Annotated in this window: 442 protein-coding genes, 2 tRNA genes, 1 other RNA gene, 8 pseudogenes and 5 riboswitches (1 of these 458 running past the window's edge); of the genes and pseudogenes, 333 read left to right on the forward strand and 120 right to left on the reverse strand. The window is 40.1% G+C overall.

The window, feature by feature from the left end; all coding sequences use genetic code 11:
* The first annotated feature begins 114 nt into the window (after positions 1 to 114).
* The 4 genes from PQ578_RS02650 to PQ578_RS02665 all read left to right on the forward strand — a co-directional run bounded on the left by PQ578_RS02650 (position 115) and on the right by PQ578_RS02665 (position 5,073).
* Positions 115 to 1,113, forward strand: a complete 999-nt coding sequence (locus PQ578_RS02650; protein WP_273832082.1) for a sugar-binding protein — start codon at positions 115 to 117, stop codon at positions 1,111 to 1,113.
* Positions 1,110 to 2,558 carry a sensor histidine kinase gene (locus tag PQ578_RS02655; protein ID WP_273832083.1) on the forward strand — a complete coding sequence of 483 codons (1,449 nt, stop codon included), beginning with the start codon at positions 1,110 to 1,112 and terminating at the stop codon, positions 2,556 to 2,558. Before PQ578_RS02650 ends, PQ578_RS02655 begins: the two co-directional genes overlap by 4 nt.
* Positions 2,551 to 4,104, forward strand: coding sequence for a response regulator (locus tag PQ578_RS02660; RefSeq protein WP_273832084.1), 1,554 nt, complete (start codon positions 2,551 to 2,553; stop codon positions 4,102 to 4,104). The genes PQ578_RS02655 and PQ578_RS02660 overlap by 8 nt, the downstream gene beginning before the upstream one ends.
* A 162-nt stretch (positions 4,105 to 4,266) precedes the next feature.
* Entirely contained in the window at positions 4,267 to 5,073 is an 807-nt protein-coding gene (locus PQ578_RS02665; protein ID WP_273832085.1) for an alpha/beta fold hydrolase, read from the forward strand.
* 107 nt (positions 5,074 to 5,180) lie between these two features.
* Here PQ578_RS02665 and PQ578_RS02670 read toward each other — a convergent pair whose 3' ends face one another.
* On the reverse strand, positions 5,181 to 5,783 hold the full coding sequence (locus PQ578_RS02670; protein ID WP_273832086.1) for a YdcF family protein: 603 nt from the start codon (positions 5,781 to 5,783) through the stop codon (positions 5,181 to 5,183).
* A gap of 212 nt (positions 5,784 to 5,995) precedes the next feature.
* Between PQ578_RS02670 and PQ578_RS02675 the strand changes: the two genes are divergently transcribed.
* The 13 genes from PQ578_RS02675 (at position 5,996) to PQ578_RS02735 (ending at position 22,787) form a co-directional block, all read left to right on the forward strand.
* Positions 5,996 to 7,288: an ABC transporter substrate-binding protein gene (locus PQ578_RS02675; RefSeq protein WP_273832087.1), complete on the forward strand. Its 1,293-nt coding sequence runs from the start codon at positions 5,996 to 5,998 to the stop codon at positions 7,286 to 7,288.
* 74 nt (positions 7,289 to 7,362) lie between these two features.
* Positions 7,363 to 8,304 (forward strand): carbohydrate ABC transporter permease, encoded by a 942-nt coding sequence (locus PQ578_RS02680; RefSeq protein ID WP_420541527.1) that lies wholly within the window; start codon positions 7,363 to 7,365, stop codon positions 8,302 to 8,304.
* Positions 8,305 to 8,372: 68 nt separating this feature from the next.
* Positions 8,373 to 9,125: a carbohydrate ABC transporter permease gene (locus PQ578_RS02685; protein WP_373560787.1), complete on the forward strand. Its 753-nt coding sequence runs from the start codon at positions 8,373 to 8,375 to the stop codon at positions 9,123 to 9,125.
* Between the two features lie 160 nt (positions 9,126 to 9,285).
* A complete protein-coding gene (locus tag PQ578_RS02690; RefSeq protein WP_273832090.1) occupies positions 9,286 to 10,731 on the forward strand; it encodes a circularly permuted type 2 ATP-grasp protein in 1,446 nt (481 codons plus the stop codon).
* 20 nt (positions 10,732 to 10,751) lie between these two features.
* The gene (locus tag PQ578_RS02695) at positions 10,752 to 11,717 is read left to right on the forward strand and encodes an alpha-E domain-containing protein (RefSeq protein ID WP_273832091.1); all 966 of its coding nucleotides are present in this window, start codon (positions 10,752 to 10,754) and stop codon (positions 11,715 to 11,717) included.
* Positions 11,714 to 12,580: a transglutaminase family protein gene (locus PQ578_RS02700; RefSeq protein ID WP_273832092.1), complete on the forward strand. Its 867-nt coding sequence runs from the start codon at positions 11,714 to 11,716 to the stop codon at positions 12,578 to 12,580. The genes PQ578_RS02695 and PQ578_RS02700 overlap by 4 nt, the downstream gene beginning before the upstream one ends.
* Positions 12,581 to 12,724: 144 nt before the next feature.
* On the forward strand, positions 12,725 to 13,918 hold the full coding sequence (locus PQ578_RS02705) for a CdaR family transcriptional regulator (protein WP_273832093.1): 1,194 nt from the start codon (positions 12,725 to 12,727) through the stop codon (positions 13,916 to 13,918).
* Between the two features lie 142 nt (positions 13,919 to 14,060).
* Complete coding sequence (locus PQ578_RS02710; protein WP_273832094.1) at positions 14,061 to 15,785, forward strand: sugar phosphorylase; 1,725 nt, start codon at positions 14,061 to 14,063, stop codon at positions 15,783 to 15,785.
* Complete coding sequence (locus PQ578_RS02715) at positions 15,782 to 16,921, forward strand: glycerate kinase (RefSeq protein WP_273832095.1); 1,140 nt, start codon at positions 15,782 to 15,784, stop codon at positions 16,919 to 16,921. The genes PQ578_RS02710 and PQ578_RS02715 overlap by 4 nt, the downstream gene beginning before the upstream one ends.
* A 3-nt stretch (positions 16,922 to 16,924) precedes the next feature.
* Positions 16,925 to 18,556, forward strand: coding sequence for a sodium:solute symporter family protein (locus tag PQ578_RS02720; RefSeq protein ID WP_273832096.1), 1,632 nt, complete (start codon positions 16,925 to 16,927; stop codon positions 18,554 to 18,556).
* 18 nt (positions 18,557 to 18,574) lie between these two features.
* Positions 18,575 to 19,114 carry a hypothetical protein gene (locus PQ578_RS02725; RefSeq protein WP_273832097.1) on the forward strand — a complete coding sequence of 180 codons (540 nt, stop codon included), beginning with the start codon at positions 18,575 to 18,577 and terminating at the stop codon, positions 19,112 to 19,114.
* A 192-nt stretch (positions 19,115 to 19,306) separates the two neighbouring features.
* On the forward strand, positions 19,307 to 22,273 hold the full coding sequence (fdhF, locus tag PQ578_RS02730) for a formate dehydrogenase subunit alpha (protein ID WP_273832098.1): 2,967 nt from the start codon (positions 19,307 to 19,309) through the stop codon (positions 22,271 to 22,273).
* On the forward strand, positions 22,257 to 22,787 hold the full coding sequence (locus PQ578_RS02735; RefSeq protein WP_098445098.1) for a helical membrane plugin domain-containing protein: 531 nt from the start codon (positions 22,257 to 22,259) through the stop codon (positions 22,785 to 22,787). Before fdhF ends, PQ578_RS02735 begins: the two co-directional genes overlap by 17 nt.
* 24 nt (positions 22,788 to 22,811) lie before the next feature.
* Here PQ578_RS02735 and PQ578_RS02740 read toward each other — a convergent pair whose 3' ends face one another.
* Entirely contained in the window at positions 22,812 to 23,270 is a 459-nt protein-coding gene (locus PQ578_RS02740; RefSeq protein ID WP_273832100.1) for a VanZ family protein, read from the reverse strand.
* A gap of 210 nt (positions 23,271 to 23,480) precedes the next feature.
* Between PQ578_RS02740 and PQ578_RS02745 the strand changes: the two genes are divergently transcribed.
* The 3 genes from PQ578_RS02745 (at position 23,481) to PQ578_RS02755 (ending at position 25,652) form a co-directional block, all read left to right on the forward strand.
* Positions 23,481 to 24,812 carry a UDP-glucose dehydrogenase family protein gene (locus PQ578_RS02745; RefSeq protein ID WP_273832101.1) on the forward strand — a complete coding sequence of 444 codons (1,332 nt, stop codon included), beginning with the start codon at positions 23,481 to 23,483 and terminating at the stop codon, positions 24,810 to 24,812.
* A gap of 178 nt (positions 24,813 to 24,990) precedes the next feature.
* Positions 24,991 to 25,143, forward strand: a complete 153-nt coding sequence (locus PQ578_RS02750) for a hypothetical protein (protein WP_273832102.1) — start codon at positions 24,991 to 24,993, stop codon at positions 25,141 to 25,143.
* A 92-nt stretch (positions 25,144 to 25,235) separates the two neighbouring features.
* Positions 25,236 to 25,652 (forward strand): hypothetical protein, encoded by a 417-nt coding sequence (locus tag PQ578_RS02755; protein ID WP_273832103.1) that lies wholly within the window; start codon positions 25,236 to 25,238, stop codon positions 25,650 to 25,652.
* A gap of 64 nt (positions 25,653 to 25,716) precedes the next feature.
* Here PQ578_RS02755 and PQ578_RS02760 read toward each other — a convergent pair whose 3' ends face one another.
* Positions 25,717 to 25,854, reverse strand: a complete 138-nt coding sequence (locus tag PQ578_RS02760; protein WP_159785156.1) for a hypothetical protein — start codon at positions 25,852 to 25,854, stop codon at positions 25,717 to 25,719.
* A gap of 47 nt (positions 25,855 to 25,901) precedes the next feature.
* Positions 25,902 to 25,991: riboswitch (cyclic di-GMP riboswitch) on the reverse strand.
* A 296-nt stretch (positions 25,992 to 26,287) separates the two neighbouring features.
* On the opposite strand from PQ578_RS02760, the gene PQ578_RS22545 reads away from it, so the two are divergent.
* The 6 genes from PQ578_RS22545 (at position 26,288) to PQ578_RS02785 (ending at position 31,821) form a co-directional block, all read left to right on the forward strand.
* Complete coding sequence (locus PQ578_RS22545; protein ID WP_489753143.1) at positions 26,288 to 26,398, forward strand: hypothetical protein; 111 nt, start codon at positions 26,288 to 26,290, stop codon at positions 26,396 to 26,398.
* 340 nt (positions 26,399 to 26,738) lie between these two features.
* Complete coding sequence (locus tag PQ578_RS02765) at positions 26,739 to 27,194, forward strand: SRPBCC family protein (RefSeq protein ID WP_273832104.1); 456 nt, start codon at positions 26,739 to 26,741, stop codon at positions 27,192 to 27,194.
* A gap of 52 nt (positions 27,195 to 27,246) precedes the next feature.
* Entirely contained in the window at positions 27,247 to 27,732 is a 486-nt protein-coding gene (locus tag PQ578_RS02770) for a VanZ family protein (RefSeq protein ID WP_273832105.1), read from the forward strand.
* A 208-nt stretch (positions 27,733 to 27,940) separates the two neighbouring features.
* Complete coding sequence (locus PQ578_RS02775; protein WP_273832106.1) at positions 27,941 to 30,178, forward strand: cell wall-binding repeat-containing protein; 2,238 nt, start codon at positions 27,941 to 27,943, stop codon at positions 30,176 to 30,178.
* A 160-nt stretch (positions 30,179 to 30,338) separates the two neighbouring features.
* Positions 30,339 to 30,626 carry a hypothetical protein gene (locus PQ578_RS02780; RefSeq protein ID WP_165998035.1) on the forward strand — a complete coding sequence of 96 codons (288 nt, stop codon included), beginning with the start codon at positions 30,339 to 30,341 and terminating at the stop codon, positions 30,624 to 30,626.
* Between the two features lie 202 nt (positions 30,627 to 30,828).
* Positions 30,829 to 31,821: a Gfo/Idh/MocA family protein gene (locus tag PQ578_RS02785; RefSeq protein WP_273832107.1), complete on the forward strand. Its 993-nt coding sequence runs from the start codon at positions 30,829 to 30,831 to the stop codon at positions 31,819 to 31,821.
* A 22-nt stretch (positions 31,822 to 31,843) separates the two neighbouring features.
* Here the strand turns inward: PQ578_RS02785 and PQ578_RS02790 are convergent, their stop codons facing one another.
* A complete protein-coding gene (locus PQ578_RS02790; RefSeq protein ID WP_273832108.1) occupies positions 31,844 to 32,620 on the reverse strand; it encodes an HAD-IIB family hydrolase in 777 nt (258 codons plus the stop codon).
* A gap of 252 nt (positions 32,621 to 32,872) precedes the next feature.
* A complete protein-coding gene (locus PQ578_RS02795; protein ID WP_273832109.1) occupies positions 32,873 to 34,135 on the reverse strand; it encodes a helix-turn-helix domain-containing protein in 1,263 nt (420 codons plus the stop codon).
* Positions 34,136 to 34,339: 204 nt separating this feature from the next.
* On the opposite strand from PQ578_RS02795, the gene PQ578_RS02800 reads away from it, so the two are divergent.
* The 18 genes from PQ578_RS02800 (at position 34,340) to PQ578_RS02885 (ending at position 59,961) form a co-directional block, all read left to right on the forward strand.
* Positions 34,340 to 34,513, forward strand: a complete 174-nt coding sequence (locus tag PQ578_RS02800) for a hypothetical protein (RefSeq protein WP_273832110.1) — start codon at positions 34,340 to 34,342, stop codon at positions 34,511 to 34,513.
* Positions 34,514 to 34,623: 110 nt separating this feature from the next.
* Positions 34,624 to 36,672 carry a cell wall-binding repeat-containing protein gene (locus PQ578_RS02805; RefSeq protein ID WP_273832111.1) on the forward strand — a complete coding sequence of 683 codons (2,049 nt, stop codon included), beginning with the start codon at positions 34,624 to 34,626 and terminating at the stop codon, positions 36,670 to 36,672.
* 222 nt (positions 36,673 to 36,894) lie between these two features.
* Complete coding sequence (locus PQ578_RS02810) at positions 36,895 to 41,061, forward strand: cell wall-binding repeat-containing protein (RefSeq protein ID WP_273832112.1); 4,167 nt, start codon at positions 36,895 to 36,897, stop codon at positions 41,059 to 41,061.
* A 193-nt stretch (positions 41,062 to 41,254) separates the two neighbouring features.
* Positions 41,255 to 42,031, forward strand: a complete 777-nt coding sequence (locus PQ578_RS02815) for an SGNH/GDSL hydrolase family protein (protein WP_273832113.1) — start codon at positions 41,255 to 41,257, stop codon at positions 42,029 to 42,031.
* 288 nt (positions 42,032 to 42,319) lie between these two features.
* Complete coding sequence (locus PQ578_RS02820) at positions 42,320 to 43,336, forward strand: Gfo/Idh/MocA family protein (protein WP_273832114.1); 1,017 nt, start codon at positions 42,320 to 42,322, stop codon at positions 43,334 to 43,336.
* A gap of 17 nt (positions 43,337 to 43,353) precedes the next feature.
* Positions 43,354 to 44,691 (forward strand): nucleotide sugar dehydrogenase, encoded by a 1,338-nt coding sequence (locus PQ578_RS02825; RefSeq protein WP_273832115.1) that lies wholly within the window; start codon positions 43,354 to 43,356, stop codon positions 44,689 to 44,691.
* Between the two features lie 82 nt (positions 44,692 to 44,773).
* Positions 44,774 to 45,826, forward strand: coding sequence for a non-hydrolyzing UDP-N-acetylglucosamine 2-epimerase (gene wecB, locus PQ578_RS02830; protein WP_273832117.1), 1,053 nt, complete (start codon positions 44,774 to 44,776; stop codon positions 45,824 to 45,826).
* 28 nt (positions 45,827 to 45,854) lie between these two features.
* Complete coding sequence (locus PQ578_RS02835; RefSeq protein ID WP_273832118.1) at positions 45,855 to 47,072, forward strand: glycosyltransferase family 4 protein; 1,218 nt, start codon at positions 45,855 to 45,857, stop codon at positions 47,070 to 47,072.
* Between the two features lie 17 nt (positions 47,073 to 47,089).
* A complete protein-coding gene (locus tag PQ578_RS02840) occupies positions 47,090 to 48,247 on the forward strand; it encodes a glycosyltransferase (protein ID WP_273832119.1) in 1,158 nt (385 codons plus the stop codon).
* A gap of 7 nt (positions 48,248 to 48,254) precedes the next feature.
* Positions 48,255 to 49,355, forward strand: coding sequence for a glycosyltransferase family 4 protein (locus tag PQ578_RS02845; protein WP_273832120.1), 1,101 nt, complete (start codon positions 48,255 to 48,257; stop codon positions 49,353 to 49,355).
* 18 nt (positions 49,356 to 49,373) lie between these two features.
* Positions 49,374 to 50,483 (forward strand): DegT/DnrJ/EryC1/StrS family aminotransferase, encoded by a 1,110-nt coding sequence (locus tag PQ578_RS02850; RefSeq protein ID WP_273832121.1) that lies wholly within the window; start codon positions 49,374 to 49,376, stop codon positions 50,481 to 50,483.
* A gap of 23 nt (positions 50,484 to 50,506) precedes the next feature.
* A complete protein-coding gene (locus PQ578_RS02855; protein WP_273832122.1) occupies positions 50,507 to 51,217 on the forward strand; it encodes an N-acetyltransferase in 711 nt (236 codons plus the stop codon).
* Positions 51,218 to 51,345: 128 nt separating this feature from the next.
* On the forward strand, positions 51,346 to 52,326 hold the full coding sequence (locus PQ578_RS02860) for an LCP family protein (protein WP_273832123.1): 981 nt from the start codon (positions 51,346 to 51,348) through the stop codon (positions 52,324 to 52,326).
* Between the two features lie 90 nt (positions 52,327 to 52,416).
* Entirely contained in the window at positions 52,417 to 53,895 is a 1,479-nt protein-coding gene (locus PQ578_RS02865) for a lipopolysaccharide biosynthesis protein (protein WP_273832124.1), read from the forward strand.
* Entirely contained in the window at positions 53,892 to 54,914 is a 1,023-nt protein-coding gene (locus tag PQ578_RS02870) for a GNAT family N-acetyltransferase (RefSeq protein WP_273832125.1), read from the forward strand. The genes PQ578_RS02865 and PQ578_RS02870 overlap by 4 nt, the downstream gene beginning before the upstream one ends.
* An 18-nt stretch (positions 54,915 to 54,932) precedes the next feature.
* Entirely contained in the window at positions 54,933 to 55,856 is a 924-nt protein-coding gene (locus PQ578_RS02875; protein ID WP_273832126.1) for a PIG-L deacetylase family protein, read from the forward strand.
* Positions 55,857 to 55,890: 34 nt separating this feature from the next.
* Positions 55,891 to 57,513: an asparagine synthase-related protein gene (locus tag PQ578_RS02880; RefSeq protein ID WP_273832127.1), complete on the forward strand. Its 1,623-nt coding sequence runs from the start codon at positions 55,891 to 55,893 to the stop codon at positions 57,511 to 57,513.
* Between the two features lie 285 nt (positions 57,514 to 57,798).
* The gene (locus PQ578_RS02885) at positions 57,799 to 59,961 is read left to right on the forward strand and encodes an O-antigen ligase family protein (protein ID WP_273832128.1); all 2,163 of its coding nucleotides are present in this window, start codon (positions 57,799 to 57,801) and stop codon (positions 59,959 to 59,961) included.
* A gap of 41 nt (positions 59,962 to 60,002) precedes the next feature.
* Here PQ578_RS02885 and PQ578_RS02890 read toward each other — a convergent pair whose 3' ends face one another.
* Positions 60,003 to 61,070 carry a glycosyltransferase family 4 protein gene (locus PQ578_RS02890; RefSeq protein ID WP_165997994.1) on the reverse strand — a complete coding sequence of 356 codons (1,068 nt, stop codon included), beginning with the start codon at positions 61,068 to 61,070 and terminating at the stop codon, positions 60,003 to 60,005.
* A 193-nt stretch (positions 61,071 to 61,263) separates the two neighbouring features.
* On the reverse strand, positions 61,264 to 61,905 hold the full coding sequence (locus tag PQ578_RS02895; RefSeq protein ID WP_273832129.1) for a YigZ family protein: 642 nt from the start codon (positions 61,903 to 61,905) through the stop codon (positions 61,264 to 61,266).
* A 269-nt stretch (positions 61,906 to 62,174) separates the two neighbouring features.
* Here PQ578_RS02895 and PQ578_RS02900 point away from each other — a divergent pair, with 269 nt between their 5' ends.
* Both PQ578_RS02900 and PQ578_RS02905 read left to right on the forward strand, forming a co-directional pair.
* Complete coding sequence (locus PQ578_RS02900; protein ID WP_159785073.1) at positions 62,175 to 63,326, forward strand: sensor histidine kinase; 1,152 nt, start codon at positions 62,175 to 62,177, stop codon at positions 63,324 to 63,326.
* A 3-nt stretch (positions 63,327 to 63,329) separates the two neighbouring features.
* Positions 63,330 to 64,034 carry a response regulator gene (locus tag PQ578_RS02905; protein WP_159785070.1) on the forward strand — a complete coding sequence of 235 codons (705 nt, stop codon included), beginning with the start codon at positions 63,330 to 63,332 and terminating at the stop codon, positions 64,032 to 64,034.
* A gap of 75 nt (positions 64,035 to 64,109) precedes the next feature.
* On the opposite strand, the gene PQ578_RS02910 is transcribed toward PQ578_RS02905, so the two are convergent.
* Entirely contained in the window at positions 64,110 to 65,039 is a 930-nt protein-coding gene (locus tag PQ578_RS02910; protein WP_273832130.1) for a C40 family peptidase, read from the reverse strand.
* Positions 65,040 to 65,348: 309 nt separating this feature from the next.
* On the opposite strand from PQ578_RS02910, the gene PQ578_RS02915 reads away from it, so the two are divergent.
* From PQ578_RS02915 to PQ578_RS02995, 17 genes are all read left to right on the forward strand, one after another.
* A complete protein-coding gene (locus PQ578_RS02915; RefSeq protein ID WP_273832131.1) occupies positions 65,349 to 66,197 on the forward strand; it encodes a DegV family protein in 849 nt (282 codons plus the stop codon).
* Positions 66,172 to 67,713 (forward strand): ATP-dependent helicase ComFA, encoded by a 1,542-nt coding sequence (locus tag PQ578_RS02920; protein ID WP_273832132.1) that lies wholly within the window; start codon positions 66,172 to 66,174, stop codon positions 67,711 to 67,713. Before PQ578_RS02915 ends, PQ578_RS02920 begins: the two co-directional genes overlap by 26 nt.
* Positions 67,701 to 68,423, forward strand: coding sequence for a ComFC family protein (locus tag PQ578_RS02925; protein ID WP_273832133.1), 723 nt, complete (start codon positions 67,701 to 67,703; stop codon positions 68,421 to 68,423). Before PQ578_RS02920 ends, PQ578_RS02925 begins: the two co-directional genes overlap by 13 nt.
* Positions 68,424 to 68,563: 140 nt before the next feature.
* Positions 68,564 to 68,764, forward strand: coding sequence for a cold-shock protein CspD (cspD, locus tag PQ578_RS02930; RefSeq protein WP_098445063.1), 201 nt, complete (start codon positions 68,564 to 68,566; stop codon positions 68,762 to 68,764).
* A gap of 238 nt (positions 68,765 to 69,002) precedes the next feature.
* Positions 69,003 to 69,566, forward strand: a complete 564-nt coding sequence (hpf, locus tag PQ578_RS02935; protein WP_159785058.1) for a ribosome hibernation-promoting factor, HPF/YfiA family — start codon at positions 69,003 to 69,005, stop codon at positions 69,564 to 69,566.
* Positions 69,567 to 69,783: 217 nt separating this feature from the next.
* Positions 69,784 to 72,297 carry a preprotein translocase subunit SecA gene (secA, locus tag PQ578_RS02940; RefSeq protein WP_273832134.1) on the forward strand — a complete coding sequence of 838 codons (2,514 nt, stop codon included), beginning with the start codon at positions 69,784 to 69,786 and terminating at the stop codon, positions 72,295 to 72,297.
* A gap of 72 nt (positions 72,298 to 72,369) precedes the next feature.
* Positions 72,370 to 73,474 (forward strand): peptide chain release factor 2 gene (prfB, locus tag PQ578_RS02945; protein ID WP_273832136.1). Its coding sequence is split into 2 segments (ribosomal slippage): positions 72,370 to 72,441 and positions 72,443 to 73,474, totalling 1,104 coding nucleotides; the frame shifts between segments, so codons are not numbered across the junction.
* Between the two features lie 313 nt (positions 73,475 to 73,787).
* On the forward strand, positions 73,788 to 74,585 hold the full coding sequence (locus PQ578_RS02950; RefSeq protein ID WP_420541528.1) for a YitT family protein: 798 nt from the start codon (positions 73,788 to 73,790) through the stop codon (positions 74,583 to 74,585).
* A 41-nt stretch (positions 74,586 to 74,626) separates the two neighbouring features.
* Entirely contained in the window at positions 74,627 to 75,007 is a 381-nt protein-coding gene (locus tag PQ578_RS02955; RefSeq protein ID WP_273832137.1) for a c-type cytochrome, read from the forward strand.
* Positions 75,008 to 75,328: 321 nt separating this feature from the next.
* Positions 75,329 to 76,015 (forward strand): cell division ATP-binding protein FtsE, encoded by a 687-nt coding sequence (gene ftsE / locus PQ578_RS02960; protein WP_159785046.1) that lies wholly within the window; start codon positions 75,329 to 75,331, stop codon positions 76,013 to 76,015.
* Complete coding sequence (gene ftsX / locus PQ578_RS02965) at positions 76,005 to 76,898, forward strand: permease-like cell division protein FtsX (RefSeq protein WP_273832138.1); 894 nt, start codon at positions 76,005 to 76,007, stop codon at positions 76,896 to 76,898. Before ftsE ends, ftsX begins: the two co-directional genes overlap by 11 nt.
* Before the next feature lie 53 nt (positions 76,899 to 76,951).
* Positions 76,952 to 78,313 (forward strand): murein hydrolase activator EnvC family protein, encoded by a 1,362-nt coding sequence (locus tag PQ578_RS02970; protein WP_273832139.1) that lies wholly within the window; start codon positions 76,952 to 76,954, stop codon positions 78,311 to 78,313.
* Between the two features lie 160 nt (positions 78,314 to 78,473).
* The gene (locus tag PQ578_RS02975) at positions 78,474 to 79,913 is read left to right on the forward strand and encodes a S41 family peptidase (protein ID WP_420541529.1); all 1,440 of its coding nucleotides are present in this window, start codon (positions 78,474 to 78,476) and stop codon (positions 79,911 to 79,913) included.
* Positions 79,914 to 80,065: 152 nt separating this feature from the next.
* Complete coding sequence (locus tag PQ578_RS02980) at positions 80,066 to 81,256, forward strand: PDZ domain-containing protein (RefSeq protein ID WP_273832141.1); 1,191 nt, start codon at positions 80,066 to 80,068, stop codon at positions 81,254 to 81,256.
* Between the two features lie 262 nt (positions 81,257 to 81,518).
* Entirely contained in the window at positions 81,519 to 81,863 is a 345-nt protein-coding gene (locus PQ578_RS02985) for a hypothetical protein (protein ID WP_273832142.1), read from the forward strand.
* Positions 81,864 to 81,933: 70 nt separating this feature from the next.
* The gene (locus tag PQ578_RS02990; RefSeq protein WP_224882113.1) at positions 81,934 to 82,488 is read left to right on the forward strand and encodes an acyl-CoA thioesterase; all 555 of its coding nucleotides are present in this window, start codon (positions 81,934 to 81,936) and stop codon (positions 82,486 to 82,488) included.
* A gap of 124 nt (positions 82,489 to 82,612) precedes the next feature.
* A complete protein-coding gene (locus PQ578_RS02995; RefSeq protein ID WP_273832143.1) occupies positions 82,613 to 82,843 on the forward strand; it encodes a DUF2198 family protein in 231 nt (76 codons plus the stop codon).
* Between the two features lie 3 nt (positions 82,844 to 82,846).
* Here the strand turns inward: PQ578_RS02995 and PQ578_RS03000 are convergent, their stop codons facing one another.
* The gene (locus PQ578_RS03000; RefSeq protein WP_273832144.1) at positions 82,847 to 83,719 is read right to left on the reverse strand and encodes a sulfite exporter TauE/SafE family protein; all 873 of its coding nucleotides are present in this window, start codon (positions 83,717 to 83,719) and stop codon (positions 82,847 to 82,849) included.
* A gap of 201 nt (positions 83,720 to 83,920) precedes the next feature.
* On the opposite strand from PQ578_RS03000, the gene uvrB reads away from it, so the two are divergent.
* The 14 genes from uvrB (at position 83,921) to PQ578_RS03070 (ending at position 100,002) form a co-directional block, all read left to right on the forward strand.
* Positions 83,921 to 85,897: an excinuclease ABC subunit UvrB gene (gene uvrB, locus PQ578_RS03005; RefSeq protein ID WP_273832145.1), complete on the forward strand. Its 1,977-nt coding sequence runs from the start codon at positions 83,921 to 83,923 to the stop codon at positions 85,895 to 85,897.
* 7 nt (positions 85,898 to 85,904) lie between these two features.
* Positions 85,905 to 88,772: an excinuclease ABC subunit UvrA gene (gene uvrA, locus PQ578_RS03010; RefSeq protein ID WP_273832146.1), complete on the forward strand. Its 2,868-nt coding sequence runs from the start codon at positions 85,905 to 85,907 to the stop codon at positions 88,770 to 88,772.
* Positions 88,773 to 88,882: 110 nt separating this feature from the next.
* Positions 88,883 to 89,176, forward strand: a complete 294-nt coding sequence (locus PQ578_RS03015; RefSeq protein ID WP_098445051.1) for a magnetosome magnetite crystal formation protein family — start codon at positions 88,883 to 88,885, stop codon at positions 89,174 to 89,176.
* Between the two features lie 45 nt (positions 89,177 to 89,221).
* The gene (locus tag PQ578_RS03020; RefSeq protein ID WP_160917858.1) at positions 89,222 to 90,274 is read left to right on the forward strand and encodes a DUF4097 family beta strand repeat-containing protein; all 1,053 of its coding nucleotides are present in this window, start codon (positions 89,222 to 89,224) and stop codon (positions 90,272 to 90,274) included.
* A gap of 63 nt (positions 90,275 to 90,337) precedes the next feature.
* Positions 90,338 to 90,700 (forward strand): phage holin family protein, encoded by a 363-nt coding sequence (locus PQ578_RS03025; protein ID WP_273832147.1) that lies wholly within the window; start codon positions 90,338 to 90,340, stop codon positions 90,698 to 90,700.
* 177 nt (positions 90,701 to 90,877) lie between these two features.
* A complete protein-coding gene (locus PQ578_RS03030; RefSeq protein WP_159785018.1) occupies positions 90,878 to 91,438 on the forward strand; it encodes a glycerol-3-phosphate responsive antiterminator in 561 nt (186 codons plus the stop codon).
* A gap of 238 nt (positions 91,439 to 91,676) precedes the next feature.
* The gene (locus tag PQ578_RS03035; RefSeq protein ID WP_420541530.1) at positions 91,677 to 92,471 is read left to right on the forward strand and encodes an MIP/aquaporin family protein; all 795 of its coding nucleotides are present in this window, start codon (positions 91,677 to 91,679) and stop codon (positions 92,469 to 92,471) included.
* A gap of 30 nt (positions 92,472 to 92,501) precedes the next feature.
* Positions 92,502 to 93,998, forward strand: a complete 1,497-nt coding sequence (gene glpK, locus PQ578_RS03040; RefSeq protein ID WP_273832149.1) for a glycerol kinase GlpK — start codon at positions 92,502 to 92,504, stop codon at positions 93,996 to 93,998.
* Positions 93,999 to 94,272: 274 nt separating this feature from the next.
* A complete protein-coding gene (locus PQ578_RS03045) occupies positions 94,273 to 95,946 on the forward strand; it encodes a glycerol-3-phosphate dehydrogenase/oxidase (RefSeq protein WP_273832150.1) in 1,674 nt (557 codons plus the stop codon).
* A 170-nt stretch (positions 95,947 to 96,116) separates the two neighbouring features.
* Entirely contained in the window at positions 96,117 to 97,055 is a 939-nt protein-coding gene (gene hprK, locus PQ578_RS03050; RefSeq protein ID WP_273832151.1) for an HPr(Ser) kinase/phosphatase, read from the forward strand.
* Positions 97,056 to 97,091: 36 nt separating this feature from the next.
* The gene (gene lgt, locus PQ578_RS03055) at positions 97,092 to 97,904 is read left to right on the forward strand and encodes a prolipoprotein diacylglyceryl transferase (RefSeq protein WP_273832152.1); all 813 of its coding nucleotides are present in this window, start codon (positions 97,092 to 97,094) and stop codon (positions 97,902 to 97,904) included.
* 49 nt (positions 97,905 to 97,953) lie between these two features.
* Positions 97,954 to 98,865, forward strand: a complete 912-nt coding sequence (locus PQ578_RS03060) for a nucleoside recognition domain-containing protein (RefSeq protein ID WP_273833244.1) — start codon at positions 97,954 to 97,956, stop codon at positions 98,863 to 98,865.
* Positions 98,855 to 99,499, forward strand: a complete 645-nt coding sequence (gene ppaX / locus PQ578_RS03065; protein WP_273832153.1) for a pyrophosphatase PpaX — start codon at positions 98,855 to 98,857, stop codon at positions 99,497 to 99,499. The genes PQ578_RS03060 and ppaX overlap by 11 nt, the downstream gene beginning before the upstream one ends.
* The gene (locus PQ578_RS03070) at positions 99,496 to 100,002 is read left to right on the forward strand and encodes an acyltransferase (RefSeq protein ID WP_273832154.1); all 507 of its coding nucleotides are present in this window, start codon (positions 99,496 to 99,498) and stop codon (positions 100,000 to 100,002) included. Before ppaX ends, PQ578_RS03070 begins: the two co-directional genes overlap by 4 nt.
* 34 nt (positions 100,003 to 100,036) lie before the next feature.
* Here PQ578_RS03070 and map read toward each other — a convergent pair whose 3' ends face one another.
* Both map and cax read right to left on the reverse strand, forming a co-directional pair.
* Positions 100,037 to 100,792, reverse strand: a complete 756-nt coding sequence (gene map / locus PQ578_RS03075) for a type I methionyl aminopeptidase (RefSeq protein WP_273832155.1) — start codon at positions 100,790 to 100,792, stop codon at positions 100,037 to 100,039.
* A gap of 138 nt (positions 100,793 to 100,930) precedes the next feature.
* Positions 100,931 to 102,007, reverse strand: a complete 1,077-nt coding sequence (gene cax, locus PQ578_RS03080) for a calcium/proton exchanger (protein WP_273832156.1) — start codon at positions 102,005 to 102,007, stop codon at positions 100,931 to 100,933.
* A 314-nt stretch (positions 102,008 to 102,321) separates the two neighbouring features.
* Here cax and PQ578_RS03085 point away from each other — a divergent pair, with 314 nt between their 5' ends.
* The 16 genes from PQ578_RS03085 (at position 102,322) to PQ578_RS03160 (ending at position 116,027) form a co-directional block, all read left to right on the forward strand.
* On the forward strand, positions 102,322 to 103,500 hold the full coding sequence (locus PQ578_RS03085) for an ATP phosphoribosyltransferase regulatory subunit (RefSeq protein WP_273832157.1): 1,179 nt from the start codon (positions 102,322 to 102,324) through the stop codon (positions 103,498 to 103,500).
* 2 nt (positions 103,501 to 103,502) lie between these two features.
* Positions 103,503 to 104,144, forward strand: coding sequence for an ATP phosphoribosyltransferase (gene hisG, locus PQ578_RS03090; protein WP_273832158.1), 642 nt, complete (start codon positions 103,503 to 103,505; stop codon positions 104,142 to 104,144).
* Positions 104,131 to 105,405: a histidinol dehydrogenase gene (gene hisD, locus PQ578_RS03095; RefSeq protein ID WP_273832159.1), complete on the forward strand. Its 1,275-nt coding sequence runs from the start codon at positions 104,131 to 104,133 to the stop codon at positions 105,403 to 105,405. Before hisG ends, hisD begins: the two co-directional genes overlap by 14 nt.
* On the forward strand, positions 105,402 to 105,995 hold the full coding sequence (gene hisB, locus PQ578_RS03100) for an imidazoleglycerol-phosphate dehydratase HisB (protein ID WP_273832160.1): 594 nt from the start codon (positions 105,402 to 105,404) through the stop codon (positions 105,993 to 105,995). The genes hisD and hisB overlap by 4 nt, the downstream gene beginning before the upstream one ends.
* Positions 105,996 to 106,631 carry an imidazole glycerol phosphate synthase subunit HisH gene (gene hisH, locus PQ578_RS03105; RefSeq protein WP_273832161.1) on the forward strand — a complete coding sequence of 212 codons (636 nt, stop codon included), beginning with the start codon at positions 105,996 to 105,998 and terminating at the stop codon, positions 106,629 to 106,631. It abuts the gene before it with no gap.
* Between the two features lies 1 nt (position 106,632).
* Entirely contained in the window at positions 106,633 to 107,352 is a 720-nt protein-coding gene (gene hisA, locus PQ578_RS03110) for a 1-(5-phosphoribosyl)-5-[(5-phosphoribosylamino)methylideneamino]imidazole-4-carboxamide isomerase (RefSeq protein ID WP_273832163.1), read from the forward strand.
* A 2-nt stretch (positions 107,353 to 107,354) separates the two neighbouring features.
* Positions 107,355 to 108,113 carry an imidazole glycerol phosphate synthase subunit HisF gene (gene hisF, locus PQ578_RS03115; protein ID WP_273832164.1) on the forward strand — a complete coding sequence of 253 codons (759 nt, stop codon included), beginning with the start codon at positions 107,355 to 107,357 and terminating at the stop codon, positions 108,111 to 108,113.
* A complete protein-coding gene (hisIE, locus tag PQ578_RS03120) occupies positions 108,110 to 108,739 on the forward strand; it encodes a bifunctional phosphoribosyl-AMP cyclohydrolase/phosphoribosyl-ATP diphosphatase HisIE (protein ID WP_273832165.1) in 630 nt (209 codons plus the stop codon). Before hisF ends, hisIE begins: the two co-directional genes overlap by 4 nt.
* A 67-nt stretch (positions 108,740 to 108,806) precedes the next feature.
* Positions 108,807 to 108,944 carry a hypothetical protein gene (locus PQ578_RS03125; protein WP_165994973.1) on the forward strand — a complete coding sequence of 46 codons (138 nt, stop codon included), beginning with the start codon at positions 108,807 to 108,809 and terminating at the stop codon, positions 108,942 to 108,944.
* Between the two features lie 183 nt (positions 108,945 to 109,127).
* Complete coding sequence (locus PQ578_RS03130) at positions 109,128 to 110,726, forward strand: tetratricopeptide repeat protein (protein WP_273832166.1); 1,599 nt, start codon at positions 109,128 to 109,130, stop codon at positions 110,724 to 110,726.
* Positions 110,727 to 110,831: 105 nt separating this feature from the next.
* On the forward strand, positions 110,832 to 111,782 hold the full coding sequence (trxB, locus tag PQ578_RS03135) for a thioredoxin-disulfide reductase (RefSeq protein ID WP_224882156.1): 951 nt from the start codon (positions 110,832 to 110,834) through the stop codon (positions 111,780 to 111,782).
* Between the two features lie 372 nt (positions 111,783 to 112,154).
* Positions 112,155 to 112,628 (forward strand): 8-oxo-dGTP diphosphatase, encoded by a 474-nt coding sequence (locus PQ578_RS03140; RefSeq protein WP_224882158.1) that lies wholly within the window; start codon positions 112,155 to 112,157, stop codon positions 112,626 to 112,628.
* A 45-nt stretch (positions 112,629 to 112,673) separates the two neighbouring features.
* Positions 112,674 to 113,564, forward strand: a complete 891-nt coding sequence (gene rapZ / locus PQ578_RS03145; protein WP_273832167.1) for an RNase adapter RapZ — start codon at positions 112,674 to 112,676, stop codon at positions 113,562 to 113,564.
* Position 113,565: 1 nt separating this feature from the next.
* Complete coding sequence (locus tag PQ578_RS03150; RefSeq protein ID WP_098445026.1) at positions 113,566 to 114,534, forward strand: gluconeogenesis factor YvcK family protein; 969 nt, start codon at positions 113,566 to 113,568, stop codon at positions 114,532 to 114,534.
* Positions 114,535 to 114,574: 40 nt separating this feature from the next.
* Positions 114,575 to 115,516 carry a DNA-binding protein WhiA gene (gene whiA / locus PQ578_RS03155; protein WP_159784952.1) on the forward strand — a complete coding sequence of 314 codons (942 nt, stop codon included), beginning with the start codon at positions 114,575 to 114,577 and terminating at the stop codon, positions 115,514 to 115,516.
* Positions 115,517 to 115,772: 256 nt separating this feature from the next.
* Entirely contained in the window at positions 115,773 to 116,027 is a 255-nt protein-coding gene (locus PQ578_RS03160; protein ID WP_098445024.1) for an HPr family phosphocarrier protein, read from the forward strand.
* Positions 116,028 to 116,146: 119 nt separating this feature from the next.
* Here PQ578_RS03160 and clpP read toward each other — a convergent pair whose 3' ends face one another.
* Both clpP and PQ578_RS03170 read right to left on the reverse strand, forming a co-directional pair.
* Positions 116,147 to 116,731, reverse strand: coding sequence for an ATP-dependent Clp endopeptidase proteolytic subunit ClpP (clpP, locus tag PQ578_RS03165; RefSeq protein WP_098445023.1), 585 nt, complete (start codon positions 116,729 to 116,731; stop codon positions 116,147 to 116,149).
* A gap of 165 nt (positions 116,732 to 116,896) precedes the next feature.
* A complete protein-coding gene (locus tag PQ578_RS03170; RefSeq protein WP_273832168.1) occupies positions 116,897 to 117,283 on the reverse strand; it encodes a YhjD family protein in 387 nt (128 codons plus the stop codon).
* 174 nt (positions 117,284 to 117,457) lie between these two features.
* Here PQ578_RS03170 and PQ578_RS03175 point away from each other — a divergent pair.
* Positions 117,458 to 117,536, forward strand: a tRNA-Arg gene (locus PQ578_RS03175).
* Between the two features lie 172 nt (positions 117,537 to 117,708).
* Here the strand turns inward: PQ578_RS03175 and PQ578_RS03180 are convergent.
* On the reverse strand, positions 117,709 to 117,984 hold the full coding sequence (locus PQ578_RS03180) for a hypothetical protein (RefSeq protein ID WP_273832169.1): 276 nt from the start codon (positions 117,982 to 117,984) through the stop codon (positions 117,709 to 117,711).
* A gap of 190 nt (positions 117,985 to 118,174) precedes the next feature.
* Between PQ578_RS03180 and rpoN the strand changes: the two genes are divergently transcribed.
* The 13 genes from rpoN (at position 118,175) to ssrA (ending at position 132,194) form a co-directional block, all read left to right on the forward strand.
* The gene (rpoN, locus tag PQ578_RS03185) at positions 118,175 to 119,470 is read left to right on the forward strand and encodes an RNA polymerase factor sigma-54 (protein WP_273832170.1); all 1,296 of its coding nucleotides are present in this window, start codon (positions 118,175 to 118,177) and stop codon (positions 119,468 to 119,470) included.
* 84 nt (positions 119,471 to 119,554) lie between these two features.
* Complete coding sequence (locus tag PQ578_RS03190; protein ID WP_273832171.1) at positions 119,555 to 119,791, forward strand: glutaredoxin family protein; 237 nt, start codon at positions 119,555 to 119,557, stop codon at positions 119,789 to 119,791.
* A gap of 150 nt (positions 119,792 to 119,941) precedes the next feature.
* The gene (locus tag PQ578_RS03195) at positions 119,942 to 120,973 is read left to right on the forward strand and encodes a sugar-binding transcriptional regulator (protein ID WP_098445838.1); all 1,032 of its coding nucleotides are present in this window, start codon (positions 119,942 to 119,944) and stop codon (positions 120,971 to 120,973) included.
* Positions 120,974 to 121,020: 47 nt separating this feature from the next.
* The gene (gene gap, locus PQ578_RS03200) at positions 121,021 to 122,028 is read left to right on the forward strand and encodes a type I glyceraldehyde-3-phosphate dehydrogenase (protein ID WP_098445018.1); all 1,008 of its coding nucleotides are present in this window, start codon (positions 121,021 to 121,023) and stop codon (positions 122,026 to 122,028) included.
* 125 nt (positions 122,029 to 122,153) lie between these two features.
* The gene (locus PQ578_RS03205) at positions 122,154 to 123,338 is read left to right on the forward strand and encodes a phosphoglycerate kinase (protein WP_273832172.1); all 1,185 of its coding nucleotides are present in this window, start codon (positions 122,154 to 122,156) and stop codon (positions 123,336 to 123,338) included.
* A 41-nt stretch (positions 123,339 to 123,379) separates the two neighbouring features.
* Complete coding sequence (gene tpiA / locus PQ578_RS03210; protein WP_098445016.1) at positions 123,380 to 124,141, forward strand: triose-phosphate isomerase; 762 nt, start codon at positions 123,380 to 123,382, stop codon at positions 124,139 to 124,141.
* Positions 124,134 to 125,666 (forward strand): 2,3-bisphosphoglycerate-independent phosphoglycerate mutase, encoded by a 1,533-nt coding sequence (gene gpmI, locus PQ578_RS03215; RefSeq protein ID WP_273832173.1) that lies wholly within the window; start codon positions 124,134 to 124,136, stop codon positions 125,664 to 125,666. The genes tpiA and gpmI overlap by 8 nt, the downstream gene beginning before the upstream one ends.
* Before the next feature lie 26 nt (positions 125,667 to 125,692).
* Positions 125,693 to 126,982 carry a phosphopyruvate hydratase gene (gene eno / locus PQ578_RS03220; protein WP_098445014.1) on the forward strand — a complete coding sequence of 430 codons (1,290 nt, stop codon included), beginning with the start codon at positions 125,693 to 125,695 and terminating at the stop codon, positions 126,980 to 126,982.
* Positions 126,983 to 127,506: 524 nt separating this feature from the next.
* Complete coding sequence (secG, locus tag PQ578_RS03225; RefSeq protein ID WP_224596343.1) at positions 127,507 to 127,737, forward strand: preprotein translocase subunit SecG; 231 nt, start codon at positions 127,507 to 127,509, stop codon at positions 127,735 to 127,737.
* 318 nt (positions 127,738 to 128,055) lie between these two features.
* Positions 128,056 to 128,802, forward strand: a complete 747-nt coding sequence (locus PQ578_RS03230) for an alpha/beta hydrolase (protein ID WP_273832174.1) — start codon at positions 128,056 to 128,058, stop codon at positions 128,800 to 128,802.
* Positions 128,803 to 128,840: 38 nt separating this feature from the next.
* Entirely contained in the window at positions 128,841 to 131,168 is a 2,328-nt protein-coding gene (rnr, locus tag PQ578_RS03235) for a ribonuclease R (protein WP_273832175.1), read from the forward strand.
* A gap of 98 nt (positions 131,169 to 131,266) precedes the next feature.
* Positions 131,267 to 131,734 carry an SsrA-binding protein SmpB gene (smpB, locus tag PQ578_RS03240; protein WP_048311765.1) on the forward strand — a complete coding sequence of 156 codons (468 nt, stop codon included), beginning with the start codon at positions 131,267 to 131,269 and terminating at the stop codon, positions 131,732 to 131,734.
* A gap of 101 nt (positions 131,735 to 131,835) precedes the next feature.
* Positions 131,836 to 132,194, forward strand: a transfer-messenger RNA (tmRNA) gene (gene ssrA / locus PQ578_RS03245).
* 76 nt (positions 132,195 to 132,270) lie between these two features.
* Here ssrA and PQ578_RS03250 read toward each other — a convergent pair.
* From PQ578_RS03250 to PQ578_RS03260, 3 genes are all read right to left on the reverse strand, one after another.
* Positions 132,271 to 132,762 carry a DUF4188 domain-containing protein gene (locus PQ578_RS03250; RefSeq protein ID WP_273832176.1) on the reverse strand — a complete coding sequence of 164 codons (492 nt, stop codon included), beginning with the start codon at positions 132,760 to 132,762 and terminating at the stop codon, positions 132,271 to 132,273.
* Positions 132,763 to 132,768: 6 nt separating this feature from the next.
* Entirely contained in the window at positions 132,769 to 133,320 is a 552-nt protein-coding gene (locus tag PQ578_RS03255; protein ID WP_273832177.1) for a PadR family transcriptional regulator, read from the reverse strand.
* 182 nt (positions 133,321 to 133,502) lie between these two features.
* Entirely contained in the window at positions 133,503 to 134,381 is an 879-nt protein-coding gene (locus PQ578_RS03260) for a LysR substrate-binding domain-containing protein (protein WP_273832178.1), read from the reverse strand.
* A 183-nt stretch (positions 134,382 to 134,564) separates the two neighbouring features.
* Between PQ578_RS03260 and PQ578_RS03265 the strand changes: the two genes are divergently transcribed.
* Positions 134,565 to 135,125, forward strand: a complete 561-nt coding sequence (locus tag PQ578_RS03265; protein WP_273832179.1) for a DJ-1/PfpI family protein — start codon at positions 134,565 to 134,567, stop codon at positions 135,123 to 135,125.
* Between the two features lie 60 nt (positions 135,126 to 135,185).
* Here PQ578_RS03265 and PQ578_RS03270 read toward each other — a convergent pair whose 3' ends face one another.
* The gene (locus PQ578_RS03270) at positions 135,186 to 135,743 is read right to left on the reverse strand and encodes a DUF6944 family repetitive protein (RefSeq protein ID WP_273832180.1); all 558 of its coding nucleotides are present in this window, start codon (positions 135,741 to 135,743) and stop codon (positions 135,186 to 135,188) included.
* A 124-nt stretch (positions 135,744 to 135,867) separates the two neighbouring features.
* Between PQ578_RS03270 and PQ578_RS03275 the strand changes: the two genes are divergently transcribed.
* The 3 genes from PQ578_RS03275 to PQ578_RS03285 all read left to right on the forward strand — a co-directional run bounded on the left by PQ578_RS03275 (position 135,868) and on the right by PQ578_RS03285 (position 139,067).
* Entirely contained in the window at positions 135,868 to 136,026 is a 159-nt protein-coding gene (locus PQ578_RS03275) for a DUF1540 domain-containing protein (RefSeq protein WP_098445005.1), read from the forward strand.
* A gap of 227 nt (positions 136,027 to 136,253) precedes the next feature.
* Positions 136,254 to 137,948, forward strand: coding sequence for a dihydroxy-acid dehydratase (ilvD, locus tag PQ578_RS03280; protein WP_273832181.1), 1,695 nt, complete (start codon positions 136,254 to 136,256; stop codon positions 137,946 to 137,948).
* Positions 137,949 to 138,083: 135 nt separating this feature from the next.
* Positions 138,084 to 139,067 carry a nuclease-related domain-containing protein gene (locus PQ578_RS03285; RefSeq protein ID WP_273832182.1) on the forward strand — a complete coding sequence of 328 codons (984 nt, stop codon included), beginning with the start codon at positions 138,084 to 138,086 and terminating at the stop codon, positions 139,065 to 139,067.
* A gap of 206 nt (positions 139,068 to 139,273) precedes the next feature.
* Here the strand turns inward: PQ578_RS03285 and PQ578_RS03290 are convergent, their stop codons facing one another.
* A complete protein-coding gene (locus tag PQ578_RS03290) occupies positions 139,274 to 139,696 on the reverse strand; it encodes a VOC family protein (RefSeq protein ID WP_273832183.1) in 423 nt (140 codons plus the stop codon).
* A 191-nt stretch (positions 139,697 to 139,887) separates the two neighbouring features.
* On the opposite strand from PQ578_RS03290, the gene PQ578_RS03295 reads away from it, so the two are divergent.
* Complete coding sequence (locus tag PQ578_RS03295) at positions 139,888 to 140,301, forward strand: acyl-CoA thioesterase (RefSeq protein ID WP_273832184.1); 414 nt, start codon at positions 139,888 to 139,890, stop codon at positions 140,299 to 140,301.
* Between the two features lie 28 nt (positions 140,302 to 140,329).
* Here the strand turns inward: PQ578_RS03295 and PQ578_RS03300 are convergent, their stop codons facing one another.
* Positions 140,330 to 141,058, reverse strand: coding sequence for a SurA N-terminal domain-containing protein (locus PQ578_RS03300; protein ID WP_160917820.1), 729 nt, complete (start codon positions 141,056 to 141,058; stop codon positions 140,330 to 140,332).
* A gap of 189 nt (positions 141,059 to 141,247) precedes the next feature.
* On the opposite strand from PQ578_RS03300, the gene hpaB reads away from it, so the two are divergent.
* On the forward strand, positions 141,248 to 142,690 hold the full coding sequence (gene hpaB, locus PQ578_RS03305) for a 4-hydroxyphenylacetate 3-monooxygenase, oxygenase component (protein WP_273832185.1): 1,443 nt from the start codon (positions 141,248 to 141,250) through the stop codon (positions 142,688 to 142,690).
* 147 nt (positions 142,691 to 142,837) lie between these two features.
* The gene (locus PQ578_RS03310; protein WP_273832186.1) at positions 142,838 to 144,163 is read left to right on the forward strand and encodes a short-chain fatty acid transporter; all 1,326 of its coding nucleotides are present in this window, start codon (positions 142,838 to 142,840) and stop codon (positions 144,161 to 144,163) included.
* A gap of 67 nt (positions 144,164 to 144,230) precedes the next feature.
* Here the strand turns inward: PQ578_RS03310 and PQ578_RS03315 are convergent, their stop codons facing one another.
* Positions 144,231 to 144,434, reverse strand: coding sequence for a hypothetical protein (locus PQ578_RS03315; protein WP_273832187.1), 204 nt, complete (start codon positions 144,432 to 144,434; stop codon positions 144,231 to 144,233).
* A 124-nt stretch (positions 144,435 to 144,558) separates the two neighbouring features.
* Here PQ578_RS03315 and PQ578_RS03320 point away from each other — a divergent pair, with 124 nt between their 5' ends.
* The 3 genes from PQ578_RS03320 (at position 144,559) to PQ578_RS03330 (ending at position 146,924) form a co-directional block, all read left to right on the forward strand.
* The gene (locus PQ578_RS03320; protein WP_159784888.1) at positions 144,559 to 145,227 is read left to right on the forward strand and encodes a GTP pyrophosphokinase; all 669 of its coding nucleotides are present in this window, start codon (positions 144,559 to 144,561) and stop codon (positions 145,225 to 145,227) included.
* Positions 145,224 to 146,219, forward strand: a complete 996-nt coding sequence (locus PQ578_RS03325) for a Gfo/Idh/MocA family protein (RefSeq protein ID WP_273832188.1) — start codon at positions 145,224 to 145,226, stop codon at positions 146,217 to 146,219. The genes PQ578_RS03320 and PQ578_RS03325 overlap by 4 nt, the downstream gene beginning before the upstream one ends.
* Before the next feature lie 108 nt (positions 146,220 to 146,327).
* A complete protein-coding gene (locus tag PQ578_RS03330) occupies positions 146,328 to 146,924 on the forward strand; it encodes a nitroreductase family protein (RefSeq protein ID WP_273832189.1) in 597 nt (198 codons plus the stop codon).
* Between the two features lie 23 nt (positions 146,925 to 146,947).
* Here the strand turns inward: PQ578_RS03330 and PQ578_RS03335 are convergent, their stop codons facing one another.
* Positions 146,948 to 148,390 (reverse strand): carbon starvation CstA family protein, encoded by a 1,443-nt coding sequence (locus tag PQ578_RS03335; RefSeq protein ID WP_273832190.1) that lies wholly within the window; start codon positions 148,388 to 148,390, stop codon positions 146,948 to 146,950.
* A gap of 332 nt (positions 148,391 to 148,722) precedes the next feature.
* Between PQ578_RS03335 and PQ578_RS03340 the strand changes: the two genes are divergently transcribed.
* A complete protein-coding gene (locus tag PQ578_RS03340) occupies positions 148,723 to 149,700 on the forward strand; it encodes an acyltransferase family protein (protein ID WP_273832191.1) in 978 nt (325 codons plus the stop codon).
* A 42-nt stretch (positions 149,701 to 149,742) separates the two neighbouring features.
* Here the strand turns inward: PQ578_RS03340 and PQ578_RS03345 are convergent, their stop codons facing one another.
* Complete coding sequence (locus PQ578_RS03345; RefSeq protein ID WP_098444991.1) at positions 149,743 to 150,111, reverse strand: winged helix-turn-helix transcriptional regulator; 369 nt, start codon at positions 150,109 to 150,111, stop codon at positions 149,743 to 149,745.
* 243 nt (positions 150,112 to 150,354) lie between these two features.
* Here PQ578_RS03345 and PQ578_RS03350 point away from each other — a divergent pair, with 243 nt between their 5' ends.
* The 13 genes from PQ578_RS03350 (at position 150,355) to PQ578_RS03410 (ending at position 158,689) form a co-directional block, all read left to right on the forward strand.
* Complete coding sequence (locus PQ578_RS03350; protein ID WP_273832193.1) at positions 150,355 to 150,861, forward strand: DM13 domain-containing protein; 507 nt, start codon at positions 150,355 to 150,357, stop codon at positions 150,859 to 150,861.
* A gap of 12 nt (positions 150,862 to 150,873) precedes the next feature.
* Complete coding sequence (locus PQ578_RS03355; RefSeq protein WP_273832194.1) at positions 150,874 to 151,560, forward strand: response regulator transcription factor; 687 nt, start codon at positions 150,874 to 150,876, stop codon at positions 151,558 to 151,560.
* Positions 151,557 to 152,600, forward strand: a complete 1,044-nt coding sequence (locus tag PQ578_RS03360; RefSeq protein ID WP_273832195.1) for a sensor histidine kinase — start codon at positions 151,557 to 151,559, stop codon at positions 152,598 to 152,600. The genes PQ578_RS03355 and PQ578_RS03360 overlap by 4 nt, the downstream gene beginning before the upstream one ends.
* Positions 152,601 to 152,603: 3 nt before the next feature.
* Positions 152,604 to 153,731, forward strand: a complete 1,128-nt coding sequence (msrB, locus tag PQ578_RS03365) for a peptide-methionine (R)-S-oxide reductase MsrB (protein ID WP_273832196.1) — start codon at positions 152,604 to 152,606, stop codon at positions 153,729 to 153,731.
* 104 nt (positions 153,732 to 153,835) lie between these two features.
* On the forward strand, positions 153,836 to 154,204 hold the full coding sequence (locus PQ578_RS03370) for a YidH family protein (RefSeq protein WP_098444989.1): 369 nt from the start codon (positions 153,836 to 153,838) through the stop codon (positions 154,202 to 154,204).
* A 136-nt stretch (positions 154,205 to 154,340) separates the two neighbouring features.
* The gene (locus tag PQ578_RS03375) at positions 154,341 to 154,601 is read left to right on the forward strand and encodes a metal-sensitive transcriptional regulator (RefSeq protein ID WP_160917811.1); all 261 of its coding nucleotides are present in this window, start codon (positions 154,341 to 154,343) and stop codon (positions 154,599 to 154,601) included.
* A gap of 50 nt (positions 154,602 to 154,651) precedes the next feature.
* Complete coding sequence (locus PQ578_RS03380) at positions 154,652 to 155,131, forward strand: DsrE/DsrF/DrsH-like family protein (RefSeq protein ID WP_098444987.1); 480 nt, start codon at positions 154,652 to 154,654, stop codon at positions 155,129 to 155,131.
* 12 nt (positions 155,132 to 155,143) lie between these two features.
* Positions 155,144 to 155,503 carry a rhodanese-like domain-containing protein gene (locus PQ578_RS03385; RefSeq protein WP_273832197.1) on the forward strand — a complete coding sequence of 120 codons (360 nt, stop codon included), beginning with the start codon at positions 155,144 to 155,146 and terminating at the stop codon, positions 155,501 to 155,503.
* A gap of 14 nt (positions 155,504 to 155,517) precedes the next feature.
* A complete protein-coding gene (locus PQ578_RS03390; protein WP_160917809.1) occupies positions 155,518 to 155,826 on the forward strand; it encodes a rhodanese-like domain-containing protein in 309 nt (102 codons plus the stop codon).
* Positions 155,827 to 155,846: 20 nt separating this feature from the next.
* Positions 155,847 to 156,410, forward strand: a complete 564-nt coding sequence (locus PQ578_RS03395) for a sulfurtransferase TusA family protein (protein WP_273832198.1) — start codon at positions 155,847 to 155,849, stop codon at positions 156,408 to 156,410.
* A gap of 77 nt (positions 156,411 to 156,487) precedes the next feature.
* Positions 156,488 to 157,609 carry an MBL fold metallo-hydrolase gene (locus PQ578_RS03400; protein WP_273832199.1) on the forward strand — a complete coding sequence of 374 codons (1,122 nt, stop codon included), beginning with the start codon at positions 156,488 to 156,490 and terminating at the stop codon, positions 157,607 to 157,609.
* Between the two features lie 16 nt (positions 157,610 to 157,625).
* Positions 157,626 to 157,853 (forward strand): sulfurtransferase TusA family protein, encoded by a 228-nt coding sequence (locus PQ578_RS03405; RefSeq protein WP_273832200.1) that lies wholly within the window; start codon positions 157,626 to 157,628, stop codon positions 157,851 to 157,853.
* A 56-nt stretch (positions 157,854 to 157,909) separates the two neighbouring features.
* Complete coding sequence (locus PQ578_RS03410) at positions 157,910 to 158,689, forward strand: sulfite exporter TauE/SafE family protein (RefSeq protein WP_273832201.1); 780 nt, start codon at positions 157,910 to 157,912, stop codon at positions 158,687 to 158,689.
* A 49-nt stretch (positions 158,690 to 158,738) separates the two neighbouring features.
* On the opposite strand, the gene PQ578_RS03415 is transcribed toward PQ578_RS03410, so the two are convergent.
* A complete protein-coding gene (locus tag PQ578_RS03415) occupies positions 158,739 to 160,025 on the reverse strand; it encodes a hemolysin family protein (RefSeq protein ID WP_273832202.1) in 1,287 nt (428 codons plus the stop codon).
* Between the two features lie 205 nt (positions 160,026 to 160,230).
* Between PQ578_RS03415 and PQ578_RS03420 the strand changes: the two genes are divergently transcribed.
* The 5 genes and pseudogenes from PQ578_RS03420 (at position 160,231) to PQ578_RS03440 (ending at position 162,653) form a co-directional block, all read left to right on the forward strand.
* Positions 160,231 to 160,911 (forward strand): TVP38/TMEM64 family protein, encoded by a 681-nt coding sequence (locus tag PQ578_RS03420; RefSeq protein WP_273832203.1) that lies wholly within the window; start codon positions 160,231 to 160,233, stop codon positions 160,909 to 160,911.
* A gap of 82 nt (positions 160,912 to 160,993) precedes the next feature.
* On the forward strand, positions 160,994 to 161,296 hold the full coding sequence (locus tag PQ578_RS03425; RefSeq protein WP_273832204.1) for an EthD family reductase: 303 nt from the start codon (positions 160,994 to 160,996) through the stop codon (positions 161,294 to 161,296).
* A gap of 121 nt (positions 161,297 to 161,417) precedes the next feature.
* Positions 161,418 to 162,035 (forward strand): flavodoxin family protein, encoded by a 618-nt coding sequence (locus PQ578_RS03430; RefSeq protein WP_273832205.1) that lies wholly within the window; start codon positions 161,418 to 161,420, stop codon positions 162,033 to 162,035.
* A 310-nt stretch (positions 162,036 to 162,345) separates the two neighbouring features.
* Positions 162,346 to 162,450: pseudogene (locus tag PQ578_RS03435) on the forward strand (YjcZ family sporulation protein); the annotation flags it as partial.
* 116 nt (positions 162,451 to 162,566) lie between these two features.
* Positions 162,567 to 162,653, forward strand: coding sequence for a YjcZ family sporulation protein (locus PQ578_RS03440; RefSeq protein WP_136948892.1), 87 nt, complete (start codon positions 162,567 to 162,569; stop codon positions 162,651 to 162,653).
* Between the two features lie 43 nt (positions 162,654 to 162,696).
* On the opposite strand, the gene purU is transcribed toward PQ578_RS03440, so the two are convergent.
* On the reverse strand, positions 162,697 to 163,563 hold the full coding sequence (gene purU, locus PQ578_RS03445; RefSeq protein ID WP_273832206.1) for a formyltetrahydrofolate deformylase: 867 nt from the start codon (positions 163,561 to 163,563) through the stop codon (positions 162,697 to 162,699).
* 215 nt (positions 163,564 to 163,778) lie between these two features.
* Between purU and PQ578_RS03450 the strand changes: the two genes are divergently transcribed.
* From PQ578_RS03450 to PQ578_RS03480, 7 genes are all read left to right on the forward strand, one after another.
* Positions 163,779 to 164,540, forward strand: a complete 762-nt coding sequence (locus tag PQ578_RS03450) for a DeoR/GlpR family DNA-binding transcription regulator (RefSeq protein WP_273832207.1) — start codon at positions 163,779 to 163,781, stop codon at positions 164,538 to 164,540.
* A gap of 196 nt (positions 164,541 to 164,736) precedes the next feature.
* Entirely contained in the window at positions 164,737 to 165,744 is a 1,008-nt protein-coding gene (locus tag PQ578_RS03455) for an LLM class flavin-dependent oxidoreductase (protein WP_273832209.1), read from the forward strand.
* An 85-nt stretch (positions 165,745 to 165,829) separates the two neighbouring features.
* Entirely contained in the window at positions 165,830 to 166,180 is a 351-nt protein-coding gene (locus PQ578_RS03460) for an IDEAL domain-containing protein (RefSeq protein ID WP_273832210.1), read from the forward strand.
* Between the two features lie 70 nt (positions 166,181 to 166,250).
* Positions 166,251 to 166,667, forward strand: coding sequence for an RrF2 family transcriptional regulator (locus tag PQ578_RS03465; protein WP_098444970.1), 417 nt, complete (start codon positions 166,251 to 166,253; stop codon positions 166,665 to 166,667).
* Positions 166,668 to 166,737: 70 nt separating this feature from the next.
* Positions 166,738 to 167,235: a Crp/Fnr family transcriptional regulator gene (locus PQ578_RS03470; RefSeq protein ID WP_098444969.1), complete on the forward strand. Its 498-nt coding sequence runs from the start codon at positions 166,738 to 166,740 to the stop codon at positions 167,233 to 167,235.
* A gap of 102 nt (positions 167,236 to 167,337) precedes the next feature.
* A complete protein-coding gene (locus PQ578_RS03475; RefSeq protein ID WP_273832211.1) occupies positions 167,338 to 167,973 on the forward strand; it encodes a nitroreductase family protein in 636 nt (211 codons plus the stop codon).
* 150 nt (positions 167,974 to 168,123) lie between these two features.
* Positions 168,124 to 169,881, forward strand: a complete 1,758-nt coding sequence (locus tag PQ578_RS03480) for an ABC transporter ATP-binding protein (protein ID WP_273832212.1) — start codon at positions 168,124 to 168,126, stop codon at positions 169,879 to 169,881.
* Positions 169,882 to 169,915: 34 nt separating this feature from the next.
* Here the strand turns inward: PQ578_RS03480 and PQ578_RS03485 are convergent, their stop codons facing one another.
* Positions 169,916 to 171,268 (reverse strand): alanine/glycine:cation symporter family protein, encoded by a 1,353-nt coding sequence (locus tag PQ578_RS03485; RefSeq protein ID WP_273832213.1) that lies wholly within the window; start codon positions 171,266 to 171,268, stop codon positions 169,916 to 169,918.
* A gap of 197 nt (positions 171,269 to 171,465) precedes the next feature.
* On the opposite strand from PQ578_RS03485, the gene PQ578_RS03490 reads away from it, so the two are divergent.
* The 8 genes from PQ578_RS03490 (at position 171,466) to PQ578_RS03525 (ending at position 180,491) form a co-directional block, all read left to right on the forward strand.
* Positions 171,466 to 172,233 carry an SDR family NAD(P)-dependent oxidoreductase gene (locus PQ578_RS03490; RefSeq protein WP_273832214.1) on the forward strand — a complete coding sequence of 256 codons (768 nt, stop codon included), beginning with the start codon at positions 171,466 to 171,468 and terminating at the stop codon, positions 172,231 to 172,233.
* 404 nt (positions 172,234 to 172,637) lie between these two features.
* Positions 172,638 to 174,557 carry an endonuclease MutS2 gene (locus tag PQ578_RS03495; RefSeq protein WP_273832215.1) on the forward strand — a complete coding sequence of 640 codons (1,920 nt, stop codon included), beginning with the start codon at positions 172,638 to 172,640 and terminating at the stop codon, positions 174,555 to 174,557.
* A 104-nt stretch (positions 174,558 to 174,661) separates the two neighbouring features.
* Positions 174,662 to 175,033, forward strand: a complete 372-nt coding sequence (locus PQ578_RS03500) for a VOC family protein (RefSeq protein ID WP_273833250.1) — start codon at positions 174,662 to 174,664, stop codon at positions 175,031 to 175,033.
* Between the two features lie 118 nt (positions 175,034 to 175,151).
* A complete protein-coding gene (locus PQ578_RS03505; RefSeq protein ID WP_273832216.1) occupies positions 175,152 to 175,619 on the forward strand; it encodes a divergent PAP2 family protein in 468 nt (155 codons plus the stop codon).
* A gap of 201 nt (positions 175,620 to 175,820) precedes the next feature.
* A complete protein-coding gene (locus PQ578_RS03510) occupies positions 175,821 to 176,924 on the forward strand; it encodes an NADH:flavin oxidoreductase (RefSeq protein WP_273832217.1) in 1,104 nt (367 codons plus the stop codon).
* Between the two features lie 185 nt (positions 176,925 to 177,109).
* Positions 177,110 to 178,156 (forward strand): GGDEF domain-containing protein, encoded by a 1,047-nt coding sequence (locus PQ578_RS03515; RefSeq protein ID WP_273832219.1) that lies wholly within the window; start codon positions 177,110 to 177,112, stop codon positions 178,154 to 178,156.
* A gap of 82 nt (positions 178,157 to 178,238) precedes the next feature.
* Positions 178,239 to 178,877 carry an SDR family oxidoreductase gene (locus tag PQ578_RS03520; RefSeq protein ID WP_273832220.1) on the forward strand — a complete coding sequence of 213 codons (639 nt, stop codon included), beginning with the start codon at positions 178,239 to 178,241 and terminating at the stop codon, positions 178,875 to 178,877.
* Between the two features lie 204 nt (positions 178,878 to 179,081).
* The gene (locus PQ578_RS03525; protein WP_179886285.1) at positions 179,082 to 180,491 is read left to right on the forward strand and encodes an alanine/glycine:cation symporter family protein; all 1,410 of its coding nucleotides are present in this window, start codon (positions 179,082 to 179,084) and stop codon (positions 180,489 to 180,491) included.
* A gap of 51 nt (positions 180,492 to 180,542) precedes the next feature.
* Here PQ578_RS03525 and PQ578_RS03530 read toward each other — a convergent pair whose 3' ends face one another.
* Positions 180,543 to 181,517 carry a class F sortase gene (locus PQ578_RS03530; RefSeq protein WP_273832221.1) on the reverse strand — a complete coding sequence of 325 codons (975 nt, stop codon included), beginning with the start codon at positions 181,515 to 181,517 and terminating at the stop codon, positions 180,543 to 180,545.
* 188 nt (positions 181,518 to 181,705) lie between these two features.
* Between PQ578_RS03530 and PQ578_RS03535 the strand changes: the two genes are divergently transcribed.
* Genes PQ578_RS03535 through PQ578_RS03555 form a run of 5 tightly spaced genes read left to right on the forward strand, consistent with a single transcriptional unit; the run spans position 181,706 to position 185,426 of the window.
* Entirely contained in the window at positions 181,706 to 182,476 is a 771-nt protein-coding gene (locus PQ578_RS03535) for a hypothetical protein (protein WP_273832222.1), read from the forward strand.
* A gap of 3 nt (positions 182,477 to 182,479) precedes the next feature.
* Entirely contained in the window at positions 182,480 to 182,860 is a 381-nt protein-coding gene (locus PQ578_RS03540; protein ID WP_273832223.1) for a GntR family transcriptional regulator, read from the forward strand.
* On the forward strand, positions 182,857 to 183,555 hold the full coding sequence (locus PQ578_RS03545; RefSeq protein ID WP_224882265.1) for an ABC transporter ATP-binding protein: 699 nt from the start codon (positions 182,857 to 182,859) through the stop codon (positions 183,553 to 183,555). Before PQ578_RS03540 ends, PQ578_RS03545 begins: the two co-directional genes overlap by 4 nt.
* 1 nt (position 183,556) lies before the next feature.
* Entirely contained in the window at positions 183,557 to 184,483 is a 927-nt protein-coding gene (locus PQ578_RS03550; protein WP_273832224.1) for an ABC transporter ATP-binding protein, read from the forward strand.
* A gap of 1 nt (position 184,484) precedes the next feature.
* Entirely contained in the window at positions 184,485 to 185,426 is a 942-nt protein-coding gene (locus PQ578_RS03555; protein WP_337958007.1) for an ABC transporter permease, read from the forward strand.
* Positions 185,427 to 185,438: 12 nt separating this feature from the next.
* Here the strand turns inward: PQ578_RS03555 and PQ578_RS03560 are convergent, their stop codons facing one another.
* Positions 185,439 to 186,329, reverse strand: coding sequence for a DUF4349 domain-containing protein (locus PQ578_RS03560; protein WP_273832226.1), 891 nt, complete (start codon positions 186,327 to 186,329; stop codon positions 185,439 to 185,441).
* Positions 186,330 to 186,439: 110 nt separating this feature from the next.
* Here PQ578_RS03560 and PQ578_RS03565 point away from each other — a divergent pair, with 110 nt between their 5' ends.
* The 4 genes from PQ578_RS03565 to PQ578_RS03580 all read left to right on the forward strand — a co-directional run bounded on the left by PQ578_RS03565 (position 186,440) and on the right by PQ578_RS03580 (position 190,276).
* Positions 186,440 to 187,525, forward strand: a complete 1,086-nt coding sequence (locus PQ578_RS03565) for a mechanosensitive ion channel family protein (protein WP_273832227.1) — start codon at positions 186,440 to 186,442, stop codon at positions 187,523 to 187,525.
* A gap of 103 nt (positions 187,526 to 187,628) precedes the next feature.
* On the forward strand, positions 187,629 to 188,153 hold the full coding sequence (locus PQ578_RS03570; protein ID WP_273832228.1) for a hypothetical protein: 525 nt from the start codon (positions 187,629 to 187,631) through the stop codon (positions 188,151 to 188,153).
* 130 nt (positions 188,154 to 188,283) lie between these two features.
* Complete coding sequence (locus PQ578_RS03575; protein WP_273832229.1) at positions 188,284 to 188,964, forward strand: response regulator transcription factor; 681 nt, start codon at positions 188,284 to 188,286, stop codon at positions 188,962 to 188,964.
* Positions 188,951 to 190,276, forward strand: coding sequence for a sensor histidine kinase (locus PQ578_RS03580; RefSeq protein ID WP_273832230.1), 1,326 nt, complete (start codon positions 188,951 to 188,953; stop codon positions 190,274 to 190,276). Before PQ578_RS03575 ends, PQ578_RS03580 begins: the two co-directional genes overlap by 14 nt.
* A gap of 5 nt (positions 190,277 to 190,281) precedes the next feature.
* Here the strand turns inward: PQ578_RS03580 and PQ578_RS03585 are convergent, their stop codons facing one another.
* Positions 190,282 to 190,404 carry a hypothetical protein gene (locus PQ578_RS03585; protein ID WP_255639996.1) on the reverse strand — a complete coding sequence of 41 codons (123 nt, stop codon included), beginning with the start codon at positions 190,402 to 190,404 and terminating at the stop codon, positions 190,282 to 190,284.
* Between the two features lie 220 nt (positions 190,405 to 190,624).
* Positions 190,625 to 190,800, forward strand: a riboswitch (cobalamin riboswitch).
* Positions 190,801 to 190,933: 133 nt separating this feature from the next.
* Here PQ578_RS03585 and PQ578_RS03590 point away from each other — a divergent pair.
* The 5 genes from PQ578_RS03590 (at position 190,934) to PQ578_RS03610 (ending at position 197,217) form a co-directional block, all read left to right on the forward strand.
* On the forward strand, positions 190,934 to 193,165 hold the full coding sequence (locus PQ578_RS03590; protein WP_273832231.1) for a ribonucleoside-diphosphate reductase subunit alpha: 2,232 nt from the start codon (positions 190,934 to 190,936) through the stop codon (positions 193,163 to 193,165).
* Between the two features lie 14 nt (positions 193,166 to 193,179).
* A complete protein-coding gene (locus tag PQ578_RS03595; protein ID WP_273832232.1) occupies positions 193,180 to 194,217 on the forward strand; it encodes a ribonucleotide-diphosphate reductase subunit beta in 1,038 nt (345 codons plus the stop codon).
* A 121-nt stretch (positions 194,218 to 194,338) separates the two neighbouring features.
* Positions 194,339 to 194,650: a hypothetical protein gene (locus PQ578_RS03600; RefSeq protein ID WP_273832233.1), complete on the forward strand. Its 312-nt coding sequence runs from the start codon at positions 194,339 to 194,341 to the stop codon at positions 194,648 to 194,650.
* A 340-nt stretch (positions 194,651 to 194,990) separates the two neighbouring features.
* Complete coding sequence (gene proB, locus PQ578_RS03605; RefSeq protein ID WP_273832234.1) at positions 194,991 to 196,100, forward strand: glutamate 5-kinase; 1,110 nt, start codon at positions 194,991 to 194,993, stop codon at positions 196,098 to 196,100.
* A 13-nt stretch (positions 196,101 to 196,113) separates the two neighbouring features.
* Positions 196,114 to 197,217, forward strand: a complete 1,104-nt coding sequence (locus tag PQ578_RS03610; protein WP_273832235.1) for a glycerate kinase family protein — start codon at positions 196,114 to 196,116, stop codon at positions 197,215 to 197,217.
* 45 nt (positions 197,218 to 197,262) lie between these two features.
* Here the strand turns inward: PQ578_RS03610 and PQ578_RS03615 are convergent, their stop codons facing one another.
* Positions 197,263 to 197,628, reverse strand: a complete 366-nt coding sequence (locus PQ578_RS03615; protein ID WP_273832236.1) for a MerR family transcriptional regulator — start codon at positions 197,626 to 197,628, stop codon at positions 197,263 to 197,265.
* A gap of 95 nt (positions 197,629 to 197,723) precedes the next feature.
* Between PQ578_RS03615 and PQ578_RS03620 the strand changes: the two genes are divergently transcribed.
* Positions 197,724 to 198,482: an SDR family NAD(P)-dependent oxidoreductase gene (locus PQ578_RS03620; protein WP_273832237.1), complete on the forward strand. Its 759-nt coding sequence runs from the start codon at positions 197,724 to 197,726 to the stop codon at positions 198,480 to 198,482.
* Between the two features lie 40 nt (positions 198,483 to 198,522).
* Here the strand turns inward: PQ578_RS03620 and PQ578_RS03625 are convergent, their stop codons facing one another.
* Positions 198,523 to 199,539: a DmpA family aminopeptidase gene (locus tag PQ578_RS03625; protein WP_273833253.1), complete on the reverse strand. Its 1,017-nt coding sequence runs from the start codon at positions 199,537 to 199,539 to the stop codon at positions 198,523 to 198,525.
* Between the two features lie 204 nt (positions 199,540 to 199,743).
* Between PQ578_RS03625 and PQ578_RS03630 the strand changes: the two genes are divergently transcribed.
* A complete protein-coding gene (locus tag PQ578_RS03630) occupies positions 199,744 to 200,466 on the forward strand; it encodes a YebC/PmpR family DNA-binding transcriptional regulator (RefSeq protein ID WP_098444939.1) in 723 nt (240 codons plus the stop codon).
* A gap of 63 nt (positions 200,467 to 200,529) precedes the next feature.
* On the opposite strand, the gene PQ578_RS03635 is transcribed toward PQ578_RS03630, so the two are convergent.
* Positions 200,530 to 200,826, reverse strand: coding sequence for a hypothetical protein (locus PQ578_RS03635; RefSeq protein ID WP_273832238.1), 297 nt, complete (start codon positions 200,824 to 200,826; stop codon positions 200,530 to 200,532).
* A 306-nt stretch (positions 200,827 to 201,132) separates the two neighbouring features.
* Here PQ578_RS03635 and PQ578_RS03640 point away from each other — a divergent pair, with 306 nt between their 5' ends.
* The 3 genes and pseudogenes from PQ578_RS03640 to PQ578_RS03650 all read left to right on the forward strand — a co-directional run.
* A complete protein-coding gene (locus PQ578_RS03640; RefSeq protein ID WP_255648066.1) occupies positions 201,133 to 201,267 on the forward strand; it encodes a hypothetical protein in 135 nt (44 codons plus the stop codon).
* 383 nt (positions 201,268 to 201,650) lie between these two features.
* Positions 201,651 to 201,899, forward strand: coding sequence for a YuzF family protein (locus PQ578_RS03645; protein WP_273832239.1), 249 nt, complete (start codon positions 201,651 to 201,653; stop codon positions 201,897 to 201,899).
* 77 nt (positions 201,900 to 201,976) lie between these two features.
* A pseudogene (locus PQ578_RS03650) lies at positions 201,977 to 202,366 on the forward strand (tyrosine-type recombinase/integrase); the annotation flags it as partial.
* A gap of 49 nt (positions 202,367 to 202,415) precedes the next feature.
* Here the strand turns inward: PQ578_RS03650 and PQ578_RS03655 are convergent.
* Together PQ578_RS03655 and PQ578_RS03660 are read right to left on the reverse strand one after the other, a co-directional pair.
* Positions 202,416 to 202,829, reverse strand: coding sequence for a DUF3021 domain-containing protein (locus tag PQ578_RS03655; RefSeq protein WP_273832240.1), 414 nt, complete (start codon positions 202,827 to 202,829; stop codon positions 202,416 to 202,418).
* Positions 202,830 to 203,285, reverse strand: a complete 456-nt coding sequence (locus tag PQ578_RS03660; protein ID WP_273832241.1) for a LytTR family DNA-binding domain-containing protein — start codon at positions 203,283 to 203,285, stop codon at positions 202,830 to 202,832. It lies immediately after the preceding gene.
* A gap of 217 nt (positions 203,286 to 203,502) precedes the next feature.
* Here PQ578_RS03660 and PQ578_RS03665 point away from each other — a divergent pair, with 217 nt between their 5' ends.
* From PQ578_RS03665 to PQ578_RS03675, 3 genes are read left to right on the forward strand one after another with little or no spacing between them, the layout of a single operon-like run.
* Positions 203,503 to 203,892, forward strand: coding sequence for a hypothetical protein (locus tag PQ578_RS03665; protein WP_273832242.1), 390 nt, complete (start codon positions 203,503 to 203,505; stop codon positions 203,890 to 203,892).
* A 48-nt stretch (positions 203,893 to 203,940) separates the two neighbouring features.
* Entirely contained in the window at positions 203,941 to 204,108 is a 168-nt protein-coding gene (locus PQ578_RS03670; protein ID WP_273832243.1) for a hypothetical protein, read from the forward strand.
* Positions 204,109 to 204,144: 36 nt separating this feature from the next.
* The gene (locus tag PQ578_RS03675; RefSeq protein ID WP_273832244.1) at positions 204,145 to 204,453 is read left to right on the forward strand and encodes a hypothetical protein; all 309 of its coding nucleotides are present in this window, start codon (positions 204,145 to 204,147) and stop codon (positions 204,451 to 204,453) included.
* 64 nt (positions 204,454 to 204,517) lie between these two features.
* Here the strand turns inward: PQ578_RS03675 and PQ578_RS03680 are convergent, their stop codons facing one another.
* The 8 genes from PQ578_RS03680 to PQ578_RS03715 form a co-directional block, all read right to left on the reverse strand.
* Positions 204,518 to 204,973, reverse strand: a complete 456-nt coding sequence (locus PQ578_RS03680; RefSeq protein ID WP_273832245.1) for a heme-binding protein — start codon at positions 204,971 to 204,973, stop codon at positions 204,518 to 204,520.
* 16 nt (positions 204,974 to 204,989) lie between these two features.
* Positions 204,990 to 206,177: an MFS transporter gene (locus tag PQ578_RS03685; RefSeq protein ID WP_273832246.1), complete on the reverse strand. Its 1,188-nt coding sequence runs from the start codon at positions 206,175 to 206,177 to the stop codon at positions 204,990 to 204,992.
* Between the two features lie 12 nt (positions 206,178 to 206,189).
* Entirely contained in the window at positions 206,190 to 206,930 is a 741-nt protein-coding gene (locus PQ578_RS03690; RefSeq protein ID WP_273832247.1) for an IclR family transcriptional regulator, read from the reverse strand.
* Positions 206,931 to 207,155: 225 nt separating this feature from the next.
* Positions 207,156 to 207,317, reverse strand: coding sequence for a DUF4021 domain-containing protein (locus PQ578_RS03695; protein ID WP_273832248.1), 162 nt, complete (start codon positions 207,315 to 207,317; stop codon positions 207,156 to 207,158).
* Positions 207,318 to 207,446: 129 nt separating this feature from the next.
* A complete protein-coding gene (locus PQ578_RS03700) occupies positions 207,447 to 208,550 on the reverse strand; it encodes a hypothetical protein (RefSeq protein ID WP_273832249.1) in 1,104 nt (367 codons plus the stop codon).
* A gap of 226 nt (positions 208,551 to 208,776) precedes the next feature.
* Complete coding sequence (locus PQ578_RS03705; protein WP_273832250.1) at positions 208,777 to 209,238, reverse strand: NUDIX hydrolase; 462 nt, start codon at positions 209,236 to 209,238, stop codon at positions 208,777 to 208,779.
* A gap of 27 nt (positions 209,239 to 209,265) precedes the next feature.
* A complete protein-coding gene (locus tag PQ578_RS03710) occupies positions 209,266 to 210,072 on the reverse strand; it encodes an ABC transporter permease subunit (RefSeq protein ID WP_273832251.1) in 807 nt (268 codons plus the stop codon).
* Positions 210,069 to 210,956, reverse strand: coding sequence for an ABC transporter ATP-binding protein (locus PQ578_RS03715; RefSeq protein ID WP_273832252.1), 888 nt, complete (start codon positions 210,954 to 210,956; stop codon positions 210,069 to 210,071). Before PQ578_RS03715 ends, PQ578_RS03710 begins: the two co-directional genes overlap by 4 nt.
* Positions 210,957 to 211,103: 147 nt before the next feature.
* On the opposite strand from PQ578_RS03715, the gene PQ578_RS03720 reads away from it, so the two are divergent.
* The 3 genes from PQ578_RS03720 (at position 211,104) to PQ578_RS03730 (ending at position 212,685) form a co-directional block, all read left to right on the forward strand.
* Positions 211,104 to 211,715 carry a TetR/AcrR family transcriptional regulator gene (locus PQ578_RS03720; protein ID WP_273832253.1) on the forward strand — a complete coding sequence of 204 codons (612 nt, stop codon included), beginning with the start codon at positions 211,104 to 211,106 and terminating at the stop codon, positions 211,713 to 211,715.
* 116 nt (positions 211,716 to 211,831) lie between these two features.
* Entirely contained in the window at positions 211,832 to 211,951 is a 120-nt protein-coding gene (locus PQ578_RS03725; RefSeq protein ID WP_370314259.1) for an FbpB family small basic protein, read from the forward strand.
* A gap of 89 nt (positions 211,952 to 212,040) precedes the next feature.
* Positions 212,041 to 212,685: an MOSC domain-containing protein gene (locus PQ578_RS03730; RefSeq protein ID WP_273832254.1), complete on the forward strand. Its 645-nt coding sequence runs from the start codon at positions 212,041 to 212,043 to the stop codon at positions 212,683 to 212,685.
* 151 nt (positions 212,686 to 212,836) lie between these two features.
* On the opposite strand, the gene PQ578_RS03735 is transcribed toward PQ578_RS03730, so the two are convergent.
* Entirely contained in the window at positions 212,837 to 213,109 is a 273-nt protein-coding gene (locus tag PQ578_RS03735) for an HU family DNA-binding protein (protein WP_098444903.1), read from the reverse strand.
* A 125-nt stretch (positions 213,110 to 213,234) separates the two neighbouring features.
* Positions 213,235 to 213,393, reverse strand: a complete 159-nt coding sequence (locus tag PQ578_RS03740) for a Fur-regulated basic protein FbpA (RefSeq protein ID WP_098444902.1) — start codon at positions 213,391 to 213,393, stop codon at positions 213,235 to 213,237.
* Positions 213,394 to 213,533: 140 nt separating this feature from the next.
* Here PQ578_RS03740 and PQ578_RS03745 point away from each other — a divergent pair, with 140 nt between their 5' ends.
* The 4 genes and pseudogenes from PQ578_RS03745 to PQ578_RS03760 all read left to right on the forward strand — a co-directional run.
* Entirely contained in the window at positions 213,534 to 214,304 is a 771-nt protein-coding gene (locus PQ578_RS03745) for a GNAT family N-acetyltransferase (protein WP_273832255.1), read from the forward strand.
* A 138-nt stretch (positions 214,305 to 214,442) separates the two neighbouring features.
* The gene (locus PQ578_RS03750; protein WP_273833255.1) at positions 214,443 to 215,804 is read left to right on the forward strand and encodes a PhoH family protein; all 1,362 of its coding nucleotides are present in this window, start codon (positions 214,443 to 214,445) and stop codon (positions 215,802 to 215,804) included.
* A gap of 111 nt (positions 215,805 to 215,915) precedes the next feature.
* Positions 215,916 to 216,923 (forward strand): S8 family peptidase, encoded by a 1,008-nt coding sequence (locus PQ578_RS03755; protein WP_273832256.1) that lies wholly within the window; start codon positions 215,916 to 215,918, stop codon positions 216,921 to 216,923.
* 207 nt (positions 216,924 to 217,130) lie between these two features.
* A pseudogene (locus tag PQ578_RS03760) lies at positions 217,131 to 217,532 on the forward strand (cupin domain-containing protein); the annotation flags it as partial.
* 353 nt (positions 217,533 to 217,885) lie between these two features.
* On the opposite strand, the gene PQ578_RS03765 reads toward PQ578_RS03760, so the two are convergent.
* The 9 genes from PQ578_RS03765 to PQ578_RS03805 all read right to left on the reverse strand — a co-directional run bounded on the left by PQ578_RS03765 (position 217,886) and on the right by PQ578_RS03805 (position 226,647).
* Complete coding sequence (locus PQ578_RS03765) at positions 217,886 to 218,641, reverse strand: potassium channel family protein (protein ID WP_273832257.1); 756 nt, start codon at positions 218,639 to 218,641, stop codon at positions 217,886 to 217,888.
* A gap of 97 nt (positions 218,642 to 218,738) precedes the next feature.
* Positions 218,739 to 219,620: an ATP-binding cassette domain-containing protein gene (locus PQ578_RS03770; protein WP_273832258.1), complete on the reverse strand. Its 882-nt coding sequence runs from the start codon at positions 219,618 to 219,620 to the stop codon at positions 218,739 to 218,741.
* A gap of 10 nt (positions 219,621 to 219,630) precedes the next feature.
* Positions 219,631 to 220,431, reverse strand: coding sequence for a hypothetical protein (locus PQ578_RS03775; protein ID WP_273832259.1), 801 nt, complete (start codon positions 220,429 to 220,431; stop codon positions 219,631 to 219,633).
* Positions 220,418 to 220,978, reverse strand: coding sequence for an RNA polymerase sigma factor (locus PQ578_RS03780; RefSeq protein WP_273832260.1), 561 nt, complete (start codon positions 220,976 to 220,978; stop codon positions 220,418 to 220,420). The genes PQ578_RS03775 and PQ578_RS03780 overlap by 14 nt, the downstream gene beginning before the upstream one ends.
* Positions 220,975 to 223,230, reverse strand: coding sequence for an ABC transporter permease (locus PQ578_RS03785; protein WP_273832261.1), 2,256 nt, complete (start codon positions 223,228 to 223,230; stop codon positions 220,975 to 220,977). Before PQ578_RS03785 ends, PQ578_RS03780 begins: the two co-directional genes overlap by 4 nt.
* Positions 223,227 to 224,090 (reverse strand): ATP-binding cassette domain-containing protein, encoded by an 864-nt coding sequence (locus PQ578_RS03790; RefSeq protein ID WP_273832262.1) that lies wholly within the window; start codon positions 224,088 to 224,090, stop codon positions 223,227 to 223,229. The genes PQ578_RS03785 and PQ578_RS03790 overlap by 4 nt, the downstream gene beginning before the upstream one ends.
* A gap of 114 nt (positions 224,091 to 224,204) precedes the next feature.
* Complete coding sequence (gene trhA / locus PQ578_RS03795; RefSeq protein WP_098444891.1) at positions 224,205 to 224,855, reverse strand: PAQR family membrane homeostasis protein TrhA; 651 nt, start codon at positions 224,853 to 224,855, stop codon at positions 224,205 to 224,207.
* A 63-nt stretch (positions 224,856 to 224,918) separates the two neighbouring features.
* Positions 224,919 to 225,098, reverse strand: coding sequence for a hypothetical protein (locus PQ578_RS03800; RefSeq protein WP_273832263.1), 180 nt, complete (start codon positions 225,096 to 225,098; stop codon positions 224,919 to 224,921).
* 61 nt (positions 225,099 to 225,159) lie between these two features.
* Positions 225,160 to 226,647, reverse strand: a complete 1,488-nt coding sequence (locus tag PQ578_RS03805) for a phytoene desaturase family protein (RefSeq protein ID WP_273832264.1) — start codon at positions 226,645 to 226,647, stop codon at positions 225,160 to 225,162.
* A gap of 339 nt (positions 226,648 to 226,986) precedes the next feature.
* On the opposite strand from PQ578_RS03805, the gene PQ578_RS03810 reads away from it, so the two are divergent.
* The 9 genes from PQ578_RS03810 to PQ578_RS03850 all read left to right on the forward strand — a co-directional run bounded on the left by PQ578_RS03810 (position 226,987) and on the right by PQ578_RS03850 (position 235,964).
* Positions 226,987 to 227,319: a hypothetical protein gene (locus PQ578_RS03810; protein ID WP_098444888.1), complete on the forward strand. Its 333-nt coding sequence runs from the start codon at positions 226,987 to 226,989 to the stop codon at positions 227,317 to 227,319.
* Between the two features lie 45 nt (positions 227,320 to 227,364).
* Positions 227,365 to 227,637: a YusU family protein gene (locus tag PQ578_RS03815; RefSeq protein WP_160917736.1), complete on the forward strand. Its 273-nt coding sequence runs from the start codon at positions 227,365 to 227,367 to the stop codon at positions 227,635 to 227,637.
* Between the two features lie 333 nt (positions 227,638 to 227,970).
* The gene (locus tag PQ578_RS03820; protein WP_098444886.1) at positions 227,971 to 228,885 is read left to right on the forward strand and encodes a proline dehydrogenase family protein; all 915 of its coding nucleotides are present in this window, start codon (positions 227,971 to 227,973) and stop codon (positions 228,883 to 228,885) included.
* A gap of 185 nt (positions 228,886 to 229,070) precedes the next feature.
* A complete protein-coding gene (locus PQ578_RS03825) occupies positions 229,071 to 231,467 on the forward strand; it encodes a 3-hydroxyacyl-CoA dehydrogenase/enoyl-CoA hydratase family protein (protein WP_273832265.1) in 2,397 nt (798 codons plus the stop codon).
* Between the two features lie 19 nt (positions 231,468 to 231,486).
* Complete coding sequence (locus tag PQ578_RS03830; RefSeq protein ID WP_273832266.1) at positions 231,487 to 232,662, forward strand: acetyl-CoA C-acetyltransferase; 1,176 nt, start codon at positions 231,487 to 231,489, stop codon at positions 232,660 to 232,662.
* A 26-nt stretch (positions 232,663 to 232,688) separates the two neighbouring features.
* On the forward strand, positions 232,689 to 234,473 hold the full coding sequence (locus tag PQ578_RS03835; protein ID WP_273832267.1) for an acyl-CoA dehydrogenase FadE: 1,785 nt from the start codon (positions 232,689 to 232,691) through the stop codon (positions 234,471 to 234,473).
* Between the two features lie 240 nt (positions 234,474 to 234,713).
* The gene (locus PQ578_RS03840) at positions 234,714 to 235,073 is read left to right on the forward strand and encodes an arsenate reductase family protein (RefSeq protein ID WP_273832268.1); all 360 of its coding nucleotides are present in this window, start codon (positions 234,714 to 234,716) and stop codon (positions 235,071 to 235,073) included.
* Positions 235,074 to 235,170: 97 nt separating this feature from the next.
* Positions 235,171 to 235,560 carry a glycine cleavage system protein GcvH gene (gcvH, locus tag PQ578_RS03845; protein ID WP_098444881.1) on the forward strand — a complete coding sequence of 130 codons (390 nt, stop codon included), beginning with the start codon at positions 235,171 to 235,173 and terminating at the stop codon, positions 235,558 to 235,560.
* Positions 235,561 to 235,715: 155 nt separating this feature from the next.
* Positions 235,716 to 235,964, forward strand: coding sequence for a YusG family protein (locus PQ578_RS03850; protein ID WP_160917730.1), 249 nt, complete (start codon positions 235,716 to 235,718; stop codon positions 235,962 to 235,964).
* A gap of 78 nt (positions 235,965 to 236,042) precedes the next feature.
* Here the strand turns inward: PQ578_RS03850 and PQ578_RS03855 are convergent, their stop codons facing one another.
* Positions 236,043 to 236,546: a peroxiredoxin family protein gene (locus PQ578_RS03855; protein ID WP_273832269.1), complete on the reverse strand. Its 504-nt coding sequence runs from the start codon at positions 236,544 to 236,546 to the stop codon at positions 236,043 to 236,045.
* A 139-nt stretch (positions 236,547 to 236,685) separates the two neighbouring features.
* On the opposite strand from PQ578_RS03855, the gene PQ578_RS03860 reads away from it, so the two are divergent.
* The 5 genes from PQ578_RS03860 (at position 236,686) to PQ578_RS03880 (ending at position 240,532) form a co-directional block, all read left to right on the forward strand.
* Positions 236,686 to 237,213, forward strand: coding sequence for a TraR/DksA C4-type zinc finger protein (locus PQ578_RS03860; RefSeq protein WP_273832270.1), 528 nt, complete (start codon positions 236,686 to 236,688; stop codon positions 237,211 to 237,213).
* A gap of 140 nt (positions 237,214 to 237,353) precedes the next feature.
* Entirely contained in the window at positions 237,354 to 237,683 is a 330-nt protein-coding gene (locus PQ578_RS03865; RefSeq protein ID WP_098444876.1) for a toprim domain-containing protein, read from the forward strand.
* Positions 237,684 to 237,755: 72 nt separating this feature from the next.
* Positions 237,756 to 238,058, forward strand: coding sequence for a thioredoxin domain-containing protein (locus PQ578_RS03870; RefSeq protein WP_224882385.1), 303 nt, complete (start codon positions 237,756 to 237,758; stop codon positions 238,056 to 238,058).
* Positions 238,059 to 238,410: 352 nt separating this feature from the next.
* Positions 238,411 to 239,175 (forward strand): RNA polymerase sigma-I factor, encoded by a 765-nt coding sequence (gene sigI / locus PQ578_RS03875; RefSeq protein ID WP_224882387.1) that lies wholly within the window; start codon positions 238,411 to 238,413, stop codon positions 239,173 to 239,175.
* Positions 239,176 to 239,197: 22 nt separating this feature from the next.
* Entirely contained in the window at positions 239,198 to 240,532 is a 1,335-nt protein-coding gene (locus PQ578_RS03880) for an anti-sigma factor domain-containing protein (protein ID WP_273832271.1), read from the forward strand.
* Between the two features lie 64 nt (positions 240,533 to 240,596).
* Here PQ578_RS03880 and PQ578_RS03885 read toward each other — a convergent pair whose 3' ends face one another.
* Positions 240,597 to 241,016, reverse strand: a complete 420-nt coding sequence (locus PQ578_RS03885; protein WP_273832272.1) for a TlpA disulfide reductase family protein — start codon at positions 241,014 to 241,016, stop codon at positions 240,597 to 240,599.
* Positions 241,017 to 241,197: 181 nt separating this feature from the next.
* Positions 241,198 to 241,308, forward strand: a riboswitch (SAM riboswitch).
* Between the two features lie 95 nt (positions 241,309 to 241,403).
* Between PQ578_RS03885 and metX the strand changes: the two genes are divergently transcribed.
* The 14 genes from metX (at position 241,404) to PQ578_RS03955 (ending at position 257,780) form a co-directional block, all read left to right on the forward strand.
* Positions 241,404 to 242,489, forward strand: coding sequence for a homoserine O-acetyltransferase MetX (gene metX, locus PQ578_RS03890; protein ID WP_273832273.1), 1,086 nt, complete (start codon positions 241,404 to 241,406; stop codon positions 242,487 to 242,489).
* A 1-nt stretch (position 242,490) separates the two neighbouring features.
* Complete coding sequence (locus PQ578_RS03895) at positions 242,491 to 243,789, forward strand: O-acetylhomoserine aminocarboxypropyltransferase/cysteine synthase family protein (RefSeq protein WP_273832274.1); 1,299 nt, start codon at positions 242,491 to 242,493, stop codon at positions 243,787 to 243,789.
* A gap of 782 nt (positions 243,790 to 244,571) precedes the next feature.
* A complete protein-coding gene (gene ilvE, locus PQ578_RS03900; protein WP_273832275.1) occupies positions 244,572 to 245,477 on the forward strand; it encodes a branched-chain-amino-acid transaminase in 906 nt (301 codons plus the stop codon).
* 358 nt (positions 245,478 to 245,835) lie between these two features.
* The gene (ilvB, locus tag PQ578_RS03905; RefSeq protein ID WP_098444869.1) at positions 245,836 to 247,551 is read left to right on the forward strand and encodes an acetolactate synthase large subunit; all 1,716 of its coding nucleotides are present in this window, start codon (positions 245,836 to 245,838) and stop codon (positions 247,549 to 247,551) included.
* Positions 247,548 to 248,069, forward strand: coding sequence for an acetolactate synthase small subunit (ilvN, locus tag PQ578_RS03910; RefSeq protein WP_273832276.1), 522 nt, complete (start codon positions 247,548 to 247,550; stop codon positions 248,067 to 248,069). The genes ilvB and ilvN overlap by 4 nt, the downstream gene beginning before the upstream one ends.
* Before the next feature lie 35 nt (positions 248,070 to 248,104).
* Positions 248,105 to 249,130, forward strand: a complete 1,026-nt coding sequence (gene ilvC / locus PQ578_RS03915) for a ketol-acid reductoisomerase (protein WP_273832277.1) — start codon at positions 248,105 to 248,107, stop codon at positions 249,128 to 249,130.
* Positions 249,117 to 250,658, forward strand: a complete 1,542-nt coding sequence (locus tag PQ578_RS03920; RefSeq protein ID WP_273832278.1) for a 2-isopropylmalate synthase — start codon at positions 249,117 to 249,119, stop codon at positions 250,656 to 250,658. Before ilvC ends, PQ578_RS03920 begins: the two co-directional genes overlap by 14 nt.
* 16 nt (positions 250,659 to 250,674) lie before the next feature.
* A complete protein-coding gene (leuB, locus tag PQ578_RS03925; protein ID WP_273832279.1) occupies positions 250,675 to 251,781 on the forward strand; it encodes a 3-isopropylmalate dehydrogenase in 1,107 nt (368 codons plus the stop codon).
* A gap of 27 nt (positions 251,782 to 251,808) precedes the next feature.
* Positions 251,809 to 253,221, forward strand: a complete 1,413-nt coding sequence (leuC, locus tag PQ578_RS03930; RefSeq protein WP_273832281.1) for a 3-isopropylmalate dehydratase large subunit — start codon at positions 251,809 to 251,811, stop codon at positions 253,219 to 253,221.
* A gap of 16 nt (positions 253,222 to 253,237) precedes the next feature.
* Positions 253,238 to 253,828 (forward strand): 3-isopropylmalate dehydratase small subunit, encoded by a 591-nt coding sequence (gene leuD / locus PQ578_RS03935; RefSeq protein ID WP_273833257.1) that lies wholly within the window; start codon positions 253,238 to 253,240, stop codon positions 253,826 to 253,828.
* Positions 253,825 to 254,835 carry a threonine ammonia-lyase gene (gene ilvA / locus PQ578_RS03940; RefSeq protein WP_273832282.1) on the forward strand — a complete coding sequence of 337 codons (1,011 nt, stop codon included), beginning with the start codon at positions 253,825 to 253,827 and terminating at the stop codon, positions 254,833 to 254,835. Before leuD ends, ilvA begins: the two co-directional genes overlap by 4 nt.
* Before the next feature lie 135 nt (positions 254,836 to 254,970).
* Positions 254,971 to 255,080: riboswitch (SAM riboswitch) on the forward strand.
* A gap of 159 nt (positions 255,081 to 255,239) precedes the next feature.
* Positions 255,240 to 256,262 (forward strand): methionine ABC transporter ATP-binding protein, encoded by a 1,023-nt coding sequence (locus PQ578_RS03945; protein ID WP_273832283.1) that lies wholly within the window; start codon positions 255,240 to 255,242, stop codon positions 256,260 to 256,262.
* Positions 256,255 to 256,923: a methionine ABC transporter permease gene (locus PQ578_RS03950; RefSeq protein WP_098444861.1), complete on the forward strand. Its 669-nt coding sequence runs from the start codon at positions 256,255 to 256,257 to the stop codon at positions 256,921 to 256,923. Before PQ578_RS03945 ends, PQ578_RS03950 begins: the two co-directional genes overlap by 8 nt.
* Before the next feature lie 17 nt (positions 256,924 to 256,940).
* Positions 256,941 to 257,780: a MetQ/NlpA family ABC transporter substrate-binding protein gene (locus PQ578_RS03955; protein WP_273832284.1), complete on the forward strand. Its 840-nt coding sequence runs from the start codon at positions 256,941 to 256,943 to the stop codon at positions 257,778 to 257,780.
* A 39-nt stretch (positions 257,781 to 257,819) separates the two neighbouring features.
* Here the strand turns inward: PQ578_RS03955 and PQ578_RS03960 are convergent, their stop codons facing one another.
* Complete coding sequence (locus PQ578_RS03960) at positions 257,820 to 258,770, reverse strand: L-lactate dehydrogenase (RefSeq protein WP_226655707.1); 951 nt, start codon at positions 258,768 to 258,770, stop codon at positions 257,820 to 257,822.
* 180 nt (positions 258,771 to 258,950) lie between these two features.
* Between PQ578_RS03960 and PQ578_RS03965 the strand changes: the two genes are divergently transcribed.
* From PQ578_RS03965 to PQ578_RS04030, 15 genes are all read left to right on the forward strand, one after another.
* Positions 258,951 to 259,322 (forward strand): carboxymuconolactone decarboxylase family protein, encoded by a 372-nt coding sequence (locus tag PQ578_RS03965; protein WP_237438472.1) that lies wholly within the window; start codon positions 258,951 to 258,953, stop codon positions 259,320 to 259,322.
* Positions 259,323 to 259,584: 262 nt separating this feature from the next.
* Positions 259,585 to 259,725, forward strand: coding sequence for a YuzK family famiily protein (locus tag PQ578_RS22550; RefSeq protein WP_489753144.1), 141 nt, complete (start codon positions 259,585 to 259,587; stop codon positions 259,723 to 259,725).
* A 333-nt stretch (positions 259,726 to 260,058) separates the two neighbouring features.
* Positions 260,059 to 260,844, forward strand: a complete 786-nt coding sequence (gene sufC, locus PQ578_RS03970) for a Fe-S cluster assembly ATPase SufC (RefSeq protein WP_273832286.1) — start codon at positions 260,059 to 260,061, stop codon at positions 260,842 to 260,844.
* A gap of 18 nt (positions 260,845 to 260,862) precedes the next feature.
* Positions 260,863 to 262,170 (forward strand): Fe-S cluster assembly protein SufD, encoded by a 1,308-nt coding sequence (sufD, locus tag PQ578_RS03975; RefSeq protein ID WP_273832287.1) that lies wholly within the window; start codon positions 260,863 to 260,865, stop codon positions 262,168 to 262,170.
* 3 nt (positions 262,171 to 262,173) lie between these two features.
* Positions 262,174 to 263,394: a cysteine desulfurase gene (locus tag PQ578_RS03980; protein ID WP_273833259.1), complete on the forward strand. Its 1,221-nt coding sequence runs from the start codon at positions 262,174 to 262,176 to the stop codon at positions 263,392 to 263,394.
* On the forward strand, positions 263,384 to 263,827 hold the full coding sequence (gene sufU / locus PQ578_RS03985) for a Fe-S cluster assembly sulfur transfer protein SufU (protein ID WP_224882418.1): 444 nt from the start codon (positions 263,384 to 263,386) through the stop codon (positions 263,825 to 263,827). Before PQ578_RS03980 ends, sufU begins: the two co-directional genes overlap by 11 nt.
* Positions 263,828 to 263,928: 101 nt before the next feature.
* The gene (gene sufB / locus PQ578_RS03990; protein ID WP_098444855.1) at positions 263,929 to 265,326 is read left to right on the forward strand and encodes a Fe-S cluster assembly protein SufB; all 1,398 of its coding nucleotides are present in this window, start codon (positions 263,929 to 263,931) and stop codon (positions 265,324 to 265,326) included.
* A gap of 171 nt (positions 265,327 to 265,497) precedes the next feature.
* Entirely contained in the window at positions 265,498 to 266,352 is an 855-nt protein-coding gene (locus tag PQ578_RS03995) for a DUF72 domain-containing protein (protein WP_273832288.1), read from the forward strand.
* An 11-nt stretch (positions 266,353 to 266,363) separates the two neighbouring features.
* The gene (locus tag PQ578_RS04000) at positions 266,364 to 267,185 is read left to right on the forward strand and encodes a sulfite exporter TauE/SafE family protein (RefSeq protein WP_420541505.1); all 822 of its coding nucleotides are present in this window, start codon (positions 266,364 to 266,366) and stop codon (positions 267,183 to 267,185) included.
* Between the two features lie 15 nt (positions 267,186 to 267,200).
* Positions 267,201 to 268,589: a bifunctional metallophosphatase/5'-nucleotidase gene (locus PQ578_RS04005; protein WP_273832289.1), complete on the forward strand. Its 1,389-nt coding sequence runs from the start codon at positions 267,201 to 267,203 to the stop codon at positions 268,587 to 268,589.
* An 84-nt stretch (positions 268,590 to 268,673) separates the two neighbouring features.
* The gene (locus tag PQ578_RS04010; RefSeq protein WP_224882424.1) at positions 268,674 to 268,976 is read left to right on the forward strand and encodes a YunC family protein; all 303 of its coding nucleotides are present in this window, start codon (positions 268,674 to 268,676) and stop codon (positions 268,974 to 268,976) included.
* A 141-nt stretch (positions 268,977 to 269,117) separates the two neighbouring features.
* Entirely contained in the window at positions 269,118 to 269,897 is a 780-nt protein-coding gene (gene yunB / locus PQ578_RS04015; protein WP_159784581.1) for a sporulation protein YunB, read from the forward strand.
* A gap of 71 nt (positions 269,898 to 269,968) precedes the next feature.
* Positions 269,969 to 270,149, forward strand: a riboswitch (Lysine riboswitch).
* Between the two features lie 149 nt (positions 270,150 to 270,298).
* Positions 270,299 to 271,873 (forward strand): Na+/H+ antiporter NhaC family protein, encoded by a 1,575-nt coding sequence (locus PQ578_RS04020; RefSeq protein WP_273832290.1) that lies wholly within the window; start codon positions 270,299 to 270,301, stop codon positions 271,871 to 271,873.
* A 235-nt stretch (positions 271,874 to 272,108) separates the two neighbouring features.
* Positions 272,109 to 273,635: a sodium-dependent transporter gene (locus PQ578_RS04025; protein ID WP_159784572.1), complete on the forward strand. Its 1,527-nt coding sequence runs from the start codon at positions 272,109 to 272,111 to the stop codon at positions 273,633 to 273,635.
* Between the two features lies 1 nt (position 273,636).
* The gene (locus tag PQ578_RS04030) at positions 273,637 to 273,741 is read left to right on the forward strand and encodes a methionine/alanine import family NSS transporter small subunit (protein WP_194218990.1); all 105 of its coding nucleotides are present in this window, start codon (positions 273,637 to 273,639) and stop codon (positions 273,739 to 273,741) included.
* A gap of 38 nt (positions 273,742 to 273,779) precedes the next feature.
* Here PQ578_RS04030 and PQ578_RS04035 read toward each other — a convergent pair whose 3' ends face one another.
* Positions 273,780 to 274,766 carry a M23 family metallopeptidase gene (locus PQ578_RS04035; RefSeq protein ID WP_273832292.1) on the reverse strand — a complete coding sequence of 329 codons (987 nt, stop codon included), beginning with the start codon at positions 274,764 to 274,766 and terminating at the stop codon, positions 273,780 to 273,782.
* Positions 274,767 to 274,949: 183 nt separating this feature from the next.
* On the opposite strand from PQ578_RS04035, the gene lipA reads away from it, so the two are divergent.
* Positions 274,950 to 275,837 (forward strand): lipoyl synthase, encoded by an 888-nt coding sequence (lipA, locus tag PQ578_RS04040; RefSeq protein WP_098444848.1) that lies wholly within the window; start codon positions 274,950 to 274,952, stop codon positions 275,835 to 275,837.
* A 48-nt stretch (positions 275,838 to 275,885) separates the two neighbouring features.
* Here lipA and PQ578_RS04045 read toward each other — a convergent pair whose 3' ends face one another.
* Entirely contained in the window at positions 275,886 to 276,545 is a 660-nt protein-coding gene (locus PQ578_RS04045) for a YhcN/YlaJ family sporulation lipoprotein (RefSeq protein ID WP_273832293.1), read from the reverse strand.
* 125 nt (positions 276,546 to 276,670) lie between these two features.
* Between PQ578_RS04045 and PQ578_RS04050 the strand changes: the two genes are divergently transcribed.
* Positions 276,671 to 276,976, forward strand: a complete 306-nt coding sequence (locus tag PQ578_RS04050) for a YutD family protein (protein WP_159787681.1) — start codon at positions 276,671 to 276,673, stop codon at positions 276,974 to 276,976.
* 11 nt (positions 276,977 to 276,987) lie between these two features.
* Here PQ578_RS04050 and PQ578_RS04055 read toward each other — a convergent pair whose 3' ends face one another.
* A complete protein-coding gene (locus PQ578_RS04055) occupies positions 276,988 to 277,257 on the reverse strand; it encodes a hypothetical protein (protein WP_098444845.1) in 270 nt (89 codons plus the stop codon).
* A 48-nt stretch (positions 277,258 to 277,305) separates the two neighbouring features.
* Complete coding sequence (locus tag PQ578_RS04060; RefSeq protein WP_098444844.1) at positions 277,306 to 277,578, reverse strand: DUF3055 domain-containing protein; 273 nt, start codon at positions 277,576 to 277,578, stop codon at positions 277,306 to 277,308.
* A gap of 155 nt (positions 277,579 to 277,733) precedes the next feature.
* Here PQ578_RS04060 and PQ578_RS04065 point away from each other — a divergent pair, with 155 nt between their 5' ends.
* Both PQ578_RS04065 and PQ578_RS04070 read left to right on the forward strand, forming a co-directional pair.
* A complete protein-coding gene (locus tag PQ578_RS04065; protein ID WP_273832294.1) occupies positions 277,734 to 278,180 on the forward strand; it encodes a DUF86 domain-containing protein in 447 nt (148 codons plus the stop codon).
* Positions 278,181 to 278,350: 170 nt separating this feature from the next.
* Positions 278,351 to 279,115 (forward strand): TIGR01457 family HAD-type hydrolase, encoded by a 765-nt coding sequence (locus PQ578_RS04070; RefSeq protein WP_273832295.1) that lies wholly within the window; start codon positions 278,351 to 278,353, stop codon positions 279,113 to 279,115.
* 31 nt (positions 279,116 to 279,146) lie between these two features.
* On the opposite strand, the gene PQ578_RS04075 is transcribed toward PQ578_RS04070, so the two are convergent.
* Positions 279,147 to 279,644 (reverse strand): phosphatidylglycerophosphatase A family protein, encoded by a 498-nt coding sequence (locus PQ578_RS04075; protein ID WP_160920723.1) that lies wholly within the window; start codon positions 279,642 to 279,644, stop codon positions 279,147 to 279,149.
* Between the two features lie 169 nt (positions 279,645 to 279,813).
* Here PQ578_RS04075 and PQ578_RS04080 point away from each other — a divergent pair, with 169 nt between their 5' ends.
* Positions 279,814 to 280,809, forward strand: coding sequence for a protein kinase family protein (locus tag PQ578_RS04080; RefSeq protein ID WP_273832297.1), 996 nt, complete (start codon positions 279,814 to 279,816; stop codon positions 280,807 to 280,809).
* Between the two features lie 47 nt (positions 280,810 to 280,856).
* Here PQ578_RS04080 and PQ578_RS04085 read toward each other — a convergent pair whose 3' ends face one another.
* A complete protein-coding gene (locus tag PQ578_RS04085; RefSeq protein WP_142329613.1) occupies positions 280,857 to 281,078 on the reverse strand; it encodes a NifU family protein in 222 nt (73 codons plus the stop codon).
* Positions 281,079 to 281,314: 236 nt separating this feature from the next.
* On the opposite strand from PQ578_RS04085, the gene PQ578_RS04090 reads away from it, so the two are divergent.
* Positions 281,315 to 281,623, forward strand: coding sequence for a DUF1462 family protein (locus tag PQ578_RS04090; protein WP_273832299.1), 309 nt, complete (start codon positions 281,315 to 281,317; stop codon positions 281,621 to 281,623).
* Positions 281,624 to 281,667: 44 nt separating this feature from the next.
* Here PQ578_RS04090 and PQ578_RS04095 read toward each other — a convergent pair whose 3' ends face one another.
* Entirely contained in the window at positions 281,668 to 282,732 is a 1,065-nt protein-coding gene (locus PQ578_RS04095) for an NAD(P)/FAD-dependent oxidoreductase (protein WP_273832300.1), read from the reverse strand.
* A gap of 217 nt (positions 282,733 to 282,949) precedes the next feature.
* Between PQ578_RS04095 and PQ578_RS04100 the strand changes: the two genes are divergently transcribed.
* From PQ578_RS04100 to PQ578_RS04170, 15 genes are all read left to right on the forward strand, one after another.
* A complete protein-coding gene (locus PQ578_RS04100) occupies positions 282,950 to 283,174 on the forward strand; it encodes a DUF1450 domain-containing protein (RefSeq protein ID WP_273832301.1) in 225 nt (74 codons plus the stop codon).
* Positions 283,175 to 283,412: 238 nt separating this feature from the next.
* On the forward strand, positions 283,413 to 284,636 hold the full coding sequence (locus tag PQ578_RS04105; RefSeq protein WP_165997682.1) for a NupC/NupG family nucleoside CNT transporter: 1,224 nt from the start codon (positions 283,413 to 283,415) through the stop codon (positions 284,634 to 284,636).
* 135 nt (positions 284,637 to 284,771) lie between these two features.
* Positions 284,772 to 285,011 (forward strand): hypothetical protein, encoded by a 240-nt coding sequence (locus PQ578_RS04110; RefSeq protein WP_160920729.1) that lies wholly within the window; start codon positions 284,772 to 284,774, stop codon positions 285,009 to 285,011.
* Between the two features lie 22 nt (positions 285,012 to 285,033).
* Positions 285,034 to 285,891, forward strand: coding sequence for a diaminopimelate epimerase (gene dapF / locus PQ578_RS04115; RefSeq protein ID WP_273832302.1), 858 nt, complete (start codon positions 285,034 to 285,036; stop codon positions 285,889 to 285,891).
* Between the two features lie 145 nt (positions 285,892 to 286,036).
* Positions 286,037 to 286,393 (forward strand): HesB/IscA family protein, encoded by a 357-nt coding sequence (locus PQ578_RS04120; protein ID WP_159784541.1) that lies wholly within the window; start codon positions 286,037 to 286,039, stop codon positions 286,391 to 286,393.
* A 220-nt stretch (positions 286,394 to 286,613) separates the two neighbouring features.
* Positions 286,614 to 286,757: a hypothetical protein gene (locus PQ578_RS04125; protein WP_273832304.1), complete on the forward strand. Its 144-nt coding sequence runs from the start codon at positions 286,614 to 286,616 to the stop codon at positions 286,755 to 286,757.
* Between the two features lie 32 nt (positions 286,758 to 286,789).
* Positions 286,790 to 287,542, forward strand: a complete 753-nt coding sequence (locus PQ578_RS04130; protein WP_273832306.1) for a sugar phosphate isomerase/epimerase family protein — start codon at positions 286,790 to 286,792, stop codon at positions 287,540 to 287,542.
* Between the two features lie 129 nt (positions 287,543 to 287,671).
* Positions 287,672 to 288,661, forward strand: coding sequence for a LacI family DNA-binding transcriptional regulator (locus PQ578_RS04135; protein ID WP_273832307.1), 990 nt, complete (start codon positions 287,672 to 287,674; stop codon positions 288,659 to 288,661).
* A gap of 85 nt (positions 288,662 to 288,746) precedes the next feature.
* Positions 288,747 to 290,063, forward strand: a complete 1,317-nt coding sequence (locus PQ578_RS04140; protein ID WP_273832308.1) for an ABC transporter substrate-binding protein — start codon at positions 288,747 to 288,749, stop codon at positions 290,061 to 290,063.
* Between the two features lie 157 nt (positions 290,064 to 290,220).
* Entirely contained in the window at positions 290,221 to 291,567 is a 1,347-nt protein-coding gene (locus PQ578_RS04145; RefSeq protein WP_273832309.1) for a carbohydrate ABC transporter permease, read from the forward strand.
* 36 nt (positions 291,568 to 291,603) lie between these two features.
* Positions 291,604 to 292,431 (forward strand): carbohydrate ABC transporter permease, encoded by an 828-nt coding sequence (locus PQ578_RS04150; protein WP_273832310.1) that lies wholly within the window; start codon positions 291,604 to 291,606, stop codon positions 292,429 to 292,431.
* Between the two features lie 21 nt (positions 292,432 to 292,452).
* Positions 292,453 to 293,172 carry a ThuA domain-containing protein gene (locus PQ578_RS04155; protein WP_273832311.1) on the forward strand — a complete coding sequence of 240 codons (720 nt, stop codon included), beginning with the start codon at positions 292,453 to 292,455 and terminating at the stop codon, positions 293,170 to 293,172.
* A 24-nt stretch (positions 293,173 to 293,196) separates the two neighbouring features.
* Positions 293,197 to 294,225 carry a Gfo/Idh/MocA family protein gene (locus PQ578_RS04160; protein WP_273832312.1) on the forward strand — a complete coding sequence of 343 codons (1,029 nt, stop codon included), beginning with the start codon at positions 293,197 to 293,199 and terminating at the stop codon, positions 294,223 to 294,225.
* Between the two features lie 4 nt (positions 294,226 to 294,229).
* Positions 294,230 to 295,270 carry a Gfo/Idh/MocA family protein gene (locus PQ578_RS04165; protein WP_273832313.1) on the forward strand — a complete coding sequence of 347 codons (1,041 nt, stop codon included), beginning with the start codon at positions 294,230 to 294,232 and terminating at the stop codon, positions 295,268 to 295,270.
* Between the two features lie 20 nt (positions 295,271 to 295,290).
* A complete protein-coding gene (locus PQ578_RS04170; protein WP_273832314.1) occupies positions 295,291 to 296,259 on the forward strand; it encodes a sugar phosphate isomerase/epimerase family protein in 969 nt (322 codons plus the stop codon).
* A 55-nt stretch (positions 296,260 to 296,314) separates the two neighbouring features.
* Here PQ578_RS04170 and PQ578_RS04175 read toward each other — a convergent pair whose 3' ends face one another.
* The gene (locus PQ578_RS04175; protein ID WP_273832315.1) at positions 296,315 to 297,136 is read right to left on the reverse strand and encodes an SDR family oxidoreductase; all 822 of its coding nucleotides are present in this window, start codon (positions 297,134 to 297,136) and stop codon (positions 296,315 to 296,317) included.
* Positions 297,137 to 297,326: 190 nt separating this feature from the next.
* On the opposite strand from PQ578_RS04175, the gene PQ578_RS04180 reads away from it, so the two are divergent.
* The gene (locus PQ578_RS04180; RefSeq protein WP_273832317.1) at positions 297,327 to 297,521 is read left to right on the forward strand and encodes a hypothetical protein; all 195 of its coding nucleotides are present in this window, start codon (positions 297,327 to 297,329) and stop codon (positions 297,519 to 297,521) included.
* 52 nt (positions 297,522 to 297,573) lie between these two features.
* On the opposite strand, the gene PQ578_RS04185 is transcribed toward PQ578_RS04180, so the two are convergent.
* Positions 297,574 to 297,702 carry a hypothetical protein gene (locus PQ578_RS04185; RefSeq protein WP_255462036.1) on the reverse strand — a complete coding sequence of 43 codons (129 nt, stop codon included), beginning with the start codon at positions 297,700 to 297,702 and terminating at the stop codon, positions 297,574 to 297,576.
* A gap of 23 nt (positions 297,703 to 297,725) precedes the next feature.
* Positions 297,726 to 298,733, reverse strand: coding sequence for an NAD(P)/FAD-dependent oxidoreductase (locus tag PQ578_RS04190; protein WP_160920742.1), 1,008 nt, complete (start codon positions 298,731 to 298,733; stop codon positions 297,726 to 297,728).
* Positions 298,734 to 299,102: 369 nt separating this feature from the next.
* Here PQ578_RS04190 and PQ578_RS04195 point away from each other — a divergent pair, with 369 nt between their 5' ends.
* The 5 genes from PQ578_RS04195 (at position 299,103) to PQ578_RS04215 (ending at position 302,948) form a co-directional block, all read left to right on the forward strand.
* Complete coding sequence (locus PQ578_RS04195) at positions 299,103 to 300,305, forward strand: NAD(P)/FAD-dependent oxidoreductase (RefSeq protein WP_098444821.1); 1,203 nt, start codon at positions 299,103 to 299,105, stop codon at positions 300,303 to 300,305.
* A 224-nt stretch (positions 300,306 to 300,529) separates the two neighbouring features.
* Entirely contained in the window at positions 300,530 to 301,006 is a 477-nt protein-coding gene (locus PQ578_RS04200; RefSeq protein ID WP_273832318.1) for an NUDIX domain-containing protein, read from the forward strand.
* 188 nt (positions 301,007 to 301,194) lie between these two features.
* Positions 301,195 to 301,335: a YuiA family protein gene (locus PQ578_RS04205; RefSeq protein ID WP_160920744.1), complete on the forward strand. Its 141-nt coding sequence runs from the start codon at positions 301,195 to 301,197 to the stop codon at positions 301,333 to 301,335.
* 583 nt (positions 301,336 to 301,918) lie between these two features.
* Positions 301,919 to 302,236, forward strand: coding sequence for a YuiB family protein (locus PQ578_RS04210; protein ID WP_098444820.1), 318 nt, complete (start codon positions 301,919 to 301,921; stop codon positions 302,234 to 302,236).
* 121 nt (positions 302,237 to 302,357) lie between these two features.
* Entirely contained in the window at positions 302,358 to 302,948 is a 591-nt protein-coding gene (locus PQ578_RS04215; RefSeq protein ID WP_273833263.1) for a 3D domain-containing protein, read from the forward strand.
* A 48-nt stretch (positions 302,949 to 302,996) separates the two neighbouring features.
* Here the strand turns inward: PQ578_RS04215 and PQ578_RS04220 are convergent, their stop codons facing one another.
* Together PQ578_RS04220 and PQ578_RS04225 are read right to left on the reverse strand one after the other, a co-directional pair.
* Complete coding sequence (locus PQ578_RS04220) at positions 302,997 to 303,800, reverse strand: cobalamin-binding protein (RefSeq protein ID WP_273832320.1); 804 nt, start codon at positions 303,798 to 303,800, stop codon at positions 302,997 to 302,999.
* Between the two features lie 15 nt (positions 303,801 to 303,815).
* The gene (locus PQ578_RS04225) at positions 303,816 to 304,298 is read right to left on the reverse strand and encodes a divergent PAP2 family protein (RefSeq protein ID WP_224882468.1); all 483 of its coding nucleotides are present in this window, start codon (positions 304,296 to 304,298) and stop codon (positions 303,816 to 303,818) included.
* Positions 304,299 to 304,594: 296 nt separating this feature from the next.
* Here PQ578_RS04225 and PQ578_RS04230 point away from each other — a divergent pair, with 296 nt between their 5' ends.
* The 3 genes from PQ578_RS04230 to PQ578_RS04240 all read left to right on the forward strand — a co-directional run bounded on the left by PQ578_RS04230 (position 304,595) and on the right by PQ578_RS04240 (position 307,613).
* Entirely contained in the window at positions 304,595 to 305,917 is a 1,323-nt protein-coding gene (locus PQ578_RS04230) for a Na+/H+ antiporter family protein (protein ID WP_273832321.1), read from the forward strand.
* 128 nt (positions 305,918 to 306,045) lie between these two features.
* Positions 306,046 to 306,642, forward strand: a complete 597-nt coding sequence (locus tag PQ578_RS04235) for a sulfite oxidase-like oxidoreductase (RefSeq protein ID WP_273832322.1) — start codon at positions 306,046 to 306,048, stop codon at positions 306,640 to 306,642.
* Positions 306,643 to 306,878: 236 nt separating this feature from the next.
* The gene (locus PQ578_RS04240) at positions 306,879 to 307,613 is read left to right on the forward strand and encodes a PAS domain-containing protein (RefSeq protein WP_273832323.1); all 735 of its coding nucleotides are present in this window, start codon (positions 306,879 to 306,881) and stop codon (positions 307,611 to 307,613) included.
* Between the two features lie 36 nt (positions 307,614 to 307,649).
* On the opposite strand, the gene PQ578_RS04245 is transcribed toward PQ578_RS04240, so the two are convergent.
* Positions 307,650 to 309,038 (reverse strand): N-acetylmuramoyl-L-alanine amidase, encoded by a 1,389-nt coding sequence (locus PQ578_RS04245; protein ID WP_273832324.1) that lies wholly within the window; start codon positions 309,036 to 309,038, stop codon positions 307,650 to 307,652.
* Positions 309,039 to 309,139: 101 nt separating this feature from the next.
* Positions 309,140 to 309,724: a YiiX/YebB-like N1pC/P60 family cysteine hydrolase gene (locus PQ578_RS04250; protein ID WP_273832325.1), complete on the reverse strand. Its 585-nt coding sequence runs from the start codon at positions 309,722 to 309,724 to the stop codon at positions 309,140 to 309,142.
* A 170-nt stretch (positions 309,725 to 309,894) separates the two neighbouring features.
* Between PQ578_RS04250 and PQ578_RS04255 the strand changes: the two genes are divergently transcribed.
* On the forward strand, positions 309,895 to 310,605 hold the full coding sequence (locus PQ578_RS04255) for a hypothetical protein (protein WP_273832326.1): 711 nt from the start codon (positions 309,895 to 309,897) through the stop codon (positions 310,603 to 310,605).
* A 70-nt stretch (positions 310,606 to 310,675) separates the two neighbouring features.
* Here PQ578_RS04255 and modB read toward each other — a convergent pair whose 3' ends face one another.
* The 6 genes from modB to PQ578_RS04285 all read right to left on the reverse strand — a co-directional run bounded on the left by modB (position 310,676) and on the right by PQ578_RS04285 (position 315,594).
* Positions 310,676 to 311,335, reverse strand: a complete 660-nt coding sequence (modB, locus tag PQ578_RS04260) for a molybdate ABC transporter permease subunit (RefSeq protein ID WP_273832327.1) — start codon at positions 311,333 to 311,335, stop codon at positions 310,676 to 310,678.
* Positions 311,328 to 312,086: a molybdate ABC transporter substrate-binding protein gene (modA, locus tag PQ578_RS04265; RefSeq protein WP_273832328.1), complete on the reverse strand. Its 759-nt coding sequence runs from the start codon at positions 312,084 to 312,086 to the stop codon at positions 311,328 to 311,330. The genes modB and modA overlap by 8 nt, the downstream gene beginning before the upstream one ends.
* A gap of 136 nt (positions 312,087 to 312,222) precedes the next feature.
* Positions 312,223 to 313,104, reverse strand: coding sequence for a phosphatase PAP2 family protein (locus PQ578_RS04270; protein WP_273832329.1), 882 nt, complete (start codon positions 313,102 to 313,104; stop codon positions 312,223 to 312,225).
* An 80-nt stretch (positions 313,105 to 313,184) separates the two neighbouring features.
* Positions 313,185 to 313,826, reverse strand: coding sequence for a response regulator (locus PQ578_RS04275; protein WP_273832330.1), 642 nt, complete (start codon positions 313,824 to 313,826; stop codon positions 313,185 to 313,187).
* 2 nt (positions 313,827 to 313,828) lie between these two features.
* Positions 313,829 to 314,857, reverse strand: coding sequence for a sensor histidine kinase (locus PQ578_RS04280; protein ID WP_273832331.1), 1,029 nt, complete (start codon positions 314,855 to 314,857; stop codon positions 313,829 to 313,831).
* A 17-nt stretch (positions 314,858 to 314,874) separates the two neighbouring features.
* The gene (locus PQ578_RS04285) at positions 314,875 to 315,594 is read right to left on the reverse strand and encodes a cell wall-active antibiotics response protein (protein WP_273832332.1); all 720 of its coding nucleotides are present in this window, start codon (positions 315,592 to 315,594) and stop codon (positions 314,875 to 314,877) included.
* A 394-nt stretch (positions 315,595 to 315,988) separates the two neighbouring features.
* Here PQ578_RS04285 and PQ578_RS04290 point away from each other — a divergent pair, with 394 nt between their 5' ends.
* Positions 315,989 to 316,318, forward strand: a complete 330-nt coding sequence (locus PQ578_RS04290; RefSeq protein WP_098444804.1) for a hypothetical protein — start codon at positions 315,989 to 315,991, stop codon at positions 316,316 to 316,318.
* A gap of 18 nt (positions 316,319 to 316,336) precedes the next feature.
* Here the strand turns inward: PQ578_RS04290 and PQ578_RS04295 are convergent, their stop codons facing one another.
* Complete coding sequence (locus PQ578_RS04295) at positions 316,337 to 317,167, reverse strand: alpha/beta fold hydrolase (RefSeq protein WP_273832333.1); 831 nt, start codon at positions 317,165 to 317,167, stop codon at positions 316,337 to 316,339.
* A 200-nt stretch (positions 317,168 to 317,367) separates the two neighbouring features.
* Positions 317,368 to 318,708 (reverse strand): sodium-dependent transporter, encoded by a 1,341-nt coding sequence (locus PQ578_RS04300; RefSeq protein ID WP_273832334.1) that lies wholly within the window; start codon positions 318,706 to 318,708, stop codon positions 317,368 to 317,370.
* A 313-nt stretch (positions 318,709 to 319,021) separates the two neighbouring features.
* Between PQ578_RS04300 and yugI the strand changes: the two genes are divergently transcribed.
* Entirely contained in the window at positions 319,022 to 319,438 is a 417-nt protein-coding gene (gene yugI / locus PQ578_RS04305; RefSeq protein WP_098444801.1) for a S1 domain-containing post-transcriptional regulator GSP13, read from the forward strand.
* Between the two features lie 46 nt (positions 319,439 to 319,484).
* On the opposite strand, the gene PQ578_RS04310 is transcribed toward yugI, so the two are convergent.
* Complete coding sequence (locus tag PQ578_RS04310; protein WP_098444800.1) at positions 319,485 to 319,715, reverse strand: DUF378 domain-containing protein; 231 nt, start codon at positions 319,713 to 319,715, stop codon at positions 319,485 to 319,487.
* Between the two features lie 295 nt (positions 319,716 to 320,010).
* Between PQ578_RS04310 and PQ578_RS04315 the strand changes: the two genes are divergently transcribed.
* From PQ578_RS04315 to PQ578_RS04325, 3 genes are all read left to right on the forward strand, one after another.
* Positions 320,011 to 321,174, forward strand: a complete 1,164-nt coding sequence (locus PQ578_RS04315; protein ID WP_224882508.1) for an iron-containing alcohol dehydrogenase — start codon at positions 320,011 to 320,013, stop codon at positions 321,172 to 321,174.
* 373 nt (positions 321,175 to 321,547) lie between these two features.
* On the forward strand, positions 321,548 to 322,909 hold the full coding sequence (locus PQ578_RS04320; RefSeq protein ID WP_273832336.1) for a glucose-6-phosphate isomerase: 1,362 nt from the start codon (positions 321,548 to 321,550) through the stop codon (positions 322,907 to 322,909).
* Positions 322,910 to 323,131: 222 nt separating this feature from the next.
* The gene (locus PQ578_RS04325; RefSeq protein ID WP_098444797.1) at positions 323,132 to 323,542 is read left to right on the forward strand and encodes a YugN-like family protein; all 411 of its coding nucleotides are present in this window, start codon (positions 323,132 to 323,134) and stop codon (positions 323,540 to 323,542) included.
* On the opposite strand, the gene PQ578_RS04330 is transcribed toward PQ578_RS04325, so the two are convergent.
* On the reverse strand, positions 323,533 to 324,525 hold the full coding sequence (locus PQ578_RS04330) for a potassium channel family protein (protein ID WP_273832337.1): 993 nt from the start codon (positions 324,523 to 324,525) through the stop codon (positions 323,533 to 323,535). The genes PQ578_RS04325 and PQ578_RS04330 overlap by 10 nt on opposite strands.
* Before the next feature lie 122 nt (positions 324,526 to 324,647).
* On the opposite strand from PQ578_RS04330, the gene PQ578_RS04335 reads away from it, so the two are divergent.
* Complete coding sequence (locus tag PQ578_RS04335) at positions 324,648 to 324,956, forward strand: YggT family protein (RefSeq protein WP_273832338.1); 309 nt, start codon at positions 324,648 to 324,650, stop codon at positions 324,954 to 324,956.
* 111 nt (positions 324,957 to 325,067) lie between these two features.
* Here the strand turns inward: PQ578_RS04335 and PQ578_RS04340 are convergent, their stop codons facing one another.
* A complete protein-coding gene (locus PQ578_RS04340; RefSeq protein WP_273832339.1) occupies positions 325,068 to 325,850 on the reverse strand; it encodes a carbonic anhydrase in 783 nt (260 codons plus the stop codon).
* 346 nt (positions 325,851 to 326,196) lie between these two features.
* On the opposite strand from PQ578_RS04340, the gene PQ578_RS04345 reads away from it, so the two are divergent.
* Entirely contained in the window at positions 326,197 to 326,907 is a 711-nt protein-coding gene (locus tag PQ578_RS04345) for a DUF4386 domain-containing protein (protein WP_273832340.1), read from the forward strand.
* Here the strand turns inward: PQ578_RS04345 and PQ578_RS04350 are convergent.
* Positions 326,904 to 327,497 carry a Crp/Fnr family transcriptional regulator gene (locus PQ578_RS04350; RefSeq protein ID WP_273832341.1) on the reverse strand — a complete coding sequence of 198 codons (594 nt, stop codon included), beginning with the start codon at positions 327,495 to 327,497 and terminating at the stop codon, positions 326,904 to 326,906. The genes PQ578_RS04345 and PQ578_RS04350 overlap by 4 nt on opposite strands.
* 165 nt (positions 327,498 to 327,662) lie before the next feature.
* Between PQ578_RS04350 and PQ578_RS04355 the strand changes: the two genes are divergently transcribed.
* Both PQ578_RS04355 and PQ578_RS04360 read left to right on the forward strand, forming a co-directional pair.
* A complete protein-coding gene (locus PQ578_RS04355) occupies positions 327,663 to 327,842 on the forward strand; it encodes a hypothetical protein (protein WP_273832342.1) in 180 nt (59 codons plus the stop codon).
* Between the two features lie 197 nt (positions 327,843 to 328,039).
* Positions 328,040 to 328,112 (forward strand) — tRNA-Ala (locus PQ578_RS04360).
* A gap of 66 nt (positions 328,113 to 328,178) precedes the next feature.
* On the opposite strand, the pseudogene PQ578_RS22475 reads toward PQ578_RS04360, so the two are convergent.
* Both PQ578_RS22475 and PQ578_RS04365 read right to left on the reverse strand, forming a co-directional pair.
* A pseudogene (locus tag PQ578_RS22475) lies at positions 328,179 to 328,478 on the reverse strand (tyrosine-type recombinase/integrase); the annotation flags it as partial.
* A gap of 12 nt (positions 328,479 to 328,490) precedes the next feature.
* A complete protein-coding gene (locus PQ578_RS04365; RefSeq protein WP_273832343.1) occupies positions 328,491 to 329,405 on the reverse strand; it encodes a tyrosine-type recombinase/integrase in 915 nt (304 codons plus the stop codon).
* Between the two features lie 667 nt (positions 329,406 to 330,072).
* On the opposite strand from PQ578_RS04365, the gene PQ578_RS04370 reads away from it, so the two are divergent.
* Together PQ578_RS04370 and PQ578_RS04375 are read left to right on the forward strand one after the other, a co-directional pair.
* Positions 330,073 to 332,148 (forward strand): hypothetical protein, encoded by a 2,076-nt coding sequence (locus PQ578_RS04370; RefSeq protein WP_273832344.1) that lies wholly within the window; start codon positions 330,073 to 330,075, stop codon positions 332,146 to 332,148.
* Between the two features lie 176 nt (positions 332,149 to 332,324).
* The gene (locus tag PQ578_RS04375) at positions 332,325 to 332,462 is read left to right on the forward strand and encodes a hypothetical protein (protein ID WP_273832345.1); all 138 of its coding nucleotides are present in this window, start codon (positions 332,325 to 332,327) and stop codon (positions 332,460 to 332,462) included.
* Positions 332,463 to 333,198: 736 nt separating this feature from the next.
* Here PQ578_RS04375 and PQ578_RS04380 read toward each other — a convergent pair.
* Positions 333,199 to 335,103, reverse strand: a complete 1,905-nt coding sequence (locus tag PQ578_RS04380) for an AAA family ATPase (protein WP_273832346.1) — start codon at positions 335,101 to 335,103, stop codon at positions 333,199 to 333,201.
* A 334-nt stretch (positions 335,104 to 335,437) separates the two neighbouring features.
* Between PQ578_RS04380 and PQ578_RS04385 the strand changes: the two genes are divergently transcribed.
* From PQ578_RS04385 to PQ578_RS04400, 4 genes are all read left to right on the forward strand, one after another.
* A complete protein-coding gene (locus PQ578_RS04385) occupies positions 335,438 to 336,085 on the forward strand; it encodes a uridine kinase family protein (protein WP_273832347.1) in 648 nt (215 codons plus the stop codon).
* A 108-nt stretch (positions 336,086 to 336,193) separates the two neighbouring features.
* Complete coding sequence (locus PQ578_RS04390; RefSeq protein ID WP_273832348.1) at positions 336,194 to 336,751, forward strand: YdcF family protein; 558 nt, start codon at positions 336,194 to 336,196, stop codon at positions 336,749 to 336,751.
* Between the two features lie 716 nt (positions 336,752 to 337,467).
* A complete protein-coding gene (locus PQ578_RS04395; protein WP_273832349.1) occupies positions 337,468 to 341,025 on the forward strand; it encodes an SIR2 family protein in 3,558 nt (1,185 codons plus the stop codon).
* 663 nt (positions 341,026 to 341,688) lie between these two features.
* The gene (locus tag PQ578_RS04400) at positions 341,689 to 342,624 is read left to right on the forward strand and encodes an aldo/keto reductase (protein WP_273832350.1); all 936 of its coding nucleotides are present in this window, start codon (positions 341,689 to 341,691) and stop codon (positions 342,622 to 342,624) included.
* A gap of 178 nt (positions 342,625 to 342,802) precedes the next feature.
* On the opposite strand, the gene PQ578_RS04405 is transcribed toward PQ578_RS04400, so the two are convergent.
* Positions 342,803 to 343,777, reverse strand: coding sequence for a hypothetical protein (locus PQ578_RS04405; protein WP_273832351.1), 975 nt, complete (start codon positions 343,775 to 343,777; stop codon positions 342,803 to 342,805).
* Positions 343,778 to 344,054: 277 nt separating this feature from the next.
* On the opposite strand from PQ578_RS04405, the gene PQ578_RS04410 reads away from it, so the two are divergent.
* Together PQ578_RS04410 and PQ578_RS04415 are read left to right on the forward strand one after the other, a co-directional pair.
* Positions 344,055 to 344,741: a DUF421 domain-containing protein gene (locus tag PQ578_RS04410; protein ID WP_273832352.1), complete on the forward strand. Its 687-nt coding sequence runs from the start codon at positions 344,055 to 344,057 to the stop codon at positions 344,739 to 344,741.
* 364 nt (positions 344,742 to 345,105) lie between these two features.
* On the forward strand, positions 345,106 to 345,957 hold the full coding sequence (locus PQ578_RS04415; RefSeq protein ID WP_273832353.1) for a DegV family protein: 852 nt from the start codon (positions 345,106 to 345,108) through the stop codon (positions 345,955 to 345,957).
* A gap of 96 nt (positions 345,958 to 346,053) precedes the next feature.
* On the opposite strand, the gene PQ578_RS04420 is transcribed toward PQ578_RS04415, so the two are convergent.
* Positions 346,054 to 348,585, reverse strand: a complete 2,532-nt coding sequence (locus PQ578_RS04420; RefSeq protein ID WP_273832354.1) for a PIG-L family deacetylase — start codon at positions 348,583 to 348,585, stop codon at positions 346,054 to 346,056.
* A gap of 349 nt (positions 348,586 to 348,934) precedes the next feature.
* Between PQ578_RS04420 and PQ578_RS04425 the strand changes: the two genes are divergently transcribed.
* From PQ578_RS04425 to PQ578_RS04475, 11 genes are all read left to right on the forward strand, one after another.
* Positions 348,935 to 350,098: an ROK family transcriptional regulator gene (locus tag PQ578_RS04425; RefSeq protein WP_273832355.1), complete on the forward strand. Its 1,164-nt coding sequence runs from the start codon at positions 348,935 to 348,937 to the stop codon at positions 350,096 to 350,098.
* Between the two features lie 18 nt (positions 350,099 to 350,116).
* Complete coding sequence (locus tag PQ578_RS04430; protein ID WP_273832356.1) at positions 350,117 to 351,208, forward strand: extracellular solute-binding protein; 1,092 nt, start codon at positions 350,117 to 350,119, stop codon at positions 351,206 to 351,208.
* 26 nt (positions 351,209 to 351,234) lie between these two features.
* A complete protein-coding gene (locus PQ578_RS04435) occupies positions 351,235 to 352,314 on the forward strand; it encodes an ABC transporter ATP-binding protein (RefSeq protein WP_273832358.1) in 1,080 nt (359 codons plus the stop codon).
* A gap of 6 nt (positions 352,315 to 352,320) precedes the next feature.
* On the forward strand, positions 352,321 to 354,006 hold the full coding sequence (locus PQ578_RS04440) for an ABC transporter permease (RefSeq protein WP_273832361.1): 1,686 nt from the start codon (positions 352,321 to 352,323) through the stop codon (positions 354,004 to 354,006).
* Between the two features lie 17 nt (positions 354,007 to 354,023).
* Positions 354,024 to 355,502: an argininosuccinate lyase gene (gene argH / locus PQ578_RS04445; protein ID WP_273832362.1), complete on the forward strand. Its 1,479-nt coding sequence runs from the start codon at positions 354,024 to 354,026 to the stop codon at positions 355,500 to 355,502.
* A gap of 329 nt (positions 355,503 to 355,831) precedes the next feature.
* Complete coding sequence (locus PQ578_RS04450) at positions 355,832 to 357,331, forward strand: spore germination protein (protein ID WP_273832364.1); 1,500 nt, start codon at positions 355,832 to 355,834, stop codon at positions 357,329 to 357,331.
* Positions 357,328 to 358,527, forward strand: a complete 1,200-nt coding sequence (locus PQ578_RS04455) for a Ger(x)C family spore germination protein (protein WP_273832365.1) — start codon at positions 357,328 to 357,330, stop codon at positions 358,525 to 358,527. Before PQ578_RS04450 ends, PQ578_RS04455 begins: the two co-directional genes overlap by 4 nt.
* The gene (locus tag PQ578_RS04460; RefSeq protein ID WP_273832366.1) at positions 358,517 to 358,687 is read left to right on the forward strand and encodes a hypothetical protein; all 171 of its coding nucleotides are present in this window, start codon (positions 358,517 to 358,519) and stop codon (positions 358,685 to 358,687) included. Before PQ578_RS04455 ends, PQ578_RS04460 begins: the two co-directional genes overlap by 11 nt.
* Positions 358,687 to 359,781: a GerAB/ArcD/ProY family transporter gene (locus tag PQ578_RS04465; RefSeq protein WP_273832368.1), complete on the forward strand. Its 1,095-nt coding sequence runs from the start codon at positions 358,687 to 358,689 to the stop codon at positions 359,779 to 359,781. Before PQ578_RS04460 ends, PQ578_RS04465 begins: the two co-directional genes overlap by 1 nt.
* Before the next feature lie 190 nt (positions 359,782 to 359,971).
* Positions 359,972 to 360,478: a pyridoxamine 5'-phosphate oxidase family protein gene (locus PQ578_RS04470; protein WP_273832369.1), complete on the forward strand. Its 507-nt coding sequence runs from the start codon at positions 359,972 to 359,974 to the stop codon at positions 360,476 to 360,478.
* Between the two features lie 289 nt (positions 360,479 to 360,767).
* Entirely contained in the window at positions 360,768 to 362,930 is a 2,163-nt protein-coding gene (locus tag PQ578_RS04475) for a GDYXXLXY domain-containing protein (RefSeq protein ID WP_273832370.1), read from the forward strand.
* Positions 362,931 to 362,982: 52 nt separating this feature from the next.
* On the opposite strand, the gene PQ578_RS04480 is transcribed toward PQ578_RS04475, so the two are convergent.
* Both PQ578_RS04480 and cudC read right to left on the reverse strand, forming a co-directional pair.
* Entirely contained in the window at positions 362,983 to 363,864 is an 882-nt protein-coding gene (locus PQ578_RS04480) for a glycine betaine ABC transporter substrate-binding protein (RefSeq protein WP_273832372.1), read from the reverse strand.
* A 166-nt stretch (positions 363,865 to 364,030) separates the two neighbouring features.
* Positions 364,031 to 364,582, reverse strand: coding sequence for a choline uptake/conversion transcriptional regulator CudC (gene cudC, locus PQ578_RS04485; RefSeq protein ID WP_273832373.1), 552 nt, complete (start codon positions 364,580 to 364,582; stop codon positions 364,031 to 364,033).
* Positions 364,583 to 364,868: 286 nt separating this feature from the next.
* Here cudC and betB point away from each other — a divergent pair, with 286 nt between their 5' ends.
* Both betB and betA read left to right on the forward strand, forming a co-directional pair.
* Complete coding sequence (gene betB / locus PQ578_RS04490) at positions 364,869 to 366,341, forward strand: betaine-aldehyde dehydrogenase (RefSeq protein ID WP_273832375.1); 1,473 nt, start codon at positions 364,869 to 364,871, stop codon at positions 366,339 to 366,341.
* A 172-nt stretch (positions 366,342 to 366,513) separates the two neighbouring features.
* Positions 366,514 to 368,193, forward strand: coding sequence for a choline dehydrogenase (gene betA, locus PQ578_RS04495; protein ID WP_165997537.1), 1,680 nt, complete (start codon positions 366,514 to 366,516; stop codon positions 368,191 to 368,193).
* Between the two features lie 583 nt (positions 368,194 to 368,776).
* Here betA and PQ578_RS04500 read toward each other — a convergent pair.
* Positions 368,777 to 370,345, reverse strand: coding sequence for a high affinity choline transporter 1 (locus tag PQ578_RS04500; RefSeq protein WP_273833266.1), 1,569 nt, complete (start codon positions 370,343 to 370,345; stop codon positions 368,777 to 368,779).
* Positions 370,346 to 371,088: 743 nt separating this feature from the next.
* Here PQ578_RS04500 and PQ578_RS04505 point away from each other — a divergent pair.
* Positions 371,089 to 371,676, forward strand: a complete 588-nt coding sequence (locus tag PQ578_RS04505; RefSeq protein ID WP_273832377.1) for a TetR/AcrR family transcriptional regulator — start codon at positions 371,089 to 371,091, stop codon at positions 371,674 to 371,676.
* Between the two features lie 89 nt (positions 371,677 to 371,765).
* Here PQ578_RS04505 and PQ578_RS04510 read toward each other — a convergent pair whose 3' ends face one another.
* A complete protein-coding gene (locus PQ578_RS04510) occupies positions 371,766 to 373,175 on the reverse strand; it encodes a trypsin-like peptidase domain-containing protein (RefSeq protein WP_337958001.1) in 1,410 nt (469 codons plus the stop codon).
* 277 nt (positions 373,176 to 373,452) lie between these two features.
* On the opposite strand from PQ578_RS04510, the gene PQ578_RS04515 reads away from it, so the two are divergent.
* Positions 373,453 to 374,322, forward strand: coding sequence for an alpha/beta fold hydrolase (locus PQ578_RS04515; RefSeq protein ID WP_273832379.1), 870 nt, complete (start codon positions 373,453 to 373,455; stop codon positions 374,320 to 374,322).
* A 202-nt stretch (positions 374,323 to 374,524) separates the two neighbouring features.
* Here PQ578_RS04515 and PQ578_RS04520 read toward each other — a convergent pair.
* Positions 374,525 to 375,139: pseudogene (locus PQ578_RS04520) on the reverse strand (zinc-binding dehydrogenase); the annotation flags it as partial.
* Between the two features lie 316 nt (positions 375,140 to 375,455).
* Between PQ578_RS04520 and PQ578_RS04525 the strand changes: the two are divergent.
* The 8 genes from PQ578_RS04525 to PQ578_RS04560 all read left to right on the forward strand — a co-directional run bounded on the left by PQ578_RS04525 (position 375,456) and on the right by PQ578_RS04560 (position 390,828).
* Positions 375,456 to 376,412 (forward strand): ABC transporter permease, encoded by a 957-nt coding sequence (locus PQ578_RS04525; protein WP_273832380.1) that lies wholly within the window; start codon positions 375,456 to 375,458, stop codon positions 376,410 to 376,412.
* Positions 376,413 to 376,428: 16 nt separating this feature from the next.
* Positions 376,429 to 377,346, forward strand: coding sequence for a carbohydrate ABC transporter permease (locus tag PQ578_RS04530; RefSeq protein ID WP_273832381.1), 918 nt, complete (start codon positions 376,429 to 376,431; stop codon positions 377,344 to 377,346).
* A 98-nt stretch (positions 377,347 to 377,444) separates the two neighbouring features.
* Positions 377,445 to 379,043 carry an ABC transporter substrate-binding protein gene (locus tag PQ578_RS04535; protein WP_273832382.1) on the forward strand — a complete coding sequence of 533 codons (1,599 nt, stop codon included), beginning with the start codon at positions 377,445 to 377,447 and terminating at the stop codon, positions 379,041 to 379,043.
* A 70-nt stretch (positions 379,044 to 379,113) separates the two neighbouring features.
* On the forward strand, positions 379,114 to 381,333 hold the full coding sequence (locus PQ578_RS04540) for a LamG-like jellyroll fold domain-containing protein (RefSeq protein ID WP_273832383.1): 2,220 nt from the start codon (positions 379,114 to 379,116) through the stop codon (positions 381,331 to 381,333).
* Between the two features lie 166 nt (positions 381,334 to 381,499).
* Positions 381,500 to 387,412: a GH32 C-terminal domain-containing protein gene (locus PQ578_RS04545; protein ID WP_273832384.1), complete on the forward strand. Its 5,913-nt coding sequence runs from the start codon at positions 381,500 to 381,502 to the stop codon at positions 387,410 to 387,412.
* Between the two features lie 215 nt (positions 387,413 to 387,627).
* Positions 387,628 to 388,653 carry a LacI family DNA-binding transcriptional regulator gene (locus PQ578_RS04550; RefSeq protein ID WP_273832385.1) on the forward strand — a complete coding sequence of 342 codons (1,026 nt, stop codon included), beginning with the start codon at positions 387,628 to 387,630 and terminating at the stop codon, positions 388,651 to 388,653.
* 36 nt (positions 388,654 to 388,689) lie between these two features.
* The gene (locus tag PQ578_RS04555; RefSeq protein ID WP_273832386.1) at positions 388,690 to 389,286 is read left to right on the forward strand and encodes a YesL family protein; all 597 of its coding nucleotides are present in this window, start codon (positions 388,690 to 388,692) and stop codon (positions 389,284 to 389,286) included.
* Positions 389,287 to 389,328: 42 nt separating this feature from the next.
* Complete coding sequence (locus PQ578_RS04560; RefSeq protein ID WP_273832387.1) at positions 389,329 to 390,828, forward strand: glycoside hydrolase family 32 protein; 1,500 nt, start codon at positions 389,329 to 389,331, stop codon at positions 390,826 to 390,828.
* Between the two features lie 116 nt (positions 390,829 to 390,944).
* On the opposite strand, the gene PQ578_RS04565 is transcribed toward PQ578_RS04560, so the two are convergent.
* On the reverse strand, positions 390,945 to 391,361 hold the full coding sequence (locus PQ578_RS04565; RefSeq protein WP_273832388.1) for a cbb3-type cytochrome c oxidase subunit I: 417 nt from the start codon (positions 391,359 to 391,361) through the stop codon (positions 390,945 to 390,947).
* Positions 391,362 to 391,571: 210 nt separating this feature from the next.
* On the opposite strand from PQ578_RS04565, the gene rpiA reads away from it, so the two are divergent.
* Complete coding sequence (gene rpiA / locus PQ578_RS04570) at positions 391,572 to 392,243, forward strand: ribose 5-phosphate isomerase A (protein ID WP_273832390.1); 672 nt, start codon at positions 391,572 to 391,574, stop codon at positions 392,241 to 392,243.
* 59 nt (positions 392,244 to 392,302) lie between these two features.
* Here the strand turns inward: rpiA and PQ578_RS04575 are convergent, their stop codons facing one another.
* Positions 392,303 to 392,632, reverse strand: a complete 330-nt coding sequence (locus tag PQ578_RS04575) for a winged helix-turn-helix transcriptional regulator (protein WP_273832391.1) — start codon at positions 392,630 to 392,632, stop codon at positions 392,303 to 392,305.
* Positions 392,633 to 392,771: 139 nt separating this feature from the next.
* On the opposite strand from PQ578_RS04575, the gene PQ578_RS04580 reads away from it, so the two are divergent.
* On the forward strand, positions 392,772 to 393,266 hold the full coding sequence (locus tag PQ578_RS04580; protein WP_273832392.1) for a lactoylglutathione lyase family protein: 495 nt from the start codon (positions 392,772 to 392,774) through the stop codon (positions 393,264 to 393,266).
* Between the two features lie 124 nt (positions 393,267 to 393,390).
* A complete protein-coding gene (locus PQ578_RS04585; protein WP_273832394.1) occupies positions 393,391 to 394,641 on the forward strand; it encodes a VWA domain-containing protein in 1,251 nt (416 codons plus the stop codon).
* 68 nt (positions 394,642 to 394,709) lie between these two features.
* On the opposite strand, the gene PQ578_RS04590 is transcribed toward PQ578_RS04585, so the two are convergent.
* Entirely contained in the window at positions 394,710 to 395,711 is a 1,002-nt protein-coding gene (locus PQ578_RS04590; protein WP_273832395.1) for a metal ABC transporter solute-binding protein, Zn/Mn family, read from the reverse strand.
* Positions 395,712 to 395,945: 234 nt separating this feature from the next.
* Here PQ578_RS04590 and PQ578_RS04595 point away from each other — a divergent pair, with 234 nt between their 5' ends.
* The 3 genes from PQ578_RS04595 to rpsN are packed head-to-tail and all read left to right on the forward strand — an operon-like array spanning position 395,946 to position 398,584.
* Positions 395,946 to 397,097 carry an FAD/NAD(P)-binding protein gene (locus tag PQ578_RS04595; RefSeq protein ID WP_273832396.1) on the forward strand — a complete coding sequence of 384 codons (1,152 nt, stop codon included), beginning with the start codon at positions 395,946 to 395,948 and terminating at the stop codon, positions 397,095 to 397,097.
* 26 nt (positions 397,098 to 397,123) lie between these two features.
* A complete protein-coding gene (locus PQ578_RS04600; protein WP_273832397.1) occupies positions 397,124 to 398,299 on the forward strand; it encodes a GTP-binding protein in 1,176 nt (391 codons plus the stop codon).
* A 15-nt stretch (positions 398,300 to 398,314) separates the two neighbouring features.
* On the forward strand, positions 398,315 to 398,584 hold the full coding sequence (gene rpsN / locus PQ578_RS04605; RefSeq protein ID WP_165997464.1) for a 30S ribosomal protein S14: 270 nt from the start codon (positions 398,315 to 398,317) through the stop codon (positions 398,582 to 398,584).
* A gap of 113 nt (positions 398,585 to 398,697) precedes the next feature.
* Here the strand turns inward: rpsN and PQ578_RS04610 are convergent, their stop codons facing one another.
* The 4 genes from PQ578_RS04610 to PQ578_RS04625 all read right to left on the reverse strand — a co-directional run bounded on the left by PQ578_RS04610 (position 398,698) and on the right by PQ578_RS04625 (position 404,302).
* Positions 398,698 to 399,903, reverse strand: a complete 1,206-nt coding sequence (locus PQ578_RS04610) for an aminotransferase-like domain-containing protein (RefSeq protein WP_273832398.1) — start codon at positions 399,901 to 399,903, stop codon at positions 398,698 to 398,700.
* Between the two features lie 186 nt (positions 399,904 to 400,089).
* The gene (locus PQ578_RS04615) at positions 400,090 to 401,481 is read right to left on the reverse strand and encodes a vWA domain-containing protein (protein ID WP_273832399.1); all 1,392 of its coding nucleotides are present in this window, start codon (positions 401,479 to 401,481) and stop codon (positions 400,090 to 400,092) included.
* Between the two features lie 193 nt (positions 401,482 to 401,674).
* Positions 401,675 to 402,184, reverse strand: coding sequence for a membrane lipoprotein lipid attachment site-containing protein (locus PQ578_RS04620; RefSeq protein ID WP_273832400.1), 510 nt, complete (start codon positions 402,182 to 402,184; stop codon positions 401,675 to 401,677).
* Positions 402,185 to 402,217: 33 nt separating this feature from the next.
* Positions 402,218 to 404,302, reverse strand: coding sequence for an LXG domain-containing protein (locus PQ578_RS04625; protein WP_273832401.1), 2,085 nt, complete (start codon positions 404,300 to 404,302; stop codon positions 402,218 to 402,220).
* A gap of 448 nt (positions 404,303 to 404,750) precedes the next feature.
* Here PQ578_RS04625 and PQ578_RS04630 point away from each other — a divergent pair, with 448 nt between their 5' ends.
* From PQ578_RS04630 to PQ578_RS04640, 3 genes are all read left to right on the forward strand, one after another.
* Positions 404,751 to 405,200 (forward strand): Lrp/AsnC family transcriptional regulator, encoded by a 450-nt coding sequence (locus PQ578_RS04630; RefSeq protein WP_420541531.1) that lies wholly within the window; start codon positions 404,751 to 404,753, stop codon positions 405,198 to 405,200.
* Positions 405,201 to 405,232: 32 nt separating this feature from the next.
* Complete coding sequence (locus PQ578_RS04635; RefSeq protein WP_273832404.1) at positions 405,233 to 406,852, forward strand: ABC transporter substrate-binding protein; 1,620 nt, start codon at positions 405,233 to 405,235, stop codon at positions 406,850 to 406,852.
* A gap of 73 nt (positions 406,853 to 406,925) precedes the next feature.
* The gene (locus PQ578_RS04640; RefSeq protein ID WP_273832406.1) at positions 406,926 to 407,999 is read left to right on the forward strand and encodes a M42 family metallopeptidase; all 1,074 of its coding nucleotides are present in this window, start codon (positions 406,926 to 406,928) and stop codon (positions 407,997 to 407,999) included.
* Between the two features lie 77 nt (positions 408,000 to 408,076).
* Here PQ578_RS04640 and PQ578_RS04645 read toward each other — a convergent pair whose 3' ends face one another.
* Entirely contained in the window at positions 408,077 to 409,729 is a 1,653-nt protein-coding gene (locus PQ578_RS04645; RefSeq protein ID WP_273832407.1) for a M4 family metallopeptidase, read from the reverse strand.
* Positions 409,730 to 410,029: 300 nt separating this feature from the next.
* Between PQ578_RS04645 and PQ578_RS04650 the strand changes: the two genes are divergently transcribed.
* On the forward strand, positions 410,030 to 411,250 hold the full coding sequence (locus PQ578_RS04650; RefSeq protein ID WP_273832409.1) for a DUF5068 domain-containing protein: 1,221 nt from the start codon (positions 410,030 to 410,032) through the stop codon (positions 411,248 to 411,250).
* Between the two features lie 53 nt (positions 411,251 to 411,303).
* Positions 411,304 to 412,329 (forward strand): serine hydrolase domain-containing protein, encoded by a 1,026-nt coding sequence (locus tag PQ578_RS04655; RefSeq protein WP_273832411.1) that lies wholly within the window; start codon positions 411,304 to 411,306, stop codon positions 412,327 to 412,329.
* 52 nt (positions 412,330 to 412,381) lie between these two features.
* On the opposite strand, the gene essA is transcribed toward PQ578_RS04655, so the two are convergent.
* The 6 genes from essA to PQ578_RS04685 are packed head-to-tail and all read right to left on the reverse strand — an operon-like array spanning position 412,382 to position 422,213.
* Positions 412,382 to 412,858 carry a type VII secretion protein EssA gene (gene essA / locus PQ578_RS04660; protein ID WP_273832412.1) on the reverse strand — a complete coding sequence of 159 codons (477 nt, stop codon included), beginning with the start codon at positions 412,856 to 412,858 and terminating at the stop codon, positions 412,382 to 412,384.
* Positions 412,848 to 415,880: a type VII secretion protein EsaA gene (gene esaA, locus PQ578_RS04665; RefSeq protein WP_273832413.1), complete on the reverse strand. Its 3,033-nt coding sequence runs from the start codon at positions 415,878 to 415,880 to the stop codon at positions 412,848 to 412,850. Before esaA ends, essA begins: the two co-directional genes overlap by 11 nt.
* Positions 415,877 to 420,328 carry a type VII secretion protein EssC gene (gene essC, locus PQ578_RS04670; protein WP_273832414.1) on the reverse strand — a complete coding sequence of 1,484 codons (4,452 nt, stop codon included), beginning with the start codon at positions 420,326 to 420,328 and terminating at the stop codon, positions 415,877 to 415,879. Before essC ends, esaA begins: the two co-directional genes overlap by 4 nt.
* Before the next feature lie 15 nt (positions 420,329 to 420,343).
* The gene (essB, locus tag PQ578_RS04675; RefSeq protein WP_273832415.1) at positions 420,344 to 421,606 is read right to left on the reverse strand and encodes a type VII secretion protein EssB; all 1,263 of its coding nucleotides are present in this window, start codon (positions 421,604 to 421,606) and stop codon (positions 420,344 to 420,346) included.
* A 14-nt stretch (positions 421,607 to 421,620) separates the two neighbouring features.
* Entirely contained in the window at positions 421,621 to 421,863 is a 243-nt protein-coding gene (yukD, locus tag PQ578_RS04680; RefSeq protein WP_098444685.1) for an ESX secretion system protein YukD, read from the reverse strand.
* A 56-nt stretch (positions 421,864 to 421,919) separates the two neighbouring features.
* Complete coding sequence (locus tag PQ578_RS04685) at positions 421,920 to 422,213, reverse strand: WXG100 family type VII secretion target (RefSeq protein WP_098444684.1); 294 nt, start codon at positions 422,211 to 422,213, stop codon at positions 421,920 to 421,922.
* A 510-nt stretch (positions 422,214 to 422,723) separates the two neighbouring features.
* On the opposite strand from PQ578_RS04685, the gene PQ578_RS04690 reads away from it, so the two are divergent.
* Genes PQ578_RS04690 through PQ578_RS04700 form a run of 3 tightly spaced genes read left to right on the forward strand, consistent with a single transcriptional unit; the run spans position 422,724 to position 424,764 of the window.
* Positions 422,724 to 424,274 (forward strand): sodium:solute symporter family protein, encoded by a 1,551-nt coding sequence (locus PQ578_RS04690; protein WP_273832416.1) that lies wholly within the window; start codon positions 422,724 to 422,726, stop codon positions 424,272 to 424,274.
* Positions 424,255 to 424,485, forward strand: coding sequence for a hypothetical protein (locus PQ578_RS04695; protein WP_224882615.1), 231 nt, complete (start codon positions 424,255 to 424,257; stop codon positions 424,483 to 424,485). The genes PQ578_RS04690 and PQ578_RS04695 overlap by 20 nt, the downstream gene beginning before the upstream one ends.
* A gap of 21 nt (positions 424,486 to 424,506) precedes the next feature.
* A complete protein-coding gene (locus tag PQ578_RS04700; RefSeq protein WP_273832417.1) occupies positions 424,507 to 424,764 on the forward strand; it encodes a hypothetical protein in 258 nt (85 codons plus the stop codon).
* A gap of 17 nt (positions 424,765 to 424,781) precedes the next feature.
* Here the strand turns inward: PQ578_RS04700 and PQ578_RS04705 are convergent, their stop codons facing one another.
* On the reverse strand, positions 424,782 to 425,684 hold the full coding sequence (locus PQ578_RS04705) for an EamA family transporter (RefSeq protein WP_273833267.1): 903 nt from the start codon (positions 425,682 to 425,684) through the stop codon (positions 424,782 to 424,784).
* 186 nt (positions 425,685 to 425,870) lie between these two features.
* On the opposite strand from PQ578_RS04705, the pseudogene PQ578_RS04710 reads away from it, so the two are divergent.
* The 4 genes and pseudogenes from PQ578_RS04710 to PQ578_RS04725 all read left to right on the forward strand — a co-directional run.
* Positions 425,871 to 426,203, forward strand: a pseudogene (locus PQ578_RS04710) (cytochrome ubiquinol oxidase subunit I); the annotation flags it as partial.
* Between the two features lie 19 nt (positions 426,204 to 426,222).
* A pseudogene (locus PQ578_RS04715) lies at positions 426,223 to 426,615 on the forward strand (ATP-binding cassette domain-containing protein); the annotation flags it as partial.
* A gap of 312 nt (positions 426,616 to 426,927) precedes the next feature.
* Entirely contained in the window at positions 426,928 to 427,866 is a 939-nt protein-coding gene (locus tag PQ578_RS04720; protein WP_098444676.1) for a peptidoglycan-binding protein, read from the forward strand.
* A 190-nt stretch (positions 427,867 to 428,056) separates the two neighbouring features.
* Complete coding sequence (locus tag PQ578_RS04725) at positions 428,057 to 428,695, forward strand: YczE/YyaS/YitT family protein (protein WP_273832420.1); 639 nt, start codon at positions 428,057 to 428,059, stop codon at positions 428,693 to 428,695.
* A 32-nt stretch (positions 428,696 to 428,727) separates the two neighbouring features.
* Here the strand turns inward: PQ578_RS04725 and PQ578_RS04730 are convergent, their stop codons facing one another.
* The 4 genes from PQ578_RS04730 to proB (PQ578_RS04745) form a co-directional block, all read right to left on the reverse strand.
* The gene (locus tag PQ578_RS04730; protein ID WP_273832421.1) at positions 428,728 to 430,068 is read right to left on the reverse strand and encodes a DUF2252 domain-containing protein; all 1,341 of its coding nucleotides are present in this window, start codon (positions 430,066 to 430,068) and stop codon (positions 428,728 to 428,730) included.
* Between the two features lie 184 nt (positions 430,069 to 430,252).
* Positions 430,253 to 431,362, reverse strand: coding sequence for an NADH:flavin oxidoreductase (locus PQ578_RS04735; RefSeq protein ID WP_273832422.1), 1,110 nt, complete (start codon positions 431,360 to 431,362; stop codon positions 430,253 to 430,255).
* Between the two features lie 182 nt (positions 431,363 to 431,544).
* A complete protein-coding gene (locus tag PQ578_RS04740; RefSeq protein WP_273832424.1) occupies positions 431,545 to 432,810 on the reverse strand; it encodes a glutamate-5-semialdehyde dehydrogenase in 1,266 nt (421 codons plus the stop codon).
* 34 nt (positions 432,811 to 432,844) lie between these two features.
* On the reverse strand, positions 432,845 to 433,987 hold the full coding sequence (gene proB / locus PQ578_RS04745) for a glutamate 5-kinase (RefSeq protein WP_165997402.1): 1,143 nt from the start codon (positions 433,985 to 433,987) through the stop codon (positions 432,845 to 432,847).
* A gap of 420 nt (positions 433,988 to 434,407) precedes the next feature.
* Here proB (PQ578_RS04745) and PQ578_RS04750 point away from each other — a divergent pair, with 420 nt between their 5' ends.
* Together PQ578_RS04750 and PQ578_RS04755 are read left to right on the forward strand one after the other, a co-directional pair.
* Positions 434,408 to 434,968, forward strand: a complete 561-nt coding sequence (locus PQ578_RS04750) for a methyltransferase family protein (protein WP_273832426.1) — start codon at positions 434,408 to 434,410, stop codon at positions 434,966 to 434,968.
* Between the two features lie 116 nt (positions 434,969 to 435,084).
* Positions 435,085 to 436,377 carry a DUF2254 domain-containing protein gene (locus PQ578_RS04755; protein ID WP_273832428.1) on the forward strand — a complete coding sequence of 431 codons (1,293 nt, stop codon included), beginning with the start codon at positions 435,085 to 435,087 and terminating at the stop codon, positions 436,375 to 436,377.
* A 41-nt stretch (positions 436,378 to 436,418) separates the two neighbouring features.
* Here the strand turns inward: PQ578_RS04755 and PQ578_RS04760 are convergent, their stop codons facing one another.
* Together PQ578_RS04760 and PQ578_RS04765 are read right to left on the reverse strand one after the other, a co-directional pair.
* A complete protein-coding gene (locus PQ578_RS04760; RefSeq protein WP_273832430.1) occupies positions 436,419 to 437,024 on the reverse strand; it encodes a hypothetical protein in 606 nt (201 codons plus the stop codon).
* An 11-nt stretch (positions 437,025 to 437,035) separates the two neighbouring features.
* Positions 437,036 to 437,566, reverse strand: a complete 531-nt coding sequence (locus PQ578_RS04765; protein WP_273832432.1) for a sigma-70 family RNA polymerase sigma factor — start codon at positions 437,564 to 437,566, stop codon at positions 437,036 to 437,038.
* Between the two features lie 273 nt (positions 437,567 to 437,839).
* Here PQ578_RS04765 and PQ578_RS04770 point away from each other — a divergent pair, with 273 nt between their 5' ends.
* The 4 genes from PQ578_RS04770 (at position 437,840) to PQ578_RS04785 (ending at position 440,743) form a co-directional block, all read left to right on the forward strand.
* On the forward strand, positions 437,840 to 439,030 hold the full coding sequence (locus PQ578_RS04770) for a DUF418 domain-containing protein (RefSeq protein ID WP_273832434.1): 1,191 nt from the start codon (positions 437,840 to 437,842) through the stop codon (positions 439,028 to 439,030).
* On the forward strand, positions 439,017 to 439,571 hold the full coding sequence (locus tag PQ578_RS04775; RefSeq protein WP_273832436.1) for an HD domain-containing protein: 555 nt from the start codon (positions 439,017 to 439,019) through the stop codon (positions 439,569 to 439,571). Before PQ578_RS04770 ends, PQ578_RS04775 begins: the two co-directional genes overlap by 14 nt.
* 88 nt (positions 439,572 to 439,659) lie before the next feature.
* The gene (locus PQ578_RS04780) at positions 439,660 to 440,115 is read left to right on the forward strand and encodes a DUF948 domain-containing protein (protein ID WP_273832438.1); all 456 of its coding nucleotides are present in this window, start codon (positions 439,660 to 439,662) and stop codon (positions 440,113 to 440,115) included.
* A complete protein-coding gene (locus PQ578_RS04785) occupies positions 440,102 to 440,743 on the forward strand; it encodes a YtxH domain-containing protein (protein WP_273832440.1) in 642 nt (213 codons plus the stop codon). Before PQ578_RS04780 ends, PQ578_RS04785 begins: the two co-directional genes overlap by 14 nt.
* 76 nt (positions 440,744 to 440,819) lie before the next feature.
* Here the strand turns inward: PQ578_RS04785 and PQ578_RS04790 are convergent, their stop codons facing one another.
* On the reverse strand, positions 440,820 to 440,948 hold the full coding sequence (locus PQ578_RS04790; protein ID WP_255461919.1) for a hypothetical protein: 129 nt from the start codon (positions 440,946 to 440,948) through the stop codon (positions 440,820 to 440,822).
* Between the two features lie 282 nt (positions 440,949 to 441,230).
* Between PQ578_RS04790 and PQ578_RS04795 the strand changes: the two genes are divergently transcribed.
* Together PQ578_RS04795 and PQ578_RS04800 are read left to right on the forward strand one after the other, a co-directional pair.
* Positions 441,231 to 441,617: a response regulator gene (locus PQ578_RS04795; protein ID WP_160918473.1), complete on the forward strand. Its 387-nt coding sequence runs from the start codon at positions 441,231 to 441,233 to the stop codon at positions 441,615 to 441,617.
* A gap of 105 nt (positions 441,618 to 441,722) precedes the next feature.
* On the forward strand, positions 441,723 to 442,514 hold the full coding sequence (locus tag PQ578_RS04800) for a TIGR00266 family protein (protein WP_273832443.1): 792 nt from the start codon (positions 441,723 to 441,725) through the stop codon (positions 442,512 to 442,514).
* A gap of 75 nt (positions 442,515 to 442,589) precedes the next feature.
* Here PQ578_RS04800 and PQ578_RS04805 read toward each other — a convergent pair whose 3' ends face one another.
* A complete protein-coding gene (locus PQ578_RS04805) occupies positions 442,590 to 443,711 on the reverse strand; it encodes a DEAD/DEAH box helicase (RefSeq protein WP_273832444.1) in 1,122 nt (373 codons plus the stop codon).
* 211 nt (positions 443,712 to 443,922) lie between these two features.
* On the opposite strand from PQ578_RS04805, the gene PQ578_RS04810 reads away from it, so the two are divergent.
* Positions 443,923 to 444,171: a hypothetical protein gene (locus tag PQ578_RS04810; RefSeq protein ID WP_098444658.1), complete on the forward strand. Its 249-nt coding sequence runs from the start codon at positions 443,923 to 443,925 to the stop codon at positions 444,169 to 444,171.
* Between the two features lie 372 nt (positions 444,172 to 444,543).
* Here PQ578_RS04810 and PQ578_RS04815 read toward each other — a convergent pair whose 3' ends face one another.
* Positions 444,544 to 445,008 carry a divergent PAP2 family protein gene (locus PQ578_RS04815; RefSeq protein WP_224882674.1) on the reverse strand — a complete coding sequence of 155 codons (465 nt, stop codon included), beginning with the start codon at positions 445,006 to 445,008 and terminating at the stop codon, positions 444,544 to 444,546.
* Between the two features lie 82 nt (positions 445,009 to 445,090).
* On the opposite strand from PQ578_RS04815, the gene PQ578_RS04820 reads away from it, so the two are divergent.
* Positions 445,091 to 445,276 carry a hypothetical protein gene (locus tag PQ578_RS04820; RefSeq protein ID WP_273832445.1) on the forward strand — a complete coding sequence of 62 codons (186 nt, stop codon included), beginning with the start codon at positions 445,091 to 445,093 and terminating at the stop codon, positions 445,274 to 445,276.
* 119 nt (positions 445,277 to 445,395) lie between these two features.
* A pseudogene (locus PQ578_RS04825) lies at positions 445,396 to 446,139 on the forward strand (SDR family NAD(P)-dependent oxidoreductase).
* Between the two features lie 59 nt (positions 446,140 to 446,198).
* Here PQ578_RS04825 and PQ578_RS04830 read toward each other — a convergent pair.
* Together PQ578_RS04830 and mobA are read right to left on the reverse strand one after the other, a co-directional pair.
* On the reverse strand, positions 446,199 to 447,326 hold the full coding sequence (locus PQ578_RS04830; protein ID WP_273832446.1) for a CapA family protein: 1,128 nt from the start codon (positions 447,324 to 447,326) through the stop codon (positions 446,199 to 446,201).
* A gap of 168 nt (positions 447,327 to 447,494) precedes the next feature.
* The gene (gene mobA / locus PQ578_RS04835; RefSeq protein ID WP_273832447.1) at positions 447,495 to 448,028 is read right to left on the reverse strand and encodes a molybdenum cofactor guanylyltransferase; all 534 of its coding nucleotides are present in this window, start codon (positions 448,026 to 448,028) and stop codon (positions 447,495 to 447,497) included.
* A 175-nt stretch (positions 448,029 to 448,203) separates the two neighbouring features.
* Between mobA and PQ578_RS04840 the strand changes: the two genes are divergently transcribed.
* From PQ578_RS04840 to proC, 5 genes are all read left to right on the forward strand, one after another.
* Entirely contained in the window at positions 448,204 to 448,929 is a 726-nt protein-coding gene (locus PQ578_RS04840) for a Crp/Fnr family transcriptional regulator (RefSeq protein WP_257147682.1), read from the forward strand.
* Between the two features lie 187 nt (positions 448,930 to 449,116).
* The gene (locus PQ578_RS04845; protein ID WP_098444652.1) at positions 449,117 to 449,275 is read left to right on the forward strand and encodes a cytochrome c oxidase subunit 2A; all 159 of its coding nucleotides are present in this window, start codon (positions 449,117 to 449,119) and stop codon (positions 449,273 to 449,275) included.
* Between the two features lie 15 nt (positions 449,276 to 449,290).
* On the forward strand, positions 449,291 to 449,764 hold the full coding sequence (locus PQ578_RS04850) for a cytochrome c oxidase subunit II (RefSeq protein WP_273832449.1): 474 nt from the start codon (positions 449,291 to 449,293) through the stop codon (positions 449,762 to 449,764).
* Positions 449,761 to 451,407, forward strand: coding sequence for a b(o/a)3-type cytochrome-c oxidase subunit 1 (locus PQ578_RS04855; protein WP_273832451.1), 1,647 nt, complete (start codon positions 449,761 to 449,763; stop codon positions 451,405 to 451,407). The genes PQ578_RS04850 and PQ578_RS04855 overlap by 4 nt, the downstream gene beginning before the upstream one ends.
* Positions 451,408 to 451,481: 74 nt before the next feature.
* The gene (proC, locus tag PQ578_RS04860) at positions 451,482 to 452,279 is read left to right on the forward strand and encodes a pyrroline-5-carboxylate reductase (protein WP_273832453.1); all 798 of its coding nucleotides are present in this window, start codon (positions 451,482 to 451,484) and stop codon (positions 452,277 to 452,279) included.
* Positions 452,280 to 452,320: 41 nt separating this feature from the next.
* On the opposite strand, the gene PQ578_RS04865 is transcribed toward proC, so the two are convergent.
* Positions 452,321 to 453,823, reverse strand: a complete 1,503-nt coding sequence (locus PQ578_RS04865) for a hypothetical protein (protein WP_273832454.1) — start codon at positions 453,821 to 453,823, stop codon at positions 452,321 to 452,323.
* Between the two features lie 131 nt (positions 453,824 to 453,954).
* Here PQ578_RS04865 and PQ578_RS04870 point away from each other — a divergent pair, with 131 nt between their 5' ends.
* Positions 453,955 to 455,775, forward strand: a complete 1,821-nt coding sequence (locus tag PQ578_RS04870; protein WP_273832455.1) for a terpene cyclase/mutase family protein — start codon at positions 453,955 to 453,957, stop codon at positions 455,773 to 455,775.
* Between the two features lie 45 nt (positions 455,776 to 455,820).
* On the opposite strand, the gene speD is transcribed toward PQ578_RS04870, so the two are convergent.
* Positions 455,821 to 456,213: an adenosylmethionine decarboxylase gene (speD, locus tag PQ578_RS04875; protein WP_098444647.1), complete on the reverse strand. Its 393-nt coding sequence runs from the start codon at positions 456,211 to 456,213 to the stop codon at positions 455,821 to 455,823.
* Positions 456,214 to 456,390: 177 nt separating this feature from the next.
* On the opposite strand from speD, the gene PQ578_RS04880 reads away from it, so the two are divergent.
* The 4 genes from PQ578_RS04880 to PQ578_RS04895 all read left to right on the forward strand — a co-directional run.
* A complete protein-coding gene (locus PQ578_RS04880; protein WP_273832456.1) occupies positions 456,391 to 457,761 on the forward strand; it encodes an aldehyde dehydrogenase in 1,371 nt (456 codons plus the stop codon).
* 102 nt (positions 457,762 to 457,863) lie between these two features.
* Positions 457,864 to 458,820, forward strand: a complete 957-nt coding sequence (locus tag PQ578_RS04885) for a carbohydrate kinase family protein (RefSeq protein ID WP_273832457.1) — start codon at positions 457,864 to 457,866, stop codon at positions 458,818 to 458,820.
* Positions 458,821 to 458,949: 129 nt separating this feature from the next.
* Positions 458,950 to 459,996: a M20/M25/M40 family metallo-hydrolase gene (locus PQ578_RS04890; protein ID WP_420541506.1), complete on the forward strand. Its 1,047-nt coding sequence runs from the start codon at positions 458,950 to 458,952 to the stop codon at positions 459,994 to 459,996.
* Between the two features lie 351 nt (positions 459,997 to 460,347).
* A protein-coding gene (locus PQ578_RS04895) for an ABC transporter ATP-binding protein (RefSeq protein WP_273832459.1) crosses the window boundary here: on the forward strand, positions 460,348 to 461,373 show its 5' portion. It continues 726 nt past the right edge of the window; only the first 1,026 of its 1,752 coding nucleotides appear in the window; its start codon is at positions 460,348 to 460,350; the stop codon falls past the right edge of the window.

Genomic DNA, 461,373 nt, shown 5'->3' on the forward strand with positions numbered 1-461,373 from the left:
TCGATATATTTGGACAAACGGCTAGTCCGCCGAGGCTGCAAACGTGTCTGGGGAGGGGGTCATCGCTACCGGTGACGTCACCGGTAGCGATGACCCCAAAAAGGAGGTAAATCAATGGCGCGCTGGATATACGTGATTGGTGGTTTGCTAGTAACGGTAACCTTTTCTTTTTTTCTATTCTATTCTGTAAGGGCTTTCAATTTAACCCCAGACCGTCCTTCTGCTTCTTATAAAGCTCCGGATTATCGCTTCGTTCTTGTTACGGAAGAGGTTGATAATGATTATTGGCGACTTGTCGAAAAAGGAGCACGCGCTGCAGCTGAGAAGCATCATGTGTCATTACAGTATACGGGCCCCAAACAAGCTAACCTTGATGAACATATGAAAATGATTGAAATGGCGGCTGCATCAAAAGTGGATGGCATCATCGCGCAAGGATTGAATCAAGAGGTGTCACCTACGATTATTAATCGCGTATCAGAAAAAGGGATTCCTTTTCTAACTATAGATACGGATGCTCCTGAAAGTAAGCGCGTGGCGTACGTTGGAACGGATAATTATTATGCTGGGTTTCTAGCAGGACAAGCGTTACTAAAAGATACAGAAGATGAGGTAAAGGTTGGCATCATTACGGGCCGTTATGATTCAGCAAATCAAAAGCTTCGGGTCGAGGGATTTAAAGATGCGATTAAAGGGAGCGATCGCGTGAACGTCGTTGCTATTGCTGAATCTCAAATTACACGAATCCAAGCAGCTGAAAAAACGTATGAGATGATAAAAGATTACCCTGACGTTAATGCCTTTTACGGAACGAGTGCCCTTGATGCGATCGGCATTGTTCAAGTTCTTGAAAGCATTGGCATGACGGATCGCGTTTATGTGATTGGGTTTGATATTCTCCCGGAAACCCTTCAACTTCTTAAAGAGGGAAAGCTTGAAGCGACTGTTGAACAAAAACCATATGAGATGGGATATGACGCCGTAGAATTGATGATTCAAGTGCTTGAAGGTGATAAGGTTTCTACCTATCACCACACGATGACAGATGTAGTGCGGCAGAAAGACTTGATAGAAACAGAAACAATGACGCCGGGAGGGATGAAACAACAATGAAAATTCAAGCGAGATTTATTCTCTTTTTTACATTGCTTGTTATTTTGATGAACGGTGTCGCGTTTTACTTGTTTCATAGCAGTCAGCGTACGATTGATGATTATCACACGAGTTTTGAGCGGTTTATCGTCTTAAATGAAATCTCGCAACAAACCAACACCGTCTATGAAGCGATGAATACGTATTTAACGGCACGAACGCAAACAGAATTAACCGCTTATGCGACTGAACGAAAAATTCTTTCACAAGAAAAGGAAGAGCTCCTCGATACAGTGAAAAATGAAGGAAACGATCAAATCGTTACAAATTATGAAAACATGATCGAAAGCTTTTTACTTGAATGCGACATTACCGTACAGGCTTTTCAGAGGCAGGAAATTAATCAATATTCAGGTCACTTAAACGAAGCGGCGCAAATCTCTGCCTTTATTCAGGAAACCACCTTAACGCTTATTAATTCTGAATTAACGGATTACCGCACTTTTTACAATGAAATGGATCAAAAAAGTTCCTACCTTCAGTGGATGGGGATTTCGTTATTCGTTTCCATGATTATCTTTAGCTTCTTAATGGCCTTCTGGTTTTCAAGTGCCATTACAAAACCGATTCATGAACTTGCGGCTGCAGCTAAAAAACTAGCAAAGGGAGATTTTACGGCAAATAAAGTTGTCGTAAAATCGAGAAGTGAACTGCAGTTATTGGCAGAAACCTTTTACCGCATGCAGGAAAATATACAAGGATTAATTATTGAAATGAAGCAAAAATCAGAGCTCGATCAGCTTTTAAAGGAAATGGAGTTAAAAAGTCTTCAAAGTCAGATGAATCCTCACTTTCTTTTTAATACCCTTAATACGATTTCAAGACGTGCTTATATTGAAGGGGCTGAACAAACGAGTGAGCTTATTGAATCGGTAGCCGCTCTTCTACGTTACAATCTTGGAAATCTAGCAAAAGACGTGACATTAAAAGACGAATTAACGATTGTGAGAGAATATTTTTTTATTCAGAAGTCGCGGTTTGGTGAACGAGTGAAATTTGATGTGATCGCAGACGAGAACGTTCTAGACTGCAAGATCCCTGTGCTAACGCTTCAGCCAATTGTTGAAAATGCTTTTATACACGGTGTGGAAACGTATGAAGAGGGTGGCGAAATTATGATTCGCATTTATGCGGAACAAAACGATGTCATTATCGAGGTGGCGGATAACGGAGTAGGAATGGAAACGACAAGGCTGTCACAATTATTTTCCAATGATGAACATTCGCTTATTGAAAATAGACAGGGTCATTCTACGGGTCTTGGCATGCAAAATGTGAAGAAACGAATTGAATTGTTCTCACAGCAGGCCGGTTCAATGACCGTTCATTCTTCTAAAGAAGTTGGAACAACGGTTCGACTGAATTTACCTTATAGAAAACAAAAAGGAGATGAACAATTTGCTTAAAATCATGATTGTCGATGACGAGCAGCTGGAGCGGGATGCAATCGAAATGATGATAACAAGAGAATATGGCGATAAGGTAAAACTAGTAAAAGCGAAAAATGGGAGAGAAGCAATTTCGTTTGTAGGCGAATTTCAACCGAATATTGTTTTTATGGACATTAAAATGCCTGGGATTGATGGGATAGAGGCAGTTAGAACGATTAAGCGCAACCATCCTAACATTCGATTTATTATGCTTTCTGCTTTTGACACATTTAACTATGCAAGAGACGTGATGCAGCAAGGGGTGAAAGAATATTTGTTAAAGCCAGGACGTAAGAGTGAAATTCTAGCTGCCCTTTCACGTGTCTCTACAGAACTTGAAATAGAGCGTGAAGAAGCTGCCAAAAAAGACCATGTTCAAGCACAGCTTGCAAAAGCCGTTCACTTACTTGAAGGTGAGTGGATGAATGCGATCTTAATGAATCAAGTAACAGAGTTCAGTCCTGCTGAATGGAGCGAACTGCTTGGCTTTCAAACGACAGCAGGTTATGCCCTTGTTTTTAAGTTTCCAAACAAACAGGATCGCTTCAATGAAATGGTTCAGTGGATTAAAAAGAAAGTGAAAAGCGCCTTTCCTGGTGAAGCTTTAATCGGAGTAAGAGATGAATTCTATTTACCCTGCTTCCTTTTTAGTGACAGCCTTCAGGAGAAAGACAAGCGGCTAAAAGCGAAATTACAGCCTATGTTACGAAACCTTCTTCATGGATTCTATCAGCATTTTGGCGTAGCGGTTTGTATTGGGGTAGGGAGGCCATATAAGGAAGCCGAGCAATTTGTCGCATCTTATCGAGAAGCCCTTCATACTGTTCGTGATCTAGATGTTGAACAAGATGTCACTTATGCCTTTTATCATGAAGGGAAAAGTGCTAACGTACCTAGACAAGATCGCACACAGGAGCAGGAGTCGATTGTTATCAATGCGATCAACAATGGTGACTTCACAAGAGCGATGAAAGAACTTGATGTGTATGTTGAAATGATTTCAGTTGAACCAGCTTCCACTTATGTTCAAAAACTGAATGAACTCTTTCTTGTCGCTGAACGTATTCTTCAAAACAATGGAATCTTCTTATCTTCTTATGCATACATCCGTGCGGAAAATGAGTATGAAGCTACCAATCTAGCGCGAGAAAAGCTCAGGAAGTTAAGTGTGCATGTCCAGGAATGGCGTGCGCTCCATGGTGGGGATCGTCTTGAACAGGTCAAGCAATACATTCGAGCTCATTTTCATAAACAGCTCACCCTTGAAGAAGCAGCGGAGCACGTTGAGCTTAGCCCTTATTACGTCAGTAAATTATTTAAAGATAAGAGCGGCATGACATTCATTGATTACGTTACAGAAGTTCGGATTGGCGAAGCAAAACGAGAGATGCTGGATGCCTCCAAAAGTTTAAAAGAGATTTGTTTCAACGTCGGATATAAAGATCCGAATTATTTCAGTCGAGTATTTAAACGAAAAGCCGGTTTGTCGCCTTCACAATATCGTGACAAGTTATTGGTATGAAAATAGGATAGAGAGGAAATTGGCTGCGTGATTGCTAGTAAGCATTGACGGTTTCTTGTCATTACCCATTTACCTATTTCCTTCTCCACCATTCTAAAGTTATACTGTCTTGAGACGCAATTATGGGACGCAACATCCCTTAAACAGAGAGGAATTATCATCATGCTTGATTATAAGCTTTACAAAAACAAGGTCAGTGGCAGTGAAACGATCGTCTTGCTACATGGTCTCGGAGGAAACTACGGGATCTTCTGTCACCAAATAGGCACATACAAAAAGAAGTATCATGTGTTAGCGATAAACTTACCAGGTCATGGCCAATCACCAAGTACGTCTAGCTATGGGAAACCTTTTACTAGTGAACTAATTGCTAATGAAATTCTCGCTCTTCTCGATCAACTGAAGATTACGAAAGCCCATTTAGTGGGCATTTCACTAGGTTCAGTTGCGGTACATCACTTGCTACAACAGGCACCTGAACGTGTTCAAAGTGCTGTGCTTGGTGGAGCGATTACGCGATTCAATCCCTTAGCTTCCTTTTTGCTGATGGCTGGAAATGCAGTGAAATCTTTTATTCCATATATGTGGTTATATAAATTGTTTGCTTATGTCATGATGCCAAAATCGAATCACGCGCGTTCACGAAAGCTCTTTATTAGAGAAGCCCTGAAAATGAATCGAAGCGATTTTCTTGCATGGTATAAACTGGCTCCTCACGTAAAAGAAACTTACATGGATGTCCAAGAAAATAGTGGAAACATCCCGAAACTATACATTTCAGGTGAACAGGATCACCTTTTCCTGAAGCCTTTGCTAGAGGATACAAAAAGTGATGAACAGGCAAACCATTTCATTCTAGAGCAATGCGGTCATGTTTGTAATGTTGAAAAACCTCGAGAATTTAATGTTGCTTCCATGGCGTTTTTCAAGAGAAATCGTGCACGGACAAGCATTTCTCCTGCTTTATAAATATAAAAAATGATTTAATGCGAAGATGATTCTTCAATAAAAAACGCCCAGCCAATATGTGGCTGGGCGTTTAGCTATTCATTGAAATAATGGAATCCTATTCTTGTTTATCTACGCACATCCCCATCTTTCAATATACCGTCCTTAACATACCGCTGAATCGAATGGAGTTCTTTCATCACTCGCGCCTTCTCTCGCTCATCTTTCCACCAGTTGTTTCGCTGTCCTGATTCGCGATCGTCACTACAAAAGCTATAAGAGATCCAATCTGGCATATACGTTGTAAGGGTGAGGTGGCATCTTTTCATATGATAGGGAGAGCTGACGATCAGGAGTCGATGAATCTGATTAAGACCGATGGAGCGTTGTAGCACCATAAGCGAGGCGAGTACATTCTCTGTTGTATTTGCAGCTTCGAGCTCCAGAAGGATATCTTCAGATGGTACACCAAGTTCGACTAACCGATCTCTCATCCATATGGCTTCAGGTTCTTCATTTTCTCCCCATCTTGCTGCGGAACCAGATACGAGAATTTTAGGGGCTCGCTTATCGTGATAGAGGTCTGCTGCTTTAATGACGCGGTGAATTGTTTTGGCACCAAACACGAGAATACATTCCCCGGTTTGCTGATCATCTATGGTGTCATGAAACATTAACGTTGTAATTTCTTCTCTTGAGAGAGTGTCCGGATTTAATTCGGATAACTTCACTTCATTTTCACCTCAATCGAACAGAAATATCTGCTTACCTTATCATTCTCTCTTTGCATGAGAAGACCCTTCTTTCATTTGTCTTGTACTAGCTTATGAAACAACCACAAAAAAGTGAAGGTAACCACAAAATTATGAAGGCGCTTACATAATTTTGTGAGAATTTATTTTGATAGAGTAAGAGTAACAAAAGATATGGGGGGATCGATCGTATGAAGGGAAGGCTTAAATCATTTACCGGTTGGTTTTTAATTCTAGTGTTAGCTCTGGTACCACTCTCTGCTTGTTCGAGTTCTGGGGAAACAAACGGCAATAGCGAGTCAAATAATGAAGAAACACTTGATATTTTCAGCTGGTGGACAGGTGCTGGGGAAGAAGATGGATTGAATGCGCTTATTGATTTATTTAAAGAAGAATATCCTGATATTGAAGTCGAAAACGCTGCCGTTGCTGGCGGAGCAGGAACGAATGCAAAGGCAGTACTTGCAAGTCGCATGCAGGGTGATGATCCTCCTGCAACGTTTCAAGTTCATGGTGGTTCTGAGCTAAATGACGGTTGGGTTGCAGCGGGAAAAATGGAAACGCTTAACGATCTTTACGAGTCGGAAGGTTGGGAAGATAAATTTCCAGAAGATTTAATTGATCTTGTTAGTAAAGACGGCGATATTTACTCCGTTCCAGTGAATATTCATCGTGGAAACGTTCTCTGGTATAACACGAGCGTTTTTGAAGAGAATGGCGTTGAGCCGCCGACTACATTCGATGAGTTTTTTACTGCAGCGGACCAGCTACAGGAAGCAGGCGTTACGCCACTTGCACTTGGTGACAAAGAGCCCTGGACAGCGACACACCTATTTGAAACAGCGTTATTAGGGACGCTTGGGGCTGATGATTACAAAAAGCTTTTCACAGGCGAACTGGCGTTTAGCGACCCGAAAGTAAAGGAAGCGGCTGAGAATTATAAAAAGATGCTAAGCTACGTAAACGAAGACCATAGCTCTCGTAACTGGCAAGATGCTTCTCAGCTCGTCGCAGATGGAGAAGCCGCGATGAACGTCATGGGAGATTGGGCGAAGGGTTACTTTGTGAATGATCTTAATTTGAAGGTGAAAGAGGACTTTGGTTGGGTGGCAACGCCAGGTACTGAAGGGATGTTTATGGTAATTACGGATACGTTTGGTTTGCCAAAGGGTGTAGCAAATCCTGAAGACGTTAAGAAATTCTTATCTGTTCTTGGCTCTGTTGAAGGGCAGGATGCATTTAATCCTTTAAAAGGTTCCATTCCAGCTCGTGTAGATGCTGATCTATCAAACTATGATGAATATGGAAAAGAAACGATTGAAGATTTCAAGAGTGCAAGTCTCGCACCGAGTCTTGCGCACGGATCAGCTGCACCTGAAGGTTTTGTTACGAAAGTAAACCAGGCGATTAATATTTTTGTAACGCAGCAAGATGTTGATCAATTAATTGGTTCCCTTGAAAATGCTTCGGGTGATCTTAAGTAAATTGAGCAGGGAGAAGAATGGCTCTTCTCCCTTTTTGAATGGTAAGGGGGATGATGATGAAGACAGAAACTGCGATGAGATCGGTCACTGTATCAACGCGAAAAAAACGGTCGCTTACAAAAGATCACATGCTTGCGATTGGCTTTCTTATTCCATCGATTCTTTTAGTTGGTGTTTTCGTTTATGGCTTTATCGGATGGACCGGCTACGTATCATTAAGCAATTGGAATTCGCTTGTCCCAGATTTTTCTTTTGTCGGATTGAAAAATTATCTTTATCTGTTTAGTGATTTTCGCTTTCAAGCTGACTTGCGAAATACCCTCTTTTTTACAATTATATTTATTTTAGCGGTGATCGTGGTGGGTCAGTTTCTGGCTGTTCTTTTAGACCAAAAGATCCAGCAAGAGTCGCTGTTTCGAAACATTTTTTTCTTTCCAATGGCGCTTTCTTTTGTCGTCACAGGGGTGGTATGGCAATGGCTATTGAATCCTTCCACAGGGGTGAATTTGTTCCTTGCAAAGCTCGGTCTTGATTCAAAGTGGTATACGGATACAACGATTTTCCCTGCGATTGGATGGGGGAAAATCGAATTTGGTATCCCGATTGCAATGATTGCGGTTGTCATCGCGGCCGTCTGGCAAATGACCGGTTTTTCAGTAGCTATGTATCTTGCCGGTTTAAGAGGTGTTCCGGAAGAAGTAAGGGAAGCGGCTCGGATGGATGGTGCAAATGAATTTCAGGTGTATTGGAAAATTATTATGCCAATCCTTCGTCCAATTACTGTTAGCGTGATTATTATTATGGCGCACATTTCTCTTAAAATTTTCGATTTAATTTATGCGATGACGGGGCCGGGTGCAAACTTTGTCACAGACGTACCTGGTGTGTATATGTATGAAACGACGTTCAGAGGAAATTATTACGCGAACGGCGCAGCGATTGCTGTCGTCATGCTTTTAGCGGTTGCGATCTTTATCGTTCCTTACCTCTGGTCGAGTCGGAAGGGGGAAGCCTAGTGGCTATACGATCGTTCACACGTCCCATTCTCTACTTTCTACTTATTGTCCTTTCTTGCTTTTACCTTATGCCAGTTTACGTGATGATTATTACGAGTTTGAAGCCACTTGAAGAAGTGACATTAAGTCAAATGTGGCAGCTGCCAACATCTTTAGATTTTAGTAGCTATTCCGAAGCATTTACGAAGCTCGCACCGAATTTATTAAATAGTTTTTATCTTGTCATACCGGCTACGCTTCTTTCAGCTCTTTTAGGTTCACTGAACGGATATGTTCTTTCTAAATGGAAATTCAAAGGCGCCAATACGCTGTTTACTGTCATTTTATTTGGGATGTTCATCCCTTATCAAAGTATCCTTATCCCTTTAATTCAGTTTCTGAGAGAAATTGGATTGTATAATTCGATCGCAGGACTTGTGTTTGTTCACGTTGTTTATGGCATTCCGATTACAACACTCATGTTTCGAAACTTCTATGCAAGCATTCCTGATTCAATGATTGAATCCGCGAAAATCGATGGTGCGGGATTTCTAGGAGTCTACCGTTTTATTATGATTCCCCTATCGATTACAGGCTTTGTGGTTGTAGCGATCTGGCAGTTTACGAACATATGGAATGAATTCTTATTTGCCGTAACGATCACGACATCGGATCAGCAGCCTGTTATGGTGGCGCTACAGAATCTATCGGGAAGTCAAATTGTGCAATGGAACGTCCAAATGGCCGGAGCGCTTTTAGCCGCACTTCCTACTCTTCTCGTTTATATTTTTCTCGGAAAGTTTTTTGTGAAAGGATTACTTGCAGGGTCAGTAAAAGGATAGCGACTGAAAGAGCAGCTTATGCTGTTCTTTTTTGTTTGCTAAAAAAGAAGTTTTTTCTACAAATAGAGGAATTTCGCCTTTTTATCTAAAAATTTGTTAGAATAGTTAGAAAAATGGTAAAATTGATATGTGAACGTACTTAAATGGAGGGGGAGTGCCGATGTTTCATTCTTATCATGTAGATGGTTACTTTGACGAAATGCTTCAGAAAGGCAAGGAGCCGAGAGGACATTGCAAACCGTTCCATGAAAAATTAAACGAAGTAGCGCCTGAAGAATTGCAATCGCGCTATGAGTTAGCGCAGAGTGATTTTCTCAGGCAGGGCATAACATTTACAGTTTATAGTGATAACGAAGGAACGGAACGAACGATGCCGTTTGATTTTGTTCCAAAAATTATTCCTCCAGATGAATGGCAGGAGCTTGAGCGTGGACTCATGCAGCGCTTCGATGCTTTGAATGCATTTTTAGATGATGTCTATCACGAACAACACATCCTAAAAGACGGCATTATTCCACGTGATCTCGTCGTGAATTGTCAGCATTTCTTTCAGCAGGTAGCAGGGATCGATCTTCCAAGAAGGCAGCACATTTTTATGGCGGGCATTGATTTAATTCGAGACGATAACGGTGAGTATCGCGTTTTAGAAGATAACCTACGGAACCCCTCGGGCCTCTCCTATGTTTTTCAAAATCGTTATGTCATGAGAAAAGTGTATCCTGAATTTTTTAATCAATATTCTGTTCAGTCTCTTGAACAGCAGTTTTCCTATCTTCATTCCGCTATGGCTTCACTTGCTCCAGAAGGCAGTTCTTCACCAACAATTGTCCTCTTAACACCGGGCGTTCATAATTCAGCTTACTATGATCATTCATTTATCGCTCAGCGAACGGGCATTGAACTTGTTGAGGGAAGAGATCTTGTTGTAAGGGAACGACAAGTCTATATGAAAACCGCTCGAGGGTTGAAAAAAGTAGATGTTATTTATCGACGGATCGATGATGAGTTTCTGGATCCACTTGAATTTCGTGAAGATTCCTTACTTGGCGTGCCAGGCTTGATCGACGTCTACCGTGCAGGAAATGTATCGATTTTAAATGGAATTGGCAACGGGGTTGCTGATGATAAAGCGATCTATCATTTTGTCCCTGACATGATTCGTTATTACTTAAAGGAAGAACCACTAGTCAAAAATGTTGATACATATCTTTTACGATATGACGATCAGCTAGAATATGTCCTTGATCATTTGTCAGAGCTAGTCGTAAAACATACGAACGCTTCAGGTGGCTACAATATGCTAATTGGCCCTCATGCTTCTAAGGAAGAGATTGAAGCCTATCGACAACAAATTCTTAAAAACCCATCTGAATTTATCGCTCAGCCAACAATCAAGCTATCTCGCTTGCCGGCTTTTAAAGAAGACCGCTTTGCCGCTTGTCACGTTGATCTTCGCGTTTTTATTTTTGGAGGAGAAAAGACGCACGTTTTCCCTGGAGGGTTAACACGTGTCGCGCTAAAAGAAGGTTCCCTTGTCGTCAATTCGTCACAAGGTGGGGGCGCAAAAGATACATGGGTGCTTGAAGAAAATCCAATACATATTTAGAAGAGGAGGGAGCACTTTCAATGCTAAGCAGAGTAGCTGATTCAGTGTATTGGTTAGCCAGGAATGTGGAGAGAGCAGAAAATAATTCACGATTAATAGCGGTAAAGTTAACGAGCCGTCTTGAAAATGCTAATCCGATTGATGAAACGAATCAAAACTGGTACGAGCTCATTGAAATTAGCGGTTTTCAAGAGGTGTTTGATGAAGAATATCAACATCCAATTGATCGTAATGTGATGGAGTTTTTATTGTTCTCATTAAAAAATCCAAATTCTATTCTAAATACCATTACGATCGCAAGAGAAAATGCTAGAGCCGTTCGAGAAATTATTCCGAATGAATTATGGGAGAGCATCAATTCGTTTTATTTAAAATTAAAGAAGCAGAGTCATACCCCCTGGACAATGGAAGAAATTAGTGACATTTGTGAGTTTGTAAAAAAGGATTCTCTTCTCTTTCAAGGAATTGTTGAAGCAACAATGCCACGAGGGGATGCTTACCTTTTCATGGAAATGGGTAAACACCTGGAAAGGGCTGAAAAAGCCGCTCGCATCCTAGATGTGTATTATCATAAAAATTTAGAGTGCTATCAGAATAAAGAAATTGTGGAGTATCATCATTGGTGGTCTGTTCTTCAGTCAGTCAGTGGCCACGAAGCTTATATTAAAACGTATCGTCCGTTAATTAAAAGTCGGAATGTGGCTGAGTTCTTCATTCTAAATGCTGAGTTTCCTAGGTCAATGATGTACTGTATCCAAAAAGTACGAAACGCCTTCGTAGCGCTCGAAGATGGACATGTTGAACATTATTCAGAGTCACTTGCACAGGAGCTCGAACATCTTTCCAATGACCTTTACGATTTTTCGATTGAAGAAATTCTCAATCAAGGTGCCCATGCGTTTCTTCAAAGTTTTCAACACCGCTGTATGACGATTGGCATGCACATTACGAAAACCTATTATCTGGGGGAAGTTGTGATACCATGAAATACGAAGTTACCCAAACGAACACTTATGAATATGAGTTGCCAGTAAGGCAGAGCATCAATCAGTTCAGATTGCGTCCGCTCCATGATGTGCAACAAACGCTTCATGATTATCGCGTTCGCATTCAACCTGATAGCAAAACTTACGGCCATACGGATTATTGGGGCAACTATGTCGAGACGTTCTATCTTTGGGGTGAGCATCAGGATCTTGAGATTGAAACCGTTTCAACGGTTGAAGTTCATCCGCTAGGCTTAGATGTTACGTTACCATTGACGGATCAGCAGCGAACGGAACTTCATTCAGAATCGTTTAAACAGGCTTATACGGAATATATGATTGAGACGGATTATACGACGATTTCAAAGCATGTAATGGAAGAAGAAACGCGAGAACTCTGGGCAAATGCGCAAGATGAGCTTGATTTTGCAGTGAAGTTAAATGAACATATTTACAACACAATGGAGTATGTTTCTGGAGCAACGAACGTAGAGACAACAGCTGAGAAAATCTTAACTCATCGTACGGGCGTTTGTCAGGATTACACTCATTTAATGCTTGCTCTTTGTCGGCATCGAGGGATTCCGGCACGGTACGTGAGCGGGTACATTTACATCGGAGAAAACTCCGCTTATCGCGGCGATGCAGCAACGCATGCGTGGATTGAGGTGAAAGTTCCGGGATTAGCATGGATTGGATTCGATCCAACGAATAATGCGATTGCTAGAGAGCAGCATATTCGCATAGCAGTAGGACGAGACTATCGTGATATTTCTCCGTTAAAAGGGGTTTATATCGGCGGTGCTCAAACGCTTAACGTAAGTGTCGGAGTGAAAAATTTAGAAGAGCGGGTCAGCGGGTAAGGAGCTGACCGTTTTTTTATGATAACTTTGGGTAATGACTCTCATTTGCTAGCGATGAAAGAGTCGATCAAGTAAGGATTTAATAGAAGCTATTCTGTTAAGTAATTACCTTACGCTAAACATAAAGAAATGAGGCGTGAATGGATGATTATTTCACCTCCACTTGCTCAATCAATTGTAGAGGAAACAGAAGGAATCATTAGTCGTAACATTAATTTTATGGACGGAGAAGGAAAGATTATTGCCAGTACGGACCCAAATCGTATCGGGCACTTTCATGAAGGAGCCTACAATGTTTTGCAACAGCAAAGAAGTTTAGTGATCGAAGAGGATAATGAGTTAGAAGGGACGAGAAAAGGAATAAATTTACCCGTTTTCTTGCATGATCAGATTATTGGTGTGATCGGCATTACTGGAGAACCTGAAGAAATCAAGCAGATGGGTGAGGTTATTCAAAAAATGACTGAGATTCTTGTTAAGGAAGCCTATCTGGATGAGCAGCTTGAGCTAGAAGATCGAGCAAAAGAAGCGTTTATTGATGAATGGATTGATGGTAAGTGGGACAACGATAAATTATTTGCCTCAAGAGGCTGGATTCTTGGCATTAATGTTCACATCCCAAGAGTGGCAGTTATTCTAGATATGATTGGTATGAATGATTTAATTTATGAAAAGCTATCAAGCTATCAAGCTGATGTTAAAGGAGAACTTGAGATTCAACGTTTTCGTCGTGCTATTCTTCAAGAAATTCAATCGAGGTTCCCACCTAATAGTCAGCATGTGATTATCCCAACAGGAAGTACTCGATATACACTGTTACTTTCTGTTAATGATCAGGTTCCTGAATCGAATCGTAAACGTAAGATTCAATTTCGTTTGGAAAAAATCCAACAGGCGATTGAATCAACTTATCCTTTTACAATGGCAGCCGGTATTGGAAGGATGTATAACACGCCGAGAGAAATTTCAAAATCTGTACAAGAATCAGAGAAAGCCTTGCTTCATTCCCGAAAGCAAAGTAATTTATTTTTCTATGATCAGCTAGGTATTGAATCTTTCTTGTATGATCTTTCGCCAGAAGTGAGATTAGATTTTGTTGAGCGTATTCTTCCCTTAGAAAGAGTCGAGAAAAAAGATCAATTGATTCAAACACTTGAAACATTTTACAAAGCAAACGGCTCCATCCAAAAAGCATCTAGTGAATTATTTATTCATAAGAACACTCTCCAATACCGCTTAAAGAAAATAAGTGAATGGACTGGATATGACCCACGAAACTATGAGGATTCTGTTCTTCTACAAGTGGCTCTTGCTTTTTATAAATCAAACCCAACGTAAAAGGCACCTTCTCGAAGGTGTCTTTTGTTATGCATACTAAAACACAAGATAAATTAGCTTTTATTTTGGTTTTTCGTAACATAGAATGCTTTCGAAACCTTTAATACACTAATAGTAGAATAACAATCGGGAGGCAGGACATATGGAAACGACAGTGAAGAAAAGCATAGTGAATAAATTAGGACAGCTCTACGGGGAGCAACGAGCGCTTTCTGTGACCTCAGAAGTAATGGATTTAATTGAAACATATAAGCAGAAGCAAATCGAGCCTGAGAAAAAATGGGTTGATGAAAAAGATATTATGATGATCACATATGGTGATTCTATTAAAGAAGAAGGAGAGGCCCCTCTTAAAACGCTTCGAAAATTTTTATCGGATCATCTTACAAATGAAATTAATGCGGTGCATATTCTTCCTTTTTATCCTTACTCGAGTGATGATGGCTTTTCGGTAATGGATTATAGAACGATAAATGAAGAGCTTGGTAGCTGGGATGACATTCGAGCACTTTCTCATCAATCAGACTTAATGTTTGACGCGGTTATTAACCATATTTCAAGTAAAAGCAAATGGTTTAAAGAGTATTTGAAAGGTAACGAGGCGTATCAGGATTACTTCGTTGAAGCCGATCCTGAGGCTGACTATAGCAAAGTGACGCGCCCGCGAGCGCTTCCTCTATTAACAACAGTTGAAACGAGTAATGGAGAAAAGCACATTTGGACGACGTTTAGTGAAGATCAAATTGACTTAAATTATGAGAGTGATCGTGTGCTTCTTGAAATACTTGATATTCTTCTCACCTATGTTGAGAAAGGAGCCCGTTTTTTAAGATTAGATGCGATAGGTTTTATGTGGAAGAAGCTCGGCACGACATCGATCCACCTGGAAGAAACGCATTTGCTAGTCCAGGTTATGAGAGAAGTGCTTGAGGAAGCGGCACCAGGCACCATCGTTATAACAGAAACCAACGTTCCTCATAAAGATAACATCAGTTATTTTGGAAACGGTTCAAATGAAGCACATCTTGTTTATCAATTCCCTTTACCTCCATTAACGCTTCATTCGTTTCAAACAGGAGAGGCATCGGAGTTGACGCAATGGGCAAAATCACTTGAACCGACTACAGACTCAACGACGTATTTTAACTTTCTTGCTTCTCATGATGGAATAGGAGTTCGACCAGTTGAAGGTATTCTAACAACGTCTGAAGTACAGAGAATGGCGGATAAAGTACAAGCAAATGGCGGATACGTATCTTATAAAGATAATGGGGACGGTACTAAGAGCCCATATGAATTAAACATCAATTATTTGGATGCGATTTCAACTAACGGTGAATCGAATGAGAAGAAATCAAATCGTTTTATTGCAGCTCAATCTGTACTGCTTTCATTGATGGGTGTTCCTGGTATTTACGTTCATAGTTTACTAGGATCTCAAAACGATCAGGATGGCGTCAAAGAAACAGGACGTTATCGTTCGATTAATCGCGAGAAGTTAACAAGATCAAGTCTGGAAAAAGAGCTTCAAACAGAAGGAAGTATGCGGTATCTAGTGTTCAATGACCTTAAGACACTAATCCGTATTCGCAAATCAAATAAAGCTTTTCACCCAAATGCTTCTCAACAAGTTTTAGAATTGGATCGTCGCGTATTCTCTGTTGTTCGAACGAATGAACAAACAGGAGACAGAGTGGTAGCGATTACAAATGTTTCAGATGACACCGTTACGCTTAAACGAGAAATACTGGATTCTTATTTTGATGGTACTGCTTTCGATCTCATTTCCGAATGTGAAATTTCTTCAGATATAACGTTATCTCCTTATGAAGTGCTTTGGTTGCGCTCATCGGAGGTGAGTTCATGAGAATCGTGATAGCTCCTGATTCTTTTAAAGGGTCCATGAGCAGTCTTACCGCGGCTCAAGCTATTAATTGTGGGATAAAGGAAGTCTTTCCTGATGCAGAAACAATTCTTGTTCCGATGGCTGATGGAGGAGAAGGCACAGTTGAAGCATTAGCGAACATTCTTAATGGACAAGAGGTCACGGTTGATGGCATTAGCGATCCGCTCGGTCGCCCAATCATGGCGACATATAGTTGGGTAGAATCGACATCTACTGCGATTATTGAAACAGCCTCTGCATCTGGTCTTCCGCTGCTTGAAGAAAGTGAACTAGATCCAGATCAAGCATCTACTTATGGAACAGGAGAGTTAATCAAACACGCTCTCGATAAGAAAGCTCGAAAAATCATACTCGGTTTGGGAGGTAGTGCAACTGTAGACGCAGGAACGGGTTGTTTTGAAGCATTAGGCGTGCAATTTCGCGATCAGAAAGGTCAGAGAATAAAGGCGAATGGAGCTACACTGGCTCATATTTCTACTATTGATCTGACATCATTAGATTTTCGTCTGAAAGATGTGGAAATTGTGGTAGCGTCTGACGTAACAAATCCTTTACTTGGAGAGGAAGGCGCTATTTCTGTGTTCGGACCACAAAAAGGTGTTAGTGATATAACTAGATTTGAAGCTGGAATGAATAATTATGCAAATAGAGTGAATGAAAAAATCGGCATGAATTTGGAGAACAGCGAGGGGAGCGGAGCAGCTGGCGGGTTTGGTTTTAGCTTACTAGCTTTCTTAGATCCCATTTTTATGAGCGGATTCTCTTTAATAGCTGAACATAGCTGTCTTAAAGAACAAATGAAGTCGAGTCACTTGGTGATTACAGGGGAAGGAAAGTTAGATTCCCAAACGTTATATGGGAAAGTACCTTCAGGTATTTCTGAGCTAGCTAAATCTGTTAATGTTCCTGCAATCGCTTTCGCTGGGACTTCAACGATTATAGAAGATAAAGAGAAAGGCATCATGACCGTTCTACCTATTATTGATGAACCAATGGAATTGAAGGAAGCAATAAGACGAGGACCTGATTTATTATATCGTGCTAGCAAGCGCTTTATGACGCTATACCAATGGATTAGTGAAGAAAAGGGGGAATAGAAGATGAGTCAATTTACAATGCTTGATTACATTGTGCTTGTAGTTTATATTCTGGGGATTGCATGGTTTGGAGCGCGTTTCGGTAAAAAGCAAAACACGACAAAAGACTACTTTCTTGGAGGAAGAAGCATCCCATGGTGGGCAATTGGACTTTCAGTTATGGCGACACAAGCGAGTGCGATTACTTTTATAGGCGCTCCTGGTTGGGGGTATGAAGGCGGACTAGAGCGCATCAATACGTTTATTAACGTACCTCTTGCAATGGCTTTTCTTATCGCAACAATTGTCCCATTTTTCTATAGAGCAGAAGTTTATACAGCTTATGAGTATTTGGAGAGACGTTTTGGAGCGGGCACACGAACATTGTCTGCAGCCCTTTTTCTAGTAGCTCGAGGACTTGCGACTGGGGTTGTTCTATATGCACCTGCATTAGTATTATCTGTCGTAACAGGATGGGACATTAAGCTAACGATTATTTTAATGGCTGTAATCGCGGTATCCTATACGGTGCTTGGTGGAATCAGTGCGGTTATCTGGACTGACGTCATTCAAATGTTTGTCTTATGGTTAGGAGCTGCAATTAGTATCGTTGTTATTTTAGTGAAAGTTCCGGGAGGAATGAGTAGTATTCTTGGCAGCGCTTCAGATGCAGGTATGCTTGAATCACTCAATTTCTCGTTTGATCTTTCTGTTGAATATAGTGTTTGGGCAGGTGTGATTGGTGGTTTCTTCCTTCATGCTGCTTACTTTGGAACAGATCAAAGTCAAATTCAGCGTGTTTTAACAAGTAAGTCAATACGTGAAAGTAAGCTTTCACTCGTTCTAAGCGGGGTTCTTTTAATTCCGCAAATGCTACTTTTCCTATTTATCGGTATACTTTTGTTTGCATTCTATCAAACGTTTGGTGATCCGAATATTGATAACTTGAATGAGCTATTTCCACTATTCGTTGTAAATCAGTTACCGGCAGGAATTTCGGGTCTGATCATTGCGGGGGTTTTCGCAGCTGCTATGTCGAGCTTAGACTCAGCTCTTAATTCATTGTCAGCTGTGTCGATTCGTGATTTCTATGGTCAATTTGTGAAAAAGAATGCATCGGATGAACACTATCTAAAGGCTTCTCGTTGGGCGACAATTTTTTGGGGAATTTACGCAACAATTTTCGCTTTCTTTGCCGCTAATCTTGGTCCGGTTATTGAAGCTGTAAATAAGATCGGCTCTTATTTCTATGGTGCACTTTTGGGAGTGTTTATCCTTGCTATATTTACAAAACGTACAAATGGAGTAGGTGCCGTGACTGGTATTATAGCCGGAATGTTGTCCGTTTGGGGCGTTACACAGTTTGCTGAAGTATCGTGGTTATACAATAATTTCGTCGGAGCGATTGTTTCGGTAGGAGTGGGATATGTTGTTAGTTTTATTGGTGCAAAACCTAAAGCCGAGAAGCTAGCGGGGCTAACGCTGTTCAACCTAGATGATGACATACAAGAAGTATTAAAAGCTCGTTCCGAAGCTGCAACGTCTCTAAGTGATGAAGAAATTGAAGAAGAACGCCGCACATCAAGATGGCCGCTATATTTAATTGGGTATTTCGTTGTCGTTATGATTGTCCTTTATCTAATAGGGTTGATCTAGAGAGGGGGTATCGAAAAGATGGCTTATTATATTGAACCTACAATTGACCGGCAGAAAGCTTTGAAAGCGATGAAGCAATATACTTCGAGTTTTCTGCTGCGCATCGTTGAAAACAAAAAAGAGGTTGAATCGAGTGAACTAGTTTATCTCCCTTTCTGGATGTATGCGTATTACCTGGAAACAACCTCATTAAAAGAGGGAATTAACGGAAAAATAGCGATTGAATCGATCTCTGAGCAAGCTGCTATTCTACCAGTGGATTATCCTCTTAAAGAAGGAAAAGTTCCTGGGGAAATCTTTGCTCATTGTTCTCCAAATCCAGAAAAGGCAAAACATGCGCTATACTGGGAAGCTTTTGGAAAAGAGAAAAAGAGAAAACAGATCCATATTTCTTTAGACGAACCTTCTAAACTCTATTTGCCCTATTGGGTAGGCTATATTAAAGGAAACAGAAGAGAGGTTTATATGGTTGATGCGGTAACTGGGAAAGTTGATTTACCAATGAAGGACTCTTTTCTGCATCACTTGAAAAATCAATTGAAGCACAGCTCGTTTTGAGCTGTGTTTTTTTATTTCGGCATCCGTCAATGGATTGATTCATCAAATATCCAACTGGCCGACAAATTCTCAACGAGCAATGAGTAAATGATTAATAGATTCATAATTTTTTAGGAAATATTGTCTAAATCATATGAAAGTAGGGAAAGAAATAATAAGTGATTTAGAAAATAATAAAAAGGGTGATGTCATTTGTCGGATTCCATCTACGTAACGATTAACGGAGAGAGTGTAGCCGTATCAAGTGAAAAAAGCGTGCTTGAAGCACTTAATGAAAATAGCCTGGATTTGCCTAGCGTATGCTACCATCCGAGTCTAGGGGCAATTGAAACATGTGATACTTGTATGGTGGAAGTGAACGGTGAAATTGTTAGAGGCTGTTCAACGGCTATTTCAAATGGCGATAGTATCAATACAACAGCTACACACGTTAAAGAAGCGCAGAATATTGCTATGGATCGTATTCTTCATAATCATGAACTCTATTGCACCGTTTGTGATTACAATAACGGGACATGTGAAGTACATAATACAGTGAAACAAATGAAAATGAATCACCAGGCGATCCCGTTTGAACAAAAACCGGACCCAGTTGATAACTCGAATTCTTTCTATCGTTATGATCCCGATCAATGTATTCTTTGCGGACGCTGCGTTGAAGCCTGTCAGGATGTTCAGGTGACAGAAACGTTAACGATTGACTGGGAAAGAGAACGCCCGCGTGTCATTTGGGACAATGATGTTCCCATTAACGAATCTTCTTGCGTTTCTTGTGGCCATTGTTCAACCGTATGCCCGTGTAATGCGATGATGGAAAAAGGAATGGAAGGAGAAGCGGGATTATTAACGAGCATTCAACAGGATACGCTTCGTCCGATGATTGAGCTAACAAAAAATGTTGAAACTGGCTATAATTCGATTCTTGCTATCTCTGATATGGAATCCGCGATGCGGGAAAATGAGATCAAGAAAACAAAAACCGTTTGTACCTATTGTGGTGTCGGCTGTAGCTTTGATGTTTGGACGAAAGGGCGAGATATTTTAAAAGTTGAGCCACAAGTAGAAGCCCCTGCTAATGGAATCTCCACGTGTATCAAAGGGAAATTTGGCTGGGACTATGTGAACAGTGAAGAACGTTTAACAAAGCCATTGATTCGTGAAGGGGATTCATTTAGAGAAGCGGAATGGGAAGAAGCACTGAAATTGATTAGTCAAAAGTTTTCTGATGTGAAGGAAAATCATGGGGCTAATGCTCTTTCATTTATAAGTTCATCTAAGTGTACGAATGAAGAATCCTACTTAATGCAGAAGTTTGGAAGAAGTGTGATCGGTACGAACAACATCGATAACTGCTCGCGCTATTGCCAAACTCCGGCAACAGTTGGGTTATTCCGTACTGTTGGACACGGTGGTGATGCTGGTTCGATTAAAGATATCGAAATGTCTGAGCTTGTTATTGTTATCGGATCTAATACATCGGAATCTCATCCAGTCCTTTCAACGCGCGTGAAGCGTGCGAACAAATTGTACGGTCAGAAGCTCATTGTTTCCGACCTTAGAAAACATGAAATGGCCGAGCGATCTGATCTTTTCATTCGCCCTTCTTCAGGCTCTGATCTTGTCTGGCTTTCTGCAGTAACAAAGTACATTATTGATCAAGGCTGGGCAGATGAAGCTTTCTTAAAAGATCGCGTTAACGGTCTTGATGACTACATTGCTAGTCTCGAGAAATACACAATGAGCTATGCATCTGAAGTAACCGGAATCGATGAGGCGGAATTAATTCAAATCGCGGAAATGATTCACGAAGCCAAGACAGCGGTTGCGCTTTGGGCCATGGGTGTAACACAGCATGGCGGTGGCTCTGATACGAGTACGGCGATCTCAAACCTCCTTCTTGTCACTGGTAACTATGGAAAACCTGGTACAGGTGCTTATCCACTACGCGGACATAATAACGTGCAGGGTGCAAGTGATTTTGGAAGCATGCCGGATAAAATGCCTGGTTATGAAAATGTGACAGATGAAAAAGTTCGTGATAAATATGAAAAAGCATGGGGGACGCCACTTCCGGAAGAAATCGGCTTAAATAATCATGAAATGGTTGAACACATTCATGAAGGGAAACTTAAAGCAATGTACTTAAAAGGAGAAGACATGGGAATCGTGGATTCAAACATCAATCATGTTCACGCTGCTTTTGAGAAGCTTGATTTCTTCGTTGTCCAGGACCTGTTCCTTACAAAAACGGCTCAATTTGCAGATGTTGTGTTACCGGCAAGTCCTAGTCTTGAGAAGGAAGGAACCTTCACGAACACGGAACGTCGCTTCCAACGTCTTTATCAGGCGCTAGAGCCACTTGGAGATTCGAAGCCGGATTGGCAAATTATTATGGAGATTGCTAATGAAATGGGAGCAGGCTGGGATTATGACAGCCCGAGTGACATTATGGCTGAAGCTGTTCAACTTGCAGATATGTTTGCAGGCGTTTCTTATGAGCGACTCGAAGGTTATAAGAGTCAGCAGTGGCCAGTTGCAGCAGATGGCACAGATTCGCCCCTTCTCTTTACAGAAGATTTTCCGTTTCCAGACGGAAAAGCGAGACTATTCCCGGTTGAGTGGACGAAGCCAATTGAATACGATGAGCAGTACGATCTTCATGTGAATAACGGTCGTCTGTTGGAACATTTCCATGAAGGAAATATGACGTACCAAAACGAAGGCATTAAAGCGAAAACACCGAGTACGTTCGTTGAAGTTTCTCCTGAATTGGCAGAAGAAAGAGGGCTAACTGACGGAACGTTGGTGAGATTGTCTTCGCCGTATGGCGCCGTGAAAATTAAGTGTCTTGTGACGGATCGCGTGCAGGGGAAAGAAGTTTATATTCCATTGAATGATCAGGATGATGCGGCAATTAATTTATTAACGAGTAGTTATGCCGATAAAGATACGGATACTCCTGTATATAAAGAAGTAAAAGCAAAAATGGAAATTTTAAAAGACAAAGGCACTTCGCCCCTTCCTAAGGTGAATCATCGCTTTGGAAATCCACAGCCTCAAAAAGGTGTCATGGTTGAGCGAAAATGGGCAAGGAAAGATTATCTCTTCCCTGGAGAAATGGTGAAAAAGGAGGGCATTAATTATGGCAAAAGCCATTAAGCAAATCAAGCGTATCCAAGTTTCAGAAGAAGAGAAGCGAGCGAATGATCTTAAGGAAATTGAAGATGCGTTGATTGAAAATAAAGATGCCCTTCTTGAAACATTAAATGTGGTAGGTGGAATGAAGGAACGTGGTATACTCACTCTCTTAAATGGTATGTTTGGTGAAGGAGATCGCGTTTTAAAAGTTATCGTTGATTTATTAAATGTTCCTGAGAATACAACTGCATTAAAAAACCTTATGCTTCTCTTTGGGGCAGCTGGTAAAATTAACGTGCAGGATCTGGAACCCTTATTATTAAAAGTGAATGCGGGGATTGAGAATGTTGCAGAGCATTCAGAGGGAATGGAGAAAACAGGGTACTTTGATCTACTTCGTGCCCTAAAGGACCCTGAAATTAACCGATCTCTTACCATTCTGATGACCTTTTTAAAAGGGATGGGGAAAGATACGGAGAACGAAGAGAAGGTCAATGATAAGTCACGCACATCAGAAATGAGACAAGATATTTAGCCTATTGCTTCAAAAGCCCCGCTATCATTGGCGGGGCTTTTGACCGTGTTTTTTCTTTTGTGTGAAAATCAGAAAAAGCATGAGGGTAAGCAGGATACCGAGCAAGTCTGGCACAAAAACATCAATTAAATGACCCGTTCTTCCTTCAACGAGACTTTGATGATATTCATCAAACAGCGCATAAAGAAAGGCTATGATTGAGCCAAGGAAAATCGGTGCTTTTTTATTCTGTTCTTTTAATGCCATGATACATAAAAATGCGAGCAGACCGAACGAGGCAACATGAGCACCTTTTCTAAGAAAAAACTCGACGTATTCATAAGGCGCTGACGGTGTAACAAGCGCCCCATCATAAGTGAATGCAATTGGAGGCAAGTCCTCCTCTTGAATCGAGACCATTCCCTTGAAAAAGGGTTTCATATCTTGCTTTTGATAAGGGGTATGGGACGATATGAAAAGAATAACCATCATGGCAATAGCCAAAAAAGAAAACTTCCTCTTTGTTATGAATTTCATCTATTTTCCACTTTCTTTCTTAAGCAATTTAATCCCTATCATACCGAAAATCATGCATAATAGGGAGTGGTTTATAGAAAAAATGTTAACTTTTTGTGTTGATCAAGTGAATGTGGCCTGAAATGATCCATGCGCACTTATACTAAAAAGGAAATCATAATGAAAAGGAGATTTGTGATGAAAATCGCTGTAATTGGTGCTGGCTATGTCGGTTTAGTCACAGGCGTTAGTCTTGCTGAAATAGGACATTGTGTAACGTGCATTGATAAGGACCATAAGAAAGTATCGATGATGGAAGATGGTCATTCACCAATCTACGAACCTTACTTAGAAGATATGATGAGAAGAAATTTGCGAAAGGGTCGGCTCCAATTCACTACTTCTCATCAGGAGGGTTTTGACGGAGTGGAAGTGATCTACATTGCTGTAGGAACTCCCCAGCTTCCTGATGGAACAGCGGATTTACAATACATTGAGCAGGCTGCTTGCGATATTGCAACTTCATTCCAAAATGATATTATTGTCGTCACAAAAAGTACGGTTCCTGTTGGAACAAATGCCCGAATAAAAGGATTAATTGAGACAATGTCAATAAATGAAATAAAAGTCGACATTGTCTCAAATCCCGAATTTCTTAGAGAAGGATCAGCTGTTTCCGATACGTTTCATGGGGATCGCATTGTCATAGGAGCAGATAATCAGGAAGCAGCTAGTGTGTTAGAACGAATCAACGAACCATTTGAACTTCCGATTTATCACACCGATCTCAATAGTGCGGAAATGATTAAGTATGCGTCCAATGCGTTTCTTGCTACAAAGATTAGCTTTATTAATGAAATCTCTGCAATATGTGAAAAGGTGGGGGCAAACGTTGAAGATGTGGCGCTTGGCATGGGAAAAGATCGTCGAATTGGTGAGCAGTTTCTTAAAGCGGGAATTGGCTATGGTGGCTCCTGTTTTCCAAAAGATACGAACGCGCTCGTGCAATTAGCTGGCAACAATCAGCATAACTTTAAATTGCTTAAGTCAGTGATTGAAGTGAACCATACTCAGCAAAAGAAATTAATTGAAAAAACCCTTGAGGCAGTGGGAGAACTACAAGGGAAAAGAGTAGCCCTACTAGGGCTCGCTTTTAAACCTAACACTGACGACATGCGGGAAGCAGCGTCTATTCCGATTGCGCATGCTTTAAAGAAGCACGGCGCTGAAATCATTGCTTATGATCCAATTGCCATGGCGAATGCAAAAAAACATTTACCAGAAGATGTCCTCTATAAAGCTTCGTTAATCGAAGCGTTAGAAGAAGCAGACGTGGCGCTGATTTTAACGGAATGGAATGAAATCAAGACACTTGACTTAAGTAACTATGTGAAGTGGATGACTTCTCCTATTATTGTTGATGGTCGAAATTGTTATTCGTTAGGTGAAGTAGAGAAATATCCCATCCACTATGTGTCAATCGGCCGTCCTACAAAGAATCAACGAAACATGTCTTTTTCTATTAATTAATGAGGTTAACAGCTTATGCTGCTTATCTCATTATTTTTTTGTATGTTAACTGTTAAATGTCTCGAGTTCAGAATATTAATACTTGAAAAAATCATTTACTTTGGTAAAATATGTTTGTTGGTATGCTTAGAAGGATAACAACTAGCATTTTTAAAATGCGATTGAATGGAGTGATAAGATGGTAGAGAAAACGTGTGACAAATGTCAAAAGCCTTCGTATAGTAGTAATTATCAAGGAGAATGGATTTGTCCTTATTGCGGAAAAGATCTTACGAAAATCCTTGCAAATAATGAGGATTATCTTTATAGTGCAGAAACACTAAAGAAATAATTTTTGTTTTAAAATGGTAGTTAACTAAACAGAGGCGAATCACTGGTCCTTAATATGACTAGATTAAAGTTGCTCAAAAAGGATTGTGTGATATGGGAGAATTTATTAAGTTGATTGTGGCGATTGTTAATGAGCTTCATGACATTGTCATTGGTATCATGAACGGGATGGGTTTTTCGGTTACTGATAAGGATCTCCATTTCTGGGTCATTGGTTTAATGGGAATGGGAGGATTTGTCGTTGTCCAATTTTTATTTCGATTGCTTTCAAAATGGAGCATCACAGCCATTTCCTTCATTTATACAATAACGGTATTGCTCGTGATCGTCTTTGCCATTGAGATTCAGCAGAAAATCACTGGCAGAGGAAATATGGAATTTGCCGATGCAGTAGTAGGATTGCAGGGATTTGTCGTTTTGTTCCTCGTCTATTTAGCCATTCGCCTTCTGTTCATGGGTGTAAAAAGGTTACATAAACCAAACACGAATAAGAACACACGAAGTAGATAACCTAAAGGGGGTTATCTTTTTTTGATAATAAAAAGAAGAGAACGATCGCTCTCTTCTTTCGGGATTAGTAAGTCATTTGCGTGAGAAAGGCAATAGCCGCTCCAATGACGATAGCAGACACAGGTAGCAAAAGATAAATCATCTTCTCCTTACGCTGTCTACGATATTGGATTTCTTCAGGCGTTAGCCATGATTCTTTCATAATTAAATCTCCCCCTGGTTCTTGCTGAAATCGCAGCGGAGGCCGTATTCGGCAGCTGGCTGACTGTCGGATAAACAGTCCGTGAAGTCCCTATAGCTTTGCGTCATCACTTTTCAATGATTTTGCCATTCTCGTACGATTCGAACATTTATAAGTAGTTACAAGGTAAACGATGTCATGAAAAAGTAAAAATTGTCGAAAAATGACTTCAATTCTAAGTATAACCTATTCTGTTTACCGTGTATATTGGGAAAATACTGATAAACTGCACTCCTCTATTAAGATTTTGTAAAGCAGGTTTCCCAATGTCGGATGGAATCGTCTAGATTAAAATAATAATCGTTTTACAGTAAATATGATCGTCTTTTTCACCCATTTACGCATGAAAAAATCAAGATAGACAAGACTAGAGATGGAAGGGAGGTTGGTCTTAATGAAAAAGCGAAAAGCACAATCGAACGCTGCGTTAACGAATAATCAAACTCCTAAAGAGAGTATTCCAAACCCTGAAGCTCCTAAACGATCACGAAAAAAGGAAAGCTGAATAATATGATCTCTTTGTTAGAACAGCAATGCTTACCCCTAATAAAATCGTTAACAGAGGAAGGGCAAGGAAAAGCATCTTTTCCTTGCGCTTTTTTTGATAGTGAATTTCTTCAGGTGCTTTCCATTTCCGATTCATATGAGCCCGATCTATTATCTCTACAAAATATTAAGTAAATAAAGTAGACTATGTCATAGAACTGTTTAATTAAGTTATCGGCTCAAAGGTATAAAGATTTTAGGATAATTTGTCGATTTATAATAAATAATCGTTTTGACCTACTTTTTTTTCAATAATTTAGGTTGTTACTTAGGTTAAAAGTTGGAGGGAGAAACTCGCGATGCCTGTAATCTATTTAGAAACACTCATTGATGCACCTGTTCAAACGTGTTTTGATTATGCCCGGAATGTCGATGCGCATGTGAAAAGTACAGAACAAACAAAGGAAAAAGTGATTGACGGAGTAACAGAAGGATTGATGCAGGCAGGGGATACCGTTACATGGGAAGCCACACATTTTGGAGTGAAGCAACGGTTAACAGCTAAAATTACAGGGATGAATGAACCCGACTGGTTTATTGATGAAATGACAAAAGGTCCATTTAAATCGTTTGTTCATACCCATCGATTTGAAGATCTGAATGGTGTAACGTTAATGATCGATCAATTTGCATATAAAGCGCCTCTGGGTATTTTGGGTAACATCGTTAACGTACTCTTTCTTAAAAATTATATGAAAAATTTACTAGAGAAAAGAGCCATGGAGTTAAAGAAAATGGCAGAAGCAACTGTATAAGCGCCTCCTATTCAGGTAAGACTGTAACGTGCTTGATTAGGAGGCGGAGGATATGATTTTATCTCGTACAATTGTGATTGTGAGTATCCAGTGCTGGCTCGGTATCGGATTTGTTCTTTCGTGTATAGCCTCGCTTACTTTACTCGGACATGAGCCTGCGCCAATTATTGTTAAGGGACTTGCGCAACTTATCCAAACAAGAGAACTTCAGTATGGTCCATTAACAGTAAGTTTATTAAACAATGGCGAAAGTGGTTTTGCTCATTTTATAATTCGAAAAATCGGTCATTTTTTTGTTTACAGCTTTTTAGCAACTTGCTTGTTTCACTTATTTAAAGCGAGAGACTCCATATATAGAATATTCCTTGTCCTTTTAATTGTTACATTTATTGCGGTGACAGATGAATTTATACAAGCATTTATGCCAAATCGTACAGCGCTCTTAACAGACGTATTGGTTGATATAGCGGGGTGCCTACATAGTATCTTCCTCATAAAATTGTGGTATTTATGCCGGTTACGGAAAGCTCTTGCATAGCAAGAGCTTTTTGTTATGAGCAAATGTAAAGTTTTTAGGTGTTTTTATAGGTTAAAATACCTATTTTTTCGACAGTAATGATAGGTATTCTATGTTATTTTTGTAAGATTCGTCATTTAGTGACTATTTTAATGTAAAAATTATGCTAAAGTGTTAAAAAGGGAGAATAGAACTAATATTTTCTTAAAAAATCTTAGGGGGAAAAGATTTGAAACTTTTGACGTCACTTTTGGTTGGCATTTTAGCATTTTCTTTGTCGATGCATGGTGTGCAGGCAGCGGGAGAAACAGTTACCGTTAAACTAGTAAACTATGTGAAAGATACGACAGTTTTAAAGTTCAATGTAACAGGAAGTTATCAAATTCAAGGTAGTGAGATTGAAATTGAAAGTTCAAACGCGGAGGAGTACAGTGTCAAAGCTGAATCAGGCGATGTGGTGCTTTACCGAGGACACACAAAGTTAACCAACTTTGGGAATGCAATGACGCTTGTACCAACCATCACAAATGCGATGGATAGCTTTGTCGCAATCGGTGATAAAAGGTATCTAGGTGAAATGAAATTTACGGTTGATGGGAAATACATTCGTCCCGTTAATACACTTCCGATGGAAGAGTATTTAAAGGGAGTAGTGCCTAGTGAAATGCCAGCTTATTGGGGCACGAACGGAGGAATGGAAGCTTTAAAAGCACAAGCAGTTGCAGCGAGGACATTTGCATTTCCTCGAAAAGATAACTTGACGGATAGCCAGTCTAGTCAAGTTTATAAAGGCTATGATTGGTATTCAACTACAAATATTGCCATTAATGAAACTGCAGGAAAAACACTAAAGAGTGGTGACACGTACATAGGTGCTTTTTATTCCTCTACCAATGGTGGTATGGTGATGTCGAATACAAATTCGTGGGGGAGCAAGTTAATTCCTTATCTTCAAACAAAAGCCGATCCGTATGACGCTAAACTATCGCCATACGATAGTTGGAATTATACAATAGGGAAAAAACAAATCGACACTGGTCAATTGGATTTGAAAAATCCTGAATCCTGGTGGACTAAGACGAATGAACTGAGCTCTGATGCGGCAGAAATTACGAATATGAAATCTTGGCTTAAAAAAGAAGGTAAAATCAACTCAACGGATGAAATTAAAATTACAGAAATAACGAACCTTACTTTTACTCTTCCACCATTTACTTCCAATGATATTTTAAAAGGAAGCATGACATTCAAGTATTTCCTCAAAAAAGATAGTGGTTTTAATAAAGATGAAAAAGGTTTGTTAAAAGAGCATACGATGAAGATTGAAGATACATCCTATAATCTTCGCTTTATGATTGGCACTTCAATTATGAAAAGTCCTTATATCCAACAAATTGATGCAAAATCCGACTCTTATGTAGTGAATGGAAGTGGCTTTGGACATGGGATTGGCATGAGTCAATATGGTGCTTATCAGCAGTCAAAAGAAGGTCGCACATTTGATGAAATCTTATCTTTCTATTATCCGAATACGAATTTAGTGCAAGAAGAAACGACGATTACATCGGAAAGATTGTATGGAAAAAGTCGTTATGATACGAGTGTGGCCATTTCGAAATACGGGTGGAAGAACCATTCTGAAGTTGTTGTAATTGGTCGCGGAGATGTTGCCATTGATGCTTTAACGGGGAGTGTACTTGCCAAAAAGTACAATGCGCCATTGCTATTAACACCTTCTAACGCTTTACAAGAAAGTGTAGAACAGGAAATAGATCGCCTTCAGCCGAAGAAGATTTATATTCTAGGCGGTACAGGTGCTGTTTCTGAAAATATCAAATCGACTTTAGAAAAAAAGCTTTATGTACAAGAAGTGGAGCGTGTAAGTGGAAAGGACCGCTACGCGACTGCCGTAGAAATTGCCGAAGAAGTGGGCGGGTTTAACCAGGCGATCCTTGCTTCAGGAAATGACTCTTCACCAGATGCTCTATCAATTGCTTCTTATGCAGCTGCAAAACAAATTCCAATCTTGCTAACCGGTCAAAAGTCGTTGAGTGATTATACAAAGAACTATGTAGAAACGACCAACATTACACAGGCAACCTTAATAGGTGGGACTGGTGTCATTTCTGATTCTATTAAAAGTGGTCTTGAGAATTCAGGAGTCAATACACTTCGAATTTCAGGAAAAGATCGCTATTTAACTAGTGTCGAAGTTGCAAAAACATTAGAATTTGAAAACTCGAACTTATTCTTTGCTAATGGTGATGTATTTATTGATGCACTGCCGGGCTCTTCTCTGGCAGCAGCCATGGGTGCTCCAGTGATTTTAACTCAAAAAGAGAAATTACCAGCAAGTGTAAGTAGTTATCTTGATGAAAACAAAGCTGCCCAAAGTATGTATTTGCTTGGGGGAACGGGAGCAATATCTGAAGGAGTTATGAACGACATATTTCAGAAGATAAACTAAGTTACTGGTCACCTTCTCATATTGAGAAGGTGACCTTTTCCTACCGAGAAAATATTTTTAGTGAAGATATGGTATGATTTAAATAATTGATCAAGAGTAGTGTATTCTCGGAATAAATCAATTTTGGTGGTAAAATAGTCAATTAAGAGGAGGGGATTTTTTGCACGAAAAGAAAGAAATTGAAATCCTTTGCGATGCCTTGAGAACCTATTGGAATGAACATCCAGAAAAAAGTCTTGGGCATTTATTGAAAGACCTTCATGATAAGTATGAACATAATGAAGCATTCATCGAAACGGCTGACAGTAAATGGTTGCATTGGATGCTTGAAAATAGTAAACAGCGCGATATTATTGAGAAAAAATATCGCAACCAATCACAAATTAAGGATTTAGAAAAACACATTCGTCCGGAACTCATTGAAGTGATTCGACGTTTTGTTGATTAATGAAAAGAGCCGGCCTCGTTATACGAGGCCGGCTCTTGTTTTCCTTATAATCAAAAGGGGGGATTAAAGGGATTACTTAATGTTTCGGTTTATAACATGTTACGTTGGGGGTAGATGAAAGGTAAATAGAAACATCATCAGGGAAGTTTACTCAATATAATGGTAAAATTAGTAATAAGTACATAGAAGGGAAGTGCATGAAATGGGATTGAGAATTGGAATAATGGGGACGGCGAATATTGCAAGGAAAGCGGTTATACCTGCGATCCAAAACGCTAGTGGTGCTGAAGTTGTGAGCGTAGCTAGTGGCAGTGGCAAAGCCAAAGAATTTGCAGAGGAAATGAGCATTCCACATTATCATGACAGTTATGAAGCGATGTTGGAGGATGATTCAATTGACGCAGTCTATATTCCGCTTCCAAACACGCTTCACAAAAAATGGACCATTGCAGCTGCTAAGAAAGGGAAACACGTTCTTTGTGAAAAACCAGCGGCAATTACGGCTCGTGACGCAATGGAGATGGTGGAAGCTTGTGAAGAAAATGGCGTTATATTTATGGAAGCCTTTATGTATCAATTCCACCCTCAGCACGAAGTTGTAAGGAATGTAATTGCGTCCGGTGAAATTGGTGATGTAAAGCATATGCGTGCAAATTTTTCATTTTATCTGGGTGATAAACCAAATAACATTCGCCTCAGCAGTGAACTAGGTGGGGGAAGCATTTGGGACGTGGGATGTTATTGCATTCATTCGTCTCGGTTCATCATTGGCAACGAACCACTTAAAGTCTACGCAGAAGCAGCTATTCCGGAAGGTGGAGGCGTTGACCTTTCCGCTTCAGGCATCTTAACATTTGCAAACGGCGTCACGGCTTCGTTTGATTGTAGTTTCGAACGCCAGATGAGCAATTCGTATGAGATTCTTGGTACAAAAGGAAGCATTCGTCTACCGTACGCTTACCGCCCTGATGCTCAGGGAGCAAATGGAACGATTCAGATTAAGAATAGTGAAGGCAATGTGAGAGAAGAATTAGTTGAAGGTGAGCAATATACGCTTATGGTCGAACACTTCGCACACTGTGTTCAAAACAATCAAACGCCGTCTTATTCCGGTGAGGCGACAGTGAATAACTTAAAAGCCATTGAAGCTTGCTATGAATCGATTAAACAAAATCGTCCAGTAGAACTGGTTTAATACAGAAAGAAAGCACATTGGATTAGCCAATGTGCTTTTCTAATATTTCCTTGGTCCCCTCTGCATAGGAAGCTTCACTTGAAATAGAAGTGATTTTATCTTCTTCAGGCGTCTCGCCCTCACCAACCCAGTAAAACGTAATGTTCTCTAATTCATGTTCTCTTGCGGTCACAGCCATCACCATATCACCACTACTATCTCCAAAAACAAATACTTCCTCAGCTGATTGAATTTCATCAAGTATCCACGTAGCTCCAATTTTCTTGGATAAATCGGGATGAATCACATCAACCCCATAAGTCGAGACAGCGGTTTTATTACCCGATTCAGAAGAAATCGATTGTACGTCATCTGCGTATTCCTGAAGCGATTCGCGAGTTTTCTTTAAATGTTCCTTATCTCCAGGATCACCGTGCACAGCCTCAACCGTACCCATGGATTCTTTCGTTTGGTCCCATTGAATCAGACCTTCATACTTCTCTTTTTGACTCACTTTGTATAACTTGTCTTTCACTTCATCAGAGATCACATATTCTTCATCTAGATCCCATGAAGAAATATCTGTTCCACGTCCTTTTATAGCACCGTGTTCCGATACGCAATAGAGGGAAGACCAGTCAATGTTATCATCAAAGAGTGGAAAGAGATGATCAGAAAGCCAGCCTCTTGATCGGCCGGTCACAAAAGATAGGATGTGCTCATCTTTTGCTAATTGTTCAATCGATTTTACAACATCTCTATCAGGTCTAGCGTTTTCATCTGTTAAAACGCCGTCAACATCAAACATATAAAAAGCCATCTTAGCACACTCCTATTCTAGTTAAACTATGATTAGTATAGCGTTGTGGAGGGAGGTGGGGCAAATAAAAACCCGGCAAAATTGAGCCGGGTTTAGAGTATTAAATATGAATTTCAGTTTTAGATGGGCTTGAGTCAGGTACTCTGTCGTGAGAATCAGGTACTCTGTCGTGGTTACCTAGAGTAACAACTCCTACTAAGCTAGTAATAAGTAGTGCATTTACAATTAACTTTTTCATGTTTTTCTCCCTTTCTAATTCATGATTTTTTTCCTGGCATCGTTCGCTAACCTAAAATAAAAACTTGAATTTTTATATTGGCCATTATTAAAATAATGGTCTGCCAGCATTTCACCGTACTCTGAAACATAGTACCAACGTGTTTTTTCCTCAAAGTATTTAACTGCATCTTTAAGGATTAACTCTTGATTTTCACTCTGCTTGTTACTAAGTTTTAATATCAAGATTTTAAAATGGTGGATATATTCTAGGTACTCTGTTTTTGTAACTAGCTCCATACCATCATTAATTGATTTGCGAGCGAGATCAATGTTACCACTTTTAATATACTCTGAAGCAATTAAATATAGTGTCTTAGCACGGTCTTCAATTTCGTGAACTTCACTATTTTGTAAAGCTAATTGATAGTATTTTAAAGCCAAATCCGATTCGTTTTGGCAAGAGTATACATAACCAAGGTCATGATAAATAATACTCTTAAGTCGTTTATCATTAAAAGATTCCGCATATTTTTGCGCGTTTTGGAAGTGATGTTCGGCTTCTCCATAATTTAAGATAACTCTATTGTTTACTCCTAAAAGAATTTCAGTGTCTGAAGCTCTTTTGAAATTGTATTCTTTATTAAACATTTCAAGGCATTTTATTGCAAGGTTATTAGATAAAGTAATTTGACTAAGACGATTGTGTACAAGCGCTTGTTGATAGTAAAATTCTGCCCATTCTGCAGAATTTGATTTCATCGAAGTAAGAAGAAAATGAGCTTTTTTGTACTGTTCACCAGCTTCTTTAAATTTACTATTTTGGTAGTAGTATAATCCTAAAAAGTAAAAATAATAGAATTCAAGTTGCTCAGATAGTCTTTCTTGTACATGATACAATCTCTCAAGAATATCATTTGCTTTATCAGTTTCTCTAAATAAAATATGATACCTAAACGATAAAAGAAGATACTTCGTGAGCATATCAGGATCTTCCACGCCGTCAATTTCTTCGTCTATCAGCTTTTTATAACTAACAACTTCCTCAAAGTTTCGTAGGCGCATTTCTTTATACCAAGAATCAAGATCATGATGCAACTTGTTCATTTTATCCTCATCATCAACCTGATCTAGGGAAACGCCTAACTCTTTACAAAGATGTCCAACAAGTTCTTCACTTGGCTGGGCAAGACCGTGTTCGATTTTACTTAAATACGGAATAGAACAGATTCCGGAAGCGAGTTGTTCTTGCGTGATGCCTTTCATCTGCCTGAAGTATCGGATTTTTGCTCCAATCATTCTTTGCTTCCTTTCTCCTAGAACTATTTGATTACAGTTTACTAAAAATTCTCAGAAAAGAGAATAGTTTTGAGGTTGGGAAATATAAAAAGAATTTGCATGATTATCACGCTAAATCCGAACGATGTTTCCCAATATTTCATAATGCAATGATCGATACTTTATGGTATATATTAACTATAACATACAGGATGGAGGAGAAAAATGGAAGATCGTTTTAAAAACTTAGAAATCTTAATTGCGAATTTGATTCAAATTGTTGGCACGTTAAGAAAAGATCAGTCGTTATTAGAAGAACGCTACGCTTCACTTCAATCATCGTATGAACAATTGGTAAACGACCACGTAAGGAAAGAAACACAATCCTCTCTAAGTTAAGACCTCTTTAACCTCTCAGCCCAACTTCCAAAAATTTCTCATAAACACCTTTCAATTCTTCTGCCTTTTCATTATCCTAAAACTAACATGGAACTTTAGGGGGAAAAGAATTGAAGAAGAGTAACATTTTTCTTGTTATTTTCACATTGAGCTTTATTTCGCTTTTAACACCACAAGTTGAAGCAGAAGAAACTGTCACTGTGATTGTGAAATACTCAGAATCTAGTGATCGAGTGAAGACTCAGTCGATTTCCAGTCAGTTTGATACGATTGAAGCACCGAAATCAGAAAGTAAAAAGCTTATAAAAGAATTGGAAAGTCTACCGAATGTGCAATACGCTGAAGAAGATGTCCCTGTTTATCTAATGGGTTCAACGCCTGTAAATGATCCTGAATATACAAAGCAAATGTCCGCTTTTCAGGAAATTTCCGTTGAGCAGGCATGGATGAAATATGTACGATCTGATGAAATCACTGTTGCCGTTTTAGATACTGGTGTCGATCTCGATCACCCTGATTTAGCTAGTAATCTTGTTAATGGAATTAATCTCGTAACTCCTTCTAAAACACCAGACGATGAAAATGGCCACGGTACTCACGTTGCGGGTTTGATCGGTGCAGAAACGAATAATGGAGTGGGGATATCTTCTATATCGCGCGGGGTCAAGATCATGCCGATTAAAGTGATGGATGGTACGACAGGACAAATGTCCACGGTCATTCAAGGCATTGAATATGCCGTTTCTCATGGAGCAGATGTGATTAACTTAAGTCTTGGTACATACAGCAATATGAAAGCAATGAGTGATGTGATTCAAATGGCGGCTGAGAATGGGGTAGCCGTTGTGGCAGCAGGTGGAAATGATAATCAAAATCGGGTTATTTATCCTGCCGCATATAAGTCGACGATCGCAGTAGCATCAACCCAAACGGGAATGAATGAAAAAGCCTCATTCTCAAATTGGGGAGCAGAGATCGATCTTCACACTCCTGGTACGGATATTTATAGCACCTGGCTTAACTCATACGAAACGGATAGTGGGACGAGTATGTCTACAGCGCTAGTAAGCTCAGCAGCTAGCATGATTTTACAAAACAGTCCATTTTTAACGAGTCCTCAGGTAAAAGATGTGCTTACTTCGAGTACCGATCCAATCAGCAAGTTAGAAGGAATGGGAAGTGGACGCTTGAATGTTTCTTCCGCTTTAGAATACGTTGAAACGAAAAATAGAATTTATGGAAAAACGGCCGTTCACACAGCTGTTGCGGTTTCTAAACACGGTTGGGAAAAATTAAATCAAAAACAGGTTGCCTTAAATGGAGAAAACATGGATGGAAAATTCGTAATTTTAGCAAGTGGCTTAACCTTTCCAGATAGTTTAGCAGCGGCTCCTTTATCGTCCTATCTAGATGCTCCGATATTGCTCCAGCAAACGAACGCTTTAGCAGAAGCTAATTTAGATGAGCTAAAAAGACTGGAGGCTACTCACGTTGTTATTGTTGGAGGCTCTGGTGCTGTATCCAAAGTAGCTGAAAATGATTTAAACAAATTAGGTATTAACACCCTTCGATTATCAGGAAAAGATCGATATGCTACTGCAGTTGCCATTAATCAAGCGATTCCTTTTGAAACAGAAGAAGCAATGATCGTTTCGGGAGAAGATTTTCCTGATGCTCTTTCCATTGCCCCATACGCTGGAAGATATGATTACCCCGTATTGTTTGTTCAAAAAAACAAGGCGCCAGACGTTGTGAAGTCTTATCTCAATTCTAAAGAAATTCGTCATGCTTATGCCATAGGTGGTACAGGGGCGATGTCTAACGAAACGATGGATTCTCTCCAGATTCCTTACAATAGAATTAGTGGGGAAGATCGCTATGCAACGAATTACAAGGTTATTAAACAGTTTGGTTTAGAGGAAGAATCGCTGTATATTGCCACTGGAACGAATTTCCCTGATGCATTAGTGGGAGGAGCTCTGGCTACAAAAGTAGAAAGCTCAGTTATGTTAACACATCCACAAAAAATGCTAGCTAGTGTGAATGAAGAATTAATCTATTTAAGAAATAAAGGATTCCAAGATTATTACTTTCTTGGAGGTTATGGTGCTGTTTCTCCCCAAATTGCCTGGAAAATTGATAAAAAACTACTGTACTAGCTTCGATAAACTTCGAAGCTTTTTCTTTTATTAACATGTTTTTCCACAAAACGATAAGAAATAGTGTCATAGAATTATATATTTTGTAAAAAATTACACATTTATTTGTTGACGGCCATAAAAAACAAGATTAAACTGAAAATGCAGAAAATTTTCTAAAATAAATCAGGGGAGGGATATTTTAGCAGCGTTTTTATAACAATACTGGGGGGAAATACACGAATGACATTTAAGAAAAAGTTTATTACGGTTTTTGCTGGTGCGACCTTGTTGGCATCATCATTCTCTAACGTTGGATACAATCCTGATGTAGCGGAAGCTGCCTTACAAGAAACAAAGAAGTTTAAACCAGCGATTTCACAAGAGATTTCAGCTCTTGCTTTTAGTGATGCTGCTGTACAAGAGTTGATTGTTGTCACAAAAGGAAAGAAAGACCTTTCTTCGCAACTTGAAAAAATGGGTGTTAAAGTACTTGATAACCATAAGAACTATGTCTACTTAACAGAAATTCCAACAAATAAAGTAATGGATGTTTATGGGCTTGATGACGTAGCGTCACTTGGTAAAAACGGAACGGTTGAATTGGAAAAGACATTCGATGACCCTGAAATAGCACCTATTAATGAAGCTGCAGAAGAAGTAGTTGGCCCCCAAACAGAAGAAACACATGATGCAACAGGTGTGGATGAATTTCATAATAAATATGATGGCTCAGGAACGAGAGTCGCCATTATTGACTCGGGTCCAGACCCAGGTCATGAAGCCTTCACTGAAAAGCTTGCTGAGGGATACTTTGGTAAATCTAAAATTGTCGGTGTGCATGATTACACGATTGGAGACCAAACGAATGAAAGAGATTCAGATTTTCCACTTGCTGAAGGCGATGTGATTTTCGACGATACAGTCGATGAGGGGGATTCCTTTACTGTTGGAGAAGATACATATAAGACAAACGGGATTGATGCCTCGGATGACGAGTATCATTTCGGCTTTCTGGCGCCTGACCTGAATTCAGGTGATCTAAATGCCGATGGTGAAATGACGGAAGACCACGATGAGGATGTAGAAGGTAACGATGCAGATAAATTTGGTGTCCTAATGGTTGATGATAAAGTTTACATTGATAAAGATAATGACATGGACTTTACTGATGAAATTCCTTATGCGAACAATCAAGCTGGTACATTTGATGTCAATGTAGAGGATGAGTTGGTTGGAGCCAACTTCCGCGTCAATTCGCTGGATTCAGAAGATCCATTTGTGAATATTTTCTTCGATGTCAATGGGCACGGTACTCACGTGTCAGGTATTACGGCTGCTAATGGACCGGCACGGTCGAATGAGACAGGGGCAGTTGCCAAAGATGGAGTTGCACCAGGTGCTGAGTTGGTAGGCCTAAAAGTATTTAAAGCTGAAGGCGGTGCGGCAAGTTATAGCATTATGTCAGCGATGGTAGATGCTGCCCTTCCAGAATCTCTAGGCGGGTATGACGCAGATGTTGTTAATATGAGTCTAGGTTCTTTACCTGACTTAAATGACGGCACAGATGCAGATGACGAGTTAGCAGATCTATTATCTGAAGAATTCGGCACGATGTTTGCTATGTCAGCAGGAAACGAAGGACCTGGGGCTGATTCAGTAGGTTCACCAGGAACGAGTACAGCTTCGATCTCTGTAGGTGCACACATGGATGAAGAAATGTGGGCAACCGAATATGATGCTTATCCATTTGGAAAGAATGCTGATGGCACGCCGAAAGAAGGAGATGGCCTTTGGTACTTCTCTTCTAATGGTCCAAGAGAAGATGGCATGCAAAAACCTGATATTGTTGCACCAGGAGCATCGTATGCTTCTTATCCAGCTCAATTGGGTAATTACGCAGTGCTTCAAGGTACGAGTATGTCAGCTCCTTATGTAGCAGGCGCACTTGCTCTTTTGAAACAAGCTACTGAAAAAGACAGGGTTCCTTTTGATTACGAATCAGCACGTGAGGCGTTAATTCAAACTGCGCAGCCACTTGAAGGGTATGAACGTTCTCAACAGGGTGCTGGTTTAATTGATATTCCTGCTGCCTATGAGTATTTAAAAAATAACTTTATTAATGATGTAAAAGAAGTTAATGTCCAAGTTTACCACGGTGAAAAAGTTTCAGGTGGTCCAGGGCTATACGTAAGAAATCAAGAAATACCTGAAAAAGTAGAAGTTCTTATTGAAAACCCTACTGATGAAACAAAAGAATTAACAATTAAGCCGACTGAAAGTTGGTTTACTCCATCTAAGAAGGCGATCACGCTTAAAGCGGGTCAAAGTGAGAAAATCACTGTTACTTATGATAAGGATCAGCTTCAGGTTGGTAGAAACGAAGGAACGCTAGTTATTGATGATAAGGCGACGGCTTATGTTGAAGCGCGCTCTTATCAAACGATTATTGTTGGAGAAGAATTTACTTCAGAAAACAAGTATCGTTTTAGTGAACAGGGAGAAGTACAATCTTCTAAAACCGAACACTATTACTTTGACGTAAAGCCAGGAATGGAAGAAATCCGTTTCGCCCTTTCTGCACTTCAGGAAAATGGCGAATATCAAGGTCGAGTTAGAATGTTAGTACATGACCCGGATGGTAAGCAAGTGAGTGCTTATCAAGGATACGCCGGTTATGGACCAGAAGCTTCTTCTCTTAAAGTAGAAGAAAATGTTTTTGAAAGTCCTAAAGCGGGTGTGTGGGAAGTAGCGGTGTACGGTACGATTGCTCCTGAAGAAGGTAAAGAAGTAAACAAATTTAACTTCGAAGCTTTTGTACAAGGTGTTGTAGCTACTCCAGGCGAAGTTGACCTTGGTTCTGTCGCTCCAGGTACAAAAACAACAAAAGAAGTGAAATTCGAAAATTATCTTTCAGGTGCTAAAAAAGTAAAAATCGAAACTGGCGATTTTAGTAAAGCAGAATCAAATAAAAGTCGCATTGAAGTTCCAAATAAAGATTATTATTTGGAAGAGTTGAAGCTCGAAAATAATATTTCTTTAGAGGTAGCAACTTCGAATCCGAAAGATCCAGGTGATGACGTTGATTTAGAATTTTATAAGAAAACAAAAGATGGGTATGTACCGGTAGCGTCTTCAGGTGATGCTTCTTCTGATGAAAAAGTAAATATGAAAGCGCTAGAAGATGGCACTTACCTGGTAGCTGTTTTTGGTTATTCGTCTAGTGACGGAAAAGCAACAGAAGTTGATCTTACAATAACGGAAGAACGAGTTCTAAATCCTGGTGAAGAAGGCCTGGGTGAACTATCCGCTACTAATAAAACTTTCGATCTAGGTATTGGGAAATCACTTAAAACCGATGTGAAGATTACAACACCAGATGCATCTGGTGATTATACAGCGGGTGTATTCTTAAAGGATGCTGTTACTGACGAAGTCCTTTCAATTCTACCTGTATCTGTTGATGGCGGAGTAGTGGATGTCATTAAAGGTTCAGACCGAGAAGCGACTGCTATTGAAGTATCAAAAGAGATGTATCCTGATGGTTTCACTGAGGAAGATAGTAAAACTGTGGTCATCACAACTGGATACGACTTCCCAGATGCTTTATCAGCTGGTCCACTGGCAAGTGCGTATGAAGCACCAGTTCTTCTTGCAGGCCCTAAGGGGAAACTGTCAGAAAAGGTTAGATTAGAAATCTCACGTCTAGGTGCTGAAAATGCTGTAATCGTTGGTGGTACAGGTGTTGTATCCGATGATGTCCTTCTTCAACTTGCTGAGCTTGGAATCAGCACAAAAAATGTTGAACGTTTATCTGGTAAAAGTCGTTTCGATACGAACTTAGCCATTGTAAACCACTTACAAGAAAAGAATGGTTATGTAGGAAAAGGCGTGTTTCTTGCGACTGGTATGAACTATGCAGACGCACTTAGCGCTGCTGGTATTGCTGGCGAGATGCAAATGCCAATTGTACTTACAGATGGAAAGAAACTATCTAAAGAAGCAAAAGAAATTCTTAAAGGTGAAGATGTGTATGTTCTTGGAGGTACAGGAGCAATTTCTGACACTGTCTATAATGAAGTGGAAAGCATTGCTTTTGATACGATGAGATTGAAAGGGAAAAATCGTTATGGTACTTTAGCAGCGATTCAAGAGGAGTTTGCTGACGCTACGGATACGTTATATGTAGCAAGTGGTCAAACTTTCCCTGACGCACTTTCTTCAGCACCACTCGTATCTATGAACAAAGGAACGCTAGTTCTGGTTCAAAAAGATGATGTTCCAACAGAAGTTGAGTCTTTCCTAACAAAATATCTGTATACGAATGATATTAAAGCTGTGAAAGTATTAGGTGGAAATGGAGCGGTAAGTGAAGTAGCGAAAGACGAGTTGCAAAAGTTAGTCAAGTAATTGGAAGAACGAGTAGCTTTGATCCTCGGATCAAAGCTACTTTTTTTATGCTAAATAGAGATTGAGAAAGAAATATCATGAATTTGTCTTAATCATGTCGAATACTGTTTATTTTAATGAATGGTTTCTATATAATTTATATTTAGGAAAGTATTAGAAAAGATGGCTAATCAAGGGGTTTTAGGGGGAAGGTATGAAAAAGTTTTTATTACTCTTTTTATTTATTATTTGTGTAAGTGGTATTTTATTAGGGAAAATGCACTGGGAGAACAAGATAGAAACGATGAGTATTAAAGCTGATGCGAAGGAAACTCAAAAGTCAACAGTAGCAGATGAGAAGGCAGGAAATAGCTTAGATGATGCTATGTCCAATTTCTCAAAGGAATTAAAAGAATTGGTACAAAAAAAGGTGTCGGAAAATAAGTCTATCACTATCGCAGCAGTCGGTTCAGATGCTACTTCTGATGGTGATGATTCTTGGCCATCTATTTTGCAAAGCGAATTGGATGAAAGCTATGGGAAAGAGGTTTTCTCCATTAATGTAAGATCACTCGGAGATAAAAACTCATTAGAGGCTATGAGAAAAATAAGAGAAGAAGGAGTAGAAACGACTCCTGATGTCCTTCTACTGGAACCATTTCTCCTTAAGGATAATGGAGAAATTCGTATTGAAGATTCACTAGATGCTATTACAAGTATCATTTCCACTTATAAAAATGTGAATGAGGATATGATTATAATCCTACAACCTTCAAACCCATTATATGACTCCAAATATTATCCTATCCAGGTAGATCAATTAAAGAATTATGCTAAAGACAATGATTATCTTTATCTAAATCATTGGAAGGAATGGCCGGAACAGGATAGTGAAAAGATGGAGGAGTATTTGACGGAAGAGAGTGGACCTAATAAAAAGGGGCACCAGGTTTGGGCGGATTATCTAGTTGATTATTTTACAGGTCAATAAGAGAAACTCATCTTTCATATTCATTGCTCCATTTTCTAACGAGTTCAAAATCGACAAAATATCTGCACATTTGCAGGTATTTTTTGTTTCGTTTTGTAATCATTTATTAGCAATCTTTACTTTCTTTTAACAATGTGTTCCAGTAAAACGATTGATATTGTGAAAATTTAATATACAATAACAATAGAAGAATTTTATATATGTTAAGGGTTTCAGACTCTAAACATAATTTGTCATAATGTGTAGAAAACTATCATTAGCATGTTATTTAAAGGAGACATTTATTTTATGAATTTTGCAATTGTAGGATGCGGTCACATTGCCAAGAAGCATGCAGAAGCCATTATGCACGCTGAAGGAGCAAGTTTATTCGCCGTATGTGATACGGTTACAGAGAAGATGGAGCCATTCATTAAGGAATATAATATAGAAGGTTATCACCACTTTGAAGAACTCATCGCAAATGATTCAGTAGATGTCATTAATATTTGTACACCAAGTGGCTTTCATGCTGACCTGGCTGTTAAAGCAGCAAACGCGGGGAAACATTTAGTGGTAGAAAAGCCCATTGCTCTTACTCTTGAAGATTCTCAGAAAATCATTGATGTTTGTAAAGAAAATAACGTGAAGCTTTCTGTCGTTCACCCGAATCGATTTCGTCCTGTGATGATAGAGATAAAGGAATTAATGAATCAAGGGAAGTTAGGTAAATTAAGCCACGCTAACGCAACGGTTAGGTGGAATCGGAATCAAGAATATTACAATCAAGCTCCCTGGAGAGGTACTAAATCATTAGATGGTGGCGTCTTGATGAATCAGGCGATACATAATTTAGATTTAATCCTTTGGCTAATGGGTGATGTTGACGAAGTTTATAGTATGAGTGCGACACGACTTCGCGACATTGAAGCAGAAGACGTTTCTACAGGCGTAGTTAGATTTAAAAATGGCTCTTTAGGTGTGATTGAAGCGGCAACCACTATTTATCCGCAGAACTTAGAAGAAACCATTAGTCTTTTTGGTGAAACAGGGACAGTGAAAATAGGTGGACGTAATGCGACATTTATTGAGCATATCAATATTGAAGATTTAGATGATCAAGAAAGTAATACCTTAATTGAAAAAATAAAAGCAGATCCGTTCGGTAAACCGGGCCACCAATGGATTATAGAAGATATGGTGAAAGCCATTGTAGAAGATAGGTCTCCAGTTGTGACTGGTGAAGACGGTAAAAAGGCGCTATCACTTGTTCTAGCACTATATGAATCATCAGATCAAAATACTCCTATAAAAGTACAGGACTAATTAGAGAGAAATGAGGTATGACCGTGGTTAATGCTCAATTAAATGCTCAGGCGCAGGATCTGTTATCTAAAATTGAAAACAAGACAGCAACGATCGGAGTTGTTGGGTTAGGGTATGTTGGATTGCCCCTTGCCGTTGAAAAAGCGAAAGCTGGCTATAACGTTATAGGGTTTGATGTTCAGGAGAAGCGAGTTGGCCAGGTGAATGAAGGCATCAATTATATTGGTGATGTTGTAGACGAGGAGCTTGCAGAGTACGTTGAGAAAAAACAATTAATTGCAACGACGGATTATTCAAGAATTGCTGATGTAGACGCTGTGGCCATTTGTGTTCCAACGCCACTCGATATCTATCGTCAACCAGACACTTCTTACGTTGAAAGTTCGTCACAGGAGATCGCAAAACACCTTCATAGTGGCATGCTTGTTGTTCTCGAAAGTACAACTTATCCAGGTACAACGTTAGAAATACTAAAACCAATCTTAGAAGCAACGGGGCGTGTTTGCGGGGAAGACCTGTTTATTGCTTACTCTCCAGAACGTGTCGATCCGGGTAATAAAATTTATAATACGAAGAATACACCGAAAGTAGTCGGTGGCATTACCCCTTCCTGTACAGCTGTAGCCTCCGCAATGTATCGAAATGTTTTAGAAGGGGAAGTGCATGAAGTATCTAGTCCATCTGTAGCTGAGATGGAGAAGATCCTTGAAAATACATTCCGTAATATTAATATTGCACTCGCTAATGAAATGGCCATTCTTTGTAATAAGATGGATATCGACGTGTGGGAAGTCATTGATGCAGCTGCAACGAAACCTTATGGCTTTATGCCGTTCTATCCAGGCCCAGGTCTTGGCGGACATTGTATACCAATTGATCCTTTTTACCTTACTTGGAAAGCGAGAGAATTTGATTACCACACTCGATTAATTGAGACTGCTGGAGAAATTAATAATAGTATGCCTGATTTTGTCATTGATCGCTGTATGCAAATTCTAAATAAAGATAAAAAAGCATTGAATGGTGCAAGAGTAGTTGTACTTGGTGTAGCTTACAAAAAAGATATTGAAGACGTTCGAGAATCACCTGTGCTTCCAATTTTAAACCAACTAGAGGAAGCAGGGGCTGATTGGATTGTAGCAGACCCACACGTAAAGTCGTTTAAACTTTCTGAAACAGTCTCTGAAACCGCGACACTCGATGTGGAACTTCTCGAAAATGCTGATCTAGTGTTACTTGCAACTGATCATTCTTCATTTGACTATGAAATGATCGCCACTCATAGCCCGGTATTGTTTGATACAAGAAATGCATTTAAAAACGTTACAAAACCAGAGAAATACTACAAACTATAAAACAGACTAATTATAAATGGCGTAGATGGAATTCATCTATGCCTTTTATTCAGAGAAAGAAGATTGAAGGGAGTAATTTGATATGAAAATTATTACGGTTTTAGGTGCAAGACCTCAATTTATTAAAGCGGCTCCTGTTTCTCGAGAATTAAGAAAAATACATACTGAGCTTATTATTCATACAGGTCAACATTATGATGCCAATATGTCTGATATATTCTTTGAAGAGCTAGAAATCCCTAAACCAGATTTTCACCTTGGGGTAGGTTCAGGGAATCACGGGAAACAGACTGGTGAAATGCTTGCAAAAATCGAAGAGATTCTTGTTGATGAAAAGCCTGATTACTTGCTTGTCTATGGTGATACCAATTCAACCCTTGCCGGAGCACTAGCAGCTTCTAAATTACATATTCCCGTCATTCACATTGAGGCTGGATTAAGAAGCTTTAATAAGAAAATGCCTGAAGAAATTAATCGGATTATGACGGATCACGTGTCAGACTTACTGTTTTGTCCTACTAAAACAGCCGTCAAAAATCTTGAAAATGAAAATATCCTTGAGAACGTTTTTAATGTTGGTGACGTGATGTATGATGCAGTTGATTATAATCTTAAACTAGCCGAAGATAAGTCCGAAATACTAGAAAAAGAAAAGCTGACTACGAAAGAATATTATCTGATTACCGTTCATAGAGCGGAAAATACAGATGACCACGATAAGATGAAAAATGTAATAGATGCATTTACACGAATTAAGGGTGATAAAGTCTGGCCGATCCATCCTAGAACGAGAAAAGTGATTGAAGATCAAGGATTTGATTTAAAAGAAGTACCTGGATTGCACGTTATTGACCCAGTTGGATATCTTGATATGCTGACGCTTGAACAAAATGCACGAAAGATCATTACGGATTCTGGTGGTGTTCAAAAAGAAGCTTACTTCATGCAAATTCCATGTATAACTATGAGAGAACAAACAGAGTGGGTCGAAACACTCGAAGGGAATGCAAACATACTTGTAGGTACTGATCCTGAGAAAATCGTGTCAGCTGTTGAGAAAACAGTAACGCCTATTTATCAAGATTTGTTTGGCGATGGAAAAGCATCCGTGCATATTTCTGAGATGATTCGATAAGCTTTTGAGCAGACAAGGATGAGAATAAATGAATATCATATTACTAAGTCAACACTTTCCGCCAGAAATTGGCGCGCCACAAATACGTCTTTATGAAGTAAGTAAAGAACTTCAGAAAAGAGGTCATCAAGTAGAGGTAATCACTGCATTTCCTCACCATCCCCATGGCATTATACCTGAAAAGTATAAAGGGAAATTTTACGAAAAAGAAAAGTATGAAACGATTTCCGTTCATCGAAGCTGGATTTACCCTTCTCCAAAAGGAAGCTTTTGGAGAAGGTTGATTTCCTATTTTTCATTTACATTTAGCGCTTTTTATTCAGTCGTAAAAGCCAAAAAAGCTGATGTAATCATTTGTAATTCTCCACCTCTTTTTCTTGGTATTACTGGATATATTGCTTCAAAAATGAAAAAAGCAAAGTTTGTATTTAATATTGCTGATATTTGGCCAGAATCAGCAGTGGAATTAGGGATTGTTAAAAATAAAACATTTATTCGTTTCGCAGAACGTTTGGAAATGTTTCTTTATCGTAAGTCATGGAAATTAGCAGCTGCGACTGAAGGAATCCAAAGTTACTTAATTAATAAAGGGAAGTCAAAATCAGACGTATTTTTACTTCCTAATGGTGTAAACACTGAATCTTTTCAACCTGAAGCGCCTAATGAGGCATGGACAAATAAGTTAAAATTGAAGGATAAGACAGTATTTACATTTGCAGGTAGATTAGGGTACGCGCAGGGGTTAGATTCAATTCTCAAAGCTGCTAAAATCGTACAAGAGAAGAATTCAACTATTCAATTTCTCCTAGTGGGAGATGGGCCAGAGAAACAAAATCTCGTAGACCTATCTAGAGAGCTAGGGTTAACAAATACACTATTTCATGATTCAGTACCTGTGACAGAAATGCCCAAAGTTTTTTCAATAACGGACTATAGCATTGTTTCTTTGAGAAACCTAGAGCTTTTTAAAGGGGCAAGGCCTTCGAAGATTTTTCCAGCGCTATCAACGGCTACACCTGTCTTGTACTGTGGCGCAGGAGAGAGCGCTCAATTCCTGGAAAATGAAAAGTGCGGAATTATCGCTGAACCCGAAAATGTAGAAGATATAGCAATGAAAATACTTGAAAGTGCTTCTTTACCTGAAGTTGAAAAAAAACTGTTAGGGAACAACGGACGTCAGTTTGTGTTAAGGGAGTATTCTTGGCAAACGATCGTTGATGATTTACTGTTGAACCTCAAACAATAGCCGTTAGGAGGTTTACCATGCATGTTTTAATTGTACCTTCTGGCTATCCGATGGAAGGGAAACCCTATAGAGGAGTTTTTTACAAAGAGCAAGCTATGGCTTTGAGTAGAGCTGGGTATCAGGTAACTGTTGCTTTTCCTGAGATTTGGAGTTTGAAGTCTTTTAATAAGAACGAGCTTAAGGGATCAAGAAGTAAAGAAGTAGAAGATGGGGTATTAACCTACCGCTATAAAGGTTATAACTACTTTGCGAATGCCCCATATAGCACTGAAATGATCTACAAGAGGCGCTTGAAGGTAATGTATAAAGATATTGTAAAAGAAGTAGGGGTACCTGATGTTATCCACGCCCATTCCTGTTTATGGGGAGGTTTTGGAGCTGCTGCGATAAGCAGAGAAGAAAATATTCCATTGATTATTACTGAGCATTCTTCTGCCTTTGGGAGAAATATGTTAAAGCCCTATCAAAAAAGACTGGCAAAAAAGGCTTTTAGTCAAGCGGATAAACTATTAGCAGTAGGACCAGGATTAAAAAGAGATATGGTGGCCTATACGAATCAACAAGTGGATATCGTTCCAAATTTCATTGATATGTCTGGTGCTAAACCGAAAAAGACCAGGGATCCTGATCAACCGTTTCGAATACTGGCTGTTGCGAATTTAAATGCAAATAAAGGTCTTGATTTACTTATTCATGCCTTTCATCGTGCATTTCCTCACAGAGATACTGAATTACGAATAGGGGGGATGGGCGAAGAAAAAGATAAGTTACAACACCTCATTAATCAGCTTGATCTTAATTCAAGAGTTACACTTATTGGAACGCTTTCAAGAGAACAGGTGAAGAAAGAAATGCATCTTGCCGATGTATTCGTTTCATCCAGCTACTATGAAACATTCGGTGTAGTACTGGTAGAAGCTTTATCTGTTGGAACGCCTATTATTGCAACAGATAGTGGTGGGCCAAGCATGATTGTGAAGGATTTAAATGGAGTTTTAGTTCCTACTGGTGAAGTAGATAAACTATCTCAAGCTCTTATTTATATGACCCAACATTATAAAGATTATAACCCGAATCTTATTCATCAGGATTGTAAAGAAAGGTTTGGCGAGAAAGCTGTGATTTCTATGTTAACCAATATTTATAGCAAGTTAGTTCAAGCTGAAAGTAGGTAGGAGAGTAATGAAAGTATGTCATCTAACATCTGTTCATTCTCCTCACGATATCAGAATTTTCATTAAAGAATGCAGATCTCTCAATATGGAAGGATACGATGTGACTTATATCGTTCCGAATGCAACATCTGAAACAAAAGATGGTGTGAAGATTATTGGCATTCCTTCTGATGCAACGAATGAGAGGAGCAGAATGATCAAAACAACGAAAGCTGTTTATGAAGCGGCTCTCAAGGTAAATGCAGATATCTACCATTTTCATGATCCAGAACTCATACCAACTGGTCTTAAATTAAAGCGTAAGGGGAAAAAAGTGATACATGATATTCACGAAGATGTTCCGAGACAAATATTGGAAAAACAGTGGATTCCTTCCCCTTTGCGTAAAAGTATCAGTGTCGTTTTTGAACGGTATGAAAATTATGCTGCCAAAAAATTTGACGCAGTAATTGCTGCTACACCTTATATTTGTGAACGATTTAAACAAATCGGAGCAAATGCCTATAACGTCAATAACTATCCTATCCTTAGTGAACTCTATGTTCCTAATACGGACTGGTCTAACAAAAATTCAACAGTATGTTTTATAGGGGGAATTACACAAGTAAGGGCCGCCCATGAAATGGTTCAAGCAATCGGAAAAACTGATGCACAGTTAATATTTGGTGGAAATATTGCCCCAGAGCAACTTAAGGTTGATCTTCAATCCTATAAAGGATGGAGTCAAGTGAAAGACTTAGGTTTTGTAAACCGAGAAATCGTGGCGGATGTCATGTCAGAATCCCTAGCCGGGCTCGTTCTTTATCATCCACTTCCAAACCATATAAATGCCCAGCCCAACAAAATGTTTGAATATATGTCTGCAGGTATTCCTGTAATCGGTTCTGCATTTCCTCTGTGGAAAGAAATAATCGAAGGCAACAAATGTGGGATTTGCGTGAATCCCCTTGAACCAAACGAAATCGCTCAAGCGATAGAATGGATGACAACACATCCTGAAGAAGCTGAGGTAATGGGTAAAAATGGAAGAAACGCAATCGAAGAGCAATATAATTGGGAAAAAGAAAGTACAACATTAATTAGTATCTATAAAAGTTTATCAAAATGAATGAAAGAAGGGTCTATAATGAAAGTACCAATGCTTGATTTAACCGAACAATATCAATCACTTAAAGGTGAAATCGGTGTTGCTTTAGAAGAAGTAATGTCGAGTGCGCGTTTCATTCTCGGAGATAATGTGAAAAAACTTGAAAGTGACGTAGCAGAATTTAGTCATGCTGCTCACAGCGTTGGCGTTGCAAACGGAAGTGACGCTCTACATATTTCTTTATTAGGTTGTGATGTCGGTGAAGGGGATGAAGTGATTTGTCCTGCTTTTACTTTTTTTGCAACTGCGGGTGCCATTGCACGTGCTGGAGCGACACCGGTATTTGTTGATATTGATCCGAAGACTTTTAATATTGATCCGAAAAAGGTTGAAGAGGCTGTAACGAATAAAACGAAAGCCATTATTCCCGTTCATTTATATGGTCAGATGGCTGATATGGATGCTTTGAAGGCTATTGCTGATAAGCACAATTTGGCTATTATTGAAGATGCAGCCCAGTCAATTGGTTCTGAGTACAAAGGTAAAAAAGTAGGGGAGCTTGGTACAACGGCTACATATAGCTTTTTCCCTACAAAAAACCTTGGGGCATATGGGGATGCTGGGATGATCATAACGAATAATGATGAAGTTGCAGAAAAAATGCGCGTTATTCGTGTTCATGGTAGCAAACCAAAATATTATCATCATATTTTGGGTTATAACAGTCGTCTTGACGAGCTTCAAGCTGCTATTTTAAATGTAAAGTTTCCACATCTAACGGATTGGAACAAACAACGAATCGAGAAAGCGGAACGTTATACAGCATTATTAAATGAGCGTCTTGGTGAAACAGTTACGACACCTTATGTTGAGGAACATAACTATCATATCTTCCACCAATACACCATTCGAGTCCCTAAGCGGGATGAACTTCAGGCGTACTTGAAAGAGCAAGGTGTCGCCACAATGATTTATTATCCAAAACCGCTACACTTGCAACCAGTATTTTCAGATCTTGGTTATAAGGAAGGCGATCTACCAGTTACGGAGAAGGCTTGTCAGGAAGCCATTTCTCTTCCAATGTTCCCTGAACTTAAAGCAGAGCAGCAGGAATATGTTGTGGATATGATTAGCAAGTTTTTTAACTAAATAAGAAAGAAAGGGGAACAAAAATGGATCCACTTAAAGTAGGACAGCATGTAGTAATCGGTGAAAATGTAACCTTCGGTGAAAATGTCGTGATTGGACATAATGTGATTATTTATGATGGTGTACAAATCGGTAGCGGTGTTATGATCCAGGATAACGCGATCATTGGAAAGCAACCAGCTCGTGCAAAGAATTCAATTCTTCCAGAGGTAAAACAATTGCCTGCAGCTATTATCGGCTCTGGATGTACAATTGGAACTTCTTCTATTATTTATGCTAATGCGATAATTGCAGATGATGTCTTTGTAGCTGATCTGGCAACGATACGTGAGCGTGTAACAATTGGAGAGAAAACAATTGTGGGGCGTGGAGTAGCTGTTGAGAATGACTGTAAGGTTGGCGTGAAATGCAAGTTAGAAACAAATGCCTACATTACTGCGTACTCAGAACTTGGCGATTACGTTTTTGTTGCTCCTTATGTCGTTACAACAAATGATAATTATTTGGCAAGGTCATCTGAACGATACGACCATTTCAAAGGTGTAACAATCCATGATGGTGGAAGAGTTGGCGCCAATGCAACGATCCTCCCAGGTAAAACAATTGGTAAGGATGGAACGGTGGCAGCGGGAAGTGTCGTGACTAAAGACGTGGAACCAGAAATGCTTGTAGTTGGCTCACCGGCCAAACCATTGCGCCAGGTCCCAGAGAGTCAATTATTGCGCAATCAATAAGCACAAGGTGTGTTAGATTTTGCTCTATTCGTCACTTACATTCTACTAGGAAAAGGTTACATTTTTTGAGAAAACCTTTATCATGAGAAGTATAGAGCAGATCTAACAGATGAAAAGAGGCGTTTGTTTTGTCAAAAAATAAATCAAGGATCAGAAGACGTCGAAAGCGTTCATTGTTTCGGAATCTTTTTTTTCTTATTTTGTTCGTTGTCATGATCGTCGTTGGTTATGGTGCATACGTAGCAGTTGAAGGGTATCAGGCGTCTAAAAAGACTTATAATGAGCTAGAGAGAGGAAAGCAGTCAGCACTTCGAGATAAAGCAGTGGAAATTAGCAAAGATCCTTTCTCCATCCTTTTAATGGGGGTTGAAGATTATTCAACTGGAGGCGAGCATGGCCGTACTGACACATTAATCCTTCTAACACTTGATCCTCAGAAGGAAACAGCCAAAATGGTGAGTATCCCCCGGGATACAAGAGTAGAGATTATCGGTAGAGGTTCCATGGATAAAATAAATCATGCGCATGCATTTGGTGGCCCAGATATGACAATTAATACGGTTGAAAACTTCTTAGACATTCCCATTGATTATTATGCAAAGGTGAATTTTGAAGGATTTAAAGGTGTTATTAATGAAATCGGTGGAGTAGAAGTGGATGTACCGTTTGATTTTTGGGAGTATAGTGATGAAGTAAATCGAAAGAAGTTACAGTTTACCGAGGGCCCAATGGAGCTTGATGGTGAAGAAGCACTGGCATATGTTCGCATGCGAAGGTTTGATAGTGACTTTGGAAGAAGTGATCGTCAGCGTCAAGTAATTAACGCCGCCCTTGATAAAACTTTATCTGTTAAGAATTTATTCAAACTTGATGAAATCGCTGATCACTTGAGTGGAAATATTGAAACAAACTTAACCGCAACAGAGCTATTTTCGCTTCAGAAAAAGTTTACAAAGCTAAATTCTGCTGATATTGAAAACCTCAAATTTACTGGGCAAGATGCTCGAATAGACGGTGTATATTACTTTGAACCCAATGAAGAGAATGTTGCTGAAATAAAGCAAGTTTTAAAAACGCATTTGAATCATGAAAACACATCTATGGAATAATTCCCTAGATGTGTTTTTATGGAAAATGTTCATTTGTTGCTGTTGAGAAATGAAACGGCAATGATTAATTTTTACCGAGGAGCAACAAACATGAGCAATAAAGAACAATCCTTTTTACATGATTTATTGTACTACGCAATTACATACATTGTACCAATGATCGTTGGTTTTATGCTCGTACCGATTTTTACCAGCAATTTCACTACAGCTGAGTATGGCCAGTATAGCTTAATTAATGCCTCAGTTGGGTTATTAGGAATAATATCGGTTAACTGGATAAATGTTGCTTTTATTCGTTACTATACAAATGATGAAAATGACCCAAAAGAAAAACAGTTAATAACCGTTTCAATTGTTGCATTAACGGCGATTATCTCAATCATAGCGATTCTCCTCTACATTATGAGTGCATTAGGAGTAGTTAATCGCATTATTCCAAGCGAATATCTTTGGTTAACAATTGTGCTTTTGTTCTCTGCAAATTTGCACTCTTTCTTCTTTTCGTACCTTAGAGCGAATCGAAAAGCGAGATTTGCGACAATCTTAACCACAATTACCATTCTCATTCGATTTGGGACGTTTCTATTATTATTGAACTATTTCAACTTAAGCATTGGTGCGATTCTTTTAGCGACGATCATATCAGATGTCATTTATACAGTTATCGTACTAATAAAAGAAAAGAAGCACATGCGAATTATAAAAATGACTTCTGTAGACCTGGCGTATGTGAAGGAATATTTTCTTTATGGATTACCTTTTATTTTAATTCTTGGCGTACATTGGCTGTTAACTTTGTCCGATCGCTATATGCTTGAGTTTTTAAGAGATAGTAGTGAAGTAGGGATTTACTCTATTAATTATTCATTTGCACAACAAATCATGATGCCACTTATTACGATCTTCATGTCGACCGCTGAACCGATTTTATTTAGAAAACACCGGACGGGTACGACTTCTGAAGTGAATCATGTTTTAAATAACATTTTTAAGTACTTTTTTATGCTCATTCTTCCAGCAGTTATTGGTCTATCCGTCGTATCAAATCACATCACTTCGCTTTTTATTAAAAATGATTTCCAAGAAGGCTTTATAATTATTCCGATTGTGTCATTTGGTTTCTTGTTTCTTGGAATAAGACAATATTTAAATAAAAGCCTTGAGCTTGTTAAGAAAAGTAAGGAAATAGCAAATATCTCACTTGTAGCAGCAGGAACGAACATTGTGTTAAACCTTATCTTTATACCACTGTACGGTTATATGGGGGCTGCTTGTGCGACATTAATCGCTTATTTTGTCTATTTCGCACTATCCTATTATAAAACAAATCATCTAACTGATTTAAGAATTAAGTTCTCTGCTGATCATATTAAGATTATACTTGCATCTTCGATCATGGGAGTAGGCGTTTTCCTCGGGAATTACCTTCCAATCGAAAACGTTCCATTTCTATTGGCGATACAAATAAGTATAGGAGTATTTTTGTACCTCATTTCGTTATTGATGATGGGTGTGATTACGGAGGAAAAGAACAAGCTAATAGGAAGATTGAAAAGGAAAGGCAGTTGAACGGATCATTGACCCAAAATAACATCTCCTATCGTTTATATGAAGAAGAGGATTACCACAAATATGTGAACCTATATAAAAGAGTTTTTAATAAGGAAATCTCCTTAAGCTATTTCCAATGGAAATTTAATAACGTTCACAACCCAGCCGTTATCTTTTGTGCCTTTAATTCGGAAAATGAGATGGTAGGTTCTCGCGTCGTTTTACTAACCGACCTTTGTCAAGACCAGCAAATGATTAAAGGTGCACAATCCGTCGATTCTATGGTAGATGGAACTTATAGAGGAATGGGGATTTACAAGAAGTTAAATCAAATGGCAATTGAGCATTTGAAAAAGATGGGCGTAAAAAAAATTATGACGTTCCCCAATCAAAATTCATTTCCTCCATTGAATAAATTAGGGTGGGAAGAAATCTATTCAATTTCAAATCGAATGAAAATATTGAATTACAAACACCTCTTTCCATCAATCCCTGTTCTTAAACAGTTATTAATTGTAAAAGATAACATGTATAAAAACAATCGCCTGCCACTGAACATGACCATTTCAGAAGTAAGGCAGTTTGATGATAGAATTGTGGATTTTATTGAAACTTCATTAAAAAATCGAACCCATCAAAGGCGAAGTAAAGAATTTTTAGAATGGAAATACAGCGAGAAACCAGAATCTGAATATGAAAAATTAGTAGTAGAAGTAGACGGTGCGATCGTTGGATTTTTCATAATACGAAAAAACAAGCATGGTCAGAGAATCGTAGGGACGATATTGGAGTGTGTTATGAGAGAAGAGGTAAATCAGAAGAAAATCATGCGAGTTCTTTTAGCTTATTTGCGCTCTAAGAATTTTGATATCGTAAAAATATGGTCATATGAGAAAACTGAAGTGAATTTTTCGTTTTTAAGTTTAGGTTTTTTAAAGCGAAAAACCGCAATCAAATTCGCTGTAAATCAACTTAATGATGATCAGAATGAATTCGGAGAATGGTATATAAGCGCTGGAGATGCGGATACAGCGTAGAGAGAGGGAGGAAAGAGCATGTTTTCAACGTTAAAACGAAGCCTTAAACCGTTACTGTTAAAAACATATAACAGCAGGAATAACAAATTCTCTAAGGATTTTATTAATTCCAATAGAGAAAGAATAGTAGAAAGAAATCAACTTGTAACAAGTCTTCCGGGCGAAAAAATTCTTGTGTTAGCTCCACATGTAGATGATGATATGATCGGGTGTGGCGGGGCGATTTTAAAGTATTTAAAAGAAGGAAAAGAAGTTCATATTGCTTATTTGACTACAGGACAAAAAAATGGAAGATCTGGATTAAACGAAAAACAAATAGTTGAGGAAAGAAAAAAAGAAGCATTACTGGTTGCTGATTGTATCGGTATACCAGAGAGTAACTTGCATTTTTTTAACTCACGTGATTCTGAACTGTTATATACAGATATTACTTTTGAACTGAATAATATCCTGCAAAATTATCAAATTGATACAATTTTCTTTCCATCCATCATAGATACCCATATTGATCATTATGCAACAAGTAAGAAATTACTAGCAGTCTTTAATAAAAGTCAGGTAACAGTACAAAATATGACATTGATGATGTATGAAGTACAGAGTCCCATTTCTCCATTATTTTCAAACACTATACTCGACATTACAAACGAATTTAAATTAAAAAGTAAATTACTAAAGTACTACAGATCACAACAAACAAATTTCTATTTCTTACCAATAATGAATCGTTTAAATGGTCTCGTTATTAAAGAAAACAGGATGGCTGAAGTATTTATTAAGACTAACCTCAAGTCTTATATGAAATTTATAGAAGAAAATTTCAATACTGATGATATTTACGTGAACTTAAAAGAGAATTTGATTGCACATAGAGACCATCGAAATACAATTGATACTTATAATAATGTGCAAAAGTTCAAATGGGATCTGCTTCAATTATAAATGTGTAAATAATTAGAGATGAGAGGTTTTTTTAATGCTTCTATTAAATAATGAAATGACCAATTTATCTGCTAGGGAACGTTTTATTAAATATGATAATTACACCGTCTACTGGAAGGGTTTTATATATATTCCTTTTACTCATAGTGGTGAGGCTTCTATAAAAAAGTTCATCAAAAAAATAAAAGAAATGGGTATTCAAGAGGCTATTCAATTGCTACACGGAAACTTCTTCGTAACAGTTATAGATCATAGGATGAATAAAACATACTCTTTTATTGATAATAGCGGATTATTTGAAGCATATTATGATAACTACCATATATCTACTTCATTTCTTGAAATTGTTAAGGAATCTAAATTCAACACAAAAGATTTAGATAAAAGGAGAATTATTGAATTTTTGAATGCAGGTGTTCTGTACAATAAACGAACTTTTTTTGAGAAAGTAAAAAAAATTGATAGGTTAGAGATATTGGTTTCTCATGAGAATCAAAGGTCATTGCATTATAAAGTTGATAGAGACTTGGAGCCATTAGAAGAGGAGTTTTTTGTCGATTTCTTTGCAGGTTTTGCTAAATCTGTAGAAAATCAAAGTGTAAGTGTTGATTTAACAGGTGGAATAGATTCTAGGCTATTGGCTACAATTTTGGATGCTAATGACGTGAAGTTTGAATGTTCTGTTTCAGGTAGTAATAAAGATAAAGATGTAGCAATTGCGGAAGAAGTAGCACATAAGCTTAACCATTCTTTAATTGTTTCAGAGAGACCGTCGACAATTGAGGAAAAGGAAATTGAACAGTTATTTTATTTCTGTGATGGTCTATATGAAATATTTAATGCTTATAGTGGAAGGAACAGTCAATTGCAGCGAAGTAATAGAGCAGTGGATTTGATCATTACCGGCGCAGGAGGAGAACTTTTTAAAGATTTTTTCTGGCTCCAAGATTTTCCTCAATATAGAAAATCAACTTCTGATATTGGAAAGCTCTTTCATACAAGAATATCTCCAATCAAGTTTGATACTAACCTACTATCTGAACTGTATGCACCCATTAATATGGATTATAGTGAGAATGCAATTAAAGAACTTAGTAAATATGAAAAAAATATTAATACCAAAACTTATGATCAAATATATTATTTCTACAGAATGCAGGCTTTAGCTGGAAGGCTTCTCACATCGTCTTCTTCTATTGTGAATAGTTATTCTCCCTTGCTCGAATATAATTTAGTGAGGGTTGGATATAATCTTCCAAGAATGAAGAGATTTTTTAACAATTTTCATAGAGAAATAATTACTAAATTAAACCCAACAATAGCTAAAACTCAAACAACGGAAGGGAAATTAACTGTTTCCTCAGAAAAACTGGAACTTATGAAAGATACTTCAAAGTACGTATCTGATAAAGGTGTAAGGTTAACTAAGAAAGTTATTCAAAGAATCCTTAAAAGGACACTGTTTTCTACAAGATACCATCATGAATCATTTTATCAATCTGTTCGCGCATTACCTATAGCTACAGAAACATTTGAGATTTTAATAAAGGAAAATATAATAAAAAAGAATAAAACCCTTGCAGAAGTAAGAGATGAACATCTAGGAAGAATAATTTCTCTAGGTTTATTTATTAAATACTTAGAAACCTCAAATTAAACGGTTGGATTATTAAAAAGTCTAGAGTGTATATAGAAGATCGACCATTATAGACATATGAATTATTTAATGTCTGCAACTTATCAATATAGTACGTTTAAAATAAGCTTCTTCGTTAATAAAAGTGTAAGATTCAATGTATTTTGTATACTAATTATGGTGGAGAAAATATATTGAAAAATGTTATATGAAGTGGAATAATTTAATTTGATTGTTCGACAAATTCCTGTCAAAAGATTCACGCACTAGCCGAATCGATATAGACATAAGGAGGAGGTGAATCAAATGAATGGGATGCTTTATCTGTTTCGAAAGACGTTTAGTCAGGTCGTTATTGCAGTTCTTCTTTCTGCTCTAGTGAGTTTTCTATTAGCGCCTGAATTACTGGTTCAAAATAAGAAATTAGCTGCCATTACAGCAGTCGGTATTCTATTTGTTCTTACCCTTATGAAGTTGATTAGACAAGGTGTCTTCTCATCTCTAACGTTTAAAGATTCTGTTATGTATTTTCTAATTGCTAGTTCTTTTATTGGACCAGCTATTGTCCTAAATATAGGTCCAATAGGTCTTTTTCCTTTTAGAGTATTTTATCTATTGATCATTGGAATAAGTACAATTATCTACATACGAAATAAATCTTTCTTCGATTGGGGATTAATTAGAACGAAGCCAATATTTGTTTTCCTTATTTTCTGGTTTTTGTATGCATGTCTCTCTCTTACATGGGCGCCGTCCATAACATACGGCATCAGAAACCTCTTCTATCTTTTTACGGGATTATCACTCATTGTGCTAGTTACTTTCTATTTTAAAGAGATGAAGAATTATTTAGCTTTTTTCTATATATGGATTCTTGTCTACATTGGACTTATAGGTCTTGGACTGTGGAACCATTTTACAGAGCAGCATCTTAGCCTATCACGCATCAACGACTTGCCATACTATATGCAGGGAGTACCAACAGCTGTTTTTGGAAATGAAAATGACTACGCAAGCTATCTAGTTATAAGTATGTTTTTTGTCTGGTTTTTCATGAAACATCGTCGTCCTCTTCTGATAAAACTAATTGGCTTTACTTTAATTGTTACAACAATTTATCTCATTTACCTCACGAATTCCAGAGCCAATTATATTTCAATACTCTTCGGTTTTGGAGGATGGTTTATTCTTTACAGTGAAAAAACAACAAGAAGGATTCTTGTATTCAGTGGTGTATTAACTGCCATAGCCGTATCATTCATATTCTATAATAAAGTTATGACGTTAGCGACAAACTTCTTTTCAACTAATTTCCAGCGAAATGAAGGAGGTTCACTTGATATACGAGCGAACATCCTGAAAAACGTTCAATATTATTTTGCAGAAAGTATGGGTTTTGGCGTAGGAGCGGGTAATGCTGATTATTTCTTGAAGAATGAGCCGGTCTTTCCGATTGGAGTCTTTTCCAATGTACATAATTGGTGGGGAGAAATTCTAGTCAACTACGGGGCCATCGTATTTGGTGGATATCTTGCGATGTACCTTTCCTTACTCATTTTACTCTATCGAATTTCTAAAAGAACGATGGATAAAAATGAAAAAATGATTGCTCAAACGTTGACCATTAGTCTAATCGTGTTTGCTATGGCGAGTATTAGTCCAAGTTCCGTACTTACTTTAAATTATCACTGGATGCTTTTCGCTTTTAGTATTGGGTTTATCACTTATTATTTCAGGAATACGAAAGTTACCCAACAAACAATTAATGAGCCACCTAGGGGTGCAGGAGGTAACAAAGAAATGTTAAAAAAATATTCAAAAACGATTAGTGAAAGGTTTAAAAAGTATTTCTGGTTATTTTTACTATTGCCTATACTCACTGCTGGTATTTCTTATGTATTAGAATATTCATCTCCAGTGAGTCATTCAGCTAAATCGGAAATCGCACTTGGGAATTTTGAATATGACAGAATCACTGAGCCAGTAACTGTGAAGGACTTTTTAACGAATGTAGCTTACCTTAGACAGCTAGATGAAGAATATGGTTTATCAATGCCAGTTGAGGATATTGCCGATAATTTGGTTGTTGGTGAAGAGCCTGGTAAATTATTAACTCTACGCTTGGATGGTAATGATGAAAAGTTAGTCTCAGATACATTAATGGAGATTACACAAGCATTTATTACTGAAAGCGATAAAGTAAAAGAGGAGCGTACCGCTTTCTTTAATGAGAAGATCAAAAGACTTCAAGAGCTTCCAGACAGCCCTGAATCAATGGTAGATAAGGAACAGTTCATCTATGAGTTACAATTGAATTTAATGAACATGCGAGACACAGTGATTAATAAACCTGTCACCGTTTCAACAGCGGCTGGAGATCCGCTCCAAAGGACAATTTTCGGCTTGTTAATCGGTATTGCGCTTAGTGTTACTCTTTTACTTATTCCAGAATTCTTGAGAAAAGATTAAAAGAAAAAAACAGGCTTTGAATAAATTCAAAGCCTGTTTTTTCAATTGATTAGGGTAAGCAATTTCTTAATCGTGGTAATGAGGGGAGTACGCTTATTATTTAACTGACCAACTAATTCAGAAGTGAATTGAATCATAAATAACAGCAAAATGATGATGAAGAAAGATCCCCATAACGTTGATGATGTGAAGACTACAGCAGCGACCCCACAAGAAATCCCCATTACATAAATCATTAATACAGTTCCTCTATGTCCAAATCCTAGAGCTAACAAATTATGATGAAGGTGTGCCTTGTCTGGAGCAGATATATTTTGTTTGTTTTTAATACGTCTAAAGATGGCGAAAAATGTATCGAAAATAGGAATGGCAAGAATTAAGACGGGCAATAGAAAACTAAAAATAGCGACACTCTTGAAAAAGCCGATAACAGATAAAATGGAGATCATGTACCCAAGAAATAATGCCCCGGTATCTCCCATAAATATTTTAGCAGGATGGAAATTAAAGACCAGGAAACCGATAGAACCGCCAATTAATACAAGAGAAATCGCTGCAACGTATAGACTGTTGTTTAAAATCGCTACGGCAAAAATTGAAGAAAGGGCAATGGTTGAAACTCCAGCAGCCAATCCGTCCAGTCCATCAATAAGGTTTATGGCGTTCGTTACCCCGACAATCCAGAGAATTGTAACAACATAGCTAGCCATACCGAGTTCAATTTTACCTATAAAAGGCAGAGAAACGAACTCAATTGTAAGACCAGAACTAACCACAAGAATGGCGGCCAATATCTGAGCAATAAATTTAACCTTGGCTGATAGGGTATATTTATCATCAAGAACACCAACAATGATGATGATAACGGCACCTAGAATGAGGCGTAATGGTGTATCAAAAAATTGTGATAAGTAAAGATAACCGAAGAAAAAACCAATAATGATCGCTAATCCACCTAATCTTGGCATTAACTTCTTATGAACTTTACGGTTATTTGGCTGATCAACTACCCCGATTTTTATAGCGAATTTAATGACTAATGGGGTAATCGCAATGGTTGTTACGAGTGCAATTAAGAATGCGATGCTTAGGTCAAGCCAGGTTGGCATTTTTTCACCTACTTTATCAGCATTTATGACACATTTCCCTTTATAGCAGAATTGAAAACGCGTACTATGCTATTTCGTATTATCTTAGTTATATGCTTCGACAAAGATCACATACTTCATTATGATATCAAAAATAATGTCAAATGAGGGAAAAAGTTTGTAAATTATTTATGAATTTTAACCGTATTTATTTCTAATTATCGACCTCTACTTCGATATAAGACTGGTCATGAATAGTGACATCACATTTTCCACTTGTTAAATTCGTAATCCATTCTGTAAAAAATTCCTCGTCCCCACTATTTGCCAATACGGTGAACGATACATTCTCCAAATAAGCAATCTCATCTAATAAATAATTCGATGAACGGATTTCGTTTTCGACTTTACCTAATAAAGTATAATCAATTTGAGTCGTTATTTTCGTCATCAATTTTCGCTCGACGATTCCCGTTGCGTTTAGCCCTTCTGAGACGGATTGGCCATACGCACGAATTAAACCGCCTGCACCAAGTTTAATGCCACCAAAGTAACGGGTAACGACTACAGTCGTGTCTTTTAGTTTGCGTTTTTTTAGCACTTCAAGCATTGGCACACCAGCCGTGCCGGATGGTTCACCATCGTCGTTCGCTTTCTGAATCAAATCCTGCTCACCAATTAAATAGGCAGAGCAATTGTGTGTGGCACTTGCGTGTCTTTTTTTGATGGATTGAATAAATTCCTGAGCTTCCTCTTCTGTGGGCGTTCGTTTAACGTGCGCGATAAAGCGAGATTTTTGTATGACAATTTCGTTTTCTCCTTCTTCATTTTTAACGGTATAATATGAAGTAAGCATAGAAGTAACCTCCAGATATTCCTTGAACATTCCTCTGAATGAAAGGGATTTGTATCTTATCATCGAATAGTACATAGGGAACAATGGTATTTAAGCGTAAAATAAGAATTACGGTATACGTCCTTCTTATTATAAGTTTCTTAAATTAATCCATCAAATATATATCCTCAAGTCATAAACAGACGGTCACAGACGAATTTTGTAAAAGAAGTACTTTTGGACTATCTTTTCTTAACGTCCGTCCCTTGAAGGAATGGAGGGGTAAGAGCTTGGATTTTCAAAGGCTTGATCCAAATTCATTAGATGTCATTCTTGACAGGACAATGGAGAGTATTAATAGTAGTAAATCAAAACTGTTCGAAATTGGAGAGCTTTCTCATGACGAGTGCCAAAAGGTTAATAATCAACTTCAATTATTAAAAGAAGAACTGGAAACCGTTCATCGCCTAAGGCAAGAAAGACTACAAATGGACCGTGTGGCCCGTGCAGAGCTTGTAAAGATCAGTAAGAACTTTCAGGACTATAAAGAACCAGAGATTCGAAATGCCTATGAAAAGGCCTCAGAAGCTCAAATTAAGCTTTCGGTTAGTATGGAAAAGGAAACGCGGCTAAAAGATCAAATCTCGGATCTCGAACAACGTATTTCTTCTCTTCAAAACACCTCGGATAAAGCGGAATCATTTATGAGCCAAATTTCAACCGTTCTTAGTTATCTTGGCGGAGAACTAAGGCAATACGGTGAGGTGATCGAGGATGCTAGGCGAAAACAAGAATATGGACTTAAAATTATTGAAGCACAGGAAGAAGAAAGAAAGCGTCTATCACGAGAAATTCATGATGGTCCTGCCCAGGTACTTGCCAATGTCCTATTACGATCACAATTAATTGAACGGATTTATGAGAAAAAGGGGAAAGATGAAGCGTTTAAAGAAATCAAAGATATGAAATCTTTGATTGAAGATGCGTTAAAAGAAGTTAGGCGTCTTATTTATGACCTTCGTCCAATGGCGCTCGATGACCTTGGTTTAGTGCCAACATTGTTAAAGTATTTAAATAAAGTAGATGATCGATCAGAGGCAACCATTTACTTTGATTATGATGAGGGGATCCAGAGACTCCACGTTCGCCTTGAAGCGGCTATTTTTCGACTTGTTCAAGAAGCCGTTCAAAATGCCCTTAAGCATGCTGAAGCAACTGAAATAAGTGTTGACCTGAAACTTGACGGTGATAAGATTGTGGTAACCATTCAAGATAATGGAATCGGTTTTGATGTGAACGTACGTAAAGATCAATCATTTGGATTAATCGGAATGAAAGAACGTGTCGGATTATTAAATGGGACAATTCAGGTTCAATCAACGCCAAACAAGGGTACATATATACTGATAAGAATCCCGATACATGAACAGGAGGGCGTGTAAGAGATGTATGCAGCAAAGACCAAAACTAAAATTATTATTATAGATGACCATCGCTTGTTCCGTGAAGGTGTTAAGCGTATTTTGGATATGGAAGATGATTTCGAAGTGATTGCTGAAGGTGATGATGGAGACGAAGCGCTTCGTCTTGTTGAAGAAAATAAGCCTGATGTTGTTTTAATGGATATTAATATGCCACATGTAAACGGCGTTGAAGCTACGAGACAGCTGATCGAACAGGTGCCTGAGACTAAGGTAATTATTTTATCCATCCATGATGACGAAACGTACGTAACCCACGCTGTAAAGACCGGTGCTGCGGGTTATTTATTAAAAGAGATGGATGCAAATTCGTTAGTTGAAGCCGTTAAAGTTGTCGCTTCTGGAGGAGCTTACATTCATCCAAAAGTGACGCATAATCTTGTGAATGAATACCGTCGACTCGCTACGGAAGGAAAAAGACCATCTACACAAATTGGTTATAAAGAAGTGGAGTACCGCAAACCACTACACATATTGACACGACGAGAATGTGAAGTGCTGCAGTTACTTACAGATGGAAAAAGCAATCGCTCGATCGGTGAAGATCTTTACATTAGTGAGAAAACAGTAAAAAACCACGTATCAAATATTTTGCAGAAAATGAACGTAAATGACCGAACGCAAGCCGTCGTAGAGGCAATCAAAAAAGGCTGGGTAAAGGTGCGCTGATGCGCGCCTTTTTTTTATGATAAAAAAACCACAAAAAAAGAACCTCGATTTGAGGTTCTTTTGGTATGCATTACATTATGCGCGTTTTGCTCCAAGGTAACGTGGTGCCCAGTAAGAGTTATCCATGCTACTAATTGTTACTCCGTAAGAAGAAGAAGAGTGGATGAACTGACCGTTACCAATGTAAATGCCAGCGTGAGACGGGCCGGGTTTGTATGTTTCAAAGAACACAAGATCTCCAACAGAAGGAGAAGAAACTTTATCTGTTGCGTCCCAGATGCTAGCTACAGTTCGTGGAATTGAAGTTCCAGCTTTATTATACACGTATTGTAAGAAACCACTGCAGTCAAATCCTGATGGAGAAGTTCCTGCCCATACATACGGTACGCCCATGTATTGCTTCGCGATTGATACAACAGAAGAGTTAGATGTTGATGCACTCTTTACCTGTGAAGACGAAGATGATGAGCTAACGGAAGATCCGTTAAGAGCTGCAAATGTGTTTGATCCAGCAATTCCGTCTACGCTAAGACCGTTAGCACTTTGGAAATTACGAACAGCTTGGCGTGTAATGGAACCATAAATGCCGTCAACTGAATAGTTGTAATAGCCTTTTGACTTAAGTTGGCTTTGTAGGCTTGTAACACTTGATCCGCGGTCACCATAACGAAGTGTTCCGCTATATGTATTAGAAGAACTACTTGATTTGGAAGCTGCTGCTCCTTTTAATGCGCTTACTGTTTGTGGTCCAACAACGCCATCAACGCCAATTCCTGCGCTGCGTTGAAAGTCACGAACGCCTTCTTCAGTAATGTTGCCAAAATATCCTGTTGCTGTATGGTAGTCAAAATAACCTTTATCGTCAAGAACGTTTTGAAGTTCAGTTACGTCAGAGTTGCTCATGCCATTGTATAGGGTACGGTCGCCTAAAGCTGCTTCACTTACGTTTGGTGCTAGCAAAAGAGTACCTGCGAGTGTAGTAGTGATCACGACTTTCTTAAACATATTGTAATTCCCCCTGATTTATAAGTTTAAACCTTTTATTTTCTCTATCACGATTGCTAGTTTACATGATTGAGATAACAGGACGATGAATATAAGATTACAATCATGTAACAGAAATCCTGCCTAATTTACTAAATTATTCATTTTACGACATTTATATTAAAAAATATGGGGGATAATGGTTGACAAAATATGTGAAAAATACTATAAGCTTTTATTGGCAATAAGGGGGAAATGCTCTATCATTAACTTGAATGGGTTTAATGAAAATTTGTTGATATATTTAATAGATTGAAAAGAGGCGTTTATATGAAAACAGTTGCTATTGTAACAGATAGTACCGCTTATATACCTGAATCGATGTTAACCGAGTACGAAATAACAATGGTTCCACTTAGCGTGATATTTGATAACGAATCTTATTTAGAAGAAAAAGAAATTCAAGCAGATGATTTTTTTGAAAAGGTGAAGAAAGAAAATATTCTACCTAAAACTTCACAGCCTTCGATCGGAAGTTTTGTTGAAACGTATGAAACATTGGCGCTTACACATGATGAAATAATCACCATTACGTTATCGAGTGGAATTAGCGGAACGTACCAGTCCGCTAATTCAGCTGGCGATATGATTGAAGGGGCAGACGTATACGTTTTTGATTCTGAAATCAGCTGTATGATGCAAGGATTTTATGTTTTGGAAGCGGCCCGTATGGCTCAAGATGGATTTGGAAGTAAAGAGATCTTAAGTAGACTTCAAAAAATTAAAAGCCAGGGGACGAACGCCTATTTTCTTGTCGATGATCTTAGTCATTTGCATAGAGGCGGACGGTTAAATGCAGCGCAGCTCGTTGTGGGGAGTCTTCTCCAAATAAAGCCAGTGCTAACCTTTGAGGATAAACAAATCGTACCGTATGAAAAAATTAGAACGCGAAAAAAAGCGCTCAATAAAATCATGACACTATTTGATGAGGCGGCAAAAGGCGGCGACCTGATAAATGCGACATTAATTTATTCGACAAACAAGGATGAAGCAAAAAATCTAAAAGCTGAACTAGAAGAAAAGTATACGAATGTAAACATCATTTTAAGTTACTTTGGACCTGTTATAGCAACTCACCTTGGGGAAGGTGCGCTTGGCCTGGGCTGGTACCGCGTATGATCATGAAATTGAATATGGAAGCAAATCAATGAGATTTGCTTCCGATCTATTCAATAATAAGAGGATTGTCGTACCTGAATTTCTTTATCAGTCTTCTAAACTCCCTGAATTTCTTCCGATTAGCCACTATACTTCACTTCCTCAACTACCAATCAATCAACAGTTTAAACCGAATATGAAGGTCATTCATTTTCTTTCAGGAAGACATTTATTGCGAGATGAAATCCCCTTTTCCCTCCAAGAACTTCATGCCCACTATGTTAATGGCTATCTTCAATTAGAGCCTGGCATTCAAACACTTCATGGAAGAGAGATGTGTATGCGATGTGGGAATCACACATTTTCCTCATTTTCTTGTGCAAGGTGTCAAAGTGCGAGCTGCCAATATTGTCGAAATTGCATCATAATGGGGAAAGTTACCTTTTGTTCTCCCTTATATTCCGCACCGAGCCGCCAGTATGAAGTAATAGAAAACATAACGTTACAGTGGTTCGGAAAGCTATCGGAAGGGCAGCAAGAGGCATCTAATGCAGTTATTAGTGCTATTCAAAAAAATCATTCGGTTCTTATTTGGGCCGTATGTGGCAGTGGTAAAACAGAAGTGCTCTTTCATGGATTAGCATATGCCCTCTCTCATCATAAATCGGTATGCATAGCCACTCCTAGGACAGATGTTGTTTTAGAGTTAGCTCCACGTTTGCAAAAAGTCTTCCCAGGACTCACGATTTCTCCGCTCTATGCTGGACATTCAGACCCCAATTCTTCTTTTGTTATTTCAACCACTCACCAGCTCATTCGCTTTAAGGACTGTTTTGATGTCATGATTATTGATGAAGTAGATGCTTTTCCATATAGCGTCGATCCATCTCTCCACTTTCATGTAAACAAAGCACGAAAACAAAGTGGATCACTCATTTATCTAACAGCAACACCATCTGAAAACTTTTTAAATCAAGAAACACTAAATGTGGTGCGAATTCCTTCTCGGTATCACGGCTATCCATTACCAGTTCCTACTTTACAATGGAGCGGGAATTGGCGAAAGAAAATTGAAAAAGGGCAGATTCCTTATATTCTGATAGATTGGATTAAAAAACAAATGGATGCTCAAAAACCAGTATTGCTGTTTTTTCCTTCCATCAAAATCATCGAAAAAGTAAAATGCGTTTTTGACGAACAGCAACTTTTTTGTGAAGCGGTTCACTCAGAGGATCCAAACCGCGCTGAAAAGGTCGTTCAGTTTCGAAGGAGAGAAATTCCGATCTTACTATCTTCTACCATACTTGAACGCGGGATAACAATTGAGAATATTGCGGTAGCTGTATTAGGAGCGGAGGATGGTGTTTTTACGGAAAGTGCTCTTGTGCAAATTGCTGGAAGAGCCGGAAGAAGCGCTTCTTATCCAGAAGGAGATGTTACATTTTTTCATTACGGTAAAACAAATGCGATGATAGCGGCAATTCGGCATATTCGAAAAATGAATCAGGAAGCGGAGGAGAAAGGGTGGCTACACTAGACCGGTGCCCATTGTGTGGAGAGGATACAAGCAATCAACTTTCATGGCAGCTTTTGTTTGGAATGAAAAACAATCTTTCATGCTGTGAAATGTGTCGAAATCAACTTCTTCCCATTGTAGGGCCGCTTTGTTTAAAATGCGGGCGTTCACTTCAACAAATCGAATCTAGGTTTGTGGAAGGAAAACAATGTTTTGACTGTGTGAGATGGGGAGAGAGGGGATGGGATGAGGTCCTTACTCATAACAAATCATTTTTTGAGTACAATGATTTCTTGAAGAAGATTCTTGCGCTTTATAAATTTAGAGGAGATATTGAAGTAGGAAGAGTATTCTCAAGTTTAATTCATCGTGAGTTAAAAAGATCTTATTCGTTCATAGATCAAGTCATCCCAATGCCTGCAAGTCAGGTGAGGATGTATGAAAGAGGATTTAATCAGTGTGAGGTGTGGATCGAGGGCACGAGATTTGTCCAAGACTCTCCATTAATGAGAACGAAAAATGAAGAGAAGCAGAGTAAACGAACGAGAGAAAAGAGGATAAACCGTGAAGAAGAAATGTTCCAAATCGTAGAAGGGGCAGATGTAGTGGGGAAAAAGCTTCTTTTACTGGATGATATTTATACGACAGGAACGACGATCCATTATGCAGCATTTACGCTTAAAAATGCGGGGGCATCTAACGTTTATTCTCTTACTTTGAGCAGGGGATAAGGTTGTGTCGAGAACTTTTATAGAAAGCGCCTTCATTCGAGTTTAATCAACAAAAAAACCCCTTTGACAGGGTTTAGGCTCCCACGTATAGTAGATGTATGGCACTGCCATGAAGATTTTTGAAGGGAATGTTGAACAAGATGCAGGGAAAAGTAAAATGGTTTAACAATGAAAAAGGTTTTGGATTTATCGAAAGAGAAGATGGCGACGACGTGTTTGTACATTTCTCAGCAATCACTGGTGAAGGATTCAAGTCTCTTGAAGAAGGTCAGACAGTTGAATTCGAGATTGTTGAAGGCGCTCGTGGGCCACAAGCTGCTAATGTAGAAAAAGTATCTTAATTAAACAAACGCTTAAAGCCCTATCCAATTGGATAAGGGCTTTTTATTTTTTCCATTTACTATAGAAGAATGTGAGAAAAAAATGAAGTAATGAGTATTGTTGTTAAAAATTGTCGTATTTTAGGATGTTTTGTGAAAAAAACGTAAAAATAAATGAGTTTTTTTAAAGTTTATAGAGGGGAATGATAAGGGTATAACGAATAATAGAGGTATAGCATGGAAGGAGGAGTGCCACATGATGAATTTCAACATCCGTGGTGAAAACATTAAAGTTACACCTGCAATGAGAGAATACACTGAGAAGAAGGTAAGTAAACTTGAAAGGTATTTCGATACTCCACCTAATTCTGATGTTCATGTAAATATGAAGGTTTATAACGATCAGCAAATGATCGAAGTTACGATTCCAATGCCAAACCTTCTACTTCGCGCAGAAGAAGAGCATCAGGATATGTATGCAGCAATTGATTTGGTTGTTGAGAAACTTGAGCGTCAAATTCGCAAACATAAAACGAAAGTTAATCGCAAATTCCGTCAGGAAGGTAGCGTAAAATATATGTTCCGCGATGAACTTAACCCAACAACGACGAGTGTCGCTGAAGCTGACATGGATGAGGATGACGATCTGCAAGTTGTCAAAACGAAGCGCTTTACATTTAAACCAATGGACGTAGAAGAAGCCATTCTTCAAATGGACATGCTCGGTCATAGCTTCTTCGTCTTCTCAAACGCAGTGACAGGAAGCACTGGTGTTGTCTATCGCCGTAAAGATGGAAAATACGGCCTAATCGAACAAGACTAACGAATAAATATAAACCAGGGCAGGGGGGATAACCTCTGCCCTTTACTTATGTGAAAAAAATTTTTTCTTTTCTTCATTAATATAGTATTTCAGACTGTGAGCTTTTTTACTTTCTTGTGCCTCCCGCAACTAATTGTTAAAATAGCTACATAGTATATAAAATTCTAAGTATAGTTATATGATAGCACTCTACTGACAACAAAAGAGGAGCGTTTCTATGAAAGGTTTATTACGCAAGATTATACCAAACGGCAATGAACGTCAGATAACCCGCTTGCAAAAGATTGCAGATCAAGTGGAAGCTTTTGCAGATCAAATGAAGCAGTTATCAGACGATCAGCTTCGTAACAAAACGGAAGAATATAAAGAAAGAATTGAAAAAGGTGAAAAGCTCGATAAAATGTTACCAGAAGTGTATGCCACTGTACGCGAAGCATCAGATCGCGTTCTAGGTATGCGCCCGTTCCCTGTACAAATCATGGGGGCAGCCGCTCTTCATGAAGGAAACATTGCTGAAATGAAAACAGGTGAAGGTAAAACGCTAAGTGCGACAATGCCTGTCTATCTTAACGCGTTAACTGGTAAAGGCGTTCACGTTATTACAGTCAACGAATACCTTGCGAAGCGTGACGCTGAAGAGATGGGTGAACTTTACCATTTCCTTGGTTTAACAGTAGGATTAAACATTAGCGGTCTTTCAAAAGAAGAGAAAGCAGAAGCGTATGCTGCGGATATTACGTATGGAACAAATAATGAATTTGGATTTGACTATTTACGAGACAACATGGTCCTATACAAAGAAGAGATGGTACAGCGCCCTCTTCATTATTCCATTATCGATGAAGTTGACTCTGTCTTAATAGATGAAGCGAGAACACCGCTTATTATTTCTGGTAGTGCAGAGAAATCCACAACGCTATACATTCAAGCCAATCAATTTGTTAGAACGTTAAAAGAAGAAGATGACTATAATGTCGATATTAAAACAAAGAATGTCCAATTAACTGAAGATGGGATTACAAAAGCAGAGAAATTCTTCTCAATTGAAAACCTCTATGATTACAAGCATGTTCAATTGAATCATCACATTAACCAGGCGATGAAAGCGAACTTCATTATGCAGCTTGATATGGATTATGTTGTTCAAGATGAAGAAGTGGTGATCGTTGACTCCTTTACTGGTCGTTTGATGGCGGGCCGCCGCTATAGTGATGGACTTCACCAGGCGATTGAAGCGAAAGAAGGTTTAGTCATTCAGCGTGAAAGTATGACGCTTGCAACAATTACATTCCAAAACTACTTTAGAATGTATGAGAAGCTTTCTGGGATGACTGGTACTGCGAAAACAGAGGAAGAAGAATTCCGTAACATTTACAATATGAATGTTATTGCAATTCCGACAAATAAACCAATTGCTCGAATGGATTATCCAGATCTTGTATACAAATCAACGAATGGTAAATTCCAGGCACTTGCTAGAGAAATTGAGGAGCGCCATAAAAAGGGACAACCTATCTTAGTTGGTACAGTTGCAGTTGAAACTTCAGAGTTAATCTCACAATTCTTAAAGAAACGTGGGATTCCACATAACATCTTAAACGCAAAGAACCATGCGCGAGAAGCGGAAATTATTGAGTCTGCAGGCCAAAAAGGTTCTGTTACGATTGCAACGAACATGGCAGGGCGAGGAACAGACATCAAGCTTGGTGCTGGCGTATTAGATCTTGGTGGTCTTTTCATTCTAGGTACAGAACGTCATGAAAGTCGTAGAATTGATAACCAGCTGCGTGGACGTTCAGGTCGTCAAGGTGACCCTGGTGAATCACGGTTCTACATTTCAATGGAAGATGAACTGATGAGAAGATTCGGTTCAGATAATATGATGAACATGATGAACCGTCTCGGTATGGAAGAGGACCAGCCGATTGAATCGAAGCTCGTATCGAGAGCTGTCGAATCAGCTCAAAAACGCGTTGAAGGAAACAACTATGATGCACGTAAACAGCTTCTTCAATACGATGATGTCATGAGACAGCAGCGTGAGATTATTTATGCTCAGCGTGCTGAAGTACTTGAGTCAGATAATTTACGTGAGATTGTTGAAACAATGCTAACTTCTGTCATTACGCGAATTGTAGATGCTCACACTGGTGATGAAGACATTCAAGAAGAGTGGGATCACCAGGCTATTCTTGATCATGCAAAAGGAATTTTCCTTCAGGAAGGTCAAGTGACAGTGAAAGATATCAAAGGCCTTGATAAGGAAGAAATTGTAGAACTTCTCGTTGAGAAAATGAAAGTAAACTACGATGAGAAAGAAGCGGAATTTGAACCTGAACGCATGCGTGAATTCGAAAAAGTGATTCTTCTTCGCAGTGTGGATCGCAAATGGATGGATCACATTGATGCGATGGATCAACTGCGCCAGGGTATCCATCTAAGAGCTTACGGACAGAACGATCCCCTTCGTGAATACCAATTCGAAGGATACGAAATGTTCGAAGATATGGTTACTGAGATCGAAGAAGAAGTATCGACCTATATCATGAGAGCTCAAATTGAAAGCAATTTGAAGCGAGAAAAAGTAGCAGAAGGAAAAGCCGTAAATCCAAAAGAAGAAGCAAGTTCGAAGCCAAAACCTGTGAAGAAAAAACAGGACATTGGCCGAAACGACCCTTGCCCTTGTGGAAGTGGCAAGAAATATAAGAATTGTCACGGCAAAGCAGAATAATGCCGGGCAGGTGTTCAAAGCTGAACACCTGCCTATTCTATGTAAAATAACGAAAAACTTGAGGTGCAAACGATGGAAATGCATGAAATTAGAAGCGAACTAAATACAATTGAAACACGACTAAATGATTTTAGGGGGTCTCTTTGACCTCGAAAATAAGAGAGCCCGCATTGATGAACTAGATATTCAGATGACAGATCCAGACTTCTGGAATGACCAGAATGCTGCTCAAAAAGTGATCAACGAATCCAATTCGTTAAAAGAAGCAGTAAATGAATTCGATTCTCTTCAAGAAAATTATGAGAACCTTGAAGTTTCTTATGAATTAGTGAAGGAAGAGAACGATCAGGAGCTATTTGAAGATCTTGAAGTCGAAATTAAGGATCTAAAAAAAGCGGTGAATCAATTCGAATTAACGCTTCTGTTAAGTGAAGAACATGATAAGAATAACGCCATCCTTGAACTACACCCAGGTGCAGGCGGTACGGAATCTCAGGACTGGGCATCGATGCTTCTTCGTATGTACACACGTTATGGTGAGAAAAAAGGGTTTAAAGTGGAGACACTTGATTATCTTCCAGGCGATGAGGCAGGTGTGAAAAGCGTCACGCTAAACTTTAAAGGCCATAATGCTTACGGCTATTTGAAAGCTGAAAAAGGCGTTCATCGCCTTGTTCGTATTTCACCGTTTGACTCAAGTGGTCGACGTCACACATCATTTGTTTCATGTGAAGTGATGCCTGAATTTAACGATGAAATTGAAATTGATATTCGTACCGAAGATTTAAAAATTGATACGTATCGTGCAAGTGGAGCTGGCGGACAGCACATTAATACGACGGACTCTGCTGTTCGAATTACGCACCTTCCAACAAACGTAGTCGTCAGTTGTCAGGGAGAACGCTCACAAATAAAAAACCGCGAACAAGCGATGAAAATGTTGAAAGCAAAGCTATATCAACTAAAAATTGAAGAACAAGAAGCGGAGCTTGACGAAATTCGAGGCGAACAAAAAGAAATTGGTTGGGGTAGTCAAATTCGTTCATATGTTTTCCACCCCTATAGTATGGTGAAAGACCATCGTACAAATATGGAAGTCGGAAACACTCAATCTGTCATGGATGGGGATCTTGATCCGTTTATTGATGCGTTCTTGCGATCTCGTTTAAATGATTAAAATTAAGGAAAAGCCCTTCTGCCGAAAGAAGGGCTTTTCCTATTTTAACAGGAAGTACTTCCAATGATGATTTGAAGGAAATGGGGCAAAGTAAGAAAGAATAGAAGAGCACTTCAACCTGATAACGCGCTGCTACAATGCGGTTTACACCCTATAAACCCGGTGATATACTACGAAAGGCTTTGGCTTATGGATAAGCAGTGACGAAAATCATAGAAGTAAGTGAGTGAGTAGAGTTATGATAGCAACGTTAGCGAAGTTTACAGCGAGAAAGGTTTCACCTTATCATAAGATACTGGAATATGTAAGCGTTATGGTTGGATCCGCGATCGTAGCGATCGCCTTTAATCTTTTCCTTCTTCCTAACAGTATTGCTTCTGGTGGAGTGAGTGGGATCAGTACAATTACAAAAGGAGTTTTTGATTGGAAACCAGCTTATGTCCAGTGGGCATTTAACATCCCTTTGTTTATTAGCGGCTTGATTTTTCTTGGTAAAAAATATGGTCCAAAAACATTGGTGGGAACACTTTTCCTCCCTTTTGTCGTAAAGTTAACTGAAAATGTTGAACCCGCGACAACCGATCCCTTATTAGGTGCTCTGTTCGGTGGTTTAGGTGTCGGCATTGGTCTAGGAATCGTATTTAGAGGAAAAGCTTCAACAGGTGGCACGGATCTTGCTGCTCAGATTGTGAATAAGTATACAGGAGTCTCTCTTGGAACGTGTGTCTTTATGATTGATGGACTAATTGTTGTGGCATCGGCGTTTGTTTTTAGTCTTGAAGAAGCCCTTTATGCCCTGATCGCAATGTACTTAACAGGTAAAACGATTGATGTTGTTCAGCTGGGCCTTGGTTACTCAAAAATGGCCCTCATTATTTCAGATAAAGAAGAAGAGTTGCGAGAAGGAATTATTACTGTCATTGATCGAGGAGTAACGAGAATATCTGGTCAGGGTGGTTACACAAACGATAAACGACCAATCCTTATGGTGGTTGTAGCACAAAATGAAGTAACGAAACTAAAAGAACTTGTAAAAGGCGTGGATCCGTCTGCATTTGTGATTGTGTCGAATGCAACGGAAGTGTTAGGAGAAGGTTTTAAAAGAGAATAACCCGGTAATAGTATAGAAAATGATTGGAAAAGGGTGGAATTATGAAGAAATGGATCGGGATTTTATTTGCAGTTGTCTTACTTTTTAGCCTTGCAGCGTGTGGTGGAGGAAACAGTGAAAATGAAAGCAGTAATGACAGTACTTCAAACAACACCTCAGAAAATGAAAATGCAGAAGAGTCGTCAGGGGAATATGATGCAACAGCTGCAGAAGCTACCTATCAAACGAATTGCTTGAGTTGTCATGGTGAAAACCTTCAAGGGAAAGTAGGGCCAAAGCTTTCAGACATAGGTTCTCGGTTATCAAAAGATGAAATCCTAGCCGTGATACAGAATGGGAAAGGCCAAATGCCAGGAAACATTCTAAGAGGAGATACAGAACAAGAAGAAAATTTAGCTTCTTGGCTAGCGGATATGAAATAATGGTAAAAAGCACTCGAATAGAGTGCTTTTTTAATACGCTAAAATAATAACCTTTTTTACATCCAACCATCTATCTATAATCCTCCGAAATACAGAGTGAAATTGTGTAAGATTCTATTGATTATTAATGCATTATTGCAGAAGATGTCATATTTAGCGTTCTTGAAACAAAAATGTAATAAAAATTTGTCTTAAAATAGCGAATTTGTTTGTTATAATATCTTCAGATGTAAAGGAACTAATTCAAAAACGAACTATCAATAAGAACCTTACTCCTAAGAATTTGCATCGAGAATTTAAGCAAGTAGGAAGTGGTACAATTTGATCGAAATGAAAGATGTTTGGAAAACGTATAACAATGGCATTAAAGCGATTAACGGAATCGATATTAAGATTGATAAAGGCGAGTTTGTTTACATAGTTGGGCCAAGTGGCGCCGGTAAGTCAACCTTTATGAGAATGATGTATCGGGAAGAAAAGGCTACAAGTGGAACAATCGTTATTAATGGAAAAGACGTTGGCAAATTAAAGAATAAGCATGTCCCTAAGCTACGTCGCGAAATCGGCGTTGTTTTTCAAGATTTCAAGCTTTTACCAAGGCTAACGGTTTATGAGAACGTCGCTTTTGCTCTTGAAGTCATCGAAGAAAGCAAAGCAAGTACGCGCAAGAGAGTCATGGAAACGTTGAGTCTCGTTAATTTGAAAAACAAAGCAAGATTCCTTCCAGATGAACTTTCTGGAGGAGAACAGCAGAGGGTTTCAATAGCAAGAGCGATCGTCAATAACCCTCACATTCTGCTTACAGATGAACCAACCGGAAATCTGGATCCAGAAACAGCATGGGGTATTATGGATTTACTTGATCAAATCAACAATCGCGGTACAACTGTTATTATGGCAACCCATAATAAAGATATTGTGAATACATTCAGAAAACGTGTTATTGCAATTGATGGTGGTTTAGTAACCCGTGATGAAGCAAGAGGTGAGTACGGGTATGAAAATTAAAACGTTTGGTCGACACGGAAAAGAAGGTTTTAAGAACCTTGGACGAAATGGCTGGATGACTTTCGCTTCTATTTCTGCAGTGACCGTTACGCTCCTTCTCGTTGGGGTATGTCTCGCGCTGCTTCTAAATTTAAATGCATTTGGGGATCAACTTGAAAGCGATGTTGAAATCAGTGCGTTCATTGATTTAACTGCCAAGCAAGACCAGCAGAATGAATTAAAGGAAAACATTGAAAACATTTCGGGAGTTGAAACAGTAACCTTTCAATCCAAAGAAGAAGGATTGGATAATTTAATTGAGAACCTCGGAGATAATGGAGAAGTATTTGAGTCGCTAAAAGATGAAAATCCTCTTAGCGATGCGTTCTTAGTTAAAACCACGGATCCTCAGGACGTTAATGATGTGGCAAAACAAATTCAACAGTTAGATAATGTACAAGACGTTGAATTTGCTGAAGACACGGTTAATCGACTGTTTAAAGTACTTGAAATTGCACGAAATGTTGGACTAGCGCTTGTCGTTGGATTACTTTTCACAGCAATGTTCCTCATTTCAAACACAATTAAACTAACAATTGTTGCCAGAAGTCATGAAATCGAAATTATGAAACTAGTAGGAGCGACTAATTGGTTCATTCGCTGGCCGTTTCTAATAGAAGGTATTCTGATCGGAATCTTCGGTTCAATTATTCCAATAGGAATTCTAATCTATGGGTACTACTATTTAATAGAGTTAATAGCGAATCGTTTTCCGACTTTATTTATCGATTTACTACCTGTAACACCGTTTGTCTATCAGCTATCTGGGTTGTTAATTATTCTCGGTGTCATTATCGGCGTTTGGGGAAGTCTTACGTCAATGCGTAAATTCTTAAAAGTTTAAATGAAAAGAGTAACAGATAAATAGATTGATCTATTTTGGGGGAGGAACAAAGATTGAAGCAAAAAATAATGGCAACAGCTCTAACAATAACGCTAGGATTAAGTGGACTGTCAGCAGCAATTCCACAAACAGCTAGTGCAGAAAATCTCGATGATCAACTTAATAATGTTAAAGAAAAGCAGTCGTCAAATGAAAAAGAGTTGCAGAAAAAGGAATCTGAACTTGCTGATGTAAAAGCAGAACAAGAAGACGTTCAAGCGGAAATTGAGAAGCTTAACAAAGAAGTCGCTGAAACTGACGAGAAAATCTCAGCGAAAGAGCAAGAGATTAAAGATACAAATACTGAAATTGATCAATTAAAAGAGGAAATTAAAGCATTGGAGGAACGTATTGCTGAACGTGATAAACTTCTGAAAGACCGTGTTCGTTCCATGCAACAAAACGGTGGCGGAACGGTTGACTATATGGAAGTGCTTCTTGGAGCAACAGATTTCAGTGATTTAGTAGAGCGCGTTCTTGCTCTAAATACAATTGCAGATCAAGATAAGAAAATTCTTGAAGAGCATAAAGCAGATAAGGAAGCCGTTGAAGAAAAGAAAGCTCAAGTGGAAGATAAGTTAGCTTCTCTTGAAGAAAATAAAGCAGAGCTTGAGGAACTTAAAGCAGAGCTTGATTCTAAAAAAGCACAAAAAGATAAGTTAATGAAGTCGCTTGAAGAAGAAGAAGGCGAACTTCATAACCATATGATGGACTTAAATGAAACGGCTGAAATTCTTTCTGCCCAAGAAACAGCTGTGAAACAAGAAATCAAACGTGCTGAAGAAGCAGCTCGTAAAGCAGAAGAAGAGCGAAAAGCAGCGGCAGCTAAAGCGGCAAAAGAAAAGGCTGAAGCAGAAGCAGCGGCCGCGGCAAAAGCTAAAAAAGAAGCAGCTTCAAGCTCAAGTAGCTCAAGCAGTTCAAACTCAGCACCAGCGCCCGCACCAGAGCCGGCACCAGCACCAGCACCAGCACCATCAAGTAACGCATCATTCATTAAGCCTGCTGCAGGTCCAATTACATCTGGTCTAGGACAACGTTGGGGCACTTTCCATGCGGGAATTGATATTGCTCAAGGTGGCAGTAATCCTGTATCAGCGGCAGCTGATGGTACTGTGTTAAGATCTTATCACTCAGATTCATACGGTAATGTAGTGTTCATCACACATAGTATTAACGGACAAATGTATACGACCGTTTACGCTCATTTACAAAATCGCGCAGTATCCACTGGTCAAACGGTAAGTCAAGGCACTTATTTAGGTACAATGGGTAACTCCGGACATTCTACTGGACAACATTTACACTTTGAAATTCACAAAGGTTCATGGAATTCTAGTAAGTCAAATGCCGTTGACCCAATGAACTACATTCGATAAACTGATTATCATGTTTTATCCATTTTTCTTTCCCCTCTCAGTCTGAGATGGAAACATAATGAAAACAACTGAATCATATAGTACAATAAGATGAAAAGGCATCGCATCGTTATGATGGGGTGCCTTTTCCTTCAAATCAGAAGAGGTGAGTACAATGAAGATACAGGGGAAAGTTGTGGCTTTGCTTGTCTTGATCGCCCTGGTTATCGGTTCAGGTGGTACATATGCAGCCTTTACGCTATTTCAGGACGAGCCTGAAGGAAGCGCCAAATCTTTAACGCTTGGATCAGGAAATGAAATAGAGTCAGAAGAGCTAACGAAAATTAATAAAGCTTATGAGTTAATTAAAGATCGCTATGTGAGCGAAATTGATCAGAAAGATCTGTTAGATGGGGCCATTAAAGGAATGGTGGATACGCTAGAAGATCCTTATTCTGTTTATATGGATCCAAAGACAGCTGAGCAATTTAGTCAATCGCTTGGTTCCTCTTTTGAAGGAATTGGAGCAGAAGTGAACATGACGGATGGAAGAGTCACCATTGTATCCCCTTATAAGGACTCTCCAGCAGAAAAAGCGGGTCTTCGTCCAAACGATAAAATTATGACAATTGATGGCGAAAGTACTGAAGGATTGGATTTATATGATGCGGTTCTAAAAATACGCGGTGAAAAAGGAACGGTTGTTACACTTGGTGTTCTACGTCCTGGGGCTTCAGAAGTGCTGACGGTGGAAGTGACTCGTGACGAAATTCCAATCGAAACAGTCCATGCGGACACCATCAAAGAAAATGGTAAGACAATCGGTGTCTTACAAGTAACGTCCTTTTCAGAAGATACTGCTAAAAGTTTCTCTAAAGAATTAGAAAAACTCGAAGATCAGGGAATCGACGGACTTGTCCTGGATGTTCGAAATAATCCGGGTGGTCTTTTGAATGTCGTTTCGGATATGGCTGAGGAACTTATTCCGAATGATAAGCCATATGTTCAAATAGAAGATCGTGAGGGTGAGAAGCAGGGATCTGTTTCGTCTCTTGAAGAGAAAAAAGACTATCCAATCGTAGGACTTATTGATCGTGGTAGTGCTTCAGCTGCTGAAATTCTTGCTGGTGCGCTGAAAGAAGCTGGCGGCTATGATTTGGTCGGTGAGTCTTCATTTGGTAAAGGAACGGTTCAATCGACAGTTGACCTTGGAGATGGTAGCAACATTAAATTAACGATGTTTAAATGGTTAACGCCTGATGGTAATTGGATTCATAAAGAAGGAATTGAGCCTACAGTTGAGGCGAAACAGCCTGATTACTTCTATGTTAATCCATTGTCTTCTGAAAAAACACTCTCGTTTGATCAAAACAATGAGCAAGTGGAATCTGCTCAAGTAATGTTAAAAGGACTTGGGTTTGAACCAGGTCGAACAGATGGCTACTTCAGTGATAAAACCGTTACAGCTGTAAAAGCTTTTCAACGTTCGAATGATATAAATGTATCGGGTAAAATAGACGAAAAGACGGCTCAAAAACTTCAGGAGAATATTATTGATTCCATTCGCAATCCTGATAACGATGTGCAGCTCGAAACAGCAGTCGAGCTTCTTACGAAATAATCGTAAGAAGGAATTGAACGGTTGATGTCGAAGCTATTCCGCAGGAAAACCTGCGGAATTTTTTTCGAATTTCTCGGTTTGCAGTCGCTTTGCTCTGCATATTGATTTATGACTTCTAGATAAATAGGAACTTACGCATGGAGGATTACTAAATGGATACTTTTGGCCTATCTATACTTAAAGGGATTATAAGCTTTTTTCTACACCCCCTCACGTATATTACAATCATCGGAGCATTTCTTCTTGGAAGGTCACGAGTGAAACGTGACCGTAGAGATTTTCATACGAGGGTGCACGATGTGCTGGATGACGTCGTGTTTGCTGTTGTACCTTGTTTAATCATTGGAGCTGCCTTTTTGCTCTTTAATCTGTTTCTAGGTCTAACAGTTCCTTTCAGTACGACGATCGCCATGAGCATCGCTGCATTATTACTTTTAATCACAGGACAAATTCGGTTTTTGTCTCCAGCTTTTGTTATGATTCTTCCGGTTTTTGCGGCGTTGTTTTATACGCCGCGTGATCTTGGCAACAATACGTTGAATAGGATGCAAGAAGGAATTGGGTCTGTTTCGCTTGTAGCGCTCGCCCTTTTAGTTGGGCTTCTAGTCTTTATCGAAGGGTACTTAATTGCTACGAACGCCGGGAAGCAGACATCTCCAAGACTTGTTGAAAGTAAGCGTGGTAAGATTGTAGGATCGCATGAAATGCAAAGATTATGGCTTTTACCATTGTTTCTTTTTCTTCCGGTAGGTAATGTTGAATCTCTTTCTTGGTGGCCACTTCTGGATTTCGGTAACGAGACCTATGCCTTTCTTCTCCTTCCGTTCCCAATTGGTTTTCGAAAACTTATTCACCATGCCCTACCGCTTCCTGAAATGAAAACTAACGGTAGACAAGTTGCTCTTCTTGGCGCTGGAACAGCGATCCTTGGTATGATCAGTTATTTTCTGGACAACGAGTGGATCGCTTTAACTGCGATTGGCTTAGTCATGGTAGGACGAGCTGGCATATTACTTCTTCATCGTGGTAAAAACAAGCCCGCCTATTTTAATGAGCGAAATGAAGGGTTAGTCATTTTAGGAATCCTTCCTGGGTCTCCAGCCGATCAAATGAGTTTACAGGTTGGTGAAGTAATTTCAAAAGTAAATGGTCTTTCATTAGGGAAAGGCGTCGACTTTTATACAGCACTACAACGGAATGCCGCATTTTGTAAATTAGAGGTTCTCGACATTAATGGAGAGATAAGGTTCGAACAGAAAGCACTTTATAACAATACGCATCATGAACTTGGTTTATTGTTCGTAAAAGAAAATCGCTTTGAGGATCAAGAAGAAGCTCAATAACATTGATTGAAAAAGAAGAAGGCATCTGCCTTCTTCTTTTTTTTCTCTGAAAAACGTGTTCAAAAAAGTTAAACCTTCTTTTTGAAAAAAGTGTCTAAATTTCTATGCCATTTTGTTATAGGGTCTATTCAAGAAATATATGGAAGAGTCAGAATCGACTGAACACCTGCATGGTTGCGTTTACACAGATTTCGACAGTCTTGTTTGTTCAGAAATCACTTGCTACAATTTGATCATTCTTAACGTAAAGGAGCATGTCACAATGACTGGAGAAACTCAGCTACAGCAACAATTGATGGATCTTAATGCGAGAGAAATGAAGTTGCTTCAAAAGTTTGAAATAGAGCGTGAAACGATTATGAGTCAAATGAATGGCAGCACTTCGGTAGTAACAGAAGCCCCAACAAAGGAAGTCGTGAAAATCTTGGAACGGTCACAAGTCGGTATGGGACCTCTTTACCTCTCGGATTTACTCGAAAAGCATTATGGGATTACGATTTCAAAGTCATCACTTTTTAATATTCTCATGATGTTAGCTGAATCTACAGAATACCCAATCAGTCGTATTAGCGAAAAATGCTTTAAATATCATACCAAAGTCATTTAGTCATAAAGCGGTCTTTTCCAATTCTCTTACAAAAAAGAGCGGCTTTATTAAGAAAGAAAAGGTGATTATAATGAACAATGAATTAGAAAATAGCCACATGAAGTCAACGAATGAGTCTAGGACTGCGAAAGCGACAGTCGTTAACCCAACTCATACGAATATTCACGGAACGTTATTTGGAGGTCAATTAATGGCGTTTATTGATGATGTTGCTCTTATTTCAGCAACTCGTCATTCAAGAAGACCGTGTGTGACAGCTTCAACCGATTCGGTTGATTTTCTTCACCCAATTCACCAGGGAGACATCGTCTGTCTTGAATCAATGGTAACGTGGACACATAAAACATCAATGGAAGTTTTTGTGAAAGCTATTGCGGAGAAAATGTTCACCGGTGAACGTCATGTTTGTGCAACAGCGCTTCTAACATTTGTTGCTCTTGATGAAGAAGGGAACCCGGTTGAAGTACCTGGTGTTTATCCTGAAACGGAAGAAGAAAAATTCTTGAATGAAACAGCTGCTGAACGTAAAGAACTTCGTAGAGGAAGAAAGGGCGAAAGTCGAAAATTAGCGCGTGAATTCGGAACGCCAAAACCGTGGGATGCTACTCAATTTACTGGGGTGTAAAGGCTAATACGTGAATTAGCCTCATCGAGTTGAAAGAGAGAATTCCTTACTCATCATAGCTTTCTCTCCCTATCTTGTTGTAAGATGGGGGGAGAAATGTTTAGAGAGAGGGGAACTCATCCTTATGCAAGGAATATTAATTGCTTTATTAGTTCCAGCGATAATTATGGTCGTGTTTACACGAGTAACATATAACACGTACGTTAGCTTTGGATTAACCATTTTATTTATGTGGGCTGTATTCGGTGGTATTGACCATCCCATTCACCTTATTTTATTAACCGTACTGTCTTCGCTCGTAGGTTTCTATTTTTCGATGCAAACCCAAAAAAAGAATAAGAAAAAAATGAAGTAGCGTCTATTCAAAAAAGAATAGGCGCTTCTTTTTCGTCCAATACTGGTAAAGAAATAGTCCCATTAACATCATAATGTATCCGATAAGAATGAGGAGGCCAGGAATTGTTTGATGAAGTAGCTTTAAAACAATACTAATCATTGTAAAAAAATAAAGTATGCCAAGTAATTTCTTCATCATTTTTTCAGGAAAAGAAGCTGTTACACTTGCTCCAAATCGCGCACCAACTAATGCCCCAATCACAAGAATAGTAGCAAGCGTAATCGGGATCGAGACCGTTTGTATGTAAGAGAAAAAACCTGTCGATACAATGAAGATGATTGACGTAAGCGATGTACCAACGGCTAGTTGGGCTGGTATACCTAATACACTTATTAATAACGGTACCATCACGAAGCCACCTCCTACGCCAAGAATTGAAGAAACAAATCCGCCTAGTAAGCCGATTAGAATTGGTCCAAGAGGGGAAAAGGTAGTAGTACTTCTATTTTCAGCGTTTTTGTTAGCTTCTAACAGCATTGATATTGAAAAATACCCTAAAAGAAGGATATATAATAGGGAGATAGCCGTATCATCAAGTCCTTCTTTAGTGAGATAGAGGACAAGTGGCTTAGCAAGCTGAGTTCCAATCATGCCACTAATTGATAGAAATAGTGTAGTTTTTAATATGAATTTATTACTTTGTATATAGGTTAAAGCTCCAGAAATCGATGTACTCATACTGTAAAGTAAACTGATTGTGATGGCGGTTGATGGCGAATACCCAAGGAGTAGAAGGATAGGCGTGAGAAGAAATCCACCCCCCACCCCGAAAAATCCCGAGATCGCTCCAATAGCTAAGCCTGTTGGTAAAGCCCATAAAAGCAGCAATAACAATAATAAAACCCCTTTTTAGTAAAGCTAGTTAAACAGTAGACAGCTGCTGAATCACTCTGTCCACCTTTAACAGCATACAGGAGTTTCATCTCGAGAGAAAGTTAGTAAAAAAACGCGAATGTCAGTTCGCTTTAATTGAAGTTTTGCCTAACATCTGTGTTATAATAAATCACAGGAAAGATAGGAACGGAGGCGAAGATGGTGGAGAAAAAGTTTGAGTTGGTATCGGATTATGAGCCTCAAGGTGACCAGCCAGAAGCAATCAAGAAGCTCGTGAAAGGTGTTCAACAAAATGAGCGTCATCAAACGTTGCTTGGTGCAACTGGAACTGGTAAAACGTTTACGATGTCTAACGTGATTCAAGAGGTGAATAAACCTACCCTTATTATTGCGCACAATAAAACGTTGGCGGGACAGTTATATAGCGAATTTAAAGAGTACTTCCCACATAATGCAGTGGAATATTTCGTCAGCTATTATGATTACTATCAGCCGGAAGCTTACATACCTCAATCCGATACATTTATTGAAAAAGATGCAAGTATTAATGATGAAATAGATAAGCTTCGCCACTCAGCAACATCCAGTTTATTTGAGCGAAATGATGTTATTATCGTAGCGAGTGTTTCTTGTATTTATGGTCTCGGTAATCCAGAAGAATACAAGAGCTTAGTGCTATCCCTTCGAAAAGGAATGGAGAAAGATCGCGATCAGTTACTGCGGGATATGGTCGATATTCAATATGCGCGCAATGATATTAATTTTACACGCGGGACATTTCGCGTTCGAGGAGACGTTGTGGAAATTTTCCCAGCATCTCGTGATGAGCACTGCATTCGCATTGAATTTTTTGGGGACGAAATTGATCGTATTACAGAAGTTAATTCGTTAACTGGTGAGATACTTGGCGAGCGAGAGCACGTAGCCATTTTCCCAGCATCTCACTTCGTAACCCGTGAAGAAAAGTTAAAAATCGCTATCCAGCGTATTGAAGCTGAGCTTGAAGAAAGGCTTAAAGTTCTAAATGACGAAGGAAAACTTCTCGAAGCACAGCGTCTAGAGCAGCGAACAAGATATGATATTGAAATGATGGCAGAGATGGGATTCTGTTCAGGAATTGAAAACTATTCAAGACATTTAACGCTTCGTGAAGCAGGAGCAACGCCATATACGTTAATGGACTACTTCCCAGAGGATTTCTTAATTATGGTCGATGAGTCACATGTTACGCTTCCTCAAGTAAGAGGTATGTATAACGGTGACCAGGCGAGAAAAGGCGTGCTGGTCGATCACGGCTTCCGACTACCTTCTGCGAAAGATAATCGCCCTCTTCGATTTGAAGAGTTTGAAGAGAAAGCTCATCAGTTTGTTTATGTATCAGCAACGCCTGGTCCATATGAAGGTGAGCATTCGACGCAAGTTGTGGAGCAGATTATTCGTCCAACTGGGCTTCTTGATCCTACGATTGAAATCCGTCCGATTGAAGGTCAGATTGATGATCTACTAGATGAAATTAATCAGCGATCCGCTCGTAATGAACGTGTGCTTGTTACCACCCTCACGAAAAAGATGTCAGAAGACTTAACGGATTATTTACTTGAAATGGGGGTAAAGGTACGTTACCTGCACTCTGAAATAAAAACGCTTGAACGAATCGAGATCATACGTGATTTACGCTTAGGAGTATTTGATGTATTAGTTGGAATTAACCTTCTGAGAGAGGGACTCGATATTCCTGAAGTGTCACTTGTCGCCATTTTGGATGCCGATAAGGAAGGTTTCTTGAGATCAGAACGCTCCTTAATTCAAACGATTGGACGTGCCGCGCGTAACTCCAGCGGACATGTTATTTTATATGCTGATAAAGTGACGAACTCGATGGAAATTGCGATGAATGAAACAAGTCGCCGTCGTGAAATTCAACAAGAATACAACACCAAGTACGGTATTACCCCAACGACAATTAAGAAAAAAGTTCGTGAAGGCATCCGTGCCACTATTGCAGCAGAAGAAGGCGAAGAATATACAGTACCAACCCCAGGTAAGATGAACAAGCAAGAACGTGCAAAAGTGATTGAAAATGTAGAAAAAGAAATGAAGGATGCTGCGCGAGACCTTAATTTCGAGCGCGCTGCTGAACTTCGTGACCTATTATTAGAGCTTAAAGCGGAAGGATGACGAACAAATGGCAAACGATGAGATCGTCGTCAAAGGGGCCAGAGCCCATAATTTAAAAAACATTGATGTGACGATTCCGAGAGATAAACTTGTCGTGGTTACAGGTTTATCAGGATCGGGAAAATCTTCCCTTGCTTTCGATACAATTTATGCAGAGGGACAGCGTCGCTATGTTGAATCTTTATCAGCTTATGCAAGGCAGTTTCTTGGTCAAATGGATAAGCCGGATGTAGACGCCATTGAAGGGCTTTCACCAGCGATTTCAATTGATCAGAAAACCACAAGTCGTAACCCGCGATCAACAGTTGGAACGGTAACCGAAATCTATGATTACCTTCGCCTGTTATTTGCAAGAATTGGTCGACCAGTTTGTCCTCGTCACGGCGTTGAAATCACATCACAAACCATTGAGCAAATGGTCGATCGTATTCTTACTTATGAAGAGCGTACGAAGCTACAGATCCTATCGCCTGTCGTCTCAGGACGTAAAGGTGAACATGTGAAAGTACTTGAAGATATTAAGAAGCAGGGCTATGTTCGCGTTCGTGTCGACGGTGAAATGATGGAAGTAGCTGACGAAATCACATTAGAAAAAAACAAGAAGCATTCAATCGAAGTTGTTATTGACCGGATTGTTGTAAAAGATGGCGTTCAGTCAAGACTAGCAGATTCCTTGGAAACGGCTCTTAATCTCGGTGGTGGTCAAGTAATTGTTGATGTAATGGGACAAGAAGAATTGCTCTTTAATCAGCACCATTCGTGCCCATATTGCGGTTTTTCGATTGGAGAGCTAGAGCCGAGACTGTTTTCGTTTAATAGTCCTTTCGGTGCTTGCCCCTCTTGTGATGGTTTAGGTCTGAAGCTTGAAGTAGACCTTGATTTAGTTATTCCGGATTGGGATAAGTCTCTTCGTGAGCATGCACTTGCTCCATGGGAGCCTGTTAGTTCAAACTATTATCCGCAATTACTTGAAAGTGTGTGCAATCATTTCGGTATTGACATGGATACTCCTGTAAACAAAATCCCAAGAGCGCAGCTTGATAAAGTGCTTTACGGCAGCGATGCAGAAAAAGTGTATTTCCGATATGAAAATGATTTTGGACAGGTTCGCGAGAATAATGTGCCATTTGAGGGTGTTATTCCAAACGTAGAGCGTCGCTATCGTGAGACAAGCTCTGACTACATTCGTGAGCAAATGGAAGCTTATATGGCACAAAAACCGTGTCCCACATGTAAAGGCTACCGTCTAAAGAAGGAAGCTCGTTCTGTTTTAATTAACGGAAAGCATATTGGAGAAGCGACTGAATATGCGATTAAAGATGCAGCAGGATTTTTCGATCAATTGGAACTAACTGCAAAAGAAGCGACAATTGGTAAGATGATTTTACGCGAAATTCAGGATCGCCTTGGTTTCCTAGTTAACGTTGGTTTAGATTATTTAACGCTCAATCGTTCCGCTGGTACGTTATCGGGTGGGGAGGCTCAGCGCATTCGACTCGCTACTCAGGTAGGCTCAAGATTAATGGGTGTGTTGTATATTTTGGATGAACCATCGATTGGTCTTCACCAACGTGACAACGATCGGTTAATTTCAACCCTTCAAAATATGCGCGACCTCGGCAATACGCTTATTGTCGTAGAGCATGATGAGGATACAATGCTATCTGCTGATCATATCATTGATATCGGTCCCGGAGCGGGAGCACATGGTGGCTATATTACATCTGAAGGATCTCCGGCTGAAATTATGGATGATGAAGAATCTTTAACTGGAGAATACCTTTCTGGTAAGAAGTTCATTCCTGTGCCGACGGAGCGTCGGAAGCCTGATGGCAGGTACATTGAAATCATTGGGGCAAAAGAAAACAACCTTAAAAATACGAAAGCAAAAATTCCGATTGGTTTATTTACTTGTGTAACGGGCGTTTCTGGTTCAGGAAAAAGTACGCTGATCAATGAAATCTTGTACAAAGCGCTTGCTCAGAAGCTTCATAAAGCAAAGGATAAGCCTGGAGAGCATAAAAAAATCAATGGTCTTGAGCATGTCGATAAGGTTATTGATATCGACCAATCTCCTATTGGGCGAACACCTCGGTCGAATCCAGCAACGTATACAGGTGTGTTCGATGATATCCGTGATGTTTTTGCTCAGACAAATGAAGCAAAAGTACGAGGGTATAAAAAAGGAAGGTTTAGTTTTAATGTTAAAGGCGGCCGTTGTGAAGCATGTCGCGGTGATGGAATCATTAAGATTGAAATGCACTTTTTGCCTGATGTCTACGTTCCTTGTGAAGTATGTCATGGAAAACGCTATAACCGAGAAACGCTAGAAATTGAGTATAAAGGTATGAATATTGCTGATATTTTGGAGATGACGGTAGAAGATGGACTTGATTTCTTTAAAAACATTCCAAAGATTAACCGTAAGCTTCAAACCCTTTATGATGTAGGCTTAAGTTATATTAAACTTGGCCAGCCAGCTACGACTGTTTCGGGCGGCGAAGCGCAGCGTGTGAAGCTTGCCTCACAGCTTTACAAACGATCAACTGGTAAGACACTTTATATTCTTGATGAACCGACGACTGGATTGCATGTTGATGATATCTCTCGTTTATTGGAAGTTCTTCAACGTCTCGTTGAAAATGGAGACTCCGTGCTCATTATTGAGCATAATTTGGATGTCATTAAAACAGCGGACTATCTCATTGATCTAGGTCCTGAAGGTGGCGATGGTGGCGGTGAAGTTATTGCAACAGGAACACCTGAAAAAATTATTAAAGAAGAACGTTCTTACACAGGAAACTATCTTGCGCCAATTCTTGAGCGTGATAAAAACCGGATGAAGAAGAAATTAGAGCAAACTCAGTCAGTATAAACTGTTAAGACAGCGAATCGCTGTCTTTTCGTTTTTTCTTATTTCTTTTTGAAACTTTCTTTTTGACGAATCGTATAGTTAGGTAGAGAATATTGAAAGGGGAAGCAATTATGTCTGTAGAAAAAGTAATGTCCTCCCTTTGCTATTTTAGCGTATTTTTCGCACCGTTTCTTTTTCCGATCATTGTTTATTTTGTTGTGAGGGATGAAGAAGTGTCTTATCATGCGAAGCGCTCGATTGTCTCTCACCTCCTTCCATTTCTTACGATCATTCTGGCGCTTTTAGCTGTATTTGTGATGGATGTAGGTGTGGTGATCATTTTAGGTTTTATCTTGTTTAGTTTACTTAATGTTGTGGTCTTTATCTGGAACATTGTAAAAGGAATTCAGGTTCTCCGGTGGTAATTGTTCAAATAGTTTAAACGAATAAACAAAAAGGAGATGTTTTGAATGAATGAAGAACGTAGAATGATTCTTAAAATGATTGAAGATGGTAAAATTTCGGCTGATGAAGGCGCTAAGCTATTAAAAGCTGTCGGAACAAATGAAGGGTCAGAGGAAAGGAAATTTGAGAAGTCAACAGATACTCACACTGATCGAACCGCTCCTAGCTATAAGGTAGGGCAGTTTGTCGAATCTCTTATTCAAAAAGTAAAAGATATGGATCTCGATTTTAATTTCGGTTCATCTGAAGAAGTAACTCACGTTTATGAACAACTCGAAGCTACACCAGAGACGCTTGATGTGCATGTTCGAAATGGTGAAATTACGTTTCAGACGTGGGAACGAAACGATGTGAAAATCGATTGTCGTGCCAATGTATACCGGGTATCGAATCAACAGGATGCAATGGATAAGCTGTTACGAGATACTTACTTTTCAGTCGATAATGGAAAAATGACGTTCAAATCAGAACGTGCTGATGTCAAGGTGAATCTAGTGATTTATGTCCCTGCCTCTAACTATGAGGGAGTGTGGATTACGACGTTTAATGGTGATGTAACAGGTGAGAGTATTACATCAGCAAAAGCTAAGTTAAAAACAGCTAATGGGAAAATCGGTATTCGAAAATCGAACGTAAAAGTACTTGAAGCTGAAACAGGAAATGGCGCGATTGTGGTAGAAGAGTCAACTGGTGAAATTTGTGAACTTGAAACGGCAAATGGTCCAATTACGATTGATGGCACATTTGTTGAGACAGACGCGCAATCCATGAATGGAGCCATTCGCCATACGCTTCAAAATGCTGTTAGTGGTAGTGCGGATTTCAAAACGGTTAACGGTACAATACAAATTGTTATCCCTAAAGGCATGAATATAAAAGGAGATCTTAAATCGACAATCGGAGCGATTACAACGGATCTTAATAACATGAGTATTCTTCGCGAGAAAAAAGAGATTTCACATCGCTTAAAGAAGTTTAGAACAGAAGAAGAGTCTGAACACAGCTATCGCATCGAAGCGAATTCAACAGCTGGTTCAATTTCAGTTTCTTATCTTTAGAAGATCGAATAAAGGGATAAAGGAACGCCTATATTAAAAAGGTCAATGGATAGGGGGGGTATGATGCGACACTGGCTTTTAAGTTTACTTGTAAATAGCGTCGTGCTAATGGTAGTAGCAGGATATTTTGATGGGTTTTTTATTCAAGGGCTCGGATCGGCTATTCTCGCGAGCGTTATCCTTTCGCTTGTGAATGTGTTTATTAAGCCGTTCCTTATCCTGCTTACCCTTCCTGTGACGATCCTTACGCTAGGTTTGTTCTTGGTTGTGATAAATGCGATCACCCTTATGATTACGGCTTCGCTAATGGGAGATGCATTCGTCATTGATGGCTTTGGAATGGCGATTCTTGCTGCCATAGTGATCGGATTGTTAAATTTATTGATTGAGAAGTTCATAATGGAACCGATTCGCCGGAAAGCATAAAAGCACGCTCTCTTCTCGAGGGCGTGCTTTTTTTCATAGAGGAAGACCAGACATAGGAAGGAGTAAGTAGAACTTTGTCCAAGATTGGGTTCAGTTAAGCTGCTTGGATATGAAGGTCCTTCCATATGGAAGTTTCTCGTTATTCTGGTATGATGAAAAGAAAAGGAGGGATGATCGATGTCGTTTCATAACCAAAGCATCCTACCGGCAGTGAGGAAAATGCGTGATTTTGAAATTTTATTAAATAGTAAGTATACATATATAGTCCTGTTAGATACGCATATCGGCCAATTAAAATCAGTTATTCGGGAGGGAAATAGAGCTGGGAAAAAGATTCTATTGCACGCAGATCTTGTTCAAGGCTTACGGAATGATGAACATGGTGCTGAATTTTTATGTCAAGAAATTAAGCCAGCGGGCCTTATCTCGACAAGATCCAGTGTGCTTGGAGTAGCCAAAAGAAGAGGCATTCTCTCTGTGCAGCGCTTGTTCATGCTCGACTCGATGGCGCTCGATACGAGTTATAGTATGGTGAAAAATACGAAACCAGACTGTGTAGAAGTGTTGCCAGGTATTATTCCTCAGGTTTTTGAAGAACTTCATGAACAAATCAAAGTACCGATCTTCGCAGGAGGATTTATTCGTACAATTGAAGACGTAGAGGCAGCGTTAAGTGGAGGAGCGGCGGCGGTCACTACTTCGAAAAAAGAGTTATGGAAACATTTTCAACCAGATTGAACCACTTGACATCGCTTACATATGTCTGGTTAAATAGGTGGTAGGTTAATAGCTCGTGCCTGAGATGAGGAGAACCACACACAAATCCTGTCAGTTGATAGGAGAGATTGGTGTGGTTTTTTTTAATTTCCCTTTTAGAATGATAGAAAGAGGGAATAGGCTCAGAGAGGAGTTTTAACTAAACTCAGGAAGAAGGTGTTCTGATTTGTCTCCAGTTATAGGTGAAATATTAGGTACAATGATTCTAATTATATTTGGTGGTGGCGTTGTTGCAAACGTTAACTTAAAAGATTCGAAAGCTCAAGGCGGGGGATGGATTGTCGTTGCCCTAGGATGGGGCCTTGGTGTTGCTATGGGGGTTTATGCAGTTGGTCAGGTAAGTGGCGCTCATTTAAATCCTGCTGTATCGTTAGGGTTAGCAGCTGTTGGCGATTTTCCGTGGAGTGATGTACCAGGCTACATATTGGCGCAAATGATTGGTGCATTTCTCGGTGGATGTATCGTGTACTTTCATTTTCTTCCTCATTTCCGTAGAGAAGACGATAAAGCGCTTAAATTGGCTGTATTTTCTACCGATCCTGCTATTCCGCATACGTTTAGTAACTTTTTAAGTGAGTTTATTGGAACAGCGATGCTTTTGATTGGACTTCTTGCGATTGGTTCGAATGATTTTACTGATGGACTGAATCCCTTCATCGTAGGTTTCCTTATTGTAGCGATCGGACTTTCTCTTGGTGGTACGACGGGGTATGCGATTAACCCTGCTCGAGACCTTGGCCCAAGAATCGCTCACTTTTTCTTGCCTATACCAGGCAAAGGGGATTCGAATTGGCGATATGCCTGGATCCCGGTTATAGGTCCCGCTTGTGGCGGAATGTATGGTGCCATTCTTTTTAAAGCGGTAACAGAAGCAACATATAGCATTGTTTTTTGGGTATCTACTGTCGTAGTAGCAATTTTATTTGTAATTCTTTATCAACTTAGTGATAAGCTTCAAGATACAGTTCATGCTTCGTCTGAAGCGAAAAATTAATCATTTAATTCTATTTAGGGAGGAAACAACATGTCAAAAAAGTACATTTTATCATTGGATCAAGGAACGACAAGCTCACGTGCGATTCTTTTTAATAAGAAAGGTGAAATCGTAAACGTTGCTCAAAAAGAATTCAAGCAGCATTTTCCTAAATCTGGTTGGGTTGAACACGATGCTCAAGAAATCTGGAGCTCGATTCTTTCCGTAATGGCACAGGTTCTCTCCTCTGCTTCTGATCTATCTGCTAAAGATATTGAAGCGATCGGAATTACGAATCAGCGTGAAACAACAGTGGTTTGGGATAAAAATACCGGAAAACCGATTTACAACGCGATTGTGTGGCAATCTCGTCAAACGGCTGGTATCGTTAAGGAGCTAAAAGATCAGGGTCATGAAGACATGGTTCGAAACAAGACTGGTCTTTTAATTGATGCTTATTTCTCTGGAACAAAGGTTAAATGGATTTTGGACAATGTAGACGGAGCGCGCGAGAAGGCGGAAAATGGTGATCTTCTTTTCGGAACAATTGATTCGTGGTTGATCTGGAAACTTTCCGGCGGAGAAGCCCACGTGACCGATTACACAAATGCTTCCCGTACGATGATGTATAACATTTATGACTTAAAGTGGGACGAAGAGTTGCTTGAAATGTTAAACGTTCCGAAATCGATGCTTCCTGAAGTTCGTCCTTCATCTGAAGTCTACGCAAATACCGTTGATTATCATTTCTTTGGTCAAAATGTTCCGATTGCGGGCGTGGCAGGTGACCAACAAGCAGCTTTATTCGGACAGGCTTGTTATGATAAAGGAATGGCGAAAAATACGTATGGTACGGGCTGCTTTATGCTCATGAATACCGGTGAAAAAGCGGTTAAGTCTGAAAATGGTCTTCTTACAACGATCGCGTGGGGCGTTGATGGTAAAGTGGAATACGCTTTAGAAGGTAGTATCTTTGTTGCAGGATCTGCAATCCAATGGCTACGTGACGGTTTACGCATGTTTAACGAAGCACCTGAAAGTGAGCGTTATGCAGAACGTGTTGAGTCCACTGATGGCGTTTATATGGTGCCAGCGTTTGTTGGACTAGGAACGCCATATTGGGATAGTGATGTAAAGGGAGCTGTCTTTGGTTTAACAAGAGGAACGAGTAAAGAGCACTTTGTACGCGCAACGCTTGAATCCCTTGCGTATCAAACGAGAGATGTGCTTGATGCGATGACCACTGATTCTGGCATTGACCTTAAAACACTCCGCGTTGATGGAGGTGTTGTAAATAACAACTTCCTTATGCAATTCCAGAGCGATATTATTGGTGTCCCTGTTGAACGTCCAACGGTTAGTGAGACAACAGCACTTGGTGCAGCTTACCTTGCAGGACTCGCGACTGGATATTGGAAAGATAAAGAAGAAATTAAGAAACAGTGGATGATCGATAAAACGTTTGATCCTAAAATGAAAGAAGAAGAGCGAGAAGAGCTATATGGAGGATGGAAAAAAGCTGTAAATGCAACAATGGCTTTTAAATAATCCATTTTTCTAGGCATAGCATACAGGTTATGCTACAATGAACTTAAGTTAATAGTGTTCTGGTCGGAGAATAGGAGAAGACCACAGCGCCCAAGCATGGATTGTCATGCTCTGGTGTGTTGTGGTCTTTTTTTGTTCTTTAAACGAGTTTTTGTAGGAATGTTTAAACTAATGCTTAAGAAACCCTCCATTAGGGGTAAAGTACTGAAGAGAAGAATTATAGAAACTGATGTTAATTAAGTAATTGTTCATATAACAAAAGGGAGTGTTCATCTTGGTTAAACCATTTTCAGGATTGCAAAGAAGCGTAGTACTTGATCAAATCGTCTCAGAGGAGCTAGATGTCCTCGTTGTAGGTGGAGGAATTACCGGTGCAGGAATTTTACTTGACTCAGCTTCGAGAGGAATGAACGCAGCCGTTATCGAAATGCAGGATTTCGCTGCTGGTACGTCAAGTCGTTCCACGAAGCTCGTACACGGTGGTCTTCGTTACCTTAAAAATTTCGAAGTAGGGCTAGTTGCTGAAGTGGGGAAAGAGCGTGCGATTGTGTATGAGAACGCGCCGCATGTCACTACGCCAGAATGGATGCTACTACCAATTATTAAAGGTGGTACGTTTGGGAAGTTCTCTACTGGAGCAGGTTTGGCTCTTTATGACAGATTAGCTGGTGTGAAACGAAAAGAAAGAAGAAGCATGTTGTCGAAGAAAGAGACATTAGATAAAGAACCTCTTCTTCGTAAAAGTGATATAAAAGGTGGCGGATATTACGTAGAATACCGCACGGACGATGCTCGTCTAACCCTAGAAATTATGAAGGAAGCTGTTCATCGCGGTGGAAAAGCGGTTAACTATGTGAAAGCGGAACAGCTTTTATATGAAGATGGGAAAGTAGTTGGCGTTCGCGCGAAAGACGTTGTAACGGGTGAAACGCGTGAAATCCGCGCGAAAAAAGTCGTAAACGCAGCGGGGCCATGGGTAGATGAAATTCGTGAGCTCGATCAATCTAAAAAAGGAAAGCACATGTTCCTAACGAAAGGTGTTCACCTTGTTTTTGATCAGTCTAAATTCCCGCTCCAGCAAGCCGTGTATTTCGATACACCGTTTGATGATGGTCGGATGATGTTTGCGATCCCACGTGCTGGTAAGACGTACATCGGTACAACGGATACACAATATACCAAAAACCCTGTACATCCTCAGATGACGGTCGAAGATAGAGACTATATTGTTGATGCAGCGAACTTCATGTTCCCTGGCATTAATGTAACGAAAGAAGATGTGGAATCAAGCTGGTCTGGTGTTCGTCCATTGATTCACGAAGAAGGAAAAGATCCATCTGAAATTTCTCGTAAAGATGAAATCTTCCTTTCTGACTCTGGCTTAATTACAATTGCCGGTGGTAAACTCACGGGTTACCGTAAAATGGCTGAAAAAGTGGTCAATCTGATTACAGATCAATTTAAAGAAGAAAAATATAAAAAGTTTCCAGCTTCGACAACGAAAAATATGGTGCTATCAGGCGGTTACGTTGGCGGAAGCAAAGGTTTTAAAGAATATGCAACGGAACAAGTACGACGTGGAACTACGCTTGGTTTAAGCGTGAAAGAAGCAGAAACGCTCGTACAGCGTTACGGTTCTAATATTGAACGAATCTATCAAATCATTGAAACGGTCGGAACAGAGGCAAGCTTCCATCACTTAAGTCTTGAAGTGTTCTCAACCCTTATTTATGGGATTGAAGAAGAGATGGTGGCAACACCGCTTGATTACTTCAACCGTAGAACAAGTGCACTTTACTTTGATATTGATTGGGTGCGTCGCTGGAAAGAGCCAGTCATTGAGTACATGGCGAAGCGACTTAACTGGTCGAACGAAATGAAGCAAGCACACATTCAGGAACTCGATAAGCAAATGCATGATGCGGTTGTACCGTTGAAAGTAAAATAAGACTTGAAAAACCGGAGCATACGCTTCGGTTTTTTTTGTGGTGATGGGGAGGTGCGTAATCCCCATCACAAAAATGGTTTTAATCTATATGTGCTTTGAAATAGGAAATGGTACAATAGGGGAAGTTGAATTGGAACCGTTGCTTTGGTTCATACATAGGAGGTTTACGAATGGTTAAAGTTCGTATGAAAGATGTGATTGAAAAATTCAATTTAGAATTAGTGAGTGGTGAAGAAGGGATCCATCGACCGATCACAACGAGTGATATCTCACGCCCAGGACTTGAAATGGCAGGTTTTTTCACTTATTATCCAGCGGAGCGTTTGCAGCTACTTGGAAAAACGGAGATGTCTTTCTTTCATGGTCTCCCAGAGGAACAGAAGATTGAGCGTATGCAGAAGCTTTGTACAGACGAGACACCAGGTATTGTACTTTCGAGAGATATGGACGTTCCTGAAGAACTGATTCAAGCATCGAAAGAAAAGGATGTTCCCATTATACGGTCAACGATGACAACCACTCGTTTGAGCAGCCGTTTAACAAACTATCTTGAAAGTCAGCTTGCGCCGAACACAGCTATTCACGGCGTGCTTGTTGATATTTATGGTGTCGGAGTTTTAATTACGGGTTCAAGTGGTGTCGGAAAAAGTGAGACGGCTCTTGAACTTGTAAAACGTGGCCATCGGCTCGTAGCTGATGATTCAGTTGAAATCCGCCAAGAAGCAGAAAATACGCTGGTAGGAAGTGCTCCTGAATTAATTCAGCACCTTCTGGAAATTCGCGGCCTTGGAATCATTAACGTTATGACGTTATTTGGTGCAGGTGCAATTCGAAACTACAAGAAGATTTCTCTTGTTATGAATCTTGAACTTTGGGATTCTAAAAAAGTGTATGATCGCCTTGGGCTTGAAGAAGAGTACATGAAAATCATTGATTCAAATGTGCCCAGACTTGTCGTACCTGTTCGACCTGGACGAAACCTTGCCATTATTATTGAAGTAGCGGCGATGAACTTCCGTTTGAAAAATATGGGGATGAATGCGGCGAAACAATTTTCAGAACGATTGACGCGAGAAATTGAAGATGGTGACGAACACGATAGCATCTAATCTTAAGTAGGATATCAATAAAGGAGAGACAACGACATGTTAGCCTCAATACAGCCACTTGATCGTGTCGCGCTAGAGCTTGGACCGATCTCAATCTACTGGTATGGCATCATCATTGCGTTAGGTGCTTACCTTGGTCTGCTTTTAGCCATCAGGGAAACGCAAAGACAGGGATTGCCGAAAGAAACGTTTGTTGATTTAATCTTATGGGCTGTACCTATTGCAATCATTTCTGCCCGTATTTACTACGTAACGTTCCAATGGAGCTATTATAAAGATAATCCAGGTGATATCTTTGCGATTTGGGAAGGCGGAATTGCGATTCACGGTGCTCTGATTGGCTCTGTTATTACCGCAATCATTTTCACAAGAAAGCGTGGTCTCTCTTTCTGGAAAATTGCTGATATCGCTGCACCAAGTATCCTTCTTGGGCAAGCAATTGGTCGCTGGGGAAACTTTATGAACCAGGAAGCACATGGGGGGCCTGTGACAAGAGCGTTTCTTGAAAACCTGATGCTACCAGAATTTATTATTAATCAAATGTATATTGACGGTACGTATTATCACCCTACGTTCCTATATGAATCCCTTTGGAACATAGCTGGCGTTGTGTTGCTTGTGATTCTTCAACGAACGTCAGTGAAGAAAGGCGAAGTTTTCCTTTCTTACGTTATTTGGTATTCATTTGGACGCTACTTTATTGAAGGGTTACGAACAGATAGCCTAATGTTAACCGAATCTCTTCGAGTGGCACAGGTAATCTCAGTCGTATTGATTATTGTATCGGTTGCCCTGATTATTTATCGACGCAAGGTGATGAAAGCAAAGCCATATAACGAAAAAAGCTAGGAGGCGTGTCAGTGTGGGGATTTTGCGACGTGGTTTAAAAGCAGGACTGATGACAACGTGGGAACTTGGAAAAATCATTTTTCCGATTACGTTAGTGATGACCCTCCTTCGTTATACTCCTGTCCTCGAATGGATCGTTGCGCTGATCGCTCCTGTGATGAAATGGATCGGTTTGTCAGGGGACGCAGCCATTCCTCTAGTAATAGGAAATTTCTTAAATCTTTATGCTGGAATTGGGGCAATATTAACACTAGACTTAACGGTTAAAGAGGTTTTCATTTTAGCCGTTATGCTATCCTTCTCACATAATTTGCTGATTGAATCTGGCGTAGCCGCAAGAGTTGGTGTAAAGCTCTGGGTCATTCTTGCTGTAAGAATTGGACTTGCCGTCTTATCGGCTTTTGTTATCAATCTTGTTTGGCAAGGTGGGAGCGAGCAGGCAGCTTATGGACTTGTTTCTCAAACGAATGAAACGGTGAGTGGCTGGGGACCTATTCTACTACAGGGGTTAGAAAAAGCGTCTTTAGGCGTTCTTCAGCTTGCTTTAATTGTCATTCCACTGATGATTTTTATCCAGGTGATGAAAGATTTGTCATGGCTTACGACTTTCTCAAGGTGGATGGCTCCTGTGACGAGAAGTCTTGGCATGAAAGAAAACACATCGACAACGCTTGCCGCAGGACTTGTCTTTGGCCTTGCATACGGAGCAGGAGTTATGATTCAGGCTGCAAAAGAAGATGGCGTTGAGAAGAAAGATCTTTATTTAGCGTTTATTTTTCTCGTGGCGTGTCATGCTGTCATTGAGGATACACTTATTTTTATTCCACTTGGGATTCCGGTCATCTGGTTGCTTCTTGTTCGGTTAGTAACAGCCATTCTTTTAACGGTAATCATCTCAGTAATATGGAAAAGACGTGAACTAAATGCTTCAAAAAGAAAGGATCCATCGTATGAGTATTAACACCCTTTTATTTGATTTAGACGGAACATTAATTAATACAAATGATTTAATTATGGCTTCATTTAAACATACGTTTGATCATTTTTATCCCGGACGTTACGAGGATGAAGAATTAAAACAGTTTATTGGAGAGCCGCTTTACTTAACGTTTGCAAAGCATGATGAAAGTCGTGCAGAAGAAATGGTCGCTTTTTATCGTGATCATAATGTTACGAATCATGATCACCTTGTCACGGAATTTGATGGCGTATTTGAAACGGTGAAGACGTTATCTGAAAAAGGATATAAACTAGCAATCGTAACGTCAAAGATGAGAAACACGGTAGAAATGGGATTAAAGCTAACAAAGCTTGATCAATTCTTCCCTGTAGTTATCACAGTTGATGAAGTTGAAAATCCTAAGCCGCATCCAGAGCAGCTTGAAACAGCCATGAACAAACTAGGTTCTGTTCGTGAAGAAACGCTGATGGTTGGTGATAGCCAATATGATATTCTCGCTGGACAAAATGCGGGTGTAACGACAGTTGGTGTGTCATGGACGATTAAAGGATGCGACTTTCTTGCCTCATTTAAGCCAGATTACCTGGTTGATCATATGGGAGAAATTCTTTCGATTGCTGGAGCCGACAAGTGAGAAACACAGAGCGTTACCCCGTTACTGGTAGCAATGCTCTCTGGCAAATTTATAAAACCGTTCCGTTTTGGAAGGTCGTGAAGAACTTTATTGTGATTCAGCTCGCTCGATACACTCCTTTTATTCCTATGAAGAATTGGTTGTATAAAACCTTCCTAGGTGTGAAAATTGGTGACCAAACGGCATTTGCCCTTATGGTGATGCTCGACATTATGTTTCCGGAAAAGATTTCAGTCGGAAAAAACTCTATTATTGGCTACAATACAACGATATTAGCTCATGAATATTTGATTGAGGAGTACCGCCTTGGCGATGTTGTCATTGGTGATCGGGTGATGATTGGGGCGAATAGTACATTGTTGCCGGGGATTACGATTGGTGATGGGGCCATCGTATCAGCTGGGACGCTTGTTCATAAAAGTGTGCCAGCAGGGGCTTTTGTTGGTGGAAATCCAATGCAGGTCATCTATACGAAAGAAGAACGAGCAAAACACGATATATAAAAGCCCGCAGCAGATGCTGCGGGCTTTCTTGTAATTACTCGTCACCCTGATCTGTTAGAATAACTGGGCCGTCTTTTGTAATGGCAAGCGTATGTTCATACTGAGCGGATGTAGAGCCATCCACTGTGCGAGCTGTCCAGCCATCTTCGTCAATCGTGCTGTATGGTTTACCAATGTTTAGCATCGGTTCAATTGTAATCACCATACCTTCTTTCAGTCTAGCGCCTGTACCGGGCTGACCGAAATGTGGAATCATCGGTTCTTCGTGAAGAGTCGGTCCAATGCCGTGTCCAGTGAAATCTCGAACAACGCCAAACCCTTCTGCTTCAGCATATTTTTGAATGGCATGGCCAATGTCGCCAATACGGTTGCCAATGACGGCTTGCTCGATACCTAAGTAGAGAGATTTTTTCGTCGCTTCAAGCAAATGCTGCTTTTCCTCTGAAATTTCTCCTACTGCATATGTCCATGCAGAATCAGCAAGTGCGCCATTTAAGTTCACAACCATGTCGATTGTAACGATGTCGCCTTCTTTCAGTTTTCTTGACCCTGGGAACCCGTGACAAATGACATCATTAACAGAAGCACATGTAGCGTATGGGTAATCTTGATAGCCTTTTTGCTCTGGTGTCGCACCGCGCTCCTCTAAAAAGAGTTCAACAAAATCATCAATTTGTTTCGTTGTAACACCTGGTTTAATAATGCTACGAAGTTCTTTGTGGCAGTCAGCCAGAACCTCTCCAGCTTCTTTCATTAATTGAATTTCTCGACTTGTTTTACGGTGAATCATGTTTTCGCCTACTTTCTGCGTTTTCGTTCGATTCGTTAGGTGGACATATAAATGATCGGTCCAATTTCTAACACGTTATGCGGAAGATCTTCCCTCAGTTACTGTAACAAAAAAGCCCGCAAATTGCAGGCTTCTTGATTAAAGTAAATAAAAACCGATCCCCATAATTAAGTAAGCAGCGAGTAACGTCGCTCCTTCAAACCAGTTCGTTTCTCCATCATTACTGATGACGATCATTAGCAATACGGCTGTTACCATCGTCACTAGCTCTGGTAACGTAAAGACCAGTGGCATTTGCACCGGGAAGAAAAGGGAGATAAGGACGAGTAGTGGCGCAACAAACATTGCCACCTGTAAGGTTGAACCGACTGCGATTTCAACTGCCACATCCATTTTATTTTTATAAGCCATGATGATAGCGGAAGCGTGCTCAGCCGCATTTCCTACAATGGCTACAATGATCACACCGATGAATAATTCACTCCAACCAAATGTATCGCCAACTGTTTCAAACGTATGCACAAGACTTTCTGATACATAGGCCACTGCAGCAGTCGACAGAGCTAGCACAATCATCGCTTTTTTACGACTCCACTCAGGTTCTTCGTGAACGTGTTTGCCGCCGGCATCGCTCCCTTCTTGATTAGAAACGTGCTGGTAGACACCTCGATGGGTTACGAGCTTAAAGAAGAGTGCAGCAAGGTAAAGAACGATAAGAATGATGGATATGCCCGTACTTAATGAAATCGCTTCTGCGTCACTCATGTCCATTGAGAACACTTCGGGTATAACAAAAGCCACAATCACTCCAAACATTAACAGTCCGGAATTGTGCCTGGCGTCATAGACGTTGAATTTTTGTCTTTTAAACTTTAATCCTCCAACGAAGAATGACAAACCAGCAACAAGGAGCAGGTTTCCTAGAACTGATCCTGTTAGTGAAGCAAGTACAATTTCAATTAAACCTTCTCTTAATGCAAAAATTGAAATGATGAGTTCAACTGCATTTCCAAAGGTTGCGTTAAGTAAGCCACCAATCCGCGGTCCTGAGATCACTGCAAGACTTTCGGTTGCTCTTCCCATATAAGCGGCAAGAGAAACAATAGTTAAGCAGTAGACTCCAAACATTAGAATTTGCGACCAATGAAGAAGGCTTCCAGCAACGGATAGGGGAACGCCGATGATCACGAGGAAAAAGAAAATTTTATTAACCACGTGGCACATCCTCTCTTTTTGTCATTTAATCTTTTCCTCATTATAGATTTCCTTAATTGGAAAAGAAAGTTTCTTTCATAGTCATTACCCCAATCTACGAAGAAGTGATCACGATTATGAGACAGAAACCCAAAAATCGACATCATTCTTTAAGATCACCTAAAAAATAAAGGTAATTCACATTGGAGTACAGAAAAGGAGTAAAGGGAATAATGCCCCTTATTGGTTGACGAAAAAAATAAAGGCGTGTAAACTACAAATAACTTCATCTTGTTAGTATGTTAGCGAACTAAAGGAAATGTGAGGTGCACAAAATGACAAGACCATTCGTATTTGAGAAGCCACTCGGTATGCGCGATACGCTACCGGTCCTATATGCCTTAAAAACAAGCATTCGAGAAAAGATTCAGCGTGTTACGGAAGGGTGGGGCTATCGTTTTATGAATACCCCTACGCTTGAGTACTATGAAACGGTCGGAGAAGCTTCTGCTATTCTTGATCAGCAGCTTTTTAAACTTCTTGACCAGCGCGGCAATACGCTTGTCCTAAGACCAGATATGACGGCGCCGATTGCTCGTGTCGCAGCTTCAAGTCTTAAGAACGAGCCCTTCCCTCTTCGTCTAGCTTATGATTCAAACGTGTTTCGCGCACAGGAAGACGAAGGAGGTAAGCCAGCGGAATTTGAACAAATCGGCGTCGAGTTAATCGGAGATCGGACAACTAGTGCGGATGCAGAAGTGATTGCATTAATGGCTGCTGTTTTAGAAGAAGCTGGTCTTGAAGATTTTCAGATCGCAATAGGTCACGTTGGTTTTATTCAAGAGCTGTTTCTTTCTATCGTTGGAAACGAAGAACGTGCGGCTGTCCTTCGGCGTTATTTATACGAGAAAAATTACGTAGGCTATCGTCAGCATGTTCGTGAGATGCCGCTATCGACAATCGATCAAAAAAGGTTAATGGCTCTGCTCACGCTTCGGGGGGATGGATCAAAATTAGAAGAAGCGATTGAACTTCTTCCAAATGAAGCTGGAGAACGAGTGCTTAACGAGCTTCGCACACTCTTACATACGCTCAAAGCTTATGGTGTTGCAGATCAAGTGAAATTTGATTTTACACTTGTAAGTCATATGAGTTATTACACAGGTGTTGTATTCGAGGGGTATGCGAACAACCTTGGCGTGCCTTTAAGTAATGGGGGACGTTACGACGAGTTGCTTGAGCGCTTTGATCGTCCAGCTCAGGCAACGGGTTTTGGTATTCGCCTTGATCATCTTGCAGAAGCACTAGGCGTAACGGATCATGAGCGCTTGCCTAATGCCATTATATTTAGCCCTGAACGAAGAGAAGAAGCCATTCAACAGGCGTCAGAACGACGAGCGGATGGCGAGAAAGTTGTTGTGCAGGAGTTAAACGGCGTAACGAATCTTGATGCTTATTCTGAGCGTTTTGATGACGTGACGTATTTAATCGGTAAAAACGGAAAGGGGATGTAGTCATGCTAACGATGGCCATGCCGAAAGGGCGTATTTTTGAAGAAGCGGTAGAATTGCTTCGAAATGCTGGTTATCAACTTCCCCCTGAGTTTGATGATTCACGGAAGTTAATTATCGATATAGAAGAAGAAAACCTACGCTTTATCTTAGCGAAACCAATGGATGTTCCAACTTATGTGGAGCACGGTGTAGCTGACGTTGGGATCGCTGGTAAAGACGTGATGCTTGAAGAGGAACGTAACGTTTATGAAGTGCTTGATCTGAAAATTAGTGGCTGTTATCTCGCGGTGGCTGGACTTTCTGATGGACCAATCAAAGGCGTGGCACCAAAGATCGCTACAAAATATCCGAACGTTGCGTCAAATTACTTCCGTCAGCAGGGTGAGCAAGTTGAAATCATTAAGCTAAACGGATCGATTGAGCTTGCGCCACTGATTGGTCTAGCGGATCGAATCGTTGATATTGTTTCAACAGGTCGAACATTAACAGAAAACGGCTTAATGGAAACGGCATTTATTGAGTCAATCACATCGCGCTTTATTGTGAACCCAGTAAGTTATCGAACGAAAGACGCCATTATTGATGATATGGTCCAACGTCTTTCAGCGGTTGTGGAAGGAGAGAGTGCAGATGAAAATCGTTAATCGTAATGAAGGCATTTCCATTAAACGCTCGATTGAGCAAGGAACGGAAGAGCAGCGTCAGGTTGTTCTTTCGATTCTTTCACAAGTGAAAGCGACTGGTGATGAAGCGGTTAAGGAAAATACAAAAAAGTTTGATGGAGCGGATTTAGAAGAACTTCGTGTCTCAACTGTTGAAATCGAAAAAGCCTATGGCGATTTATCAGATGAACTTATTACTACGATTAGGCAAGCCGCTGAAAACATCCAAACGTTTCATGAGCGTCAGCGCCGCCAGTCATGGTTTACGACTGCTGAAGACGGCACAATGTTAGGACAAAAAGTGACGCCACTTGATTCTGTTGGCGTCTATGTTCCTGGTGGAAAAGCCGCTTATCCCTCTTCGGTACTAATGAACGTAATCCCGGCCATCGCAGCGGGTGTAAAGCGAATTGCGATGGTTACACCGCCTGATGCAGAGGGAAATGTCCCTTCTGGTGTTCTTGTTGCAGCAAATGAAGTAGGTGTCACAGAAATTTTTAAAGTTGGCGGTGCTCAAGCAGTTGCAGCACTCGCTTATGGTACCGAAACAATTGCCCCGGTTGATAAAATTGTAGGACCGGGTAATATCTTCGTTGCGCTTGCGAAACGAGAAGTGTTTGGCATCGTCGATATCGATATGATTGCTGGTCCAAGTGAAATCGTTGTGCTAGCCGATGAACAGGCGAATCCAGCTTATGTTGCAGCAGATCTTTTATCCCAAGCTGAGCATGATGAGCGGGCTAGTGCTGTTCTAGTAACAACGTCAGCGACTCTTGCTGAACGTGTTCAAGAAGAAGTGAAGCAACAGCTCGTTAATCTTCCGCGTGCCGATATTGCCGCAACGTCGATTGAGGATTATGGGATGATTTATGTTGTTGATCACCTTGCGGAAGCGGTTGAAGCTGTGAATGAACTTGCGCCTGAGCACCTTGAAATTATGGTGGAAGAACCGATGACGCTTCTCGGGAAAATTCGTCACGCAGGAGCGATTTTCCTTGGTCCTTATAGCTCCGAACCTGTTGGAGATTATTTTGCTGGACCTAACCATGTGCTCCCAACGAATGGAACAGCACGCTTTTCAAGTCCATTGTCAGTAGATGATTTTATTAAAAAATCAAGCGTTATTTCCTATAGTAAAGAAGCAATGAGAACGAACGGTAATAACATCGTAGCACTCGCTAAGCTTGAAGGACTTGATGCTCATGCGAGAGCTGTTGAACTTCGATTGGAGGATTTAAAATGAGCGAAGAAAGAAAAAGTTCCATTTCAAGAGAAACTTCTGAAACATCGATTAACTTATCCTTTGGGATAGACGGGAGCGGAAAAACTGATTTACAAACCGGTGTCCCTTTTCTTACTCACATGCTTGATTTGTTCACGAAGCATGGCAAATTTGATTTAGCGATCGCGGCAAATGGGGACACGGAAGTTGATGATCACCATACAACAGAAGACATCGGCATTTGCCTTGGTGAAGCACTAAAACAGGCGCTTGGTACAAAAGAAGGCATTAAGCGATATGGCAATGCGTTTGTTCCGATGGATGAAGCACTTGCTCAGGTTGTCGTGGATTTAAGCAATCGCCCTCACCTTGAATATCGGGTAGAGCTACCATCGACGCGCGTTGGAACATTTGATACTGAGTTGGTTCATGAGTTTTTATGGAAACTTGCGATTGAAGCAAGAATGAACTTACATGTGATCGTTCACTACGGACACAATACACACCACATCATAGAAGCTATTTTTAAAGCGCTCGGACGTGCTCTAGATGAGGCAACGCTGATCGATCCTCGAGTAAAAGGTGTGCCATCAACGAAAGGAATGCTGTAAATGATCGGAATTATTGATTATGGCATGGGGAATTTATACAGCGTAAGTAAGGCACTAGAGCGTCTCGGTTATGACTATTTTGTTTCAGAGGATGAGAAGGAGCTCGCCAAAGCGACTGGACTTCTCCTTCCTGGAGTTGGTTCTTTTCGTGATGCGATGGCGATCTTAACCGAAACGGGCTTAAAAGCTTTCCTTGAAAAAGAAGTGGAAGCAGGCAAACCGTTACTTGGCATTTGTCTTGGCATGCAGCTTCTTTTTGAAGAAAGTGATGAAAATGGGTATGCGGAAGGCTTTTCTTTTTTACCGGGAACAGTAAAGAAATTTCCTGGTAAGGATGCGTTTGGTAATGCCTACAAAGTCCCTCATATGGGATGGAACAAACTAGTGATTCATCAGCCAGATTCGTTTTTAATGAATGATGTCTTAGATGAGCACGTGTATTTTGTTCACTCCTATTATGTTGATACAGATGATCGTGATGTTTTAATTTCAACAGCTGATTATGCTGAGGAAGTTCCGGCTGTTGTAGGAAAAGGAAAAGTGTTTGGCACCCAGTTCCACCCTGAGAAAAGCAGTCATGCCGGTCTTGCGATTTTAAAAAACTATGCCCAATACGTAGAAAGGAATGACGCATAAGATGCCAATTACCATTTATCCTGCTATTGATATGAGAGGCGGCAAATGTGTACGCCTTTTGCAAGGTGATTACAACAAAGAAACCATTTACGGCGATTCGCCTTTTGATATGGCTAAGCAATTTGCTGATGACGGTGCCAAATGGATCCATATGGTTGATCTTGACGGGGCAAGAGAGGGAAAGCGTGTAAATGATCGCCACGTTCTTGAGGTGGCCAACAACTTATCGGCGCGTGTACAAGTTGGGGGAGGAATTCGAACGGAAGAAGACGTTGCTTATTACCTTGAAAACGGGGTTGATCGGATTATTCTCGGTAGCAGTGCCATATCTGACCCGGACTTTGTGAAAAGAATGCTTTCGAAATATAAAGAAAAGATTGCGATCGGAATTGATGCAAGAGATGGGTATGTCGCAGTTGAAGGCTGGCTGAAAACTTCCGAAATTAAAGCTGTTGATCTCGGAAAAGAACTTGCTGAGCATGGCGCAGAGGTTTTCATTTTTACGGATATTTCAAAAGACGGAACGCTATCAGGTCCAAACGTTGAAGCAATTGCTGAGCTTGGTGAGGCTACGGGTAAAGACGTGATTGCTTCAGGTGGGATCAGCAAACTTGATGATGTGAAAAGCCTGGAGCAAAGAAGTGACTCGATTAGCGGTGCGATTATCGGAAAAGCTCTCTACACGAATCAATTTACTTTGAAACAAGCGCTGGAGGTCTAGCGATGCTGACGAAACGTATTATCCCGTGTCTGGATGTAAAAGACGGCCGCGTTGTGAAAGGCATCCAGTTTGTAGGGCTTAGAGATGCTGGCGATCCCGTTGAATTAGCGAGAGTGTACGATGAAGAAGGAGCAGACGAGCTTGTTTTTTTAGATATCTCTGCTTCTCATGAAGGAAGAGAAACGATGGTCGACGTAGTGCGGCAGGTGGCAGCGGAACTTGCTATTCCTTTTACCGTCGGGGGCGGAATTAATAAGCTTGAAGATATGAAGCGTGTGCTTCGCGCCGGAGCGGATAAAGTATCGATGAATACCGCGGCTGTTCTACGACCGGAATTGATTCGTGAAGGCGCTGATTATTTTGGAACACAGTGTATGGTCGTTGCGATTGATGCGAAGTGGGAAGAAGATACAAATTCATGGCGCGTTTATACGCACGGCGGTCGCACGGCAACGGAATGGGACGCAGTTGAGTGGGCGATCAAAGCTCAGGAAATGGGTGCAGGCGAAATTTTATTAACAAGTATGAATGCGGACGGAAGTAAAGATGGGTTTGATCTTCCTCTAACGAAAGCGATTGGCGAAGCTGTCTCCATTCCTGTCATTGCATCAGGAGGAGCAGGGTCTTCTGAAGACTTTCTCGAGGTCTTCCACGATGCTTCAGCAGATGCTGCTCTTGCCGCATCGATCTTCCACTATAAAGAAACCTCACTATCACATGTGAAAGATTACTTAAAACAAAACGGGGTGGCGATTCGATGAATACCGAAATGATTCAATTTGATGAAAAAGGCCTTGTGCCAGCGATTGTACAGGATGCAGCGAGTAAAGAAGTGTTAACACTAGCTTATATGAACAAAGAGTCTCTAACGAAAACAATCGAAACAAAGGAAACGTGGTTTTACAGCCGTTCACGTGAAGAACTATGGCATAAGGGAGAGACTTCAGGCAATACGCAGCACGTTCTTGATCTTCGCTATGACTGTGATCAAGACGCAGTGCTTGTGCTTGTAAATCCCGAAGGACCGGCCTGTCATAAAGGGACTTACTCTTGTTTCAGTGATTCTTTGCTTTCAGAAGAACTAAAGCCAAATGCGGATCGTTTTGCTATCCTCAATACACTTGAACAAACGATTGCTAAAAGAGAAGCTGAGCGTCCTGATGGAGCTTATACAACTTATCTCTTTAATGAGGGTGTTGATAAGATTCTAAAGAAGGTTGGCGAAGAAGCTTCCGAAGTCATCATTGCAGCGAAAAACCGCGACCACCAAGAACTTACGTGGGAATCAGCTGACTTGATTTTTCATTTGATGGTGTTGCTAAGAGAGCAGGAATGTGCGCTCGATGACGTTCTTCAGGTACTTGAGGAACGTCACGCTTCAAAATAATGAAACTTCTTTCTCTCCCATTCGTAGGCAAGAGTAAATTCAATTACGAGAAATGGAGAGAGGTTACATGTTTGTAGGGTTCATGTTTGTGGGACTTGCAATTGGACTTTTTCTTGGTCAACCAGGGCCTGGTGTGCTGCTTGGAATGGGAATTGGTTTTATTGCGCAAGAAATCTCAAAGCGCAAAAAAGATATGTGGAAATAAAAACGAGCCGATGAGCTCGTTTTTATTTTGCACCAGATCAAAACGATTCGAAGAGCGCATGTGAGCATTTAGCCAGTTTTTTCTACTTATTTTCTTTTACGATTGGAAGTAGATGTATGTTATACTTTTGAACGGATATGACTGGTAATAGAATTACTTGAAGAAAGATTATTGGGGGGAAACATGAGGAAAGAACTTCATGCTTCTTCGGAAATGAAAGGCCGACTGATTCCGTTCGTTCAGGACGGAGATTATTTTTATAAAAAGGCTATGAGAGCCTATCAGCAACGGAATTTGGATAAAGCAAGACAGCATCTTGAACGTGCGGTTAAACTTGTCCCCGAAGAAGTCGATTATATATGTCAACTTGCAGCGGTCCTGTCGGAATTAGGCGAATATGAAGCATCAAATGAATGGCTGAAATTTGTTCTTGACGATCTTGATCCTGAATACTATGATTGCTACTTTTTCCTTGCGAACAACTTTGCACATATGGGTCTGTTTAAACAAACGGAAGAGCATGCAAGAATTTACCTTAAGCATGAGCCAGAAGGTGAATTTATGGAAGATGCCGAGGAGCTTGTCGACCTCATCTTGTTCGAGCAATCCGAGCACTTACCTCAGGAGATTGGCGAAGAAGAACAGTTGATTCAAGAGCATGAAGCCGCTCGTAAAGCGATTGAAGCGGGACATTTTCTTGAAGCGATTGAGTTACTCGAGCGGATGACAGAAGTTTATTCTGAGTTTTGGCCTGCTTACAATAACCTTGCCCTCGCTTATTTTTATAGTGAGCAGTATGAGGAAGCCGTCGAAGTACTCGATGACGTCTTAACGAAAAATGAAGGGAATCTGAACGCGGTTTGTAACTTAACGCTTTTCTATGATTTCCTCGGTCAACATGTTAAACGTGATGTGATGCTTGAGAGGCTTAAGAATGTCTACCCGATTCATCCTGATCATTCGTATAAATTAGGAAGTACGTTTGGGTTTTTGGGTGAACATGAGCTTGCCTTTCACTGGCTACGTAAGGTTGAGAGTACCCGACACGTGTGGGACGTGCCGTTCTATCACTGGTTAGCCGTTTCTGCGTATCAACTGAATCGTCCTGATCTTGCACTGCGTTACTGGAAAAAGGTTCAAACGGTTGATGCAAAGAATGAAATGGCAGAGCATTATCTGGCAGAACTCGAAGCGGGTACCCTTCATAAAAACCAGGTTAGCTACCGATCGCAGATGCCCCAAGAAGTGCAAGAGTCTGAAGGGAAACACGATTATCATGCTAGAATGACGCATCTGATGCTTCTCTATACCAGACGCGATCCAGAAGGTGCTTCGATTTTACAAACCTATTGTAAACGAAAAGATGAACCTCTTATTGTTAAAGAGCTTTCAGCGTACATTGCGGTCACACTTGCTGACGAATCAGTCCAAATCGTAGATGATGAAGGAACAAATACTGTACGTACACAGACAGATCTCCCTGAATATGTACGATCAGGAATGCGTGTTATTGCTGAGCTAGAGCAAGCAGATATTAGTGACTCAGAACTGCATGAGCTAATTGCGATGATCTGGTTGCCTTGTTATGTTAAACTTTCAAATAGTAGCGAAGCCTTTCAGAACGTGAAAGCAACGGCTGCTGCGATGTATTACATGTGGCATAAAGTAAGACAAACAAACGTCACTCAAATCGAAGTCGCAAACGCGTTCGGTGTATCTGGATCAACCATATATGCTTACCGTAAAAAGTTAACGCGCTTACTAGAGACGAATGACCTCTGAGCAGGCTGGTAGACTTTTTAACTACAATCAGATATGATTTTAAATAAGAAACATTATCCTTTAATAATTAATGTAATTTAGCAAAACGTGAAGGAAGTGAAGCAGATGAGTGAAAAAATTTATGATGTCATTATTGTCGGTGCCGGACCTGCAGGTATGACTGCAGCTGTATACACTTCTCGTGCTAATCTCGACGTTCTTATGATTGAACGCGGGATTCCGGGCGGACAAATGGCAAATACAGAAGATGTAGAAAACTATCCAGGTTTTGATAGCATTCTTGGTCCAGACCTTTCTACGAAAATGTTTGAGCACGCGAAGAAATTTGGCGCTCAATATCAATATGGTGATGTGAAAGAAATTCGTGATAACGGTGACTACAAGACAGTCGTATCAGGAAATCAAGAATTTCATGCAAAAGCCATTATTGTAACGAGTGGTGCAGAATACAAGAAGATTGGTGTTCCTGGAGAAGCAGAGTATAGCGGCCGTGGTGTTTCTTATTGCGCGGTTTGTGACGGAGCTTTCTTTAAGAACAAAGAGCTTGTTGTCGTAGGCGGTGGAGATTCAGCCGTTGAGGAAGGCGTGTATCTTACACGGTTTGCTTCTAAAGTAACCATTGTACACAGACGTGATCAGCTACGAGCACAGAAAATTCTTCAACAGCGCGCGTTTGATAACGAAAAAATTGATTTCATCTGGAACCATACGGTGAAAGAGATTCTGGGTGAAAATGGTAAAGTGAATAAAACGCTTCTTGTAAACACAGTAACTGGTGAAGAGCGTGAATTCAGTGCGGATGGTGTCTTTATTTATATCGGTATGCTTCCGTTAAACCAAGCTGTTAGTGGTCTTAATATTACGAACGAAGAAGGCTATATTGTTACAGATGAAAACATGGCGACGAAGGTTCCTGGTATCTATGCAGCAGGTGACATCCGTGACAAAATGCTTCGTCAAATCGTAACAGCAACTGGTGATGGTAGTATCGCTGCGCAATCTGTTCAGCACTACATTGAATCACTAGAAGATGCTGGAAAAGAAGCGCTAGTCTAATTTGGTATAAAAGCAGAGGGCGACCCTCTGCTTTTTCTTTGTAGCTCGCAGTAAAACCACATTTCGACAGCCTTCGAGCGGTATCGGGTGGTGCCTGTCACCGCGTCATTCCCTTTTAATTTTGCTGTAACAGGGGTGAAACACAAATGGGGTAAACTATTAGTAGATTTAACCCCCTTTAAATAGATTCACTCTTTTGCACGGGCATTTATGCGCCGTGCTCTTTTTTTGCCTGAATGAGATAAATCTTCAGGGGTGATCCAAACCGCTCTCATTGTTCATGGTCAGCAATCATAGTATACTATGGGTAGAAAATCTTGAAGTCTGAGCTTCTTTCAGGCTTTCGTATACTAACAGGATGATTGAATTGAGGTGACAATTGTGCAACGAGTAACAAACTGCATTTTAAACGACGAAGCAAATGATCGCGTACTTTTACTACAAAAGCCGCGCCGAGGTTGGTGGGTTGCACCAGGTGGAAAGATGGAATCGGAAGAATCCATCCGTGATTCGGTGATTCGCGAGTTCAGAGAAGAGACTGGTGTCTATTTAAAGAACCCTAAACTTAAGGGGATTTTCACATTCATTATTAAAGAAAATGAAGTAACTAAGTCTGAATGGATGATGTTTACGTTTCTTGCAACGGAATACGATGGGGAATCAGTAGAAAAGTCAGCAGAAGGAAAAGTAGCTTGGGTAAAAACAGATGATGTGAGTGACCTTCCAATGGCTCCGGGAGATTATCATATTCTTGACTATATGATGAAAGGCCATGGAATCATTTATGGAACCTTCACCTATACGCCCGACTTCAAATTACTTTCTTATCGACTAGACCCGTCTTAATAAAACGTGTACCAATAAGAGAAATTGAGAAACGGAGTGGGGAAAATGACCGATTTAATCGATAAACGCATTCATATGGTCATTATTACAGGAATGAGTGGTGCGGGTAAAACGGTTGCGATGCAGTGTTTTGAAGATATTGGCTACTTCTGTATTGATAATCTGCCGCCAGCTCTCTTACCGAAGTTCGTTGAAATGGTTGACGGATCAGAAGGAAAGTTAAATAAAGTTGCGCTCGTGATGGACTTACGCGGCGGAGATTTCTTTGATCATCTAGTGGAAGCCGTTGATCATTTGGATTCACATGATCGCTTGGATGCAGAAGTGCTCTTCCTGGATTCAAAAGACGCCACACTCGTCAGACGCTATAAAGAAACAAGGCGCTCTCATCCGCTTGCACCAGAAGGTTTGCCACTTGAAGGTATCCAAAAAGAACGTGAAATGTTGGAAGAGTTGAAAGGCCGCTCCCAACAAATTATTGATACAAGCGATATTAAACCGGTGCAACTTCGAGAGAAAATCATGGATCGCTTTTCGAACAATGAAAAAGAAAACTTTGGCGTAAACGTGATGTCATTTGGCTTTAAATACGGCATTCCGATTGATGCTGACCTTGTATTTGATATTCGCTTTCTTCCAAACCCTCATTATGTGGAGCATTTGCGTCCAAAAACAGGTGTGGAAGAAGAAGTCGCGAACTATGTATTTAAGTGGAAGGAAACACAAATCTTTCTTGAGAAGTTAATCGATATGCTTGCCTATATGCTCCCTCAATATAAGAGAGAAGGGAAGAGTCAGCTAGTCATCGGCATTGGCTGTACGGGCGGAAAGCATCGTTCTGTCGCTTTTGCAGAACACATCGGCCATCACTTTGAATCAGAGTATCGAACAAATATTACGCATCGGGATATTGAAAAAGGGAAGGGTCACAAATAATATGGATGAGACTAATCTGCCAAAGGCTGTCGTCATTGGCGGAGGAACAGGCCTATCGGTACTTCTACGTGGACTTAAAAAGTTTCCTGTCGACATCACTGCCATTGTAACAGTAGCCGACGATGGAGGAAGTTCAGGTCGATTGCGTGACGAGTTTGATATTCCTCCTCCAGGCGATGTGCGAAATGTCATTACAGCTTTATCTGAAGTTGAACCATTATTAGAGGGATTGATGCAGCACCGTTTTAAAAACGGAAATGGTTTATCTGGTCATTCTCTTGGCAACTTAATGCTAGCAGCCATGACCGATATTACCGGAGACTTTGTAAAAGGCGTAAGAGAAATGTGTCGCGTCTTGAACGTACGAGGTGAAGTTCTCCCTGCATCGAATCAAAGCATTGTTTTACATGCGGAAATGCGTGATGGAACGTTTGTACAAGGTGAATCCCAAATTCCAAAGGTAAACAAAGCAATTAAACGAGTGTTTCTTTCACCACCAGGGATCAAAGCGCTACCCGAATCGATTCGAGCCATTCGTGAAGCAGATTTAATTGTACTTGGACCAGGTAGTTTATATACAAGCATTTTACCGAATTTACTTGTGCCAGGCATCGCAAAAGAAATTCAGCAGGCAAAAGCAAGAAAAGTATATGTTTGTAATGTTATGACTCAGTTAGGTGAAACAGAAAATTATACGGCGAGTGACCACGTGCAGGCACTCATTGATCACATTGGCTATAAACTTATGGATACGATTATTGTAAATGAAGAAATGATTCCCTCTTTTTACGAAAAACGTTATGCACAAGAACGAGCAGAGGTTGTGCAATATGACGAAAATCGTCTGAAGAGCTTTGGTTTTCATGTAATCAGTGATAAAATTATCCAATACGATGAGAAATATGTACGCCATGATGCGAAAAAAATATCATCGATTCTTTTATCTTTATTAGACGATAGAAGAGCATGATGGGTCAGTGGGGCCCCTGCATGAAAAAGGGGGGATGGCAATGTCATTTGCTGCTGATACAAAGAAAGAATTAACGCAGTTAGAAAGCAAACCTTGTTGTGCAAGATCAGAACTAGCAGCTCTTATACGAATGAATGGCTCCATTTCGTTTGGAAACAGACAGTTGATTTTAAACATTCCGACAGAACATGCTGCCATTGCAAGAAGGATTTATACGCTTATTAAGCGGATTTACAATTATGATGTTGAACTGCTTGTCCGTAAGAAGATGAGATTGAAGAAAAACAATGTTTACATTGTTCGGGTCTCAGCAAAAGCGAGAGAGCTTCTTGAAGATCTCGGTATTATGGATAATGCATTTACGTTTACTAGAACGATTTCGAGTGATTTTACGAAAAAAGCCTGTTGCAAACGCTCTTATCTAAGAGGAGCATTTCTTGCTGGGGGGTCAATTAATCACCCTGAAACCTCTTATCATCTCGAGATCTTCTCCATGTATGAAGAACATACAGAGTCACTTTGTAACTTAATGAATGAATTTGGTTTAAATGCGAAGATGCTTGAGCGAAAGAAAGGTTACATCGTCTATATCAAAGAAGGTGAAAAGATTACAGAGTTTTTAAGTGTTGTCGGGGCCCATCAGGCGCTGCTTTACTTTGAAGATGTCCGCATCATGAAAGATATGCGAAATTCTGTTAATCGGATTGTGAATTGTGAAACAGCCAATTTGAATAAGACAGTCGGTGCAGCTTTTCGGCAGGTTGAGAACATCCGCTTTATCCAAAAAGAAGTTGGGCTTGAAATTCTTCCTGATAAACTAAGGGAGATTGCGGAACTTCGAGTGAAACACCAGGATGTAACATTAAAAGAGCTTGGCGAGATGGTCACGGGTGGAGCGATTAGCAAATCCGGAATCAATCACAGGTTGAGAAAAATTGACCAAATTGCTGATAAGCTTCGTAATGGTAAGCCAATTTCATAGTCTTCCTCACCAAAGGCTTGACTACTGGTGGACAGTAGCTTTCCGACTAGATGGAAAGCAGAGTTAAAGAAAAACGTTCATTCCCTCATAGCGCAGGGAATGGGGTTTTTCTAAATTTTTCACAGTCTGAGATAGCGCTTACTTATATTGAGGGAAAAACGACCATCTGCTGATACCCGTTTTTAACACTCGCTAAATAAGAGTCCTCGATCCGTTTTTCTTATCAGCAGTTATAAATAAGGGGAGGAATGAACAAGTGGTTCAAAAAGAAGTTGTTGTGACATTAGAGACAGGATTACAAGCTCGACCTGCGGCCCTATTCGTGCAGGAAGCCAACCGATTTAACGCGGATATTTTCCTCGAAAAAGATGGAAAGAAAGTGAACGCCAAAAGCATTATGGGTATCATGAGCCTTGCGGTTGGAACAGGGGCTTCTGTTATTTTAACTGTTGATGGTAATGACGAAGAGGATGCTATGTCATCACTCATGGATTTTGTGCAGAAAGATTAAAGAGCGAAGGCATACCGCTAAGTGCAAGCGGTAGCCTTCGTTTTTTTTTGTTGTAGGAAAGAATTTTGCGTAAAAAAAAGAGCCTTTCCTCAGTGAGGAAAGGCTCGATTCAAACAAGTTTATGCTTTCTTTTCCATTACTTCATCAATTAAGCCGTATTCTTTCGCTTCTGTTGCTTCCATGAAACGGTCACGATCCGTGTCGCGATCAATTGTTTCAAGTGGTTGACCTGTACGTTCAGAAAGAATTTTGTTCAGCTTTTCGCGCATTTGAATAATGCGTTTTGCGTGAATTTCAATGTCAGAAGCCTGACCTTGCGTACCACCGAGCGGTTGGTGAATCATTACTTCACTGTTTGGGAGCGCATAACGCTTTCCAGGCTCACCAGCAGCAAGAAGGAAAGCACCCATGGATGCAGCCATACCGATACAGATTGTTGATACCTTCGGCTTGATGAATTGCATTGTATCGTAAATTGCCATACCTGCTGTGATCGAACCACCAGGGCTGTTAATGTAAAGTGAGATATCTTTATCAGGATCTTCTGCAGCAAGGAAAAGAAGCTGAGCGACTACAGCGTTTGAAACGTTGTCGTCAATTGCTGTTCCTAGCATGATAATGCGATCCTTAAGAAGACGAGAATAAATGTCGTACGCTCTTTCACCGCGGTTTGTTTGTTCAATTACCGTTGGAATTAAAACCATTTAAAATTCCTCCTTTATTTTTTATGGAATATGTAGTTGCTGTACGTTCATCATACCTAAAAGGTCAATATAGGTCAAATAAAGTGCTGTGCTATTTTTAAAAAGGGTAAGGTAGAGATGTTTTTCTTTCTCTATCTACATCCATTTTCCCCGCATCACCTTATTTTAAACAGACCGCGTGCTCCTTTTTTTGAGGCGCTCATCTGCTACAAAATAAGTTAGAATTCTTCTCTCTACCTGGTTACGAATTTGAATAGAGGAATATCGGTATGTTTGATTGTAGCCACGACAGAAAACTTTGCAAATAATGATTTCTTCTTTAGTTTCTTCAATGTAGACGCGAATTCCTCTTTCATGGAGAATTGCTTTTGCCCATTTTAAATCAGTTGAGGCAAGCGACATAGCAGACCGGATTAGTTCCAGGTAAGGGCGCGGAAGCTTCATTCTAGAATGTTGTAGCCATTTCATATCCATTTCCAGCACTCTTTTTACGTAAGGAAGTAAGAGGTAGTGTCTTAATGCCTTCGTTTCTTCTTTACTTAATTGGAACACGATCGCCACCGCCTAATAGAACATATGTTTGGTTTTACTTTACTATGAGATAATTGACACGTCAAGAGCTTAAGACTTAAGTAACCAAGTAATTCAAATGAAAGAGCGGTACGGGTAAAATCACCTTGCAAAAAAATAGGCGATCCCGTATAATAATCTTTGCGCTAATAAAGCGCGCCCGTAGCTCAGTCGGATAGAGCGGTGGTTTCCGGTACCGCGTCAGTCGGGGGTTCGAATCCCTCCGGGCGCACCATATACATAATTCCAATCCCTTTCGCTGATGCGAGAGGGATTTTTTTATTGATCTTTATTATGTAGAATAGACAAATTCATGATAACGATATCGGTTGTTGATTGATTTCTTAAATAAGAAAAAAGAAAAAAGAGTAGAACTCGTCCACTCTTTCTGCTATCCGTCGTGCCTTCTAACAATCACGATCATCATCATGTCTTTTGCTGCCTGCTCCACTCATCGTATGTTTAAAGCCTGAGTGCATACCAGTAGCGCATAGTCCTAGCCATAATCCGATAAAGAAGGCTTTTTTGAAATCTTCCGGTTCGACGTAAACATGACTCATCACAATTCCGATGACGATTGAAAGGATGGGTAAAAACCTTACCGGAAAACCAAACACCTTGAAGAGATGTACTACTCCAATGATGACTGGAAGCAAAGCAATTCCATATACCGCTAAATCCATGGCATTTGCCTCCTTTTTTCTCTCTATAAAACAGTTTATGTAGAAATTTGACTGAGGGACGGGCGATTTCATCAATTTTATTAAAAATGGTGTCAAGAACCGTCTTTAAAAAACAGAAAATTCTGCTCATTTTCGTTTTTTCATACCATAAAATGAAACGATATAGTATGATGAAGGTGGAGGGATTGCGATGGAATTAGGATTGATACAAAAGCAGACAACGAAACTAGTCATGACAACCCAGTTGCATCAAGCGATTTCTATACTCCAATATTCTACGGCTGAATTACTGGAGTACGTGAAAGAACAGGCTCTTGAAAATCCACTTATTGAATTACAGTCACCATCATGGGACGGGGGTGTTCGTTCTTCAAAACGTTCCTACGAGAATGGGACTAGACAAGATCCGCTGGAATATGCGGAAACAAGAAGAAGTCTGCACGATGAACTTCACGAGCAGACGAGGTGCATAAACCTTCCCAAAAAAATAACCGGCATTGTCCATTATTTAATTGATAACATCGATGAAAGTGGCTACTTACGAATCAATGAAACAGAAGTGATGAGTTATTTAGACTGTTACGAATTTGAATTAACTGAAGCGATTCGACAGGTTCAGTTACTCGACCCTCCTGGTATAGGGGCTCGCTCTTTATCGGAATGTCTTTCTTTACAGCTAAATCAGGAGGGGGAGGTCTTTGAACTTGCTCGATTGCTCGTATCTGATCATTTGAAAGCGTTAGCAGAAAAGAAATATCGTGAGCTTTCGAAGCAGTATCACGTACCTGTCGAACAAATTCAACAGGCAGCAGATTTGGTAGCAGACCTTGACCCCCGTCCAGGAACGAAGTGGTTTACTGAGAAAACAACGTACATCGTACCGGATGTTATGATCCAAGAGAAAAATGGACGATTTACTGTTACATTGCTTGATGATGATTTGCCGGCAATGAAAGTGAGCAACACGTATCGTTCATTTAAACATAACGAAGCAGCCGACTATTTGAAAGACAAATACCAGCAAGTCAGCTGGTTAATGAAAAGCATTGAACAAAGGAAGCAGACGTTAAGGGCAATTATGGGCGTTGTGATTGTCCATCAACAAGGTTTTTTAAGAAATGGCATGAGTGACCTTGTACCGATCACATTGAAAGAAGTAGCTAATGAAGCTCATGTCCATGAATCGACAGTAAGTCGGGCCATTAAAAGTAAATATGTTCAAACGCCGCAAGGTTTGTACCCACTAAAAGATTTGTTCACTTCAAAGCTAGCGAGTGAATCTGGGGAAGGGGCTTCTTCTTCCAGTGTTAAACTCTTTATTAAAGAACTTGTGGAGAATGAGAATAAACTCAAACCGTTATCAGACCAAAAAATTGTAGAAGCTCTTCATATCCAGCGTGGAATTGAAGTATCAAGACGAACAATTGCAAAATATCGAGAAGAATTAAAGATCTTAAGTTCATCAAAGCGAAAGCGATTTACGTAACAGCTGCCGGGAAGGTGGCTCTTTTTTTGCGTTTGAATACCTTGTTAAGTAAACTATAAAATTGAAAGAAGGGAGGTTTAATTGATGAGTAAATCGGTTACTTTATATTCGAAGGCGACATGTCCACTTTGTGATGAAGCGGCTTATCTTCTTGAGGAGTTACAGGAGGAAGTGACGTTCTCACTGCAAACGGTTGATATTTATAGCGATGAGGCGCTCTTGGAAAAGTTTATGCTCATGATTCCAGTTGTCGAAATCGAAGGTGAAATCGTTGATTATGGTCGAATTTCAAAAAAAACAATAAGAAAACGCTTACTTTAAAATTTTAAGTATAACATAGTTGCCCATGCTTTTGGCAACTGCTACAATGAAAATTGTAAGAAGTTCTTTTTGATCCAGGTGGGACTGAAAATGTCTAAGCGGGACATATTACGTCTCAGGAAAAAAGAAGAACAGCAGGGGAGACGAATTATGCGCTCATTATTGTCACTTCAACAAAAATTATTGCCGGACATGCTAGAAGTTATGAATAAGCGCTATCGGGTATTGAGACAATTAAGACTTATGCAGCCTATTGGACGTAGAAGTCTTGCGAACAGTTTGGATATCACCGAGCGGGTTCTCAGAAGCGAAGTAACATTCTTGAAAGATCAGGGGCTACTACATATGTCGATACAAGGTATGCACCTAACAGAAGAGGGTGAACAGCTTTTGTTGGAACTTGAACCGGTTATGAATGAAGTGTCCGGTCTCGATAACCTTGAAAAGCGTCTGAAAGATAAGCTTGGCATACCGGAAGTATTTATTGTCCCTGGTGATAGTGATGATACACCCTGGGTGAAAAAAGAAATGGGTCGAGCCGCTGTGGGACGCTTGAAAAAGTTTCAGCTAAAAGATAGAGTAATTGCTGTAACGGGCGGTACCACGCTCGCAGGTGTAGCCGATATGATGATTCCTTCTTCAGAAATGGAAGGAACGCTGTTTGTCCCAGCCCGAGGAGGTCTTGGTGAACAGGTAGAAAATCAGGCGAACACGATTTGTGCGAAGATGGCAAGAAAAGCCCATACTGACTATCGTTTGCTACATGTTCCAGATCAGTTGAGTGAAGAAGCATACCAATCCCTTATCGAAGAACCGGGCGTCAAAGATATCCTTGAGATTATTAAGTCAGCCGGTATTGTGGTTCATGGGATTGGGGAAGCTAGAACGATGGCACAGAGACGTAAGTCGACGCTTGATGTTGTTGAAAAAATCGAGCGAGAACATGCTGTTGCTGAAGCGTTTGGGTATTACTTCAATCAGTCAGGAGAAGTCGTTCACAAAGTGAAGACAATCGGACTGCAACTCGAAGATTTAGAGCGTAGCGAATTAGTCATTGCGGTAGCCGGCGGTCGTTCGAAAGCAAAAGCCATCGCAGCTTATCTAAAGACAGGGATTCAAAGCATTCTTGTTACAGATGAAGGTGCCGCTAAAGCGTTATTAGAGGGAGATTCCCTTTATTAAATAAAACACACCTCGGGAAACGAGGAAATTCAAGGAGGAACTACACAATGGCAACAAAAGTAGGTATTAACGGTTTTGGACGTATTGGACGTAACGTATTCCGTGCAGCATTAAACAACCCTGGTGTTGATATTGTAGCTGTAAACGATCTTACAGATGCAAACATGCTTGCACATCTTCTTAAATACGATTCCGTACATGGAGAACTTAATGTAGAAGTTGAAGTTAACGGCGAGAATCTTGTTGTTAACGGAACTGAAATCAAAGTTCTTTCTGAGCGCGACCCAGCACAACTTGGATGGGGAGATCTTGGTGTTGAAGTGGTAATCGAATCCACTGGCCGTTTCACAAACCGTGACGATGCTGCGAAGCACCTTGAAGCAGGAGCTAAGAAAGTTGTCATCTCCGCACCAGCTAAAGACGAAGACATTACAGTTGTTCTAGGTGTTAACGAAGACAAGTACGATGCAGCTAGCCATCACGTTATCTCTAACGCATCTTGTACGACAAACTGTCTTGCACCAGTAGCCAAAGTATTGAACGACAAGTTCGGTATCAAGCGTGGTCTTATGACAACAACTCACTCATATACAAACGATCAGCAAATTCTTGATCTTCCACACAAAGACTACCGTCGTGCTCGTGCAGCAGCTGAAAACATCATTCCAACATCTACAGGCGCTGCTAAAGCAGTATCTCTTGTACTTCCAGAGCTTGATGGTAAGTTGAATGGTATGGCTATGCGTGTACCTACACCTAACGTATCAATCGTTGACCTTGTAGCTGAACTTGATCAAGACGTTTCAGTTGACGAAGTAAACGCTGCTCTTAAAGAAGCTGCTGAAGGCGATCTTAAAGGATACCTTGGTTACAGCGACGAGCCACTAGTATCAAAAGACTACAACGGTAACCCGAACTCTTCAATCGTAGATGGTCTTTCTACAATGGGTATCGATGGAAACATGGTTAAAGTTATCTCTTGGTATGACAACGAGTGGGGCTATTCTAACCGTGTAGTAGATCTAGTCGACTACATCGCTGCAAAAGGGCTATAATAAGAATTGTTAATAGAGGAGGAGGAAGTCTTGGGCCTTCCTCCTTTTCCATTGTCTTTACTAACGATATAGCTTTATTTAAAAGGTGAACCTTTTAAAACTTTGTGCAGAGGAGGACGTGCGTGATGAACAAAAAATCAATTCGTGACGTTGAGTTAAAAGGCAAAAAGGTATTCTGCCGCGTGGATTTCAATGTACCTATGGAAGATGGAAAGGTAACAGATGAAACGCGCATTAAAGCAGCACTTCCTACGATCAAGCATTTGTCTGATCAGGGAGCGAAAGTCATTCTTGCAAGCCACCTTGGACGTCCAAAAGGTGAAGCTGTTGATGAGCTACGTCTTGATCCGGTTGCAGACCGCTTAAGCGACCTCATTGGCAAAACCGTTACAAAAACAGATGCAGTCTATGGTGATGAAGTTGACCGTGCGATTGCTGGTCTAGAAGATGGCGACCTTCTTCTTATTGAGAATGTTCGTTTCGAAGCTGGAGAAGAGAAGAATGATGAAGAACTTGCGAAGAAATTTGCTGCAATGGCAGATCTTTACGTAAATGATGCTTTTGGCGCAGCACACCGTGCTCATGCTTCAACAGAAGGTATCGCTCATCATATTCCTGCTGTAGCTGGTTTTCTTATGGAGAAAGAACTTGAAGTTCTTGGAAGTGCTCTAACGGAACCTTCCCGTCCATTCACAGCTATTGTTGGTGGAGCAAAAGTAAAAGATAAAATCGGTGTGATTGATCACCTACTTGATAAAGTAGATAACTTGATCATTGGTGGTGGTCTTGCTTATACATTTGTAAAAGCACTTGGCCATGAAGTTGGTTTGTCTCTTCTTGAAGAAGATAAAATCGATCTAGCTAAATCATTCATGGATAAGGCAAAAGAAAAAGGCGTTAATTTCTATATGCCACAAGACGTTGTAATTGGTGATGATTTCTCAAATGATGCCAACACGAAAGTGGTAAGCATTGAAGAAATTCCTTCCGATTGGGAAGCTCTTGATATTGGGCCGAAAACGAGAGAAACGTACAGCAAAGTAATCGCTGACTCTAAACTCGTTATCTGGAACGGACCAATGGGTGTATTTGAACTAGACGTTTATGCTAATGGTACAAAAGCAGTAGCTGAAGCACTTGCGAACGCAGAAGATACGTATTCTGTTATTGGTGGCGGTGACTCTGCAGCAGCGGTTGAGAAATTTGGCTATGCTGATCAAATGAGCCACATCTCTACTGGTGGCGGTGCATCTCTTGAGTTCATGGAAGGCAAAGAACTTCCGGGTGTTGTCGCACTTAACGACAAATAAAATACTTATGTTTTTAATCTTATAAAGGATGGTGAGTGAACATGCGCAAACCAATCATCGCAGGTAACTGGAAGATGAACAAAACACTTACGGAAACAAAAAGCTTTGTTGACGAAGTGAAAGGACTTATTCCTGATGGCAATCGCGTAGATTCCGTTGTCTGTGCTCCTGCTCTTTTCCTTGATTATTTAACGGATGAGCTAGAGGGTACAGCACTTCAAGTTGGTGCTCAAAATATGCACTTTGAAGAAAACGGCGCGTTTACAGGTGAAATTAGCCCTGTAGCACTTAACGACCTTGGAGTAGGCTATGTGATTCTTGGTCACTCTGAACGTCGTGAGCTATTTGGTGAAACGGATGAGATCGTAAATCAAAAAACTCATGCAGCGTTCAAACATAACCTAACGCCAATCATCTGTGTCGGTGAAACGCTTGAACAGCGTGAGAGCGACGTAACAGAAGATATCGTAAAAGCACAAGTTCAAAAAGCAATCGCTGGATTAACAAATGAACAGGTAGCTCAATCTGTTATCGCATATGAGCCAATCTGGGCCATTGGAACTGGTAAAACAGCAACAAGCGATCAAGCAAATGATGTATGTGCATTTATCCGCGGCGTCCTTAAAGACGAAACGACTGACGAAACAGCTAATGCGGTCCGTATCCAATATGGCGGCAGTGTTAAACCTGGTAACATTGACGAGCTTATGGGTAAATCCGACATTGATGGAGCTTTAGTCGGCGGCGCTAGCCTTGATGCGAAATCTTTCCTACAGCTTTTGGAGGCTGGTCAGAATGCCTAAAAAGCCAGAAGCTTTAATCATCTTAGATGGCTTTGGTCTTCGAGATGAGGAAAAAGGAAATGCCGTAGCACATGCAAATAAACCGAATTTTGATCGTTACTGGAACAACTACCCACACGCTACCCTACAAGCGAGTGGAAAAGCAGTTGGTCTTCCAGACGGTCAAATGGGTAACTCTGAAGTAGGCCACTTGAATATCGGTGCAGGACGCATTGTGTATCAAAGCTTAACAAGAGTTAATCTTGCAATCGAAGAAGGCGACTTCTTTGAAAATGAAACATTTCTAGAGGCAATTGACCATGTGAAGAAAAAAGGAACAAGCCTACACTTGTTTGGACTTCTTTCTGACGGTGGGATTCATAGCCACATTAAACATCTTTTCGCTCTTCTTGAACTTGCTGCAAAGCAAGGCCTTGAAGATGTGTACGTTCACGGTTTCCTTGATGGTCGTGATGTTGGCCAACAATCTGCGAAAACCTACATTCAGCAGTTAGAGGATAAAATGGAAGAAGTCGGAGTTGGTCGCCTTGCGACGCTCTCAGGCCGCTATTATTCCATGGACCGTGATAAGCGTTGGGATCGCGTTGAGAAGTCTTACCGTGCCCTGGCATACGGTGAAGGCCCTTCTTACAAAGACCCATATGAGCTAGTTGATGATAATTACAAAAATGAAATCTATGATGAGTTCGTTCTTCCTTCAGTTATGACTGAAGAAGACGGTTCACCGATTGCGACGGTTGATGATGAAGATGCAGTTATCTTCTTTAACTTCCGTCCTGACCGAGCAATCCAGATTTCACAAGTCTTCACAAATGATGATTTCCGCGGTTTCGATCGTGGAGAAGAACGTCCTAAAAATCTCCACTTTGTCTCACTTACTCGTTTTAGTGAAACAGTTGGAGGCGACGTTGCATTCAAACCAACAAACCTTGATAACACGCTTGGTGAAGTACTCGCTCAGCAGGATTACAAGCAGCTGCGTATTGCTGAGACAGAGAAATACCCACACGTTACGTTCTTCTTTAGCGGTGGACGCGAAGAAGAGTTTCCTGGGGAAGAACGCATTCTTATCGACTCTCCGAAAGTTGCAACCTATGACTTGCAGCCGGAGATGAGTGCCTATGAAGTGACGGACGCGTTACTGAAAGAACTCGATGAAGATAAGCACGATGCGATTATCTTAAACTTTGCGAACCCTGACATGGTTGGGCATTCCGGAATGCTTGAGCCAACAGTTAAAGCCATTGAGGCGGTTGACGAATGTCTTGGTAAGATCGTTGATAAAATTACTGAAAAAGGCGGACATGCCATCATTACCGCTGACCACGGGAATTCGGATGAAGTCACAACGCTTGATGGCGATGCGATGACGGCTCATACGACAAACCCTGTACCTGTTATCGTAACAAAAGAAGGTGTAGAGCTTCGTACAGATGGAATTCTTGCGGACCTTTCACCAACGCTTCTCGATTTGCTTGGCGGCAAGCAACCGAAAGAAATGACAGGAAAATCATTAATTAAATAACTTACATTTAAAGGAGATGACACGTTATGCCAATCATTACTGACGTTTATGCACGCGAGGTCCTTGACTCCCGCGGCAATCCAACAGTTGAAGTAGAAGTATTTACAGATGCAGGTGTTAAAGCACGTGCAATGGTACCATCTGGTGCATCCACTGGTGAATACGAAGCAGTAGAGCTTCGTGACGGTGACAAAGATCGCTATCTTGGCAAAGGCGTTGAAAAAGCAGTAGCTAACATCAACGAAACAATTGCTCCAGAACTAGTAGGTATGAGCGTTTATGACCAGCTTGGAATCGACCACATGATGATCGATCTTGATGGTACTGACAACAAAGGCAAGCTTGGTGCTAACGCTATTCTTGGTGTATCTATGGCTGTTGCCCGCGCTGCTGCTGAAGAGCTTGAACTTCCACTTTACGTATACCTTGGTGGATTTAACGCGAAAACTCTTCCAACACCAATGATGAACATTCTTAATGGTGGAGAGCACGCTGATAACAACGTAGACATTCAAGAATTTATGGTAATGCCTGTTGGTGCACCTTCTTTCAAAGAAGCACTACGCACTGGCGCTGAAATTTTCCACAGCCTTAAAGGCGTTCTAAAAGAAAAAGGTCTTAACACTTCTGTTGGTGACGAAGGTGGATTCGCTCCTAACCTTGGTTCAAACGAAGAAGCGATTCAAACAATTATCGAAGCAATCGAAAAAGCTGGCTACAAGCCTGGCGAAGAAGTTATGATCGCACTTGACGTAGCATCTTCTGAAATCTACAGCGACGGTAAATACAACCTTGCTGGTGAAGGCGTAGTGAAGACTTCTGAAGAGATGATCGAATTCTACAGCCAGCTATGTGAAAAATACCCAATCATCTCAATTGAAGATGGTCTTGACGAAAACGACTGGGAAGGTTGGGAGAAACTTACCCAAGCTCTTGGTGAGAAAGTTCAGCTTGTTGGTGACGATCTTTTCGTTACAAACACAAACAAACTTTCTGAAGGAATTGAGCGTAGCGTAGGTAACTCAATCCTAATCAAAGTGAACCAAATTGGTACACTAACTGAAACGTTTGATGCTGTTGAAATGGCGAAGCGCGCTGGTTACACAGCTGTTATCTCTCACCGTTCTGGTGAAACAGAAGATACAACAATCGCTGACATCGCTGTTGCGACTAATGCTGGACAAATTAAAACAGGCGCACCGTCTCGTACGGATCGCGTTGCTAAATACAACCAACTTCTTCGTATCGAAGATGAGCTTGAGCACCTTGCAATCTACGGTGGACGTAAGAGCTTCTATAACTTAGATAAGAAGTAAGTTTTGATGACCCCCGCGTGTAAGCGCGGGGTTTTTTGATGGGTTCTTTTCTTTTTTAGCCTTTGTTAATGAACAGTGTTGATTTTTGGCCCATTTGCGTGAAATCTCAGTTTCACGCAAATGAGCCAAAAATCAAGAAATCAATAATATGAGATAACATAGCCTTTTTTTAAAAGTGATTTTGTTTTGAGGACGGGCTTGTATGACGAGCCACACTTCGTAGCTGATTGTAGCGGAAGGTGCTCGACTCCTGCGGGATAAGCGGGACATGTGAGACCCCACAGGAGTGTAAGCGAAGAGGAGGCTCACCGCCCGCCCCGCGGAAAGCGAGCACCTGGAGCGCAAATCAGCCACCACTTTTATCGGAACAACGTCTACAAAAACAGTCGTTACCGTTCAATACGTGTTAACAAAATGTTAAGAAGGTATGAGAATGTCCTGTATTACCGAAATAGATTGCTTTTACTGAAAAATTTATGGTAAATTTATAGTATTGGAAAGGCTATAGTCCGGGAGGTGGAATCATGCATCTTGCAGCTACAATTGCATTAGTTATCGTTTCAATCTTACTTATTACTGTCGTCTTGCTTCAGTCAGGTAAAAGCGCCGGATTATCAGGAGCTATTACGGGTGGAGCTGAGCAACTATTCGGAAAGCAGAAGGCCCGCGGTTTTGAAGCGGTTTTAAATAGAGTAACGGTAGTACTTGCCGTATTGTTCTTTGTTCTTTCAATTCTCGTTGCGTATCTCGTGTAACGTGATCAAGAAAGCAGCAGGTGTTGAGTCACTTGCTGCTTTTTTTATTGTACTTTAAGAATGTTTAACCTTTTTTAAGGACTAAAGTATAAGATAAAATATGGCCTCCGCTATTACTTGGCGGCAAGTCAAGTTTTTCTAAAAGAAGCCAAAAGGAAGTTTTTTGTCGAATGGAAGAGGGAAATAAGATAAGGAGAACGAATTCCTTTTGCCTTCCGATCGAAACAGGTAAAATGCAAATAAAGGCCTCATTGGACAGGATAATTCGTTTATTGCAGGTCAAACTAACAGGTAGTTGATTTAGAGGAGGATCACATCATGAAAGTAGTAGCACCAAAGCCATTCACATTCGAGGGAGGCAATCGCGCGGTATTAATGTTGCATGGTTTTACAGGAAATTCAGCAGATGTACGAATGATGGGACGTTACTTGCAGGAAAGAGGCTATACGTGTCATGCGCCACAATATGAAGGACATGGCGTTCCGCCTGAGGAGCTTGTACATACTGGGCCAAAAGATTGGTGGAAAAACGTCACTGAAGGGTATGAAAAGTTGAAAAGCATGGGCCATGACGAAATCGCTGTCGTCGGCTTATCACTTGGAGGCGTATTTTCATTAAAGCTCGGTTATACTGTTCCTGTAAAGGGAATCGTGCCCATGTGCGCCCCGATGGATATGAAAGATGAAGAAACGATGTATCAGGGCGTCCTTTCCTATGCGAAGGAATACAAGAAATTTGAACGGAAATCACCTGAACAAATTGAAGAGGAAATGGAAGCCTTTAAAGAAACACCGATGAATACGCTTGGTGAACTTCGCGACTTGATCTATGATGTGCGTGATAACGTTGATATGATTTACGCTCCTACATTTGTGGCACAAGCGAGACATGATGAAATGATCAATACAGAAAGTGCTAACATCATTCACGACAACATCGAATCAGATGAGAAAAGTTTGAAGTGGTACGAAAACTCAACGCATGCCATTACACTAGGCAAAGAAAAAGACGAACTTCATAAAGACGTTCATGCTTTTCTCGATAGTCTAGACTGGTCAGAATAAACAACGAACTTATTTAAGAAGAAGGAAGGTGGAAGACAATGGCAGAAGAACATGAACAAAAAATATTGAGCTTCATGAAGGACGAAGCGTACAAACCGCTAACTGTTCAGGAGCTTGAAGAAGTATTTGGTGTAAAAGATTCAAGTGAATTTAAAGAATTTGTCAAAACATTAAACAGTATGGAAGATGCAGGATTAATCGTTCGCACAAGAAGCAATCGCTATGGTATTCCAGAGAAAATGAACCTCGTTCGCGGAAAATTACAAGTTCATGCAAAAGGGTTTGCTTTCCTTATTGCCGATAGCGATACTGGCGAGAAGGATGTCTACATTAATCAGGGTGATCTAGAAGGAGCAATGAACGGCGACCGCGTCATTGTAAGACTTCATCAAAAATCTTCTGGCACTCGTCCAGAAGGTACCGTTATCCGTATCATTGAGCGTGGTGTAAAACGCACAGTTGGTACATATTCTGATAGCAAGCACTTTGGATTTGTGATTGCCGATGATAAGAGAATTCCCCACGATATATTCATTCCAAAAGGAGCTACTGCAGGTGCTGTTGACGGCCACAAAGTCGTAGTTGAAATTACGAAGTATCCTGAAGGACGTATGAGTGCGGAAGGACGCATCACTGAAATCTTAGGTCATAAAAACGATCCAGGCGTCGATATACTGTCGATCATTTATAAGCATGAGCTTCCAGGCGAGTTTCCTGACACTGCAATGGAACAAGCTCATAAAACACCTGATCAAATTGATGAAAAAGAGATTGAAGGGAGACGCGATCTTCGCGAAGAAACAATTGTCACGATCGATGGGGCAGATGCGAAGGATCTTGATGACGCTGTTAATGTTGTAAAGCTTCCAAACGGCAACTACAAGCTCGGTGTTCACATCGCGGACGTAACGTATTATGTGACGGAAAACTCTCCGATTGATCAAGAAGCGCTTGATCGTGGGACGAGTGTGTATCTTGTCGACCGAGTGATTCCGATGATTCCACACCGTCTATCAAACGGAATTTGTAGTTTGAATCCTCAAGTGGACCGATTAACGATTTCTTGTGAGATGGAAATTACAACACAGGGTGAAGTGGTGAACCATGAGATTTTCCCAAGTGTAATCCGTACAAATGAGCGCATGACGTATACAGATGTACGAAAAATTCTTCAGCGTGAAGACGATGAAGTGCTAGAACGTTACAAATCTCTCGTTCCATTTTTCGATAACATGGGAGAACTAGCTGAAATTTTAAGAAAAGGTCGTTTCGAACGAGGTGCGATTGATTTTGATTTTGCAGAAGCGAAAGTGCTCGTTGATGAAGAAGGAACGCCTCAGGAGATTATTCAACGAGAACGCTCGGTAGCTGAACGCTTAATTGAAGAATTTATGCTTGTCGCAAACGAAACTGTAGCGCAACATTTTCACTTTATGGAAGTTCCTTTCATGTACCGTATTCACGAAGATCCAGATGCAGACAAGCTAAATACGTTTTTTGAGTTCATTACGAACTTTGGATACGTTGTAAGAGGAAATGCGAATACCGTACATCCACGTGCCCTGCAAAAGCTTCTTGAAGAAGTTAAGGGAGAGCCAGAAGAAGCTGTAATTAGTAAAGTGATGCTTCGTTCCATGCAACAGGCGAAATACTTCCCTGAAAGTCTTGGTCACTTTGGGTTATCGACAGATTTCTATACGCATTTCACATCACCAATCCGTCGTTATCCTGACTTAATCGTACACCGTTTAATCCGTACGTACCTATTTGAGAAAAAAGTGGATAACCAGACAACTTCAAAGTGGGGCGAAGCGCTTGGTGAAATCGCTCAGCACGCTTCCGCAATGGAACGCCGAGCAGTTGACGCTGAACGCGAAACTGATGATTTGAAAAAAGCTGAGTTTATGAAAGATAAAATCGGGGAAGAGTTCGAAGGTGTCATTAGTGGTGTAACGAACTTCGGTTTGTTTGTAGAGTTGCCAAATACGATTGAAGGTCTCGTTCACGTTAGTTATTTAACTGATGACTACTACCATTACGATGAAGGTGCTTATGCGATGATCGGTGAACGTACCGGTAACGTATACCGCATCGGTGATGAAATCGCCATTCGCGTCTTAAATGTTAATATTGATGAGCGAGCAATTGACTTCGAAATTGTTGGTATGAAGCCACCGAAAGAGCGTCGTCGTAGAGAAACTCCAAAAGTTATTGAAGGCGGAAAGCGCAAGAAGCGTGGAAAGTCCTCAAATAAAACAACAGATGCAGGGAAGAAAAAGCGTAAGTTCTCTCCGCCAAAGGATGGTCAGGGAACGAAAAAGAAACCGAAAAATAAAAAGAAAAAGCGTCGCAATAACAATGCTTAATTAACTTGATTTTTATCACGACGGTCAGAGTAAGTCGTCTTGACTTATTCTGACCAAATTGATATACTTGAATTCGACGTTTGAGAGGGGGGACGGTCATGCCAAAAGGTGATGGTGGACTCATTGCACAAAATAAGAAAGCAAGACACGATTATTCAGTTATCGAAACATATGAAGCAGGATTGGTTCTACAGGGAACTGAAATCAAATCCATCAGGGCAAGACGCGTAAACCTGAAAGACTCTCACGCCATTATTCGTAAAGGAGAAATCTTTCTTCTGAATATGCACATTAATGAATATGAGCAGGGGAATCGTTTTAACCACGATCCAACCCGTACTCGTAAGCTGTTGATGAAGCGAAAAGAGATTGATAAGCTCATTGGCCTAACGAAAGAACAGGGCTACACGGTAATTCCACTGAAAGTTTATATCAAGAATGGTTATGCGAAAGTACTTCTAGGCCTTGCGAAGGGTAAGAAGAAGTATGATAAGCGCCAAGATCTCAAAGATAAGACGATGAAACGTGAAGTGGACAAAGCATTGAAAGAACGTCAGCGGATATAGTTTCCATTTGAATGGAAGCTGATCTATGTTATAATTAAAATTACCGAAACAACATATTAAGCTTAACTGCTTACCCGTTTTCGGTTCTCATTTTCTTATATGGGGACGTTACGGATTCGACAGGGGTAGGTCGAGCTTAAGTCGCGAGTCGAGTTGGCGAGCTACGTTAAAAACGCCATGCCTATAACTGGCAAAGAAAACAACAACTTCGCACTAGCAGCGTAAGCTGTTTTGCGGTTCCTCCCTCCATCGCCCATGTGGTAGGGTAAGGGACTCAACTTAAGTGGGATACGCCAACAATCCACCGTCTGAGGAAAGTTGGAAGAGATTAATCAGACTAGCTACAAGGAAGCCTGTCGTTGGGCTGAATTGTAGTGAAACACTAATATAACGACTACACTCGTAGAAGCTTAAGTGCCGATACTTCTGGACGTGGGTTCGACTCCCACCGTCTCCACCAAATACATATTTGGTGGTTTTTTATTTGGAAAAAATCATCTCAATGAAAAAGCCCAGGGCTCTGGGCTTTTCTAGAATTAATTCGCTTTTTCTGTATGCTTCCCGTGGAGACGCTTCCTAAAAGAATCGGTTTGAGGAGTAACCGCAATACGACCGAGGGCTTTACCTAATCCAAAGGCAGGCATATTGCCATAAAGGGTTTCATAGTGAGAACTCGAAAGGTTATAAGTTTCATGATAGATCCCAACAGCGCGGTTATTGCCAACCTTTTGATTAAAGTTCTTCCATGCTTTCAAATGAACTTGACCATGGGCGTATTGACGAAGATCTTCAGATGAGCGCCAGTATTGAAGGAGTAACGTTGTTCGGAAGCTAAAGAAATTTTCCATAGAAAGGCAACCTAACTGCTTGTTGATGCTAAGCTCACGAATCATGCCAGGCATCGCAAGGAAGACAGGAAGCCATTTATGCACAGCCCACCATTGATTAATTCGCATCCCAATGAGAAATACCACAACGTCCTGTCCTTTATCCACCGTGTACCGTCCGTTAAAGACTTGCTTCGCCATATTCTATTACCTCCTTTGAGTAAGCTTCTTTTTGGCTTCGTCAGCCCATTCACTTGCTGCTTGCGTTGTCCGTATCCCGTAGTCTAGTGTTAAGAGCCAAAATTTTGCATCTTCTTGATCGCCATACGTTCCTCGTATCATCTCATCGATCGCCTGATAAGTATTCAAACGTTCTAGCAGTTTTAATTTGTAGTGATCCAATTGTTTTAAGTTTGTTTCGTTGCTCTGGTGATGGCTGAAAAAAAGTTTAAGCAACAACTCATTCTTTTCTACTCCAAGTTCTTCAATAGGAGTTTCCGTCCAATTGTAAAGGGCCTGGTAACCTAATGAGGTTAATTCATATTTCTTTTTATCAGGTTTTCCAGACTCACTCTCTTTCTGAACAGTGATCAATTCTTCCTCAAGTAGACTTTTTAGTGTAGGGTAAATTTGTCCGTAGCTGATTTTCCAGAAATGATTTAAACTTCCATCCATCATTTTTTTCATTGAATAACCCGTTTGACAACCGATCGTTAATAAGCCAAGAATCGCGAACTTTGTATGAAATTGTTTATCCACTTCTTCACTTCCTGTATCTTTTTGATATATATCATTTGGATATATCATACATTACCTTCAAACATATGGAAAGTCTGTTTGTCAGATTTTTATATCTACAACAAAACAAGCCGCCCACATGGACGGCTTGTTTTGTTAATCCTTATAATGCTACTTTTTCCTTTACCTCTAGATTACGCTGGTTAGATTGCAGACTTAATGTAGTTAATAAATGCACGAGAAGCATAAGAAATGTACTTTTCTTTTCTAAGGATAATGCCAAGGTCCCATGGGATCTCTGGATTTACGAGTGGAATTGAGACCACGTTGTTTTGGTTGATTTTAGTAAGAATAGATCTTGGGAAAAAGGTGACGCCGAGATTGTGACTAACCATATCGCTAATAAAGTCCCACTGAGAGCTCACGTAAGAAATGTGCGGTTCAAATCCAGCCAGACGACACTGTTCAATCATCTGGTCGTGTAACATAAAGTCTTCACTAAATAGGATGATCCGCTCATTTCGTAACTCGCTGATTGAGACTTTATTTTTTTCTGCGAATGGATGCGAACTGTGCACAAACAGCATTAATTCTTCTTTTTTGAATGGAAGTGTTTCAAATTTTGTTTCATCGACAGGCAAGAGTCCGACTGCAAAATCCAGTTCACCGTCGAGGATTTTTTGTTGGGCAATGTTGGCTCCATGCTCCATTAGTTCTATCGTAATATCAGGGTAGAGTTCTTGGAACCCTTTTAAGATACTAGGAAAGTAGAGGGCGCCGATGAGTGGGGGGAGGCCAACTTTGATGTGCCCTTTCTTTAAATTCATCATGTCATATAAATGAGAAGAAAGATCGTCGACCATATTTAAGATTTTCTCACCCTGCAAATATACGATTTTTCCTGCATCGGTTAGTTCACTTGATCGTGCCGAGCGATCGAGTAGTTCAACATCTAACTCAGCTTCTAAACTTTTCACCATTTTACTTAATGTTGGCTGTGAGATGTAGAGGGAGTGTGAGGCTTTCGTGAAGCTTTTTTGCTTGGCGACTTCAACGAAATAGGCTAACTGCTTAATGTCCATATGAAAGCTCCTGTCTCTATTCCTATTAGAATGAGAAATGCATTATGGTTTATTGTAGTCGCAAATCATACGCGAATTCAACCATTGACGGAGATTCTCTCCCTATTTTTGCTAGATCCGTTACATATGTAAAAAAAAGGGGTATTGATAGAGGCAAACAAATTTCTGTTGGAGGTGCTTGTTTTGAGTAAAAAAGTATTAATTCTTTCCGGTGATGCTGTTGAAGCTCTTGAGATTTTTTACCCATACTATCGTAGTCTTGAGGAAGGGTTTGACGTGACGATTGCTTCACCAACTGTTAAAAAACTCCAAACGGTATGTCATGATTTTACGGATGAAATGGAAACGTTTGTTGAAAAACAAGCCTATGGAATTGAATCACATGCTTCGTTTGCTGATATTAAGCCCTCAGAGTATGATGGATTAATTATTCCAGGCGGACGTGCCCCAGAATACATTCGAATGGACGAGAATGTACCAGCCATCGTGAGACACTTTTTTGAAGAAAATAAACCAGTAGGCGCGATTTGCCATGCGGCTCAGGTACTTAATGTCATTCCAGATATCATGAAGGATCGCGAATATACCGCCTATCCAGCATGTAAACCTGATGTCACCGCTTGTGGGGCTACATACATTGATGAGAAAGTCCATACGCGTGATAATCTCGTGTCAGGGCAGGCATGGCCCGATTTACCTGGATTTATGAAAGAATTTCTGAAACTAATGAAAGAGTTATCTTAATAAATTGTGAAGGGATATGGAATTAAAAACACGTAACGCCTTTCTAGCGTTTCGTGTTTTTTAGTTTTGAGGATATTTTGTTTGACCAATTGCAGAGATAACCGCTCCTGTAGCCTGAATCCAACTTCCGACAATATTAATATTTTCACCATCTTCGTTTCTTAATCCTTTAGCTCCAGCATATGCTTGCAAGGAATTACCTGTAGCTTGCAGGGAATTTCCGTATATACTATAAAGTACAGCTGCACTAGGGATTGATTCTAGCGCTTGAGCTAGAGAAGTAGCCCCTCCTAAAGCCTGAAGCAGGTTACCATCAATATCAAGTTTAATTTTTGTTTGTACATCTAAATCAAGTAGGATTCCAGAAATAACAGTAGAGTTTCCAATCGCTTGTATTTCATTTCCTATTTTATCGAGAGAAAGCTCCCTAATCGTGTCAGCTAAAATGGCATTTCCCGTTGCCTGAAGCACATTTCCTATTAAATTTAAACTGTTTAATATTTCGGAACCAATTGTAAAAAAAGATGATATTCCAATAGCAGAAATAACTGTACCAGTAGCTTGAATCCATGATCCGAAGACAGCTTTTAGCTGATCTTGTTCATTTTCATTATCCATAGCTTAACCGCCTACTCTATTGTTCTCCGTGATTTATACTATACATTCTAGCCACATCTTGTTAATGAATGTCAGTATGAACATCTCTTGTTAAGATCATCATATAAATAAGGAGGTGAAGGGAATGGCATTAGATGTGTTGTGCGAAGTCGCAAACTGCGTTCACAATCGTAATGGAAAAAGCTGTGGAGCAGACGAAATCTATGTTGTCAGTCATCAGGGGAATAAAGCACGTAATAGTGAAGAAACTGATTGTAAAACATTTGAGCCTGGTACCCTTTAAACTCTTCCAAGCGTTACGATAAAAAGTGAAGCCGTCCTCATCAGAGGGCGGCTTCTCAATGTTTTTGAAGCTATGGTCCTTATAAGAAGATAGCGGTCGCGAAAAGTTTACAAATAAATTCAGATAATTGTTTGCGTTAAAGTGCGAAAACTAGTATCATCAAAGAATATAAATTTTGAATTAAATAAATTGTCTAATTTTATATGTGAAGTGGAAGGGTGATTGGAATGGAAGGCAAAAAAGATCTTCGAATCAGAAGTAAAGTAATCAGTGAAGGTGTAAATCGAGTACCTAACCGCTCCATGCTTCGAGCAGTCGGTTTTACAGATGAAGATTTTAAAAAACCAATGATTGGTGTAGCGAGTACCTGGAGTGAAGTTACACCTTGTAACGTACATATTGATGCTCTTGCGCGTGAAGCAAAAGCAGGCGCTAAGGATAACGGCGGCGCGCCAATGATTTTTAACACGATTACCGTTTCTGATGGCATTGCGATGGGGCATGAGGGAATGTTCTATTCTTTGCCAAGTCGCGAAATCATCGCGGATTCAATTGAAACGGTCACAAATGCAGAACGTCTTGATGGCATTGTCGCAATTGGCGGCTGTGACAAAACAACGCCAGGTTGCTTAATCGCAATTGGTCGTATGAACATTCCGTCCGTGTACGTGTACGGTGGTACGATTCAGCCAGGTAAACTGAATGGAAATGATATTGACATCGTTTCGTCATTTGAAGCGGTAGGACAATATCAAGCTGGAACAATTAACGACGAAGAGTTGCACAAAGTTGAATGTTCTGCTTGTCCTGGTGCTGGCGCGTGTGGCGGAATGTATACAGCAAACACAATGGCATCTGCGGTTGAAGCACTAGGAATGAGTATCCCAGGATCATCCTCAACGCCTGCAGTGAATGATTATAAAGAAACTGAATGTCGTCAAGCTGGAGAACTAGTGGTTTCCCTTCTTGAAAAAGACATCTATCCTCGTGACATTATGACAAAAGAAGCATTCGAAAATGCGATCACGGTTGTCATGGCTCTTGGTGGTTCAACAAATGCCTTCTTGCATCTAACGGCAATGGCTCACTCAGCTGGTGTTGACTTATCATTGGATGATTTCGAACGCGTTCGCGAACGTGTTCCATACATTGCAGACATGAAGCCGAGCGGTAAATATGTCATGCAAGATCTATATGAAATTGGCGGCGTACCTGCTGTCATGAAGCTTCTTCATGAGCATGGCTTGCTTCACGGAGATTGCCTCACAGTGACAGGAAAAACGGTCGCAGAAAACTTGGCCGAAGCACCAGCGCTAAAAGAAGGACAAGAAATTATCCGTTCTCTAAATGATCCGATTAAAGCAAGTGGCCCACTTGTTGTTCTACGAGGGAATCTAGCTCCTGAAGGTTCTGTTGCAAAAATGTCTGGTCAGAAAATTAGTCAATTTGAAGGACCAGCTCGTGTTTATAATAACGAAGCAGAAGCAACGGCAGCAATCGAAGCGGATGATATTAAAGAAGGTGACGTTGTCGTTATTCGTAATGTAGGTCCTAAAGGCGGACCTGGTATGCCGGAAATGCTTTCCATTACTTCCATGATTGTTGGGAAAGGATTGAATGGGAAAGTTGCCCTTATGACAGACGGACGCTTCTCAGGCGGATCGCACGGCTTTGTGATCGGTCATGTCTCACCAGAAGCGTTTGTTGGTGGACCGATCGGCCTCTTGAAAGAAGGCGACACGATTACCATTGATAGTGACAAGCAACAAATCAATTTTGATGTAACAAACGAAGAGCTCGAGCGTCGCCGTGCTGAATGGATACGCCCTGAACTTCGATATAAGACAGGTATTCTCGGTAAATATGCAAGACTCGTTTCTTCATCCGCAAAAGGTGCAGTAACAGATCTTGATCTTGAGTAAATGGTAGTACGAAAGCCAGCTTCCTTCTATGTGGAGGAGCTGGCTTTTTCATTTTATTGAGCAAAGGAAATAATGAATTAGTGGAGAATGAATTCGTATAGGTAGAAAATAAAATCCAGAGGAGAGTGTCTCCCTTTGATCAAGAAAGATCATGATCCCCCGCATCATCTCCACAAATTATGCCTTTTACTTAACCGGCTTCCATCCTATCATTCGCGCATTGAAGAAGTGAAGCAGCAAATTGCCATGTACCAAGCAGGAATTTCAGGTGAAAAATCTCTTGGTTTTCCACTAAGTTTTTTAGATGATAAGCGGTTTTCAATCTATCATGACTTGCGTTTTTTTGACGGTGTCCATTATTTTCAAATCGATACGCTTGTTTTGACTCAGCACTATCTTCTCATTCTTGAAGTGAAAAATATCTCTGGGACTCTCATGTTTGATCGCACCTTCAACCAGTTCATTCGCATTTCCGACACGAAAGAAGAAGCCTTTCCTAACCCCCTCACTCAGGTGGAGCGGCAGCGCTCCCAACTTCGCGCTTTGCTTCAAAAAATGAATATCCCAGAAGTACCGATTGAAACGCTTATTGTTGTCGCTAACCGCAGAGCGGTCCTGAAAGCGACAGAGGAGGTTCAGTTCATTTCTTCAAAAGTGATTCGGGGTGAGTTTCTTCCGACAAAAGTGAATCTGCTAGATAAGAGGTATGGTGATGAGCGATTGACGGTGAAGGAAGTACGAAAGTTAGGGCGTATTCTTGTTAAGTTACATGAGCCGCTTGACCGAGACGTGCTAAAGCGCTTTTCAATTTCTCCGGACGAATTGATTGTTGGTGTTGCTTGTCCAGCGTGTGCTCGTCTGGCTATGCAGAGACTGCACGGGAGATGGTTTTGCGAATTATGTGGCGCTCATTCGCGTGATGCCCACTTAAGGGCGCTTCAAGATTACGCATTAATTGTGTCTAGAGAAATTACGAATCAGGAGGCGAGGCGGTTTTTGAGGATGGATTCCGTCTCTGCCACATCAAAAATGTTAAGAGCGATGAACCTTCAGTGTGAGGGCATCAAAAAAGGGAGGAAGTACTTTTTAGAAGTGGATTTGAACAGGTTTAGCCAATAAATTTCAATTTTGGCCAATAAAACTCAGATATGGCCAATATATTCTGGATTTAGCCAATAAAATAGTAATTTGGCCAATAAACCCCTCCCGATCCACGTCTGGGCCTCCCGCGGCACCCCTGGCATCTTGCAAAACCCGCCCAACTCTCTAAAGAAGTTCCGACAATAACAAAAAGCCCGCCACACACCCATGGCGGACCTCCATCACTAGTTAGAAGACCCAGGTTTCTCGAAATTAAGATCCCAGATCACCCCATAGGCATCCTTTACTTTTGCAAATGTTGCTCCCCAGAAAGTATCTTGAAGCTCCATATATACCGTTCCTTTTTCTTTCAGGCGGGCATAGAGCGACTCGATTTCTTCAGAGCTATCCAGTTCGAGTGCAAGAGAGATGTTATTCCCTACAGTTACGTTTTGATTCAAAAAAACATCGGAAACCATGAAAAAGAGGTCATCTTTTTTAAAGCGTGCATGCATGATGTGATCGTCCAGTTCTGGTGGCGTTTCGAAGTTTGCTTCTCCAAACGTTTGAACATCGGTTATTTCCCCTTCAAAGACTTCCTTGTAGTATTCTAAAGCCTCACGAGCTGTGCCTTCAAATGAGAAATAAGGAATCGGGTGGTGCTTCATAGCTTTCACTCTCCTTTAAAGTAAGTCAGTACTTGTCTATCTACGTCTAGTATAACGGCATGAGGAGGAATAACAAAGAACGGTCGTTCGTCATGAAATGCCACATTTCTACTTAATCGTGTGGACACCCTACTTATAAAAAGGAAGAGCACTTCAACGTAGCGAATTAGTCAAACAATAGGAGGTGCTTTATGTATCAGAAAGTAATCGATCCAAGAGTTTCAGAAACAGACGGAGCAGGACACATTAATAATACGGTCATTCCGGTTTGGTTTGAATCTGGTCGCGATCCGATCTTTCGTTTGTTTAACCCAGATTTAAGTTTCCATGACTGGCACTGCGTTCTTTTGAAAATGAATGCACAGTACATGTCTCAAATTTATTATGGAACGCCGATAACTGTTTACACATGGATTAAACGAGTTGGTCGAACAAGCTTTGAAGTTTATGAGGAAATTCATCAGAACGAGAGCATTTGTGTCAAAGGAAGCGCGACTTACGTGAACTATCATTTTGATGTACAAAAAAGCATGCCGATTCCAGATGAGATTCGAAGTCAGCTTGAAGACCATCTTTACGACACTGAAAAAGCCACCAGCGAGTAATTTCGCTAGTGGCTTTTCATCGAGGAACTTAAATGTTGATTTTAACATCAGCATCTTTTTTAAGTTTGTCGATCAGTTCTTGCGTTTTCTTATTTTTCTGTTCACCTTCTAGACCTTCTTTGATCTGAGGTTTCACATCTTCATAAGCAGGCATTTCTTCAGAACTACCCTGTTCTTTTGCCTTCTCATAGTATTCTTTCATTTCTTCTTCGCTAACTTCATCAACTTTAATTTCTTGATCGATGTACTTCGTATATTGAATGTTTTTCGCGATTTCTTTTTCAAGATCTTCCATCGTCATGTCACTTTCTTTAAGTGCAGCTTCGAATTTTTTCTCATCTTCAAAGCCTTTTTTGACATTCTCAAGCTCTTCCTTAACTTTATCATCGGAAGCTTTAATGCCTTCTTCTTGAGCTGCTTGAAGGATCAGTTCCTGACCTACCATGCTTTCAGCGACTTGTTTTTTCATTTGATCTAGCTGATCTTTTGGTACTTCTTGACCCATTTGCACATATTGCATTTGGCTTTGAGTATAAAGGGCATTAAATTCTTCCCCTTTAATTTCTTTATCATTGACGGTCGCTACTACTTTGTCTGCATCGACTTCATCAACTTCCGGTTGCTCTTGCTCACCGGCTTTTTCTTCTGTCTTTGTATCTTCTTGTTTTTTGTCATTACTGCTCTCTTCATTTCCTCCACAGGCTGCTAATACTACGATTAATAAACCTGTTATAAATAGGTAAGTTAATTTACGCAATTCACATGCTCCTTTCAAAAGGCTGTGTCTATTGTTCCACAAAAGAGTCGACTTGAAAACCCCTATCAGTAAGTATGGGATAAAAAACACATTCTTATTACAATCTTTCATGAAGAAGGCATAAGCACTACATTCTTATGCAACTGTTGCATAGTTTAAATAAGTAGTTTTATGAAAAGGGGAGACGGTATGATTAACGGAAGAGAGTATATTGAACGGATTGACGCGCTCCAAAATGAAGTATGGATTGAAGGAGGACGGTGTTCAGGCAAATTATCGGAACTGGCGCCTTTTAAAGGCATTTTAAAAAGCAAAGCCGCCCTTTATGATTATCAATGTCAGCCTGCTAATCAAAAGTTGTTTCGATATTCAACACCTGATTGTAAAGGAGACTATGGTTTTTCTTATCATCAGCCTACGTCGATTGAAGATCTCACGAATCGCCGCTTGGCAACCCAGGAGTGGGCAAGATTAAGTGCAGGACTGATGGGAAGGTCACCAGATTATATGAATACACTACTTATGACGCTTGGGAATGCAGCACCGCATTTTGCACGAGATCAGAAAGCTTTTGGAGACAATATTAAGAGATTATATGAAACTGCAAGAGAGAAAGATTTGTCCATCACACATACGTTTATTAATCCACAGGTTAATCGATCGGCTACTCAGTACATTGATGATACGGATGTCACAGCTGCCAAAGTGGTTGAGGAAAAAAAAGAAGGAATCGTCATTAAAGGTGCGAGATTGTTAGCTACCCAGGGGGGATTAACAGATGAACTACTCGTTCTACCTGCCGGAGGCTACACATTGGATGATGCTTATTTATTCGGTTTTATGATTCCTTCTGACACCGAAGGACTGAAATTCATCTGTAGGGAATCGTTTTGCTATCGTGATTCCCGATTTGATCATCCTCTCGCTTCACAATTTGAGGAAATTGATTCTATCGTCGTATTTGAGGATGTTTTAGTCCCTTGGGAATGTGTCTTTCTTTATAAAGATGCTCAAATTGTTGGAGAGATGGAAGAAGCGACTGGTATGTACACGTTCTTGCAATTTCAAGCTGTGTGCAGGCAGGTAGTAAAGGTAGAATATATTCTTGGACTATGTGAGTTAATGGGAGAAGCCATTCAAATTCAAGAGTACGAGCATATTAAGTTAAAAATGAGTGAAATTATCATGACGCTTGAAATTATGAAAGCACTGCTAGTCACTTCTGAAGTCAATAGTCGGATTAATCAATATGGTACGCTTGTTCCGCAGAGTCAGCCATTGAAGGCTGCCATTCAATATTTTTCCGGTGTTTATCCAAGATTAATCGAGATCATACAACTACTTGGTGCAAGTGGGCTGATTTCAATTCCTACTGAGAAGGACTTTAATTCAGACATTCAAGAAGATTTGGCGAAATATCTTCAAGGGGCAAACATCAATGCAAAAGAACGCGTGCAGCTATTTCGAATGGCGTGGGATTTTGGGATGAGTGCATTTGGTTCCCGGCAAACCCAATTTGAACGTTTTTTCTTTGGAGATCCAATACGACTTTCAACGATTCATTACAACCGTTATTTCACTCAACCTTATGTTGATATGGTTCAAGCTTTTTTGGAGGAAAGGAAAAAGTAAAAGTAAAAGTAAAGCCGCAATAATGCGGCTCTTTCTTTTGTTTATAAGAAATTTTGATTTTGAAAACGTTTTCTTTTTGGGGGAGGAAACAGGAGAATTGTTACCGAATGAAGTTGAAGTACCTTATTACATAAAGGAGTTGAATGTATGCTTAAAGCTTCCATCTCATTATCAAATCGGATCATGCAACGGTATTTGCCAGATCCGTTTTTGTTTGTGATCATTTTAACATTCGTTGTATTTGCGCTCGGGATGATTTTTACCGGAAGTTCACCAGTTCAGATGGTTCAATACTTTGGAGAAGGATTTTGGAGTTTACTTGCTTTCTCCATGCAAATGGTGCTTGTTCTTGTCACTGGCTATGTACTCGCAAGTAGCCCCCTTTTTAAGAAAGGTCTACTTTTTCTTGCAAAAAGAGCGAAAACACCGGGACAAGCGATCGTATACGTCACACTCGTATCTCTGCTTGCAAGCTGGATCAACTGGGGGTTTGGTCTTGTTATTGGAGCGCTCTATGCGAAAGAACTTGCGAGGCAGGTGAAGAAAGTCGATTACCGTTTGCTGATTGCGAGTGCTTATAGTGGTTTTCTTGTGTGGCATGGGGGGCTTGCTGGTTCCATCCCCCTTACCATTGCCACGCCTGATCATTTTACAGCTGAGTTGATCGGCATTGTATCAACGAATGAAACGATTTTTTCTTTGTTTAATTTAATGATTGTTGCATCTCTCTTTCTTCTTTTACCTATTATCAATTATTTCATGTCACCTTCAGAAGATGAGCGTGTACATATTGATCCAAACTTGCTTGAAAAAGGGCACGTGGAGGCGGCGAGTCTTGAAGGAGAATTAACGCCAGCCGAAAGACTAGAGAATAGTCGCATCATTTCTTTGGTTATTTCAATTGTGGGGCTCGCCTATTTGGTTTATTATTTTGTGAATGCAGGATTTGAATTGAATCTGAACATCGTCAATTTTGGTTTTCTTTTTCTAGGAATCCTATTTCATGGAACACCCCGTCAGTTTCTAGAATCAGTAAGTAATGCGGTGAAGGGAGCGAGCGGGATCATCATACAGTTTCCTTTCTACGCAGGTATTATGGGAATGATGGTGGCTTCTGGACTAGCTGCTCAGCTTTCACAGGGCTTTGTTTCGATTTCAAATGAATTTACGTTTCCGTTCTTTGCATTTTTAAGTGCGGGGATTGTAAATTTCTTTGTACCGTCTGGTGGAGGACAATGGGCGGTTCAAGCACCGATTATGCTTGATGCCGCAAAGGAATTAGGGGTATCGATTCCAAAAACAGCGATGGCTGTAGCATGGGGAGACGCGTGGACAAATATGATCCAACCGTTTTGGGCTTTACCAGCCCTTGCCATTGCGGGGTTAAAAGCAAAGGACATTATGGGGTATTGCTTCATCGTATTGATTGTAAGCGGTGTGGCGATTTCGCTCGGCCTTGTCTTTATCCCCTAGGAGCGGTGAGTATAAGTAGAACAGAAGCTTGTTTAAGCGGCTTCTGTTCTTCATTGTCAATGAAGCCTTAATGGTTATCGTTCGAGCGAAGCTTTTGATTTCGTATCACGCCATAAATCGCCAATACAATGAAAAAAAAGCAAAGTATGACAAAGGTGAAGGAATATCCTACTTTTTGATCCTGATACATAGTGAATGCATACAAGGCCATGGCAAGCGCGCTTATGAAAAGGTTTATGATAATTAGAAAATGAAGTTTTGGTTTATCCATTATTTACCTCCCTCTATAATATCTTAACATATCAACGTTGGCATTTGTTCCGAGTTCGTCAAAGTCCGTTCATACGCCGTTCATAAAAGTATGGTACGGTAACAGGTGAAAGGATGGTTTGAACATGAAGAAGGAATTCCAAGAACGAATAGAAGAATGGAAGAATTTTTTGTTCATTTATAAATTTGCGCTCGATGAAATTAACACTAAACTAACAATTTTAAATGATGAATTTCAATTTGTTCATCAGCATAATCCAATTGAACACGTGAAATCACGAATAAAATCACCAGAAAGTATTATGGCAAAGCTAGAACGTAAAGGACTAGAAGTTACGACTGAAAATGTAAAGCAACATATTAATGATATTGCAGGCGTGCGCGTAACCTGTTCTTTTACTAATGATATTTATCGTATTTATGACATGATTGAAAGTCAGGATGATATCCGACTGATTGATGTAAAAGATTACGTAAAAAACCCAAAACCAAATGGATACAAAAGCTTGCATTTGATCGTTGAGATTCCCGTTTTCTTATCGAAAGGACCAGAACTTGTAAGAGTGGAAATTCAATTGCGTACCATCGCCATGGATTTCTGGGCAAGTTTAGAGCACAAGATTTACTATAAGTTTGAAGGGGAAATCCCGGATAAATTAAGCAATGAATTAAAAGAAGCGGCAGAAATCGTTCATTACCTTGATGCAAAAATGATGCGAATTAAAGATGAAGTAAACGAATTTAAGGAGCATGAAATTGAGGAGAAAAAACTTTTAGCTAGGGGGCTTATATGAAAACCATTCGTTGGGGGATCATTGGTTGCGGGAATGTTACTGAAAAGAAAAGCGGACCGGGGTTCCAAAAAGCAGAGTATTCGGAGCTCGTGGCGGTTATGCGCCGTGATGCAGAGTTAGCAGAAGATTATGCTAGGAGACACGAAGTGCCAAAGTGGTATACAAATGCGGAACAATTGATTCAGGATGACGAAGTGGACGCAGTCTACATCGCGACGCCACCGTCGACCCATAAAGAATATACGCTTCTTGCAGCCAAAGCTGGGAAGCCGGTGTATGTTGAGAAACCAATGGCATTAAACACAGCAGAATGTCAGGAGATGATCGACGCATGCCGTTCCAACGATGTGCCTTTATTCGTTGCCTTTTATCGTCGAGCGATGCCTGCTCTTTTGAAAGTAAAAGAGTTGTTGGAGAATGACGAGATCGGTAATGTTCGATTTGTAAGGACTGTGCATCATAAGAAAGCTTCCGAACAAGAATTACAAGGTGATCTTCCCTGGCGAGTGAAACCGGAAATTTCGGGTGGGGGCCACTTTTTCGACTTGGCCAGTCATACGCTTGATTTTCTTGACTATCTTTTTGGTCCTATTGAACAAGCGGATGGTTTTGCGAGTAATCAAGGCGGTCTTTATGAAGCAGAAGACATCGTTTCAGGCACTTATGTTTTTCAATCAGGTGTACACGGCACAGGGCAGTGGTGTTTTCAATCTTATAAAAATGAAGATTTAAATGAAATCATTGGGGATAAAGGATCAATCGTTTATTCAACACTTCAAGAACGTCCAATCATTCTCAAAACTGAGTCTGGTGAACGTGAAATTGAAGTGGTGTATCCTGAACATGTTCAACAGCCGTTAATTCAGACTATTGTTAATGAGCTAAACGGCATAGGACAATCACCAAGCACTGGAAACACGGCCATTAGAACGAGTAGAGTAATGGATCAGCTCGTTGCAAATTATCATCAAGAAAAGAAAAGTCTCTCATAGGCTTTCTTTTTTATTTGACATTGATAATCATTATCAATAGAATGGAGGTAAGATGAGTTTAAAAGGCACGGGTCTACCATATGTCTTAAGAAAGGGTGCTTATAAAAAATGAATGATACGATTCAACATACAATTGTTTCAAGAAGAACGATTCGCAAATTTCAACCGGACGATATCCCATTACATACAATCGTAGACATTCTGGAAGATGCGAAATGGGCGCCAAACCATAAACTAAGAGAACCTTGGGAAGTGATGTTATATAAGGGTGACGGCAAAGGACACCTCATTGAGCATATCCAAGAAAGTATTGCCCGTACAGAATTTGATGAAGAAAAAGCGGAAAAGAAAAAGGAAAAGATCAATCAATTCATTCATAACATACCGATTCATCTCCTTGTGACAGTGAAATCGGCTACGAGTGAAAAAGAGCGTCATGAAGATTTTGCGGCTACGTGTGCATTCATTCAAAATATACAGCTACTGTCCTGGGCGAAAGGATTAGGCGTTGTATGGAAAACAAACGGATTTATTTTCGATCCTATCTTTCGAGAAGCGATGGGACTTGAGCCTAGTGACGTGATCGTTGGGCTGCTTCATATTGGGAAGCCAGCGTTTATCCCCAATCCGAAAGAACGTAAATCTATTAAGAACAAACTTACCATTTACGATACGCAACCAAAAAAGCAGCCTTCCTTTTTCTAGCTGAAAAGGAAGGCTGCTTTTCTCTATGCCACTTGTTCGATTGTAACCATTTTTCTTTTGCGGGCTTTCCATAATTGATAACCAAACCATCCCGCTGTAAAACAAGTAATGATGCCACCAAAGATCATTGAGATGTTGTATGGAAGTTGAAACCCTTCTGGTGCAAGGAAAAGATATGTTGATACCGTCATTGTCATGAAGAGTGCAGGCAAACTACAAATCCAATGGAACTTTTGTTTTTTTACAAGGTACATTGCTGCTGTCCAAAGCATGACAGTAGCCACGAGTTGATTTGTAAAACCAACGTATCGCCATAAAAATGTATAATCAATCTGAGTTAATAGAAATGTCGGTGTTGCAACAGCTGCTGTTAAAAGAAGCGTCTTTCCATTGCCATCAGAAGCTTTTGACGTCTCTTTTTTAGTAAATAAATCAGCAAGCATCATACGAGAAGACCGAAGGGACGTATCGCCAGTTGTGATTGGAAGAATAATAACACCCACAATCGCAAGCACGCCACCAAATGTACCAAGTAAGGAAGAACTTATTTCGTTTACGACTCCAGACGGTCCTCCAGCAGCTAGTGCTCCCTGAAGTCCACCAGTGCTTCCAAAGAAAGTCATTCCGGCCGCTGCCCAGATAAGAGCAATCACACCTTCTGCAATCATCGCTCCATAAAAGACTTTTTTTCCATCGCTTTCACGTTTCATTGTTCTTGCAATGATAGGACTTTGAGTCGAATGGAATCCAGAGATTGCTCCGCACGATACGGTAATCATTAAGAGTGGCCATAACGGCAAATTATCCGGATGCAGGTTTGAGAACGTCAAATTCGGGATAGGATTGTCCATAAAGAATAACCCGATTGCAATTGAAACAGCCATCACGATCAGAATAACTCCAAAAATAGGATAAATTCGACCGATGATTTTATTTACAGGTAAAATAGCTGCGAGTACAAAATAAGCAAAAATGAGTATCAAGCTCATCGTGAAACTTAGCGGTGTTACTTGCGCCATTAGCTGGGCAGGACCAGCTGTAAAAGCAGCAGCAACAAGAATCATCAAAACGATTGAGATAATATTAATCGTTCCTTTTGCCCCTTTTCCAAGGTAGCGTCCTACAAGTGATGGATACTGTTCCCCATTATGCCTAAGTGACATCATACCTGAGAAATAATCGTGAACAGCTCCTGCGAAGATTGAGCCAATGACAATCCATATGAAAGCAACAGGCCCGTATAGTGCTCCAAGCACTGCACCAAAGATTGGACCAAGACCGGCAATATTTAAAAGTTGAATCAAACTTCCTTTCCACCAGCTCATTGGCATATAATCCATGCCATCTTGCTTTGTATATGCAGGCGTCTCACGATCATCGTCAATGCCGAAAATTCGTTCAACCACCTTAGAATAAACGTAATACCCAACAATCAATAAACAAATGGCTCCGACAAATGTGATCATGTCTCCCGCCTCCTTTTGTATGTGTGAAAATATAACATTCATTCTACTCATCGCGGAACAAAAAAACAATAGGATTATTCAGAAAAAATATATTTTTCTATTAATTCAAGCGTTTTCATACTAATTTGAGTCAATAGACCTGGATTCAGATAGTAAAAAGGTTGTGTTTATGACTAAAAGTAGTGTTAGAATATTCTCTCTTTTGGTGAGATTGACAGAATTATGTGGTCAAGGTGCGAATAACTTACCAATATAAAGGATGAAAAAATGAAAATGAGGGTATATAGAGAAGGACAATATCGTCTTTCAATCCTTTGAGGAGGTTGTTTTTCGTGTCAGAACGTATTGCATACTTCGATAATAGTAAAGCTATCTTAATATTGTTAGTAGTCGGTGGTCATCTGCTAACGCCATTCATTAATGACTCTCGTTTTCTTTACAGTTTGTATCATGTAATCTTTATTTTTCACATGCCTGCTTTTATTTTTTTAGCTGGCTATTTCACTAGAAAGGCATCTGGGACAAAATATTTTTGGAAAGTGTTCACGACGTTTTTACTTCCTTATGTCATTTTCCAGGTCGTTTATTCAATTTATTACACAAACCTGTATCAAAAATCATTTGCGATTGAGTTTTTAACCCCAAGATGGGCCATGTGGTTTTTATTATGTATCGCTGCATATAAGCTGATATCACCTATATTGCTTAAAATGAAGACAAGTCTTTTGCTACCTTTAAGTATCGGGGCTGGCCTTGTTGTTGGTTACTTTGATGTTGAAAGATTTCTATCACTTGACCGACTCTTCGTTTTCTTACCGTTCTTCGTACTTGGCATGGTAATGGGGCGTAAAAAGAAGCCGATCCGCTTCCCATATATGAAGTGGATTACTCCCGTGGTACTTGGCGGATTGTTTTTACTGTTTTATTTATACAAAATTGAAGGACTAGCTGATCTCCTTTACGGTACGTATGTGTATGAATCAAACACAGACTTGTTGATTCGCCTCACCTATTATATTGGAACGGCAATTGTTATGTTTCTGTTCTTTTCGGTGATTCCAGAAGGACCAATTGTCTTTACACCATTAGGATCTAGAACGTTTGCAATTTATTTATTCCATGGATTTGTCATTAAATGGTTCCTTGAACAACAGTCATCTGAAGTCATTGCGACCATGTGGGGAATTCCATTTATCTTGATCTTTACGCTGTTCGTTTCTACAGTATTTGCCATGCCGTTTTTCTCGAAACTGCTGGCATTCGATCGATGGTTACCTTCACCAGATAAATTGACCTCAGCTCGAAGATAAAAAAACGGTCCGCACGTTTAAACGTGCGGACCGTTTTTTGAATTAAGCTTTCATTGTATCTCGTTCTTCAGGTTGTAAGAGAACATCTTCTTTACAAGGATAAGTTTTTTCGATGTGCTGCTCTCCCCATGAGCAAAGTGAATCAAGTATTTCTTTTAAAGACCATCCGTAGTCAGTCAGTGAATATTCAACTTTTGGTGGAATTTGATTGTACACCTTTCTTAAAATCACACCATCATCTTCTAATTCACGGAGCTGTTGTGTAAGCATCTTTTGCGTAATGCCAGGCATTAATTTTTTTAATCCACCGGTGCGCTTCGTACCTTCGATTAAGTGACAGAGTATGACGACCTTCCACTTTCCTCCAATCACTTCGAGGGCAGCTTCGACAGGGATATTATATTTTTTCATCGTATATACTCCTTACGAAAAATTTAGTAGTTCTATTTCTATATCCTATCACCTATCGCGTGTTTTAACCAGAAAAATGATGACACACCCGGACGGTTTTTCATAAACCGATTAAAAATAAACGATCGAATTAAAATAAGGTACACTAAAGAAGAGTTAATGAAATCGTAATACTTTCTTCAGCGAACCCTAATTTTTGTTTCTTATGATAAGGATATTCTAAATGAGAAAGGAACGGTGTGGATGAGTAAGAAATGGGTTTCTCTGAGTACCCTTCTCGTCCTTATGCTCATAGTAGGCTGGTGGTTGATTTCTCCCCATTTTCTAGATGAAACGGTAAATGAAGAGCTTCCACCAACGATTGAAGGAGCAGAAACAACCAGTGCTGAAGAAATGTCAGATGAGCGCTCCGAAGATGCACAAGCAAGACATCATTCTGGAATGTTTGTAAATGCCGATGAGAATCACCAGGCGTCGGGGGACGTGACGACTTTTCAGACAAATAACCAACAGTGGATTCGATTTGAGAACTTTGAAGTAACAAATGGTCCGGACTTATATACAATTCTCGTAAAAGAAGGACAGTCCACAAGGGAAGGGACCATTCTAGGGAAATTAAAAGGAAATATCGGAAATCAGAATTACAGAATCCCAGAGTCTACGTTTCTAGAAGAAGGCGATCGGATCGTCATTTGGTGCAAAGCTTTTGAAGTGGATTTCGGTTTTGCAGAACTGTTTCTTAAGGAATAGAGGTGAAGTAAGGTGGCAGAGAAAATATTGCTGGTAGATGATGAAGAAGCCATCCTTGATGTAAGTAGGAGATATTTAGAGAGAGATGGGTATCACGTGATTACTGCAGAAGATGGAGAAGAGGCTATAAAAAGATGGCAATTAGAAAAGCCAGATCTTATTGTACTTGATTTAATGATGCCAGTAAAAGATGGAATGGAAACAGCTGAGGAGATCCGTGCGATCGATGATGTCCCTATTATTATGTTAACAGCTCTAGGTCAGGAACGAGATCGGCTTTTAGGCTTAACGGTCGGAGCGGATGATTATTTAACCAAACCATTTAGCCCAAGAGAACTTGTTCTTAGAGTGCGAAACATCTTGCGCAGAACCAAACGACAGCATGTGGAAGCTTTATTAACATTCGGTGAGCTTACAATTGATGAAACGAAAAGGAAAGTAACGATCAATGGCGCCGCGGTAGACTTGACCGTTAAGGAATTTGATCTTCTTTATTTACTCGCCAGTCACCCAACTCGGGTTTTTCCACGATCGCAATTAATTGAAGCGATATGGGGATACGAATTTGATGGCGATGCTAATACCATTAATGTACACGTAAGGCGCCTTCGTGAAAAAATAGAAAAAGATTCGGCAGCTCCTAAGTGGATAAAAACCGTATGGGGTATCGGATATAAGTTTGAGGAAGCATCGTCATGAAACTTAGAACGATGCTCATGCTTGCTAACGGAATTTCTATAGCATTGATTCTTGTTTTTCTTATTATTAGTTATGTCCGAATGGTTCTTACACCCGAATTGATTTTCACCCTTACGTTAATCACTGTGGGAGCAGGATCTCTTTCCATGCTGGCTCATTTTCTATTTACATCTCAAATATTAAAGTCAGTGAATCAGATGACAGAAGAGACAAGTCGCATTGCAGAAGGGAAGTTTGATGTGAAGGTGACGGAGAAGGGGCCAAAAGAAATACAAGAGTTAGCCCACCATTTTAATGTGATGTCTGACAAATTGAATGGTATGTTTTCAGAAGTGAAGCGTTCGGAACGGTATAAAACAGAGTTGATTGCCAATGTTTCGCATGACTTAAGAACCCCGGTTTCTTCGATTCGATCTTTTGCTGAAGCACTACAGGATAGGGTTATAACAGATGAGGAAACCCAAAAGCGGTATCTTGAGACAATTGAAAGAGAGACAGAGCGGTTAAGTCATTTAATTGAGGAACTCTTAAATTTGTCACAGCTGGAGAGTGGCACGTCACCTTACGAACCACAGCTGGTTCATCCTGATGTGATTCTCGTGGAAACATTACAGCAATTTGATCGTAAGCTTGAAGAGAGAAAAATTGAGCTTTCGGTGCAAATTGATGAACAGCTAGGGGTCATTCCGATGATGCCTGATCAGATTAAGCGCGTGTTAACGAATTTGATTCAGAATGCCATTGCTTTCTCTCACGATAACTCTACTATTACCATTTCACTGAAAAAAGTGGAAACGTTCGCTGTCTTTTTTATTAAAGATGAAGGGCGCGGTATTCCAGAAGCAGAATTAGAAAAAATCTTTGATCGCTTCTATCGTGTTGAAAAATCTAGGAATACCAAATATGGAGGATCAGGGCTTGGCCTGGCGATTTCAAGACAATTGATTGAGCTTCATGGAGGAAAGATTGGTGTTGAGAGTATTCAAGGTGAAGGTAGCGAATTTTGGTTTATGCTTCCATTAGAAATAAAGGAGGAATAACGTATGAAAGCAACAAAGTGGATTTTGTTAATTGGGATAGCGGCTGTCTTAGTTTTCACATTGCCGAAACTCTATGATGTGATCTTTAAACGTTCATATGGGAGCGAGCCTGCACAGGCTGTCCAGGATAATGAAGCGATTGCTACTTTTGCGGGAGGATGTTTTTGGTGTATGGAACCACCATTTGAAAAGCTAGATGGCGTTCGAGAAGCCGTCTCTGGTTATATTGGTGGAGAAACGGAAAACCCTTCCTATAAAGAAGTATCTTCAGGAGGGACCGGTCATGTTGAAGCCGTTCAGGTGTACTATGATCCTTCTGTTGTTAGCTATGAGACACTCTTAGATGTATTTTGGCGACAAATTGACCCGACAGATGATGAAGGACAGTTTGTCGATCGTGGTGATCAATATTTATCGGGGATTTTTTATCATAACGAAGAGCAAAAATCGGCTGCGGTGAAGTCGAAACAGGAGATTGAGGACTCAGAACGGTTCAATAAAGCGATTGTTACTCCGATTGAAGAAGCCACCGCCTTTTACGTAGCGGAGGATTACCATCAAGATTATTATAAAGAAAATGAATTTCGCTATAAATTTTATCGTGAAAATTCAGGGCGCGATCAGTTTCTCGAGAAAGCTTGGGGAGATGATCGTGAGGTAGATGTGCCAGAAACGCAATCAGCTGTTACGTATACTGATGAAGAATTAAAAGAAATGCTTACGCCCATTCAATACAGTGTCACACAGGAAGATGATACGGAAAAAGCATTTGATAATGAATACTGGGATAATAAAGAACAAGGAATTTATGTAGATATTGTTTCAGGCGAACCGCTTTTTAGTTCGATCGATAAATATGAATCCGGTACAGGCTGGCCTAGTTTTACGAAGCCACTAGTACCAGAGAACATTGTAGAGAAAGAAGATAAAGGTTGGTTTACCGTTCGAACGGAAGTCCGAAGTAAAGGTGCTGATTCTCACCTTGGTCACGTGTTTGAAGATGGCCCTGAGCCGACAGGTCTTCGCTATTGCTTGAACTCCGCTGCTCTTGATTTCATCCCAAAAGAGGAAATGGAAGACAGAGGATACGGAGAATTTGTAAACATTTTTGATGAACAGGCAGAATCGTAAGCGATTCTGCTTTTTTTGTTTTTAGATGGATAAAATAACAGTAGTCAACCGTTGCGTATATACTCTGTGGGGTATATAATTCAAATCATGTGAGGTGAAGAAACTTGGAAAACAAGAAAGCAGATGGACGAGTGCAGCAGCTTTTAGCAAATGAACGAACGTTTCTAGCGTGGGTTCGCACTTCGATTGCTATCATTGGTATTGGTTTTCTAACAGCAAGCTTACATTTTACAAGAGCGGCGGGAGAACGTGCAGATGACCAGGTAGCGGTCTTCATTAGTTTTTCCTCGTTATTTTTTGGTTTGTTGACGATCGCAGGCGGAGCTGTGCAGTTCTATCGCACGAAAAAACGCATTTTAAAATTCGAGGTGCCTTCCTCTTCATGGATCGTCGTTTTTCTACTAGTAGTCGTATTGTTAATGATTGCTTTAATTGCTACGTATTTTATTATTCAAATCAATTGGCTTTCTTAAAACGAGGGTGTTGACATTCTATACAGATACGTTATAATACCCCTATAGGTATTTAAAACACAAAACAAATTGATGTACCGATAAATTTTTTTACTTGATTTTATACCCTTAGGGGTATATAGTGAGGAGGTATTAAATGAAATACGATAAAGCCGTTATGAATCGATTGAAGCGTATTGAAGGTCAATTACGCGGCGTCATCCAGATGATGGAGCAAGAGAAGAGCTGTGAAGATATTGTCACGCAACTCTCCGCAACGCGTTCTGGAATTGATCGTTCGATTGGATTAATCGTAAGTTCGAATCTTGAACAGTGTCTTCACCAACAGATTGAGCAGGGAGAATCTACTGATGATGTTGTGAAAGAAGCTGTTAACCTTTTAGTAAGAAGTCGATAAAAAATTTTAACATGTTATATACCCTAGGGTGTATAAGAGGAGGATATAAAATGAGTGAACAGAAGAAAACGACGATTGTGTTATTTAGTGGAGATTATGACAAAGCAATGGCTGCTTACATTATCGCAAATGGTGCTGCTGCTTATGATCATGAGGTAACGATTTTCCATACATTCTGGGGTTTGAACGCTCTTCGTAAAGATCAGCAAGTAGACGTTAATAAAGGTTTTCTAGAGAAAATGTTTGGAAAAATGATGCCACGCGGCGCAGACAAAATGGGCCTTTCCAAAATGAATTACGGTGGAATGGGTAAAAAAATGATTAAGAACGTGATTAAAAAGCATAATGTAACAGAACTTCCACAGCTAATTGAGCTTGCACAAGAACAGGAAGTGAAGCTTGTTGCTTGTACGATGACGATGGATCTCCTTGGTCTACAAAAAGATGAGCTGCTAGAAGAAATCGACTATGCAGGTGTGGCCGCTTACCTTGGTGATGCTGAAGATGGTAACGTCAATCTCTTTATTTAAGGAGCGATAAAAATGGAACTATTCCTAATTGCTATCATCGTGATAGCTGTATGGTTCATTTATAAAAAATTCGCACATGGAAAAGGTGTAGCCACGATAACTTCTGAACAGGCGAAAGCAAAATTTAATGATCGCAACGTCCAATTTATTGATGTGCGTACTCCAGGTGAATATAAAGGACAAAAAGTAAAGCAATTTAAAAATATGCCGCTTTATCAACTAAGCAAACGTTCAAAAGAACTTGATCCAAATAAAGAAGTTGTTGTGATCTGTCAAAGTGGTATGAGAAGTTCAAAAGCTTGTGGTGAATTGAAGAGTCAGGGATTCACGTCTGTGTCGAATGTACGCGGCGGAATGAATATGTGGAAATAAGAGGAGGAAAAAGAATGTCTGGTTATGTAAAAGATGTAACACCAACTGAGGTAAATGAACTGTTAAAGAGCAATAAAACCATTAGTATTGTCGATGTTCGAGGACCAGAAGAGGTAGCCGAAGGTAAAATTCCTGGTGCCTATAATCTTCCAGTCAATGAGCTACAGGACAGAATGAATGAACTTGATAAGGATAGAGAGCATATCATTGTCTGCCGATCAGGTGGCAGAAGTAGTATGGCTTCAATGGTTCTAAAATCAAACGGGTATTCCGTTTTAAATATGACAGGCGGCATGCTTGAATGGACTGGAGAAACAGAATAAACCCTACAGGAGGTAGACTTATGATACAAACTGATCATGTACTTGATGCAAAAGGGCTAGCGTGCCCAATGCCAATTGTAAAAACGAAGAAAATGATGAAGGATCTTGAAGCTGGAGTTGTTCTAGAAATTCTGGCTACGGACAAAGGCTCTAAAGCTGACCTTAAAGCGTGGGCTGATAAAGTTGGGCATCATTATCTTGGAACTGTCGAAGAAGGCGATGTACTAAAACATTATCTTCGTAAGGCTTCAGATGGGGAAACAACTCTTGAAAAGAGTCATCCACATGTTATTTCAAATGAAGATCTTACCGCAAAACTAGCAGAAGAAGATATGGCGATCGTGGATGTAAGAGAGCCAGCAGAATATGCGTTCAGCCACCTTCCAAATGCGATCTCTTTGCCACTGGGTGATTTAGAAAATCGTATGGCAGAGTTAGATAAAGAGAAGAAAATCTATGTTGTTTGTCGTACAGGTACAAGAAGTGATCTTGCTGCGCAAAAGCTAGCTGAGAATGGCTATAATGTGATCAATGTTGTACCAGGAATGTCCGAATGGGATGGTCCTACAACGTCTGATCTTTAGAAAATAAAGGGCGGGGAGTTTTCCCGCGGTATGACTAATTTTTTTTAGAATAACTAATACGGACGGGGGTATATGAAGTGGCTTTGAAACAAAAACAGGCAAGTGAAGTTGCAACAAAAGTGATCAATCAGGATGAACTTTTTATTCTCGATGTAAGAAATGAAGAAGCATACGGTGATTGGAAAATCGAAGGTGCATCCGTTACGTCAATGAATGTTCCTTACTTCGATTTAATTGACGGCGTAGAAGAAATTCTGCCGAAGCTTGCGAGGGATAAAGAAATTCTTGTTGTATGTGCGAAAGAAGGTTCATCGATCTTTGTAGGTGAAGAACTCGTTGAAGCAGGACTTGAGAATGTATCTTATCTTTCAGGTGGAATGAAAGCATGGAGTGAATACCTTGAGCCAGTTAAGGTTGGTGACCTTCCAGGAGGAGATCTTTATCAATTTGTTCGCCTTGGAAAAGGATGCCTCTCTTATTTGATCGAATCAAATGGAGAAGCGGCCATTGTGGATGCTAACCGCATGATTGAGAATTACACAACGTTCGCAGAAAACAAAGGTCTTACAATAAAAGCAACGTTTGATACCCATCTTCATGCTGATCATATTTCTGGCGGTAAGACGTTAGCTGACAGCGTGAATGGAACGTATTATCTTCCGGAAGAGGATGCTGGTGAAGTAACGTTCGACTATACGGCATTGAAAGAAGGAAGCACAGTGACGGTTGGAGAGGTTACGATTGAACCGATCTACTCTCCAGGACACACAATTGGAAGTACGTCACTTATGATTCATGATGCTTACCTTCTAACAGGTGACATTCTATTTGTCGAGTCCATTGGACGACCAGATTTAGCTGGTAAGGCTGAAGACTGGGTGCAAGATTTACGCACAACACTTTATGACCGTTACAAAGAAATGGCCGGAGAATTAGTTGTTCTTCCAGCTCACTTTTCAAAAATGGCGGAGCTTGATGAAAAAGGACTGGTCTCTGCAAAGCTGCAAGATCTTTACCAAAAGAATGATGGTCTTAACGTAGAAAAAGAAGAAGATTTTAGAAAAATGGTAACGGAAAATCTTCCACCACAGCCAAATGCTTATCAAGAAATTCGTGAAACAAACATGGGGAAAATCACTCCTGATGAAGAAACAAAAAGAGAAATGGAAATTGGACCAAACCGCTGTGCGGTTAACTAATAAGGAGGAATTACAAATGGATGCACAAAAAACACTAGACACAAAAGGGCTCGCATGCCCAATGCCAATCGTTAAAACGAAAAAAGCAATGAAGGATATGCAGTCAGGTGAAGTACTTGAAGTGCAAGCAACGGATAAAGGTGCACAAAGCGATCTAGCAGCATGGGCAAAATCAGGCGGTCATGAACTAATTAAGTCTGAAGAAACAGACGGCGTGTTCTATTTCTGGATTAAAAAAGCTTAGTAAAATGATAGGGGGTACTGAATAAGTACCTCCTTTTTAAGTAAGGGGTGAACAAGATGGATTTTAGCTTTATCATAACGATTTTTGCAATTGGATTTATAGGATCTTTTATTTCTGGAATGGTAGGGATTGGTGGCTCGATCATTAAATACCCAATGCTACTTTATATCCCACCACTACTCGGTTTTGCTGCCTTTAGTGCACATGAAGTTTCTGGTATTAGTGCGGTTCAGGTATTCTTTGCCACCATCGGTGGTGTATGGGCATATCGGAAAGGCGGTTATCTGAATAAGCAGTTGATCCTCTACATGGGTGTCAGCATTCTAATCGGTAGTTTCATCGGAGGATATGGGTCCACCATTATGTCAGAGCAAGGAATTAATGTCGTGTATGGTCTGCTTGCAGCCATTGCCGCGGTTATGATGTTTATACCGAAAAAAGGCATCGATGATATTCCACTTGATCAGGTGAAATTTAATAAATTACTTTCAGCTGCTCTTGCCTTTATCGTGGGGATTGGTGCAGGAATCGTTGGCGCGGCCGGAGCATTTCTTCTCGTTCCGATCATGCTCGTCGTATTAAAAATTCCGACACGGATGACAATTGCTTCTTCTCTTGCGATTACGTTTATTTCCTCAATCGGTTCAACGGTTGGTAAACTGGCAACTGGCCAAGTTCTTTTACTCCCAGCCGCCGTTATGATTGTCGCAAGCTTAATTGCTTCACCGCTTGGTGCCAATGCTGGTAAGAAAATCAATACGAAAATTCTTCAGTGGGTACTTGCGGCCCTTATTCTTGGAACGTCCATTAAAATTTGGATTGACCTCTTATCTTAAGCAAAAAAGCTGTCTCGATGTGGTTCACATCGAGACAGCTTTTTTTAATTTATGATTTTTGCTTTATTTCAAGTTCTTTGATTTGGTGTCCGTCTACTTCTAGAACTGTGAACTGATAGTTATCTACTGTAAACGAGGTTCCCTGTTTAGGTTCAATGTCATGCGTAAGGATCCAACCACCAATTGTATCCACATCTGTATGGTCAATTGATGTGCCAAACAATTCGTTAATATCACTAATGAGTGCTTTTCCATCAACGATGGTTTGGCCATTTTCTGTTTCACGAATGGGAAGCTTTTCATCAAAATCAAATTCATCTTGAATCTCACCAACGATTTCTTCAAGAATATCCTCAACAGTGACGAGTCCTGCCGTACCTCCGTACTCATCCACAACAATGGCAATATGATTATGGCTCTTTTGCATGTTGGCTAAAAGTGTTTTGATATGTGCCGTCTCAATAACGTGGTTGATCGGGTGGATGTATTCTTTAAGAATAAGCTCTTCGCCCCATTTATACTGTGTTAAAATTTCTTTAATGTTAACGACGCCAATGATTTTATCTTTGTCTCCATCTGCCACAGGATAGCGTGTATACTTGCCGTTTTTCATGATTTCAAGATTTTCTTCCGTTGTATTATCTAAAAAGAGACATGTCATTTCTGTTCTTGGAATCATAATTTCTCTAGCCATACGCTCATCAAATTCAAAGATGTTATTCACGAATTCCATCTCTGATTTATTAATTTCCCCACTTTTGTAGCTTTCGGATAATATGAGGCGAAGCTCATCTTCAGAGTGGGCTTGTTCATGCTCATTCGCTGATTTAAGTCCGAATAACCTTACGATACCGCGAGCTGAGCCATTCAATGCCCAGATAAATGGATACATGATACGGTAGAACCAGATAAGTGGTCCAGCAAGAAGTAAACTAACACTTTCAGCTTTCTGAATGGCAAATGTTTTCGGAGCAAGCTCACCAAGAACAACGTGAAGAAACGTAATAATCGAAAAAGCTAGTGCTATGGTAACGGGTGTAGCAATAGAGTCAGGTAAATTGATGAGCTCAAACAGCGGGTGCAAGAGCTGCTCCACGGTTTCTTCTCCGAGCCAACCTAAAGCAAGTGCAGTAATTGTGATTCCTAGCTGACAGGCTGAAAGATAGCCATCCAAGTTACCTAATACTTTTTGAACCGATTTTGCCTTTTTATTCCCTTCGGTTGCGAGCGCATCTATTCTTGTCCTTCGAATTTTCACGATGGCAAATTCAGATGCTACGAAAAATGCCGTTAAGACGATTAACAATAGAACAGCAAATACTTTAATTAGTTCCAATAAGGCCCTTACAGAGTTGTAAGGGTTCACCTCCTATGTAATAGTTGTCTTATTATATCGATGTTTTCCTCTTTTGGGGGAACGTAAAACAACTATTATTTTTCTTGCAGCATACTCAATGGTTAGGATTGTCACTTGATTTCGTTAATCGAACATTCTTGTTAAGAGCATATACATTATAGTTTTTTCAAAAGAGGAGTTATTTATGAAAAAGTCCGTAAATCCTTTCCTGTGGATAGGAATAGCCCTTCTACTTACAATCTTAATGATCTTTCTAATCAATCCACCGTGGTTGGAGAGAGTTCGCTCCATGCTTTCACTTGAATCACTTTCTCTCCTAGCTGATTACTTTCGCTCTTTGGGAGTGTGGGCACCGATCATTAGCATAGCGTTAATGATTGCCCAGGGCATATTGGCGCCGCTGCCTTCATTCGTAATTACCGCAGCAAATGGGCTTGCATTTGGCATTCCATTTGGGTTCTTAATTAGCTGGACAGGAGGAATGGCAGCTGCTATCGTGATGTTCTGGCTCGCAAGACTTCTAGGTGCAGGCTTTGTTGAGAGGGTTACGAAACAGAATCATCTTCTACATCAAGCAAATCGGTACAGCGGAAAAAACGGTTTCTTTTTAATTTTTGTCGCAAGATTGATTCCAATTGTTTCTTTTGACTTTATAAGCTTTCTTGCAGGGCTTAGTCGGATTTCGTTTCGCTCTTTTTTTGTAGCAACAGCTCTTGGACAAATTCCTGGAACGATCCTTTACACAATTGTTGGACATGACGTGGCTAATTTGGATGAATATCAAACCCGTTTTCTTTGGACAAGTGTCATCATTGTTCTATTGATTATTATAGGTAAAGTTGTGGCTGGCCGTAAAAAGAAATGAGTGAACACCAGGTGCATATTACTTTCTAATCAGCTCAACTTAGCTTATGGTATAAGAAATGAAATGAATGGAGCGATGAATCTTGGCTAAAATTGTTGTCCTTTATGAGGAACCGAAACACGTAGAAGAATTTAAGAACTATTATGAAAAGAATCATATGGCTTTAGTGAAAGATGTTCCTAATGTCACTCACGCAGAAGTGAATTACGTTACAGCTGCAATGAACACCGATAAAAAGTATTTCTTAACTGCAACGATTGCGTTTGAATCCAAAGAGCAGTTGGAAGACGCCATGCAGTCACCCGCATGGGCAAAAGTATCCGAAGATGGCCAAAACATGATGAAGTTTTTAAATGAGCCACCGCAATTACTTATAACAGAATAAAAAGTGAAAAAAACACTTGAAGTTTCGTTCAAGTGTTTTTTTGCATAACGATTAGTTTAAATAATTCTAGAAGAGGTAAAAAGATGGTAGGAATAACCATAGGTTGGAGAGGAGTTCAAAGATGAAAGCATTATTTTTAAATTGTTCGCTGAAGACAAGTGAAACGGCATCAAATACGGATGCTCTCTACAAGGAAGCGGAAGCAATTTTTCATCAAGAAGGAATTGAGTCTGAAAATATTCGGTTAGCTGATTATAAGATCGCTTACGGAGTTTCGGATGACGAAGGTCATGGAGATGAGTGGCCGGCAATTTTTGAAAAGGTGAAGGCTGCTGATATTCTTATAGTAGGAACACCTCTCTGGCTAGGTGAAAAAAGTAGCATTGCGACACTTGCCATTGAACGCTTATACGGAGGAAGTAGCTTAACAAACGAGAAAGGCCAGTCTCTCTATTATAATAAGGTGGGCGGCGTTGTGATTACAGGTAATGAAGATGGTGCTAAACATGCTGCCGCTTCAATCCTATATGGGTTTTCTCACATCGGCATAACAGTACCACCAAACGTGGATGCCTATTGGGTAGGAGAAGCTGGACCAGGCGATTCCTATATCGAAGCGAATGGACAGAAAAATAATTTTTCGACAGGTCATGCCAAAAAAATGGCTTATAATTTAATTCATTTTGCTCGTAATTTTAATGAAAACCCGATTCCTGCAAAAGGGAATACAATGGAATAAACATTCAGCAAGCCTCTTCATTTCGGAAGAGGCTTCTTTTTTTGCGTCAGTTAGGTTTCATTCACCTAGGTGCCCAGAGTGACATAAAATAGTAAATGACCGATTTCGGGGGGATCTCAATGGATGAATTGATTTTGTTTCTTATCCTTTTCATTCTTCTTGTCATTATTTTACTCGCTGTAGCAGGCATTATTTGAACGTGACAAATAAGTTGAAATGATATTTCTACAGAACTATGGACACCAGCCTAACCCTTCCTTTCCTTTGCGACATATAGTGTTAGTAACCTTCCAGGAAAGGGGGTTTTCTAATGAGTGGTGGAAAAGAGCAAGTACGTGGCGGAGGCTACGGTAAAGGCTTTGCGTTAATCGTTGTATTGTTCATTCTATTGATTATCGTTGGAGCTGCTGCAGTTGGCGGAGCTAATTACGGCGGTCAATGTGGTGGTTACGGAAAAGGTGGCTACGGCGGTTACGGCGGATATGGCTACTAAACCTTTCTTGTTAAATTAGCATGAAGGGAGGGATACGCATGAGTTACGGTTATGGTCAAGGCTTCGCGCTAATCGTTGTATTGTTCATTCTATTGATTATCGTTGGCGCAGTATGGGCTTACTAAAATAAGCAAAGCACCCGAATGGGGTGCTTTTTCTTTTGGAAGTTTATTGAAAGACGATTGTTTTGTTTCCGTGAACAATCACGCGCTTTTCAAGGTGCCATTTCACGGCCCGGTAGAGCACAATACGTTCAATATCCTTTCCATGTCGTTTTAAATCAGTCACATTGTAGCGGTGAGTGATCCGAGTGATATCCTGTTCAATGATTGGGCCCTCATCTAGCTGAGCATTCACATAATGCGCCGTCGCTCCAATGAGTTTCACTCCTCGATCAAACGCCTGCTGGTAAGGGTTACCCCCGATAAAGGCTGGGAGAAAAGAGTGATGAATATTAATCATTTCGTTCTGATAGAGGTGAATAAGCTCTTCAGGAATGATTTGCATATACCTAGCGAGAATAACCGTATCGACATCGTACTCGTCAAGAAGGCGAAGATGCTCGGCGGTTGCGTGTGGTTTTGACTCTTTTGTCACCGGTACGTGATAAAAAGGGATACCCGCGTTCTCAGTTAGCTCTTTAAAGTCGGGGTGATTACTAATGACCATAGCAATGTCTGCATGCAGTTCCCCTAATTGCCATCGCCAGAGTAGTTCTTGCAAGCAATGGTCTTCTTTTGTCGCAAAAATAGCGAGGCGTGATTTTTTAGAAGAAGCCGTAATGGACCATTCCATCTCAAAGGGCTTTGCCGTTTCTTGAAAAGCTTGTTTCAACTCGTCTAGCTGATGATTCAAGTGAGGGTAACTAAATTCAATCCGCATAAAAAAGTGCCCGAGCACAGGATCAGTGGAATGCTGATCAGAGTGTATAATATTTGCACCATTTGAAAATAAAAACGTTGAGACTGCTGCAACGATTCCTTCTTTATCCGGACAGGAAATTAATAAAATGCCTTTTTCTAAGTTTTCCTTCATGATTTGCCTCCAGTTATCTTGTAAATATTTTAAATAATACATTATTTCGATGTAAAGCGCAAAAGGATATTTCGAAGAGGGATTAAGAAAGGAGAAAAAAACTAATTACTTACATTTACTTAATAATTAGCAAGTATAATTAATAATACTTATTTACTATTGATAATAAACTTATAAAAACTTACAATGTAAGTGGATGGAAATGGGGTGTACTGATGTATCAAGAAGAAAGAATGCTAGCGATTCTGGATTATTTGAAAAAATATGAACGGATTTCAGTAGAACGCATTTGTGAGCTATTCCTCGTATCAAGAGATACGGCTAGACGTGACTTAGTAAAGCTTGAAGAAGAAGGAGCGGTCACGAGGACAAGGGGTGGCGCTGTGCTTCCTGAGTTACGTCATGAGATCCAGTCTTATCACGATCGGCTGAAAGTGGTTTCCGAAGAAAAACAGCGAATCGGAAAGATGGCTTCAAACTATGTGAATCCGGGAGACGTTGTTATTCTTGATGCATCTACGACGGTTCAAGCATGTGCCGAATTTCTTGTGGAAAAGCAAGCGACTGTTATCACAAACTCTATTCACCAGGCGGATATTTTATCAAATGGAGCGTACCTCGATATTCATCTTCTCGGGGGAAAACTAGAGAAGGATCATCGTTTTCTTTATGGATCTGCAGTCGTCGAAAAAGTCGGCTCCTATAATGCCGACATTGCCTTTATTGGTGTAATTGGCATATCAGATAATGGATTAACAATTGCTCATGAAGAAGACGGCATGGTGAAAAGAAAGATGATTCAACAATCTCACTATGTGATCGCTCTTGCTGATAATTCAAAGTTTTACCGTTCGGAATTTTTTACATTTGCACAGCTGGAAGACATTGATTTGATTATTACGGACGAACTTCCAGAAGAGAACATTCAAACAATGCTTCGCAATCACCAAGTTAAGCTTGTTGTTGCAGAAGAGTAAGTTTTTTGTAACAACCTCACATATAGCTTATTTAGTTAAAAACGGACTGGCGTAACCATTTGGGCGTGACAGTCCGTTTTTTTGTTTGCAAAAAGGGTAACAACTAATAATGGACAAGCAAATTAATTGGTCTACCCTTTTTCTTTTGATAAGATTAACTGTAATGATATTTTTTACATTAAAGGAGTGACGAAATATGAAGCTGAGTGTACTTGATCAATCACCTGTTTCAAGAGGCAATACGCCTACTGAAGCACTTAGAGAAACAACGACACTTGCTAAAGAAACAGAAAAGCTAGGCTATCACCGTTTTTGGGTGTCTGAACATCACAGCACGAAGAGCCTTGCTGGATCTAGTCCTGAAGTCCTTATTTCTCACCTGGCAGCGAATACAGAGCGAATGAGGATCGGTTCTGGAGGTATATTGTTACCACATTATAGTCCGTATAAGGTAGCGGAAAACTTTCGAATGCTTGAAACCTTAAATCCAAACCGCATTGACATTGGACTTGGACGTGCCCCAGGAGGTATGCCGAATGTTACAAAAGCCCTGGCTGGGGGAAACAGTATGGGGATGGACAACTATTTAGAACAGGTTAATGAGTTAGCCGCCTATCTAAAAGGGGAAGATCCACAGAGAATGAACGTACGGGCAACGCCACTGGGGAGTACGACACCTGAAATGTGGTTGTTAGGCTCAAGTGGGGCAAGTGGTATGATGGCAGCACAGCGTGGCCTCGCGTTTACTTTTGCCCATTTCATTAATGGATATGGTGGAACAAACGTTGTTGACAAATACCGTTCTCGTTTTGTACCATCTGAATTTAACGAGGAGCCTAAAACAAACGTTGCGATCTTCGTCATTTGTGGTGAAACAGAAGAAGAAGCGGAATATCTTGCTTCTAGTTTGGATTTATCAATTTTATTAATTGAACAAGGAAAATCAGGAGACGGATTTCCATCGCCTGATGAAGCACGAAGCTTTCCATATACCGTGTTTGATAAAGAGCGGATTCGGGAAAACAGAAAAAGAATGATTGTAGGTAATCCGACCCAGGTGAAACAGCAAATAGAGGAATTGGCCAATCAATACCAGACGGATGAAGTGATTATTAATACCATTACACATGATTTTCAAGCCCGACTGAAGTCGTATAAACTACTTGCAGAAGCATTTCAATTAACTGAAAGCGTCTCTTCTTGACAAAATGAACTGTAATATATAAAATTACACTATACCTTGACTCAGTTGGAACACAAACTAGTCTTCCAAATAAGGAGGTAATATGATGATGAATCAACTACATCAACAAACACAATACCAAAAAGGTGATTGGGTAAAAGGAAAATCGGTCCATGATGAACTCATCCATGGTTACGTTGAATCTGTTAATAATTATCTTGGAACGATTAAAGTATTCGTTCTAGAATGTGATAATCCAGAAACTGTTGGAAAAGTAATTGAAACTTTCCAGAATCGTATTTCGCAACTGGAAGAACCTGATTTAGAGCAGGATGAATCCTTCTTGTTAAATCTTATTGAAGTTGCCTTGATCACAAAAGACAAGGAATGGTTTATGGAACTTTCGGCACAACTAAAAGAACTTCGAAATGAGTCGGAGGAAGTAGTTCCCTGTTAAAATTTTCTTGCCAGCAATAAATGAAATACGATAGGATGGAAGTGGAAGAAAGTGTTGGGAGGCGCTGCAAATGAATAGTGATTTTACTCTCGCCGTACACAGTCTGGCTTTACTCGCAATTAAGCCAGGGCAGATGGCAACAAGTGATTATCTTGCCGGAAGTGCTTCGGTCCATCCCGTTCGTATGAGGAAAATTCTTAGTTTACTCAAGAAAAACGGATATATCGTTTCAAAAGAAGGTGCTGGTGGAGGTTTTACGTTATCTTGCCGAGTGGAAGAAGTAACGCTTGATAAGATCTATAACCTCACTTCTATCGGTTCACTTCAACCAAGGTGCCCTGATTCGAATGAGTACTGTCTTGTTGGAGCGAACTTGTCAAATGTACTTGGCGATATTTTTACAGATGCTGAGAACCACTTAACAGCATTCTTGAAACAATATACGATTCGTGATATTATCCAAAGCCTGAAGCAAAAACAATTATAAACGATTGTTTTTGTTTTATGTTGTAACTGTAATAAAAAATATTCCAATAACCTAATGGGGGTGAGCAGACATGAGTACAAGTCTGGTGGCAAAAAACGAAAGTAAGCTTAATATGAAAGATTGGAATCGATTAGAGAGATCGGGTCAGTTAATGAAGCGAAACAAAAGTAGGTTTTTGATTAAGCCAGAGCATACAAATCGTGATGTCTACATTATTAGAAGTGGAAGCATTGCAATTTATCATGCTGACAATATGGAAGAGCCGCTTGCCGTTCTTGGGGCAAATGATGTTCTCGGAAACCGCTCGATTTTTGTACATCAAAATTTGTATGCCAAAACGGTTACTGATGTTGAGCTCATTCAATTAGATCAAACGTCTTACCGTGCACTATATTTAGCTTATCCTGAATTAGCGATCAAGTTAACAGCTGAATTATCTAAGCTAAAACTAACGCTGGATTTTCCAGAACGAAAAGCACCTTCGTTTATCCAACATGTGAAGAGTGGGGTTCAAAACTGGGTAAATAAAAACAATGGCAAGAAGGGTAGATACTGCCACAACTGCTAGCAATTTCTGTTTTCTAACTGTAAATAAATGTGTTACTGTATAAATGGTGAAGATAGTAGACAAAGAGAAAATTATTGATAGGTTCAAAGGAGAGAAACAAACATGTCGGTAAGTGTACAGGAAAATCAAAGTGTTTTAGATGTAATGAAAGAGCGTCATTCTGTACGAAAGTTTGAAAAAGGTGTCAAGATTCCTGAAGATGTGATGAATGAAATGCTAAATGCTACGATTGAAGCACCGTCTTCTTGGAATCTACAACATTGGAAATTCCTTGTTATTGAAAGTGACGAGAAGAAAGAAAAGCTTCTACCAATTGCTTTTAATCAACAACAAATTGTTGATAGCTCAGCTACCATTGTGATTCTTGGTGACCTTGAAGCTAACTTGCATGCAGAAGAAATATATGGCCAGGCTGTTGAATTAGGTTATATGGACAACGCTGTGAAGGAAACGCTAGTTGGTCAAATAAACCGTGCATATGAGCGAGAAGGATTTGCATTAAGTGAAGCGATCAAAAATAGTTCACTAGCTGCTATGCAGTTGATGCTAGCTGCAAAAGCTAAAGATTATGACACAGTTGCAATGGGGGGATTTAATCCAGTTGCACTCGTTGAAGAATTTAACATCCCTGCACGGTATGTTCCGACGATGCTTATTTCTGTTGGGAAAGCCGCTGCTGAAGCGCATGGAACAGGACGTTTCCCAATTGAGCGCATGGTAGTGAAAGAAAGTTTCTAATTGAAGATGAATGTTAAAGGAAGGGCAGCGTCCCTTCCTTTTTATGTTGGGGAAGAGTAGATGCGTGACGGTACATCTAAGAACGAATTTATCTTCATGATTTTATATGTAAAGACGGTATACTAAGAAGAGAGCATGAGGGGGGTGAGAATGGCAAAGGTAGTCGATCAAGATAAAAAGATGAACTGGCGTGGACTTACAAAGCTAATCCGAGATACAAACCCGTCGAAACCTCTTGTAGCAGCAGCCATTGCGATGAGTATGATTGGAACGATCGCTGGATTAATTGTTCCATTTTTTACGAAAAATCTAGTGGATCAGCTTTCAGGAAACACGCTTTCATCAGGGGTTATTACGTTATTAATTGCTGCTTTTATCGTTCAAGCGATTTTTTCGGGTTTATCCATGTATTTGCTGTTATATATCGGTGAAACAGTCGTGGCTCGTTTAAGGGAGCGTTTAATGAAGAAAGTGCTTTCTCTTCAAGTTGAGTACTTTGATCAAAACCGTGTGGGCGATACGACGAGTCGGATTGTAAACGATACAGGGGTTATCAAAGATCTTGTATCAAATCATTTGATTAGTTTGTTAACGAGCACGCTCTCCATTGTCGGTTCGATAGGGATTTTACTTTATTTAGATTGGAAATTAACGGCGATCTTACTTGCTGTCGTTCCAATCATGATGATTGGCATTCGTTTTATCGGAAAGAGAATGTATAAAGTATCAAAAGGTTTGCAGGAAGAAACGGCTAAATTCACGGCAACGATTACTCAAGTGTTATCAGAAGTTCGGCTCGTGAAATTCTCCATGGCAGAAAATGTGGAAGAGGAGAATGGAAAGAATGGCATAAAAAATGTTTTTGGCTATAGTATGAAAGAAGCAAAAATCTATGCACTTCTCATGCCTCTCATGACACTACTGTTGATGGGTGTGCTCGTGATTATTGTTGGATATGGCGGCGTACGTGTGTCGACAGGAGAATTAACGGCAGGAGAACTCGTTGCCTTTCTATTATACCTGTTTCAAATCATTATTCCGTTTAGTTCGATGGCGCGTTTCCTAACAGCCATTCAAAAAGCGATGGGCGCAACAGAACGTCTCCAATTCTTACTTGATCATGAGAGTGAAGAGCGACTAAATGGGGAAGAAGTCAAAAACCCGGCACAAGTCCTTTCATTTAACAATGTTGAATTTTCATATGGGAAAGAAATGGTATTGAAAAAAGCATCTTTTGAAGTGCCGCCAGGTAAGGTTACCGCTATTGTTGGGCCTAGCGGTAGCGGAAAAACAACGACTTTTTCTTTGATTGAACGCTTTTATCGACCACAAGAAGGAGAAATTAAACTAGGAGATAATGACATCAGTCGCTTTTCACTTGTGTCCTGGCGGAAGCAAATCGGTTATGTGTCACAGGAGAGTCCACTCATAGCCGGAACGATTAAAGAAAATATTGTATATGGATTGGAGAAAGAGGTTTCAGATCAGGATATTGAAGTCGCAGCCAGCCAGGCATATGCCCTTCCTTTTATACAGGATCTTCCGAATGGACTTGATACTGAAATTGGCGAAAGAGGAATTAAGCTTTCAGGTGGTCAACGCCAGCGAATTGCCATTGCTCGAGCAATTGTACGAAACCCATCTATCCTTTTGTTAGACGAAGCGACGTCTAGTCTTGATAGTACGTCAGAAGTTCAAGTGCAACGTGCCTTGAACAATTTAATGAAAGATCGAACGACAATTGTGATTGCTCATCGTCTTTCAACGGTTGTCCATGCAGATCAAATATTGGTAATGGAAAATGGAAGAATATCCGCTCAAGGTACTCATGAAGAATTGTTTATGAATAGCAATCTCTATAAGGAACTCGCTCAACAACAGTTTCAAATGGAAGAAAAAAGCTCATAAGAAAAGGTGTCGGGGGCATTTCCCCGACACCTTTTTAATTTGAAACGCCTGTGGAATGCGCCTCACGTTTTTCTTCTTTTACTTTCTCAAGGAAACGTTTTGTCTCAGCAACCACAACTCCAGATAGACCGAGTAGGCCGATTAAGTTTGGTAGTGCCATTAAGCCATTGAAGATATCTGCAAGTAACCAAACAACGTTTAGTTTTAACGTTGTTCCTACAAAAACGGCTAATACGAAAACGAAGCGGTAATATTTGATCGATGCGTCTCCAAACAGATAAGAGAAACACTTTTCTCCATAATACGACCAGCCAAGAACAGTAGAATAAGCAAAAAGAATAAGACCAATCGTCACAATGAGTGCACCAGGAACGCCAAGGAACTTTTCAAATGTTGCCGTTGTTAACGCAGCACCATTCAAGTCGCCACCGTAAAGGTCTCCCATAACGAGAGCGATTCCAGTGATGGAACAGACAACAATCGTATCAATGAAAACCTGGGTCATTGATACAAGAGCCTGACGACCTGGATAATCGGTTTTCGCAGCTGCAGCAGCAATTGGAGCGGAACCAAGCCCAGCTTCATTCGAGAATACCCCACGCGCTACACCGTAACGAATAACGGCACCAATCGCACCACCAGCAGCTGCTTCACCTGTAAAGGCATCTGAGAAAATAAGCGATACAGCAGCGGGCACAAGCTCAAGGTTCATGAAAATAACAACTAGTCCTCCGATAACATAAAATAAGGCCATGATAGGAACGAAGTAAGCTGTTACTTTACCAATGCTTTTTATTCCACCAAGAATAACCATACCAGTGAAAAACATTAAGACAAGACCGGTAATCCAAGGTGCAATACCAAAAGTAGCCACTGCATCAGCAACTGAGTTGGATTGCACCATATTACCAATACCAAATGCAGCAAAAGCACCAAAGAATGCAAAGATCATACCAAGCCATTTCATATTAAGGCCTTTATCAAGGTAGTACATCGGTCCCCCTGACATTTCACCTTTGGCGTTCACAGAGCGGTATTTAACTGCGAGAATGGCTTCTGCATATTTTGTGGCCATTCCAAAGAGCGCGCTGATCCACATCCAAAGAACAGCACCAGGTCCCCCCACGAAAACCGCTGTTGCAACACCGGCGATATTACCTGTTCCGATTGTAGCAGCAAGGGCTGTCATTAAAGCCTGGAAATGAGAAATATCCCCTTCAGATGTTTTATCTTGCTTCTTCGTGAAGGCTTGCTTCAACGCATATGGAAGCATGGTGAATTGGAGAAACCCAAGACGGATCGTGAGGTAAATACCCGTTCCAACGAGCAGGATGAGCAAGGGCCACCCCCACACGAATCCACTAATACTATTTAATGATGCTTCCAATAAGAACTCCTCCTTTATGTATGTTAATACTAAATATTCTAACAAATTACCACAATAACCTTTATAATACAAAATAATTTTTTTCTGAAAATTGTCGAATGATAGAATAGAGCGCTTTCTTCTTCGGTATAATGCATTTGAGTCGAAGAAAATAAATTTCTTTTGTATGGTAGAGAAAGTAGAGGAGGAGGTTGAAAATGAAGTATTTTGATCTATCAAACAAGGTAGCCGTCGTTACAGGTGGAGGAAGAGGGATTGGAAAAGCAATGGCACGTGCTCTCTCTGAAGCTGGCGCTAAAGTTGCTATAGTAGGACGAACCTCAAATATACTTGAAGAAACGGCAGAAGAATTAAGCAAAGAAACAAATGGAACAGTTCTTCCATTTGCTTATGATGTTACAAAGGAAGAGAGTATTAAAGAATTCGTAACTAATATCCATGAGAAACTGGGTTCAATCACTATTCTTATTAATAATGCAGGTAAAACGGTGCGGAAATCGATCGAAGAGTTGGAACCTAGTGAATGGGATGATGTGATGGAAACAAATGTGAAATCTGTTTATATGATGACAAGAGCAGTTCTCCCTGATTTGAAAGAACAACAAGGATCACGAATTATTAACATTGCATCGATGGCAAGTGAAGTTGGCCTGCCATTTTCAACACCTTATGGTCCAAGTAAAGCGGCGGTTGCACAATTGTCGAAACAGCTAGCACAAGAGCTATCTCCGCTTGGTATTACCGTTAATGCAATTAGTCCCGGTTTCATAAAAACACCATTTAACGAAGAAGCGCTTGAGAACCCGATCCTTTTAAATAAAATTAAGAACAGTAATCCGATGCATCGTATTGGTCAATTGGAGGAGCTAATTCCCGCTGTTCTTTATCTCGCTTCACCTTACTCTAGCTATACGACAGGGCAGAATCTTATCATTGATGGTGGGACAACTTCTCACGCCTTTTAAATCTGGGCTTGAAAGAAGTGAGGCCCTCCCTTATAATAAGTGTAACCTGAAAAGAAAAAGGGGAAAAGTTTATGTTATCGGTGATTCTTAACTAACGTAATTTTATAGACAGTTTGGTTTTTAAAGACGCATTAATACTATGCTTATTTAATTATGCCTTCTGTCAATTTAGTTAAGAACACAGATTAAGCTCATGAATGATGACGACCATTCCAGCTGCGCCTCTGTGCGCGGCTTTTTATATGCTTTTTTAAGCATGGGAATGGGGAAGTCTACCCTTTTATAAAAGAGCTACGAGTGAACCTGTGTTCATTTGTAGCTCTTTTTTTCGTTGGGAGCGTGTGTATGTTTATTGAATGAACGCATTATAGGAGGAACAAACAACAATCTAGGAGGAAGAAAAATTGAACGAACAAACGATGGCAACACTTGAATTTGATAAAATCCGTAGCGAAATCGCGCACTATGCGCTTTCCGAAGAAGCGAAAGATGAGGTTCAGAAACTGAAACCCTCATATGATACGAAAGTGGTACAAAACAGATTAAATGAAACAACCGAGGCAAAAGCAATTATAAAGAAGAGCTCTAGCGTTCCTCTTCATGGCCTTCATGGCATTATTCAAGTGATGAAGCAACTAAACAAAGGAGTTGCATTACGACCTGACCAGCTTACAACCGTACTTGATTTGATTGAAAGTGGTCGAAAAATGAAACAGTTCATGGTAGGGAAAGAGTGGTTAGCTCCTACGATTTCAAGCTATGTGTATTCTCTTTATGACCTAACGGATCTTGAAGAAGAGTTAAAACGAGCGATACGAAATGGGGAAATTGACGATACTGCGAGTAAAGAGTTAGGAAGAATAAGAAAAAAAATAACTGTATATGAAGAAAGGGTGAAGGAGAAACTTAATCAGCTTCTGCGTTCATCATCGAAACGAAAAGCTCTCCAGGATACCATTATTAGTGATCGTAACGGACATTATGTTGTAGCAGTTAAAAAGGAATATCGTAAACAAATCAAAGGAACGGTTCACGATCAATCATCAAGTGGTTCAACGGTTTATATTGAGCCTGAGGAAGTTCGAAAAGTTCAGGTGGAATTAAATGAAATAAAAGCGGACGAATACCTGGAGGAACAGCGGATTCTAAGCAGATTAACAGGAGAAGTGGAGCGATATTCACAAGAGATCTCCATTAATATTGAAACGATGACGCACTATGATTATATTTTTGCCAAAGCAAAATATAGTGTAGCGATTGATGGAAGTCAAGTTCAGCTATCACCCGAGCCAATGATCGAATTACGCAACGGTCGCCATCCTTTGTTAGCTAAAGAAGCTGTTCCCTTAACTCTTGAACTAGGGAAGGGATATAAAGGATTAGTGATTACTGGCCCAAATACAGGAGGGAAAACCGTTGCCATTAAAACAGTCGGTCTTCTTGCGATGATGGTGCAATGTGGCTTACACATTCCGGCTGAAGAGTCTTCTGTATTTGGAATGTTTGGCAAGATACTCGTTGATATTGGCGATGGACAGAGTATTGAACAATCGTTAAGTACTTTCTCTTCACGAATTTCGAATATCATTACCATTTTGCAAGATGCTGGACCTGATGCTCTTGTCATTCTAGATGAGCTTGGTTCAGGAACAGATCCTGGTGAAGGGATGGGAATTGCCGTATCGATTTTAGAACAATTAAATCGCCTCGGCGCAACCATTCTTTCCACAACGCATTATAGCGAGATGAAGAATTTTGCATCTGCCCATCCTGATTTCGAGAACGGGTCGATGGAGTTTGATCCAGTATCATTGCGGCCGACGTTTAAGTTGCGAATGGGCATACCGGGTGAAAGTCAGGCATTTGCAATTGCCCTCAGGCTTGGCATGCATCCGAAGATTATTGAGCGTGCTCATGAAATTACGTATCAGGAGAAGGAAACTTACGATAAGCGAGATCAGCGTGATTGGCACTATGAACAACAGTTGAAAAGTAAAAAGGTCGATCAACCGCGACGGCAAAAAGTACAGGTTGAAAAGCACTTTGAACAGTTTGCCATTGGAGACAGCGTAGCGATACCTTCTATGGAGGAAAAAGGAATTGTTTACAAACCGATTGATGAGTTTGGGAACGTGATTGTCATGATTAATGGCAAAAAAGAGACGATTCATGCGAAGCGATTAAAACTCCTTCTCCCTGCAAGCGAACTTTACCCTGAGAATTATGATTTTGATATCCTTTTTGAATCGGTTGAGAACAGAAAGAAAAAGAAATTGATGAATCGAAAGCATGTGGATGGCTTGAAAATTGATTATGAAGAGTAGTGAAAACCCTACAAGCGGAAATCTTACTTCATGTTTGAAAGAAGGTAAGAAACGTGGAAATGTAGAAGAACGTTTGGAGCAACTAGTAGGAGGAGGTAGAAATGATGAATTTAGGGGCTTTTTCTGTCAGTTTAAGTGTGAAGGATATTGAAGCGTCAAAGAATTTTTATGAAAAATTAGGTTTCCAATCGTTAGGGGGAGATATCTCTCATAATTGGCTGATTATGAAGAATGGAAGTACCGTTATTGGCCTTTTTCAAGGAATGTTTAAGAAAAATATGCTTACTTTTAATCCTGGGTGGGATGAAAATGCTGAAAACCTTGAGTCGTTTACGGACATTCGTGCCCTTCAAAATACGTTAAAAGAAAACGGTGTAAAAATTCTTTCTGAAGCGGATGAATCAAGTGAAGGGCCAGCGAGTTTTACAATAGAAGACCCAGATGGCAATCCTATTCTTGTGGATCATCATAGATAAAAGCAACTTGTTTTCTAAATTAGCACTCTCTCTGCGTAGAATTCCTCTGAAAAGGGTAATGCGTGTAATAGAACATTCTGCTCGGGCAGAAAAGATGGCAAAGTGGAGGATGAGAGAGATGCAAAAAATGAACAGAGGAATTTTAACAGCCGTTTCGTCAATTGCGATTGCTCAAGGATTGAAGATCCTAACGCATAAGAAATTATCAGGAGAATGGGATGTGAAGCAAGTGGCGACAACTGGTGGAATGCCGAGTTCACATTCCGCTGGTGTTGCAGCACTTACATCTTACATTGCTTCACACAAAGGATCTCGTCATACAGAAACGGCGCTCGCGACTATTTTCGGAGTGATTGTGATGTATGATGCTCAGGGAGTTAGGCGTCATACAGGAGAAATTGCAGCTCTAGTAAACGATTTAGAAGATAACCTGGCGACGATCTCTGGCGATTATCCCAGCATGCAATTCGTGGAAAGAGAAAAAGAGTTGAAAGAGCTTCTTGGACATCAACCTGTTGAGGTTCTAGGTGGAGCCATATTGGGTGCAACTTTAGGCTTTCTTTCAGCTAAATATGAGAATAAGTAGTACAGAGAGGAAATCATAGGCATTTTGCCTATGATTTTTTTGTGATTTGGAAGATCGCGTAATTATGGTGAATATCGCGGAATTAACAGCATTTTTCATGAACAATAACGCCACGAGCACATCACACAAACAGATTGCTTTCATTTAAAATGTGACTTTGAAATAATATGAAGTGCAAGAAGGATAGAGGAGGAAATCAAATTGACACATACAACAAAAACAACCGAAGCGTTATTCAAAACGTTCAATAGTGAAAAATTAACTTTAGAAAATCGTACGGTTATGGCTCCAATGACGAGAGGTTTTTCACCAGGAAATGTACCTGGTGAAGATGTAGCTGCATATTATCGCCGTAGAGCTGAAAATGGTGTTGGCTTAATCGTCACAGAAGGGACAGGTATTAACCATCCTTCTTCTGTTTCAGGTGCAAGTATTCCAGTATTTCATGGTGAAGAAGCACTTAATGGCTGGGAGAATGTTGTCAAAGAAGTGCATGAAGCTGGTGGTAAAATTGCGCCTCAGCTTTGGCACGTTGGAATGACTCGAAAAATGGGTGAATTGCCAAACGAAGAAGCACAACCAGTTGGCCCGTCAGGTCTAGCACTATCCGGTGAGAAAGTAAACGAGCCTTTAACTACAGAAGAAGTTGAACAACTCGTTGAAGCGTACGCTCAGGCGGCAGCAGATGCGAAGCGACTCGGTTTTGATGCGATTGAACTTCATGGAGCACACGGTTATTTAATTGACCAGTTTTTCTATGAACAAACAAATCAGCGCACTGACCGCTACGGTGGCGATCTTGTAGGGAGAACACAGTTCGCAGTTGAGATCATTGAAGCGTGCCGTCGGAAAGTTGGTCCAGACTTCCCGATTATTTTCCGTTTTTCTCAATGGAAAATGCACGATTTTAAAGCGAAGCTTGCCACTACACCTGAGGAATTAGAACAGTTTCTAGCGCCGCTCGTTGAAGCTGGAGTGGATATTTTCCACTGTTCAACACGTCGTTTCTGGGAGCCTGAATTTGAAGGTTCCGAATTGAATTTAGCAGGTTGGACGAAGAAACTAACTGGTAAGCCAGTTATTTCAGTAGGCTCCGTTGGACTTGATGGCGAGTTTACAAGCTTCTCAGGTGCAAATACAACGAGTCTTGATGGCTTGATTGGAAAGCTAGAAAATGAGGAATTTGATCTTGTTGCCATTGGTCGCTCTTTATTAATGGATCCTGAATGGGTAACCAAAGTACGCGATGGGCGTGCAGATGACCTTTTACCATTTGATAAAGAAGCTTTGCAAAAATTATACTAAATAATTGAAGCGGTCATCACCTGACTGCTTATTATGAAACCAAGTATTTCTCCGGAAGGAGTGATACTTGGTTTTTTCATAACAGATAGAATAAGACATGCTATTATTTTCCATAAACGATAAAATAGGTGTAGAATCTTTAAGTAAGAAACAATAAAAAATAATTATGGATGTGACACGGCCCGATGCAATCTTTATTAGCTAATTTCTCAATCTTATTGTTTATGCATCTTTGCATTCAAAGCTTATACTATCTCGCCTTTCAAAAACGGTGGCCCAATTACGTTGTTGCAGTCTCGCATATCCTGATTGTGGCAATCGGTATTATCTGCCTCTATATGCTTCCAGTTTCGTTAGACGGCTATCTGTTCGATTTGCGAACCATTCCAATGGTGATACTCGTTTTGTACCATGGCTACCAATTTGGCATTCCCGTTCTTGTCATCATTTTCTTAGCCCGTTTTGCTTTTCCAGGTGAATTTATTTACCTCGAACTCTTTTTCACCTTGTTAATCCCAACCGTCGTAACCATGCTAGTACGACGCAAGCTTGTTCAAAACCTTACATATTTAAAGCTGTTTTTTTATTTTATTGGCATCTGGTTTATTTCGGATGCGATCGTTGGCCATATTATTTCTGAAGACATTACGCTCTATTCGTATTTAATGCGGTTTATCTCCTTTCAGCTATCTGCGCTAATCATGTATTTCTTTATACAAACGAGCACAAGAAACCTTGAGATGAGTGAGCAGCTTCGTTTTTATGCTGAACACGACTCTTTGACAGGTCTTTTAAACCTTAGAAGTTTTCTTAGAAAAGCGAGAGAGCATGAGAGTCATTTATTGAAAGTGGTGGCCATGCTTGACCTTGATTTTTTCAAACAAATTAATGACACATACGGTCATTTGAATGGCGATCGTGTTCTTGCTGACTTTGCCGCTTTTCTTTCAGAACAGGATGATTGGCTTGTTGGACGATACGGAGGAGAGGAATTTATTGTTATGCTCGAAGTAGCTTCGAAGGACGAGGCTTACAATCGGATGAAAACCTTGCAGCAAAGTTTGAGTAAACAGCAATTCATTACTGAAATGGGAGAAGAAATACAAAATGTTTCGGTTTCCATTGGACTAGCTGAACTTGACCAACAAAAGCCTCTCATGACATCAGTGGAACGAGCAGACAAGTGTCTTTATAATGCGAAGAAAAATGGGCGAAACCAGGTCTGCTTTTAGCACTTTGCACATTCGTTGGTTTAAAAAGATGAATTTGCGGAATATAACAAGTGTGAAGGTTTTTAAAGGAGGACGAATTGTCATGAAAGTACTAGTTATTGGAGCAAACGGACAAGTAGGAACACATTTAATTACGAAATTAGCTGAACGCGGTCACGAACCAGTTGGTATGATTCGCGATACAGACCAAGTCAAGGCGATTGAAGATGCTGGAGGCAAAACCGTACTAGGTGATCTTGAGAAAGATTTCTCACAAGCGTTGTATGGCTGTGAAGCGGTGATCTTCGCTGCAGGTTCAGGTCCACACACAGGTGCGGATAAAACGATCATGATTGACCAAGAAGGTGCAATTAAAGCCGTTGATGAAGCGAAGCAACAGGGCATTAAGCGCTTTGTAATGCTAAGCACGGTTGGGTCCGATTACCCAGAAAAAGGACCAGATGAAATGAAGCCATACTTATATGCGAAAAAACGTGCTGATGAGCACTTAAAAGCTACAAACTTAACGTACACGATCCTTCGCCCGGGCCGTCTTTCAAATGACCCTGGTACAGGAAAGATTAGAGCTTCTGAAACATTAGAAGATAAATCTGGTCAAATTCCACGCGAAGATGTAGCGGCTGTTCTAGCTGAAGTTCTAGAGAATGAGCATACGTTTAATCGTTCATTTGAGGTTCTAGCCGGTGACCATAGCATCAGTGATGCGATTGGTCAGCTATAGAGTTTATTTTATGGGAGACTTAACGTCCGTTAAGTCTCTTTTTTCTGTTGGATAATGTTACTCCTTGTATTTATTACATAGTTATAGAAAAATAATTAGTGACTTTTTCATCATTTTTCGACGAAAAAATTGCGATGAAGGCGAACTAATGATAATGTGGTATAGGTCAGTGCATGAAAGCGTTAACATAAAGGAGTAGAGAGAATGAACATCTTAGAATGGCTACAGAAAATTAACGGCGTTCTTTGGGGAGCACCAAGTCTAATTTTGTTATTTGGAACAGGTGTCTTTCTCACGTTAATTTTAAAAGGACTTCAGTTTCGGAAACTTGGGTATGCGTTTAAATTGGCATTTTCAAAAGAAAAAGAAGAGGACAGCAGTGCTGAAGGTGATGTTAGTAACTATAAAGCTTTGATGACAGCCCTTGCGGCAACGATCGGAAATGGAAACATTGCGGGGGTTGCGACGGCCATTACGATCGGTGGACCTGGCGCTATTTTCTGGATGTGGGTCGTTGGTCTCGTCGGTATGGCAACCAAATATGGTGAAGCCCTCCTTGCTATGAAATACCGAGTGAAAAATGATAATGGTGAGTATGCAGGTGGACCAATGTATTATGTTGAAAAGGGACTCGGTCCAAAATGGAAGTGGCTCGCGATCTCGTTTGCGTTATTTGGTGCTATCGCTTCACTTGGCATCGGGAATAGCGTTCAATCGAATACGATCGCAAGTGTTGTTGATGAAAGTTTTAACATTGATGGATGGGTAACGGGGGTTATCCTTGCTGCGCTTACAGCACTTATTATTTTTGGTGGTGTGAAACGGATTAGTTCTGTCGCAGGTTTCTTTGTTCCAATTATGGCAGTACTCTACATAGTAGGAGCGGTCATCATCATCATCCTAAACTTCGACGCGGTTATTCCAGCAATGAAGTTAATCTTTACGTATGCTTTCTCTCCTCTATCGGCTGTGGGAGGATTTTCTGGTGTAATTGTAATGGAAGCAGTGAAATCCGGCGTTTCCAAAGGGATTTTTTCTAATGAAGCAGGCCTGGGTACAGCAGCGCTAATTGCAGGAAATGCAAAAGCGGATCACCCTGTAAAACAAGCGCTCGTTGCGATGACGGGTACGTTTATTGTAACAATTATTGTTTGTACAATGACGGCGCTCGTGCTCCTCATTACAGGATTTTGGGATCCAACAGGAGGAGAGCTTTCAGGAGTTGTGCATGATCCAAACCTGGAAGCGGGTGCTTTAACGACTGCTGCCTTTGGGTCAAGTCTCGGTATGGTTGGTGAATATATCGTCACATTCTCTGTTATTTTCTTTGGTTTCTCGACCATTATCGGCTGGTACGTGTATGGGTATAAATGTTTTGAATACCTTGTTGGTACAAAAATAACAATTTATTATGGTGCTGTATATATACTAGCGTGCTTTGTTGGAACAGTTGCGAACTTAACAACCGTGTGGGCCTTTGCAGATATGGCGAATGCCTTAATGATGATTCCAAATTTAATAGCGCTATTGTTGCTTTATAAAGTGATTAAAAGTGAAACAGACGACTACTTTAACCGTTATCTTGTTGAATTTGAAATGAAGAAAGCGAGTTAGTTCTAGATAGCCAAAAAAGAGCCCTGCTGAAAATTTCAGCTGGGCTCTTTCTTATTCGTCTGAAGTGATTTTTTTAGAAGGCGCCGATTCATTACCAAAGATATTAACCGCTGTAACATAGTAGGAAGAGCTTGAGGCATCTGGATCTGTAAAGCTCTTTCGTTCAAGATTTGATACACTCTCAATTTGTTTGTATACTCCGTACGCATCGGCTTTATAAATCCGATAACCTACCACATTTTCATCACGAACAGCGTGCCACGAAAGAAAGTTGCCGCTAACACTAAGGTTTGTTGGTGCATCAGGTACTTCGTCAGGATTTACTTGTTCCTTTTTATCAGAATCGTCTTCTTTTAATTCGGTAGACACAACAAGTCTTTCTTCATGTGTCCCTTTCGACCGATTAAATGTGCCAACACATGTAATGAGATTCAATGTACGTGAATCAGTTGGTCCAAAAATCTTCTCAATTGGAGAATCATCATACGGGTATCTTTCTTTACCGGTTACAACGAAGGTCATTGTTTCACCATCTTGACCTGTTAAAATAATTTCGTCTCCTTTTGAAAGTTTTTCGAGATAAAAGAAGATCGCTGGTCCCGTTTTACTATCGACGTGTCCAGCAAGGACAGCATTTCCTTTTGTACCTGGCTTAAAGCCGGGCTCAAACCAGCCAACTTTGTTAATATCCTCTGGTACACCCATTTGCCCGTTATCTAAAACGCCTACATTCTCGATATCGGCTTTCACATCAATGGCGGGTATTGCAAGTCTCACTGGTTCAATTCCTTCTTGAACGTCCTGAGATTCTTTTGCTTTCTCAATTTTTTTCTTCTGATCATCTAGAAGTAAAAATTCATCCGATAAGACATCCGGTTTTTCAATTTCTTCTACTTCTAACTCAGATTGGTTTTCTTCGGTTATGTTTGTTACGGCTTCTTGCGCCGGCTCAGTATAATTATTGTTATAACCAGCAAGAACGAGCCAGATAATTGCGCCAACGACAAGCAACAAGATCTTCCTCACATTCTTCACCTCTTTTAGTTAATTTCTATCATATAAACATTTACTGACAATAGTCTTACAAAGCTAACGAAAAAAACGTCAATTTAGATCATTTTTTAAGAAAAAAATTAATCTAAAAAAGATTGACCTTTCCAAAGTATCGGTGTACCATGTAACTAATACACCAACACAATATGAGGAGTGATGAAATGATGAATTGGAGCGGGCTGTTACGAAAAGAATTTCGTGTAACAAGATCCCTTCTTTTAGGCGTCCTAACATTTGATTTACTGGTAATGATCGGTTTCTTCTTAGCATCAGAAAGGTGGGAATTCCCTTATTTAACTGCCATTATTGGTGGTGTCTTAACAGCGATACATGTTTTCTTTCTACCCCTGTACTTATTGATTAGTTTTAACACAGAAGGAAGAAACCTGCATCTCTGGCTCCACAATCCTCAATCTGGAGCTCGCTTACTTGGGGCTAAATTCCTGAATGGTTTATTAGCAATATTAATTTCAATTGGTCTTGTAAGTAGCTTATCACTTCTAGCTTACAACATAGAGACAGCTGCTTTGGAGCTTCCAATTGACAACGTATGGTTGTTCGGGTTTTACTTTTTAGCCGTCATTGTGACAGGGTCTATCTACATGGGGATTTGGCTTATCTTCTATTGGACGTTTTATCAAGTGTTGAAAACCTATATTGGCAAATGGGCGCTTCTCCTTGTCCTCGTACTTGTTGCTTTCATTAGTTGGTTAGGTTCGTGGTTTAGTGGAACCCGTCTTTCAGAAGTGCTTGTGGAGTGGGGGTATGTGCAACTACCTTCACCGTTAAATATGGAAGTTAGTCAGCAGGAGTTTGGTTTAACCGTTTCAACCTTTCCATTTCCGGTTGGTAACGTGGTTTTCGATATCATCACTTTAGTCGTTATATTCTTGATTACTTGCTGGTTACTTGATCGAAAAGTGGAGGTGTAACGGATGGGAGAAGAATTTAATCCCTCAAAGCCGATTTACCTGCAGCTAGTGGATCGCATTAGCTGGGAAATTATTAAAGGTGAACGTAAAACTGGTGAAAAGCTTCCTTCTGTGAGGGATATGGCCATTCAATCAGGAGTAAATCCTAATACAGTATCGAGAACTTACAATGAACTGGAGAGGATGGAAATCGTGGAGACGAAGCGAGGACAAGGAACGTTTGTAACAGAGAAAAAAGAAAAACTAGTCGAACTTCGAGAACAGCTTAAGCTTAACCACATCCAGAATTTTATTGAAGAAATGAAGCAGATGGGCTTTTCATCAGAAGATATGATTGAAGGTATTCGAACTTACGTTACGAACGAAAAGGAGAATCAATCATGATTACATTTGAGAATGTATCAAAGCGATATTTGACAAAACATGCCCTTTCAGATGTGAATGTTACGATTCCAGAGGGGAAGATAATTGGTCTTGTAGGGTCAAACGGTAGCGGGAAATCGACGTTCATGAAAATGATCGCAGGTCTTGTAGGACCTTCTGAAGGGAAAGTAATGATTGACCAAGAACCGGTTTCTAGGCGAACAGCCAATAAAGTCGCTTATCTTTCTGAATTAGATGCGTATTATTCATTCTTTTCAGTGAAAGAGACAATCGATTTCTTTGCTTCACAATTTCAGGACTTTGATGTAGAAAAAGCGAACGATATTGTTGACTTTATGGAGGTAGATTCGAGTCAAAAGGTAAAGCATTTATCGAAAGGAAATCGGGGGAGGTTAAAGATTGCGCTCACCCTGGCAAGAGAAGTGCCGGTTATTTTGATGGATGAGCCATTATCAGGACTTGATCCGATGGTGCGAGATTCAATTGTGAAAGGTTTACTTTCATTTATTGATTTAGAAAAACAAACGGTGATCATTACGACACATGAAGTAACAGAAATCGAACCTTTGCTTGAAACGGTTATTGCGATTCGAAATGGTAAGGTACTGGCTCTCGAAGATGTTGAAACCATTCGCGAGCGAGATCGTATGAGAATAGTGGATTGGTTGAAGAAGATGTACCAAGAGGAGGCGTAACATGGCTGTCAAACCAGTTGTTCAGATTCGAGACTTAACAAAAGTAATTGGCAAGAAAACAATCATTGATCAGCTTTCATTTGATGTCTATCCAGGGGAAGTGTTTGGTTTTCTAGGACCGAATGGAGCAGGAAAAACAACAACGATTCGGATGATGGTTGGGTTAATGAGAATGACGGAAGGCGAAGTTCTCATTGATGGAAACAGTATTAAAACAGATTACGAGAATGCGATTGTAAAAGTAGGGGCGATTGTTGAAAATCCTGAAATGTACAAATTCCTAACTGGCTATCAAAACCTTGTCCATTATGCTCGAATGGTCAAAGGGGTTTCAAAAGAACGGATTCAAGAAGTGGTTCAATTGGTTGGACTGCAAGGTCGTATCAATGAAAAAGTGAAGGGGTATTCTCTTGGAATGAGACAGCGTCTTGGACTTGCGCAGGCTCTGCTACATCGACCTAAGTTACTTATTCTAGACGAGCCAACCAACGGCCTTGATCCCGCTGGTATTCGAGAAATTAGACAATATTTACGAACCCTTGCCAGAGAAGAAAACGTCGCCGTTGTCGTTTCAAGTCATTTATTATCCGAAATTGAGCTAATGTGTGATCGAATTGGCATTATTCAGGCTGGTAAAATGATCGATGTCCAAAGGGTAAACGACTTTGTTCAAAATGATCAAGAAGTAATGGTTTCATTTGAAGTTGATCCAGTGGAACACGCGGTTCATGCTATTAAAGCGAATTTACCTGATTGTGAGATTGAACAGGCGGATCGTAAGTTGACGATTAAAATCGAGCATGAGCTTATTCCAGAGGTAACAGCCGTTCTTGTGGAAAAGGGCGTCCGCGTTTACGGTATTCAATCCTCTGTGAAAACGTTAGAAGATGTGTTCCTCGAAGTAACGGGAGGTGAGCAGGTTGTCTAGTATGCTACATTTAATTCAAAATGAAAACATGAAGATTTATAGAAGAGTAGGAACGTGGGTGATGGTTGGGCTTGTGGTGGCAGCTGTTCTTGTAGCAGCCATTTTCACCAATATGAATGCAAGTGATGAGACCACGAACTGGCGCACTGATTCTGAAAATGCGATCCAGCAAGCGGAAGAAACGTTAAATAATTCAGAAGGAATGCCAAAAGCCTTTAAAGACAGTCAGGAACGTTCGATTGCGATCAATGAATATCGTCTTGAGAATGACATTCCGCCTTTAGAAAGTGATTCCATTTGGAGTTTTATGGATAGTTCAACTGGCGTAGTGAGTTTAATCTCGATATTCACAATCATTATCGGGGCGGGCGTGATTGCGAGTGAATATTCGTGGGGAACGATTAAGCTCTTGTTAATTCGTCCAGCTTCACGGACGAAAATTCTAGCTTCCAAGTTCATAGCAACGCTATTGTTTGCCCTTTTTTCTCTCGTCATCTTATACATTTCTTCTTTTACAATAGGTGGGTTATTCCTTGGTTTTAATGCCGTCGATCAACCATACCTGACTTATTCAGGTGGTGAAGTGGCCGAAACGAGTATGGCGATTCATTATATCGTTGAATACGCGCTTGCAAGTGTGAACTTGCTTATGATGGTGACGTTTGCTTTCATGCTATCAAGTGTTTTTAGAAGTTCATCGCTTGCGATAGGGCTAGCGATTTTCTTAATGTTTACAGGAAGTCAGCTTACGTATATTTTAAGTCAGTACGATTGGGTGAAATACATCCTATTTGCAAATACGGATTTAAGTGTTTATTTCGATGGATCTCCTATTATCGAAAGCATGACGCTTGGTTTTTCCTTAATGACCTTACTTGTCTACTTTATTGTTTTCTTATTATTATCATGGCTACTGTTCACAAAGCGAGATGTAGCTGCATAGAAAAAAAGCCGGTCATTTGGCCGGCTTTTTCGATGTCTTTTTTCGAAAACGGTATAAGAGAAATAAACCGATGATCAGAAGTGGTAAAAGAATGGGAGAAAGACCAATTAATAGAACGATTGTTTTGGAGAAAAAAGCAAGCAGGCTGTTTGATGTGGTTATAAAGAGATGTTTGGCTTCTGAAAGTGTTTTGAAATCTCTTTCCCCAATTGATGGAACTGGTCGTTTCGTTTGTTCAAGAGAGATTGTTACAGTAGAATAGTCGCTTTGATTATCGAGATAATTGATTTGCCCTTTCAGCTGTTCGACCTCTTCCTGTACACGAGAAAGTTCATTTGATATGGCTAACAGGTCGTCTGTTTTCGTTGCTTCGTTTAGAAATGATTCAAGTCTCTGTTGAACAGCTTCCTTTGCCTTTAATCGAGAAGATAGATCGACGTAATTTTCTGTTACATCCTTACTAGTAATGGATTTTTGCGGTTCTCCTTTTGCGAGAGTTTCTACCTTGCGTAGATAAGCGTCAAATTGAGATTGAGGAATACGAATGGTCATTGAGCCAATATAGGCGTTTTCCTCTGAAAAAGTGTTTTCTTCCACAACATAACCTTCAAATACTTTAGTCGATTCCTTAATTTCATTAATCGCTAGTGTTAAATCTTCCACGCTTAAGGAAAGGGTAGCATTAAAAATAACTTTGCGTTCCTGTTGCAGTTCAGGCAATTCCGATGTCGCTTCGGCGGATGAACTGTTTCCTTTTGCTACATCACTACCTTTATTCTGTTCAGTGGATTGATCAATAGAGGTAACCCGATCACTATTTTCTGTAGAGTTGCTTCCTTCATTTGAACTGCATCCAGGTAGTATAAGGATAGAAGCAAAGATCAGAGAAAGCCATTTCTTCATAGCTGAGCCTCCACTTCAGTTATTTATATGTTAGACGAGATCGAAACTGCTTCGGTTACAGTTTCCGTGATATGATAAAAGGTAACTGACTCAAAAAGGAGTTGCCTTTTGTGCTTTCAATCTTTGAAAATGCGAATGTTGTGGATTTAATGATAACCGTTTCTGTCATACTAGGTCTTTTTCTAATTCGATTTCTAATCAAATTATGGCTTACAAAAAGAGAATCGGAAGAGGAGTATCCAAATGGGATTCGTCCAGCTTTCTTGTCTTTTATCAATTGGACTACAGGTTACGCTATTCTCCTATTTGTATTACTTTATTATTCCAATAACAGTTGGATGTTTAGCCCTTTGTTTGCCATTGGAAAGGTAGAAATTTCTCTCTTTCTTATTTTAATTGCTTTATTCATTATTACGCTTGCCAATCGAATTTCAAAAATCGCAACTTCTTTTCTGATGCCCCCTGTTTATGATCGGTATAGCTTAGATACAGGATTGCAATTTACATTTAATCGGATTTTTCACTATACGTTAATGGTCGTAGCAGTCGTTATTAGTTTAACGACAGTAGGGATTGATCTTAGTGCATTAACCGTATTTGCAGGTGTTCTAGGTGTAGGAATTGGTTTTGGTATGCAAAATATCGCAAATAACTTTATCTCTGGTTTAATCATTTTATTTGAACGGCCAATTAAAGTAGGCGATCGTGTCATTATTAACGACATCATTGGTGACATTGAGAAAATCAATATGCGTGCAACCATTATTCGCACGTTAGATAATGAACGAATTATCATGCCAAATTCCTACTTCATCGAAGAACAGGTTGTCAATCATTCCTATGGCGATTCTCGGTTGCGGCTTGTCTTACCAATTGGTGTCGCATACGGATCGGATGTCGAGCTTGTTCGATCACTTCTTTTACAAGTAGCAGAAGAAGAAAAGGAACACTCGATGTATGTTCTTGAAACACCGCCGCCTTTTGTGAATTTTCTTGGTTTTGGTGATTCATCGCTAGATTTTCAACTGTTTATTTGGATCTCGTCCCCCAAAGCAGCAGTAGAAACAAAAAGCAGTTTGAATTTCCGCATCAATCGGATTCTCGCAGAAAACAATGTTGAAATTCCATTTCCACAGCGAGATTTACATGTACGTAGCTTAGATGAAAAAGTGATTCAGCAATTAACAAAGCGATAGCGGAAACTCACATCGTTTTCACATCATTCTTACAAATTTCTTCGTAGGTTGCTGTCCATAATAGGTAGTGTAAGAACATACCTTCGAAGGGAGATTGATGAAATTGAACAAATGGATGATTGGAGTTGCATCGGTTATGCTTGCGGGAGGAATTGCTGGAGCTAATGTTTATGCAGCAGATGGCGAATCAACTGAAATAGACGAAGCAGTAATAGGGCAGGAGGAAATGGCGGGACATGATGGTCATCATGGAAAAAGAGGTCACTTTAAAGGTCAATCTGAAGAGCGCGAACTGCGAATGGAAACGGCTGAAAAGAAAGATCAGTTAATTGATCTCTTACTTGATCAAGATGCAAGCGTTGACGGCGTTGACGAGCTTCAAAAAGAGCTTGCCGATCTAAATACTCAGTTGGATGCTTTAAAAGAGAAATTCACAGCTGCCCATGAAGAAAAAGAAGCGAAGATGCAAGAGTGGAAAGATAGTGGAGAACGTCCGGAGTTAACGGAAGAAGAGAAAGCTGCACGTGAAGAAGCCCATCAAGAAATGAAAGCAAACAGAGAACAGGCTTCCGAATTGGTTAAACAAAAAAATGAGGTGCTTGATCAGCTAATTGAAAAGCTTAGCTAGTCATCATGAGAGATAGGGAGCTTCCCTATCTCTTTTATTTACGTTACTACTATATAGATGGATTTACTGTGTGAGAAGCGTAGGATAAAATAGGAAAAAAGTATGGTGGACGAAAGAACGGAGTGAAGAAATGCCACACGTTTTTGTTATCGATGATGAACAAAATATACGTGATATTTTAGAAAAGTATTTAAAGAAAGAAGGGTTTACGGTGTCAACCTTTCAGGATGGAGCTGAAGTGTTAAGTGCTCTTAAAACGAGTGAACCCGATTTATTCGTATTGGATATTATGATGCCTAATGTCGATGGACTTGAACTGCTTCGACGGTTAAGGAAGCAGTCTTTTATACCAGTTATCGTCGTTTCTGCAAGGGATGAAGAACTTGATCGTATCCTGGGGCTCGAACTGGGGGCGGATGATTATTTAACAAAACCATTTAGTCCGCGTGAACTGGTTGTACGGATTAAAAATATATTTAAACGGATCGATCGATTAGAACAGGGGCAATCTTCCTATCACATTCATTTGAAAAATGTCCAATTGAATAAGAAAAAACGACAAGTAAAAATAGATGATCAAGAATTAGCCTTAACACCAAAAGAATATGATGTACTTGCTTTTCTTATTCAGAACCCCGGGCAACCATTCACAAGAGAAAAACTAATTGAAACCATTTGGGGATATCACTATGCAGGTGATGGTAGGTTGATTGATGATCTAGTGAAGCGGCTACGTAAAAAAATGGAACATGCGGATTATCAAATCGTGACCGTCTGGGGGTATGGTTATAAAATCGATGAAGAAGCTTAAGATCGGCACGAAATTATTTCTAAGCTACGTGATTTTAATTGTGGTTATCCTTCTCATTACAACGGTCTCATTTCGCTATCTTTTTCAAGAATACCTTGTTCGTGAAGCCAGGGATCAGCTTCAAAAAGAAGGCCTTCAAATTAGTCATATGCTTGAAGATCGAAATTGGAAAGGGAATCAGCCGCCGAATAGTTTACTGGATCGTAGAAGAATTGAAATGGCGGGTAATTTAATTTCTTCTCAATTCATTATTTATAACCAGAATGACAGGGCGATTTATTCAAATGTCGATGATGACGTTCAAAAGGAGTATGAAGAAAATAAGGGGAAGCGATTTGTTACAGAGGAAGTGCCAATCAATGCCTCTCGTGAGCAAATTGGCCGTCTTGTCCTTTTTACAAAGGTAGAGAGTTTAGAAGGCTTTAATCGAATCATCGAACAGGCACAGGCGGTGAGCCTCTTTGTTTCTGCGGCGGTTGCGGTACTCCTTGCGGCCTGGATGCAAAGAGGCATAACAGGACCGATTCGTCTCCTGGCAAATCACATGAGACGATTTAGTATGCGAAAGCCACAGCCTCCACTAAAACTTAAGTCAAAAGATGAAATTAATGAACTAGCGGAAACCTTCGAGGAACTAACGGATCAGCTACGAAAGAATGATTTCGACCAAAAAGAATTTCTTCAAAATGCCTCTCATGAACTCAAAACCCCTTTAATGGCAATCCAAGGGAATGCGGAAGGAATTCTAGACGACGTGATTGTCGGAGAAGAAGTGGGGCATAGTCTTGAAGTAATCGTAAATGAAACGCAGCGACTCAAGAAAATCGTGCAAGATATTTCTTATTTAACAAGACTGGAAACAGTAGAAGAGGCTTTCACCTACGAAGTAGTTGACATGCAACTTATTATGAAAGAAGCGGTGACGGCAGTAAAACCATTAGCTTACCAGAACGGGTTAAAGCTAAAATATGATGGTGATTGTGCGATTTATGTAGAGGTAGACGCAGATAAAATGAAGCAAGCTTTCTTGAATATTATTGGGAATGCCCTACGATTCGCCTCATCTTTCATCGAAATTCGTATGCGGAAAGAGGAAAATCAGGTTGCGATCGAAATTCAAGATGATGGTACTGGATTTGGAGAGAATCCCGATCGTGTTTTTGAACGGTTTTACACAGGAGATCAATCTGGCTCTGGAATCGGATTGGCGATTACGAAAACAATTGTAGAAAAGCATCATGGTGAAATTTACGCAGAAAATCTTAAAAAGGGAGGAAGGGTTATCATCACGCTTCCTTTACCACCAGGATGAAGGTATTACGTTTTGTGTTCATATAATTTTTGTAGAATTTCTTTGCTTTCTTCTTCGCTTAGAAGACCGAATTTCTGACAGAGCTGTGTGTAGCCAGCAAGCTTCTTAAAGCATGTCGTTTTTTTCATCATACTCACCTTTCTTTCCTTTAGGAAACTTTTTTAGGTGTTAACAATATATGCTTAAACGAAGTGATTGTGATAGGTGTTTGTCCTTAAAGTTGAAATAAATCCTCGTCAATGTAACAATAGAGCTTGTGCAAAAACGATGGGTCATGTAAGATGGTGTTATCAATATTTAGTAGTTTAAAAGTGTTTTCATACTATATATGGGGTAAATCTAAAATAATTAAATAGTTGAGTATGCGGTGTCGTAGAACGACTTAAAAGGGAATCCGGTCTGAATCCGGAGCTGTCCCCGCAACTGTCGTGTGGACGAGGCAAGAAACCACTGGAGAATAATCTGGGAAGGTTTGCCAAGGACGAAGCACAAGCCAGTAGACCTGCCGTGTACTCAAAAACGTTTCTATTCTTCGGGGATTGAGGGTGAGAGATGGCATCGGAAATGTGTACATATGTGCACGTCTAACTTGTCGTTTTCTCCAGGCTCACTCTGCTAAGAGTGAGCCTTTTATAATGAAAAAAAGGAGAGAGGCTAATGAGCACAGTGGTTGATACGAAGTTAACAACACTAATAGAGGAAGTAAACGTTATTCTAATTGACTATCATTTGCAGACAAGTGAAAGCTTCCTTGCGAAAACAACAAAGGGCCTAACAGAAAAACCTACACAAAACGAGATTGACAATATCCTTGTCTTAAATGCATTGGAACGAATTACGGCAGAAGAGCCTGATTGGACATATGTGGCGGCAGCTTTTCATCTACGTACGCTTTATCGGAATTCTCTTCGTAACCGAAATGAAAAGGAAGTATATGGGGAAGGGAACTTGTATCGGCTTCTACAACAGCTAACGAAGAAAGGGATTTATAACGAAGCCCTTCTTCAATCTTATTCGAAAAAGGAAGTGGATCAGGTAGCGATGTTCATCGCTCCAACACGAGATCGTCTTTTTACATACATTGGCCTTCGCACACTTGCAGACCGCTATCTTGCTACCGATCATGAAAAAAACGTGTATGAATTACCGCAAGAACGCTTTCTTGTCATTGCGATGACACTGATGATGAATGAACCGAAAGAAAAGCGACTTGAATTCATTAAGGAAGCTTACTGGGCGTTATCCAATCTCTATATGACAGTAGCGACGCCAACACTTTCAAATGCCGGTAAAAGTTACGGTCAGCTTAGCTCGTGCTTTATTGATACAGTTGATGACAGCCTCCGCGGCATTTACGACAGTAATACGGACGTCGCTACCGTATCAAAAAATGGTGGAGGAATTGGCGCATACCTTGGGAAAATTCGTTCGCGTGGTAGTGATATCAAAGGGTTTAAAGGGAATTCATCAGGAGTTTTACCTTGGATGAAACAACTAAATAATACAGCCGTTAGTGTGGATCAATTAGGTCAACGCCAGGGCGCTGTTGCGGTTTACCTCGATGTTTGGCACAAAGATGTTTTTGAATTTCTTGATGCCAAGCTTAATAACGGGGACGAACGCATGAGGACGCATGATCTTTTTACTGGTTTGTGTATTCCAGACCTTTTTATGGAAGCGGTAGAAGACCGGGCAGACTGGCATTTGTTTGATCCACATGAAGTCCGTCAGGTGATGGGGTTTTCTCTTGAAGATACTTATGATAATGAAACAGGCGCAGGAGAATTTCGCATGAAATATGCGTTGTGCGTAAATCATCCTAAACTATCAAGAAAAACCGTCCCAGCGATTGAGATTATGAAGCGTGTCATGAAATCCCAATTGGAAACAGGCACGCCATACATGTTCTATCGCGACACGGCTAATCGCGCAAATCCGAATAAGCATGCTGGCATGATCTATGCTTCAAACCTTTGTACCGAGATTATGCAAAATATGAGTGCGACGACCGTTGAAGAGGAAATGACGAAAGACGGTAAAATTATCATTACGAAAACGCCTGGCGATTACGTCGTTTGTAATCTATCAAGCATCAATCTTGGACGTGCGGTTACAGCCAATGCCCTAGAGCGATTAATCCCGATTCAAGTAAGAATGCTTGATAACGTCATTGATATTAATACGATTGAAGTCCCTCAAGCGCAGTTAACAAATGAGAAGTACCGAAGTATCGGTCTTGGAACGTTTGGTTGGCATCACTTACTGGCGAAAAAGGGGATCGTCTGGGAAAGTTATGAAGCAGCAAACTATGCAGATGAACTCTATGAAACAATTAACTACCTAACCATACAGGCGAGCCATGAACTTGCAGTTGAAAAAGGGAGTTATTCTCTTTTTGAAGGCTCTGATTGGCAAAACGGGGAGTACTTTACACAACGTGGTTATACGAATGAAAAATGGAGCGCACTGAAAGAAAAAGTTGAGTCAAGTGGTGTTAGAAATGCTTATTTACTAGCTGTTGCACCAAACAGTTCAACGAGTTTAATAGCCGGATCAACCGCTTCAATTGATCCGATTTTCCAAAAGGAATATTCAGAGGAAAAAAAGAATTATAAAATTCCAGTGACGGCACCTGACCTTTCCCATGAAACAACCTGGTATTATAAATCGGCGTATCATATTGATCAGCTGTGGAGTATTGAGCAAAATGCGGCAAGACAGCGTCATGTCGATCAGTCGATTTCATTTAATATTTATGTGCAGAGCACGGTGAAAGCAAAGGACTTGCTCAACATTCATTTGACGGCGTGGAGAAAAGGATTGAAGACAACGTACTACACTAGGAGTACTTCAGTTGAGATCGATGACTGTGAAAGCTGCGCAAGTTAAAGGAGGAGATCAAAGTGGCAACGATACAGAAAAGAAAGCTCTATGACGTGTCTGCACCGAATAGCTCAACAGGGATTATTAACGGTAAGAGCTCAAACGTTCTAAACTGGGATGATGTCCGGTTTAGCTGGGCTTATCCGATGTATAAAAATATGCTAGGAAACTTTTGGACTCCGTTTGAAATCAATATGTCAAACGACGTAAAGCAATGGGAAGCATTAAGTGAAGATGAGCAAGATACGTTTAAGAAAATCATTGGACTTCTCGCTTTTCTAGACTCAATTCAAACCGACTATTCGAGTAAAGTAGCAGATTATTTAACAGATTCAAGCCTTTCTGCGCTCATGCAAGTGCTTTCCTTTCAGGAAGTTGTACACAATCAGTCCTATAGCTATGTGCTTTCTTCGATTGTCAATAAACATGAGCAGGATCGGATCTTTGAATATTGGAAGCATGATGAAGTGCTCTTAGAGCGTAATCAATTTATTGCCTCAGGATATGAGGCATTTGTACAAGATCCATCACCTCAAACGTTTTTTGAATCGATCGTGCATGACATTATTCTTGAAGGACTATTCTTCTATGCAGGATTTGCTTTCTTCTATAATCTCGCGCGTAACCAAAAGATGGTATCGACGTCTACGATGATCAATTACATTAATCGAGATGAACAGCTTCACGTCACGTTGTTCGTAAATATTGTAAAGGAACTGTTCAAGGAGCATCCTGAGCTTAATACGGGAAAGAACCATGCTTTCATTACAAATACTTTCAGAGAAGCGGCTGAACTTGAAATCAAGTGGGGAGAATACATCATCGGTGATCGTTTTCCTGGTATTACGATGAATGAATTAAGCGATTATATTAAATTTATGGCTAATACGCGCGTGAACCAGCTTGGAATCAAGCGTCCTTTTGAAGGGCATCGAGAGAATCCAATGAGGTGGATCAAAGCATATGCTGATGTGAATGCTGGAAAAAGTGATTTCTTTGAACAGAAGTCACGTCAGTATACGAAAGTGTCTGATGATAATGGATTTGATGATTTATAAATAGAGCGAAAAAGGAGGGAGTCTAGTTCCCTCCTTTTTATTTTAATCCAAGCACGGTTAAGCTGTCCCCCTACTAAATTAATTATGAAGCGAGTGACTAATGAAGAAAGGAAGATTGATGTTGCCAAATGATCATCAACGAATTATTTATGGCGGTGGCTCTATGAGTCCAAGTGGATGGAATTTTCCACAGCAACAGTGGTTAGGCCCTGGAGGTCTTCCGCCAGGATACAATGGAGGAGGTTGGATACAGCCGTATCCACATCAACAGCCATGGTTAGGTCCCGGTGGATTGCCGCCCCAGCACAATCTTTATCAGCAGTGTTTGAATAACTGCTATCAAAGTTATGCACAAAATGACCAAATGTATCAAGCGTGTGTTTATCAGTGTATGAGGCAATTTGGCTACCGGCATGGGGAGTGCTGTCCCTGATAAATTAGAGAAATGGATTGCCTATGAAGAGCAAAAGCGCCTGAGAGAAAAGGCATCTGTTGAGGCGTATTTTTCCCCTGAGCATTCAACCCACACCTGGGGACTTTTAGGCACACCTACAATTGAACACTCTCGCTGTTGAGCATTTTCTATGAAGGGCGCGTTGTTCAGATTTCTGCAATTCGCCTTTTTTATTTGGCAGTTTTGTTTCCTTGTTAACATTAGATAACAATACATATATGGTTTTTAGTAGCATAAAGCAATACAACTTTCGCTTTTTGTGTTAAAATTTTAGAAATTTCATCATTGTTTCGATCGTGTTTAGATAAGGAGATGTAACATGGGAAAGAAGCGTATTGTTGTGAAGATTGGAAGTAGTTCATTAACAAACGGACGGGGAGAAATTGATCTAGATAAGCTCATTGATCATGTCCATGCACTTGTATTACTTCGACAAGAGGGACATGAAGTGCTACTTGTTTCGTCAGGAGCAGTGGCTGCAGGGTTTAAAGAACTAGGTTATCCTGCAAGACCCGTTACGTTAAAAGGAAAGCAGGCTGCAGCAGCTCTTGGACAAAGTTTACTCATTAAATCTTATATCGAGGAATTCAATCAGCGGAACATTTCAGTCGCTCAAATTCTGTTAACACGCCCTGATTTCTCAGATCAAGCACGATACAAAAACGCGTTCGATACGCTGTCTGAATTGCTGGCAAGAGGTGTGATGCCGATTATTAATGAAAATGATACGGTCTCAACGGAAGAGTTAAAGTTTGGTGACAACGATATGCTTTCAGCTCTTGTAAGCGGACTCGTTCACGCAGATGAGCTCATCATTTTAACGGATGTGAACGGTATCTACGATTCGAATCCGGCAACGAATCCTAATGCTGTTAAATATCATACTCTGGCAGAGATTACTGATACGATGATTGAACAAGCCGGTGGTGCCGGATCAAGCGCTGGAACAGGGGGCATGAAGTCGAAGCTAATTGCAGCGAAGACGGCTTTAAACCTGAGCGTTCGCGTCTTTATCGGTCATGAAACTGGTAGTGAAAAGTTACTTCGAATTCTCTCTGGTGTCGGAGACGGAACCTATATCAATCGAGAGAAAGCCACATCTTTCCCAATTAAAAAACAATGGATTGCGATGCACTCTCACGTATCAGGTCAGCTTTATATTGATGAAGGGGCGGAACAGGCGATTATTTCAAATGGCAAGAGTTTGCTTTATGGCGGAATCAAGCAAGTCGTAGGCGACTTTAGTGTAGGAGATGTCGTAGAAGTACACGGGCAAAATGGAAAACTTGGAAAAGGACAGGTTCGATATTCTTCTACGTTTTTGGAGAAGATTCTTCATTTTCATAAGGAGGAATGGAATAAAGAAACAGAGATACCAAACGTTGCAGTGATTCATCGAGATCAATGGGTGGGAACTGTTTATAAATAAAGGTGGTAAAAGGATGAATATACTTGTCACAATGGATTCATTCAAAGGCTCTCTTTCTTCAAAGGATGCAGGAGAGGCTGTGAAGCAAGGGGTTAAAAGAGTTTTTCCAGAGTGCATGGTGGACGTCATTCCGATTGCCGATGGAGGAGAAGGTTCACTTGAAGCCGTTCAAATCCTCCCTGGTCATTTTGAGTCCGTTTCGATTCACCAGCTTGATGGAAAGAAGAAAATGGCACGTTACTACCGGACAAAACAGGCTGCTTATATTGAATGTGCTGAGGCGGTTGGATTGCACTTAATAGCTACTGAAGAGCTTGAGCCTTCACGGTTAACGAGCTATGGTGTTGGGGAACTCATTCTGGATGCAGAGGCCAAAGGCGCTAATGACATTTATGTATTCCTTGGTGGGACTGGTACGACTGACGGCGGACTTGGATTATTACAAGCACTTGGAAATGCGTGTTTGAATGAGTCGGGGCAAGAACTACCACTCTATGAAAATCCTTTGCTACACACAGCATCCATCCGTGAAAGTAATATTAAGCTCCATGCGAATCTTTATATCATAACGGATGTAGACAATCCTTATGCAGGTGAGCGGGGAGCTGCTGCTGTTTTTGGACCACAAAAAGGCATGAAGAAAGAAGAGATTCCGACTTATGATGCTGCTCTTCATAGAGTAGCAAATCTACTTTCTCTATCGTCTCAAAAAGGAGCAGGGGCGGCAGGTGGAATTGGCGGAGCCCTCTATTCTCTTGGGGCGACTTATGTCCCTGGAATTGAGTGGATGCTTGAACTGCTAAAAGTTGAAGAAAAGCTAGCAGTTGCTGACATCGCTATTACTGGAGAAGGACAAATTGATCATCAAACTGCTTATGGGAAAGTTCCGTCTGGAGTTGGAAAACTTGCGAAAAAGCACAATGTCCCATGCATTGCCTTAGCTGGGCAGGTCGTTGAACCAGTGGATAACTTGTATGAAGACTTAACGGGGGTTCTCTCGATTCAGCAAGTGTGCCACTTATTAGAACATGCGGTTAAACCAGACGTCACGAAAGCACAACTTGCCTTTTCAGCAGAGCAAGTGATGCGCATCTGGAGTAGCGGGAAAGGTAACTGAAGCAACGAAAAGTCCCATACCTTAAAGGAATGGGACTTTTCATTATTACATCAATGATTTCTCCATCCGTTCTTTATATGTTGAAATTTTCTTCGTTAGCATGTCGTCTGTTGCAAGCAATGTCTCAATTTGATCACGAATAAACTGCTGGTGATCCTCAAGAAGTTTCAGACGTGCGTTCGCTGTGTGCTCCCCTTCAAGAAATAACCGCGTATATTCTTTAATTTGAGAGACAGGCATTTGGGTTTCTCTTAATTTTTTAACGAACTGCAACCACTTCAAATGCTGTTCGGTAAATTGTCTCGCACCATGATCGTTACGAATCGGATCAATAATCCCTTCCTTTTCGTAATAACGGAGGGTATGGGCACTTATGTCTACCATCTCAGCTATTTCACTAATCGAGTACATTCAATCGCCCCTCGCTATTTCATTTCGTTTGACTTAGAGTGCACTCAAACGTCTACAATAAGATTGTATCATAATGAATAAGTGGAGGGATTAACATGAAGTATACCGTTATTACAGGAGCGAGTTCAGGAATTGGATATGAAGCAGCGCTCGCATTTGCGGCTCGCGGAAAGAATCTTGTGATTGCTGCACGTCGAACTCAGAAATTGGAAGAGCTGAAAAGCGAAGTACAGAAGGTTAATTCTGATCTTGATGTGATTATTCGTGAAGCAGATCTATCACTTAACGAAAACGTCTATGCTTTCTATGAAAGTCTTGAGAATATTGAAATTGAAACATTTATTAACAATGCTGGCTTCGGTAATTTCGATCCAGTCGGCAAACAGAAGCTTCCTAAGATTGAAACAATGCTTCGTTTGAACAATGAGGCTTTAACGATTCTTTCATCCTTATTTGTTCGCGATTATGCGAATGTCGAAGGAACACAGTTGATTAACGTTTCCTCTGGCGGAGGGTACACGATCGTTGCCGATGCTGTAACGTATTGTGCGACGAAATTCTTTGTCAGTGCCTTTACAGAAGGACTTGCTCAGGAGCTACAAGGACAGGGAGCGAAAATGCAGGCAAAAGTTCTAGCCCCTGCAGCAACAGAAACCGAATTCGCGAACCGTTCAATGGACGTTGATAACTTCGAATATGAAGGAACTGTTCCGCAGTTCCATACAGCTAAGGAAATGGCAGACTTCATGCTAGATCTTTACGATAGCAATAAAGTCGTTGGCATCGTTGATGGAAACACATACGAGTTTCAATTGAAAAATCCAATTTATCCCTATGTAGCCCGGAATCGCTAATCATATAAAAATCCTCCTGTCTTCGTGACAGGAGGATTTTTCATGTAAGCTTCATACTAAATTTCTGGAGTAAATGCATTAACGTCGGTCTCTCATTTCCATCCCGGCCGATCACGTGAGTAGCCAATACTAAAGAATTTAGTACCGCTTCTTCTGTCGCTTCACCAACGGCACGAAAAGCGGTATCGATTTCTTCCTCATGGATGGTTTCCAGTGTTTGAGTTTGTGGCGCATATTGATGGGCGACTTTATTAGCGGTGGAGAAGCCAATGATAATTTCGCCGCTTCCAGTTGTGATAATCGATCCTGTTCGAGCTAGTCCTGTAGATGCCCGTTTAATAATACGATGAAGTTGTCGTTCTGAAACGGGGAGATCTGTTGCAACAATCACCATAACAGATCCCTTGTCTTTTTCTTCCCAAGAATGAAGAAGGGCTTCTTTTAATGTCTTACCCACTTTTTTTCCGCTTACATTAAGGTCACGAAGGATACCAAAATTCGTCACAACAAGCACGCCAAGGGTATAGCTCCCATGCTGAAGCTTTACTTTTCTGGAAGCCGTTCCAATTCCACCTTTTAACGAGTAGCAAAGCATCCCCCTTCCAGCCCCAACGGAACCTTCTTCAAAAGTAGTTGAAGCATTTGCGATCGCTTCATGAACATGATGCTTTTGAACGTGACGTCCTCGGATATCGTTTAAAAACATGTCGTTGCATTCGCCAATAACGGGATTAACGGTCCCAGTTGTATCGCCAATTTCATGATTTTGTTCCAACATATAATCAAACACGGCATCTGCAGCCGTTCCAATACTTAACGTATTCGTTAAAATGATTGGTGTTTCAAGCGTACCAAGCTCATTCAGCTGAATGGTTCCCATTGTTTTACCAAACCCGTTAAGAATATAGCTTGAGGCAATTACTTTCTGCTGAAACAGATTCCCTTGATGCGGAAGGATCGCTGTTACGCCTGTTTGAACTTCACCGTTACTCAGAGTAGTATGTCCGACGGTTACTCCTTCGACATCCGTAATCGCATTTTTTTCACCGGGCTCCATTTCTCCGATAGTAACGCCGTAATCTCGCAATCTTTTCTGACTCACATGATCACTCCTCTTTTCTACTAGTTTACTATTATTTCTAGTGGAGCCAAGTCCGTAAAACAAATGTTAATTATAAAATATGGTATAATTGACGAGACGTATAGAGTGTAACAGAAATTTGTCATGCAACAGATAACTAGTAGAAAAGAGTGAAATAGAATGGGCCGTAAATGGAATAACATTAAGGAAAAGAAAGCATCAAAGGATGCGAATACCAGTCGAATTTATGCCAAATTTGGTCGTGAAATTTATGTAGCTGCAAAGCAAGGTGAACCGGATCCCGTAGCCAATCAGGCGCTACGCTTAGTTCTTGAACGTGCAAAAACGTACAACGTCCCAAAAGCAATCATTGACCGTGCGATTGAAAAAGCAAAGGGCGGAGCGGACGAGAACTACGATACGCTACGTTATGAAGGATTTGGTCCAAGCGGTTCCATGGTGATCGTTGATACATTAACAAACAACGTGAACCGTACTGCATCAGATGTTCGATCCACTTTTGGTAAAAATGGTGGAAACATGGGTGTAAACGGATCTGTTGCTTACATGTTTGATGCAACAGCCGTATTCGGGATTGAAGGCAAATCAGCAGATGAAGTACTTGAATTGTTAATGGAAGCGGATCTTGATGTTCGCGACATTATGGAAGAAGACGACGTCGTGATTGTTTACGCGGAACCGGATCAGTTTCACGCTGTACAGGAAGCATTCAAGAATGCTGGCATCACTGAGTTCACTGTAGCTGAACTTACGATGCTCGCACAAAATGACGTTGAGCTTTCTGGAGAAGATCAAGAGCAGTTCTTGAAAATGATCGATGCTCTTGAAGAGTTGGAAGATGTACAGCAGGTTTATCATAATGTAGATCTTGGTGAAGAATAAAAAAAGAAAAAATGGGGCTTCCGGATTTCGGAAGTCCCCTTTTTAGAATGGAACGAAATTCACTTATGAAAAATGTTCTTTATTTCTTCGTTTCTTTTTGTATGCAAGAAGCGTTGTCTTTAGCGATGCATAGTTTCCAATCGCCGCATAACCGTAAAAGTACCCCATAAACAAGCCAGCAACAAGGTGATGACGATGGCTATAAAAGACTGATATGAGAAGTCCTAAAATAATTGCAAGCGTAGGGATGAAGGTACGAGGAATAGGCGTAAAAATTTTGATGAGCTGGGTGAGTATCATGACTAAAGGGATCGCAAGAACAGCGTCCCAGAAGTTTGTATGGATAACAGGGAATGTCATAGTTGAATTCCTTTCCAGTTTAAGGGTTTGGAACTAGTATTTGCTTTTATGGTTTTCTTAAACGGATATGCTTGGTGAATTTCGATTTAGAGTTGATGAGTTTAGTTATTTTATGGAATATTCTGTTGATATTAATGGTGAAGGTTAGTAGAGGGCTTGTTCAATTATTTTACAAAGTAGAAGAACACTTTTTTTGAAATAATTGTTCAAAATAAAGATTACTGCAGTAAAATAAGGTATATTATATTTTTGAATAGATTCTCTTGTAAGAGAAGAAAAGTGGTGAACAAAGTGGGAAGATATCAATTGGATCACAAAAGTAAGGTAGCTGTGACAAAGTTTCATGAAAAACAGACGACTGCCAAATTTGATAAAAAGAATCATCTTGAAAAGATACGTGCGGAGTATTTAAAAAAGAAGCAAAAACAGACAGATAAATAATATGATGGATAACATAGGAAGATTAAATTCTTCCTATGTTTTTTTATGAAAAGTTTTATTTCGATATCTTCTGCATTCGGGAGCATTTCCAGAAATAATAGTGTTCTCCATTAGTTTGGTAAACTTCCCGATTTAGGACTGGAGTATAGATTGTTTTACAAAAAAAACGAGCAGTGACAAGCATTTTTGGTGTGTCCTTGCCATATAGACTCTACAAAAGAATCTTATTATTCTTAAGAAATTTTGGTGTGAAATGGATGGCTAATTGCAGTTGTTTTTTCGTAACAAGCATTGGAAATGGAAGGGGAAAATGTTAGGTGGGAACGAGTCAAGCTAGTATGTAATAAAATGAACATGTAGAGTAATATACTAGGAGGGGAAAGATGAATCCCGGTGGAATGATGTATTCCCAGATGTCACCAAATGTCCCTATGCAAGTTGTGGTCGTAGAGCCTTACGTATATGCAGCTCTTCGCAGCCTTATTGGAAATAGAGTGGTTATTGATACATCACGTGGTCCAGTAAATGGAACAGTTATTGATGCCAAACCAGATCATGTTGTGGTTAAAGAACATGATTCAACTTTCTTTGTTCGCATATCCGAAATTATTTGGATTATGCCAGAGTCCTAAACTTAAATAGTAAATTCCTTAGGAAGCCCTATAATTTAGGGTTTTTTATTATTAATCATTTTACTAAAGTCTTACTATTTCATTCAAATACTGTCATTGTTCATGGAAAAGGCGATAAGGAAAGAGAAGTGTATTTTAACACGCGGTGTTCTATCTGGTTAAAACGCTATCTTGATGAACGTAATGACCTTGAACCTTGCTTGTTCATAACGGAGAGAAGGCCAAAAAGAAGGATGAGTATTGATCTTGTTCGCTATATCATTAAACGAATTTCCAGACGTGCAGAACTTGATAAAGTGATTTACCCTCATCAATTAAGACATAGTTACGCAACGCATATGATCAATAACGGAGCTTCTCTTGAAGTGATTCAGAGTTTGATGGGACATGAGAAGAGCGAAACAACAAAGTTATATGCTCAGCTTAGTGGGAAACTCCGTCACGACTTCTATACAAAATACTTTTAGAAGCGCATTCTAGTTGAATACGCTTCTGCCATTTATAATAAAGGAAAGGTTACTTGATTTGCTGTAGATCGTCATTTAATTTTTTAGACTCATTCTTAAAGTACAAATAGAAAGCCGTCCACATGATACTGTAGGATACAAGAGCAATAGCGAGAAAGATCAGTATGTTCGCTACGCCAGGCTGAATCCAACCAATTCCATATGCCAAAATAAAGTAGACTACCATCACGGTGAAAAAGTGTAAGGCTGTTTGTTGAGGGAGCTTGAGGGAATGAATTTCAAAATAAAGTGGAGTGACCGTAAACAACCATCCACAGAAAATCGCTCCTAATGAGTTTGTTACAAAAAGATTAGAGTCAAGCGTGGTTTGATCACCTATGAAAATAACTCCATAAGTTAGTAAAACAGCTAAAAACCCTCCGAAAAATAATCCAACCATACTTCTAAACATAAATGTTTTCATTTATTTTGCCCTCCTGTTCATTTTCAGAACTTCTTTTATTTTGCCTACATAATGTCTCGAAGCATATTCTTTCTTACCAGATTGAAAGTGTACAGCGAGCGTGCCGTTAAATGATGGTTCAAAGTGGCTGATTTCATGTAGATTAGCAATAACGGACTTCGACAGCCGGATAAATATATTGATTGGCAAACTTTCTTCTAGCTCATACAATTTCTCTTTCACTTTAAAAACCCCTTGAGATGTCGTAGCCATTACTTGATCTCCTTCTGAATGGAAAGAGTGCACTGTATTTGGTTTTAAAATGTGCTGTTGCTCGCCTTTTTTACCTACAATAAATTCGGTTTTCTGGGTACTTAGAAAATCTAAAATCTCTTTAATCGAATAATCCATTTCTCTACAGTGAATTGTTACGCTCGTTTCTTCATACTTCCGATTAACATCGAGTGAAATTTTCACTTGTTCACATCCTTTGTTTTGCGGCTTTCTTAAGATTAGTATAGATCTGGAAAAGCAGGATGTCATTCGAATAAAGGTAAGACGTCACATTGTTAGGGTGAGATGCATTTCGTGTAGTTTCTGTTGCGAGTTAATGTTCAAAGAAAAGCTTGCCAACAACTTAGGGTTTTGAAATAATTGGGAGTGTTTTTTCTGATATACAAAGGGAGGAAGACCGTTGAAAAGACCGATAGGCGTCACCCTCATTAGCGACTTCTATTTGTTTGGAGCGGTGGTTTTATGGCTTACCGCCATTTTTTATGACGCAGATGCTAATATGGTTGGGGTTGCGGAACGATTTGGCTTACCAAAAGCTCCAGAAAGGTTGATGAGGGTAATCGTCGCTCTTACTTCACTAGTTTTGGTGTATGGATACATCAGGCTCACCATTTGGGGTTACTGGTTCATGATCGCTTATTCCGTAATCTTTGGATGTATTAGTGCTTTCCTCGTTTCAACCCCATCTCCGCAACCATTCCTCGGAAATATGATTTTTTCAATAATCGTTTTGATTTATACGCTATACGTTAGAAAATCGTTTCAACAAACGTCCACACATGGAACGTAAATTGCAACGTCTAAGACCAGTAGAAAATGAGAGAAGGTGAATACAGGGATGATCTTGATTGTATTTATCTTTATCTTTATTTTATTCTGGTCTTTAACGAAAACCATCGAGAAAGTTGGATCGAAAATAACGGATCAGCTACAGGTGCAAAATGACTTGCTAAGAAAAGTAGAAAGTAAACTAGAAGCAAAGAGTGATGAGGGTTCCGAACTTTAACGATCCACAACGTGATAAGAAAAGAGGAGGGGTTACTTGAAAAGGCACTTCTTTCCCGTCATCTTCATCCTTTTTACTGTACTACTGTTAGTCAGTTGTTCAGACGATTTAAACGTCCCTACAGTTGAGGACAATACAGCTGAACAGGAAGGACGATTGTCTCGAGACGATGCTGAAGTTCTCATCTATCATCAGTTAACAAGTGAGGAACAACAGACATACACCGTTGATTATGTGAAAGAAGCACAGTCGTTATACTACATTAAGGTGTATGACCGTCAACAAAAGGTCATAAAGACATTTACCGTAAATTCTCAGACTGAGGAAGTTAATCAAATGGATTAAAGGGATTGTCCAAGAAAATTCCCCCTTTAATTGTAAAAGGGGGAGGTAGTTATGAAAAAAATTCTTATTTGCTTAAAAAGCGTTTAATACCAGCTACCGCATAATCATGGTCCATCTGAGGTGTTAGGCCGGCTACAGTTACTGTCCCAATGACACCAATACCATTTATACGGATTGGAAGGGAACCACCAATAGCTTGATAGTTTTCAACTGGTAAAAGAGAGTGTTCCTGATGAGTAAGGCCACTTTCTTCAAAACGGGCAGCGATAAATTGCGTGCTGTGGTTATAATGATCGACGACATTTTTCTTACGATACAACCATTTCACGTTTTCTTCTGAAGTGCCGTCCATTAAGTGAGTGAAGAGGGGAATTCGGTTGCGTTCAATATGAACAGCGACTGATTTTCCCTTTTCTTTTGCATAGTTTACTAGCTCAAGCCCTAGCTGTAATGCATCTTCATTTGTAAATTGAGTGAAAACCAATTCTTCTTCAAGTTTGAGTAGTTGTTCTGTATTCATCTTATCGAAACTCCTTTTAAAATAAATTTTGTTTTTTGTCGAGTTTATAATTGAGTACGGCAAGGAAGAAGGCCATTAATACCATAGCCGCTCCAATCCATGCCGTATCAAGGTAAGTCATATAATCAACAGCAAGTGCTCCAAGAGCGGATCCGCCTGCGATGCCTACATTAAATGCAGAAATATTAAGGGCGGAAGCAATGTCCTTCGCTGAAGGAACTAATTTTTCAGCAAGTGTCACGATATATGCTTGTACTCCAGGTGAGGACATGAATGCAAATAATCCGAGAATGACAACGGATAGATAGCTCAGTGCCTTGTTTGGTAATAAAACCATTTGAAGAAGTAGCACAATCATCTGAAAGAAAAAGACATAGCGAAGGGCTTTTACAGGGTGATTGTTTGATAGTTTACCGCCAATGATGTTTCCTGCTGCTACGGCTACACCATAGATCAAAAGCATCCATACGATCATTTCTGATGATATGCCACTTACATTTTCCAAAATAGGAGAAAGATACGTAAAGAGAGCGAACGTTCCTCCAAAACCGAGTGATGTCATAAGCAGAGCGAGTAAGATTCTTGGGTTTGTAATAAGTTGCCCTACATCTTTCAAAGTTGGTGCACTTCGTTCACGCTCGATTCGTTCAACGGCGAATAAGTTAATGAGTAGGCCAATGAGTCCTAATACTGCAACGGCTAAGAAAGTTGCTCTCCAGCCAAAAGCTTGACCAACAAATGTCCCAAAAGGTACCCCAACAATCGTAGCGACTGTAAGACCGGTAAACATAATGGAAATCGCTGAACCTTTTTTATTTTCGGGAACAATTTCCGTCGCGACCGTAGCTGCAATCGCAAAGAACACGCCATGCGCCACCGCTGTTATCACACGTGAGAAAAGCAATAATTCATATGAATGGGACATACTTGATAACCCGTTACCTAATATAAAAATCATCATTAAGATTATTAACAGACCTTTTTTCGGTAGTTTACTAGTAAGCGTCGTAACGATTGGCGTTCCAATCGCAATCGCTGCCGCATATCCAGAGACAAGCGTACCTGCTTTTGTAACGGATATACGGAGATCATCGGCTACCGTTTGTAGTAATCCGACGATCACAAACTCTGTTGTTCCGATGGCAAAAGCACTAACGGCCAATGAGAGTAAGGCAATCATGGCTTTAGTTGACATCGACTTCATGAGAGATCCTCCTTATGCTTCTAAAAGTTGAGTGATTTTCTTGCTGCATGTGACCACTTTCTTGCTGAATGTTTTGTCCTGCTGTTTTGGCATTCGACTTGTTGGAGCAGACAGGCCAACGGAAGCAATGACTTCTCCATTACGATAAATCGGAGCTGCAATACAGCGTAAGCCAAGTTCTGTTTCTTCGTCATCAACGGCAAAGCCTTGATCTTGAATGGCTTTTAGATGATAAAGAAAGAGCTGTTCATCATCAAAGGTGTTTTCAGTGTTTTTCTTTAACTGAAGCTGACGAAGAAATCTTTGTTTCATATCGCTATCAAGAAAAGCTAGGATGGCTTTTCCAAGCGCACTTCCATGAGCTGGATCGTGTTCACCTATATGAGAATGAATCCTCATCGTATGGGTACCATTCACAATTTGAGTGGTGACGACATCGGTTCCGTCAAGAATACCAATATAGACTGTTTCTCCAAGTTCCTGGCTAAGGTCATGAAGGGGAGGAACTGAAACCCAGTCGACTTGAGGATCATGTTCCTGCTTCGCGCCGTCTATTTTTTCGGCAATGTAGTAATGGCTTCCTTTTTTCACGATATAGTGCATATTCTCTAGTGTATAAAGCAAACGAAACGTCGTCGTTTTGTTCCAGTTGAAGTGATGCATCACTTCAACAAACGTTAATCCATCGTTTTCTATCAGTAGATCAAGAATTTGCAATCCTTTTTTCAACGTTGAAACTTCATATTGACTCATGAGTCCGTGCCTCCTTTGCACATGAATCATCATAATGCGGGATGAATAGGAGATCAAATAATGAAAAAGTGTTTCGTTATTTGAAACTAAAAAGTTGGTAGGCATCATCAACTGACGTTTTAGACCGATAAATACGAGAAGTGATCCTAGCCGCTATTGGGTAAAGTGGGGTCTGTTCAACAAAACGAAGGCCACCTTATCACTTGATGGACAAGGTGGCTCTCATTATTTCTTCTCTTTTTTGTTCGCTCGATCTTCTTCCTCTGTTTCTAACATGCCGTAATCGCCGTTCATTGCCTGTTCATCTAAATCAGCACCATATTCATTCGTGAATTTGTTCAAATTGTTCTGTTTGATTTCATTTTTGTTTGGTGTCTTTATTTCCATGATACTCACCTCCAATGATTAGGTTGGCTTATCATGGAAAAAAGTATGCGTAGGGAAGGTGGACGCAGAGGTATTTTATTGAGCAAAAAAGCGCCTTCCCCTTAAAAGGAAAGGGAAAAGCGCTGCGGATTATTGATAATTAATGATCGCTGGGTTCGGATCAAGCTGAAGTACTTCTTCAGGTGTTAAAACCGGCTTATCTTTATTATAGAAAATTTTAAACCCGCCGTATTGAACAGGCTCATTCCGGACAAATTTACGGTAGAGTGACATTTTCGTTCCATAATCACCATACCCATCGAAATTAAGGGCAACTTCTACGTTGTCAGTTGGCTTGATTTCCTGCTTGTTTGTCACAGCGTGGTCTGTAAACTGATGAACAAGTACAATTTTGTCAGGTAAGTTATTTTCTTCTACAAATTTAGAAACATAGTCTACGACTTCCTGAACTTCAGAACCATCGACACTTCCTAGATCGATGCCAGGTGTTTGGCCTTCTTTGACATGGAACTCCGTATCAATGGCAACGTGGACGTAAGGAAGCTTGAGCCATTTTTCAAGAAGCTGTACTTGATGAAGAGCAGTGTCACGACCAAGCTGAACATCTAGCAAGAGAATGGCATTATGTTTCTTTGCAAGCTCAGCGTATTCATCAATATCTTCTTCTGAAGTCATGTGGTAGTACTTTCCATTTGGGCCAGGGTCACGCTGAGCGATCGTTGTAATTAACTCAATCGTAGGAATAGCAGGACGGTCTGGATCAGCATCAGAATAAGCTTGAGTTTGTTCTTTTAATTTCGTCATTAGTGCTTCAGGTTCCATCTCGCCGAGAATCCCCATTTTAGTGGAGTTTGGCTGTCCATAATAAGCAACAAGGCGATAATCTTTTAGAATACCGTCTGTTTCATCAGTTGTGCCTTCCATCAACGTCTCGCCAACGGGTGTCTTTCTTGTACGATCTTCGCCGTGTGCTTCGACAACAGGCATATTCGCTAATTCTTCTTCGGTCATTGTTTCCTCAAGGGGCTTAGCGTCTTCAGATGGCGCTAGTGCTTCAAAAGGTTGAGCCGCTTCTTTTTGTTCCTGCTTGTTTTCACTTTCTTTGCTTTCATCTTCTTTCGCTGCTTCTTGGTCTGTTTTTTCATCGGTTTGCTCGTTTGTTGATGCGGAGTTCGAACAAGCTGTCACCAAAGCGACCAAAGCAACGAGAAGGAAAAGGAATAATTTCCTCATGATGTTCACTTCCTTATGTAAGTTAATGAGATTCATAGTTTTGTCAAAATGACTTTCTCATTCTAACATAAGAAAAGAAACACCGAGCGAAATGAGACGATGAAAAGGGGAAAAGAGGTAATCAGTACTAGTTTATTGAAGAAAAGCTGTCATCACGCTCCATTATCCGTAAATTGAGTGCAACGTAGTCATATGAAAAAGAAGCAATGGAGACGTCTCCATTGCTTCAAGATAACTCGTTTTTTTCGTTGAAATACTCCATAATCATTCGTCTATGGCTACCAACCATCTGAGCAGGGAGATTAGTAGAAGAGAAGGTTTCAAATGCTAAGCTTTCCGGTGTTAAGGTGAGCTCTCCTTCATATTCACTCGTGACATAAGCGGTTGTGACGGAATAGAACTCATCCCCATTATCCGCTTTTGTGAAAAATTCCTCTCCGGAATAAAGCTTGAAGAGCGCGAGGTTTCGAATCGTTAAGCCAGTTTCTTCAAAAGACTCTCTTATGGCGGTTTCCTCAGTCGATTCACCTGGCTCCATTAGCCCGCCTGGTAATCCCCATCGCTTTCTTCGTTCGTTCCGTTGCTGGAGAAGAATCTCCTCTTTATCGTTTAAAATTAAAGCGACAGCGCCAACTAAAATGAGAGGTCGTTGCCCAACGAGCTCACGGATTTCTTTCAAATAATTCATTTTGATCGCTCCTTATCTTCTTTCCTATTATAGAGGAAGATCTCTTTTGGAGAAAATGAGTATGGCAACAGCATACAGCACTGTACCTAGCAAAAATAAGAATGTGGCTGTTGGCCAGACGTCAACAGAACCTCTCGCAATCTCAACAGGGCGAAACGTTGAGAAGAGAGAAAGATTTACCATCCAATCCAGCTTATCACTCATTTTCCCGACTAAATCCATTCCATAAAAGACGATTGTGAGTAAACCTGAAAGCCCAAGAGCCTGTCGCTCATCATTTAACATTGCAGAGAATAAAAACGAGTAGCCTGAAATAACGAAGAATAATAGAATGCCGACAAGGTTAACATTCATAAACGTCATTGCTTCAAAAGGTTTATCTTCAATTAAAATTTCTGTCCCAATGACTCCTGCAAAAGCGGTCGTTAATCCGATAATGAGAAGTCCTGTGATAAGCACAAGTGCCTGAGTAAAGGCGATTTTTTTTCGGGAGTTCGGCGTGGCAAGAATATAAGCCATTGAGCCTCGATCAATGTGACGAGCCATTAGTTGAGACGCTGTCATTAAGCAGAAAATCGACAAAATCACCACATACAGTAACCCATAATATTCACCTGCGATAAAGTCACTTACATGTTGAAAGCCGCCCTCCATCCCAAAGGCCGCAAGAAAGCTTTCAGGCATCGACTCCATTAATTCATTTAATCCAGGTGCATCTGCAATCGAAGGATAAATGCCGATGATTAACAGAAGATAGAGAGCAGAACCAATTGCATAGCTAGAAATTGATTTGGCATGAACCTTTAACATCTTTGCATATAACGTGATGTTCATGATGGGTTCGCCTCCCTGTCGTAATAGTTCAGAAAGACTTCTTCAAGGTTTTGTTCATGAATATCAATATTTCGAATTTGATAATCTCCTAAAGCATGAATAAATTGATTGTAATCTCCCTGTACAGCAATTTCAGCACGGTTCTCGGTGACTGAAATAACGTCAAGTTTACTTTGTTTTATGAGCTTAGCTTCTTCCTCGCTTGCAAACGTCACATCAAAGAGGCGACGCTGTTTTTGCTGGAGGTCATGAATATTTTCGACGACAACAATTTTGCCATCTTTAATAATCGCAGCTCGATCACACGTACGTTCAATTTCTGAAAAGCTATGAGAAGACATGAGAAATGTGGTGCCTTTTTCCTTCTGTTCCGTTACAATTTCAATGAAAATACGCTGCATAAGTGGATCGAGGCCAGATGTCGGTTCATCTAGAATAATGACTTCTGGTTCATGCATAAAAGCTGCCACGATACCGACTTTTTGCTTCATCCCCTTTGACATCTTACGAATCGGTGTTTTTACATCGAACTGGAGACGATGAATGAGCTCGTCGCGATAGTTTGTATGCTTCATCCCTCGCATACCACCGACAAGTTTAAGAAATGCCATGCCATCCATGCCATCAAGAAAAGAAATTTCACCAGGAAGATAACCAATCTTTTCTTGGATCTTAGCGGCATCTTTCCATGTATCCATCCCATTTATCGACGCTGAGCCTTTTGAAGGTTTCATAAATCCCATCAGGTGACGAATCGTTGTGGATTTCCCAGCACCGTTCGGTCCAAGAAATCCAAATACTTCTCCTTTTGGAATGGAGAAAGTAACGTCAAAAATTCCTTTTCCATTTGAAAATTTTTTGGTTAAGCCGTTTAATTCGATCATTGAGGTTCCCCCTCAGTCAAATTTTGAACTATTATTTAATATATATTTCATTTTCATCATAAATGACTGCACGGAAATAATCAATATTTATTGAACTTAAATTTAATAAATAGTTCAATAAATGCTATACTAAGAGTGGTGATGAAAATGAATGGATTTGAATTACGAAAACAACAAAAGCGTAAAGATATTATGAACGCTGCTTTTACGTTATTTAATAAAGAAGGCGTTAAAAAAGTGAAAATCAGTGACATCGCGAGGTATGCGGGTGTATCTCAGGTCACGATTTACAATCATTTCACTAGTAAGGAAGAGCTTGTGCGAGCGGTGATGAAGGAGTACATGCATCAACAGTTTCAAATATTTAAAGAGAGTGTCGAGGAAGAGCGTACGTTCGCTGAATTGGTTGAGTTAATTGTTTTTGAGAAACATAAAGCTGTGCAGAGTCTGGACCCATCACTACTTCAAGAGATGCTAACGGCAGACGAAGAACTGAAAGAGTATGTAGATCATTTCTACCGAACGCAAACCCTTCCGCTGTTCGTTCAGCTCCTTGAAAGGGCACGTGAGCGTGGAGAAATTAATACTTCACTTTCAATGGAATCGATTATGTTTTATCTTAATGCCCTAAAAACAGAGGTACAGCGAGTTCCAGCGAAAACCTGGTCAGAGCGAAAAGACTTTTTGGACGACGTCCTGCAATTATTCTTTTATGGTTTAAGTGGTGGCCCTCCGTCAGATAGGAATGAATCTGAATAATCATTCATAAACTGAAATGTGTGTTAATTTTCACAAAATTTTAATAGTTTGTTAACTTATCTAACGTATTCCTGTTGTATAATGAGATCATGCAGAGGGAAAGTTGGTGAATTTTGTTGAAAAAGCTGAAAAAATTAACTTTTAAACAGCTCGTTGATCAAAATAAAGCAGAACTTCTTAAAAATGAAAAAGAACTTGCTGAGATAGAAAAACGAATTGATAATCGCCACGTATAAATGAAAGAAAACAGTCGTCATGCGGCTGTTTTTTTGCATTGCAAAGAGATGGCCCTTTCTTATGCTAAACTGAAGGAAGGAGGGATTAGATGGGGAAATTAATTAGCGTAAATGTTGGTAAACCCGTTGAAACGACTTATAAAGGAAAGTCGATTTCTACTGGTATCTACAAACAGCCTGTTCGAGAATCAGTTTACGTCTCAAAAGTTCAAGTCCAAGGGGATGGCCAGGCAGATCTCGTCCATCATGGTGGCTCAGAAAAAGCGATTTGTGTTTATCCCGTTGAACATTATGAGTACTGGGAAAAGAAACTTGGATGTGAATTACAGGCAGGCGCATTTGGTGAGAACTTCACAGTGTCCGGGCTAGATGAGAAAGAAGCGCGGATTGGAGATATTTATCAAATCGGTGGTATAAAAGCTCAGGTTAGTTTACCAAGACAGCCTTGCTTTAAGCTCGCAAAAAAGTTTGAAGTTGAGGATATGCACTTATTTGTGATGGAAAATGGGTACAGCGGGTATTATCTAAGAGTATTAGAAGAGGGGCATGTCACTGCTCAGGATGACATTATACTTGAACATCGACCTGACCATGATGTGACAGTTTCATTGATTAACCGGGTTACGTATAAGGATCGAACAGATCGCATAGGACTTGAGAAGGCGCTACTTGCCAAAGAACTTAATGAGAGCTGGTATCATAAATTAAGCAAACAGCTAAGCGCGCTCGATTAGCGCGCTTTTACTTTTTAGCCATCCGGTAGTAAAAAACGATCAGCATAATGATCGTAACGAAGGTAACCGTGTATTTGATTATCTGCATAAATTCCATCGATTTCTCCTCATTTAAAAAGCCGGAACCAAATGGATCCAGCTCTTCTGAATGCTAAACAACTTTTTCTTTTAATGCTTTTCCAGGTTTAAACGCAGGTGTCTTAGATGCTTGAATTTGAATTTCTTCGCCAGTTTGTGGATTGCGACCTTTACGAGCAGAGCGTTCTCTCACTTCAAAGTTACCAAATCCAACAAGCTGCACCTTTTCACCTTTAGCAAGTGCTTCGGCAATCGTATCCATTAAGGTGTCTACCACTCTGGCAGTATCTTTCTTTGACATTGCTGCACGTTCCGCAACAGTCGATAAAAGTTCCGCTTTATTCATCATGTTTCATCCTTTCTTATATTGCTAGTTTTAATGCTATGGCTCTATTTTTACCAGTCTATAGCTGTTTTATACGTCTACAATCAAATAAAAAAGAGATTCTCATCGAATCTCGCGTTAACGTTTTAATAGTTGGATAGTTGTTTGTACTCTTTTTCAAGGTCCGTTAGTGTACAGTGATAGAGATGATGATCAGCGGTGGAATAGGCTCCTGCCTCAATAAGCTTTGAGATGTAGTAGTTTCTGCGCTGCTCTAGTGCTTTTCTAAGCTGATTGGTTTCCATCAGCACACCCTCCTTAACATTTTTATTCCCAGTATGTCCGGGTGCTACGCGTTTTAATCACAATCAGATGTGACGGATTAGTGATAAAAGATGCGGGGAGAACAATCGAGATAAATAATGGAGAAAAGAGATGATAGTCAATGGATGAAGAACAAATCATACGTGCAATTGAAGCGATTCAATGGGATTACGAAGAAGCTCTTGTACCTGAATCTATTCACTATATTCAAAATGATGACCTCGTGATGATTAAAAATAATAAATCAACTAGCGTCTATGCGAATAAAGTTGTTCGATATCATCGAAGCGTCCAAGAAGTAAAAGATGTTATCGCTTATTTTGGGGGAAGTCCATTATCGTGGTGGGTGCGATCAAGCTCTGATTCTAGTGAACTTGAAAAGCATCTCCTCACATTAGGATTTCAGCATTACGATACATATAGAGGTTTAGCGAAGAAGCTAACAGAAGAAGAAACGGCTATGTCGGACTTTACGTTTAGAGAAGTGAATACAGAAGAAGACGTGCAAGCGCATGTTGAAGTAGCAGCGAAGATCTGGGGATATGACGATGAAGCGATCCAGGCTGCCGTTACTGAGCGAGCATCTTACCTTCAATTCCCTGATCGAAGAGGCGGATACACGATTGCCCTCGGTAACAATAAGCCCATAGGTTATTCGAATTATCGCTATAGCAAGGATGGGGAGGTACTCTATTTAAACGGAGCGGGTGTTCTACCTGAACATAGAGGGAAAGGCATCTATCGTAGTTTGTTAGCAGATCGTCTAATTGAAGCGAGAAAAAGAGGATGTGAGCTAGCGGTGACGCAGGCAAGGATTGGGACGTCGGAACCCATTCTCCGTAGATCTGGTTTTAGTGAATATGCGACTTATAAACAATATGTGCGAGAATAGAAAACCACAAATTATGAAGAAACTGTAAATCAGATTGTTTTTGTGTAAAAGGGAAGGATACAAAAGAAAAAATCGGGAATAGCTTAAGGCGAAGGGACATATATTCGCCTTCTTATACTTTCGTTAAAAGGAGCTGTTCTGTTGTTGAAAACCTTTGTTCTAGACACCAATATTCTTTTGCATGATGCCCATTCACTCTTTCAGTTTGGAGACAACCACGTTGTCGTCCCAGCGATTGTCATTGAAGAAATCGATTCTAAGAAGAGATTAATGAATGAGGTAGGTCGAAATGCACGAGAATTTAGCAGAATGTATAAGAAACTGCGAGACACAAACAAAGGATTGCTCGATGAACCGATTCCGCTTGACTCCGGAGGAACATTTCGAATTGAGTTGAATCATCGCTCTTTTGACAAATTACGAAATGAATTTAGTGAAGATTCAAATGATAACCGCATCATTGCAGTAGCAATTAATTTAAGTACGGATTCAATAGGCGATGTCGTCCTCGTTTCAAATGATACGTTAATGATTGCAAAAGCAGATGCGCTAAAGAAATCACTTGATTTACCTGCATTTTATCCAGAACTATATGAGAATGATCGACTCATTGATCATGTAGAGAGGCTTCATCGAGGATACCATGAAATTCTTGTGCCTCCTGAAGTGATTGACTCTCTTTACAAGAACGGGGAACTCTCGATAGAGATTTTGCGAGAGTATTCGACCGATGAAGTTTATAGTCAAGATTTTATCCTTTTAAAAGATCTGTTTGGCAGCAGCCATTCTGGAATTGGAAGAGTGGTGATTCACGATCAGAAATTAGTGATACAAGGACTGAGTCGAGAAAGTGAACATATTTGGGGGGTGCTGCCAAAAAATGTCCAGCAGCGCATGCTCATGGAGCTATTGATGGACAAAAACGTATCCCTCGTCTGTGCGACAGGAAAAGCTGGTACGGGGAAAACCTTGCTTGCCCTTGCTGCTGGACTTAGCCAGACAGAGGATGAACAACATTACCAAAAGCTCCTGGTCTCAAAGCCTGTCGTACCAGTTGGCAATGATATTGGCTTTTTACCCGGTGAAAAAGAAGAAAAGCTTAGACCGTGGATTCAGCCAATCTATGACAATTTGGAATTTTTATTCGATGCAAAGAACGAAGAGGAATTAAATCATATACTATCAGGACTGAGGACTCTAAAGGTTGAAGCATTAACATACATAAGAGGGAGAAGCATTCCAAATCAATTTGTGATTATTGATGAAGTACAAAACTTATCACCGCATGAAGTGAAAACGATTCTAACACGGGTTGGAGAAGGAACAAAAATCGTTCTAATTGGTGACCCTGAACAAATTGATCATCCTTACCTTGACTCTGTAAATAATGGCTTAACTTTTGCGGTTGAGCGATTAAAGCAAGAGGATGAAGTTGGCATTATTCATTTAACGAGTACAGAGCGAAGTAAGCTTGCAGAAATAGCGGCGCGACTTCTCTAGTACAAAAGAATGATTTCTCTATAAAATGGAAATGGGAAAATAGACCATATGGAACTAGACAAACCTCGAGTTTTTATCAGATAATTCAGGTAAAAGAGAGGGGCGTTGTACATGAGCGAAGTTAGACTAATCCCATTCGAAGTAAATGCGGTCGTTAAAGAAGCGGGAATTCTGCCCGACGGAGTGGAAATGGTCCAAGCTCCAGCCATATGGGAGGAATCCGGAAAAGGAAAGGGAAGAATCATTGCCGTTATCGACACCGGTTGTCAGATTGATCATCCTGATCTACAATCCCGCATCATCGGTGGTAAGAATTTCACAAAAGATTTCGGTGGAGATGCAGATCGTTACGATGATAATAATGGCCACGGGACGCATGTAGCAGGAACAATTGCGGCGACAAACGGAGAAAAAGGTGTTCAAGGTGTGGCGCCAGATTCGAAGTTATTAATTGTAAAAGTACTGAATGAAGCGGGGAGCGGTTCTTATCAATCGATCATTAATGGGATTCGCTATGCGATCGATTGGAAGGGACCAGATGGTGAGCGCGTCAATGTTATTTCAATGTCTCTTGGTGGACCATCAAATGTTCCTGAATTATATGAAGCAATTAAAGATGCGGTTAATCAAAATATATCGGTCGTGTGCGCAGCAGGGAATGAAGGAGATGGCAGAGAAGACACATCTGAGTATGCTTATCCAGGGGCTTATAATGAAGTCATTGAAGTAGGTGCAGCCTCTTTCCAACGTATGCTTGCACCGTTTTCGAATACGAATAACGAAATTGATTTAATTGCACCAGGAGTTGATATTCTCTCGACTTATCCAGGCGGAGAGTATGCCGTCCTTTCGGGCACATCCATGGCAGCTCCACACGTATCTGGTGCACTTGCTCTTCTAATGAACGTAGCGGAGAAAGAATTTAAACGAACGCTAAGTGAAGCCGAGATTTATTCACAGCTAATTAAGAGAACGGTGCCCATAGGATGTTCGAAGCAAGCGGAAGGGAATGGGCTCCTCGCCCTGAATTTAGTGAATCAACTCGAATCCCTTTTTAATATTTATACGACTACATGGAGCCAAACTGAAGTAAAAGCGGAAAAAGTGGTTAAATCATAAGAGACTTAATATTGAAAATCGCACTGAATTTTAACGGTGCGATTTTTTTGCTCGTTATAAAGTAAAAAAATGGGTCAGTATTTTAAAATTAACGTACACACCCAGAACAAATGCATAGGATATTTTATGATTTGTGAAGGGATGGAGAATACAATGCACAATGACAAGGATTCTTATCGTTTCTCTAGCAGCATGGGGAGTCGAGAGTTTAAAGATTATGGGCCAAAACCTTTTGTTGCGAACATTGATGAAGCGACAAAACTAAACGATACGTTTCGAACGGCTTTGTGGACGGGAGACTACTTACAGTTAACGTTAATGAGTATTGATGTTGGGGAAGACATCGGCCTTGAGAATCATCCAAATTTAGATCAGTTTTTGCGGATTGAACAAGGTCAGGGAAAAGTTCAAATGGGGAGAAGAAAAGATGCTTTGAATTATCAGAGAGAGGTTTATGACGATTATGCGATTTTCATTCCTGCAGGAACTTGGCATAATCTAACAAATACTGGTGATGTCCCAATAAAGCTTTACTCCATCTATGCCCCGCCAAATCATCCGTTTGGAACGGTTCATGAAACGAAAGCAGATGCGATAGCTGCGGAAGAAGGCGAGGATAATCGAGCTCAAAAGGTGTTTGGTAAAACGCCAGATGAGTGGGTGGAGCATACGGAATACCTCGTAAATGAAGGCCTAGAAGATGTGAAAAGAGGTATAAATGCGACGCACATTTTGCAAGAATTCATCTTAATGGGAGTGCTAGTTGGAAAGGGCTATTCACCTGAGAAAGCGTACGAAGTCGTGGAAGAATGGGAACGGACTGGAGAATCGAAACTTCTTCAAGAAAGTAAGAAACGATCGTAACGGGTAAGTTGATTTGAACGGAATTTTATGGTTCATTCCCCTAAAAGGCGTTTGTTCTTTCAAGCGCCTTTTAGGGGAATTTTATTTGGTTAAGCGTATTAAGATGTTTGATGTTTCGTTTCCCTTTGTTCATCAGGATCCTTTCTAGCTTCTCTTTTTTGGATTTCTTCTAGTTTTTCAATCATATGCTTGTAGTCGAGCTGGTTAATGTTTGGGTAGCTGTTAATCTTTCTTCTTATTTCTTCTAATTCAGACGGGAGGTTATTTCGGTTATTATTGGAAAACATCGCTGCAACCGTCCCTGTGATCACCCCAATCGTCCCGATGCCGACGATCATTAAAACGCCTGCCACAATTTTTCCGACCGTTGTTTCAGGATATAAGTCGCCATAGCCGACAGTCGTCGTTGTGACAACTGCCCACCAGAGTGCATCACCATAGGTTTCAAACTCCGGTTCGATCCATTTCATTGAAAGAGCAGAAATAAATAGAAGTGAGATCACATAGACAAAGGCGCGATCAATCTTGTATTTTGTGAAAAATAGTTCAAACATAGAAGTACGGTGATTGATAAGAGCCACTAAACGAATAACGCGTATGAATCGAACAAATCTAGCCGTTCGAAACAACTGATCGAGAGGGATAATGGCAATTAAATCAAGCGGATGCTGTTTAATGAAAGTCCACTTGTTTTCGCTTAAGAAAAGCCGTGTCGCGTAATCAATCAAAAATAGGATCCAAATAAAGAAATCGAGTGCCGCCCCTTCAGGATCTGGCAAATCAACGACGAGTGAATAGATAAGAAGAAGGGCGAGAATAAATTCATAGATCATACCTAGAGATTGCTTTTGCAAGGAAATCACCTTCTTTACTCGGTTAACCATTAGTTCGCTAGAGAGAGGGAAGCACCTGCTAAAAAAAAGTAGCCCCTGATAAATAAGGGCTACTTTTTTAGAATATCAAAGGCTGTTGAGACATGGTTTCTTGATCTCTAGATTTCTTTCGAATAAAATAAGCATCTTCGATCGTAACTTCGGCTTCTTCAAAATGCTCAAATGGTTTTGTTTCATCGATATATTTAATCAAATAATGATCCTGTCCTCGCTTCATATGAATGATTCGTTCTTGGTCAAGATCTTTGATTTTAGAGAGAGGAATTTGACCTTTATACACACGTAAAGGTAGGTGTGTTTTCCAGAGGTTGATTGGTCCCTTAAAAAGAACTTTTCCTTCTTGAAGCCAGATGATATCGTCCGCCATATCTTCCCATTCATTTAACTCATGTGTGGCAATAAGAACAAGTCTGGATTGTGCGTACCTTGTTAAAAGCGAGACAACGTTCTTTCTTTCACGACTATCCAGGTAGTTTAATGGTTCATCAAGTAGCAAGATAGGCGGACAGTCCAGAATTGCCTGGGCAATTCCCACTCTTTGTTTCATCCCCTGTGAGAGGGTTTTGATTTTGGCACGTTTCACGTCTTGAAGGTGCAGGCCAAGAAGCGATTGTTCAACAGCATCTTCATTCACAACGCCTTTCAATTCACTCATGTAGTGCAGAAATCGTTTTACTTTCATTTCTTCATATAGTTCAATACCGGTTGGAAGAAATCCGATATTTTTACGAATGAAGGGGAGGGCGTCATCAATGGTTTTCCCACCGTATTGAATGGTACCTCTGTGAGGCTTTAACGCGGTTGCGATTAGTTGAAGTAACGTTGATTTACCAGCTCCGTTTTTGCCAACTAAAATAGTGATGCCTCTACCCAACGTTAATTCTGGAATGGAAAGAGAAAAGTGTTTACGGTCATGTTTGACATTCTTTACTTGGATCATTCCCTCCACCTCATAAGTAGGAAAGGCGTAGACTTTTCCGATATGATAAGAAAAGCATACCTGCACCTAGACCTAGAATAACGAGGTAAGAGACAACAAATAAGAAGTTCTGTTGAAACGCCTCACCCGAAATGGCAAACACCGTATAAGGTAAAACAAGGAATGTCAAAACCCATCCGAACAGCGCTGCGATAAATCCTGCGATGACCCCTTTATGAAACATTACGAAAGCAAGCAAGCCCGTTAAGAAGAGAAGCGGTGCAAACCAATGCAAGAGAAAAGTACCGGGATTAATCATCATATTATCTTGGACAATATAAAGCGTTGATAACAGCGAAAGGCCGATGTTTACTACGAGAACCACAAGTAATTTGCTTAATAGTAAGAGAGCTGGTGGGAATGGGGTAATCGATTCGACCATGCGCATTTCCTTATTCCACGTTTTGTAACTATAAAGAACGCCAAATAGTAAATAAATCGGTACAACAATCGGGAATAAACTATCTGATTCCATACTGCCAGAAGAGATAACTGTTAGCATGGCAAAAATGAGAAAGCTTATTAACCAGTAAGCCCAGTGATATGAGCTGAATTGATTGAGACATTGTTTTGCGAGTGAAGGTTTTGCAGGTTCCGCATCTTGATCGAATTGAAATTCGACCTGAGACGGTTTTAGTTCGTCAAAAGAATCCTGTAAGGACAAAAGAAGTTTCTGCGTATCCTCTGAACGGGGTGACGTAGCCAGATAGGACTTGAGAGGCTGCTCTAAATCTTCTTCTAGCTTTTCTAACTCAAGATCAATGTTTTGCATGGTTAACTTCCTCCTTTCGAGCTAAAGATGCTTTTAGTTTCTTTAATGCATGAAATAAGTTTGATTTTACCGTGCCAAGCGGCAGTTCTAACGTTTCTGCAATTTCTTGATATTTTAACTCCTGATAAAAACGTAAATAAACAATTTCTCTTTGTGTTTCTGATAAGGTATCAAGCTTTTTAAGAAATTCTACTCGTGATTCCTGACGCTCAAATAACTCAACGACTGATGGCTCTTTATCAGGCTGATCAGGTATAAAGTCGAGGATTTGTTTTTCCGATTTAAACCCTGCGCTTTTCCAGTAGTCTCTGCATTGGTTTGTGGCCACTTGATAGAGCCAAGGCTTTATTTTTTCAGGAATTTTATTTGATTTCAGCTGTTTGATTAATTTTAGAAAAGTATCCTGGACGACATCTTCTGCCTTTTTTCGATCGCGCAACATTCGCTCAAGGTAGCCAAGAAGCGGTGCGTGGTAGCGATGAACGAAAGCTTCAAAAGCAGCTTGATTTCCACGAGCCATTGCCAGTACTAATTCTTCATCTGTCATGAAACCTTCTCCTTTCGTTTCTGACTTTCTTGCATCACTTCATCCCATATTCGTTGCCAATCTTCAAAGGAGAGAAGTGTCGATGGTTCACGGAATAAAGAGAAATCGGAAGGGAATCCCGGATCAATCCATTCTTCGCTATAAATCCGGTTAAGCACCTCTTTTACTTGCTTTTCTTTTCCAGATTCTACTGCCGTTTTGATCATAGTGAAAATTCGATTTGCTTTAATCTCTTCTTCACTATAGTTCTCAATTGGAATGTCGTCATTAAGTGTAATGACTAATCTTCTAGTAGCGGAGGCTTTTTCTTCATTTCCATTTTCTATTTCATAGAGGTAAGCGTAAGCACTTAGAATGGCGCTTGTCACTAACTCACCTTCTTCGTAGCCATATATTTCTGTACTGTCATGTAAAAGGTTAATTTGAAGAAACAACTTCAATAAGTATGCCTCATCTAGTTGATAGAAGGACGACTCACTTAGAAGATAATTATGGTCAATAAACCCCTGTTGTCTCATATAATTTGCCCAGCGAATATTTTCGACAGGCAATAGAAAGAGATGACTCATTGGTTCAATCTCTTTCGTAAGGTATCGATCGGTATAAAGAAGTCGTTTGTCTAATTCGGACATGAATGTTTGAGCGCGTGTCTGATTATAGCTATTTGTCACAATCGAAAATGGAAAATAATCCGACGGAACTTCTACAAGATCCCCTGAATATAGGTCGAGCTTGGAAGTTTTTCCTTTAAGTTGATAAGAGCCATTCGCTAACTGATGTTCTTCAATTGTTCCATATATGGGTGAAGACATGTTCACCGTAACGTTAAAGAGCGCTCGATTGTCTAGTTCTACATTTGTCTGAGACTGGCCATTCATATCGTAAAGATATTGATGGCCAGGCAACGGGTACCATGCAGATTGAGAAGGCATGATCATCTGATCTCCACCAACGTATCCTGGATAGTATTCTTGCCCGTAATTAGATGCCCAGAGTTCATAAGTTCCCTCATAGTTCAACTGAATAACGGGTGAGTGAGTATGATCAGGTAATGAAATAGTGATGAAATCATTTTCTCTTGTAAACGGAACCGTCTGATGATCGATTATCACATCTTTTACAGTAAATGTTTGATTCAGTGTGAATTTGATCACCTCGTTCGTTGAAAATTCATCTTCCGGAAGCGTGAGGCTGGCTTCAATTGAAAGAGAATTCTCTTTTTGTTGATCGATCGAAATGTCGTACTTTTCAATGTTAAAGCGTTCTGGTTGATAGAGCTCACCTTCGCCATCCAAAAGTCCATCTGGGTGAGGAAGCGGCGGAAATGTCATGTAGCGATGTTCACCGTCTTGGCCACTTGTAATAAAAGGTGATTGTTCTTTTATCTCGCTAAATTCCCTCATTCGTTCACTCCATAAAGAAGCGTATGGAAGGTAAGAAACAATAACGATTCCAGCACTTAGAATCAGCAGACCTCTCCAAAGTTTGTCGTATTGGTGAGGTCTACGAATATTAAGAATAAAGATAATGAGGACAAGAAGAAATCCGGCTACTGTCGTAACAAAAAGGCGCTGCAATGCTATTTCTTCTTTCATCAATTGAATGCCCCACGTCCCGTTAATTAGTACTGAATCAACAAATAAGTAGGTGAGGTGAAACGCTTTTAGATAAAAAAGTTGGCCTTGATTAATAATGAAAATTTCCATGAAAAGCGTTCCAAACATCCAGGCACAAAACGCGATTAAATAGACAAATCGATTTTTTATTAATACAGATAATAGCATGCCAAGGGATAAGCTAATAAAGAAGGTTACTTCATATTGAACGAAAAAGAACCGTACAATCGTCAGCGTTTCTGGTATAGCAATGCTCTCATTTGTAGCAAATATAAAGTAAGTAGTCGTCATGAGAATCGTAAAGATCGTCATATAGAGAAGAGCCGAACCAAATTTAGCCGATATGAAAATGAAATTAGACACAGGGAAGGATTGGTGCCATTCAAAAGATTCATTTCCAACATCACGACGTATGAGATAAACACCGATAAGAATACATAAGCCGGTAACAAGAATGAAAATAAGCGAGTGGGTGGTTTCATAGGTCGTTCGATAGAGATTCCCATGAATGCCATCCTGATTGGTATTCATGCTAAAAAGTAACCAAATCAAGTAAAGAAACGGAAGGGGCGTAAAAATCCAGCTTTTAAACAAAAAAGATAATTCAAGTTTAAATTGAACGAGCCATTTTCTCATGTACCATCACGCCCAATCAAAGCCATGTACCCCTCTTCAAGTGTGGGATTGACGGCTTCTGCAAAGTCAAACGGAGCTACAGGTGAAATTGCACGACAATGTAATCCGTTGGCCTTTCTTTTGGTTAGCGTCATTTGCAGTCCAGCAAGTTGATTCCAGTCAGCATCTTCAAGATCAAATTCCCAAACAAGTCCGTTTCCTTTGCATTGTAGATCAAAAGGCGTTCCGATAAATAAAATCTCGCCTTTATTTAAAACGATTAACGTGTCACAGCTGGATTCAATATCTTCTACGATGTGTGTGGATAAAATGACCGTCCTTCTACTTGATACATCTGCGATGATGTTTCTAAAGCGTAAGCGTTCTTCAGGGTCTAATCCTGCAGAAGGTTCATCAAAGATCATAAGCGAAGGTTCCCCGTAGAGGGCCTGTGCAATACCAAGGCGCTGTTTCATCCCATTCGAGAACGTCTTGATTTTCTGATTTTGTTGACTTCTTAAGTTAAGAGCATCAAGCAAGCGATTCTTTTCCATTCCATGATCATAGTCCCGATCTTGCTTAAGCTGTCCGATGTAATCCAGAAACTCTGATGCAGTAAGCTGCGGATAAAGCTGAAAGTGCTGAGGGAGATAGCCAATTTCTTTGCGAACGCTTGAAGCTTCTTTTTGAATGGAATACCCATTAACGATAATATCTCCAGAAGAAGGTTTCGATACAGCAGCCAGCATTCGCATAAAAGTCGTTTTTCCAGCACCATTAGGCCCTATTAGTCCAACCATTCCACCCTCAACAGCTAAATTAAGATCATGGAGAACTTTCTTTTTCTTAAATTGTTTTGTAAGATGAGATACTTCAATCACAAACGTTCATCCTTTTAACATTATTCTACTGCTATGACGAATGGTGTTCATAAAAAGTTTTCGCCTTGATTTAAAATAAAAAAACCTCTGCACGATTCGTGCAGAGGAATAGCTTTACAACGGTAAAACGTATAACAGAACACAGAAAAAGTGAGCGAGCGTTCCACCTACAACAAATAAATGCCAAACAGCATGATGGTATTTAAAAGCTCTCCATACATAGAACACAGCACCTATTGTATAGAGGATTCCGCCAATCACTAGTAGCATCATTCCATTTGGGTGCAGGTTCTGGGTAAGTGGATTCCAGGCAAGAACGATGAGCCAGCCCATTAAAACGTAAAGAATCGTTGAGATAAAGAGAAACTTTTTGACAAAATAAGCTTTGAAAACTGTTCCAATAATCGCGAGGCCCCATACAATTCCAAATAATGTCCAGCCAAGCCAGCCCTCAATGACTATAAATAAAAAGGGGGTGTACGTTCCTGCGATAAAAAAATAGATGGAAGAGTGATCAAGTATTTCAAAAAAGTCTTTTGCTTTTCCGGCGGGAAAGCTATGCACAAGGGTAGAAGCTGTATAAAGCAGTAGCATCGTTGCGCCAAAAAGCGTAAAGCTGACAATATGCCATGCCGTTCCGTAAAGAGATGCAAAGACAATTAATATGACGAGAGCAGCAAGACTGATAATAGCTCCAATTCCATGGGTGATATAATTTGCGCGTTCTTCACCAACCGTAAACGTATGAGTTGTCATAAGCACCATTCCTTTAAATCAATTACTAGAAGTATACTACATGATTCTCCATACGTCATTGTTGTGAAAGGACTATTTCTTTTGATCTCGAAGCTTTTCAGCTTCTTTTAAGAGGTGATACGTATAAAAATCTTTTTCCTCTAGTTGCTCGGTGACGGCTTCCATCACAAGGAATTCTTCGGCAATTTCTTCTCGCATAGAAGTAAGAAGTTTTTCACTATCGGAAGTTACTAATTTATTCTTTTCGTTCATAGTCATTCGCTCCTTCAACATAAATGATAGTATCATTCTGCCTAAGAAAGCTGAATTTATTCTAAAAAAGCTTTGTTTTCTTGTTATCTTTCAAAATAGATCGGTAGACATGGTAACCGCTCGTCGATACCCCAATTGTACCAGCACCTGGAAAAACGCTGTCGCCACAAAGCCATAGCCCATCTAGACCGGTGCGATGGGATAGGCTGTTAAAGAGACTATATTCGTTTGTTTGGGGGAAGCCGCCTACCATGCCTTTTGGTCTTTTCGTAAAGCGTTCCCATGCTCGAGGAGCTCCAGTCATCTGTATTTCAATTCCGCTTCTTACATTTGGAATGACGCGTTCGATGCCTGTTAACATTTTTTCAGTAAGTTCCTTTTTATATTGATCGTATTTCTCTTTTGTATCCCAGTGATGGAGTTCTGTATGTGTACTAATGGTTAACGTGCGAAAGCCAGCGGGTGCACGATTAAGATCGTTGGACTTCGACAGGGATAAGAAGAGGTGATTCCCCTCTGTCATGTCTCCATCCGAGGAGAGGACTTGGCTAAACAGCGCGGTGTAGTCAGGAATCACCTTTTCATCTAAAGCAAGATACATCGTAAACGCTCCCCACTGTGCAAGTTGACTTCTACTTCTTAATTTTGGAGGGAGTTGTTTTTGGAGCGGTTCCGGTAGAAGTGGCACAAATGCCTGGACAGGTAGGTTACTAACAAGGTGATCTCCTTTCCACTGCTCTCCTTTTTGATCAATGGCTACCCAGCGGTTATTTTCGCGGCGAATCGTTTGGACTTGTTTTCTGCGGTAGGTTTTCCCACCGTTCTCCTCAATATACTGCTGAAGTATTTCAGCAATACGGTATAATCCGCCGTCCGTATAGTAAGCACCTTCATGATAAATATCGAGAGCGAGGGAGCCCATCAGTGCGGAACAATTTGCACTAGTTGTTTGCATACTATCGATTAATTGGCCATCTATAAAATGCTTGAAATCAGTTGCTTCTGTAAGGTTATGTTTCAGAAGGAGATCTCCCATTGTTTTCCTTAAATATGGCAAAAGGAGAGGTGTACCGGGTTTTGAAGATAGAAGTAGCCCTTTCCATTCGGACAAAGTTACCGGTGGAACAACTGGAAGAGGTTCAATTAACTTTCGAATTTCTGCTCCGATTTTCCATACCTCTTTATAGAAGGAAACGATTTTGGCTGCATGATCGGGGAATTGAGTGGCACATTCTGATAAATGACGGTTCCGATCAGAATAGTATGGCATTACACGACTTCCCTGATATATTCGCATAATTTCATCCATTGCGATGGCCGGAAAGGATCGTCCCAACTCTCTTAAAATTCGGTGGTGTAGTCCGCCTTCCTCAAACCCCATTCCCATCGTTGCACCAACTGGAAAAAGAAATTTTCCTCTGCTGAATTTTCCAGCAGATCCTCCCCATTCATTCGAAGCTTCTAGAACTGTTACATGATAGCCGTCTTTTGTGAGCAGGGCAGCAGTCGTCAAACCGCCAATACCGCCACCAATTACAATGATCTCCATTTTATTCCCTCCATGATGCTCCGAATCCCATTTCTTTCTATTATATAGGTGATCGAAGTTCAAATCATGTATGAGTGTGTCTTTTGCTATACAAGCGTAAGGAAAATTCCATGTTTGTACCGTGGTACTTGTCCAGCCAACTTGATAAAATCGACATAAGATAAGGTAAAGAGTGAGTCAGGTCCCCCCCCTTTGTAAATACTCACTCTTTGTGACCCATATGTTTGAGTCAGAATTTATTCTGACTCTTTTTTTATTTTAGTAAACGAGTTGTTTCTTTCAGCGGCCCTCTATCAGAGCCGATTGTGTTCGAACCTTGTAAAGAAGGGGGAATTAGCCTTGCTTGAAATAATTGAAATCGGAAAAAATGAGCATGGACGAGAGCTGACGATTCGAGAGCTCATTAAGAAGCTTGAAGAACATCCTCTTGATCCAGCTTTTGAAGAAAGCGGAAATTTTATTTTTCCATATCAGCCACTTCGTGATGCAAAACGGTATGAGGGTTGTCGAGCATTTTTTGGAGACTTTGCGATGATATCCTGTCGTTTCTTTATTGTGACAGATGAAAAGGTACTGATAGACGAGTTAATAAAAGCGATTAAAGAAAACCAGGAACGCATCGATTATGGAAGATTAAGAGATGTACAGATGAATGGTCGGGTATCGCATTAAATATGCTATAATTAGGGTATTCTGCGTGTGATTGGAGTGAGTAAAATGAGTCTTGAAACACTTCAGGAACAAGTTGATGGGTTGATGGATAAGTACACCGAGCTTCTCCTTGGAGATACAAGCCCTGAGCTCAAGGAGAAAGTAAAGCTGTGGGCCATGTACACGCACCTCTCAAAAACGATGCCTCCACTAGCCAAGCACTGGAACCAAACATATCCTGATGCAAAAGATGCCATGAAAGAGTTAGTGGCTGAAATTAAAACCATGAACGAAGAGCACCGAAAAGCTCAAGCGTCAAATAAAGACACTGATCAATGAAACCAGGATTTCTTCTGGTTTCATTTTTTTGCATAGACAAATGTTGATAAGTGTAGCAACAAATGAACAAAAGTTAAGTATCCGAAAGAGACGATCGGAAATATACTAGTGTATGACTTTTACTTTCTGTTTAGAGGGGTATAGAGTAAGGAGATAGTTAAAATTTAACAAGATTAATTCGAGAGAAAATCTATCAAAACTAGACTAATCTATAGCATGTCATGGTAAAATAGCATTGAAGGCGAAATATGGCGGTATTTGATACTATATGCCGATTTTCTCCAGAATATATTTTTTATGACGCTTTGTATGCGTTTTCATGGAGGGGTTATGATGGAACAAGTAATGCGTAATTTCTTTTTATACATGGGGAAGAATAGAGTAGCAACGAAAGTAGCGAAGCGATATGGTATGCGTTTTGGAGCAAGCCGCTTTGTAGCCGGTGCGTCTCTTGATAGTTCCGTGAACGCGATAAAAAAGTTAAATCAAAAAGGATTGTCCGTTACAATCGATCATCTCGGTGAATTTGTTGATAATGCCGCTGAGGCGGATGAAATGACAAATCACTGTATTGAAGCGATTGAGCGTATTGCAGCAGAAAACCTTGATTCTCAGCTTTCTCTTAAACTAACATCTATGGGTCTCGATATTGATGATCAGATGACAATAAAGAATATGCGTCGCATTCTCGAAGCCGCTGATCGCCACGACGTGTTTGTCACAATCGATATGGAAGATTTCGAGAGGTGCGGTAAAACCATTGAAATATTCACTGAACTTAAGAAAGAATTCGCAAACATCGGTACTGTTCTTCAAGCTTATTTGTACCGAGTAGCTGAAGATATTGAGAAGTTAAATGAGCTGTCTCCTAATCTTAGACTTGTGAAAGGGGCTTATAAAGAGTCTCATAAAGTAGCATTCCCAGACAAAAAAGATGTCGATGAAAATTTCAAAAAAATTATTAAAATGCATTTATTAAATGGAAATTATACTGCCATTGCCACTCACGATAACCAGATTATTGAATACACAAAGAAACTTGTTGAAGAATACACTATTCCACACACACAATTTGAGTTTCAAATGCTTTATGGGATCTGTGTGGAAAAACAAGAGGAGCTTCTTAAAGAAGGTTACAAGATGCGCGTCTATGTACCTTATGGTAAGGACTGGTACGGCTACTTTATGAGAAGACTTGCAGAGCGGCCGGCAAACGTGGCTTTTGTGTTAAAAGGAATGATGAAATAGAAGAAAGCGGGCAATCGTCCGCTTTCAATAAGTTGTGATTGAATTCGCAAAATTTTGTTAAAAAAATACACGTGGTATATTGCTAAATTTCAGAATATATTTTATAGTATAGACAGAGGAAATGATCTCGCTCTTTTTTTTGAGACAAAAATGAATGAGCATTCATTCAACAGGGGAGGTTCGCTATGACACGTAGCATTCATAAAGTAGCTGTATTAGGAGCAGGAGTAATGGGATCAGGCATTGCCGCCCACCTGGCGAATGTAGGAATTCCAAGTTTGTTATTGGATATTGCACCAAAAGAACCAAATGAGAAAGAAAAAGCAAAAGGACTTACGCTAGCTGATCGCGCTGTCAGAAACAGACTTGCATCAGAGGCGATTGAGAAGTTAAAGAAACAAAAGCCAGCACCACTTTCCAAAAAAGATCACATTCAATTAATTGAAGCAGGAAATATGGAAGATGATATGGAGCGCTTGCAGGAAGTTGACTGGATCATTGAAGTGGTTGTTGAAAACTTAGAAATTAAGAAAAAAGTATATGAAAAAGTAGATAAGTATAGACGACCTGGAACGATCGTAAGCTCGAATACATCAGGTATATCGGTTGAAGCAATGGCAGAAGATCGCTCAGAAGATTTTAGAAAAAACTTTCTTGGTACTCATTTCTTTAACCCACCAAGGTATTTAAAACTTCTCGAAGTGATTCCTACGAAAGATACTGATCCAGAAGTTCTTTCCTATATGAAGACATTTGGTGAGGATACTCTTGGCAAAGGCGTCGTCGAAACGAAAGATACGCCAAACTTTATTGCGAATCGCATTGGGACATATGGACTTCTTGTAACAGTGAGAGAAATGCTAAACCGCGGCTTTTCGGTTGGTGAAGTAGATTCCGTTACTGGTCCAGCAATCGGCCGTCCAAAAAGTGCCACGTTTAGAACACTTGATGTGGTTGGTCTTGATACGTTTATTCACGTAGCAAACAACGTTTTTGAACAGGTTGAAGGCGATGAAAAAGAAGTTTTCCGTATACCTGAATTTATGCAGGAGATGAAAGAAAAAGGCTGGATTGGAGCAAAAGCAGGTCAGGGCTTTTTCGTAAAGCAAAAAGGTGCAAAAGGTAGCGAAATTTTAGAGTTAAATCCAAAAACGCTTGAGTATGAACCAAGACAGAAATTAAAAACAGCTTCTGTTGAGGCAAGCAAACAAGCAAAATCGAAAGCGGATAAACTGAAAGCGCTTGCTTATGCGAATGATCGTGCTGGTGAGTTAATCTGGAACATTATGAAACCTGTCCTTCTTTATTCTGCAGAGAAAGCCTATGAAATTGCAGACGATATTGATGCCGTCGATCGCGCGATGAAATGGGGCTTCGGCTGGGAAATGGGTCCATTTGAAACGTGGGATGCACTCGGAGTCGAGAAGTCAGTCGCTCGAATGAAAGAAGAAGGGGAGACGATTCCTGAATGGGTGGATCAGATGCTAGCTTCAGGTCAAACCTCTTTCTATCAGCAGGAAGGCGCCACTCAATCTTTCTATCACAAAGGTGATCAGAAAGTAGTTGAAGAGAGTAAAAAGATTATTCATCTTAAAGGACTAAAAGCTCAGAATCGTATAATTAAGAAAAACACAGGCGCAACGCTTCTTGACCTTGGCGATGGCGTGGCAGGGCTTGAGTTTCACTCCCAAAACAATGCGATCGGGATGGATATCCTCCAGATGATTAATGAAGCCGTTGATGAAACAGAGAAAAACTTTGAAGGTCTTGTGATTGGGAACCAAGGTAAAAATTTCTGTGTTGGTGCCAATGTTGCTTACATGTTAATGGAAGCGCAGGATGATAACTTCTTTGAAATTGAAATGGTTGCAAGAAAGTTCCAGCAGTCGATGGGGAGAATCCGTTATTCAAAGAAACCTGTTGTTGCAGCGCCTTTCCAAATGGCACTAGGTGGTGGAGCGGAAGTATGTATGCCTGCCGCTTCCATTCAAGCTTCATTTGAAACCTATATGGGTCTTGTAGAAGTAGGGGTTGGGTTAATTCCAGGCGGAGGCGGAAACAAAGAGCTTTATCTTCGCCAGTTAGAACAAACACCTCCTGGAGTCAATGTCAATCTTACCGATATTGCAGCCAATGTGTTTGAAACCATTGCAATGGCGAAAGTGTCAACATCCGCACATGAAGCAATGGAGCGAGGGTTTATTCGCCCACAGGATGGAATTAGTGCGAATGCAGATCACGTTCTTCACGATGCAAAGGAAAAAGTGCTCTTCCTTGCTGAACAGGGCTATCAGCCGCCTGTTTCTAAAAAGATTCCAGTTGCAGGGGAAGCAGGATATGCTGCCATGCTAATGGGTGCGAAAACGATGAAGTGGAGCGGTTACTTGTCAGATCATGATTTGACGATTGCAACGAAGCTTGCTCACGTTATTGCAGGCGGAAAAGTAAAAGAAGGAACACTTGTTGATGAACAATATCTACTTGATCTTGAGCGTGAAGCGTTCCTCAGCCTGCTAGGAGAGCCAAAAACGCAAGCAAGAATGCAGCACATGTTAGTAAAAGGAAAGCCGCTGCGCAACTAGTATGGAGGAGGGAAGTTTGATGAGAGAAGCAGTTATTGTATCTGGAGCTAGAACACCTGTAGGAAAAGCTAATCGTGGCACGCTTGCAAATATGCGTCCTGATGATCTTGGGGCGATCACCGTGGCGGAAACGCTTAAGCGGGCAGGCGGTTATGATGGTGAAATAGATGACGTAATTATTGGATGTGCCATACCTGAAGCGGAACAGGGGCTAAACGTAGCGAGAATGGTCGGTGCAAGAGCGGGACTTTCAGAAACGGTTCCAGCGATTACGATCAATCGCTATTGCTCTTCTGGCTTGCAAAGTATTGCCTATGCAGCTGAGCGAATTATGCTCGGGCAGTCAGGGGCAATTCTAGCTGGCGGCGTAGAGTCTATGAGTCTTGTACCAATGGGGGGACACGTCATCAAGCCTAACCTGGCACTTGTAGAAGAAAAGCCGGAATACATTATGGGAATGGGTCACACTGCTGAAGAAGTGGCTCGTCGCTTTGAAATTAGCCGAGAAGATCAGGATGCTTTTGCATTAAGAAGTCATCAGCGTGCTGCTCAAGCAATTAAAGACGGTAAATTCCAGGAAGAAATTGTTCCGGTTGAAGTGACGAAGAAGTGGATTGATGCGAAAAACAAGCTACAAGAAAAGAAATTTCTTTTTTCTCAGGATGAAGGAGTACGAGCGGATACATCTTTAGACGTTCTAGGAAAATTGCGACCGGTCTTTAATGTAAGAGGTTCTGTTACAGCAGGGAACTCTTCACAAACAAGTGACGGAGCGGCGAGCGTCCTCGTCATGGATCGTGAAAAAGCAGAGAGCGAAGGATTAGCGCCAATGGCAAAATTCCGATCGTTTGCTGTGGCAGGTGTAGCACCAGAAATCATGGGAGTTGGCCCAATAGAAGCCATTCCGAAAGCACTTCGACTTGCAGGTCTTGAGCTATCAGATATTGGATTGTTTGAACTGAATGAAGCTTTTGCTTCTCAGTCACTGCGCGTTATCCGTAAGCTTGGACTTGATGAAGATAAAGTGAATGTGAACGGAGGCGCCATTGCTCTAGGGCACCCTCTTGGTTGCACAGGAACGAAACTGACCCTTAGTTTAATTCATGAGATGAAGCGTCGCGGTGAGCAGTTTGGTGTTGTGACAATGTGTATCGGAGGCGGCATGGGTGCTGCTGGTGTGTTTGAAATCCTATAAACAATGAAAATGGAGGAATGATCAGCATGTCGAATACAATGAATAAAACAATCAAAGGTGCGAGCTTTCTAGTAGAGGATCAAACAGCTGAAGATATTTTTACACCGGAGGATTTTTCTGATGAGCATGTCATGATGGGGAAAACAACGGAAGACTTCGTACTAAAAGAAGTCGTTCCTCAGCTTGAGAAGCTTGAAAATCATGAATTCGACATTTCACGTAAGCTGCTTGAAAAAGCAGGTGACATTGGTCTTCTTGGAGCGGATGTTCCTGAGGAGTATGGTGGCCTAGGACTTGATAAAATTAGTTCTTCTGTTATAACAGAAAAATTTTCTCGTGCTGGTGGTTTCTCAGTTAGCTATGGTGCGCATGTGGGAATTGGGTCCCTTCCAATCGTATTTTTCGGCAATGAAGATCAAAAGAAAAAATATCTTCCTGGTTTAGCAACAGGCGAGAAGATTGCTGCTTATGCCCTCACAGAGCCTGGATCGGGCTCGGATGCTCTTGGAGCGAAAACAGTAGCGAAACTTAATGAAGAAGGTACGCACTATGTTCTAAATGGTGAAAAGCAATGGATTACAAACTCAGCTTTTGCAGATGTATTTATTGTATATGCGAAAATTGATGGGGAGCATTTCTCTGCTTTTATTGTGGAACGTGACTCTAAAGGACTTTCTACAGGTCCAGAAGAAAAGAAAATGGGAATTAAAGCTTCTTCTACAAGAACATTGATTCTTGACGATGTGATGGTGCCAAAAGAAAACCTTCTAGGCGAAGCGGGAAAAGGTCATGTCATCGCATTTAACATTCTTAACGTAGGTAGATATAAGCTTGCAGTGGGTACAATTGGTGCAATGAAGCGAGGGATTGAGCTTGCAGCTAAATACGCTCTTGAGCGTAAGCAATTTAACACGCCAATTGCAAAGTTCTCTCTTATTCAAGAAAAATTAGCCAACATGGCTGTTGCCACTTATGCAACTGAAAGCTCGACATACCGTACAGGAGGCCTTTTCGAGCAAAAGTTAGGAAAACTTTCTGATGAAGATCAGAAAAACGGGGCTAAAGTAGCTGAAGCAATCGCTGAATACGCAGTTGAGTGTTCTTTAAACAAAGTTTTTGCTTCTGAATCACTTGATTATGTTGCTGATGAAGCGTTACAGATCCACGGTGGTTATGGCTTCATGTCGGAATACGAAGTTGAGAAGATGTATCGTGACTCTCGAATAAACCGTATTTTTGAAGGAACGAATGAAATTAACCGCCTTCTTGTTCCTGGAACGCTAATTCGCAAAACTATGAAAGGTGAATTACCACTTCTTGAAAAAGCAACAGCTCTTCAAGAAGAACTCATGATGCTTACGCCTCAAGAAATTGGAGATGCGCCACTTGAACAAGAAAAGCACCTTGTTGCAATGGCGAAGAAAATCATGTTATTGGCTGCTGGAACAGCAGTGCAAAAGTATGGCAAAGCGCTTGATAAAGAGCAAGAAGTTCTATCAAACATTGCAGATATCGTAAGTGAAATCTACTCAATGGAATCAGCTGTCCTACGCACTGAAAAAGCGATCAACAAAACGAGTGCAGAAAAACAGAACCAAAAGCTTCTTCTTACACAAGTTTTCTGTCAGGAAGCGTTCAATCGCATTGAGGCACATGCCAAAGAAACGTTAGTGGCTGTTGAAACTGGCGATTCTCTACGAATGATGATTTCTGCTCTTCGTAAACTGTCGCGCTACACGCCAATTAACGTAATTGCAAAGAAACGTGAAATTGCTGCTACCGTACTGGAACAACAACGCTTTACTGTTTAATTGACCAAGATTATGTAATTCAATGATTTAAAATCACTTCCAAACCAAACTCTCTTTTTATCCCTCCAACAATGGGGGGATTTTTTTCTCCTTATTAGGAAATATAAAGAGTGGATTTATTAAAGGATATTAGTTTTTTATGCCGAAAGCTACTTTTAGAGAAGCGTCTGTATTTGTCCTCATCCTGTCATGTGGTAAACTATCCATAGAATCACATGATGCCTTTAAGGAGGAACAGATTTGCCCATTACATTTTATGCCTATCCTAAATGCGGGACATGCCGTAAAGCAAAAAAATGGTTTGAGCAAAACGATGTAGAAGTAAATGAAATTCATATCGTAGAAAATCCGCCGTCGAAAGGTGAATTAGCTACAATGGTTAATCAGAGTGGATTACCAATCAAGAAATTTTTTAACACAAGTGGTCAGAAGTATCGAGAGCTTGGTTTAAAAGATAAAGTTGCCTCATCTTCTCAAGATGAATTGCTCGATATCCTTTCATCTGATGGGATGTTAATAAAGCGCCCATTAGTAACAGATGGACAGAATGTGACAGTCGGATTTAAAGAAGATGTTTTTGAGGAAATGTGGAAACGATAAAATAGTTGCTTAATTAATAATAACTATTATACGATAGTTATTGTAATTAATATAATTGACCTTAATTAAGAGGAATTATTTCAGGGAGGAATTACCAATGAACTTACCAAAAGATTTTCGCTACTCAGAAGAACACGAATGGGTACAAGTACAAGAAGACGGAAACATCCGAATCGGTATTACAGATTTCGCTCAATCAGAACTTGGAGACATCGTATTTGTTGAGCTTCCAGAAGAAGGTGACACAATCGAATCCGACGAGCCATTTGGTAGCGTTGAGTCTGTAAAAACTGTATCCGAGTTGTACGCACCAATCTCAGGCAAAGTTCTTTCTGTCAATGAAGATTTAGAAGACAGCCCTGAATTTGTTAATGATTCTCCATATGAAAAAGCATGGATGGTTGTTGTAGAACCTTCTGAGCCTTCTCAAATTGAAGAACTGATGACTGCAGAAGCTTACGAAAAAATGGTAAGTGAAGACGAATAAAAAATCAATGTGTTGTGGCATCACCCATTCACAAAATAAATGATGAGATGGAACGGTTCATCATACACTCTAATTAGTGGTTCTTTTTTGTTTTAGTCATCTGTTAGTCACATAGAGGCTTTATGGAAAGAAACGATATAGAGGAGATGATCCAAATGATTGATACTTCTCGTCCTATGGTAAGAATTGATGTCACGAACAAGATTCATGGTAAATTTGATCAAAAAGCAATGAATTTGTATCTGAACAAAGAAAAAATCGGCCGTATTTTATTTTCTGATCAGGGCAATCGCTACGAATTATCAGACGGATACGAATTTGATCAAGATAAAATTTACCACTATGAACAAGTTTTAGAGCAAAAGGCAAAGTATGTCGAAGACTGCGACCTCGGCTGGTGTTAGTAAGAAAAGCGAAAGCGCCTGTTTATCCCCGACAAGCTTAATGTCTTCAAAAAAAAACGGCCAACTGGCCGTTTTTTTTTATGCTTTATTTTTACGAATGTATTTAATGGTCGTAATCAATCCATCAGCTGAAGGTCGTCCGAATGGACTGGACTGGAGAAACTGTGCCATCAGTTTACCGTTCTCGTCGATTAGGAAAATGGCTGGTTCGCCATGTTCACCATGATCTTCGTAAGGAGCGTCTTCCCGATGCATCATAACGCCATAAGAGTCGATTGCAGCGTTTTCGTTATCGCTTAAAACTGGGAACTCAAGGCTGTGTTTTTCTTTCATTTTTCGAAGCGATTCTAATTCGTCTTTCGCGATTGCAATCGTGTGGACGTCTAGTTTCTGGAATGCGCCTAGATGTTCTTGTAGTTCTTCTAACTGTTCGTTACACACAGGACACCATTCACCTCTAAAAAAGACAAGCATATGCCAGCGGTTATCTTCTTGTTGATGCTGTTCAAATTGGAACAGCTCACCTTCTGTGTTAATTAGTGAAAAAGAGGGTGCCTGGTCTCCAAGTTTTAATTTAGCCATTTTTACCACTCCATTCTTTAATCATATTCATTTATTTCCACGAGTTGAGCATGATAAAACATAATTGCATGGTTTAACTGCACGGTGGTTAAGGGAAAATAGGTATTGGAAAAGAAAATCACCTATGGAGGTAATGATAATGGCTTTGTCGAAGGAAGAATTACAGCAATTTAAAAAACAGTTACTTGATTTAAAGAAAGAGCTTTTAGATAGTGGTGCTAGTCATCGCGATGAAAATGCGGCATTATCCGATGAGACTGGAGAATTAACGTCGTACGATAATCATTTTGCTGATATGGCTTCTGAGTTGGACCAACGTGAGAAGGATATTACTTTAGAAGATGCAGCAAGAGAAAGATTGAGTTTAATTAATACAGCACTTGATCGTATTCGTGAAGGAAACTATGGCATTTGTGTGGATACTGGAGAAGAGATTGATAAAGAACGCCTTGAAGCCATTCCTTATGCTATTCGTACGAAAGAAGCACAGGATAACTTAGAAGAGGCGAAAGAAGATAGCCGACCAGATGATGAAGCTACTTTTGAGACCGCAGGTAATAGAGAAGATGATCGTCTACGTACAGTTGATGATCTTCAAAGAGAACACGGTAATTCGACTTCCGAAACGTATCTAGAAGAAGAAGATCCGGATAAAGAAACGGAGTAATTGACCGTTACCTGGCTCAATAGCTGTTGTATAATTATATCCCGTCAGCTAATCTACTTCTAAAGTGAAACGATTTGCTTCCAACCACCATATGCTATAGCAATGCATTGATACGACAGCTTGAAATGGAGCGTTGTGCCATGAATGATAAAGTAATTATTGTCGAAGGAAAAACAGATAAACAGCAGCTAATGAGAGTATTGGATGAACCTGTTCATATTATTTGCACCTATGGAACAATTAGCTTTGAGCGACTTGAGGAATTAAGTGAGGAACTTGAAGAGAAAGACGTGTTTGTACTAGTTGATGCAGATGATGCAGGTGAGAAATTAAGGCGACAATTAACGCAGGAAATTCCCCACGCAGAACATCTTTATATCACAATGCTTCATCGTGAAGTAGCAGAGACACCGCTAAATTATTTAACAAGAATTTTAAGAGCAGCTAAGTTTAAAGTATTAACTGTATAATGTAAGTAAAAGATTAACGAAGGGAAGCTTTAAGTAGCTTCCTTTTGGTCTTAAAGGGATTGAGGCATATTGATGCAAGATATTACTGACGAAGCTTTGATTAAAGAGCTTTTAGAAAAAGAAGGTAGTGTTATATTCTTCTATACTCCCTTTTGTCAGACATGTAAAATAGCAGAGCGAATGTTACATATTGTTACAGAAGCAAAAGAGATGGACACAGTTGTATATACGTGCAATTTGAATTATTTTCCTTGGGTTGCCGAAGTGCTTGAAATACAAAGTGTTCCTGCATTAACAATTATTGGTGGAAAAGATGAAAATCGGATCCTTTTTGCATTTGAATCTGTGGTAACAATCGATAAATTTCTTAATTAAAGTAAATTCGTTTGATGAATTTTGACCATCTAGTCGTTTTTTATAAGATGCAAAAACCCTGTCTGCAAGGGAAAAAATGAATATATAATTTGCTGAAAATTAAGCAAGATTAATAATGATAAGATAATATAACAGGAAGTAAAGAAACAGTAACATTGTCATAAAATTGTATTTTCGTTGATGCTGATTGAGTGGTATAACTGAATAGAGTCACCATTCCACTGTTTTGTACGGATGGTGGCGCATTTCATTTTCTAACCTATTATAGAATTTCCAAAACTTAAAAACATCTAAGAATTCAACCCGAAAAGCGGTCTAGTTGAGATTGACTGCAATATGAGAGGTGTATAACATGACAACCATTTCAATCAGCGCAATGGGAAATTTCGCTAATAAAAATGAAAACAAAAAAGAGACTATTACTTTAGAAGATAAAGTTGATCGTATACAGAATGGAAATCAAGCGTTACGCAATCAGCTTTTAGAAGACTATCAACCTTTTATTAAGAAAATCACGTCTAAAGTTTGCAATCGCTATATAAATCATTCGATGGATGAGTTCAGTATAGGACTATCCGCTTTTAATGAAGCTATGGATCAGTATCGAAAAGGCCAGGGAAGCAGATTTTTAACATTTGCTGATATGGTGATTAGAAGAAGAGTGATCGATTATATTCGAAAAGAAGCGCGACAGAATAAGTATATTTACCTTGAACCTGAGGAACTTGATGAGGAAGGTCGGCTAGAAGATAGCTTTGCAGAACAAAAAGCCGCCCTTGATGTATATGAAATTGATAAACAACGTGAAGTACGAATGTTTGAAATTGAGGAATATGAGCAGTTGCTGAAGAAGTTTAGTATTACGTTTAAGGTTCTTAGCAAAAACTGTCCGAAACATATTGATGCTAGAGAAAATGCCAAGATGATTGCGAAATTAATCGCAGATGATCACGTTCTTTCAGGATACTTATTAGAGAAAAAGCAGCTCCCTATAAAAGATTTGCTGGCGCTCGTTACATGCAGTCGCAAAACGATTGAACGTAATCGAAAGTATATAATAGCAGTTGCATTAATTCATTTGGGTGGATTTAATGCTCTGAAATCTTATATACAGTAGTTGGAAAAAAGGGGGCCAGGGGATGAAAAAAGGGGTCATTATGGACATTCGCGGAAGAAAGGCAGTTGTGCTAACTCCTGATGGAGAATTTTCAACGATCAATCTGAAGCGAAATCATGCGTTAACAATCGGCTCTGAAATTAAACTTGCACCAAAACCACTAAATAAGAAAAAAGGTTATTTTACCCCCTCTATGCCCACCCTGGCCGGTATGGCAGCAATTCTATTGTTAGTCGTCATCGTAACAGGCGTTATTCCTGTTAGACAGAATGATGTAGTTGCAGCCTATGTAAGCTTTGATATCAATCCAAGTATTGAGGTTGGAGTTAATTCTGATCTTGAAGTTATTCAATATCAAGCATGGAATTCAGACGGTGAAGGGTTGAAATTAGAACGGGATACAATGAATATGCCACTTAGCGAATTTGGAGGATTACTTGTCTCGAAACTCGATAACGAAGGCTATCTAGAAGAAGATCGGGAATTACTCATTGTCGCTTCGAACGTTAAAGCAAAAGAAAGTAAAGGGATCTCCGGGGATCTAGAAGCCGTTATCCAAGGTATAGAAAAGAATAACGCACTTGTTAATCAAGCAGTTGCCATTACAACTATTCTTGATGCTGATTACAGTATGCGCGAAAAAGCAATAGAACATGGGATATCTCAAGGGAAATATATGGCCTACCTCGCAGCCATTGATCGGGGAGCTTCTTTGTCAATGGACGAAGTACGTAATCTATCTGTGAAAAAGATGGATGAAATGCAACCCGAAAGTATGACCGCCGCTGAGGGGAAAGAATCGGAAGACCCTAATGAATCCAAAGTGAAAGATACGCCAACACCTATTGAAGATTCTGTTGTTCAATTAAACGACAAAAAAGTACCTGATCAAGAGGATGAAAACGGAGAACTTATCCTTAAACAACCTGAACAAAAATCTGTTCCTGAATCAAAAGACAATCAATCGAATAATGTTAATTCCAATGAGTCAAAGAAAACCAATTCATCTAGTGGCACGCAGACACAAAAAGATGACAAAGAAGATCAAAATGAAAAAGATAAACAAGATAAAGCAGAAAAAAAAACGGAAACTAAAGTAGAAAAAGAACAAGAAAGAGAAAAAAAGCAAGCTGCAAATCAAAATAGTAAAATAGATAAAGCTCAAGAAAAAGCTGAAAATAAGGATGAGAAGGCACAAGAAAAGGCTGAAAGAAAAAGCGATGAGGCTCAAGAAAAGTCTGAGAAGAAAGACGAAAAAGCGCAAGACAAAGAGGAAAAGAAAAGCGAAAAAGCTCCAAAGAAAGAAGACCCAGAAGATAATAAAGGCAAGTCTGAAGAAAAGAAAAAAGATTCGTGAAGCATCATGCTATTATTCATTTTATATCCATTATTTAAGCCAGAAGGATTCCTCTGGCTTTTTTTTACTTCATGATGGATGGAAGAGCTTTCGCAATATCGAGGAAAGAAGATTGGTCATTAAAAACCTTAACAATTTGATGATCTTTATCGAGTAGAACTGTTGTTGGAACTCCAGTACATCCGTAATCATCATACGTTTCTCGACCATTGTCACGCAATACAGGAAAAGGAAGGTCGTTTTTTATCGTAAATTCTTTCCCCGCTTCCTCTGATCGTTCTCGTCCAGTAACATTTATTGTTAAGAAGGCCAGCTTTTCGAGATCAGCATGGTCGTAAAATTGTTCTTTCATCGGCATATCTTTCATACAGTCAGGACACCAGGATGTCCAGAACGTTATCATCACTGGTTTTCCAACAAAGTCAGTAAGGCGAATGACGTCGCCACTATTCATATCCTCTAATGCAAAGAAGGGTGCTTCCATAGTTGTTCACCTCTTTTAAATGGTCTATCGTTACCTTATCAAAAAGTTCATTCTAACGAAAGATTTCTGGTCATAGACTGTTTTATCCCTGAGTTCAAAAGAATAAAAATTCCGAAAAATGTTTGACACTAATGCGCCACCTTGCTAAAATAAACACAATTAATTAAAAACGAAATATTCTTACTTATCTAGAGAGGCGGAGGGACTGGCCCTATGAAGCCCGGCAACCGTCAAACCAATCCTGGTTTGAAAAGGTGCCAAATCCTGCAGGAGAAATCCTGAAAGATAAGCGGAGCTGATGAATAAATCAAGCCTCTCTGTCTTTCAGAGAGGCTTTTTATTTTAAGTAAAAACAAGCAGTATTTGTTTGAAAGGAGTGATAGGGGTTTGGATAGAGAGACGATATACGAAGATCAGACGGTATCGATTGGTTCGTTAATGCTGGAATCTGGCAATGAACTTCATGACGTCGAACTTGCCTATGAACGTGTGGGCCCTAGGGGAGCGCCAATGATTCTTGTCTGTCATGCTTTAACAGGAAATCAGTATACAGTCGGTCATGAAGAAGCTGGCTGGTGGAAAGGATTAATTGGGAAAGGTGCTTCTATCGATACTTCAGATTTTCAAGTTATTACATTCAATGTCCTTGGGGGATGTAATGGCTCGACAGGACCACAATCGATCAACCCAGTTACGCAGAAGCGTTACCAAGCCGATTTTCCGTTTGTTTCTGTAAGAGACATGGTGCATTCTCAGAAAAAAGCGCTAGAGGAACTTGGTATTCACCACCTGCATGCTGTCATTGGTGGATCTCTTGGAGGGATGCAGGTACTTGAATGGGGGCTCCTCTATCCAGATTGGATGGATCATCTTATTCCACTTGCCGTCACACCAACCCTGAACGCCTATGGAATTGCTTATAATGCCATTTCTAGATTTGCGATTACGAATGATCCGAACTGGAGGAATGGTTACTATAGTAGTGATCAAGCTCCAACATCTGGGCTTGCAACCGCAAGAATGATTGGGATGGTCTCCTATCGAACGGATGAAATGTTCCAAAAAAAATTCGGTCGAGGCGTTAAAGGGGCTTCAGTTAGCCATAAAGAACCACAATACGATGTCGAATCCTATCTTCATTATCAAGGAAATAAGCTTGTAAGCCGATTTGATGCAAATAGCTACTTATATTTGTTAAAGGCGATGGATAACCACGATATTGGCATTGAAAGAGGCAATCTTACCTTAGTAAACAAAAGATTCAAAGCAAACATACTCGCAATTGGGTTCAAAGGGGATCTGATTTATCCACCAGATGAATTAGAAAAGCTTTTTCAACAAGGCTCATCCTCTCAGTTTTATCTTGTCGATACAAAATTTGGTCACGATGGGTTTCTCGTTGAGTTTGATAAATGGGGACCGCTTATAAAAGAACAACTTACAATGATAAACAAAATCGAAGGAGTGAAGTGAAATGGCAGATAAAAAATATCATTTAGAGACGATTGGCATTCATGGAGGGTTACAAGCAGATCCTGCTACGGGAGCTAGAGCACTACCAATCTATCAATCCAATGCTTATCGGTTTGACAATACTGACCATGCCGCTGATTTATTTGCATTAAAAGAAGAAGGGTTCATCTATTCAAGGATTGGAAATCCAACTGTCGGAGCACTTGAAGAACGAATTGCTCAGCTTGAAGGTGGCGTTGGAGCACTTGCACTAGCAAGTGGTATGGCAGCCATTACTACGGCGATATTAAATGTTGCAAATAGCGGAGATGAAATTGTTTCAGCATCGACTTTATACGGTGGAACGTACAATCTCTTTTCTGCTACACTTCCGAAATATGGGATAAAAACCAACTTTGTTGACCCGGAAAATGTGGAATCTTTTAGGCAAGCCATTACACCAAACACGAAAGCCATTTTTGCTGAAACGATTGGGAATCCGGGTCTTCACGTATTGGATATTGAAAAAGTTGCTGAAATTGCACATGATGCGGGCATACCACTGATTATTGACAATACGTTTGCAACACCTTATTTGTGCCGCCCAATTGAACACGGAGCAGATATCGTCGTTCATTCAGCGACAAAGTGGCTTGGTGGAAATGGCTCAACGATGGGAGGTATCATCGTTGATGGAGGAAAGTTCGATTGGAACTCCCCTAAATTTCCTGGATTCACAGAGCCGGATCATACGTATCACGGCATCGTTTTTGCTGAAGCACTCCCAGAAGCTGCGTACATTGTTAAAGCAAGAGTGCAGCTACTAAGAGATACGGGTGCTGCGCTTAGTCCATTTAACGCTTTTCAAATAGCTCTTGGCGTTGAAACGCTACACGTTCGCATGAAAGAGCACATTGCTAACACGCGAAAGCTAGTTTCTTATTTGAAAGACAATCCGGCCGTTGAATGGGTGAGCTATCCTGAAGAAGAGGATCATCCTTCACATCAACTTGTTCACAAATATCTTCCGAAAGGTGCCGGTGCTGTTGTTGTATTCGGCATTAAAGGAGGTCGTGAAACAGGTGCAGGGATTATCAATGCCGTTGATCTCTGGTCTCACGTGGCAAATGTTGGTGATGCGAAAAGTTTAATTATCCATCCAGCAAGTACCACTCATCAGCAACTAAGTACTGATGAACTAGTGGCATCTGGTGTAAGAGACGATCTGATTCGACTCTCTGTCGGAATTGAACACATTGATGATTTAATTGATGATTTAGATCAAGCGATCGCAAAAGCAAAAGTCGAAGCTAGCGTCTAAGAAATATTAGTAGAAAACCCTTTTCTCAATTTAGAAGAGGGTTTTTTGCATGTTTCCTATTTTTCGTTCAAGTAAAGTTTGCCTATTACACGACAACTGTAAATGTTCATAAACATCTTTAAAGGTAACGTAAGCTATTAACTATGCAACTTTAATAATGGAATTTGATAAATATGCTTCTGCATAAATGAACAAAATGCGTAAGGTTTCTATAGAAAGAAAAGATCGATCATTGAGTAAGTTGGAACCAAGCACGTATTTTCAATGGAGGCATTATAAAATCGATCACTTTTTGCTAAGATGTCGGCATCATTCAAGTGCAATGGTTTAAGTAGAAAACAAAAGGGGTTAAATAATTATGCAATGGTAGCTGTCTATCGTCGTGAGCTAGATAAGAGCTGACAATTAGCAGTTGTAAAGGGAGTTCTTTCACTTAATTGAGAAAGGTATGAAATTTACCATTGGAACACTGGTTCAAGAGAATGATTTCATGTAAGCGCTTTTATTAATTTTACAATAAAAAATTTCGTGTGACCAAATCTCACGCACGACAGGATTGTAAGCGTTTACAAATAAACTGATATATCATAATTATCAAAAAACTTAGCTTTTAGGTGTTGACCTTACGTCCAAACCGGCGTAATATAATCCTCAATTAAACAAACAAAGTATTCTAATAAATCAAACAAAAACGACAACAAGGACCTTGAAAATGATTGGTCCTATCATTAGACACTAACGCTTTACTGCGTCTACTTAACGCATAGAAAGGAGTGAACAAGGTGAGTGAACAGTGGATCTACCTTAACGGAAAATTTGTGAAAAAAGAAGATGCCAAAGTATCGGTGTACGATCATGGCTTCCTCTATGGCGACGGGGTGTTCGAAGGGATTCGCATGTATGATGGGAATGTCTTCAGGTTAGAACATCATCTGCAGCGCCTCTATGATTCAGCTCATTCAATTATGCTAAAAATAACGCACACGATGGAGGAAATGACTGACATTATTGTGCAGACGCTGAAAAAAAATAACCTTCAAGATGCCTATATTCGCATCGTTGTATCTCGCGGTGTAGGGAATCTAGGACTCGATCCATTCACATGTAAGGAACCACAAGTGATCGTTATTGCAGAATCACTGGCCTTGTTCCCTAAGCGATTATATGAAACAGGAATTGAAATTGTCACGGTAGCAAGCAGACGGAACCGCTCGGACGTATTGAGTCCTAAGGTGAAATCATTAAACTACTTAAATAATATTCTTGTCAAAATTGAAGCCAATTTAGCTGGTGTCAGTGAAGCACTGATGTTAAATGATCAGGGATATGTCGCTGAAGGTTCGGCTGATAATATATTTATCGTGAAAGGTAACGTCATTAAAACACCGCCCGGCTATGTCGGTGCGCTAGAAGGCATTACGCGAAATGCCATTATGGAACTCGCCAGACAAAAAGGGTATGACATGCGCGAAGAAACATTTACGCGTCACGACGTCTATGTTGCAGATGAAGTCTTTTTAACTGGAACGGCTGCTGAAGTCATAGCCGTTGTGAAAGTAGACGGTCGTGAGATTGGAGAAGGGAAGCCAGGTAAGACGACAAATGACCTTCTTGAAGCATTTAGAGATATTGTTACAGTGGATGGTGTCACTGTTTATCCTTCAAAACGTGATGTGCAGGCAGGTTAAAAAAGTAAATATTTATAATCGATGACGAGGCAAAAGAAACAGGAATTGGTATTAACCAGAGAGCCGGTAGTGGTGGAAGCCGGTATTACCCCCTGTATCGACATCCCCTCCGAGTGTTGATCTGAACTAAGTAACATAGGATCAACCAAGTGTTCTTTAAACACTTGTTATCAAAACGAGCAATTTGCTCATAAGGCGGCAGTTTATTGTCGTAAAAGTAGGGTGGTACCGTGAAGTCTTTTCGCCCCTATGGACCGTAAAAAGCGGCGTAGGGATGAGAAGGCTTTTTTTTATTAATAGTTAGTAACGCTTCAACGTTAAGACGGAAGCGGGCAAATAAGCATTGGAGGGTATGAATATGCGGGCGAAGGCAAAACCAGAAGCCGAAGCGGTAACAGCGGAAATGACCGGGGCAGATGTATTAATCCATTCTTTAAAAAAAGAAAATGTTGAAGTTCTCTTCGGGTATCCAGGAGGAGCAGTACTTCCAATCTATGATGCATTATATCGATCACCGATTAAGCACATTCTTTCAAAGCATGAACAGGGCTCAATTCATGCAGCTGAAGGCTACGCAAGAGTGAGCGGAAAGCCGGGCGTTGTCATTGCCACTTCAGGACCGGGTGCGACCAATCTCGTAACAGGAATTACGGATGCAATGATGGATTCCCTGCCACTTGTAATATTCACAGGTCAGGTGGCCAGTACGGTAATCGGAACAGATGCTTTTCAAGAAGCGGATATTATGGGGATCACGGCACCAATTACCAAACATAATTACCAGGTGCGTGATGTTCAGGACCTACCAAGAATTATTAAAGAAGCGTTCCATATTGCAACAACGGGGCGTCCCGGTCCCGTTCTCGTTGATATCCCTAAGGATGTGGCGAACAAAACCATTTCACCCGACTATGATTCTACTATCCATTTACCAGGCTATCAGCCAACCTTTTCGCCTAACATTTTGCAAATTAAGAAACTAGCAGATGCGGTTGGAGCTGCAAAGAAGCCGGTGATCTTAGCCGGAGCAGGTGTCCTTCATGCGAATGCGGGTAAAGAACTCGTTGCTTTTTCTGAGAAACATCGCATTCCGGTGATTAATACATTGCTTGGCCTTGGAAGTTATCCTGGCAATCATCCACTATTCCTGGGGATGGGAGGCATGCACGGAACGTACACAGCGAACATGGCTCTATATGAATGTGACTTGTTAATTAGTATTGGGGCACGGTTTGACGATCGATTAACTGGTAACCTTGATCATTTTGCTATTCATGCAACGGTGGCTCATATCGACGTTGATCCTGCCGAAATCGGGAAAAACGTTCCGACGCAAATTCCAATCGTATCTGATGCTAGAGAGGCATTGAAGAAGCTTCTAGAGATTGAATCCCCTCTTCCTGATACAGAGGAATGGCGTAAGAAGCTAACACAAAATAGTGAAGATTTTCCGCTTTGGAAGAAAGTATCAACTACTGAATTTCTCCCACAGCGCGTCGTAGAACTCGTACACGAATATACGAAGGGTGATGCGATTATTACGACCGATGTTGGTCAGCATCAGATGTGGGCAGCCCAATATTATGCATTTGCGGATGCAAATCGATGGGTAACATCTGGAGGGCTTGGCACAATGGGGTTTGGCTTCCCTTCCGCTATAGGAGCCCAGCTTGCTTTTCCAGAACAAACGGTTGTTTCACTAACAGGTGATGGAGGATTTCAAATGACGTTACAGGAGCTTTCCACACTTCAAGAACTTAATCTTCCTGTAAAAGTCGTCATTATGAATAACCAGACGCTTGGAATGGTGAGACAGTGGCAGGAAGCTTTCTACGAGGAACGCTATTCCCAGTCACTAATCCCTGTGCAGCCTGATTTTGTAAAGCTAGGTGAGGCGTATGGAATTAAATCATTTAAAGTTACAAATGAAGAAGAAGCGAAAGCTGTTTTTGAAGAAGCTTTTTCTCACCGCGAGCCGGTCTTAATCGATTGTCGCGTAAGTGGAAAGGAAAATGTCTATCCAATGATTGCCCCTGGTAAAGGGCTGCATCAGATGATTGGGGTGAAACCATGAAACGAATCGTAACCGCAACGGTCATTAACCAAAGTGGGGTGCTAAATCGCATCACAGGCCTCATGACAAAACGGCAATTTAACATTGAAAGCATCACGGTTGGTCATACCGAAAAAGAAGGAGTTTCAAAAATGACCTTTGTCGTTAATGTCGATGACAATGCCAAAATTGAGCAGCTCATCAAGCAGCTCAATAAGCAAGTCGATGTGTTGAAAGTAATGGATATAACGGACCAGGCGATTGTGGTCCGGGAGTTAGCCTTAATTAAGGTCATAAGTAATGCTCAAATACGAAGTGAAATTTCCGGCATAATTGAACCGTTTCGGGCTTCCATTATTGATGTAAGTCGTGAAAGCATCACGGTTCAGGTAACAGGTAATTCCGATAAGATTGAAGCGATTTTAGATCTTCTCAGGCCATATGGCATTAAGGAAATGGTTCGAACGGGGATCACAGCATTCCCTCGAGGAAGTCAAAAATCCGTAACAGATTTAAAGCAGTATTCCATCTTAAATTAAAAAAATAAACCTAAATGATGAAGGGATGAATGAAAATGGCAAAAGTATATTATAACGGTGATATCAACGAGGGAACACTAAAAGGGAAAAAAATCGCGGTAATTGGGTATGGATCTCAAGGTCACGCTCATGCTTTAAATCTTCGTGAAAGCGGATTTGATGTAACGGTAGGCCTAAGAAAAGGACGCTCCTGGAATCAAGCAGAAGAAGATGGCTTTGCAGTAAAAACAGTAAAAGACGCAAGTGATGAAGCCGATGTTATCATGATTCTTCTTCCAGATGAGTATCAGCCGGAAGTATACAAAGAGGAAATCGAGCCGGGTCTTCGTGCTGGTAATGCACTTGTTTTTGCCCATGGCTTTAACGTTCATTTCAACCAGGTTGTTCCTCCATCCGATGTAGATGTTTTCCTTGTTGCTCCTAAAGGGCCAGGACACCTTGTAAGAAGAACATTTGAAGATGGTGCAGGCGTTCCAGCTCTATTTGGTGTATATCAGGATGTATCTGGTGACGCAAAAGAACTAGCCCTTGCTTATGCAAAAGGAATTGGCGGTGCTCGTGCAGGTGTTCTTGAAACATCCTTTAAAGAAGAAACCGAAACAGATCTCTTCGGTGAACAGGCCGTTCTTTGTGGCGGATTGTCTTCACTTGTGAAGGCTGGATTCGAAACATTGACAGAAGCTGGCTATCAACCGGAAGTGGCGTACTTTGAATGCTTGCACGAACTAAAGCTTATTGTTGATTTGATGTATGAAGATGGTATTGCTGGAATGCGTTATTCCATCTCTGACACAGCTCAGTGGGGTGACTTTGTATCAGGTCCGCGTGTCGTTGATGCTGATACAAAAGCACGCATGAAAGATATCCTTGAAGATATCCAGACAGGTAAATTTGCAAAGGGCTGGATTCTAGAAAATAAACTAAATCGTCCAGAATTCCACGCGATTAACGAGAAAGAGAAGAATCATCCAATCGAACAAGTAGGAAAAGAGCTTCGTGCGATGATGCCATTTGTGAAACCAAAATCTAAGAAGGAAGTGGTTACCAGTGCAAAAGATTAATGTATTCGATACAACGCTTCGTGACGGAGAACAGTCAGCCGGAGTCAATCTGAATGCATTAGAAAAACTGGAAATCGCAAAGCAACTTGAGCGTCTTGGTGTAGACATCATGGAAGCAGGCTTTCCTGCTGCTTCCAAAGGTGACTTTCAAGGTGTGAAAAACATTGCTGAAACCGTAAGAAATGTTTCTGTAACAGGTCTTGCGAGAGCAAACATGAAAGACATTGATGCAGCCTGGGAAGCCCTTAAAGGTGGTGCCGATCCAAGACTTCATGTTTTTCTAGCCACTTCCCCTATTCATATGACTCATAAGCTGAAGAAGACGCCAGAAGAAGTTGTAGAAACGGCTGTTGGTGCAGTAAAATACGCGAAGAAATTCTTTCCGAAAGTGCAGTGGTCGGCTGAAGATGCTTGTCGATCTGATCGAACTTTTCTAGCCAGAATTATTAAAGAAGTTATCGATGCTGGTGCATCTGTCATTAATATCCCAGACACGGTCGGCTATAGAAGTCCACAGGAATATGGGGAGCTTTTCACATATTTGCGAAACAATGTTCCGAACATTGAAGGTGTTGATTTATCTGCTCATTGCCATAATGATCTTGGGATGGCGGTAGCAAATTCTTTAGCTGCAATTGAATGTGGAGCAACTCAAATAGAAGGAACGATTAATGGTATTGGAGAGCGGGCGGGTAATGCCGCCATTGAGGAAGTAGCTGTTGCACTTCGAATCCGGAATGACTTTTACCAGGCAGAAACTGGATTGAAACTAGATGAAATTAAGCGCACAAGCAACCTTGTCAGCAAGCTTACTGGCATGGCAGTGCCAGGGAATAAAGCAGTTGTTGGCGCCAATGCATTTGCACATGAATCTGGTATTCACCAGGATGGTGTATTAAAAGAGAAAACGACCTATGAAATTATTAGTCCACAGCTGATAGGAGTTCAGTCTAACAGCCTCGTTCTTGGAAAACATTCTGGTCGACATGCCTTCAGAGATAAGGTGAAAGAACTCGGTTTTGAACTAGATGAAGCAAAGATTAATGAAGCATTTGCTGATTTTAAAGACTTGGCTGATAAGAAAAAGCAAGTAACAGAAGATGATCTGTTCGCACTATTAACGGATATTCAAACAGATGAATTTGTTGATAAATATGAGATTCATAGTATTCAAGTTCAATATGGGACAGCAAATATTCCGACGGCTACAATTTCAATCGAGAAGCCTGATGGAACGATGATTCAGCAAGCTGGAACGGGTTCTGGTAGTGTGGAAGCCATTTACAACACGCTTGAAGAAATGATCCCAGGCACGCTTCAACTTCAAGATTATCGGATTAATTCGGTTGGCGGTGGCAGAGATGCTCTTGCTGAAGTTCATGTTCGTGTTATGTACAACGGAATTGAATCGAATGGTCGAGGCACTGCTCAAGATGTTCTAGAGTCCTCAGCAATTGCTTACTTAAACGCAGTGAATCGCGTTCTTGCTCGAGAAAGCTATCAAGTAAAAAAACAAGCGCACGTCTAACAGGGAGGTTAGAAGGATGAAGAGAAAAGTTGCGGTATTACCAGGTGATGGCATTGGCAAAGAAGTAATGGAAGGAACGATGAAAGTTCTGAATGCCGTGGCAGATCGATTTGGCCATACGTTTGAATTTCACTTTGCAAGAATCGGAGGGGCGGCTATTGATCAAGAAGGTATGCCTTTACCCGAAGAAACTTTAAGCATTTGTAAAAAGAGTGATGCTGTTCTTCTTGGTGCAGTTGGTGGGCCTAAGTGGGAAAACCTTCCTGGTCATCTTCGTCCTGAACGGGGTCTTCTTGGTATTCGTAAAGAGCTAGGCTTGTTTGCAAACCTGCGTCCAGTAACAGCATTTGACAGTTTAATCGATGCTTCTCCCCTTAAACCAGATCGAATTAGAGGCGTGGACATGTTGATTGTTCGTGAATTAACAGGTGGATTGTATTTTGGTACACCAAGCGAGCGTCGCAACAACGGGAAAGAAGTGGTCGATACGCTTCATTATACAAGGGATGAAATTGAGCGAATTGTTGACCAGGGCTTTGAAGCAGCACGGAAGCGAAATAAGAAGCTAACAAGCGTCGATAAAGCGAACGTTCTAGAATCAAGCCGAATGTGGAGAGAAGTTGTGGAAGAAAAGGCACTCGCTTATCCGGATGTTGAAGTGGAACATATGCTGGTTGATGCCGCAGCAATGAAGATGGTTCAAAACCCAGCTCATTTTGATGTGATTGTAACAGAAAATCTATTTGGCGATATTTTAAGCGATGAAGCATCCATGATTACAGGATCACTCGGCATGCTACCGTCAGCAAGTCTTCGCAGTGATGGATTTGGCATGTATGAGCCCGTGCACGGTTCAGCACCGGATATTGCTGGGAAGAACATTGCGAATCCACTTGCGATGATGTTATCAGGGGCGATGATGCTGAAGTATTCATTCGATATGAAGGAAGAAGCAGATGCCATCGAAAAGGCCGTGAAGGAAGTTCTGGATGCAGGCTATTATACGAGTGATTTAGCAAGTAGTCGAACGAATGCACTCGGAACAGACGCAATGGTGAAGAAAGTGATCTATCAACTAGAAGAAGCCGGTGCTACGGCAGGGATCATGGAAGCCTACGCTTAATGACAAATAGGTAAAAGGGGGATCAGTGTGGAGCCAAAAACAATTATTGAGAAAATTTGGGATAAACATGTTGTGCATGAAGAAGAGGGTAGCCCGGATCTCCTGTATATAGATTTACATCTTGTACATGAAGTCACTTCTCCGCAGGCCTTTGAAGGTCTGCGGATGAACAATAGACGCGTAAGAAGACCGGATTTAACCTTTGCTACGATGGATCATAACGTGCCTACGATTGCACGCCACATTATTAATGATCCAGTATCTAAGGTGCAAATGGAGAAGCTAGAAGAGAATTGCAACGAGTTCGGTGTGGAAATTGCTGATATAAATCATCCAGATCAGGGAATTGTGCACGTCATCGGTCCTGAGCTTGGGTTAACTCAGCCAGGAAAAACAATTGTTTGTGGAGATAGTCATACATCAACACATGGTGCGTTTGGTGCTCTAGCCTTTGGAATCGGAACGAGCGAAGTAGAGCATGTTCTTGCAACACAAACGCTCTGGCAATCACGTCCGAAAACCATTGAAATACGCGTGAACGGCCGTCTTGGTGCTGGAGTAACAGCTAAAGACTTAATTCTTGCCGTTATTGCCAAGTTTGGTGTGAATGCAGGGACGGGAGCAGTTGTTGAGTATACGGGTGAAGCGATTCGAAACATGTCAATGGAAGAGCGGATGACCGTTTGTAATATGTCCATCGAAGCTGGTGCAAAAGCGGGACTTATTAGTCCTGATGAAACGACTTTTTCCTATTTAAAAGGGAAGAGACATGTTCCAGCAAACGAAGCGTTCAATGAAGCAGTCGCTGAGTGGAAAGAGCTTGCAACTGATCCAGGTGCAACGTATGATGAAGTGCTTGAAATTGGCGCTGAAGAAATTGAACCACAAGTGACGTGGGGAACGAATCCTTCGATGGGCTCTTCTGTCTATGCTCGAATCCCTTTCCCTGAAGATTCCGAAGATCCAGGTGACCAAAAAGCAATCAAACAGGCCCTTGCTTATATGGATCTTAAACCGGGTACGCAGATTCAAAACATTGCGATTCAATATGTCTTTATCGGATCGTGTACGAATTCACGATTAAGTGATTTGCGAGCTGCGGCTGAAATTGTTCGGGGGCGAAAAGTCCATGAAAGTGTTACAGCGCTAGTTGTACCTGGTTCTAAGTCGGTCAAGAACGCTGCTGAAGCGGAAGGGCTAGATAAGGTATTTCAAGAAGCTGGGTTTGAATGGCGAGAAGCAGGGTGTAGCATGTGTCTTGCGATGAATGATGATATTGTTCCTCCGGGAGAGCGCTGCGCGTCGACCTCTAATCGAAATTTCGAAGGTCGCCAGGGCAACGGTTCCCGAACACACCTTGTAAGCCCAGCGATGGCTGCAGCTGCAGCTATTGAAGGACGATTTACTGATGCTAGAAAAATAAAACCACTTGTGATGTAAAAAGGAGTGAGACGCCCTGGAACCGATTAATGAATACAAAGGGATTGTTTATCCCCTTGAACAAGTGAACGTCGATACCGATCAAATTATTCCAAAGCAGTTTTTGAAAAGGATTGAGCGAAAAGGCTTCGGTCAATTTCTTTTCTATAACTGGCGTTTTGATGATGATGGAAAGCCTCGTGAAGATTTTAGCTTAAATGAAGCGCAATATCAGCATGCCTCTATTCTTGTAGCTGGAAAAAACTTTGGGTGTGGGTCTTCAAGAGAACACGCTCCGTGGGCTTTGCTTGATTATGGCTTTCGCGTCATCATAGCGACGAGTTTTGCTGACATTTTTTATAACAACTGTGTAAAAAATGGTATCCTTCCTGTTGCGCTTGATCAAGAAGTTATCGCTGAGCTTTTTCAAAAGGCAAAAGACGGATACGAGCTTCAAGTTGACCTGCGAAAACAAGAAGTTCGTGATGGAGAAAGCATTCATGCTTCTTTCAAAATTGATCCTTATTGGAAAGAAATGCTGTTAAATGGTTGGGATGAAGTATCTCGTACGTTGTCCCTTGAAGAAAAGATTAAATTGTATGAAGAAAAACAACTTGTAGGAGAGTGAATGACGTTGGGAATTACCAGGAGAAATATAACGTTCATGTCGTAGAAGCAATGGAGAATTTGCTGGAGGCGGTTCACCGTACACCGCTTCAGCAATCTACAACGCTGAATGGGTTTACAAATAAAGATGTCTTCTTAAAGATGGAGAACCTCCAACGAACGGGGTCATTTAAACTACGCGGTGCTTACAATAAGGTTGCCTCACTAACGGAAATCGAAGCCGCTCGAGGAATCGTTGCCGCTTCAGCAGGTAACCATGCTCAGGGAGTAGCGCTATCTGCGAAGGAGCGAGGCATCAAAGCAAAGATTTATATGCCGATTCATACCCCAACAAGTAAAATTGAAGCGACCCGATCTTATGGCGCAGAGGTTGTACTTGAAGGCGAATCCTATAACGAAGCGTTTAGTGGAGCGGATCGAGAGCGTGTTGAAAAAGGGGCAACATTTGTTCATGCGTTTGACGACCCTGTTGTTATGGCAGGACAAGGAACCGTTGCACTTGAAATGATGCAACAATGTCCTGACTTAGATACGATTCTTGTTCCCGTTGGAGGTGGAGGATTATTAGCAGGAATGGCGCTGGCAATAAAGTCGTTCTTTCCTCACGTCAAAATCATTGGAATCCAGGCTTCGGAAGCATCTGCGACATGGAATCGATTTAAAGGTACTGGTCCTCTCGTTCTTCAATCAGTAAAATCGATTGCCGATGGCATCTCTGTGAAGGAAGCAGGAAAACGAACGTATCCAATTATCGAAGAACTCGTTGACGATATGATGACTGTTTCTGAAGAAGAAATTGCTGCTGCAATCGTCTTTATGCTTGAAAGACATAAGACACTTGTTGAAGGCGCTGGTGCGGCATCTGTCGCGGCTGTCTTGTGTAAATCAAGCCGGTTGGAAGGTAGCAAAATTGGGGCTGTTGTGAGTGGAGGAAATGCTGATCTTGAGAAATTAGCTCTTTACAAACAACTTTCTGAGCGAACAAAAACCATCAGGCGAATCAGCTGATGGTTTTCTCTTGGTTAATAACAGTTAATATGTTTGATTATTGTGACTTTTTGCTCAGTAATTGACACTCATAAAGTACCATGCTAGAATTCAATTTAGCACTTAACCACAGTAAAGTAATTTTAATTTTATAATCTCTTATTCAGAGAGGTGGAGGGACTGGCCCTATGAAGCCCGGCAACCGTCAAACGACTCGTTTGAAAAGGTGCCAATTCCTGCAAAGCGATTGCTTTGAGAAATGAGAGGAAGACATTGATTGATAACATGCCTTTCTACTCAAAGTAGAAGGGCATTTTTAAAATCATTTTTTTTAAGTGCTTCAAGGTAAAGAATAAAAGCATGGGACTAAAGTCCTTTTTCAGGAAGCTGGTACAACATGCAAATGCATAAAGGATGTGAGACATGTGATTGAGCTTAAAGGCATTAATAAAACCTTCTTTTCGAAGTCTGGAAAGGTAGAGGCCGTTAAGAATGTTAACCTTTCAGTGAAAAAAGGGGAAATCTTCGGAGTTATCGGATACAGTGGCGCCGGAAAAAGTACGCTAATTCGGATGCTCAACCTGCTTGAGAGACCGACGGACGGTACGGTCACGGTGGCAGGAAATAATTTATCCTCTCTTAAAGGAAAAGATCTACGTGCGGCAAGACAGGAAATCGGAATGATCTTCCAGCACTTTAATATTCTTTGGTCAAGAACAGTGCGTGATAACATCGCGTTTCCACTCGAAATATCAGGTGTTTCCAAAGAGAAACGAATGAAGCGTGTCGATGAATTAATTAAGCTTGTTGGACTTGAAGGACGAGAAGCCGCTTATCCATCACAGCTAAGTGGGGGACAAAAGCAGCGTGTTGGTATTGCGCGAGCGCTTGCGAATAACCCTAAGGTATTGCTTTGTGATGAAGCAACATCTGCTCTAGATCCTAAAACAACGGATAGCATTCTCGAACTTCTGACAGAAATTAACCAGAAACTTGGTTTAACTATTGTCTTGATTACCCATGAAATGCACGTTATTCGTAAAATTTGTCACCGAGTGGCAGTGATGGAGAACGGTAGAGTAGTTGAGAACGGTTCAGTACTTGAAGTCTTTCATCATCCGCAAGAAGAAATAACAAAAGATTTCGTGAATCAGTTAAGTGAGCCTGAAGAAATGAAGGAATCGATTGCACATTTAGCAGCAAGCCAGGAGGGTGAACTCGTCCAGTTTACGTTCCTCAAAGGTAAAACGGGGTCACCGCTTGTAACAGAGTTAATTCGTCAGTTTGATATTGAAGTAAACATTATTCAAGGAAAAATCTCTCATACGCAAGATGGCCCTTATGGTAAGCTATCTGTCTTTCTTAAAGGTGAACCGACTGTCGTCGAAAGTGCACTGAAGTATGTTCGTGAGCAAGGTGTAGAAGCGGAGGTGATTACGAATGGTTGAATCACTATTTCCTAATGTGAACTGGGAATCGATGTGGGAAGCGACTATTCAAACAGCTTACATGACGGCAATTTCCGTGCTAGCAACGTTTATTCTCGGTATTCTTCTTGGACTACTATTGTTTCTAACCGGAAGGGGAAACATATGGGAGAACAAGTTTGTTAATAGCATTATTGCTGGAATCGTAAACTTATTTCGCTCGATCCCGTTTATCATTTTAATCATTCTACTCATTCCGCTTTCTGTTTACATTATTGGAACGATGCTTGGCGCGAATGCAGCTCTTCCAGCTCTTATTGCAGGTGCGGCACCATTTTATGCGCGAATGGTTGAAATTGCTCTTCGGGAAGTGGATAAAGGTGTGATTGAAGCATCTCAGTCAATGGGGGCATCGAATGGGGAGATTATATTTAAAGTTCTCCTTCCTGAAGCAATGCCAGCCCTCATTTCGGGTATTACCGTAACGGCGATTGCGCTTGTAAGCTACACCGCAATGGCTGGTGTGGTTGGTGCAGGGGGACTTGGGAACCTCGCTTATCTTGAAGGCTTCCAAAGAAACAATCCTGACGTGACGCTTGTTGCGACCGTATTAATTTTGGTTATTGTTGCGATTCTTCAGATTGCTGGAGATTTAGCAACGCGAGTTATAGATAAACGATAAAAAAAGGAGAGAATATCATGAAGAAATTTTTATCCCTATTTGCAGTCCTTACTCTTGCAGTACTTGCAGCGTGTGGCAACAATAGTGGAAACAGTGAAGGATCTGGAGAAGGCGAAGATTCAAAGAAAATCGTAGTAGGTGCTTCAAACATTCCACATGCTGAAATTCTTGAAGAAGCAAAGCCGATGCTTGAAGAAAAAGGCGTAGAGCTAGAAGTTAAAACGTTCCAGGATTACATTCTACCGAATAAGACGCTAGCAAATGGTGAATTAGATGCAAACTACTTCCAAACCATTCCTTATATGGAGTTGCAAATGGAAGAAAACGATACTTATGATTTTGTTAACGCTGGAGGCATTCACATTGAGCCAATCGGTGTTTATTCACAAGATTATAAGAGCTTAGAGGAGCTTCCCGATGGTGCTCAGATCATTATGAGTAACTCTGTTTCTGACCATGGACGTATGCTTTCTTTACTCGAAGCCCAAGGACTTATCACACTAAAAGAAGGCGTGAAGGCTTCTGATGCAACAGTAGAAGATATTGCAGAAAACCCTAAAAACATTGATTTTAAAACAGACGTAGAAGCTTCACTTCTTCCACAGATCTACCAGCAAGGTGAAGGTGATGCGGTTATGATCAACACAAACTATGCGATCGATGCGGGTCTAAATCCTCAAGAAGATGCCATTGCTCTTGAAGATTCCGACTCACCTTACGTGAACGTAATTACTGTCAATAAAGGTGATGAAGATAACGAAGCGATTCAAGCATTAGTTGAGGTTTTACATTCTGATGAAATTCAGAGCTTTATTGAAGAAGAATATGATGGTGCTGTCGTACCGGTAGACGAATAAGAAAAAAAGGTTCTCCGTCATTTGACGGAGAACCTTTTTTTAATGCTGGAATACTGGCTTCATTGCTTCTTTTAGCGTTTTGGCAGAGTGGTGCAATTGATCTAGCTCAGTTTGATCAAGATCAAGTTCAATAATCTCACGTATACCGTTGTTGTTCACAATCGCAGGTACGCCGATATACAAATCATCTAAACCATACTCACCTTCAAGGAGCGTAGATACAGTAAGGATTGAGTTTTCATTTCGAATAATCGCTCGCGTTAACCTTACAAGCCCCATTGCAATGCCGTAGTATGTCGCTCCCTTACGATTAATAATATGATAAGCGGCATCGCGCACATTAACAAAGAGTTTCTCAAGGTCTTCTTTTGCCTCTGGTTTATCTTTAATGAGTGACATGACTGGTCGACTACCAATAGAGGCATGACTCCAGACTGGAAGTTCGGTGTCGCCGTGCTCACCGAGAATATAACCATGTACATTTCTAGAATCGACATTAAAATAATCACTTAGTAAATAACGGAATCGAGCGGTATCAAGTATCGTGCCTGAGCCGATTACGCGTTCTTTCGGTAACCCGGAGAACTTCCATGTTGCATAAGTAAGTACGTCTACTGGATTCGTTGCGACGATAAAAATCCCATCAAATCCACTTTCCATTACGCTTGATACGATCGTTTTAAAAATGGCTGTATTTTTATCGATAAGGTCTAAGCGTGTTTCGCCTGGAGCCTGATTCGCACCTGCAGCGATCACAACGATGTCAGCGGTTTTACAATCCTGATAGTCACCAGCCCAAATTTTCATAGGAGCGCCAAAAGGTAGACCGTGATTTAAATCACGTGCTTCTCCTTCTGCCTTTTCTTTGTTTACATCAATTAATACAAGTTCATTTACTAGTTCTTGATTCAATAACGAGAAGGCGTAGCTTGTCCCGACAAATCCTGTTCCAATTAATGCAACGCGTGTTGTTTTTCCTTCGTACATCATCTTCACCTCTGCTAGTAGATATTGTCTTCATAAGCATCATAACGTATCCCGATCGTTATTAGTGTGATATACATCACATGTAAGCGATACAAAAAAACATTTCTATAGAAAAGAATGGATAGCATGGTTAACCACTTCTCATACTAGTATGGACAATTAAGATAAAAGGAGGCCTGTGTTTTGAAACAGGAACAGGAATTTAACAATTTCGCAGAAGCAGCATTACATGATTATAAAGAAGGATTAGGCACATTTACCGAGAAGATGCCTCAGCTTGCTAAAAAGTATTCGGCATTTACAGAAGCATGCTTCAAAGAAGGGGAAGTTAGTCAAAAAGAGAAGCAGATGATTGCGCTTGGGATTTCGATTTTTTCACAAGATGAATACTGCATTATTTATCATACAAAAGGTTGCCTTGATCAAGGCTGCTCCGAACAGGAAATTCTTGAAACGATAGGTGTAACAGCAGCTTTCGGCGGAGGAGCTGCCATGAGTCAGGCCGTTACACTTGTGCAAGAATGCATAAAAGATTTGGATCAACCGAAGCACTAAAAAAATTAAGTTTCTTCCTATATATAAGCTGTTTTGCATCGTGTGAATGAGGGCGGATTTGGTAGAAAAGATAAGAACCAATGTTTTTTAACTATTCAGAACAGGGTTCATCCTTCATTACTCGCTCTCATCCCTTAATATGATGTTTGTGGACTGTTGATGTAACGTGATAAAGTATTTCTTGTAAGTAAAACGATATTGAAAGGATTGATTCATTATTAGCCCCATGCGGTTAAACCACACACCTGAAATGGAAAAGGCGATGTACCAGTCTCACGGAGTAGGTTATGCAGAATATAGCCAAAATTTCAACAAGCGTATGCAAGTCGAAAAAGAGCGTGAGATGGATCACCGTCGGAGTCTCAAAATGGTTAGTGAATTCGACCGTAAACTATCTAGATGAATCAGCATCCAAAATAACCAGATATAATAAAAACCAGTCCAATGTGACTGGTTTTTTGTATGAGGAATCCGTTGTAGGTGTATGGATTAAATGGTAGGCTTAGAAGGGTATGAAACGAAAAAATCAACGATTCATTCTCATTTTGAATAGCAATCGAATTCGAAGCGAACGCTATAAAGTATGATCACTGCGTTCCTTGATATTAGTTTGGATTTGTTATAAAATAAGAATGAAAATAGATTGAGAATGACTCAGCACACATTCCTTGACATACACCTTATAGGTACTACAATAAGGAAGGAATAGTATAAACGTTATTGGAGGTATTCACAAATGGTAGCATCAACTCTAAAGATTGAGAATCTTCATGTTTCCATTGAGGGAAAAGAGATTATCAAAGGATTGAACCTTGAAATAAATGGTGGAGAAATTCACGCAGTAATGGGGCCGAACGGTACAGGTAAATCTACCCTTGCTTCAGCAATTATGGGCCATCCGAAATACGAAATCACTGAAGGCAGTGTCTTCCTTGATAATGAAGATGTACTTGAAATGGAAGTTGATGAGCGTGCAAAAGCTGGACTCTTCCTTGCAATGCAATATCCAAGTGAGGTAAGTGGCGTAACAAACGCTGATTTCCTTCGTTCTGCAATCAATGCTCGTCGTGAAGAAGGCGATGAAATTTCACTAATGAAATTCATCAAAAAGCTAGACGGCAAAATGGCTGAACTTGATATGGGTGAAGAATTTGCACAGCGTTACCTTAACGAAGGTTTCTCTGGTGGTGAGAAGAAGCGTAACGAAATTCTACAGCTTATGATGCTTGAACCAAAGATCGCTGTTCTGGATGAAATTGACTCCGGTCTAGATATCGATGCGCTTAAAGTTGTATCTAAAGGTGTTAATGCAATGCGCAATGAGAGCTTCGGTTGCTTAATTATCACTCACTATCAGCGTCTATTGAACTACATTACACCTGACAAAGTACACGTTATGATGCAAGGTCGTATTGTAAAATCTGGTGGCGCAGAACTAGCACAGCGTCTTGAAGAAGAAGGTTATGATTGGATTAAAGAAGAACTCGGAATTAAAGACGAAACAGTTGGTCAAGAAGCGTAAGCAGTAAGGAGGATGACAATGTCAGTGGATACGAAAATTGCATTCGATCAAGAATACATTAAAGCTTATTCAGAAAAGCGTCAGGAGCCGAAATGGATGGCTGCCCTACGTTTGAAGGCACTAGAGAAGTCTGAGAACCTTCCAATGCCAAAGCCTGATAAAACAAAAATCGATAAGTGGAACTTCACTTCATTTAAACATGATGTAGCTGGAGAAGCGATTTCATCACTTGATGATCTTCCTGAAGATTTGCGCGATCTTGTTGCTAAAGATCAAGAGTCAGGAAATCTTCTTGTGCACCGTAACTCAACGCCTGTTTTTAGTCAGCTATCGAATGAGCTAAAAGAACAAGGTGTGATTTTCACAGATATTCAAACAGCTCTTCAAAATCACGGGGATCTTGTAGAGAAGTATTTCATGAAAGACGTTATGAAGGTTGATGAGAACCGCCTAACTGCCGTTCACGCAGCTCTTCTTAATAGCGGTACTTTCTTGTATGTCCCTCGTAATGTAGAAGTTGAAGTGCCGATCCAAGCTCTCTATTGGCAAGAAGACCCTGAAGCTGGTTTATTCAACCACGTGATCATCGTAGCCGAAGATAATAGCTCAGTAACATATGTTGAGAATTTCTTATCGTATGGACACGATGTAGAGTCAGTTGCAAACATTATTGCTGAGGTTCATGTTGGACAGAATGCACGCGTTACATTTGGTTCTGTTGATAACCTTGCAAAAGGTGTGACAACTTACGTGAACCGCCGTGCGAATGTAGCACGTGATGGGAAAGTTGACTGGGCTCTTGCTCAAATGAACGACGGCAACACGGTTTCTACAAATACAACACACCTTATTGGTGATGGTTCTTATGCTGATTCTAAGACCGTAACGATTGGTCGCGGAAGCCAGAGCCAGAACTTCACGAATCAGATTTTCCATCATGGTCAAAATTCTGAAGGTGTTCTTCTTGTGCACGGTGTTCAAAAAGATAGTGCGAGCGCGATCTTTAACGGCGTAACGAAGATTGAACATGGTGCGAAGAAATCAAATGGTGAGCAAACACAGCGTGTTCTCATGATGAACGAGAAAGCGCGTGGGGATGCAAACCCAATCCTTCTTATTGACGAAGATGATGTTATGGCAGGCCACGCTGCATCAGTTGGTAAAGTTGATCCAATTCAGCTTTATTACTTGCAAAGCCGCGGGATTTCCCGTCATGAAGCTGAACGTTTGATCATCCACGGTTTCCTCGCTCCAGTTATTAACGAACTTCCGATCGAAGGCGTTCGTAAACGTGCGGTTGAGGTAACTGAAGGGAAAGTTAATTAAATGATGAATGTCCAGGACATTCGCAAGCAGTTTCCCATTTTACATCAAGAGGTAAATGGGAAACCTCTTGTTTACCTTGATAGTGCAGCAACGTCTCAGAAACCTACTCAAGTCATTGACGCAGTAGAGCGTTACTACAAGGAAATTAACTCAAACGTTCACCGTGGTGTTCATACGCTTGGGACACATGCAACAGATGCTTATGAAGGCGCTCGAGAAAAGGTTCGTGAATTTATTCATGCTTCTTCAACGGAAGAAGTGATTTTTACTCGCGGAACGACTACAGCCCTTAATATGGTTGCTTCAAGCTATGGACGTGCAAATCTTCAAGAAGGTGATGAAGTTGTCATCACACCGATGGAGCATCACAGCAACATTATTCCATGGCAACAGGTTGTAAAAGCAACTGGAGCCACTTTAAAATATATTCCCCTTCAACCAGACGGAACAATTGCGCTGGAAGACGTCGAGAAAACAGTAACAGCAAACACGAAAATTGTTTCTGTTATGCAAGTTTCGAACGTACTCGGAACAATTAACCCGATTAAAGAAATTGCTGCGATAGCGCACCAAAATGGTGCTGTTATGGTTGTCGATGGAGCACAAAGCACACCTCATATGAACATTGACGTTCAGGATCTCGACTGTGATTTCTTTGCATTTTCTGGTCATAAGATGTGCGGACCTACTGGGATAGGCGTCCTCTACGGGAAGAAAAAGCTCCTCGAAAACATGGAGCCATTTGAATTCGGTGGAGAGATGATCGATTTTGTTGGTCTGTATGATTCGACATGGAAAGAGCTCCCTTGGAAATTTGAAGGTGGTACACCAATCATTGCAGGTGCGGTTGGTCTTGGAGCTGCGATTGATTTCTTAAATGAAATTGGCATGGATAACATCCAACAGCATGAGACTCATCTTGCAAAATATGCTATCCAGCAGTTATCAACAATCGAAGGCGTATCCATTTACGGACCTGAAAAACGTGCTGGGGTTGTCACTTTCAATAGTGATGAAGTTCACCCCCACGATGTGGCAACCGTACTTGACACAGAAGGCATCGCTGTCCGCGCTGGACACCATTGTGCTCAGCCGCTAATGAAGTGGCTAGAGGTATCGGCTACTGCGCGTGCTAGCTTCTATTTATACAATACTGAAGAAGACGTGGATACGTTTGTAGCCGGATTACGAAAAGCAAAGGAGTTTTTCGGTAATGTCTTTTAATAATCTAGACCAGTTGTATCGACAGGTCATTATGGATCATTATAAAAATCCAAGAAATAAAGGGGAGCTTGAAGAAGGAGCCCTTAAAATAAATATGAATAACCCTACATGTGGAGATACAATTCAACTTCAGCTGAAAGTAGATGATGGGAAGATTTCTGATGCGAAGTTTATTGGAGAAGGTTGCTCTATAAGCCTGGCATCAGCGTCGATGATGACACAGTCAGTCAAAGGACTTGAAGTTGATCAGGCCTTAAAACTATCGGGGATTTTCTCAGACATGATGCAGGGGAAAGAGTATGACGAAGAGAATTTCGATCTTGGCGACATTGAAGCACTGCAAGGTGTTTCGAAGTTCCCGGCTCGAATCAAATGTGCAACACTCTCTTGGAAGGCAATGGAGAAGGGTTTCAAGGAACAGGATGAGGCTTAACCCACTTCCAGGTGTTGTCATCGCTTCTTTTTCATACTAGAATGATGGAAAGAGAACAACAGCCAAACACTGACATGTGTAATGTCAAGGAGGGAAATAGAATGGCTAAAAAAATGCCTGAAGTTGGCGAATACCAATATGGTTTTAGTGATAAAGACGTTTCAATTTTCCGCTCAGAGCGCGGTCTGACTCCTGAAATTGTGAAAGAAATTTCTCGCATGAAGGATGAACCTCAGTGGATGCTTGATTTCCGCTTGAAATCACTTGAGCATTTCTACAGCATGCCAATGCCTCAATGGGGCGGAAACCTTGCTGATCTTGATTTTGATGAAATTACGTACTACGTAAAGCCTTCTGAGAAGTCTGAACGTTCATGGGATGAAGTACCAGAAGAAATCAAAGCAACATTCGATAAGCTTGGTATTCCTGAAGCGGAGCAAAAATACCTTGCGGGTGTTTCTGCACAGTACGAATCTGAAGTTGTGTATCACAATATGCAAGAAGACCTTGAGAACATGGGGATTGTCTTTAAAGATACCGATACGGCTCTTAAAGAAAACGAAGATCTTTTCAGAGAATACTTCGCGAAAACAATTCCTCCAACGGATAACAAGTTCTCTGCACTTAACTCGGCTGTATGGTCAGGTGGTTCATTCATCTACGTTCCTAAAGGTGTGAAAGTTGATACACCGCTACAAGCATACTTCCGAATTAACTCTGAGAACATGGGTCAGTTTGAGCGTACGCTTATCATCGCTGATGAAGGTTCTTCTGTACATTACGTTGAAGGGTGTACTGCACCGGTTTATACAACTAACTCTCTACACAGTGCGGTTGTTGAGATTATCGTTAAGAAGGATGCATACTGCCGTTATACGACGATTCAAAACTGGGCGAATAACGTGTTTAACCTAGTAACGAAGCGTGCTGTTGCGGAAGAAAATGCAACTATGGAATGGATCGATGGTAACATCGGATCTAAGCTTACAATGAAGTATCCAGCTGTTATCTTGAAGGGTGAAGGTGCTCGAGGTATGACACTTTCCATTGCTCTTGCGGGTAAAGGACAGCATCAGGATGCAGGCGCTAAAATGATTCATTTAGCACCTAACACGTCTTCAACGATCGTGTCGAAGTCGATTTCGAAGCAGGGCGGTAAAGTTACGTACCGTGGTATCGTACACTTTGGCCGTAAAGCTGAAGGTGCTCGTTCAAACGTTGAGTGTGATACGCTTATCATGGATAACGAGTCGACTTCTGATACAATTCCTTACAATGAAATCCTTAACGATAACATTTCACTTGAACACGAAGCGAAAGTATCGAAGGTTTCTGAAGAGCAGCTCTTCTATCTTATGAGTCGTGGTGTATCTGAAGAAGAAGCAACTGAAATGATTGTAATGGGCTTCATCGAGCCATTTACGAAAGAACTACCTATGGAATATGCTGTTGAAATGAACCGTCTCATTAAATTTGAGATGGAAGGTTCAATCGGTTAAATTTCCATTCCTAACGAACCGGATTTTCCGGTTCGTTTTTTTCTATTAGATCGGCTTCAAAGTGGGCACGATTGACGTTATCTTGAGATAGTAGAGGGGATTTTTCCTTGCTATTTTCGGGTAATGATATGAGAATAAAGTAAGAGAATCAATGAAGAGAGGAAGAATTGCATGATTTACATAGGTGTAACAGGATGGGGCGATCATGATGATCTATACCCACCAGGTGTAAAAAGCAATGAAAAACTTTCGATATATGGTTCACACTTTCCTACTGTTGAAGTCGATTCGTCTTTTTATGCGGTGCAACCGGCTCGTAACTTTCAAAAATGGGCTGATGAAACGCCAGAGCGTTTTCGTTTTGTGGTGAAAGCTTATCAGGGAATGACGGGCCATCAAAGAGGAGATATTCCTTTTGAGTCGCGTGATGAAATGTTTCAAGCGTATAAGGAATCGCTTCGCCCCCTTCAAAAAGCAGGAAAGCTTGCGATGGTGCTTTTTCAATTTCCGCCATGGTTTGACGTGAACAAAGATAATGTGAACATCTTAAGAGACTGCAAAGAGCGGATGGGAGACATTCAATGTGCCGTAGAATTTCGGCATCAGTCATGGTATCATGAAGCATTTCGGGAGAAGACGCTGAACTTTCTAGAAGCGCAAGGATTTATTCATACCATATGCGATGAACCTCAGGCAGGAGAAGGATCCGTTCCATTAGTGATGGAAACCATACATAAGGATCACGTTCTTGTGCGTCTTCACGGAAGAAATACGAATGGATGGACGAACCCAGGGAATCGTCATAACTGGCGAGAAGTGCGTTACCTTTATGATTATAATGAAGAAGAATTGCTTGAATGGAAAGAGCGAATCCTAGAACTAGAAAAAGAATGCAAAGATGTGTTTATTTTATTTAACAATAACTCAGGTGGTCACGCTGCAAATAATGCAAAGTGGATGATTCAAATGCTTGGAATTGAGTATACGAATTTAAATCCTAAGCAACTTGATCTCTTTGATCTGTAAGGAGCTATACAATGCTGATGTGGATACTGTTATTTATCATTGGTCTAGCTGCCGGTACGATTGGTAGCCTGGTAGGTCTTGGTGGGGGTATTATTATCGTTCCTGTGCTTCTTATCATTGATCAGTACACAAATTGGCTTCCAGTATTATCACCACAAAAAATTGTCGGAAGCTCAATCGTTGTCCTCGTCGCCATTGGGCTCTCTTCTACCCTCGCATATATGAAAAAGAAAAGCGTGGATTATAAAAGTGGCGCTCTTTTTTTTCTAGGAAGTGGTCCAGGAGCAATTCTTGGGGCATGGCTGAACAAATTTATACAGGTTGATTATTTTTCTATTTATTTTGGGGTATTTATGGTGCTTGTTTCCATATTATTAATGGTAAGGAACCGTTTACGTCCGATGAAGTTAAATGGGCAATTCCAACGCTCGTATACGGATTCTGATGGATTGCAAGTAAACTATACCTTTTCTGCTCTTGCAGCTGTGATAGTTTCGTTCGTTGTTGGCGTCATTTCTGGTCTTTTTGGAATAGGTGGCGGGTCTCTCATGGTGCCGGCGATGATTCTCTTATTTGGATTTCCGACAACAGTTGCGGTTGCGACCTCGATGTTTATGATTTTTCTTTCAAGTATAACAGGTACCCTGACGCATTTAGCGCTTGGTAACATTCAGTGGTTTTTACTGCTGGGATTAATTCCAGGGGCCTGGATTGGAGCAAAGTGCGGATCGTTTATTAACCAGAAACTTTCGGACAAAACCATCGTTGTGATTTTAAGATGGATGTTAATCATTGTCGGTGTCCGACTTATCTGGCAGGGAACGATGGGGTAAGAAAGGAAGAGTATTTTGACTTCTAGAACATTACAATTTTATTATACGAACGATCTTCACAGTCATTTCGAAAACTGGTCCAAGGTGTCGTCTTATCTCAAAGAGAAGAAGCGCATGCACGAGCTTCAAGGCACACCCTATCTCCTTCTCGATTTAGGAGACCATTCTGACAAGGTTCATCCAATGACTGAGGGAATGGTTGGAAAGGGCAACGTTCAGCTGTTGAATGATCTTCAATACGACTACGCCACAATTGGCAATAATGAGGGCATTACGTTTTCAAAAAAAGAGCTAGAAGCGCTGTATACTGAAGCTAGTTTTGAGGTGCTTGTGGCGAATCTCTATCATCAAGATGGCACAAGACCCGCATGGGCGGCCCCTTATAAAATTCATGAGTTAAATGGTGTGAAAGTGGGGATCATTGGCGTTACGATTCCCTATGAGCAATTTTACTCGCTATTAGGTTGGAAAATCGATTCGCCATATGATTTTCTACAAGCTATGATTGATGAAGTTCGTCAACAATCAGATGTTGTCGTGCTGATGTCTCATATGGGACTAGGCAATGACGAACAAATGGCACGAGAGATGAATGGCATTGATATTATTATCGGTGCTCATACCCATCATGTGTTAAAGCATGGGATGCTTGTAGAGGACACGCTCATTACACAGGCAGGGAAAAACGGGAATTACGTTGGAGAAGTGACCGTTTGCATCGATATGGACACAAGGGAGATTACGGATAAAGAGGCTTATGCAATTTCGGTTCGAAATCGGAAAGAAGATCGTCCAACTTTTGAAATGATTCAAAGATTAAGTATAGAAGCGCAATCGATGCTAGAAGAAGTTGTCTGTCGACTTGAGCAGCCTCTTGAATCTGAGTGGTTTCAACGGTCGGTTTTAGCGGATGAATTAGCCGCTGCCCTTCGAGAATGGTGTCATGCAGATATTGGCATGATTAATGCCGGTATGCTCCTTGATGGATTACCAGAAGGACAGGTCTCACGAGAAGATCTCCACCGCATTTGTCCTCATCCCGTAAACCCTTGTAAAGTGATCTTAAGAGGAAGTGAGTTACGCGAAATCATTTCCCACGCGATGTCAGATGAAATCGTGAACTTAAGTTTTAAAGGACTAGGATTCAGAGGAGAAGTGATGGGCATCATGGCATTCGACGGTCTTGAAGTGACGACGGTTGAGATGGAAGACGGACTTCGTCATGTTACTGACGTTCTTCACAATGGTCATCCACTCATATCTGATCAAGAATATGCCGTGGCCACAGCTGATATGTTCACGTTTGGTAAATTCTATCCACAAATGAAGCATGCAAAGAAGAAGTATTATCTTCCTGAAATGCTTCGTGATCTTCTTGCCTGGCGTCTTGAGAATAGGCATTAAAACTTTGTACGTATGATTGTCAAACATGCTGTTGGGTTCATATAGATATAGTGATATTCATTCAGGTCAGGAGGCGGGAATGACGTGATCACTATGACACCAATCATGATTGATGGTCATCCGTTTACAGCAGTTAGTATGCAGCTTCCAAAAACAAATTTTCTAGCGGTCATGAATGAAAACGGCTATATTATGTGCGGCGCACTGGATATTGCTTTACTTAATGAGAAGTTAAGTGACCGGAAGATTATTGCAGGAAGAGCTGTAGGCGTAAGATCGATTGATCAGCTGCTTGATGCCCCACTTGAATCTGTTACGCTTGAAGCAGAAGCGCGAGGCATTAAGGTCGGCACAAAGGGCAGAGATGCCATGCTTAAGATGATGTGAAAAAAGCCTTAGCCAATTTGCTTAGGCTTTTTTCTTTGTTATTAAAAAAATCACATTAATAGGGAAGCAGCATTCTGGAGAAATTGTCCATACTTCTCTCTTTCATAGCATATACATGAGGAAGAGAAGGGAGGGTTCATGGTGTTTCGAACTCGTAGAAAATTCTTTAGAAAGGGGCCGCTTCCCTTTCGTTATGTGTTTGTCATCTCCTTCCTACTATTCATTTTTATGACGGTCCAGGGGCTATGGATCGTTGAAAAAGGAATAAAGCCTACACTGATTGAAATTGCCCGTACAGAGACGAATCGGATCGCAACAATAGCGATTAACGAAGCCATTAATCAGAAGATGGCTGAAGAAGTAGATAATTATCAAGATTCGTTAATAAAAGAAGTGACTGATAATGAAGGAAAGTTGGTGCGAGTTCAGATCAATCAAAGGGCAGTTACTCAGGTGCTTGCCCAATCAACTGAAAAAGTACAGCGATTTCTAAAAAGTGTGGAAGACGGAACGTTAGATTACTGGGCGGAACAAAATGGTGTGGAGCTTGAAGTAGATGATCAAACATCGTTAGATAATGGGATCATTCATTATATTCCAATTGGTCAGGCGTTTGATAACACGTTACTTGCCAATATGGGACCAAAAGTTCCTGTGCGTTTCACAGCGATCGGTGAAGTGAAGTCTGATTATAAAAGTACAATTGAACCAGTTGGTATTAATAATATTTCTGTCGACATTCGGGTTCATATTGAAGTGAAAGTAAAAATCGTTATCCCATTTGCTACGGATTCTGATGTGGTGACGACGGATATTCCTGTTTTGTTAACGATTATTCCAGGTGAAGTACCAAATTTCTATAACAATGGTTCAGAAGGTGGGTTACCTACTCCATCTATTCAAATTGATGATATGGAATAATCTACAATTGCAGGATGAGAGAAAGTAAGGTATACTTTAAAACTGAACTTAATATTGTTCCTTATCTTATACGATGAGGTAGAGGAGCAGATCCTCATGAGTACGTGTTGGGAGAATGACACCAATGATCAGCATCGAAAGGGAGATCTGCCGAAGCATAAATAACGGTCACATTATTTATGTTGGGGCGGCATTGAAAAAGTGTCGAACTGTCATTATGAGTCTAACTTGTAATGGAGAACTACTGATCGGGGTGGACACTTAACATTGACTCGGTGAAGCGAGCAATGATAGGACCAATCCTATCATTGCTCGCTTTTTTGCGTTCAGAAACAAGCGGCTAAGTGGTAGGCGTCCATTCCGGTTTGCATGACAATCATTTATTTATTAGGAGGATATTCATGGAGAATTCAATTCTATCCATTATTCCACCGCTCATAGCTTTGCTAATGGTAGTGGTGACAAGGAAAGTGCTTCCTTCACTTGGAGTGGGCATTATTCTTGGTGCACTTATGATCAACGATTGGAGTGTCCCAGGATCATTAAATGAAATTTATACAATCGTGAAAGGGATTTTTATTGATTCCGAGACCGGTGGCTTAAATACTTGGAACATGTACATTATTTTCTTCTTACTTTTATTAGGAATGATGACAGCCTTTATCTCGATCTCAGGTGGAAGTCGTGCCTTTGGTGAATGGGCGATGAAACGCGTCAAAACAAGAGTTGGCGCACAGCTTGTAACAGCCGTATTTGGTATTATTATTTTTATTGATGATTACTTTAATTCGCTAGCCGTTGGTAATGTGAGTCGACCGATTACGGACAGGCATAATGTATCAAGGGCAAAACTTGCTTATATTATTGACTCCACTGCAGCACCGATGTGTATTATTTCCCCGATTTCAAGCTGGGGTGCTTATATTATCGCACTTATTGGTGGCGTACTAGCAACACATAGTATTACAGGCGTTGGCGCATTAGAAGCGTTTATCAGAATGATTCCAATGAACTTATACGCTCTCTTTGCTCTAGCCATGGTTTTCTTTGTGAGTTATTTTGATATCAACTTAAAAGCAATGAAGGTTCATGAAGATCGTGCCCAGAAAACTGGTGATGTTCTTGATCCTGACCAAGGTGCCGTACCTGGTCAAACAACGGGTCTTCCTGAAAGTGAAAAAGGTAAAGTAGCAGATCTTGCATGGCCGATCATCATGCTGATTGCAGGAACTGTGGCGTTTATGATTATCACAGGCATTCAGGCGGTGAGCGGAACAGATACAGCAGTAACCGCTTTGTCGATTTTTGAAAACACGGATGTTGCCGCATCGCTTCTATATGGTGGATTAATTGGGCTTGCAACATCTCTCATTTTCTTCTTTATGAAACGAATGGGCGGTGCCGTGCTTGGTAAAGGAATATGGGAAGGAATTAAATCAATGCTTCCGGCGGTATACATTCTTTTCTTTGCGTGGACGCTAATTGAGATTATTGGAAGTCTAGGAACAGGAAAGTATCTTGCAGGTCTAGTAAATGACCACATTATGATTGGCTTCTTGCCTGCCATTTTATTCTTGCTTGCAGGAGTAATGGCCTTTGCAACAGGTACGTCATGGGGAACATTTGGCATTATGCTTCCAATTGCGGGGGAGATTGCTGCGGCAACCGATCCTACTTACATGCTGCCAGTTCTTGCAGCTGTGCTTGCCGGAGCTGTATTCGGTGATCATTGTTCACCGATCTCAGATACAACCATTCTTTCTTCCACAGGGGCAGGAAGTCACCATATCGATCATGTGATGACTCAGTTGCCTTATGCCTTGCTTGTGGCAGGAATATCATTGCTTGGCTACCTTGTTTTAGGATTTACAGGTAGTGCGATTATTGGATTTGTTGTTACAGCCATTTTCTTTGGAATTCTCGCTTTTATCCTGAAAACAAAATATGCCAACAGACCGGTTGAAGCGGCAAAATAATAAAGAAACAGGAGGTATTTCCTCCTGTTTTTTTATGTATTTACACAAAAATAGAGAGATTTCTATGAAAAATTGAACGATTCATACCAAAAAAGAAAAAAGATTGTTTTGACAAGGACATACGTACTAGATATACTATAAACAAAATAATCTGAATTTACTTAAAAGTCTTAACCTTTTTCTGGAAGGAGGCTTATAGTGAAAAGGGTTTAATTTGTTCAAGGGGGTAATTCATTTGGAAAATCGTGCGCAATGGGGAACAAGGGCTGGATTTATTTTAGCTGCAGTTGGATCAGCGATAGGTCTAGGAAACATTTGGAGATTTCCGGCTGTTGCTTATGACAATGGTGGCGGGGCATTTTTTATACCTTATTTATTTGCATTACTAACAGCTGGAATCCCAATTTTAATTCTTGAATTTACAATAGGGCATAAGTTCCGTGGATCAGCGCCACTTTCGTTCTTTCGAATGAATAAAAAGATGGAATGGCTTGGCTGGTGGGGCGTTATTGTTGCCTTTGTTATCTCGACATACTACGCCGTTATTATTGCGTGGGCGATCTCGTATAGCTATTTTGCTTTTAACCAGAGCTGGGGTTCAGATACAGAAGCGTTCCTTTTTAACGATTATTTGAAATTGACGGTTGATCCTGGACAAACAGGTAGTATCGTACCAGGCGTATTTCTTCCGTTAATTGCTGTATGGATTATTACATTAGGCGTTCTTCTTGCCGGTGTTAAAAAAGGAATTGAGCGTGCTAACAAGATTTTCATTCCTACTTTAATTGTTCTTTTCTTAATTATTGTCATCCGAGCAGTGACGCTTCCTGGTGCTGCTGAAGGACTAAATGCTTTCTTCACACCGAATTTTGACAGCATTACATCTGGTAGTGTATGGGTTGCTGCCTATGGACAAATCTTCTTTAGTTTATCGATTGCTTTTGCTATTATGATTACTTATTCTAGTTACTTACCTAAGAAGTCAGATATTACGAATAACGCCTTTATTACTGGTTTCGGTAACTCAGCATTCGAACTACTTGCTGGTATTGGTGTATTCTCTGCACTAGGTTTTATGGCACAACAGCAAGGACTTAGCGTTGGTGAAGTAGTGAGCGGTGGCGTAGGACTAGCTTTCGTTGTCTTCCCACAAATTATTAATGAGTTCCCAGCATTGAACGGTTTGTTTGGCTTCCTGTTCTTTGCATCACTTGTTCTAGCTGGATTGTCTTCTCTTATTTCTATTTCAGAAACGTACGTAGCAGGGGTTTCTGAGAAGTTTGGAATTTCTCGCACAAAAGCTGTTTTAATTGGTGGAGGAATTTCTTCCATTATCTCAATTTTATTTGCGACTCAAGGCGGCTTGTTCTTCCTAGATGCAGCGGATTATTTCATTAACCAGTTCGGTATTGCATTTGTTGGTCTTGTAGAAGTAGTCGTAGTGGCTTGGGTGCTTCGTGAGCTTAATACGCTTGAAACACATGCAAACGGCATTTCAGATATTTCGCTGAAGTACTGGTGGAAAGCTTGTCTTGGCGTTATTACTCCGTTAGTACTTGGATACATGATGTTTGATCTGTTTAAAACGAATCTTCTTCGTCAATTTGATACGCCTACTGGAAACTATGAAGGTTACTCAAACGGCTTTATCCTTTATAGCGGCTGGGCTGTCGCAGGGTTCGCCATTCTGGTTGGAATTCTATTCAGCCTAAAGAAATGGGATGCGAAAGTAGAGCAGCAAAAGTATAAGGAGGTAAGCTAATATGGGTGGTAGCGCGATCTTTATGATGGTTGTTGGAATGGTCATTATCTGGGGTGGTCTTGCAGCAAGTATTCTAAATGCTGTTAGAGTCTCAAAAAAACAATGAAACTAAAAGAAGAACTAGCGCGCTAGTTCTTCTTTTTTTTAGGATTTTTTTCGCGCTCTTTCCTGGCGTTCCCAAAGTCGTAAAGAAGGATATGGATCATATGACCATTCTGTTCTTCCGTTATCTTTATAAATACCGTAATGCAGGTGCGGTGGAAATTTCCCCGCTGTTCCTTTAGGGCCATATCCTGAGCTACCAACGTAGCCAATGATCTCACCAGGCTGAACAACGCTTCCCTTCTCAATCCCTTTTTCAAAACCGTTTAGGTGTGCATAGTAGTGATAATTCCCATCAATATCCCGGATGCCAATCCGCCAACCACCATATTCATTCCATCCTTTTGTTTCCACAGTTCCATAACTTGTGGCTTTAACACCAACACCATAAGAAGCAAAAATATCTGTTCCTTCATGAATGCGAAGGCCACCCCAGCCTCGTCGGTCACCCCATGTGCTTCGGTAGCTGTAGTTTGCGTGCAGAGGGACTGGAAAGGCATGTTTATCAAGCTTTAGCGTTTCGAATCGTTTGTAAACAGCACTATTGCTTGTAATGGTTCGAACCGCCTGATCGCGGTGATAAAAGTCCCATAATCCAATTTGTAGGTCTTCGAACGAAGTTCCGTATTTTTGCAAGAAGTCACCAATCGTATAAAGAAGATCTTCATCATTCGTTCGGTCTGCTTTACCATCACCGTTCCCATCAAGTCCTATGCCGCCAAAAAACGAAATCGACTCTGTGCTTGTATCTTCCTTATTCGGATTTGCTGCGCCCGTCCATTTTTCTGGGGCAATGTAAATGGCTATAGCTCCTTTTTCACGAGGAATATCTTTTTGAGACCTTCTAATGCTTCGTTCATATTGATCAATTCCGGCGTAAAGATACCATGGAACTTGCGTGACGGCTTCCATTTTATGAAACAGCATCATGCGTTCGTTCTTTAATTTATCTTCATTCACTTCAGCAGAAAAAACAGTAGCTGGTATGAGAAAGAAAAGAACAAGGATAAGAAAACTGTATTTTCTCAATCGTTTCTTCTCCTTTCGTTATTTGTCATTACACTTAGTGTGCATTTCAAATCGCAAATCATTAGATCTAAATAATGGAAGGTCTAAAGTCTTAATCGTCACGAGATTCACACTTTTTATGGAAATCCATGGGGTAACTATGGTATTCTTTAATACAGAAAAGCGATAGGTGAGGTGAATGTATTGAGTAAGAAAGAAGAGTATCTAAGAAAACCCGAATGGTTGAAAATAAAATTAAATACGAACGAGAACTATAAAGGTCTTAAAAAGATGATGCGTGAGAAGAAACTACATACGGTCTGTGAAGAAGCGCGTTGTCCTAATATTCATGAGTGCTGGGCTGTACGTAAAACAGCGACATTTATGATTCTTGGTGATGTTTGTACGCGAGCGTGCCGTTTCTGTGCGGTTAAAACAGGTCTTCCAACAGAACTAGATTGGGCTGAACCAGAGCGTGTTGCTGATTCGGTTGAACAAATGGGCTTAAAGCACGTCGTCATCACGGCAGTAGCGCGAGATGATTTGAAAGATGGTGGTGCAGCTGTATTTGCTGAAACGGTTCGAGCTATTCGTAGAAAAAATCCATTCTGCTCAATTGAAGTTCTTCCTTCTGACATGGGTGGTCAATACGAAGCGCTTGAAACCCTTATGGATGCAAAACCGGATATCATGAATCATAATATTGAAACAGTGGAGCGTTTAACGCCAAGAGTGCGTGCACGTGCAAAATACCGTCGTACTCTTGAGTTTCTTCAGCGTGCCAAGGAAATGAACCCTGAGATTCCGACAAAATCAAGCATTATGCTGGGACTTGGTGAAACAAAAGAGGAGATTATTCAAACATTGGATGATCTTCGGGCACACGACGTTGATATTGTTACACTTGGCCAATACTTACAACCTTCGAAAAAGCATTTAAAAGTTGAAAAATATTGGACACCACAAGAATTTCTTGAGTTAAAAGATATTGCGTTGGAAAAAGGATTTAAACACTGCGAATCTGGTCCAATGGTTCGTTCTTCTTATCATGCGGATGAGCAAGTTAATGCCGCGAAACAAGCAACAAATTAAGTCAGTTTTAGAAAACCAGAAAAATCGGCCTGCTGAGGGCCGATTTTTTTACTTCGACATCATTTCTTTACCGCCTGTATCGTTTAAATCCTCATTCATTTCACCTTTCATTTCACCGTTCTCATTCTCTCCATCACTCACTTTTTTGCCCTGTGGTGCTTTTTTCATTTTGGCGATGGTTTCTTCAATGCTTTTATCTAAATCCCCTGTTGCCGCAGAGGCATTTTGGTACCGTTCGATTTCCGCAATCATTCCTTCTTCGTCTGAAACATACACATGGTAATACCTTGGGATAACGGAGAGGGCTGTTTTCTTAACTTGATCAGCGGTTGCATCACGGTCTTTCGAAGTGGATTTATAGGCGATTAACACTTCTTCATCTGTCACTAGCGTTGCCACATCATTCACATAAGGAAGCACGATGGCCATCGAACCGATCATATCAGACATACGATCACGATCGAGGTAAGCAATGTTTTCAGGTTGCTTTTGAGAATTCATGTTGTTTGTATTTCGTGTGTGACGAATGTAACCAAATCCGCCTTTTTTGGCCTTTTCCTGAGAGTTTGCAGTATTCATTCCGTACTCTTCTGGATCGGTTTTAACCGGTGTTAAATCTGCATGATCAAAGGAATCAGTCGCATTTTCTCCCTGACATGCCGTAATTCCAATTGCAAGTGGCAGTATAAGCAATATGTGTTTTTTCAAATGTCTTCACCTCCATACTGTTATCATGACCGAACTAAGCTTCTTTTTTCCTGGTATTACTTGGACAATTCCAATAAAAAAGGTATCATTAGACTAATGAGCCCATTTGAAATGAGGGAAGTAGCATGATAAAAGTGAATCAACATACATTTGAGTTGATGAAAGATGAAAGAGAAGGATGGAACGAAGAAGCTTTTCTTGCTCGATATAGTGAGATTCTAGATAAATACGACTATATTGTCGGAGACTGGGGATACGGTCAGCTTCGATTAAAAGGATTTTTTGATGATCGCAATCAGAAAGCGACATTTGATACAAAATTCAGCACGGTGCTGGATTATTTATATGAATACTGCAATTTTGGCTGTCCTTACTTTGTATTAAAAAAGCAAAAGAAAGAAAATCCTAAGAAGCAACAACAAGAAGCATAAGCCGAGTAGGCTTATGCTTTGTATGGTTTTTCAGAGTCCTTGTCTGGATCATCGTGTGGTGGATGGGAACCAGGGTCCTGACGAGGTAAGTGTTGGTGAAGGTTTTTATTCTCGTAGTTAAACGCACTGTAAGATCGCTGGCCTTCTCGCCATGGAGTCGTTTTACCCAGCTTTTTATTTACCGGTGAACCATATGGACCCTCCGGGGTATCTTCTGGAAGGACGTAATTTCTTCCCTTTTCTACGTTAGCAAAGTCTTGATAATCTTCATCATCAAACATGAATAAACACCACCTTAGGAGGTAGTGTATTCATTGCTAACTAAAATATTAGTGACTTAGAACTTCTCTCAAAAAGTTGCGAAGTTCTTCGGCATCTTCCTCATTGAGAGAGTAGGCATGCTCGAGGTTTCCTGGCTCATTTAGATCATCGTGGCCGATAATTGCAAATTTGCCTCCTTGAATATCGAGGACTAACGATTTTCCATAAAAGCGATCTGATTTTACAATACAAAGGTCAAACCGATGATTGCTTCCCATAAAGCACACGAACCTGGCTTCAGTAGCCTCCTGTTCGTCGTAGATGAGTCGTTCATCTTCCATCATAGCACCCTCCTTTTCTAGTTAACGCTATCATACCATCTTATGAAGCGTTGTCATACAAGCTTTCGATAGAAAATGTAAGCTTTTGCATTTTAGGATATGATAAACTAAAGAAAAGTATTTATATCGATTGGATTAAAGGCAGGTGTATTTCTATGTACTTTGTGGATCGTAAGAAAATTGAAGAACAGCTCATTTATTTTGATAAAATGATAAAGATATTAAAAGAAAGTTCTTTTCAGACGGAACTTCAAATGCTTGGATTAGAGAGACTTCATCATGTTTTTATTGAAAGCATGATCGATGTCGGAAACAGCATGATCGATGGTTTTATTATGCGAGATCCGGGTAGTTATGAGGATATTATTGAAATTTTATCTGATGAAAAAGTGATTTCCTCTGAGAATGCTGTTCGGTTAAAAGAAGTAGTTGGTATGAGAAAACCGCTTATGCAGGAGTATGTTAACCCTCAACATGGAGCATTGGAGCAAAACCTACGGAAAAATCTCAGTGCACTTGAGCAATTTCCTGCTGATATAAGAAAGTACTTAACGCAAGAATTGGGCGCAGTCTCAGCTTTTCTTCCAGACAATCATCGTTAAAACTTGAATAATCGAAGCATGTAAAGAAAGAAGGGTGTATTTGATGAGAGGTAGTAAGAACTGTGAAAAGAAATTAACGTTATGCATTCAAAAACACGGCTGGGGAACCGCTTTCGATAAATGAAAGCGGTTTTCTTATGGATTGGATAAATAGAAGGAGGAAGTAAAAAATGAAAAACTATAAAGGTTATTTAATTGATCTAGATGGCACGATGTACCGTGGCACTGAAAAGATTCATGAGGCAGTTGAATTCGTGAAGCGTTTAAAGGAAGCGGATATTCCTTATTTATTTGTGACGAACAATTCATCAAAACGGAAAGAACAAGTGTCTGAGAAGCTTGAGGCATTTGGTGTTCCTTGCACGCCAAATCATGTGTTTACAACAAGTATGGCGACAGCAAGCTATATCTCACATGAGAAGAATGATGCATCGGTGTATGTAATCGGTGAAGAAGGGATTCGCGATGCGTTAACGGATGAAGGACTAACGCTTCAAGACGATCATCCCGATTACGTTGTCGTTGGCATTGACCGCTCAATTACTTATGAAAAATTTGCTAAAGCTTGTATTGCCGTTCGAAACGGGGCTACGTTTATATCGACTAATGGCGATATTGCGATTCCAACAGAACGTGGATTGCTACCTGGTAATGGTTCATTAACTTCAGTGGTTTCTGTTTCAACAGAAACGGATCCGATTTTTATTGGGAAGCCTGAACCGATTATTATGGAACAAGCTTTGGCACAACTCGGTACATCTAAGGAAGAGACGTTAATGGTAGGGGATAATTACCGGACAGATATCCTTGCAGGCATTAACGCAGGATTAGATACCCTGCTTGTGCACACGGGTGTCACGACGAAAGAGCACTTGGAGTCAGTGGAAAAGCTCCCAACGTATACCGTTCAAACATTAGATGAATGGAGCATATAAAAACGCCCCCGGAGGGCGTTTTTATGTTGGGTTATTCCGTTTTTTGTGCTCGATGTGCAAGACGACTTGAGGCGGCTGCTGCAATCGCGCCAACAATATCATCGAGGTACGTGTGACATTCACCTGTCGTCTTATCGTTTAATCGTTCTAGAATACCTGGCTTTTGCTTATCGATAAAGCCATAATTCGTAAAACCTATCGAACCATAAACGTTGACGATTGATAAAGCAATAATTTCATCGACACCATATAAACCTTCATCTTTCATTAAAATATCTTGGAGCGGTTGATCAAGAAGTTTTTTCTCCGTTAATTCATCTAGTTGGATGCCAGTTAATACTGCATTTTGAACTTCTCTTTTTGATAACACGCGTTCTACGTTCTGGATACATGTTTCTATCTTAAGGTTAGGGTGATATTTTTCTTGAAGGTAAAAGACGAGGTCTGCGATATCTTTGATCTCGACTCCACGTTCTTTTAATTTACTTCTCGCTGCTTTTTCTACAAGGTCCATATGTTCTTGGCCCATTCTTGTCCCACCTAACTTTATAGTAAATTGGTATTGGATAGAGTTGATTATATTAGTATATGGTGAAGGGCGGAGAAATATGACAGTGATGTTCAGTTGAATCGATTACACCGATTGGGCGCCTTAGGCATATAGTACAAATACAAAGACGAAATGTCGGAGGGTTAGCATGCTGGAGCGTGAGATTTTTCATCAATATGGGATTGTTGTGGATCAGCAGAATGAGGAAAAAGGTGGCTACTTACTTAGGGGTTCAGATCAATCAGAATTTATATTGAAACGGGCGCAATTGGAGCAGGAAAGTGAATTCCCTTGGTATGTTATGGTGGCAAATTATTTTAATCAACAGAATGAACCGACAATGTTGCCAATTTCTTCAAGAAGAGGGAAGTATATTGAGACGATACAAAATGAAGCTCATGTTCTTTATCGAAAACCGTATCAACGTCACACTCATCATAGTGATGGCAGTCGGCTAGCACTGTTTCATCGAAAAGCAGGTAATCTTCTAGTGGCTTACAATGATTTGCCGGAAATTCAGCCATGGCAAATGAGATGGCAGTTCAGAATGGATCAACTTGAATCCTTTCGAGAAGAATTGAAAAATCAGGCGCAGCCTCATCGAGAATTTGATACATGGTTTATTGAAACATTTCCTTATTATTCTGGTTTAGCAGAAAATGCGATTCAGTATATTGTAGACTGTGGGATTGATACAGGAACGAATCCATTTCAAATTAGAACGCTCGCGTTTAACCGGTATACAGCGAAATATCGTCGGAATTCAGAAGGACTGTTTCCAAATGATTTTATTTTAGACCATCCAGCTAGAGATCTTGCCGAATGGATTCGATATGAGTTGGTAGAAGGCGAAGGGAACTTTGAAACAATCAGGCAGTTCTTGTGGGATTATCATGAACGTCGTTCGTTGAATCAAATGGACTGGAATCTCTTATATGCACGTTTGCTTTTTCCGCTCCCTTATGTGGAGACGGTTGAGCATTATTATAGTGATGGCAATTTGAAAGAGAAAGAACGGAGCTTCCTAAACTTAAAGAAATTTGTGAGAAGAGAAGGCGAGCGAGAGGAAGTTTATCGTTTGTTATTTCAAGAGTTAATGGGGGATTACGGGAGCCAAATGAGACGAGTGGATTGGTTAAGTTAAAACATAAAAAAATCCCCTCTCGTCTAGAGGGGATGGATGTGTTTGGTTTAAAATACTTGCTCGAGTTCTGTTACACCAGGAACTTCTTCAAGTAGTGCACGTTCGATTCCTGCTTTAAGTGTAATTGTAGAACTTGGGCAGCTGCCGCACGCTCCCATTAGACGTACTTTAACTACGCCGTCTTCGATGTCTACAAGCTCTACGTCTCCGCCGTCACGCAGGAGGAATGGACGCAGTTTATTCAATACATCTTGTACTTGCTCTTGCATCATTCATCGACTCCCTTCATACTTCCATTATACTAATGTTGATGTGAAAAATCTATGTGTTATTGTGGAATGATTATTATTCTCATCTTACTTTATCATGGTATGAAATCAGATTCAAGATGGAACATCTAGGGAAATGATTGCAAGTACTAAAAAAGGCGAATGGTTCTTTTCTGTCTCAATGGAATAAGGTACAATAAAGGTAAATGGATTGAATAGAAAGGACGTTTTTCATCATGGAGGAAGTACTTGTCTATGGAGCAGGCGAACGTTGTGCAAGCTGTGTGAACCTGCCTTCTTCAGAAGAAACGGCTGAATGGCTAAAAGCTGCCCTTGATCGGAAATACCCGGATCGAAAAATTGCCGTTCGATATATTGATATTCATAGTCAACTTTCAGGAGCAGAAGCGATTTTTGCCTCTAAAGTAATTGATGAAGATCTATTTTATCCCGTCATCGTCGTTCAAAATGAAATTGTTTCAGAAGGAAATCCCAGGTTGAAAGATCTCTATGCTGTATTGGAAGATCAATCAGCTACGGCATAATAAAAGGAACCCGCGACGATGTGCGCTGGGTTCCCTTTTATTTTTTAACCATTATGATTCTTATACATCCATAAGATCCCTGACTTAAGTAGACGCGGTACTCGACCAGTGAGTGGTCGATTCGCCATCACGCCAAAGCCATGTTTGCTTCCGAGTGAGCCAAGCGTTCCTTTGATCTTAATCGGTGGAAGGGCTGGCGGTGTTTCATTTTTCCATTGCTTTTGTAGCACAAGGGCAATTTGTTCAGCTTGTTCTTCAGCAAGCTGAGCACTTGGTGCATGTGGCAAACTTGCGCAGTCGCCAACAACAAATGCATTGTCGTGATTTGGAATAGAGTGGTAGTCATTCAGGATAATCCGCTGCTGGGGATCTTTTTCTACATCTAGCTCACGAACGATTTTGTTTGGCTGAATGCCGGCCGTCCAAACAATCGAGTCACAGTGAACGGGTTCTCCATGATTAAAAAGGGTATTCGGTTCTACTTTTGTTATGTTGGACTCACTAACCACCTCAACATCACGTTCTTCAAACCAAGACTGTACATATTTTCCGAGTCTTTCAGGAAAGGCTGAGAGGATCGTATGACCACGATCAAATAATTTGACTTGAAGGTCTGGTCTGCTTTCGTGAAGTTCACTGGCGAGCTCAACGCCACTCAAACCAGCTCCAACAATCCCAACGATTGAGTTAGCACCAAGGTTGTTCAAGGTTTCATACGTTCTTCTTGAAGAATCAATGGTTTGGATGCTTAATGTATGAAGATCCGCGCCTGGCACATTATGATATTTGTCTTCACAACCAAGACCAATGACCAGGGTGTCATAAGCAAGGTCGTCATCATCTTTTAAGTGAATCACATTTGAGTTTAGATCGATGCCATTAATTTCACCATATTTGATTTCAAGTTTTTGATGAACTGGAAATTGAACGCGTATGTGGTGATCACTTGCTGTGCCGGCAGCAAGCGCGTAATATTCCGTTTTCATACTATGATAAGGATTTCGGTCAACAAGCGTAATCGTGAGGTCTTCTGGTAAATCAGATGATAATAATTTCTGTAGAATGCGCATACCACCGTATCCGCCGCCTAATAGCACTAGCCTTTTCATGATAAGAGGTCCCCTTTGATAAAATTCAATAACGCCGTCTTCCTATATAATGTAGAGAAGCTAAAGAAGAAGTTAAGATTTAGGAAGAAATAAGGAAGCGACACGCGCTATACTATACTTATACATTTGAATGTTTTATGACAGTTAAAAGTATAGCGAAACTGAGACTTATGTACAATAACATTTCTGAAATGCGTAACTGGGGAGTGGCATGAAAATGAAAACAATCGAATTTTGTGCTGGTAATGTAAGAGAAAATCAAAAGGTATGGGAAGTATTCGAAAAGGTACCAGGAGTTGAATTAATTGATTATGGTTGCCTTGGTTATTGTGGGAACTGCTATAGTGAGGCGTTCGCGATTGTTGAGGGTCGCTTAATCAATGCTGAAACGTCTGAATCTCTAATTAAAAAAATCACGCAAAAATTAAATGAAGATAATTAAGGGCTTTCATTGCTCATATTCTGTGTTATAATGACAAAGGTTCATTGAAGTCTGATAGAGAGAGAGCAGACTTTTTATTTTCCGCTTATCTGCGAAAAATGTCGAATTTTCAGACGACGAAAAACACTGTTTGTAAGCGCTGTATTTGGCTGAGTGCTATAATATTTCAATTTTAAATCTGGTAATGGGGTAGCCTATGCTTATAAACGGATACAATATTTAACGAGGGGTGTAAAATATGCAAATACTATGGGGATTTGGTGGTATGGCTGTACTTTTTGCCATTGCCTTAATCTTTTCAACAAACCGCAAAGCGATTAACCTTCGTACGGTGCTAGGGGCACTTGCGATACAGGTCGCATTTGCATTTGTGGTACTTAAATGGGAAGCGGGTAAGGCAGCTTTAAAACAACTATCCTTATTCGTTCAAGATATAATTGGATACGCCAATGAAGGAATTGGCTTCCTATTCGGTGGGTTAATTGGAAATGAAGACATTGGGATGATCTTTGCTTTTCAAGTTCTAACCATTATTATATTCTTCTCTTCTCTAATTTCTGTTCTTTATTACCTAGGTATTATGCAATGGGTGATTCGTATCCTTGGTGGAGCGATCTCATGGGCACTTGGTACAAGTAAAGCTGAATCACTTTCAGCAACAGCGAATATCTTTGTTGGTCAAACAGAAGCACCGCTAGTTATTAAACCTTACTTGGATAAAATGACGAAATCTGAGTTATTCGCCGTTATGACTGGTGGACTTGCTTCCGTTGCCGGCTCTGTATTAATTGGTTATTCTCTGCTCGGTGTACCGCTTGAGTATCTCCTAGCGGCAAGTTTCATGGCAGCGCCAGGTGGTCTATTAATGGCGAAGCTGATTATGCCTGAAACAGAAACACCAGAAACAGCTAAAGAAATTAAAATGGAAAGAAATGAAGATCACGTTAACGTGATTGATGCTGCGGCACACGGTGCATCAGACGGACTGAAACTTGCTTTAAACGTTGGAGCTATGCTTCTTGCATTTATCGCATTAATTGCGCTTTTAAATGGCTTGCTTGGTGCAGTTGGCGGTTGGTTTGGTGCGGGTGGCTTAACCATTCAGCAAATTCTTGGGTATATCTTCTCACCACTTGCGTTTGTAATAGGTGTTCCATGGCAAGATGCTGTTCAAGCAGGTAACTACATTGGACAGAAGTTAATTCTGAACGAATTTGTGGCTTTCTCTTCTTTCGGACCGGAAATCAGTGCTGGTAACCTATCTGATAAATCAGTTGCGATTATTAGCTTCGCTCTATGTGGATTTGCAAACTTCTCATCTCTTGCAATCCTACTAGGTGGACTAGGCGGTCTTGCACCGAAACGTCGTCCGGAAATTGCAAAGTTTGGAATGCGCGCGATCTTAGCTGGTACCCTTGCAAACCTGTTAAACGCAGCAATTGCGGGTATGCTTATTTTCTAAGTTGAAAGCCTCTTTTAAAGGGGCTTTTTTTTATGGTAATTTAATCATTTTGTGATGCTAATTCAAGCAAAGTATTGTTGTATTTTTATAATTTTACGATATACTTGTTTAATTAAAAGGCAGGAGGGATCACTGATGAGTAGCTTTGAACATACATTGCCGTATGATCGTATGATGGGCGACGTTTACGTTCCAGAATGCCCATTCTGTCAGACGGAGAATGTATTAACACCGATGACAGAACGAGATTATCAGCAAGGCTGTGAAGAAATAAAAACAAGACTCGTGATGCCTTGTTGTAACGGCAAGCTCGTGATTGAAAAAATCGATAGCGACTATTTCTGGACGACAGAAGCCGTTCGGAAAAACCAATAAAAAGACAGAAAGAGTGACAGCATTGCAGGAAATTACGTATACAAAAATGCATGGTCTTGGCAATAACTACATTTACATCAACACATTCGAGCAACCATTAAACGAAAGTAACCTTCCTCAATATGCAAAAGAAGTGTCTGATGTTTACACGGGCATCGGATCAGACGGCATGATCTTGATTTGTCCATCAGATAAAGCAGAAGTGAAAATGAGGATTTTTAATAAAGATGGATCAGAAGGTAGAAACTGTGGGAATGGATTACGCTGTGTAGCCAAATACGCTTATGAGAATAAGCTTGTTACTGAAACGAAATTTGCGATTGAAACGCTAGCAGGGCTCGTGCAAGCAGAAGTTCATCTCGTTAGTGATGTGGTTGAAACGGTAACAATTGATATGGGAAAACCTCAATGGACAAGAGGGAGTCTTCCGATGAAAGGGAATGCGGAAGAAAAAGTAATTAATGAACCGATTGATTTTGAAAATCAATCCCTACGTATGACGGGAGTTTCGATGGGAAATCCTCATATGGTGATGTTTGTCGAAGATATTTATTCTGCACCTCTTACGACCGCAGGACCTTATTTTACAGATTATGAGCTATTTCCAGAAAGTATTAACGTGGAGTTCGTTGAGGTTGTATCAAGCAGTGAGTATCATTTTCGTGTATGGGAACGAGGTTCAGGTATCACACAAGCATGCGGAACGGGGGCGTGCGCCGCTGTCGTTGCAGGTGTATTAAATAATAAAACACCTAAAGGAACAAAGGTAACGGTTCATCTTGCTGGTGGTGACCTGGACATTACTTGGGATAGTGATGACCACGTGTGGATGACGGGGCCGGCTGTCACCATTTCAACCGGTGTATACTTCGTGAAATAGAATTTGCTTATAGTCAAAAGCTTGATGAGAAGCATATGATACTTTTACATTGAGATATAAGGCGAGCACCTGAGGTTCAATTGTTGAGCTTAGTTCGCTCACGCGGTATACTAGAAATAGCATTACGGTGATTGGAGGGATTTTAATGATCCATTTATCTGAAGCTGCAGCAGCACAGGTAAAAGAAATGATGAAGCAAGAAGAAGGTGACAACCTTTACTTGCGTGTTGGTGTAAAAGGTGGCGGGTGTACTGGTTTAAGTTACGGTATGGGTTTTGATACTGAAATGAAAGCCGATGATCAAGCACTAGATCCTCAGCATGGCGTCACGATTATTATGGACAACGAAAGCGCACCGGTTTTAGATGGTGTGAAGATTGATTATAAACAAAACATGATGGGCGGCGGGTTTACGATTGATAACCCGAATGCAATCGCATCATGTGGCTGTGGTTCTTCGTTTAAAACAGCGACGAATGCTGGTTCGCCGGAGAATTGTTAAGCATGAATTTAAAACTTCTCTATTGTTCTGTTTTTATAGAACGAATAGAGAAGTTTTTTTATGATGTGTTTTAGAGAATCTCTATGAAAACAGCTGAAATGTAGTCTTCTTTACCACTAAGGGAAAAGACGAGTTGTAAACAATGGGAGTCACGGTACATATGGATCACGAAACGTCTTGCATTTACTCGGTCAAGAACTGAAGGAGCACTTGAAATTTCATGAAAGATAAAAAAGTTTTTTGTCACAAAAAAGGGATTTCCGTCGTTTTATCGAAAATTAGTGAATGGTGGAGAAGTTTTATCTCAGAAGGAGAAAGTGAACCAGTTGGTTTTTATATCATAGCGATGGGATTAAACTTTTAATTTATTCTTTATACAAAAAAGGAGTGTCACAAATGATTGAAATTGGCGTAGGATTACAACTTTACACGCTACGAAACGAATGTGAAAAAGATTTTTTTGAAACGTTAGTAAGGGTAGAAGCCATCGGTTATGAAGGTGTTGAGCTTGCTGGGCTTCATGGTCACAAACCACAAGATGTGAAGAGCAAGTTAGATGAGCTTGGTCTGTCTGTCATCGCCCATCATGTACCAATTGAACGTATTGAAAATGAGTTAGAAGCGGTTATCGAGGAACAAAAAGTGTTAGGAAATACGCGGATTGTTTGTCCATGGTTACCTTCTGAAAGAAGAAGCCCTGAAGATTATAAGAAAGTAGCAGAGACCATGAAATATGCAGCGCTCGTTTGTAGTAAACAGGGAATGGAAATTGCCTATCATCATCATGATTTTGAACTTGGCCGTAGTATTGAAGGTAGTGACCTATATCGCATTTTAGATGCACATGATGCTATCCAAGCTGAATTTGATATTTATTGGCTCAATCAAGTTGGACATGATCCTGTTGAATGGATGCAAAAATTTGCAGGAAGAACACCAATCATCCATTTGAAGGACCGGTCAGATGATGAAAGAGAAGCAACGGTTATCCTTGGTACAGGAAACATTGCTATTGAAGAAGTGATTGAGCAGGGACAAGCTTGCGGTGTGCAGTGGTGGGTTGTTGAACAAGATGACTGTGACTTCGATCCAATTGAAAGTGTGACACAGAGCTACAAATATTTACGTGAAGTTCAGCTAAAAAAATAAAAGCGTTATAATATTTTGAAAATAAAGTTGAACATTCTGTGAACATGCGTTATGATGTTTGTAATCGATTTCATGAAATCGATTACAAAAGAAGGGAGGGTCTTTTGTACTTTCAGAGGAGGATGGAACATGGCAACAATTGCTGACGTCGCAGACTATACTGGATTATCACGAGCGACAGTGTCACGTGTCATTAATGATTATCCGCACGTATCCAAAGACAAACGTCGATTAGTTCATGAGGCGATGAAGGAACTCGGGTATTTTCCAAACACGTCTGCTCGAAATCTACGCAATCGTAGAACAAATCTTGTAGCGGTTTTGATCCCGAGGTTAACCAATCCCTTCTTCACGTTGATATTAGATGGCATTGAGAAAGTTGCAGAGGAAAATGGCTTTCAGCTTATTATTTGTCAGACAAAATCAAGTAAGAAGAAGGAACTTGAATTCCTCAATCTCTTGCAAACGAAGCAAGTTGATGGTGTGATCTTCACTTCAATAGAAAATGATTGGGAGCAAATTCAGCCATATACCGATCATGGACCGATTATTCTATGCAACGAGTATCATCACGATGCGACAGTACCGATGGTTCGATTGAATCAAGTTCAGGGGAGTTATTTAGGGACAAAGCATCTGATTGAACGAGGGCATCAGCGACTCGCATACTGCATGGGATCAACAAGTGGATTATCCAATGATCGCCGCAAAGGATTCTTTCAAGCAGTGGATGAAGCTGGTCTTGAAGTGAAATCAGAATGGATCTTCCATGATACATATACGATGGAAGATGGTGTCAAAACATTTAACCAAATTTTATCGTTAACAGAACGACCGACAGCCATCTTTACTGGTGGGGATGAAGTAGCGGCAGCAATGGTGAAGGAAGCGAAGCGAAATGGGTTGGATGTTCCTGGAGACATAGCGATACTAGGATTTGATGATCAGCCGATTGCTAGTATGATTGAACCAGAGCTAACGACAATTTATCAACCAGGTGCCGAGATTGGTAGTCGTGCGATGACTATTTTTATTGATTGTTTAAAAGGAAAGCGTGAACGTGTTAGACAAAGTGTAATGGAGCTACCATTATCGCTTGTTATTCGAAAATCGACTTAACTTGCAATTTATGTAAGCGCTGTCTTTTGAAATCGATTTCAAAATTGATATCGATTTCAACAAAACTTAAGGGGGATTTTGTATTATGCGAATATTGAAGAATAGTAAACTACTTTTTATCGTTTTGGCCCTTATCCTTGTTCTTTCAGCATGTAGTTCTTCAAATAATTCTTCAAGTAATACTAGCAACAATTCTGGTGATGAAAATGCGAGTTCAGGTGACGGAGAAAAAGTAACGCTCGTTTATGCGCGTGGTAAAGATGCAACAGGTGCAACCGACGTTATGGTTGAGGAATTCGAAAAACAAAACCCGAATATTGAAATTGAATTCCGCGAAATGCCAACAGATACGGGAGCACAGCATGACGCATATGTTACAATGCTGAACGCTGAATCATCTGAAATCGATGTGTTTGATATCGACGTGATCTGGCCTGCGGAATTTGCTCAAGCAGGATATGTTCTTCCTCTAGACCGCTTTATTGAAAAAGACGGCATCAACATGGATGACTACAACCAGGGACCGGTAACAGCAGCAACATTTAATGGGAAGCAGTGGGCAATGCCGAAGTTCATTGATACTGGAATGCTTTTCTACCGCTCTGACTTAGTATCTGAAGCGCCAAAAACGTGGGATGACTTGATGACTCAAGCTTCTGAGCTAAAAGGTGAAGACGGTACGAAGTTTGGTTACCTCATGCAAGCGAAGCAATATGAAGGTCTCGTGACAAACGCAGTTGAATTTGTCGGTTCTTACGGTGGTGCGTTTATTGATGAGAATGGAGAAGTTGTCATCAATAGCCCTGAAGCAATCAAAGGTATTTCAAAAATGGTTGAAATCGCAAACTCTGATTTTGTTCCAGGTAACATCAATACGTTCACTGAAGTAGAATCTCACACCGCTTTTATTGAAGGACAGTCTCCGTTTATTCGTAACTGGCCATATCAGTACTCTCTAGCAAATGATGAAGAACAGTCTAAAATTGTAGGGAATGTTGAAGTCGCTCCACTTCCTGAAGGTGATGCAGGATCAGCATCAGCACTTGGCGGTTGGATGGCAGCCATCAATAATTTCTCTGAACATCCTCAAGAAGCGTGGGAGTTCTTGAAGTTTATGACTGGTGAAGAAGGACAGAAAATTGATGCGATTGAAGGCTCTCATGCTCCAACGCTACCAGCTCTTTTTGAAGATGAAGAAATTATCGAAGCAAACCCATTCTTTGGAGAAGAAGGATTCCAAACAGCACTTGAAGCAGCTGTTTCCCGTCCTGTAGCTCCAAACTACCCTGAAATCTCTGAAATTATTCAAATCCACATTTCTAAAGCCATTGCTGGAGAAGAAACTCCTGAAGAAGCAGCAGCTGCGATGGAAAAAGAAATGAATGAAAAGCTAGAAAAATAATAGAAAAGTTCATTAGCCTTCCACACGAAGGCTAATGTCTTTCCTACATATTTTTTGAGAAAAGGGCTATAAGAAAATTTGAATTATCAAAAGCGGTGTCTTATAGCATTGTAACGGAACAATAAGACACCTTTTTCTTAAAGAGAGGAGCGTTGGTATGCAAACAGATATCGATCCAAAAGAGCCTATTAAAGTGGAGAAACAGCCCAAAAAGAAGAAAAAAAACGATGCGGTTGTCGGTTATTTACTTCTTGCCCCAGCACTGATCCTAATTCTAGCGATTTCTATTTGGCCAGTTTTCCAGTCATTTTATTTTAGTCTTTTCGACCTTCGTCTTAATGAACCAACAAAATCAGAAGTTCATCTCGATTATCAAATTGACCTGGACCGTTACTTGCAAAACTATCCGTTCCTAGTCGGGGCGATTAACTCTGAAATTGATAAAGGAAATTCAAGCGAAGAGCTTACGGAGATGAAGGCAACGCTTGAAGAACTCGATGCGAGCATTAGAGAGAATCCGAAAGCAGAAGAAAATTACGATGTGATAAATGAAAAACTTGATAGTTTTGAGAACGTTCCGGATGACATGAAGTACGTTGAAATCGAAAAGAGTGTAGCAGAGGATTTTACGTCTTCCGTTAAAGCAATCAATAATGATTTAATGACGATCAATGAAAATGGAAGTTTGGAAAAAGGCGATAAGATTGTTGGTTTATCATCCGCACTAACTGAAATTGTTGTTGAACCGAACTTCATTGGATTTGAGCATTACAAAGATAATTTAACTGATCAGCGGATGTGGAAGTCTCTTTGGAACACGACTGTGTTTACATTTATTTCTGTTCTAGCTGAGCTCATTCTTGGTCTAGCGATTGCTCTCCTTATTAACAAAGCTTTCTTAGGGCGAGGATTGATTCGAGCAAGTATCCTAATCCCATGGGCAATTCCAACAGCTGTTGCGGCCCTTATGTGGAAGTTCCTTTATGATGGTCAAAACGGTATCGTAGCGAAGCTGTTTGAAGATGTTGGTTTAATTGATCGCATGGCCATGCTTCTTACAACTGATACTGGTGCCATGTTCTCTGTTATCTTCGCTGACGTATGGAAAACGACACCATACATGGCGCTACTTTTATTAGCTGGTCTGCAAACGATTCCATCTTCTCTTTATGAAGCGGCATCGATTGATGGAGCGAACAAGTGGAAGCAGTTCGTAACGATTACCTTGCCACTTTTAAAAACAAGTCTTCTTGTTGCACTCTTATTCCGAACGCTAGATGCGTTCCGTGTGTTTGACTTAATTTACGTATTAACTGGTGGAGGTCCAGCGAACTCAACCGAAACGATCTCAATGCTCGCTTATACGTTGATGTTTACTCAGACTAATTTTGGTGAAGGTTCTGCGATTTCAGTTGTTGTGTTCATCTGTGTTGCCATCATCTCTGGAATCTTTATTAAATTACTTGGTGCTGAATTAATAAACGACGGAACTGGAAAGAAATGAGAATGTATTTTATCATGAAGAAGGAGGGCCAGCCAGATGAATAAGAAAGCGGGACCGATGTTTTACGTTTTCCTAGTTGTGTTTGTCTTTGTTGTCATGTTTCCGTTCTTATGGATGCTCGCAAGTTCGATTAAACCGCTAACAGAGCTCTTTGGTGAAAAAGCGTTCAATCCGTTTACGGATAACCCTACTCTACAAAACTATGTATCCGTTTTCGTAGACTATCCGTTCCCTCGCTACCTTTGGAATAGTACCGTTGTTGCAACGATCACAACTGTTTACACCGTGCTAGTTGCCTCATTCGCGGCGTACTCCATCGCGCGGCTGAATTTTAAAGGGAAACCGATTATTTTAGGAATCGTCTTATCCGTTTCGATGTTTCCACAAGTAGCAACGATTTCACCAATCTATATTTTTCTAAAGAATTTAGGTCTTACAAATAGTTACCTTGGGCTCATAATTCCGTATACAACGATCACGCTACCATTATCGATCTGGCTTCTCGTTACCTTCTTCCGCAAAATTCCGTTCGATCTGGAAGAAGCAGCGAAAATTGATGGCGCTTCCTTATGGCAAACATATTGGAAAGTGATTATGCCGCTTGCGGTGCCGGGTATTTTCACGACTGCAATCCTTGTCTTTATTGCCGCATGGAATGAATTCTTGTTTGCTCTTACGATTAACACGGCAGATAAGTTTAAAACCGTACCAGTCGGAATTGCGCTTTTCCAGGGACAGTATACGATCCCATGGGGAGAGATTTCTGCAGCGACAGTTGTTGTAACGGTGCCGCTTGTCATTATGGTACTGATTTTCCAACGAAGAATTGTGTCAGGTTTAACATCAGGTTCAGTAAAAGAATAGATAAAATAGGAGTGGATTTGAATGCTTAACGTTACTGTATGGAATGAAAATCGTCATGAACAGAGTAGTGAAGAAGTAAGAAGCGTGTATCCAAACGGCATTCACGGTGCAATTGCAGAATTTCTCAAAGAGGATTTTGAAGTAAAAACGGCAACTTTGGACGAGCCTGAACATGGTTTATCGGAAGAGGTTCTGAACAACACAGATGTTCTTCTCTGGTGGGGGCATATCGCTCATGAAGAAGTATCAGATGAAATCGTGAATCGTGTTCATCAGCGTGTTCTAGATGGCATGGGGCTTATCGTGCTTCATTCCGGTCATTTTTCGAAAATTTTCAAGAAATTGATGGGAACCGGCTGTGATTTGAAATGGCGTGAAGCAGATGAGAAAGAAAGAATGTGGATTGTCGATCCAACGCATCCGATCGCAGAAGGACTTGGGGAGAAAATTGAGATTGAGCGAGAAGAAATGTATGGCGAGCATTTCGATATCCCAGTACCTGATGAGCTTGTGTTTGTAAGCTGGTTTGAAGGAGGAGAGGTTTTCAGAAGCGGCTGTACATATAAGCGCGGACAAGGAAAAGTCTTTTATTTCAGACCAGGTCATGAAACGTACCCAACCTATTACCATAAAGATATTCAACGCGTCATGAAAAATGCGGTTGCCTGGGCTAAACCGACGACGATACCAAAGCCAGTCTATGGAAATGCCAAACCACTTGAAACGATCGCGTCTAAATAAGAGATTGATTGAGGAGGAGAAACCATGAATGAATTGAAAATTGGTGTTATCGGATGTGGGAGTATTGCGAAACACCGTCATTTACCAGAATACGCAGCAAATACACAAATAAAAATTGTTGCGGTATGCGATATTGTCAAAACTAGAGCGGATGAAACGGCCGCCCTTTATGGCGCAAAAGCTTATGAAAGTTATGAAGAGTTACTTCAAAATAGTGAAGTGGATGCTGTAAGCGTTTGTACGCCAAACTACCTTCATGCCCCGATTTCTATTGCTGCATTAAAAGCAGGAAAGCATGTGCTTTGTGAAAAACCAATGGCAACGTCACGTGCAGATGCCGAAGAAATGATCGAAACGGCTAGTACGAGTGGGAAGAAGTTAATGATTGCGCACAATCAACGATTTGTTCCGTCTCATGCAAAAGCAAGAGAAATCCTTGCCAGCGGTGAAATCGGCAATGTGTATAGCTTCCGAACCGCTTTTGGCCATCCAGGACCTGAAGGATGGAGCGTGGATGGCAAAGAGAGCTGGTTCTTTGAAAAAGATAAAGCATTTATTGGAGCAATGGGAGATCTTGGCGTTCATAAGACAGACCTCATCCGTTACTTGTTAAATGAAGAAATTGTTGAAGTGGGATCCTTTGTCGAAACAAGCGCGAAGGAGTTTGCAACGGTTGATGATAATGCGGTCTGTATCTTAAAGTCTGAAAGCGGTATTATTGGAACGCTAGCTGCGAGCTGGGCCTATACAGCGAAGGAAGACAATTCAACGATTATCTATGCAGAGAAAGCCATCCTAAGACTTGAAGAGGATCCAGTGAATTCACTCGTTGTCCAGTATCAGACAGGTGAAGTGGTGAAATATGAACTCGGTGGGATTCAAACGAATGATAGTGGCGGTCAATCGAGTTCGAAGGTTATCGATCAATTTGTAGACAGTATTCTAGAAGACAAAGAAGTTCCTGTTAGCGGTACAGAAGGAATGAACTCGTTACAAGTTGTTCTCGCAGCACTAGAATCAAATGAAACGAAGCAAATCATTAACCTGAGGTGATCAAGTGAATAAATTACGTATGGGGATTATCGGGTCTGGCGGCATCGCTCAGTCCCGCCATATCCCAGCGTACCAACAGCTCTCTGAACAAGTAGAGTTGTTTGGTGTTTATGATGTCGATTATGAGAAAGCGAAGCAAGCAGCTCTCGTGTTTGCGATTCCGAATGTCTATGATGACGTTCAAGCTCTATTGAAAGAAGTAGATGCTGTAACAATTTGCACACCGAATAAATTTCATGCTGACCTTGCTGAACAGGCTCTTATTGCAGGTGTTCATGTTCTCTGTGAGAAACCAATGGCCATGACCGTAGAAGAATGTAATCGCATGATCGCAGCTGAAAAAACGTCTGGGAAAATTTTATCAATTGCGTATCATTATCGGTTTATGAAAGAACCGCGTGCCGCACGTCAACTCATTCAAGAGAATGAAATCGGAGATCCAATGGTCGCAAGAGTACAGGCTCTCCGTCGTCGAAAAGTGCCAGGCTGGGGCGTGTTTACGAATAAACAGCTTCAGGGCGGTGGTAGTTTAATTGACTATGGCTGTCACTTCCTAGATTTAAGCATGTGGTTAATGGGAAATGTGAAGCCAGTTGAAGTGACTGGCACAACCTATAATCGTCTCAGCAAAACGCCTGCGCAAGTAAATCAGTGGGGGACGTTTGATCATGAAACATTTAATGTAGATGATCATGTAACGGCATACATTCGCTTTGATAACAACGTATCCATGCTTTTTGAAACATCTTGGTCCGCTAACATTGCAGAGGACAAAGAAGCGGTGAGTATTTCTGGAAGCGATGGAGGAATTGATGTCTTTCCATTTCAATTAAATAAAGCACAGCACGGCATGCTATTAAACACGAGTAGTCAGTGGACACCTGGAGATGACGATCCAGGATTGCCTCAAGCAGCAAACTTCGTTAACAGCTGCCTTGGCCTAGAACAACCAATCGTGAAATCAGAAGAGGCGAGACGCGTTTCACAGGTCATTGAAGCCATTTATGAAAGTTGTGCCACTGGTCGAAGCATTCGACTGAATTAAAACTGAAGAGGAGTGATCCTATGAAACTAGGTGTATTTACCGTTCTATTCTCAGATAAATCATTTGAAGAAATGCTTGATCACGCGAAAGCGTCTGGACTGAAAGCGGTCGAAATTGGCACGGGGGGCTATCCAGGTGATGCGCATTGCAATCTAGATGAATTGCTCGAAAGTGAAGAAAAGCGCTCGGAATATCTTGATAAAGTTCATTCAAGAGGACTTGAGATTAGTGCATTTAGCTGTCACGGAAATCCGATTTCCCCTGATAAGCAATTTGCTAAGGAGTGCCATGATACGTTCGTTAAGACTGTGAAATTAGCATCAGCCATGAACGTTCCAGTTGTAAATACATTCTCAGGAACGCCCGGAGATAGTGAAGACGCGAAAAACCCAAACTGGCCTGTTACGCCATGGCCTGCTGAGTACTCAGATATATTGAAGTGGCAGTGGGAAGAGAAGCTAGTGCCTTATTGGAAAGAGTGGGGGCAATTCGCGAAGGATCATAATGTGAAAATTGGTCTTGAACTTCACGGCGGATTTCTTGTTCATACGCCATACACAATGCTTAAGCTTCGTGAGTTAACGTGCGATGCTGTTGGTGCAAACCTTGATCCAAGTCATATGTGGTGGCAGGGAATCGATCCAGTCGCAGCGATTAAAATTCTTGGGAAAGAAAATGCGATTCACCATTTCCATGCGAAAGATACGTATATTGATCAAGATAATGTGAACATGCATGGCTTAACCGACATGCAGCCGTATGGCGAAGTGAAAACGCGCGCCTGGACGTTTCGTTCGGTCGGCTGCGGACATAGCAATCAAGAATGGTCCCATATTATGAGTGCGCTTCGTACCTATGGCTATGACCATGTTGTTAGCATTGAACATGAAGACCCGCTTATGTCGATTAATGAAGGCTTCCAAACGGCGGTTAAGAACCTTCAGTCTGTTTTAATTGTTGAACAGCCAACGGAGATGTGGTGGGCTTAACTTTATTCAAAGAGAAACCCCGATGCTTGTTGCATCGGGGTTTTGCTTCATACTTTTATTCTGTTTCCTTTTTCCACTGCTCATCAATAAGCATTTTTCCAGGCCACGTATACGCCATAATGCCGCCATCAGCTGTAATATCTTCACCTGTTACATAAGAGCTATCGTCTGATGCTAAGAAAAGAGCAACCTTCGCCATTTCATCAGGGCGTCCAAGTCTTCCAAGCGGTGTCACCCACTTGTTGGCATCTCTAAACTTCTGACCCATTTCTTCATCCTTCGTCCCTGCGAGTTCATCGATTAATGGTGTTTCAATCGTACCAGGGGAGAGTGAGTTGACGCGAATTCCCTGTCTTGCATAATCAATCGCCATGGCTTTCGTAAAGTTTGTAATGCCACCTTTAGCCGCATTGTACCCAGAGCGATCAAGGTCAGCCGCTCGGCCTGACATCGATGACGTGTTAATAATTGAACCTCCATTATCCATCATTAGCGGTAGTAAGTATTTGCTTGTTAAGAATGTACCGCGTAGATCAACAGAAATAATACGATCAAACAATTCAACCGGATATTCGTGTACTTTACCGCCTTCCTGATCCACTCCTGCATTATTAAAGAGGACATCGATCGTGCCATATTCTTCTTTCACTTTGTTAGCGAAGCTTGTCACGCTATCCTCACTTGAAACGTCAACATGGTAGGTTTTTACGTTACCGCCGTCACTATTCAGCTTCTCAGCCGTTTTGTTCATTTCTTCCGTATTCACGTCCGCACATAATACGGTTGCACCTTCTTTTGCGAAAAGTTCGGCTGTTGCTTGTCCTATGCCAGTGGCAGCTCCTGTGATCACGGCTGTTTTATTTTGTAATCGATTCATGAGTAAATCCTCCTGCACTTGTTTTTTTGAAGTCTACTTCGGGTTTACCCACATTAAGAAGAAAATAATCATTACGAATGTGCCGATCAGAAAATAATTTTCGTGGAAAATGATGGATATGGTGTAAACTATTTGTCATATCTCATGATTTCTAGCGGTGATAAAATGACTATAGAAGGAGGGGATTGAATTGTTTACAGTAAAGATACATGAAGAGGGGTCTGGAGATCTAGAGGCCGAAACGTTTGATGTTCGCTACCAGGCAAATGTCGCTTTTAAAGAAAAAACGCTCGCTTACTCAAATCAAACAGGTCGTTACGAAATTTCGTTAAAAGAAGATTCAGGTGAAGAAATCTTGGTTACTAAAGTTGGGCTTGGATGGTAAAAACACATACATATTAAAAACCCCGTACGTTTTGTACGGGGTTTTTAACGTTTTAGTGAGAAGAATGAAAGAGGTTTTGTTTAACCGTTTTCCAATTCGGTTTTGGCGTTTCTTTTAAACTGTTATAAAGAGAATAACCAAGACCTGCAACCATAACGATGATAAAAAGAATTTGATCCATGTGTATCCTCCCTTTCGTAGGACTTACTTTTTCTTATCGAAGAGGCTTGTGCTGTGAAGCGGCTGTACCTTTGCATCAGGATCCATATAGGATTTGGCATTGTTAACAGCTGTTGGTGCTTCACCAAATCCAGAGGCGATGAGCTTTACTTTCCCATCGTATGTAGCCACATCACCAGCAGCGTAAATGCCGGGTACGTTTGTTTCCATCTTGGAATTAACCACTATTGAATTCTTTTCGATCTCGAGACCCCATTCTTTAATTGGTCCAAGAGAAGAGATGAAGCCGTAATTTACAATAACCGCGTCAACGTCTTTCGTAATTGACCCTTCGCCTTTAACCTGCTCAAGAACGACTTGATTAATACGGTCTCCGTCCCCAATAAACTCAGTAATGTTATATGGTGTTTGAACGTTAACAGAGGAGTTCATAAGCTGTTCCACACTATGCTCGTGTGCTCTGAATTTATCGCGACGGTGAATAAGCGTTACCTCTTCAGCAATTGGCTCAAGCATGTTCGCCCAATCAACAGCGGAATCTCCACCACCGGCAATCAGAACCTTTTGACCAGCAAACGCAGTAAGATCATTCACGAAATAGTGAAGGTTTTTCCCTTCATAAAGATCCGCGCCTTCTACTTTAAGACGTCGTGGTTGGAATGCGCCAACACCGGCAGTAATGATCACTGCGCGCGTATAATGCTCATCACCTGTATTTGAACGAAGATAGAGTGTACCGTCTTCTTGCGTTGACACTTCTTCAACAGACTGTTCCAACACAACGTCTGGATTAAATTGATTAGCCTGTTCAACAAGATTGTCCACAAGGTCTTGTGCCAGCACCTTTGGAAAACCGGCAACGTCATAAATGTATTTTTCAGGATAGAGCGCAGAGAGCTGCCCTCCAAGTTGAGGCATACTTTCAATTATTTTAACCTTAAGTTGGCGCATACCACCGTAGAATGCGGTGAATAAGCCAACAGGACCTCCACCAATAATCGTTATATCATAAAGTTCTTGTTGGTCTGTCATAGTCAGTCCCCCTAAAATTTAATACTCTGCTTTCATTATTATAATCATAATGAAAACGGAACTAAACCCCTAAGGTGAAAACACCTCTAGAACTTTCATTATAAAGGTTGAAAAAGGAAATAAAAAAGAATATGATTAGAATGGAGCGTCAGATTTGAAAATTTTATGACAAAGTGCGTGCTGGATCAACATTTTTTTGATCTGGAACGTGAAATACTTAACAATCTCTTTTGATTATACGAAGGATTGTTTATTTTGAACCAAGAGATTCCTTATAATCAGCGTTTATTGACGTTTCACGATAGGACTATGCAGGAAAATTAACGATATGTCCGAAAAAAATACCGATAAAAGGTGGATGTGATTCAAGTGAGTAGGCCAAAAATAGCAATTCTAGGTGCAGGGTACGGCGGAATTATGACAGCAGCTCGTCTTCAAAAAGAGATGGGATCAAATGAAGTGGAAGTAACGCTTGTGAATAAGCATGACTATCACTATCAAACGACGTGGCTTCATGAGCCAGCTGCAGGGACAATGCATCATGACAAAACGCGCATTATGATTAAAGACGTTATTGATATGAACAAAATTAAATTTATTAAAGACACAGTCGTAGAAGTTAAGCCGGACGAAAAGCGCGTTATCCTTTCAAATGGTGAACTTGAGTACGATTATCTTGTGTTAGCACTAGGCTTTGAGCCAGCTACGTTTGGTATTAAAGGTTTGAAAGAAAACGCCTTCAGTATTCGAAGCGTAAACTCTGTTCGTAAAATTCGTGAGCATATTGAATATCAGTTTGCGAGCTACAACAATGAGTCAGATCGTCGTGATGATCTTCTAACTATTATCGTTGGTGGCGCTGGATTCACTGGAATCGAATTTGTCGGTGAATTAGCCGAGCGAGTACCTGAACTTTGTAAAGAGTTCGATATCCCACGTGATCGCGTTAAGATTATTAATGTGGAAGCCTCTCCAACTGTTCTTCCAGGATTCGACGAGGAGCTTGTGGAATACGGCATGAACCTTCTTGAACGAAAAGGAGTAGAGTTCCGTACGAGTACGATGATTAAAGAAGTTACTGAAGACGGTGTCATCCTCGGTGAGAACGAAGAAGTGAAAGCTGCTACAGTTGTTTGGACTGGTGGCGTTCAAGGAAATTCGATCGTTGCTAATTCCGGTTTCGAAACAAACCGTGGTCGCGTACCTGTTCGTAAAGATCAGCGTACACCGGATTACGATAATGTTTTCGTTGTTGGAGACTGTGCGCTTCTGATTAACGAAGAAATTGATCGTCCGTTCCCTCCAACGGCTCAAGTTGCGATTCAAGCTGCTGGAGCTGTTTCTAAGAACTTATTAAACCTTGTACGTGGTAAAGAGCTTGAAAGCTTTACACCGGACATCAAAGGGACAGTTGCATCACTTGGAAAAGGCGAAGCAATTGGTAAAGTTGGAAACAAGAAACTTTATGGTAGCACAGCGTCTGCTATGAAAAAAGTGATCGATAATCGTTACCTGTTCATGCTTGGTGGACCAGGGCTTGTCTGGAAAAAAGGAAAGCTTAAATTATTTTAAGATCATCAGATAAAGAGGGCAAAGACATGATGTCTTTGCCTTTTTTCGTATCTTAAAGTCGTTTTTTTAAACGCTAGCATGAATCATTGTTTAGAAGAAAAACGATGGCTGCCGTCTTAAAGGAATGGACGACGAGCCACGTTTTTCTAATCTATTCAATCGAATAGGGGCTATGATAAATCTTATGAGCGATCGACTTTATTTATACCTGGGAGGAAGTTGTCTTGAGTAAACGAGGGAAGGTATGGCTTGCCGCTGCAGGCATCGTTGAGTATGAAGAAAAATATCTTGTTGTGATGAAGAAATATGGTGGCTTAAAAGGAAAGTGGTCCTTTCCGGCTGGGTTTGTTGATCCAGGAGAAACGGTGGACGAAGCCGCTGTAAGAGAAGTTTACGAAGAAACAGGTATTGTAGCCGAAACGATTGGAATTGCCGGTATTCGTTCCGGTGTGATTAATCACGATATTAGTGATAATTTAGTTGTTTTTCATATGAAAAGAACAGGAGGGACCGAAGTATCGGAGACGGCAGAAATTGCAACTTGTGCCTTTTTAACAAAGGAAGAGCTTCTTGCAGATCCACGAACCTCTTCGATGATCCCCTCTTTCTTAAATGGAATGGATCAGTTTATGACAGAAATGAATCCTGGTAATCAGTTTCAGTACACCACATATAAATTGATGTATCATACGCCTAAGTAGCGTAGGAGAACAAGAGTGAGCAAAATTGAATTCTATCATAATAGCTGAAATGATTTGATAATTAACGAAATAATCTGATAATAATAGATGTATCCGCTTACACAGGCTGTCAGGCAGAAATTTGGGGTTTTTCTTTTTCAACGATTCTTGATATATTATCAGAAAATTACAACAAAGGAGTGGTTGATGTGAGAAGACAACAAAATAAGGCGAAAGCTACAGACTGTCCTTATTGCCAGGGGAAGGGGTACTTTCAACTGCTTCTTGGTGGATCGGAAACTTGTGATAATTGTGGAGGTAGTGGAGCTAAACAAAATCCAACAAGCTAAGCGCTTAAAGGCGCTTAGCTTTTCTTTGATCTAGCTTCAGCGCCTACCTGCTCGAGGTCTTAAGCCAAGTATCATTGTGGCAAAGAGCGCCACATTGATACTCGTCTTAAGCTTGTCGCAGGTGAACAAGGCGCTTGCGCTTTTCTTTGATCTAGCTTCAGCGCCCAGGTCCTCGAGTCGCTTCAGTCTTTCAGTTGAACACAAAGGGCGTGTTCAATTGAAAGCCTTCCGCTTTTTAAGATCCAGCTACGACTAGCAGAAACTCCGATATTTCACTCTTTCACCAGAACACAAAAAGCGTGTTCTATTTCAAGAGTTCCAATATCTCCGTTTCTAAACGCTCGTCTTCGCTTTTCATTATCGGACCTACCAGGCCGCTTGCGCTTTTCTTGATCTAGCTTCAGCGCCTACCTGCTCGAGGTCTTAAGCCAAGTATCATTGTGGCAAAGAGCGCCACATTGATACTCGTCTTAAGCTTGTCGCAGGTGAACAAGGCGCTTCCGCTTTTCTTTGTTCACTCTCCGTTCATTGACTAAAAACGGACAATCCAGTAAACTAACAATGATTACTTGGGGGTGAAACAATGGCTATTCCACAGCTGATTATTTCGATGCTGTTGTTTATTGTTCTTTTCTTTGGGATTGGATTTCTGCTTAATATGCTCCTTCGTTCAACTTGGATCATGGCAGTTGCTTATCCTGTAATCGTTATCATGATCATTGATAACGTCTCGTTCTTTCAATATTTTTCGTCACCGGGCTCTTCTTTTAAAGCGTTAGGAACTGACCTTCTTTCTCTTGGAAGTGCCGATGCGATTATTTTATCCGCTGGCCTTGTTGGAGCAGTCTTTGCAGGTGTTGCAATTCGAATGCTTCGTGTAAGAGGATATCAAATGTTCTAAAAGCTTCGCCAATTGTTGGCAGAAGCTTTTTTTGCGTCATAGAATCCGAGTTACGGAATGAATAGCTTTTCACTTCTCTGGAAATGAATAGACCATGAGAGGAGTGGAAGATGTGCGAGTCATTCTGCTGATCGCAAAAGGTGTCGCATTTACCGGACTTTTTGCTGCAGCTTTGCTATCAACTTATTTATTATTATCTGGTCTTTCGTTAAATGATGTCTCAAAATGGCTGTTTCCTGAACAGGTCGTATTCAGTAAAGAGGATCGCTTGACGCTTGCGAAGTCCCAGGATTGGTCGCAGTATCCCGTTCACACAGTAACGGCAACTGGTTATACAGCGGGAGAAGAGTCAACGGGGAAAACGGCTGATCATCCTGCTTATGGAATTACCTTTTCAGGGGTAAAAGTGAAGCGTGATCTTTATTCCACGATTGCGGCTGATACGTCTGTATTTCCAATTGGAAGTGTTCTCTTTATTCCAGAATACGGATTTGGTGTAGTCGCGGATACAGGAAGTGCCATTATAGGGGATCGTATCGATCTATATTACGACACCGTTCATGATGTTTATAAGGAATGGGGAAAGAAAACACTGGACGTTTATCTCATTCAAAAAGGAGAGGGGACGTTAACAGAAGAAATGCTCCAAACCTTGAATGAAGAAGAATCGATGCAAGTGTTTAGACAGGAGTTAATGAGCGAAAAAGAATAGGAAAAAGCAAAACGTCGGAGAAGCGCTTCTCCGACGTTTTGCATCGTGCTATTTTTCTAGAAACATGTCTTCACCTTCAAAAGCAGGATAGCGTTCAGGATGAAGGATCGCAGCAAGTTTCACAAGCCCAGTCAATAAACGAGGGGATGGACGACAATATAACCATTCTTCAAGGACATGAATGGGGCGATCCTGAAGCTTCTCCCAGTCTGGTCGTTTTTTTACGATAGCCGGGTTCACTTTGTTTTGTCGAACCCCCACCCATGCAAGACAAATATGATCAGGTTTGCGATTCACGACGTCTGTCCAGTCTGTTTGCACGGAGGCGAGTTCCACATCTCGAAAGAGGTTCTTCGCTCCTGCTAGCTCACTTATTTCAGTTAGCCAGTTTGTTTTTCCTGGAGTGAAGATCGGTTTTGGCCACCATTCCCAATAAATTTCTGGTTTGCATGGGATTTGCTCACTAATTTCTTTGTACTGTTTCATCACTTCTCTAAAACGATTGGAAAGAGAAGCGGCTTCGTGCGCTTTATTCGTAAGTCCCCCAAGGGTAACGATATCGTTGCAAATGTCTTCAAGTGAATTGGGATTTAAGATGGTGTATGAAAGTCCAAGTTTGTCGAGACCTTCAATGTTTTTTTCCATTCCAGGCACGCTTAGAGAAGCAAGAATGAGGTCTGGCTCTAGCTCCTTCACTCGTTCTAAGTCAATTGAAAGATCTGGACCAAGCTGTGGTAGACGAGTGATTTGCTCGGGCCAGTCCGAAAAGTCATCAACTCCGACGAGCTGATCGGTTAACCCAAGGTAGGCACACAATTCAGTATTGCTAGGACATAACGAAACAATGCGCATCAAAGTCCTCCTTCTTTAAGCAAGTTGAAAAATGTAATAGAGAATTAAAGTTGAGATGATACCAAGTAAACCACCGACAAGAACTTCAATTGGCTTATGGCCAAGCAGTTCTTTTAATTCTTCAATCTTTTCTCGCTCTTGTTTTTGCTGCCAGTTTTTGGCTTCAGATACAAATCTATTAAAATTCATCACAAGCTGGTTCAAGACAATCGCTTGTTCACCGGTTTGCCTACGAACGCCTGTGGAATCAAACATCACAATAATACTGAACATCGCAGCAACGGCGAAAATAGGTGAATCCAGCCCTGTTTCAAGGCCAACTCCAGTTGCTAACGCTGTTGTGGCAGCGGAGTGAGAGCTTGGCATACCACCTGTGGCATTAAATAAGGACCAATTAATTTGTTTTGTAGCAATAAAGTAGATCGGTACTTTTAAGAACTGCGCAAACACAACACCGAATAGCGCTGCCCAGAGCGGAAAGTTTAACAAAATATCCATGAGTGACAACATCTTCCTTTCTACATGATTCCTATGAATGGTGTACCCGAAGAATTGGATGTTAAATCGAACGAATGGTGAAAAAGAGGCTGATTAAGGTGTGAATCGGACTATGTAATGCGAGAAAAACAAGCCTTTTGATATGTAAATGATCAGTTTATTATACCATATGACACTGTATTTGTAGTTGGCGTACAGCTCCAAACGGCAACGTCTTCCATTGACACAAAAATTCTTTCGTGTTAACTTATTAGTGATTTACCAAACTAAAGGATTTGTTGAAAGGTTGTTGCACGATGAATGCCGTTATTCTTGCTGTTTTAATTATGCTAGGCCTTAGCCTATTTCGTATACATGTTGTCGTCGCTCTTGTTGTCGGCGCAATCGCTGGTGGTCTGCTTGGAGGTTTATCTCTTGATGATACCATTACAGCGTTTAGTTCTGGACTTGGAGGCGGAGCTACGGTTGCATTGAGCTATGCATTGCTTGGAAGCTTTGCCGTTGGTCTTACTCGCACCGGACTACCTGAATTGATCGTAGAACGTGCCTTAAAACTCGTTAATCGACAGGGAGGCGATCGGAAGAAAGGTCTCGCAAAAGTACTTATTCTTTTTATCATTCTTTTGATTTCTTGTTTCTCACAAAACCTTGTTCCTGTACACATTGCGTTCATCCCGATTCTGATTCCACCTATTCTTCAAGTGTTAAATGAACTTGGATTGGATCGTCGGGCCGTTGCAGCCGTACTAACATTTGGTTTAACTGCACCATATATTCTTTTGCCTGCTGGATTTGGGAAAATATTTCACGAAATCCTTCAGTCAAATATGGCTGATAGCGGGATGGATATTGAACTCTCTTCGATTCCAACGGCGATGCTTTTGCCAACATCTGGCCTTGTTGTAGGTCTCGTGATTGCTGTATTTGTTTCGTACCGCAAGCCTAGAACGTATAAACAGCTTTCCATTGCTCAGGAGGATTCACCTGAAACGTATACCTATTCAAAAAGGTCGATCATCTTTGCGGCTATCGCTGTTCTCGTGACACTAGCCGTTCAAATACCAACTGAGTCTATGATCCTTGGCGCGCTATCTGGAATTATCGTTCTTTATGTAACAGGGAGTATCCGCTTATCCGAGTCAGAGGCTATTTTAACTGACGGAATGAAAATGATGGCGTTTATCGGATTTGTCATGCTTGCTGCGAATGGTTTTGCGGAAGTGTTAAGACAAACGGGAGAAGTTGAATCTCTTGTGACACAGGCGTCAGGATTAATTGGAGACAATAAAGCCTTAGCTGCCCTTCTGATGTTAATCGTTGGATTGTTTATTACAATGGGGATCGGGTCATCGTTCTCCACGATTCCAATCATCGCAGCCATTTACGTTCCACTCGCAATGGAACTTGGGTTTAGCCCGATGGCAACGATTGCGCTTGTAGGAACAGCTGCCGCACTCGGTGACGCTGGTTCTCCTGCATCTGATAGTACACTTGGACCAACGTCAGGATTAAACGCCGATGGCCAACATAATCACATATGGGACACGGTAGTGCCAACGTTTTTACACTACAACATTCCACTCATCATCTTTGGCTGGATAGCCGCGATGATATTTTAAGTAAGAAAACACGGAGAGCGATCTTCGTGTTTTTTTTCGATCATACTCCCTATTATGGTGCATTCTATAAAAAGTGAATGGAGACATTCTGTTACACTAATAGAAAAGAAGTTGAAAAGAGGTGCAGTATGTACTTTGGTAAAGAAAAGGAACAGAACAGTGATCGCACACCGCCTAATCAGCGCGTCACGACGGGATGGCCTGTTCTTCACGTTGGTAATGTTCCGTATTATGAGAAAGATTTGTCAAATTGGGACTTAAGAATAGGAGGACTAGTGGATCGTCCTACTGTGTTTTCATTTCAGGAGTTGCTTACGTTACCTGAAGCATCAAAAAGAAATGACATCCATTGTGTAACAGGATGGTCTAAATTTGATAATGAGTGGGAAGGGATTGCTACAAGGACAATTGCGGAGCATGTAGGGATTCGAAAGGAAGCAAAATTCGTTATGGTTGAAGCAGAAGAAGGATGGACAACGAACCTTCCGCTGGAGGACTTTCTTGCCGAAACAAGTTTGCTTGCCTACAAACATAACGGAGAAGTGTTAACCCCAGAACACGGATATCCATTTAGGCTAGTTATTCCACATCTGTATTTTTGGAAAAGCGCAAAGTGGATCCGGGCCATTAAATTTCGTTCGGAAAACCAGCAGGGATTTTGGGAGCGGAATGGTTATCATATGTATGGAGACCCGTGGAAAGAACAGCGCTTTGCATGGGACTAAAAAACTGCCGACCAGGCAGTTTTTTTTGCAAGAAATCCTCTTATACGATTATTTTCAAATGAAAAAATGTTTCATTTTCATTTGAAGAAACAGGGATATGCGTTTAAATGTAGAAAATATATTTATAGAAAGAATTTTGTAAGAGTAGACACCATAGCTTAACAAAAGCTGGAAGAGGATATAGGTTGATGCACTCTCCTTATCGATCATGAGAAGAAATTAATAGGAGTGATGAATTGAGTAAATTGCAGGATCATATAATGAATCATTTATCATGTGGCGTTCTGGCGATTGATCTGGATTATCGTGTCATTCAGGTGAATGAAGTGGGAGAGAATATTTTAAAAGTGAATCGGAACGAGATATTAGGTGAAAGTGTGTACGATATCTTTCCCATGGCTCCAGAAGAAGTGCGTCATGTGGAGCGAACGGTTCAAACAGGAGAAGAATATTTTATTGAAGCGATGCCCTACCAATGGGGGAAGTTCAATATGTATTTGACGGTCCAAACGAAGGTGTTAATGGATTCGAACAAAATGTATGGCGCAATGGTGGAATTTCGAGATATGACACATGTTTATAAAAAGCAAGAAGAGTTGATTGAACGAATGGAAGATATGGCCGTGAACGTTATTCCGCTCATGAATCAACTTGGACTGTTACCGATTCAACCTGTCGTGGAAGAAGTGGGCTTTCATTATCTACTTGATATCGGACTTCAAAAAGTAGCGGATATGAAGGTCAATACGCTTATTATGGACTTATCTTCTATTACATATTTAAATGACGACTTCACAGAAATGATTGCAAAGCTATGCGGCTCGTTAAATCTGCTTGGTGTGGATATTATGATTACTGGGGTTAGGCCTGAGACTGCGTTAAGGTGGGTATCATCGGGTACGGATTATATAAAAACAACCTATCATCCTCATGTACAGGCGGCTCTTTCGACATATAAAAATAGTAGATAAAAAGAGCGTTCCGAAGAGGAGGCGCTCTTTTTTTGGCTAAACAATTTCCAAGTTTTCGATGGTTGTCTTCAACGTGTTACGCTCTTTTTCAACTTCTTTTAGAGCAGATTCTACCATTTTCTTGTACAATGCGAGAATGAGTTGACCGTAGGTTGTACCTGGAACGGCCCATTTTCCATTCAATGCTTGCCACGTTGTTGCGGAGCCCCGTGTTACGAGGTCAAAGCGCGGATCCACTTTTTGGTCAAAAGCAGGAAGTGGTGACGTCGATGCATAAGCAAAAAGGTGTTGAATGTGAGCAAGAACACCGGTTGATTCATTAGGAAAAGTGGCGCCACGAACTCCGCCGCCAGTTGCGCCAATACCAGCAAAGTTATTTTGCTCAGGTTTCACGTCGCCTGTGAATCGGAAGAAATTTGTTTCATGAAGCGCCTGCGCATAAGCGATATCGCCTCGAATGTTGTACTTTTTACTATGTGACAAATACAGTTCAGCTAAATCAGGTGCTGCGGGATTAATGGTTCTTGCGTAAGCATCCATTTGTTTAGCAGTTAATACAGCATCTCCCTGTATTTTAAAGCATTTAGCTGACTTAAGAGTGACAGAAGAACTCATTGAAGCCATTCCCTCTTCAGTGAGAATAAAGGATTCAAATCCCGCTTTTGTTAGTTTTTCAACTAATGCTTCAGCATTTTCTTTTTCACTGAAGACGCCTGTCTGTATGCGATAAAATGTTTTCTTATCAATGACCGTCGTTAAAATAAATGCACTAAACCCGTTCTGAATTAATTTTGCAAGATGGATTTCAGCATTTTCACGATCACTAAAGGAGCCGGCAATCACCTTATATAATGTACTCTCAATCGGCTTGCTCTTAAATGGAAGTTTCAAGGCTGCAGCCGTAGCCTCTCCAATAACTGTTGATACATCCATGATAAAAGCAGGATTTGTTAAAAGTTTAAGATCTTTTTCATTATCTACAAAGAGTACTTCAATAAGCAAAGCGTTCATCTTCGTTTCACGCAACACGTGAAAATTTGCTCGTTTCTTACCTCGGTCTAAAATGTTGTATTTCTTTAAAATATCTTGTGCGATTCTATTGTGAATACTCGTCTGAAGTTGAACCGTCTCATTTGGGACAGTCCCATTAAAAATAAATGTTTCAAATCCACTTCCACCAGAAGCATTATTGTGAATGCTTAGGAAAAAATCTGCCTTTAATGCATTGGCAAAATCAGTTCTTTCTTTTAAGTCAAGCGTTTTATCCGTTTCTCGCGTTAAAACCACATCAACTTCGTACTCTGAAACAAGATGATCTCGAACCATGTTAGAAATCGCCAAGTTTAAATTTTTCTCCTGAACACTCCTATACGTAGCACCTGAATCTAACCCGCCATGCCCTGGATCAATGACAATTAATGTCATGATGCTCCCTCCATTATTTTTGGATACTAATAGTCTATTTACTCCAAACCATTTTGTCTGGACAAACCATAGAAATGGGAGGGAATTTATGAAAATGGGTTTTAAGGGACAAGTTCATAGAGTGGTCGCACATCCGGATCACTTGCAATATGCTCTGGATAAATGAAACCACGACCATCGTCTGGGAACGAGATGCCTGCTTTTTGATAGCATTCTTGAATAAATTCAGAACAAATGTATTTATCATTCGGGATAGATTCCAGATCGTCAATAACGACGCTAGCAAGGATTTTAAGAATTTCTTCAATATCATAGAATTTCCCTGTTAAATCGGCGCCTCTTCTTAACATCGCATTTCGTTTGATGTCGTCTAAGTCTTTTACCTGATTATGGCGAATGAGATACAGTTTTCCTTTATAAGGCTGACCTGAATTCCGATAATCATTAAAATAGTGAGAGAGAGGAACCATTCGGACACCAAAGCTTTCAACACTTTCAAGCAACATTAAGCGGTCCATCCAATGAAATAAGAGGGCGACGTGACTGAATTTCGAATTGGATACATTTTGAATGATTTTACTAACAGGATAAGATCCGCTACAAAGGAGTAGATCACCCGTTTGAATAGCGCTCCGAACAGACTGATAGTTTTTAACGGTTAAGTTAACGTAGCGATTTGCTGTCATGATTAACCTCCTTATTCATGATAACTACTCTCTTGTTAGTTAGATAGAATGAACGCTTTTCCTTCTTTTTACCAATAATTCATTCTCATGAAAAAGTTTAAGTAGTTATAGAAGAAACTATTGTATTTGGGAAACAATTGGTTCTATAGTTAATAGTGAGGTGAAGAAACATGGATTTTTTGAAAACAGTGGTGATTATCGCATTTTTGCTGATGACCGCTAACATAGTCAAACCCTTTGTAACATCTTCGAGGAAAAGAGCGGCAGTTTTTGCTGGTTTCTGGCTTCTTTTATACATAGTTGTATGGGGCATACCGGCTTTCGTCGATTCTTCATCAGGTGAATCGAGCTCTGCCGACAATAAAAAGACAGAACAGGCGGAACAAGATGAAGATGAAGCGCCTGAGGCGGTAAAAGAAGAGGAAGCACAGATTGAAGAAGAGATTGACTTTGATCCTGCTTCGATTGAGTTGATTGTAGATGCCAAATCCTTGCTCGGTTTATCCCGAGAAGAATTTGTTTCTCAATTCCCTAAGAACATTGAGGTAGATGAAAAGGACCCGCTGAAAATGACGTTTGAAAACGGAGAAGTGCTATTTAAGGATAATATCGCTACTTCCATGACGTACTTTCCTGAAGGGTTGCAATACTTAGAAGATAATCGATTGTTGCTTGCTAGTTTGGGGTTTGAGGTAGAAGAGCTACGTAAAGGTTCAAACCCATTTGAAACGCCTGTTACGCTCTACCTTATCGAAGGTTTCTCAGACGTGACGATCTATGGTACAGAAGATGGTGGAGAGGAAGCCTTGATTGAAAAGATCTACTTGAGGAAGGAATTCTACTCGACGCAAGGAGATACGGATGCCGAAGCGGAAGAGTAATAAATGGCGCTAATAGTATAAATGAAGCCTCTCATATGGTATGAAAAACTCGCTCAGCTGAGCGAGTTTTTTACATTTTGACGGTTACACGATAAGAAAGTAAAAGCATAACGGTTGAAAGAAAGATGGTGACCAAAACCCATGCCCAGGCAAGGTTCATTTGACCTGAATCAATGGCCACATAAATCGCTGTTGGCATTGTTTGTGTTTTTCCAGGAAGGTTGCCCGCGAACATTAACGTCGCCCCAAATTCTCCTAAAGCGCGGGCAAAACTTAAGATGATGCCAGAAATAAGGGCATTAGAAGCGAGCGGAATAGAAATCATTCGTAATACGGTCCAATTCCCGGCGCCATCTACACGAGCAGCGTCTTCAATATCGCGATCCACCGCTTCAAAACCGACTTTAGCAGATTGATACATCAAAGGAAACGCAACGACGCTTGCAGCGATTACGCCGGCTTGCCAAGTGAAAATAAGCGGGTGCTGAAAGATGGTTTCAATCCACTGACCGACCGGGCTTGAAGCGCCAAAGAGAACGAGTAAGATAAACCCAACGACAGATGGTGGAAGAACGAGTGGTAGCATAATGATCGTATCGATGATGCTTTTTCCACGAAACGTTCTTCCAGCCATGAGCCGACTTACCGAAATACCTAACAACGTTACGATGATGCTTGCTACAAGCGAAATTTTCAGGGATATAAGAATGGGATCAAGAAAATCAGTCATTGGCACTCACATCACTTTGGAAACCGTACGATTCAAAAATCGCTTTTGCTTCTTTACTTTGAAGGAAAGTATAATAGTTCGTCGCTTCTTCACGAGCACCACGGACGACCCCAGCTGGGTAAATGATCGGTGAATACGCTTGTTCAGGAACTTCTTCTACAAAGTCTACGTTTTTAGAAGAACGATAGTCGGTTTCATACACAATCCCTGCATCTGCATTGCCGGTTTCAACATATGTTAATACCTGGCGCACATCCTTACCGAAAATTAGTTCTTCTTTTAAAGTTTCCCATACGTTCGCGAATTCTAGTGCTTGTTTCGCATAAGCTCCTGCAGGGACAGTTTCAGGGATTCCAATCGCTACTCGCTTCACGTTTTCGGAAGCTAATTGTTCAAAATTTGCGAGATTAGTTGAACGGCTTTTAATAAGTACGAGTTTATTCTTCAGTAATGGAGTCTGATAGTCAGGGTTTAGTAAATCTTTCTTTTTCACAGACTGAAAATGAGATTCGGATGCAGAAACAAACACATCAATTGGAGCACCCTGTTTAATTTGGTTGGCCAGTACTCCTGAAGAAGCAAGATTTAAGGTGATGTTTGTATTGGGATGTTCTTTTTCATAAAGGGAATTAAGCTCGTTCATCGCATCACTTAAACTTGCAGCTGCGGCAACGGTTATACTAGCTGGCTCTGATTGGGGCGATTGACATCCTGAAATGATCAACACGATCAAGAGAAATATGCGTTTCATATGTAAAGTCCTTTCATCTGCTAATCTTCCATCTATTATAACGAATCCTTCTCATTTTGTACGGAAAGAACATAGAGAAAAATCGAGTGAAGCTTCTTTTGCGAGCTTTACTCGATTTAAATGGTCAACTAAACAGTTAGAAAAAGAGTTTAGGTTTTGGTTGTTTTATATGCTGATTTTCAAAAGGGTTTTCTGTAGTTGAATCACATGTTGAATCAAATTCATAATCAATCACCTGTTTATATGGTGGAGGGGTTAATTTCGCGTGACGATTTTCTCGGTATGGAACGTCGATGGATTGACCACGGCTATTCTCCTCTTTCCTTAGCTCTGAAACAACGATTGAGCCAATTTGCTTCCCGAGACGAAGACCCTCTTCATTATCCACAGGAAAATGAACACCGGCGTACAGTCTTGAGACGGCACACTCTTTAGCGAGCTCGACTAATCGCTCTTTTTCAGTAGGGAAAAAGTACGATAAAATCTCGGCAGTTGATCCGCTAATCGTCGCGTGTCCAGATGGATATGTCGGATGTCTCGGTGTGCAGAGGAGCGTCTTCAACTCGTGGTCTAACTGGTTCGGTCTTGCAACGTTCCAGCGGTATTTTAAATACCAGGCTGTTGTAAAAGCGTCATTCATCCCTGCTGAAGCAGCGGCTAGAATTCTTGCTGCGCGGGGAGCAGTCACACCATATGTGTCAATTAATTTGTCGATAATAGGGGTCCATTGCTTACTCGCTACTCCTGTTCCCCAATATTCTGCTAGCGTTGCCTGCTCTCGTGTTAGATGCTTCTGGGCATGCTTCACTTTCTTTAATTCATACTCCCAATCAATGGATGATGGATGCTTAATGTCCAGTCGAATTGGTCTTCCGTTAAGGGTAGCAAAACGCCCTGGTGGTTGGTTACGAAGGTAGTAATCCGGCCACGAACCCGCATATGGTTCTTCTGGATTATGAGGGGGCTTTTGTTCACCAGCATACGGAAGTTCTGACCATTTTTTATAATCGTCTGCCATTGCTTGTTTCCTCCTTAAATCGCTCCTTATTATAGTAAATGCGTAGCGATTGAGAGAGGTGTCAAAAACAATCAGGTTTCTTACCGAACCATACCGTTTCGGATGGCGTATACAGCAGCCTGGGTACGATCATTCACACCGAGTTTTCCAAGGATATTACTAACGTGGGTTTTTACCGTTTTTAATCCAATATACAATTCTTCTGCAATTTGGCTATTCGTTTTTCCTTCACCAATTAAAAGAAGAACTTCTTTTTCTCTTTTAGTTAATTCTTCATGTAGGGGTTTCTTAGGTTTCGAACGTAGTTGATTCATCATTTTTTGCGCTACTTTCTGCTCGATGACGCTTTCATCTTGAATCGCCTTTCGAATTGTAGTGATGATTTCCTCCGCTGAGGCTGTTTTAAGCAAGTAGCTAAAAGCGCCTGCTTCAATAGCAGGAAAAACTTGTTCATCATCGTAGAAGCTCGTGATAATAATAATTTTTGTGTTTGGAAGAGTGGCCATTATTTCTTTTGTCGCTTCAATGCCCGTCATTTCTGGCATAATGAGATCCATTAAAATCACGTCAGGATGAAGCTCATTTGCGAGCGATACTGCTTCTTTGCCATTTGCACCTTCGCCAATAATTTGGAAATCAGGCTCCGTTAGAAGATACGCTTTGAGACCTTTACGTACCATATCATGATCATCGACTATCATCATTTTAATTTCATCTGTCATGGTTATCCCTCCAATGGCACACGTACTTCGACTAATGTGCCTTCATCTGGACGAGATGAGACACGAAACTGTCCACCAATTTCATCACTACGTTCTTGCATTGAATCGAGACCGTATGCGCCTTTTTTATTTTCATTCATTTCAAACCCTTTTCCATTATCTTTGATATGTAATAAAAATTGCTTTTTCTTAAGTTTCACAGTAATTCGAATCACAGAAGCTTCAGCGTGACGCAAAGCATTTCCGAGACTTTCTTGGACAATACGGAATAAGTTTTCTTCAATTCCACCAGGAAGTTCCGGTAGTTCATCAAGTGTAAGGTGGAAAGTTACGCCAGATTTTTTTTCGAGTTCATCCACAAGCTTTCTGATGCCGACACAGAGAGTATCTTCTGATAGATGAATTGGACGAAGGTGAAGGAGAAGCGCTCTCATTTCGACTTGTGCTTTACTAGCGAGGTCTGCCACATCGACCATTTGGGATTTGGCTGTTTCGATGTCGCGGTCCATCATTTTAATAGAAGCAGAAGACATCATATTTAAGGCAAACAGCTGTTGACTAACAGCATCGTGAAGGTCTCGAGCAAGGCGCTGACGTTCTTCAATAATGGCAGCCCCCCTCGCTTTTTCGGCTAAGTCAGCTTTCTGATTAGCTAAATTTTGGAGAGAGGTTACCTGCTTCTGTAGTTTGTCAGTTAGTTCATTTAACTCGAAGCTAATCCGTCCAATTTCATCTTCTTCCGTAAGTTTTATCTTTTCAGTAAATCTTCCTCTCGATAACGTGATGATTTGTGTGGAAATATCTTCAAGACGGTTTCGGATAGAGAGCGTATCTTTGTAGCTAAAGTAACTTCCCAATACGATCACTAGCAACATGACGAAGAGGGGAGAAAGTAGGCTAAACCAGAGCGATACAAACCCGGGATGAAGAAATAACCCTATTTGGACAAAGAGGAAATAAAGAATTCCTGTAAAAAGAGCTGTAAAAAGAATCGACTTAAGTAACTTCCATCGTAAAGTGGATTTGTTCACATTGATTGCACCTTCCTTTAAATCCGATCAACTCTTAAATCAAGCACGGAAAAATCAAGATAAAATACGATGCGCTGAAGAGCATCGTTAAAATCATCCGTTTCATAAGTGATGGCCTGTCCTCTTCCAACATTATCCTGATTGTGTTTATCGATTGTTGCGGATAAAACCTTGGCACTTCCATCGATTCGAAATGGAAGATCTTCTGGAAGAATCACATTAATGTCACCAACAAAACCTGAGAGATGAATGACAGTTTCTTTTTCTGGGATGAGAGTTGTCGAAAAATCAAAGTCGTAGTCGCATACAAAGCTCCAGTCATACATCGAGCGAACTTCCCAATTCGGTTTGTTGTAGGAATGGTCTCTAACTAGACTAAATCCTTGAACCTTCCGGAACTGTCCAAGGATCTTAAAACCGATCAACACAAAAATGAGCGGCCACAGTTTCCAAATGCTCGAAAGGGTAAAATGAATCACTTCAAAACGATCAAGAACGAGAAGTAGGCCAATGATGAATAAGAGAGTGCCAGTTGTCCATTTCTTTCGTTTCATGGAAGGCATCAATGCTTCCAAAAGATATTTTACTCCGAGCAGAAGCAACAAAAACGGATAAAAAAAGACAATTGCTTCCGTCATTTCCATGGAAATAATGCCGAGATTTATAAGAAGAAGAAAAATTCCCAGACTAACAAAGAAAGTTGCTACGAGGAATCGTCCTGTTTGAATTCGTTTCATGTAATCTCCCCAATTCCTTCTGTCTCCTATGAGTGAACATATTTGACAGCAGTATGTTTATTTCCTGCCATATTTCTTAATAAGTCTTTATACTACGATAATCTTAAAGAAATACTTTCCTTTTTAGGGAATGTTGAGATAGACTGGTCTCATTTGATACTAGTTTCTAGCATGAAACACTGTTACGATAATGGCAGCCTGTTAACTCTAGTGTATATCAAGATGAAGGACAGTGGGAGTTGCTTCCGATTGAAGTTTACTCCGCCTTAAGACTGAAATTTCATGTTAAAATGGAAACGATTAGTGGAAAGTATAGAATAATAGAAGGATGAAGCGCTTTTAACTCGAATAGATTGTTAAGAAGAGTAAGGTTTAAAATGAGAGAGGGAATAGAATGAAACAAAAACGCATGTTTAAACTGGCCGTTGCAGGATGTGTTCTTGGCATTATCGCAGCAGTGCTCTCAAGGTTTAATGTGATACCTCTAATTCAAGTCAAAGATATTTCATTTCTAACTGCATTTATTTTTCCCGCATTTGCCGTATTGGGCTGTTATTTTGTGAAAACAAGACCGATTATAGGAGGCTTCAGTCTGCTTGTTTCAGCAGCAGGCGGAATCATATTTTTGTCGATTTTTTATATTATACCAGCTGCTTTTCTCGTAACTTCTGGGTTTTTAAGCATCTTATTAAAAGAAGAACCACAATTGGTTCCAAATAAATAACGGCGCCTCGAGGCGCCGTTATTTTTCATGAAGGAAATGTTGAATTGCCTTTGATGTTTCGAGAGGTCTTTCTTCCGGTATTAAATGGCCAGTATGAGAGAAAACAAGGAGATCTGCGTCAGGTAGGTCTTTTTTCATGCGTTCTCCGACCCGAAGTGGAACAAGACGGTCATCACTTCCCCAAATTAATAATATGGGAAAGTTGATTTTGTTTAGCGTTGTTGAAGCTAAATCTTCTTCCCGATCCCTGATCAGTCGACTTAGTGCCAAGAAAAAGCCTTTTTCATTAAAACTTGTCGTATAGCCGTCAATCACTTGTTGAGTAAGAAGCTTCCGATCATAGACAAGATGTTCGAAGTTTTTCCTTAAATTAATGGCGTTCATTGATAAGCTGAGGCAGTACGGAAAAAAAGGAAGATAAGAACAAACTCTCAGTCCTAGCGATGATGATTTAATATAGCTTGAGCTACATAAAAGAATCAGTTTCTCAACGCGCTCCGGGTGTTGGATACAAGTACGAAGCGCGATTTGACCGCCCATCGAATGCCCGATCAAGACCACTTTAGAAATTTGCATTTTTTCTAAAAGGCGGTTGGTGAGAGCGGCATACTCATGTAGGGAGTAATGGATGTCACAGTTTTTTTCACTCTCACCAAATCCAGGTAAATCAAAGCTCAATAAACTGTAATGATCATGAAGAAGAGGAAAAAGTTTGCGAAAACTATAAGAAGAGGAAAGAAACCCATGGATGAAGACCAGTGTTTGAGCTTTTTGGTTCGGGTGTTTGTAATACTCATAAGACAATGTCACTTTGTCGAGCTGTACTTTTTCTTTCCTAGTTTCGAACACGCTCTTCAACTCCTCTCTTGCACTTCCTATTTAAAGTTTGGCTTACTTAGGTGAAGTTTATCCTAGTTGACGTAAGAGAGAAGATCGTTAAACAAAAAAAGAGACGAGGCGTTGGCCTCGTCTTTCAAAAGGGGGAATATAGATAGCTTACTACTTCTGTTATTCCCAGATCATATGAAGAATATACCTCTTTTTTTAAATTAATATGAAAGTAACGATGTAATAAGTACGATCGTAATGGCTGCTGGGACAAAATAACGTATGAGTCCGTACCAGATGGGGAAGATCACGCGTCCTATTTTGGAAGACATCATCACTTCATCCGCCAGGATCTGTCGCTTCATTTTTCGAGAAACAAAGACAGAAATCAAGAGAGCCCCGATCGGCATTAATAAGTTACTTGCTAGAAAGTCCATCGTATCAAAAATGCTTCTGCCAAATACGGAAATGTCTCCAAGAACACCGAATGACAAAGCGGATGGAATTCCAAGTAAGAAAACGCATAATCCTGCGATCCAGGATGCTTTTTTACGCTTTCCTTCACCGCGTGTTACCGTAGAAACGATAATCTCCATCAAAGAAAAAGCAGAAGTTAACGTTGCAAACAGCAAAAGCGCTAGGAAGACGGTAAAAAACAATCCGCCAAACGCCATTTGGTTAAACACTGCAGGAAGAACGGTGAAAATAAGTCCAGGCCCTTCTGTTGGCTCAAAGCCAAATGCGAAGACAGCAGGGAAGATGGCAAGTCCAGCAAGAAATGAGATTAATACGTTTAAACTAACGACTGAAACAACGGAACCGGTAAGGTCAGCTTTCTTATCAAGGTAAGAGCTGTACGTCACCATTAAGGATATACCGACACTGAGCGCGAAGAACGATTGACCAAGCGCGTCTAGAACGCCTTCAGCTGATAGCATCGAGAAATCAGGTTTCAGGAAGAAAGAAACGCCCTCCATTGCACCGTCTAAAGAGAGAGAACGAACAACAAGCACTAGAAAAAGAATAAAAAGGGCTGGCATCATATAACGGCTTGCTGTTTCGATTCCTTTTTGAACCCCAAATTGCACGATCGCTACGGTTATGGCTAGGAATAGCGCTTGCGTCAGGAGTGCTGTTGAAGGACTGCCGATAATTTCTCCGAACAGTTCTTCATAGCGGCTATTTGGAAGTCCGGTAAGAGATCCTGAGAAGCTTCTCGTTAAGTACGTAATCACCCATCCACCAATAACACTATAGAAGGATAAGATAATGAAGGATGCCGTTACGCCGAGATATCCGAGCCATTTCCATTTTGTACTACCAGAAATCGACTGATAAGAAGAAACGGCGTTTTGTTGGGAGTGTCGACCAACGACAAATTCAGCAAGTAGCATCGGTGCTCCGACTAAAACAGTGAAAAGAAGAAAAACAAGGAAAAACGCTGCTCCACCGTTTGTACCTGCCATATATGGAAATTTCCACAGTGCACCAAGCCCGATTGCTGACCCAGCTGAAGCCAGAATAAATCCGAATCTTGACGACCATTGATCATTTGATTTCATCTTGTCACCTCATACAATATAGTAAGTCCAAATGAATGGCATTTTAACACTATAGCGAGCGGAAAGAATTCAGTCAATATCAAATATTCATGTATTTATTTACCACCTGCTTGAAGCATTGCTATCATTGACATGATCAATTAGGTATCTGTATTATTTTAATTTGAAAACAAATGCTTTATACTATTCACATGTCTTGCTATTCCTTCACTGGAAGGGTATGATTCTTAGAAAAGGCCAGTATGATGTTTTGTCTAGATTCGACATCTATGTTATACTAGTTAAGTTGAAAAAATTTGTTAGGAGTGTTTTCATGGCAGAGCAATATAACGTCGGTGATATCGTAGAAGGGAAGGTAACTGGTATTAAGCCTTTTGGTGCTTTCGTTGCAATTGACGACCAAAAGCAAGGTCTAGTTCACATTTCTGAAATTTCTCACGGCTACGTAAAAAATATCGAAGATCAACTTACTGTAGGAGACGAAGTTAAGGTTAAAATCCTTAACATTGAAGAAGGTTCCGGTAAAATCTCTCTTTCAATCCGTGCTACTCAGCCTAAACCTGAGCGTCCGGAAAGAAAGCCTCGCCCAGCAGCACCAAGCGGCGGAAACAAGAAACCACAACAAACTTCTTCTCCACAAGGCTTCAACACGCTTGAAGATAAGCTTAAAGACTGGTTGAAAGAATCTAACGACCGTCAAGCTCAATTGAACAAGCGCCTTAAGAAGTAAGTAATGACAAAAGAAGGCAGCCAATCGGCTGCCTTCTTTTTTTGATTTATGTTGTCGCACGATCTGGGTCATGTGAAAGCTCTTCAGTAGGTTTGAATAGTAGCGTTAGGCAATAAAGACCACTCAGCCCAACAAGACCATAGACAATGCGTGCTAGTGCAGCATTTTGTCCACCGAAAATCGCTGCTACAAGGTCAAATTGGAAAAATCCAATAAGTCCCCAATTGATCGCTCCAATGATAACCAACCCTAGTGCGACTCGTTGTAGTGTGCTCAAAAGACACCCTCCTTTTATAAAAAACATAATGATTCATTTATAAGATGAGAAAAATTCCGCAATCTTATACATTTCATCTCCACTTACTTCCTTTAAGCAGATTGCTTTATTTTTAAAATATGATGAGGCATAATAAAGTGAAACTTCCGTCGTCTGACGGTTAGTTGAACGAATCAGACCTTTAGGGGCAGTTTATTCTCACCTTAACCTCTGGTTTTACTAAAGGCTAAAGGTGAGTGTTTACTGCGCCTTAAGGCTGGGATAAACGTGATTTGAAATAAAGGAGGACATAACAATGAATAATTTTACATTCCAAAATCCAACAAAGTTGATCTTCGGTAAAGGGCAGCTTGAAGCGCTCAAAACGGAAGTTCCACAATACGGAAAAAAAGTCCTCGTTGTTTATGGCGGAGGAAGCATCAAGAAAAATGGTGTTTACGATAGCGTAATGAACACATTAAACGAAATTGGTGCTGAAGTATTTGAACTTAGCGGCGTTGAACCAAACCCACGCCTAACAACTGTTCATAAAGGCGTCGACATTTGTAAAGAAAACGATATTGATTTCATTCTAGCAGTAGGTGGCGGTAGTGTTATTGACTGCACAAAAGCGATTTCTGCTGGAGCTAAATATGATGGAGACGTTTGGGACTTTGTTACGAAAAAAGCATTCCCTGAAGCAGCTCTTCCATTCGGTACAGTTCTAACGCTAGCAGCAACTGGTTCAGAAATGAACCCAGGTTCTGTTATCACAAACTGGGAAACACAAGAGAAATACGGCTGGGGACATCCACTAGTTCACCCGAAATTCTCTATTCTAGATCCTGAGAACACGTACACAGTGCCAAAAAACCATACAGTTTACGGCATGGTGGACATGATGTCTCACGTACTTGAGCAATACCTTCACCCTGAATCAAATACAGAGCTACAAGAAAACATGCAGTTCTCTGTACTTGAAACAGTGATGAATACTGCTCCAAAATTAATTGAAGATATGCAGAACTACGACCACCGTGCAACAATTATGTTAAGTGGTACAGTAGCGCTAAACCAATCACTACAGATGGGTGTTCGCGGTGACTGGGCTTCTCACAACATCGAGCACGCGGTATCAGCTGTGTATGATATTCCGCACGCTGGTGGTTTGGCGATTCTCTTCCCGAACTTAATGAGACACAACCTTGATGTGAACGTTGATAAATTCAAGCGTCTTGCTGTCAAAGTTCTTGGCGTAAGCGAAGAAGGTAAATCTGATCGCGATATCGCGCTTGAAGGGATCGACAAGCTAAGCGCGTTCTGGAGCAGCCTTGGTGCACCAAACCGTCTTGCTGATTATGACATCGACGATAGCCAGCTTGATTTGATTGCTGACCGTGCGATGGCTAATGGCGCGTTCGGTAATTTCAAGTCTCTTGAGCGCGACGACGTGATGGCGATTTTGAAAGCTTCTCTATAAGATAAAATGATAAGAACCGTTCCGTTTTGGAGCGGTTCTTTTTTTATGGTGTTTAAATGGGGATGGTTTAACTCATTTTCGCAATGTGTGAGAGGGGCGTTTAGAACAAATGAATTTGTTCAACGCCCCTCTCACACATTGCGACCTTTCAGCTTCGCTGAAAGGCGATTGAAACTCTGGTTTCAATCGAATGAGCTAAAAATCGAGCTGCCCCAAGAGAAATATAAGTTCAAGTTCTAAAAAGCTTATGTAACTTTAAAAAGAAATCTTCTCAGGTAATCGCTTACATGGATCGGCGTTCTTGATTTCGACTAGGTCTTGGGCTAAAGTAAAATGTGGGTACTGAACAAAAAATGATAATTGGAGGCTAACTATGACTTCGAAAGTAAGTTTTGATTATTCAAAAGCATTGTCGTTTGTTGGCGAACATGAAGTAACATACATGGCGGATGCAGTGAAGGCTGCACACGAAGCGCTACATAATGGAACAGGGGCTGGCAGCGATTTTCTTGGCTGGCTAACGCTTCCGCATGATTATGATAAAGAAGAATTCTCACGCATTCAGAAATCAGCTGAGAAAATTAAATCAGATTCTGACGTGCTACTTGTTGTTGGGATCGGTGGTTCTTATTTAGGCGCTCGTGCAGCGATCGAAATGCTGAACCATTCTTTCTATAACGTGCTAACAAAAGAAGAGCGCAAAACACCACAAGTGTTCTTCGTAGGAAACAACATTAGCTCGACTTACGTAAAGGATCTTTTCAGCGTACTTGAAGGAAAAGACGTTTCCGTTAACGTGATTTCAAAATCTGGTACAACAACAGAGCCTGCAATTGCGTTCCGTATTTTCCGTAAATTCCTTGAAGAAAAATACGGCGTAGAAGAAGCGCGTCGTCGCATCTATGCAACAACAGATAAGTCAAAAGGTGCGCTTAAAACACTTGCTGACGAAGAAGGATACGAAAGCTTCGTGATTCCTGATGATGTTGGTGGACGTTATTCTGTTCTTACAGCTGTTGGACTTCTTCCAATCGCAGCAAGCGGAATCTCGATCGAAGAAATGATGAAAGGTGCTCAGGACGCGCAAGATGACTTGAACACATCTGACATCGCTTCAAACGAAGCTTATCAGTATGCAGCGGTTCGTAATGCTCTTTACAACAAAGGAAAGAACATCGAGCTTCTAGTGAACTATGAGCCATCTCTACACTATTTCTCTGAGTGGTGGAAGCAGCTCTTTGGCGAAAGTGAAGGAAAAGACAACAAAGGTCTTTATCCAGCATCCGTTGATTTCTCAACTGACCTTCACTCGATGGGACAATACGTTCAAGACGGCCGTCGTAGCTTGTTTGAAACTGTATTGAACGTAGGCAAAGCGCGTCATGAGATCACAATCGAAGAAGACGACAAAAACCTTGATAAGCTGAACTACCTTGCTGGGGAAACAATGGACTTTGTTAACCAGAAAGCATTTGAAGGTACAATGCTTGCTCATACAGATGGTGACGTTCCGAACTTGATCGTGAACATCCCTGAAATGACGCCTTACCACTTCGGTTACCTTGCTTACTTCTTTGAAAAAGCATGTGCCGTTTCAGGTTACCTACTTGGCGTGAATCCGTTCGATCAGCCGGGAGTAGAGGCATACAAAACGAACATGTTCGCACTTCTTGGTAAACCAGGATTCGAAAAAGAAAAAGCTGAGCTTGAAGATCGCCTTAACACCAACGAATAGATTGAACTAGAGAGAGCGCAGCGGCGCTCTCTTTTTTTTTAATCTAGTTCCAGCGCCTACCCGCTCGAGGTCTTAAGTCAAGCATCATTGTGGCAAAAAGCGCCACATTGATGCTCGTCTTAAGCTTGTCGCGGGTGAACGAGGCGCTTGCGCTTTTTTATCATGAAATTCCTCTGTTTGGACACGATAAGCGTAGACTATGTAAACAGGGAGGAAGTACACATGATTCCAATGAATTCGGAACTCGAAGGGAAAACGATTGAACTTAGCATTATGGAGGACAAGCTTCGTCAACTAGGCTATAGCTACGGAGGCGGATGGGAATATGATCATGGCTATTTTGACTATAAAATCGATGATGAAGACGGCTATCTTTTTCTACGAGTGCCGATTAAAGCCGTGAAAAAAGAGCTTGATGCGGATGGCGCTATTGTCGAAATCGGCCAGCCGTTCATGCTCTCTCATATGTACCAGGCAGGAGTCGATCCTGAAGGGAATATCGGCAATATCTCAGCGTCCTTTAACCAATTTCAGGAACCAACCGATAAAGATGCTGAAATTGATGAAAAGTGGTTGAAATACGGAGAGCGTTACGTGAAAGAGTTTGACGCAGCACTCTCGTCTTACGTGTGAATCACAAGTAAAAGATCATCTGACTCGATAACAAACGAAGGGGAGGGATTCATGACAAGATCGCTTCCTCTTTTTACACCAATCATCAGAATATCCTTTTCATTTAGCTGTTGAGCGACATCGCAAAAGGATTTCTCACTGTAAGCCTCCGCTTTCATAAAATCGAGTTGGTTTGGCTTTAAATGAGTCAACATTTCAAGCAGTGTCGTAGAAATCCCATGTGAAAAGACGCTATTCGTCATGACTGTACTTAGAAGATGCGCACTTTCAATAATTTCATCCGCACCCGCACGCTCGGCATTCACAATTTGTTCAGGCGATAGAATCTCCACAATCGTATACACAGAAGGGTTGATCCCTTTTACCGTTAAAAGGGTCAGAATCGTCTGCATATCCACTTCCATTTCACTTTTATACTGATCCGCCGTAATGAGGACGGTGTGTGCATCGCTTACCTTGGCTTTGCGCAATGTGCTGTCTTCACCAGGGTTTCCTCGAATAAAATGAACGCCTTCTTTTTGGAGTGGGTTTTCAGTAAGCGAATGATCAACCAGTACAATAGATCGCTCAGGCTGATTTGATAAAAGCGCCTTAATCGTATGTCGGCTGCGTGAATTCCACCCAACGACGACAACGTGATTGGCTCGTTCGTAGCTGCGCTCTCCCCGTCCGAGTGCACCCTGGGTCATTACAAAGGAAGAAGCAAGCTTTGCCATATAAAAGGTCATAAATCCAGCTCCAAACATAATAAATACCATTGCAAATGCTTTTCCTCTCACAGTTTCAGGTGATGTATCACCATACCCAATCGTAGAAGCCGTGACAATCGCAAACCAAACCCCATCGAAAACGGTCGGAAACATCTCTGGCTCTACCAGATGCATAATAAAGCCCATCGTGATTAGAATCACAACGATCAGTGCACCGAGTTGTAATACAGGAGGATACCGCGATATATAATAAACTAAGTCACGTAATCTCAAAACAAAACGCTCCTTTCTCCACTTCCATTATGCCCATCAATCACTGGAAAAAAACGACACGTGTGTGATCCTTCACGACAGGGTAAAGAAAGGATATGACAGGACAAAAAGGGTGAAGAAATATGAGAGCACTATCATCATTCCTCGTATCGCTCGTACGCCTGATTTTTGGCATCATCGAAGCGATTCTCGGAATTCGCATATTGCTGAAACTATTCAGCGCAAATCCAACAGCTCCGTTTGTACAGTGGATCTATGACTTTTCAGAGCCGCTGTTGTATCCATTCCGAAACATCTTTCCAACGACGGAATTCGCCGGACAGTATGTCGTTGAATTCTCTGCGGTGTTCGCATTGATTGTGTATAGCATTGTGGCATCACTTATTGTACGGTTTGTGGCAATGGGGTTAACGAGCCGGGAGAGAAGGTAATAGAGGAGAAACGCTGTTGAACGGCGTTTCTTTTGTTGTTTGTAGGTTGTTTATAATAGAACAGGTAGAAACCCTCTTGCATTCGCAGGAGGGTTTTTGGTGGAGAGTAGACTAATCCGCGTAAACTTCTCTCTTATTTATCTGTTGAGGATCTCTAGCATTCCCATGCGGAAAACGGTCGGAAAATGCTTCTATTTGCTGTTCTGAGAGCTCGATTGGTTCTTCGAGAACCACCCAGTTAACACCTTCAGAACAAGGAGGAGTCGTTAACGAACCGCTGTACCGAAATGTTGACATGTCTTCTGGCAGTAATGATTCCAGCTTTAGTTTACTTGAGAGCTCTTCTTTACTGTGTTCGGAAGGGATATTTGAAAAGGTTTCAGCTAAGACTGGATTATCTTCACCTTCTTCAATAAGGAAGGCGAGAACGGCCAGCTCACCCGCTTCATTTTGATGAACAAGGTGACCTTCCATTTCAAAATGATCACCGTTCAAAGAATTTTCACTTGGGGTATGGAAATGGAGTTGTTGTAACGTATATTCTTCTCCTTGTAATGAAATGCTGTTTTCCCCAGTTGGATCCGTCAGTTGAACCGTGTGTCCGTTGTTTTCTAATGTAAACGGAGTGGATTGGTACGTGAGTTCAAGTGCTTCTAAATCATCATTCAGTTCAACAGTTGAAACGTCAATGTTGATTGGAGACTGCTTTTCTCCTTCACCGCATGCCGCATACTCAGGGTGCAGCGTATGCCAATTGGATGGCCCTGTTTCTCCTTCATATGACCATGTCACGTCTTCTGCTTGATCCTCATCGATTTTTTTCTCCGTTTCAGCGGAGCATCCCATTAGCATGGCTATTGATAAAACTCCTGCAGGACTAATCTTTTTCAACATGTACCTTCATCACCAACTTCATTTTAGTTCGTTAACAAACCCGTACACCAATTATTTCAAAGCACCTAACATGGTTCAAAAGGATTTCGACCTAAACAGATCTTCACAATTTCCTTTGCTAACCCTTTTAATAGCACCATTGGCTTGGGAGGATAGAGCTATGGGATAAAAAAAGTGATTCGTGATCTTTATTGAAATTAGTGTGCTTTACTTAGGTAATCTCATTGTGGATAAGAATGGGACTTGCTTAAATTTCTAAAAGCGCAAAATCCTTGATTTAAGTCAATGAAAGTCTTCCTCAGACAAAATACAATAGATTTAACATCAAAGTCGAGGAGGCTCTTATATGGGGTTAGGGAGAACAACGAATCAAAACATGCAGCAGAAAGCAGCAGTCTTGTCTGGTATTGCCTTACTTGTCATGACAGTTGCTGCAGTTTTTGCTCAGGGGTATGTGCACAGTTCATTAGTCGTTGAGGGAGATGCGACAACGACATTAAAAAACATCCAGGCATCTCAAGGACTGTTTCGTCTTGAGGTACTTGGATGGCTTATTATCATCATCATGGATTTAGTTGTATCATGGGGATTTTACTTATTTCTACAGCCGTTTCATGCAGGTTACGCTTTATTAGCTGGCTGGCTTCGTTTCCTTTATACAGCCATGCTAGCCACTGCGGTTTCACATCTGGTAGTAACGAACACGATTGTTCAACATGCAGTAGGAGGTACGTCGGATCGTGTTGCACAGCAAGCAATGGATTCCATCACAGCTTTTGAAGCAACCTGGTCATTTGGATTAATCATTTTTGGGCTTCATCTGATCGCAGTCGGCCTGGTAACATGGAATACAACTAAGATACCAAAAGTGATCAGCTTTCTTGTCGTTCTAGCAGGCTTCAGCTACGCGCTTATTCATTTCATGTACCAATTTATCCCCCAAATTGAAAACGTTACTGGGCTACTAGAATTAATCCTTATGGTTCCTATGGTCATCGGTGAATTAGGTTTTGGGATATGGCTATTAGTAAAAGGAAGAAGAGTAACGATGGACTAATCAACAATCCTGAGGTTAGCTACGGACCGTTTTTTAATCCGGCTTAGAGATTCTGGCTTGATTCCCAGGTAGCTTGCTAGTTGATACTGAGGAACTCGATCAATTAAACCTGGTCTTTTCTTAACCAAGTTCTGATAGCGTTCTTCTGGCGTAGAAGAGATGAAGGAGGAGAAATCATCCCTCATCGTACCAAGATCTTCTTCAATCATTTTGCGAGTCAGTTCCTCTAACACCGGATGCATATTGTAAGCTTCCTGCTCAGTCGATAAATCACCAACAATAAGCGTACAGTCTTCCAAGCAGCTAAGAGAGTATGGAGAAATTTTGTCAGGAGTATGCTGATTAAAGATCGTCACACTCTGCTCTTCAGTGAAGAAATTAAACGTATTCTCATTCCCATGTTCATCGACACCGTATAGGCGTACACACCCTTTTAGAACAAAATAGCATTTGTTGGGGACTTCACCTTGATGTAAAAGGACCGTTCCTTTTTTAAACGTAGCAACAGGAATATCGATTGTGAGCTTTCTTAATTCGGATTCACTGAGATCCGAGAAGCGTTTCATATACTGGATAAGGACATCTTTCATCGTATTCATCTCCCTTACCAAATTCTCATTATTCTTTAGTATAGCATGATTAAAAAAAGAGAGAGGTGGCGTACTAAAACTGGTTATGCGCTAAAGTAATATGAATATGTGGTGACTACGCACCAGTATACTTTAAAAACAAGTAACACCTAGGAGGAGATCAGATTGGACCTATTTTTATTTATATCCGTAATCGTTGGGATGACGTTTATTTTTTTATATTTTGTAATGAATTTTGACTTGAAAAAGAAGAAGTTAGAGGTAGAGGAAAAGAAACTGGAATTGGAAAAGAGGAGGTTGGAAATCGACCAAGAATCTAAGGAACAAGGAGAAGAAAAGCTTTAAAAAGAGTGCAATGATTAAAAGGCCCTCAATATACTATTTATATATTGCTCGTATGTCGAGGATCTTTTGATATACGGACTGCCATCTCAAACATGAATCAGATGCTCAATACACAATATTTCAAAAAAACAAGTTGCTCTCACAATAAAACCTATGATAGAATAAATCTTGTCGACAGGAAATCGCTGTCATTATACGGGGCATTAGCTCAGCTGGGAGAGCGCTACACTGGCAGTGTAGAGGTCAGCGGTTCGAGCCCGCTATGCTCCATCTAAAAAACCCTTGTGTATCAAGGGTTTTTCTTGTGTATGAATTGTTGTATACACATCACAATTATTAGTTTGTTGACGATTTGTTGACCAAATTTTTATTTGGAGCATATTTATCAAATTGACTTGCGGTTTGCGTAGCTCTTTTCTTAGAAATGTGTCCATAGATATCTGAAGTGATTTTCGAACTTGAATGACGAGCACGTTTCTGAATGCCAGGTAAGTTTACATTATCTTCTTCCATCAAAAGAGCGACCATGCTATGGCGTAAGTCATGAAGACGAATTTTTTTCAGTTTGTATTTTTCAACTATTCGACTCCATTTTGTTGTAGGCGTTGTAAAATAGAGAGGACTACCTAATCCTTTATGAAAAAGATACTAGTGATCGCTCCCTTCCCAATATTCTGCTGCGCTTTCTTTTTCATTAAGCCACTCAGCTTTGTACTCTTTTAATAACTCCATGTACCATTCAGGCATGACGACTGATGCTTTAGATGATTTCGTATTGGGATCCTTTATAATAGGTTGAACGTTTTCGCTACCTACAATGTTATTTATAATTTCTATTTCATTAGTATCAAATAAGATGTTAGACCACTCAAGAGCTGTTAATTCTCCTCGTCTAAATCCGCCAAATAAAGCTCCTAAAAAATATACACGCCACATCAGTGATTCATGGTTTAAAGCTTCAAATACTTCTCCAAGATCCTCACTTGTGTAATACCTCATTTCTCTTTGTTTGACTGCTGGCTTTTTAACACCAGTCATCGGATTGTCTTTAATAATACGCCACTCGTATGCTCTGTTGAATACATTACAAAGCGCATCGTAAAATTTTCGAATAGAATCGGAAGAGAGTTTACCTGGACGGCCGTCTTTTCTTTCATTCTCGCCGGTTGCTTTATCATCTAAAAAACGTATGATTTGAATTGTTTTAATATCTCCAATTCTTTTAGTTCCAAATACAGGGAGGATGTGACTACGTAGAGAGCTCATATAGTTTTTAACAACAGTAGGGGATAATTCTTTAATTGCATAACGCTTGTACCATTCCTGAACGAAGTCACTAAACAAGTTTTTGTTAGGAGCAATATATTCACCAGCTTCGATTTCAATCTGGAATTTTGCCAACTCCTGTTGTAAGAAATTTTCTAATTTGCGTTTCGTTTTTAATAAAGGTTGATCAGTGATCCGTATTGTCTTGGTGCGTTTTTTACGCTTGCTTTTAGCATCATATCCGGCTTCTACCACCAACAGAAAAGAATTCTCTCCCCGTCTTTGGTAACTTCCCATATTAAATACCTCCTACTAAAACTTTAATAGAACAGAGTAATATAATAGGTGCTTTGGGTTGTGTAATTTTCTTCTTAATTAAAAAAACTTGTTAACTAGTTCGCAAAAACCTTGAAGCATATTTCCTAAACTCGCATGGTTGCTTTAGCATTTATCATTTTTAATTCATTAATAACATTGTAGCTTAAGCTACAATATGAAAATTTAATTTTCTAAAGCGTATTTTTGTAAGATGACAAATTTATGGGTTTATCCTTCTTAATATCATTATACGAACAAAAGTTCTTGGTATCAATGAGTAATACAATTCAATGGAATCTAAGTAATAGTCAAAATGTAAAAGGAAAAGTCATAGATGTTAAGACATATTAGAAAATCAATTATCATGGTCAATATTTTGATGAAGGAAGGGTTTTAAACGGTGGATATTGAATTTCTAAGTTATTCCAGAATAGGGCAGCTATCTGGAAAACTTGAAACTATTCAAACTATTCGTTTATTTTTAAAGTGTATAAACTAATATTTGGTTTTCTATCCTAAAGAAGGTATATTAATTCAAAGAATGATTAATAGGTTTAAAAAATACTTTCAGAATAGGAGGGTGCGAACAATATTCTAAGACTAAAAATCAGCAATAATTCTAATAATAAAGGATGGGGTATTTTAAATGGGGACTCAACCTACAAATGCAGGGATAGATTTCCAACAAAGAGTTTCAGGTTGGATATTATTTAATATGGTAGTAGAAATGGATTTATCAAATTCTATTGATGTAAAAGCAAATACATATATAAAACAGGTTGCATTTGAAACCAGGGATATCATAGATGATCTTGTAGTAACCACCAAGGAAAACGAGAAGTTATTCTTGCAAATGAAAAGAACAGCATCATTTACAAAAAGCGAAGATAGTGATTTCTATAAAGCAATTAATCAATTTGTAACACAATATATTCAAGAAGGTCAATCAGTAAATAGTTATATATTAGTAACTACTTCCAATACGTCTAGTCCAATTAAAAATGATCTTAGAAAAATATTAGAAAGTATTAGGCTCAATCCTTTAACATTTATTGAGAATCCCCTTAACAAAAGTGAAAAATCAGTGTTCGATAGGTTTAAGAGTCTAATTAAAGAGATCTATAAAAAAGTTAAAAGCGAAGAAATGAGTGAACAACAATTTTTGGATTTTTCTTCTAAAGTGATTATTTCTATTCTCGATATTGAAGATGGTATGGCTTTTGAAAAAAGTGTACTAACAGCACTTAGTAGTAAAATAGATAAAGTGTCTCCTCGATTCTTTTGGTCTTTTCTAATCTCAACTTCTCTTAGTTTTGCTTCAAGTAGAATGTCAGTCTTGTGTAATGAGTTAAAAGATAAATGGAAGGGATATATTTACAACCCCAATGAAATTGATAATAGTGGGGATGATGCGGAGAGGTTTTTTAGTTTTATACTAAATGAAGATAAGTTTTCATTAGGAAAAGATGTAGTTCTCGTTGAAGGAAGCGAAGAACTAAGTGAAGGCTTTTCGAATAAAATGTTACTTATGGAATTATATCGTTTTGATGAGGATGGCTCAAAGAGGATTAAGTTTATTGATAATGGTTTTATAATTCTAAAGAATGGAATTAAAATGAAGGTTTTACATAGGACTTCTACAAACGTAGGGATGGATAGATACTTAATAGAGAATAAGGAAAATCTGCCCTATGATGAACTTGTTATAGCTGAAGCTAATGGTATTGAGAATGTTGAGCAGGAGTTACCGGTGAAACTTCATAAAGAAATATGTCAAAAATACATAAAAGAAAATAAAAATGAGTTCATGAATTGTTTGCATTGTGGAAAAGGAATTTCTGAAAAATCTTATGCTATTGAGGTTGATGACTTATATGAAAGATCTATTCTAGGGGTTGTTCATATTGATTGTTTAAGACCAATTGATAGAGTATTAGGTTTCATCGATAGTGAAATATTTAATGAATATAATTATCTAAGAAAGTTTGATTATAATCTATGGATAAACAGTATGAAGGGTTCACAAGCTATGTTAAGTGGTTTGAAAAGTGTTAAAACTCCTTCTGTAGTTCATATGGCATGGAATCCATATGGAGGTAGTAATAATCAATTTAACAACTGTGTAAAGATAAATCTATCAAATGGAGATTTTGTATATATTTCAAATAGAGGAAAAGTTGATAGATTTAATAAAAGTGAAGCAAAGAAAGCAGCTAAACGTTTTAATGAATCATTTGAGAAGAGTGATCAAGATCCTTTTGGTTATACATCTGTAAATTATTTTTATGGAACCTACTCATATTTAATGGAAATTAAAAATGATAATGAAGATTTTTTAGAATGCGTTTCTGCTGAAGTTGAAAAGTATAATAAACATATTGGAATTCAATATAGTAAAAATATGAATTTTTATGCTCCACTATTGACTATTACCCTTTTAGAAAGTGAGGAGTTACTTACTTTAGACGGTTCTCTAGTTTTTTTAAGTGATCCCATGACATTAAAAAATTATTTGAATAACTGGAAGAAAATAGGCTTAGACCTAAAAGATTATGAGTTAAATATAATTTCAAGTGATGAAGACTTTGACAATATTATGAGAGAGTTCGATAGGAAGAACATGAAGGGGATAATAGATCCAATATTAAATATGAGGGGAGAATTAAGTCAAGGAATTCTCCTTGAAAACATAAATAAGCTTAAAATGGGTAGAGGAATGTGATCTTTCTAATAACTCATCTATAAAATTAGTTGGAAAATTAGGATGTAACGACCCGGGTGATATTCTGTTTTCGTTTAAGAAAATCAATTTCCTTGTTCATCAATCTCGGAGCTATCCTGGTACAAGGATAAGCGCTCATTTTCCATGTGGTTAAATAAATACGATAGGGAGATTAAATGTTAGATAAAATAAAGGACATTAAAATTGCTCTTAATAATAAAAGTTATTTATCAGCACTTGCACTATCTTTAACTTTACCTGATATTTGCGGGCAAATTGAGTATCCAGATTTAAAGAAAAAATGGAGAACGTAATATAGGAAAACAATATGCAGCATGGTTTAATAATTGGGTAAACCAATATTTTGCTGACAACACAGGTTGGACAGAAGATGGCTCTAAGGCAAAAGATCCATATTTTACAGGAGAGATGTGTTATCATCTACGTTGTCCTTTCTTACATGCTGGAAATTCAGATATAAAAAACTGGGGCGACAAAGAAGACGCAGATTTTCATTATTCATACGAATTTGAATTAGCTATAGGTGAAGCAGACAAAACTGGTTTATCTTGGGTGAACCCAACTAATAATAACTCGAAAATACTAAAGACAAACAAAGTCAGAGTAAATATCGACAAATTGTGTGAGTGCATTTGTCTATCTGCTGAAGAGTATTATCGAGAAAAAGACCCTAATATTTTCAAAGACCATAACATTAAATTAATAGACTTTAACAGGGGTATTTCTCCCATAAAGAAGGATCCCATTATTCAACTTAATGAAGACAAGTCTTCATAGGGGCTGTCGTTTCGGCTACTCTTATTGTTTTAAAGAAGTAAGAATGTTAAATAAGCTTTTATGTTAGCTTCGATTTGATTAATGATCTTCAGCAAAAGGGCGCTTTCCTGTAGCAAGGATCAGCGCTTATTTCCATTTTAGGGCCAGATTTAAGTGCATTAATGTTTTTTAGCTGATGCAATAAGTCCATTATTATCAATATTCGACTAAAGAAAAAAGCTCTCTAATCGAGAACTTTTTAAATAGATTTTGTTACTCATTGTGTACTTTTATAAAGTGGTAAAGAACTTGACTTAATTTCTGGGCTTCCTCACTTAATTGATCATTCGTAGTTATATGGTCAATAGCTTTTTTACAGAAATCCAATTTGTTTACTATAGTTCCTGAATCTGCAGCATAACTACCTCTTCTTTTCCTAGCCCCTTCTGGAAAAAGAGAATTTATAAAGGTACCTAAATGCATATTATTGTATTCTTCTTGAGTAAAGTCTTTGTTGGTTAGGTGTTCTAGTGTACTCTTTTCATATTCAGCAATTACTTCTCTTATTGTATCTGCTGAGAGTATATTCTCAATTTCTTTACATTCCAAACAATAATACCTTTCTCCTAGAACTTCTTTTAACTTTTCTTGCCGAGGACGCTTATCATCGCCGTCTTTGTCTGAAATCAAAAAAAGAGTGCTGCAGATTTTTTCAGCATTCATAGAAGCATGTCCTTCATCAGCCTCTGTTTCATCTTCATCTAGGAATGACCAATGAGTTATATTACCACCACTATATTCAACGAATGAATAGTGTATATCTTCTTTAAACTGTTTTAAATCAGGGTGAGATTCTTGAAATACTTTTAGAAACTGTCTTATATAAAACCTGTCTGTAATACCTTCAACCCATATGGTACAGTTAGATAGAAGAACAGCTGAATTTCTAACTCCAAGTTCTTGCAACACGCTCTTGTCCTCATTACTTACATTTTCTATAGAGAAAGTTGCATCTAGTTCTTCAGTAGGGTTTCCGGAATGTTCTCCTAATTCTTTTTTAAATTTATAGACAGATATCATATCCATATCAAGTGTCAAATCTAAAAAATGATTTGAATGGGTTGTGAAGAAAAATTGGTGATGTGCAAATTGCTCATCCATTATAATCTCAATAAATTTTCTCTGCATACCTGGATGTAAATACAACTCAGGTTCCTCAATAAATAATAGCAAGTTTTCTTCTAAAAACTTAAATAAAGGGAATGTTAGGATGATTAGTGATTGAATACCATCCCCTAATTCAAATATGTTTTTTTCCTTTTCTGTTCCTATTTTCACTTTTATTACATCTGAATTCCTAACGGGCGTAAGTGTAACTTGCTGTCCATCAAAGAAGCTTTCCGACAAGAATTCTTGAAATTTCATCATGTTGTACCTTTGCTGAACACTTCCTAATAACATGTCTGTTATTTCATCATAGAGATTAAGTCCAGTGTGTATTTCTAATGTTTCAGGTGCTTCTTTGAAGTAATCATTTTTCGTTCTTTCTTTATATACATCTTTCCCTGTATCGATTGTATCTACATATCCTCTAAGGCCACGTAAAGTCGGTATATAAACACGTTTAAAATTAATTTTATAACTCGTTCTTCCGGAAGGGGTTATTTCACCAATTTTTGATTGGTAATCATTTAATAATGCTTTTAAGTTAGCAATAACATGATCTCTTGCATTAGCTGCTCCTCCCATACTTGATTTTAAAGTGACAGATGATGAACTATTCAGTTCAATTATTTCATTAACTAATTTATGAAAGTGCCTAAATAAATCCTCATCTTCCTTTAAAAATGGAGTAAGTTCTGAAATTTTTATATCACTAATTAATTCGTTTACATTAAGATTACCGATGCCCTCAAAAGAACTTTTTGTTATAGCGCTAATTATTGCATCCATGAAATCTATTAGTATATTGTAATATTTCTCAACGTCTACCATTTCTTGTGGAGGCATAAATGAAAGACTTTTATCGATTGCAAATATTCCTCTAAGGAATCTACTTTTACCTGAATTATTAGATCCTACAAAGATATTGACTTTAGACAGGTTACTAATGACCTTCAAGTTATAGTCGGATCGTAAATTACTATTAACACTTTGTTTTTTTATGTGATGTCCCAAATTATTCACTCATTTCCTGTAAATGTTAATCTTATTATAAGTTATTTTCATGAAAATTTATCGTTAATGTAAGTTTTGGAAGATTATTAAATCTAGGAATAAAATCGTAATAAATCTAAATAAGCAAAATTAACCTCATTTAGATTCACCACGGTGGTCGCATCAGAAGAAAATATCATAAGACTATTTGGTACAGAGGTTTATATTCGTTCTTAAGCAATCGGGCGCAATTCATGAGTTTTAACTACCACCCTTGTTCCGTATCTCGGAGCTTTAATCTAATAAAATGATTTGCAAATATTGATATTTCTTAATAAGAGAATAGGAGAGGTTGATGAACAAGATATTACATGAAATAACTAATTTAATGAATCGTGTAGATAACAATATAGTCATTGGTATTTCAGGTCATGGTGCATCTGGAAAGACAACTTTTGCAAATAATCTTGTAAATCTCCTGGGACAACAAGGTGTAAATTATATTAATACTGATCCCTACATAATTGGTTCTAACCTTAGGAAGTACACATCTTTGGAGTATGAATATAAGAATGAAATTCATCGGCATAAAATGACGGCTTGTCACCCTAGTGCTCATAATCTATTTGCTTTAGAGAGAGACATTACTATGATGAGAGATGGTTTAGATTTTTATACAATTGGAACTGATTATATGAAGAGCTCTTTCATTTCTAAACAAAACAAAGTGAATATTGTAGAAGGTATGAGTGTCGCATTTATAGATCCAAATTTATTTGATTTAAAAGTTTATCTTTATACGGATGATCAAACTGAGTTATATAGAAGAAGTTTTCGTGATGTTTCTGAAAGAGGAAGAGATCTTAATCAATTAAAGCAATCTCACCACGAACGTAGAATTCAATATGAATTATTTATGCACCCTTATCATCGGAATTTTGATATTGTTATTAAAAACTCTGATGAAGAAGTAACTGTTGAAAAGAAAGTGCTTATGTTCTAAAGAGTTTAGTTATAGTTTTTATGAATAATCCTATTCAGCAATCTCGGAGCAATTGTTGAATAGGATTATTCTCCCCACATAAGTTTATTTACGAAAGGGTTTATAAAAATGTCTAATCCATATGATTGTATCACTGACTTTATTTTCGTTGAAACTGAAGTATCTGCAGCTGACGTCATATTAGTACCCGGTGCTAATCATCCACAGCTAATGGAAAAGGCTTCATGGCTATATAAAAATGGAATGGCTCCATACATTCTTCCGTCAGGCGGGTACAAACCCCACGTAGGTACATCTGAGTGGGAATATCTAAGAAAGGTTGGTATTACAAACGGGGTGCCTGACGAAGTTATCCTTAAAGAAGACGAAGCACAGCATACTTTAGAAAATGCCCGTTTTTCTTTAGAAGTATTACAGGGTAAAGGTATTAAATATGAAAAAGTTATCATTGTCTGTAAAGCAGGACATTCTCGAAGAGCATTGCTATGTTATCAGGATGCATTTCCAAAGAACACTAGTTTTATGGTTTCTCCAGTAGAAGATCGATTCGGAATTACTAAAGAGAATTGGTTTACTACGGAAGTTGGTATAAGCAGGATTATGACTGAGGTAGAGAAGATTGGTAAATACTTTGGAGATTTTATTCCGAAATGGGTGGGGCGATAAAATCTTGATACTGAGTCTTCAAAAAACTCGGAGCTATTTTTGAATAACTGGAGAAACCCCATTTTGAACGGTGGTTCCCTTTTTTAACTCCAATATTAACAATAAGCTTTAACATAGCTGAAAAATTAAAAGTAGAAGTATAATAAAACCTTTGCCTTTTATAAAATGAGTTGACTTAAAATAAACATAAGAAGTAAAATTCCAATTCCTAAAGCTCTTACTCCATAAAGTTGACTTTCTGACAATGCAGTCCCTTTCATACTCCTCCAAATGGGGTAAAAGAAGCCGATCACAGGAGCTGCGATTAATCCTATAGTCTTAGGGGGGAGGTACTGACCCCATCACACGAATCATATTATGTAATAACAAGTTATTAAGACTGATAGTGTAATGGTCGCCGAAAGATCTTCACTGTATAGAAAACTATTATTAAATGCAAAACTTAATTAAAATTCTATGTATCTGTTCACTAGTAGTTTGTTGAACTTTTGATAAGCTCTTCTTTTTCATGAGTACTTTTAGTGTACAGATTGTTAGTTAAATACAATTAATGTAAAATAATATCGTAACATTTATAATTAACCTAAATAACTTAGTTACTAAGCAATACCAGAAAGTACGATGGTAAAAAGGAGCAGTTCCACTTCAGTATTTATTAGGCTAAAGTAATGAAAAGTTTGAACTATAGACATATTTCCATGAAAGGAATTTTAAGTATGTGGATTACAAAAGATATTAATATACCAGATGAAGTTCTTGAGGCGCAAAAAAAGGGAGAACTTGTTATTTTTGCAGGAGCAGGTATATCTACTCCACCACCAGCAAATTTACCAAGTTTCGAAAAGTTAGCTATTGATATTTCACAAGGGTTGATTCCTTACGATAAATCCACCTCTATAGATACTTTTTTAGGAAGACTTAGTAACGGCGGGGTAGGTGTACATAAAAAAGCAATTGAATTACTCACTATACCCGAATCTGAACCAAGTTCTTATCATAAAAATATTTTGAAATTATTTTCAAAAAATCAAACTAGGATAGTAACGACAAATTTTGATGATCACTTTAATAAAGCTTCTAATAATCATGAATTATCTTTTTACTATGCCCCAGCCCTCCCGTTAGGTAGGGACTTTTCAGGTGTCATTCATTTACATGGTAGTGTAAATAAAAGCCCTAAAGAGTTAGTTTTAACCGATAGTGATTTTGGTAGAGCATATTTTACAGATGGTTGGGCTACAAACTTTTTGAGAGGAATGTTCTCAAACTATGTAGTTTTATTCATTGGCTTCAGTGCTAATGATCCTGTTATGAAGTACATTGCTACAGGACTAAATTCTAACAATCGAAATAGATATGCTTTCACTGAAGAAGGACTTAGTGATCATTGGAATCACTTACAAATTAAAACTATAGAGTATCCTGAAAAGAAACATGAATTGTTAGAAGCAGCAATAGAATCATGGGTAGATAGAACACAAATGGGAGTTTTTGAACAAAGAAAGCAAATCAAAGATATTGTTGAACAACCTCCCGAATACAATGAAGTTGATGAGAGTTATATAGAAGATCAATTGAAAAGTAAAATAGGCGCAAGACACTTCTTTGATTTAGCTAAAGATTTTGAATGGGTAGAGTGGATGATTAGAAATCAAATGCTGGATAATTTATTTATAAGTGAGTCCCCAAAATATGAATTTAATCGTATGCAGGGAGTGTGGTTTTCAAGTTTTATAGTAACTCAATCAGAGAGAATGATGGCAATTATAATGGAGAAAGGAGGGGGGAGTGAATTATTAAAACATTCAATTAACAGGGAAATTTACAGACGTGCACCAGAATTATCATCGAAATCAATTGGAAAATGGCTTCCTATACTTCTAAATCATATTAATTTTACCAAGAAGGTAGATAGTTTGGAATACATTGCTACTAAGTTGAATTACCCTCAAGACAAGGAAACTATACTTGTTTTAATGGATAATTTAACTCGTCCCATAACTACGTATAAAAGGAAATTTTCAATAACAGAAGCAGATGATGAGTTAGTAACAATTGATATTGATATTAAAGGGGATTCTTATTGGTTAGAAAAAGTATGGGAAAACTTAATCGAACCTAACTTGGACTATTATTCTATGCCTATATTGAATATATTCATTAATCAGATACAGATGATTACATATCTTCTTAAAACCACGGGACATGAGGCATGGGATCCTATTAGCTTCTCTCGTTCAGCGATAGAACCACATGAACAAGATAAATATCCTGAAAATACTGATTTCTTAATTGATAAGTGCAGGGATACTCTTAAATATTTAATAATGACTGACAGTTCTTTAGCTCAAACCTATATACAGCAGTGTTTATTAAGTGAAAGTCAAATATTAAACAGAATAGCAATATACGGATATATGTTAATTGAGGAAAGTAATTTTGATAAAAAACTTAATTGGCTTATAAAAAACAACTTATTATTTAAAATAGAATATAAGCATGAAGTATATCAATTTATCAAAGAAGTGTATCCAGGTTTAAGTGAAGATAGTAGAAAGAGATTCCTTGAATATATAGAAAACACATTAGAAGACAAAAAGTTAGCTCAACCTTCTAATAAAGAGTTATGGGAATATGAAAAATTTAATTTGTTTTATTGGATAACAACAGCAGATGAAAACTGTGAAAAAGCCTTAAAAGCTTTTAGAGTGCTAAATCAAAAGAATTCTTTTGTAATTAGAGAGTATCCTGACTTTACACATTGGACTTCTACTGGAGGTGTTTCTACTCAAAAAATTGAAATTACTGAAGGAGAAATAAAGTCAAGAAATCCAAGAAAGAAAAAGGATTTAGATTGGCTGATAAACTATAATGAAAATGTTGAGAAGGACTCCTTTTTCGGTAAGAGAGAGCAATTTTTAAATTTAATAAGTTCCACAGTAGAAAAAAATAAATTATGGAGATGGAAGTTAATTAATGCTATATCTGATGACAAGATTAAACAAGATACAGATCTTTGGTCAGCAATCTTGAGGGGGTTATCTGAAGTAAATTTAAGTGATAAAGAATTATTGAAACTATCAAAATCGATTTACCATTTTTGTGATATTAAAGTATACAGAAATGAAATATCTCATTTCTATAATAATGTTTCTAGATTTCAGTTTAATAACTTCCAAGGGATTATTGGGTGTATTATTGAGATATATGATTTAATATTTAACTCATTCCAACGCTCAGAGATTATTGAAAACAAATCACCTTATATAGCTGCCATTAATCATCCGATAGGAAAACTAACAGAGTTTTTTTACTTTGTTTATACTAAATCCTTTAATGATGATGATAACTGCATTCTTGTAATGAAGGAAATTAAAGATAATGTTTTCTCTAAATTATTTGATAATAAGGTTGAACAAGCATTAGTGGGGAAGATGATATTAGCTAAACATATTCATGCTCTTATGACTATTGATGAAAAGTGGTTTACTCAAGAACTAATACCACTATTTAATACCACAAATGATATCGAAATTGCTAAAAAAATGTGGGATGCCTATGTACACGGGGGACGGTGGAATGAGAGGTTATTAAAAAGTCTATTCGAAGGGCTGGAAAAAATTCTTTCTATTACAGAAGAACTGAACGAAGTTACACAAGAAGGGATATATAGATTATGTGTATCGATATTATTTTACTCACCAGGATATAGTAAACAATTGAAAAATTATTTTTTAGAAGCAGGAACAAACCAACAGTTTGAACAATTAATAAATCATATTGCTATAATTTTACGACAGTTAGATGAGAAAGCTATTACTAAAGCATGGGAAGAATGGTTGAAAGATTATTTGTATTTGCGATTGAATAATCTACCAATTGCTAGTAATGATATGGAAAATAAAAAACTTGTTAGTTTGTTTGTCCCGTTAGAGCCGGTAATAAAGGAATATACAAAATTATTGAACGATGCTAATGAACTAGAAAAAGATAATGCTCTAAATATTATTTATGAAATTTATCAAAGCGAAATTGCTCATAGACATCCATATTTACTGTTAGAATACCTGGAGTTTATTCTAAGGAATATTGACTGGGAAGACACTGATATAAACGTGTATTCCAATGAATTATTTGATGTACTGGAACAGATCTATGAATTCTTAGAAGAGGAAGATTCGAACTTTCCACTAATTCTTGAACAAGTGGCATCCTTGAATATACCAAGGGCAACAGAATTGTTAAGTAATTATAATAATTCTTTCCACAGATGATTCAATAAAGATTATCGATCTTCAATCTTCAATGATTTTATCGGACTAGATATCGTTTTAAGCAACCCACGCCAAAGTAAAACAGATGAAACAAAAGTGTGCTTCAGCTTCTGCGTTAATCTTAATAACATTGAGAAAACCCACTTCTTTAATGAATGGATTTTTCTTGGTTGTATATATATTGTCGAAGTAAAATGTTTTGCTGTTTAGTTCTGATATTACCTTTCAAAGTTCAAATCTATGTTGACGAATTGTTGACCTAATTCGTCAACAACCATATTATCGTATCATATTCAATCCTAAAGCAAATTCAATAAATCCCAGGACACTAGTATTTTTCAATTAATATTCCATTTCATAATACTCAGGAATCATGACTGGCAGTGTAGAGGTCAGCGGCTCGAGCCTGCTATGCTCCATCGATAAAACTTTGCATAATAGAAAGAGCCTTTCATCGTTCAAATTGAACATATGAAAGGCTTTTTCTTATTTGATTAATAACAGTCCTAATTAGCTTAACTTAGGGAATTATTGTTAAAATAACACTTAGAATGTTATGAAAAATTTCTCGGGAACGATATTATTCTGTTAGACCTATTAAAAACTTAAGTAACCTTTCAGCTTTCAACAGTAGTATCAACGAGGAAAAGGAGGAACTATTTCATGAAACACCGCAACTTAGGAAATACAGGAATAAAAGTCTCCGAGATTGGATTTGGAGCATGGCAACTAGGTAATGAAAAAGATTGGGGAAAGATGACAGAGGATGAAGCGATTCATTTAGTGAGGAACGCGATGGATTCCGGGTGTACTTTCTTTGATACTGCTCCTAACTATGGAGCTGGGAAAAGTGAGGAACTGCTTGGAAAAGCGTTTAAAGGAAAAAGAGAACAGGTGGTTATTAGCAGTAAATGTGGACATCATTCGAATGGTGAACAAAACTTCGAACCTGAAAAATTGATGAGCTCAGTAGAAGATAGTTTACGAAGGTTACATACTGATTATCTTGATAGTCTACTTCTTCATAACCCGCCCTTCTCAACTCTTAGTGGAAGCAGCCCGCAGTTTGAAGTATTGGAAAAACTAAAGAAGCAAGGGAAGATCAGAGCATATGGAGCCTCGGTCGATACTGGAGTAGAGATGGATGAACTATTAACTATTACGGACAGTCAGGTTATTGAGGTTATGTTTAATCTCTTTCATCAAGAACCAGCAGCTGCGATACAATCAGCTGAACGACAAAGGGTTGGCGTGATTACCAAGGTTCCTCTTGATTCCGGATGGCTGACAGGAAAGTACGATAGGAATAGTCGATTTAGTGGAATCAGAAGCAGGTGGAGTGCTGAAGAAATTGAGCGAAGAGGAAGGTTAGTCGAACAAGTTCGTCGTATTCTGGGGAATGATATTTCTATGGCACAAGCAGCACTGCAATTTATTCTTTCTTATCAAGAAGTGTCTACCATTATCCCTGGAGCAAAAGATATTGAACAATTCAACCAGAATGTAGCTGCATCAGAAGGCAGCTTATCAATAGAAATGATTAACGAGTTAAAGGGGGTTTGGGCAGAAGAAATAAAGGATTACAAGCTACCCTGGTAAATCTGTTCAGAGAAAGAACCGTTTAGTAACGTATTGAGGCTCAAGCACCTTTTTTCTTGTAGCACTTTCTAATTCACGGTAACGCTTTACAAGGAATAATATCATATCCTGAATCTAAAAATCACTATAATAGAAAAAGCCTTTCATCGTTCAAAATGAACATATGAAAGGCTCTTTATTATATAGAAAAAAATTCAATTGTCACCTGACCATCTCCATTACCAATACCGGGGATATTGACTTGATTAGTGCCATTATTTTGAGAGCCGCCCCCGCCACCTCCACCAATGGAATCGTCTGTACCACCTGCGCCACCACCACTAAACCCTCCGGCGCCACCGCCTTCAGCAAAGCCGCCACCCCCGCCTCCGCCGAAGCCACCGTCAGAGCCATTAAACCCTGTGCCGCCTGCACCTCCATTAAAGATCGATTGCCCGCCAGATCCTAAACTACTTGCGCCATCTCCTAGTGGACTTGGTAGAATACCTGCACCGCCACCACCGGAAAACGCATTGGTGTTACCGCCTCTTCCATTTACTCCACCTGTGCCGCCGGGATTGCCATCCGTTCCACTGCTTGTAAGGGATGCATTTACTCCAGGGAGTCCTTCAACTGTGCTAGCACCCCCGCCACCGCCTGCTGCGATCAAAAGGGTTGAAGGAGTGACAGGTCCTGCTCCTCGCCAAACAAAACTGCCGCCACCACCCCCTCCGTTAAATAATCCGGGGGAACTTAAAGCGGTTTTTCCCTGTTGGCCAACCAATATACTTAGTGTTTCACCAGGTGTAACGGGAAAGTCTCCTTCGATCGAAGCGCCTAGTCCTGGGGTTGAAGTTCCACCACCACCTGAAGCACCAATGGCTTGTATTTTTGCAGTAGTTGCATCTCCTGGCACAGTCATTGTAATCACTGATCCTGTAAACTCAAACGTCCGTTGCACAGTAGGGATTTTTATAAAACTCGTCACATGATTACAATCAATAAAAATAGGTAAGTTATCCAAAGTTTTACCTATAATACAATCATCTTTTACAGTATCAAATCTAATGATTACCTTTCCGTTTTTAAAGAAGAGCACGAGCAGTGTGTTCGTTTTTAGCTTTTTTAATTCTTTATAAATACAAGACGAGCAATGTTTTCTTAGTTTGTCCATATATGTTTCCTCCCTCTTCTAGCAATTTCACTAATCCTATACTATTCAAATCTTATTCGTATGTATGGTTAACTGACTAAGTCGTGAGGGGGGAGGAAGTTATGGTGGAATTTCGAACAGTGATTCTCATTTGCCGGAAATCCAGAAATGAACATATTGGAAGAAGTATATGGTAACAATATGAGAGACATGTACGATGTATGGAAACGAATGAACCATGTATCAGTCTATTTTTTAGTTGTTTTTTCATAACTGTTTTATACAAAGAGGTGTCTATATGCTCTCGTTTATCGGAACAGTACTCATATTGTTTTTAGTGACCATTGTGGTCATACGATCTATGGGGAAATCCGCCTTAGCTCAATTTACCCCACATGATTTAACAGCCCTATTTTTTATTGTCACCCTGGCGATTAAAGCCATCAAAGTCGAAGGGGTTATTCAAGCATTAATAGGGATTGTGATTATCATTATCATACATATCTCACTATCAAAATTAAGTCTATACAAACACCTCAATCGATTTGTAATTGGAGAACCAACGATTTTGATAAAACATGGGAAGTTAATCAAAATGAATCTGAAAAAAAGTCGCTTTTCTTTGTCAGAATTATTATCAAGTATAAGAAGCAAAGGCTATGCTGACGTGACCAATATTCAATACGCTATTCTTGAACCAAATGGAGAAATTAGTGTCCTTCCAAAAGAAGAGTCTATGCCTGTGACACCCAAAATTTTAAATTGTGATGTCGATTATAGTGGTCTTCCTATTGCGGTTGTCATTGAGGGGAAAATACAATATAAAAATTTAGAACTCATTCATAAAGATAAAGAGTGGTTATTAAACGAAACCAAAGCAGCAGGTGTTTCAAATATAAAACATATTTTTTATGCTTCGGTAAGAGACGATGATTACTCCTTAACCGTAGACAATGGTAAAGGAAACCTCGGAATATTAAAATAGGAAGGGATAAAACAAAGTGACTATCAACTAAAGTATTGAAATGCAGGGTAAATCAGCAAAACATGAAAGGGTTAAGACTAGTGAGAACGTCCCCAACGATGTTTAATAGCTGAATAACAGAAAGGTCTGATTCCATTTTTGGGATCGGGTCTATTTTTTATAATATTAGTGGTTTTGAGGTTTAGTTAATAGAAGCCGGTTTTCACAGATCCTCACACCTTCAGTCATATTCAAATCCTATATTGTGCATTAAAAACTCGGAAAATAAAAGTTATCACAATACTAATACGGTTTCTCCTGTATAGTTAAAGCATAATACAGGAAAAGTGTAGGCGGACCTAAATATAACCAAGGGGGAAATAGAATGCGAAAGATAATCTTATCGACCGAAAGCGGTGCCGACGTACCGGGTGACTTAGCTGAAAAGTACGATATTCAAGTCGTTCCCATGCACATTATTATGGATGGTAAGGATTATTTAGACGGTTCATTGCCGGTCCAGAATATTTATGACTATTACGAACGCACGAAGAAAATCCCTTCTACTACCTCTACAAATGCACATGAGTATCAAGCGTTTTTTTCGACGATAAGAGAAAATTTCCCAGATTGCATCATTGTACATATTGGTTATACATCAAAAGCATCTTCTTCATTTCAAAATGCTGTCATTGCTGCGGAAGAATTTGAAGACATTTATCTCATTGATGCATTGAACGTTACTGGTGGATTAGCTGCAATTGTGTTGTATGCTGCTAAGTTTCTAGAAAAAGAACCCGGCATTGAACCGGAGCGCTTAGTTGAAAAAATAGAGGCAATCGTTCCTAAATCAAGACTGGCTTTCATCCCAGGCAGTCTCGATTTTCTTAAAGCGGGAGGACGGGTAAGCAATATGGCTTCACTGATTGGAGCGCTGTTGAAAATAAAGCCGTGCATTGAGTTGAAGGATGGAAAGCTGATGTCTACAAAGAAGTACCGCGGGAAAATGATCGGAGCTAGTGAAAAACTTTTGAGAGATTACTTAAATGAATTCAACATCGATCGAGAGCAGCTTTATCTTATTTACTCCATCGGACTCGATGAACGGATCAAAGAGCGGATGGGTCAGGTTGCCAAAGAAAACGGATTCCAGAATATACGTTGGATCCAAGCGGGCGGTATGATTTCGACTCATTCTGGAGCCGGGGGCTTCGGGATAGCAGGATTAGAGAAATAATAAACGCTAGACTAGTATTGAATGCAAAAAATTCGATACAGCTAATTACGATAAAAAAACCGCCTGGAAAAGCCCCAGGCGGTTCCTCTATCTACCTCACTCATCATAATGAGGATAACTAACCAAGTTAGTAAAAATCCGATACCCACCAGGAACCTGATTCTGAATCTGACGGTACCATACTAAGTTCGTATAAATGTACGTTCCTTCACCATAGTCTGCTTTCAAAATTCCGCCTTCAAATGCCTCTTCCCCTGGATCAGCGACGCTAACGTACGTTTCAAATTCATCTGACCAGTTCATTGGGAAATAGAGGCCTCTTTCTTGAACCCAGCCATCCCAGTCTGATTGCTTAATCTTGTTTGGATAATTAAAGATTGTCGCTTCTGGCTTTAATACGTTAATTGGAGCATCTTCATCGGTGACGCGCCACTCGATCGAGGGCTGTCCGATTTCTAGTTCATATGGTGCGGTAGTGTTCGTGTCCCAGTTATCCCATGGTTTGTTGTATTGCACGACAAGGTGACCGCCATTGTTGACGTATTCGAGTAAGCGCTCGTTATGCTGTAGCAAGTCTTCTCTTGAAAGATACGCTCTGATTCCAGTGACGATCGTATCGTATTGAGAAAGATCTCCTGATGCTAAGTCCTGCTCGGTTAATTGGGTAATATCCATGCCGACATTCGATAACTGATCTGCCACCTTATCAAATCCGCTATCGACATATCCGATTTTAAGATCCTCAGGATAGTCGAGCGGGAAGGCTACGCCGTTAACCGCGGCATCTGATACATAATAGTTTGTGCCAATATGATCGTACTGAATGATTTGGACGTTTTTACTAAGTATTTCGTTTCCAATCTGAGCTTGCGGAACGATCTGGAATTCGCCTTCTTCTACATTTTGTGGAGGCGTTAGTGTAAACGAAATGGTTTTCATTTGTTCATCAGATCCAAATGAAACTTCCTGAGATTCAGGTTCAGCTGTCCATCCTTCTGGTAACTGAAGGGAGACGTCTGTTTCAAGAGCACCTTCCGCAAATTTTTCCACTTCTACATTCATCGTAACGTTTTCTTCAATGTCTTTTGTGTTAATCACTAAGTTTTCAGGAGAAGGTTTCACAGATACCTCTGGTAGTAGGGCAACGCGTTCTTTTGGAGTGAAGGCTTTTGTAACAGTTTGTCCTTTCACCTTAAAACGAATATTTGCTTTTATCGCATCCGGTGTGTAGGCATCATAATAGTTTCTTGACGTAGCTTTTACATTATAATCAAACTTTACCTGATCTCCCGGTGTTAAAGAGGAAGAATGATGCTGTCCGTTTACGACCCAGTCTTCTGGAATGGAAAGGGTAGCAGATAGATCGTTGATTTTAGATGTGCCATTATTCGCAATCGAAACGCTTATATTTGTTGTATCATCCGGTGTTAGTTGTGGATCGGCAACCTCAACATCTACTTCCAACTGTGCAGCTGTAAACATTGTGTTTGTTAGCTGTTCTTCTTTTACTTGAAGCTTATGATTTAGAGTGTTTCTTAAATCATCAGATAGCTTGTTGTCTTTCTCCATCTGCTTCATGAGCTTTTGAAGCTGCTTGTACGCATTTTCAGCTTGAGTAAGCACGTTCTCGTGGTTAGGATAGGCACTTTTCACCTTTTCAAGATCCTTTTGGAGATGGATCAGCTTTTGTTTATATTTATTGCCGCCTTTTGAAAGGGTGTTAGCGTAATCCGTGAAATCATAGGGAATGTTTTCGTAGATACTTTCTTCCTCTTCCGGAATATCGCCAACTGTTGATTTAACTAGCTGAAGATTTACGGTTTCTGGGCCATCTCCAACATCTCTTCCCATTCCTTGGGATTCATGTAAGTAACGCGCTTTTTCACCAAGTTGCGGGTAAGTCATGTCATAGTGTTCGTCATAGATTCCGATTTGGATAGAAGTTGTGGTTTGTTCTTCTGTTTCAGCAGGGAGGTAGAGTTTCTTTACTTGCCAGGTGGTTAAGCCATCTTCAAGTTGTTCAGGAAAGACAGAAGAGTCGGCTGCATCTTCAAATGCTTTTTGGGTGAGTAATGTCATGGCGCGATGGTGGCCGTGCTGGGTGTCAACGTTGCGAAAAGAGGGCATGATGATGTCTGGTTTAAATGTTCGGATGTCGTGAATTAGTCGTTCGTAGGTTTCCGTTTCTCCCCATTTGTTCAGCGTTTCTTCAGGGGTTTTGGAGAAACCAAAGTCTTTGATGCTGTCTTCAAAATCTTCGTTTAAGAAATAGGTTTCGATGCCAAGTACTTTAGATGAAGCTTGCAGTTCGTTTGTGCGAATGATACCTAGTCCATCGCCAAGCTCGCTGCCGATTTCATTTTGACCACCCTGGCCACGAGTGGAGAGTAGAAAGGACGTGTCCACACCTTGCCCTCTTGATAAATAAGCGAGGAAATGACTCCGCTCGTCATCAGGATGGGCACCTGTATTCATGAAACTTGCTGTGGTTGTTAATGGAACGACAGATTCCCACAATGCTAAGTTTGCATCCTGTGTAGATGACTCTTCTGCAAAACTAATGGAGCTTGTTCCAAAGGCAGAAAGGATCAAAACCAACGATAATAAAAACTTCCCCAGGTTCTTCAAATAAATCCTCCTTCGTCTCCTGAATGAATTTAGTTAGTAACAGAATATAACTAACTTAAAACCATTATAAGCAGATCAATCCAATAAATGGAACCTACTTTTGTACTGTTTGGATAGTCATATAGTCACGATTTAACAAAATAAATAAAATTTTCTAAATTTATATTAAAAGATAGCAATTAGAAGCATTATTGAGCAAAATAACTCTCAGTTTGTAAGAAAGGGCATAAACAGTATTTTACATTTTTTTGATCAGCCTTTATAAATGAAAGTAATCGTTAGTAAGTAACCTTAACTAACTAAGGATGTTTCTGCTTGTTTTTTATCATTTATAAAGGAGTACACATTTATGCAAAAGGGCGATGCCGCATCTATCAAAAATATAAATAAACAACTTGTGTTGACGTGTATTCGCGATTTTGAACCGATTTCTCGCTCGCAGATTTCCAAAAGGATTCAAATTAGTAAACCCTCTGTTTCACTGATCGTTGAACAATTGTTACAAGAGGGGTGGATCGAGGAGAAAGGACCGGGTGAATCGACGATTAGTGGGGGACGGAAGCCTGTTCATCTCGTTTTTAATCCTAAAGCAGCTTATGTGATTGGCGTCGATATCGGCGGCACAAAAGTAGCTTCTGGGGTGACATGTTTAAACGGAGAGGTTCATGCTTATCGGGAATTTTCCACAAGTGAATACCTTGAAAAAGATTTGTTTAAGCGCTTACAAAGAGACGTAAATAGTATGCTTCATGATTTACAGTTAAGTAATGAGAAAATCCTTGGAATGGGAATTGGTGTCCCAGGTGTAACGAACGTGGAACATGGCATTGTATTGGATGCCCCTAGCTTACGTTGGAAGCGGTATCCCGTTCGGAAAATAGCGAGTGAGTACTTTCCGTTTCCAATCTATGTTGAAAATGACGTCAATACTAGCGTTCTTGGTGAGCAGTGGCTTGGTGCCGGAAAGTCGCTACAAAATCTTATTTTTATCGCGGTAGGTACAGGAATAGGCAGTGGGATGATTATTAACGGAAAACTGTTTCGAGGCAGTCGTTACAGTGCGGGTGAGATGGGATATTTAGTGACAGATTTTCAAAGTGCAAAAAGCTATCATCCGACTTATGAGGGCTATGGATTTCTTGAGAGTGTCGCAAGTGGTTCATCCATCGGTCATAAACTTTCTGAAATAAAGAACACGCCGTTAACGGCAAAAGAAGCTTTTATTAGTTGGAAAAAAGGGGACAAGGTTGCGAGTGAAGTGGTTGAAAAAGCAATCGAACATTTAGGGTTTGGGATCGCTAATTATGTGTCTTTATTTGATCCAGATCTCGTCATTATAGGAGGTGGTGTAAGCGAGTCATTTGAGGATTATAAGCATTCGTTAATTGAAATTGTAGAGCATTTCACACCACAGAGCTGCAAAATTGTACCGTCAACGTTTGGAAAGGAAGCCGGAATTGTTGGGGCAGCGGCGCTATTCCTTGAAGAACATGATTCAATTATCCAATTATGAGAAGGGGGAAATGAACGTATGAAACGTCAATTTCGATGGATGATGTTAATTACCATGCTAGTGTTCGGCATCATCCTAACAGGGTGTATGGCAGGGAATGAAGAAGCGAGTAGCGATGGGGATTCTGGGTCTGAAAGTGAAGGTGATTTGGAAGATAAAGTTGTCGTCTATTCCCCGCACGGTAAAGATATTTTGAGTGAATTCGAGAAACAATTTGAAGCGGAATATGATGTAGACATGGAATTTCTCGATCTTGGTTCACAGGAAATTCTAGACAGGGTTCGCTCCGAAAAGAATAATACTCAAGCGGATATCTGGTGGGGTGCACCTCAAGTGATGTTCGATGAAGCCAAGACGGATGAGCTTTTGCAGAAGTATGAGCCAAGCTATGCCGGTTCTTTAGATGATATGTACTATGATGAAGAATGGTATTGGACAGGCACTTCTCAAACACCTGAAGTTATTCTTTACAATAATAAAGAAATTTCCGAAGAAGAGGCTCCAAAAGATTGGGATGATCTCGTAGATCCGAAATGGAAAGATGAATTAATCATTCGTTATCCACTTGCTTCAGGTACTATGCGTACGATTTATTCTTCTATCATCTATAAGGATTACAAAGAGACGGATAGCCCAGATGCTGGGTATGAGTGGCTACAGAAATTAGATGAGAATACGAAAGAGTACGCTGCCAATCCAGAGATTATGTACAATCAGGTAGCGAAAGGCGTAGGCAATCTATCGGTTTGGAATATGCCGGATACCGTTATGCTAGCGGAAGAGAAGGGGTATCCGTTTAGCTATGTGATTCCTGAGAGTGGAACGCCAGTCTTAACAGAAGGAATTGCGATTGTTGAAGGTGCGCCGCATCCAGAAGCAGCGAAAGCTTTTTATGAGTTTGTTAATTCAGAGGAAGCAGCCAAGCTACTAGCTGAGAAATATTATAGAATTCCAACGCGTGATGATATTAGTGATCTTCCGGAGTGGATTGAAGAAACAGAAATCAATGCGATGGAGATCGATTGGGAAGTTTTCCAGGAGAAGTCTGATGAGTGGATGGAATACTGGGACAACAATATTAAAAACAGTGAAAAGCAAAAAGAAGAGTAGATCTCCAGAAAGAGGAGTTGTTGGTTATGACAGCAGTAACCTTATCTAATATTACAAAACAATTTGGCGATGTCACTGCCGTGAAAGAGTTGGATATCACGATTAAAGAAGGGGAGTTTTTTACTTTCCTTGGACCAAGTGGATGCGGAAAAACAACAACTCTTAGGATGATCGCAGGATTTTATTATCCTTCAGCTGGGAAAGTGAAATTCGATGATCGTGATATGACGACAGTGTCACCAGAAAAAAGAAACACGGGCATGGTTTTCCAAAACTATGCCCCTTTCCCTCATATGACCGTTTTTGAAAATGTGGCCTTTGGGTTAAAAGTAAGAAAAGTGAGTAAAGCTGAGGTGAAAAGAAGAGTAGAAGATGTGCTAGAGAAAGTGCGATTAAAGCAATTTATTGAACGTCAAGTGAGTCAGTTAAGCGGTGGACAGCAACAGCGCGTCGCTTTAGCAAGGGCTCTCGTCATTGAGCCGGATATTTTATTGCTTGATGAACCATTAAGTAATCTTGATGCGAGATTACGAGATGAAATGAGAAATGAAATTCTCCGTCTGCAGCGTGAGTATGGCATTACCACAATCTATGTCACGCATGATCAGGTTGAAGCCCTTACGATGAGTGATCGAATCGCTGTCTTTAATGTGGGGAATTGCCAACAGATTGGAACGCCAACTGAAATTTACAATCAACCGGTAAATGATTTTGTTGCTGAATTTATTGGCGAAACGAACTTGTTTGAAGTGAAGCAAAGGGATGGAGGTCTCCTTTGTGAGGATTTGAATCTTCTTGTTCATGCGGATCCCCCTGGCGAGGAAGTATTCAGTAAGAATGAAAACTTTAAAATGTCCGTTCGTCCAGAAGCCATTATCTTATCAAAAACAAATATAGAAGGTGTGAATGTTTTAGAAGGAAAAGTGGATCTTGTTCAATTCACAGGTGAGTCGGTTCATAGCTTCATCAAAGTTAATGAAGGTCACGCCACATTAAAAGTAACCGATTTAAACCGTGGACCGAGTACATATCTCCAAGAAGGATCTGATATTTATGTTCAACTACCACCTGACCAGGTTCGAATCGTGCCAGTGGCGAAGGAGTGATATTGAATGTTAAATGCTGAAAACAGAAAAACAATCCTTCTACTTATTCCGATTATCCTGGTTCTCATTGGTTATGTTCTTTATCCAACAGTTGAAACGTTTATTGAAAGCTTTAAGAAAAATGGGTTATTTACGCTACAGAATTATGTAGACTTCTTTGGACCGAAAGCACAGGCAAATTTAGAAGCTTTATGGAATTCGGTATACATATCATTGTTATCTGTCTTGTTAAGTGCATGTATTGGGGTCCCGTTAGCTTTTATTTTTACGAGATATAATTTTCCTGGACGTTCCTTTTTCTCCGGGATTGCAATTATGCCAATTGTTTTACCTTCCCTTGTTGGTGTAATGGCATTTATGTGGTTATACGGAGAAGCGGGTCTTATCCCAGTAGCGCTTCAAGATTTACTGAATTTAGAGGAAGTTCCATTTAGCATCGGTGGTGTGACGGGGATTCTTCTTGTTCACGCTTATACGATGTACCCTTATTTTTATATGACGGTTTCATCAGCTCTTAATAATGTCGATCCGTCGCTGGAAGAATCAGCGGCGAATCTCGGATCAGGACGTTTCGGGGTATTCTGGAAAGTGACATTTCCTTTACTAACACCTGCTTTAGTGGCAGCGTCTCTGCTCGTCTTTATGGTTTCAATGGCTTCCTTTAGTGCGCCATTTCTGCTCGCAGGAGGGTATCTAGTACTAAGTCTCCAAATCTACTTTTCTAAAATTAATGGCGATTTGGAAATGGCAGCAACGCAATCTGTTATTCTCTCAGCCGTTTCGATTACCTTCTTATTATTTATGCGTTGGTTCCAAAATCGAAAAGACTATCGGATGGGATCAAAAGGGATTGGTGCTCACCGAAGTGAGGTCAATAATCCATTCCTAAAATGGGTGATGGTATCTCTTGGTATTGTAGCGATGATTGTCCTTTTACTTCCACATGCAGTTTTAGCGATTCTGTCCTTTGTTCCAGAAGGAGCGTGGACGTGGCAGAAGTATCCTTCTTCGTTCAATCTTGAAAACTATCGTTTGCTTTTTGAGGATCCGAACATCTGGGATCCGGTTCGGAATAGTTTAATCATGGCTTTCTTTGCGTGCTTAGGTTGTTTTGTGTTTGGAATTATTACTTCCTATGCCCTAGTCAAAAGAAAGTTCTTTGGCAAGAACCTACTTGATATTCTCGTTATGCTTCCGTGGGCATTGCCGGCCACCGTTGTTGGAATGAATCTTATTTTAGCGTTTAACAGTAAATCTATCTTTTCATTTGGTCAGGTACTTGTCGGGACATTCTGGATCTTGCCTCTCGCTTATTTTATTCGGTTTATACCACTCGTCGTTCGATCGACGAATGCGGTACTTGAACAAATGGATGATTCGATCGAAGAAGCAGCTCAGAATCTAGGGGCGAGATGGTTGTACACCTTCAGGAGAGTAGTGTTGCCGATTATTATGCCTGGCGTATTAAGCGGTACGCTCCTCGCTTTTGTTCAGGCTGTTGGAGAGTTTCCAACCTCTGTTCTGTTGTATACACTAGATAATCGACCGATTTCCATTGAGATTATGAACCAGCTAAGAATGTTTAATCTTGGTCAAGCGGCAGCTTACGGAATGATTCAGGTTGGTCTTATCGCGATCGTAATGCTAATTTCTTATAAATTCTTTGGAGTGAAATCAGAAAATACGCTCTAGTACAATGAGGTGAAAAGATGAATAAGAGAAAGGAAGATTTTGAGTTAGAAGATGGTGCTTTTTTTCCCGGGAAAACCTACGTCGACGAGCTCCTCAAACCGGTTTTTAAAGATCAGCGCGATTATTTATTTGATGCGATGTTTATGATTCATCGCGCGCATACAACGATGCTGAAAGAACAAAAAATCATCACTGATGGTGAGGCAAAGAAGATATTGGACGGCGTAAATAAAGTGGCAAAGATGGAGAAGAAACTACTAAACTATGTGCCAGAATACGAAGATTTCTTTTTCCTTGTTGAGGCCGAAGTGGCGAAGGTAATTGGTGACGATTTAGCAGGCAAGATGCATATCGCAAAGAGTCGAAATGATATGGGTGAAGCGATGTATCGGATCGTAATTCGAGATCATATGCTCGATCTCTTGAGTAATGTAAGAAGGTTAGGCCAATCACTTGTCACTCAGGCAGAAGACCATCTTCATACGATCATGCCCGCCCATACGCACACGCAGCCTGCGCAGCCAACAACCTTTGGTCACTATCTCCTAGCCATATCCGATAATCTAGCAAGAGACGTGGACCGCTTGTGGCAAGCGTATCATACAGTCAATCGTTCCCCGATGGGAGCGGCTGCGATTACAACGACTGGATTTCCGATCAGTCGAGAACGAATGGTCGAGCTACTAGGATTTGATGACGTGATGGAAAATTCCTATGATGCGATAGGAACGGGAGACTATTTGCTAGAAACGGCTCTTACACTCGTTAGTATGATGACAAACATGGGCAGGTGGATTCAAGAGCTTCTCCGCATGGCCTCCAATGAAGTAGGATTACTTAAAGTTTCGGATGCCTATGTGCAGGTGAGTAGCATTATGCCTCAGAAAAGAAACCCGGTATCATTGGAACATTCAAGAGCCCTCGCTAGCAGCGCAGTTGGCGAAGGATTAAGCGTCATCCAAATGATTCACAATACGCCATATGGCGATATTGTGGATACAGAAGATGATTTGCAACCGCACCTTTATAACGGGTTTCATAAAGCCAATCGTGTTACAAAGCTCTTAACAGCTGTCATTACGACGATGAAATTTAACAAGGAACGCGCACTTGAACAAGCCAAAACAAATATGATTACGATTACTGAGTTAGCAGACGTCCTTGCTAGAGATTATGATGTGCCATTTCGAAAGGCTCACCAGATTTCGAGCTTCGTAAGTAGAAAAGCAAGCGAGGCAAAGAAAGAGTTGTATGAAGTCAGCCTTTCTGAAGTAAACGAGTGGATCGGTGTTACCCAGCTTTCAGAAGAAGATTGGAATAACATTTGTGACCCATCGAAGTTTATTGAGCGAAGGTCCGTTACCGGGGGGCCAAATCCCGAGGTTGTACAAAGAATGGTGAAGGAACGAAAATTACAGTGGGAAGAGTTGGGTGTGAAGGTAGAAACCATTTCTGCTCAGATAGAGTCTGTAAAAGAGGATTTGAGGAAATTATAAGGAATGAAGTGGCCGGTTCTAGTGATGCTACCTAGAATTAACAATGGCAGCGTTACAGATCAAGATCAAAGATAGCAGCATACTAGTGTCAATATTGGTACAAAGATTCTTTGAAATAGATATTCCGTAATTATACTCAAAGAAAATCCAGGTGATCACATTAATAGATCATCTGGGTTTCTTTTTTATGTATGTGAAAAAATCAGTAGATCTGTTTCACTGTTTCGGAATGTCCGCTCACATCGATCTATACTCCATGTAGTCTGCTCAAAAGTATAAAGTAGTTTAGATTCGTCCACAATGTATGAAAAAGTGTCAGGAGAATGTCTATGAGAAGGAAGCGCTTTATAAATGCCCACCCTCCTAATCATACCGACGACAGCTTGGTCATTTCTAAAGATGTGGAACAGAACATTAACCAAATCAAAATGTCCCTCGGAGATCCTTTTGATTTAGTTAGTAAAATCTATTCGTTCAACCATACAGCTTTCGCTTTATGTTTTATTGACGGACTGATCCGTACGGAAGACATTGAACTGAACGTAATTCCTCCGCTGATGAACTGGTTCAAAGAAAATGACTCTGCTCGAAATCATGTAATCAAAGATTTCCAACAACACATTCAAATCCCGAAAAATATGAAAGTAACGACTGATTATTCAGAGCTACTGGCGTCCCTCCTGAGAGGTAACATCATTTTGCTTGTTCAAAAGGGAACAGAAGGGTATTTGGTTTCAGATCAGTACTGGCAAACAAGATCCATTGAAGAACCAAGTTCCCAAACGATGGTCAGAGGTCCGAGAGAAGGGTTTGTCGAAACGCTTTCTATTAATTCAACGTTGATACGAAGAAGAATCACCAATCCGAAATTAAGATTTAAAAGTTTCATCGTTGGAAAAGTCACGCAAACTTCTGTAATCGTAACTTATATCGAAGGATTAGTGAATGAAGATGCGCTGAACATCGCCTGTCAGCGTATAACTGACTGTAAAGCACGAGAGGTATTCGAAACGGGAATGCTGGAGGAAATGATTGAAGATAAAGGATATACGCCTTTCCCTACCCTGATCGATACAGAAAGACCTGATGTTGTGGCTTCTGCTCTTGTAGAAGGTAAGTTAGCCATTATGATGGAAGGCACTCCTTTTGCTTTAATCGGGCCTGCTACTCTTAATTCCTATTTTCAGACTGCAGAAGATTATTACAATCGATTTGATTTATCGACTTTTCTACGTCTCATCCGTTTGATCGCTTTTTGGATCGCCTTTGCTTTACCGGCGTCTTTTGTTGCCCTAACGACCTTCCACCAAGAGTTGATTCCAACCGATCTGTTAATCAGCTTAGCTGCACAGAGAGAGGGTCTGCCTTTTCCGGCACTAGTGGAAGCACTGATCATGGAGACTGTTTTTGAAATTCTTAGAGAAGCCGGGTTACGCATGCCGAGACCAATCGGACCTGCTGTATCGATCGTTGGCGCCATCGTCATCGGGGACGCTGCGGTTTCTGCGGGACTTGTTTCGCCCGCTATCGTTATTGTTGTCTCTCTTACAGCGATATCAAGTTTCGCCAACCCTTATTATTCAATTGCTGGTTCAGTCCGTATGCTCCGTTTTATATTGATGATGTTCGCAGCCTCTGCGGGTATTTTTGGGATATTCATCTTTACGATGATCATCTGCATCCATCTCGTTTCTTTAAAGTCACTAGGACAACCTTATATGGCCCCATTCGCTCCTTTTTCTTTAAAAAAGCAGAAGGATACGCTATTACGGTTTCCATTGTGGTGGAGCAAACGGAAAAATAGAAGGAACGGAGAGATTCTAAAATGAAGTTTTATTCCGCCCTCTTATTAACAATTCTTGTTATCTTGGGAGGATGCACCCGGCAGGAGGAACTGAATGAGCTGCTGATTCTAACAGGGATCGGCGTAGACCTAGGAGAAAACGATACAGTAAAAGTTACATTTCAAGCAGTAAACCCTCAGGCTCAGGCTGGAGGTGAAGCCGGGGGAGGCAATGCCAGTCAAGCCCAAAGCTATACCTTTGAAAGTGAGGGTGAAGATATGATTGAGGCCGTATTTAAGGCGAGAAACTTTTTATCTAGAAAGTTGTTTTTTGCCCATATTTCTTCCCTTCTCATTAGTGAAGAATTTGCCAGAGAACGTGGAATCAAGGAAATTTCCGATTTTGTTGAGCGGCATTACGATATCCGGGATAATTACTTACTCTTCATTACTAAAGATACAACTGCATCTACTATACTGGAAACATTTACACCGCTTGATAATTCGTCCACCAAAAATATCGAAAACCTGACAAAGGTAAGAGGAGGAACACTCGGCATCAAGAACGGCACCAAACTAGAGGACTTCATCCGTGGACGGTACGGTGAAGACCGGGATCCTGTGGTAATGGGTGTCGAAAAAGTAGATAAACAAGCAAGCTTGACTAAAACAGAATCCTTGAATGACATCGTAGGGAATAAAGGTTCTTTACGATTAACCGGATTAGCTTTGTTCGATAAAGATTATTTAGTAAACTGGCTCTCTTACAAAGATTCGAAAGCACTGATAATGATTACCAAGAAGTTAGATAATGTCCTATCCTATACTGTTAAATGCCCTGATGATCAAGGAACCATTGGTTTTTTGCTCAAAGAAATAGAAATAAAAGCAGAACCGAAAATCGTTAATGAACAATTAAATTACCCCGTTCAGTTAGAGGGGAATATTAATTTACAAGGGCTTTCATGCAACCTTAAACTGTCCACAGAGCAAGGAGTCAATGAACTGCAAACGATCATAAATGAGGCTATAGAAAGTGATTTACGAACGGCGCTCACAAACGCTAAGGCATCTCAGTTAGATTACTTCGGGATTAAGAACCAATTATCCCGCAACCAACCCGATGAGTGGAATAAAGTGAAGGACGACTGGATTCGTTTATATGAAAACATGTATATTGAAACAGACGTGAACATCTATCTTGAGTCTCCAGGTTCCAGAGTGGATAACAATGAAGGATAATAAACGAAAGTTAAAAGAAAAACTGCTCATCACGGGGGTATGGCTGTTCTCCGTCGTCTATATGTTCGGCTACCTTTATGATCTGCCGGTTTTTCCTGTAACGGAAGGGTTGAAGGCAGTTTTTGAACCTATTTATTACGGCATGTTCGGAGGTCCATGATGAATATTCAAATTACAAAACGACAATTAATTTTGGTCATCGTTAACTTCGTAATTTTCAGCTCTATTCTCATGGCCCCTGCCATCACTGTCGTTTCAGCCAAACAGGATGGGTGGGTAGCGATGCTTCTTGCCTTGATCATAGGGCTGACTTTAAATATCCTTTATCTTTTCCTGTTTAAAAAGTACGATTATCCTTCATTATTTGAGCTAATGAACCTGGCAGCTGGGAAATGGTTCGGCACTGTGATGAACCTATTGATTACATTTTACGCCCTTCACCTTGCAGCTATGGTCGTAAGAAATTTAAGTAATTTTATGGTAGCTAGTGTTGTGCCTTACTCACACCCCTGGACATACCAAATGCTCATTATCCTCATTGTCATGTACTCAGCAGCTTTAGGAGTAAAAAATTTATTCCTTTTGAATGATTTATTGTTTCCAGTCGTTATTTTCCTAACGGTTTTTTCTATTTTTTTGATGACCAAAGATTTCTCATTGCTGGAACTAAAGCCATTCTTCCACACAGGAATTTCTTCAATTTTTCAAGGAGCTTATACCACACTCGGCTTTCCTTTTATTGAAGCCTTACTTATAGGAGCTTTTTTTCAATATGTTAAGAAAAAAGAAAAGCTTATGCTTGCCTACTTGTCTGGTATGACTGCAGGCGGCCTCGTATTGGTTATCACTGTCTTTATCATTATTGGAGGTGAGGGAACCTATATAGTGGCTAGAGAAACGTTCCCAACGTATTCTGTACTAAGGGATATTGATTTTATTACTGTTTTAGAAAGAGTAGAGATCCTGCTTGCCGTGGCCTGGATGATCGGTTTGTTCGTCAAAATCTGTGCGTGCTTCCTCGTCGTTATGATGGGTCTGAAACATCTATCAGGTTCCAAAACGTATCGTCCCTATCTGATCCCGATCGGCATTCTGATTTGGGCAATGAGCAATCACCTTCATAAGACAGTTATGGACTTCAATAACTTTGTTTCTACGATCTGGACGATGTATTGGTTTACTCTCTACTGTTTAATTATTCTAGTTCTTCTAATTGGGTTGTTAAGAAACAAACAAAAGAGCTTGAATTCATAATGCCTGAGGGATCCGACCCTGCAGGCATTATCAATTTATTTTTTAGTGCAGAGACACTATTCACAGTACCACTAATTGAGAAAAGTGTAATTTTGAGCTAAGCGGGAAAAGAGAGTATAGGTATTTGACTACTTTATTCTTATGAGAAGAAGATCGCTAGATGATGAATATCCGAAGGAGGAAACATAAAATGACAAACCAAAATTCAGAAAATCAGGAAACCCTTAAGAATATCAAAGATTTGATTAAAGATGAGAAGGTAGCCATGTTAACTACTATATCACCAGATGGCAAGCTGATGTCTCGTCCTATGCAAACACAGGAAGTCGAATTGGATCAGAAAGAGATCTGGTTTATTACCAAAAAAGATACGGATAAATATGAGGATATTAAGCTTACTCCTGCCGTAAACTTAGCGTATGCAGGATCATCTTATGTGTCGATTAGCGGCACTGCTGAATTGGTTCAGGATAGCGTGAAGAAGAAAGAGTACATGAATAAGGTTGTTGAAAAGCTATTAAATACTTCTGCTGATGATCCGGATGTTGTACTGGTTAAAGTCACGCCGGAAATCGCTGAATATTGGGAGTCGGGAGTGAATGTTAAAACGGTCAAAGAGTTTGTGAAAAAGGTGACAAGCAGTAAATCATTAGAAGAAGGCAATGATTTAAAAGATACTGTACACTTTAATAATTGAACAAGATAGACTCGGATTAGTAAACAAGTATATGAAAGTAACGGAAACCTTCTTGCGGGTAGCAAGAGGGTTTTAAATATGGATGATTTCAGAAAACCATTAAACCAAGGGGAAGGCTTGAGTAATACTTCCACAACAATCCGCTGGGTTTCAGTGAATTACCAGAACCGTCCCGCTAATTCCCGCTAACTCCCCGGCGATTTTTAGTATACTTGAGTTAGTCACAAATTAGATAACATATACTCCATATAAGTGGTCTTACTGGCAATAGATAAAGGGGGAGAAGCTCATGAATCTAAAGCGTATTCATACAGGCTATTTACTAGGCTTATCGTTGCTTATCAGTAGCGTCATCTACTTCTTCGCATCGAATTGGGAAGGAATCGAACGGATCGAAAAGATCGAGTTAGCGATTGGACTGATGTTACTGTTCTTTGTCGGAGCGACAATCCTTAGTCGCTTTCAGCATTCACACCGATTTCTAGAAAAATGGCTCTGGCTGATTGGAACGATTGCGTTTGGGGTTAGCGTGGCGCTTATTGGTCAAACGTATAATTCCCATGCGGATTCGTATCTCCTTTATTTGATCTGGCTGGTTCCAGCTGTGATTTTTGGAGCACTTACGGGATACAAAGCATTTTATGTTTTGAGTTTTTTATTAAGTCAGCTCGCTTTTTATTTCTATGTCTTTCCAACATCCTATTTTCCAAATTGGAAACCAGAGACAGCACTAATTCTAGTATTCATCTATTTACTATTCACTCATGGGTGGTTTTTTCTCTCGCGCTCCCCATGGCTCCGTTCAAATTGGATTATGTTTGGTAGCTTTTGTTTGATTCATTTTGTCTTTATCGCTTCAAGTTTTGGGTACTGGGAATACAGCACGTTATTGGCGTGGATTTATGTTGGCTACGGATTAATCAGCGTATTTCTTTGGAAACATCGTGAACATAAGGAACTGTTTATCTTATCGGGAATTGCACTAGGATTATTCCTATTCGGGAAAATGTTAGAAGGATTAGGCGATGCACTGGGTGATCTTCTGCCGTTTTTCTTATTAATTGTGGTAGGAATCATTGTGTTTCTAACCACTAAGTATCTTCCTAGATTGGAACGAAGTGACAAGGGTTCGGAAACGTGGAAGCGCGTGTTTAAATCATCTTTACTTTTTGTGGTAACGGTAGTCTGTACAGTGATGTTAATTTCAGCCTTTTCGGGCATCATGTTTCTTATCTTCAGCTGGGATAATGCCCTTGCATTTATGTTTTCATCTCTTTTTCTATTGTTACTACCTGGTCTCGCACTAAAAGAGAACATCCCGTTTTTGTCAACGATTCTTCTGCTGTCTGGATTATCAATCCTATCATTAGCTAACCTGATAGACGCATTTTCGAATGGTTTTCAACCTGAAACGATCGTTGTGATGTTGATCTCATTCTGTATAATCAGTGCCGTACTTAAACTCATCACGAACGCCTGGATTGGTTCGTATGCTTATTTACTCGCAAATGGAGTACTTCTCTTATTTCTTTTTAAGCTTGAAGAATCACTCATTTCGATGGAGTCCTATGAACCGCTGCTTTTGCTCGTTCTTGTTTTGGGTAACGGGTTGATTCATATTCTCGGACGTGACGGTTGGTTCAATCGCAACGCACTCGTTTATAGTATCGTGCCTTTGTTTATCTTAACGTTCTTCTTTGAAGGCGAGTGGTTATATTGGCTCTTAAATAGTGTCTTTCTTCTTTTAACCACGCTTCTTGTCTTTTACAAACCATGGCAGTTCAATTCATTTCGGTACTGGGTGGGGATCGTTTTATGGTATGCGTTTTTGTTCTACAAATACTATGACATCGCATGGTCGCTCGTTCATAAATCGATCACGCTGTTGGTAGCGGGACTTCTTGTATTAATGATTACAAGAATGGTATCACGAAAGTACAAAGAAACAGCTGTTGAAGAGCCTACTTTCGTCGCAAATAGATGGAAATTAATCTGGTTCGTCGTCTTATTAATGGTTTCCTTCGTCACCTATAATGGCGTGAAAAATGAGATAGCGCTTCAATCTGGGAAAGAAATTCGTCTTGCTCTTGCGCCAGTTGATCCGCGCTCGATGTTACAAGGGGATTATGTGACGCTTCGCTATGATATCTCAACGTTACCTGGTACCGTGCTTCCAGCTAATAAGAAAATAAAAGTTGTCCTAACGCTTACTTCGGATGGAGTGTATGAGTATGGAGGGTATTATAAAGTCGAAGGTCATTGGAGTAAAGAGTATGAACCTTCTGATGAAGATGTTGTGTTGAATGGCATCACCTATTCTGAACATGATGTCCAATATGGCATAGAGAGCTTCTTTATTCCAGAAGGAGATGGGCAAGTAGTTGAGGATAAAACGATGGCCATCATTAAAGTTAGTGAAGATGGTAATGCCTTACTTATAGAGTTAGACTAAAAAAGAAAAAAGTCACCTTGCTTTTAAGGTGACTTTTTCTTGCGTCTGTATTTTATTTTACCCATTCATCAATCAAATCTTGATTCTCTTCAACCCATTTTGCTGCTCCATCAGCAGGGTCCTCGCTACTTTCTACGTAGTCAATCAGCTCACCGATTTGTTGATCATTCATCTTCCAGTTTTTAAACCACTTGCTTACCTCTGGATAATCTTCGTCAAATCCTTTTCTTGTCGCATGGTGGATTTTCTCAACACCGCCGAATGTGTTTTGCGGATCTTCTAGGAACTTTAAGTCATATTTGGAGAATACCCAGTGTGGACTCCAAAGTGGAGCTACGATTGGTTCTTCATCTTTTACTGCTTTTTTAATTTCAGCTAACATGGCGGATTCAGAGCTTGGAATGAGTTCAAAATCGAGATCATAGTCCTTGATTAATTGTTCCGTCACTTCCATCGTACCTGCCCCAGGGTCAAATCCAACAATCTCACTATTAAACAGTTCCTTATGTTCATTTAAGTCTTTCACGCTATTAATGTCTTCCAAATAAGATGGAACCACAAGGCCGACTTTAGCATCATCAAACCACGTTTCTTCAGAGAAATTAACCGTATCCTGGTACTTCTCTAAATAATTCGCATCCTGCACAGGTAACCACACTTCTAAACTAGCATCTAAGTCGCCGCTATCTAAAGCAGTCATGGTAGAACCCATGTTCAAATAGTTGAATTCTACGTTATACCCTTTATCTTCTAAAATCACTTTCCACATATTTGTGACAGCGATATTTTCAGCCCAGTTAATTTGACTAATTGCTATCGTTTTATCTTTTTCCTCTGACTCTGCGCCTGATTTGCCACTATTTCCGCAAGCTGCTAGTACAGCGACCATTAAGATCGCAATGATCACACTAAATCCTTTTTTTCTCTGTATCATTTTGATTCACTCCCTCTGCTTTTAATTCATATCCACACTTCAAGTTTAATGTATTAAGAATTTTTTTAACGATTACACACAACTAAGCCTACATTTTATGTATATGTGTCTCCAAAATAATACCAGGCAGTTGATCGTAGCTTTGCTATCAACTACCTGGTCACTTTTAATCCTCTGGATCTTTTGGTAGAAATTCAAATATCTTACCGCTTCTAATGCTTTCAACTAGATCATCCAACCAGTGATAGTATTTTTTTGATTCTTCTAATTGGTCATAGTGTTTCTTTGCGATTGCTACGATTTCTGGAGTGCTTGTGGAATCTTTGATTACGTCTATGAAATCTTCTTGTGCTTCCTCAATGGCTTCCAAATTCATTTTCACTTCGCGTTCCCACATTTGGCAGTAAAACGCCATAAAGGAACGAAAGAAATTTTTCTCAGCTACGTAAGTGTGTTTCCTGGAGCCGCGTGTAAATGTCTTTTTCACCATCTCAATTTCTTGAAGCTTACGAACGCTCGTACTCATGCTTGGTTTACTCATTCCGAGTTCGGTGCGCATTTCATCAAGAGTCATTTGATCTTTAAAGTACATCGTCGCGTATAAATTAGCGGCAGCAGGTGTTACACCATATAAATCCATCGTCTCGGCAATGGCACCAATCACTTTATCTTTGGCTTCTTCAATCTTCATTCTTGGTCTTTCATTTGATTCACTCATTGGGTCGCTCCTTCGATAGAAAAGTAAATCGTGTTAAGTATTTATCAAATTTTCTTTACGAACTTAATGTTAACTTGTTCAGATGAAATGTCAAATATAAGATTTTTATTTTAACCACTCTAAAACATCACTACATTAATATTTATAACCATTTTAGAAGATCTTAATCCTTTCTAAAATTTCCTCATGAATTTGTTTTGACAGTCTGAAAAGGACGTGTTAACGTTAAATATGTTAAATAAATTCTTAATAAACTTAACTTACTTCGGCATTGGAGTTGATCAATTTGGATCTTAAACTACAACAATACATTAACGGTAAATGGGTTGGCGCGAACTCAGGACGTATGCGTACGATTATTAACCCATATAATCAGGAAATCATTGCAACTGTCCCGGAAGGTGATGAATCAGATGCGAGAGCAGCGATCGCGGCTGCTAGAGAAGCATTTGATAACGGTGAGTGGGCGTTTACGCCTGCAACTGAGCGAGGCGCAATCGTAAGGAAGATTGCTGAATTAATTGAACGAGATAAAGAAGAACTTGCTCATCTTGAATCATTGGATACTGGTAAAACTGTAGAAGAAAGCCGTGGAGACATGGATGATATCGCAGGCGTGTTCCGCTATTTTGCAGAACTCGCAGATAAAGATGGTGGAGAGCTAATCGACGCTCCCGTAGCAAATTCAATTAGTAAAGTCGTTCATGAACCAGTTGGGGTTTGTGGTCAAATCACACCATGGAACTATCCATTACTTCAAGCATCATGGAAGCTGGCTCCTGCACTTGCGACAGGAAATACGTTGATTATTAAGCCAAGTGAAATTACGCCACTTACGCATATCAAAGTATTTGAACTAATGGAAGAGGCGGGAGTACCTGCTGGCGTAGCTAACCTCGTTCTTGGTGCAGGGGACACAGTCGGCGCTGAGCTATCCAATAACACGGATGTTGATCTTATTTCTTTCACAGGTGGCATTGCGACAGGGAAGAAAATCATGCAGGCAGCAAGCGTGAATGTGAAAAATCTCGCACTAGAGCTTGGTGGTAAAAATCCGAATGTCATTTTCGCGGATGCTGATTTTGATATCGCCGTTGATCAAGCATTAAACGGAGTGTTTTTCCACGCAGGACAAATTTGCTCCGCTGGGACAAGACTCATTGTGGAAGAAAGCATTCATGATAAATTCGTTGAGGCGCTTGTCGAGCGCGTGAAGAAATTCAAACTTGGAAGCGGATTTGATGAAGAGACTCAAATGGGTCCACTTATTTCTGCTGAGCACCTTGCGAAAGTAGAAAAATATGTTGAAGCAGGGATTAAAGAAGGCGCGACTGTAGCTGTTGGTGGGAAACGTCCAGAAGATCCGGAACTACAGCAAGGGTTCTTCTACTTGCCTACGATTTTCACAGACTGCACAACCGATATGAGCATTGTTCAAGATGAAGCTTTCGGCCCGATTATTACGGTTGAGAAATTCCAAGCTGAAGAAGAAGCGATCAAGCTTGCGAATGATTCAATCTACGGACTCGCAGGCGGTGTTTGGACAAAGGATATTGCGAAAGCAGAACGCTGTGCCGCAAAAATGCGCATGGGTACGGTTTGGATCAATGATTTCAACCTTTATTTCCCGCATGCACCTTGGGGTGGATTTAAGCAATCTGGTATTGGCCGTGAGCTTGGCAAAGCAGGATTAGAAGAATATACCGAAACGAAGCATATCTTCCAAAACCTTAAACCAGAACCGATTCATTGGTTCTAATCGAATCGTTCATCCGTACTTATTGAATCACAATAATTGGAGATTTGCTTCTCCCTTAAGAGCTCAAACTTGAGCTATATATATGAAGAAAAATGATCTATTAGAAAAAATAGAAGGGGATGAGACCTACAGGTAAATTCCCTTTTTTAACTTCAAGGAGGAATATAACAATATGGAAAAGTACGATATTGTCATAGTTGGCGGCGGTAGTGCAGGTTCTGTACTCGGCGACCGTCTAAGCGCAGATGGCACAAAAAGTGTCCTAGTATTAGAAGCGGGAAGAAAGGATTATTCATGGGATCTTTTGATTCAAATGCCGGCAGCTCTGCCGTTTCCAGCAGGAAAAAGCCTTTACGATTGGAAATATGAATCTGATCCTGAGCCACACATGAATGGACGCCGTATTAAGCATGCACGAGGAAAGCTACTAGGTGGATCAAGTTCAATTAATGGAATGATTTATCAACGTGGAAATCCGTTAGACTATGAACGCTGGGGTGCCGATGAAGGGATGGAGACATGGAATTTCGCTCACTGCCTTCCGTACTTCAAACGTTTAGAAAATGCTTTAGGATCACCAGATGATGATCTTCGCGGTCACGATGGTCCGATCAAATTGGAGCGTGGACCAGCAAAAAATCCTTTATTCCAGGCTTTCTTTAATGCTGGTGTAGAGGCTGGTTATTCACGAACTCCTGATGTGAACGGTTTCCGTCAGGAAGGGTTTGGTCCTTTTGATAAGCATGTGTACAAAGGACAGCGTTTGTCTGCATCTCGTGCTTATTTACACCCAGCTATGAAACGAGAGAACTTAACGGTAAAGACACGTGCTTTTGTTGCTAGTATCGATTTTGATGGTACGCGCGCTAAAGGATTGACCTATTCACAAAACGGGCAAATGCATCAAGTTCAAGCTGGTGAAGTGATCCTTTCAGGTGGGGCAATCAATACGCCGCAGCTACTTCAACTGTCAGGTGTAGGAGATGCAAAACACCTTCGCTCTCTTGGGATCAAACCAGTTGTCGACCTTCCAGGTGTAGGAGAAAACCTTCAGGATCACCTTGAAGTCTATATCCAACACGCTTGTCCGCAGCCTGTTTCCGAACAGCCTAACTTGAATAAAGCTCGTATGCCATGGATTGGTTTGCAGTGGATGCTTGGAAGAACCGGTCCTGCAGCGACGAACCATTTCGAAGGTGGAGGCTTCGTTCGTTCAAATGAGGATGTTAAATATCCGAACTTAATGTTCCACTTCCTTCCGGTTGCCGTCCGTTACGATGGTCAAAAAGCAGATACTGCTCACGGATTCCAGGTTCACGTAGGACCAATGTACTCTGACGCTCGTGGATCATTAAAAATCCGTTCGACTGATCCGAAAGAGCATCCAAGCATGGTTTACAACTATCTTTCTACTGAACAAGACAAACGCGAGTGGGTGGAAGCAGTAAGAGTTTCTCGTGAAATTATGAAGCAACCAGCGATAAAACCTTATAACTCAGGAGAAATTTCTCCAGGTCCTTCTGTTCAAACAGACGAAGAGATTTTGGAATGGGTAAGAAACGATGCTGAAACTGCTCTTCACCCGTCTTGTACGGCAAAAATGGGACCAGCTTCTGATCCGATGGCAGTAGTTGATCCGAAAACGATGAAAGTTCATGGTCTGGATAATGTGCGTGTGGTCGATGCGTCAGCAATGCCTTACGTAACAAACGGCAATATTCACGCACCTGTCTTGATGTTAGCGGAAAAGGCAGCCGATCTCATCCTTGGTCGTAAACCACTTGACCCGATCGATGCTGACTTCTATCGTCATGGCGTTCATCCGGCAGATGCAGGTACGGTAACAAAATAAAGCTTTAATGAGAAGGTGTCCTTTCAACGTGAGGTATGATTGAGAGGACGCCTTCTCTTTTTGAGTTTGCTTTCTACTTTTATTCTGGGATACTATGTCTCTTGATAGAGCTCACGTTTTTAAGTTCACGGTAAGAATTCGATGTCTGATGGGAACGACTGCTTTTTTGATGTTATAAATGTTAGATAATCGATCTTAGAATCTTATCTAATCGTCTTTAACCCATACATTTAGTTCTTCTTTATGGTTTATTCTAGTGAATGATAGTAAGAATGAGGGTAGTATAAAACCTGCTATATTTTTATGATAGGTGAGTACTTAGTGAGAAGAAATTCTCTGGAATCACTGAAGTGGTTTAAGAACCGATTCTGAGAGAGTAAGCTATGGGAGAAGGGTATTTCCTTGAAATGCGATTTAAACAGTCTTATGACACTATAAGAGGCTATCAAAAAGGTGTGAAATCCTCGCTTTTAAGCTTCACCATTCTAAGTGCATTAGAATATAATAAGAATACTAGCAAATAACAAACGGCCTCCTACATCGATAGCGATGTAGGAGGCCGTTTTCATTCGTCTTGATTTATCTACGAGGCAATCTTTTCATTACCATTTTCTCTTTCTGCTGGCATCAATAGCGGTTTTGGTGGACACATTTTCTTGGTCGCTTTAGACACGATGATAATGGTTACCAAACCTGCTACCATTGCGAGTGTTCGGAACGGGAACAGGACAATGCCATCTTCAATCATAGGATATGGTAGGAAAACTGGAAGTCCGATAATTGGTTCTCCACCACCTATTCGAAGGATGAAAGAAACGATTAATCCTGCAATTGAACCGTATTTATTCGCATCTTTCAAGAACAAAGCAGTTGTTAACTGAGGAAATAGAATCACATAAACAAGGTCCGCAGCAAGATACCACAATGCGTAGACGCTTTGAACGTTAAGGGCAATGATCGTGGCTGCAATACCAACCAAAACGATCGAGCGCTTGATCATTTTCTTAAGTTGATCGCTTGATGCATCTGGCTTGAACAGTGGTCTGTACACATTCCAGGCTGCCATAGATGATGCTGATAGAATGGAAGAATCCATTGATGACATGACGGCAGCTGCGAGAGCGCCAAGTCCAATCGCGCCAATCACTCCAGGCGTTAAATATTGTAAGACATAAGGTAGAATCATAGATGGATTATCAGGAGCATTTATACCAAGACTTGCCCAATCTGTATCTAATCCGATCGCCCCAATGATAACGGCTGGGATCGCTGCAATAATACAAATAAATCCTGCGATAATGGAAAGCCACATCGCCGTGTTTTCCGATTTAGCAGAAAGAACACGCTGGAAGTAGACCTGCCACGGAATTCCACCAAAAACGAGTAGTAAGGCAAAATCCCACCAGTTCCAATAATAGTTCCCCCATTCAGGGTCTTTCCAGCCATCTAATGGAGGGAAAAGACTTGCATAGCTTCCCATATCGGTTTGATAGTGATTCCAAACAGAACTTAACCCGCCTACTTCTGATAGTGCATAAGGAAGCACTAAGAACAGTCCGATCATAACAGCGAGCATTTGGAAGACATCAGTAAAAGCAACGGACCACATGCCACCTACGACAGTGTAAGCCACTGCAATAATGGCTGATAGAATAATAGACGTTTGAAAATCCAAACCTAGTATTGTTCCAAAAGTTGTTCCTAAAGCTGTTAAGATTGCACCACTCCAGAAGACCTCTCCTAAAAGAGCGGGAATATATAAGACACCAGCAACTTTCTTTCCGAAGCGTTGTTCAAGTGGATCAATCATGGTCATAAATTCATAGCGACGCATTTTTCTCGCATAGAAGATACCACCAACAATTAAACTTAGTGCATACCCCCATGGCGCCTGTGCCCATACTAATCCAAGTGAATAAGTTGATTCTGCAGTACCTGATATGTAACCGCCACCAACCCACGTGGCAGCCATTGTAAACATCGAGATCCACAATGGTAAAGAGCGTTTCGCTACCATCATATCTGATGCAGATTCTGATTTGCCACTTGCCATAAACGCTCCAATATAATAGATGATTCCGTAGAATACTAACATGGCAATAAAGGAGCCCCAGTTAACATTCGAATTGGTCGTTCCTAAATAAATAAACATAACTAATATAGCTGCTACAAATGTACCTACTTTTAATAATTTACCTTTTCCTTCACTCAAATACCTTCACCTCTTGAAAATTTTTAAGTTCAAATCTTTTTAAAACGTATCCTGATTAAGGAATACGTCTAATGTGTTTTCGTACATAAGCCATCGGCTATTATTGCTTTGCCGTCAATTGTTCGACTCTACGCTACTTCAGCCTTCACTTTTCTTTCGATAAACTTAAGGAAGTTGCTCCTGGATATCATTATTAGTTACTTTCAAATTCTTGTACCCCTTTCATGAAAATTAACAGTGTTAAATATTTTCTTAACGTATTTAATAATAAATATTACATGATTAGATTTCCTTGTCAAATACGCCTAGATTGATTGAAAAGAAATCGTTCTTATTTTCGTCTATAGAAACATTCATAAGTAGAAGAAGTATATTTAGATAATTACTGTAAAATCAGGATGTTTTTAAATATTTGATTTGATATCACTCTTCCTATAAATATAATTGAATGAAGATGATTGGTAACCTTTTTGACAGATCTAAGCGTAAATGATAGCATTTAAGATTGTTGGAAACGTTAAGAAAATATTTAATAAAATAAATCATGAGTTAGTGAAGATTATATTTTCGTGGCTTTTAAGGTTAATAGATAATGGATATTAACAGATTCTATATGGGGAAGACCCAAGTTTGTAATGGAGTAGAGGAACTTTCAAGCCTGAAATATGTTAGGAGTGACCAGGATGTCCAAGCTACCGATGAGTGAACGGATCGAACGAGCAGCTCTCCCGTTATTTGCGAGAAAAGGTTTTGAAGGGACATCTTTAAGCAAAATTGCGAAATGCGTTGGAATTAAAAAACCCTCTTTATACGCTCATTTTGCGAGTAAAGAAGACCTTTTTTTCTCTATTCTTCAAAAAGTCAATCGAGATTATCGGGACTTTCTAGAACTGCAAGTCAAACAGTATCGTGACATGACAACAGAAAGACAGTTATATAGTTTGTTAAAAGACCATACAACGTATCTTGAAAATGAAGATCTTGGTCTTCTATTTAAGAGATTCATGCTTTTTCCACCTCTAGTACTGAAAGACACATTTAATGAACAGTTTATTCAATCAGAAGAAGCGTTAACGAACGTATTATTAGGTGTAGTGAAAGAGGGGAAAAGAAGGGGAGATATTCAAGCCGATTCTAATGAGGTAATCGATGCTTATATATGCCTACTTGATGGCACATTTGAACAGCTCTTTTATTATTCTGAAGTGGAGCATGAAGAGCGGCTCCAAAATGCCTGGCGTATTTTCTGGAGAGGGATACAAAGGGGATAAATATAAAGGGCGGATATAGTATCAATGTTGAAACCGGTCTAACCCTTTTGATTAGACCGGTTTCACTGAACTTAATAATAATTTCAATGCTACTGATAAATCTCAATGTGCTTAATCTTATAATCCCCATATTCATCTGTCACAACATAATAGTCTTTGGTTCGCTCATACACGCTCCATTCCCCAGACGCATTCATGAAATCAAAAACCTCATAGGTGCTAACGATCGCTTGATCGGTCTGCATGTCAATATTGGTTACATCATTTAACGTGAATTGAAAGACCATGCCCTGACCGCTTATCTCGTCTAGGTAGTTAGCCATTTCATAATAGGCCTGACTGTCATACAGAAGCTGGTCTTCAATATAACCAAAGTCTTCATTTCGCAATGCCGTTTCATAGTTTCCTCTGAAATTAATAATAAAGTTAGCAAGACTTGCTTCATCATATGGAACATGATAAGTTTCTTCTTCCTCTTCTGCATCTTCATCATACGCTGAAGTCTCATTGTAGAAGTTAAAGGTACTGGAAACTTCAGTTTCATCCATTGGAGATTGTGACCAGTTCGTTAATAATTCCGTCATTGTGTACATTGGGATGGAGAAGGCAATCGATTCATCGCTCGTTAACAGGGCGGAGTTAATGCCGATCACTTTTCCTGTCTTTCCATCTAACAATGGTCCGCCGCTGCTTCCTGGTGAAACTTGAGCATCGATTTGATAGACGTTTTCGTATTGAAACTCGGATTCAAATGAACGGTCTAGCCCCGTAAGGTAGCCGATCGATGCTGTATTTTCTAATCCTCGAGGGCTTCCAAGTGCGATGACTTCGGTTCCAACTTCAGATTCTTTCATTTCCATCTCCAAAGGAGAAGTACCTTTTAGATTCTGGACTTCAATGAGAGCGACATCATACTGATTTGAGATGCCGATCACCTTGCCATTCATTTCTCGGCCATCCTGGTCGCGCAAGATGACATCAATATAGCCTGCTACCACATGTGCATTGGTCACAACTGCTCCATTATCCTGAAATAAGAATCCAGATCCAAGACTATCATCGGTTAAAATGGTATACACTTTAGTTTGTGCTTCACGTATGATTTCTTTCTTATCTTTTTCTGTGGAGGTTTGAGGGGAAGGGGGTTTCTGTTCTTTCGTGCTTTCTTCCTTAGGAACACTTTGTGATGAATTTGCATTCGCTTCTTTTTGAGCTGCATCTTCTGGTTCTTCTTGTAATTTCGTAGAGTCAGAGATTTTTTCGATTGGCGTTTGAATCGTCTCTTCTACTGTTGTTTCGCTATTTCGTTCTTTATCGAGAACGAAAGCGTAAATAAAGACACCGCTTATTAATAAAAAGGTAAGGATGATACCGGTCAACCACAATCGACTCCTCTGCTGATCCCTCGCATACGAGTGACCACACTGGCTGCAAAACCGAGCATTTTCTATGTTTTTCGTCCCGCACTTTGGACAAAACATAACCCTCTCCTCCTTCATATTCTTTGTTGATTATTATACCTCAACTTAAAGCTTGAGAGGGGTTTCAAAATAGAATATATAGGAAGAAATGTAGCGTCAACGAAAGAGAATGGGTGATCCTTCTAATTAGTACTTTCGCTGTTTAGTAGGAATTTCATTACATTTTTATTCCATCAACTATTAGGTTATATTTCCTATTTATCCAGAAAACGAGAGCTCTTCATTGCAGAAGAAATAGAAGAGGAGTAAAGTGTCTCGATGTTAACAGTCTATATAAGAAAGGGTGGATGAAATGATGAACGAAGGCTTTGTAAAAGTGAATGATGTGAACCTTCATTACGTTTCAGAAGGAGAAGGGGAACTGATGCTGTTTCTCCATGGTTTCCCTTATTTCTGGTACAACTGGCATCATCAGATGGAAGAGTTTTCAAAGGATTATCGTGTTGTTGCTGTTGATATGAGAGGGTACAACGTTTCTGACAAGCCTGAAGGGATTTCTTCATATGAAATGTCCATTCTCGTTGAAGATGTAAAACAGCTGATTGAAGCGTTTGGGGAGAAAGACTGTGTTTTAGTTGCTCATGACTGGGGCGGAGCGGTGGCGTGGACGTTAGCTTATACTGCACCTGAATACGTGAAGAAGTTAATTATGTTTGATGCGCCTCACCCGTATACATTTAGACGGGAGCTAGAAGAGAATCCAGGACAGCGAGAAGCGAGTAGTTATATGGGATACTTCCAGCGACCAGATTCTCATGAAGCACTGCTTGAGAATAACGCAGAACGATTAAGAAACATGATGACGATTCCTGGAAAGAAAAAAGGGTATTTAACGGAAGAGGATGAAGAGAAGTACATAGAGGCGTGGATGCAGCCGGATGCGATGAAGTCTATGCTTCACTATTACCGGGCAGTTTCCTTCTATCCATTTGAAGAGCACGTTCAAAAACCGCTGGAACTTGCGTATCAAATGTTTGAATCACCAACGCTAATCATTTGGGGCGATGCTGATCCGGCTTTTGAAAACAGTAACCTGGACGGGGTAGAAGACTACGTTCGTGACCTTACGATTCACCGAATGGAAGGGGTCAGTCATGCCCCTCATCATGAGAAACCGCACGTGGTAAACCGGTATATGCGTAACTTTTTAGAAGAAAAGAAATGATGAAGCAGGCTGTCCCTGATTAATGGGGGCAGCTTTTTGAAAATTTATTAATGAAAAAGTGGAGAGTACGTTTCAATTTGTGCTATTTCATTATTTCCTTAATAAGATTCGTCATCATTCTGTTTGCTACATTCTAGTAAGTGGTAAAAGTTAGTGAGTTCAATGATTCCATACGAAGGAGAGTAAACTAACGATCACAAACCATTTTTAAAATAACGTTCCTAGAAAAAACGAACCTAATAGAAACTTGTTATATAAGCCACCGTATACACCCGTGATTTGAACAGTTCCGCATTTTCTTACCGCCTTTGTTGCGATTTGGATTGCTCCAAGGGTTCCTCCTTGGAACTTTAACTTTTGTTCCACGTATTCAATAGGAGATTTCTTTCCATCTATCCCAACGCAATCAATTACAACGTCGGCCCCACCTTTTGTGATTTCATTTAATGTTTCTCCCATGTCATCATATTGTGTGAAATCAAAAATCTCGGTCCGATTCGTTTTTTTTAGAATGATTTAACCCGTACGTAAGGTAATCGACCGCGATTACACGTTCAGCCCCTTTTAGCCAGGCAAATTGTTGCGCCATCAGTCCAACAGGTCCATATCCTAGTACGATGACAGTATCTCCTTTTTTTACGCCCGCATGCTCGACACTCGAATAGGCAGTTGGAAGAACGTCTGATAAGAAGAGTAACTGCTCTTCTTCTAATTCACTATCTTACGGAATAAGGAAAGGCGTATAGTTTCCGAATGGAGTTCTTAGGTACTGAGCTTGTCCACCTGGATAGTTACCAAACTTTTTGGAGTAACCTAATAAATTAATTAGGTTCAGCTAATAAATAGAAAAGATACTAGAGTAGAATTGTTGGAGTGTGATGTACCTAATTACTCCTGTTGTTTATTCTGGCTAAAATTGCGAAACATTCGTTTTCAATTTTCTAAAAATCAGTTGACACGCAATAAGAAACCGCTTACAATAAAACCAATCAAAGCATCTACGTAAACGATTAAATGAATTCTTTAATTCATGATCATAGGCTGATATGATGAATCATCCACAGGGAATTCATTTTTTTTATCGCAAAAAGTAATCGATTACGTAAACGATTAATTATAGGTGAGGAGAGATTATGGAGACGAAACTTAGAGCGTTACCTAGAAGAAATATCCGTAGTGTCCCAAAGGTCAACAGCTCCTGGAAAAAGGTTTTACATAACTATGAATTGTACTTATTTTTACTTCCTACGCTAATTTACTTCATTGTCTTTCACTACGTTCCGATGTATGGCGTCCTCATTGCATTTCAAGATTACATGCCCACATTAGGGGTATCAGGAAGCCCCTGGGTTGGTTTTGAACACTTCGAACGCTTTTTTAATTCCTTTCAGTTCTGGACTTTGTTAGAGAATACACTCGAGCTTAGTGTGTTGCAGTTGTTATTTGGATTTCCATTGCCGATCATGATTGCGCTTCTCTTAAATCAGTTACGAAATCAACGTTACAAAAAATTTGTACAAACCGTCATTTATGCGCCTCACTTTATCTCAGTTGTTGTTCTAGTAGGTATGGTTTACGTGTTTTTCTCACCGAATGGTCTCATTAACAATTTTCTTATGATCTTTGGCGCCGAACCGGTTCACTTTATGTCTCAGGCAGGTTGGTTTAAACCACTCTACATTTCTTCAGGCTTATGGCAAGAAACAGGTTGGGCAGCGATTATTTATCTTGCCGCATTAGCTGGTGTTAGTCCGGAAGTTCATGAAGCCGCGATTATGGATGGCGCTAGTAAGTGGCAGCGAATTCTTCATGTTGATATTCCAGCGATCTTACCTACGGCGATGATTTTATTAGTGCTCTCAGTAGGAAATCTCATGAACATTGGATTCGAGAAAGCGTATTTAATGCAAACGCCGTTAAACGTTTCAGCAGGTGAAATTATTCCAACTTATGTGTATAAAGTCGGTTTGCAGGGTGCTCAGTACAGTTTTGCTGCAGCGGTTGGATTGTTTAATGCAGTCATTAACTTTATCTTGTTATGGGCAGTAAATCGAGCTGCCAAGAAATTATCTGGTTCAGGCTTATGGTAAGGGGGAGTAAGAAGCAATGACTCAATATGTGATGAATCGATCGAAAATATGGTCTAGGAAATCGAAAGAGGATAAGATATTTGATCTGATTAATCTCCTCTTTCTTACAACGCTATCACTCGTTGTGTTATACCCGCTGTATTTTATTATCATTGCTTCAATTAGTAACCCGGATAGCGTCTACAATGGCGATGTATGGTTTTGGCCACAGGGGATTACGTTTGAAGGATATGAACGAATTTTCCAGGATAACCGGATCTGGACAGGTTACAAAAATACGGTGTTGTACACCGTCGTTGGAACATTAGTGAATGTTACGTTAACACTCATGGCAGCTTATGCGCTCTCAAGAAAAGATTTAGTCGGTAGAAATTTCTTCATGATCCTCTTTGTCTTTACCATGTTTTTCTCAGGGGGATTAATCCCTACTTATTTAGTTGTTAAAAACCTTGGTATGGTGGATACGATGTGGGCCCTCATTATTCCAAAGGCGGTTGCGGTTTGGAACCTGATTGTGGCACGAACATTCTTTCAATCAACAATTCCAGATGAGCTGTTAGAATCAGCCAAAATGGATGGGTGCTCAAATACAAAATTCTTCTTAAAGATCGTGTTGCCGCTATCAAAACCTATAATTGCTGTCATGGTATTGTTTTATGCCGTGACACATTGGAACTCGTTCTTTGATGCTTTGATTTATTTAAATAATGAAGATAAATATCCGTTACAGCTAATTCTAAGATCAATCCTGATTCAAAATGAAGCTTCTGCCAGTATGGTTGGCGATGTAGAATCGTTTGCTGCTCAGCAAAGAATTGCTGATTTAATTAAATATGGTGTCATTATTGTTGCGGCAATTCCGCTGCTCGTACTCTATCCTTTCATCCAAAAGTACTTTGTGAAAGGAGCTTTAATTGGAAGTATTAAAGGGTAGCCGTTGTTTTACTTCATTAATAGGAGGTGGATCGCTAGTCATATTGCTTTACCGAAGTAGCTTGCCGTAAATTAAAACCATTCGGGGGGAATTTAGAGATGGGTAAACGAAAAAGTTGGGCTTTTCCGTTCATATGTTTGATGCTCTGTTTCATTCTTGTATTAAGTGCTTGTTCTTCGAAAGATAGTAGTTCTGATGGGAAGGCCGAATCTGCTGAGTTTAATAAAGAAGGACTTCCAATTGTTGATGATCAAGTTACCCTGGAATTTGTATCACCAAAAGCACCACTTGCCCCAAAATACGACGAGATGGAAATTTTCAATACGTTAGAAGATGAGACGAATGTGAAAATTGAATGGAGTAACATACCGGATGACGGTTATGAAGAAAAGAAAAACTTGATGCTTGCAAGTGGTGACTTGCCCGATGCGTTTTATTCGGCTAAATTTACAGACCTTGACATTGTGAAGTATGGGCAAAACGGCACGCTAATTCCTCTTGAAGATTTAATTGAAGAGCATGCACCTAACATTCAAAAATTGTTTGAGAAACGCCCTGAACTAAAGAGCATGGTAACCGCTCCTGATGGACATATTTATACGCTACCTCGTGCTGAAGAAGCTGGACTTGGAGCTGTACCAAACTTTATGTCCATTAATAAAACTTGGTTAGATGAGCTCGGCTTAGAAATGCCAACGACGCTTGATGAGTATCATGATGTTCTTGTAGCCTTTAAAGAAAAAGATCCTAATGGAAATGGTAAACAAGATGAAGTTCCGTTAAGTTTCATGTTCAACTTCTGGACTGGAAACTTCGGCGATATGTTTGCAGCATTTAATATGCCAGATAACGTCGATCATCGCATTGTAAGAGATGGAGAAGTGATCTATACAGCTGTTCAACCGGAGTATAAAGAAGCCATTGACTATTATCATCAGTGGATGGAAGAAGGCTTGATTGATAAAGAATCATTTACTCAAGATGTCTCTCAGTACTTCGCTAAAGGAAAGAACGAAAAATACGGCTCTTATATTTGGTGGGAATCGGAAGAAGTAGTCGGACCAGAATTGAAAGATGATTACGTTCTCTTACCACCGCTCGAGGGCCCGAATGGAGATAAAGTTGTTGGTCGCTCCAACTATTCAGATTACTCTCGTGGCGAGTTTGCGATCACTTCGGCAAATGCAAATCCAGAAATTACAATGCGTTGGGTTGATCAGTTATATGAAACAAAGATGTCAGCTCAAATTAACTGGGGACCAATTGGCACTATTTTTGAAGAAAAAGATGGGAAACTCGTCTTAAAAGAACAGCCTGACGACGTCGTAATGGGTGAACTAAGACAAAAAGTTGCACCAAATGGACCGGTAGCGATCTTGAAGGAAGACTTTGAAGAAACAGTTGAAATGGAACCTCGTGCAAAACAGCGTTTGGAAGATTTGAATTCGATCTATGCGCCTTATCTTGAAGATGAGAATTACCCGCAAATTTTCTTTAGTCCTGATGAACTAGATGAAATTAACCGTCTAGAAGTAGACATTAAAGAATTTACGAATCAGAAGAAAGCTCAGTGGTTAATGGAAGGCGGCGTAAACGAAGAGTGGGATAGCTACAAGAAGCAGCTAGAAGATATGGGGCTAAGTCGCTTAATGGAAATCTACCAGGAAGGTTTAGATCGTTTTAAAGAGAACCAATAGAAAATAGGCACAGTAAAGAAAGTTAGAACACTCGTGTTCTAACTTTCTTTACAAATTGGGAGTGTGGTTGATGGGGAATATGAAGTTGGAAAAATCATTGTTAGCGCATTGGGCATTCACAGAGGGCAGTGGAAGTATTGTCCATGACGGGCCTAATCAAGATGTGATTCACTATGTATTTAATGAGCGGCGGTCCACTTGGCATGCTGATGAACCGCAGTGGCGTATCGGATTAAATGGACACGCTCTTGTATTTGATGGTTATTCAACTTGGATTGAACGAAAAGAAGGCATTCGTTCAATCGATCAAGCGTTTACCATTGAAGCTTGGTTAGCTCCACGTTCATTTGGTGGAATAGAAGATGAGCGACTGACGGGTATTGTGAATCAACATAATCGAGGAATGAATGAAGGGTTTATTCTAGGTATTCATAGGCATGGGAAGTGGGCATTGCAAATTGGTGTAGATGGTGAATGGGTCGAAGTGTGGGCTGAAAATTTTCCGATACCGAAGTTAAAGTGGTCGCATTTAGCCGCAAGTTTTAACGGTCAAGAAGGACAGATCACATTGTATTTAAATGGTGAAAAAGTTGCCGAGAAAACAATCGGTCAAAACGTGTCGATGGCTGCTAGTCATGAGGCGCTTTTGATCGGTAAAAGTAACGATGGGCTGACGATTGAAAACGTGTTTTCGTTAAACATGTTTAGTGGTTTACTAGATGATATTAAAATCTATAATCGAGTCCTAAGTGAAGGAGAAATAACAAAGAGTTTTACAGATCACCTTTTACCTTATAAAGGAGAGATTCCGCCCTTACCTTATCAGGATATTGCGATGGACAGAAGCGTTTATGATCGTGACCCGCACCGACCAAAATTTCATTTAACACCACCTGGTCATTGGATGAATGAGCCGCATGCGCCTCTTTATTTCAAAGGGAAGTACCATTTGTTTTATCAGCATAATCCACAGGGGCCTTATTGGGGCAACATTCAGTGGGGACACTGGGTGAGTGATGATCTCGTGCATTGGCGCGACTTACCTATTGCCATTGAAACGGAAGCAGATGAGTTAGCTCCAGACGGCATTTGGTCAGGAAATGCCGCTTACGATGAAGAGGGATTACCCGTTTTGTTTTTTACAGCAGGTAATTCATCAATGAAGCCCAATCAAATGACAGGATTAGCGAGAAGTACGTATAGAGAAAATCAAGATATCGATTTAAAGAAATGGAAAAAACATCCCGTACCCGTAACGGTTCAGCCTAATCATATGGGTCTGCATCATGATGGGTTTCGAGATCCTTTTGTATGGAAAGAAGATGGGATCTGGTACCAAATTGTCGGCACTGGATTAGAAGGTGTAAGTGGTGCTGCGATTCTTTTCACTTCTGATAATTTAGTTGATTGGGAATGCAAAGGTCTTCTCTACGATGATAAAGATCAGGAGTTTCCCTTCTTAGGTGAAGTGTGGGAACTGCCGATTTTACTTCCGCTTGGCAAGGGAAAGCATCTATTTATCATTAGTCCTGTTGGAAGAAATGCTGATGTAGAAGTGTTTTATTGGATTGGGACATGGGATAAACAGCGTTATCGCTTTATACCAGATCAGAAAGAACCGCAGCTCATTGATGTAGGGGATTTTCATTTTACAGGACCAAGTGCCATGGTTGATCCCAAAACGGGGCGCTTGCTTTTGTTTACGATTGCTCAAGGAAGGCGTTCGCTTAAAGATGAATATGGAGCAGGATGGGCACATAATGGGGGACTTCCTGTACAACTTTGGTTACGAGACGATGGAAGATTAGGTGTTAAGCCGATCGAAGAATTAATAACGTTACGCCAGAAAAAACTCGTTTCGTTAAAAGATCAATCCGTTGAAGAGACTAATGATATCTTAGCTCATGTGAAAGGAAATATGCTTGAGATCTGTGTTGAATTTCAAGGTGACGTTGCGCGTGAATATGGTGTAAAGGTTTTAAAGTCTGATTGTGGGAATGTCGAAACGCTCCTTTCTTATAACAGTCGAGAAGAGACGTTGAATGTTATAAAGAAAACAAATGATTCAAGCCCTGCCCAAGCTCAAGGTGGAAAGCTTCTACTAAATGGAGAGCAGTTAAAGCTCCATATTTACGTCGACTGTTCGATCGTCGAGTGTTATGCCAATGAGTTAAAAAGTATAACGACGAGAGTATACCCTGATATCGAAGCATTAGGATTAGAAATATGGGCGAATGATTCGGTAACAGTGAAGTCGATGGAAGTTTGGGAGATGAAGCCTGGGTTTTAATGTTCTGTGCTCGTGCTAATAACTAATAACTAATAACTAATAACCCAAGTTGCCCGAATGGATAAGTCACTTATTTTGAAGGGAGCTTTATAAACTCATGCTCAATCGCTGTAGCTTGAAAATGGTTTCTCTGACTGTCTTATTCGTCATAAGTAGCTTGTTGCCAATGAGTATTTCGAAACCTGTTCATGCCCAAACGACTATTGCAAACCCAAGTTTCGAAACAGGGGATTTGTCTGGTTGGAAAATTGTAAGTGGTAACGCGTTCAATGAGAAAGATGTAACAGATGAATCTAGCTATTGGGATAAACAAACTTTTAATCAAAAGAACTTCTGGCATATCTGGGGAGGGAGAGGGGACGATTCAAAAGTTGGGGTCATGCAGTCTGAAACCTTTACTCTTGGAGGAGATGGTCAGATTGACTTTCTAACTGGGGGAGATTCAGATGCGGATCACTTATCGATCTCTCTCGTTAGAGAATCAGACGGAGTAGAATTAATGAAGGAAACAGGGACTGGAACAGATACATATTCCAAGAAGAGTTGGGATGCCTCCGCTCATATCGGCACAGTAGTTAGGATAAAAATTGTTGATTCAACGACGACGGGGCATATCAATATTGATGATGTGAATGTTCCTGCGACCCCTTCCTTACATGACCATGTAGAGCCTTCTATTTATAATCATGATTTCGAATATACGGCGCTAACTCCATATGAAATAAGGGGATGGGAAATTGTCAGCGGAGATGCGTTTGGCCCAGAGAGCCTTGTTCATGAAAAAGAGTGGAGTGAAGGCGATGAATTTTTGCATGAAGGACGCTACCATTTATGGAATTTTAACGATGGTGGAGACGATCAAGTAGGCGAATTGCACTCAGAGCCATTTACGATCAATCAAAATGGCGGAATCGATTTTCTTATTGGAGGAGGGAATGACGAGGACAATCTATATGTTGCTCTCGTAAGAACGTCTGATGGAAAAGAATTACGAAAAGAAACCGGGCGTGATACAGAAAAGTACCAGCGCGTTTATTGGGATGTTTCAGAATACGTTGATGAAGAAGTGGTTATTAAAATCGTCGATAATGCTAAAGGAGCGTTTGGACATATCAATGTTGATGACTTTCGAACAACCAGTTCTCCTTTCACTAATGGGGTAATGGCTCACTGGAGTTTAGATGAAGGTACTGGTCAGGATACTGTAGAGGAAGTAACAGGTGAAACCAATTTAATTGATTACCATCTTAGTAAGGGCGTTTTTCAGGAAGCGCATGATCCACTATGGAAGGACGGCATTTCAAACGGTGCCCTCTTATTTGATGGGTACTCTACCTGGATTAAACAGAGCCCTACGAAACTACCTGCGCCTAAAGAAGCTATAACGGTTGAAGCCTGGGTAGCGCCAAGAAATTTTGAACATGGAGACGAAGGTCGCTTATCTGCAATTGTGAATCAGCATAACCGGGAGAAGAAAGAAGGATTCATACTCGGGAATTTTCGCCACGGTACGTGGGGGTTACAGTTTGGTACTGGAGACGAGTGGCATGAAGTGATGTCAAATACACTACTCCCTTTAAATGAGTGGTCATACGTCGTCGCAACGTACGATAGCACAACTGGTGAAGCAGTTCTCTACCAGAATGGTGAAAAGGTAACATCACGAAAATTTGATGCAGGAGCTACGATTAAACCGAGTGCAAGAGATTTGTTAATTGGAAAGAACAATGATGGCATGTGGTTGTATGGCTTTGATTTAAATATGTTTAGTGGGCTTATGGATGAAGTGAAAATCTACAATCAGGCCTTGGGTGCTGGGAATATGAAAGATTCCTACGAATCTTATGTAAGCGCTTTAAATGGTAATCTACCAACCGCTGATGTAAAAACCGATCGAAGTCTTTTAGCGGATGATCAACACCGCCCGCAGTTTCATATGTCTCCACCAAATCATTGGGGAAATGAACCAGGAGGTCCTATTTATTTTAATGGTCAATATCATGTGTTCTATCAGAGTAATCCTAGAGGACCATACTGGAATCATATTCGCTGGGGGCATCTTGTAAGTGATGATATGGTTCATTGGAGAGATGTTGACGATGCCGTTATCCCTGGGCGATATGATGTTGATCCCGAGGGGGCGTGGGCGGGTGGTGCTGTTGTCGATGATAACGGTGTGCCTGTCATCTTTTACACAGCGGGTGATGATCGTGATCAGCCTAATCAGCGCATTAATTTAGCAAGAAGTACTTTTTTGCAGGATGGGGATAACGATCTTAACCGTTGGGAAAAGAATTCAGAAGTGATTCTAGATCAAGAAGAAGGACAGGGGATCAAGGGTGAATTTCGAGATCCTTACGTTTTTAAAGATGGTGATACTTGGTACATGCTAGTGACTTCTGGTAAAGAAGGATCTGATGGCAAAGCCGTTGGAGGTACCGCTCTAGTGTATTCTACAAAGGATGCCAGTTTTGAAGATTGGACCTTCGAAGGAGACTTATTCGTTGGAGATTATGGAACCTATCCAGAAACAGGACGCGTTTGGGAGCTGCCGATTTTGCTGCCATTAGGAGATAGCGGAAAACATATTTTCTTGATCAACCCTGCCAAAATGCAAAGGGAGGAGTATCAGTCGAGGTATACGTACTATTGGATTGGAACGTGGAATCCGGATACCGCCAAGTTCACTCCAGATAATAAAACCCCACAATTACTCGATGTTGGAGACCATTTTACTGGACCAGCTGGAATGGTAACGCCTGATGGAAGAACTGTTATTCATAGTATTACGCAGGGCAGGCGTCCAGCAAACGACGATTATGATGCGGGATATGCTCATAATTATGGTTTGCCGACAGAGGTTTTTTATCGAGATGACGGAAAGTTAGGGATGAAGCCGATCCAAGAGTTGAACGAATTACGAGGCGAAGAGCTTATTAATCTGACATCGGATACGTCCATGGAAGAAGTGAATCAACTTCTTTCCAACATAGAAGGAGACATGCTTGAGATCCAGTTAGAACTAGACAATGGATCTGCTAATGAAGCGGGAATTAGCTTAAGACGTTCACCGAATGGTGAAGAAGAAACCATTGTGTATTACAAAGAAAGTAGCAAGGAATTTTGGGTGAACCGAACGAAATCAAGTCTCGATCCCGATGTGGAAAAATGGTACCAGGGTGGAGAGGTAGATACTGATTCGGAGACGATCAATCTGCATGTGTATGTGGATCGTTCTGAAATCAACGCCTATTTAAATGAACAAAAAGGGTTAACCACAAGAGCCTATCCGACAAGAGACGATGCGAAAGGTGTGCAGCTCTGGGCGAATGAGCAAAGTGAATCCGTCACCGTAAAATCATTACAGGTTTGGGAGATGAACTCTGCGTACGAAAAGGTGAACGCTACTGGGGTGTCACTCAATCCAGATTCGCTAGAATTAATTGCTGGAGATACAGAACAACTAACACCTGAAGTGAAGCCAGCTCAAGCAACAAATAAAGAGGTGATCTGGACTTCAAGCAATTCAAGCGTTGCGACTGTGGTGAATGGAAAAGTAACGGCTCATTCTGAAGGTGCTGCTACGATTAAAGCCGAAACAAGGGACGGAGGTCATACGGCAACGAGTGCGATTACCGTTGTTGAAGAGCCTCCTCATGATGAGTTAGTGAATCATGATTTTGAAGCTGGTAACTTAACGGGTTGGACTGTCATGGAAGGCGATGCCTTTAGCGATCTTGATGTCACGTCTGCTGATGATTGGGGGTGGGGAGGTCCATTTAATCAAAACGGAGCTTTTCATCTATACAGTGTTCATAACGGTGATGATGTCGAAACTGGAACGATACGTTCACAGAAATTCACGCTTGGAGGAAATGGACAAATCGATTTCCTCGTTTCTGGTGGAAACGATATTTATAACCTCTACGTTGCGCTAGTAAGAAGTTCAGATGGGAAAGAGTTAATGAAAATAAGTGGTGGAAACCAGGAAGGTTATACACGAGTTAAGTGGGATGCTTCTGACTACATTGGAGAGCAAGTTTATCTTAAAGTTGTTGATCGTTCCAAAGGTTCTTGGGGGCACATTAGTATTGACGATGTGAATGCGCCTTTGAAGCCTCCGAATAACGTAACGATAGCGAACCCCAATTTTGAGACGGGAGACTTGAGCGGATGGAAGGTTACCGGGAAGGCCTTTAGTGACCGGGATGTCACACAGGATGAAGAGTGGGAGTGGGACTGTTGTTTCAATCATCAAGACGCGTATCACATGTGGAACTTCAAAGATGGTGGAGATGCTCAAATAGGTGAAATGCAATCAGAGCCCTTTACACTCTATGGAAGTGGGTGGATTGACTTCTTGATTGGCGGAGGGAAAAGTAGTGATCATTTATATGTTTCTCTCGTAAATGTAGCTGATGGGAAAGAGCTCTTTAAATCGACCGGTACAGAGAATGAACAGTATAAGCGGGTTTACTGGGACGCTTCTTCTTATATAGGTGAAGAGGTATTCCTTAAGGTGGTGGACAAGGCTACGGGCGGATGGGGCCATATCAATGTTGATGATTTTCATGTGTTCAATACAGAAGAGGATCTTTTAACAAGTGAGCGATACGAAAAGTATCGTTCACAGTTTCATTATACTCCCGAAAAAAATTGGATGAATGATCCCAATGGGCTTGTTTATCATGATGGAGAATACCATGTGTTTTATCAGTATAATCCAACTGGTGTCACATGGGGACCAATGAATTGGGGGCATGCGGTTAGTAAAGATTTAGTAAATTGGGAACGACTACCGACTGCGCTAGAAGAAGATGAGAACGGATTTATATGGTCAGGTAGCGTTGTCGTGGATGAAGACAATACAGCCGGGTTTGGGAATGATGCCATGGTGGCGATGTTTACGCATGAAAAAGGCGGAAATCAAAGTCAAAGTCTCGCTTATAGCAATGATAACGGTCGGTCGTGGCAAAAGTATGCTGGAAATCCCGTCCTCACAAACATCGACCAATTCTCAGTTTTTAGAGATCCGAAAGTATTCTGGCATGAAGCATCCAATCAATGGGTCATGCTACTTGCAGTGGAAGATCAATTTCAAAAGCAATTTGTTCGCATCTACCATTCGGAAGACATGAAGGATTGGACATTTGCGAGCGACTTTGGTGAAAATCAAGGATCACATGAAGGGGTTTGGGAAGTGCCAGATCTATTTCCATTACCTGTCGATGGTGATCCACAAAACACCAAATGGGTGATGCAGGTAAGTCTTAGTAAAGGTGCCCCTGCTGGCGGTTCAGGTGTACAATATTTTATTGGCGATTTTGATGGAACGACCTTTCGTAATGACAATCTAGCAAGTACCGTACTATATGCCGATCATGGGGCTGACTATTATGCTCCGCTAACTTTTAATCATGTACCAGATGGACGTCGAATTGCGATGGGATGGATGAATAATTGGGAGTATGGCCAAGCAATCCCAACTTCTATATGGCGAAGCAAACTAACGGTTCCAAAAGAATTAGGTTTAAAACGCATTTCGGATTTAGGTGTTCGCCTCGTTCAAACTCCTGTCAGTGAGCTTCAGAGTTTGAGAGGGGAAGAACGTTATTGGACGAATGAGGTAGTTGTACCGGGTGAGAATCTATTATCGGATATAAAAGGAGATACGTTAGAAATAGTTGCTGAATTTCAAACAGAACAATCAACAGCAAAAGAAGTTGGTTTTAAAGTTCGGGTTGGACATGATGAATTCACAGAAGTCAGTTACGACATGACAAATGCGACGTTATCGTTAGATCGTTCTAAGTCTGGTGATACGAGTTTTAGCCAGTCTTTTGCTGCGAAGCATGAAGCAGTCATGATGCCTTATGAAGGATTAGTTACTCTCCATTTACTTGTTGATCGATCTTCTATTGAAGTTTTTGGGAATGATGGTCAGGTCGTATTCTCAGATCAAATCTTTCCACATCTAACAAGTGATCAGATAGAGCTGTACGCAATTGATGGAGAAATAAGCATGAAATCTTTAGAGATCTATCAGTTAGATAAAGCTACTATTATTAACGGGAATTGAGATTAATTATATTGAAATAGACTCTTTTTAGATCAAGCAGAAAGTTAATTGACAGCGCTTACTTTAATAACTATAATTAATGCTATAGTATACGTAATCGTTTACTTAAGCTCTTTTTAAGAGCTTCTTTTATAAAAAGTAACGTAATCGATTACGCGACATGTGATTCGCAGCCTTTAAAGGAGCAAGTAATTTGATAAGTAGGTGAAAAAGATATGGGCACCGTTAAAGATGGAAGCAATATGCGTTCAAAAATGAAAGATGTCGCTCAAAAAGCAGGTGTCTCAACGGCCACCGTTTCTCACGTGATTAACGGAACGAGGTATGTTTCTGAAAATACGAAGAAAAAGGTCTATCAGGCTATGCGGGATCTTAACTACAGTCCGAACTTCGTAGCTAGAAGTCTTCGAAGCAGTAGTTCAAAAACGATCGGTTTGATCATTCCTGCTAAAGAAATGGATACCTCGGGTTTTTTCTTTATGTCAATTGCGCACAGCATTGAGAAAAAGCTTAAGGAAATTGGCTATCAGTTAATTCTAAGTAATTCAAATGAAGAAATTGAAAATGAGATTCAACAAATCAATATGTTTAAAAACCAAATGATTGATGGGTTAATTATGGCACCAACCTTTGGAGATCATAGCTATTTGAAGGAATATGAAGATCAGTTACCGATTGTATTTATTGATCGAAAGCCAGAGGGGATTGATTGTGATTGTGTGCTTGTCGATAACTTCAAAGGCACTTATGAGGCGATGAATCATTTGATTCAGAAGGGACATCAAAGAATCGGATATATTTCCGGTCCGCTTGGGCTAACGACGAGTGATGAACGGCTTAGAGGATATAAACATGCGTTATTAGAAAACAATCTTCAGGTTGATGAATCAATGATTGTGATCGACGAAGCTTCATTGGAAGCTGGCAAAAATGCGATGGCATTTTTACTTGAGCAATCCAAATGCACGGCGGTCATGATTGGGAACAACATTCTCACATTAGGTTCAGTCGTAACGTTAAATAAAAGCAAGATTCAAGTACCAGAACAGATGGCTGTCATTGGCTATGATAACTACGAATGGACTGAAGCAACCAATCCACCTTTAACCATTATTAAACAGCCAATTCATGAGATAGGCGAAAGAGCAGCAGAATTGTTGATCGCACGTTTAGAAAATCCGCAGAAAGAATCTTCCTGTGTGAGCTTGCCGTCCAGCTTAGAAATACGAAGTTCATGTTAGGAAAACAGTAGATTGATACGACGGGAGGAGAGTGAGTTGGGAGATCATAAATACAAGGTATTTACGTTTCTAGAAAAAGCAGTGGATTTTCTCTTTCTCAGTTTTATATGGGCGGTCATGTGTGTACCAATCATTACGATTTTCCCTTCAACAGCGGCTATGTTCGGTGTTGTTAGAACGTGGCAACTACAAAAAGGAGAAGCTGGTGTTTTCATTACATTTTTTAAGTTATTTAGAGAGAATTTCAAACAAAGCTTTGGCATATCCCTTATTTGGAGTTTAGTAGGACTTTCTTTATACCTTAATTTCCAAATCGTATCTCTAACTGGCTCACTGGTCGAAATTGCGATTTTTATTGTGAGTGTTTTACTAAGTATCATTTTTATTCTTATAACCATATACTTATTTCCGATGATGGTTCATGTGAAAGCAAGGTGGCACGAACTGGTGAGAAATTCATTTTTTCTTGTTGTAGCAAGTCCTTATTCAACGATCATCATTGGTGTTGTCACCTTTGGGACAGTCTATTTCTTGTTAGATAATCCAGCAGGACTATTCTTCATCTCAAGTGTGTTAGCTTACTTTATTAGTTATTGGTTTCTTAAAGCCATTAGTAAACTACAAATCAATTAATCGTTTCGTTAAAAACTTTGTTGACGGAAAGGGTGCTGAATATTGGATGTTGAACAAGTGATTCCTCGAAGCAACTATTCAGAGAAGCATAGACCTCAGTTTCATTTCACTCCGGAATCAAATTGGATGAACGACCCAAATGGGATGGTATATTTTAACGGAGAATATCATTTATTCTATCAATACCATCCTTATAGTAGCGTGTGGGGACCGATGCATTGGGGACATGCGGTGAGTAAAGATTTCATTCACTGGGAGCACCTCCCTATTGCGTTAAAGCCTGATCAAAACGGGGCTATTTTCTCAGGAAGTGCGGTTGTTGACTGGGATGATACAACTGGTTTCTTTAATGGGCAAAGCGGTCTCGTAGCCATCTTCACTCATGCGGATACCTATCCTGGATCCGAGAGACCAAGGCAGCGGCAGAGTCTAGCTTACAGCAGCGATAATGGAAGGAGCTGGACATTTTATAAAGGCAATCCAGTCTTGTCAGAACCTCGAATGCTAGATTTTCGAGATCCTAAAGTTTTCTGGCACAAAGAAACAAATCGCTGGGTTATGGTGATTGCATCGGGGCAATCCATTAGTCTTTACACATCAATCAATTTAATCGATTGGCAGTTTGCGAGCACGTATGGAGAGAATGAAGGATCGCATCATGGAGTATGGGAATGTCCTGATTTATTTAGACTACCAGTGGATCACGATCCATCCAAACAAAAGTGGGTATTACTTGTTAGTCTAGGCGACAATCCAGATGTTGAGAGTGGTTCAAAAACGCAATATTTTATTGGTGAATTTGATGGCGAAACGTTTCGAAATGATCATCAACCAGATCATGTGCGCTGGCTTGATCACGGAAGAGATAACTACGCAGGTGTAACGTGGTCTGATCTACCAGCTCATGATGGGAGAAGGATTTTGATTGGATGGATGAGCAACTGGCGCTATGCGAATGAAACGCCTACAAAAGGATGGCGAAGCGCGATGACTATTCCTAGAGAATTAGCCCTGAAATCCACTTCGAATGGTATCCAACTTACCCAGCAGCCTGTTGCAGAACTTGAAAAGATTAAAAAGCCTCTCGCTCTGTTTAAAGATCAAAAGGTACAATCAGGAGATAATCTACTACCTAGTATACGTGGAAACACACTTGCGATAACGATTGATCTTGATCCAGGTTTATCAGAAGTAGTTGGCTTAAAGGTCTTAAAGTCTGATAAAGAAGAGACTGTTATTGAATATCATACTAAAACAGAAATACTAACCTTTGATCGAACTCAATCAGGAGACTCTTCTTTTCATGATTCTTTTGCCTGTAAGCAGACAGTTAAAATGGGTCTTATAGGAAAGCGTTTACAGTTGAACGTGTTAATTGATCGCTCCTCTATTGAGATTTTTGGGAATGGTGGAGAAACCGTTCTGACGAATTTAGTGTTTCCTTCAGAAGATAGCAATGGTCTTGAGTTATACAGTAGCAGTGAAGTTTTTATTCATTCACTTGAGGTAAATCGATTGAATTCTGTGTGGTCCAATTCATAATTTGGTTTCAAAAAGATGAGTCAGACTTTTAAAGAGGCTGCGTTATAGGTAAAGGCCGAGTTTCTAATTGGAAACCCGGCCTTTACCTATGCTTCCTCTAAAACGTCTGAATAGAATTAGAGTGACGTGTTTTCATGTTTTTTTATCAAATGAGCAATGTCTTCTTCTTTCACATTTAAAAACATGTTCATAACGAACAGAAGGACACTTAAGACAAGGAGGTTAGGAAAGATCATGAGAAGAATGGTTAAGGAAGTATTGCCAGCAAGGAAGAAAGATAGCCCTAGCATAAATAAAGGGAATGAAACGTTATAAAGCCAGAAATGAAGTTTTGCTAAACGTGTTTGACTAGCTTTTGGAAATAGAATGTAGATAAAACCAAACAAGCCCATTGAAACCCATCCTAACAGGTTTATATGAGCGTGAGCACCTGCCAAACTGTGATCTTCCATGATCTCCATCACTAACCCCATGCTCACTCCAATTAGGAAATAAAGAGCTGCCAATTTAAGAAACCATACGCCCATTTTCATTGAACCCCTCCAATACTTGTTTGATAGCCCGTTTAAGTATATCTCGCTAGAAGGTGAATTATGACGAGTATAAAGAAGAGCTTATTCATCAACTTTTGTTGGATAACCTTGTCCTTCTAAACTTTTTACCTTCTCATTTGGTACAATAAAACGAACCAAAGCTCACTTTCTTACAAGAAGTGAAACATTAAAAAAAGGTAAGGTGTCAAAATGAACGTTAAACAAAAATGTGCCAAAGCAGCGCTAGCATACATAACAGATGAAACCATTATCGGTCTTGGTGGTGGAAGTACAATTGGATATTTAACTGACTTTATTAAGGAAGAAAAGTTAAATGTAAAAGTCGTAACGCCATCTCTAAAAACGAAGCATCTATGCGTAAATCAGGGACTCGAAGTGTTACCAACAAGTACTGTTGATGAAGTAGATGTTGCATTTGATGGTTGTGATGAGGTTGATGAGAACTTGCATGCACTGAAGAGCGGAGGAGGCATTCATACGCAGGAAAAGCTCATTGCTCATATGGCAAAAGAATATATTTTGCTCGTTGATGATTCTAAAGTTGTTCCAGAGTTAACGTATAAGCATCCAGTCGTGCTCGAGATCTTGCAGGATTCACTCGCATTTGTACACAAGAAAGCGGGAGAGATGGGTGGTAAGGCAGAAGTGCGTTCAAGTTCTGTGAAGGATGGATATACAGTCACCGATTATGGAAACTTTTTAGTTGATGTGTGGTTTGAGGCCGGTCAGGATGGTAGGCAACTCGAAATAAAGCTGAAAGAAATACCTGGTGTACTTGATGTGTCACTCTTTACGACGGTAGTTTCAAAAGCATTAGTGGCAAGTGAAGTAGGAATTCACGAGATTTCTAAAAGAGAGTGATGATGATGACTGAAAGAAGGTGCCTGTCACTCCATGCTATCAGGAGGAGCAGGCATTTATTATTCTTGATTTTCTGTCCCCCACAAATGCATCTGCTCTAAGATCGGTATCAATGTTTTTCCTTTTTCCGTAATCGAATATTCCACTTTAGGGGGAACGGTATTTTCTTGCTGGCGGTCGATGAAGCCTTCTTCTTCTAATTCTTTTAGCTGCTGACTCATTACTTTGTGCGTGACTCCTGGTAGTAACTTACGTAGTTCATTGTATCGGAAACTTCCATCCATACAAAGGTGCCACAAGATGACCGTTTTCCATTTGCCACCGATTTTCTTTAGCGTATATTCAATCGAGCATTTCAATTTTCCGTTTTGATCGACTGGAGAAGTCATGTTGTGTCGACTCCTTTCTTACCTTTTGGTTAGTATCGTACAAAAAAGTGCGGTCTTACATGATTTTTTTGTTCTCAGTATAATAAACGTGTGTTGTCAGAACATAATCATGATCATCACTAAGGAGGAGTACAAAACTATGTTACCATATCCACGAAGTTTTTCTCATATCGGACTATCTGTCCCAAACCTTGAAGAGGCGATTAAATTTTATAAAGAAGTATTCGGATGGTATATCTTGATGGAGCCGTCTGATGTGCAAAATGACGATTCAGCAATCGGTCAAATGTGCCGTGACGTATTTGGAGATGATTGGGAAACGTTTCGAATTGCTCATCTCTCAACAGGAGATAAAATTGGTGTTGAAATGTTTGAATTTCCACAAAATGAAAAGCCGGAAAACAACTTCGAATACTGGAAGACAGGGATTTTCCATTTCTGCATTCAGGATCCTGATGTTGAAGGCATGGTTGAAAAAATCGTTCAGCACGGTGGGAAACAGCGTATGCCAATCCGTGAGTACTATCCTGGCGAAAAACCATATCGCATGGTCTATGTAGAAGATCCATTTGGCAATATTTTCGAGATCTACTCTCATAGCTATGAGCTGACTTATTCTGATGGTGCATACTAATAAATAGAGCGAAGAAGAATCAAGAGACTTATTCTCTTGGTTCTTTTTTTGAATAATATTTAGATTTTTTAGCTGTATTTTCTTGCTATAATTGGACCATAAACCAATTATAGGGAGGAATTCGATGGCTTTACAATCACTTGCACTCCAAACGGGAGGCAATGCTCCAATAGCACAAGAAGGCCGGGTTGAGGTGAAAATGAAATGGCTTCGTTCGTTACACGATGTGGACATCACGTGTTTTTTAGTAGAAGAGAATGGAAAAGTTCCGAATGATGATTACATGGTTTTCTATAATCAATCCGCTGATCCTTCACGTGCTGTTCAGTTTCACCAATTAAATGATAAGTCGGTTTCATTTCAGATAAAGTTAGACGAACTTCCATCTCAAATCGAAAAATGCGTCTTTACTGCCACGATTGATGGGGCGAGTACGTTTCAAGACGTTGAGGGCTGCACGTTAGTCGCTTCATCTGAAGCAACAGAAATTCGCTATGATGTAACGGACGCTAAAGAAGAGAAAGCACTAGTCGTTGCGGAGTTATATCGTTATAATGGAACATTTAAGTTGCGGGGAGTAGGGAGAGGATTTAACGGAGGGCTAAAGCCACTCGCTGAAGCGCATGGGGTTACGGTAGAGGATGAGGAAGAGGCTGAAGTAGAGGTCAAGCAGGAGCCTCCTAAAATCAATTTAACGAAAATCGATCTACTGAAGAAGCAAGTTGTGATTTCCTTACAAAAGAAAAACATTGAACATGAGAAAGCAAGAGTGGCTGTTGTGATCGATGCTTCTGGATCGATGACGAACCTTTTCTCAAAAGGAACCGTTCAGCGAGCATTCGAACGAGCGCTAGCTGTTGCTGCCCATATGGATGATGATGGCGTACTTGACGTCTGGTTTTTTGGAGATCGTTCGATGAGAGCCGCAAGTGTGACAGAAAATGACTTTGAAGATTATGTAAAGCGTACATATCCTGCACCAAAGTTCTTCCGTGGATTAGGCGTTGGTAACAACGAACCTGCTGTGATAAAAGACATTATGAAGAAATATACAAAAGAAGAGCCGAGAGAGGATATGCCTACTTATGTGCTGTTTTTTAGTGATGGGGGGATTTACAAGGATGCTGAAATTTCCTTGCTCCTAAAGAAAGCCTCTAATCATAATATTTTCTGGCAATTTATTGGGATTGGGAAAGCGAACTATGGGATCTTACAGAAACTAGATGACTTGCCTGGTAGAGTTGTAGATAACGCCGATTTCTTCCCGTTTGATGATTTAGATAAGGTGAGTGATGAGGACTTATACAATCGGCTATTTAATGAGTATCCATCCTGGTTACAGGAAGTGAAAAGGAGAGGGATGGTAAGAAGTTAATACAAGTAAAGCCCTATCATTAGATAATGGTAGGGCTTTATTTAAGGAAGAGGATTTTTTTCGTGATTTTACTTTAATGCTTGATCGAGCGTGTCAAGATTTCGACGCATTAAGCTAAAGTAATCTTCTTTGTTATTAATATCTTCCTCAGTAAGAACAGATAAATTGTGAAGACGAAGCGCTTTTGCTCCAATTTCGGATTGGAGGCTTTTAGCCACCTTAGGCGTGACGTTTTGTTCGAACAATACATAATCCAACTCTTTCTCCTTAGCCGTATGAATAATTTCTTCAAGCGCTTTTTGAGATGGCTCATTTGACGGAGAAAGCCCTGAAATCGCAATTTGATGAATGCCATAACGGTTTTCCCAGTACCCGTAAGCAGCATGAGAAACAATCATTTCAGGATGATCTTTGGAATCAACTAAACTAGCAAATTCTTTATCCAGTGTCGTTAAATCGTTTTTAACTTTTTGAAAGTTGGCTTCGAAATCCTCTTTTGCATCTGGATGAAGTTTAATTAATGTTTCTTTAATGTTTTCCGCCATTTCTATCGCTTTATTAGGGTCAAGCCATACGTGAGGATCTTCATCACCGTGGTGATGCTCATCCGAATGTTCCTCTTCAGAGTGCTCTTCGTGTTCATGTTCTTCTTCTGAATGCTCTGCATGTTCTTCATTATTTTCTTCACTATGTTCTAAGGTTTTAATTCCTGATGAAGCTTCAACAATCTCTACATCACCCACCGAATCGGCAATAGCTTCAGCATAGCTTTCCATTCCTAACCCGTTATAGATAAAGGCATCGGCTTTTGCAATCTTTATCATCGTTTGTGTCGTTGGTTCGTAAGTGTGTGCATCCGATCCAGGTGGTAAAATCGAGACAACTTCCACATGTTCCCCACCTATTTTCCTTGTGAAATCTTCAATTGGAAATAACGTTGTATAAATACTTAGTTTCTTTTCTTCACTAGTTTCATTAGAAGCAGTTGTACTCGTTTCTTTTCCCCCACACGCAGCTAATACCAAGACAGTCATCAAACATAATAAAATTTTCCCGCAATCTAAATTCAAACTATTTCCCCCTCGTAAAATTCTATTATTAATATTATCGTAATGATTTCGATTTGTAAATCAATATCATTACGTTTTGTGTTAAGGTATTTAGAGTCGAATGGATAGGGGGTAAAATGAAGCAAATCCCTTTCTTTTCTTTCATACAAAATCAATTTGGAATGATCGATTGCATTATAAATTTATCTAGTATACAATACAAATCGTAATAGTTACGATTTGTGGGGTGGTTATATGTATGAATGGATTATTATAGGTGGAGGTATTCACGGTTGTACGATCGCGACGTCCCTTTTAAAAAGCGGAAAAGTCAAAAAAGAGGAGATTTTAATCATTGATCCTCATTTCGGACCTCTTGAAAGGTGGAAAGAGAGAACCAAGCGCATACAGATGCCGTTTCTTCGATCTCCTTCTGTTCACCACATTGATGTATCTCCTTTCAGTTTAGACAAATATGCAAAAAAGATGAATTATGACAACCCTTTTTACGGTTACTATGATCGCCCCTCATTAGGTCTCTTTAATCAACATGCAACCTCCGTTTTTAAAGAAGCTTGCTTACAAGGTAGTTGGTGTCAAGCGAAGGTGAAGCAAATGAAGAAACAAGGACCATTTTGGGAAATTGAAACGGAAGATCACCGCATTTATTATACAAGAAATAGTGTTATCGCGATTGGTAATAATGAACTGCACTATCCGCCATGGGCAACTGAATTGAATAATGGGTATCACATATTTGATGCTGAACTAAACATGGATAATATAAAGCCACCTTTTTTGATCGTTGGAGGAGGAATTACGGCAGTCCATACAGCTATTGGTCTGTCTCGTCGGTTTCCTGGGGAAGTCACATTAATGTCTCGTCATCCATTTCGTGTACATAACTTTGACAGCGATCCTGGGTGGCTTGGGCCTAAATATTTGGACGCTTATTCTCAGGTTAAGAACTATGATGTTAGAAGAAAGATGATTCATCAAGCAAGACATCGTGGCTCCATTCCTTCTGAACTTTACAGTCGATTGCATCACTTAAAAAAACAAGGGAAATTATCAATTGTTCAAAATGAAATCCAAACTGTTTCTAGTGAATCCAATGAATTAATGACAAAAGAATCAACAGTTTATCGACCAGCAACGGTGCTCTTTGCTACAGGGTTTGAACGAGCGTTAACAAATCAACGTTGGCTTCTTCAATTAATCGCTAAAGAAGAACTTACGTGTGCTAATTGCGGTTATCCAATTGTGGAAGAAAGCCTGGAATGGTGCCCACACCTATTTGTTATGGGGCCTCTTGCGGAGCTTGAGATTGGTCCAGCTTCACGCAATATTATTGGAGCGAGGAAAGCGACAGAACGAATTATGAAAAGCACACGTTTTAAATCGTAATAATTTTGATTTGGAGGATGGAAGGTATGACCAATATAGTCCCAGTGACAGTGTTAAGTGGATATTTGGGATCTGGTAAAACGACGTTACTAAATCATATTCTAGCAAATAGAGAGAAACGTCGGATTGCTGTGATCGTCAACGATATGAGTGAAATTAATATTGATGCAGAACTAATTAAAAGTGGTTTTGCTAGAACTGATGAAAAGTTGGTGGAACTTCATAATGGATGTATTTGCTGCACGTTAAGGGAAGATTTGATGATTGAAGTTAAAAAATTGATGGAAAGAGGGGAGATTGATTATCTAGTTATTGAATCAACAGGCATTTCGGAACCGGTTCCTGTGGCTCAAACCTTTACATATATGGACGAAGCGTTAGGCATTGACCTTAGTCGCTTGTGCAGGTTAGATACAATGGTTACCGTCGTTGATGGTAATCGATTCTGGCATGACTATAAATCAGGAGACTCCTTATTAGATCGTGAGGAAGAAGCGTCAGAGGGTGACGAGCGTGAAGTGGTGGATTTATTAATTGATCAAATTGAATTTGCAAATGTTCTATTGCTTAATAAAACAGATTTAATGGATAAAACAACGATAGGGAAACTAGTGTCCGTCTTAAGTACACTTAACCCTGATGCCATTATTGTACCAACCACTCATGCCAACCTTTCTCTTGATCAAGTGCTCAACACAAAGTTATTCAACTTTGAAGCTGCAAGTCAGAGTGCTGGATGGATCAAAGAACTTAATAACGAACATATACCCGAAACTGAAGAATACGGTATATCTTCTTTTGTCTATCGGAGGAAGCAGCCTTTTCATCCTGGAAGATGGCTATCTTGGCTTGAACAATGGCCAGACGAAATTGTCCGTGCAAAAGGATTCTTCTGGCTTGCTTCACGAAACGATGTCACAGGATTATTGTCTCAAGCAGGTCCATCCCTCAGTATTGAAGCGGCTGGGAACTGGGCTGCAACCTACTCGATTGAAGAGCAAAGGCAGGCGATTGATGAAACTCCTGAACTACTAGAACGCTGGGATGATCTTCACGGCGATCGCATGACGGAACTTGTGATGATTGGTCTTCATTTGGACCAGGAGCAAATTGAACTGTCGCTTGATCGTTGTCTATTGACTGATTATGAGATGGAGGAAGATTGGTCGACATTCTCTGACCATTTACCAAAATACCACTAAGAGAGGAAGAGTTAGATGGCTAAAAAATCAAAAGTAGCTAAAGAAAAGAAACGTCAGAAGCTCGTTCAGCAATACGCTCAGATTCGAAAAGAGTTAAAAGAAAAAGGAGATTATGAAGCATTGCGTAAGCTGCCTCGTGATTCTTCACCAACTCGCCTTACAAATCGTTGTGAAGTAACAGGGAGACCGAGAGCATATTTAAGAAAGTTCAAGATGTCCAGGATTGCGTTTCGTGAGTATGCTCATAAAGGACAAATCCCTGGCGTGAAAAAATCTAGCTGGTAAAAAAGTGAAATGGGTGTAAAATTCAAGTGGAAAACAAGTGACCTCTTATGATTAGGAGGTCACTTCCGTTTAAACAAAGCTAACAAAAGATAATGTCAAAAAAGATAGAATACCTACTGATGAATCTTTTCTAAATCCAGTTCAGCTGCCTCTTGAAACACCTCAACCAAAATCTCCATCCCTTTCTCAATTTTATCCTTAGTTGAATGTGTGAAATTCAATCGCATTGTATTTTGCTTTGCATCTGCTACATAAAAAGGTGCACCAGGAACGTAGGCGGCGCCTCTATTTACAGCTGTATTTAGTAAAAGGGTTGTATCAATTTCTTCCGGTAATTCTACCCAAAAGAACATCCCACCCTTAGGAACCGTATAGGAAAGACCAGTTAGCTCTGCTTGATCAAGCAAACGCTGCATGACTTTCATGCGCTCATAATAGGTGCGTCTTAAGTTTTGTATATGACCGTTCAAATCAAAGTCGGTGCAAAGATGGTAAAGGGCGTGGTGAGCTAGAGAGTTCGAATGCAAATCGGCTGCTTGCTTTGCCTGCGCCATGATGCGAATGATTTGATGAGGGCCTTTGATCCATCCTGTTCGTAACGCAGGCACCACCGTTTTCGAAAAGGTGCTCGTATAGACGGTGTGCGAACCATCGTCTAATGCCGAGATTGGTGTGTACGTTTGGTTGCTATCAAATTTGATCTCACCATAAGGATCATCTTCAAAAATGATAACTTTCTTTCGAATGGCCGTTTCTAATAGATGCTGTCGTCTTTGTAACGACCATACTTTTCCCATTGGATTGGAGAAGGTAGGGACAACGTACACACACTTTGGCTTGTGCTTTTTCATTTTATAATCTAGATCCTCAGGGACCATCCCATGCTCATCTGTTTCAACCGGAATAATCTTTACTTCATAGGACTGAAACACCTGAACAGCTGCTAGATATGTAGGATTTTCAGTAAGAACGATGTCACCGGGGTTGAACATGACCCGTGCAAATAAATCGATTGCTTGTTGAGAGCCGGTAGTAAGCATAATGTCATCTACCATTGAAGTGATTCCTTTCTTACCCATACGATCGACAAGCACTTCACGAAGCGGGGCATATCCCTCTGTGGCGTCGTATTGAAATGCTTTTCCACCAGATTCAAATGTCTTTGTGAATGCATTTTGTACGGCTTCTACAGGGAATAGTTCGTCATCTGGTAATCCCCCTGCAAATGAAATAACATCTCCTTTATTCGTGATTTTTAATATATCTCTTACCGCTGATGATTGAAGATGCTGCACTCTTTTAGCAAACCCGTACCTCATGACTAAAACGCCTTCCTTTGATTTAATATTTAAAATATTGTTATTATAGCATTTTAATGCGGTGAATGACTAGGCTGGATTGATTAAAAAGATTATAACATGAAGGAGTTTGAGCTTATCTCTGCTGTTACGATCGATTTAAAATAACAAAAAAGCATCTGCCAACGTAGCAGATGCTTTTACCAATCAATTCCCGCTCTCTTCCTTCAATTTTTCCATCTTTTTAACCCAAGTCTGAATATCCTTTCGAATCTGTTCTGCATGTGTATTTACTTTGTCGCGGTTTGCTTCTCCAAGCTGTTGATAGAGTTCATAGAAGGCGTTTCTTCTCTCAGTATTCCAATCTTTCAACTCGGTTGCTTGTTGTTCTGTGATCCATTTATTCTCTTCCATTATTTTGATCGATTCATCGATTCGGAAGGCTTCACGCTTTGAAATGTGAAACATTTCTCTTGGCGCTTGTTCTCCTTTCTTGTATTCATCAGATATTTCCCATCCGTTCGGAGCCATCGTATGAGCCCAAGCGAGGTCACTCATTGACGGGAGCCATTCGTATTCAATCGTTTGCTTTAAGTCATCTGGACTATCTGCTTGAAAGTATTCTCCGTTTCCTGCATCAGCCACTTCTTTTAACTGGTTTTCCGCTTCTGCATCAACATCAAATCCGATGATATTAACAGTGTTGCCATTGGCACTTAACTTCTCACTGGCAGCTACCGGGTCACCATCGCATGTTTCAGCTCCATCACTGACAATATAAATCGTCGTCGCTGAGTCGTAGGATCTGCTCATTTTATCTGCTTTTTCAATGGCAGCAGCTAAAGGTGTCCAGCCTTTACTTTCAAATGCATTCACGGATTCCTGAAATTCAGATTTATCATAGGTTCCCATCGGATAGACTTCTTCAATCCCCGTACAGGAAATTTGCTTATCTGCATCCGATTCAGAGCCTTTATGTCCGTAAACGACGAGCGAAACGTCACTATCCTTTCCAATCGTTTGAGCAAAGCTTTTCACAGCATTTTTAGCAGTAGTCATTTTCTTTTCACCATTGCTTTCTAACAGCATGCTGGAGCTTGCGTCTAGTAAAATAATCGCTTTATTAGGAGCTGCCTGATTTTCTTCCTTTTTCTGAACAGTCGGATCTGGAAGATATGGTTCTTCGAAGGGAGATTCATATTTCTGTGCTTTGTCTATGGCAGTGGGATAGTTTGGACTTGAAAGAAGCGTCAGAAAACCCTTTTGATAATCGTTTGTATCCTTGGCCTCTTTTGATAGTTTTTCTAAGGAGTCTGGTAGTTTTGCAGATATTGAACCAGGTAACTCAGGATTTGTTTCAAGTTCACCACTATCTTCTTCGTAGCTCAAATCATTTGTAAGTGTTCCACCACTCATTTTTTTTAGAGAATCCAACGAAACGGAAGGTGTAATCTCTTCATTGATTATCTGCTGTTTGTTATGCGAATCACTGTTTTCTTTCTTAGGAGCAGAAGACTGCTTCTGAGTAGCTTCATTATTCGAGCTACAGGCAGTTAAGATAAAGATAAGTGTGCAAATAAAAAACGTTCGGTACTTCATTTGTTTTCTCCTTATTCCGTATGAAATGGTTTAACTACGATTTTAGAAGGATGTTCGCTTCCTCTGGATTGAACAAGTAGATTGTTGTGCTTAAGAGGAAGGACATGCTTATTGCTGAAGAAAGGATGCTAGGATTCGAAAAAAATGTCATTAATTAATCATCTATGTATAAGTGACCGCTTAAGGCGATCACTTATGAACTTTCATATTTTTCTTCAAGTTCTTTCCGTTTTTCACTATAGTTCTGGCCTATCTCATCAACCTCATTAGATAATTGTTGGAGCTCTGGATATAGTTCTTCTGTTTTTTGTTGATCTTCTTCACTAACAGGAGGAACTTGAAGCTCAAGCATGTCAGACTGTAGCTCGAACATGTCTGTTAACGTTGTAACCTGATCAAGAAACAGTTGATGAAGCTCCTGAACTTCATTCGTTTCAAGCTTTTGATTAACATTTTCAGCCTGGGATTTTACATCCTTTAGCAAAGGAAGGATTTCATCATCCACGTATGTTTGAGCTTTTTTGGGCTCTGAATACTTTTCAATCAGCTTTGCGCCCATATCTGAGATTTTTTCGGACTTCTCAAAAAGGGCAATGCGATCTTCGTTATTGTATTCATTGAACTCATCTTCAGCAGATTGCCCATTCGCATTACAACCGCCTACGATAAAAAGTGTAAGTAGTAAGAAAAAGATTTTTTTCATAAGTAAATTCTCCTGATTTAAATTGATTTAATATTATCGTAGTTCTACTGTTCCATCCTTTTTTAAATAGAAAAGCTTTGTACCTGTAATTGCTTTTCCGTCTTCACTAATTTGAAGGAGCACTTGCTTTTCCCCACTAGAAGGGACTGGCGCATTGACGATTTTCTCCCACCCCGGAATGTTTGATTGAAGTGTTTTTGAAGAAGTGCTTGTGATTAAGTCGCCTGCAGTTTTTCCAGTCAAAGGAACCTCAGCTTTTCCTTGTAGCCAGCCATCAATGTTGTCGGCTCCAGGGATGCGGCCGACAGCCTCACCTATGGCTCGATTACCGGCACTTTCTGCGATCTTTTTTGCGTAATCTCCCATGTTCTGAGTTAATGCATTATGATCGATAGTGGTTTGAGAAAAATAGAGATCTGGATTGTCAGGGATAATCACGAGGTCTCCTCCAACCACGGTGTAATTAATCGGCTGCTCGTTAATGGTCGTCGTATGAATAGTTAAGCCTTCATCATTCTGAATATGATTAAGATCATATCCACCACCTGGCGTTAACTCCTGACCTTCTGATAACCCGTATTTGTCTATCGCTTCCTTTTGCGTCTCGGTTATCTCGGTACTATTGTTTTCATCAACGGTGTCAGTTGCCCAGTTCCACATATCGCTAAAGGTTTTTTCTGCTTTGTCTTTCTTCACGGTTTCACTAAGTTCACCAACATACCAATCATCAATTGAAACGACGCCATCAGGGTTCATTGTAATCATGGCACGGCGATCCCAATTCTCGCCGTCTCCTCCAATATAGACAAGAACCTGCTTCGTACCGGACTTTGGTACTTCTGCCGAAACAATTTCTTTCCAAAAAGGAATTTGCTTCTGAATGGATTCCGAAGCCTGTTCTTTTAGTAGATCTCCTGAATTAGCCCCCGTACCAGGAATGTCTGGCATGTTCCCCATTTTGTTATTTAATGCAGAAGCGCCAGGAATTTTACTCGCGCCTTTTCCAATAAAGTATTCACCAAAGGCACTGGCTGTGGTTTTGCCGATCTGACCGAAAATTTCTTCCGTTAAGCCGTACTCTGTGTTCTGCGTGTAGTACCACAGGTCTGGTTCATTTCTAAAAATAACGAGACGATCATTAATAATGGCATAATTCATAGGAACGCCGCGCAAATTGAATGTCTCAATTGCAACGCCATCCATCTCATCTAACATCGATAAATCCATTTCTTTTCCTTTGGCCACCTGGTGGGTACCATCGACAAATTCTTGAGCATTAGGATGATCTGAACCACTAAGCTCAGTAAGACCAGCAAAGTCTCGTTCATATCCTTTTAGTAGCTCGTAAGAATAAGTAGGAGAGCTTGAGATGAAAGTTCTACCAAATATATTCCAGAAAGTCGTCAAATAACTTCCAAACATTGATAACATCTCTTGTAACTGCTTCTGCTCTAGTGAAACTTTGAGCTGTTTGTACTGCAGAAGGTGATCTAACTGTCCGGATTGATAGGTTGAGATGTTTATCTTACCACCGATCATTAAGCCTTTCATTTCGTCAATGTATTGAATGATTTGTTGTATGTCTTGCTTCATTTCATCTAGATATGATGTTTGACGATGGTCAAATTGTTGCAAATCGTGAATGGTTTCATCAATTTCATTTCTAGCATGTTGAATCTGGTTTAGAAAGTCCTGATCACTTAGCTTTGGAATGGAGACAATATCACTCACAGTTGAAAGACTAGCATTCACATCATCTACCAAACTAATTGTGTTGGTTTCTGTATTTTTTAAACCGTTCGTTAAGTTCCCGTCGAGAAAATCTTCACAAATCACTCCGTCTTTTGCAGGCTCAAGTGCAACCGTTGCTTGCTTTAAATCATAAAGTTTTTGCTCGTATTGCTTTAATGAGAGTTGGAAGAATTCAACGAGTGGAACATGCCAGTCTTGATAGAAAAGCCGAAGAGCTTTTCCGCCCTTACCATCAAAGGCATTCTCTAGACTAATAAAATCTTGAATACTATTTTCGAGGTTTTGAAATTGCTCCATTTGGGTGTTCAGTTGTTTTGTGTTTTCTTCAATGGCGTTGCGCAAGGATTGTGTATGTAACAGCTTCACTGATTTACAGCCCCTCCCTATACAATTGTCAATTATGTAGTGCTTTTTTACCCTGAAAACAAGGATTTTAATCCAACTTTTTACATTGTTTAGATGATAGAAATAAAGTAGAACTGGTTATGAAAGAGTTCGAATGCTTTCATGGCAGAGGTTCACTATATAGTTTAAGGGTTGATTTAAAAGATTGAAACCTCCTTTTAGGAAATGGGAGTATAGTCATACAATTGGTAGTTTCACTTGCCGGGACTTAACTTATGGCTAATGAAGAATGAAATTGTGTTTTACTATTGAGAAAATTCTAATAATATTTTATACTACCTATAATCCATTTTAAGGTAAAAAAATCGAGTTAAGTATCATAATCCGGTTTCATTTATATACTTTTATCGCTAAAATGGTGATTTTATTCGTTCAAAGTATTCTAACTTAGTGTTTGTTTTGATTGGAGGTGAGAAAGTTGGAGTTAGATGAATTGGATAAAGGATTAATCGTTTGTTTATCACACGATGGTCGCATGTCATTCAAAGATATTGCTGAAAAGTTACAAGTAACAGAGAAAACAATCCGACTGAGATATAAGAAGCTAGTTGATGCTGAGGTGCTAAAAGTTGTTGGTATTGTGGATCCGGTAGCGGTCGGAGTGAAAGTGGCAGCAATTTTTCAAGTAGACGTTGAACCGAGCCGTCTGCAAGAGGTTGTTGCTGTCATGAAGAAATACAAAGAGGTTCGCTACATTACACTTACATCTGGTGAATACCCACTAATGATTCAAACGAATTTACCGAATCAAGAAGATATTCGGCTTATGGTGTACAAACTTTATGACATACAGGGGATTCGAAAGGTGAATACAACCTATCAATTTGACATTTTTAAAAATACGCACGATATTCTTTAGCGACATCACTACAAATAATAGGGGGAAGAAAGATGAGAAAGGGAATCATAGCAGTGTTGACGCTTGTAGTTGTGCTGATGACGGCTTGTTCTGAAGGAAGTAATTCAGCTTCTGATTCGGGTGAAGGTGGGGGTGAACCTAAAGATGGTGGCACGCTTATTTTTGCCAGAGGGGCAGATTCGCTATCACTCGATGCGATTAATGTAACAGATGGAGAATCAACTCGGGTCACACACAACATTTTTGAAACGTTATTTAAATACGATGAAAATTTAGAACTCCAACCAGGTCTTGCGACAGAGTATGACCTTGGAGAAGATGAGTTAACGTGGACATTGAAGCTTCGTGAAGGAGTGAAATTCCATGATGGAACGAATTTTAATGCTGATGCCGTTGTTTATAATTTTGAGCGTTGGATGGACCCTGATCACCCTGAGCATCATGGAGAATTTACATACTACTCATTTCTTTATGGGGGATTTAAAGGGGATAAAGATCATAAGATTGAACATGTTAAGGCGGTTGATGACTATACAGTAGAAATTAAATTAACAGAGCCAACTGCACCATTTATTAGCTATTTAGCGATTCCTATGTTTGGCATCGCGAGCCCAGAGGCAATTCAGAAGTACGGTAATACATTTAATGAAAACCCTGTTGGTACAGGGCCATTTAAATTTGAAAGCTGGTCTAGGAATGACAAAATTCAACTCGTAAAAAATGAAAATTACTATGTGGACGATATTCCTCGTCTTGATCAACTGATTTTTAGAGTAATTCCTGACAATTCGTCTCGATTCACTGCTTTACAAACTGGTGAGGTTGATATGATTGACGGTCTAAGCCCTGATGATGCTGGAGCGGTTAAGTCGGATGGTAATCTCGATCTTATTAAGAGACCGGGTTTTAATATTGGTTATTTAGCTTTCAATATGGAAAAAGAGCCGTTTGATGATCCAAAAGTACGTAAAGCTTTGAATTATGCGATTAATAAAGATTCCATCATTGATGCTTTTTATAACGGTATGGCTGAAAAAGCAGTTAATCCAATTCCATCTTCTCTTTGGGGGTACAATGAGGACATAAAAGGGTATGAGTATGATCCTGAGAAAGCGAAAGAATTGTTAGCGGAAGCAGGTTATGAAGATGGGTTTAAAACTGAATTGTGGGGGATGAGCAACCCTCGTCCGTACATGCCTCAACCGCTAAAAATTGCTGAAGCGATTCAATCTGATTTAGCTGATGTTGGCGTTGAGTTGGAGATTCAAACGTATGAGTGGGCGACTTATCTAGATAAAACAAGTAACGGTGAACATGATATGGCTTTGTTTGGGTGGACAGGGGTCATGGCAGATCCAGATAATTTCTTGTTTCCTAACTTAAGTAAAACAAATGCGACAAAGCCAGCCAATAATCGTGCCTTTTATAAGAGTGACGAGTTTACAGATCTTTTGCTAGAATCACGAACAACCTTTGATGAAGAAAAGCGAGCTGATCTTTATAAAGAGGCTCAGGAAATTTTTTATGAAGATGCACCATGGGCACTTATTTGCCATACAACGCCCCCACTCGCTAAGATGTCTTACGTACAAGGTTATGAAGCGCATCCGATGAATGATGATGCTTTCTGGAATGTATATCTGACAAAATAATAATAGAGAAGCACTTCCACTCAAAGAGGTGCTTCTCTTTTGTAAAAATCTACTTACAATAAGGAGCTACGTTATGTTTTCTTTATTAAAAGAGTTATGCGATACAATTGGTCCTTCAGGGTTTGAACAGAATATTCAAAGGAAAGTATTTAATCTTATTAAAGAGGAGGTTGATGAATGTAAGGTGGATCCCCTAGGAAATATCATCGCAAAAATGAATGGTAACTCGGAGCTTCCTTCTCTAATGATAGCAGCCCATTCAGACGAAATTGGTTTCATCGTCAAGAAAATTGAATCGAATGGTCTTATTCGATTTGAACAGGTTGGGGGGTTCGATAATCGTCTTCTTTTGTCTCAACCAGTTTTTATTAAATCAGATAATGGTCCAGTACATGGGGTAATCGGTACGATTTCCGCTCATTATGTCAAATGGGATGATCCTAAAAGAGTCAGCAATCACCGGGAGCTCTATATTGATATAGGTGCTTTAAATGATGAAGATGTTACTGGAATGGGTGTTCGAGTAGGTCAACCGATTAGCTATGGAACAGAGTTGAAAAAAGTAGGGCCGGAGAATGCACCTAAAGCAATGGGGAAGGCATTAGATGACCGTGCTGGCACGGCTTTACTAATTGATTTAATAATTAAGCTGAAAGAAGATAAAAACGAACGAGGCGATATTTATCTCGCATTTACCGTGCAAGAAGAAGTAGGGTTAAGAGGGGCGTCTGTTGTAGCAGCAAAGATAAAACCTGACTTTGCGATTGCTGTGGATACGACACCAACAAGCGATACATATGATGTGATTATGACGGGAACGAGAAGATTGGGCGGAGGACCGTGTATTAAATTTGCTGATAAATCACTTATTTCACATCCTTTAGTTAGCCAGCAGCTATTAAATGTAGCGAAAGAGAATGGAATTCCTTTTCAAGAAGAGATTTTCATGGGGATAGGTACTGATGCTGGAGCTATCCATAGGACGGGAGAAGGCATCCCTACTGGAGGTGTTTCCATTCCATCCAGGTATACGCACTCTCCGCATGAAGTGATTGATTTAAAAGATTTAACCGATACTGGTCAATTACTTTTAAGTTTCATTACGTCTTTGAAGCAATTAAAGGGGAGAGGGTTTTTAGATACGTAAATGAAGAGTGGTGTCTATAATTAATACTAAAGAAAACAAGCATGAAGAAAATTCATGCTTGTTTTCTATGAATCTTATTATTCATTAATTCCTACCGAATCAAATCCACCTTTTGCTCCTTCAACTTCAGCACTATCTTCCCCATATAGGTCAACAGCTGATTGCACAATAGCTTGACGTGCATCGCTAAAGTCCGATGTAGGTGTGAGGTATTGAGTTAAAGCACGATAATAGATTTGTCCAAGCTTCTCACGGCCAATATCCTGAGCAGTTAAGTAAGCAGCGTGATTAATAATGGAAGAATTGATGTGAACCCCGCCGTTATCTAAGTTACCAGGTAGATCGTAGAATTCATCCATATGAGAAGGGTATTTACCTTCACCATTTCCGTACGGAACATAAGCAGCACCAACTGGGTATTTACTAGGATCACTTAAGCTTCTAAGAGAGGTGCGTCCATCTGCAACGGCAGCAGGTGCCATAATGTCTTCTCCAATCTCCCAGTCCGATTCATCGATTAATGCCCCGAAGATATCCGAGAAGGCCTCATTCAAAGCACCGGATTGGAAGCGGTAAATAAGTTTAGCTGAATTAGAGGTCACTCCATGAGTCATTTCATGGGCTGCAACATCCAGGCTAGCGGAAAGAGGAATAAAGAATTCACCATCGCCATCTCCATATACCATGTAAGTCCCGTTCCAGAAAGCGTTGTTGTAATTATCACCATAGTGAACAACTGATTGAATCGGCATACCATTATCGTCGAGTGAGTTCCGTCCATGCTCACTTAAATAATAATCATAGACCTGTTCAGAGTTATAGTGAGCATCCACTGCAGGCTCAGCAAATTCAGATTTGAACGCCGCGCTTTTATTTGAAAAGACCTCGAGGTAGTTTTTGGAGTAATCATAGGTAATGATTCCATCTAATCCATCATGACTGTAATCTGCTAATTGAAAAGTGGTTCCTTCATTTTCAACTTTGTTTTTTGTGACATGTAGAAGACGGTGATCACCTAGTACCCCGGTACCAGTTCCCGTTTGTGTTTTGTAATGTCCTGCGTCCATAATGGCATTGTATTGATCCACAACTTCACCAGACCTAGCGTCAACAAACACGAACCAGTTACCAGGCTCATCTCCTAAGAAGTTTACATTCACCTTATAGGTAAGGTGATTTTTACCTTCGAATGGATAAATAACTAACTCAGAAGTTGGAACTTGATCTAAGGTAGAAGGAGCATTGGTCGAAGATTTTGCGACTTGCAAAGCATCTTCTGTAGAAAAGGAAGGTGATGTATTGAGCTTACTTGTTTCGACTTCTTCATTATAAGCCCCGTTTACGACTGTAATTTCATTGTCCGCATTGTAGTGAACAATAATTTCAGCACCTTCCACAGGTACGCCGTTCTTTGTTTGATTAAACCTAATGTGAGTCATACCAAGCTCATCTTTGACTGACTTTTTCTTTTTTAGGTCTGCTTTTGGGTTCTTAATGTTTACTTTTTCTTTATTTTGTTGCAGGTAGTTTAAGGCATCCTCTGTAGTAGAAGAGGAGCGTTTAACCGCTTGCTTTTCCTTCACAAATAAGGGAACGTTTGCTTTCTCGTTCCATTGCTTATAGTTATCGACTTGATGAGTAGGCTGTTCGGCTAAAACATTTTGATAAGGTACCGAGGCTGTGATTAAGGCTGTGGTCACTACAAGTGAGGCAATGAACTTTTTTCTCAAATAAATTCCTCCTAATATGTAATCTATTAACAATTATATAGGGAAGATGAACGAACCTCATGAGTCGTTGTAATTATCTTAAAATAAAGAAAAATAAGAAAATGGTTATTTTGAACTGATATTAAAGGCCTGTATTTAATACCAGTTACTATTTGAAATAGATTCCAGAATTATTAGTTAAAAAATAGTTAATAAGGGATTTATTTCATATAAAGAGTTATCATAGAAGAGCAGTATAAAAATTAGAGAGGCTGTGGAACTATGAAAATACGATCTATTTTTCTAACCGGAGTAATTGCAATGTTACTACTTTTGGTTGCTTGTGGTGGTAATGAAGAACAAGCAAGCACGAATTCTAGTGAAGATTCTAAAAAAGAGGAAAATCAAAGTAAAAATGACCAAGCTGAAGAAATAAAAAATGATCAAGAAGCAGCAGAAGAATCTACGCCTGCGACAGCTTCTGGGGAAATCATGAATCCTAACATTGCAGAAGAATCGCAAGGAGATGTTGAAGAAGTCTATACAAGTGAAAATAACCTTGATTATGTACATGATATGGAAGGATTTAAAGTATCCATAGATCAATATCAAATTGTGAAAGTAACGGATATGAATGAGGATATGTACATACAATTTGATGATCAAACTGACGGGTATGTCGTTACTGCAAAAGTAACCATTGATAATACCCGTGATAAACCTATTTATTATCCGAGTTATATACGCATTCAAGGTGTAAATGAAAGTGATTTCTTAAGTTCTGAGAAAACGTTCGTAAGAGATCAGTATCCAAAATCAAAAGTTGAAGATGAACCTTCAAAGTTTGGAGCTGGTGAAAAAGTTTCGGGATTTGTTACATTTACCCTTACGAATGATCAATATGACGTTATGACAGATGTGAAACCGAAGTTTGTTATTGAAGGTGGAGCAGCAGATAATGATCAATTTAAAGATTCTTTTAAAGGAAATGCAACGTTTGACTTAATCTATGGAGAAGAACAAAAAGCTCAAGTAGAAAGTGAAGCGGGGTTATATCCTGATCAGCTAACAACAGGAAATATGGCTGATAAAGAGATGATTCTTGAAAAAGCTGGGATAGACAAAACAAAACAACTTGGTGATGTTGAGGTAACCTTAAATGGGGTTCAATATGCAGAAATTAAGCCTACAGCTGGGAATGAAGAACGATTTAGTAATTTTGGTGATGTTGGTATTGTCGCTGTTACTATTAAATTAACGCTAAATAATCAATCAGAAAGCCCAATCAATATTTCTCTTTTATCATCGCACCTTTTAATTGATGAGGATCGCGGTTCCGTTTTATCACAATTAATGGTAGAACCGAGAGAACCAAAGGAAATTGAAGCAGGTGAAACGGGAGAAAAGTATCATGTTTTCATGTTTAGAAAAGACGATTTTGAATCGATGAAAAAATTCGATTTAGAATTTGGTCCATTTGTTGGTGAGGATGGAAAAGATCTTTACAAAGGTAAAACCGTTACTTTTTCATTGCCTCGATAATAATCGATAATGCCATTTTTTATACTGATAGTAAAAAGAAGGGGGAGGAATGGATGAGAGAGGAGCTTCAAAGTTTACTTAGTAAAATAACTGATAACCATCATTTTTCTGGAGCGATCGCCATTTTTAATAGTCATGAAATTTTAGAAACTTCCTCAGGCTATGCCAATCGAGTAGAACAACAATTAAATAAAGTGAATACGAGATTTGGTATTGCTTCAGGTAGCAAACTGTTTACAGCAATTGGAATTGCTCAATTAGTTGAGAAAGGACAATTATCTTTCGAAACGAAGCTGTGTGACTGTCTAAATGTGCCTTTTCCTCACTTCAATGAAAAGATTACGATTCATCAACTGTTAACACATACATCAGGTATTCCAGATTATTTTGATGAGGCTGTCATGGAAGACTTCGAAGAACTTTGGACGAAGACACCAATGTATCTACTAAAAAGCCTTCAGGGCTTTCTGCCACTGTTTCAAAATGATGAAATGGTAGCACAGCCAGGAGAGGCATTTTGTTATAATAACGCCGGTTACATCGTACTAGGTCTAATTATCGAGCAGCAAACTGGAATGACTTTTCAACATTATGTTGAAGAAAACATCTTTAAGCCTGCTGGCATGAATGATTCAGGTTATTTCTCTTTAGATTGTCTTCCTCAAAATACAGCACTAGGCTACATTGATGAAGATGACGGCTCTTGGCGGACGAATACCTATGCGATTCCGATAATGGGTGGATCTGATGGAGGCGCATTTGTGACAGCTTCTGATATGGTGAAGTTATGGGAATCACTCATTGATTTTCGATTAGTGAATAAGGGTCTTACAAAAGAATTACTAACCAACCATGTGGATGTAAAAGAAGGCGTAGGCTATGGGTACGGTGTTTGGATAAACGACCAGAACGGACGTGTCGTAAAATACCATGTGATGGGCTATGATCCAGGAGTGAGCTTCCATTCTGCTTACTATCCAGAGAGTGGATATAAGATCGCCATTCCTTCAAACCACGGTGATGGTGCATTTGATGTGATGAAAGACTTCGAAGAAATGTTTCAACGATTAGATACGTAAAAACAAAAACTACGGGCCTCGAATAAGGGGGACCGTAGTTTTTTCTGTGCGATTAGCTTTTTGATGAAGAAAGACGATTATAGATCACTAATACAATGATTAAAACAACGAGACATACACCGATTAAGATTCCGATTAGGAGCTGAAAAGAGGTAGATGTCGTTTCGTTACCTTCTGAGTTAGTCGACGTAAAAGCTGCCGCCTCTGATGTAGAGAAAAGATTGAGGTTCTCTGCTTTGTCTTTAATCGTGCTATTTTCTTTACTCATTGAGAGAAATAGTTCATTTCGGGTACCTTCAGGATTAAAAACTTTTTCCCCATTAAAAGATATAGTCTTTTGATCTTCGGAGATATCTTCCATTTCCTTAGTGGTAGAATCATAAATTAAGTCATTGTTTTTCTTAAATTTGTTCTTTTTGTATTCATTTGGTAAGAGCTCATTGATGTCTGTGTTTCCCTCTGCTGCCACTGGTACGATGTGACAGCAGAGAAGAATCAAACTGAACAGGAAAATAATCTTAGGCTTCATGGGCCTCATCCTTTTTAATTTGTGTCCATGAACGCTTGTTTAAAGCATATTGAAGAATGATCAGGACGATCAAAATGGCAGATAAAATCATCGCACCTTCTGAAAAGAGTGTTTGTGTACTGTTCTGAATTGACATATACACGCGAGACATAGGATCAGTAAAGCTAAAGTTTGGTGTTGAAAGAGCAAGTAAAGGTGTGACAAACAAAGCGACGAGGCCAACGGTAACAAGCCATCCGATTAAATGGTGACTCATGAAGGCTACACGAATGAGCGCCGCACAGCTTAATAGTAGTAAGATCGTAAAGATGGTCCATTCCATCGATCGATCGTTTCCTAACGGATAAATCGATAAACTGTAGAGGCTAATTACTAGCCCAACGATACTTGTTAGCATTAAGAATAAAATACTTTGTAACCACCATGGACCGTATTGGAAATAGTAGCTTGCATAACCAATTAACAAGCTGCTTAAAAGAATAATGAATAAAATGACCACTGGTGGAAGATTCGTGTCTTTTTTATCTGTAAAGACGCTTCCTGTCACGTCGATTGGGGTAGCAAGGAAATCATAAACGTAATCATTTGATTGCCCATCGACAAAGGCATTTCCCATGACATTAAAGACATCATCCCGAATCATAAGGGTGGAAGCGACGTTCGTTTCCCACTTGTTGTTAAGTGTGTTCGCATCTGTCTGCACTTCAGCTACTCGAGACTGAAGTTCATCCGTGTACGAGAGAATTTCAGATTGACTATCTTCAATTGAATCCATCCAATCATACAAAGACCCCATCTGACTCTTAACCTGGTCATGATTATTAATAATTTGTGTTCCTTGAGCTGTTTCATCAGGGGTTTGCTGCTGAGATTGTTGCATTTGATTTAGAACATTGTCAGCTTCTTCTTCAATGCCATTCAAGCTTTCAAGCAATTTTGCTTGCTGGGTATCGAGGACGTTTTTATAGTCTGCTAAAAAGACAGTGAAATCATCCTGTAGCGTAGTAAGGGCATCGCTTGTTTTCGGCACCTGGTTACCAACCGCATCCCATTGACCTTCCTCATTGTTCGTAAGTTCTAACATGTTATTCACTTCTTCACGAAGATCATTGTCCTGTAGAACAGTTTCCTTTACGTTGTTTTTAGAAAGCATGCTATTGAGTGTTGCTTCATATCTGTCTAAATAAGCATAATACTGAAGAACATCTGTTAAATTCTCCCCTTTAATTGGACGTTGGAAATAGACGGATAGTGTATCTTTTCTAGCTTGTGAAAGAGCTGGAGATGCTAGTATTGCATTTTCTTTCTCATTGATACCTGATGATATTCGATAGATTTTATCAGATACCATCACTAGTAAGTCTTTTAGCTCGGTATTTGATTCTTTTAACACATCAACCTGTTCCATTAACGTTTCTTTTTGAGAAGAGAGTGTTTCATTTTCTTTCGTTAGCTTCTCCAGTTCCTTTGTTAACTCTTCAATTTGTTCAAGTAAACTTTTATTTTCTGTTGTGAGTGATTCAATAAGCTTCTTTAATTCTTTTAGTTCGCCATCTAGTGGGTTTTCGCCGCCTTCTTTGGCTAGAAGCTGTTGTTCAGTTTGCTTGATTCGATCGTTAAGCGTTAGCAACGTTGTCGATGCGGATTGAAGATCTTCTACTTTTGGTTCTTCTAGGGCGATCAATGTTTCTTGTAACGCAATGACTTCCTGAGCGATCGCTAATAGCTCGTTACGTTCTGTACTTAGATCAACAGGAGTTGAACCATTCGTTTCCTCCTCCTCCTCATCGATCACAGGTGGATCTTCGTTTTGTAAGCTTTTTAGAAGTTTTGTAAGATCTTCCGTTGGATCCTCTTCTTCACTAGGATCTTCTGGATCTTCAGGCACTTCAGGGAGTTCGGGATCATCCGGAATAATGATCTCGTCACCATCACCAAGTTTATTGCTAAGCGTAGCGATTTCACCCTCTAGTTCATTTAATATCATTGAATCTTTAAGTTGCTGGTAGTAGTTTAGAATTCGTTCTTGAAGCGTATAGAAATCGTTAACCTGACGCTCGACCTGATTGTACCGAAGTTCTTTTAGACCAGCGAACATTTCTTGCTGCTGAATCATTTGGTTTTCTACCTGAGACATGTTTTCAAGTACGCTCTCAGATTTTCCTTCGAACAGTTCTTTGTTGTTCATAAACATCGGTTGAGGCATTTCTGTAGCTTGTGAAATCGAATTGACAGAATCGGCTTGGATTTGTTCTAGAACTTCTTGCTGCTTCTGCTGATACTCACGGTAGTCATTTGTATAAGTAACAAAGTTTGCTAGATTTTCTTGAAATCCTTCCATCGTATCTGTTTGGTCAGCCGCACGTTCCTCAGCATTTTCTGAAGTTGATTGAAGGTTTGCAAGCATCGAAACTTGCTGCTCCATCTGCTCGGCCAAATCTTTCGAACTTGGTGTATAGAAAGAAAGCATCGTTTGTTGGAATGCTTTCTCTTTCTCTACAATTTGGTCAAACTCTTGTTGGATGTTGACGAGGTCATTTGAAACATAGTTCCAATAAAGAGAAGACATCTTCGTGTTTACGCGATTCGTTGCTTGTTCAAGTTCAAGCAAAACTTGCTCTTTATTTAGAGCATTTAATTGATTCTGTACAGTAAATGCTAACTTTGTTTGCTCCGGTTGGTTTTCGTCGTACGTTAGAATCTTCTCAGAGAAAGTGGAGGGAATATAAACAACGGCATCGTACTTCTGATTGTTTAATCCATTTTCTGCAGCACTACGTCCAACGACTTCCCAATTGTATTGTGATTCAGATTTAAGAAGGGGAGGGACGTCATTTCCGAACTTTACGAGTTCCTCGTCTTCTTCGGTTCCTGTATCTTCATTGATGACAGCGATCGTTTTCGTGGCACTCTCTTTCTTTTTCATCGGATTTTCTCCAATGGAAGTAAAGTAAATGAGCGGGAGAACTAAAATGATTGCTGTTACGAGAATGAGCTTAAGGATGCTTTTCTTTTCTTTCACGCATGGACCTTCCTTTCTATTTGAACTAGTGGAATTTGGATTTTTTGTGCGTTTTCACTTTGCACATAATAAGCAAATCCGGCTTTAATATCGGGTTCTTTCCTGTCAAAAGGCAGGTTAATGAGTGTTTGATCGGATTTCTTCATTAATAAGATGATTTGACGAACTTGTTTCAATTCAACTGTTAGCGGGTCATAGCCTTTCGTTAGTTCATTGCTGCTGCCAGATGCAACAATACTTAAGCCTAGGTGGCTATAGTTTTTCATTAGTGTGGTCATTCGATCCTGTAGCAGACTTCCGAGCGTTTGAGAAAATCGTCCATATCCATCGATAAAGAGGAGAACTCTAGAGAATTCAGGAAGCGTCTCACCACTATTCATACTTTCGTGGTACTTCATCTCACGTGACTTGAATTCAGTTGTCATTTGTTCAAGCCATTCTTCGATTTGTTCTTTTGTTTCTAAATAAGTTGTCTTTTCCTCATCTTTTAAATGAAATAACCCGCGATCGATTGAATCAAATATGGCAATATGGTCTCCTTCATGCTGTAATGCTTGCTGAGTAAGAAGTCGCATGATATTGGTTTTACCTTTTTGAGCCTGGCCAAGTACAAGACAATGTGAGGTCTGCGTAAAGGAGAGGGATACGGGCTTCACTGTTTCTTCATGCAGTCCAATTGGATAAGAGTTTTTTTGTTTGGAAGTTTGAATGTACGTCTTGAAAGTATTAAAAGTGAGATCACTCGGTAGCATTGGAATTGCTTCCGGCTTGCTTGTATCACGGTATTTCTCTTGGAGCATTTGAACTTCATCTTTCAATGAAGCTAGCTGTTCGTAATCATCTTCTCCTTTAGCTGGTAGGATGATTTGACCAAAGTGTGTTTTCTCCTTTTTCATAATGGCCCTACCAGGGATGGCTTCTGGTGCAAAAGGGATTCTTCCAAGAACGGTGTAAGCTTCCGAATTATCGAGTAAATAATGAACGATTTTCGTTTTAAGGTTATTCATAAGAGCTTGTCGAATGGAATTTAAACGGGTGGCGCTGACAATTAAATAAATTCCCAGCGACTGTCCATCTCGCGCAAACTGAGTGAAGATCGGATCAAGATCCATCAGCTCCTCTTTTACAAGATCGTAGTTATCGATTGTAATAAAGAGAAGGGGAAGAGGTTTTTCATTTAACCGATTGTACATCGTAATAGAGCTCACTTCTTCACGCTGAAAAAGTCGTTTACGTTTCGTGAATTCCTCTTGAATAAATTTCAATAATTTATTTAATTTACGTTCCTCATCAATTAAGAAATAATCTCCTGTATGGGGTAAATTCTTAATCGATAATAAGCCCCCGTTACCGAAATCGAGTAGATAGAATTGCGCTTCCTCCGGCGTGTTTGTTGATGCGATACTCATAAGTAACGTTAGAATGGTTTGCGTCTTCCCGAATCCTGATGAGCCAAATATGCCAACATTTCCATCTTTTATCAATTCATAATGGTATGGAGATTGGGCTTGTTTTTCAGGTTCATCCAGCAAGGCAAACGTCATTTTTTTCTTTTTGGATTCAAAATCATGACGATACAGTCGTTTCTCGAGTGGTGGTAGCCATGGGCTTGGTAATCTTCTTAGGCCAAGTTCCTGCTGGACATTAACAATTTTATCTACGATTACTTCGATTTCACTTTGCTTCTTTTTCTTGCTTTCTTCTGAAGAGGAAAGCTCTGATAGTGGAACGAGACCTAGGTCAGTCACAAGAGCGACTTCATCTTCCATATCCGAAGTATCTTCCATATAAGTCGCTCGGCTATAGGCGGATTGGAATAAGTCGTATACTTCGTTATTCCCAACCTGTAAGTAGGCGCGGCCTGTTACGGTTAGTGATGCCGCATCACCGTTCTTTAAAATTTCACGGCTATCCTCTACATTTTGTACTTTTAGAGCGACGCGGAAGCGAGCGTTACTCCAAATTTGATTATCAATGACGCCACCAGGTTTTTGCGTGGCAAGTATGAGATGCACACCTAGACTTCGACCAATTCTTGCAGCGCTGACAAGCTCTTTAATGAACTCTGGTTCTTCTGTTTTTAACTCAGCAAATTCATCCGAAATTAAAAAGAGATGGGGCATTGGTTCAGCTGCTACGCCATTTTTATAAAGAATCGTATAGTCGTTTATGTGACTCACTTCATACTGATCAAAGATGGTTTGTCGTTTCTTTAATTCGCTTTTAATGGAAGCGAGTGCACGCGTACTGAAATTTTCACTACCTTCGATATTTGTAATCGTTCCAAGTAGGTGAGGAATTTGTTTAAATGGCTGAGCCATTCCACCACCTTTATAGTCAATTAATAGAAACGCCACTTCATGTGGATGGTAGTGAACGGCGAGTGAAAGAATATACGTTTGTAAAAATTCACTCTTCCCGGATCCCGTTGTACCAGCTAGTAATCCGTGTGGGCCGTGAGCTTTCTCATGAAGATTCAACTCTACAATGTCCTGTCGTCCTTTCAGTCCTACAGGTGCTGCGAGAGACTTCGATGATTGATTCGTTACCCAGTTATGTGATATTGGCAATTCATCAATATCTTCCATGTTCAGCATCTGTAAGAAGGATACTTTGTCAGGAATGGAATTCGTAATGCCACGTTGGTGATTAAGTGTGCGGAGCATTCGAGAGAACTGTTCATTACCGCTTTGTTTGTGTTGATCAAGTTCGAATGAGATTTCGGAGGCTTTTTTCTCTTGAATAAGAATATCGCCTTCACTTTTGTTAATGTAGCGAATAAGCGTATGGATATTATCGGATAGACTCTCCTTTGCTTCTGCAACGAAAATCGTTGAAAGTCCTAGATGCGTGTGCTCGTTCTCTAAATACTCTAAAATGACATGGTCTGAGATTAAGTTGTGATTCGAAACAATAAACACATAGTGTGGGGCGAAACGTAGCTTTTCTTTATCTTCTTCTAGGTCACGTTCTCGAATCATTTCATAGATCGAAGAAAGGAGCTGATCTCGCGTTTGTTCATTGTAAATAAACCCTTTTGAAAAGGAACCTGGCATTTGAAAGTGAGGTAACCATTTCATCCATTCCCAATTGGCATATTCTTCTTCATCAAAAACGAAGACAAATCGAACGTCGTGATAGCTGTGGAAGAAGGCGAGCTGTCCAATGATTTGATGGAGCTCATTCTTCACAACCGCTTCTTTACCAATTAGACCGATTGCTCCCTGGAATAGGTTTGCAGTAATCGGGAGGGAGTGTAGTTCATTGTAAACTTGCTTCAGGTTCTGTGATTCTTCTAATAGCTCATCCATTTCTCTTGTCGACATGTCAGCTGAATTGACGGAAATTTTATAGCTTGCTGGTACCGTTCCTGTTCCCAAACGAAATTGAAGGAAGTCAGGACTCTCAAGGCTACGTTCCCATAAACGATCTGAAACCTGCTCTGTTAAGTATTTCATTCGCTCAAAGCTAGGGTTGTGGAACGTTAGCACTTTGCGTTGTTTTTGAGCCAATTCATGAAGTTCTTGTCGTTTATCCTCAAGGTACCTTTTATAAATCCGTTTCTTACGTGCTTTTGATTTCTTTTGATAACTTTTATCTTTGAAATATTGGACTGTCGATGTAACAAGCGTTGTCGCAAACATCACAACAGAAATAAGGATAAAGATTCCCCTTGGAATAAGAAGTGCCACTAGTCCCATTACAATTAGCATCATTAAAGGTGGTAGGATAATAAGCCATAGGCTTCGATTGTTTCGATCGGACTCTTGCGTAGGAAAGGAAAGATCGATTTTATCCTCAGGTAACTCATACATCATCCTTGGTGTACGACGATAGTTTGGGTATTTCTTTTTCATCTCAGATGACGGAATCGTAGCTTCTGGTAAAGAGGTTTCAAATGTTTCTGGGCTTGATATCTCAATCATATCTTCTGCAATTAATGTCAGTGTCATCATCGGTAGGAAAAGCATATCTCCGATTTGGAACGGTGACTTTCTATGTAAAAGCGAACCATTTTGGTAAACGGTTGATGGACTGGTAGCTGTAACTGTCCAATGATTCTTCTTGCGAACGAGGGTTAAACCAACGTCATCAGCTAGACGTTTCATTTGAATATCTGATGAGGCCTTGGATAGAGTTATTTCTTGCAGGTTACCAACATAATAAACGTGCCTCTTTGCTTTAGAAGTTATTATGACGGCAACTTCATCAGAACCTAATTGAAAAGTGGATTGTTTATTTAGAGGCAATGTCATGATTTCAGCATCATTTTTAAATAATTGGTAGTGTTGTTCTTTACGCTTTATCGAAAATACGTGTTCATCCGAATGAGAGGAAGGAATCGTAAACGAGTGATTGATACTTGTTCCGATCGTAATAGGTAGAGACTGTTTATCAAGCTCAATCGTTTGATACGTATCTCGAAAGAACACCCATAATTGTTCCATTATTTCACCTCCGATCTATTTTTCTTCTTTTTTCTGTTCATCTTGCTGCTTCTCTTCTGGCTTTTCTTCAGTAGTTGTTTCCGGCTGGGCATCTTGCGCCTCTTGCTCTTCTTTCTGCTGTTCTTCTATTTCGCTTTCATATTCTTCAAATTCTTGCTCTAACTCATTGATCATCTGTTGTTTCTTCTCGCTCTCTAACTCAGAATCAGCTTTTACCTGTTCCTTACGCTTTAAAATGCCGTACATTAACAAGTCGCGATCTTCTAAATAACGTGCGATTTCGAGTGCTTGTTCTGCTTCACCGCGTCCAATATGAATCCAATATTCATAATACCTTGGATCAGATTGAAGGGAGATCGTGTTACGCACGCTTTCTTTTTGGTCATCTGTAAGAGACTCATTGATGATATAAGAGAGTGCGAGCTGATATTGTGTCACTTTTGGAATATCGTCAATTTCATAAGATTGAAGAGAATTCACGACTTCACTATACTCATTTGTTAAAAAGTTCTCCTGTGCCTGAACAATATTCTCTTGTTTTGGTTGAAGAAGAAACAATGAGTAAAGGGAGTAAAGTAATGCTGGGAGTAAACAAATGGAAACGCCGAGGAGAACATAGCGACTTATCTTCCACTTCTTTTTATTTACTTTAATGAATTCAGCTTCTTTCTTATGTAAATGTTTCATTTGGGAATGAATAATTGGCTGAAGATCAAGAAGTGTTTTCGCTTGAAGCACCTGTTTTAGTTCTGATGACAGTGTGAGCGTGTCAGAGTAATAAAGGTATTGTTCAAATGATTGCTCTGGATTCATCATAGCAGCGACGGTGGCTCGTGTTTCCTCAAGAATACGCTCAGAATTTTCCTCGTACGGTGGAAGACTTTCCTTCACACCATAATGTAAAAAATATGGCGTCAATCCTTGATCCAATACAAGGTTATCTGGACAAATAATTAAGTTAAGACGCTTGAAGCGGTGATCCTTTACTTTTTGCACTAGTTGATAAGCACTAGCGAGACGCTCGCTTTCAGTCATCTCCTTAAGGATCGTTGGAAGAGCGGAAACGGAAGGTGGAAGCATGTGCTGTACTCTTATCTCATCTTCATTCATATCAATAGTTTTTGGGATGCCAGTATCAATTTCGCTTAGAAAATGAACTTCTGTTAACTCATCGAATTTGATTTTTTCTTTTTGAAAAAGAAACGTAATGGCATCCTTATCGTTCATAATCTTTGCATCTATTTGAGTTTCAAGATAGGGTTTCACTTGATTTGCCATGGTTGTGATCTCCTTCAGAGTATTTCAATACGATCTCCTGTCATAATCCCCGCATCAATTAAACGCTCATTAGCGGCTACAACTTTGTGCTTATTCGCTAACCGAACCCACTGCGTTTGATCAGGAGGAATTGGGATTTGTTCTGTTTGGCACACGATTTCAATGAGTTTTTTGACAGAATGGTAGTTTGATAGCCTGAGGTCAAGAAAACGACCTTTTTTATAATGATGGAGATCGACAGTTACTTCAATGTACATGTTGTTCACCTCATAAGGAAGGAGCGCCTAAGCGCTCCTGATCAGTTCTTTATCGCTTATCCGCGAATTTGGTTAGCAATTTGATTATCAGCTTCATCAAGAGATCTAGCTGTGCTCTTCAGCTGTGTAGACACTTCTTCTAATAATTGCTGCATTTGATAAAATGAAGGTTTAAGCGCTTCGTATTGCTCTTCGAAAGCACGGCTTGATTCACCTTCCCACATAGCTTTAAGTTGTCCCATGATGTCATTCAAGCTATTTACTTGTTCTCCAACTTTGTCTGATTCTGCTGAATAACGATGTGACATACTCTCTAGTTCTTCCGGTGTTACGCGAATTTGACCTGCCATTCAAAATCACTCCTCTTAATTTAGTAATGTGTGCATTATTCCTACAAAACTCCATCAGTCTTTCCTATATATAATTAGCATAATTTGTAATAAGTTGATAGGTTTAACGCACACATTGTCAAAAAATGAAACTTATATACTATGACATAATACCCCGTAATTTCCAGTTAATAAACATAAAAATGAAAAATATGGAATGATAATATAATAAATGGAATTTTTGAGTGTTATTCCTAAGTATGAAATAGCTTTCCAGTATAATTTGACCGTTATCAGTCTAGCATGTGGTTGTGTAGACTAAATGCTCACTATATTAGTCTAGCACTTGTTCAAAATTGGTTGATTAGTCAAACTGATCTTGAAGGAATATCTAACAGGTTAACAATGTTAGGAAAAATGACATAGGTAATTTTGATTGATGAAACTTTGTTACATAATTTAACAAATCAGTTGAAGCGGTGAATGCAATGCTTTAACGTATGACGTAATTCAACGATTTGGAGGAATCATATGTTATCATCCAGTGTTGGTTATCTGTTGCTTTTAGTCTTTGGAGTGTTTTTTACAGGTATTACGTTTTTCATGCAGCGAAGTCGAAAACAAGCGATGACGGCGGAGCAGTATAGTACCGCTGGTCGGAGCGTAGGTGTAGGGTTAACGAGCGCGTCAATTATTGCAGCATGGACGTGGGCGGCTACCTTAATGATGTCCTCTTCGACTGGGTATCAGTACGGGATAAGCGGACCTTATTGGTATGCTGCTGGTGCTTGTATTCAAGTGTTGCTGTTTGCGATTGTAGCCATACAATTGAAACGTAGGGCACCAAATGCCCATACGTTTCTAGAATTTATCGGTCAGCGTTTTGATAAGAAAAATCACCGACTGATTATGGTCTTTGCTCTTATGACCAACATTTTAGTAACAGCGATGGTTATTCTCGGCGGAGCCATTGCTCTAAATTCCCTAACAGGTATGAATTTGTTTGTAGCAGCCTTTCTCATCCCCCTTACCTTCACGATCTACACCATGATTGGCGGATTAAAAGCTTCCTTTGTCGCTGATTACTTCAATACGATTATGATTTTTTTAATTCTTACCATTTTCGCAGTAGCGATTTACGTGAAATTTGGAACAACCCCCATCTATGAAGGACTTCAAGATCTTCCATCTTCTACATCAATGCTTACGATGGCTTCTATTCCAGGGCTCTTTTTCGGTATGATTAATATTATTGGTAACTTCGGTGCCGTTTTCGTTGATCAGGCCTACTGGCAGCGAGCGATTGCTAGTAAAGATAGTGCAACTTCACGAGCATACATATATGGAGGAATTGCCTGGTTTTCTATTCCTTTTGCGATTGCCACTTTCTTAGGTGTAAGTGCAGCTGGTCTTGGCGTGCCGATTAGTACTCCCGATTCCGTTGCGCCTGAAATGGCTTCCTATCTTCTTGGTAGTGTAGGGTCAATCCTTTTTCTCGCAATGCTATTTATGGCCGTAATGTCAACTGGAGCAGCAGAATTAACAGCTATTACGAATATTGTCGTAACAGACATTTACCGTCACTCGATCAATCCAAAAGCAAGCAGCCAAAAATTACTCAAAGTATCCCGAAAAGTAACGTTAAGCTTTGGACTAATGATGGGACTTCTGTCTATTCTCCTTTTCTATGTAGGGATAAGTTTAGGGTTTGTGTATATGGCAATGGGCATCTTCGTAAGTGGAGCCGTTATTCCAGTAACGTTAGGATTATTGTGGAAAAAAGCGACGAATGAAGGAACATTTTATGGGGCATTGTCTGGATTTATTCTTGGAGTAACAGCCTGGATTGCGTCCGCATATGTAATGTTTGGAGAAGTGAGTGTTGGTTCGCTCGGACAGCTTGAATCGATGTTCTTCGGGAATATTACCGTGTTTATCGTAAGTGGTGTTATTTCTGTTGGTCACGGACTAATGGCTAATCAAGAATTTGATTTTGATACATTGAAAGATAAATTCAAAAGCTTTGATGACGAAGAATTTGAAGAAGAGGAGGAGATTGGACTTGAACGAGCAGCTCGATAAGGATGCGAAACTTTGTGTAAGGTGGGCCATAGGGTTAACCGCTGTTTTCATCATCATCTTCCCAGGAATTATGTTCATCACTGGCTATGAGTACAGTTTAAGTTTCTTTAAAGGGTGGACGTATGTATCGCTAGGGTGGCTGATTATCGCAGGACTGTTTATTGCCATTCGCCCAATTGTGGAAATGATAAATGAAGGGAAAGAGTCTTAAGGTTATAGATTAATAAATTAGATGAAACGAATAGTCGTGTTTAATAGTAAGTATTCACTTGTGTTACTTGGTGAATGCTTTTTTTTTGCTCAAGTAGCAGAGAAAGAAATGGTTATTGTTCATAAACCTTCTGAATTAAAATACGCGCTTTTTTCAGCTTATAGTGCAGTTTCAAATGGAATTGGAAGCTTTAAATCTATGAAGGGAAAAGCTGTTGTTGATAACCAAATGGGGCAAACAGTAACGTCTAGAAGAATAAGCGAAAACACCTCATCCTAGTAGGAAGAGGTGTTTTTCTATTGCTGTTCGACTATTTTTCTCCGTGTGAGGCTTATGTTTTCGCTGAAAAGAGTTGGCAGCGTCATTCCGATGATAATGATTACAATACCTGCGACTTGCAGAACGGATACTGTTTCACTTAATAAGATGACGGAAACCATGACAGCGATCGGAAGTTCAATTGCACTAAGAATGGAGGATTTTCCAAGGCCCACCTTTGGAATCGCGATGGAAAATAGGAAAACAGGAATGATCATTCCAAATAAGCCAAGTGCAATTCCGTAGACCCAGAGTCCTTCTGCGAGCAATATACCATTCCAAATAATTTCTGGAGATTGAAAAACCGTTGACATCAAAAACGCAAAAAACGACACGATGACTAATCGGTTTGATGTATTCATTTTGGTATTCGCTTTCCCATTGAAATAGAGGAAGAGTGAATAACAAAGTGCTGCTCCAAGCCCCCATAACCAGCCTTGCAAAGGGATGTTTGATAAGTCAGCATCAATGAGTCCTGCAGCAGGAATTGTTCCACCAATTAAGATAATAAGTGAAAGCAGCTCCATCCGGGTTGGAAGCTGGCGTTTTGAAATACTTGAGATCAGCATGCCAATCCATGTGAATTGAAAGAGTAAGACGACAGCGAGGGATGCTGGTAAATAATTTAATGATTGTCCATAGAGAATATTCGTTAAGCCTGTAAAAACCCCAGCGAAAATTAGGATTTTAATTCCAGAGAAACTTAGCTTATGTCGGTTAGTGATGAGAAAGATCAGCACGGCAATCAAAAAGCCGATAAAGAATTGACTCGTAACAGCTTCAGATGCTGTAAAGCCACTACTCATTGCTAATTTAATGATGGTTGAAACAACCCCGTAACTGCTAGCCCCGATAATGACTAGCAACGGATATAAATACATTTTCATTGAACGTTTGCCTCCAGTTAAACTCTTGCTTTATTGTATCTTGATGAAAGCGCTTTTGAATTGAAAAACACAAATTCAAATATAGCTTAAATACGATGAATAAAGCAATGGTTAATTGAGGAAAAGTGCCTGTCACCACCCGAATAATGTTCTTTTTTGTCGATTTATTACTCTTTTTCCGTCACGGGAATTATCCAGGAATTTCAGTTTGGGATGAACTGGTCTGAGTATTCTCGATTTGTTGGCGATGTGTTTGGAGCTCCGCTCGCGATTGAAACGTTGCTTGCCTTCTTTATAGAATCAACGTTTATTAGTCTATGGATTTTTGGATGGGATCCCAAAGAAACTTCATTATATGCATTTGGCTCATCTCACTAGGAACATTAATGTTAGCGTCGTGGATTCTTGCAGCAAATTCATTTATGCAGGAACCAGTAGGTTTTGTGATTCGAGATTCGAAATGTCTGTGCTGAGATGAATGATTTCTTCGCTCTGCTGACAAATCCGCAGCTATGACTTTATTGTTGCATAACCTGAAGGCTATCAAACGTCTATGCAAGAAGCGGCTATGCGTTTCTCAGGAGGAGAGCGTCAGCGAATTGCCCTTGCTCGTATTCTTATACAAGAGACAGCTGTTGTTTTACTAGATGAACCAACAGTTGGGCTCGACCCACGAACAACAGAGCAAGCTTTGCTCTCTACGATCTTTCAAGTGCTTGAGAAGAAAACGGTCGTTTGGGTAACGCATCATCTTGTAGGAATGAAAAGAATGGACCATATTGTATTTATGGAAGATGGTGAAATTGTAATGGAAGGAAAGCATGATGAATGGCTAATGTTGAGCGACCGCTATAGAAGACTTTATGAATTAAATGCTCCTTTTCATTTAAAGAACTCTCATGTAACAGAAAAGGTGATAGGTTAAAAGACCTAATCATTAGGGTGCAATAGTTTGTTTCAAAAGATTTGATAGAGTTTCGTTCTTTGAAAAGAACCTAAAACTAAGGTTTTTACTGATTTTTTGACATATTTGTAATAAAGACATGACGTAAATAGGTATATGGTACTATATTGTGCAAAGTTTATAAAAACCGTATTAATCTGTCATATTTATGTAACCGACTTGTTATTGGACTAAAATCGCTGTGTTATATTTGCCTGTTATCATGTGGGACATGGGTGATTGAGAGAAACAAAAAACAACACCAATATTAAAACTCTCAGGAGGAATGTATACATGGTAGCTCGTAAAAACATTGTAAGAAACGTGGTTACATCCACAGCACTAGCTGGAATGATGTTTGCTAGTCCGGTAGTTTCAGAGGCGGCACTAGGAGATCAAACACTTTCTTATGGTGAAAAACACGGCGACGTTGTCGAGTTACAGGATGTACTGTCTGCCAAAGGGTATTTCAACTATGATGAATCTACAGGATACTACGGATCAATTACTGAAGGTGCTGTAAAGCAATTCCAAAAAGAACACGGTCTTGCAGTTGACGGCATCGCAGGTCCAAATACATTTTCAGCAATGCAAAGCGTAAATAATGGACAAGCTATGCGTACGCTCGTTCAAGGTGACCGCGGTCATCAGGTACAAGCGCTACAAGAAGAGCTTGGTGGTTACTATAACTATACAGTAGACGGAATTTATGGTCCGATCACTGAACAAGCTGTTCGTGCGTTCCAGGCTGATAACGGTCTATCAGTAGACGGTATTGCAGGTAAGAACACTTGGTCTGTATTAAACGGTGGTAGTGCACCTGCTCCAAAAGCACCTGCTAAGAAAGAGGCTGCAAATAAGGAAGCAGTTCAAACATCTACTACTTCTAATTCCACGCCTGCTAAAGAATCAAACACTGAAAGTAAGTCTTCACAGGCAAGTGGTCAAGAAATTCAAATGGAAGCAACAGCTTACACTGCATTCTGTACAGGATGCTCTGGTGTAACAGCTACTGGTATTGATTTGAGAGCTAATCCAAATCAAAAAGTAATTGCTGTTGACCCTGATGTCATTCCACTAGGTTCTAAAGTACATGTAGAAGGTTACGGAGAAGCAGTTGCTGGAGATACTGGCGGCGCAATCCAGGGTAACCGAGTTGATTTATTCATGGCTGATCGCCAAGATGCACTAGATTTTGGTCGTAAGACAGTTACTGTAACAGTACTTGACTAATTTAATTGAAGATCACAACTGCCTGATGATTTCATCAGGCAGTTTTTTTTGTCTTGTAATCTATTCACTTCCAGTGATGGAAAAAGACTTAAGTGAAGAATTCCCCAGTTTACCGATTGGTTTTTATGTTTTCGTTCCTGTGATATAGTTTCAAAGGTTTGAAATTGTTCTGTTTGAGAGGGGCTTTTTTGTGCGAAATAAAATCATTCGGTGGGGGTTTTTCTTCGTAGGTCTCGCCGTACTTGGTCTAGGCATCGCCATGACAATTAAAGGTAAAACATTTGGAATTGGTCCATGGGACGTCTTTCATTATGGATTATTTAAGCAATTTGGTTTAACGATTGGTAGCTGGTCTATCATTACTGGATTTATTATACTTGCATTCACATCACTGTACACAAAAACAATGCCGCAATTAGGCGCTTTTTTAAATATGCTTTTGCTCGGTTTATTTATTGATTTCTTCCTATATATTCTCCCAGATCCAGTGACGCTGCTTTCTCAGGGAATTGTATTTATAGTCGGTATTGTTGTGCTCGGATATGGTATTGGTTTATATGTAACCTCTGGTCTTGGGGCAGGACCACGAGATGGAATTATGCTCTTGATTGTAGAAAAAACGGGCTGGCGCATCGATTGGGTAAGAAATGGGATTGAAATCGCTGTGTTGCTTTTAGGTTGGTTACTTGGAGGGCCTGTTGGGATTGGAAGTATTGTCATTGCTTTTATGCTCGGTAAAATAATTCAATTTTCGATGCCTCAATGTAAGGCATTGCTAGAAACTGTTTTAACTTATCAAAAGCCAATGTCCTCAAATGAATCTGCTTAACGAAAAGCCTGCCGAATTCGGCAGGCTTTTCGTTAAATATAGTTTTTCTCTTTGCACAATTCTATGAAAATATCATAGTCTTTTTTTACACGTTTTTGATAAAATGTGGCCCATTCATTCACTTCATTACGTAGGTTTTTCCAGTCATCAATCACGCTAAGAATTTCCGTTTCACTATGGTAGGTTAAATAATGGTGATCAATGTCAGAATCCGCTCGAGCATGAATTTTGGCAGAAATTTGAGCCATCGTCTTAACGGTTTGTTTAAGATCTTTGAATTCTTTTATATGTTTTGGCTCGATTTCCTTTGTATAAGGCGATTTTTCTCTTACATAGAATTCTTTATCGCCAATTGTCACGTAACCAAGGTGAGGGTCTTGCTTATGGTGCATGGCTTGTTGCGTTTTAATTACCCTCAAACCTTCATGTTTATTTGTATCCCAAAATGCCTGGTCGTATGGGAAGAAATAAGCTGGAATAGGTGTGCGAGCTTCCTTAATTTCAAGGATAAGATCAGTTAAATGGTCCTCAGCACTTTCGCCTTGAACGAGGATAAGGTAGCGTTTTAGCCCAGTAGAGCCAATACCCGCTCCTTTTTTCTCAACGATATCTTTTATTTCATAATGTCTCAAGCTTTCGTCAATCTCATCTTTCAATGTATTGGTGTATGTTTCCCATGCTTTTCTTACTTGGGTCTTTTCAGCTTCACCAATCGCATTTAATTTAGTACCGGTACGGATGAATTTTCGTTCGCCATCACTGTTAAGATGAGTTTGCTTATTCAGTGAGTGCGTAGGAGAACGATCTTCAAGTTTTTTTAGGCGTTTCTTGATTGGTCCCTTTGTGTTTTTGCTTGTGAATTGAAAAGCAACAGGCTTTTCCTCTCCATTTTCGAACGCTTGAAGTTGTTTCACATAATTCTTAATATACGTACTGACTAGTTTTGACTGGTCGCTTTCTGAGTAACCTAAGTCTTCCGCATAAAGTCGAACACTAACGGTCATTCTAAGTAAATCGTACAGATAAGAACCGAGATAGCCTTCATCAAAATCATCTACATCAAAGACATTCTCACCATCTTCATTGCGAAAAGCACTAAAGTTGTCAAAGTGAAGATCTCCCATTAACCAGGTTGGTTTATCATCTGGTGTATGGTAATGAAAAGGTATTTGTGTAACATCATAATAATACAAATACGCGCTCCCACGAAAGAAGCTAAAAGGGCTTTCGCTCATCTTACTGTATTTCGTTTTACGTTCAGATTTCGTAAGTTGCATTAACGTAGAATCAAATTGGTCAATAATCATTTGTAGCGTTTGTTTACGCAGATAGTTTCTTGTGTTTTTGATGTGTTCCGTTGAGACGGATGTCATGTTGCTTCCTCCTTCGTTCGTCATAATTCTAGTGTACTTTAGTTAAAGGTCCGAACAAAGTAAAAGAGGTTATAATAGTTTTTCGGTTTGTATGGAAGCAGAGTTAGTCATTTTGCTGTAAGTGGAATAAAAGAATAGTTTAAGAGATCCCACTCCAATTGCAAGGAGCAGGATCTCTTAGTCGTTAGTCTCTTATAATATCTTCTTTCATTTCATGTTCTTTAATATAAGCAAGAGGAAGGAGAGTACTCTCAAAATCAAACACGTTTAATTTTTTTCCGTTTAAAAGGCGATTTGGGTAATCAGGGTTAGCGAGAGCGCTTGTACCAAGACTAACGAAATCAGCTTCTTGCTTTTCGATAAGGTTACTTGCTTTATTAGGATCACCTAACTGTCCATTTGCAATGATAGGAATCGAACTATAGGCTTTCGCAGCGGCAGCTAATGATTTAGTACCGTCTCCAAAAGCAGGTTGAGTGCCATCAGGCTCAGTTACGTGGATATAATCAAGTTCTTTTTCTAACGTTGAAAAGATGAGCTTTGCTGATTTTTCTCCTTCAGGCCATTTATAGGCTGGATCAGCAACTTTGATTTGAGATAAACGAATGCCAACAGTAAAGTTCTTTCCAACTTCATTTCGAACATCTTCGATCACTTCCGCTAAAAGCTTAAGTCGGTTTTCAAGCGATCCACCATATTCATCTTCACGCTCATTTAAATAGTCTGTTAAAAATTGGTCAAGCAGATAGCCGTTTGCCCCATGAATTTCAACACCATCAAATCCTGCTTCTATCGCATGACGAGCTGCTTTTTTAAATGAGTACCTTATTTCCTTTATTTCATCTATAGAAAGAGACTTCGGTGTTTTGAAAGATCCTGATCCTCCATAAAACCCAAGCTGCTCTCCTTTTGGTGGAATAGTTGAAGGAGCTACTGTGACATCTGTGTAGGCATTTCCCTGACTTTGACCCCCAGCATGCATCAGTTGAGCTATGATTGAAGTTCCGTATTCATGCACGGATGAAGTTACGTTTTTCCAAGTTTCAATGTGATTATGGTTGGTTAAACCTGGCTGGTTTAAATAGCCCTGGCTGTAAAGCTCATCTGTATAGATGCCTTCAGTAATAACAGCACTGAAACCTCCTTTCGCAAAACGTTCATAGTAATCACGCATGGTCGTGGTGGCACTTCCGTCATCTGTTGCGGTAATGCGAGTCATAGGTGCGACGATAAACCGATTTTTTAGTGAAAGCTTTCCAAGTTTTTCTGAAGTAAATAATTTGTTGTGGTTCATTCCAGTCATCCTCTCTACGATCTCATTTATGGTTATCATTATAAAGGCAACCAATAGAATAAACGAAAGTTATGCTCACTTTAATAGCATGCACAGTGAACTATTTATTTAAGTAGGAAGAGGGAATTTATGTCCATTCATCAAAAAACCACCCTTTCATTGAAAGGGTGGTAGAGGTTACATTATCTAGTTTGACCAGTACCTGTCATGCAATATTTAATCGTTGTTAAAGCAGGTAGTCCCATAGGACCTCTAGCATGTAGCTTTTGTGTCGAAATACCGATTTCTGCACCAAAGCCTAACGCAGAACCATCTGTAAAGCGAGTGGATGCATTATGATAAACAGCAGCTGCGTCTACAAGGTTGCGGAATAAAGAAGCTGATTTTGCATCTTCTGTAATAATCGCTTCAGAGTGCTTTGTGCCATATTGTTCAATATGATCGATCGCTTCTTGTGTATTTTCAACTGTTTTGATTGCAATTTCAAGACCAAGGTATTCGTTGCTCCAGTCATCCTCGTCAGCAAGAACAGCGTCTTTAAAGGTGTTCACGATATGTTCATCACCGTGAACGCTAATGTTATTTTCAGCTAATGCATGTTCAAGAGTCTCTTGGTTTTCCTCAAGCCATTTTTTATGAACGATAAGCGTTTCAACCGCATTACAAACAGCAGGTCGGTCGGTTTTCGCGTTAATTAAAATGTTGATGGCTTTGTCAACTTCTGCTGATTGATCAAAATAGATATGGCAGTTTCCAACACCCGTCTCAAGTACTGGTACAGTTGCATTGTTTACAACTGTGTTAATGAGGGCTCCGCCTCCACGAGGAATGAGAACATCAATGTGTTCCTTCATCGTAAAGAGCTGACTCGTTGCTTCTCGATCGGTTGTTGCGATGAGCTGCACAGCTTCTACAGGAATTTTTGTTTTTGGAAGTGCTGCATGAATGACGCGAACAATCCCTTTATTTGAATTAAGAGCGTTGGATCCACCTTTTAGTACAATCGCATTTCCTGATTTGAGTGCAAGACCAGTGGCATCAACGGTTACGTTTGGTCGTGCTTCATAAATCATACCGATAACGCCCAGTGGAACGCGCACTTGTTCTACTTGCATACCATTATCAAGTGACCAGTCCGAAATCACTTCGCCTACTGGGTCCTCAAGCTCTGCGACTTCACGAAGACCGTTTGCAAAGTCTTTCACACGCTCTTCTGATAAACTTAAGCGATCCATGAATGCTTCTGTAAATCCTTTTTCTTTTCCGCGCTCAAGATCTTTTTTATTTTCGTTTAAAATATAGTCCGTTTCTTTCTCAAGTTCGTCTGCAATAATGAGTAGTGCTTGATTTTTTTCCTCGGTTGTTAGCAGGGAGAGGGTTTTGGAAGCCCCCTGTGCCTGCTTTGCTTGTTCTTTTACATTGACTTTAATTGGATCTAGAGTAGTCATCAAACGCCTCCTATAATTTTTTATTCTTATTTTATTACGAGCCGAGTGGAATAGCTAGCTGATCGTGATAAACAAAGTCATTAATATGAACGGCTTCTTTCACTGAAATATCGATAAGCTCAGAGATTTCATCAGTAGAAAGTCCTTTAATCATTTTCAAATGCTTAGAAGAGTAGTTCGTAACGCCAAGACCGATTTCTTCTCCATCCATGTCTGTTAGTTTCACAACAGCTCCTGGCTTAAAGTGTCCGTGAACGTAATGCACGCCTACAGGTTGTAAGCTACGTTCGTGTTCAGAAATTTCAGAGCTTGCTTTATCTGTCACGATCACTTCACCTTCAGGACCTGAATTAAATGCAATCCATTGTTTTTTATTATCAAGCTCAGCTTGACCTTCTGGCGTAAAGTAAGTTCCAGTCGCGGTTTGGTGAACCGCATTATAAATGATTCCTTTTGTTGTCGCGTTACCTAGGAAAGAAGGTGTACCTGAAGCCATCGCAATTTTGACAGCATCAATTTTGGATCTCATACCACCAGTACCGACAGAACTACCAGGTTCTCCGGCGGATTCTTCGATTTCTGGTGTAATTTCAGTCACATGTTCTAATAGTTTAGCATCCGGGTTTTTTCTAGGATCTTCACTATATAACCCATCTATATCTGAAAGAATAATAAGTTGATCGGCACTTACGAGTGCAGCAACTTTTGCTGAAAGTGTATCATTGTCACCAAATTTCAAACGCTCTACTGTTACAGTGTCATTTTCATTAACAATTGGAACAATTCCTCTTTCTAATAGAACATTAATTGTGTTTCGTGCGTTGTTGTATCTTTTGCGATCAGAAAAGTCACTCCGCGTAATCAGAATTTGTGAAGCAGTATAGCCGTGAGATATGAAGCGTTCTGAATAAGCTTCCATTAACAGTCCCTGACCGATTGATGCAGCGGCCTGCTTTTCTGAAAGTGATGTTGGCCGTTCAAGACACCCTAGGCGGCGGTAACCGGCGGCTACTGCTCCTGATGACACAAGAAGAACTTCATGGCCTTCATCTTTTAACATGACAATATCATCTACTAGTCTTTCTAGTTTTCTTCGGCTAATGTCACCTAGTCTGCTCGTTAGTGAGCTGCTTCCGATTTTAATTACGATTCGTTTTTTTCCGTCGTTTAGATTCATTATTTCACTCCTATATAACTTGCCGTTAAATGTGTGATTGCTTTAATCAATTGACTGTAATGAGTATAACAAACGGGCATATCGTGACAACATGACATGGCCAAATAGTCCGCATACGAGGAGAATAAGTATGAATTTGGACGATGCTCGCTCTAAACTCGTTTCACATAAGCTTAGAAGATGAGAGGCTGGCTTATCACGGTATATAAAGACTGTAAAACAATATAAATTTACATTTATATCCATTTTATGCGTTTCACTGTATGAAATAATTAATTAGATTCGTCGTTATGTAAGGGCTTACATAAGGGTGCTGTGCATAAAAGTTAAGCTTTATGCAAAAAGAAACAGACACAGATCAATCAGTAAGGAAAGAACTCTGGTATACTGCTGATAAAAGGATGTTGAAAGGGTGGTGGCATGATTATAATCGATGTACTATTCGTTCTATTAACTGTTTTATGGATTAGCGAGTTTGTGATGAAACGAGGGAAAAAGAGTACGGAATCATCATCTTCTGAAAAGCGATCTTTTGTTTTGATTCTAAGTATGATTAGTTTAGCCATTGTAGGTTCTATTATCTTTAGTGAACGTAATCTTTTCGTTTTTAATGAATCACCGTTTACTGAATTGCTAGGGCTAATTCTATATGGCAGTGGAATTGGCTTAAGGTATTGGGGAATTCAAGAACTGGGGCGTTTTTTTTCGAGAAACGTGATCGTGGAGCAAAAAGTCGACCTCGTCAGTTCAGGTCCTTATCGTTTATTGCGTCATCCCTTATACACAGGATTGCTTCTTACTTTAGTTGGGTTGCCAATCTACATAGGTACCTGGGGAGGCGGGATATTATCATTTCTATTGCTTGTTCCTGCTCTTCTTTATCGAATTCGTATTGAAGAAAGAATGCTCTTCGATTCTGTTGGGAAAACTTATCACGAATGGGGAAAGGAAAGATACCGACTGCTCCCTTTCATTTACTAATATGAAGCGTTCGATTTCTTCGTGGAAAAGTTCTCCATCTTTATATAAAGTGATTAGAATGATCGAAAGAGGGAACAAGAATTAGATGACATAATAGTGAAAGAGGACTTTAATGAATGAATTATTCTAAAACTTTAATTAACCTGCGCAATAGTTTCTGGTTTCTTCCAGTCGTATACGGCCTTATTTCTTTGGCGGTAGTAGGACTCAGTACATGGATAGACATCATGTATATTTCTCAGCTTTCAGGCACGTTACCGAAGCTATTTCTTTCAACTGAAAAAATAGCGCAGTCACTCTATGCTCCGCTTGTCACAGCTATTTTAACGATGACGACAATTTCATTTTCATCTATTATGGTTGTGTTGACGACTTATTCCTCACAATTTTCTCCGAGAACATTACAGGATTTTATCTCGGATCGTTTTACACAACATGTACTTGGTGTTTTCGTTGCAGGATTCAATTTTGCATTAGTGAACATGCTTCTTTTAACAGGTAAAGACAGCCGAATTATTCTATCTCCACTTCTAACTGTTATCCTTGCGATTACTTGTTTACTGTTCTTCATCTTATTTATTCATCATTCTGCCACGTTTGTTCAGGTAAACAATTTAATCGAAAAAATTACAAGAAGGTCTCTTCATATCGTTGAAGAGAAAAGTGAACTTTATGAAGGTGAGACGTTCGAGAAGTGGGATCGCTGGGAAGAGAGTGAACTAAGAGAAGAAGACGGTATGCCGTTATATAGTAATCAGATAGGTTATATTCAGAAAATTCCTTATTCTAAACTAGTTGACCTAGCCACTGAAAATGAAAGCATTATTCGACTTGATTCTGATGTAGGGAATTACGTGAAGGAAGGTTCCAGAATCGCAACGGTATGGATGAAAGGTTCTTCCACTTTTTCTGCTGACAATTTCTTAAATTCAATTGCGATCGGAACAGAAAGAATCAATGATCAGGACCTGGAGTTTTCAATACAAAAACTCGTAGACATCGCCCTTAGAGCGATCTCACCATCGGTGAATGATCCACATACAGCAGTTAACTGTACGAACCGAATTGGTACGATCCTTTCAAAAATCGGCCATACTTATGATCCAAAAGAAGCTTTTTTTGATAAAGAAAGAAACCTTCGCGTTCTATCAACGCCAAAACCATTTTTTCAATATCTTTATAAATCGTTCTATCAAATACGTCATTATGGAAAAGATGATGTATCCATGTTAAATGGTATACTTGATGCACTTATTTTAACCGCAGATGGGCAACGTAAGGAAATCAAAGCAGATGTTCAGCGGTTTCATCAATATTTATTAACTAGCATTGATCTAAACGAACTACCAGATCTTGACCGTGAGTTTCTTCTCCATACTTCAGAAGTGTTAAATGATGTATGTAAATAACATAGAAAGGCATCCGACAATTTGTCGGATGCCTTTATTTTTTAGTTTTGTAGCTCAACCTTTGCGAGTGCTTCGCCTGGTAATGTGAACTCTTCAAGAACGCTGCTTTGTTGGTTCCGAATAACAAAATTGAGAGGAAGTCCTGTAGCTGGTTCAATCCATATACTAAACGTCATTTTCTCAAAATACCCTTCTGTAATTCTACCTTGAGCAAGAATCGCAGGCTGTTCCTTATAAATAGCTTCTGGGTTGCTGATTTTCCAATTATCATAGTTAGCTAAGTAAGAAAGGGCAATCGAGCGGATTTTTTCTTCATCATCGGAATTAGTTATAAGAGATGCTGAGTTTAAGACGTCATTATATAAGTCTTCTTCCGTAAGCGAGTGGACGCTAGCTGAATTCTTTTCTGGCAAAATGCCAATCTCAGATGCAACAATTAATCCGGTTCCTACTAGCATCAATAAAAGAGTAAGATAAGTAAGAAGAGCAGGAATTTTTTGATGTAAGACTGTTCCAAAACTACTTTTCTTTTTTGGACGAGTATCTCTCTTAACTGTTTTCCAAACATTGTCCTTATGGGAATGAGTAAAAGTAACAGCTTTTGTATCAATCAACCTAGTGCGAAGGTTTTTGAAATATTTCTCCATCGTGACCCTCCCTAGTACATTTCTTTAAGAAGCATTCTTGCCCGTCGTAATCTAGTTTTAACGGAGTTTTCATTAATGGAAAGCAGTTCACTGATTTCTTGTACTTTCAAATCTTCAAAATAATGAAGAAAGATAACCTCGCGATATTTAGTAGGAAGCTTAAGTATGTTTAATGCAAGTTCATTATTCTCTTCTGAGCCAATGAGCACCATGTCAGGTTCAGAAGCGGAGTGTTTAAATGTACTTAAAAGTGACTGAGCGAAGGTGATGTTACGATAAGCCCAGCTCTTAAGAACATCCTTGCATTTATTTGCGGTAATGGTTAGGACCCAAGATTTAAGAGAAGATTCCATATTAAAAGTGTCTAATTTCGTATAGCAAATAATAAACACTTCTTGAGCAATATCTTCTGCCTTATCTTTATCTTTTAAGTAGCTAAAAGCAAGCCAGACAACACTATCGCCATATTCATCCATAATTGTTTCAAGGACCGCTTCCCTATTGGTAAGATCAAGGTAATTGGTTGGTTCTTTGTTCCCCAAGGTTGCGTCTTCCTCCTTCGGCCCTTCAAATAAAAGACGAGTAACGTGCGCGAAGGGTTTCATATTAAATTTCCATAATTTGTGTTTGTTTCTATTATAGAATAGATTTAACCAAACTTGGTAGATTTTCCTTAAATTATATAAAAATAACGTACGGTGGTAAACATTTGACTAAGTCGGCTTCGTTTATAGAATGGCTAAAGAAGGATTAAGTTTGATTAATGTGGAACGAGTTCTTTAGAGGTATATCATTAGAATGAAAAGAGGAATATGTTGACTAAATTAACCGCAATTCCCACACCTACGAATGAAAGGATTCAATCCATTGATGCGATGCGAGGTCTCGCTTTACTCGGTATCTTTTTTGTGAACATGATCGATTTCCATTCACCATGGATGTACATCGACCAGTTGAGCTACTGGGGGGATCAATGGAATCAATTCACCATGAATGTGATTGATGTACTCGCACAAGCAAGTTTCTATCCCTTATTTTCGTTTTTGTTTGGTTATGGATTTATTATTCTACAAAATCGTTTGATTGCTCGTAGTACCCGATTTCTTCCGGTTATAGTAAGGCGATTGGTTTTCCTGTTTATCCTTGGCGTTATGCATTTCGTATTGATCTGGCATGGCGATATATTATTTACTTATAGTCTTTGTGGTTTCTTATTGCTTCTTTTTATCAAACTAAATGGGAAACATTTGTTACAAATTGGAATCAGTATGTGGCTGTTTTATGCCCTTATTTTCTTTTTATTACTATTGCCATTTAACGGAGATGAGTTTACATCGCATAATCCTGACGCGATTCAACAGTCACTTCTCATTTATGGATCAGGTAGCTATATGGAAATTTTAAATCAACGTGTGAGTGATTGGACTTATGTGAATGGTGGGATAAATGGTGTGTTTCTCTTATTTTCAGTTTTCCCTTACTTTCTAATAGGTGCCGCTTTTGCGAAAGAAGGGTGGTTTAATGGGAAGCAGAACAATTTGTTATTAGTGAGAAAATTGTTTTTTATTGGAGCAATCGGCTTTTTTGTAAAGATTTCGCCCTTAGTGTTTGATTCTTATGCATTTTCTCATCTTCAAGATAGTCTTGGTGGACCGCTTGTTTCTCTTTTTTATATGTCGGCTATTGCTCTTATTTACTATTCGGGAAAAACGCTAAAGCCACTTGAGTGGGTTGGGAAATTGGCGCTAACAAATTACTTGTCTCAGTCAATTGTAAGCACGCTTATTTTTTATAATTATGGTTTGGGTTTATATGGAGAAGTTGAGGTTACAACAGGCGTTCTATTATTACTGGGCATTTTCATGTTGCAGATCGCATTTAGTCGATGGTGGCTTTTGAAATATCGTTACGGTCCGATTGAATGGATATGGCGAATGGTAACGTATAGACGGCGTTTTTCCTTAAAAAGAAACCAGGAAAGGGAGATTGGATATGAGAATAATTGAAAAAGCTGTTGAATTTTCAGCAGTCGCTCATGATAGGCAATACAGAAAAGGATCAACATTGCCATACTTTTCTCACCCTGTAACAGTAGGGTTCTATTTGATAGAGGCAGGAGCCTCAGAAGAAGCCATTGCAGCGGGTATACTCCATGATGTGGTGGAAGATACTTCTATGACTTACGAGATCGTTAAAGAACAGTTTGGTGAATTCATTGCAGATTTAGTTTCAGGATGCTCAGAGCCTGATAAAAGTCTCAATTGGGAAAAAAGAAAGAATCACACGATCGACACGTTAAGGACAGCTTCGTTTCAGGTGAAGCAAATTGCTTGTGCCGATAAACTGCATAACTTAACTACCATCTATTACGATTACAAGGCAGAAGGTGAACGAATTTGGGAGCGATTTAATCGTGGAAAAGAAATGCAGCGCTGGTATTATGAATCGATCTATCTAAGTTTGTTAGCTGGTCTTACAGCAAAAGAAGCGGAATTTCCTTTGTTTTTAAAGCTAAATGAAATGATTGAAATGGTTTTTAGGGATTAGCGAAACGTTTGTCATATGAATTTCATGATTACATTTCCTACTTCGGGGTATTGGTAATTATATTCAAATAGAAGTAGGAGGTACAGTAATGGAACTTATTCTTTATTTAGCAGTGGCTCTTATCGCGATTGTATTCGCAGTACTTAGCATCTTTTTAATTAAAGTGTTAAAGTCAACCGAAAAAACACTTTCTAACACAGCAGAAATGATTGATTCTCTTCAGGGACAGATTGATGGGTTATCAAAAGAAACAACAATGATGTTGCACAAAACAAATGTTCTTGCAGATGAAGTTCAATCGAAAGTTGGTCAATTCTCACCCGTTTTCAAATCTGTTCAAGAAACTGGTGCATCTCTACAAAACCTATCTCGTTCTTTTTCCAAATTAAGCAAATCAGTTGAGAAAGGCGTCGAAGTCAGGCAGGGAAAAGCAGCGGAAGCGGCGAATTGGGGAAGTACTGCTTTGAGTATGTGGGAGAAGTATCGCATCAAAAAATCAAACATACAAGCTGTTAAGGAGGAAGGTAAATATGAAAGAGTCTAAATCAAGCCATGATGTAAAGGTTGAACACGAACCAGCACCAGAAGGGTATTCATCTTCAACAAGAGAAGTGATTCGCATTGATTCTTCCGATCCGATCAAGTCAGAAAGTCAGTTTAAAGGTCCAGCGATTGCTGCTTTAGCTGGTAGTGTCGTAGGAGCAGCTGCAGGAGTATTGCTAGCTCCTAAAGCAGGGAAAGACTTAAGAAATGATATTAGCGGCGGCGTTACCAAAGCGAAAGACAAAAGTGTTGAAGTGTCTAGTAATGTGAAAGTTAAATCCACTGCTTTTGCACAATCGGTTAAAACAAAGTCGAATGATATTGTGAGCAAAGTAAAGAATCGTAAAAGTGATTCAAATCAACCAGAACAACCAGAGGAAGAAGCACTTGTAAGTGGCTATTCGATCAAACGAGCAGCTGAGCTTGACGAGACAGAAGTGCCAACTTCAACAGTGGTGAATAAGGACATCGAAAAGATTATTGTTGAAACAGAAGGTGCAGAAACGTTTAACGATGTGATTCAACGTGATGTTGAACGTACGCTTGAAAGAGATCCAGATCATCCTGAAACCCTTGACGAAGCGGCTGAATTGGAGTTGAAGAGAACATATAATAAAGATTCAAAATAAAAACCGCCGTTTGGCGGTTTTTTTTAGTCATAGAAAAAGCAGAGAAATGATCTCTCTGCTTTACGCGAAAATGAAATTAGGACGGGTGGATCGAGTTTACTTTTGTAGCTTCTCGGACAACGCTTCTAGCTTTGGACGCTTCAAGTTGTTCTTTCTTCGCTTTGTTCTCGATTTCTTTAATGGTCTGAATCGTGGGACCAGTCATTTTTTAAACCCTCCTAATTTTAATCTAGTTATCTTTTCCCCACTTTTAAAAGATAAAACAGCTTAAAGGTAAAAAAGTTATAAAATGGTAAAAAAGAACTTGTGTTATTGATTAAACGCTTACATTTCTTAATAATGAACAGTTCGGGAGGCGAAAATGTGCGAGATTTGTAATCTCATGACTAGTTTCGACGAAGTTATTTTCTTTCGGGATAAGATGATGCACAATAATGATAAGAAGTCGCATGATATGAGACTATATCGCAAAAAAGGTGGGCATACGATGAAGAAAATATTAATTGTGGACGACCAGTATGGCATTCGGGTGTTGTTAAGCGAACTATTTAAGAAAGAAGGGTACCAAACGCTCCAAGCTGCGAACGGTATGACAGCCATTGAGCTTGTGAAACAAGAATGTCCCGATCTTGTAATCCTCGATTTAAAAATGCCCGGTATGGACGGATTGGAAGTATTTAAAAACTTGAAAAAGCTTAACGAAGGTGTTCAAGTTATCTTTATGACGGCTTATGGTGAGTTACAGCTCGTACAAGAATTTATGAAGCTTGGTGCGATCACTCATTTCGCAAAACCGTTTGACATAGAAGAAGTGTGTCGAACTGTTAAACGAGTTGTTCCACTTGATACAAAAGAAATGGCGCGTACCAAATAATTGTTTCCCCTGCTTTCTTCAGAAAGCAGGTTTTTTTCGATCAATTTTGAAACCTATTTAGCGGCCATCCGTATCATAATCAATGATTAAAAGGGGGACTATGAAATGAATAATCACGAAATTGACTTTAAATTATACGGGGATGATATGCAGTTTGTGGAAGTAGAATTAGATCCAGGAGAGACGGTTGTAGCCGAAGCGGGAAGTCTGATGATGATGGAAGATCATATTGAAATGGAAACGATTTTTGGGGATGGAAGTGAACGACAAAGTGGCTTAGTAGGTAAGTTGTTTAGTGCAGGAAAACGAGTACTTACAGGCGAGAGTCTCTTTATGACGGCTTTTACGAATGAAGGAAAAGTGAAAAAACACGTATCTTTTGCATCGCCTTATCCGGGTAAGATCATCCCAATGGATTTAAGTGAGTGGGATGGGAAAATCATTTGCCAAAAAGATGCTTTTCTTGCTGCAGCGAAAGGGGTATCGGTAGGAATTGAGCTTCAAAGGAAGTTAGGTACAGGTTTCTTTGGCGGAGAAGGATTTATTATGCAGAAGCTTGAAGGAGACGGTTTAGCATTCGTTCATGCTGGGGGGACGATACATAAAAAAGTACTTCAACCAGGTGAAACGCTCCGTCTTGATACGGGGTGTTTAGTAGCCATGACAGGCGATGTAGATTATAACATCGAATTTGTAAAAGGGGTGAAAACGGCGTTGTTTGGTGGAGAAGGCTTGTTTTTTGCAACGCTTAGAGGTCCAGGAACGGTTTGGGTGCAATCGCTACCGTTTAGTCGCTTAGCAAGTCGCGTATTTGCTGCAATGCCACAAACGCCAGGTGGTAGTAAAGGGGAAGGTAGTATGGCAAAAGGACTCTTCGATATGTTTAATGGAGATTGAGAAACTTTGTATTCAAAAAGCTGCTCTTCATCAATAAATGATGAAGAGCAGCTTTTTAGATTGCGTAGTAAAGCGTTACTTGCGCTTGCGAGATTTAGGAGCTGGCGCATTCTTTCTTGTTAATTCAAGATCTAGTTTTTGGGTGATTTTCTCCAGGTATTTCTCTTCACCAGGAAGTAGTAGAGTGACAACCGATCCTTCTTTCCTCATTCGGCCTGTTCGTCCTGAACGATGAAGATAAGTTCTTGCGTCCTCAGATAAATCGTAATGGAAGACATGGGTAATGTTATCAATATCCAAACCTCTTGCAGCAAGGTCAGTCGTTAACAAAAGTTGAATCTGATCGTTTCGAAAACGATTTAGAACATTCTTTCTTTCAGTCTTGTTTGTGGAACTATCCAATACATCGAATGAAATTTTTTTAGTTGCAAGAATGTCCTTTAAACGCGAAAGATAGTTGCTATTGTTAACAAAGGCTAGAGCTTTAACACCATCTTTACGTGCTAGCTTTCGAAGGAGTTCTGGTTTTTCGCGACGGTTGGTTACGTAATAACTGTGATCAATGGCTTTCTTCTCTTCGGCAGTAGCTTTAATGCTTAATACTGATGGATTATCAGAAAGCTTTTTCGCTTGCATGAGTACTTTATCGCTAAGAGTAGCTGAGAAGAAAAGAAGCTGACAGTCTCTAATGGCAGATTGACAGATATAAGAAACATCTTCCATTGTAGAAGGGTGTAGCACCTGATCGGCTTCGTCGGCTACGATGCTGGTAACCTCATTCATCTTAAGTTTCTTCATATCGATCAATTCAGCCACTCGGTTTGGCGTCCCAACAATGAGTTGTGGGTGTTTTTTGAGTTTCTCTAATTGGCGTTTAATCGCAGCTCCCCCGATCATCGAAGCAGCTATCATTTCACTACCTTTTAAAAACTTTTGAGCGACTTCAAAAACTTGCATGGCAAGTTCCCGAGTTGGCGCAAGTACGATCGCCTGTGTATTTTTTTTGGTTGGATCAAGCTTTTGCATAATAGGTAAAAGGTAAGCTAACGTCTTTCCGGTACCAGTTGGTGCTTCTACAAGTAAATCCTCACCGTTCAAGATACGAGGAATTGCCTGTTCTTGGACATCTGAGAAATTTGTAAATCCGGCAGCTTGCCAGTTTTCCGAAAGAAATGGGTGTTGATTAAACATTGTCATATTGTTACTCCTTTATTATCATATACGTTCAACCTGCAAGGCAGGATAAATATTCGGTTTCTACGCCTATTTCATCAAGTTATCTTTATTTTAACATAGTCGTCATTTTCTCAGGATGCTAACCATGTCTTCTCGTTTGCTTCTTTCCTTGCGTCTTTATGTTTTATTGGGTCATGAGAGGGAATAAGCAAGCAAGAGGGAGGGATCGGACATGAATGGATACTTACTTAGAAGAATGGCAGTGTATACATTACTTACAGGAATCATCGCCGCGCTCTTTATTGGCATTACACTTGGAGAAAACTTACCGAATTACGCTACGATTGAAGAGCCTTATCCAATGCGTTGGCTGATTGGAATCGGAGCATTTGGAATTAGTGGCATCATTTCATCTATTCTTTATACAGGTGGTGTGATAGCGGATATCATTGCACAAAAAAACGAAAAAATTTCTCCATGAAATTGACAAAGAGCGCATCGCTTTGATGCGCTCTTTCATTATATATAACGATCGTTATTTATTAACAGTAACTCCTTCATTGCCGCGGTAAACATACCATAGAGATCTGTTGATCTCTCAAACAACGAAAGCCCTACCTCTCTTCCATCCTTACGGCTCCGAAGCCGCGCCAGTGTGAGTGAGGAGGATCAACAGCAATTGTAGTATGGCCATTAACTTGATACAAGCCAATTAGAATCATGCTGTTCATACCTTTCCAGTTATGAATTTTAGTTCTCCTTATTTTAAAGGAGCTAGTTGTTAATATCGGGTTTATTGATACCCCAACTACACATTATACACGCTAGATTACATATGTCAAATGCAACTTTGTTATTTTTTTGAAAAATACCCGAAAAATCCAAGTGCTATGCCTAATAAGGCACCCCCAGCTACCTCAGCGGGCTGATGACCAAGTAATTCGTTCAATTCTACATCGCGCCTTGCATGAAACAGATCGGGATATTGTCCTGATAAGAGCTCAAAATCTTCATCAAGGTCATTAACAAGACGAGCGATCTCACCTGTATGTCGTCTAATTCCTTGAGCATCGTACATAACAATGACTCCAAAAACAACCGCAAGAGCGGTCTCGATCGATTCTTTTCCGGTTTTTAAAGCTGTGTAAGTAGCTAGTGCTGACACACCTGCAGAATGAGAACTAGGCATTCCTCCTGTTTGAAGGAGAGGTCGCCAATCCCACTTGCCTGATGTTGCTTTGTGTGTCAGTATTTTTAGTCCTTGTGCAAGGACGATTGCTGAAAGTGCCAGGTTCATACCTTTATTCATTTTCTTCACCTCATTGTTATTCTGGCGAAAAACCACATGATTATGATAATTGAAGGAGAAAATAAGAAAAATAATGAGAGGAGCAATACCAGTGAACATTACACACCGAGAAGCTGAAGTGATCCGTTCCGCGTTAGCGACATTAATCGATGATTCAAACCAGGAGTATTATGCGGGAGTATTAGAGAAATTGGCCCTTTCTCCGTCTGTAATCCAGTTGTGTGATATGGAAGGATTTATGAATGGTATAGTTTATAGCAGTGATGCTCCGAAATAGTCAGAAGTTATTAACATCTGACTATTATTTTTTAAAGCATATTAAAAACCGATTCAAACTAGGACCGCGCTCTTTATTCGATTAAGATTAATGTAGGAAAGGAAGAAGGGGTGGTTCATATGGATAAAGTTGTGATTGTTACTGGTGCAACGTCAGGAATTGGGCAAGAAACAGCGCGCTATTTTGCAGAAAAAGGAGCTAGTGTTCTTGGGCTTGGACGCTCAAAAGAACGCGGTGAAAGCCTAGAGCGAAGTAGCGAAGAGCAATAGGGTTCCATTACCTTCTATCAAGTCGATGTTGGGAAAGAAAACGAAGTAAAAAAGTTCGTTGAAGAATTTAAGACAACCTATGAGAAAGTAGACGTTCTCTTTAATAATGCTGGTGTAGCAGATGTCGCGATCGGACCTCTGAGTCGTGTTTCAGATGATGAATGGGACCGTCTTTTTCAGACCAACTTAAAGTCAATCTATTATATGGTGAATCATTGTGAAAGACTTTTTAATAAAAATACAGCGATTGTAAACAATGCTGCTATTGTGGGAACACTCAAATACCCTTCAGCTCTCCCGGCATATAGTGCTGCGAAAGCTGGGGTAGTAGCATTATCAAAATCAATGGCAAGTCGTTATGCGAAGCGAAAAATTCGTGTGAATGTCATTTCTCCTGGCCCCATTGATACTCCTCTTGCAAGAAAGTTATATGGTTCGGAAGAAGTATTTCAGACAGCTTTGAAACAGCATCCAAGGGGTTCATTTGGATCACCACTTGAAATCGCCAAAGCCGTATACTTTTTATCTAGCGAGGTTGCTAGTTATATTAATGGACACAATCTCGTCGTAGACGGTGGGTACACGCTTTCGTAAAAAAATAATAAAAGGACTACTTTCGTTAAGACGTTATTCTAACGAGAGTAGTCCTTTTTTTAGAGTTTAGGGACTTTTAGGCTTGGAATCCATTTTTTCATATGATTGTTTATTTCCTCTAGTCGCTCTGGCTTGGCTTCTTTAAGAGGATGAACGTGATAGTTCTGATCAACAAACGTTGGTGTAAAGGAAGGAGAGGTGAGTGAAAACGTCGTTTTTCCTCTAAATTGCTCTTTGGCAAACTCCACTTTCAAAATGCCACCGATGTCTTTGTAATCATCCTTCTGGCCGGACCAAAAGTTACCAAGTGAATAAGCGACAAGTACGTTTCGTTTGTCTTTTGTTTCAATCCATTCAAGTGGTTGAAGCACGTGAGGGTGGTGGCCCAAAATAAGGTCAGCTCCTGCCTCAGCTAGAAATGAACTTAGCTCCAATTGTGTTTTATTTGGGTAGCGTTCATATTCAGTTCCAAAATGTACGCTTACAACGACACCATCTGCTTGCTTTCTGGCATTTTGTATATCTTGTCTCATCACGTTTTTATCAATGTAGTTAACGAGGTGCGGCTTATTAGCCGGAGGACGTATACCGTTCGTACCATAAGTATAAGAAAGAAAAGCTAACGAAATGCCATTTTGTTCGATCGTTCGAATTTGATTCTTATCTTCTTTGGATAAGTAGCTTCCTGTATAAAGTATACCGATTTTTTTCCAATGTTGAATCGCATTTTGGATGGCCTTTTCTCCTCGGTCTAATGTATGATTGTTCGCCATTGAGACGATATCTACTCCGGACATTTTTAGGGCATCGCCAACTTCAGTTGGACTGTTAAAAGAAGGATAGGAAGAAAGGCCAATTGAGGTTCCCCCTATTACTGTTTCTTGATTGGCAATGGTTATGTCTGCATCTTGCAATTGGTTTTGTACGTTTTGAAGCATCGGATTAAAATTATACTCCCCCGCTTCAACTGCTTTTTCGTAGACGCGATCGTGGATCAAAATATCTCCAATTGCTGCAAGTGTTAAAGAAGAAGTTTCAAGTGTACTATCATTAGAGTGTTGTGCTACGTTTCGATAAGCAAGGAGATCTGATGTGTTCTTTGGATCTTCCTTTTGACTGGGTAGCCAAAAGACGAAACCTCCAACAAAAATCAAAAGAATGATGAGTAATAGCGACCTTCTTTTCATTGTTTTCACCTATATTCATATGTAAGTTATCTTAAAGCGTTATCATCGCTATCGTACCACCTTTTCATAAGAAAAGCATGTGGATGAAAAAAGGACCATTCACTTTGTGTAAAGGGATCATTGAAAAAGAGAGGATACATTCAAATAGACATGGTGAATTCACCATGTCTATTTGAGGGGGAGCATATCAGGTTGAATGACTACTGAAGAAGTATTAATGCTTTTTAGAAAAGTGGAAGTGGTGGTATCTCCTGCTTGAAGTAAACCTGTTAGGCATGTTTTTGTGCTTGTCCTGTAAACTCCTTCAAATGGTTTTAGAACGCCATTAAAAACAGGAAGAGCGCCATCTACATCAAATTTCAACAAGTTCTTTATCAATCTACTTGCGATGCGAGTAGACGGGGTAAGATTATTTGATTCGATGACCCATACGACATCCGTCCTAGCGAGTGAAATTCCGGCATGTAAACCACCTAGAGGACCTTTGTTTTGAAAAAAATCTGTAATGATGCGTGTATCTGTTGGTACGAAGGGCAGTAAGTCTCTAGGTGTATTCGTTACGACAATCATTTCATCAACAATCTTACGCATTTCTTTAATCTGAAACTGAATAAGCGGTTCACCATGATGTGGTAGAAGGGATCTGTGGCGACCGTAGACATAATCATTTGGTCCCCCGGCTAAAATAACTCCTGTTAGCATGCTCTTCACCTTCCAATTCGTTTGTTAGTTTAAATGTAACCGGTATTTGAAAAGTTGACTGTAAGGAATGTCACATCTTTTTTAATAAAACGAGCGAGATGTGATGTTTATCACACCTGAATGAGAAGTGAACTCTTATAATGAAAGCAACAGAAGGGTTCTAGGAGGGAGATCGATGAAGGTTACATGTCCAGTTGCGATGATGAATAAAGGGAGTTACAATACACAGTCTTTTTCTAATCAAAATTTTGTGAAATTAGAAGAGTTAATGTATGAACAGCAGGTGAAACGTGGTGAAAAGATCTACTGGGAAGGAAACGACTGCAATCATCTATATTATTTAAAAAGCGGAGCAGTGAAACTTACGAAAAGTTCGGATGAGGGGAAGGACCTCGTTCTCTACCACTTTCAGGCAGGCGATCTTTTTGGGGAAATTGGGGATGATAGCCACGTACTTAATAGCTTTAGTGCAGAAGCCATGACGGATTGCAGTCTTGGCGTCATTCAACAAAAAGACCTTGAAACAATCCTCTGGCAAAATGGTGACCTGGCGGTTGAATTTATGAAATGGATGGGATATATGCAGCGTTTTACGCAAACGAAACTTCGTGATTTAATGTTTTTTGGAAAGCACGGCGCTCTTGCCTCAACATTGATTCGAATCGCAAACACTTACGGTATTGAAGAAGGGAATACCATTCGAATGACTACAAAGTTCACGAATACGGAAATTGCTGATTTAATTGGCGCCACGCGCGAAACGGTCAATCGCATGTTAAATCAGTTAAAGAAGGATAACATCATTGCTTACGAAAATGGCACCATCATGATTAAAGATCTTGAACAGCTAAAAGCAATTTGTCATTGTGAAGGCTGTCCTAAAAACATATGTCGGTTATAAAAAGTTCAGGAGCAGTTTTCCTGAACTTTTTTTGAGGTTTATTGGCTAAAAACAACCTATATTGTCCAATTTCAAATTTTATTGGCGAAACCAAAAAACGCCCGTTGTTTTGTGAGTAAAGTCACAGAATAAACCCTTATATTCTCCTAAACTAAACCTATACCGAGCATACAAAGGAGGAGGAACAATGGGGGTTCTTGAGGAGAAAAAGGAAACGGTGCGAAAAGTCGTTACGACAAAGGAAGGACCTAACCTGAAAGGAACGATGATTGCTGTCATGTTGCTTGGGGGGTTTATTGTACTGTCCTGGTTTAGCGTTTACTGGCTATATATGGTTCGTCTTTAGAGAGGGGGAAGTCGCATGCACATGCATAAATTAGAAAGGCTATGGCTCATGATTGGAAGTGGAGCACTGATTCTTTTTTTATTGGTAATTGGTGTGAACGCTTTCGCAATGGGTCATACACCGCCAAGTGACAGTGAGATTCTTGATCCAACTCAAGTCGATTTAACGGCACCTTTCGATGATTCAGGCTTAAAAAAGATAGGTGAGAATGAATATGAATTGGTTCTGGTTGCTCAAGCATTCACATTTCAATCGAACGATGAAATAATAATACCTGAAGGGGCAACTGTTCATTTTAAAGTAACGAGTAAAGATGTGGTACATGGATTTCAAATTCCGAAAACGAATGTGAATATGATGATTACACCAGGTCATATCAATACCATTACTCATACGTTTGATGAAGCGGGACAGTTTCTCATTTTATGTAATGAATATTGTGGAGTTGGTCACCAGGCCATGGGTGTGCCACTGGAGGTGATAAAATGAAAAACGAATTAGTAGTCGATCGAAATGATGCAAAGCTTAGTATGGCTCATTTGTATATCGCTTTTGCAGCCGTCCTATTAGGTGGGATTGCAGGACTTTTACAAACACTAGTTAGAAGTGGAACGATTCAACTTCCTGCAGGGATAGGCTATTATCAGCTGTTGACCGCTCATGGTATTTTACTCGCACTTGTATTTACAACTTATTTCATTATTGGTTTTTTCTATGCCGGCATGAGCAGAACAATGGGGAAATTCTATGACCAACCTTATCGGATGGGATGGCTTGGTTACATTGTAATGACAATTGGAACGGCGCTTACAACAGTGATGGTTCTTTTAAATGAAGGTACGGTTCTTTATACCTTCTACGCACCTTTAAAAGCTTCCCCATGGTTCTATATTGGCCTTACGTTATTTATTGTTGGTACCTGGTTAGCGGGCGGCGCGATGTGCCATCAATATTACATTTGGAAAAAGGTAACGCATAAGAAGATTTCACCTTTGTTTAGCTTTATGGCTGTTATGACAATGGTTTTATGGTTTGTCGCTACGATTGGTGTCGCCGTTTCCGTTATCTTTCAATTCATTCCATGGTCATTTGGATGGGTGGATGAGATTAACATTCTACTAAGTCGAACGCTTTTCTGGTATTTTGGTCATCCACTTGTGTACTTCTGGCTCTTACCTGCCTATGTGTGCTGGTATGTTATTATTCCAGAAATCATTGGTGGGAAAATTTTCAGTGACTCTTTAGCTCGTTTATCTTTCGTGCTCTTCTTACTGTTTTCTATTCCTGTTGGCTTTCATCATCAGTTACTTGAATCAGGAATCTCTCCGTTTTGGAAGTATTTGCAGGTTGTGTTAACGTTCATGGTTATCGTTCCTTCTCTGATGACTGCCTTCTCACTGTTTGCTACTTTTGAAATAGCAGGACGAAAAAAAGGAGCAAAAGGATTATTTGGTTGGTTTCGTGCATTACCATGGAAGGATGCAAGATTCTTTGCACCGATGGTTGGTATGCTCATCTTCATTCCTGCAGGTGCAGGAGGGATCATTAATGCTAGTAACCAAATGAACCAGATTGTTCATAATACGCTGTGGGTTACAGGGCATTTCCATCTTACTGTTGCTTCGAGCGTGGCGCTTACGTTTTTTGGAATAGCCTATTGGCTTATCCCTCATCTTACCGGTCGCGTACTAACAGGAAGAATGCATCAAATTGCAAATCTCCAAACAATTCTATGGGCGGTTGGCATGTTCTTTATGTCAGGGGCTATGCATACCGTTGGCTTGCTTGGTGCACCGAGACGGACAGCTTATACGACATACCAAGAGCATCCTGATGCATTAGGCTGGATTCCTTATGAAGTCACAATGGCGGTTGGTGGTTCCATTCTTTTTATTGCTATTTTACTGTTAATGTATATTATTACTGATCTTGCTTTTTTCGCTCCAAAAGGCAAAGAAGACTTTCCGATCGGAGAGGTGGCGGAGGCGGCCGAGAAAACACCAGTCATTTTAGAAAATTGGCGGCTGTGGCTTGGCATCGCAACTGTGCTTATCCTTGTAGCTTATACCGTACCAGTCATTCATATGATTGAACACGCTCCCCCAGGTTCTCCTGGATACAAGTTCTGGTAAGCGCCGGCGATTAGCCGGCGTTTTTCTATTTAGACACCTTTTGATATAGTTAAGAAGGAAATTGAGGAGGGATTATGTTGAAAAAACCGAATATCTTGTTTATTGGTGCAGGGCGAATGGCTGAGGCTATTTTTTCTGGACTTAAGCAGTCAGATACGATTGGTAAAATTACGATTTCAAATCAGTCTGATCAAACGAGATTGACTCATTTGAAAGAAACATATAACGTGGAAACAGGTATATGGCAAGAGGTTATTTCGACCCATGATGTTGTGATACTAGCAATGCCTCCTGCAGCTCATCCTAATGTTCTTAAGGAACTTTCTAGTAAAGTAACCGAGCACTTTGTCATTACGGTAGCTGCAGGGATTGGGCCTTCTATTTTAGAAGCTTCCTTGCCAGGTGTTCCAACAGCGTGGATTATGCCGAACACTGCAGCTGATATTGGCGAGTCAATGTCACTGTTTGCTTGCGGGAGTGAGGTAAAGGAAGAACATCGAGAAGTGCTACAAACAATTTTAGATGCTATTGGTGAATCCGAAGAGCTATCAGAAGAACAGATTCATGACTTAACAGCGGTTACGGGAAGTGCCCCTGCTTTTGTTTACCAATTCGCTGAGGCGTTAGAAAAGACGGCGCAATCCTATGGTTTATCATCGGAAGTGGCGAGAAAGCTCGTGATGCAAATGATCTTTGGTTCAGCTTCGATGCTTAAAGATGGGCGGAAGGCAGGAGACCTTCGGGATCAAGTCACAACGCCAGGCGGCGCGACAGCTGCAGGACTTGAAGTTCTAGAAAATGCTGAATTTAGTCAACTTTTACACAAGGCGGTACTAGCTGTAAATCATAAAGCTTCAGAACAAGCAAAGTAAAAAAGCATGTCCTCTGGCCAGAGGACATGCTTTTTTATTTGTTAGAGGATATAAGGTCCTAATAGGAAGATTAGCATGCCGAGATTTAATCCAAGCTGATAGGAGGTTCGCTGCATGATGGTCCATTCTTGATCTTGAGCAACGCGGCTAATCATATAAGATACAACAAAGATAATTAGCGGCCAGACGTATGAAGCTCCTGAAAAGGTTAGGTAAGATGGAGCTAGATATTGAAATGGTCCATCAAGAATAGACGGAAGGAAAATAATTTGAGAGGCGACACATAAAAGAATGATCGTCCATTCAACCCATTTTTTGTCTTGTTCAATTGCTGTTGTATTGGCGAAATAGAAGTACATTAATGCAACGGCAGGAAGGATGAGAAAACCAAATGAGAAGGCTAACATCGCAAACATACCGACAATTGCTGTGAACGTATAGTAAAGGGCATACGTTAAGTCATCGCTCGAGATGGAGCTACTGCTTTTCACAACGGTAGGATCTGTTGATGCGCCGTGCAAGACGAGTTCGTTTTTCTCTTGATCCATCCAGACTAAAGACTGATCGGTAATTGCAATGGGGCGGATAGATAACTCTTCTGTCGTACTCCGGCGAGAGGCAACCCACTCGCCATCCTGTTGCGAAGCTTCATAGATACTAATGACGGAACGTTTTGGTGAAATTTCTCCGTTCGAACTAAACAAAAGATGAGCCGCACCGTCTTTTTCGATTAATGAAAAGTAGTTTGGCTTCTCAAACCTGTCACCAGTTTCCGCATTTTGGATTTTCAAAAGCTGAACGTCAGCTTCCTTACCAGCAACACTTTCTCCAAAGTACGTATTTACAACTCGTGTACCCTGTCTCGTTGCACTAATGGTATAGGTGAACGTAAGTTTGTTATCGAGTTCAATCATTTGAAGATTGCTGTAATTTTCTCCTGATGTAAGTGGAGTCTCATATAGAACAACTGGGTCTTCACCTGCATCAAGTGTTAGAAACTGGTTCACATCATCCGTTTGAACATAAAGAAATGCCAAACCTTCTTCTGTTAAAGTACCGCTTTTTATGTATTGAGGTAGTTCGATTTCTGACTTAACTTTTCCTTCTGGTGAAATGGTGTATGCGGTGTGCCGTGACCACGCAATTACGCCATTTTCTGATACGTTCATTCCTTCAATTTCCTTTAAAATGCTTGTTTCTTTCTCGTCTGTTGCGTAAATTAATTCATCATTCTTCTTGTAAATCGCTTGCTGATCATCAACATAAAACGAATATCCGTCTGGAATGGAATAGCTGAGTTCTTCTGTCGTTGTATCCAACTTTTCGTACACGACCACTTTTCGAACGGGATCACCGCTAAAAAAGAGAGTGCTGCTATCTTCCTCACGTTGAACAAACATCTCACTATCTTCTGCAGCTACGTCAAGATTGACTGACCTGCTCCAATCCGTTGCCGGTTTTTCTTGAAGAATGGAGAGCTGATGAAGATAAACTAAAAGCAAAATGATAAAACCAGTGAGAATGGGAAATCCTATTTTTTTCATTCTATTCCTCCTTGTTCCTTACATACGTTTGAATTTTACACAAGTTTCAAAAAATTTACAATAGTTATTAGTGAGAATCTCCGAAAGGTAGCGTGAATACAATACGGTAGCCTACTTGAGGAGGGAGCGCCATGCTAGAAAAGAAAGTGGATGAAAAAATAGAAGACCTATTAAGTGAGGCATTGAGGCATCAACAAGGGAATGGTGCCTTTCACTTTTGTTTTGAGAATAGTTTATTAACGGATGCGATGATGATTGTATTAATACGCATGCTTAAACTTCCAGATAAATCATTGCTTGAGGCTCTTGTGAAACGACTTCTATTTAAACAATCTAAAGAAGGATACTGGAAATTATATGAAGACGACCGAGGGAATCTTTCCGCTACCGTTCAGGCTTACCATAGTCTCCTTTATTCAGGAATGATGACTTGTAAACATAGTGAGATGAAAAAAGCAGAGCACTATATTAAAAAATGGGGTGGGATCGAAAGGGTTGATTCGATGACGTCCATTTTTCTCGCCTTAAACGGTCATCTAAATTGGCCTCACTTATTCCATATTCCGATGCTTTTTCTACTTATTCCGAAGGCTTCACCAGTTTCTTTCTATGATTTAAGTTCTTATGCAAGAGCGCATTTTGCACCAATTCTTCTATGCCAGGACCTTCGTTATTCCATTAAAACAAGATGGACGCCAGATCTCACGCATTTAATTTTGGAAGATCGATCCATGAAAGAAGATATTAAACAAGCATGGACTGCTATGAGTCAATTTCCTTCAAATCAGCTATATAAAGCAAGAAAGAGAGCGGAACAATACATGCTTCAAAGAATTGAATCAGACGGGACATTGATGAACTATGCAACGGCTACTTTTTTTATGATCTATGCGATGTTGGCTCTAGGATATGAAAAACACGCTCCTTCTATTATACGTGCCTTTAATGGACTGAAAGGAATGCTCTGTGATTCTAATTCCCATCTTCAGAATTCACCTTCAACAATATGGGATACTGCCCTTCTATCCTACACGATACAAGAAGCTGGCTTAGTTCATGCAGTACCTTCAACTAGAGCGGCTAACCATTATTTAGTTAGACATCAGCAGACAAAGTATGGGGATTGGGCGATTACAAGAGAGGGTATTGCCCCTGGTGGATGGGGGTTTTCTGAGGGGAATACAACTCATCCAGATGTAGACGATACAACTGTTGCGTTAAGAGCGTTGAAGGATATGAAAAATGAGTCAAGTCGTTGGCATGACGGAGTCAATTGGCTTCTAGCCATGCAAAATCAGGATGGAGGTTGGCCAGCTTTCGAACCGGATCGTCAGGCTTTTCTATTAAAAGACTTACCCATTGACGGGGCAAGGTCATCTTTTCCAGATGATTCATCGGCTGATTTAACTGGTAGAACCGTTGAGTTTTTATGTAACTATGCTGAACTAAACCGTAATCATCCTTCCATTAGAAAGGGAACAAACTGGTTAGTTCGGAATCAAGAGAGCGATGGTTCTTGGAGAGGTAGATGGGGGATTTGCTACATTTATGGTACATGGGCAGCGTTAACGGCTTTAAAGGCAGCTGGCTATCCATCTGATTTTACTCCTGTTCGAAAAGGAATACAGTTTCTTAAGAAAATACAGAGACATGATGGGGGATGGGGAGAGTCGTGTCAAAGTGATATTCAACAGAAATTCGTTCCTTTACACGTTAGCACGCCATCACAAACAGCATGGGCCGTTGATGCTTTATCCGTTTGTAAAGAAACAGGAGAATCATTATCTAGAGGTGTGGATTACCTTCTCAAAAAATCATTTGATATGGAAGAACGCATGTATCCAACAGGAGCGGGATTACCAGGAGGGTTTTATATTAGATATCATAGTTATGAAGTGGTATGGCCACTACTTGCGCTTTCACACTATAAAAAGTTACAAATTCAACAATAAAAACAATAATCAAGAGGCGGTATGGAAACGCCTCTCTACAGTCAATTACTGTGATTCTACACCACTTTTTTCAATTTCTTTTACGGTAATTTCTCCTGCGCCACGTGGGATTTTCACTGTGTGAATGGTTTTTGCTTCTAAAGACCTTGCGATCGCATTCGCTGCTTCGGAAGGATCAATTTTATCTCCGCATGTATAGACATCAACAGAAGCATAGCCATGTTCTGGGAAACTGTGGATGGTTAGATGGGATTCAGCGATAATAACCGCCCCACTTATACCTTGAGGTTCAAATGGATGGAAAACAACATCTCTTATTTCTGCTCCAGCTTCGAGAGCCGCACTAGCGAATGTTTCTTCTATATACACTAAATCGTTTAGTTTTTCTTTGTTACAATTCCACATCTCGGCGATGATATGATGACCAAGCGTTTCGATAGTAAATTGCCTCCTTCTTAACTGCATCCTTGTATAGTGTTGATTACAGGAATTGCTTTTATGCAGGTTTTCCCCTCAAACAGGAAGAAATAAACCTATATAAGAGTTATAAGATTGACATATTATGTTTAAATGTTTAAACTAAAGAACAATAAAGGCGTTAAGAGGAGAGATAAGATGGAGCATATTGCTGATAAAGTAAGCTTGCAAAAAGAATATTTTTATACAGGGGAAACAAAATCCTATTCGTTTAGAAAAAAACAACTTGAAACGTTAAGAGACGTGATTAAAGAGTATGAACCTGAGATCTTACAAGCGCTTAAAGATGATTTGCATAAATCAGAATGGGAAGCTTATACAACTGAAATTGGTTTCCTTCTAGAGGAAATTAAGTTCACACTTAAGCACCTAAAAGAGTGGATGACACCGGAAAAAGTAAAGTCACCCGTTACTCACTTTGGCTCTAAAAGCGTCATTCATCGTGAGCCGTTCGGGGTAACGTTAATTATAGCGCCGTGGAACTATCCATTTCAACTTCAGTTAGCTCCACTTATTGGAGCAATCGCATCGGGGAACTGTGCCGTCTTAAAACCATCAGAATTAACACCTGCTGTCTCAACTCTTATTAGTAAAATGATTCGAGAAGTTTTTCCTGAAAAGTACATTGTGGTTATTGAAGGTAGCGTTGAAACGAGTACTGAACTTTTGAAACAACCATTTGATCACATCTTTTTCACAGGAAGTGTTGCTGTAGGAAAGATTGTGATGGAGGCGGCTGCAAAGCAACTTATCCCTGTTACGCTTGAATTGGGAGGGAAGAGTCCGGCGATTGTGGACAAAGACGCTAATTTAGCTCTAGCTGCAAAACGAATTATGTGGGGGAAATTCACGAACGCTGGTCAAACATGTATCGCACCTGACTATTTGTATGTCCACAGTGACGTAAAAATAGCCTTGATCGAACAAATGAACAATGTGCTGATTGAATTCTACGGAGAAGATCCACTATCAAATGAAAAATACGGTCATATTGTAAGTGATCGTCACTTTGACCGATTAAAACGGTTTTTAACCGATGGAGACGTATTAATTGGTGGACAGCATAAAGCAAGTGATCGGGTAATTGCTCCAACGATTATGGACAATGTTTCATGGGAAGATCCAGTGATGCAAGAGGAGATCTTTGGTCCTATTTTACCTGTGCTTGAATTTACAGAACTTGAAACGGTTATTAACGAAGTACGTCGCCGTCCAAAACCGCTTGCACTTTACTTTTTCTCTGAATCCGAAGAAAAACAAGAAGAAATAACGTCATCCATTTCATTTGGGGGAGGGTGTATGAACGACACATTTATGCATATCGTCTCTCCTTACTTGCCTTTTGGTGGCGTTGGGTCTAGTGGTACGGGGAGTTATCATGGGAAAGCAAGCTTTCAAGCCTTCTCGCATGAGAAGAGCATTGTGAAACAAACAACGAAGTTTGATTTCGCCTTCCGATACCCCTCAGCCAAAAACGGGCTGAAAATCATCAAGAAGATCATGGGGTAATGACGTTTTCTTCTTTAGTGTTTTACCTTGCCATGGTATGATTACGGAAAAGCTGTACCCTTGGTGCAGCTCTACAATTGATAGACATAGGAGGAAGTAGATATGAGTAAAGGTGTCATTAGTTTAGGGGAGGCATTAATTGATTTTATACCTCTTGACAAAGACAATTTAACGTATCAAAAAAGCCCTGGTGGAGCTCCGGCAAATGTAGCAGTTGGGCTTGCCCGTCTAGGCGTAAATTCCACTTTTCTTGGAAAAGTAGGCGATGATGTGCTTGGACGTTTTCTTCAAGAAACGTTAAAGAACTATGGTGTAGATGTTTCGACGATGATTCTAACTGAATCTGCTCGCACAGGCGTTGTATTTGTGACCAATGCTGAAAATGGTGAACGTAGCTTTGACTTTTACATAAATCCAAGTGCAGATCGTTTCTTAAGTGAAGAAGAAATAAGCGATCAGTTATTTGAGCGTCATCGCATTCTCCACTTCGGATCCATTTCTATGATTAGTGAACCTTCTAGAACAGCTACTAAAAAAGCTGTTGAGAAGGCAAAAGAGAACGGACTGCTCATTTCCTATGATCCGAACTTACGACTTGGTTTATGGGAGAGTGAGGAGCGAGCAAGAGAAACGATTGTTTCCATGCTATCTGAGGCAGACATTCTTAAGCTTTCTGAAGAAGAATTAACTTTTATTACTGGTGAAGAAACTGTCGAAGCTGGAATTAAAAGATTGGCTCACTATCGTATACCAGTTATTTTCATTACAATGGGTGGAGAAGGTAGTCTTGTTTTTACTCCTAACTATTCACTCAGAGTTCCTGCTATGAAAGTAAAAGCGGTTGATACGACAGGTGCTGGCGATGCATTTGTATCAGGCATCCTTCATGGTTTTAACGAATATGTTGGTTCTCTCACCGAACTATCGCGCGAAGAGCTCGAGCGAATGACGCAATTTGCTAGCGTTTCTGGTGCTTTAGCAGCTGCAACAAAAGGCGCTATGACGGCCCTGCCAACGAAAGAAGAAGTGGAAGATATTTTATTGAAAGAATCGAAATAGCGAGGTGCCCCGTCTAAATGCGGGGTACTTTTTTTGTTGAACTGAATCCATAGCATCCAAAACTAGAATGAAGACTAGCTGTAAGATACAATGAAAAAGGAACTAATTAATTAATCGGAGGTGCTTCGTATGAATCAGGAATTTTTATTTGAATTGTTATCAACTGCTTCACCGTCAGGAGCTGAAATGGAGATTCAGCATAAATGGATGGAGTATGTGAAGGAATTTGCTGACGAAATGAAAACAGACAATGCAGGAAACGCAATTGGCGTTCTTAATCCCAATGCAGAATATAAAGTTCTTCTTGCTGGCCATTGTGATGAAATTGGATTTATGGTAAAGAAAATTGATCAAGATGGCTTCATACGTGTGGAAAAGTTAGGCGGTATTAGTCATAAACCTGCTATCGGTATGAAAGTAACGATTCTTGGCACGCATGGAACTTTAACTGGAGTATTTGGCGTGAATGCTGAACATCATGGCGGAGCAAAAGAATTCAATTTCGAAGATCTTTACATAGACTGTGGTGCAACTTCAAAAGAAGAGATTGAAAAGTATGTTCAGATAGGGGATCTAGCTGTCTATAAACGCGAAGTTGAGCACTTATTGAATGACAGAATCAGTGGTAGAGGTCTAGATAATCGCACTGGCTCGTTTATTGTCGCAGAGGTTCTACGAAAACTCGCTAAGCGAAATCCTAAAGTAGGTGTATATGCAGTTAGTACAGTGAACGAAGAAACAAATATGGGCGGAGCATACTTTGCTGGTGCAGGAATTCAGCCAACGATGGCCATTGCCTGTGATGTGACATTTTCTTCTGATTATCCTGGCATTGATGCAAGAAAACACACGGAGGTTAATCTCGGGGACGGCCCTGTTCTTGCGAAAGGTGCTCCAATTAATATTAAAATTAATCAACTACTCGAAAAGGCTGCAAAAAAGCTTGATCTTAATCTTCAATATGAATTAACACCAAGAATGACAGGAACCGATGCTGATAAGCTACGCTTAACAGGATATGGCGTGCCGATCTCGCTCGTATCTTTGCCGCTTCGCTATATGCATGCGCCAGTTGAAACGGTTAGTCTAAAAGACATGCAGGAAGAAATTGATTTGTTAGTTGAAATGATTGCAGAATTAACTGGTGAAGAAAGTGTAAATCCATTAAGTAAATAATAATATTGACAAAATTGTGACAATTATGCTACGATGACAAAGTGAAAAATAACGGTAAAGGAGAGTGTGTGTGATGAGACATGTTTTAACAGGTATAATCCAACCAATTTCATGTACTCATAGACGCACTTTGCCAGGGAAGTAACCCCTTTGTCACAAAAAGGAATCGGCACGCGTCTTAGACGTGTGCCCTTTTTTATGTCCAATGATTGGATGAGACATAGCCGCATACGGCTATGTCTTTTTTGATCCTCAAATATGATGACAAAGAATGAAGTAGTAGGGGGTGGGAGTGATGATTGGAATTTACTAAGGAAGACCATGTTAGGGAAAAGATTGGGGGGGAAAAGAATGTTTTCGATTTTAAAGAAGCTAAGCTGGTTTTTTAAGCAGCATTGGAAGCGTTATAGTATTGCAATTGGGTTATTGATATTAGGTGGGATCCTTGAAGTTATTCCGCCGAAGCTAATTGGGATGGCAATTGATGAGATCAATGTAGGAAGTTTAACCTGGGATAGCTTGCGGAATTATCTATTTTTTTATGGTGCGTTATTGATTGTCGTTTATCTCGTCACATATGTATGGATGTATCAACTATTTGGTGGTGCATTTCTAGTTGAGAGGATGCTTCGGTCTAGATTCATGAAACATCTTCTGAAAATGACGCCGTCTTTTTACGAGAAAAATCGAACTGGGGACTTGATGGCAAGAGCAACAAACGACTTAAAAGCTGTGTCGCTTACAGCGGGTTTCGGTATATTAACTTTGGTTGATTCAACGATCTTTATGTTTCTTATATTGGTTACGATGGGTGTTTTGATTAGCTGGAAACTAACTCTTGCGGCTATTCTGCCTCTTCCATTAATGGCTCTTGCCATGAACCGTTATGGAAAGGTTATTCATAAGCGCTTTACCGCTGCGCAGGATTCTTTCGGTCATATGAATGATCAAGTACTTGAATCGATTGCAGGCGTTCGCGTTACGCGTGCTTATGTACAGGAGAGAGCGGATCAGCAAAAATTCAAAAACTTAACAGAAGATGTTTACAGAAAGAACATTGATGTAGCAAAGATAGATGTCCTTTTTGAACCAACGATTAAAGTTCTCGTAGGGATGAGTTATTTAATTGGTTTAGGATATGGGGCTTATCTTGTTTTTCACAATGTACTTACACTAGGCGAACTCGTGTCATTTAACGTGTATCTAGGTATGTTGATTTGGCCGATGATTGCGGTTGGTGAGCTAATTAATGTCATGCAGCGTGGAAGTGCCTCACTAAATCGGGTATTGGATACGTTATCTCACGAAGAAGATGTGAAGGAACATCATGCTCCGAAACATCACGAGTCTCCTGGTACGATTTGCTTTGAACATGTT

Origin of the sequence: Guptibacillus sedimenti, from assembly GCF_028610665.1 — a bacterium.
GTDB lineage: Bacteria > Bacillota > Bacilli > Bacillales > Guptibacillaceae > Guptibacillus > Guptibacillus sedimenti.

Coding starts and splice junctions, on each gene's coding strand:
- PQ578_RS02650 (WP_273832082.1), top strand. CDS start 115: ATGGCGCGCTGGATATACGTGATTGGTGGTTTGCTAGTAACGGTAACC.
- PQ578_RS02655 (WP_273832083.1), top strand. CDS start 1,110: ATGAAAATTCAAGCGAGATTTATTCTCTTTTTTACATTGCTTGTTATT.
- PQ578_RS02665 (WP_273832085.1), top strand. CDS start 4,267: ATGCTTGATTATAAGCTTTACAAAAACAAGGTCAGTGGCAGTGAAACG.
- PQ578_RS02675 (WP_273832087.1), top strand. CDS start 5,996: ATGAAGGGAAGGCTTAAATCATTTACCGGTTGGTTTTTAATTCTAGTG.
- PQ578_RS02680 (WP_420541527.1), top strand. CDS start 7,363: ATGAGATCGGTCACTGTATCAACGCGAAAAAAACGGTCGCTTACAAAA.
- PQ578_RS02685 (WP_373560787.1), top strand. CDS start 8,373: ATGCCAGTTTACGTGATGATTATTACGAGTTTGAAGCCACTTGAAGAA.
- PQ578_RS02690 (WP_273832090.1), top strand. CDS start 9,286: ATGTTTCATTCTTATCATGTAGATGGTTACTTTGACGAAATGCTTCAG.
- PQ578_RS02695 (WP_273832091.1), top strand. CDS start 10,752: ATGCTAAGCAGAGTAGCTGATTCAGTGTATTGGTTAGCCAGGAATGTG.
- PQ578_RS02700 (WP_273832092.1), top strand. CDS start 11,714: ATGAAATACGAAGTTACCCAAACGAACACTTATGAATATGAGTTGCCA.
- PQ578_RS02705 (WP_273832093.1), top strand. CDS start 12,725: ATGATTATTTCACCTCCACTTGCTCAATCAATTGTAGAGGAAACAGAA.
- PQ578_RS02710 (WP_273832094.1), top strand. CDS start 14,061: ATGGAAACGACAGTGAAGAAAAGCATAGTGAATAAATTAGGACAGCTC.
- PQ578_RS02715 (WP_273832095.1), top strand. CDS start 15,782: ATGAGAATCGTGATAGCTCCTGATTCTTTTAAAGGGTCCATGAGCAGT.
- PQ578_RS02720 (WP_273832096.1), top strand. CDS start 16,925: ATGAGTCAATTTACAATGCTTGATTACATTGTGCTTGTAGTTTATATT.
- PQ578_RS02725 (WP_273832097.1), top strand. CDS start 18,575: ATGGCTTATTATATTGAACCTACAATTGACCGGCAGAAAGCTTTGAAA.
- PQ578_RS02735 (WP_098445098.1), top strand. CDS start 22,257: ATGGCAAAAGCCATTAAGCAAATCAAGCGTATCCAAGTTTCAGAAGAA.
- PQ578_RS02745 (WP_273832101.1), top strand. CDS start 23,481: ATGAAAATCGCTGTAATTGGTGCTGGCTATGTCGGTTTAGTCACAGGC.
- PQ578_RS02750 (WP_273832102.1), top strand. CDS start 24,991: ATGGTAGAGAAAACGTGTGACAAATGTCAAAAGCCTTCGTATAGTAGT.
- PQ578_RS02755 (WP_273832103.1), top strand. CDS start 25,236: ATGGGAGAATTTATTAAGTTGATTGTGGCGATTGTTAATGAGCTTCAT.
- PQ578_RS02760 (WP_159785156.1), bottom strand. CDS start 25,854: ATGAAAGAATCATGGCTAACGCCTGAAGAAATCCAATATCGTAGACAG.
- PQ578_RS22545 (WP_489753143.1), top strand. CDS start 26,288: ATGAAAAAGCGAAAAGCACAATCGAACGCTGCGTTAACGAATAATCAA.
- PQ578_RS02765 (WP_273832104.1), top strand. CDS start 26,739: ATGCCTGTAATCTATTTAGAAACACTCATTGATGCACCTGTTCAAACG.
- PQ578_RS02770 (WP_273832105.1), top strand. CDS start 27,247: ATGATTTTATCTCGTACAATTGTGATTGTGAGTATCCAGTGCTGGCTC.
- PQ578_RS02785 (WP_273832107.1), top strand. CDS start 30,829: ATGGGATTGAGAATTGGAATAATGGGGACGGCGAATATTGCAAGGAAA.
- PQ578_RS02790 (WP_273832108.1), bottom strand. CDS start 32,620: ATGGCTTTTTATATGTTTGATGTTGACGGCGTTTTAACAGATGAAAAC.
- PQ578_RS02795 (WP_273832109.1), bottom strand. CDS start 34,135: ATGATTGGAGCAAAAATCCGATACTTCAGGCAGATGAAAGGCATCACG.
- PQ578_RS02800 (WP_273832110.1), top strand. CDS start 34,340: ATGGAAGATCGTTTTAAAAACTTAGAAATCTTAATTGCGAATTTGATT.
- PQ578_RS02810 (WP_273832112.1), top strand. CDS start 36,895: ATGACATTTAAGAAAAAGTTTATTACGGTTTTTGCTGGTGCGACCTTG.
- PQ578_RS02815 (WP_273832113.1), top strand. CDS start 41,255: ATGAAAAAGTTTTTATTACTCTTTTTATTTATTATTTGTGTAAGTGGT.
- PQ578_RS02820 (WP_273832114.1), top strand. CDS start 42,320: ATGAATTTTGCAATTGTAGGATGCGGTCACATTGCCAAGAAGCATGCA.
- PQ578_RS02825 (WP_273832115.1), top strand. CDS start 43,354: ATGACCGTGGTTAATGCTCAATTAAATGCTCAGGCGCAGGATCTGTTA.
- wecB (WP_273832117.1), top strand. CDS start 44,774: ATGAAAATTATTACGGTTTTAGGTGCAAGACCTCAATTTATTAAAGCG.
- PQ578_RS02835 (WP_273832118.1), top strand. CDS start 45,855: ATGAATATCATATTACTAAGTCAACACTTTCCGCCAGAAATTGGCGCG.
- PQ578_RS02840 (WP_273832119.1), top strand. CDS start 47,090: ATGCATGTTTTAATTGTACCTTCTGGCTATCCGATGGAAGGGAAACCC.
- PQ578_RS02845 (WP_273832120.1), top strand. CDS start 48,255: ATGAAAGTATGTCATCTAACATCTGTTCATTCTCCTCACGATATCAGA.
- PQ578_RS02850 (WP_273832121.1), top strand. CDS start 49,374: ATGAAAGTACCAATGCTTGATTTAACCGAACAATATCAATCACTTAAA.
- PQ578_RS02855 (WP_273832122.1), top strand. CDS start 50,507: ATGGATCCACTTAAAGTAGGACAGCATGTAGTAATCGGTGAAAATGTA.
- PQ578_RS02865 (WP_273832124.1), top strand. CDS start 52,417: ATGAGCAATAAAGAACAATCCTTTTTACATGATTTATTGTACTACGCA.
- PQ578_RS02875 (WP_273832126.1), top strand. CDS start 54,933: ATGTTTTCAACGTTAAAACGAAGCCTTAAACCGTTACTGTTAAAAACA.
- PQ578_RS02880 (WP_273832127.1), top strand. CDS start 55,891: ATGCTTCTATTAAATAATGAAATGACCAATTTATCTGCTAGGGAACGT.
- PQ578_RS02885 (WP_273832128.1), top strand. CDS start 57,799: ATGAATGGGATGCTTTATCTGTTTCGAAAGACGTTTAGTCAGGTCGTT.
- PQ578_RS02890 (WP_165997994.1), bottom strand. CDS start 61,070: ATGCCAACCTGGCTTGACCTAAGCATCGCATTCTTAATTGCACTCGTA.
- PQ578_RS02895 (WP_273832129.1), bottom strand. CDS start 61,905: ATGCTTACTTCATATTATACCGTTAAAAATGAAGAAGGAGAAAACGAA.
- PQ578_RS02905 (WP_159785070.1), top strand. CDS start 63,330: ATGTATGCAGCAAAGACCAAAACTAAAATTATTATTATAGATGACCAT.
- PQ578_RS02910 (WP_273832130.1), bottom strand. CDS start 65,039: ATGTTTAAGAAAGTCGTGATCACTACTACACTCGCAGGTACTCTTTTG.
- PQ578_RS02915 (WP_273832131.1), top strand. CDS start 65,349: ATGAAAACAGTTGCTATTGTAACAGATAGTACCGCTTATATACCTGAA.
- cspD (WP_098445063.1), top strand. CDS start 68,564: ATGCAGGGAAAAGTAAAATGGTTTAACAATGAAAAAGGTTTTGGATTT.
- hpf (WP_159785058.1), top strand. CDS start 69,003: ATGAATTTCAACATCCGTGGTGAAAACATTAAAGTTACACCTGCAATG.
- secA (WP_273832134.1), top strand. CDS start 69,784: ATGAAAGGTTTATTACGCAAGATTATACCAAACGGCAATGAACGTCAG.
- PQ578_RS02950 (WP_420541528.1), top strand. CDS start 73,788: ATGGTTGGATCCGCGATCGTAGCGATCGCCTTTAATCTTTTCCTTCTT.
- PQ578_RS02955 (WP_273832137.1), top strand. CDS start 74,627: ATGAAGAAATGGATCGGGATTTTATTTGCAGTTGTCTTACTTTTTAGC.
- ftsX (WP_273832138.1), top strand. CDS start 76,005: ATGAAAATTAAAACGTTTGGTCGACACGGAAAAGAAGGTTTTAAGAAC.
- PQ578_RS02980 (WP_273832141.1), top strand. CDS start 80,066: ATGGATACTTTTGGCCTATCTATACTTAAAGGGATTATAAGCTTTTTT.
- PQ578_RS02985 (WP_273832142.1), top strand. CDS start 81,519: ATGACTGGAGAAACTCAGCTACAGCAACAATTGATGGATCTTAATGCG.
- PQ578_RS02990 (WP_224882113.1), top strand. CDS start 81,934: ATGAACAATGAATTAGAAAATAGCCACATGAAGTCAACGAATGAGTCT.
- PQ578_RS02995 (WP_273832143.1), top strand. CDS start 82,613: ATGCAAGGAATATTAATTGCTTTATTAGTTCCAGCGATAATTATGGTC.
- uvrA (WP_273832146.1), top strand. CDS start 85,905: ATGGCAAACGATGAGATCGTCGTCAAAGGGGCCAGAGCCCATAATTTA.
- PQ578_RS03015 (WP_098445051.1), top strand. CDS start 88,883: ATGTCTGTAGAAAAAGTAATGTCCTCCCTTTGCTATTTTAGCGTATTT.
- PQ578_RS03020 (WP_160917858.1), top strand. CDS start 89,222: ATGAATGAAGAACGTAGAATGATTCTTAAAATGATTGAAGATGGTAAA.
- PQ578_RS03025 (WP_273832147.1), top strand. CDS start 90,338: ATGCGACACTGGCTTTTAAGTTTACTTGTAAATAGCGTCGTGCTAATG.
- PQ578_RS03030 (WP_159785018.1), top strand. CDS start 90,878: ATGTCGTTTCATAACCAAAGCATCCTACCGGCAGTGAGGAAAATGCGT.
- PQ578_RS03035 (WP_420541530.1), top strand. CDS start 91,677: ATGATTCTAATTATATTTGGTGGTGGCGTTGTTGCAAACGTTAACTTA.
- glpK (WP_273832149.1), top strand. CDS start 92,502: ATGTCAAAAAAGTACATTTTATCATTGGATCAAGGAACGACAAGCTCA.
- hprK (WP_273832151.1), top strand. CDS start 96,117: ATGGTTAAAGTTCGTATGAAAGATGTGATTGAAAAATTCAATTTAGAA.
- lgt (WP_273832152.1), top strand. CDS start 97,092: ATGTTAGCCTCAATACAGCCACTTGATCGTGTCGCGCTAGAGCTTGGA.
- PQ578_RS03060 (WP_273833244.1), top strand. CDS start 97,954: ATGACAACGTGGGAACTTGGAAAAATCATTTTTCCGATTACGTTAGTG.
- ppaX (WP_273832153.1), top strand. CDS start 98,855: ATGAGTATTAACACCCTTTTATTTGATTTAGACGGAACATTAATTAAT.
- map (WP_273832155.1), bottom strand. CDS start 100,792: ATGATTCACCGTAAAACAAGTCGAGAAATTCAATTAATGAAAGAAGCT.
- PQ578_RS03085 (WP_273832157.1), top strand. CDS start 102,322: ATGACAAGACCATTCGTATTTGAGAAGCCACTCGGTATGCGCGATACG.
- hisG (WP_273832158.1), top strand. CDS start 103,503: ATGCTAACGATGGCCATGCCGAAAGGGCGTATTTTTGAAGAAGCGGTA.
- hisD (WP_273832159.1), top strand. CDS start 104,131: ATGAAAATCGTTAATCGTAATGAAGGCATTTCCATTAAACGCTCGATT.
- hisB (WP_273832160.1), top strand. CDS start 105,402: ATGAGCGAAGAAAGAAAAAGTTCCATTTCAAGAGAAACTTCTGAAACA.
- hisH (WP_273832161.1), top strand. CDS start 105,996: ATGATCGGAATTATTGATTATGGCATGGGGAATTTATACAGCGTAAGT.
- hisA (WP_273832163.1), top strand. CDS start 106,633: ATGCCAATTACCATTTATCCTGCTATTGATATGAGAGGCGGCAAATGT.
- hisF (WP_273832164.1), top strand. CDS start 107,355: ATGCTGACGAAACGTATTATCCCGTGTCTGGATGTAAAAGACGGCCGC.
- hisIE (WP_273832165.1), top strand. CDS start 108,110: ATGAATACCGAAATGATTCAATTTGATGAAAAAGGCCTTGTGCCAGCG.
- PQ578_RS03125 (WP_165994973.1), top strand. CDS start 108,807: ATGTTTGTAGGGTTCATGTTTGTGGGACTTGCAATTGGACTTTTTCTT.
- PQ578_RS03130 (WP_273832166.1), top strand. CDS start 109,128: ATGAGGAAAGAACTTCATGCTTCTTCGGAAATGAAAGGCCGACTGATT.
- trxB (WP_224882156.1), top strand. CDS start 110,832: ATGAGTGAAAAAATTTATGATGTCATTATTGTCGGTGCCGGACCTGCA.
- rapZ (WP_273832167.1), top strand. CDS start 112,674: ATGACCGATTTAATCGATAAACGCATTCATATGGTCATTATTACAGGA.
- PQ578_RS03150 (WP_098445026.1), top strand. CDS start 113,566: ATGGATGAGACTAATCTGCCAAAGGCTGTCGTCATTGGCGGAGGAACA.
- whiA (WP_159784952.1), top strand. CDS start 114,575: ATGTCATTTGCTGCTGATACAAAGAAAGAATTAACGCAGTTAGAAAGC.
- clpP (WP_098445023.1), bottom strand. CDS start 116,731: ATGGTTTTAATTCCAACGGTAATTGAACAAACAAACCGCGGTGAAAGA.
- PQ578_RS03180 (WP_273832169.1), bottom strand. CDS start 117,984: ATGGATTTAGCGGTATATGGAATTGCTTTGCTTCCAGTCATCATTGGA.
- rpoN (WP_273832170.1), top strand. CDS start 118,175: ATGGAATTAGGATTGATACAAAAGCAGACAACGAAACTAGTCATGACA.
- PQ578_RS03190 (WP_273832171.1), top strand. CDS start 119,555: ATGAGTAAATCGGTTACTTTATATTCGAAGGCGACATGTCCACTTTGT.
- PQ578_RS03195 (WP_098445838.1), top strand. CDS start 119,942: ATGCGCTCATTATTGTCACTTCAACAAAAATTATTGCCGGACATGCTA.
- gap (WP_098445018.1), top strand. CDS start 121,021: ATGGCAACAAAAGTAGGTATTAACGGTTTTGGACGTATTGGACGTAAC.
- PQ578_RS03205 (WP_273832172.1), top strand. CDS start 122,154: ATGAACAAAAAATCAATTCGTGACGTTGAGTTAAAAGGCAAAAAGGTA.
- tpiA (WP_098445016.1), top strand. CDS start 123,380: ATGCGCAAACCAATCATCGCAGGTAACTGGAAGATGAACAAAACACTT.
- gpmI (WP_273832173.1), top strand. CDS start 124,134: ATGCCTAAAAAGCCAGAAGCTTTAATCATCTTAGATGGCTTTGGTCTT.
- eno (WP_098445014.1), top strand. CDS start 125,693: ATGCCAATCATTACTGACGTTTATGCACGCGAGGTCCTTGACTCCCGC.
- secG (WP_224596343.1), top strand. CDS start 127,507: ATGCATCTTGCAGCTACAATTGCATTAGTTATCGTTTCAATCTTACTT.
- PQ578_RS03230 (WP_273832174.1), top strand. CDS start 128,056: ATGAAAGTAGTAGCACCAAAGCCATTCACATTCGAGGGAGGCAATCGC.
- rnr (WP_273832175.1), top strand. CDS start 128,841: ATGGCAGAAGAACATGAACAAAAAATATTGAGCTTCATGAAGGACGAA.
- smpB (WP_048311765.1), top strand. CDS start 131,267: ATGCCAAAAGGTGATGGTGGACTCATTGCACAAAATAAGAAAGCAAGA.
- PQ578_RS03250 (WP_273832176.1), bottom strand. CDS start 132,762: ATGGCGAAGCAAGTCTTTAACGGACGGTACACGGTGGATAAAGGACAG.
- PQ578_RS03260 (WP_273832178.1), bottom strand. CDS start 134,381: ATGGACATTAAGCAGTTAGCCTATTTCGTTGAAGTCGCCAAGCAAAAA.
- PQ578_RS03270 (WP_273832180.1), bottom strand. CDS start 135,743: ATGGATAATGAAAATGAACAAGATCAGCTAAAAGCTGTCTTCGGATCA.
- PQ578_RS03275 (WP_098445005.1), top strand. CDS start 135,868: ATGGCATTAGATGTGTTGTGCGAAGTCGCAAACTGCGTTCACAATCGT.
- ilvD (WP_273832181.1), top strand. CDS start 136,254: ATGGAAGGCAAAAAAGATCTTCGAATCAGAAGTAAAGTAATCAGTGAA.
- PQ578_RS03290 (WP_273832183.1), bottom strand. CDS start 139,696: ATGAAGCACCACCCGATTCCTTATTTCTCATTTGAAGGCACAGCTCGT.
- PQ578_RS03295 (WP_273832184.1), top strand. CDS start 139,888: ATGTATCAGAAAGTAATCGATCCAAGAGTTTCAGAAACAGACGGAGCA.
- hpaB (WP_273832185.1), top strand. CDS start 141,248: ATGATTAACGGAAGAGAGTATATTGAACGGATTGACGCGCTCCAAAAT.
- PQ578_RS03310 (WP_273832186.1), top strand. CDS start 142,838: ATGCTTAAAGCTTCCATCTCATTATCAAATCGGATCATGCAACGGTAT.
- PQ578_RS03315 (WP_273832187.1), bottom strand. CDS start 144,434: ATGGATAAACCAAAACTTCATTTTCTAATTATCATAAACCTTTTCATA.
- PQ578_RS03320 (WP_159784888.1), top strand. CDS start 144,559: ATGAAGAAGGAATTCCAAGAACGAATAGAAGAATGGAAGAATTTTTTG.
- PQ578_RS03325 (WP_273832188.1), top strand. CDS start 145,224: ATGAAAACCATTCGTTGGGGGATCATTGGTTGCGGGAATGTTACTGAA.
- PQ578_RS03330 (WP_273832189.1), top strand. CDS start 146,328: ATGAATGATACGATTCAACATACAATTGTTTCAAGAAGAACGATTCGC.
- PQ578_RS03335 (WP_273832190.1), bottom strand. CDS start 148,390: ATGATCACATTTGTCGGAGCCATTTGTTTATTGATTGTTGGGTATTAC.
- PQ578_RS03345 (WP_098444991.1), bottom strand. CDS start 150,111: ATGAAAAAATATAATATCCCTGTCGAAGCTGCCCTCGAAGTGATTGGA.
- PQ578_RS03350 (WP_273832193.1), top strand. CDS start 150,355: ATGAGTAAGAAATGGGTTTCTCTGAGTACCCTTCTCGTCCTTATGCTC.
- PQ578_RS03360 (WP_273832195.1), top strand. CDS start 151,557: ATGAAACTTAGAACGATGCTCATGCTTGCTAACGGAATTTCTATAGCA.
- msrB (WP_273832196.1), top strand. CDS start 152,604: ATGAAAGCAACAAAGTGGATTTTGTTAATTGGGATAGCGGCTGTCTTA.
- PQ578_RS03375 (WP_160917811.1), top strand. CDS start 154,341: ATGAAATACGATAAAGCCGTTATGAATCGATTGAAGCGTATTGAAGGT.
- PQ578_RS03380 (WP_098444987.1), top strand. CDS start 154,652: ATGAGTGAACAGAAGAAAACGACGATTGTGTTATTTAGTGGAGATTAT.
- PQ578_RS03385 (WP_273832197.1), top strand. CDS start 155,144: ATGGAACTATTCCTAATTGCTATCATCGTGATAGCTGTATGGTTCATT.
- PQ578_RS03390 (WP_160917809.1), top strand. CDS start 155,518: ATGTCTGGTTATGTAAAAGATGTAACACCAACTGAGGTAAATGAACTG.
- PQ578_RS03395 (WP_273832198.1), top strand. CDS start 155,847: ATGATACAAACTGATCATGTACTTGATGCAAAAGGGCTAGCGTGCCCA.
- PQ578_RS03405 (WP_273832200.1), top strand. CDS start 157,626: ATGGATGCACAAAAAACACTAGACACAAAAGGGCTCGCATGCCCAATG.
- PQ578_RS03410 (WP_273832201.1), top strand. CDS start 157,910: ATGGATTTTAGCTTTATCATAACGATTTTTGCAATTGGATTTATAGGA.
- PQ578_RS03420 (WP_273832203.1), top strand. CDS start 160,231: ATGAAAAAGTCCGTAAATCCTTTCCTGTGGATAGGAATAGCCCTTCTA.
- PQ578_RS03430 (WP_273832205.1), top strand. CDS start 161,418: ATGAAAGCATTATTTTTAAATTGTTCGCTGAAGACAAGTGAAACGGCA.
- PQ578_RS03440 (WP_136948892.1), top strand. CDS start 162,567: ATGAGTTACGGTTATGGTCAAGGCTTCGCGCTAATCGTTGTATTGTTC.
- purU (WP_273832206.1), bottom strand. CDS start 163,563: ATGAAGGAAAACTTAGAAAAAGGCATTTTATTAATTTCCTGTCCGGAT.
- PQ578_RS03450 (WP_273832207.1), top strand. CDS start 163,779: ATGTATCAAGAAGAAAGAATGCTAGCGATTCTGGATTATTTGAAAAAA.
- PQ578_RS03455 (WP_273832209.1), top strand. CDS start 164,737: ATGAAGCTGAGTGTACTTGATCAATCACCTGTTTCAAGAGGCAATACG.
- PQ578_RS03460 (WP_273832210.1), top strand. CDS start 165,830: ATGATGAATCAACTACATCAACAAACACAATACCAAAAAGGTGATTGG.
- PQ578_RS03465 (WP_098444970.1), top strand. CDS start 166,251: ATGAATAGTGATTTTACTCTCGCCGTACACAGTCTGGCTTTACTCGCA.
- PQ578_RS03470 (WP_098444969.1), top strand. CDS start 166,738: ATGAGTACAAGTCTGGTGGCAAAAAACGAAAGTAAGCTTAATATGAAA.
- PQ578_RS03475 (WP_273832211.1), top strand. CDS start 167,338: ATGTCGGTAAGTGTACAGGAAAATCAAAGTGTTTTAGATGTAATGAAA.
- PQ578_RS03480 (WP_273832212.1), top strand. CDS start 168,124: ATGGCAAAGGTAGTCGATCAAGATAAAAAGATGAACTGGCGTGGACTT.
- PQ578_RS03490 (WP_273832214.1), top strand. CDS start 171,466: ATGAAGTATTTTGATCTATCAAACAAGGTAGCCGTCGTTACAGGTGGA.
- PQ578_RS03500 (WP_273833250.1), top strand. CDS start 174,662: ATGAATTTAGGGGCTTTTTCTGTCAGTTTAAGTGTGAAGGATATTGAA.
- PQ578_RS03505 (WP_273832216.1), top strand. CDS start 175,152: ATGCAAAAAATGAACAGAGGAATTTTAACAGCCGTTTCGTCAATTGCG.
- PQ578_RS03515 (WP_273832219.1), top strand. CDS start 177,110: ATGCAATCTTTATTAGCTAATTTCTCAATCTTATTGTTTATGCATCTT.
- PQ578_RS03520 (WP_273832220.1), top strand. CDS start 178,239: ATGAAAGTACTAGTTATTGGAGCAAACGGACAAGTAGGAACACATTTA.
- PQ578_RS03525 (WP_179886285.1), top strand. CDS start 179,082: ATGAACATCTTAGAATGGCTACAGAAAATTAACGGCGTTCTTTGGGGA.
- PQ578_RS03535 (WP_273832222.1), top strand. CDS start 181,706: ATGATGAATTGGAGCGGGCTGTTACGAAAAGAATTTCGTGTAACAAGA.
- PQ578_RS03540 (WP_273832223.1), top strand. CDS start 182,480: ATGGGAGAAGAATTTAATCCCTCAAAGCCGATTTACCTGCAGCTAGTG.
- PQ578_RS03545 (WP_224882265.1), top strand. CDS start 182,857: ATGATTACATTTGAGAATGTATCAAAGCGATATTTGACAAAACATGCC.
- PQ578_RS03550 (WP_273832224.1), top strand. CDS start 183,557: ATGGCTGTCAAACCAGTTGTTCAGATTCGAGACTTAACAAAAGTAATT.
- PQ578_RS03555 (WP_337958007.1), top strand. CDS start 184,485: ATGCTACATTTAATTCAAAATGAAAACATGAAGATTTATAGAAGAGTA.
- PQ578_RS03560 (WP_273832226.1), bottom strand. CDS start 186,329: ATGAAGAAATGGCTTTCTCTGATCTTTGCTTCTATCCTTATACTACCT.
- PQ578_RS03575 (WP_273832229.1), top strand. CDS start 188,284: ATGCCACACGTTTTTGTTATCGATGATGAACAAAATATACGTGATATT.
- PQ578_RS03580 (WP_273832230.1), top strand. CDS start 188,951: ATGAAGAAGCTTAAGATCGGCACGAAATTATTTCTAAGCTACGTGATT.
- PQ578_RS03585 (WP_255639996.1), bottom strand. CDS start 190,404: ATGAAAAAAACGACATGCTTTAAGAAGCTTGCTGGCTACACACAGCTC.
- PQ578_RS03590 (WP_273832231.1), top strand. CDS start 190,934: ATGAGCACAGTGGTTGATACGAAGTTAACAACACTAATAGAGGAAGTA.
- proB (WP_273832234.1), top strand. CDS start 194,991: ATGGGAAAGAAGCGTATTGTTGTGAAGATTGGAAGTAGTTCATTAACA.
- PQ578_RS03610 (WP_273832235.1), top strand. CDS start 196,114: ATGAATATACTTGTCACAATGGATTCATTCAAAGGCTCTCTTTCTTCA.
- PQ578_RS03615 (WP_273832236.1), bottom strand. CDS start 197,628: ATGTACTCGATTAGTGAAATAGCTGAGATGGTAGACATAAGTGCCCAT.
- PQ578_RS03620 (WP_273832237.1), top strand. CDS start 197,724: ATGAAGTATACCGTTATTACAGGAGCGAGTTCAGGAATTGGATATGAA.
- PQ578_RS03625 (WP_273833253.1), bottom strand. CDS start 199,539: ATGGAGCCCGGTGAAAAAAATGCGATTACGGATGTCGAAGGAGTAACC.
- PQ578_RS03630 (WP_098444939.1), top strand. CDS start 199,744: ATGGGCCGTAAATGGAATAACATTAAGGAAAAGAAAGCATCAAAGGAT.
- PQ578_RS03635 (WP_273832238.1), bottom strand. CDS start 200,826: ATGACATTCCCTGTTATCCATACAAACTTCTGGGACGCTGTTCTTGCG.
- PQ578_RS03645 (WP_273832239.1), top strand. CDS start 201,651: ATGAATCCCGGTGGAATGATGTATTCCCAGATGTCACCAAATGTCCCT.
- PQ578_RS03655 (WP_273832240.1), bottom strand. CDS start 202,829: ATGAAAACATTTATGTTTAGAAGTATGGTTGGATTATTTTTCGGAGGG.
- PQ578_RS03670 (WP_273832243.1), top strand. CDS start 203,941: ATGATCTTGATTGTATTTATCTTTATCTTTATTTTATTCTGGTCTTTA.
- PQ578_RS03680 (WP_273832245.1), bottom strand. CDS start 204,973: ATGAATACAGAACAACTACTCAAACTTGAAGAAGAATTGGTTTTCACT.
- PQ578_RS03685 (WP_273832246.1), bottom strand. CDS start 206,177: ATGAAGTCGATGTCAACTAAAGCCATGATTGCCTTACTCTCATTGGCC.
- PQ578_RS03690 (WP_273832247.1), bottom strand. CDS start 206,930: ATGAGTCAATATGAAGTTTCAACGTTGAAAAAAGGATTGCAAATTCTT.
- PQ578_RS03695 (WP_273832248.1), bottom strand. CDS start 207,317: ATGGAAATAAAGACACCAAACAAAAATGAAATCAAACAGAACAATTTG.
- PQ578_RS03700 (WP_273832249.1), bottom strand. CDS start 208,550: ATGAGGAAATTATTCCTTTTCCTTCTCGTTGCTTTGGTCGCTTTGGTG.
- PQ578_RS03705 (WP_273832250.1), bottom strand. CDS start 209,238: ATGAATTATTTGAAAGAAATCCGTGAGCTCGTTGGGCAACGACCTCTC.
- PQ578_RS03710 (WP_273832251.1), bottom strand. CDS start 210,072: ATGAACATCACGTTATATGCAAAGATGTTAAAGGTTCATGCCAAATCA.
- PQ578_RS03715 (WP_273832252.1), bottom strand. CDS start 210,956: ATGATCGAATTAAACGGCTTAACCAAAAAATTTTCAAATGGAAAAGGA.
- PQ578_RS03720 (WP_273832253.1), top strand. CDS start 211,104: ATGAATGGATTTGAATTACGAAAACAACAAAAGCGTAAAGATATTATG.
- PQ578_RS03730 (WP_273832254.1), top strand. CDS start 212,041: ATGGGGAAATTAATTAGCGTAAATGTTGGTAAACCCGTTGAAACGACT.
- PQ578_RS03735 (WP_098444903.1), bottom strand. CDS start 213,109: ATGAATAAAGCGGAACTTTTATCGACTGTTGCGGAACGTGCAGCAATG.
- PQ578_RS03740 (WP_098444902.1), bottom strand. CDS start 213,393: ATGGAAACCAATCAGCTTAGAAAAGCACTAGAGCAGCGCAGAAACTAC.
- PQ578_RS03745 (WP_273832255.1), top strand. CDS start 213,534: ATGGATGAAGAACAAATCATACGTGCAATTGAAGCGATTCAATGGGAT.
- PQ578_RS03755 (WP_273832256.1), top strand. CDS start 215,916: ATGAGCGAAGTTAGACTAATCCCATTCGAAGTAAATGCGGTCGTTAAA.
- PQ578_RS03770 (WP_273832258.1), bottom strand. CDS start 219,620: ATGATCCAAGTAAAGAATGTCAAACATGACCGTAAACACTTTTCTCTT.
- PQ578_RS03775 (WP_273832259.1), bottom strand. CDS start 220,431: ATGCAAAACATTGATCTTGAGTTAGAAAAGCTAGAAGAAGATTTAGAG.
- PQ578_RS03780 (WP_273832260.1), bottom strand. CDS start 220,978: ATGACAGATGAAGAATTAGTACTGGCAATGGCTCGTGGAAATCAAGCT.
- PQ578_RS03785 (WP_273832261.1), bottom strand. CDS start 223,230: ATGAGAAAATGGCTCGTTCAATTTAAACTTGAATTATCTTTTTTGTTT.
- trhA (WP_098444891.1), bottom strand. CDS start 224,855: ATGGTGCTTATGACAACTCATACGTTTACGGTTGGTGAAGAACGCGCA.
- PQ578_RS03800 (WP_273832263.1), bottom strand. CDS start 225,098: ATGAACGAAAAGAATAAATTAGTAACTTCCGATAGTGAAAAACTTCTT.
- PQ578_RS03805 (WP_273832264.1), bottom strand. CDS start 226,647: ATGGAGATCATTGTAATTGGTGGCGGTATTGGCGGTTTGACGACTGCT.
- PQ578_RS03815 (WP_160917736.1), top strand. CDS start 227,365: ATGAGTCTTGAAACACTTCAGGAACAAGTTGATGGGTTGATGGATAAG.
- PQ578_RS03820 (WP_098444886.1), top strand. CDS start 227,971: ATGGAACAAGTAATGCGTAATTTCTTTTTATACATGGGGAAGAATAGA.
- PQ578_RS03825 (WP_273832265.1), top strand. CDS start 229,071: ATGACACGTAGCATTCATAAAGTAGCTGTATTAGGAGCAGGAGTAATG.
- PQ578_RS03830 (WP_273832266.1), top strand. CDS start 231,487: ATGAGAGAAGCAGTTATTGTATCTGGAGCTAGAACACCTGTAGGAAAA.
- PQ578_RS03835 (WP_273832267.1), top strand. CDS start 232,689: ATGTCGAATACAATGAATAAAACAATCAAAGGTGCGAGCTTTCTAGTA.
- gcvH (WP_098444881.1), top strand. CDS start 235,171: ATGAACTTACCAAAAGATTTTCGCTACTCAGAAGAACACGAATGGGTA.
- PQ578_RS03850 (WP_160917730.1), top strand. CDS start 235,716: ATGATTGATACTTCTCGTCCTATGGTAAGAATTGATGTCACGAACAAG.
- PQ578_RS03855 (WP_273832269.1), bottom strand. CDS start 236,546: ATGGCTAAATTAAAACTTGGAGACCAGGCACCCTCTTTTTCACTAATT.
- PQ578_RS03860 (WP_273832270.1), top strand. CDS start 236,686: ATGGCTTTGTCGAAGGAAGAATTACAGCAATTTAAAAAACAGTTACTT.
- PQ578_RS03865 (WP_098444876.1), top strand. CDS start 237,354: ATGAATGATAAAGTAATTATTGTCGAAGGAAAAACAGATAAACAGCAG.
- PQ578_RS03870 (WP_224882385.1), top strand. CDS start 237,756: ATGCAAGATATTACTGACGAAGCTTTGATTAAAGAGCTTTTAGAAAAA.
- sigI (WP_224882387.1), top strand. CDS start 238,411: ATGACAACCATTTCAATCAGCGCAATGGGAAATTTCGCTAATAAAAAT.
- PQ578_RS03880 (WP_273832271.1), top strand. CDS start 239,198: ATGAAAAAAGGGGTCATTATGGACATTCGCGGAAGAAAGGCAGTTGTG.
- PQ578_RS03885 (WP_273832272.1), bottom strand. CDS start 241,016: ATGGAAGCACCCTTCTTTGCATTAGAGGATATGAATAGTGGCGACGTC.
- PQ578_RS03895 (WP_273832274.1), top strand. CDS start 242,491: ATGGCAGATAAAAAATATCATTTAGAGACGATTGGCATTCATGGAGGG.
- ilvB (WP_098444869.1), top strand. CDS start 245,836: ATGCGGGCGAAGGCAAAACCAGAAGCCGAAGCGGTAACAGCGGAAATG.
- ilvN (WP_273832276.1), top strand. CDS start 247,548: ATGAAACGAATCGTAACCGCAACGGTCATTAACCAAAGTGGGGTGCTA.
- ilvC (WP_273832277.1), top strand. CDS start 248,105: ATGGCAAAAGTATATTATAACGGTGATATCAACGAGGGAACACTAAAA.
- leuB (WP_273832279.1), top strand. CDS start 250,675: ATGAAGAGAAAAGTTGCGGTATTACCAGGTGATGGCATTGGCAAAGAA.
- PQ578_RS03950 (WP_098444861.1), top strand. CDS start 256,255: ATGGTTGAATCACTATTTCCTAATGTGAACTGGGAATCGATGTGGGAA.
- PQ578_RS03955 (WP_273832284.1), top strand. CDS start 256,941: ATGAAGAAATTTTTATCCCTATTTGCAGTCCTTACTCTTGCAGTACTT.
- PQ578_RS03960 (WP_226655707.1), bottom strand. CDS start 258,770: ATGATGTACGAAGGAAAAACAACACGCGTTGCATTAATTGGAACAGGA.
- PQ578_RS22550 (WP_489753144.1), top strand. CDS start 259,585: ATGTACCAGTCTCACGGAGTAGGTTATGCAGAATATAGCCAAAATTTC.
- sufC (WP_273832286.1), top strand. CDS start 260,059: ATGGTAGCATCAACTCTAAAGATTGAGAATCTTCATGTTTCCATTGAG.
- sufD (WP_273832287.1), top strand. CDS start 260,863: ATGTCAGTGGATACGAAAATTGCATTCGATCAAGAATACATTAAAGCT.
- PQ578_RS03980 (WP_273833259.1), top strand. CDS start 262,174: ATGAATGTCCAGGACATTCGCAAGCAGTTTCCCATTTTACATCAAGAG.
- sufU (WP_224882418.1), top strand. CDS start 263,384: ATGTCTTTTAATAATCTAGACCAGTTGTATCGACAGGTCATTATGGAT.
- sufB (WP_098444855.1), top strand. CDS start 263,929: ATGGCTAAAAAAATGCCTGAAGTTGGCGAATACCAATATGGTTTTAGT.
- PQ578_RS03995 (WP_273832288.1), top strand. CDS start 265,498: ATGATTTACATAGGTGTAACAGGATGGGGCGATCATGATGATCTATAC.
- PQ578_RS04000 (WP_420541505.1), top strand. CDS start 266,364: ATGCTGATGTGGATACTGTTATTTATCATTGGTCTAGCTGCCGGTACG.
- PQ578_RS04020 (WP_273832290.1), top strand. CDS start 270,299: ATGGAGAATTCAATTCTATCCATTATTCCACCGCTCATAGCTTTGCTA.
- PQ578_RS04030 (WP_194218990.1), top strand. CDS start 273,637: ATGGGTGGTAGCGCGATCTTTATGATGGTTGTTGGAATGGTCATTATC.
- PQ578_RS04050 (WP_159787681.1), top strand. CDS start 276,671: ATGATAAAAGTGAATCAACATACATTTGAGTTGATGAAAGATGAAAGA.
- PQ578_RS04055 (WP_098444845.1), bottom strand. CDS start 277,257: ATGTTTGATGATGAAGATTATCAAGACTTTGCTAACGTAGAAAAGGGA.
- PQ578_RS04060 (WP_098444844.1), bottom strand. CDS start 277,578: ATGGAAGATGAACGACTCATCTACGACGAACAGGAGGCTACTGAAGCC.
- PQ578_RS04065 (WP_273832294.1), top strand. CDS start 277,734: ATGTACTTTGTGGATCGTAAGAAAATTGAAGAACAGCTCATTTATTTT.
- PQ578_RS04070 (WP_273832295.1), top strand. CDS start 278,351: ATGAAAAACTATAAAGGTTATTTAATTGATCTAGATGGCACGATGTAC.
- PQ578_RS04075 (WP_160920723.1), bottom strand. CDS start 279,644: ATGGGCCAAGAACATATGGACCTTGTAGAAAAAGCAGCGAGAAGTAAA.
- PQ578_RS04080 (WP_273832297.1), top strand. CDS start 279,814: ATGCTGGAGCGTGAGATTTTTCATCAATATGGGATTGTTGTGGATCAG.
- PQ578_RS04085 (WP_142329613.1), bottom strand. CDS start 281,078: ATGCAAGAGCAAGTACAAGATGTATTGAATAAACTGCGTCCATTCCTC.
- PQ578_RS04090 (WP_273832299.1), top strand. CDS start 281,315: ATGGAGGAAGTACTTGTCTATGGAGCAGGCGAACGTTGTGCAAGCTGT.
- PQ578_RS04095 (WP_273832300.1), bottom strand. CDS start 282,732: ATGAAAAGGCTAGTGCTATTAGGCGGCGGATACGGTGGTATGCGCATT.
- PQ578_RS04100 (WP_273832301.1), top strand. CDS start 282,950: ATGAAAACAATCGAATTTTGTGCTGGTAATGTAAGAGAAAATCAAAAG.
- PQ578_RS04105 (WP_165997682.1), top strand. CDS start 283,413: ATGCAAATACTATGGGGATTTGGTGGTATGGCTGTACTTTTTGCCATT.
- PQ578_RS04110 (WP_160920729.1), top strand. CDS start 284,772: ATGAGTAGCTTTGAACATACATTGCCGTATGATCGTATGATGGGCGAC.
- PQ578_RS04120 (WP_159784541.1), top strand. CDS start 286,037: ATGATCCATTTATCTGAAGCTGCAGCAGCACAGGTAAAAGAAATGATG.
- PQ578_RS04125 (WP_273832304.1), top strand. CDS start 286,614: ATGAAAGATAAAAAAGTTTTTTGTCACAAAAAAGGGATTTCCGTCGTT.
- PQ578_RS04130 (WP_273832306.1), top strand. CDS start 286,790: ATGATTGAAATTGGCGTAGGATTACAACTTTACACGCTACGAAACGAA.
- PQ578_RS04135 (WP_273832307.1), top strand. CDS start 287,672: ATGGCAACAATTGCTGACGTCGCAGACTATACTGGATTATCACGAGCG.
- PQ578_RS04140 (WP_273832308.1), top strand. CDS start 288,747: ATGCGAATATTGAAGAATAGTAAACTACTTTTTATCGTTTTGGCCCTT.
- PQ578_RS04145 (WP_273832309.1), top strand. CDS start 290,221: ATGCAAACAGATATCGATCCAAAAGAGCCTATTAAAGTGGAGAAACAG.
- PQ578_RS04150 (WP_273832310.1), top strand. CDS start 291,604: ATGAATAAGAAAGCGGGACCGATGTTTTACGTTTTCCTAGTTGTGTTT.
- PQ578_RS04155 (WP_273832311.1), top strand. CDS start 292,453: ATGCTTAACGTTACTGTATGGAATGAAAATCGTCATGAACAGAGTAGT.
- PQ578_RS04160 (WP_273832312.1), top strand. CDS start 293,197: ATGAATGAATTGAAAATTGGTGTTATCGGATGTGGGAGTATTGCGAAA.
- PQ578_RS04170 (WP_273832314.1), top strand. CDS start 295,291: ATGAAACTAGGTGTATTTACCGTTCTATTCTCAGATAAATCATTTGAA.
- PQ578_RS04175 (WP_273832315.1), bottom strand. CDS start 297,136: ATGAATCGATTACAAAATAAAACAGCCGTGATCACAGGAGCTGCCACT.
- PQ578_RS04185 (WP_255462036.1), bottom strand. CDS start 297,702: ATGGATCAAATTCTTTTTATCATCGTTATGGTTGCAGGTCTTGGTTAT.
- PQ578_RS04190 (WP_160920742.1), bottom strand. CDS start 298,733: ATGACAGACCAACAAGAACTTTATGATATAACGATTATTGGTGGAGGT.
- PQ578_RS04210 (WP_098444820.1), top strand. CDS start 301,919: ATGGCTATTCCACAGCTGATTATTTCGATGCTGTTGTTTATTGTTCTT.
- PQ578_RS04220 (WP_273832320.1), bottom strand. CDS start 303,800: ATGCGCATTGTTTCGTTATGTCCTAGCAATACTGAATTGTGTGCCTAC.
- PQ578_RS04225 (WP_224882468.1), bottom strand. CDS start 304,298: ATGGATATTTTGTTAAACTTTCCGCTCTGGGCAGCGCTATTCGGTGTT.
- PQ578_RS04230 (WP_273832321.1), top strand. CDS start 304,595: ATGAATGCCGTTATTCTTGCTGTTTTAATTATGCTAGGCCTTAGCCTA.
- PQ578_RS04235 (WP_273832322.1), top strand. CDS start 306,046: ATGTACTTTGGTAAAGAAAAGGAACAGAACAGTGATCGCACACCGCCT.
- PQ578_RS04245 (WP_273832324.1), bottom strand. CDS start 309,038: ATGACATTAATTGTCATTGATCCAGGGCATGGCGGGTTAGATTCAGGT.
- PQ578_RS04250 (WP_273832325.1), bottom strand. CDS start 309,724: ATGACAGCAAATCGCTACGTTAACTTAACCGTTAAAAACTATCAGTCT.
- PQ578_RS04255 (WP_273832326.1), top strand. CDS start 309,895: ATGGATTTTTTGAAAACAGTGGTGATTATCGCATTTTTGCTGATGACC.
- modB (WP_273832327.1), bottom strand. CDS start 311,335: ATGACTGATTTTCTTGATCCCATTCTTATATCCCTGAAAATTTCGCTT.
- modA (WP_273832328.1), bottom strand. CDS start 312,086: ATGAAACGCATATTTCTCTTGATCGTGTTGATCATTTCAGGATGTCAA.
- PQ578_RS04270 (WP_273832329.1), bottom strand. CDS start 313,104: ATGGCAGACGATTATAAAAAATGGTCAGAACTTCCGTATGCTGGTGAA.
- PQ578_RS04275 (WP_273832330.1), bottom strand. CDS start 313,826: ATGACAGATGAAATTAAAATGATGATAGTCGATGATCATGATATGGTA.
- PQ578_RS04285 (WP_273832332.1), bottom strand. CDS start 315,594: ATGAAACGAATTCAAACAGGACGATTCCTCGTAGCAACTTTCTTTGTT.
- PQ578_RS04290 (WP_098444804.1), top strand. CDS start 315,989: ATGAAACAAAAACGCATGTTTAAACTGGCCGTTGCAGGATGTGTTCTT.
- PQ578_RS04300 (WP_273832334.1), bottom strand. CDS start 318,708: ATGAAATCAAATGATCAATGGTCGTCAAGATTCGGATTTATTCTGGCT.
- yugI (WP_098444801.1), top strand. CDS start 319,022: ATGGCAGAGCAATATAACGTCGGTGATATCGTAGAAGGGAAGGTAACT.
- PQ578_RS04315 (WP_224882508.1), top strand. CDS start 320,011: ATGAATAATTTTACATTCCAAAATCCAACAAAGTTGATCTTCGGTAAA.
- PQ578_RS04320 (WP_273832336.1), top strand. CDS start 321,548: ATGACTTCGAAAGTAAGTTTTGATTATTCAAAAGCATTGTCGTTTGTT.
- PQ578_RS04325 (WP_098444797.1), top strand. CDS start 323,132: ATGATTCCAATGAATTCGGAACTCGAAGGGAAAACGATTGAACTTAGC.
- PQ578_RS04335 (WP_273832338.1), top strand. CDS start 324,648: ATGAGAGCACTATCATCATTCCTCGTATCGCTCGTACGCCTGATTTTT.
- PQ578_RS04340 (WP_273832339.1), bottom strand. CDS start 325,850: ATGTTGAAAAAGATTAGTCCTGCAGGAGTTTTATCAATAGCCATGCTA.
- PQ578_RS04345 (WP_273832340.1), top strand. CDS start 326,197: ATGGGGTTAGGGAGAACAACGAATCAAAACATGCAGCAGAAAGCAGCA.
- PQ578_RS04350 (WP_273832341.1), bottom strand. CDS start 327,497: ATGAAAGATGTCCTTATCCAGTATATGAAACGCTTCTCGGATCTCAGT.
- PQ578_RS04365 (WP_273832343.1), bottom strand. CDS start 329,405: ATGGGAAGTTACCAAAGACGGGGAGAGAATTCTTTTCTGTTGGTGGTA.
- PQ578_RS04370 (WP_273832344.1), top strand. CDS start 330,073: ATGGGGACTCAACCTACAAATGCAGGGATAGATTTCCAACAAAGAGTT.
- PQ578_RS04375 (WP_273832345.1), top strand. CDS start 332,325: ATGTTAGATAAAATAAAGGACATTAAAATTGCTCTTAATAATAAAAGT.
- PQ578_RS04385 (WP_273832347.1), top strand. CDS start 335,438: ATGAACAAGATATTACATGAAATAACTAATTTAATGAATCGTGTAGAT.
- PQ578_RS04390 (WP_273832348.1), top strand. CDS start 336,194: ATGTCTAATCCATATGATTGTATCACTGACTTTATTTTCGTTGAAACT.
- PQ578_RS04395 (WP_273832349.1), top strand. CDS start 337,468: ATGTGGATTACAAAAGATATTAATATACCAGATGAAGTTCTTGAGGCG.
- PQ578_RS04400 (WP_273832350.1), top strand. CDS start 341,689: ATGAAACACCGCAACTTAGGAAATACAGGAATAAAAGTCTCCGAGATT.
- PQ578_RS04405 (WP_273832351.1), bottom strand. CDS start 343,777: ATGGACAAACTAAGAAAACATTGCTCGTCTTGTATTTATAAAGAATTA.
- PQ578_RS04410 (WP_273832352.1), top strand. CDS start 344,055: ATGCTCTCGTTTATCGGAACAGTACTCATATTGTTTTTAGTGACCATT.
- PQ578_RS04415 (WP_273832353.1), top strand. CDS start 345,106: ATGCGAAAGATAATCTTATCGACCGAAAGCGGTGCCGACGTACCGGGT.
- PQ578_RS04425 (WP_273832355.1), top strand. CDS start 348,935: ATGCAAAAGGGCGATGCCGCATCTATCAAAAATATAAATAAACAACTT.
- PQ578_RS04430 (WP_273832356.1), top strand. CDS start 350,117: ATGAAACGTCAATTTCGATGGATGATGTTAATTACCATGCTAGTGTTC.
- PQ578_RS04435 (WP_273832358.1), top strand. CDS start 351,235: ATGACAGCAGTAACCTTATCTAATATTACAAAACAATTTGGCGATGTC.
- PQ578_RS04440 (WP_273832361.1), top strand. CDS start 352,321: ATGTTAAATGCTGAAAACAGAAAAACAATCCTTCTACTTATTCCGATT.
- argH (WP_273832362.1), top strand. CDS start 354,024: ATGAATAAGAGAAAGGAAGATTTTGAGTTAGAAGATGGTGCTTTTTTT.
- PQ578_RS04450 (WP_273832364.1), top strand. CDS start 355,832: ATGAGAAGGAAGCGCTTTATAAATGCCCACCCTCCTAATCATACCGAC.
- PQ578_RS04455 (WP_273832365.1), top strand. CDS start 357,328: ATGAAGTTTTATTCCGCCCTCTTATTAACAATTCTTGTTATCTTGGGA.
- PQ578_RS04460 (WP_273832366.1), top strand. CDS start 358,517: ATGAAGGATAATAAACGAAAGTTAAAAGAAAAACTGCTCATCACGGGG.
- PQ578_RS04465 (WP_273832368.1), top strand. CDS start 358,687: ATGAATATTCAAATTACAAAACGACAATTAATTTTGGTCATCGTTAAC.
- PQ578_RS04470 (WP_273832369.1), top strand. CDS start 359,972: ATGACAAACCAAAATTCAGAAAATCAGGAAACCCTTAAGAATATCAAA.
- PQ578_RS04475 (WP_273832370.1), top strand. CDS start 360,768: ATGAATCTAAAGCGTATTCATACAGGCTATTTACTAGGCTTATCGTTG.
- PQ578_RS04480 (WP_273832372.1), bottom strand. CDS start 363,864: ATGATACAGAGAAAAAAAGGATTTAGTGTGATCATTGCGATCTTAATG.
- cudC (WP_273832373.1), bottom strand. CDS start 364,582: ATGAGTGAATCAAATGAAAGACCAAGAATGAAGATTGAAGAAGCCAAA.
- betA (WP_165997537.1), top strand. CDS start 366,514: ATGGAAAAGTACGATATTGTCATAGTTGGCGGCGGTAGTGCAGGTTCT.
- PQ578_RS04500 (WP_273833266.1), bottom strand. CDS start 370,345: ATGTTTATTTATTTAGGAACGACCAATTCGAATGTTAACTGGGGCTCC.
- PQ578_RS04505 (WP_273832377.1), top strand. CDS start 371,089: ATGTCCAAGCTACCGATGAGTGAACGGATCGAACGAGCAGCTCTCCCG.
- PQ578_RS04510 (WP_337958001.1), bottom strand. CDS start 373,175: ATGAAGGAGGAGAGGGTTATGTTTTGTCCAAAGTGCGGGACGAAAAAC.
- PQ578_RS04515 (WP_273832379.1), top strand. CDS start 373,453: ATGAACGAAGGCTTTGTAAAAGTGAATGATGTGAACCTTCATTACGTT.
- PQ578_RS04525 (WP_273832380.1), top strand. CDS start 375,456: ATGGAGACGAAACTTAGAGCGTTACCTAGAAGAAATATCCGTAGTGTC.
- PQ578_RS04530 (WP_273832381.1), top strand. CDS start 376,429: ATGACTCAATATGTGATGAATCGATCGAAAATATGGTCTAGGAAATCG.
- PQ578_RS04535 (WP_273832382.1), top strand. CDS start 377,445: ATGGGTAAACGAAAAAGTTGGGCTTTTCCGTTCATATGTTTGATGCTC.
- PQ578_RS04540 (WP_273832383.1), top strand. CDS start 379,114: ATGGGGAATATGAAGTTGGAAAAATCATTGTTAGCGCATTGGGCATTC.
- PQ578_RS04545 (WP_273832384.1), top strand. CDS start 381,500: ATGAGTATTTCGAAACCTGTTCATGCCCAAACGACTATTGCAAACCCA.
- PQ578_RS04550 (WP_273832385.1), top strand. CDS start 387,628: ATGGGCACCGTTAAAGATGGAAGCAATATGCGTTCAAAAATGAAAGAT.
- PQ578_RS04565 (WP_273832388.1), bottom strand. CDS start 391,361: ATGAAAATGGGCGTATGGTTTCTTAAATTGGCAGCTCTTTATTTCCTA.
- rpiA (WP_273832390.1), top strand. CDS start 391,572: ATGAACGTTAAACAAAAATGTGCCAAAGCAGCGCTAGCATACATAACA.
- PQ578_RS04575 (WP_273832391.1), bottom strand. CDS start 392,632: ATGACTTCTCCAGTCGATCAAAACGGAAAATTGAAATGCTCGATTGAA.
- PQ578_RS04580 (WP_273832392.1), top strand. CDS start 392,772: ATGTTACCATATCCACGAAGTTTTTCTCATATCGGACTATCTGTCCCA.
- PQ578_RS04585 (WP_273832394.1), top strand. CDS start 393,391: ATGGCTTTACAATCACTTGCACTCCAAACGGGAGGCAATGCTCCAATA.
- PQ578_RS04595 (WP_273832396.1), top strand. CDS start 395,946: ATGTATGAATGGATTATTATAGGTGGAGGTATTCACGGTTGTACGATC.
- PQ578_RS04600 (WP_273832397.1), top strand. CDS start 397,124: ATGACCAATATAGTCCCAGTGACAGTGTTAAGTGGATATTTGGGATCT.
- rpsN (WP_165997464.1), top strand. CDS start 398,315: ATGGCTAAAAAATCAAAAGTAGCTAAAGAAAAGAAACGTCAGAAGCTC.
- PQ578_RS04610 (WP_273832398.1), bottom strand. CDS start 399,903: ATGAGGTACGGGTTTGCTAAAAGAGTGCAGCATCTTCAATCATCAGCG.
- PQ578_RS04615 (WP_273832399.1), bottom strand. CDS start 401,481: ATGAAGTACCGAACGTTTTTTATTTGCACACTTATCTTTATCTTAACT.
- PQ578_RS04620 (WP_273832400.1), bottom strand. CDS start 402,184: ATGAAAAAAATCTTTTTCTTACTACTTACACTTTTTATCGTAGGCGGT.
- PQ578_RS04635 (WP_273832404.1), top strand. CDS start 405,233: ATGAGAAAGGGAATCATAGCAGTGTTGACGCTTGTAGTTGTGCTGATG.
- PQ578_RS04640 (WP_273832406.1), top strand. CDS start 406,926: ATGTTTTCTTTATTAAAAGAGTTATGCGATACAATTGGTCCTTCAGGG.
- PQ578_RS04650 (WP_273832409.1), top strand. CDS start 410,030: ATGTTACTACTTTTGGTTGCTTGTGGTGGTAATGAAGAACAAGCAAGC.
- PQ578_RS04655 (WP_273832411.1), top strand. CDS start 411,304: ATGAGAGAGGAGCTTCAAAGTTTACTTAGTAAAATAACTGATAACCAT.
- essA (WP_273832412.1), bottom strand. CDS start 412,858: ATGAAGCCTAAGATTATTTTCCTGTTCAGTTTGATTCTTCTCTGCTGT.
- essC (WP_273832414.1), bottom strand. CDS start 420,328: ATGGAACAATTATGGGTGTTCTTTCGAGATACGTATCAAACGATTGAG.
- essB (WP_273832415.1), bottom strand. CDS start 421,606: ATGGCAAATCAAGTGAAACCCTATCTTGAAACTCAAATAGATGCAAAG.
- yukD (WP_098444685.1), bottom strand. CDS start 421,863: ATGTACATTGAAGTAACTGTCGATCTCCATCATTATAAAAAAGGTCGT.
- PQ578_RS04685 (WP_098444684.1), bottom strand. CDS start 422,213: ATGGCAGGTCAAATTCGCGTAACACCGGAAGAACTAGAGAGTATGTCA.
- PQ578_RS04690 (WP_273832416.1), top strand. CDS start 422,724: ATGTTATCATCCAGTGTTGGTTATCTGTTGCTTTTAGTCTTTGGAGTG.
- PQ578_RS04700 (WP_273832417.1), top strand. CDS start 424,507: ATGAAACGAATAGTCGTGTTTAATAGTAAGTATTCACTTGTGTTACTT.
- PQ578_RS04705 (WP_273833267.1), bottom strand. CDS start 425,684: ATGTATTTATATCCGTTGCTAGTCATTATCGGGGCTAGCAGTTACGGG.
- PQ578_RS04720 (WP_098444676.1), top strand. CDS start 426,928: ATGGTAGCTCGTAAAAACATTGTAAGAAACGTGGTTACATCCACAGCA.
- PQ578_RS04730 (WP_273832421.1), bottom strand. CDS start 430,068: ATGACATCCGTCTCAACGGAACACATCAAAAACACAAGAAACTATCTG.
- PQ578_RS04735 (WP_273832422.1), bottom strand. CDS start 431,362: ATGAACCACAACAAATTATTTACTTCAGAAAAACTTGGAAAGCTTTCA.
- PQ578_RS04740 (WP_273832424.1), bottom strand. CDS start 432,810: ATGACTACTCTAGATCCAATTAAAGTCAATGTAAAAGAACAAGCAAAG.
- proB (WP_165997402.1), bottom strand. CDS start 433,987: ATGAATCTAAACGACGGAAAAAAACGAATCGTAATTAAAATCGGAAGC.
- PQ578_RS04750 (WP_273832426.1), top strand. CDS start 434,408: ATGATTATAATCGATGTACTATTCGTTCTATTAACTGTTTTATGGATT.
- PQ578_RS04755 (WP_273832428.1), top strand. CDS start 435,085: ATGAATTATTCTAAAACTTTAATTAACCTGCGCAATAGTTTCTGGTTT.
- PQ578_RS04760 (WP_273832430.1), bottom strand. CDS start 437,024: ATGGAGAAATATTTCAAAAACCTTCGCACTAGGTTGATTGATACAAAA.
- PQ578_RS04775 (WP_273832436.1), top strand. CDS start 439,017: ATGAGAATAATTGAAAAAGCTGTTGAATTTTCAGCAGTCGCTCATGAT.
- PQ578_RS04780 (WP_273832438.1), top strand. CDS start 439,660: ATGGAACTTATTCTTTATTTAGCAGTGGCTCTTATCGCGATTGTATTC.
- PQ578_RS04785 (WP_273832440.1), top strand. CDS start 440,102: ATGAAAGAGTCTAAATCAAGCCATGATGTAAAGGTTGAACACGAACCA.
- PQ578_RS04790 (WP_255461919.1), bottom strand. CDS start 440,948: ATGACTGGTCCCACGATTCAGACCATTAAAGAAATCGAGAACAAAGCG.
- PQ578_RS04795 (WP_160918473.1), top strand. CDS start 441,231: ATGAAGAAAATATTAATTGTGGACGACCAGTATGGCATTCGGGTGTTG.
- PQ578_RS04800 (WP_273832443.1), top strand. CDS start 441,723: ATGAATAATCACGAAATTGACTTTAAATTATACGGGGATGATATGCAG.
- PQ578_RS04805 (WP_273832444.1), bottom strand. CDS start 443,711: ATGACAATGTTTAATCAACACCCATTTCTTTCGGAAAACTGGCAAGCT.
- PQ578_RS04810 (WP_098444658.1), top strand. CDS start 443,923: ATGAATGGATACTTACTTAGAAGAATGGCAGTGTATACATTACTTACA.
- PQ578_RS04830 (WP_273832446.1), bottom strand. CDS start 447,326: ATGAAAAGAAGGTCGCTATTACTCATCATTCTTTTGATTTTTGTTGGA.
- mobA (WP_273832447.1), bottom strand. CDS start 448,028: ATGCTAACAGGAGTTATTTTAGCCGGGGGACCAAATGATTATGTCTAC.
- PQ578_RS04840 (WP_257147682.1), top strand. CDS start 448,204: ATGAAGGTTACATGTCCAGTTGCGATGATGAATAAAGGGAGTTACAAT.
- PQ578_RS04845 (WP_098444652.1), top strand. CDS start 449,117: ATGGGGGTTCTTGAGGAGAAAAAGGAAACGGTGCGAAAAGTCGTTACG.
- PQ578_RS04850 (WP_273832449.1), top strand. CDS start 449,291: ATGCACATGCATAAATTAGAAAGGCTATGGCTCATGATTGGAAGTGGA.
- PQ578_RS04855 (WP_273832451.1), top strand. CDS start 449,761: ATGAAAAACGAATTAGTAGTCGATCGAAATGATGCAAAGCTTAGTATG.
- proC (WP_273832453.1), top strand. CDS start 451,482: ATGTTGAAAAAACCGAATATCTTGTTTATTGGTGCAGGGCGAATGGCT.
- PQ578_RS04865 (WP_273832454.1), bottom strand. CDS start 453,823: ATGAAAAAAATAGGATTTCCCATTCTCACTGGTTTTATCATTTTGCTT.
- PQ578_RS04870 (WP_273832455.1), top strand. CDS start 453,955: ATGCTAGAAAAGAAAGTGGATGAAAAAATAGAAGACCTATTAAGTGAG.
- PQ578_RS04880 (WP_273832456.1), top strand. CDS start 456,391: ATGGAGCATATTGCTGATAAAGTAAGCTTGCAAAAAGAATATTTTTAT.
- PQ578_RS04885 (WP_273832457.1), top strand. CDS start 457,864: ATGAGTAAAGGTGTCATTAGTTTAGGGGAGGCATTAATTGATTTTATA.
- PQ578_RS04890 (WP_420541506.1), top strand. CDS start 458,950: ATGAATCAGGAATTTTTATTTGAATTGTTATCAACTGCTTCACCGTCA.